The sequence below is a fragment of the Thioprofundum lithotrophicum genome, assembly GCF_055387065.1.
In genome coordinates, this window is the sequence record NZ_AP042379.1 from 1,650,149 (window position 1) to 2,092,170 (window position 442,022).

Genomic DNA, 442,022 nt, shown 5'->3' on the forward strand with positions numbered 1-442,022 from the left:
ACCGGCCGCCTGCCGCTGCTGGCCCTCATCGCCCTGCCCCCGGCCGTGCTCAGCCTGCGCGCCGCCCGCATCCTCCTCGCCCACCCCGAGGAACCGCAAAGGCTCGCCCCCGCCATCCCCATGACCATTCTCGCCATGCTCACCCACGGCGCCCTGTTGTCGCTGGCGCTGGTGATCGATGTGTTGATGTGAAGGGAAAAGAGAAAAGAGAAAAGTGAAAAGGGGAGGCGAATCTTACGAGAGGTGCGCAATTCGGAACGAAGTCGGCTCCCAGCCACCCGTCCCCCGCGACCCGCTACCCGTCTAGCGCAGCGTACTCAGACGGCGGCTGAAATAGAGGCGGTCCCGGGAGCCGCTTTCGAATTCGAGGGTGTCTTCCTCGCCCTTCAGGCCGGGAAAGGTCTCGTGCTCGGCGCGCACGAAGCGGAACATGCTCTGGCCGATGTGGATGATGTCGTCGTTCTGCAGCAGGCAGAGGGTGATCTTCTCGCGGTTGACGTAGGTGTGGTTGGTGCTGCCCAGATCGCGCAGGAAGAAATCCACCTCGCCGGGCCGGTCGGTGCTCGGCTTGACCTCGAGGACCGCATGTTCCTTGGAGGCGTAGCTGTCGGTCACGCAGATGTCGTTGCGCTGGGCGTTGCGCCCGATGCGGATCTGCGGTTTCTCGATCTTCAGCCGGATGGAGGGAATGCCGTTTGCGTATTGAACCAGTTCAGCCATTGACCTCACCTCGAGATGCTTCCGTTGGCCCGTTCAGAGCCCGATTTTGCCCCATTCGGCGCAAAACCGGTAGGGCTACGCAAAGTATCGACACGGCGGATGAAAGTTCAAGGAAAAAAGCGGCAAAATGCGATGCAAATCCGGTTTTGCCCCTACTCGTGATAAGGTTTGCAGTGGCAGGGGTTTTCCGCTAGCCTGCCTGACCTGATGAACCCCCACCATCCACCAGTTCCGGCCGCCGTGCCCGCCCTGCCCGTCGCCCCTCATGCTCGAAGTCGTTGATCTGGAATGTGTCCGAGGCGACCGCCGCCTGTTCTCGGGGCTCGGCTTCCGCCTGGAGGCCGGCGAGCTGCTGCATCTGCAGGGCCACAACGGCTCGGGCAAGACCACCCTGATGCGCATGATCTGCGGCCTGATCGCGCCGGCGGCCGGCGAGGTGCGCTGGCGCGGCGAGGACATCCGCCGCCAGCGGGAGGCCTATCACCGCGAGCTGGTCTATGCCGGCCACAAGAGCGCCATCAAGGGGGATCTGACCGGGGTCGAGAACCTGCGCATTGCCTGCCGCCTGGCCGGGGTGCCGGTCACCGAAAAGGCGGCGTGGGCGGCCCTGGAACGCATGGGCCTGCGCGGCCACGAGGATCTGCCGTCCCGGGTCCTCTCTCAGGGACAGAAGAAGCGGGTGGCCCTGGCCCGCCTGCTGCTCAACCGGGCGCCCCTGTGGGTGCTGGACGAGCCCTTCACGGCCCTGGACAGGGCGGCGGTGGCCTTCCTCGAACAGGTGATCCGCGAGCACCTGGCCGAGGGCGGGCTGGTGGTGCTCACCACCCACCAGGCCGTGCCCCTCACCGAAGGCCGGGTCAAGACCCTGAAACTGGGCTGGAAGCGGGAAGGCGATGTTTGACGCCATGCTGATCCTCATTCGCCGGGATCTGACCCTGGCCATGCGCCGGCGCTCCGACGTGCTCACCACCCTGTTCTTCTTCGTCATCGTGGTCAGCCTGTTTCCGCTGGGCATCGGCCCTGAACTCGAGACGCTGCGCCAGATTGCGCCCGGCGTGTTCTGGGTGGCCGCCCTGCTGGCTTCCATGCTGGCCCTGGAAAAGCTCTTCGCCAGCGATTTCGACGACGGCACCCTGGAGCAGATGCTGCTGGCCCCCGAGCCGGTCTTCGTGCTGGTGCTGGGCAAGGTGCTGGCCCACTGGCTGATCACCGGCCTGCCGCTGGTGCTGCTCGCGCCCCTGCTTGGGTTACAATATGACCTGCCCGGTGAAACTTTACAGGTGCTGGTGCTGTCTCTGTTGCTGGGCACGCCGGCACTGAGCCTGATCGGTGCCATCGGTGCGGCCCTCACGCTGGGTCTGCGGGGTGGGGGCGTGCTGATCTCCCTGCTGGTTCTGCCCCTGTACATTCCGGTGCTGATCTTCGGTGCCGGGGCGGTGGAAGCCAACGCCTCGGGACTGGGGGCGGCCGGCCACCTCTACATGATGGGGGCCATCCTGCTGCTGGCGCTGGTCGCCGCGCCCCTGGCCACGGCCGCGGCATTGCGGATTTCGGCCGAATGAATGGCCCAATGACAAAAGGTTTCGCGTGAGTTCCCGACTGGTCAACTGGTTCCACTTCGCTTCACCGGCAACCTTCTATCCCCTGGCGGGCCGACTGGTGCCCGTGTTCGCCGTGCTGGCGGTGATCCTGATCGGCGTCGGCCTCTACCTGAGCTTCTTCGTCGCGCCCACCGACTACAAGCAGGGCGAGGGCTACCGGATCATCTTCGTGCACGTGCCGGCGGCCTGGATGTCCATGTTCATCTATCTGGTGATGGCCTTCTGGGCGGCGCTGGGGCTGATCTTCAACACCCGCCTGTCGATGATGATGGCCCAGGCCCTGGCGCCCACCGGCGCCCTGTTCACCTTCCTGGCCCTGTGGACCGGCGCCTTCTGGGGCAAGCCCATGTGGGGCACCTGGTGGGTGTGGGACGCGCGCCTGACCTCGGAGCTGATCCTGCTGTTCCTGTATATCGGTTACATCGCCCTGCAGGGCGCCATCGACGATACCCGCCGCGCCGATCGCGCCGGGGCCATCCTGCTGCTGGTGGGGGTGGTCAACATCCCCATCATCTACTTCTCGGTGAAGTGGTGGAACACCCTGCACCAGGGCGCCTCGGTGAGCATGCAGGGCGACGTGCGCATGGCCACCACCATGCTCTGGACCATGCTGATCATGGCCCTCGGCTTCTGGGCCTATTCCATCGCCGTGGCCCTCAAGCGGGTGCGCTGCATCATCCTGGAGCGGGAGCGCGATGCCGCCTGGGTGACGAAACTGCCGGAGGTGCAGGCATGAGCTGGTCCGAGTTCTGGCACATGGGCGGCTACGCCCTCTACGTCTGGCCCTCCTTCGGCGTCACGGCCCTGCTGATGATCGCCGAACCCCTGTTGCTCGGCGGCCGCTGCCGCGAGGCACGCCGGCGCATCGCCCGGCTGCGGCGGCTCCAACAAGAGGAAACCCGATGAAAGCCCGTCACAAACGTCTTGCCTTCCTGCTCGTGGGGCTGGGGATCCTGGCCGCCGCGGCGGTGCTGGTCTTCCAGGCCCTGGGCAGCAACATGTCCTATTTCTTCTCGCCCACCGAAGTGCTCGAGGGCAAGGCGCCGAAGGATCACGTGTTCCGCCTCGGTGGCCTGGTCAAGCCCGGCAGCCTGCAGCGCGGCCAGGAACTGACCGCCACCTTCGTGATCACCGACAACCACAAGGACGTGACGGTGCGCTACACCGGCATCCTGCCGGATCTGTTCGCCGAGGGGCAGGGGGCCATCGCCCAGGGCCGGCTCGATGCCAACGGCGTGTTCATCGCCGACGAGGTGCTGGCCAAGCACGATGAGAACTACATGCCGCCCGAAGTGGCCGAGGCCCTGGAAAAGGGGCACCAGCGCGGCAAGGCGCAGATGCAGGAGGCGCAAACCCCATGATCCCCGAACTCGGTCATTTCGCCCTGATCCTGGCCCTGTGCCTGTCGCTGGTGCAGGCCACGGTGCCGCTGCTCGGCAGCCTCTTCCGCCAGCCGGCCTGGATGGCCACGGCCCGCCCCGTGGCCTTCGGCCAGCTGCTGTTCATGCTGCTGGCCTTCGCCGCCCTCACCTGGAGCTTCGTGGTCAATGACTTCTCGGTGCTGTACGTGGCCAGCAACTCCAACTCCGCGCTGCCCCTGATCTACCGGATCTCCGCCGTGTGGGGCGCTCACGAGGGCTCGCTGCTGCTGTGGGCCACCATCCTCTCGCTGTGGACCGGGGCAGTGCTGATCTTCTCCCGCAGCCTCACCGCCGAAATGCTCGCCAGGGTGGTTTCGGTGCTGGGCATGATCAGCATCGGCTTTTTGCTGTTCATGCTGCTCACCTCCAACCCCTTCGAGCGCCTGCTGCCGGCGGCCGCCGACGGGCGGGATCTGAACCCGCTGCTGCAGGACCCGGGCCTGGCCATCCATCCGCCCATGCTCTACATGGGCTACGTGGGCTTCGCCGTGCCCTTCGCCTTCGCCGTGGCGGCCATGATCGGCGGCCAGCTGGATGCGGCCTGGGCCCGCTGGTCGCGGCCCTGGACCGACATCGCCTGGATGTTCCTGACCCTGGGCATCGCCCTCGGCAGCTGGTGGGCCTACTACGAGCTGGGCTGGGGCGGCTGGTGGTTCTGGGACCCGGTGGAGAACGCTTCCTTCATGCCCTGGCTGGTGGGCACTGCCCTGCTGCATTCGCTGGCGGTGACCGAGAAGCGCAACGTGTTCAAGGCCTGGACCGTGCTGCTGGCCATCTTCACCTTCTCGCTGAGCCTGCTGGGCACCTTCCTGGTGCGTTCCGGGGTGTTGACCTCGGTGCACGCCTTCGCCACCGATCCGGCCCGGGGCGTGTTCATCCTGATCTTCCTGGCCATCGTGGTGGGCGGCTCCCTGGCGCTGTATGCCTGGCGCGCGCCGCGGATCCGCAGCTCGGGCCGCTTTGCCCTGGTCTCCCGGGAGTCCGCCCTGCTGCTGAACAACGTGCTGCTGGTGGTGGCGGCCGCCAGCATCCTGCTCGGCACCCTCTATCCGCTGATCATCGACGCCCTGGGGATCGGCAAGATTTCCGTCGGCCCGCCCTACTTCAACAGCGTGTTCGTGCCCCTCACCGCGCCGCTGGCGGCCCTGCTGGGCTTCGGCGTACTGGCCCGCTGGAAGCAGGATCGTTTCGGCCGCCTGTTCCGGCTGCTGCGCTGGCCCCTGGTGGCGGCCTTCGTGCTCGGCCTCGGCTGGGCCTGGCTGATGGCCCCGTTCAGGGTTGGTGCCGCGGTCGGCCTGGTGCTGGCCCTGTGGGTGACCGCCGCCAGCCTGTTCGCCCTGTGGCAGCGGGTGGCCGGCAAGCCCGCGCCGCTTTCGGCCCTGGCCACGGTGCCGCGCGGCTTCTGGGGCATGACCCTCGGCCATGTGGGCGTGGGCGTGTTCATCGTCGGCATCACCCTCACCAGCCTCTACAGCACCGAGGAAGACGTGCGCCTGGCGCCGGGACAGAGCTACAGCATGAACGGCTATACCTTCACCTTCGAAGGCGTCCAGCACACGGAAGGCCCCAATTTCGTCGCCGATCAGGGCACGGTGGTGATCACCCGCGACGGCCGGACCGTGGCCACCCTGCATCCGCAGAAGCGCATCTACCGCGTGCAGCGCATGCCCATGACCGAGGCCGGCATCGACGCCGGCCTGAAGCGGGATCTGTTCGTGGCCCTGGGCGAGCCGCTGGGCCAGGACGGCAGCTGGAGCCTGCGCCTGTACGTCAAGCCCTATATCCGCTGGATCTGGCTGGGGGCCCTGATCATGGCCCTCGGCGGCCTGCTGGCGGCCACCGACCGGCGTTACCGCCTGGCCCGCCGGGCCGAGGCGAAACTGCCGGCCGGCGCGGCGGCGGGGGTGGCGTAGGATGTGGCGCTATCTGCTTCCCCTGGGCCTGTTCGTCGGGCTGGTGGCCCTGCTGGCGGTGGGGCTGAACCTCAATCCCCGCGAGGTGCCTTCGCCCTTCATCGGCAAGCCGGCGCCCCAGTTCACCCTGCCGCGCCTGCACCGGCCCGAGGCCACGGTCAGCCCGGCCGATTTCCGCGGCCAGGTATGGCTGCTCAACGTGTGGGCCTCCTGGTGCGTGTCGTGCCGGGCCGAACACCCGGTGCTCAATGCCCTGGCGCGGCGCCAGGAAGTGATCCTGGTGGGCCTCAACTACAAGGATCAGCGCAACGATGCCCTGCAGTGGCTGGCCGAGCGGGGCGATCCCTATACCGTCACCGCGGTGGACGCCGACGGCCGGGCGGGCATCGACTGGGGCGTGTACGGCGTGCCCGAAACCTTCGTCATCGACAAGCGCGGCATCATCCGCCTCAAGCACACGGGGCCGGTGACCCGCGAGGTGCTGCGCGACGAGATTCTCCCCCTGATCCGCAAACTGAAGAAGGAACCGGCATGAAACGACTGACGACCGCCCTGCTGGCGCTGTGGCTGGGACTGACCCCGGTGTTTGCGGCCATCGAGGTGCACCAGTTCAAGACGCCGGAGGAGGAGCAGCGTTACAAGTCCCTGATCGCGGAGCTGCGCTGCCTGGTCTGTCAGAACCAGAACCTGGCCGACTCCAACGCCGATCTGGCCAGGGATCTGCGCGAGCAGGTCTACGAGATGATCCGCAGCGGCGCCACCGATCAGGAAATCGTCGACTACATGGTCAACCGCTACGGCGACTTCGTGCTCTACCGCCCGCCCTTCAAGTCCACCACCGCGGCGCTGTGGATCGGGCCCTTCGTGATCCTGGCCGTGGGCGTGCTGGTGGTGGCCGTATACGTGCGCCGCCGCCGTCGCGAGCCGCCGGCCGTCACCGATGAAGCCGAACTGGATCGCGCCCGCCAACTCCTCAACGACGACGAGACGAAACCCTCATGACCCTTTTCTGGATCCTGGCCGCGGCGATGCTGATCGTCGCCATCGGCCTGCTCATTCCTCCCCTGTTCGGCCGCCGGGCCCTCCACGATCAGGACCGCCGGGCTCAGAACGTGGCCATCGCCCGCGAGCGCCTGAAGGAACTGGAGGCCGAGCACGCCAGCGGCAATCTCGACGATCAGGCGCTGGCCCAGGCCCGCCGGGAACTGGAAGAGGCCCTGGCCGACGACGTGGCCGGCGGGCAGGAGGCGGCGGCGCCGGCCGGTCCCCGCCGCAGTCCGCTCATGCTGGGCATCGTGGCCGTCCTGGTGCCCCTGCTGGCCGTCGGCCTGTACCTGAAACTGGGCAACCCCGAGGCCCTCAATCCCGAGGCCGCCGTGGCCGGTCCCGTTGCCCAGGGCCACGGCGGCAAGCAGATGAGCCTGCCCGAGATGGCCAGGGGGCTGGAAGCCAAACTCGCCGAGCAGCCCGACAACGCCCAGGGCTGGTATCTGCTCGGCCGCACCTATCTGCAGATGCGCCGTTTCGCCGATGCCGCGCGGGCCTTCGAGAAGCTGCATGCCCTGGTGGGCGACGAGCCCGGCGTGCTCTTGCCCTGGGCCGATGCCATCGCCATGCAGCAGGGCGGCAAGGTGACCGGCAAGGCCTTCGAGCTGGTCCAGCGGGTGCTGGAAATCAATCCGCACGAGCCCACGGCCCTGTGGCTGGCCGGCATGGCCCATGAGCAGCAGGGCGATCACGAACAGGCGGTGCGGCACTGGAAACGGCTGCTGCCGCAACTGGAAAACGATCCCGAGTCCCGCAAGGAGGTGGAAGCCCTGATCGCCCGGGCCGAAACGGCGCTGGGCCATCCCGTGGAAGTCGATGCCGCGGCCGTGGCCAGGGCGCCGGCCGCGGGCGGCGGCGCGCGCCTGACCGTGACCGTGGAACTGGATCCGGCCCTAAAGGATCGGGTGCGAGCTGACGATACGGTATTCGTGTTTGCCCGCGCCCTCAGCGGCCCGCCCATGCCGCTGGCGGTGGTGCGCAAGCAGGCGAAGGATCTGCCGCTGACCGTGGTGCTCGACGACACCATGGCCATGATGCCGCAGATGAAACTCTCCAGTTTCCCGGAGGTTCGGATTGAGGCACGCGTATCCCGTTCGGGCAATGCCCTGCCGCAAAGCGGCGATCTGGAAGGGGAAGTGGCCCCGGTCAGGAGCGATCGCCGCAAGCCGCTCACCGTGCGCATCGACAAGGTCGTGCCCTGAGCGGCGGTTGCCGTGTTTCACCGGGTGCGCCCCTGGCGCGGCGCACCGTCTCCCGCCTCCCCGGCGCGGCCTTGCGCCATTCCCCTGCCCCTGCGCCGAACCCCGCCTGATCCGCCGCCGACGCTGGCAGAAAAAACAGAAGCAAAACAGTCGGTTATTTTACCCCATCCGAATATTCGAATTGACTCAAGTCAATGCGGACGGCAGGGTTATTTCGCATGCTGGCGGCAAACGAGGGCCACGATGAACGCACACGTCAGCCGATCCCAGTTCCTGCGCGGTGATCCCACCGGACGGCATCCGGTCATCCGCCCGCCGTGGGCGATCGGGGAGTCGGCCTTCGTCGACTACTGCACCCGTTGCGAAGACTGCCTGCGGGCCTGCCCCGAAGGGATCCTGATCCGCGGGCGCGGCGGCTTTCCCGAAGTGGACTTCCGCCGCGGGGAATGCACCTTCTGTCATGCCTGTGCCGAGGCCTGCCGTCCCGGCGTGATCGCCGATCAGGCCCAGCGCCAGGCCTGGTCGCTGGCCCCGCAGATCGATCCCGCGGCCTGCCTGGCCTGGCAGGGCGTGGTCTGTCTCACCTGTCAGGAACAGTGCGAGGCGGCGGCCATCGTGTTGCGGCCCCGCCCCGGCGGCGTCATGCGCCCGGCGGTCGAGCCGGCGGCCTGCACCGGCTGCGGCGCCTGCGTGCGGCCCTGTCCCGGCCAGGCCATCGGCCTGCGCCGCCGTATCCCCGATTCATCCCCCAGCGAGGAGGTTCATGCATGAACATCAGTGGCGTACTGGTCCACGCCCGCCCCGAAAAGGCCGAGGAAGTCGCCCGCCGGCTGGAAGCCCTGCCCGGCGTCGAAGTGCACGCGATCTCCGCGGAGGGACGGCTGGTGGTGACCGTGGAAGAAGCCGAAACCCGCATGCTGGCCGACAAGGTGGTGCAGGTGCAGGACGTGCCTGGCGTCATCTCGGCGGCGATGATCTATCACCATTACGAAGCAGACGAGAACACCGAATCGGCGTGGGACCCGGTGCCGGCGGTGTTGCGCACGGAATCCGGAAATGAGGAGGCCTCAAAATGAAAATGAACCGTCGTGACTTTATCAAGACCAATGCCATCGCCGCCACGGCGGCCGCGGCCGGGGTGAGCGTGCCGGGCATCAGCCAGGCGATGTCCAAGGAGGAGATCAAGATCCGCTGGGACAAGGCGCCGTGCCGGTTCTGCGGCACCGGCTGTTCGGTGCTGGTGGGCACCAAGAACGGCCGGGTGGTGGCCACCCAGGGGGATCCGGACGCGCCGGTCAATCGCGGGCTCAACTGCATCAAGGGCTACTTCCTTTCCAAGATCATGTACGGCAAGGACCGGCTCACCCAGCCCCTGCTGCGCATGAAGAACGGCAAGTTCGACAAGAACGGCGAGTTCACGCCCATCACCTGGGACCAGGCCTTCGACATCATGGCCGAGAAGTGGAAGGAGACCCTGAAGAAGAAGGGGCCCACGGCGGTCGGCATGTTCGGCTCCGGGCAGTGGACCGTGTGGGAAGGTTATGCGGCTTCCAAGCTCTACAAGGCCGGCTTCCGTTCCAACAACATCGATCCCAATGCCCGTCACTGCATGGCCTCGGCGGTGGGCGCCTTCATCCGCGGTTTCGGTTCCGACGAGCCCATGGGCTGCTACGACGATCTGGAGCACGCCGACGTGTTCGTGCTCTGGGGCTCCAACATGGCCGAGATGCACCCCATTCTCTGGTCGCGCCTGTCCGACACGCGCCTGACCAAGCCGGGCTCCGAGGTGCACGTGCTGTCCACCTTCCGCAACCGCTGCTTCGATCTGGCCGACAACGGCATGGTCTTCAAGCCGCAGACGGATCTGGCGATCCTCAATTTCATTGCCAACTACATCATCCAGAACAAGGCCTACAACAAGGACTTCATCGGCAAGCACGTCAACTTCACCAAGACGGTCACCGACATCGGCTACGGCCTGCGGCCTGAACATCCGCTGGAGAAGAAGGCCAAGAACCCCGGCAAGGGCAAGCTCTCGAAGATCAGCTTCGAGGAATACGCCAAATCGGTGGAGCCCTACACCCTGGAATACGTCTCCGAGCTGTCGGGCGTGCCCAAGGCGCAGCTGCTCAAGCTGGCCAAGGTCTATGCGGATCCGAAGAAGAAGGTTGCTTCCTACTGGACCATGGGCTTCAACCAGCACACCCGTGGCGTGTGGGTCAACGGCCTGCTGTACAACGTGCACCTGCTGATGGGCAAGATCTCCGAGCCGGGCAACAGCCCCTTCTCGCTCACCGGCCAGCCCTCGGCCTGCGGCACGGCCCGCGAGGTGGGCACCTTCGCCCATCGCCTGCCGGCGGATCTGGTGGTCAAGAAGAAGGCCCACCGCGACTTCGCCGAGAAGATCTGGAAGCTGCCGGAAGGCACCATCCCGGCCAAGCCCGGTTACCATGCCGTGCTGCAGAACCGCATGCTCAAGGACGGCAAGCTCAACGCCTACTGGGTGATGTGCAACAACAACATGCAGGCAGCGGCCAACCTGAACGAGGAGACCTACCCGGGCTATCGCAATCCCGAGAACTTCATCGTGGTCTCCGATCCCTATCCCACCGTCACCGCCCAGGCGGCGGATCTGATCCTGCCCACGGCCATGTGGACGGAGAAGGAAGGCGCCTACGGCAACGCCGAGCGGCGCACCCAGTTCTGGCGCCAGCAGGTCAAGGCGCCGGGCGAGGCCAAGTCGGATCTGTGGCAGATCATGGAGTTCTCCAAGCGCTTCAAGGTCGAGGAGGTCTGGCCCGAGGAGCTGATCGCCAAGAAGCCCGAATACCGGGGCAAGACGCTGTATGAAATCCTCTTCCGCAACGGCCAGGTGGACAAGTATCCGAAGCAACCGGTCACCGACGATCGCGGCAACGTCTACGACAACGACGAGATGGAGCACTTCGGCTTCTACGTGCAGAAGGGGTTGTTCGAGGAATACCGCCTGTTCGGCACCCAAGGGCCGAAGAAGGGCCACAACCTCGGCGAGTTCGACCAGTACCACAAGGTGCGCGGCATGCGCTGGCCGGTGGTCAACGGCAAGGAGACGCTGTGGCGCTATCGCGAAGGGTACGATCCCTTCGTCAAGCCCGGCGAGGGGGTGAAGTTCTACGGCAAGCCCGACGGGCGCGCCAACATCATCTTCGCGCCCTACGAGCCGCCTGCCGAGAGCCCGGATGCCGAATACGATCTGTGGCTGTCCACGGGGCGGGTGCTGGAGCACTGGCATTCGGGCTCCATGACCCGGCGCGTGCCCGAGCTGTACCGGGCCTTCCCCGACGCGGTGGTGTTCATGCATCCCGACGATGCCCGTGCCCGGGGCCTGCGCAGGGGCATGATGGCCAAGGTCGTCAGCCGCCGCGGCGAGATCGAGGTGCAGGTGGAGACCCGGGGCCGCAACCGGCCGCCCAGGGGGCTGGTGTTCATTCCCTGGTTCGACGCCGGCCGCCTGGTTAACAAGCTGACCCTCGACGCCACCGATCCCCTGTCCAAGGAGACGGACTACAAGAAGTGCGCCGTGAAGGTCGTCAAGGTCTGAGGAGCGTCTGAGCCGTGGCCCGCGCCTCCGCCCGCAAGCTGTCCCGCCGCCGCTTCTTGGTCGATACGGCCAGGACGGTGAGCGGCGTGGCCCTGTTCGGGCTGGGCGTGGGCTTGTACGCGAAGCGCAGCGAGTCGCTGCCGGCCACGGCCATCCGCCCGCCGGGCGCCGGCGCCGAGGGGGACTTCCTCGGCGCCTGCATCCGCTGCGGCCTGTGCGTGCGGGACTGCCCCTACGACACCCTCAAGCTGGCCTTGCCCGAGGAGCCGGTGGCCACCGGCACGCCGTTCTTCGAGGCGCGCAAGATCCCCTGCGAGATGTGCGAGGACATCCCCTGCGTCAGGGCCTGTCCCACCGGCGCGCTGGACAAGAACCTCACCGACATCGACCAGGCGCGCATGGGCCTGGCGGTGCTCATCGATCAGGAGAACTGCCTGAACTTCCTGGGCCTGCGCTGTGACGTGTGCTACCGGGTTTGCCCGCTGATCGACAAGGCCATCACCCTCGAGCCGCGGCACAACGTGCGCAGTGGCATGCACGCCCTGTTCATCCCGGTGGTGCATTCGGAGGCCTGCACCGGGTGCGGCAAGTGCGAGCATGCCTGTGTGCTGGATCAGGCCGCCATCAAGGTGCTGCCGGACCGGCTGGCCAAGGGCGAACTGGGGCGCCACTACCGGGTGGGCTGGAAGGAGAAGCAGCGCGCCGGTGGTTCGCTGGTCACGCCCGACACGGAACACCGCTACAACCTGCCCGAAGGCATGGAGTACGACTACGAAGGGCAGGGCCTGAAGCGCAAGGGCGCCGACACGCCGTTCCCCGACAATCCCCTCGACAGTCTCAACCGCAAGTCGGGAGGCCGGCCATGAGCCCCCTGCATCCGGGCCGTGAGGCGGTGCTGGCCAAGGGCTGGTGGCGGGCCCACAAGTGGCTGCTGCTGCGCCGCACGAGCCAGTTCGGCATTCTGGCCCTGTTTCTGGCCGGGCCCTGGTTCGGCTGGTGGATCGTCAAGGGCAACCTGGCGTCCAGCCTCACCCTGGACGTGCTGCCCCTGACCGATCCTTACGTGCTGCTGCAGTCCTTCCTGGCCGGGCATGCCGTGGCCGCCACGGCGCTGCTCGGCGCGGCCATCGTCACGGTCTTCTATCTGCTGGTGGGCGGACGGGTGTACTGTTCCTGGGTCTGTCCCCTGAATCTGGTGACCGACGCGGCGGCCTGGCTGCGGCGGCGCCTGAACATCAAGGGCAGCGCGCGCATGAGCCGCCAGACCCGCTACTGGGTGCTCGGGCTGACCTTCCTGCTGGCCCTGCTGACCGGAACCCTCGCCTGGGAGGTGGTCAATCCCGTCTCCATGTTCCACCGCGGACTGATCTTCGGCCTGGGCTTCGCCTGGGCCATCGTCCTCGGCGTGTTCCTGTTCGACCTGTTCGTGCTGCGCCAGGGCTGGTGCGGCCACGTCTGTCCGGTCGGGGCCTTCTACGGCCTGCTGACGGTGCCGAGCCTCGTGCGGGTGTCGGCCGCGCAGCGGGAGAAGTGCGACGACTGCATGGACTGCTTCGCGGTGTGTCCCGAACCGCAGGTCATCCGCCCGGCGCTGAGAGGCGCCGAACAGGGGATCGGGCCGGTGATTCGTTCGCCCCAGTGTACCAATTGCGGGCGCTGCATCGATGTCTGCGCCCTCGACGTGTTCCGCTTTGCCACGCGGTTCCATTCCGCCACCAAACCACACATTCGGCTTGCCCAAAATAAGGAGGTCTCATCATGAAGACGTTACGCCTGGTTGGTATCGGCCTGCTGGCCTTCGGTCTGCTGCACGGCGCGCCGGCGCTGGCCGAACACGATGCTGGGGCGAAGGTCCAGTCCCTGCGCGGTCACGTGCCCCTGGAGGAGGAGTCGGTCAGGACCATGCCCAAGAAGTGGATCAAGGACGACGTGCCCTTCGAGCGCGACTACGTGCAGCAGCCGCCGCTGATTCCCCATTCCATCAAGGGCTACAAGATCAACAAGAAGTTCAACAAGTGCCTCACCTGTCACAGCTGGGCCAACTACCGCGAGTCGGGAGCCACCAAGATCAGCCAGACCCACTTCAAGGATCGCGAGAACAATGTGCTGGCCAATGTGGCGCCACGGCGCTATTTCTGCACCCAGTGCCACGTGCCCCAGGCCAATGCCAAGCCGCTGGTGGAAAACACCTTCAAGCCGGTCAAGGCCCTGAAGGCCGAGGACTAGACACTTCGCCCATTCGCAACGCAAACCAAGAGCGAGACTGAGTCATGAGCCATCAGTACAACGAACCGCGGGGAATGTTCGCGCGCCTGTGGGCTACGCTGAAGAAACCTTCGGTGAAATACTCCATGGGGGCCCTGCTGGGAGGCGGATTCGTCGCCGGGATCCTTTTCTGGGGCGGTTTCAACACCGCCCTGGAACTGACCAACACGGAAACCTTCTGCATCAGCTGTCACGAGATGCGCGACAACGTGTACCAGGAATACAAGGACACCATCCACTACAGCAACCGGACCGGCGTGCGGGCCACCTGTCCCGATTGCCATGTGCCCAAGGACTGGACCCACAAGATGATCCGCAAGATCCAGGCTTCCAACGAGTTGCTGCACAAGGTGCTCGGCACCATCGACACGCCAGAGAAGTTCGAGGCCAAGCGCCTGGAGCTGGCCCGTCACGTGTGGAAGACCATGAAGGAGACCGACTCGCGGGAGTGCCGCAACTGCCACGACTTCGAGTCCATGGACTACACGGAACAGACCCCGCGCGCCATGCGCAACCACGAGAAGGGCCTGACCTCGGGCAAGACCTGCATCGACTGCCACAAGGGCATCGCCCACTCGCTGCCGGCCATCTACGAGGAAGACCCGAGCGCCGCCTTCAAGGTGGATTGAGCGACCTCCACGCCGCCGCCGGTCCGCCCGGCGGCTTCTCCTCCGCATGGGCCCTTCGGGGCCCTTTTTTTAGGGGCGAGGGACGAGACAGCGTAGGCCGGCTCAAGCGAAGCGGAGCCGGCAAAAACGGGGCTACCGAAATGTCGGCTCCGCTTCGCTTGAGCCGACCTACGTCTGAGTCGACCTACGTCCGAGCAATCATCGGCGCTTGGCTCTCCCATTTTGCGCCAATGGCGCGCTGCGGTTTGCCGAGGAAATACCCCTGGGCATGGGTGGCGCCCATGCGGTAGACCAGCTCGAGGGTGGCCTGGTCCTCGATGCCCTCGGCCACCAGATCGTAGCCGGCTTCGCGGATCAGGCGGGCGACGTGTTCGACGATGAGGCGGCTGCGCTGCGATTCGTGCAGGGACTGGATCATGGTGATGTCGAACTTGACGATGTCCACCGGCATGTTGGCCAGGTAGCGCAGGGAGGAGTAGCCGCTGCCGAAGTCGTCGAGGGCGATGCGGAAGCCCCGGTCCTGCAGTTTCTCCAGATTCAGGGTGGCCAGTTGCAGTTGCGAGATCAGCGAGGTTTCGGTGATCTCGAGCACGATCTTGTAGCGCGCCAGGTGAGGGAGAAGCCCCTCCAGCCAGTGCGCGAGGCGCAGGTTCACCAGGCTCGCGGCCGAGAGGTTGATGGCCACGCCACTGCCGGCCGGCAGGTGGCCGGCGGCGAGGTCCGCCGCCACGGCGGCGATCACGGCCTGGTCGAAGTCGGCATCCAGGCCGTGCCGCTCGATGATGGGAAAGATGTCGCCGGGAAAGATCCGTTCGCCGTCCGGGCCGCGCAGGCGGATCAGGGCCTCGAAATAGTCGGGCGTTGCCGCACCCCGGGCGAACACGGGCTGGTAGTGCAGTTCCAGGTTCTCGCGCTTCTCCACCGCGGCCAGTACGGCGGCCACCTTGTGGCTGGAGAGGATGGCGGCATCGCCGCGCATGGATTCGCGATACATGCAGATGGGCGTGCGCTGTTTCTTGGCGTGGTACATGGCCAGATCCGCCTGGCGCGGCAGTTCCCGCAGCGCGGCCGCGCCGGCTTCCGGGGTGATGGCGATGCCGATGCTGATGCCCACCGGTTCGCGGATGCCGAACTCCTCGAAGGGATGGGCCGCCACCGCCGCGCGGCAGCGTTCGGCCACCTGGGTGACGGCCGCCTCGTCGGTGTTGAGGACGATGGTGGCGAACTCGTCGCCCCCCAGGCGGTAGAGCTTGTCGCCCCGGCGCAGGGTCTGCTGCAGGCGCAGGGCGATGGCGGCGATCACCCGGTCGCCCACCTCGTGACCGTAGGTGTCGTTGATGGTCTTGAAGTGGTCGCAGTCGAACAGCAGGAAGGCCACGGTCATGCGCTGATCCTCGAGCAGGCCGATCAGGTGCTGCCAGTCCTCGTCGAAGGCCAGCCGGTTCCAGGCGCCGGTGAGGTGATCGCGGTGGGCGAGGCGGTGCAGCTCGGTGTTCTGGGCGTCGAGCCGGCGCTGGGCCTGGTCGAGCGCCTGCTGGTAGTGCTGCAGGGAGTCCCGCAGGGTCGTGAACTCCCGCAGCGGCAGGTCGTCGAGGGGAATGGCGCCGCCGGTGGGCAGGCGCCCGTCGCTGAGGCCGTCGACGTAGTGCACCAGCTGGCGCAGTGGGCGCGAGACGAAACGCTGAAGCAGCAGATAGAGCAGCCCCAGCAGGCCGGCCAGCAGCAGGGTGAATTGCACCAGATTCCACTTGAGCAGGGTTTCGAGGGGACTGGCGCGCACCGGGATCAGCGGCTGGAAGTCGATCCTGGCGAAGGCGGCCGCCGGACGGAGCAGGGGCTGGGCGAAGGCCTGCACGTGCAGCGATCCCGCCTGCACATGGGTGAACTGGTGGCTGTCACGCATCGCCTCGAGCATGTCCACGGCCAGCCCCACGTAGCCGAGCGGCCTGTCCGGGGCCTCGCTGGCGGTCACCGGCGCGAAATGCAGGTGCAGCAGCCGTCCGTCACGGTATTCGAACAGGCTCGTCGGTTCCGGCAGGTGGTGGGGCAGCAGGGCGTCGGCACGGCGCAGCAGGGTGCGGCCTTGCGTGTCGTAGAGGTCGAAGTCGTGAACGTAGCCCGGCAGTTCCCGGCTGCTGGGCAGGCGGTTGTTGCGCCAGTAGTGGTAGTAGGCCGGCAGGCGCAGCTGCTGGGCCACTTCCTCCCAGCGGGCCAGGCGGGTGGCGAGGCGGTGGACGGCCTGGTGGGTCTGGGCGAAGGCGGTGCGCAGATCGGCGTGGGCCTCGGCGCGGCGCTCGGCTTCGGCGGTGGCGCGGATCTCGTCGATCCGGAAGATCAGATTGATCCCCAGGGCGAGGAACACCAGCACCGCCGCGCCCAGGTAGAGCCAGAGCAGCCCCTGCAGGGTCAGCGGACCGCGGACGCCCGGTTTCATTCCGTCACCCGCTCCAGGTGCCGCAGGATGGCGTCGCCGAGTTCGAATTCGTGCTCGGCGTCGAAGAAGTGGCTGGCACCGGGAATGATGTCCAGACGGGCGCCATTGAGGCGCAGGACCCGCTTCCAGTGGGCGTCGAAACGCCGGTCGGCGCCGCCCATGATGATCTGCACCGGAACCGGGGCCTCGCGCAGGGCGGCCAGCACCCGCACCGCATCCCAGCGCAGATAGGAGAGCCAGGTCGAGGGCGGCGCCACGTAGTTGCCCTGGCAATAGCCGAGATGGAAGCGCCGGGGCCGGGTGTGGCCGCGGCGCAGCGCCTCGCGGGCCTCGCGCCGCTGGCGCCGCAGTTGCGCGGGCGGGTTGAAACTGCCGGCGTAGGAGAGGCTGGTGGCGATCAGCAGTCGCACCCGGGGATGGCCGTGGTCCGCCAGCCAGGCCAGCAGTTCCAGGCTGCCCCAGGAGTGGCCGATCAGCACGATGGGGCCGCGGTGGCGTGCGGCCAGCCAGCGGATCCAGTGGCCGATTTCGGCCAGATCCTGCGCCAGGGTCTGGGTGTGGATGGCATCACAGGCGAGACTGGTCTGGCGGCCGTCGATCCCCAGGGTGAGCGTGGGTGCCAGGATCGGGTTGCCGTTGTCCGCCAGGGTTTCGACGATGTTCTGCACCGTGGCGAAACGGTGGGTGGAGAGAAAGCCGTGCAAGACCAGCACGGCCGGTTTGCCGGGCTCGCCCGGGCGATAGTCGGCCACCGCCATCAGCCCCGAGGGCATGCGCTGGCGCACCGGTTCGCTCCACCCGGCCAGGGGCAGGCAGAGCAGCAGAAACAGACAGAGCAGGCGCGCCGCGCCGGGCATGGGTGTTCTCCGGAAGATGTCAGGCATGCCCTGGCAATATCGGCCAGCAGAACGCCTGACTTGAGCGGCATGGCCCGACCCTGATCCAGGTCAACATCCCGGATTTTCCCCGGCATTACAGTATGCGCTTCTTGTCCGGCCACAGGGGGATCCCGGTTTGCCAGAGACCCAGATGCAGCGCCAGACCGAGCGTGTGGCAGATCCCGAGGTCATCGCCTACCGCCTGCACGGCAACGGCTATCTGAACCTCACCAGCCGCTGCACCCTGCGCTGCCGGTTCTGCCCCAAGTTCAACCGGCAATGGACGGTGCAGGGCTACCTGCTGCGCCTGCACCAGGAGCCGGACGTGAATGCGCTCCTGGCGGCGCTGGGCGATCCGCGCGACTATCACGAGGTGGTGTTCTGCGGCCTCGGCGAGCCGACCCTGCGGCTCGACACCCTGCTGGAGACGGCGGCGGCGCTGCGCGCCCGGGGCGCCCGGCGCATCCGGGTCAACACCGACGGCCTGGCCAACCTGCGCGAAGGGCGCGACGTGACACCGGAACTGGCCCGCCATGTGGACGCCCTGTCCATCTCCCTCAATGCCCAGAACGAAGCCCTCTACGACGAACACTGCCGGCCGCCGGCGCCCGGCGCCTGGCCGGAGCTGCTGGAGTTCATCCTCTGCGCCCGCGAGCAGATCGCCGATATCACCCTCACCGCCATCGACGGCCTGCCGGGGGTGGACATCACTGCCTGCGCCGATCTGGCCAACCGTTTCAACGTCAAATTCCGCCGCCGGGTGCTGGACGAGGTGGGCTGATGCGCCTGTCGGACGTGGTCTACACCTTCGGCCAGTATCTGCTCGCCCGCCACGGCGAGCGGGTGCACAAGCTGGCCATCGACGCGGCCTTCACCTGCCCCAACCGCGACGGCAGCAAGGGCCGCGGCGGCTGCACCTTCTGCAACAACGTCTCCTTCAGCCCCCACGGCCGCCAGCCGGCGCCGGTGGCCGAACAGCTCGAGGCCGGCCGCGCGGTGCTGGCGAAGCGCACCGGTGCGCGCAAGTTCCTGGCCTACTTCCAGGCCTACACCAATACCTATGCCGACGTGGAAACCCTGCGTGCGCTCTACGACCAGGCCCTGGCCACGCCCGGCGTCATCGGCCTGTCGGTGGGCACCCGCCCCGACTGCGTGCCGCCGGCGGTGCTGGACCTGCTGGCCGGTTATCGGGATCAGGGCTACGAGGTGTGGCTGGAGCTGGGCCTGCAGTCGTCCTTCGACGCCACCCTGGCGCGGGTCAACCGCGGCCACGGCTTCGCCGAATACCGCCAGGCGGTGCGCGCCGCGAGGCGTCTGGGCCTGCCCGTGTGCACCCATCTGATCCTGGGCCTGCCCGGCGAGACGGGCTGGCATCACCGGCTCACCCTGGAGCGGGTGCTGGCCGAGGGGGTGGACGGCCTCAAGCTCCATCCCCTGCACGTGGTCAAGGGCACCCGCCTGGCCAATGAATGGCGGCGGGGGCAATACCGCCCCCTCGAACGGGCGGCCTACATCCGCGAGGTGGCCGATCTGGTGGAGCGCACCCCGCCCGGCATCGTCTTTCATCGTCTGACCGGCACCGCCGGCGAGTCCATCCTGCTCGCTCCCGGCTGGTGCCGCGAGAAGTGGCGCGTCCTCAACGGCATCACCGCCGAACTCTGCCGGCGCGGCAGCCGTCAGGGGCACTACTACAGGAGTCTGGTTCATGCCTGAAACACAGCGAATGCAACTGGTCTGTCCCGCCGGCAGCCTGCCGGCCCTCAAGGCCGCGGTGGACAACGGCGCCGATGCGGTCTATCTCGGTTTCCGCGACGCCACCAACGCGCGCAACTTTCCCGGCCTGAACTTCGACGAGGCGGAGATCGTGCGGGCCCGGGAATACGCCCATGCCCGCGGCGCCCGCGTGCTGCTGGCGCTGAACACCTATCCCCAGCCCGAGGGCTGGTCGCGCTGGACGGCGGCCGTGGATCGGGCCGCCGAGCTGGGGCTGGACGCGGTGATCATGGCCGATCCGGGGCTGCTGAAATACGCCGCCAGGCACCACCCGGATCTGCGCCTGCACCTGTCGGTGCAGGGCTCGGCCACCAACCGCCACGCCATCGCCTTCTATCACGAGGTGTTCGGCATCCGCCAGGTGGTGCTGCCGCGGGTGCTGTCCCTGAACCAGGTGCGGGCGGTGGTGGAGTCGAGCCCGGTGGACGTGGAGGTGTTCGGCTTCGGCAGCCTGTGCATCATGGTCGAGGGACGCTGCGCCCTGTCGTCCTACATCACCGGCGAGTCGCCCAACACCTGCGGCGTCTGCTCGCCGGCGAAAGCCGTGCGCTGGGAGGAGACGCCCGCCGGCCGTCAGTCGCGCCTCGGCGGCGTGCTCATTGACCGCTACCGCGAGGGCGAGGCGGCCGGTTATCCGACCCTGTGCAAGGGCCGTTTCGAGGTGGCCGGCAACGTCTTCTACGCCATGGAGGAGCCCACCTCCCTGAACATTCTCGACATCCTGCCGGCGCTGATGAAGATCGGCGTGGCCGCCGTGAAGGTGGAAGGGCGGCAGCGCTCGCCGGCCTACGTGGGCCAGGTGACGAAGGTGATGCGCGCGGCCATCGACGCCTGCGCCGCCGATCCCGACGGCTACCGGCCCAGCCCCGAATGGCTGGCGAATCTGAATCGCCACGCGGAAGGCCACAGCCACACCCTCGGCGCCCTGCACCGGTCCTGGCAATGACGGAGGCGGCCATGAAACTGTCCCTGGGACCGATCCAGTACTTCTGGCCCGGCCAGACGGTGCGCGAATTCTATGCCGAGGTGGCCAACTGGCCGGTGGAGATCGTCTATCTGGGCGAGATGGTCTGCGCCAAGCGCCGCCAGCTCCGCCTGCAGGACTGGCTGGTGATCGCCGACGAACTGGAAGACGCCGGCAAGGAAGTGATCCTCACCAGCCTGGCCCTGATGGAGGCCGACTCGGAACTGTCCCACCTGCGCCGGATCTGCGACAACGGCGACTTCAAGGTGGAAGCCAACGACATGGCCGCGGTGCGCCTGATCAACGGCCGGCCCTTCGTCGCCGGGCCGCACCTCAACACCTACAACGCGGCCACCCTGGCCCTGTGGCGCGAGTTCGGCGCGGTGCGCTGGGTGATGCCCCTGGAGCTGTCGGCCGCCACCCTCGCGCAACTGCAGGCCGAACGCCCCGAAGGCCTGCAGACCGAAGTGTTCGTCTACGGTCACATGCCCCTGTCCTTCTCCGCCCGCTGCTTCACCGCCCGGGCCCACGATCTGCCCAAGGACCGATGCGAATTCCGCTGCCTGGACTACCCCGAGGGCATGCCGCTCAAGACCCAGGACAGCGAAGACCTGTTCGTGATCAACGGCATCCAGATGCAGTCCGGCCACCCCGTGAACCTGCTGGCCGAAGTGCCGCAGATGCGCGAGCTGGGCGTGGACGTGCTGCGCATCTCCCCCCGCGCCGAAGGCACCGAAGCCATCGTCCGCGCCTTCGACGCCGCCCGCCACGGCCAGGCCGTCGACCTTGCTCCCCTCCAGCACGAACCCTGGTGCAACGGCTACTGGCATGGCGAAGCCGGCATGAAGGTCGCGGCGCGGTAGCGCCGCGACAGGGCCGAGGGACGAGTGGCGAGGGACGAGGATTCGGAAACAAACGTAGTGGCAGTAGCCCGGATGAAGCGAAGCGGAATCCGGGGAAACGCCCCCCGGATTCCGGCCCTGCGGGCCTGCATCCGGGCTACCCGTTGCCGCGTTTGCGAAACGACAAAACCATCCCTTTGCGTTCTTTTCGCCTTCGCGTCTTTGCGTTGAAAACAGCGGGACGCCCGCGGAATCAGGAGAACCGGGCCTGCACCCGCTGCGCGATCGGCAGCAGCGGGCGGGCGAGGCGCGGGCCGAGGACGGCCTGCAGGTGGGCGGGGAGATCGAATTCCAGGGCGTCGAGGAAGTTTTTCACCAGCAGGCCGTCTTCGGTGTTGCCTTCCAGGGAGAGCCGGCGGGCGAAGAACAGGGTGTCGGGGTCCTCCTCGCGGCGGGCCAGGCGCAGCAGGTTGTGCAGATCGCCGCGGATGTGGATCTCCGGCGGCCCGTTGTCGGCATCGGGCCGCAGACGGCCGCCTTCGATGCGCCAGGCCAGGCGGGTGTCGGTGTCGGTGACGGTGATCCAGAGGCGCTTGCCGTCCAGTTCCCGCAACCGCCCGGCGCTGGGCAGTCCCCTGAGCAGGTGGTTGCACACCCGCGCCGTGACGTGGCTGTGCACCTTCGCCGGCAGCGCATTGAGCAACAGTTGCAGGGGCAGGATGGGCGGTTTCATGACCCGGGGAATGTAACCCGCTTCCTGTCGCGGGATGTTGATCAGGATCAATCAGGGTGTCAACGCGAAGGAAGGCAGATGGCGCGACCTTGCGGTAGCAGGTAGCCGGGAATAGCGTTGGGTTTCTCCAGCCACCAGCCACCCATCATCGCGGCGAGGGCGCCGCTCCTGCAGGAAAACCCGAACACGTGCCTTCGCGTTGGATCGTCAGACGGTTTTACACCGTCTGATAATACAGATTCTGCGGATGGTTCGCCTGGGCGAAGAAGAACCAGCGTTCGGCGATGAGGCCGAGGTATTGCACGCCGAAGGCGGCCAGGAGGAGGCCGCTGTGGTTCTGCTCCATGCCCACCCACAGCAGGATCAGGGGCGCGGGGAAGGCCAGCAGCAGGAACAGCAGCTTGACGGTCCTGAGGAACTGCGGGCTCTTGTGGTGGAAGAAGTCGCGGGTGTTGACCGAGCCGCCCATGAAGCCCATGGACTTCTGCTGGATCTGGCTGTGGCGGATGCCGATGGCGGTCTGGATGCTGGACTTGTACTTGATGCGGCTGTTGCGGATCAGAGAAGCGAAGCGGGTGGTGAAGGCCGCGAGGGTGATGATGGTGGTCCACACGCCGAAGAAGTGCACCAGATCGGGCGCGGTGAGGCTGGCGAAGGCGGTGGCCAGGGTAAAGCCCGACATGGTGCCGAGCAGCAGGTAGTTGATCACCGTCAGCGGCGAGGCCCATTCCTGGAGGAACTTCACCGCCGCGTAGATCATGCCGGTGCACAGGAACAGGGCGAAGGTGGCGATGGCGCCCAGGGTGCCGACCACCAGGGTCACCTGCAGGCGCGCGCCGGTGGGGCTGGTGAACAGCACCGTGTCCCAGCCGAAGAAGTGCATGACGCCGTACAGGAACACCAGGAACATCAGCACCGGCAGGGCGATCACCTCCCGCGACAGCCAGGAGGTGCGCCACTGGCTGGCCGCCCGCCAGGCCCGCTCGGGGCGGCCCAGGTGGAACACCGAGGCAATCAGCCCGGCCACCAGGAAGCCCAGGGCGATCATCGCCCCGGTGCCGTAGAAGGCCACGCTGTCCTCGGAAGGCAGCAGCTCCACCGCCGAATAGCTCTGCCCGGTGAAGATGGCCAGGAACAGCCCCTGACCCACGCCGATCAGGGTGGTGAGAAAGATGACGGAAAATGCCGGATGCATGTCGTTCTCCTGAATTCAGGTTCGTCTTCGGGCCTTGACCCGATGTCAAAACAGGGTGAACGAGCAACCGGGAGAGTGCGTCCTCGCCACTCGTCCCTCGTCCCTCGTCCCTGCTGGTAATTCGCGCTGCGAATTACCAGCTTGTGGAATCGTCCAGGGTCGGCGCGTCCACCGGGGCGGCGTGTTCGCGCTGCTCCTTCTTGAGCGGGTTGTCGGCCCGCACCAGTTCGTCCTCGTGGATGTGCAGGCGGGTCTTGCGCCGCGGCAGGTAGTGGTTGGACGGCTTGGTGCCCCATTCGGGCATCAGGGCGTAGCCGCCTTCCTCGCGGATGGCGATGGAGACCTCCGACTGGGGATCGTGCACGTCACCGAACAGGCGGGCGCTGGTGGGGCAGGCCAGCACGCAGGCCGGCTTGCGCTCCGACTCGGGCAGCGATTCGTCGTAGATCCGATCTACGCACAGGGTGCATTTCTTCATCACCTTCTGGTGCTCGTCGATCTCGCGCACGCCGTAGGGGCAGGCCCAGGAGCAGTAGCGGCAGCCGATGCACTTGTCGTAGTCCACCAGCACGATGCCGTCCTTGTCGCGCTTGTAGCTGGCGCCGGTGGGGCACACCGGCACGCAGGGCGGATCTTCGCAGTGCAGGCAGCTCTTGGGGAAGTGCACGGTTTCCGTGTTGGGGAACTCGCCCACCTCGTAGGTCTGCACGCGGTTGAAGAAGGTGCCGGTGGGGCCCGCGCCGTAGGGGTTGTCGTCGCACAGGGGGCCGGCCGAGCCGGAAGTGTTCCACTCCTTGCAGGAGGTCACGCAGGCGTGGCAGCCCACGCAGACGTTGAGATCGATTACCAGTGCCAGTTGCGTCATGTCCGTTCGCTCGTTCGTTCGGGAGGCGGGCGGCGCGCGGCGCCGCCGGGTTGCTGGGTTCAGGCCGATTTCTTCGTGAACTTGCCGGCGAAGAAGGCCAGCCACTTCGGCGTGTTGCCGGTGCCGGGCAGGGCCGGCATGGGCTCGAACTGGGGTGCGGTGACCTTCGGTTCGTCGGGCCTGGCCTTGTATACGCGCACCCGCACGTCGTACCAGCCAGCCTGGCCGGTCACCGGGTCCGAGTTGGAGACGTGCTCGCCCGCGTCGTGGGCCGGCAGTTCTTCGGAAATCAGGTGGTTGAGCAGGAAGCCCTTGTTGGCCTCGTCGGCGTCGGGCGACAGCCGCCAGGCGCCGCGCGACTTGCCGATGGCGTTCCAGGTCCACACGGTGCCGGGTTCCACCGCCTCGGAGAAGCGGCACATGCAGCGCACCTTGCCGTGCATGGACTCCACCCAGATCCAGTCGCCGTCCTCGAAGCCGTGTTTGGCGCCGAGGCTGGGATGCACGTACAGATAGTTGTAGGTGTGGATTTGCCGCAGCCAGGCGTTCTGCGAATCCCAGGAGTGGTACATGGCCATGGGTCGCTGGGTGATGGCGTTGAGCGGATACTTGTGCTTGTCGCTCAGCGACGACTCCAGCGGCTCGAAGTAGAAGGGCAGCGGATCGAAGTGGGTCTCGATGCGCTCGCGCAGGTGGGCCGGCGGCTGCTTGCCGGGATACTTGCCCTGGGCGGCGAGGCGGAACTTCTGCAGCACTTCCGAGTAGATGTGGCAGTTGATGGGCTCGTCGTAGCGGGTCAGGCGGTGTTCCTGGGCCCAGCGCAGGTAGCCCTGGTTCCAGTTGCGCATGTACTGGTACGACTTGGGCAGCTCATAGTGATAGACGCAGTTGTTCTTCTCGTACATCTCCCACTGGCTGGGGTTGGGCTCGCCCTTCATGAACTTCTCGCCCCCCTTGCCGCGCCAGCCGGCCAGGAAGCCGATCCCCGAGCCCGGCTCGGTTTCGTAGTTGACGATGAAGTCGGGATAGTCGCGGTACTTGCGCGAGCCGTCTTCCTTGACGAAGGCGGGCAGCTTGAGGCGCGTGCCCAGCTCGATGAGCACTTCCTGGAAGGGCTTGCACTCGCCGGTGGGCGGCAGCACGGGGATCCGCACCGAGTCCACGGGACCGTCGTATTCGGAGATGGGGCGGTCGAGCATGGACATCACGTCGTGCCGCTCGAGATAGGTGGTGTCGGGCAGGATCAGATCGGCGAAGGCGGTCATCTCCGACTCGAAGGCGTCGGCGACGATGATGAACGGAATCTTGTACTCGCCGTTCTCGTCCTTGTCGTTGAGCATCCTGCGCACTTCGTCGGTGTTCATCGTGGAGTTCCAGGCCATGTTGGCCATGAAGATGAACAGGGTGTCGATCTTGTAGGGATCCTGGCGCCAGGCGTTGGTGATCACGTTGTGCATCAGGCCGTGGGCGGAGAGGGGATACTCCCAGGAGAAGGCCTTGTCGATGCGCACCGGCTCGCCCTTGTCGTCCACGAACAGATCGTTGGGATCGGCGGGCCAGCCCAGTGGCATGCCGGCCAGCGGCGTATTGGGCTTGACGCCCTCGGGGCCCCGCGGGGTCTTGGCGCAGGGCGGAATGGGCCGCGGGAAGGGCGCCTTGTGGCGGAAGCCGCCGGGCCGGTCGATGGTGCCGAGGAGGGTCATCAGGATCGACAGGGCGCGGATGGTCTGGAAGCCGTTGGAGTGGGCGGCCAGGCCGCGCATGGCGTGGAAGGCCACCGGATTGCCGGTGACCGTTTCGTGATCCTTGCCCCACACGTCGGTCCAGGCGATGGGCAGCTCGATCTTCTCGTCGCGGGCCACGATGCCCATCTCGTGGGCCAGGCGGCGGATGGTCTCGGCCGGGATGCCGGTGATGGTGGCCGCCCATTCGGGGGTGTACTGCTCGACCCGCTCCTTGAGGAGCTGGAAGGCGGGCTTGACCGGCGTGCCGTCTTCCAGGGTGTATTCGCCCAGCAGGAAGGGGTCGGCGTCCTCGGTGAGGGTGCTCACCGGCTGATCGGTGAGGCGGTCCCACCACAGCTTGTTCTGGGGATCGAAGCAGCCTTCCTCCACGTCCATGTCCTTGCGGCGCACGAACAGGCCGAAGGCGTCGCTGGTCTCGTCCAGGTTCACCAGCTCGGCGGCGTTGGTGTACTTGACCAGGAAGTCGCGGTCGTAGAGGCCCTGCTTGATCAGCTCGTGGATGATGGCCAGCAGCAGGGCGCCGTCGGTGCCCGGCTTGATGGGCACCCATTCGTCGGCGATGGCCGAGTAGCCGGTGCGCACCGGGTTCACGGAGATGAAGCGGCCGCCGTTGCGCTTGAACTTGGAGATGGCGATCTTCAGCGGGTTGGAGTGGTGATCCTCGGCGGTGCCGATCATCACGAACAGCTTGGCCCGATCCAGGTCCGGGCCGCCGAACTCCCAGAAGGAGCCGCCGATGGTGTAGATCATGCCGGTGGCCATGTTCACCGAGCAGAAGCCGCCGTGGGCGGCGTAGTTGGGGGTGCCGAACTGCTTGGCGAACAGGCCGGTCAGCGCCTGCATCTGGTCGCGGCCGGTGAACAGGGCGAATTTTTTCGGATCGGTGGCGCGCAGCTTCTTGAGGCGCGTTTCCATGATCTCGAAGGCCTCGTCCCAGGAGATGGGCTCGAACTCGGCGGCGCCGCGCTCGGCCCCTTCCTTGCGCCTGAGCGGCCGGGTGAGGCGGGCCGGGGAGTACTGCTTCATGATCCCCGAGGCCCCCTTGGCGCAGATCACGCCCTTGTTCAGGGGATGGTCGGGGTTGCCCTGGATGTAGCGCACTTCGCCGTCGCGCAGGGTCACGCGGATCCCGCAGCGGCAGGCGCACATGTAGCAGGTGGTGTTCTTGACTTCGTAGCTGCCCTCGGGGGCGGCCTCGGCGACGTGGATGTTCGACATGCTCATGACCTTTGCAAAAGGGGGCGCGATTATACGGGGTCTAAATCCGAGCTGCCCAATCAGGATTATTAGGCATTTAATAAATTCATTATATGCTTATGCAGGATGCCTCCGGCCATATCCCTTCCGGGGAGGTCTCTCCCTGCTTGCAGACGAGAAGCAATCTCAGCGTATTTGATTGATTGTAGGCACTATTTCCGGGTTTTCCACGCCCTTTGCGGGCAAGGGGGGATGTCATGACGCATAAAATGCCTTTATGCGCAGGCGGGAATTGCGCCGGCACAACAAAAAACCGGGGCCAGACGGCCCCGGTTTTTCGTGCGGTGCCGGCGGCTTGCCGGCGCCGGTCTTACTTGGCCGAATGGCCGCTGAGCTTGACTTCCACCTTCTCGTCGTCCTTGAGGCCGGCGTAGTACTCGCGCAGGATCTCCAGCACTTCCGGGCGGGAGAACTTGTCCGAGACTTCCTGGCCTTCCGAGAGGGCCTTGCGCAGCTTGGTGCCGGAGAGCAGCAGGCGATCCTCGGCGTCGTGCGGGCAGGTCTTCATGGAGGCCATGCCATCGCACTTGTAGCACCAGAAGGTCCAGTCGATCTTCAGCGGCTGGGTCTCCAGGGCGTCCTTGGGGATTTCGTCGAAGATGTGGTGGGCATCGAAGGGCCCGTAGTAGTCGCCCACGCCGGCGTGGTCGCGGCCCACGATCTGGTGCGAGCAGCCGTAGTTCTGGCGGAACAGGGCATGCAGCAGGGCCTCGCGGGGACCGGCGTAGCGCATGTCGAGCGGGTAGCCGGCCTGGATCACGGTGTTGGGGGCGAAGTACTTGTCGATCAGGGTGCCAATCGCCTTGCTGCGCACGTCGGCGGGGATGTCGCCCGGCTTGAGCTTGCCCAGCAGCGAGTGGATCAGCACGCCGTCGAGGGTCTCGATGGCGATCTTGGCCAGGTACTCGTGGGAGCGGTGCATGGGGTTGCGGGTCTGGAAGGCGGCGATGGTGCTCCAGCCACGCTTTTCGAACTCGGCGCGGGTCTGGGCCGGGGTCATGAACTGATCGCCGTACTCTTCCGGGAAGCCGCCCTGGGAAAGGACCTTGATGGGACCGGCCAGGTTGACGTCGCCCTGGGCCATGACCATCTTCACGCCCGGGTGCTCCTCGTCGGTGGTCTTGTAGACCTGCATGCACTCGTGGGCCTTGTCGATGGTGTACTTCTCGGTGAGCTTCATGGTGGCGAGGATCTCGTCACGCTCCGGGTCGTAGAGCGCGATCTCGTCGCCTTCCTTGAGGCCGTTGGCCGTGTCGGTGTCGGTGGACAGGGTGATGGGAATGGGCCAGAACAGGCCGTTGGCCATCTTCATGCCGTCGCACACGCCTTCCCAGTCGGCGCGGGTCATGAAGCCTTCCAGCGGGGTGAACCCGCCGATGCCCATCATGATGATGTCGCCGGCTTCACGGGAACTGATGGTGACTTTCGGCAGCGTGGCGGCCTTGGCCTTTTCCGCCTCCAGCGCCTCCCCTTCGAGCAGCAACGGCTTCAGATCGCCGCCGCCATGTGGATTTACTAGCTTGGACATGTGCCCGTCCCTTCTGGTCTGAGATTGAGTGACAGAGAATGGTGAACGCGCCCTCCGTCGGAGAGCGGGACGTTAACTTAGCCACTTTTCCCGGCAAAAGGAAGGGGCGAAGGGGCAGGGAAACCCTAGTTTTACCTTGACGGGTATAAAGGGGATTTATTCTGGACGAAGGCCGGATCGTGTACCCGGGTGTCTGTCGCTCTGAATCACGGGTTCATCGAGCCTGTTCTTTTGTTCGGGATCGCCCAGCGGGTGGGGGGAGCGGTTTCGTGACCGTCGGCCGCAGGGACGACGTTCAGGACGGACAAGTGTCGCGAGAGGGCAGGACGCCCGAAGCGACTGCGGCCGTCGAGCCTACAGGGACGTATTCACGGCGTGTCACGAAACGTCTCCTTCACCCGGAGGGCGAATTCGGAAAAAAGAACACGCCTGAAATCAAGGTTTGACATTCCGCCTGAGCGATTACCGCCGGATCCGCACATGACTCGTGAAAATATGGCAATTCGCGGCGGCGCCTGAAGCGCCGCCGCAGAATCGACACCGGCTCAGGCGGCCGCGTGCTGTTCCTTGGCCTTGCGGGCGGCCTCGGCCTCCTCGGGACTGTAGGCGGCGCCCTGCCAGAGCATCTCGTAGGCAATCTCCTCGTTGCCGTTCTCGCACAGCTCCAGCACCTTCCGGAACAGCGGCTGGAAGGTTTCGCTCTTATGGGATTCCTCGTGATCCTCGAAGGAGCGCCAGAAGGTGATGATCAGCGCCTCACGGCCCTTGAGCGGGCTTTCCACCGCCTGGCCGACCGTGGATCCCTCGTTGGAGATCATGCCGCTGTTGAGGGCCACGAAGCCGCCGATGAAGCCGGTGTCGGAATGGTAGGTCTTGACGTTCTCGCACAGGTAGGCGACCCGTTCCTGGAGATCGTCGAGGGTGTATTCGGGCTTCAGGATCACCCGGTTGATGGTGACGACGCCGTCACTGGGGAAGTTCTTGATCAAGCTGGACATGGGATACCTCCTGTCTCGTTTATCAGTATATGGTACTTGACTAATATAGTAGGTTAATAGAATAAATCAACACCACTATAAGTAATATTTTGGTCGGCAGGGCGGGTTGGGAGCCAGGTTGTTGAAAAGGCAGGCGTTTCCGCTGTGGCTCAAAGACGGTTCCAGATCTCCCGGAGCTGGCCCGGCAGACGCATGGGGTCGAAGGGTTTGGTGATGATGTCGATGGCGCCCTGGGCGCGCAGGCGGGCGAGATCCCTGGGATGGGTCTTGGCGGTCATGTAGATGGCGGGCACCTCGGCCAGGGCCGGGCGTCGGCGCAGGGCCTGCAGGGTGGCCGGCCCGTCGAGTTCGGGCATCATCACGTCGAGGAGCAGCAGATCGGGGGCGAAGGTCTCGGCCGTCTCCAGGGCTTCGCGCCCGCTGCCGCACAGCGCCACGGTGAAGCCGCCCACCGCCTCCAGGGCCAGGCGGGCCACGGCCTGGATGTCCGGGTCGTCTTCCACGTAGAGAATGCGCTGGAGCGAGGCGGGATCGGCCATGTGTCCAGCATAGATCCCTTCCCGGGCGGGGAAAAGGCCGGCGCCTGCATGGCGCCGGCACGACTCAGCGCAGGAACAGGAACAGGGCGCCGTTGCCGCGCTGGATGTTGAGCAGCAGGCTGCGGCTGTTTTCGACCACCTGGCGGAACTGTTCCAGGTTGGCGACCGGCTTGCGGTTGGCCGAGACGATGATGTCGCCCTTGCGCAGGCCGCTGCGCCAGGCCGGGCTGCCCGGGGCCACTTCGGTGACCATCACGCCCTCGATCTTGCCGTGCAGCGGGCTGTTCTCCGGGATCTCGGCCAGCACCGCGCCGGCCAGGTAGGGGTGCAGGTCCTTGCCGTCGAGCTGGCTGAGCGCGGGCCGGGCCACGGTGGCGGTGAGCTGCAGGGTCTTGCCGTCGCGCAGCACGGTGAGACGGACCTGCTCGCCCACCCGCAGCAGGCCGATGGCGTTGCGCAGATCGGTGGCGTTGCGGATCGGCTTGCCGTTGACCCGGGTGACGATGTCGCCGGGCCGCAGGCCGGCCTTCTGGGCGGCGGAGCCCGGTTCCACGGTGGTGATGATGGCGCCCTGGCGATAGGCGATGTTGAAGGCCTGGGCCAGCTCCGGGGTCAGATCCTGGGCGCTGGCGCCCAGGCGCCCGCGCTGCACCTTGCCGAACCGGACCAGTTGCTGCATCACGCCCCAGGCCATGTTGATGGGAATGGCGAAGCCGATGCCGATGTTGCCGCCGCTCTGGGAGAGGATGGCGGTGTTGATGCCGATGAGCTGGCCCTTGAGGTTCACCAGCGCGCCCCCCGAGTTGCCGGGGTTGATGGAGGCGTCGGTCTGGATGAAGTCCTCGTAGCCCTCGATGCCCAGGCCCGACCGGCCCATGGCCGAGACGATGCCCGAGGTGACGGTCTGGCCGAGGCCGAAGGGGTTGCCGATGGCCACCACGAAGTCGCCCACCCGCACCTTGTCGGAGTCGGCACGGGGAATGGCTACCAGGTTCCTGGCCTGGATCTGGATCACCGCCACGTCGGTTTCCGGATCGGTGCCGATCAGCTTCGCCTTGTGGGTCTCGCCGTTGCGCAGGGTGACGGTGATCTCATCGGCGTTGGCGATGACGTGGTTGTTGGTCAGGATGTAGCCGTGTTCGGCGTCCACCACCACGCCGGAGCCGAGGCTCTGGGTCTGCCGTTCCCGCGGCACGTCGGGCAGATCGAAGAAGCGCCGGAAGAAGGGATCGTTGAACAGCGGATTCTGCTGCAGGCGCACGGTGCCGCTGGTGGCGATGTTGACCACGCCCGGGGTGACCTTCTCGAGCATGGGTGCGATGGTGGGCACCGCCTCGCCCTGGCTGTCGAAGAGGGGGAAGGCGGCGGGGCTGGCCGTGCTGAAGCCGAGCAGCAGCAGGGCGGTGAGGGCGGTGGTCAGAACTCGGGGCATGCAAGGATCTCCGTCTGGTGCGTTGTCCGGGATGTCGCTGGCGGCCAGGTGCGCACCTGGCCGCCAGGGTTTTTGACTGGCGAGGGCGCGGAAGTTCAGCCGGCCACTTCGATCCGGCGGCGGCGGGCGCTGGCGGTCTTGGGCAGGGTCACGGTCAGCACGCCGCGGCGGTAGCGGGCCCGGGTCCGGGCGTCGTCCACCGGGGCCGGGAGGGGAATCACCCGCTCGAAGGCGCCGTAGGCGCATTCCATTATATAGAACCGGCCTTGCTGCTGTTCGCGCTGGGCGCGTTTTTCGCCGCGAATGACCAGATGGTCGCCCACCACGCTGATGTCGAAGTCGTCCGGCTCCATCCCGGGCACCTCCAGCCGAACCACCACTTCGTCGCCGCGCTCTTCGATCTCCGCCGCCAGCAGACTCCAGCGGGCCCCCTGCAGGGCGGCCTGATCGGCAGGCGTCTCCACCCCGCCGCGGCGCACGGGCGTGAAACGGGTCAGGGCCCGGGAGGCCCGTTCCCGAAGGTGTTGCCAGCCCTCGCTGACGCTGTCGAGCATCTGCTGCAGGCTCTCGCGAAACTGTTCCAGGGTGTTCATGCTGCGCCTCCTTGTTCGGAACATGAAAAAACCCCGCTCCCGGGTCGGGAACGGGGTCGGACTGCGGGAATCAGGCCTCGACGGTGATCTTGCGGGGCTGCACCTTTTCCTGCTTGGGAATGGTGATTTCCAGCACCCCGTTCTTGCTCTTGGCGCTGATCTTCTCGGCATCGGCCGTGTCGGGCAGGGTGAAGCGGCGATAGAAGGTGCCGCGCACCCGCTCGATGCGCTTGTAGCCTTCCCTTTCCTCTTCCTTCTCCTCCTTGCGCTCGCCACGGATGGTGAGCACGCCGTTTTCCATGTTCACCTCGATGTCCTTGGGATCCACCCCGGGGACGTCGGCGGTGATGATGAAGGCCTTGTCGGTCTCCTTGATGTCCACGGCCGGGACCCAGTCGGCCGCCGTCACCATGCCCCCGCTGGGGGTTTCGGTTTCGAACAGCCGGTCCATCTCCCGCCGCAACTGGTTGAGAATGTTCATCGGTTCGTAGGTTACCAGTGCCATGGTCGTCACCTCCTTGCTTGAAATGGAAAATTCGTCGCAGCGCCGGTGCGGTTGCACCCCGCTGCGGTGTTGACTGCGATATGGGTACCGAATCCGGATCTTCAAGGCCGCTGTGGGCGGGAAAACGGCGGTTTTCCCTTTGACGTGAGTGGCTCCTAACAGCCGAAAAGGCGTGAAATCGGGAATATTAGAGGCACAATATATTGTGCCTGTCCGTCCGCAAAAAAACACTACGAAAGGCGTATGACAGAGATGAAAAATATCGTAACAGTTTGTTTGGTAATGTGTTTTTGTAATCCGTGGATGGATTTTCAGCCGGTTGACAGACCGGCCGGCAGGCCCTAAGCTTCATGGCCAGCACAACATGTTGTGCTGACGAAAAACGACCGGTCCGGACCCGCATCAGCGCCCCCCAAGCGTCCAGGACCGGCAGGGAGGAGGCCTCGCCATCCCGTCTCCGCAAGCCTTACGAACCAGAGCCCTGTCACGGAGGAACGCCCCGATCATGAGCGCCCGACTGCACGCCGTTCACACCGACCCCACCGACATTCCCTTCCAGGAAGCCTCGCTCGACATCTGGGACAAGAAATACCGTCTCAAGAGCAAGACCGGCGAGATCATCGACCAGACCATCGACCACACCTACCAGCGCGTGGCCCGCGCCCTCGCCGAGGTGGAGGCCGAGGAGGTCCGCGAACACTGGTACGAACGCTTCCTGTGGGCCCTGCGCCGCGGCGCCATCCCCGCCGGGCGCATCACCTCCAATGCCGGTGCCCTGGCCCACAAGCCGGCCACCTCCACCATCAACTGCACCGTCTCCGGCACCATCCACGACTCCATGAACGGGATCCTGGAGAAGGTCCACGAGGCCGGCCTGACCCTCAAGGCCGGCTGCGGCATCGGCTACGAGTTCTCCACCCTGCGGCCGCGGGGCGCCTACGTCTCCGGCGCCGGGGCCTACACCTCCGGCCCCCTGTCGTTCATGGACATCTACGACAAGATGTGCTTCACCGTCTCCTCGGCCGGCGGCCGCCGGGGCGCGCAGATGGCCACCTTCGACGTGGGCCATCCCGACGTGATGGATTTCATCCGCGCCAAGCGCGAGGACGGCCGCCTGCGCCAGTTCAACCTCTCCCTGCTCATCACCGACGAGTTCATGCAGGCGGTCAAGCAGGACGCGGAATGGAAGCTGGCCTTCCCCCTCAACGAACAGGAAGTGGAGGAGGCCGGCATCGATCTCGACGATCCGGCGCAGGTGATCTGGCGTGAATGGCCGAGCAGCGAAGGCTACGTGCGCAACGCCCAGGGGCTGGTGGCCTGCCGGGTCTACAAGACCATCAAGGCCCGCCGCCTGTGGGACCTGATCATGTCCTCCACCTACGATTTCGCCGAACCGGGCTTCATCCTCATCGACAAGGTCAATGAGATGAACAACAACTGGTTCTGCGAAAACATCCGTGCGACCAACCCGTGTGTGACCGGGGACACCTGGGTGCACACGGCGGCCGGCCCACGCCAGGTTCAGGATTTGTTGGGTACGCCGACCGTGCTGCGAATCGATGGCAGGCATCATGCAACGGGGGCTGAGGGCTTTTTCCGTACCGCACGCAAGCCGGTGGTCCGGCTGCGTACCACCGAAGGCCATTCCCTGCGGCTGACGGCTGACCACCGTGTTCGCCGGGTGACCCGTTTTACCCGTTACCAGACCGAAACGGAATGGTGTGCAGCCGGCGATCTCCAACCCGGCGATCGGGTATTGCTGAATGATCATCGTGCCGCTGTTTCCTGGGAAGGGGCACATACCCGCGAGGAAGGCTATCTGATGGGGCTGTTGCTCGGCGATGGCACGCTCAAGGCCGACAAGGCGGTCCTCTCGGTGTGGAAGATGCCGGCGGTGGCCAACGGTGTCGATGCGCGGTTGCCTGCCGGAACAGAGGCCGTGATGGCCGAGGCGCTGCGAGCCGCACGCCGCCTCCCGCACCGCGCGGATTTCCAGGGCTGGCATGCGGTAGCAGGCCGCAACGAATACCGTCTTGCACTGGCCGCGATCGGTGATCTGGCTCGCGCGTTGGGATTGGCGCCTGGACGGAAGACGATCACGAAGGCGATGGAACAGGCATCCAGCCATTTCTGCCAGGGGCTGCTTCGCGGCCTGTTTGATGCCGATGGCTCGGTACAAGGGAGTCAGCACAAGGGCGTGAGTGTTCGCCTGGCGCAGTCGGATTCCGAGATGCTGTCCGCCGTTCAGCGAATACTGCTGCGGCTGGGTATCAATTCCAGAATCTATACGGATCGCCGCCGGGGACAGGAGGAGTCGCTGTTGCCCGACGGACGGGGTGGGCAAAAGGCCTATGCCATCCGGCCCCAGCATGAACTGGTCATCAGCGGGGAGAATCTGCTGTCGTTCCGGGAAACGATCGGGTTCGCCGATACGGACAAGGCCGGCAAACTCGACCGCCTGCTCGCCGCCTATCAGCGCAAGCTGAATCGCGAGCGGTTTGTCGCCCGCGTCGCAGAGATTGCCGACGATGGGGTGGAGGATGTGTACGATGTTCAGGTGCCGGGCATCAATACATTCGATGCCAACGGCTTCCATGCCCACAATTGTGGCGAACAGCCGCTTCCGCCCTACGGCTCCTGCCTGCTGGGTTCGGTGAATCTCACCAAGTTCGTGCGCGATCCCTTCACCGACAAGGCGCGCTTCGACTGGGAGGAGTTCCGCGAGGTGGTCAACGTCTTCACCCGCATGCTCGACAACGTGGTGGAGATCAACGGCCTGCCGCTGGAAGGGCAGCGTCACGAGATCCTGCACAAGCGGCGTCATGGCATGGGCTTCCTGGGGCTCGGCTCCACCCTGACCATGTTGCGCAAGCGCTACGGCGATGCCGATTCGGTGGCCTTCACCGAGCAGGTCAGCCGCGAACTGGCGCTGGAGGGCTGGCGCGCGGCGCTGGCACTGGCAAAGGAGAAGGGCCCGGCGCCCATCATGACCGAGGCGTTCACCGTCACCGCCGACATGCTGCGCAAGCGGCCCGAGTTGCGCCGCGACGGTTACAAGGAGGGTGACACCATTCCCGGCCGGGTATTGCATGCCCGTTACAGCCGTTACATGCAGCAGGTGGCCGAGGTGGAGCCGGAACTGGTGGCCGAACTGGCCGAGGTGGGGGCGCGCTTCACCCATCACAGCTCCATCGCCCCCACCGGCACCATCTCCCTGTCGCTGGCCAACAACGCCAGCAACGGCATCGAGCCGAGCTTCGCCCATCACTATTCGCGCAACGTGATCCGCGAGGGGCGCAAGACCAAGGAGAAGGTGGACGTGTACTCCTTCGAGCTGCTGGCCTACCGCGAGCTGGTCAACCCCAAGGCCATGCCCTTCGCCGAGGAGGAAGAGGCGAAGCTGCCCGACTACTTCATCGCCGCCGACGACGTGACGCCGAAGCAGCACGTGGACATCCAGGCCGCGGCCCAGAAGTGGGTAGACTCGTCCATCTCCAAGACCGCCAACGTGCCCACCGACTACCCCTTCGAGGACTTCAAGGACATCTACCTGTACGCCTACGAGAAGGGCCTCAAGGGCTGCACCACCTTCCGCTTCAACCCGGAGGTGTTCCAGGGCGTGCTGGTCAAGGAAGAGGATCTGGAGAACACCACCTACCGCTTCACCCTCGAGAACGGCGAGGTGATCGAAGTGAAGGGCAACGAGGAGATCGAATACGACGGCGAGATCCACACCGCCGCCAACCTCTTCGACGCCATCAAGGAAGGCTACTACGGGAAGTTCTAATAGGGTAGGTCGGCCTGAAGCCCGACCTACAGGATATCCTGTCAAGATGATTGTTAGACGATTGACAACCGGCCCGGGACGGGCCGAGCCGAATTCTCGCCACTCGGCCCTCGTCCCTCGCCCCTGAACCGGAGGTTCACCCATGCCCATCAAGATCGAAAGCAAGATCGTCGGTTACGAAGTCGTGAAGGAAGACGAAGACGACCAGGCCGCCGAAGCGGCCCTGGCGGCCGTCAAGGGAGAGGCGGAAGCCGAAAGCAACGTGGTGCAGATGCACGAGAAGATCGAGCGCCCCGAGATGCTGCTCGGCTCCACCTACAAGGTAAAGACGCCCCTCTCGGAGCACGCCCTGTACATCACCATCAACGACGTGATCCTCAACGAGGGCACCGAGAACGAGCTGCGCCGGCCCTTCGAGATCTTCATCAACTCCAAGAACATGGATCACTTCCAGTGGATCGTGGCCCTGACCCGGATCATCTCCGCCGTGTTCCGCAAGGGCGGCGACGTCACCTTCCTGGTGGACGAGCTGCGTTCGGTGTTCGATCCTCGTGGCGGCTACTTCAAGAAGGGCGGCAAGTACATGCCCTCGCTGGTGGCCGAGATCGGCGATGCCATCGAATGTCACCTGCGCATGATCGGCCTGCTCAAGGACGACGGTCTCGACGAGCACCAGAAGAAACTCATCGCCGAGAAGAAGGCCCAGTTCGAGAAGGCGGCCAAGGCTGCCACCGAAGCCGACGGCGGCAGCGACTTTCCCGCCGGTGCCCAGCTCTGCGCCAAGTGCAGCACCAAGGCCGTGGTGAAGATGGACGGCTGCATGACCTGCCTCAACTGCGGGGATTCCAAGTGCGGCTGAGTCCTGGCGCTGGCCGGGGGCGCGCCGCATGATCCCGCGGCCCCCCTCGCGGCGGCGGCCCCTGCGGCGGCTGCTGTTCGGGATGGCGGTGCTGGCCTATCTGCTGGCGGGCGTCATGGCCGTCCTGGCCTGGTGGGTGCGGGCGGAACAGCCCCAGGAGGTGGTCGGCGGCCTCATGGCCAGCATCGTGTTCTTCACCGGCGTGGGCCTGGTGCTGCACGTGCTGGCCAATGCCAGCCTGCCGGATCTGCGGGTCAAGCGCTGACGGCATGAACGCGCAGGTCCGGCGGTTCATCAAGACGGCCTTCGGTTTCCTGATCCTGGGCGTGTTGCTGGGGCTGGCCATGCTGGTGCAGCGGGAGCTGTACGACAGCTGGCCGCCGCCCTACGTGATCTCGGCCCACAAGCACGTGATCTTCGTCGGCTTCGTGATGTTCATGATCCTGGGCGTGGCGCTGTGGATCTTCCCCCGCGCGCGGGAGGACGATCCGCGTTTCCGCCCGGCCCGCATCGACGGTGTCTACGGCTTGCTGCTCGCGGGCACCCTGGCCCGCTTCGGGGGGGAACTGGTGCGCGGCTATGCCGGACTGGATGCCCTGCGCTGGCTGATCCTGGCCGGCGGACTGGCCCAGGCGGCGGCCTTTCTGCTCTACATCTGGACCATCTGGTATCGCATCCGCCCCGCCGGCCGCGCCCGGCGCTGACCGGGCCCGCTGTCAACCGCCCCCGCGCAGCGTCACCACCACCTCCAGCCCCCCCAGGGTTTGCGACTCGCCCAGTTCCAGACGGCCGCCCAGATCGTTCACCAGGGCCTGGATCACCGACAACCCGAGGCCGTGGCCGGGGCGGTTCTCGTCCTGGCGACGGCCGCGACGGAGCAGGGCCTGGCGCTGTTCGGGCGGGATGCCGGGGCCGTCGTCCTCGAGCCGGATTTGCACTTCATCGGGCGTGGCGTGGATGCGCAGGCGGATGCGGCGGCGGGCCCACTTCCAGGCGTTGTCCAGCAGGTTGCCCAGCAGTTCCATGCCGTCCTGCTGTTCCAGGGGCAGCAGGCCGTCGGGCGGCGTGATCTCCTGCTCCAGGGTGATATGCCGTTCACGGTGCAGGCGTTGCAGCGTGTCGAGGAGATCCGGCAGATCCGTGTCCAGCCGGAAACGGCGACTGCCGAGGCTCTCGCCGGCAAGCCGGGCGCGGCGCAGGGCGGTGTCCAGTTGTTCGCGGATCCGTCGGCCGTATTCGTCGAGCTGGCGGCGCGCCTCGGCATCCGGGAGCCGTTCGTGCCCCAGTTGCAGGAGCAGGGTCAGGGGCGTCTTGAGGGCATGGGCGAGATTGCCGAGCGCTTCGCGGGAGCGGCGCAGACGCTGTTCCTGCCGGGCGAGCAGGGTGTTGATGGCCGAAACGAGCGGGCGGATTTCGTCGGGAACGTCTTCGCGCAGTTGCGTGATGTCGCCTTCTTCCAGCCGTTTCACGTCCGCGGCGGCCAGCGCTACGCTGCGCAGCGACCGCCACACGAGGTATTGCTGCAGGAGCAGCAGCAGGCCGATCACGCTCAGCGCCCAGCCCAGCAGGCGGAAGTGGAAGGCCTGCACCCCCGCCTCCAGGTTGACCAGCTCTTCGGCCACCCCGATTTGCACCGCCTGGCCCTGCTTGTGAAAGGCCCCCACCCACAGCAGCAGCGGCTGGCGCTTCGGGCCGGTCACGTGCAGCAGACGGGTTTCGCCGATGGCAAGCAAAGGCAAAGGCAGAGGCAGATCCGCATCCCACAGCGAGCGGGAGCGCAGCCGCGCCCCGGCGCTGGCCACGACGAAGTAATGGCCGGAAAGCGGTTGCTGATAGATGCCCTGGATGCGCTTGCGATCCAGGACGGGCTGACCGTGCGGGTCGAAGCGCAGGCCGCCGAGGAGGTTTTCGCCGTCGTGGGCCAGCCGATCGGCGAGTTGCGCCTCCAGAAGGCGGTGCACGGACACGTCGACGATGATCCACAGGCCGGCGAACAGGGCGATCAGGCTCAACAGCAGGCCCGCGCCCAGCCGGGCGCGCAGTGAGGTCAGTCGCACCCCGGATCCCCGAACACGTAGCCCTGGCCGCGGCGGGTGGTGATGATGTCGCTGCCGAGCTTGCGGCGCAGGCGGTTGACGTAGACCTCGATCACGTTGCTGTCCTTGTCGGCGTCCATTTCGTAGACGTGATCGGTCAGGCGGCTCTTGGAGAGGATGCGGCCGGGGTGGCGCATGAAATAGCGCAGCAGGCGGAATTCGGTGGCGGTGAGATCCCAGCGCCGGTCGCCGCGGCGCACCGACTGGGTTTCCTCGTCCAGCTCCAGGCCGTGCACCCGCAGCACGGGATCGGCCCGGTCGCTGCTGCGGCGGATCAGGGCCTGCAGGCGGGCTACCAGCTCGGCTTCGTGAAAGGGCTTGGTGAGATAGTCGTCGGCGCCCCGTTGCAGGCCCTCCACCTTCTGCTGCCAGGTGTCGCGGGCGGTGAGGATCAGGATCGGCGTGTGCAGGCCGCCGGCGCGCCAGTGGCCCAGCACTTCCAGCCCCGGCCGGTCGGGCAGGCCCAGGTCGAGCACGATGGCGTCGTAGGGAAACTCCCGGCCCTGGAACTCGCCATCCACGCCGTTGTGGCAGACGTCCACGGCGAAACCGTGCTGGCGCAGCACCCCCTGCAGGCGCGTGGCCAGATCCGTGTCGTCTTCCACGATCAGCAGCCGCATGTCAGTCGTCCTCTTCTTCCTTCAGGAAGGCGCCGGTGGCGGCGTCGAAGTACAGCTCCCGCACGAAGCCCCGACGGTCGAGCAGTTCGATCTCGTAGACCAGCCGGCCGTCCTCGTGTTCCAGTTCCGTTTCCAGCACCCGGCCGGGTCGCCGCTGGCGGGCCCGTTCGAGAATTTGCTCCAGCGGCAGGATGCGGCCGCGCTCGACCAGGCCGCGGATGGCCTCATGGTCGTCTGCCGTCGCGGGTCCGGTCAGCAGCAGGCCGCCCAGCATGGCCAGCGCCGCCTTGCCCCGGAAGCCGCGCCTCCGCGCGCGCTTTTCACCGGGCCGTTTCACCGTCGGCCCGCTTGCGGCCGGTGAACATGGCCCGCACCAGGTTTTCGTGATGCAGGCGGCTTTCGACCAGCACTCCCGTCACGTGAAGGATGACCATCAGCAGCATGAAATTGGCCAGGAACTCGTGAATTTCCTCCAGCCCATCTTCCAGCCATTCGGGGCTGCCGGCAAGCCCGGCCATCGGGCCGGCGGCCTCTTCGATGCCGTAGACGGCCAGGCCGGTGAGGCTGATCAGGAGCAGCAGGATCAGCATGAGCACGATCATCGCCCCACCGGCGGGGTTGTGGCCGAGATAGCGGGGCGCCCGCCGGGCCAGGGTCTGTTTCAGGAAGCGGCGCACTTCCGGCCAGGGCCGCACGAAATCGCTGAAGCGGGCATGACGGGGGCCGACGAAGCCCCATGCGATGCGCGCCAGCACCAGCCCCAGCACGGTGTACCCGGCCCACACGTGCAGGGTCAGCAGATCGTCCTCGGTCAACCAGGCAATGAAGAATGCCAGGACCAGCGTCCAGTGGAAGAAGCGCACGAAGGGATCCCAGACTTTGACCGTGTGTTCCATGACGAGATTCTCCCAGCCAATGGGTGAGGAAGGATTGGGGGAAAGTATAGGCAGCCGGCCTGAAACGAGCCTGAAAGGCTTTTTTGAACTTTTCCAAATGGGAGCGGCTGCGTCAGGCATCGCTCACGGTTGGTCAATCCTGTGCCCAGGTGGCGAATTGCGACGATGGTCATTCCCCGGTTTTCAAGGGGAAGTCGGGTGAAGCATACCAGCGTACGACACGCCCATCGCGAAAATGGACTTCGGAAGCCCCGTAAAACCAGATGTCCCCAACGGTTCGGGTGGGCACCCCCTGGATTTCGATGACCTTGCCGAGAGGATCGCCATAGGTAAAGAAATCGTTGCCCGGTGGATGAACCTGTCTGGTCGAGCCCAGCGGCGCCGGGGAGGTTATGGCTTTGGGTTTTCCCGGGTGTGTGAGGGCAGGGGCGGTCGTGAGGTGGGGCTGGGGCGGGGTTGCAGGATCGGGCATGGGAGGGGAAGGGTGTGTTGACGTATCCTCCGGTAGCAGCCAGGGATAGAACACCACGAACAGCAGCCCGACGATGGCGAGGGCAAAGCGGGGAAAGCGTTGGGTTCGGCATGTCGGGGCCTCGCCGGAAGATGTCGGTTGCGTCGCCGCTGGCGGTTCTGCGGGTTTCACCTCGGTCGGTGTAGCGGTCGATGCCTGCAGCGGAAGGCAGCCGTGTTTCTGGTAATAGGCTTCGAGTGTGGCGTGCGCGGCGTTGAGTCGCTGCATCCGGGCTTCGGCGCGGTGACGGCGTTCGGGTTCGGCGGTGAAGCGATCCGGATGCCATTTCTGGACCGCGCGCCGCCAGGCCTGGTGGGCATCCGCCCAGTCGCTGGTGGGTGACAATCCCAACAGGCGATAGCATTCCTGATGATTCATGACCGGATCGGTGATTCCAGCTGCATGCCAATTCGCAATCAGGGTGGGTGACGCGTTCTGGCTGAGTGTGGCACGCGGAGCAAGGCCGCTCAATATGGCCAATTGCGGGGGGTTTAGGCCTTTTTTCTGAGGCCGCTTGTGGTGTCCTGAGGTCTTTGCTATATCGGTTCTGGGTATTCGCAGGCATCCTCTAGGATGCAGGAGATAAGGACATGCAGGGTTATGCAAGAAATATCGTGTTGGGTGGGTTGCTGATGATTTCCTCTGGCGCGCAGGCGGCAGACGTGTTGACCCAGCGCAATATCGGCATGGAGCTGGCGCGGGACCTCGCCTCGGAGACGGTGCTGGCCTGCCGCAAGAAGGGGTATCAGGTCAGCGTGGTGGTGGTGGATCGCAGCGCCACGGTGCGGGCGGCCCTGCGTGACGATCTGGCGGCCCGCTTCACGTTGCAGATCGCCGAGGAGAAGGCCAACGCCGTGATCCTGTCCGGCACCGATACGGGCACCTTTGCCCGCAACCGCGCGGTCATCGTGCCCCAGCTCAACGAAGTGGACGGCATCATGATTCTGCGCGGCGGGGTGCCCATCGAGGCCGGGGGGTATCGCATCGGCGCGGTGGGCGTCAGCGGCGCGCCCGGCGGGGATCTCGACGAGGCCTGTGCCCGGGCCGCGCTCGACAAGCTCGAGGAACGGCTGGCGTTTGCCGAATAGGGCAGGGGGAGGGGCCGTGCCGTTGCATGAAGAAAAGATCTGCCCTCGCTGCCGCCAGGGCTTCGAGTGCAAGAGCGGTTCCATCCTGCTTTGCCAGTGCCAGCGCGTGGCGCTCGATGAAACGCAGCTGGCCTGGATCGCCGAGCGCTACGACGATTGCCTGTGCCACCGGTGCCTGCGCGAATTGCGCAGTCTCTGCAACCGGTGGCAACACCGCGAGCGGATCCGCCGCCTGTTGCCGTCGTGAGCGTCTTGCCGGGCCAATGCGGCCCCGTGGCCGGGGTGCCGCTGCGGGGAGCCCGCCTCGCGGTCACCGAGCAGCATGTGCACGTGGCCCTGGAACGGGACTGGCACGTGCTGGGTTCGGCGGTGCTCAACGGCGGCCTGATCCGCGCGCGGCATCTGCTCAACCTGCGGGTTTCCGGGCACGCGGCCGACGAGGCACCGGAGGCCACCCTGCAGCGCCATGCCCGCGCCCAGGGCTGGCGAGGCACCGTGGTGGGCATGATGACCGCCGCCTCGCTCGATTCCCTGCGCCTGGCCTGCACCCACGTCCAGGGGGTGGAACTGGCCGTGCTGGTCACCTGCGGCCTGTCCAACCTGCGCCGCTGCGGGGATCGGGCCGACTACCGCCTGTTGTCCCGTTCGGGGCCGCCGGGCACCATCAACATCCAGCTGCTCACCACCGCCTGTCTGACGCCGGCCGCCATGGCCGAGGCCCTGATGATGATCACCGAGGCCAAGACCGCCCTGCTGCATCAGCGGGATCTGCGCAGTCCCGTTTCGGATCTGCCGGCCACCGGCACCGGCACTGATGCCCTGGCCGTGGCCTGCGATCCCCGCGGGCCCGAGGTCCGCTATTGCGGCAAGCACGTGCTGTTCGGCGAGGCGCTCGGCACGCTGGTGATGGATGCCCTTGGCCGGTCGCTGGATCGGCAATGAGAGCGACAGCCTGGGCGGCGAACCCGGCGGCCGCGCTGCGGTTCTGGACATTTTCCGAGCTGCGGGTCATGCTCTGACCCTGGGCAGGCTGCCACCCGCAATGGCCGGATGTACCGCGATTTCTTCCAGCTGGACGACCATCCCTTTCGCCTCACCGTCGATGCGCGTTACTTCTTCATGGGCGATGGTCACGCCCGCGCCTCGGCCTATCTCCACTATCTGTTGCAGACCGGCGATGGCATCGGCGTCCTCACCGGCGCGCCCGGCGTGGGCAAGACCATGGTGCTCGAGCACGTGCTGGCCGAACGGGCCGAGGAGAGGAAGGTGGCACGGCTGCAGCAGACCCAGCTCGACGATGCCGAGTTTCTGCTCGCCGTCTGCCTGCAGTTCGGCATCGAGGCGGCGTCTGCCAACAAGGCCCGGTTGCACGCGGCCCTGCGGCAGTTTTTCGAAGCGGAGCATTACGCCGGACGGCGCGCGGTGCTGGTGGTGGACGAGGCGCAGGCCCTGCGCCCCGCGGTGCTGGAGGAGATCCGGCAGCTCGCGGGGCTGGAATGTCACGGGCGCAAGATCCTGCACATCGTGCTGTGCGGCCAGCCGGAACTGGTGACGGCCCTGGCGCGGCCCGAAGCGGCAGCCCTGGCCCAGCGCCTCCGCCTGCACGCGCACATTCCGCCGCTCGCCGAGGCGGAACTGCCGCGCTATATCGATCACCGTCTGCGGATCGCCGGCTGCCGGGACTGCGTGGCCTTCGCCGATTCCCTCCTGCCGGCGGTGCAGGCCTGCACCGGGGGCGTGCCGCGCCGCATCAACACCCTGTGCGACATGCTGCTGACGGCGGCCTGTGTCCGCAACACCCGGCAGGTGGACGCGGCCTGCCTCGACGCGGCCCTGACCAAACTCGGCTGGACGCCGGACACGGCGCTGCCGGCCACGCCCGACACCGCGCTGCTGCCCGCGCCGCAATTCGGGCCCGTGGCCTTCCGGCCCCGGCTGATCGTCTACCGCCACGGCCGGCCGGTGAAGGGCTATCTGCTGGACCGGCCGCGTCTGCTCATCGGCCGGCATCCGGAACTGGACATCGTGCTGCGCTCGCCCCAGGCCAGCCGTACCCATGCCCAGATCGTGCATCTGGACGGGGCCTGGTATCTGCAGGATCTCGACAGCAAGAATGGCACCCTGGTCAACCGCAAGCGGATCGCCTGGCACCGCCTCACGCACGGAGATCACGTGCGGATCGCCAACCACGTGCTGGTCTATCACGACCGCGAACCCGAATTCACCCGCCGGCGCCTCGCCGAACGGCCAGTGCCCCGCCTGGCCGTCTGATCCGCCCTCATCTGGAACGGTTCCACATACAAATATTTTATCGGCCTTGCATATCAACGGCTTGGCGCAGGCCACCGTGGATGCAGACCGCGGTTGCGGGTGCTAGATTTAGATATACCGTTCCGATTGCGGAGGTGTTCCATGCCTGAGCGACGTATGCACCCACGCCAGCGACTGGATGCGCGGGTTCGGCTCTATCATCCCGTTCATGGCACCCTGGATGGCCGGATACGTGATCTCTCCAGTGGCGGAATGTTCGTCACGCTCGAACGGGTGCCGGACATCCATCCCGGCAACGGCGACGGCCGGTTTCTCTGCAAGCCCATGAACATGGACGCCATCTTCGACATGGCCTGCATCCGCCTCACCGCCGAAGGTCTGGCCCTGGCCTTTCTCGAACAGGCCGAGTCGGCCGAAACGCTGCACTGATCCCGCCCCTTACCCGGCCGGTCCGACAGGCGCTTGAAAAGGCCCAGGGAGCGGGGGTTCAGCCGCCTGTCGCGTCGGGGAACCGCTATCTCCCCGGTTCGCTTTCCTGATAGACTTTTTCCAATCCGATCCCACGGCCCGCAGGCCAAGGACACCCCGACATGAGCGGACAACCCCGACCCACGGTGGCGCTGGTGCTGGGCAGCGGTGGCGCGCGAGGGCTGGCGCACATCGGTGTCCTGCGCTGGCTCGACGAGCACGGCTTCGACATCCGGGTCATCTCCGGCTCCTCCATCGGCGCGCTCATCGGCGGCTTCTACGCGGCCGGCACGCTCGACATCTACACCCGCTGGGTGCGGGCTCTGCGCCAGGCCGACGTGTTGCGGCTCATCGACTTCGCCTTCAGCCGCGGCGGCCTGATCGGCGGCGATCGGGTCATGCAGACCCTGGAGCGCCTGCTGGGCGATGCCAACATCGAGGATCTGCCCATCCGTTATACGGCCGTGGCCACCGATCTCGAGAACCAGAAGGAAGTCTGGCTGCAGCGGGGCTCCCTGTTCCAGGCCATCCGTGCCTCCATCTCGGTACCGGCCTTCTTCGCGCCCGTCACCTGGCGGGGACGGGTGCTGGTGGACGGCGGCCTGCTCAATCCGATCCCCATCGCGCCGACCCTCTCGGCGCACACGGATCTCACCATTGCCGTCAATCTCAGCGGCGAGCCCCGCGACGTCTCGCAGGAAACCGAAGCGGCGCCGCCGGTGCCCAACCGGAACCGCGGCAACAGCTACCAGGATCGCATCAATGCCTTCCTCGACGAGCTGCTCGAACGCTTCACCGAGCGGGACGAGGAATCGATCAACATGTACAACGTGATCATCCGGTCCTTCGATGCCATGCAGGTGACCATTGCCCGCTTCAAGCAGGCGGCCTATACCCCCGATCACGTCATCGACATCCCCGCCAACGCCGCCCGCCTGCTGGAGTTCCACCGGGCCGACGAAATGATCTCGCTGGGGTACGCCGAGACCGAGCGGGTGCTCGGGCCGCTGACAAGGAGCCGTCCGGCATGATCCCCCGGGAAGACGTGATGCGCTTCCTGGGCCTGGCCGGGGTGGACCCGGCCGAGAATCCCCGGGCCCGGCGCCTGGGCCGGCGTCTGGAATGGCCGATGCTGGGCGTGGCACTGTGGATCCTGGTGGAATGGTATCTGGGCGCCAAGGGGCTCTCCTCGCCGGCGCTCGAGATCTTCACCAACTGGCTGGTCTGGCTGGCCTTCGCCGGGGAATTTCTGATCCTGGTGGCGGTGGTGGACGATCGCTGGCGCTTCGTGCGCGGCAACTGGCTGAACCTTCTGATCGTGCTCGGCGGCGTGGTGGTGCTGTGGCTCGGCACCACGCCCTACCAGGCGCTGTTGCGCAGCCTGCGGCTGCTCATCGCCCTGGAGCTGCTGCTCAATCTCTCGCGCACCATGCAGGAGCTGCTGCGGCGCAACAATCTCGGCATCACCCTGCTGGTGAGCCTGCTGGTCACGGCCGTGGCCGGGCTGCTGGCGGCCGGGATCGACCCGGGCATCGCCAACCCCTTCGAGGGACTGTGGTGGGCCTGGGTCACGGTCACCACCGTGGGCTATGGCGACGTGGTGCCCACCACCCCGGCCGGGCGGATCCTGGGCTCGCTGCTGATCCTGCTGGGCGTGGGCCTGTTCTCGATCCTCACCGCCAACTTCTCGGTGTATCTCATCTCCCGCAGCCGGCGCGAGATCACCGCCGACGTGGAGAAGGAACTCAGCCGCGTGGAACGCCAGGTCGGCGACGTGCGCCACGAGGTGCAACGGGAAATCGGGCAGGTGGAAGCGGAAGTGGACACGCTGGATCGCCAGATCGCCCGGCGCATTGAGCCGGGTCAATTACAGCTGCAGCGGCGCCTTGAAAGCATCGATCAGCGACTCGATAAACTGGAAGGAATGATCGAGGCGCTCGCGCGCCAATCCCGACAACCCTGAACCGAAGGAGATCGTCCATGGCCGATTACACGGCATTGCGCAGAGAACTGGAACGCAAACGCGAGGAGATCCTGCAGCGCCTCAACGAAATCCAGGAAACCTGGCACCGGCCGGTGGACGTGGATCTGGAGGAACAGGCCCAGGAACTCGAAAACGAGGAAGTGCTGGCGGCCCTGGACAAGGAGGGCATGGAGGAACTGAACCGGATCGACCGGGCCCTGGAGCGCATGGACCAGGGCATCTACGACGTCTGCCGCCTGTGCGGCGCGAAAATCTCGCCCCAGCGGCTGGCGGCGCTGCCCTACACGGACGTCTGCGAGGTCTGCGCATCCGATGCCGAAAAGCTCGGGGAGTGAGCTTGCCGGCGGGGATCCGCCGATGGATAATCCATGCAGGCAAAGGCGGTTTTCAACAGCCAGTGATTAAACGTCTCAAAATTGTGCCGACACAAACGGCGCCGGTGTGGGATGGGTGTGGGCCGGCTCCGCTACGCTTGAGCTACCCTACGGACGGGAGGTAGAACGATTTTGAGACATTGAACAGGTGTCCACGACGGAGGGTTTGCGCCCATGAAAACCTGGCAGAAAATGCTCAGCGCCGTGCTGGCGCTCAACCTGTTTCTTTCCTCCACGGCGCCGGTGCAGGCCGCCATGGTCGGCAACGGGGCCATCGTTCAGCAGGCCCGGGCCGAACTGGATCGGGCCGCCCTGCGGGAAGTGCTTTCCCGCGACGTCGCCCGGGCGCAGCTTCAGGCCCTCGGCGTCTCCCCCAAGGATGTGGATGCGCGGGTCGCGGCCATGACCGATGCCGAAGTGGCCCAGGTCAACCAGCACCTCGCGCAGATGCCGGCCGGGGGCGACATCCTCGGCCTGCTGCTGATCCTGTTCATCGTCTTCATCATCACCGACATGCTCGGGGCCACCGACATCTTCCCCTTCGTGCACCCCATCAACAAATAGGTGACGGGTGGCGGGGGACGGGTAGCGGGGATGACGGTCCGTTTTCACCGCGCAGGGTGGCGGTGGCCAGGCTGGCGGCTGTTGTGGCTGGTGGCGGCGCTCGCCGGCTGCGCCGCGCCGCCGCAGACCACCGCCCTGCGGGAAGCGCCGCCCGCGGATCTGCCCCCGCGGGCGGAGATCCGCGCCACCCCCTTCTTCCCCCAGGAACGCCACCAGTGCGGGCCGGCGGCCCTGGCCACGATCCTCGAATACCATGGCCTTGCCACCGACCCGGCGGATCTGGTTCCCCGGGTCTACCTCCCGGCCCGGGAAGGCAGCGTGCCGGTGGAAATGGTCGCCGCCGCCAGGCAGAGCGGCATGCTGGTCTATCCGCTGGCGCCCTCCCTGGCCGATGCCCTGCGCGAGGTGGCGGCCGGCCATCCGCTGCTGGTGCTGCAGAACTTGGGGCTCGACTGGGCGCCCCGCTGGCACTACGCGGTGCTGATCGGCTACGACCTCGAGGCGGGCGAAGCCGTCCTGCGCTCCGGCACCGTGCGCCGCTGGGTCACGCCCCTGGCCACCTTCGAGCGCACCTGGGCGCGGGGCGGCCGGCGCGCCTGGGTGATCCTGCCCGCCGGCCGCCTCCCGGCCACGGCCCGCCGGGTGGCCTATCTCGAGGCGGCCGCCGATCTGGAACGCACGGGCCGGCGCCAGGCGGCCTTCGCCGCCTGGCAGGCCGCCGTGCAGCGCTGGCCCGACGCCTTCCGGGCCTGGCTCACCTTCGGCAACGCCCTCTACGATCAGGGCGACGTGCATGGCGCCATGCGCGCCTTCCTGCGCGCCACGCGGCTGCAGCCGGGCTCGACGAGCGCCTGGAACAACCTCGCCTACGCCCTGCTCGGCGACGGCTGCCCGGTGCAGGCGCGGCGCGCCATCGACTGCGCCGTGCGGCGTGCGCCGGCCGATCCCAACCTGCAGGACTCGCAACGGGAGATTGCCGCCCGCGCCACGGGACGGGACCGCCGTCACTGCCCGGTCTTGCGCTGTCCTTCCCTGGAGACCCCGCATGGCCCCTGACGACATCGACTGGGAAGCGGAACTGGCCGACGATCCCGACTGGCAGGCCCTGTCGCCCGAGGAACGCCACCGCCTGCTGGCGGTGATGGAAAAGATGCTGGCCATGGGCATGGCCGGCATCTACGGTGACGAGGCGCCCGGCGAGCCCGATGCCGACGTGCCCTGCCAGCGCGTGCTCGGCGAATGCAAGGCGCGCTGCTGTACCTTCATCTTCGCCCTCACCCGGGAGGAGGTGGCCGAGGGCCGCATCGCCTGGAACCGGGAGAAGCCCTTCTTCATCGCCCGCGATGCCCACGACGGCTACTGTCCCCACCTGGATCGCGCCACCTTCCGCTGCACGGTCTGGGAACACCGCCCGCTGCGCTGCCGCCGTTATGATTGCCGCGGCGACCGCGAAGTCTGGCCCGCAGGTTTTCCAGGGAAAGTCTGACAGGCCTGCCATACTGGTGGTCAAGCGTTTTTGCGTATGACCTTCAGGCTACTGCCGAAGGCCGGCGAAATCCGCATAATTCAAGCTTTCCGGCTGGCTGCCGAGACATTGCTCTGCAATGGAGATCCGGATTTTGGCCTGTTGTTCAAATGTAAGCACTGAGCCCTTGGGGGCAGGGAGGGGGTTCGTGACCGTCGGCCGCAGGGATGCGGCCGTCGAGCCTACAGGGATGTATTTACGGCGTGTCACGAACTCCCTCCCTGCGCGCAAGGGCGGATTCTGAAAAACGGCAAGCGCGCTGTGCGCAAAGTGTGTTCCAGTTACGGGAATGGCCGTCAGGAGTGTCGCTAGAATCATGCATACGGGAAATCATTCCATGTTCGTCGACCTGGGGTTGCAACGTCAGATGCGCGAGAAGCGTGCGAGTGTTCGCAAGGACGTCCGGGCCCGGGTGCGGATCACCCATTCCACCTTCGGCGTGATCCGCGCCTGGACCCGCAACATCTCCGATCGCGGGGTATACGTGGAATTGCGCGAAAAGCCCCATCTGCCCGTGGGCGCCCACATCAAGCTGCAGATGCTCGATTCGGCCATGCCCGAAATCGCCTTCAACATGAAGGTGGAGCGCACCGACGCGGAAGGGATTTCCCTGAGCTTCGTGGACTACGAGATCCGCGGCGAGCGCCATTCCATGGAATCGCTGCGCCAGGTCTGGAACCGGCAGGCCAGCCTCTCGTCCTGAACGGCCGGCGAGACGGGCCCTGGCGTTTGGCGCCGGGCCGCGGTGTGGTCTATGCTTGTGGGACAGGAGTTGCACGCATCATGCACGAACGCCGCAAACACCGCCGGATCCCCTTCGCCCGTGCCGTCACCGTCACCGACAGCGGCGGGGAAACCTGCCTGCTCGAGGCCGAGGATCTCTCCCTGGCCGGCATCCGTCTGTACAGCGATCGTCCCGTGCCGGTGGGCGAAATCCTCAACCTGCGCTTCTTCGTCGTCCCCCGGGGCGAGGCCCATGCTCTGAACATGCAGGGCCAGGTGCGCCACGTGGAGGCCGCCCACGAGGGCTACAGCCTGGGCGTGGGCTTCCTCGATCAGGCCTGAGACCGGACGGCCCGCCATGCCCGCTTCCCGCCGTTTCTGGCAGGACAAGCCCCTGCGCGAACTCGAACCCGAGGAATGGGAAGCCCTGTGCGACGGTTGCGGCCGCTGCTGCCTGCTCAAGCTCGAGGACGCCGACACCGGCGAGATCCACTACACCAACGTGGCCTGCCGGCTGCTCGATCTGGATCGTTGCCGCTGCCGGGACTACGCCCAGCGGGCCAAACGCATCGCCGAGTGCCTGGTGATCCGGCCGGACGATCCCGGGGTGTTCGAACAGCTGCCGGACACCTGCGCCTATCGCCTGCGGGCCGAGGGCCGGCCGCTGCCCGACTGGCACCCCCTGGTCAGCGGCGATCCCGCTTCGGTCCGGGCCGCCGGGATGAGCGTGGCGGGGCGGGCCGTGTCCGAGGAATGGGTGCATCCCGAGCAACTGCCGGAACAGATCGTCACCTGGGTGCGTCCCGCGCCCAGGCGCAGGCGCGGTGCATGAGCGGCGTGGCCCTGGTGCTGGTGGCCCACGGCAGCCGGCGAGAGGCCTCCAATGCCGAAGTGCGCGCCCTGGCGGCGGATCTGGCGGCCCGCGCCGGCGAGCGGTTCTGCTGCGTGCGCGCCGGCTTCCTGGAACTGGCCGAGCCGGCGATCCCCGAGGCCATCGCCGCGGCCATCGCTGCCGGCGCCACCGAGGTGCGGGTGCTCCCCTGGTTCCTCTCCGCCGGCCGCCACGTCGTCGAGGACATCCCCGAACAGGTGGCCGAGGCCCGCGCCCGCCATCCCCAGGTTCCCATCCATCTGCTTGGCCACGCCGGCGCCCTGCCGGGCATGCCCGAACTCCTCCTCGCGGCGGCGGAAGGCGGGTAGCGAGTCGCTGGTGGCGATGGCGTAGGAGCGGCGCAAGCCGCGAATCATGCAGGGACGAGTGGCGAGGGCCGAGGAAAAACGCTTATGCCAGGCTTCGAAAACCTCGTCCCTCGTCCCGCGCCCCTGAAAATATGGTAAAAAACCGGCACCCAGGCAGCCCCGCACGAGGAGTTTCCCATGCCCAGTTTCGATGTGGTCTCGGAAGTCGAGATGCACGAAGTCACCAATGCCGTGGACCAGGCGAATCGTGAAGTGAGCACTCGCTTCGACTTCAAGGGCAGCGGCGCGCGCTACGCGCGCAACGATGCCGAAATCGTGATGATCGCGCCCTCCGAGTTCCAGTTGCAGCAGATGCTCGACATCCTCCAGACCCGGCTCAGCCGGCGCGGGGTGGACATCGCCTGTCTGGAAATCGGCGAGCCCCAGGCTTCCGGCAAGGAAGTGCGCCAGACCGTCACCGTGCGCCAGGGGCTCGACACCCCTCTGGCGAAGAAGATCGTCAAGCTGATCAAGGACAGCAAGCTCAAGGTCCAGGCCGCCATCCAGGGCGAAAAGGTCCGGGTCAGCGGCAAGAAACGCGACGATCTGCAGAAGGTGATCGCCCTGCTCAAGGAGGCCGATCTGGAAATGCCGCTGCAATTCAACAACTTCCGGGATTGACGGGGCGTGAACCACATCGCCCATCGAATTCCTGATCACTCGTTTGCCAGGGTTTAGAGCCCTTGCGGCCGGTGAGACGTTTCGTGACCGTCGGCCGCAGGGATGCGGCCGTCGAGCCTACAGGGAGGTATTCACGGCGAGTCACGAAACGTCTCACCGGCCGCAAGGGCGTGTGCAATGTTGTGCCAATAGCCATAGCTGTTCGGAAATCTGGAACAGCGAGTGGATTGCCTGCGGCCGGCCGGTATCGCGGCCCGGCTTGCAAAGGCCGCGTGGCCTGCTATGTTTGGATAACCCCTGAGCCGGATTCTGCCGGCAATCCCGTTTCCGGGCGGCCTGCCCGGCACACCCTCTCTCCTCCGGTTGAGCACTGCGTCGGGAGGGGGTTCTTTTTGGTATGATTTCCCGATGCCCCGTCAGGAAAATCCGCCCCCGCCATGAGCGATCAGCCGGATCTGGAATGGGTGCTGCGCTCCCGGACCCCCATCGTCGCCCTCGAGACCCGCGAGGAGCGCCGTGCCCTGGATCTGCTGCGCCAGCTCGCCAACCGCCTGCCCTGGCCGGTGTACAAGTGGACCCTCACCGAAGGCCTGACCTCGCTGGCCTTCGATTTCGCCCTCGAGGGCCGGCACACGGAACCGGTCGCCATCCTGCGCCACATCCGCGACGCGGCCCAGCCCGGCGTCTACGTGCTGGTGGACTTCCATCCCTTTCTCGATGATCCGGTCAACGTGCGCCTGCTCAAGGACATCGCCCTGCGCTACGACACCAATCCCCGCACCGTGGTGCTGCTCAGTCACGAACTCTCCCTGCCGCCCGAGCTGGACAACCACGCCATGCCCTTCCATCTGCAGTTGCCGGATCGGCAGACCCGCCGGCAAATCGTCCTCGACGAGGCGCGTCGCTGGAAGGCCGAAAAGGGCCGCAAGGTGGGTGCCGATCGCGAGGCCCTGGAGCGGCTGATCGACAACCTCTCCGGCCTCACCGCCGCCGAAGTGCGGCGCCTGGCCCACAAGGCCATCTTCGACGACGGCGTGATCGACGCGCACGATCTGCCTCGCCTGATGCAGGCCAAGTACGAGCTGATCAATCAGGACGGGGTGCTGCACTACGAATACGAAACGGAGCGCTTCGCCGACATCGGCGGCTTCGCCCGCCTGCGGGAATGGCTGGAGCAGCGGCGCAGCGCCTTTCGCGATCCCCGCCCGGAACTCGACGCCCCGCGGGGGATCCTGCTGCTCGGCGTGCAGGGCTGCGGCAAGAGCCTGGCGGCGCGCGCGGTGGCGGGGATCTGGGGAATTCCCCTCCTGCGCCTCGACTTCGCCACCCTGTACAACAAGTATCACGGCGAGACCGAACGCAACCTGCGCAAGGCCCTCAAGGCCGCCGAGGCGATGGCCCCCTGCGTGCTGTGGATCGACGAGATCGAAAAGGGCCTGTCCACTTCCGACACCGATGCCGGCACCTCCCGGCGGGTGCTCGGCACCCTGCTCACCTGGATGGCGGAGCAGGCCCGCGGCGTGTTCCTGGTGGCCACGGCCAACGACATTCAGGCCCTGCCGCCGGAGCTGATCCGCAAGGGGCGCCTCGACGAGATCTTCTTCGTGGATCTGCCGGACCGGGCCGCGCGCAAGCACATCTTCGACATCCATCTGCGCAAGCGGGGCCTCGATCCCCTGCACTTCAACACCGGCGAACTGGCCCGCGAGACCGAGGGCTTCTCCGGCGCCGAAATCGAACAACTGGTGGTGTCCGCTCTGTATGCCGCCCATGCCCGCCAGGCCCCCTTGGGTGATGCCGATCTGCGCGCGGAGATCGCCCGCACCCGGCCGCTCTCGGTGGTGATGGCCGAAAGGATCGCGGCCCTGCGCGAATGGGCCCGCGAGCGCACGGTGGCGGTGGACTGATCCTCCAGGCGGCGGGAAACCGCACCCGCTGTGCTAATATCGGCCCAATTCAAGACCAGGAAGGTACCCGCGCAGTCCATGGCCCGCATCTTCTGCAAGTACCATCCCGACGTGCCCGCCCGCTGGATTTGCCGGGCCTGCCAGATCCCCTTCTGCAGCCAGTGCATTCCCGGCGAGGGCGAGGCGGCGCCGGCCTGTCCGGTGTGCCGCCAGGCCGTGGAATCCCTTGGCGCGGGAAACGTCATCGAACCGTTCTGGCAACGGCTGCCGGCCATCTTCGCCTGGCCCCTGCAACGCACCCCGCTGCTGTTCATGCTGGCCCTCAGCGGCCTGGGATTGCTGGTGGCCTTCCTGCTGGGCGGGAGCCTGTTCGGCTGGCTGCTCGGCAACGTGGTGCTGTATGCCGTGTTTCTCAAATATGCCTACGTGGTGCTCGAGAACACCGCCCAGGGCCACCTGACCCCGGAACCGATCACCTGGCACGTGCTCGCCGATGAGCTGGAACTGCCCTTCAAGCAGTTCTTCATCCTGTTCCTGATCGCCGCCATCAACGACAGCCTGTACCGGACCGGTGGCGGCGGACTGATGCTGGCGGGTCTGTTTCTCACCGCCCTGCTGCTGCCGGCCAGCATCATGGTGCTGGCCATCGAGCGTCGCCTGCTGGCGGCCATCAATCCGATCATCCTGATCGACGTCATGCGCCGGATCGGCATGCCCTATCTCCTGCTCTGGCTGTTCCTGTTTCTGCTGATCAGCGGGCTCAACGAGACGGGCGCCTATCTCTACCACTACCTGCCCGTGGCCTTCGCCATGCCCCTGGACGGGCTGCTGGGCAACTACGTGACCCTGGTGGTGTTCCACCTGCTGGGCTACACCCTCTACCAGTATCACGAGGCCCTGGGGGTGCCCATCCACGACGCGGTGGCCGCCCCGCCGGCCCCGGCCGGGAACGCGGCGGTGCCGGGGCCCCTGCGCGAAGTGGAAATCCTGTTCCACGAGGGCCGCCACGATGCCGCGCGCGAGCGCCTGCTGGCGCTCATCGGCCAGGAACCGGGCAACATGCTCTACCGGGAACGGCTCCACCGCCTGCTGATCAACCTCGGCGACCGGGACGGTCTGCGCCGGCACAGCGGCGAATACGTCTCCCGCCTGCTGTTGCACGGCAAGCCGTCCGAGGCCCTGCGCGTGTTCACCGAGTGTTACCGGGTGGATCGGGAATTCAAGTTCGGCGATGCCCGGCAGCGTCACCGCATGGCCGAGCTGCTGGCCAACAACGGCCAGGACCGGGCGGCCCTGGCCCTGCTCAACAACCTGCACCGGGATTTCCCCCAGTACCCCGGCGTGCCCGACGCCTACCGCCTGGTGGCCCGCCTGCTGTCCGAGAAGTTCAACCAGGACGATCGCGCCCGCCAGGTGCTCGACTTCATCGAACAGCGCTACCCCGACTATCCCCACCTCGACGAAGTGCGCGCCTATCGCCAGGTGATCGAGCAGGTGGCGGGCAACGGTTAGCAGGCGGTTGAAAAACGTCGTTTTTCAACCGCCGGCGAGAAAGCCGCCAGATTTCCGAGGTAGGCCGGCTCAAGCGTAGCGGAGCCGGCGGAATGGTTGCTTCCCCGGCCTCAAGGGCGATCTCGATGCGGGATCGTTGGCCAGGGATGAGGGGGCCGGAACCCAGCCTTGTCATCCCGCTTTCGACCCGCCTTCCATGGCCGCCCCGCCAAGCCGCGCCTCGGGACTGTCCGGATATTTCTCGCGCAGCAGCCGCAGATAGTGTTCGGCCTTCTGCCGCTGGTTGGCGCGGCGGAAGTGGGTGACCAGGGCCATCAGGCCTTCCGGGTTGCGGCGGAAGTCGCCGAGGCGGCGCGTGAGATGCACGATGATCTTCTCGGCCTCATCGAGAAAGCCGCGGGCGGCAAAACGCAGGGCCAGGTTCATCATCTCTTCGGGGCTCAGGCGCACCTGGGGCTGGACCCGCCGCACGTAGTCCACGAAGGTTTCGTGCTGCAGCTTCACCGTGGCCGGATCGGCTGCGGGCAGGGTGAGCAGGCGGCGCGCGGCCGTGTGGATCTCGTCGTCGGCCGGCTGGAGTTTCGCCACGTTGTAGCGCTGGATCATCAGGCTCACGTTGTCCGGCTGTTCCGCCGCCAGTTCGCGGAAGATGAGGCGGGCGCGACCCACGTCCATGCGCGAGAGGGCGGCCAGCCCTTCCGCGTAGCGTTCATCGAAGCGGCGCTGCCGGTCTTCCTCGTCCAGGTAGTCGAGATCGATTACCGGCGCGCCCCAGCGGCGCAGGGCCAGGGCGAACAGGGTGCCGCCGAGCAGCCCGCCGATGTGGGCCAGGTTGTTCACGTTGCTGGGGGCGAACAGGTATTCGTAGAGCTGATAGATCAGCCACACCGGCAGGAGGATGATGGCCGGCGCCCGGAAGTAGCCGAAGTAGAACAGCAGGGTGTAGAAGAAGCGGATCTTGCGCAGGCCGAACAGCACCACGTACATCCCCGACAGACCGAAGATGGCGCCCGAGGCCCCCAGCGCCAGCAGCCCCGAGTCGGGCTCCGTCAGCAGATACAGGCCGTTGGCGAACAGGCCCGAGAGCAGGTACCCCCCCAGATAGAGCCAGCGCCCGAGCACGGCTTCCACCACGTAACCGAACAGGAACAGGAAGATCATGTTGCCCAGCAGGTGATCGAAACCGCCGTGCAGGAACATGGAGGTGAAGGCGGTCAGCAGGGAGGGGTGGATGTTCACCTGGGCGAAGCGGTAGGTGGTCGAGGCGTTCAGGCGGCGCTCGAAGTCGGCGCGCAGGCGGTGCCAGCGGGCATAGTCCGGCATCTCGGGCGTGATGATCTCGCCGGCGGTCAGGCGCTGCATGAACGGGCCGTCGTGGATCATGGTCTCGGCCAGGACGCGCTCGAAGTCGCTGCCCTGTTCGTCCAGGTAGAGGCGCAGGCCCGGAAATTGGGTGGGATTGTCGGGATCGTCGAGATAGCGGCGGTAGGCCGGCAGTTCGATCTCCGGCAACGCGGTGCTGAAGTAGTAGTCGAAGGCCTCGTGCTCCACCTGGGCGTCGTCGAGCTGGGCGCCGAAATAGACCAGCACGTTGATCAGAATCAACGCCAGGGTGACGACGGGGGGACGACGCCAGTCGGGTCGGCGGGCGAGCGGGACGATCATGGTCTGGCCGGAGTCGTGGAACGGGTCAATGGTAGCGGCCGCAACCCACCCGGGACAAGGGCAAAACGGGCCGCCGGGGCATTCGGCAAACTGTGAAGGATTTCCTGTGCGCGGGGCGACGGGGGGCGGAAGATGGCGATCGTCCACAGCCCATCTCCCCGCAAAGGAGGGTGCCATGCCAGGGAACCGCGACATGCTCGATGCCGCCCGCGAGGCCATCGACGCCCATCACACCTTCGGACAGCTCCTCAGCGCCGAGGAGAAACAGTATCTGCTCGACCATGGCCGGGTGCGCAGCGCCGCCACCGGCGAGGAAATCTGTGCCCGTCATCAGGTGGACAACCGGGTCTACATCCTGGTGATGGGCGAGGTGGAGGTGCGGGAAGGCCACGGCCGGGATCGGCGGCTGGCGCGCCTCGGCCCCGGCGAGATCTTCGGCGAAATCGCCGCCCTGTACCGCCTGCCGCGCATCTCGCGGATCGTGGTCAGCCGCCAGGCGGTGCTGCTGGAACTGCCGGGCGAGGTCTTCGAGCGGGTGGTCGATGCCCGGGCGCCCCTGCGCCACGCCCTGATCGCCCGCTATCGCCAGCGCCTCGGCGAGACCGCCCTGCGCAGCGTGCCGCCCTTTCAGGCCCTGCCCGAGCCGGCCCTGCGCGCCCTGGTGGAGGCGGTTTCGCTGGTCAGCTTCCCGGCGGGAACGGTGATCGTCCACGAGCGGGAGCCGGGAGACGCCCTCTACGTGCTGATCTACGGCAGTGCCCGGGTCAGCCACCATCTCGCCGGCGAACGCCTGAACGTGGCCCTGCTCCAGGGCGGGGACTATTTCGGCGAATGGTCGGTGATGACCGGGGCGCCGCGGGCCGCCACCGTCGAGGCGGTGACCCGGGTGGAAGCCCTGCGCATCGAGTGCCAGGACTTTCTGGCCTTCATTCAGGCCCATCCCGAGATCCGCGAGCGTCTCGATCTGATTGCCCACAACCGGCTGGCGCAAACCGCCGGCTGACCGCAGGCGGAAGCGGTTTTCTCGCTGGCACGATTCTGGCAATATTCCCCCACTGACGTTCGGGGGGCGTCGGTTTTCCGGCGCCCCCATTCACGATCCCCGCACCCCGGGGGGATCCGCTAGCACGGGAGAGACGGAATCATGGCACGCAAACTGGCATTGGCGTTCACGGCACTGGGGCTGCTCGCAGGACCCGTCCGGGCCGACATCCTCAATATCCAGCTCGGCGACGACTATGCGCGGATCCGCTACGTCAACGAAAGCCTGGCCCAGAGCGTGGGCCGCATGGAGGTGGACATGGGCTATCTCTATTCCACCCGCAACACCACCTCCGACTATCTGCTGCACGCGGGGCTTCAGGTGCGGGGCGAAAGCCTCGACGCACCGGTGATCGTCTCGGTGGGGGCGCGCCTGTACTATGGGCAGGCGGCCGACTACACGGTTGGCGGTTTTGGCCTGGGGGCGGGCGCGGAGATGATGCCCGAATCCTGGAACGGTTTCGGTTTCGGCGTCTACGGCTATTTCGTGCCCCAAGTGGTCTCCTTCGCCGATGCGAACGGCCTCAGCGAACTGGGGGCGACCTTCAATTTCCAGATCACCGAGCAGGCGATGATCCAGGTCGGCATTCAGCGGGTGGTGGTGGACGTCGCGCCCAACAACATCGGCAACCACACGGTGGACGACGGGATCTACATCGGCCTGAACATGCTGTTCTGACCGGCGCCCGAACAGTCCCGCCTCAGGGGCGTACCGGTTGCGGAATCCACCGCCGAAGCGCTCGGCAAATCGGAACGGCTCTTCTTTTTTCAGCCCGGGAACGGAAAACGCGGTTTTCCGTTCCCGGCATGGTCATGAGGCGATCAGCACTTCCTTCAGCTCGGTGAAGGTTTCCGCCCGGCCGTTGCTGTCTTCCAGGGGGATGCCCAGCTGCTTGCTGATCTGGGTGCAGGAGAAGATGCCGCGAATGGTCATGCCCGTCTCGGTGCGCTCGACCACCAGGGCGTGACGCCGGCCCTGGCCCTTGAGGGTCTCGGCCACGTCGCCGACCCGGGCCCGCTCCACGTCGCGCAGATCCAGCACATCCAGATCCGGCTGGGCGATCATGATGTCGGCCACGGCGAGATCCTGCACCGGCATGTTGAGCTTGCGGGCGTGCAGCATGGGCTTCTCGCCCAGCAGGTCGGTGGAGGTGATGAGGCCCACCACCTGTCGGGCGTCGTCCACCACCAGCAGCAGGCGCACGCGGGCGGCGATCATGGTCTGGTTGGCTTCGGCCAGGCTGGCCGAGGGGCTGATGGTCACCGCCGGGATCTTGGTCAGGTCGGTCATGACCGACAGGGCCGGGGAATCGAGCTGGACCAGCTCGGGCAGATCCGCATCGGGGCGCTGATAGCTGCTGCCGGGTTCGAGTGCCAGGCTGGGCAGAGGGGTGTAGTTCTCGGTCATGGCATGATCTCCTGTACGGCGGTTTCGATTCAGTATTAAACCAATTCCAGCACCCCGACAAATAAAAACCCTCAATGCCCCCATCCATTCACGGTATCTGTTTCGATCTCTTCAACACCCTGGTCAACGTCGGCCGGGTGCCGGCCACGGTGGGCGGTTACACGGCCGACATCCTGGGGGTGGACCACGAACGCTGGCGGGCCGCCTGTTTCGGCGATCAGCACGAGATCCGCCAGCCCTCCGATGCCTTCGAGAACCTGCGCCGCATGGCCCATGCCCTGGACCCGGCCATCCCGGAAAGCCGGATCCGGCAGGCGGTGGAACACCGGCAGCGGCGCTTCGATCATGCCCTGCGCCATGTGCCGGAGACGGTGCTGACGGTGCTCGCCGGCCTGCGCCGCGAAGGCTGGCGCCTGGCGCTGGTGTCCAACGCGTCGACCGCGGAGGTGCGGGCCTGGGCGGATTCGCCCCTGGCGCCGCTGTTCGATGCGGTGGTCTTCAGTTGCGAATGCGGCGCGGCCAAGCCCGAGCCCGGCATCTACCGGCAGGCGCTCGCGGCGCTGGCGCTGGAGGCCCCGGCCTGTCTGTTCGTGGGCGATGGCGGCAGCCAGGAACACCGGGGCGCCCATGCCCTGGGCCTGCATCCCCTGTGGCTCACGGAACACGTGGCGCCGGCGCGGCAGGCGCGGCTGGCCACGGAGCTGGCCCCCTGGATCCAGGGCCGCATCGAACGGCTCGGGGACTTGCCGGACTGGCTCTCGGCGTATGCCGGCTGAATCGCCGCACCGAATTCACGAGCGCTCCCGTTTTTCGCGCTTGCCACAGGCCGGTTCCAGCGCAGCGACGCCGGCTTGTCATGCTGAGGGGTTTATCGAGTTCGGGATGAGCACTGAGCCCTTGAGGTTGAGGGAACCTTTCGTGACCGTCGGCCGCAGGGAGGCGGCCGTCGAGCCTACAGGGAAGTATTCACGGCGTGTCACGAAAGGTTCCCTCAACCTCAAGGGCGGATCCGATTCTGGTTCAGTGAGTTTTTGCCGGTGTCGCTGCGCTGGAACCGGCCTGCGATGCGGCATGACCCCGCCAACGGGAGGCGTCCTCCCTTGCGGCGGCAAACCGCGCGGGCATGAAAAAAGGCCGGCAATGCCGGCCTTTTTTCATGACAAGATGGCGACGCGGTCAGTTCGCCATGTCCTTGAGGGCCTTGAGCGGTTGCACCTTGACCACGGTGCGGGCCGGCTTGGCCTTGAAGATGGTCTCTTCCCCGGTGAAGGGGTTGATGCCCTTGCGGGCCCGGGTGGCGGGCTTGCGCACGGTCTTGATCTTCATGAGGCCGGGAATGGTGAACACGCCGGCGGCGTTCTTGCGCACGTGACCATGGATGATTTCGGCCAGGGCGTCGAACACGGCCGCCACGTCCTTCTTCTTGAGCTCCGTCTTCTCGGCGATGGCGTTGTAGAGCATGGTCTTGGTGTAGGGCTCCTTGATGGCCCGGACGGTGGTCTTCTTTACGGCCGCCTTCTTGCGCGCGGCGGTCTTCTTCTTGGCAACCTTCTTTTTGGCTTTTTTGCGAACGGCCATGATGTCTCCTGCGTTGATTGTCGGACAAGAATTTCCGATACAATAGCACAATCCAAACGGATTTGAAGCTGCTATACAGGCATTTCCCGTCCATTTTGCCTTCGAGGCCCGTCCCGTTTCCGGAGATCGCTCGCGTGTCGAATCCCCCCTGCTGGCACGATGCCGGCCCCGCCGACGACCTGTCCGACCCCGGCACCCGGACCTTTTCGCTGACCTGCGGGGACGCGGAACTGGCCGGTTTCCTGGTCCGCCGGCACGGTGAACTGCGGGCCTTTCGCAATCGCTGTCCCCATACCGGCGTGGCGCTGAACTGGGGCGGCGACGCCTTCCTCGACCTCTCGCACCGTTTCGTACTGTGCAGCATGCACGGCGCGCTGTTCCGGCCGGAAGACGGTCTGTGCGTGCACGGTCCCTGCCTGGGGCAGCGCCTCGAGCCCCTGCCGGTGCGGGTCCGGGCTGGCCGGATCGAAGTGGCCTGCCCGGCGGGGCGGTGAGGTTCTAAAGTCCGGGCGCCACGGGCCGATACGGTTCCCAGAACCCGAGCATGTCGAGGTGGCCCATGTTCCGCAAACCGTTTCTCGCCGGCCTGTGCCTGCTGGCGTCGCTGGCCGGCGCCGAGGCCGTGATGGCCGAACAGGTCTATGTCTCCGATACGTTGCGCGTGGGCGTGCGTCCCGAACCCGACAACCGCACCGCGCCGGTGGACGTGGTGCTCAGTGGCATGCGTCTGGAGGTGCTCGAGCGCCGCGAGGGCTACCTGCGGGTTCGCACCGAAAAGGGCACCACGGGCTGGGTGCGCGAGGCCTACGTGGTCGCCTCGCCGCCGGCCACCGTGCGCCTGCAGACCCTGCAGACCGAACAGGCCGCCCTGGCCCGGCGCCTGGCCGAGGCCGAGGCCGCCGCGCAGGCGCTGGAGAAGGCCAACCGGCAGCTCGTGCGCCGCGTCGATGATCTCACCGCCGAACGCTCGCGGCTGATCCGCGAGCAGGCCCGCCTGCAGGCCGCCGTTCCCGAACCGCGCCCCTTCAGCGCCACCTGGATGTGGTGGCTGCTCGGCATCGCGGCCGTGGCCACGGCCGGCTTCTTCAGCGGGATCAGCTGGTACCGCCAGTCGGTGATGCGCCGCCTGGGAGGCTTGCGGGTGTAAAGGCAGGGCCGAGGAACGAGTGGCGAGGGACGAGGAAAATCGGTTTCACGGCCCCCAGACCCGAAGGGGCTGTTCGCGAAGCACCGCACCGATTGGCCGAAAAATCAACGCAAAGGCGCAGGGATCGCAAAGAACTTGTAGGAACGGCGCTTCGCCGCGATGAGCAGGGGCGTGATCTTCCGGCATGTTTCTCTCGGCCCTCGCTACTCGTCCCTTGTTTGTTATCCGAACCCCTTGACCATCGCTTCCAGCACATCCCCGGCTTCCAGTACGTCGTCCATGGCCAGGTAGAGTTCCTCCTCGGGCAGTTCCAGTTTGTCGAGCAGTTGCGGATCCGGTTCGTCGCTGGCCGCGTCCGACATGTTGTGCGAGCGCAGGAGCTGATCGGTGACCTGCACCAGCCAGACCGCCGCCGGGTGATCGCCCTGGTAGTCGGGGTTGTGGTGTTCGCCCGTTACCGCGTGCAGGATGGCGGGCATCTCCCAGGCCTGCATGAGGCGGGCGCCGAGTTCGGCGTGGGTGAGGCCCAGCAGGCGACGTTCCAGTTCCACGGGCGGCACCTCGGGCTTGGCCAGCATGGCCTTGTTGAGCCAGAAGTATTCGCTTTCGAACAGGCTGGCCAGCACCAGGTGGCCGATGTTGTGCACGAGGCCGCACAGCCAGGCGTTGCCTGGCTGCAGATCCCAGGCGCGGCCATGCCGGGTGGCCAGCTTCTGCATCAGCGCGGCGCTGAAGAGGGCGTTGTGCCAGAACCCGGCCAGGCTCAGGGGACCGACGCCGGGCAGGCGGAAGGCCTGGCTCAGGGCCTTGCCCAGGGCCAGGTTGAGCACGTTCTCGAAGCCCAGCACGCGGAAGATGGCGTCGTCCAGGCTGTCCACGTCGTGCTGGCCGTAGAGCGGCGAGTTGGCGTAGCGGATGATCAGCGCCGCCAGCCCCGGATCGAGACGCACCACGTCCACCAGTTGCTCGACGGTGGCATCGGGATCGTCGCGCAGCGCCAGCAGGCGGCGGGCCAGTTGCGGAATGACCGGGAGGGTGTCGAGTTCGGCAACCCGTTCGCGAATGTCCAGTCGCGGGCGGCCGTCGTCCAGAGGTTCCGTTTGCGGCATGACTGCTCCCTGACGAGTGAGTGATTTCCTGGTGGGGGTGTCAAAGTGTGAACCGGTTAACGGTTCCGCTTCGGCGACTCCCGACACCATTCAAATCGTCCCTTCTGCCTTCAACTTTAGCTATAGTGGAGAGAAAAACCACCTCTACTGAACCGCCAGGCCGATTCACCCATGCGCACACGCCGCAAGATCACCATCGACCTCGAGCGCCTGCGAACGCTCGAGCCGGTTTCCACCCTCTCGGAGGAACGGCTGCAGGAGCTGTTGCCGCTGACCGACGTGGAACGGGTGCCCCTGGGGGGAAGCCTGTTCCGGGAAGGGGATCTCGACAACCAGACGCTTTACCTGCTGGAGGGCGACGTGCAGCTCACTTCGTCCAACGGCCGCATCGATCGGATCGTGACCGCCCGTGATCCGGAAGCCCGCTTTCCCCTCGACGACAGTCAGCCCCGCCAGGCCACGGCCGTGGCCCTGACCCGGGTCGAGGTGATGCGCATCGACAACAACGTGCTCGACTACATGATGACCTGGGATCAGCTCGCCAGCGCCGCGCCGCCGGTCCCGCCCGCGACGGAGGAAGCGGCCCGCCCCCCCGAAGAAGGCGGCGCGGACGAGGTCGCTGCGCCGGCCCCGGCCGCTGACGGGAGCGAGGCCGCGGCAACCCCGCCCGCGGCGCAAGCGGCAGAGGCGCCGGCCAAGCCGGCCGGGGGAGACGGAAGCTGGATCCGCAAGATGCGCCACATCATGGCCTTCAAGGCCATGCCGCCGGCGAACATCCGTCCGCTGCTGGAACGCATGGAGAGCGTGGAAGTGAAGGCCGGCGAGCGGATCATCGAACAGGGCGGGCCGGGCGACTACTACTACGTGCTCACCGAGGGCGAGGCGAAGGTCACGCGCACCGTGGAACTGGCCACCCTGCAGCCCGGCATCGGTTTCGGCGAGGAAGCCCTGATTTCGGGCGGCCAGCGCAATGCCACGGTGACCATGCTCACCGACGGCGTGGTGATGCGCCTGTCCCGGAAAGACTTCGACGAACTGCTGCGCGAACCCATGCTGCAGCGCCTTTCGCCCGAGGAGGCCCGGGTGGCCGTGGCCGGCGGCGCCCGCTGGCTGGACGTGCGCCACGCCCGGGAATACCATCACGCCCACCTGCCGAAGGCCGTCAACATCCCCCTGCACGAGCTGCGCCTGCGCCTCGACGAACTGGACCGCGACACCGCCTGGATCTGCTACTGCGGCACCGGCCGCCGCAGCTCCGCCGCCGCCTTCCTCCTCGCCCAGAAGGGCTACCGCGCCAGCGTGCTCAACGGCGGCGTGCGGGTCATTGCCCAGGAGCTGGTGAAGGCCGGCGAGTAGGGTGCGCTCGCGCAGCAGCGCACCTTCCTCGGTCCTCGTCCCTCGCCACTATCCTGGCGGCCAGTGCATCTGCCGCCCCGCCAGCAGGTGCAGATGGATGTGGAACACCGTCTGCCCGCCGTCGCGGTTGCAGTTCATCACCACCCGGTAGCCGTCCTCGGCCACGCCCAGCTCCTTCGCCAGGTGCCGGGCCGTCAGCAGCAGCCGGCCCAGCAGCTCGGCATCGTCGTCCTCCGCTTCGTTGAGGGTGGCGATGTGCCGGCGCGGGATCACCAGCAGGTGATGCTTCGCCTGGGGATGAAGATCCCGGAAGGCCACCACGTGGGTGTCCTCGTAGACGATCTCCGCATCGATTTCCTTGTTCGCGATCTTGCAGAACAGGCAGGGCATGAGGTTTTCCTCCACTGACGTTTGCGCCCAAGCTTAGCCTCGACGGTGACGTTGTGCCAGGGGAGACAGGCGGGGAGCCTTGGCGTCGAAAAAACGTCCGGTTACGGACTGGGATTCGGATGTGCCTGATGGATCCGTTCGATGCCGTCGAGCACGCTTTCGGGCAGTTCGAGGTCGATGCTGGCGATGTTGGCCCGCAACTGCTCCAGGCAGGTGGCGCCGATCAGGGTGCTGGTGAGGAAGGGGCGACCGTGGACGAAGGCCAGGGCCATCTGCGCCGGGTCGAGGCCGTGGTCGCGGGCCAGTTGCACGTAGGCCTCGGTGGCGGCCTCGGCCTGGGGGCTGGAATAGCGGGTGTAGTCGGGCCAGCGGGTGATGCGGGCGCCTTTGGGCCGGGCGCCGTGCAGGTACTTGCCGGAGAGCACGCCGAAGCCCAGCGGCGAGTAGGCCAGCAGGCCGCAGCGTTCGCGGATCGACACCTCGGCCAGGCCGATCTCGTAAGTGCGGTTGAGCAGGCTGTAGGGGTTCTGCACGCTCACCACCCGCGGCAGGTCGAGCTGCTCGGCCGCGGCGAGAAAGCGCATCACGCCCCACGGGGTCTCGTTGGACAGGCCGATGAAGCGGATCTTTCCGGCCTGTACCTGCTCGGCCAGGGCCGCCAGGGTCTCGGCGAAGGGCGTGAAGTCCTCATCGGCCTCGGGCGTGTAGCCGAGCCGGCCGAAGAAGTTGGTCTTGCGCTCCGGCCAGTGCAGCTGGTAGAGATCGATGCGGTCGGTCTGGAGCCGCCGCAGACTGCCTTCCACGGCCGCGCGGAGGTGCGCCCGCCCGTAGCGGGTGCGCCCGCCGCGGATGTGATCCACCCAGCCTTCGCCCGGCCCGGCGATCTTGCTCGCCAGCACGATTTTCTCCCGCGCGCCCCGCGCCTTCAGCCAGCGGCCGATGATGGTCTCGGTGGCGCCGCAGGTCTCCGGCCGCGGCGGAATGGCGTACAGCTCCGCCGTGTCGAAGAAGTTCACCCCCTGGGCCAGCGCATAATCCATCTGCGCGAAGGCCTCGGCCTCGGTGTTCTGCTCGCCGAAGGTCATGGTGCCCAGGCCGATGACGGAGACGTCGATGCCGGTGTTGCCGAGTTCACGGTATTTCATGGTGCGGTGCTCATTGATGGTGCAGGGGAAGGAACCCAAGGCCCGTAGGGCGATGAGATGGTCTCCTCCCCCCCTTAAAAACGGCGTCACGATGCGCCAAGATGGAAGCACTTCACCATCCATCGAAGAAGGAGGAGGAGACCATGAGCAAGATTACGACGGTTGGACTGGATTTGGCAAAGCACGTGTTTCACGTGGTGTGCTGCGACGAGCGGGGCAAGGTGGTGCGCAAGCGGATGCTGAGGCGAGGGCAGGTGCTGGCGTATTTTGCGAACCTGGAGCCGGTCCTGGTGGGGATGGAAGCCTGCGCGAGCGCCCACTACTGGGCGCGGGAGCTGCAGGCACTGGGCCACGAGGTGAAGCTGATTCCGCCGCAGTACGTGAAGCCGTTTGTGCGGGGGAACAAGCACGATTACAACGACGCGCTGGCGATAGCCGAAGCGGTGGTGCGGCCGGAAATGCGGTTTGTGTCGGTGAAGACACCGGAGCAGCAGGACATCCAGGCGCTGCACCGTCTGCGCGAGCGCTGTCTTGCGGACCGCACGGCGCTGGTCAACCAGATACGGGGTCTGCTGGGGGAATACGGGATTGTTCTGCCCAAGGGGGTGAATACGCTGCGGCGTCGCCTGCCGGAGGTGCTGTCGGAGGCGGAGAATGGCCTGAGCGAGTGGTTTCGGCAGCTGTTGTGGGAGAGTTACCGGCGGTTTCAGGAGCTGGACGCGCACATTGCGTTTTACACCCGGGAACTGGAAGGCTACAGCCGCCGGAACGAGGCGGTGAAGCGGCTGCGGGCGATCCCGGGTTACGGGCCGGTGGTGGCGCCGGTTTTCTACAGCCAGATCGGCGACGGCCGGGCCTGGCGGCGGGGACGGGATGTGTCCGCATCCCTGGGTCTGGTGCCCCGCCAACACAGTAGCGGAGGGAAGGAACGGCTGCAGGGGATCAGCAAGCGGGGAGACGGCTATCTGCGCAGTCTGCTGGTGCATGGAGCGCGGTCGGTGGTGAAGGCGGCGGCGGGGAAGGATGACCGGCTCAGCCGCTGGATCAACCGGATCCGGGCGGAGCGCGGCTACAACAAGGCGGTGGTGGCGCTGGCCAACAAGATGGCCCGGATGGGGTGGGCGGTATTGAGGAACAAGACGGAATACCGGGCGGATTACCGCCCGGTCTGAAGGCGGGCAGGGCCCGCGAGGAACGATTTGGAGAGTTAGCCTGCCGACGATTGCGAAGACGCTGTGGCGAGCGATGACAAACAGGTCAGACCGGCGTATCGAAAACCTGCTTGAGCCGTAGGCTGGGACAAGCCGCTAGGGCGATTAGGACGATACGCGCAGATCTCATCGAGGCCAGAGGCGCAAAAAGCCTCACAAACAGGCCGGATATACGAGCGCAATCCTGTCCCTGTCGAAGTTTGGTACAACGTCTTGCAAAACGGGAGGAGACCATATACGGCTCAAGCGTAGCGGAGCCGCCATCTCGGGATGACACGATTTTTGCCTGCGGAAGGAACACGGAGGGCACGGAGGACACGGAGTTTCATTTTGGTTGTCCCGTAGCCATGACACCGCTTGTGTCGCCGGTAAAACGGTGCTTCGACTGCTCGCTCCCCCTTGCTTTTCTCCGTGAGCTCCGTGCCTCCGTGCCCTCCGTGTTCATTACACTACCCCGAAATCACAGGAACACCGTCAGTACGCCCGTGTAGCCGTACAGCCGCTGGCCGGCGATTTCGCCGGCGGCGTAGAAGCCGGTGAGGGGCACGTCGCCCAGGGCGTCGCGGAGGATGGCCATTTCGCGGCCCGGTTCGCCGAACAGGTGGCGGCCGCGGCCGAGGCAGGAGAAGTAGAGGCCGCCCCGGGGCGTGCGGCCCTGCAGGCGGCGTTGCACGTCGGCGAGCATGCGGTCCAGGTCTTCCCGGGCGCTGCGGCCGTCACGGCGGCAGAACATGATGGGGCTGCCGGGTTTGAGGTGTTCGCCGATGGCCAGCAGGCCGTTTTCCGGATCGATGCCGATGATGTTGCGCACCAGGTAGTCGGCGGTGTCGGAGCCGGCCACCGGGAAGCCGGCGAAGATGTAGCCGGCGGCGCGGTCGATGTCGCGGGCCAGCACTTCGCCGATGTCTTCCTTGAACACCTCCAGGGCCGGGCGGCCGTCGATGGTGATGGCCATGTGCTGATCGGCTTCGGTGAGGGTGCGCACCGGCCCCAGCGGCGAGACGCCCTGGGTGACGCCGGTGACCACCTCCGGTTCTTCCAGGATCACGCCCGAGAGGCCGCCTTCCACCACGCCGTTGGCGATCTGGTAATAGTGCCTGGCGGAGGAGGTGATGCCGCCGACCAGGTAGCCGTGGCCGAGTTCCTCGGGCAGGCGGGCGATAAGTTCCGGCAACCGGCCGTTGCGCGGATCGCCGTGCACCACGGCCAGGCGCAGGCCGCTGTCGGCCGGGGCCGCGGGCAGGGGATGTTCGGGCCAGTCGAACAGGTGGAAGCGAGCGGCGGGAAAGTCGGTGAGCAGCAGGCTGATGGCCGGGGTGTCCTCGTATTCGGCGCCGGTGGCGAGGATCGCCTGGCCCAGGCTGCCCACCCAGTGGGCGACGCCCGAGCGCTCGCGCAGGCTGCGCACCAGCTCGCCCAGCACGTCGGCGAAGTGATCGCTGACGTACACGAAGCCCAGGGTGGCGTCGTGAAGGTCGCCGCACTGGGCCAGGCAGTCGTCGAGGGCGGCGGACCAGTCGGCATTGGCGCTGTGGCCGAGCTTGAAACTGTGCATGGGGCGGACTCCGGTTGGGCGCACCATCCTACCCGTCCCGCGGGCAAAGAAAAACCGGGGAAATCCCCGGTTTTTCGTGGTGAGACCGAAGCGGGACTCAGCCCTTCTTCTTGTTCTCGATCAGTTCGTGGATCTTCGGCGCCAGGATCAGCTCCATGGCGAAGCCCATCTTGCCGCCGGGCACCACGATGGTGTTGCGCCGCGACATGAACGAGTTGGGGATCATGTTGAGCAGGTAGGGGAAGTCCACGCCCTTGGGATCGCGGAAGCGGATCACCACGAAGCTCTCGTCGGGCGTCGGGATGTCGCGGGCGATGAAGGGGTTGGAGGTGTCCACCGTGGGCACGCGCTGGAAGTTGATGTCGGTGCGCGAGAACTGCGGCGTGATGTAGTGCACGTAGTCGTCCATGCGGCGCAGGATGGTGTCCACGATGGCCTCGGCGCTGTAGCCGCGCTGGGCGTTGTCGCGGTGGATCTTCTGGATCCACTCGAGGTTGACGATGGGGGTCACGCCCACCAGCAGATCGGTGTAGGCGGCCACGTCCACGTCACCGTCCACCACGCCGCCGTGCAGGCCTTCGTAGAACAGCAGGTCGGTCTCCTCGGTGATTTCCTCCCAGGGAGTGAACTCGCCGGGCTTGAGGTTGGTGCCGAGGCGGGCGTTGTGCTCGGCGGCCTCTTCCTCGCTGTGCAGGTAGTAGCGGCGCTTGCAGTGGCCGGTTTCGCCGTAGGTCTTGAAGGTCTCGGCCAGCAGATCGAAGTGGTTGGCTTCCGGACCGAAGTGGCTGAGCTGCTTGCCCTGCTTGGCGAACTCGGCGATGGCGTCCTTCATGGCCGCCCGGTCGTAGCGGTGGAAGCTGTCCCCTTCGATGATCAGGGGGTTGATGTGCTCACGGAAGAAGATGTGCTCGAAGGCGTTCTTGACGGTCGTGGTGCCGGCGCCGGACGAACCGGTAACCGCGACGACGGGATGCTTGGCGGACATGGATGCTCCTCAACGATTTCTTGAACAATGGAATTCGCTTGCCTGGTGGACGCCGGTCACCGCGCAGGCGGGACGGGCATCGTGCAAAGATCGCTATTCTAGCGGAATCCCGGAAATTTTTCCCGCAAAACCCGTTGACGGGAATTGTTGACAAATCGGCGCCAATCGGCTCCGTTTTCAGGCTTTTTCCCGCTCGATGGCCCGGTAGCCGATGTCGGTGCGGTAGACCATGCCGTCCCAGTGGATCTGCTTCACCAGTTCGTAGGCCCGGTCCCGGGCGGCCCTGACGGTCTCGCCCAGGCCCACGGCGCACAGCACCCGGCCGCCGGCGGTGACGATCCGGCCGTCCTGCTCGGCGGTGCCGGCGTGGAAGACCTTGGCGTCCTCGGTCTCCTCGGGGATGCCGGTGATCACGTCGCCCTTGCGGTAGGCGCCGGGATAGCCCTCGGCCGCCAGCACCACCCCGAGGGCCGCGCGGGGATCCCAGTCGGCGGTGACCGTGTCCAGCCGGCCGTCGAGGGCGGCCTCGCACAGGGCCACCAGATCCGAACGCAGGCGCATCATGATGGGCTGGGTTTCCGGGTCGCCGAAGCGCACGTTGTACTCGAGCACCTTTGGCGTGCCGTCGGGGGCGATCATCAGCCCGGCATAGAGAAAGCCGGTGTAGGGATGGCCTTCGGCGGCCATGCCGCGGACGGTGGGTTCGATCACCTCGCGCAGGATCCGGTCATGGATTTCCGGCGTGACCACCGGCGCGGGAGAGTAGGCGCCCATGCCGCCGGTATTGGGGCCCGTGTCGCCCTCGTAGCGGGCCTTGTGATCCTGGGAGGTGGCCATGGGCAGGATGTGTTCGCCGTCCACCATGACGATGAAGCTGGCCTCCTCGCCGGTCAGGAATTCCTCGATCACCACCCGGTGGCCGGCCTCGCCGAAGGCATTGCCGGCCAGCATGTCGCGCACCGCGTCGATGGCTTCCGCTTCGCTTTGCGCCAGGATCACGCCCTTGCCGGCGGCCAGGCCGTCGGCCTTGACCACGATGGGGGCGCCCTGCCGGCGGATGTGGGCGATGGCTTCGTCCACGTCGGTGAAGTTGCCGTAGGCGGCGGTGGGGATGCCGTGGCGGGCCAGAAAGTCCTTGGTGAAGGCCTTGGAGCCTTCCAGTTGCGCCGCGCCCCGGTCCGGCCCGAAGCAGCGCAGCCCGGCGTCGCGGAAGGCATCCACCACCCCGGCCACCAGCGGCGCCTCGGGGCCGACGATGGTCAGATCCACCGCCTCCCGGCGGGCGAAGTCCACCAGCGCCGGCATGTCCTCGGCACCGATGGCCACGTTTTCGAGCTTCGGCTCGCGGGCCGTGCCGGCATTGCCGGGGGCCACGAAGACCGTCTCCACGCGGGGGGATTGGGCCGCCTTCCAGGCCAGCGCGTGTTCGCGGCCGCCGCCGCCGATGACCAGTACCTTCATGTCGGATTGCCGTTGCGGATCGGGGATATTTCGGGACCGGCACTATGCCGATTGGAGGGAAACCCGTCAAGGGCCGGGCGCGCGACAGTGCACCAGCCATGAAGGCTTCGTGCTTGTAGCGAAGATTGAGCGATGTTTCGGAACAGCCAGCTAAATCAGGCGCTTGGCAGGTTATTGAAAAACACCGTTTCTCGGCAGCCGGTGTGTGATGCACGGAGGCATTGCCATTTTCAATGATGCTGGGTCATTGAAAATGTGAGGGCACGAGAAACCGCGTTTTCCATTCCCGAGTGGGAAAAGCCCGGGGATAGGCTTTTCCCGCGGACTGTCAGGGGGGCGGTGCGAACCGCATATGGGAGAGCAGGTTTTTCCAGGTTGTATCGGTGATGTGTCCCGCGATCTTGTACAACCTGGCGTGATTGTCGGCAGCGATGTAAAGCACATTCGATGCTGGATCGGGGTGTATCACACGCCAGACGGTGAGCTTGCCATGCTTGGCGACGGTGACGCTGGCCGAGGCATCGAAACCCAGTGCCGCAAAAAAAGATTGCAGTTCGGCTTCCTGGGTGTCGTGGCCGAGTCGGTGCAGAAGATCAGGGAGTGTCAGGATACGGTATTTGCGGTCGAGGTCCTTTCGTTTCAGTGCCTCCATTATCGGGGATGAAGGTTCGTGAAGCAGATAAATTCCATTTTTCGCCGATTCGGGATCAGGCAGCAATACCAGACCGGGCAGTCCGGTATCGGGTACCAGGATGCGTCCTGCCAGGGTGACAGGAATCTGCATTGCGAGGTGGTCAAACTGGATTCGCAGACAGTTCTCGCAAGGTGTCGGCGTTGGCCACGGTATGGATTGTGGTACCGGAGTGGCCGTGGCAAGTTTGGCAAGCAAGACGAAAATCGCGCAGATTAGCGTACGCATGGCACAATGGCTCCGGTGGCAAAGTCGTTGGAAGAGGCGAGCCGCAATGCCGTGTTCCAGCGCGAGATGACGGTTCTTGCGCAGGTTGTTGACAGTTCGAGATCGCGGAGACGATTGACGGCAACACGGCCCAGGGCGCGCGCAAACCAGGATATGGTCGGAGGGCCGGCAGGCGGGGGTGGTACCCAGGCCAGCGCATCGGAGCAGCGCATGGAAGTACACAGCATGGTTCCAAAGACCTGGGCGACGCTTTCATTGACTTCTCCCCGCCAGCCGGGGAGTCCGCCGGCTTTGTAGAAGGCATCAATGAGGTCGCGAAGGATCTGCTTTTCTTCCGCTGAGGCAGGCATGTAACAACCTCCTTGTCGTATTCACGAGTTTCCTGTGGGGTCACGTTGACCGCTCAGGATCTTCGGCAGAAATGATTCCCTTGTTGGCAGGCTGTTGAAAAAGCTCACGGATGGGCTTTTTCAACAGCCTGTCGGATGCGACGTTAATTCGGAAGAGAGGCAGCGTCAATCCCTTCGTTCAAGGGAGACGATCGGATTTTGCAGGTTGTGAACATGGTCACATTTGCGTTTCGAGCCTGCTGCGGCTTGATGTGGGCTGAGGATGAAATGCGAAACGGGTCTGCTGGAACTCGCTGTCCCCATCGCAGCGTGGCCAGCCGTAGCCCCAGCGCCAGGGCAGGCCGGTGCAGGGGCCGCCGCCGATGCGCACGGCGAGGTACATGGCCTGGGCGACGCTGTGGATCAGGGTGTCCAGTTCGGCGGGGGCGAGTCCCAGGCGGGCGGCCCAGTCGAGGCGCTGGCGGGCCACCGTGTCCACCACGCACTGGCGCAGGGCGCGATCGGCGGCCAGGCGGCGGGCGTAGCCGTTGACGCCGGGGCCGCGCCAGTAGGCCCGGTCGTGGGCCACGCAGCAGGCTTCCCAGGGCGGGCGGGTGCCGATGCGGTGGGCCAGATCCGGCACCCGCCGGGCCAGCAGGGACCAGCCGGCGGACAGGCCGCCGCTGCAGCCGTCGCTGGCGAAGCGGTGAATGGGCACCGGCAGGCGCCGCTGCAGCCAGGCCAGGCGCGCCATGCGCGGCGCTTCAAGTGGCGCAATCACGTTCTCGAGCATGGCGTCGCCGGGACTGTCGGCCCGGGTCGGGGCCGCCGGCAGCAGGAGGAGAAGCAGGAAGCAGAGAATGACGGCCATGCTTGCGCTGTCAGAAATGTCTGTCTAGAATCGGCGGGCCCGGTCAGGATGTCCCGGGTTCAATCAGGGAAAAACGCTCGCACAGGGAACAGGGACGAACTGGTGCCATTGCCTCCACGGCCCCCGTGGCCGGACATTGCCTGCCCGTTCCTTCCCCCCGTCCCTGGCGTGCCCAACTCACGACAAGGAGCATATCATGCTGGGAAAACTCAAGGAAAAGGCCGGTGACAAGATGATCGGCAAGGTGGTGGAACAGGTGGCCCCCTCCCTGCAGCCACACCTGGAAAAGCTTCAGCAACTGGACCCGCAGCAGGTGAAGGACGACGGCCTGTACCGCGAGAAGGTCATCGATCCGGCCCTGACCGCCGTCAAGGTGGCCAGCTCGGGCGTGGCCGGTCTGATCCCGGGCTTCGACGGCCGTTTCGCCAACGCCCTCATCAAGGTGCGCGACGAGCTGCTGGTGGTGGATCAGGACAAGGTGGCGCTGGTGGAGGATTTCGCCGGCCGGCTGCCGAACGTGCTGATGGAAGGGTTCCGTCAACCCGCCTGAGGTCCGGGCGCAAGCCGCAAAGACAGAGGCCGGATTTTTCCGGCCCCTGTCGCGTGCGCTTTTGCCCCACGGCGATGCGCCACGCGGCGCGCAGGGTTACTTCTTCTCCGTCACGTCCACGCCCTGGGCCTCGCACCAGGCCTTGAGGGCTTCGTTGGTGCGCCGTTCCTGGTAGTCGAACCATTCCCGGATCAGGCCGATGTCTTCCAGATGATCCTTGAAGCGGTGCCAGCCGCCGCGCCGGCGCAGCGTGTCCAGGGCCCATTGCACCTCGTCCGGCCGGTGTTCGGCCATGAAATCGAGGGCCAGTTCCCGGCCGAGGTCGAGTTCCTGGCGGGTGGGAATGGGCACGTAGCGGGGATTGTCGTCGATGTCGTCGGGCGGCGGGGTTTCGTCGTCGATGACGCCGTCACCTGAATAGACGATGAGAACGCCCTTTTCGAGGTCGAGCCAGGCGCCGGCGCCGGGTTCGCCCCAGCCGTCGTGCAGCTGGCTCTGCATTTCATAGGCAAGCCAGAGATCGTCGAGATCGACAGCCATGCTCATTTCTCCGTCGTCAATGGTGCCCGGGCGCGCTTGCGTCCGTTGTGATAGCGCATCCAGCGGGCGGTTTCGAAGATCCCGCGGGTGAGGGACTCCATCCGGCGCGCCACCTCGGGATAGCGCTCGATGACGTTGGCGGTGGCGTCGGTCGAGTCGAGGTGGGCCAGCAGCTTGTTCTGGCCGTTTTCCAGCATGCGGAAGTAGAAATCCTTCGACAGCAGGCCGATCTCGGGGATCGGGCTGTGGGTGATGGTGAAGGCATAGCGGTCGCTGTCGAAGCGGGGATCGAACAGGCTGCGGCCCAGGGTGGTGTTGACGTAGGCCGGCGCGGCGAGGCTGGCCAGCGAGGGCAGCAGATCCACTTCCGAGGCGATGCGGTCGTCGCTGCGCGGGGGCAGCAGCGCGGGGGCATGGAACAGCAGCGGCGTGTGATGGCCGGTGAGGATGAACTTGCTCTCGAAGGCCGGGGTGTGTTCGCCGCCGTAGCCGGTGATGCCGTGATCGCCGTAGAACACGAAGATGGTGTTGGCATACCAGGGTTGCTGGCGGACCAGCTTCATGAACGCGCCCACGCTGTAGTCCATGAAACGGAAGGAGTTGTATTCCTTCTCCGAGATGAATCCGGCGCGCTTGTAGGCGGCGGGATCGTGATGTTCCAGCCGGAAGTCGCCGTGATCGTCGGGAATGGTGTAGGGCCGGTGATTGCCCGAGGTCTGGATGATGGCGAAGAAGGGTTTGGCCGACCGGCTCAGGGCGGCGGTGGCCTCGCGGAACAGATCGAGATCCGAGATCCCCCACACGTCGATGCGCGGGGATTCGTAGCTGCCTTCCTCGTACACGTGCAGCCCCGGGATGTTGTGCTGGAGCAGGCCGCGGATGTTGCCCCAGTTGGCGCTGCCGCCGAGGAAGTAGAACTTTTCATATCCCGTGAAGGCATTGACCAGGGTGTGCTGATCCACCACCAGCGGGTTGCGGCTGGAGGTCTTGTGGGTCTCCACGTCGGGCAGGCCGGTGATGGCCGCCCACACGGAGCGGGCGGTGCCGGTGTGGGGCGCGTAATAGCGGGTGAAGGAGACCGATTCCCGCGCCAGGGCGTCGAAGTTCGGTGTCGGGTTCAGCGGATTGCCGAACAGGCCGGTCTTGTAGCTGGCGAAGGATTCGAGGAACACCATCACGATGTTGGGCCGCTGCGCCGCCAGCGGGCCGGGGGTGGTGACGATGCGCCGGAAATCGAGGCGCTGGGGATCGGGGTGGGTGACGCCCAGCCAGCGGGCCAGTTCGGGATAGTGTTCGCGCACCGCCTGCTCGTCGAAGCGCACCTCGCGGTTCTTGAGGGTGTTGGCGAAATACAGGATCGGATTCATGGCCACCGCCGGGGCGAAGGCATGGGGCGTGGCGAAGGCCTCGGACCAGCGCAGCGGATACCAGGAGAACTTGCCGTAGAGGCCGAACACCACCAGTACGAAGGTCACGAACACGGTGAGCGCCTTGCGCCAGCCGCGCAGGTGCGGGTTGGCGTAGGTGGCGGCGCGCCACAGCAGATGGTGCAGCAGGGCCACGTAGGCGGCGATCACCAGCGCCAGCCCCAGCAGGATCCAGACCACCGGATAGGTTTCCCAGACCATCTGCAGCGAGGTTTCCAGGTTGTAGGCGAAGCGCAGCACCGTGGCGTCCATCGGCGTGTGCAGATAGGCGAAGTAACCGAAGTTCATGAAATAGAACAGCAGGACCGTGGCCATCACCAGGGCCAGGTAGGCGAACCAGAGATTGCGCCGCCAGGGCGAGGTGAAGGGGCTGAAGGCGCGAAAGCCGCCGAGCAGGAACAGCGGCAGCAGCAGGAGCAGGGTCAGACGCAGATCGTACTTGAAGCCCAGCCACAGGCCATGCAGCAGTTCCCCGCCGGGGATCGGATCGGCCGGATTGCGAAACCACAGCCAGAACGCCAGGCGCAGGAGCATGAACACGGCCAGGTTGAGGGCCGTGAGGTTGACCAGAAAGTGCAGCAGGCGGGGCAGTCTTTGCATGGTTTTGACCGGCGGGTTGGGTAACGGATTCTACCAGATCGCGGCCGGCGCCAGCGGACGCGGCGGGCGGCTTGTGTCACAATGAACTGACAGACCCGCGAACCGTCGAATCGTTCATGCCCCGACTCGCCCGATTGCTGCCGCCGCCCGGTCCCGCCCGCTGGTTCCTGTTGCCCGTCTATGCCCTGGTGCTGCTGCTGGCCCTGTATGCCGTGGGCCGGCCCATCCATGTCTGGCTCGGCAACTTCTACAGCGGTCCCCGGGCGCCCTACCTGCAGATGCCGGCGACCACGGCCATGACCCTGCGCTGGCAGACGGCGCAGGCGGAAACCGGCGTGGTGCGCTATGGTCTGCGGCCGGATCGGCTCGACCGGCAGGTGCGCGAGGCCGGGCCCCGCGAGTCGCACCGGGTGCGGCTCACCGGCCTGCAGCCCGATACGCGCTATTACTACGCGGTCGGCCATCCCGGCGGCGATCGCTATGCCGGCGCCGGCTACACCTTCCGCACCCTGGCCGCCTCCCCCGCGGTGCCCGTGCGCTTCGCCGTGCTGGGGGATCCGGGCGATCCCACGCCGCTGCAGAAGAAGGCCCGCAACGCCCTGACCGCCTGGCTCGAACGCCAGGCCCGTCCCGGCCGCCCGCGCCTCGATCTGCTCCTCACCACCGGCGACAACGCCTACCGATCCGGTACCAACCGCCAGTTCCAGCAGGGGTTCTTCGAGCCCTATGCCGGCCTGCTGCGCCAGGTGCCGGTGATCCCCGCCTACGGCAATCACGATGCCCGGCGTCACGTCTTCTTCAAGCTGTTCGACTTTCCCGCCCACGGGGAGTCGGGCGGGCTGCCCTCGGGCAGCGAACGCTGGTTTTCGCTGAACGACGGCCCGCTGCACCTGGTGGTGCTCGATTCCACCAGCGAGCCGCTGCGCCCCGATCATCCCATGCTCGACTGGCTGCGCCGGGATCTGGCCGCCAACGATCGGCCCTGGACGGTGGCTGTGATGCACCATCCCCCCTATACCCACGGCTCGCACGATTCGGACAGCCGGCGCGACAGCCACGGCCGCATGTTCGAGATCCGCGAGCATCTGCTGCCCGTCCTCGAGGCCGGCGGCGTCGATCTGGTGCTGGCCGGGCACAGCCACATGTACGAGCGGTCGCACCTGCTCGACTGCCACTATGCCACTTCGTCCCGGCTCGATCGGCAGGCTTCGCTGCGCCTGCCGGAAACCGACGCGTCGCCGATGCGTTATCGCAAACGCCCCGGCCCCCATGGCGGGACGATCTATGCGGTGGTGGGCGCGTCGGCCAGGGCCAACCAGGGGCCGCTGGATCATCCGGTGATGGCGGTGAGCGAGGCTCGCGTCGGCGTGCTGGTGGTGGACATCAGCGGGGACACGCTCACCGGCCGCTATCTGCGCGCCGACGGGAGCCGGGGCGATCACTTCCAGCTGACGCGGGATCCGGCCGCAGCGCCGTTCGCCAACGGCTGCCAGTGAGCGCAAGGCGTGTCGGCGATCCCGTTTTGCGATCCCGGCGCTTGAATTCCCGCCGGCCAAGTCGATAGATCTCGGGCAACCCGTCATCTGCGACGGCCTTCGGAGCCGAGGAACGGTCCTGTTCATGAAGCGCGTCATCGACACACTGTGGCAGTTCGCCAGCCGGGGGAACCGGCCGGGGCTTTCGCCCGAGCAGTGCCTGCGGCAGTCCCTGCTGACCCTGATCGTGCTGTTCGTCACGATCCTGGCCCTGGGCTGGGGGACGCTCTACCTGTTCGCCGGCTATCGCCTCTCCGGACTCATCCCGCTGGGCTATGCCGTCGTCTCCGCGCTGAGCCTTGGCGACTATTTCCTGCGCCGGCGCTTCGCCTTCTTCCGCGACAGCCAGTTCCTGCTCATCTTTCTGCTGCCCTTTGCGCTCATGTGGAGCCTGGGCGGGTTCGCCAACAGTTCGGCGGTGGTCATCTGGGCGCTGTTCTCGCCGCTGGCGGCGGTATTCTTCGCCGACATGCGCTCGGCGCGGCGCTGGCTCGCCGCCTTCGTGGCGCTGGTGGGGATCAGCGGCTTGCTGGATGCGCGGCTGAGCGCGCAGGCATCGCCCATGCCGCCGGCGCTCAACACCGCCTTTTTCGTGCTCAACCTTGGCTTCGGCAGCGTGGGGATCTTCCTGGTACTGTTCTACTTCGTGCGCGAGAGCGAGCGCATGCGGCAGGATCTGGAAGGGACCAACGACGAACTGGCCGATGCCTACCGTGAACTCAAGCGCAACGAGGCGCGCATCCACGAGCTGATGCTGCGCGATCCGCTGACCGGCGTCTACAACCGGCGGGCGCTCGGCGAACGCCTGGCCGAGGAACTGGCCCGCAGCCAGCGTTTCGGCCACCCGCTGGGGCTGCTGATGATGGACATCGATCACTTCAAGCGCATCAACGACCGCTTCGGCCACCTGGCCGGGGATCAGGTGCTGATCGGCATCGCCCGCTGTCTGCGCCGGCACGTGCGCAAGAGCGACTTCGTGGCCCGTTACGGCGGCGAGGAATTCGTCATCCTGCTGCCGGAAACCGATGCTGAGGGCGCGCGCCGTTTCGCCGAACGCCTGCGCGCGGCCATCGGGGTACTGGAATTCGGCGAGATCCCGGCGCCCTCGGTCAGCATCGGTGTCGCGGCCAGCCGCGAGGACGACACACCCGACCGCCTCCTGCAGCGGGCCGACGCCGCGCTGTATGCCGCCAAGCGTGGCGGACGCAACCGGGTCGAAATGGCGTCCTGATCCCGCAGGAACCAATCGCCTGTCGGGGCGAGGTTATTAAACCTGACAGTTGCATAAATTGAAGTACGGAATCGCTTCTTTTCCGGCAATCGTCTTGTGGATGGGACATTCCGGGCTGTCTTCTGGAACGCTCCAAAAGTGAAATCCAGTCGTGCCCTTGTAGGTCGGCCTCAGCGTGCCCCTTGGGTATCAGGCCGACATGTCGGGCTAAAGCCCGACCTACAGCGCCGATTTTTTGCAACGATCAGGTCGTGTTACCCCGAGATGGCGGCTCCGCTGCGCTTGAGCCGCCCTGCGGGCTGCTTGGGCCGACAGCCTGCCAGGGCGGGGGTTACAGCCGGAACTGGCCCACCAGGCGCTCGAGGCGGATGGCCAGATCGTTGAGCGATTCGCTGGCTCGCGCAATCTGCCCCGCGCCTTCGGCCGTCTGCTGCATCAGTTCGTTGATGTTGATGACGTTGCGGTTGATTTCCTCGGCCACGGAGGTCTGCTCTTCGGCGGCGCTGGCGATCTGAAGATTCATGTCGGTAATGGTGCCCACGCGGCCATCGATGGTCTCCAGGGCGGCGCCGGCCCGGTTGGCGTGTTCCACGTTGTCGTTGACCTGTTCCCGGCTTTCGTCCATCACGCGCACGGCTTTCTGCGCCTCGGCCTGCAGCCGTTCGATCATGTCCTGGATTTCCTGGGTGGATTGCTGGGTGCGCGACGCCAGGGTGCGCACCTCGTCGGCCACCACGGCGAAGCCCCGCCCCTGTTCGCCGGCGCGCGCGGCCTCGATGGCCGCATTGAGGGCCAGCAGGTTGGTCTGTTCGGCGATGTTGCGGATCACGTCCAGCACCGAGCCGATGTTGATCGACTCCTGTTCCAGTTTCGTCATCACCTCGCTGGCGGTGCCGATGTCACCGGCCAGGCGCTGGATGCCCTGGCTCACCTTTTCCACCACGGCCCGGCCCTGCCGGCTTTCGTCACTGGCCACGCGGGTGGCGTCGGCCGCTTCGCCGGCATGCCGCGCCACTTCCTGCACCGTGGCCGTCATCTGGTTCATGGCCGTGGCGACCTGTTCGGTCTCCATGCGCTGCCGTTCCACGCCGTCGTGGGTGGCTTCGGTGATCGCCTGCAGGGTGCCCGCGGCGCCCTTGAGTTCGTCGGTGGCCTGGGCGAGTTGACCGACCGTGCCATGGATCTTCCCGGCGAAGCGGTTGAAGGCCTCGCAGAGGCGGCTGATTTCGTCCCGCCCCTGGCTGGGCAGGCGCCGGGTCAGGTCCCCTTCGCCGGCGGCGATGTCGTCCATGGCGCGCACGGTGTCCCGGAGCGGGCAGGTGATGCTGCGGCTGATGAACCCTGCTACAGCCAGTCCGATCAGCAGGGCGATGGCGGCAATGAGTAGGGTGCTGTTGCGCAGGCGCGCGATGGCGTCCACGTACTGTCGACGATCCAGGGCGATTTGCAGCACCCCCACGGGTTTTCCGCTGAAGTCCCGGATCAGGCGGTTGTAGTAGGTGTAGGGGGTGTCGCCCAGGCGCTTGCGATCGAAGACCGTTTCGCCGGTGAAGGCGGCGGCGAGTTTTTCGGGGTTGGCATCGAGCAGCGATTCGTCGCTGGCAGCGAAAGGCGCGAAGTGGCCATCGCGCTCCACGAACAGGCCCACTTCCACGCCGTAGTTTTTGCGAAATCCGTCGAAGAAGGGCTTGCCGAAGGACATGCCCATTTCCACCGAGCCGATGTGCCGTCCGGCATGGAAGACCGGCACGATGCCCCGGATCCCCAGGCCGGCGACGCCTTTCTCCAGTCCCTGCACCGGTTTTCTGTCGCGGTTGGTGGTCAGCACCGTGTGCCGGAAGCCGGACAGATCGTCACCGAACTTCTCGGGTTTGTGCGCGCGCAGGAACGAGGTGGCCGGCGGCAGGTGGAACTGGAACTGGCGCACGGCATAGGCGTCCTTCAGGTGCGCGAACAGGGGCACCGTGCGCCGCGCCAGGGCCTCGCGGTCGCCGGCGGCGAACTCGGCCTGGATTTCCGGCATGCGGGCCACCAGATCGCTCATGGCCACGGCCTTGGCGCCGAGGGAGGCGATTTCGTCCCGCGCAGCCTTGTAGAGATTCTGGAGTTCACGCTCCTCGGCCTGCTCCACCAACCGGGTGATCTGGCCGAGCACCACCGGAATGATGATCCCCAGAACCAGGATCAGCAGGCCGCCGATGCCGACGCCCAGGCGCCGGCCGATGGAGAAATTGCGCAGGAAACCGTTCATGAGCGAGCCACCGTGTCTGTCGAAGTGCGAAGTGTTGCACTCCATAGCGGCGGAAGCGGGAAGAGCTTGACACCCTATGACCGCAATGATTTTCAGGATGAGTGATGCCGGCGGGAATCAGCGGTAGCACAGGGGCCGGCCGAGGTGGGTAGCTGGTGGCCGGGAAGGGCGTGGGTGAAACGTCGCGAAATGGTGCTGACACAAACGGCAGCGGTGTGGGGCCGGCAAAAATCTGATCCGGCTGCGCCGAATCAGTGCCGAAAATGCCGCATCCCCGTGAACACCATGGCGATGCCGTGTTCGTCGGCGGCGGCGATCACTTCCTCGTCGCGCATGGAGCCGCCGGGCTGGATGACGGCGGTGATGCCGGCCTCGGCGGCCTGGTCGAGGCCGTCGCGGAAGGGGAAGAAGGCATCGGAGGCCATCACCGCGCCCTTGACTTCGAGCCCGGCGTGTTCGGCCTTGATGGCGGCGATGCGCGCCGAGTTGACGCGGCTCATCTGCCCGGCGCCGACGCCGATGGTCATGCGCTCCCGGCCATAGACGATGGCGTTGGACTTGACGAACTTGGCCACCTTCCAGGTGAACAGCAGATCGGTCATCTCCTGTTCCGTGGGCTCGCGCCGGGTGACCACCTTGAGTTCGTCGTAGAGGGCGAGATCGGCGTCCTGCACCAGCAGGCCGCCGTTGACGCGCTTGAAGTCGAGGCGCGGGGCGGCCTCGGCCGGCCACTGGCCGCAGGCCAGCAGGCGCACGTTCTTCTTTTCGGCCACGGCGGCGGCCGCCGCGTCGCTGACCGCCGGGGCGATGATCACTTCCACGAACTGGCGCTCGACGATGGCCCGCGCCGTGTCGGCATCCAGCGGCTGGTTGAAGGCGATGATGCCGCCGAAGGCCGATTCGGGATCGGTGCGATAGGCGCGGTCGTAGGCGTCCAGCAGGTTGTCGCCGAGGGCCACGCCACAGGGGTTGGCGTGCTTGACGATCACGCAGGCGGGGGCCTCGTCGAACTGCTTGACGCATTCCAGCGCCGCGTCGGTGTCGGCGATGTTGTTGTAGGAGAGGGCCTTGCCCTGGATCTGGTGGGCGGTGGCCACACTGGCCTCGGCCGGCTCGGCCTCCACGTAGAAGGCGGCCTTCTGGTGCGGGTTCTCGCCGTAGCGCATGCCCTGGGCATGGTGGAACTGGCTGTTGAAGGTGCGCGGGAAGTCGCGACGGTTGCCGTCGGGGTCGATGGTGCCCAGGTAATTGGCAATGGCGCCGTCGTAGCGGGCCGTGTGCTCGAAGACCTTGACCGCCAGGTCGAAGCGCAGGGTATCGCCCACGCCGCCGTCGTGCCGGCGCATCTCGTCCAGCACCCGGGCATAGTCGTCCGTCTCGACCACCACGGTCACGGCGGCGTGGTTCTTGGCCGCGGCACGCAGCATGGTGGGGCCGCCGATGTCGATGTTCTCGATGGCGGTGGCCAGATCGCAGTCCGGGTCGGCCACCGTCTTCTCGAAGGGATAGAGGTTGACCACCACCAGATCGATGGGCGGGATGCCGTGCTCGGCCATCACCGCATCGTCGATGCCGCGCCGCCCCAGCAGACCGCCGTGGATCTTCGGATGCAGGGTCTTGACCCGGCCGTCCATCATTTCGGGAAAGCCGGTGTAGTCGGACACTTCGGTCACCGGAATGCCGGCCTCCAGCAGCAGCCGGGCCGTGCCGCCGGTGGAGAGGATCTCCACCCCGTGTTCTGCATGGAGCGTGCGGGCGAAATCGACGATGCCGGTCTTGTCGGAAACGCTGATCAGGGCGCGGGTGATCTTGGACATGGTGTTTTTCCTGGGTAGCGGAAAAGTCGGGAATGTTTGATCCGGCCAGAACCCTCCGTGTAGGAGCGGCGCAAGCCGCGACAGGGAAGGTCGGTTGCCGTCAGAAAATAGGCCACTCTGTCGCGGCTTGCGCCGCTCCTACAGGGGCATGACCGCCCTGGCGGGCGCTGTCAGTCGTGCAATCCGTACATCTTGAGCTTCTTGCGCAGGGTGCCGCGGTTGATGCCGAGCAGGGCCGAGGCCTTGCTCTGGTTGCCGCCGGTGTAGTCCATCACGGCGCGAAACAGGGGTTCTTCCACTTCCGCCAGCACCAGCCGGTAGAGTTCGCCGGTGGGGTGGCCGTCGAGTTCGGCGAAATAGCGGGCCATGGCCTCGGCCACGCATTCACGCAGGGGGCGGGACGGGGTTTCGCTGATCAGGGTCTCGGGGCTGACGGGGGCGGGTTCGATATGCAGGGCTTCGCTCATGCGGCCATTTCCTCCCGGTAAATCAGTTTGTCGAAGAAGTCCCGGGTCATGGCCAGCTGTTCCTGCGCCGATTCGACCCGGTTGACGAGCTGGCGGAAGGCGCCGCCGTGCGCCTGTCCCTTGCTGTACCAGCTGATGTGCTTGCGTGCCACGCGCACGCCGGTGTATTCCCCGTAGAAGGCGTACAGGGTTTCGAGGTGGCCGAGGAGGATGTCGCGCACCTCGGCCAGGGAGGGCGGGGGCAGGGTCTCTCCCGTGCGCAGGTAGTGGTCGATCTCGCGGAAGATCCAGGGCCGGCCCTGCGCGGCACGGCCGATCATCACCGCATCGGCGCCGGTGTATTCGAGCACCTGGCGGGCCTTCTGCGGCGTGGTGATGTCGCCATTGGCCACCACCGGAATGCCGATGGCCTGCTTGACCTCGGCGATGGTGTCGTATTCGGCCTCGCCCTTGTAGTGATCGGCGCGGGTGCGGCCGTGGATGGCCAGCAACTGCACGCCGGCGTTCTCGGCGATGCGGCCGATGGTCACGGCGTTGCGGTGCGCGCGATCCCAGCCGGTGCGGATCTTCAGGGTCACCGGCACGTCCACCGCGGCCACCACCGCCTCGAGGATGGCGGCGACCTTCTTCTCGTCCCGCAGCAGGGCCGAGCCGGCGGCGACGTTGCAGACCTTCTTGGCCGGGCAGCCCATGTTGATGTCGATGATCTGGGCGCCCTGATCGGCGTTGACCCGGGCGGCCTCGGCCATCATGGCCGGTTCGGTGCCCATGATCTGGACCGAGCGGGGCGCGCTTTCGCCATCGTGGGCGGCCCGGCGGCGGGTCTTGGCGCTGCCCCACAGCAGCGAGTTGGAGGAGACCATCTCGGAGACGGCCATGCCGGCCCCGAGCCGCCGGCAGAGCTGCCGGAAGGGCAGATCGGTGACCCCGGCCATGGGCGCGAGGATCAGGCGGTTGGGCAGCTGGTAGGGGCCGATGCGCATCTCGTGTTCTGTTGTTATGGGCAGGCCGCGCCGGCGCGACCGGCGGGGTGGCACATCATACTCTTTCCCCGCAGGCCGTAAAAGCGGTCGGCGCCACAAATCGCCCCGACACCTGGCTCGGGATTTGCTAGGCTGCAATCCGGGTTACCCCCTGTCGTAGGTCGGCCTTCAGGCCGACAAGGGTCTTGCACCGATCGCATGTCGGGCTTGATGTCGGCCTGAAGGCCGACCTGCATGATGTGCCCTGACATGGGGCAATGTCCGGTCTGGCAGACCGTTCGTCAGGGCCGCACGGCCCGGGCCTGGGCCGAGGGCAGGAAGCGGAATTCGAAGTTCACCGCGTCCTGGCCGGGATTGAGGACCTCCAGGGTGACGCGGACCGGTTGGTCGGGACGCATCAGCAGGAAGGGGTGCCAGTAACTGCCCAGGTATTCCCGCGGCCGGAAGCGGCGGCGGGCCACCACCGTGCCGGCCAGATCGGAGAGGGTGATTTCCATGTCGGGGAAGGGCTGGGCGAAGGGCGCCCGGTTGACCAGGGTGGCCTGGATCAGCAGCGCCCCCGGCGTGCGGGGATGGTCGCGGATGTCGCGGCTGGCGAGCTGGATCCGATCCACCGCTACCGGCCCCTGGTACTGGCAGGGCAGGCGGCTGCAGACCAGTTCCAGCAGGGGCTGCAGGGAGGGCACGGCATTGGCGATCTCGGTGCTGCGGAACACGGCGAGCTGCACGCCCAGGACCGCCAGCAGGAGCAGCACAGCGAGGATCTGCAGCCCGAAGCGCAGGGGGTGGTGGACGGGCCCTTCGCTCACCAGCTGTTCGCGCAGGGGCAGGGGCACCTCGTCCTCGGGCATCATGCCTTCGTTGAGCTGGCTGGCCGGATCGATGAGATCCAGCACTTCCGCCGGCTTCACCGACTCCGCCCGCTTCGGCGGGGGGGGGTCGGCGGGGGGGGCGGTCTCGGGCAGGGGCTGGCTGAGGGCGTCGTCCAGCTCGGCCAGGAACCGGGACGCGAAATCGTCACCGGCTTCCTGCTTCGGCGGCGTGGCCGGGGGCTCGTCCGGCCTGGGCGGCTCGGTGTCCTCGGCAAGCTGGGCATTCATCTCGGCGATGATCTCGTCGATGTGCTTCTCCTCGGCCTGCAGATCCTCCGGATCCACGTAGGCATAGCGCCCGGGCTCGGGCACCGTGACGGGGGGCGGTTCATCCTCCGCCGACGCCGCCGGGGGCTCCGCCTCGGCCGGGGGTTCGGCCGCCGGCGTTTCCGGGGCCTGGAACAGGGCTTGCGGGGCGAACGGCGCAGCCTCCTCGCCGCTTGCGTCCCGCCCTTCGGGCGCCGGGGAAAGGGCGGGCTCGGCCGGCGCCGCGCCGGGCGCTTCGTCCGCCGCCAGTGCGGCCAGGCGCTCGCGCTCGCCGCGCATGTCGATCACCGCGGTGTCGGCGTCCTCTTCCTCGTCGTCGAACAGGAACTCGTCTTCTTCATCCGCGTCGCTGGCCGCCTCCGTGTAGGCTGGCGTTTTCCCGCTCAGGGGCACGCCGGCATGGGGGGCGAAGGGATCGGGTGCGTGGGTCAGATCGATGACGGCCGTGTCTTCCTCCGGCGTGTCCTCCTCGAACAGATCGATGTCGGCGTCATCCGCCTCGGGGGGCGCGACGGGCTCGTGCACGGGGGCATGGAACTCCGCCGGGGGCGCGTCGTCCGCGGCGGCCTCGCCCGGCGCGTCCAGGTTCAGCGCCTCCCAGTCGTCGTCCATGTGGATGACGGCGGTGTCCTCCGTTTCCGCGTTGGCCTCGGTGAGGGGGGCTTCTTCCTCCGCGGCGGGCGGTGGGGGCGCGAACAGATCCAGATCGGGGCCGCTGGATACAGACGGGCGCCGGCGGGGTTCGGCGGTGGGGGAGGGTGGGGGGGGTGTAGGACGGGCGGCGGGTGTCTCGGGCGTGGCGGCGGGTTTCGCCGGCGGGCGCTCGCCGCTTGCGGGCGCGGGCCGCGAGTCCGCCGCCGGGGGGCTGCTGCCGGGCAGGGTCTCGTGCAGATGGGCCCGCGCGTTGAAGATCTGCGAACAGGTGCCGCAGCGCACCTTGCCCTGGGCTACGGCCAGCTGGGCCTTGGTGATCCGGAAGCAGGTCTTGCAGTGGGGGCAGCAGGTGAACATCCGTCGCGTGTCGTAAATCCCTGAAAATCAGGGGTCAGTATAAGAACCTGCTGAACTTTTCACAAACGGCGGCCGGCCAGGCAGACCCATTCCTCCTCCTGCGCCACCCTGGCGATGTCGAAGGCCCCGGCATAGGCCTCGCGCACCGCGTCGGCCTGTTCGGCGAGGATGCCGGAGAGGACGATGTCGCCGCCGGGATGTACCAGTTCCGCGAGGCGGGGCGCCAGCGAGACGAGCGGCCCGGCCAGGATGTTGGCCAGCAGCAGATCGGCCGGCTCGCCCGGGAAATCGCCGGGCAACCAGGCGGCGATCCGATCGGCCACCGCGTTGCGCCGGGCATTGTCGGCGGTGGCCAGCAGGGCCTGGGGATCGGTGTCCACGGCGTGCACGTGCCGGGCCCCGAGACGGGCCGCGGCAATCGCCAGGATGCCCGAACCGCAGCCGTAGTCGATCACCGTGCGCGCCCGGGGCGGCTGGGCGTCCAGCCAGCGCAGGCACATGGCGGTGGTGGGATGGGTGCCGGTGCCGAAGGCCAGGCCGGGATCGAGACGAATGTTGACGGCACCCGGATCCGGCGGCGCCGTCTCGCCGGGAACGATCCACAGGCGCTCGCCGAAGCGCATCGGCCGGAAGTCGTCCATCCAGGCGCGCACCCAGTCCCGATCTTCCAGGGGGTTCAGGTGCCAGTCGGGCAGGGGGGCCGGGGCCAGGGCCGAGGCCAGCGCCCTCAGCACGGCCTCGATGTCGGCGTCGGCCTCGAACAGGCCCACCACCCGGGTCGCTCCCCACAGGGGCGTGGCGCCGGGGGGCGGTTCGAACAGCGGTTGATCGGCCGCATCCTGCAGGGTCACGGCACAGGCGCCGCTGGCGCTCAGCAGATTCGACAGGCGCTCCGCGGTCTCGGGAGTGGATTCCAGTTCCAGTTGCAGCCAGGGCATGGGCACACGTTACGTTCTGCAAACAGGGAATGCAACGTCACGGGGGTTGACGGCAATATCCATACCGTCTACGGTAGATAGTACCGAACGGTACTAGCCCGGATATTGCACCATGTCGAGGGCGGGCGGTTATACAAACTATTGAAAAGCAATGGCATATTGAGGATTATCGGTTTGTTTTGGCAAACACATTTTGTTCCTGCCCGCCCTCTGCGCCGGCCCTTGCGGCTTTGGTGGCAGACCGTCCCTGGTCTGCCCCCTGCGGGCGCGCTTTGCGCGACCCGTTTCGTTCCAGACGAAACGGTCGCTCGCGCTCGCTTGCGCTTCACGAAAGCCGTAGCTATGGCTACGCCTTTCGCTCCAGCGCGGCGCGAGCGCGGCTGCAAAGTCCGCAATCATCCGGCGCCCATGGTGCAATATCCGGGCTAGCCATGCAAAACAACCGGGAAAAAGTCATCCAAACGGCCCAGCGCCTCCTGCGCGAGCAGGGCTATCACGCCACCGGCATCCAGGCGATCCTGGCCGAGAGCCGGGTCTCCCGATCCAACCTGTACTACCACTTCCGCTCCAAGCGGGAACTGGCCGAAGCGGTGATCGCCCGCTGGCGGGAAGGGCTCGAGAAACAGTTCGCCAGCACCGTCGCCGGAGAGTCGAGCTACCGGCGCCAGGTGGAGCGCTTCGTGCAGCTGTTCATCGACATCCAGGAAAGCGATACCTTCGCCGTCTGTCCCTTTGGCCGGCTGGCCATGGAGCTGGGCGACAGCGAGCCGGAATTGCGCAGATTGATCAACCAGGTGTTCGACAGCTTCCGCGATGCCCTGGCCGATCTCGTCGCCCGGGGCGTGGACGCCGGTGAGTTCCGGCCGCAAACCGACCCGCGCGCGCTGGCCAACGCCCTCCTGGTGGCCATCGAGGGCGGCATCGTCCTCAGCCGGGCCCAGGGCCATGCCGAAGCTATGAAGAGCGCCTGCCGGCTGATTCTGGAATGTGCCTGACACGTTTTGCAGCGACCGTCCAGCCCGGCGATTGCACCCGCGGTGCCGGATGATTGCGGGTTGACCACGTTCGCATCGGGCTGGATAAAGCCGGGGAAGGGGTTATCCATGGGCGTTTAGGCATGACCGGTCGCACCGAGTTTGGCGGCATTCCGCGCCGGCCGTGGAAGGTCAGTCTCCTTGCCCGACGAGACTGGATGGTGCGGCCGGGTACCCAGGGCATCGCCACCCACGAGGAGTCGAAAGATGGAAAACATGACCCTGCCTTACTCTCCTTCCGAGCTTGCCTCGCCCCGCGTGGAGGCCAATCTGGCGTTCTTGCGGGATCTGGAAGGCCGCGCCCGGCAACACGGCGTATTCGAACATCCCCTGCTGGTGAACATGGCCGAGGGCCGCTACAGCCCGGCCTTCGTGATCTTCTTTCTGAGCCAGTTTGCCAAGCACATCCGGGTATTCACCGCGGCCCTGGCTGCGCTGCTCGGCAACAGCCCCGACATCAAGAGTCGCTTCGTGCTGTTCGACAACCTCTTCGAGGAGATGGGCCGGGGTGATTTCCGCCAGTGCCACTATCTGCTCTACCTGCGCATGCTCGAGAGTCTTGGCGTGCGCGAGGGCGACATCGCCCGCCTGCCTCCACTGTATGCGGTCGAACTGCTCAACGACGAGCTGTTCCAGGCGGTCACCCGCAAGCCGTTCGTAGTGGGGCTCACCTGGCTGGGCCTCGGTGGCGAGCTGACCATCCCCGACAACTTTCCCCGCATGGCCGAGGCCATCCGCCAGGCCTTTCCCAACACCCAAGTGGACTGGCAGTTCTTCGAGCGCCATGGCGGGCGCGATCAAATGCACAGCGACGATGCCAACATGGTGCTGGCCATGTATCTCGAGGAAAGCGATTGGCCGAATATCGAAATGGAAACCATGAAGTCCCTCACCGCGCGCAAGGCTGTGTGGGACGAACTCGAGAGCATGGCCCGGCGCGGTGTGGACATGCATACCGCGAGCCTCGTCGCCTGACAGGCTTGACCTCGCTCGAGGGAGCGGCGAGGCGACAGGATGTCATTTGCCAGGGATGGCCTCTTTGTTTCCAGGCAGGTTCACGTGATGAAATGGCCAGACTGGTTCCGCCGCCGGCCCGCCCCGTCCCTGGGCACGATCACGGCCCGGGTTCAGCAGGGTGCCGACGGGGACGTGATTATCGACGTGCGCGGCCAGACCTGCCCGGGCTACCTGCTGGCCATCAACCGCGCCGTCGAGAAGCTGCCACCCGCCACCCGCGCCCGCCTGTGGATCACCTACCCTCCCTGCGGCGAAGACGTCCAGGCCTGGTGCGACGCCCGCGGCCTCGTCCTCGAAGGCATGGAAACGGGCGAGGCGATGACGGTCATGACCGTCTACAAGCCGTGAGGGCGGTGTGTGATGGACACGGAGGGCGCGGGGTTTTCGGCAGTTTCTCTGCATTTCCTCGTCAGTCCGCGGGAAACGGCATTTTTGCAACAATCCCTCTGTGTTCTCCGTGTCTCCGTGCCCTCCGTGTTCTTTCCACTGAACCGGCCCGAAGCCTCTACCGCTCCTCGAGCTTCTTCTCCAGGTAATGGATGTTGGTCCCGCCGGCCTTGAAGGCGGCGTCGGTGAACAGTTCCTGGTGCAGCGGGATGTTGGTCTTGATCCCTTCCACCACCACTTCGTTGAGGGCGTTGCGCATGCGGGCCATGGCGGTGTCGCGATCCTCGCCGTAGGCGATCAGCTTGCCGATCATCGAATCGTAGTAGGGGGGCACCCGGTAGCCGTTGTAGATGTGGGTGTCCACGCGGATCCCCGGGCCGCCGGGGGCATGATAGGCGGTGATGGTGCCGGGGCTGGGCATGAAGGTTTCCGGATCCTCGGCGTTGATCCGGCATTCCATGGCATGGCCGATGATCCGGATGTCCTCCTGCGAGTAGCGCAGCGGTTCGCCGGCGGCGATCCGGATCTGCTCCTTGACGATGTCCACGTTGGTGATCATCTCGGTCACCGGATGCTCCACCTGTACCCGGGTGTTCATCTCGATGAAGTAGAACTCGCCGTTCTCGTACAGGAACTCGAAGGTGCCGGCGCCGCGGTAACCGATTTCGCGGCAGGCGGCGGCGCAGCGCTCGCCGATGAAGCGGCGGGTCTCCTCGTCGATCCCGGGGGCCGGGGCCTCCTCGATCACCTTCTGGTGACGGCGCTGCATGGAGCAGTCGCGCTCGCCCAGGTGGATGGCGTTGCCGTGCTCGTCGGCCAGGACCTGGATTTCGATGTGGCGCGGGTTTTCGAGGAATTTCTCCATGTAGACCATGTCGTTGTTGAAGGCCGCGGCGGCCTCCGCCTTGGTCAGGGAGATGGCGTTGAGCAGGGCGGCTTCCGTGTGCACCACGCGCATGCCGCGGCCGCCGCCCCCGCCGGCGGCCTTGATGATGATGGGATAGCCGATTTCCCGCGCCAGGCGAATGTTTTCTTCCGGGTCGTCGCCCAGCGGGCCGTCGGAGCCGGGCACGCAGGGTACGCCGGAGGCCTTCATCGCCTTGATGGCCGCTACCTTGTCGCCCATCATGCGGATGGTCTCGGGGCGCGGGCCGATGAAGATGAAACCGCTCTCCATTACCCGTTCGGCGAAGTCGGCGTTCTCCGAGAGGAAGCCGTAGCCCGGATGGATGGCCACCGTGTCGGTCACTTCGGCGGCGCTGATCACGGCCGGCACGTTGAGATAGCTCTCGGTGGACGGCGCGGGGCCGATGCACACCGATTCGTCGGCCAGGCGCACGTGCTTCAGATCCCGGTCGGCGTCCGAGTGGACGGCCACGGTCTTGATGCCGAGTTCGCGGCAGGCGCGCAGGATGCGCAGGGCGATCTCGCCCCGGTTGGCAATCAGGATTTTGTCGATCATGGTGTTCTGCTTGTGAATGGCGGGAGGCCTAGTCGATGATGAACAGCGGCTGGTCGTATTCCACCGGCTGGCCGTTCTCCACCAGGATGGCCTTGATGGTGCCCGCCTTGTCGGCCTCGATCTGGTTGAGCAGCTTCATGGCCTCGATGATGCACAGGGTGTCGCCCACGTTGACCTGCTGGCCCACTTCCACGAACGGGCTGGCGCCGGGGGAGGGGGCGCGGTAGAAGGTGCCCACCATGGGGGACTTGACCACGTGGCCCTCGGGCACTTCCGGTTCGGCGGCCGGCGCTTCGGCCGCGGCGGGGGCCGGTGTCGCGGCCGGAGCCGGCGCCGGGGCGGGGGCGGCCACGGGCGCCGGGGGCGGCGGCGGGGCCGACTGGCTGTAACGGCTGATCCGTACCGATTCCTCGCCTTCCTGGATTTCGATTTCCGCCACGCCCGATTCCTCGAGCAGTTCGATGAGTTTCTTGACCTTGCGAATGTCCATGGAATTCAACCTGTGTTCTGGGGGTTCAATCTAGCCGCTGGCGCTCGAGGATGGCCTGCAGCGCCAGGAGGTAACCGTGAGGACCCAGGCCGCTGATCACGCCTTCGGCCAGGTCGGAGAAATAGGACTGTCTGCGGAACGCTTCCCGGGCATGCACGTTGGACAGGTGCACCTCGATGAAGGGAATGGCCACGGCGGCCAGCGCGTCACGCAGGGCCACGCTGGTGTGGGTGAAGGCGGCGGGGTTGATGATGATCCAGTCGATGCCGTCGGTGCCGGCCTGTTGCACCGCGTCCACCAGTTCGTGTTCGGCATTGCTCTGCAGGCTGGTGAGGGTGTGGCCGGCCTCCCGCGCCGCGCTCTCGAGCCGGCTGTCGATGTCGGCCAGGGTCGCGTTGCCGTAGTGCTGCGGTTCCCGGCTGCCCAGCAGGTTCAGGTTCGGACCGTGGATGACCAGGATTTTTGCCATGGAGCGCTGCCGTGCCGGGGGCGTTTTTACTGCCGTTCGCCGAAATTGTCTGCCAAAAACCGCCTGTTTTCCGGATGATCCACGAAGGTCATATGTCCGTAACCGGCGTTTCGGCAGGCCGTTTGCGGCAATTTTGCCCCAGCCGCCAGGGTTTGTCCAGAAGCGGGAACAATCGCGGCAAAATCGCCGCAAATCCATTCAAATTGCCGTCACGATACCCGCAAGGAACTGCGTCACGGACTTGAGTTGCTGGTAGCGGGTGGCGGGTCGCTGGGAAAAACCGGAAAGCCGTTCCCAGCCACCAGCTACCCGCCACTCGCTACCTATACGACCTCAGCCGAAGAACCGTCCCCCGCTGGCGATCACGATGACGATCACCCCCAGAATGGTGTTGAAACCCACCAGCTTGCGAATGGTGGCCAGGGCGGCCCCACCGGCCTTCCAGTCCTCCGCGGCCACATGCCGTTTCAGCCGCCGGTAGGGGGCGAAGAACACGTGCAGGAAGATCAGGATCATCACGGTGCCGATCCCGTTCATCAGGTGCACATAGAGCGGCGCCTGTCCGCCGAACAGCCCGAAGATCATCAGCCAGCCGGTGGCCGGCAGCAGAATGATGGCCACCCACACGAAGGGAAAAAAGCGGCCGAACACGCCCACCCAGAGCCGCAGGCGCACGGGCGGTTCGAGCTGGCTGGCGGCCACCGGCCGCAGGCACTGGTGGGCGAAGAACATCCCTCCCACCCAGACGACGACCGAAAGCACGTGCAGCGCGATGTAGAGACTGTTCAGGGACATGGCATTTCTCCTTGGGGAATGTGTGGTTTGTTGTTTCGAAGGCGCGAAAGTTCGAAGGGATTGTATCGCGGCTCGCGCCGCTCCTACGCGGGTGCGGCGCAATCGATTGTAGGCGCGGCGCAAGCCGCGACAAGGGCACTCGTCAGGGCAACTCCATCCCGTCCGCCCGCCGCTTCAGCCAGCCGCGGATCCGCCGCACCAGGGCCTCTTCGTGCGCGGCGAAGAAGTGATCCGCCCCCGGGATCTCCACCTGCACGTAATGACGGTTGTTGGCGGCGCGGGCCGCCCGCGCGCGGGCAGGGGCGGCCTGGCGTACGCTGTCCAGATCCTGGCTGCCGAAGATGTCCAGCACCGGCAGGCGGATCTTCATCAGTGCCGCCACGTTGCTCAGGCGCGGATCGGCCCGGGATTCGATCATGCTCACGCCCACGTAGGCGCGGATGACCGGGTCCGGCTTGCCGGCCAGATAGTCGCTGGCCATGGCCGTGCCGAGGCTGTGGGCGATGAGTGCCTGATTGCGGATCCCGCGCTGTTTCAGCCAGTTCACTGCGGCGGCGATGCGCGGCGCCACCTCGTCGAACAGGGGCGGATAGTCGCTTGCCTTGGCCGCATTGGACAGCACCGGCATCTGCAGGGAGAGCGTGGCCCAGCCGTATGCCGGCAGGGCCGTGCGCAGGGGATGGATCACCTCCGGCCAGTCGGGATGGGCGCCGATCCCGTGCAGCAGGATGGCCGCGCCGCGGGTTTCGGGCGCCTCGGCTGGGGTGAAGATCGCCAGGAAGCGCCGACCGCCGGCCTCGAGCCAGACGGCCTCGCCGTCGATCAGCGTATCGACGATCTGCGCCGCCCAGCGCTTTTCCTTGGCCGTGTCGGAGCCGGCCAGGGTCAGGGCGGGAAGGAGAAACAGCAGGAAAATCAGGGGCCTGATGACGAATCGGGGCATACATCCTCACCAGGGTTGGGGAAGTTGGGCAAGCATAGCCCGTCCGTCACGGGCCGTCAAAAGGCTGAAAAACCGCCTCCGATCGGGTAGACTGCGCGGTTCATTTTTTCCATGCCCGGTGCCGGAACGTCGCCCGGGTGGACGACAACCCGTTTTCACGAGGCGAAAACCATGGCGGACTACCAGATTGCTCCCTCCATCCTCTCGGCCGACTTTGCGCGGCTGGGCGAGGAAGTCGACAACGTGCTCAAGTCGGGCGCCGACATCGTGCACTTCGACGTGATGGACAACCACTACGTGCCCAACCTGACCATCGGCCCGCTGGTCTGCGAGGCCCTGCGCAAGCACGGCGTTACCGCGCCCATCGACGTGCACCTGATGGTCAAGCCGGTGGATCGCATCATCCCCGACTTCGCCAAGGCCGGCGCCACCTACATCACTTTCCACCCGGAAGCCTCCGAGCACATCGATCGCAGCCTGCAGCTGATCCGTAACGAAGGCTGCAAGTCGGGCCTGGTGTTCAACCCGGCCACCCCGCTCGACTACCTCGACTATGTGATGGACAAGGTGGACATGATCCTCATCATGTCGGTCAACCCCGGCTTCGGCGGCCAGAGCTTCATTCCCAGCGCCCTGGACAAGCTGCGCGAAGCGCGCAAGCGCATCGACGCATCGGGCCTCGACATCCGCCTGGAGATCGACGGCGGCGTGAAGGTGGACAACATCCGCGAGATCGCCGAGGCCGGTGCCGACACCTTCGTGGCCGGCTCCGCCGTGTTCGGCGCCCGCAACGCTGCCGATCCCAACGACTACGACACCGTGATCAAGGCTTTCCGCGAGGAACTGGCCAAGGTCTGAGGGCGTCTCATCCCTGTAGGAGCGGCGCGCGCCGCGACCACGATTCATCGCGGCTCGCGCCGCTCCTACGGCCCGTGCAGGAACATCCCATGCTCAACAACCCCGAAATGATCCTCATCGACGTGGACGGCACCCTGGTCGATTCCGTCCCCGATCTGGCCTTCTGCGTCGACGAGATGATGCAGCGCCTCGGCCTGCCGCCCCATGGCGAGGAGAAGGTTCGCCAGTGGGTGGGCAACGGCGTCGAACGCCTGGTGCGCCGGGCGCTCGTCGGCCAGCTCGAGGGCGAGCCGGATCCGGCCCTGTTCGAGAAGGCCTATCCGATCTTTCTCGATCTGTATGCCGAGAACACCAGCAAGCGCAGCCGCCTCTATCCGGGCGTGCGCGAAGGGCTCGAATACCTGCAGGGCGCCGGTTACAAGCTCGGCTGCGTGACCAACAAGGCCGCCCAGTTCACCGAGCCCCTGCTGCGCGACCTGGGCATCGCCGATTTCTTCGCCATCGTCATCAGCGGTGACACCCTGCCGAAGAAGAAGCCCGATCCCCTGCCGCTGCTGCACGCCGCCGATTTCTTCGGCGTCGCGCCCAGCGAGTCCCTGATGATCGGTGACTCCATCTCCGACGTGAAGGCCGCCCGTGCCGCCGGCTTCCGCATCGTCTGCATGAGCTACGGCTACAACCACGGCCAGGACATCCGCGAAGCCCATCCCGACGCGGTCATCGACTCCATGGCCGAGCTGCCGCAACTGCTGCCGGGGCGCAGCGCCCGGGAAGGCGCCGCCTGAGCATGGCGGGGATGCCGAAACGGCGCGAATGGGGGACAATGGCCCGGCGATGGCGTGGCAGCGGCCTCAGGGACGAAGCCGATGCATGATCGCACCCGGGAAGCGGTCGGAAATCCGGAACCACATTCAGTCACCGATTCGGCATCATGAACGAACAGGCATTCGCCGCCCTCGCCCGCGAGGGCTACAACCGCATCCCCCTGATGGACGAGGTCCTCGCCGATCTCGACACCCCCCTGTCCACCTGGCTCAAACTGGCCAACGGCCCCTATTCGTACCTCTTCGAATCGGTTCACGGCGGCGAGAAATGGGGCCGCTATTCCATCATCGGGCTGCCCTGCCGCACCCTGCTGCGCGTGCACGGCCGCCACGTCACCGTGCACACCGACGGTGAACTGGTCGAGGAGACCGTCACCGACGATCCCCTGGTTTTCATCGAACGCTTCCAGGCCCGCTTCCGGGCCTACCAGCCCGAGGGCCTGCCGCGCTTCACCGGCGGGCTGGTGGGGTACTTCGGCTACGACACGGTGCGTTACATCGAACCGCGCCTGGGCGACTGTCCCAACCCCGATCCCCTCCGGCTGCCGGACATCCTGCTGATGGTCTCCGACGAGGTGCTGGTGTTCGACAACCTCTCCGGCAAGCTCTACGTCATCCACTACGTGGATCCGGACGAACCCGACGCCTGGGCGCAGGGCCGCCGGCGTCTGCGCGAGGCCGTGGACCGCCTGCGCAGCGCCACGCCCTACCACGTCCAGGCCCGCGCCGAACGGGTGGCCGAGGCCGATTTCGTCTCCGGCTTCACCCGCGAGGGCTTCCTCGCGGCGGTGGAGAAGGCCAAACGCTATATCGTGGATGGCGACATCATGCAGGTGGTGCTCTCCCAGCGCCTCTCCATCCCCTTCCATGCCCGGCCGCTGGATCTCTACCGCGCCCTGCGCAGTCTCAATCCCTCGCCCTACATGTACTACCTGGATCTGGGCGGTTTTCACGTGGTGGGCTCCTCGCCGGAGATCCTGGTCCACGTGGAAGACGGCAATGTCACCGTGCGCCCCATCGCCGGCACCCGCCCCCGCGGCCGGGACGAAGCCGAAGACCGGGCCCTGGAAGCCGAGCTGCTGGCCGATCCCAAGGAACGGGCCGAACACCTCATGCTCATCGACCTGGGCCGCAACGACGTGGGCCGCATCGCCGAGACCGGCAGCGTACGGGTCACCGAGGAGATGGTCGTGGAGCGTTACTCCCACGTCATGCACATCGTCTCCAACGTGGTCGGCCGCCTGCGCCCCGGCCTGTCCAACCTCGACGTGCTGCGCGCCACCTTCCCCGCCGGCACCGTCTCCGGCGCGCCCAAGATCCGCGCCATGGAGATCATCGACGAACTGGAGCCGGTCAAGCGCGGCGTCTACTCCGGCGCCGTCGGCTACCTCGGCTGGTCCGGCAACATGGACACCGCCATCGCCATCCGCACCGCCGTCATCCAGGGCGACACCCTGCACATCCAGGCCGGCGCCGGCATCGTCCACGACTCCGTCCCGGCACGGGAATGGGATGAAACCATGAACAAGGGCCGCGCCATCTTCCGCGCCGTCACCCTCGCCGCCGCCGGCCTCGACACGGTGCACAAGTAGCCGGCTCGGTGGAAGGAACACGGAGGGCACGGAGGCACGGAGAACACGGAGTGGTATTGCGATAAGATCGCTCGGTCAGGAGGAGCGACATGGACAGGGATTTGTTGCTGAACCGCATTGTGAAGGCGGCCATTACAGTACATCGGGAACTCGGGCCGGGGTTGCTCGAATCGACGTATCAGCGTTGTTTGTTGATTGAGCTTGAACACGAGGGATTGGGTTTTGAAACGGAAGTTCCGGTTTCAGTTGAATACCGCGGGCAAGTCATTACCCATGCCTATCGCATCGATGTTCTTGTCGAAAACGAAGTGGTGCTTGAATTGAAGGCGGTGGAGACGGTCACAGACAAACACAAGGCGCAATTGCTGACCTATCTCAGATTATTGAACAAGCGTATCGGATTGTTGATCAATTTCAATGAAATCCTCCTCAAGAACGGAATCCGCCGGATCATCAATGGCTATGACTGACATCAAGAACCTCCGTGCCCTCCGTGCCTCCGTGCCCTCCGTGTTCCTTTCCAGAGGACCACAAAAATGCTCCTGATGATCGACAACTACGACTCCTTCACCTACAACCTCGTCCAGTATTTCGGCGAGCTGGGCGTGGCGGTGGAAGTCCATCGCAATGACCGCATCACGGTGGAGGAGATCGAGGCGAAGGACCCCGAGTGGATCGTCATCTCCCCCGGCCCCTGCACGCCGAGGGAGGCCGGCGTCTCGGTGGATGCGATCCGCTATTTCGCCGGGCGCAAGCCGATCCTCGGCGTGTGTCTCGGCCACCAGAGCATCGGCCAGGCCTTCGGCGGCGAGATCGTCCATGCCGGCGCCATCATGCACGGCAAGACCTCCATGATTCACCACAACGACAAGGGCCTGTTCCGCGGCATCGCCAACCCCTTCGAGGCCACCCGCTACCACTCGCTGGTGATCGACAAGGCCAGCCTGCCCGAAGCCCTCGAAATCACCGCCTGGACCGAAACCCCGGCAGGCGATCTCGACGAAATCATGGGCGTGCGCCACCGGGACTACCCCATCGAAGGTATGCAGTTCCACCCCGAATCCATCCTCACCGAACACGGGCACGATCTGCTGAAGAACTTCCTTGAACAATACTGAGGTGGAAGGAACGCAGAGAGCGCAGAGACGCAGAGATCGCAGAGGGATTGAAGTATGATGAGGAAACGGATGCAGCCTTGTCGCAACAGAATCCTGCTGTCAATGTCAGAATCGGAAATGCATCTACAACAAACTCCGCGCCCTCTGCGTCTCTGCGCTCTCTGCGTTATTTCCACCGACCCCGAACGGAGCCACCACCGATGAACATGCAAGAAGCCATCCGCACCGTCACCGAACGTCAGGATCTGACCCCCGGGCAGATGACCACCGTGATGCGCCTGATCATGACCGGCGAGGCCACGCCGGCGCAGATTGGCGGGTTTCTGATCGGCCTGCGCATGAAGGGCGAGACGGTGGACGAGATCGCCGCGGCGGCGCAGGTGATGCGGGAGCTGGCCACCGGGGTGAAGGTGACGGGCGAGCACGTGGTGGACATCGTCGGCACCGGCGGGGATGCCACCAATACCTTCAACGTCTCCACCGCCTGCACCTTCGTGGTGGCCGCGGCCGGCGGGCGGGTGGCCAAGCACGGCAACCGCTCGGTGTCGAGCAAGTCGGGCAGCGCCGATCTGCTGGAAGCGGCCGGCGTGAATCTGGATCTCACCCCGGAACAGGTGGCCGAGTGCATCGAAAAGGTGGGCGTTGGCTTCATGTTCGCCCCCCGGCACCACAGCGCCATGAAGCACGCCATCGGACCGCGCCGGGAGATGGGCGTGCGCACCGTCTTCAACGTGCTGGGGCCGCTCACCAACCCGGCCGGGGCGCCCAACCAGCTGCTGGGCGTGTTCAGCGCCGAGCTGGTCGAGCCCCTGGCCGAGGTGCTGCGCAAGCTCGGCAGCCATCACGTGCTGGTGGTCCACGCCGAAGACGGCATGGACGAGATCAGCATCGGCGCGCCCACCCGCGTCGCCGAGCTGCGTGACGGGCGCATCGAGACCTACACCATCGCGCCGGAACAGTTCGACCTGCCCCGTGGCAGCCTCGCCGAGCTGCAGGTGCACAGCGCCGAGGAATCCCTGGCCATCATCCGCCGCGTCCTCGACGACGAACCGGGCCCGGCCCGCGACATCGTCCTCCTCAACGCCGGCGCCGCCCTCTACGCCGCCGGCCTGGCCGACACCCTCGACGCCGGCATCCGCCTCGCCGACACCCAGATCGCCACCGGCGCTGCCCGCGAAAAACTCGAACAGCTCGTGGCGGTGTCCAACGGTTTCGTTTGAGGTGCAGTGGAAGCAACGCAGAGGGCGCAGAGACGCAGAGGACGCTGAGGGGATGATGAGAAAGGTCGGTTACCCTCTGCCTTTTTGGCGATTCCATTCTCCAATGGTGCTATTGATGTTGCCAGTGAGCTGTGCGAAGTTGCAATGAGTTACCCAATTTGAAAACCTCGGCGCGCTCTGCGTCTCTGCGCCCTCTGCGTTCTTTCCACCCACGTCAGACCACTTGAACGAGATGACCGATACCCCCGACATTCTGAACAGGATCACCGCCCGCAAGGCCGAGGAAGTGGCCGAGCGCATGGCGCGGCATCCGCTGGAGGAGATGATGGAACGGGCCGCGCAGGCGATGCCGGTGCGCGGGTTCGTGGCGGCCATCGGCGAGCGGCTGGCGGCGGGGCAGCCGGCGGTGATTGCCGAGATCAAGAAGGCCTCGCCGAGCAAGGGGGTGCTGCGGGCGGATTTCCGTCCGGCCGAGATCGCCCGCGCCTATGAACAGGGCGGGGCGGCCTGCCTGTCGGTGCTGACGGACGTGGACTTCTTCCAGGGTTCGGATCACTACCTGGTCGAGGCCCGTGAAGCCTGCCGCCTGCCGGTACTGCGCAAGGACTTCATCATCGACCCCTACCAGATCTACGAAGCCCGGGCCATCGGCGCCGACTGCATCCTGCTGATCGCCGCCTGCCTGAGCGACGCGCAGATGCGCGAACTGGCCCACCTGGCCGTGAGCCTGGGCATGGACGTGCTGGTGGAAGTGCACGACGCAGCCGAACTGGCCCGCGTCCTGCCCCTGAACCTCCCCCTGGTGGGCATCAACAACCGCAACCTGCGCACCTTCGAAACCCGCCTCGAAACTACCCTGGACCTGCTGCCCCAGATCCCGAAGGACCGCATCGTCGTCACCGAAAGCGGCATCCACACCCGCGACGACGTCGCCCGCATGCGCGCCCACGGCGTCCACACCTTCCTCGTCGGCGAAGCCTTCATGAAGGCCGCCGATCCGGGGGAAAAACTGCGGGAACTGTTCGGCTGATTCGGCCGGACTGCAAATAACACGGAGGGCACGGAGGCACGGAGAACACGGAGAAGAATGAAGTGATGGGTCGGAAAGCTTCCGGATGCGAACAAGCGATTCGCGATCGCCGATCAGGAATTCGGCAGGTGGAATGAATTTATGCAGTAGCGAGGCCAACCGACGTCAACAACAACCCACAAAACCTCCGTGCCCTCCGTGTTTCTTCCACCGCCCCGAAAAGCATGCCCGATCAGCGCGCGCCGAAGACGACAATCGTCTTCCCCTTCACCGAGATCAACCCCGATTCCTCCATGTTCTTGAGCACGCGCCCCACCATTTCCCGCGAGCAGCCGACGATGCGGCCGATTTCCTGGCGGGTGATGCGGATCTGCATGCCTTCGGGGTGGGTCATGGCATCGGGCTGCTGGGTCAGGTCGAGGAGGGTGCGGGCCACGCGGCCGGTCACGTCCATGAAGGCCAGGTCGGAAACCTTGCGGCTGGTGTGGCGCAGGCGGGCGGCCATCTGCTTGGCCAGGGCGAAGAGCACGTCCGGGTGTTCCTGGTAGAGCTGGCGGAACTTGGCGTAGGAGATCTCGGCCACCTCGCAGGCGGTGCGGGCGCGCACCCAGGCGCTGCGGGCCTCCTCCTCGTCGAACAGGCCCATCTCGCCGAAGAAATCGCCCTTGTTCAGGTAGGCGAGCACGATTTCGCGGCCTTCCTCGTCCTCGATCAGCACCGAGACGGAGCCTTCGACGATATAATAGAGCACGTCCGGCTTGTCCTCGGCGTAGATGATCACGCTCTTGGCCGGATAGCTGCGCCGGTGGCTGTGCTCGAGGAACTCGTCCAGCGAGTCGATGCCGGTGGTCTCTTGCGTTTGGTTCACCTGACCCATGATCTTCCCTTCCTGGTGGCTGACGGTGAGAGGCGCCTATGGTATACCACCAAACCTTGAAGTAAACCGGCCGAGGCGACTTCCTTGCGGAAGTGAGAAGGCGGTCACTCCTGGCGGCGGATCGGTGCGCCCGGGATGGGCCGAAAATCCAAGGATACACGCAGAGTATAGTCCCTGCGGCCTCCGTCTGCAGAAACCGGCCGGCATCGGCCGAAAGGGGTAGCATGAAAGCGCGAATCAAGTGGGTCGAAGACGTCACCTTCGCCGGCGAGTCCGGCAGCGGACACACGGTGGTCATGGACGGCCCCCCGGAACACGGCGGCCACAACCGGGGCGTGCGGCCCATGGAGATGATCCTTCTCGGCCTCGGCGGCTGCACCGCCTTCGACGTCATCCACATCCTCGGCAAGTCCCGCCAGCCGGTGACCGACTGCGAGGTGGAGCTGAGTGCCGAGCGGGCCGAGACCGAGCCCAAGGTGTTCACGAAGATCCACGTGCACTTCATCGTCACCGGCGAAGGGCTGGACGAGAAGCGGGTGGCCCGGGCCGTCTCCCTCTCGGCCGAGAAATACTGCTCGGCCTCCATCATGCTGGCCCGGGCCGGGGTCGAGATCACCCACGACTACGAAATCCGCGAGGCGCCGGCCGGCTGACAGGTCTGACGGGACCCGGAAACTCTCGCGGAACGCCGGAATTTTGCTAGAATACCCGGCCTTTTCCGCCCGGATCGAGAACCCGCATGACCCGACCCGCCCCCACCGCCGGCCTGCGCCACGTGGCGCTGTACGTGACCCGCTTCGAGGAGACCGAACGCTTCTACACGGCGCTGCTGGGCATGCGCGTGGAATGGCGCCCGGATCCCGACAACGTCTATCTCACCTCGGGCCATGACAACCTGGCCCTGCACCGGGCCGCCGAGCCGCCCGCCGGCCCCCAGCGCCTCGATCACATCGGCTTCATCCTGCGCCGCCCCGAAGACGTGGATGCCTGGCACGAATATCTGCTTGCCGCCGGCGTGACCATGCGCTCGGCGCCCCGCACCCACCGCGACGGCGCGCGCAGCTTCTACTGCGAGGATCCGGACGGCAACGTGGTGCAGATGATCCATCATCCGCCGCTGGCGGAAACCCCCTGAGGTGCTTCCCATGCCCCGGCGCAGCTACCAGAAGAAACTCAAGCTGAGCGGCTTCAACAACCTCACCAAGACCCTCAGCTTCAATCTCTACGACATCAACTACGCCGAAACTGCGGCCCAGCAGCAGGCGTACATCGAGTACATCGACGAGGAATACAACGCCCGCCGCCTCACCGCCATCCTCACCGAGGTCAGCCACCTGATCGGCGCCAGCATCCTCAACATCGCCCACCAGGATTACGATCCCCAGGGCGCCAGCGTCACCATGCTGATCGCCGAGGAACCGGTGGTCTCCGAGGAACTGCAGAACGCCGAACGTCCCGGCCCCCTGCCCGAAGCGGTGGTCGGCCATCTCGACAAGAGCCACATCACCGTGCACACCTATCCGGAAAGCCATCCCGACAACGGGATCAGCACCTTCCGCGCCGACATCGACGTCTCCACCTGCGGCCGCATCTCGCCCCTGCGCGCCCTCAACTACCTGATCCACAGCTTCGATTCCGACATCGTGATCATGGACTACCGCGTGCGCGGCTTCACCCGCGACGTCCGCGGCCGCAAGCACTACATCGACCACAAGATCAACTCCATCCAGAACTTCATCGCCCGCGACACCAAGGAGCGGTACCAGATGATCGACGTCAACGTCTACCAGGAAAACATCTTCCACACCAAGATGATCCGCAAGGAGTTCGACCTCGACAACTACCTCTTCAACATCGACGCCGCCGATCTGCCGGAGAAGAAACAGAAACGCATCCGCAAGCAACTGCAAAAGGAAATGCAGGAAATCTTCTACGGGCGGAACATTCCGCGCTAGGCTCGGTGTTCGCGGCTTGCGCCGCTTCTACAGGAGGGACGTACACAACCTGTAGGAGCGGCGCAAGCCGCGATTTTCCCCGCGAAGACGACCGCGCCTAACGGAGCGGCGCAAGCCGCGATGCATCCTTCCGCTACAACCACACTGCATCCCACAGGGGATAGTCGCCGATCTGCTCCACCAGTCCCGCCCGCAGGGGATTGGCGATGACATATCGGGCCAGCGCCCGGATGTCTTCCTCACGCCGCAGCGCATGGTCGTGAAAACCTTTCTGCCAAAGGGGCTCCCTGCTCCCGCGCATTCGATTGATTCGCATGGCACTGGCAGCCTTGACTGTGCGAACGACTGAAGACAGGGTCTTTTGTCCCCTCAACTGCATCAGCCAGTGAACATGATCGGGCATGACGACATAGCAGAGCGTATCGGCATCTCTGCTTTCCTGTTGGAAGACATGGACAATCTGCCGGCCGAATTGCCAGTGGCGAAAAATTGGTGTGCGTTGGCGGGTGACGAAGGTCAGCAGATAGATCCGTCCGGATTCGGAATGGCGACCGATGCGCAGGCGATAGCCTTGTGGTGGTTTTCTCGGCATGGCACGTCCGTGTGCAATGGTTGGGTGGAAGAATGGGCGTATCGCGGCTCGCGCCGCTCCTACAGAGGGAACAAGGCAACCATCCCCTGTAGGAGCGGCGCGAGCCGCGATTTCCCCCCGAAGACGCCTGCGCACGATGAAACGGCGCAAGCCGCGATAGCCTTCCTCAAACCCAATACACCGTCCCCGTCATCACCTTCGCCGTCAGCTTCATCATCAGCTTCACCGGCCCCGGCAGTTCGGCGCCGCCGGCGTGCAGGGCGGTGGTGGCGTGGTGGGCCTCGTCGATCTTCATCTGCTCGAGGATGGCGCGGGTCTTGCGGTCCTTCGCGCTGATCTTCGCCAGGTGTTCGTCCAGGTGCCGTACCACCTGTTTCTCGGTTTCGTTCACGAAGCCCAGGCTCCACCGGTCGCCGGCCAGGCCGGCGAGCGCGCCGATGGCCAGGGAGCCGGTGTACCACAGGGGATTCAGGTAACTCTTGTGGCTGCCCAGCTCCGTGATGCGCTGCTCGCACCAGTCCAGGTGATCGTTCTCCTCCAGGGCGGCGCGCTCCATCTTCTCGCGCACCTCGGGCAGTTTGGCGGTCAGGGCCTGGCCTTCGTACAGCCCCTGGGCGGCCACCTCGCCCGAGTGGTTGATGCGCATCAGGCGTCCGGCCAGCTCCCGCTCGGCATCGCTGAGATCGGCCTCGGGAATGTCGGCCGCCGGGTTGGGCCGCTCGGTCACCCGGGGTTTGCCGAACAGGGTGCGCAGGCCCGTATCCAGATGCATGACCAGGCGATCGGGCAGGGTGTAATTGCGTGTGGACATGAGGGGAAAGATACAGGATACAAGGGAAAGGATACAAGAAACCCGGAATCGGCCGTCTGTCCGGCAACCTCGTAGGCCGGGTCAAGCGCAGCGGACCCGGCAGGATTTACGCCTCCACCAGCCGCGCCGCCATCACCACCACCGGATGCACCACGGGCAAATTCGGATCGTGCCCCAGCCCGGCGTTGAGGAACAGCGCGCAGCCGGGATTGGTGCTGGCCACCATGTCGGGCGCCAGGCGGGCGATGGCTTCCAGTTTGGCGCCGCGCAGCCGGTCGGCCACCTCGGGGACGCGCAGCATGGCCTCGCCGCCGGCACCGCAGCAGCGGTCGTTCTCCGCCAGGGGCACCACCCGCAGCCCGGGCAGGCGGGCCAGCAGTTCGCCGGCGGTGTCCTGCTGGCGCAGGCCGTTGAGCTGGCTGCAGGGCAGGTGCACCGCCACGGTCAGGGGCGGATCAGCGGCGCGAAACCGCTCTGCGGGAAAAGGCTGGCGGGCGAGGAAGGCGGTGATCTCCTCCAGTCGCGCCACGAACGCCTCGGCCTGCGGGCGATCGCCTTCATCGAGGGGCAGTTCGGCATAGCGCTGCAGGTGGGGGCCGCAGCCGGTGGCGAGATACAGGATTGTCTCCGTTGCGCCGCCGGCCGCGGCCAGCAGGCCCCGGGCCTGATCGGTGGCCAGCGCCGTCTCGCCCCGGTGCCAGGCCAGCGCCCCGCAGCAGCCGGTCTCGAGGCGCCGCACCGAGAAGCCGTAGGCTTCCAGCACCCGGATGGCGGCCCGCACCGTCGCCTGCTCCAGCGTGCCGCCCAGGCAACCGGTGAACAGGGCCACCTGTCTGCGTCCGGCGTCATCCGCCGGGCGGGGCAGGGGCGCGGGTGCCGACAGCGGCGGCAGCAGCCGCGCCGCCCGGGAAAGCCCGGCAAGGCGCAGCAGGCCGGCCATGCGGGCCAGCCCCAGCAGCCCGCTGCGCTGCAGGAAGCGCAGGCCCCCATGCAGGCGGCGCAGGCGGGCCGGCCTTCCCAAGAGGCGCAGGGCGAAGCGTTGCCGTCGGCCGGCGGCCCCGAGGCCTGGCTGTTGCCGGCCCAGATCCATCAGCCGCTCGAACTCCACCCCGGCCGGGCAGACCCGCTCGCAACGCCGGCAGCCCACGCACTCGTCGAGGTGTTTGCGCACGCGGGCATCGGGCGCCAGCCGGCCCTCGGCCAGCCCCTGCAACAGCGCAATCCGCCCGCGCGGCGACGCGTTCTCGTCCGGGCGCAGCCCATAGGTGGGGCAGTGGGGCAGGCACAGCCCGCACTTCACGCAGCGATCGGCCAGGGCGAGGATTTGAGAGGAAAGGGACAAGGAATTCGGGGCTCGTGTCGATGCGTTCAGAAGGATGAATCTGCCTTCCTGTTAATCTGGCCCATCGCGGCTCGCGCCGCTCCTACAGGAATGGAAACAGGTTTTCCGCGGTAGGAGCGGCGCGAGCCGCGACAAACCTTGCCTATGCAAAAAGCCGATTGGGTAGCGGTACCACACACCGTATAATCTTACCCCATCCACCCTCATCCCCCGCCAAACCCATGTCCTTCTACCGTCACCACGTCTTTTTCTGCACCAATCAGCGCGCCGAGGGCGAGCCCTGCTGCGCCCGTTTCGGCAGCCAGGCCCTGCGCGACTACATGAAGCAGCGGCTCAAGGACGAGGGCCTGCACGGTCCCGGCCGGGTGCGGGTGAACACGGCCGGCTGCCTCGGCCGCTGCGAACTGGGGCCGGTGCTGGTCGTCTATCCCGAGGAGGTCTGGTACACCTTCATCGATCGCCGGGATCTCGACGAGATCATCGAAAGCCACCTCAAGCAGGGGCAGGTGGTCGAACGCCTGCGTCTTCCGGAGTAGCCCATGTCCGCCGCCTTCACCCTTTCCGGCCCCGAGGGCCAGCTCGAAGCCGTGCTCGATCGACCGGAGGACCACCCCCGGACGCCCCCGGCCATCGCCGTGATCTGCCACCCCCATTCCCTGCACGGCGGCAGCCTGCACAACAAGGTGGTGTACATGCTGGCGAAAACCTGCGTGCAGCTCGGCGTGCCGGCCCTGCGCTTCAACTTCCGGGGCGTGGGGCGCTCGGAAGGCGAATACGATCACGGCCGCGGCGAGCAGGCCGATCTCGCCGCCGCGGCCGGCTGGCTGCGGGAGCGCTATCCCGGCGCCCCCCTGTGGCTGGCCGGCTTCTCCTTCGGCAGCTTCGTCGCCTGGCAGGCCCACGAAACGCTGCACGCCGCCCGCCTGCTGCTGGTGGCCCCGCCCGTGGATCTGTTCGACTTCGGCCCGTCCCGCAAGGTGGCCATCCCCTGGTGCGTGATCCAGGGCAGCGACGACGAAGTCGTCTCCCCCGATGCCGTCCGCCACTGGATCGCCACCCAGCCCAACCCGCCCCAATACCGCGAACTGGCCGGCGCCGGCCACTTCTTCCATGGCCGCCTCAACGATCTGCGCCACGCTGCCGAAGCCTGCTGCCGATAGCCGGCCTTCTCGAAACGTCGGCTCCGCTGCGCTTGAGCCGACCTACGGCGGCTAGAACCGTAGGCCGGGTCAAGCGCAGCGGACCCGGCATCGGCGTGGCAACAGCCCCCCTCACAGGAGCGGCACCCCCGCCGCGACCCGCCTTCCCGAAACGTCGGCTCCGCTACGCTTGAGCCGACCTACGGCGGCCCCGGAACCGGAGGCCGGGTCAAGCGCAGCGGACCCGGCATCGGCATGGCAACAGGGGCCCCCCCACAGGAGCGGCGTAAGCCGCGATGGCACGTTTGAAAATCCCCCCGAAAATCAACCTCTTGAACCCACCCAAAAAACTTCCCCCCAAGGGCTTGACAAAATATAAGAACGCGCTAATATAAGCGCCATCTGATTTAGTGTTTTGACTCCTCCATCCTCCTTATGGTGGTATTTCGGCGCGGTTGCCCCCTTTACCGCGCCTTTTTTTTGCCTGCGCGCCGCCGGCCGCGGCCCGCCGGGGCGAATCCGCCGCATCTTGTATCTTCCCGTTGATTCAAGTACCATTCCGCCTCTTTTTTCGAGCCGAATCAAAAAGTCTGGGACACACGCATGAAAACCTTCAGCGCAAAGCCGGAAACCGTCAAGCGGGACTGGTACGTCATCGACGCCGAGAACAAGGTGCTGGGGCGTCTGGCCTCCGAAATCGCCCGTCGCCTGCGGGGCAAGCACAAGCCCGAATACACCCCGCACGTGGACACCGGTGACTACATCGTCGTGATCAACGCCGAAAAGGTCGCCGTCACCGGCAACAAGGAGTCGGACAAGCTCTACTATCACCACACCGGCTACCCCGGGGGGCTCAAGACCATCAGCCTGGACAAGCAGCGCCAGAAGCACCCCGAGCGGATCATCGAAGCCGCCGTCAAGGGCATGCTGCCCAAGAACCGCCTCGGCCGGGCCATGTTCCGCAAGCTCAAGGTCTACGCCGGCCCCGAACACAAGCACACCGCCCAGCAGCCCAAGCCGCTGGACATCTGAACGTCAGGAAAGCGAAACCATGGCAGATACCTATTACAGTACCGGTCGCCGCAAGAACTCCACCGCGCGCGTCTACCTGACCGCCGGCAAGGGCAACATCCTCGTCAACAACCGTCCGCTGGACGAGTACTTCGGCCGTGAAACCGCCCGCATGGTCGTGCGCCAGCCCCTGCAGGCCACCGACACCGAGGGCAACTTCGATATCAAGGTCTTCGTCAAGGGCGGCGGCAACACCGGCCAGGCCGGCGCCATCCGCCACGGCATCACCCGCGCCCTCATGAAGTACGACGAAACCCTGCGCCCCATCCTCCGCCGCGCCGGCTACGTCACCCGCGACGCCCGCGAAGTGGAACGCAAGAAAGTCGGCCTGCACAAGGCGCGGAAGCGGCCACAGTACTCGAAGCGTTAAACGCTTCGAGTACAGGAACGAGGGACGAGTGGCGAGGGACGAGGAGGCCACCATCAGGGAGGAAGGCGAATGGAGTCGCTGGAGAATCTCGATGTTTGGAAACGCGCCTGCCGGCTGTCGGTCGATTTGTACAAGTCGATGCAGGGTTGCCGGGACAGCGGTTTTCGGGATCAGCTGACCCGCGCGGCATTGTCCATTCCCTCGAACATCGCCGAGGGCTATGAGCGGGAAACGGATCGCACACGGATCCAGTTTCTGAAGATTGCCAAGGGTTCCTGCGGCGAAGTCTGGACGCAACTGATGATCGGCCGCGCAGCCGGATTCATCGAATCCGAGCAGGGAAAGCGATTCGAAACCGAAGTCCGCGAGATTTCAAGGATGATTTGGGGCCTCATCTGCTATTACGAGGAACGGAACTGACCCGCCTCGCCACTCGTCCCTCGGCCCTCGCCACTATCCACTGGGGAATCGTCTAACGGCAGGACAGCGGACTCTGACTCCGTCAATCCAGGTTCGAATCCTGGTTCCCCAGCCAATAAAATCCAGGGCCCGGCATTCGCCGGGCCTTGTCCGTCCGGCCTTCGGCCCGGCATGCGTCTCACCCCGCCAGCCCGATCCCGGCTATACTTCCGGAAACGGCCCGGACAAGCGGATGACCATGCCCCAACCCATCGACCCCGATGCACCGGCCTTGCGCAAGGCCGTGGATGACCTGGCCAGGCGTTTTCGTCCCGCCGCCATCCTGCTGTACGGTTCCCGTGCAACCGGCCAGGCCCGTGAAGGCAGCGATGTGGATCTGGCCCTGCTTTTCGCAGGCGAGCCGGTGCCGTCGGCCTTCGAGCTGGCCGCGGCCAGAACCGACTTGGAGGCCCTGCTGGGCCGGAACGTGGATCTGGTGGTGCTCGACCAGGCGTCGCCCATCCTGGCCATGCAGATCCTGAAGAAGGGGATCGTCTTGCAGCAGCGGAACCCGCAAGCCCTGCCCGAATTCACCATGAACGCCCTGGCCGCGTATTTCGATCTGAAGCAGACGAGAAAGCCGATCGAGGAGGCCCTGCTCGCCTCATGACCGATGACATCCTCCTGGCAAAACTGGGCAGCATCGAGCGGTCACTGCAACGGATCCGCCAGGTCACCCAGGGTGATCCACAACGCATCGACGATATCGACGTTCAGGACATCGTCGTCCTGAACCTGCAACGGGCCATCCAGGCCGCCATCGATCTGGCTGCCTGGGTCATTTCCGAACGTCACCTCGGCTTGCCCGATACCCTCAAGGCCCATTTCACCCTGTTGCGTGAGCAGGGCGTGATCTCGCCTGAACTGTGCCGGAAACTCGAAGCGATGGTCGGATTTCGGAATATTGCCGTTCACCAGTACCAGCAGCTCGACCCCGACGTGATCAAGGATATCCTCCGTCATCATCTGACCGATCTGGAAGCCTTTGCTGACAGCATCCGCAAGGCGGCACGGCCGGACACGTCCGGAGATTCCCTCCCGTAGGGTGCGCTGATATGCGGTTGCGGGTAGCTGGTGGCGGGTAGCTGGGAACGACCGGCCTACGTTTTTCCCAGCTACCCGTCCCCCGCCACCCGCTACCTTCATGCAGGACCCGGCATGGCCACTCGCCCGCCAGCATGCGCCGTTACTCCACCCGCCCGAACGAAGGGTCCCCTCTCCCCACCGGGGAGACGTCCGCAGGGATGCGTGAGGTAGGGCGAAGCAGGAGCCCGAGCCGAGGGACAGGGTGAGGGGTGACGGGAAGAAGCCGCCCGATATGTCGGCTCCGCTGCGCTTGAGCCGACCTACGAAACGGCCCGGAACCGTAGGCCGGGTCAAGCGCAGCGGACCCGGCATGCATCTCGCCCGCCGGCACACGCCGTTACCCCGTCATCCAAACGAAGGGTTCCCCCTCCCCGCCGGGGAGAACGCCCTGCCGGGATTGTGTGGCAAAAATGCCACACAATCCCGGCCTGTGGTTTTTGTGGCAAAAAACTGTTGCACTCCTGCCCAAACGCGGGTATAAAAGCCAACGAGTTTTACCTGACCCGACTCGACAACTCATCTAAGGAGTTCGAAACATGAAGAAAAACATCATTGCCATGGCCGTTGCCGCCAGCCTGGTGGCCCCGATGGCCGCCCAGGCCAAGCCCGAAGTGAAGTGGTTTGGTTTTGCGCAGATTACTGCTCAGTCGCTTTCTGAAAATAGTGCCAATACTCCCTCGGATGATGGATTTATCTTTGGCGGAGACCGTATCCGTATTGGTTTCAAGCTTAAAGATGGCCCTGTATTTGGCAAACTGCAAGTGGACTTCAAGAAAGAAGATACGGCCACGAATAGTAAGGAAGGCACACTGCCGAACATCATCAAGGATGCCGTTGCTGGCTACAAATTCAGCAATGCTTTCAAGGTATCTGCAGGCCAGTTCAAGACCCCGTTGGGTATGGATTTCAATACCTCTGGCAAGAAGCTGGATATCACCAAGCGTGGTATGGAAAAGCCGCTCGTTCTTGAGCGCGCTGCAGGTGTGATGCTGAGTGGTCGCAAGATCGCTGGTGGATTTGGTTACGATATTTTCTATGGCAACCCTGCGGGGCGTTCTGGCGCCTTCAATGGTGGCACCACCGGTGTAGACAACACCACGGTGTTCCGTGTCATGTACGATATGGGCAAGATGCTGCATGTTGAAGCTGCGACAGGTACTACCAAAAACAGTGCAACTGGACCTGGCACTGAAGATTACAAGGTTACCGATTTCGCTGCGCGTTACAAAGGTGGCCCTCTGACTGTCAAGGCAGAATACATCAAAGGTACTGATGTAGGTGGGGTTAATAATGTTGATCAAACCGTTTGGTATGTTCACGGTGGTTATCAGATCAACAAGACTGTTGAATTGGTGGTACGCCACTATGATGGGAAAATTGAATATACCGGTGGTTCAGACAAGCTGACCAACACATGGCTTGGTGTAAACCTGTTCCTGGGTAGCACCAAGACAAACGGTCGCCTGCAGCTCAACTACGTCATGACCGGTGGTGATGACGGTTATTCAACAGGCACTACTCCCAATAGTAATGTTCTGGGTGCAGGTGACGGAAAAGGTGTCTACATCGACAACGCCATCCTGGCCCAGTACCAGATCTCGTTCTAATCGAACGATTCTCAACAACAACAAATGCGGTAACATTGGCGGGGCCTTCGGGCCCCGTTTTTTATTCAACGGCATAGGAAGGAGGAAAGAGGAAAGAGACAAGGGGGCGTTGGCCGTGAGGCCCGGCCCTGGCAGGGTCTGATTCCTTCCTCTGTGCGTGCCGGATTTTTGCAATGCATGTCGGTGGTTTGTGCCGGCCAAGGAGTGAACCCATGAACAGCAAATCCCTCGTCGTGGCGGTGGCCGTGGCCGCCGCGCTGCCGGCCGCCGCGCGCGCGGAGCTGGCTGTGTACGGCCAGTTGCAGGTGGAACTGGCCCAGGTGAGCAATGACGGTTTCGGTGAGAACTATACCGGCGGCAGCCGCAACCCCGTGGCCGCCGGCGAGACGGCCATCAAGCTGGCCGACAACCGGCGCAGCCGCCTGGGCGTGAAGCTGCGTGAGGATCTGGGCCTGGGCCTGGCGGCCGTGGCCCGCTTCGAATGGCAGGTGAACGTGGCCACCGGCGATCCGAACGACGGCGCGCGCGAGGCCTGGGTGGGCCTCGATGCCGACTGGGGCGTGCTGCGCGCCGGCCGCCTGCGCACGCCCTACAAGTACACCGGCGGCGTGAACTACGACCCCTTCGCCTGGACCTACCTCGAAGCGCGCCTCTCCGGCGGCATGAAGGGCGGCGCCTACGGCCAGAACGGCTTCTGGGACACCAGCCTCTCCTACCGCAACCACTGGGGCGGCTTCGGCCTCTGGCTCGCCTACGGCGCCGACCGGGGTGACGGTACCACCAACAGCGGCAATGCCGGCGACGTCTCCGCCGCCCTGAGCTACCGGGGCAAACAGTGGGAAGTCTTCGCCGCCTACAACGGGTTCGACGCCGACAACGACGGCGGCAAGGACAGCGTCGCCAAGCTCGGCGGCCGGGTGCAGTTCGGCGGCCGCCACACCCTCGCCGCCCAGTACGAACTGGACAACCCCGACGGCAACGACAACGACGCAAGGATCTATTTCCTGGGCTACCAGTTCCGCATCAACCGCAACATCATCGCCGCCCAGTTCGGCCGCACCGACGGCGATGCCAACTATGCCGTGATCCCCACCCAGCCGGGCGAACTCGTGGCACGGCGCATCGACACCACCTACTACGCCATCGGCGTCATCCACCGTTTCAGCCCGAAGACCCGCATCTTCGTCGGCTACCGCAACTCCGACGGCGAAGGCAACGACGACCTCGCCGTTTACAGCGCCGGCCTGCGGATCGACTTCTGAGCGCGCCGCGCCCGGCGGGAGCGGCGCATGGCGGCTCCGCTGCGCTTGAGCCGTATATGGTCTCCTCCCGTTTTGCAAGACGTTGTACCAAACTTCGACAGGGACAGGATTGCGCTCGTATATCCGGCCTGTTTGTGAGGCTTTTTGCGCCTCTGGCCTCGATGAGATCTGCGCGTATCGTCCTAATCGCCCTAGCGGCTTGTCCCAGCCTACGGCTCAAGCAGGTTTTCGATACGCCGGTCTGACCTGTTTGTCATCGCTCGCCACAGCGTCTTCGCAATCGTCGGCAGGCTAACTCTCCAAATCGTTCCTCGCGGGCCCTGCCCGCCTTCAGACCGGGCGGTAATCCGCCCGGTATTCCGTCTTGTTCCTCAATACCGCCCACCCCATCCGGGCCATCTTGTTGGCCAGCGCCACCACCGCCTTGTTGTAGCCGCGCTCCGCCCGGATCCGGTTGATCCAGCGGCTGAGCCGGTCATCCTTCCCCGCCGCCGCCTTCACCACCGACCGCGCTCCATGCACCAGCAGACTGCGCAGATAGCCGTCTCCCCGCTTGCTGATCCCCTGCAGCCGTTCCTTCCCTCCGCTACTGTGTTGGCGGGGCACCAGACCCAGGGATGCGGACACATCCCGTCCCCGCCGCCAGGCCCGGCCGTCGCCGATCTGGCTGTAGAAAACCGGCGCCACCACCGGCCCGTAACCCGGGATCGCCCGCAGCCGCTTCACCGCCTCGTTCCGGCGGCTGTAGCCTTCCAGTTCCCGGGTGTAAAACGCAATGTGCGCGTCCAGCTCCTGAAACCGCCGGTAACTCTCCCACAACAGCTGCCGAAACCACTCGCTCAGGCCATTCTCCGCCTCCGACAGCACCTCCGGCAGGCGACGCCGCAGCGTATTCACCCCCTTGGGCAGAACAATCCCGTATTCCCCCAGCAGACCCCGTATCTGGTTGACCAGCGCCGTGCGGTCCGCAAGACAGCGCTCGCGCAGACGGTGCAGCGCCTGGATGTCCTGCTGCTCCGGTGTCTTCACCGACACAAACCGCATTTCCGGCCGCACCACCGCTTCGGCTATCGCCAGCGCGTCGTTGTAATCGTGCTTGTTCCCCCGCACAAACGGCTTCACGTACTGCGGCGGAATCAGCTTCACCTCGTGGCCCAGTGCCTGCAGCTCCCGCGCCCAGTAGTGGGCGCTCGCGCAGGCTTCCATCCCCACCAGGACCGGCTCCAGGTTCGCAAAATACGCCAGCACCTGCCCTCGCCTCAGCATCCGCTTGCGCACCACCTTGCCCCGCTCGTCGCAGCACACCACGTGAAACACGTGCTTTGCCAAATCCAGTCCAACCGTCGTAATCTTGCTCATGGTCTCCTCCTCCTTCTTCGATGGATGGTGAAGTGCTTCCATCTTGGCGCATCGTGACGCCGTTTTTAAGGGGGGGAGGAGACCATCTCATCGCCCTACGGTGTTGGTGCCCGATGTAGGCCGGGTCAAGCGCAGCGGACCCGGCGCGACCACACGCAAGCAGGTAACGGGTAGCGGTTGGCTGGCAACAACACGCATTGTCCAGCCACCAGCCACCAGCCACCAGCCACTTGCTAGCCGCTACCGCCTTGTCGCGGCTCGCGCCGCTCCTACGGGCCCGACACCTCCCTGCAGGAGCGGCGCAACGACGGCTCCGCTGCGCTTGACCCGCCCTGCGCAATCAAGGCTGCCCAGCTACCCGCTACCGCCTTGTCGTGGCTCGCGCCGCTCCTACCGGCTTCGATATCCCCTGTAGGAGCGGCGCCCCCGCCGCGACCATGCACCAACACGAGACCGCTGAACCCCACCATGTCCCCCTCCGCCGATCTGCTGGCCCTGTTTCTCGCCGCCTTCGTTTCCGCCACCCTGTTTCCCGGTGGCTCCGAACTGGGGCTGGGCTGGCTGGCCCGTGGCGGGGAACATGCACCGTCACTGCTGCTGGCGGTGGCCACCGCCGGCAATACCCTCGGGGGGATGACCTCCTGGGGCCTTGGCCGCCTGCTGGCCTGGAAGGCGCCGGCGGAACAGCTTGCACGCCCCGCCCACCGCCGTGCCCTGGCCCGCCTGCAACGCCACGGCAGCCCGCTGCTGCTTCTTTCCTGGCTGCCGGTCATCGGCGATCCGCTCTGTCTCGCCGCCGGCTGGCTGAAGATCCCCTTCTGGCCCAGCCTGGCCTTCATCGCCCTCGGCAAGGCCGCCCGCTACGGCGTGGTGCTCTGGCTGGCCACGCTCCCGTCGTAGGCCGGCTCAAGCGCAGCGGAGCCGGTTCAGTGGGGGCACCGAGTCCTTGAGGCCGGGCAAGCCTTTCGTGACCGTCGGCCGCATGGACGCGGCCGTCGAGTCTACAGGGACGTATCCATGGCGTGTCACGAAAGGCTTGCTCGGCCTCAAGGGCGGATCCGATGCAGGTTCGAATTGCCGGCTCCGCTGCGCTTGGGTCGGCCTGCGGGGGTGCGCGTCGCGCCGCTCCTGAGCATGCTTGCGCGGCCACCCGCCACCCCCTTGCGGCCATGGTACAATGCGCCCCCGTCGGCGCTGATCAATACCCATTTCAAAACAATACCTTATGACCTCCCGCATCCGCGAGATCCCCTACAACTACACCTCCTTCTCGGATCGGGAGATCGTGATCCGCTTCCTCGGGCACGAAATGTGGGAGGTGCTCAACGCGCTGCGCGCGGAGCGGGTTACGGGGCGTTCGGCGCGGATGCTGTTCGAGATCCTGGGCGACATGTGGGTGGTGACCCGCAACCCCTTCATTCAGGACGATCTGCTCGACAACCGCAAGCGCCGCGAGGCGCTGATCGGCGCGCTCCATCATCGGCTCGAACAGGTGGAGGCGCGGGCCGACGGCAACGAGAAGGCGCTGCTGCTGATCGGCGCGGTGCGCGGCGCCATCGGCGAGTTCGCGGCCTGGTTTCCGCGCCAGCGGGCGCTGCGGCGCAGGGTGCTGCAGCGCCTGCGGCGGGTGACGCGGCGCGACAACATCCGCTTCGACGGCCTGTCGCGGGTCTCCCACGTGACCGACGCCTCCGACTGGCGGGTGGAGTATCCGCTGGTGGTGGTCACCCCCGACTCGGAAGCCGAGATGCAGAAGGTGGTGGCGGCGCTCATCGAGCTGGGGGTGGGCATCATTCCCCGCGGCGGCGGCACCGGTTACACCGGCGGCGCGGTGCCGCTGGCGCCCGACTGCGCGGTGATCAACACCGAAAAGCTCGAGCGCCTGGGCGAGGTGGAGCAGTGGGAGCTGCCCGATGCCGAAGGCCGGAGCCGCACGGTGCCGGTGATCCGGGTGGAGGCGGGGGTGGTGACCCGGCGGGTGGCCGAGAAGGCCGAGGCCCACGGCTTCGTGTTCGCCGTGGACCCCACCTCCCAGGACGCCTCCTGCATCGGCGGCAACATTGCCATGAACGCCGGCGGCAAGAAGGCGGTGCTGTGGGGCACCACCCTCGACAACCTGCTCTCCTGGCGCATGGTCACGCCCGATGGGCAGTGGCTGGAGGTGGAGCGCCTGCATCACAACCTGGGCAAGATCCACGAGCAGCGGGAAGTCACCTTCAAAATCACCCGTTACGAGGCCGACGGCGTGACCCGCGCCGGCGAGCCCGAGACCCTGGTGATGCCCGGCGCGGCGCTGCGCAAGCAGGGCCTGGGCAAGGACGTGACCAACAAGTTCCTCGGCGGCCTGCCCGGCGTGCAGAAGGAAGGCTGCGACGGGCTCATCACCTCGGCCGTGTTCGTGCTGCACCGCATGCCGAAGCACATCCGCACCGTGTGCCTGGAGTTCTACGGCAAGGATCTGCGCCGCGCCGTGCCGGCCATCGTCGAAACCAAGGATTATCTCGATGCCCGGCCCGACGTGCAGCTCGCCGGCATGGAGCACCTGGACGAGCGCTACGTGAAGGCGGTGGACTACACGCCCAAGTCGCCGCGCCGGGATCTGCCCAAGATGGTGCTGCTGGTGGACATCGCCGGCGACGACGAGAACGCGGTGGCCGAGGCCGCCTCGGAAGTGGTGCGCAAGGCAGCGCTGCGCGAGGCGGAGGGCTTCGTGGCGGTGAGCGCCGAGGCCCGTCAGCGCTTCTGGGCCGACCGGGCCCGCACCGCCGCCATCGCCGCCCACACCAACGCCTTCAAGATCAACGAAGACGTGGTGATTCCCCTCGAGAAGCTGGCCGAATACAACGACGGCATCGAACGCATCAACATCGAGCTGTCCACCCGCAACAAGCTGCGCATGATCGAGGCGGTGTGCGCCTACCTGGATTCGGACATGCCCGAGCTGCGCCGCTTGCGCGCCGGCGAGGCGCCGGAAGAGGCCGATCCCGAGAGCGAGGCGATCCTGCGCGCCAAGATCGAGGCCGCCCGCGAGCTGCTGCGTGGCGTGAAGCAGCGCTGGGAAGGGATCCTGCGGCACATGGACGCGCCGGTGGTGGAACACGCCGATCTGTGGGCCGGCAAGGTGGACATCTCGCCGGCCGAGGACGAGACCTTTTTCGATCTGCTGCAGCGGCGCGAGCTGCGGATCTCCTACCGCCAGGCGGTGGAACGCCCCCTCAAGGACATCTTCTCCGGCGCCGAGCTGGCCGCGGTGCGCGACCGGCTCGATGCCATCCATGCCGAAATCCGCGCCTCGCGCCTGTTCGTGGCCACCCACATGCACGCCGGCGACGGCAACGTGCACACCAACATCCCGGTCAACTCCAACGACTACGCCATGCTCCAGGAGGCCGAGGACGTGGTGGCGCGGATCATGCAACTGGCCGAGACCCTCGGCGGCGTGATCTCCGGCGAGCACGGCATCGGGATCACCAAGATGCAGTTCCTCGATGCGCGGATCGTCGCGGCCTTCGAGGAATACAAGCACAAGGTGGACCCGCAGCAGCGCTTCAATCCGCGCAAGCTGCTGCCCGGATCGGGGCTGGAGGCGGCATATACCCCGTCATTGCGGCTGGTGGAGCAGGAGGCGCTGATCCTCGAAGCCTCGGAGCTGGGCCACCTCAACCACATGGTCAAGGACTGCCTGCGCTGCGGCAAGTGCAAGCCGGTGTGCAATACCCACGTGCCGCGGGCCAATCTGCTGTATTCCCCGCGCAACAAGATCCTCGCCACCGGCCTCATCATCGAGGCCTTCCTCTACGAGGAGCAGACCCGCCGCGGGATCTCCCTGCGCCACTTCGCCGAGATGAACGACGTGGCCGATCACTGTACCGTGTGCCACAAGTGCCTGAGCCCCTGCCCGGTGAACATCGACTTCGGCGACGTGACCGTGACCATGCGCAGCATCCTGCGCGCCCGGGGCCGCAAGCGCTTCAATCCCATGGGCGCCCTGGCCATGCTCTTTCTCAACCTGCGCGATGCGCGCAGCATCGGCGTCTATCGCAAGCTGATGATCGACTGGAGCTACCGCGCCCAGCGCCTGGCCAGCCGCGGCCTGCGCCGGCTCGGCCTGTGGCGCCGGCGCACGCCCCATGCCACCACCGGCCGGCCGCAAATCACCGAGCAGGTGGTGCAGTTCATGCGCTATCCGCTGCCCGCCTCGGTGCCGAAGCGGCCCATGCGTTCGGAGCTGGGGCTGGACGATCCGCGCATCGTGCCCATCCTGCGCGATCCGGCGGTGCCGGCCGAGCAGGCCGAGGCCGTGTTCTACTTCCCCGGCTGCGGCTCCGAACGCCTGTTCAGCCAGGTGGGCCTGGCCACCCTCGCCATGCTCTGGGAAACCGGCGCCCAGACCGTGCTGCCGCCCGGCTACCTGTGTTGCGGCTATCCCCAGAGCGCCGGTGGCGACGAAACGAAGGGCCAGCAGATCGCCGTGGACAACCAGGTGCTGTTCCACCGCGTGGCCAACACGCTCAACTACCTGGACATCCGCACCGTGATCGTCTCCTGCGGCACCTGCATGGATCAGCTCCAGCAATACCAGTTCGAACGCATCTTCCCCGGCTGCCGCCTGCTCGACATCCACGAATACCTGCTGGAGAAGGGCGTGAAGCTCGAAGGCGTACCGGGCCGCAAATACCTGTATCACGACCCCTGCCACACGCCCATGAAGACCTACAACCCCCTGCGCGTGGCCCAGACCCTGATGGACGCCGACGTGCGCCTCTCCGACCGCTGCTGCGGCGAAGCCGGCACCCTCGCCACCAGCCGCCCCGACATCGCCGCCCAGGTGCGCTTCCGCAAGGAACAGGAACTGCGCAACGGCCTGCGCGAACTCACCGGCCGGGAAAAGGCGCAACCCGGCGAGACGAAGATCCTCACCAGTTGTCCCGCCTGCCAGCAGGGCCTCTCCCGCTATGCCGACCTCACCGGCCTCGACGCCGACTACATCGTCGTCGAACTCGCCCGCCTGCGCCATGGCGAAAACTGGCAACGCACCTTCCTCGACAAGGCCAATCACGGCGGCATCGAACGGGTGTTGTTGTAGGCCCAACCGGCTCTCCGTGATGGCGTGGCCGAAGGCGGCTCCGCTGCGCTTGAGCCGTATATGGTCTCCTCCCGTTTTGCAAGACGTTGTACCAAACTTCGACAGGGACAGGATTGCGCTCGTATATCCGGCCTGTTTGTGAGGCTTTTTGCGCCTCTGGCCTCGATGAGATCTGCGCGTATCGTCCTAATCGCCCTAGCGGCTTGTCCCAGCCTACGGCTCAAGCAGGTTTTCGATACGCCGGTCTGACCTGTTTGTCATCGCTCGCCACAGCGTCTTCGCAATCGTCGGCAGGCTAACTCTCCAAATCGTTCCTCGCGGGCCCTGCCCGCCTTCAGACCGGGCGGTAATCCGCCCGGTATTCCGTCTTGTTCCTCAATACCGCCCACCCCATCCGGGCCATCTTGTTGGCCAGCGCCACCACCGCCTTGTTGTAGCCGCGCTCCGCCCGGATCCGGTTGATCCAGCGGCTGAGCCGGTCATCCTTCCCCGCCGCCGCCTTCACCACCGACCGCGCTCCATGCACCAGCAGACTGCGCAGATAGCCGTCTCCCCGCTTGCTGATCCCCTGCAGCCGTTCCTTCCCTCCGCTACTGTGTTGGCGGGGCACCAGACCCAGGGATGCGGACACATCCCGTCCCCGCCGCCAGGCCCGGCCGTCGCCGATCTGGCTGTAGAAAACCGGCGCCACCACCGGCCCGTAACCCGGGATCGCCCGCAGCCGCTTCACCGCCTCGTTCCGGCGGCTGTAGCCTTCCAGTTCCCGGGTGTAAAACGCAATGTGCGCGTCCAGCTCCTGAAACCGCCGGTAACTCTCCCACAACAGCTGCCGAAACCACTCGCTCAGGCCATTCTCCGCCTCCGACAGCACCTCCGGCAGGCGACGCCGCAGCGTATTCACCCCCTTGGGCAGAACAATCCCGTATTCCCCCAGCAGACCCCGTATCTGGTTGACCAGCGCCGTGCGGTCCGCAAGACAGCGCTCGCGCAGACGGTGCAGCGCCTGGATGTCCTGCTGCTCCGGTGTCTTCACCGACACAAACCGCATTTCCGGCCGCACCACCGCTTCGGCTATCGCCAGCGCGTCGTTGTAATCGTGCTTGTTCCCCCGCACAAACGGCTTCACGTACTGCGGCGGAATCAGCTTCACCTCGTGGCCCAGTGCCTGCAGCTCCCGCGCCCAGTAGTGGGCGCTCGCGCAGGCTTCCATCCCCACCAGGACCGGCTCCAGGTTCGCAAAATACGCCAGCACCTGCCCTCGCCTCAGCATCCGCTTGCGCACCACCTTGCCCCGCTCGTCGCAGCACACCACGTGAAACACGTGCTTTGCCAAATCCAGTCCAACCGTCGTAATCTTGCTCATGGTCTCCTCCTCCTTCTTCGATGGATGGTGAAGTGCTTCCATCTTGGCGCATCGTGACGCCGTTTTTAAGGGGGGGAGGAGACCATCTCATCGCCCTACGGTGCGGGTGTCCCGGATGTAGGCCGGGTCAAGCGAAGCGGACCCGGCAAAACCCTTGTCAGCCTGCGCTGGATTCGCAACAATTTCATGGACTGCATGGAAGCCAAGGAGGCCACGGATGAGCCGTTACCGTCGTGCCCGGTTCCCGGGTGGTACCTACTTCTTCACCCTCGTCACCCATGAGCGTCATCCCTGGTTCGCTTCCCCGTCCCGCGTCGTGCGGTTACGGGCAGCTTTTCGACACGTGCGGGAAAAATATCCGTTTTCGCTCGATGCCGCAGTCGTGCTTCCCGATCACATGCATTTCCTGATGCGCCTGCCGGAGGGGGATGATGATTATCCCCTGCGGATTCGCCTGATCAAACATTTTGTGACTCGAGGTCTTGGCCGGCAGGCAGGAGTCCGTGAACAGAGGCGAATCTGGCAGAATCGCTATTGGGAGCATCTGATTCGGGACGAGACGGATTGGTGCAGCCATGTGGATTACGTGCATTACAATCCCGTCAGGCATGGTCTGGTGACGCAGGCCCGTGATTGGCCGTACAGTTCGTTTTCCAGAGCCGTTGAGGCGGGATGGTACAGCCCGGATTGGGGAAAGGCGGAGGACGACATCCTGCCAGACATGGAATGTGAATGAATGAGGATGGCGGCTCCGCTGCGCTTGAGCCGCCCTACGATGCAGGTGTCCTGTGATGTAGGCCGGGTCAAGCGCAGCGGACCCGGCAGACAGCCACGCTTTATGCTTGTCTCTTTCCTCTGCCTTTCAGATATTGATATACGCCCACCCCTCCTTCTGCCGCCGAATCACTTCGTGCATGGCAGAGGTGACCGTGCCGGCTTCGGGGATGAGTTGCAGATCTCTGCCTTCGCGCAGACGGTAGCGGCGCAGGGCGCGTTCGCAGGCGCGCAGTTCGAGGTTGTCGTATTCGCGGGCCAGGGCCTGCAGGCGACGGGTGAAGGGATCGTCGCGATCGCTGAGCAGGAGCAGGCCGGGGCCGTTGGTGACGATTTCGATTTCCACGGGGCGGCCGTCGCGCGCGGCCGAGCGCAGCAGTTCCTCGGTTTCGCTGAGCATGATCTGGTAGCGATAGGTATCGTCGCTGTTGACGTGCAGCATCAGGCGCCAGGGCTTGTCGATGGCGTCGCCGGCGTCGAGGCGGGCGGTCTTGGCGATTTCCAGCAGGCGGGGGGGGTGCTGCCAGTGCAGGTTCGCCACCCAACCCCCGGCCAGGCCAACGAGAAACAGCAACGAAGCGGCGATGGCCGGGCCGGCCCAGCGGCGGTGGGGTCGGGCCGGGCGGGACGTGCGGGGCTGGTCGGGCACGTCGGGGTAGGCCAGTTGCACCATTTCCTTGACCTTCTGCAACTGGCAGACCCGGCTGGCCAGTTCCGGGTCGCTGCGCAACACGTCCATGAGATGCGCGCGTTCCCCGGCATCCAGCTCCCCGTCGAGGTAGGCATTGAGGTGTTCGTCGGAAAACCGTTCTTTCATTTCACTCTCCGCAGTCGCGGTTTGGGCTGGTGCTGTTCCGGTTTGAACTCGAGAAGCCTGTCGGCCAGGGCCCTGCGCGCGCGGCACAGACGGCTCATGACGGTGCCGATGGGAATGTCCAGAACTTCGGCCACGTCCTGATAACTCAGCCCTTCCAGATCCACCAAGGTCAGTACCTGGCACTGGCCGGCCGGCAGGGTGGCCACGGCGGAACGCACCTTGTCGACGATGTTCTGCTGTTCGGCAAGATGCGAAGGGGTCACCTCGTCGATCAGCACCACGTTGTCGATGTCTTCGCTCTCCCGTTGCCGGCGGAAGTGATCGCGCCAGCAGTTGTTGAGAATGGCGAACAGCCAGCTGTCGAACGTCGTCTCGTCACGCAACTGATCACTGTGCCTGAGTGCCTTGAGCAGGGTTTCCTGAACCAGGTCGTCCGCCAGATCGGGGTTGTGGCACCAGGAGCAGGCCAGGCGGAAGAGGCGGGGACGGAAGGCCTCTATACGCTGACGAAAGGCGCGACGTTTTTGCAGCAGCTTCAGGGGAATCATCTGGGCGTTCCTTCTTCGGTCTGGATGTCCCCGACTATACCGAAAGACGCCGCAGGCACAAAAAATATTCCGCGAGGATTGCATATTGTTATTTCATGAATTACTGATGAATCTCGGCCGACCGCTGACGGCAAAAATGTTCAACCGAGGGAATAAACGGCGCGGCTTCCGCGTCTTTCAGCAAGACGGTTGCGCAGGGAGGTGTGCCGTCGCCATCAATACAACAATATCGGTTCCTGACAACGAGTGGAGGACAACACACATGAAGATGCCAACCCGTTGGCTCGCTGCGCTGCTGATGCTGGGCTTGTCCCTTGGCGCCGCCACGGCCAATGCCGCCGGCGATTTTGCCGAGCAGAAGATCGTGCTGCAGATCAGCGATCCCAATCCCTTCAAGCAGACCCTGGTGCTCAATGTGGCCAACAATCTGCTGAAATACTATGGCCCCGATCGGGTCGCCCTGGAGATCGTCGCCTTCGGTCCCGGCTTGCGGCTGCTGTTCGAGGAAAACAACAACAAGGGCCGAATCAAGAGCCTGGTGGACAACGGCGTGCGTTTCTCCGCCTGCAAGAACACCATTCGCAACATGGGCAAGAAGCTCGGCCATCCGCCGGCCCTCAACCCGGTTGCCAAGAAGGTCGATGCCGGCGTGGTTCGCATTGTCGAACTCATGGACAAGGGTTACAAGCTGATCAAGCCCTGATCGAGGCGGCTTGAGATGTCAACCATTTCAGAGAATCGGGGAGTCACCGAACAATGAAAAAGAAATTCACGAAAACGCTGATTGCCGCCTCCGCTGCCATGCTGCTGGGCGGCACCGGAGAGCAGGCCCAGGCGGTCAACTGGCTGAAGATGCAGGGCACCGAGCCGCCGGGCAGCGCGGCGCGCGCCCGCGTGTGGGGTTTCATTCAGCCCGAGTACCAGTCTACTTCCGACACCAAGCTCAAGGCGGGTCCATGGGCGGGACAAAAGGCCGTATTCAACCAGTCACGGCCCGATCTGAAGACCAACTCCAGCTTCAACTTGATCCGTGCCCGTGTGGGCGTACGCGGAACCGGTTTCCCGCTGGACAGCAAGGTCAACTACTTCTTCCTTGCCGAGTACGGCAACAACGGCATCACCCGCCAGGGCGGCGGCAGCGTGAAGCTCACCGACGCCAGCGTCACCCTCAACCACATCAAGGGCATGCGGGTGCGCATCGGCATGTTCAAGACGCCGGGTTCCGAGGAAGGCCTGCAGGCCATCCACGTGTTCGACTACATCAACTTCACCAACGGCGCCAACCAGTTGTTGCTGGAGCGGTTTTTTGATGGGGATGGATCTTATACAGGTCCTACGACTGCCAAGCCATATCCTCCCGGAGCTGGCGATCCACCATTAAATGTGCCTAACGGACCAGTGAGCGCGTTTCGTGATGTAGGAATCCAGCTCTTCGACTGGTTCTATACTGGCAACTGGGAACACACTTACGCCCTGATGGTGGGTAACGGCAATGGTATCTCCCGTGGTGACAACGATGACAATCGCGAGTTCTACGCCTACTGGGCCTCAGAACTGGTCTTCCCCGGCGCCAGTCCCTTCCCCTCGGCCAGCCACCTTGCGCCTCCAGTATGGTCTGCCGATCAGCATGGCCCACGTGGTGCTCGCTATCAGACATGGAAGCTGTACGGCTGGTATCAAGACGGAAAACGTACATTAAAGTATGAAAACCCGGGCGAATATGATCGTACTAGGTACGGTGTGGGAACAACCTTCCGCAAGGGGAAATTGCGAGCTGCTGCAGAGTATATCGTCGCCAAGGGTATGATTTTCAGTGGAACAGATGGTGGGGCAGTGCCTGGTGCAGTTAGTAATGGTGGAAATCTTCGAGCAGATTTCAATATCAACAAGGATGGAGAAGCCAACGCATGGTACGTGGATTTTGGCTACCTGGTTACCCCCAAACTGGAACTGGACATCCGCTATGACACCCTGAATCGAAACACCCAGAGTGCCACAGCCGAGAGAAAGTTCACCACGCTCACATTCGGCGCCCAGTATTTCTTCAACAAGAAGAGCCGTTTCCTTCTCAACTATGAGATGCGGGATGCAGAAGCGCCGGGTCAGGCGTCGACGTCCACTGCAAATCTCATCCTTGATGGTATTGACAACCGGCTCTCCGGCCAGTTGCTGATCATCTTCTGAGGCATCTCCCGGTATCGCCCCGGCCTCGGCCGGGGCCTTTTCCGGGTCGGGTCACAGGCTGGCCGACGGAAGGCCGGATAGGGAGACGACAAATCCATGGAGGAGTTGAGGGAGAAGGCATGGAGACATGCCATTGTACGGGCCGCGCAAGCGGCCTTTTTTCTGCGTGTCGGAAAAGGGATTTTTCGCGGCGGGGGCGCCGCTCCTACGGGACATCCGGTAGGAGCGGCGCCCTCGCTGCGATGTTTTCGCTCAGCGCCGGAATAGCCACAGAATCAGACTCAGCACCGCGCTGATCAGCAGCATGCTGGTGATGGGGAAGTAGAAACGGAAGTTGTCCCGTTCGATAACGATGTCCCCGGGCAGCCGGAACAGGCCGAAACGGCTGAGCCACGGCCACAGCAGGCCGAGGGCGATGAGGATGACGCCGATGACGATGAGCGTGCGGGACATGGGCCGATTTTAGCAGCAAGGCCGTGGCCATTGCATTGATGCGTGAATGCGGCAAAGGGTTCCCTCTCCCCGCCGGGGAGAGGGACAGGGTGAGGGGCGAGCATCGTAGGCCGGGTCAAGCGCAGCGGACCCGGCGAAGGGCCGGCCGGGGAGGTGGCGGCTCCGCTGCGCTTGAGCCGACCTGCGGGGATGGTTGGGCGCGTGGTGTGCTCAGGCCGTCAGCGTCTTCACCCCTTCCTGGGTGCCCAGCAGCAGCACATCGGCGGGGCGCATGGCGAACAGGCCGTTGGTGACCACGCCGACGATGTTGTTGAGCTGCTGCTCGAGCTTCACCGGCTCCATGATCTCCCAGTTGTGCACGTCGAGGATCACGTTGCCGTTGTCGGTGGTGAAGCCTTCGCGCAGGACCGGTTCGCCGCCGAGCTTGACGATCTCCCGGGCCACGTAGCTGCGGGCCATGGGGATCACCTCAATGGGCAGGGGGAAGCGGCCGAGCCAGTCCACCAGCTTGGTTTCGTCGGCGATGCAGACGAACTTGTCGGCCACGGCGGCAACGATCTTCTCGCGGGTGAGGGCGCCGCCGCCGCCCTTGATCAGGTGCAGGCTGCGGTTGGACTCGTCGGCGCCGTCGATGTACACGGAGAGGTTGTTCACCGAGTTGAGGTCCAGCACGGGGATGCCGTGGCCCTTCAGGCGCTCGGCGGTGGCCACGGAGCTGGCCACGGTGCCTTCGATCCTGCCCTTGATCCTGGCCAGCTCGTCGATGAAATAGTTGGCGGTGGAGCCGGTGCCCACGCCGATGATGGTGCCCGGCACCACGTATTCGATGGCGGCCCGGGCGACGGCCTGCTTCATTTCGTCCTGGTTCATGAGTGATTCTCCTGCACGCTGGCGGGCCGGTTCCCTGGCCCGCGTTGGTTGACTGGTGAAGTATCCATTATATTAGGTATCCTTCGCCCTCATCCACCGCCGCAGGAATCCCCGGGATCATGAAGCCCCTGTCCGTCGAGCAGTATCTGCAGCGCATCCGCCAGGCGCCCGTGTACGAGGTGGCGCGGCGCACGCCGCTGGAGCCGGCGCCGGGCCTCTCCCGCCGGCTGCACAACCGCGTGCTGCTCAAGCGCGAGGATCTGCAGCAGGTCTTTTCCTTCAAGCTGCGGGGGGCCTACGCGAAGATCGCCAGCCTGAGCCGGGAGGAGCGGGCGCGGGGCGTGATCGCCGCCTCGGCGGGCAACCATGCCCAGGGGGTGGCGCTGGCGGCCCGCCGCCTGGATCTGCGGGCGGTGATCGTGATGCCCAAGACCACGCCGGACATCAAGGTGGAATCGGTGCGGCTGCTGGGCGCGAAGACCGTGCTCCACGGCAATACCTACGACGACGCCTGCGAGGAGGCCGACCGGCTGGCGCGCGAAACGGGCATGACCTTCATCCACCCCTATGACGATCCCTGGGTGATCGCCGGGCAGGGCACCATCGCCGTGGAAATCCTCGAGCAGGGGGAGGTGCCTCATGCGGTGTTCGTGCCGGTGGGCGGCGGCGGCCTGATTTCCGGCCTGGCCTTGTGGCTGAAGGCCCACCACCCGGAGATCCGGGTCATCGGCGTGGAGCCGGACGATGCGCCCTGCATGCACGAGGCCCTGCGCACCGGCGAGCGGGTGGTGCTGGATCAGGTGGGGATCTTCGCCGACGGCGTGGCCGTGCGCCAGGTGGGGGAGGAAACCTTCCGCATCGCCCGCGAGTTCGTCGACGAGGTGTTGCTGGTCAACACCGACGAGATCTGCGCCGCCATCAAGGACATCTATGACGAGACCCGCGCCATCACCGAGCCGGCCGGCGCCCTGGCCGTGGCCGGCATCAAGCAGTACGTGGCCCGGGAAGGCATCGAGGACGAGCGGCTGGTGGCCATCGACAGCGGGGCCAACATGAACTTCGACCGCCTGCGCCACGTGGCGGAGCGGGCCGAGCTGGGCGAGCGGCGCGAAGTGCTGTTCGCCGCCACCATCCCCGAACGGCCGGGCAGCTTCCGCGCCTTCTGCGAGACCATCGGCCAGCGCGGCATCACCGAGTTCAACTACCGCTATGCCGATCCTGAGCGCGCCCATGTGTTCGTGGGGGTGAAGATGCACGGCCTGGACGTGGAGAAGCAGGCCCTGTTCGCCGAGCTGCGGGCCCAGGGCTATCCCATCGAGGACATGTCCGACAACGAAATGGCCAAGATGCACGTGCGCTACATGGTGGGCGGCCGGGTCGGCGGACTGGCCAACGAATGCCTGTTCCGCTTCGAGTTCCCGGAACGGCCCGGCGCCCTGCTGCGCTTCCTGAACCGCATGGGCGAGCACTGGAACATCAGCCTGTTCCATTACCGCAACCACGGCGCCGCCTACGGCCGGGTGCTGGTGGGCATGCAGGTGCCGCCGGAGGAAAAGGCGCGGCTGAAGACGTTTCTGGAGGAGCTCAACTATCCCTGGTGGGACGAGAGCGACAACCCGGCGTATCGGTTGTTCTTGCGCTGATGCGGGTCGCGGCGGGTTTGGTGCAGTCGTGTAGGAGCGGCGCAAGCCGCGATTTGCAGGGCAGCGTGTTCGTGCTTGTGGTTTCGCGGCTTGCGCCGCTCCTACGGGGTGGGGCAGGGAATGGCGGCGGTTGTTTTGCGGTCATGTGGTCGCGGCGGGGGCGCCGCTCCTACAGGGGTTGGGTGCCGTCGTGCAGGAGCGGCGTCTCGCCGCGATTTGCAGGGCAACGTGCTTGTGGTTTCGCGGCTTGCGCCGCTCCTACGGGGTGGGGCAGGGAATGGCGGCGGTTGTTTTGCGGTCATGTGGTCGCGGCGGGGGCGCCGCTCCTACAGGGGTTGGGTGCAGTCGTGTAGGAGCGGCGCAAGCCGCGATTTGCAGGGCAGCGTGTTCGTGCTTGCGCTTTCGCGGCTTGCGCCGCTCCTACGGGGTGGGGCAGGGAATGGCGGCGGTTGTTTTGCGGTCATGTGGTCGCGGTGGGAGCGCCGCTCCTACGAGGGTTGGGTGCAGTCGTGTAGGAGCGGCGCAAGCCGCGATTTGCAGGGCAACGTGCTTGTGGTTTCGCGGCTTGCGCCGCTCCTACAGCGGGTGTAGGCCGGCTCAAGCGCAGCGGAGCCGGCATTCGGGCGGGAGGTAGTTCGCGATTTGATCGCAGGTTTATAACTTTGGTCATAGATCGGTTGCCATGAAAAAAGGGCCTGCAATGCAGGCCCTTCGTTCACGGGGAGGCAGGATCAGCGCTTCTTGCGCCGGGCGGCCTTCTTCTTGGCCTTTTTCTTGGCGGCCTTTTTCTTCGCTACCTTTTTCCTGGCCGTTTTCTTCTTGGCCTTTTTCTTCGCCGTCTTCTTCTTGGCGGCTTTCTTCTTCGCGGCTTTCTTCTTGGCCTTTTTCTTGGCGACCTTCTTCTTTGCTACCTTCTTCTTGGCCGCCTTTTTCTTGGCCTTGCGAACGACCTTCTTCTTGGCCACTTTCTTCTTCGCGGCCTTCTTGCGTACGGCTACCTTCTTCTTGGCCGCCTTCTTTTTGGCTTTCTTCTTCGTTGCCATGGATTACAACCCTCCGAGTTGAGCACTGAGTTTGTCAGAGTATAGACAAGTGAAAAAAAATTGCTAGTAAGTTGAATGAATTTTTGCGGCTTACTGTTTGTTTCACATCAGGTTTGTTGCGGGTCGTGCGTTGCGTGTCGGCTTTCATGCCGTTTTGAACACATGAAAGCGGTCGTGCATGCAGCAAGCGGCTGGTTGTTTATCGGTTCAGGTGGGGAAAACTTGAAGAGGGTATCGCGGCTTGCGCCGCTCCTACAGCCTTTATCAACTGTAGGAGCGGCGCAAGCCGCGACAGGGTTGAGAGAGCTTATTCCGTGGGGGATTGTTTTTCCAGTTGCAGGATGAAATCCCATTCCGCCTTGCTCACGGGCATGACCGAGAGGCGGTTGCCCTTGCGCAGCAGGGGCATGTCGGCCAGTTCCGGGTGGTTTTTCATCTCGCGCAGGGTGACGGGGCGCTTGAGTTTGCGCTTGAAGCGCAGATCCACCATGTACCAGCGGGGATTGTCGGGGGTGGACTTGGGATCGAAGTATTTGGATTCGGGGTCCCAGGCGGTGAAGTCGGGATAGCCTTCGCGGGCGATTTCGGCGATGCCGACGATGGCGGGTTCCTTGCAGTTGGAATGGTAGAAGAAGACCTTGTCGCCCTTTTTCATCTGGTCGCGCATCATGTTGCGGGCCTGGTAGTTGCGCACGCCGTCCCAATGGTCGGTCTGGTCGGGCTGGGCGGCCAGGTCGTCGATGCCGTAGACGTCGGGTTCGGATTTCATCAGCCAGTATTGCACGCGGGTTCCTCCGGCAGCGGAAAACGCGGGCGAGTATAGCGGATCAGCACCGGAAATGGCGCACGCCGTCTTCGGTGGCGATGGCGTCCAGGGGCACGTCCCAGGCTTCGGCGGGCAGCCGAGCCACTTCCTGGCAGGCGAAGGCGGTGCCGATCCGGGCCGGGCGCAGCCAGTGGCGGCGGTAACGCAGGAAGGCGAGGGTGGTGTCGTAGTAGCCGCCGCCCATGCCCAGGCGATGACCGCGGGCATCGAAGGCCACCAGCGGCATCAGAACCAGATCCAGGCTGTGGGGCTTGAAGCGCCGTTCGCCGCGGTGATGCAGGGGTTCGGGGATGCCGAAGCGGTTGGGAACGAGCGGCGTGTCCGGCGTCCAGGGCAGGAACCACAGGCGGCGGCTGTGGCGGGCGCCCACCACGGGCAGGAAACAGGCCTTGTCCTGTTCCCAGGCCAGGGCCATGAGGGGGCGCAGATCCGGTTCGCCGTCGTTGGGCAGGTAGAAGGCGATGCGCCGGGCGAGCCGAAACCGGGGGGTCTCGGCCAGGTGGGCGCACAGGGCCAGGGAGCGGTGATGACGCTCGTGGGCGTCGAGCCGTTGCCGGCGTTGCCGGATTTCCCGGCGGAGCTGGTCACGGGTCATGAATAGGGTGGGCCTCCCCGCAGGTACCGTCGCGATCTTCGTCTTGAACCAGAGGTTCAAGTGGGAGCGTCAACCGGCACGTCAGGCTTTCCGGACCAGCGGACGTGCACACGGTGCCGGGAATCGGCTCCCGGGGATTCAGATTACGGCTCAAGAATATCCCGATCGACTAACGCATACCGCAGGGTTGCCCATAAACAGTGGCGAGGCGCGATGTTGGCGTTTCCTCGTGCTCATCGCTGGCCGGGTTCATATTTCCAGTTGCCGGGAGCGGTACAGGGCTTCCTCGATGCGGTTTTGCAGGTTGCGGATCCGCTGGCCGATGGCCGGGTCGAGTTTGCCGTTGCCCTCGTCTTTCTGGTCTGACAGCAGTTCGTGGGCGATGTTCAGTGCGGCCATGACCGCAATCCGTTCGGTGCCGATGATCTTGCCGCCGTCGCGGATCTCGCGCATCTTGCGATCCAGATAGTCGGCGGAGCGCATGAGATCGTGTTTTTCGTCCTCGGGGCAGGCGATCAGGTATTCCTTGTCGAGGATGGTGATGGTGACGGCCTGGCTGTCCCGGGAATCACTCATTTTCCAATGCCTTCAGTCGCTGGATCATGGCTTCGACCCGCGTGCGGGCCTGTTCGGTCTTCTCGATGAGCTGGTTGCGCTCGGCCAGCAGGCTGTTGTGATTGTCGCGCAGGGACTTGTTCTCCTGCTGCAGGCGCTCGACCGCGTCGATCAGTTCATCGACCCGGGTTTCGAGTTTCTTGAGATCCAGTTCATCCATCCGGGCGTTCGCGTCCTCGTCGCTGCCTTTCAAGTCTATGATTATAATTGAAAATCTTTCCGAACCGGCGGCGTTGGCAAAGCCCGCCGCCAGCGCGGGTGGCCGGTTCTTCAATATAGAGTGCGCAGCACAGGGGGTCAACGGTTGGCGTGGCCGGGGCGCCTTGCCGTATCCTGTGGCGCCCCTGTATACCGGAAACCGATCATGACAGCCTCCCTGCCCGACTACGATGCCCTCGGCGATCTGCTGCGGGGCGTGAATCCCGATCTGGACGCCGCCGAGCTGCACGGCCAGTTGTGCGGCATGCTTTGCGTACAGCCCCGGTTGCCCGAGGCGGACGCCTGGCGGCGGATTCTGGGCCGCGACCCGGAGGGCCCGGCCCGGGAGCGTCTGCACGAGGTCTGGATGGCGACCCGGACCATGTTCGAGGGCGGGCAGTTCGACTTCCAGCCGCTGCTGCCGAGCGACGAGGCCCGCCTGGAGAGCCGGGTGGAAGCGCTGGCCCACTGGGCGCAGGGTTTCCTGCTGGGCCTGGACCGGCTGGGCCTGACCGAGCGCAGCAAGCTGCCCGGCGAACTGCCGGGCATCGCCGAGGACCTGGGCAGGATCGCCGCCGCCGAGAGTTACGCCCTCGACGACGAGGAAGCGGACGAAAACGCCTTCATGGAACTGGTGGAATACCTGCGGGTGGCGGTGCAACTGTTTCGCGAGGAACTGCAGGCGAATCGGGAGACGAAGGGCGGGGACAACGCGACCCCGACGGTGCATTGACGGTGGCGGGGAATAATGATTTGTTGCCGTTTGGTCTGGCATACATCGCAAAATTGTTTCGATATCACTGGCACGGTCAGGCAGGGATGTAGGCCGGCTCAAGCGCAGCGGAGCCGGCGAAATCCGCATCATCCCGGGATGCCGGCTCCGCTGCGCTTGAGCCTGCCTACGGGCTTTCCCCGTCACCCGCTACCGTTTCTGGCATAATGAACTGATGACCCAGAAGGAATTCCAGCGCCGGCGCCGTCATCTGATGGATCTGATGGGCGAGCAGTCGGTGGCCATCCTGCCCGCGGCGCCGGTGCGCTATCGCAACCGCGACGTGGAGTATCCCTACCGCCAGGATTCCGATTTCTACTATCTCACCGGCTTTCCCGAGCCCGAGGCGGTGATGGTGCTGGTGCCGGGGCGGGCCCATGGCGAGTACATCCTGTTCTGCCGCGAGAAGGACGAGAAGATGGAGATCTGGCACGGCAAGCGGGCCGGCCAGGAAGGGGCGGTGGCGGAGTACGGCGCCGACGATTCCTTTCCCATCGACGACATCGACGACATCCTGCCCGGCCTGCTGGAGGACAAGACCCGGGTGTTTCACACCATGGGCGCCCATCCCGATTTCGACAGCCGTGTGATCGGCTGGGTGAACCGCCTGCGCAAGCTGGCCCGCGCGGGCGTGCACACCCCCGGCGAATTCATCTCGCTGGATCATCACCTGCACGAGATGCGCCTGTTCAAGAGCGCCGCCGAACTCAAGGCCATGCGCAAGGCGGCGGACATCTCCATCGCCGCCCACATCCGCGCCATGCAGGTTTGCCGCCCGGGGATGAAGGAATACCAGATCGCCGCCGAGCTGAACTACGTGTTCCAGCGCGAAGGGGCGGCAGGGCCGGCCTACGAGTCCATCGTCGGCGGCGGCGCCAATGCCTGCGTGCTGCACTATGTGACCAACCGCGACACCCTGCGCAAGGGCGATCTGCTGCTCATCGACGCCGGCGCCGAATACGACTATTACGCCGCCGACATCTCCCGCACCTTTCCGGTCAGCGGCAAGTTCAGCCGCGCCCAGCGCAGCCTCTACGATCTGGTGCTCGAGGCCCAGCAGGCGGCCATCGAGGCGGTCAGGCCCGGCAATCACTGGAACGATCCCCACGATGCGGCGGTGCGGGTGCTCACCGAGGGCATGGTGAAGCTGGGCCTGCTCAAGGGCGCGGTGAAGACGCTCATCGAGAAGGAGAAGTACCGCCGCTTCTACATGCACCGCACCGGCCACTGGCTGGGCATGGACGTGCACGACGTGGGTGACTACAAGGTGGATGACGAATGGCGGGTGCTGGAGCCGGGCATGGTCCTGACCATCGAGCCGGGCCTGTACGTGACCGGCGGCGATGCCGGGGTGCCGAAGAAGTTCTGGAACACCGGGATCCGCATCGAGGACGACGTGCTGGTGACGAAGGACGGCTGCGAGGTGCTCACCGCAGGCGCGCCCAAGGCCCCGGCCGACATCGAAGCGGTGATGGCGGGATGAGCGCGCCGGCCGACTACGATCTGATCATCGCCGGCGGCGGCATGGTGGGCGCCAGCCTGGCCTGCGCCCTGCGCGATGCGCCCCTGAAACTGGCGGTGGTGGAGGCCACGCCCTTCTCGGCTCCGGAACACGCCGGTTTCGATGCCCGCACCCTGGCCCTGGGCCACGGTTCGCGGCGGATCCTCGACACCCTGGGCCTGTGGGGCGCCATCGAGGCGGCGGGGGTGACGCCCATCCACCGCATCCACGTCTCCGATCGCGGCCACCTCGGCTCCAGCCATCTGGATCGGCGGGACGAGGGCCTCGACGCCCTCGGCTACGTGACCGAGATCCGCACCCCCGGCGGCGTGCTCCACGCCGCGCTGCAGGCCCAGGCCAACGTGGACTTTCTCTGCCCCGCCCGGGTGGCCGACGTGCGTCTCGAACCGCTGCGCGCCCACCTGCGCCTCGACACCGACGGCGGCGAGCGCGAGATCACCGGCCGCCTGCTGGTGGCCGCCGACGGCGGCAACTCGCCCATCCGCCAGCGCCTCGGCATCGGCAGCTTCCGCCTGGGCTACGGCCAGCACGCGATCATCGCCAACGTGGCCGTGGATCGCCCCCATGCCAACGTGGCCTACGAACGCTTCACCGCCGAAGGCCCCATGGCCCTGTTGCCGGCCCGCGACCCGGACGGCGGTGATCGGATGTTCGCCCTGGTGTGGACCGTGCCCGACGCCCGGCGCGAGGAAATCCTGGCCCTCGACGAGGCCGCCTTCCTCGCCCGCCTGCAGGCGCGCTTCGGCGAACGGGCCGGGCGTTTTCTGCACACGGGCCGGCGCCACGCCTATCCGCTGGGCTGGATGCAGAGCCGCGAGCACGTGCGCCCGCGCTTGGCGGTGATCGGCAACGCCGCCCACACCCTGCATCCGGTGGCCGGCCAGGGCTTCAACCTGGGCCTGCGCGACGTGGCCACCCTGGCCCAGGTGGTGGTGGACGGGGTGCGCGCCGGACGCGACCCCGGCGAGATCGGCCTGTTGCGCGACTACGCCCGCTGGCGGCGGCGCGACCAGCTCACCACGGCCCTGTTCACCGATGCCCTGGTGCGGGTCTTCTCCAACGATCTGCCGCCGCTGGCCCTGGCCCGCAACATCGGCCTCACCGTGCTCGACACGGTGCCGCCCCTCAAGCGCCTGCTGGCGCGCCAGGCCATGGGCTTCGGCGGCAAGCTGCCGCGCCTGGCCCGGGGGCTGCCGCTGTGAAGGGCTTCGACATCATCGTGGTGGGCGCCGGCATGGTCGGCGCGGCCCAGGCCCTGGCCCTGGCCCGGCAGGGCTGGCAGGTGGCGCTGGTGGACGCCCGCGCCCCGCAGCTCGCATGGCCCGCGGAAGGCTACGACATCCGCGTCTCGGCCCTCACCCGCGCCTCGCAGAACCTGTTCGAGGAACTGGGCGCCTGGCAGGCCATGTGCGCCGAGCGCGTCAGCCCCTACCGGGAGATGGTGGTCTGGGACGCGGGCGGCACGGGCCGGGTGCATTTCGACAGTGCCGACGTGGGCGAGCCCGACATGGGGCACATCGTCGAGAACCGGGTGATCGTCAAGGGCCTGCACTCGCAGGTGGCCCGGCAGCCCAACATCACGCCCTTCTGGCCCGCGCGGCCGCGGCAACTGCGCCGCGAGGACGACGGCGCGGCGCTGATCCTCGACGACGGCACCGAACTCACCGGCCGCCTGATCATCGGCACCGACGGCGGCCGCTCCTGGGTGCGCCAGGCCGCCGGCATCCCGGTCACCGGCTGGGACTACGATCAGACCGCCGTGGTCACCGTGGTCCGGCCCCGCGAGCATCACCGCGAGACCGCCTGGCAGCGCTTCCTGCCCACCGGTCCCCTGGCCTTCCTGCCGCTCACCGAAGGCCATTGCTCCATCGTCTGGTCCACCTCGCCCGAGCAGGCCGAACGGCTGCTGGCGATGGAGGAGGAACGTTTCGCCCGCGAGCTGGAGGCGGCCTTCGAAGCCACCCTCGGGCCCATCGAGGCCGTCGGCCCCCGCGCCGCCTTCCCGCTGCGCTTCTTCGAGACCCGCCGCTACGCCGACACCCGCCTGGCCCTGGCCGGCGACGCCGCCCACACCATCCATCCCCTGGCCGGCCAGGGCGTGAACCTGGGCCTGGCCGACGTGCGCAGCCTCGCCCGCCTGCTCGGCGAGGCCCGCCGCCGGCGCCGCGACCCCGGCGGCGAAACCCTGCTGCGCCGCTACCAGCGCGAACGGCGCAGCGAGAACCGTCCCATGCTCCTGGCCATGGACGGTTTCAAGGAACTGTTCAGCAACGATCAGCCCCTGCTCGCCTGGTTGCGCAACACCGGCCTCACCGTCACCGACCGCCTCGGCCCGGTGAAGAACCTGATCGTGCGCCGGGCATTGGGAGGATAGGGACGGCAACGAACGCGGACGAAGGGAGCTGTAGGCGCGGCGCAAGCCGCGACCTGCAGTGGCTGGGGCGGGTCGCTGGTAGCGGGTAACAGCATGTGATTTTCCCAGCCACCCGCTACCGCCGTATCGCGGCTTGCGCCGCTCCTACGGGACTTTGCCACCTTGCTCTGACCGTCAGCCATGGACATCTTCGACACCGCCGCCGTCCTCATCACCCTGGCTGCCCTGTTCAGCTACGTGAATTACCGTTTCCTGCGCATTCCCACCACCATCGGGATCATGATCATCTCGCTGGTGCTGTCGCTGGGGCTGCTGCTGTTGCATGCCCTGGGCTGGACGGAACTGGAGCAGCAGGCGGAGCGGCTGATCGGCGGCATCGACTTCCACGAGACGCTGATGGAAGGCATGCTCAGCTTCCTGCTCTTCGCCGGGGCCCTGCACGTCAATCTCGACGATCTGCGCCAGCAGAAGTGGGTGGTGCTGAGCCTGGCCACCGGGGGCGTGGTGCTCTCCACGTTTCTGGTGGGCGGTCTGGCCTGGCTGATCTTCAACGGCCTCGGGATCGAGATGCCCTGGCTCTACTGTCTGCTGTTCGGCGCGCTCATCTCGCCCACCGATCCCATCGCGGTGATGGGGATCCTCAAGACCGCCGGCGCGGCGAAGAGCCTGGAGATCAAGATCGCCGGCGAATCGCTGTTCAACGATGGCATCGGCGTGGTGGTGTTCCTGGTGATCCTCGGCCTCATCCAGGGCAGCAGCGAGCCGACCGTGCAGGGGATCGGCCTGTTGCTGCTGCAGGAGGCCGGCGGCGGCATCGCCTTCGGCCTGCTCATCGGCCTGGCGGCCTTCTTCCTGCTGCGCAGCATCGACAACTACCAGGTGGAAGTGCTGCTGACCCTGGCGCTGGTGATGGGCGGCTATGCCGCGGCCAGCGCCATGCACGTCTCCGGCCCCATCGCCATGGTGGTGGCGGGGCTGGTGATCGGCAACCACGGCCGGGTGCTGGCCATGTCTGACACCACCCGCGAGCACCTGGACGACTTCTGGGAGCTGATGGACGAGATCCTCAATGCCGTGCTGTTCGTGCTCATCGGCCTCGAAATCCTGCTGCTGAGCTTCCGCGGCGAATACCTGCTGGCCGTGTTCGCCGTCATTCCGGCGGTGCTCCTGGCCCGTTACGTCAGCGTCGGCCTGCCGGTGCTGCTCATGCGCCGCTTCCGCCGCTTCAGCCCCCGGGTGGTGGAGATCCTCACCTGGGGCGGCCTGCGCGGCGGCATCTCCGTGGCCCTGGCCCTCTCGGTGCCCCCGTCCCCCGAGCGCGACGCCATCCTCACCGTGACCTACGCGGTGGTGGTGTTCTCCATCATCGTCCAGGGCCTGACCATCGGCAATCTGGTGCGGGCGTCGCGGGAGATGCGCTGAGTCGCCGTTCCGAATTCGCGACGATTCGTTTGTCGTGTGTATGGCGTGCCGGACGCAGGCCGTAGGGCGGCTCAAGCGAAGCGGAGCCGCCATGTCGGGATGACATGATTTTTGCCGGCTCCGCTGCGCTTGAGCCGGCCTACTGCACTCCTCACACAGTGTCACGAAACGTCTCCCCGACCTCAGGGCGTGCCGGACGCAGACCGCAGGGATGCGCTCGCGCCGCAACGCACCGGCATGGCCGTGTCAACCCCCGCCGAGGCTTGTTTTTCCCGCCGGTGCCGGTATCCTTGGCGGCTCGACCACAGGCCCCGTGGGAGAGCGCCGTCCGCCGGACGGCCGCCGAAGGCGCAACCGCCCGGAATCGCTCAGGCAAAAGGACCGCGGGGAGCATGTCGACTCTGGAGAGAGACCGGCCGCCGGCCGGTCCGCCGAAGGGGCCAAGCTCTCAGGTGACCGGACAGAGGGGCGACGCCAGCGCACGCAGGTCCGCTGGCGTCGCCCCTTTTTCGTTGCCGAACCGCGCGAGGCGCCCATGAACAAGGTGATTCCGGTCTTCGACCATTCCCGCGAGCCCAACGTGAGCCGCATGCCGGCCTGGATCCGCCAGCCGCTGGCCGACAGCCCGGTGTATGCAGATACGGCCCGCACCGTGCACGGCCAGCGCCTGCACACGGTCTGCGAGGAGGCCCGCTGCCCCAACCGGGGCGAGTGCTGGAGTGCCGGCACCGCCACCTTCATGCTGCTGGGCGACACCTGCACCCGGGCCTGCGGCTTCTGCGCGGTGAAGACCGGGCGGCCCGGCGCGGTGGACACGGACGAGCCGCAGCGGGTGGCCGAGGCGGTCGCGCGCATGGGGCTCGACTACGTGGTCCTCACCTCGGTGAACCGCGACGATCTGCCCGACGGCGGCGCCGGAATCTTCGCCGAGACCGTGGCCGCCCTGCGCCGGCGGCGGCCCGGCATCGGCATCGAACTGCTCACCCCCGACTTCCACCGCCGCCAGCTCGAGGCGGTGGCCATCATCCACGAGCGGCTGCAGCAGGTGCCCGCGCCGGGGCGCGAGGTGCAAATGGTCTGGGGCCACAACGTGGAGACCGTGCCCGAGCTGTACCGCACCGTGCGCAAGGGGTCCGACTACGCCCGGTCCCTCGATCTGCTGGCCCAGGTCGCCGCGCTGCCGGGCGTGGAGGCCAAGTCGGCGCTGATGCTGGGGCTGGGCGAGCGCCGCGAGGCGGTGCTGGCGGTGCTGGCCGATCTGCGCGCCGCCGGCGTGCAGCGGCTGGCCCTGGGCCAGTACCTGCGCCCGAGCCGCCATCACCTGCCGGTGCGCCGCTACCTGGCCCCGGCCGAGTTCGAGGGCCTGGCCGCGGCCGCCCGCGAAATGGGCTTCACCTGGGTGAAGGCCGGCCCGATGGTGCGCTCCTCCTATCATGCCGAAGAATCCCAACCGCGAGGCGATGCGCGATGAAACACACTCCCCTGCACGACGAACACGTGGCCCTGGGCGCCAAGATGGTGGATTTCGGCGGCTGGGACATGCCGCTGGCCTACGGCTCCCAGATCGAGGAGCATCACCAGGTGCGCCGCGACGCCGGCATGTTCGACGTCTCCCACATGACGGTGGTGGACATCCGCGGCCCCGGGGCGCGGGACTGGCTGCGCCGCCTGCTGGCCAACGACGTGGCCAAGCTGGCCCGGCCCGGCAAGGCCCTCTATTCCTGCATGCTCGATGAGGAAGGCGGCGTGATCGACGATCTCATCGTCTACTGGCTGGGGGACGATCGCTACCGCATGGTGATCAACGCCGCCACCACCGACAAGGATCTGGCCTGGATGCGCCGCCAGGCGGAGGGCGTCGACGTGGATTTGCAGGTGCGCGACGATCTGGCCCTGATTGCCGTGCAGGGCCCCCGGGCCCGGGAGAAGGTCCACCAGGTGCTCGGCGACGCCGCCGAGGCGGCCGCCGCCCTCGAGCCCTTCTACCTGGCCGAGCTGGACGGCATGGCCGTGGCCCGCACCGGCTACACCGGCGAGGACGGCTACGAAATCATGCTGCCGGCGGCCGAGGCCGTGGAGTTCTGGCGCAGGCTGCTGGCGGCGGGCGTGGCGCCCTGCGGCCTCGGCGCCCGCGACACCCTGCGCCTCGAGGCCGGCATGAACCTCTATGGCGCCGACATGGACGAGTCGGTCACGCCCCTGGAATCGGGGCTGGCCTGGACCGTGGCCTTCGCGCCCGCCGAGCGGGATTTCATCGGCCGCGCGGCGCTCGAGCGGCAGAAGGCGGAAGGCGTGAAACGCAAACTGGTGGGCCTGGTGCTGGAAGATCGCGGCGTTCTGCGCAATCATCAGATCGTGCGGGTCGCCGGCGAGCCGGCCGGGGAGATCACCTCCGGCTCCTTCTCGCCCACCCTCGGGCGGGCCATCGCCCTGGCCCGGGTGCCCGCCGAGACCGGCGAGACGGTCGAGGTGGAAGTGCGCGGCAAGCCCCTCAAGGCGAAGGTGGTGAAGCCGCCCTTCGTGCGCCACGGCAAGGCATTGATCTGAAAACCGAGAACAACGAACACGAATCACGAGGACCAGGACATGAGCAACATTCCCCAGGAACTGCGCTACACCGAATCCCACGAGTGGATCCGGTTGGAAGAGGACGGCACCCTGACCGTGGGCATCACCGATCACGCCCAGCACCTTCTGGGCGACATCGTCTTCGTGGAGCTGCCGGAAGAGGGCGAGGAATGTGCCGCCGGTGACGACGTGGCGGTGGTGGAGTCGGTCAAGGCCGCCTCCGACGTCTATGCCCCGGTCACCGGCGAGATCGCCGCCATCAACACCAAGCTGAGCGACACCCCGGAGCTGATCAACCAGGACCCTTACGGCGAAGGCTGGATCTTCCGCGTCAAGCCCATGGATCCGGAAGACTACGACGCCCTGATGGACGCCGACGCCTATCAGGAACTGATCAGCGAGGAAGGCGATTAAGCTTCGTATCGCGGCTTGCGCCGCTCCTACAGGCTTGATCGTGGGAGCGGCGCAAGCCGCGATACGGTGGTTGCGCCACATGTGAAAAACCGAGGTCTTTCATGCCCTTCATCCCCCATACCGAAGACGAAGTCCGCCAGATGCTCGAGGCCATCGGGGTCGGCTCCATCGAGGATCTGTTCGACGAAATCCCGGCCGGCCTGCGCGCCGGCGGGCTCGAGGGCGTGCCGGCGGGGCTGAACGAGATGGACGTCGGCCGCCTGATGCGCGCGCGCGCGGCGGCCGACGAGCGCAGCCTGTGTTTCGCCGGCGGCGGCGCCTACGAGCACCACATTCCCGCCGCCGTGTGGGAGATCGCCACCCGCGGCGAGTATTACTCGGCCTACACGCCCTACCAGGCCGAGGCCAGCCAGGGCACCCTGCAACTGCTCTACGAATACCAGACCATGATGGCCCGCCTCACCGGCATGGAAGTTTCCAACGCCTCCCTCTACGACGGCGCCACGGCGCTGGCCGAGTCGGTGCTGATGGCGGTGCGCGCCAACCGCAAGTCGAAGGGCAAGCGCATCCTGGTGCCGCGCAGCGTGCATCCGGCCTATCGCCGGGTGGTGCACAGCCTCGTGCACCAGCAGGGCATCGTGCTCGAGGAGCTGCCTTACGCCCCCGAACACGGCATTGTGGATGCCGCCGCCCTGCCGGCCGAGCCCGGCGACGTGACCGCGGTGGTGATCCCCCTGCCCAACTACTTCGGCGCCCTGGAAGAGGTGGACGCCCTCACCGACTGGGCCCACGCCCACGGCGCGCTGGTGATCGCCGTGGTCAATCCCACTGCCCTGGCCATCCTGCGGCCGCCGGGCGAGTGGGGCGAGACGGGCGCCGACATCGTCTGCGGCGACGGTCAGCCGCTGGGCGTGCCGCTCTCCTCGGGTGGGCCGTATTTCGGTTTCCTCTGCTGCCGCGAGAAGTTCGTGCGCCAGATGCCGGGGCGGCTGATCGGCCGCACCACCGATCTCGACGGCAAGACCGGCTACACCCTGACCCTGCAGGCCCGGGAACAGCACATCCGCCGCTCCAAGGCCACCTCCAACATCTGCACCAACCAGGGCCTGCTGGTCACCGCGGCCACCCTCTACCTGGCCCTGATGGGCCCCGAGGGCCTGCGCCGGGTGGCGGCCTCAAGCCACGCCAACACCCGCCGCCTGATCGCCGCCCTGGACGGGATCGACGGCGTGCACAAGCAGTTCGACGCGCCCTTCTTCCACGAAGCCGTGTTCCGCCTCGACCGTCCCGTGGCCGAGATCCGCGACGCCCTGGCCGCCGAAGGCATCGTCGCCGGCGTGCCCCTGGAGGCCGACTACCCGGAGCTGGGCAACAGCCTGCTGCTGTGCGCCACCGAAACCAAGACCGCGGCCGACATCGCCCTGTTCGCCGACCACCTGCGCCGCCTCGCTACACCGAACAGAATGACGGCCTGAAAGCGGATTGACCATCGAGTGGAGAAAGGGGTTCTTCGCCACTCGTCCCTCGCCACTGAACAAAAGGAGATAACGCCATGGCCACCATCACCCTGCAAGGCAACGAAATCCACACCAACGGCGAACTGCCGGCCGTGGGCAGCACCGCCCCCGAGTTCAGGCTCACCAACACCGATCTGGCCGACGTGAGCCTGGCCGATTTCGCCGGCAAGAAGAAACTGCTCAACATCGTGCCGAGCCTCGACACCCCCACCTGCGCCGTCTCCACCCGCAAGTTCAACGAAGCCGCGGCCCAGCGCAGCGACACGGTGTTCCTGATCGTCTCGGCCGATCTGCCCTTCGCCCAGAACCGCTTCGTCATTGCCGAAAGCCTCGACCACGTGGTGCCCCTGTCCATGATGCGCGACAGGAACTTCGCCAAGGACTACGGCGTGCTCATCCAGGACGGCCCCCTGGCCGGCATCACCGCCCGCGCCGTGGTGGTGCTGGACGAGAACGACAAGGTGATTTACACCCAGCTCGTCCCCGAAATCGCCGACGAACCCGACTACGAAGCCGCCCTCAAGGCGCTCGGCTGAGTAGCGGGTGCGGTGGAAGGAACACGGAGGGCACGGAGACACGGAGGTCACGGAGATGTGTGAGTGCTTGTGATTTTCCAACGGCTGCCGAAACTCGGGGAGTTCATAGCAGCATACGCCGTGTTCTCCGTGTCCTCCGTGTTATTTGCAGTAACTCCCAGGTAAAAAGATCATGCTGATTTTTGAACACGCCCGTCCCGAGCGCGTCAACGCGGCGCAGCTTCCCGCGCAGGACGACGATTTGCACGACATTCCCGAATCCCTGCGCCGCAAGGCGAAGCCCGGCCTGCCCGAGGTGTCGGAGCTGCAGGCGGTGCGGCATTACACGCGCCTGTCGCAGCAGAACTTTTCCATCGACACCCATTTCTACCCGCTGGGTTCCTGCACCATGAAGTACAACCCGCGGGGCTGCAACGATCTGGCCATGCTGCCGGGATTCCTCAATCGGCATCCGGCCAGTCCGCCGCGCCTGAGCCAGGGCTTTCTGGCCTGCATGTACGAGTTGCAGGAGATCCTGCGCGAGGTGACGGGCATGGCGGCGGTGTCGCTGGCGCCGATGGCCGGGGCCCAGGGCGAGTTCGCCGGCGTGGCCATGATCCGCGCCTATCATGCAGCCCGGGGCGACGATGCGCGCACCGAAATCCTGGTGCCGGACGCGGCCCACGGCACCAATCCGGCCACCGCCGTGATGTGCAACTACAAGGTGAAGGAGATTCCCACCGACGATCAGGGCGACGTGGATCTGGCGGCCCTGCGCGCCGCCGTGGGGCCGCAGACCGCCGGGATCATGCTCACCAATCCCTCCACTCTCGGCGTGTTCGAGCGCAACATCGAACAAATCGCCCGCATCGTGCATGACGCCGGCGGCCTGCTCTACTACGACGGCGCCAACCTCAACGCCATCCTCGGCAAGGTGCGCCCCGGCGACATGGGCTTCGACGTCATTCACATGAACCTGCACAAGACCTTCTCCACGCCCCACGGCGGCGGCGGGCCGGGGGCCGGGCCGGTGGGCGTGAGCGAGCGGCTCGCGCCCTTCCTGCCGGTGCCCCAGGTGGCCGAGGAAGACGGCGAATACCGCCTGCTCACGGAACAGGACCGGCCGCAGAGCATCGGCCCCCTGTCCACCTTCATGGGCAATGCCGGGATCCTGCTGCGGGCCTACGTCTATGCCCGCCTGCTGGGCCGCGAGGGCATGCAGCGGGTGGCCGATTTCGCCACCCTCAACGCCAACTACCTGGAGAAGAAACTGGTGGAGGCCGGCTTCGAGGCGGCCTATCCCGCGCGGCGCGCCACCCACGAGTTCATCATCACCCTGCGCCGCGAGGCGAAAGCGTGGGGCACCACCGCCATGGACTTCGCCAAGCGCATGCTCGACTACGGCGTGCATGCCCCCACCACCTACTTCCCGCTCCTGGTGCCCGAATGCCTGCTCATCGAGCCCACCGAGACCGAGGACAAGGCCACCCTGGATCGCTTCGTGGAGATCATGGCCACCCTGCGCGAGGAAGCGCAGCGCGAGCCCGACAAGCTCAAGGGCGCGCCCTGGACCCTGCCGGTGCGCCGCCTCGACGACGTGAAGGCGGCCCGGGAGCTGGATCTGGTGTGGTCGGACGACGGCGAATCGGGGTAAGCTAACGCATCCAACCCGGACAGCCTGTTCCCGCTCGCCGTCGTGTCTCGCCGATTGTCGGCGCTGTCGTAGGTCGGCCTTCAGGCCGACAGGTTACAACGAAGCTGGCGGTGTTGTGTCGGGCTGAAGCCCGACCTACACGTGTCGCCGGAAAATGAGAGGGATCGGCCAGGCGTTTCCCGTTCCGGCGAAAAAGCCCAGGGACGCTTTTTCAACAGCCTGTTGGTTACCAAGGACAAAAGAACATGGGCAAACCCGGCGCTACCGGCCTGACCCGCATCCTCAACGCCACCGGCTACTCGCTCAAGGGACTGCAGGCTGCCCTGCGCCACGAATCGGCCTTCCGCCAGGAACTGGCCCTGTGCCTGGTGCTGCTGCCGGCCGCCGCCTGGCTCGGCCGCACCCCGGTGGAATGGGCGCTGCTCACTGGCAGCCTGCTGCTGGTGCTGATCGTCGAGCTGCTCAACTCGGCCGTGGAAGCCGTGGTGGATCGCTTCGGCGACGAACTGCACGAACTGTCCGGCCGCGCCAAGGACATGGGCTCGGCGGCGGTGTTCGTGAGTTTGCTCAATGTGCTGGTGATCTGGGGCCTGATTGCGTGGCAGCGGTTTGCGTAGGTCGGCCTTCAGGCCGACGTGTCGGGCCAAAGCCGGACTGCGGGATGGGCCCCGGCCCTGGTCCGGTTGACGAACGCCGTAGGAGCGGCGCGAGCCGCGATGGGGCGGTAGCGGGTTGCGGGTAGCGGGTGGCTGAGAAAACCAAACGCTTTTCCCAGATGCCTGTCCCCAGCCACCCGCTACGTGCTTATCGCGGCTCGCGCCGCTCCTACAGGAATATCCGGCGTAGGTCGGCCTCAGTGTGCCCCTTGGGTATCAGGCCGACGTGTCGGGCTAAAGCCCGACCTGCGGAATGATTCATGTCGCAGCGGCATAAAAACGAAAACCAAGAGGTCACGCCATGTCTGCCCTGATTTGCGGTTCCTTCGCCTATGACACCATCATGGTGTTCCACGACAAGTTCAAGAACCACATCCTGCCCGATCAGGTGCACATCCTGAACGTCTCCTTCCTGGTGCCCGACATGCGCCGCGAGTTCGGCGGCTGTGCCGGCAACATCGCCTACAACCTCAAGCTGCTGGGCGAGGCGCCCCTGCCGATGGGCACCGTGGGCAAGGACTTCGGGCCCTATGCCGAGTGGATGGACCAGTGCGGCATCGACCGGCGCTACGTGAAGGAAGTGGAGACCTACACCGCCCAGGCCTTCATCACCACCGACGAGGACGACAACCAGATCACCGCCTTCCACCCCGGCGCCATGAACCTCTCCCACGAGAACCGGGTGACCGACGCCGAGGGCGTGAAGCTCGGCATCGTGGCGCCCGACGGGCGCGACGGCATGCTGCAGCATGCCGAGCAGTTCGCCGAGGCGGGGATCCCCTTCATCTTCGATCCGGGCCAGGGCCTGCCCATGTTCGACGGCACCGAACTGCTGGACTTCATCGACAAGGCCACCTGGGTGGCGGTCAACGACTACGAGGCGCAGATGCTCGAGGATCGCACCGGCCTCTCGCCCCACGAGATCGCCGAGCGGGTGGAGGCCCTGATCGTCACCCGCGGCGCCAAGGGCTCGCACATCTACACCCAGCAGCACCGCATCGACATCCCCGTGGCCGAAGCGCAGGCCATCAGCGACCCCACCGGCTGCGGCGACGCCTATCGCGCCGGCCTGCTCTACGGCCTGCTCCGGGAGCTGGACTGGGAAACCACCGGCCGCATCGCCGCCCTGATGGGCGCCATCAAGATCGAACACCACGGCACCCAGAACCACCGCTTCAGCATGGACGAATTCTTCGAGCGGTTTGCGGAGAACTTCGGTTATCGGCCCTGATTGCACAGACGGGTCGCTGGTAGCGGGGAAAAGCAAACGCCGTTCGGATGGCAATCCCCGTGGCTCGTCCCCGGCGGCTCCGCTGCGCTTGAGCCGTATATGGTCTCCTCCCGTTTTGCAAGACGTTGTACCAAACTTCGACAGGGACAGGATTGCGCTCGTATATCCGGCCTGTTTGTGAGGCTTTTTGCGCCTCTGGCCTCGATGAGATCTGCGCGTATCGTCCTAATCGCCCTAGCGGCTTGTCCCAGCCTACGGCTCAAGCAGGTTTTCGATACGCCGGTCTGACCTGTTTGTCATCGCTCGCCACAGCGTCTTCGCAATCGTCGGCAGGCTAACTCTCCAAATCGTTCCTCGCGGGCCCTGCCCGCCTTCAGACCGGGCGGTAATCCGCCCGGTATTCCGTCTTGTTCCTCAATACCGCCCACCCCATCCGGGCCATCTTGTTGGCCAGCGCCACCACCGCCTTGTTGTAGCCGCGCTCCGCCCGGATCCGGTTGATCCAGCGGCTGAGCCGGTCATCCTTCCCCGCCGCCGCCTTCACCACCGACCGCGCTCCATGCACCAGCAGACTGCGCAGATAGCCGTCTCCCCGCTTGCTGATCCCCTGCAGCCGTTCCTTCCCTCCGCTACTGTGTTGGCGGGGCACCAGACCCAGGGATGCGGACACATCCCGTCCCCGCCGCCAGGCCCGGCCGTCGCCGATCTGGCTGTAGAAAACCGGCGCCACCACCGGCCCGTAACCCGGGATCGCCCGCAGCCGCTTCACCGCCTCGTTCCGGCGGCTGTAGCCTTCCAGTTCCCGGGTGTAAAACGCAATGTGCGCGTCCAGCTCCTGAAACCGCCGGTAACTCTCCCACAACAGCTGCCGAAACCACTCGCTCAGGCCATTCTCCGCCTCCGACAGCACCTCCGGCAGGCGACGCCGCAGCGTATTCACCCCCTTGGGCAGAACAATCCCGTATTCCCCCAGCAGACCCCGTATCTGGTTGACCAGCGCCGTGCGGTCCGCAAGACAGCGCTCGCGCAGACGGTGCAGCGCCTGGATGTCCTGCTGCTCCGGTGTCTTCACCGACACAAACCGCATTTCCGGCCGCACCACCGCTTCGGCTATCGCCAGCGCGTCGTTGTAATCGTGCTTGTTCCCCCGCACAAACGGCTTCACGTACTGCGGCGGAATCAGCTTCACCTCGTGGCCCAGTGCCTGCAGCTCCCGCGCCCAGTAGTGGGCGCTCGCGCAGGCTTCCATCCCCACCAGGACCGGCTCCAGGTTCGCAAAATACGCCAGCACCTGCCCTCGCCTCAGCATCCGCTTGCGCACCACCTTGCCCCGCTCGTCGCAGCACACCACGTGAAACACGTGCTTTGCCAAATCCAGTCCAACCGTCGTAATCTTGCTCATGGTCTCCTCCTCCTTCTTCGATGGATGGTGAAGTGCTTCCATCTTGGCGCATCGTGACGCCGTTTTTAAGGGGGGGAGGAGACCATCTCATCGCCCTACGGAGAAGGAGCCCGAAAGAGGGTAGGAGCGGCGCCCTCGCCGCGATGCAACGCTATGGACGTAGGCCGGGTCAAGCGCAGCGGACCCGGCAAACGCCGTTCGGGTAGCCGGGAAAGAGGCCTTTGATTTTCCCGGCCACCCGTCCCCCGCATTCTCCGCCATTTCTGCCGTTTTCTTGATCCAGCTCAATAAGACTCGGTCCAGATTGCCTATCCTACGGGCCGCTTTTTTGCCCCCCACTTCATGGAGATGTCATGTCCGAACTGATTTTCGAATCCGGCAATCACAAGGTCTTTCTGTTCAGCGATCTGGTCACCGGGGACGGGATCCAGTCCAACCAGCTTTTCATCTACGACGATCACCATTCGGCCCTGTTCGATCCGGGCGGTCAGCTCACCTTTCAGCCCCTGCAGATGGCCATCGCCAAGATCTGCCCCATCAAGGAGCTGGACTATGTGATTGCCACCCATCAGGATCCGGACATCATCACCTCGCTGGATCGCTGGCTGATGTATTCGGAGGCGAAGATTCTGATCTCCCGCCTCTGGGAGCGGTTTCTGCCCCACCTGGTGCCCGGGTACATGAAGGGCGGCGGCATGGGCGAGCGGATCGTCGGCATTCCCGACCAGGGCGCCAACATCAAGTTCGGCCACAGCGTGATCAAGGCCCTGCCGGCCCATTTCCTCCATTCGGTGGGCAACCTGCACTTCTACGATCCGATCAGCAAGATCCTCTTCTCGGGCGACGTGGGCGCCTCGCTGGTGGATGCCGATCACGGCAAGCCGGTGGAGGACTTCGACGAACACGTCAAGTCCATGCAGGGCTTCCACGAACGCTACATGGGCTCCAACCGCGTCTGCCGCCTGTGGGTGAACATGGTGCGCCATCTGGACATCGAGATGATCGTGCCCCAGCACGGGCGGATCTTCGTCGGCAGGAAGATGGTGGATCGCTTCCTCGAGTGGTTCAGCCAGCTCGAGTGCGGGATTGATCTGATGAATCAGAATTATTATCGGGTGCCCTGACCATAAGGGCCGAGGGGCGAATGCCGAGGGACGAGGAAAAGCGGGTTTGGGGTTTCGATTGACCTTGTTTCTCGTTTCCCGGGCATCGCGCTTGAGCCGGCCCTCGGAGAGGGAGCACGCGATTCAACCCGGCAAATCCTCCAACCGGTGCACCGGTGGCTGGCAGGCATTGCCGCGGCAGATCCAGGCGGTGACGCCGCTCGCAGGCGCGGTGTGTCTGGCGAGGGAGGCCGGCAGATCGTCGCAGCCGGCGGGGATGGGCAGGATCAGGCGGCGGGGCCGGTAGTCCGCCTGCAGGTGCGCGAGCCAGGCGGGGAAGGCGTGTGCCTCGCCGCGCAGGACGACGATCTCCGGCGGCTGCAGGAATTCTTCCAGGGCGTCGAGCAGGGCGCCGTGCGCCGAGGCGTACTGGCGCAGGGTCTCCCAGGCACAGTGCAGGGTGGCCTCGGCGGCCTCGAGATAGCGCGGCTCGCCCAGCAGGTGGCCGAGGCGCAGCAGGGCCTTGGCGGCGATGCCGTTGCCGGCGGGGATGGCGTCGTCGGCCACGGGCTTGGGCCGCAGGATCAGGGCCTCGTGGTCGGACGGGGTGAGGAAGAAGCCGCCGGCCAGATCGTCGTGGAAGTCGGCCAGCAGGATGTCGGCCAGTTCCCTGGCCAGGCGCAGATCGGCGGGCCGGAAGCGGGCCTGCAGCAGCTCCAGCAGGGCGTCGATCAGGAAGGCGTGATCGTCGAGGAAACGCTGGCGGTTGAGGCGCCCGTCCTTGATGCCGGCATGGAGGCGCCCGTCGCGGTACAGGTGCGCGCGGATGAAGTCCACGGCCTGCTCGGCCGCCTCGAGGAAGTCGTCGCGGCCGAGCAGGCGCCCGGCGCAGGCCAGGCCGCGGATCGCCAGGGCGTTCCAGGCGGTGAGGATCTTCTCGTCCCGTCCCGGCGGGGTGCGCCGCTGGCGGGCGGCGAAGAGGCCTTGCCGGGCGGCGTCGCGCCGCGCGCGGGCCCGGGTCTCGGCAATCCCGAGGGTGTCGGCCACGTCGGCCAGGGTGCGCGCCACCCGCAGGTGCCAGCGGCCCTCGAAGTTGGCCGGCCCGTCCAGCCCGAAGTGGCTTGCGGCCACGGCGTATTCCTCCTCCGCCAGAACGGCCCGGGCCGCGTCCGGCGTCCACAGGTAGAAGGCGCCTTCACCCCCCTCGCTGTCGGCGTCCAGGGTGGACCAGAAGCCGCCCTCGGGCGCGCGCATCTCCCGCAGCAGCCACTCGCCGGTGTGCTCGGCCACCTCGCGGAAGGCGGCCTCGCCGCTGGCCTGCCAGGCGCTGGCATAGAGATGCAGCAGCGGGCCGTTGTCGTAGAGCATCTTCTCGAAGTGGGGGATGGTCCAGTGCGCGTCCACCGAATAGCGGAAGAAGCCGCCGCCGAGCTGATCCTGCAGGCCGCCTTCGGCCATGGCGCGCAGGGTGCGGGTGGCCATCTCCAGCGCCGCGGTGTCGGGCTGGCCGGCCTCGCGGGTCAGGGCGTGGTGGCGCAGCAGCCGTTCCAGGTTGGTGGGGTGGGGGAACTTGGGGGCCTGGCCGAAGCCGCCGTGCTCGGCGTCGAACTGGGCGGCCAGTTCCTGGCGGGCCTGATCCAGCGGCGCGGGGTCGAGGCGGGCGGCCTGCGCAGGGCGGGGGTTGAAGGCGGCCAGGGCGTCGAGCAGGCGGTCGTTCTGTGCGGCGATGGCGTCGCGGTTCTGCGCATGGAAGTCGGCCACCTGTTCCAGGAGGTCGCGGAAGGCGGGCAGGCCGTGGCGCGGCGTCGGCGGGAAGTAGGTGCCGGCGAAGAAGGGCACGTGGTCGTCGGGGGTGAGGAACACGGTCAGCGGCCAGCCGCCGGGGCGCTGGTTGAGGAGCTGGAAGGCGTTCTGGTAGATGCGATCCAGATCCGGGCGTTCCTCGCGGTCCACCTTGATGTTCACGAACAGCCGGTTCATCACCTCGGCGGTGGCCGGATCGGCGAAGGATTCGTGGGCCATCACATGGCACCAGTGACAGGCGGAATAGCCGATGGAGAGCAGGATCGGCCGCCCCGTTTCGCGGGCCAGGCCCAGGGCCTCGGGCCCCCAGGGATACCATTGCACCGGATTGTCGGCATGCTGCAGGAGATAGGGGCTGGTTTCGCTGGCGAGGGCGTTCATGGGGCGGCTCATTGTTGAGTAAAATGCTTGGGTATTGTAGCGCGCATGGACGGCGGAGGCCATCTCCGGCAGACTATGCGCTTTCTCGCTGACCGATGATACCGCCTGCCGTGAACCCTGCTTCCGAGTTTCCCGTCCTGCGCCTGAAGAAGCGGGAAGACCGCCGGGTGCGCGCCGGCCATCGCTGGATCTACAGCAACGAGGTGGACACCCGCGCCACGCCCCTGACCGCCTTCACCCCCGGCGAAGTGGCGGTGCTGGAGGACGCCCGGGGCAAGCCGCTGGGCATGGTCACGGTCAACCCGGCCACGCTGATCTGTGCGCGGATCTACAGCCGCAAGGTGCCCCAGCCGCTGGACGCGCCCTTCGTGATCCGGCGCCTGCAGCATGCCCTGGCCCTGCGCGAGATGATCTTCGATTCGCCCTTCTACCGCCTCTGCTACGGAGAGAGCGACGGCCTGCCCGGCCTGGTGGTGGATCGCTTCGACCGGGTCCTGGTGGTGCAGATGGCCACCGCCGGCATGGAACTGGCCCGGCCGGTGATCCTCGAGGCCCTGGAGACGGTGTGCAACCCGGCCGTGGTGCTGCTGCGCAACGACACGCCCGCCCGCGAGCAGGAGGGGCTGGAACGCTACGTGGAGACCGTGGTCGGCACCCTGCCGGGCCGGGTGCCGCTGGTGGAGAACGACACCCGCTTCGAGGTGCCCCTGGCGGGGGGACAGAAGACCGGCTGGTATTACGATCACCGTCTCAACCGCGAGCGCCTGCGCCGCTACGTGGCCGGCAAGCGGGTGCTGGACGTGTTCAGCTACGTGGGCGCCTGGGGCGTGCAGGCGCTGACCGCGGGGGCCGCCGAGGTGCTGTGCGTGGACGGCTCGGCCACCTTCCTGGAAATCGCCCTGGAGAACGCCCGCCTCAACGGGTTCGACGAGCGCCGCCTGCAGCTTCGCCACGGCGACGCCTTCGACACCCTCAAGGCCCTGCGCGCCCAGAGCGAGCGGTTCGACGTGGTGGTGGTGGATCCCCCGGCCTTCATCAAGCGCCGCAAGGACGTGAAGGAAGGCACTATCGCCTACCAGCGGCTCAACCGCCTGGCCATGCAGGTGCTGCGCCCCGGCGGCCTGCTGGTCTCGGCCTCCTGTTCCTGGCATCTGGATCGGGACAGCCTGCGCGACATCCTGCGCAAGGCCGCGGCCATCAACGGCGTGCCCCTGCAGATCCTCGAGCAGGGCCACCAGGGGCCGGATCATCCGGTGCATCCGAGCATGGCCGAGACCGACTATCTCAAGGCCTTCTTCGCGCGGGTGGGCTGAGACCATGGTCGTCGACTTCGATCCTGTCGCCTTTCACGTCTTCGGCTGGCCCGTGCACTGGTACGGGCTCATGTACCTGTGCGGTTTTCTCGCCGCCTGGGGGATCGGTCGCCTGCAGCTCAGGCGCCCCGCCGGGCGCGGCTGGAACGCGCAGATGGTGGACGACATGCTGTTCTACGGCGGCCTGGGGGTGATCCTCGGCGGGCGGATCGGCTACATGCTGTTCTACAACCTGCCGGTGCTGCTGCACGATCCCCTGTCCCTGTTCCGGATCTGGCAGGGCGGGATGAGTTTCCACGGCGGCCTGCTCGGGGTGCTGGCCGGGCTGTGGTACTGTCAGCGCAAGTTCGGCAAGCGCTATTTCGAGATCGTGGACTTCGCCGTGCCCATGATTCCCCTGGGGCTCGGCTTCGGGCGGATCGGCAATTTCATCAACGGCGAGCTGTGGGGCAAGCCCACCGATCTGCCCTGGGGGATGATCTTCCCGGCCGCCGGCCCCGAGCCGCGCCATCCCACGCCCCTGTACGAAGCCTTCCTGGAAGGGCTGGTCCTGTTCCTGATCGTCTGGTTCTACTCGGCGAAGCCCCGGCCCGCCATGGCCGTCTCGGGGGTGTTCGCCATCGGTTACGGCAGCTTCCGCATCCTCATCGAATTCGTGCGCCTGCCCGATCCCCAGCTCGGCTATCTGGCCTTCGGCTGGGTGACCATGGGCATGCTGCTGTCGCTGCCGCTGGTGCTGACCGGCATCGTGCTGCTGTGGCTTGCCCACCGCCGGCCGCAGGCAAAGGAAGCAAAGACATGAAGCAATACCTCGAACTCATGCGCCACGTGCGCGACCATGGCGTGCAGAAGGGCGATCGCACCGGCACCGGCACGCGCAGCGTGTTCGGCTACCAGATGCGTTTCGATCTCCAGCAAGGCTTTCCGCTGGTGACCACCAAGAAGGTGCACCTGCGTTCCATCATCCACGAGCTGCTGTGGTTCCTGAAGGGCGAGACCAACATCGCCTACCTGCACGAGCACGGCGTGACCATCTGGGACGAGTGGGCCGACGGGAACGGCGATCTGGGTCCCGTGTACGGCCGGCAGTGGCGCGCCTGGCCCACGCCCTCCGGCGAGCACGTGGATCAGATCGCCCAGGTGGTGGACCAGCTTCGCCACAATCCCGACAGCCGCCGGATCATCGTCTCGGCCTGGAACGTGGCCGACCTGCCCGACGAGTCGATCTCCCCCCAGGCCAACGTGGCGCAGGGGAAGATGGCGCTCGCCCCCTGCCACGCCTTCTTCCAGTTCTACGTGGCCGACGGCCGGCTCTCTTGCCAGCTCTATCAGCGCAGCGCCGACATCTTTCTGGGCGTGCCCTTCAACATCGCCTCCTACGCCCTGCTGACCCTGATGCTGGCCCAGGTGACCGATCTCGAACCCGGCGAATTCATCCACACCCTGGGCGACGCCCACCTGTATTCCAACCACATGCAACAGGTGGAAACCCAGCTCGCCCGCGAGCCCTACCCGCTGCCGACCATGCGCCTCAACCCCGACGTGAAGGATCTGTTCGCCTTCCGCTTCGAGGACTTCACCCTCGAGAACTACCAGTGCCACCCGCCGATCAAGGCGCCGGTGGCGGTGTGAACATGAAATCACGACTGGTGGAAGCAACACGGAGGGCACGGAGACACGGAGGGCACGGAGATGAAGGTGCCGTTTATTCTTCTTTACATGTGGGCAACGACACTGATCCATTTGCGCCTGGATCAAACAAAATACTCCGTGATCTCCGTGTCTCCGTGCCCTCCGTGTTCATTACACTCTCCCTTGAACCATGACGCTACGTATCGCTCTTATCGCCGCCATGACGGACGATCGCGTGATCGGCATCGAGAACCGGCTGCCCTGGAAGCTGCCGGCGGACATGCGCTGGTTCCGGCGGCATACGCTGGGCAAGCCCATCGTGATGGGGCGCAAGACCTTCGAGTCCTTCGGGGCGAAGCCGCTGCCGGAGCGGCTGAACATCGTGATCACCCGCGATCCGGCCTACCGCGCCGAGGGCGCCGTGGTGGTGCACGACATCGACGCGGCGCTGCAGGCGGCGGGCGAGGCGGAGGAGGTGATGATCATCGGCGGCGCCTCCTTCTATGAACAGATGCTGCCCCGCGCCGACCGGCTGTATCTGACTTTCGTGCACGCGGACATCCAGGGCGACGCCTGGTTTCCGCCCTTCGATCCGGCCGAGTGGCAGGAGGTGTACCGGGAGGATCGTCCTGCGGATGCGGAGAACCCTCACGACATCAGCTTCGTGATCCTGGAGCGAAAACGGGCGTAGCCTTGTGCCCGGAAAATCCAACGCAAAGGTCCTGTTCGTAAAAACCGGGTAGCCCGTAGGCCGGCTCAAGCGCAGCGGAGCCGGCAAAAAACTTGAGCCAGGCCTGCATCACCTGGTCCTTGGCTTTTTCTGGTGCCGATCATCGCGGCTTGCGCCGCTCCTGCACGAATGATCCGTTTGCGTGGGGTTCTCTCCCGCCTTGCGTCTACCACGGCTTGCGATAGGCCGGGCATTGCACCTGGTGGATTTCGGTGCCGTCGGAATCCAGGCGGGCGGCGGTGAGGCGGCCGCCCCAGACGCAGCCGGTGTCGAGGGCGAGGAGGTCGGGGCGTTGCACGAGGCCCAGGGTGGACCAGTGGCCGAAGACGATGCGCCGGCCGGCCATGGCGCGGCGGGGGAAGTCGAACCAGGGCAGATCGCCTTCGGGCTGGGTGCCGGGGGCGCCGTTGTCGGCCAGGTTGAGGCGGCCGTCGGGGTGCAGGTAGCGCATGCGGGTGAAGCTGTTGCAGATGAAGCGCAGGCGGTCCCAGCCGCGCAGGCCGGGGTCCCAGCGATCCGGCAGGTTGCCGTACATGCGGTGCAGGAAGGCGGTCCAGCGCGGGCCGGCGAGGATTTCCTGCAGTTCGGCCGCCCGTGCCTGCGCCTCCTCCAGCGTCCAGGCCGGATGCACGCCGGCATGGACCAGGGTCGCGTCGAGGCGCGGATCGTGGTGCAGCAGCGGCCGCCGGCGCAGCCAGTCGATCAGGGCGTCGCCGTCCGGCGCCTTGAGGATGGCCTTCAGGCCCCGGTCGCGGGTCTCGCGCACACCGGCATGAATGGCCAGCAGATGCAGATCGTGATTGCCCAGCACGCACACGGCCGCCTTGCCCAGGTTGCGCACGAAGCGCAGCGTCTCCAGCGATTCGGGACCCCGGCTGACCAGATCGCCCACCAGCCACAGCCGGTCCCGATCCGGATCGAAACCGATGTGCTCGAGCAGTTCGCGCAGGGAAGGCTGGCAACCCTGGAGGTCGCCGATGGCGTAAGTGGGCATTCGGGCAAGATACAAGAGGCAAGCGGAAGGAGACAAGCGCCTGCGCTTGTCTCTTTCCCCTTTCCTCTGCCTTTTACAGGCGCTTGTGCAGTTCGATGTGCCGGAACCAGCCGCCGGGGACGGCGGGTTCGTCGGCCATGACCCGCAGGGAGGGGGCCAGCGGCAGCAGGTGTTCGAAGACCACGTCGGTGCGGGTGGCGAGGTGGCGGATGAGGGGGTTGAGCAGGCGCCGCAGGGGGGCGAGCTGGCCGGGGCGCAGGAACTTGTCGAGGATCAGGACGCGGCCGCCGGGCCGGAGCACGCGGGCCGCCTCGCGCAGGGCGTCGGCGGGCTCGGGCACCACCGCCAGGATCAGGTGCATGATCACGATGTCGAAGCGCTCGGCGGCGAAGGGCAGGGCCATGGCATCGCCTTCCACCAGTTCCACGTGGCGGTTGAGGGGGATCCGGCGGCGGGCCCGGCGCAGCATGGCCGGCGTGAGGTCGAGGCCGGTGTAGTGCCCGCCCTCGGGCAGATGGGGCAGATCCAGCCCGGAGCCGACGCCGGTCAGGAGGATCTGCTTGCCCTGCACGTCACCCAGCCGCGCCAGCGAGCGGCGGCGCATGGGCTCGGAGGCGCGGGCCACCAGCCGATCGTAGAGGGGCGCGAGCAGCGTGTAGCTGTGTTTCAGCATGGAGGAAAGATACAAGAGGAAAAAGGGAAGGAACAGTGGGAAGGTTCCGTTTGTCCTCTTTGCGCTGCCGTCAATGCAGGGTGTTGGGGACGGCCAGGTTGAAGGGGGGGATTTCGGCGTCGAATTCGGTGCCGTCGTCGGCGATCATCTGGTAGCTGCCCTGCATGCTGCCGATGGGGGTTTCGAGGATGGTGCCGCTGGTGTAGCGGAAGCCGTCGCCGGGCTTGAGGTAGGGCTGTTCGCCCACTACGCCTTCGCCGCGCACTTCCTGCACCTTGCCTTCGGCGTCGGTGATGATCCAGTGGCGGGTGAGCAGTTTGGCCGCCACCGAGCCCTGGTTGACGATGGTGATGGTATAGGCGAAGACGTAGCGGTTCTGCGCCGGATCGGACTGATCGGGCAGGTAGCGGGTCTCCACTTCCACCTGGGTGTTGTAACGGGTCTTGTCGAGGCTCATGGGATCGGTTTCCGGCTGGGGAGGGAAGAGCATATCAGACCGAGATGGTCTGCGGCCGTTCGTCGTCGCGATGCTGGTTGACGTAGTCGATGGCCGTGCGCACGGCGCGGGCCACGTCTTCGTCCATGCGTTCGCGTTCTTCCGGGGTCATGTAGAAGATCAGATCCACGTTGTGCCGGACGTAGCGGGCCGGAAGCTGGTTGAGGGCCACGCAGGCGATGTCGCTGAGGTAGTCGTCGTCGCTGCTCTGCAGGCCCTCGGGGCCGGCCAGCAGGGCTTCGAGAACCCGCTGCTCGTAGTAGTTGTGAATGCTTTCGAAGGACATGGGCATTTCTCCAGGCAGGTGCGGGATCTCTATCGGCAGCGGGGTGGACGACTTGAACCGGGGCTCAGTCCTGGCGCAGGTGGCCGGTGGGGGTGTCCCGTGCGTCGATGAGGCCGTGATCGCGCAGCCATTGGCGGGCGTCCTCGGCGTCGTTCTCGAACCAGGCGCGGGCCGAGCCGAGACGGAAACTGTATCCCCAGCGGTCCATGTCGGTGAGCATTCGCTCCCGCCCCATGCCCGGCAGCGCGTCGGCGAGGAGGATTTGCAGATAGCAGACGCCGTTTTCCTCGTCGTAGCCGCCGCCGGCGTCGGTGTGCAGGCGGGCGCGGCGTTCGGCATCCATGCAGAGGTAATGGCAGGCCTCGTGCAGGGCCGATTGCACCGGCGTGACGGGGCGCACGTAGAGGCGATCGCCGATCAGGCCGGCTTCCGGATCGCCCCAGAAGCTGCCGGGCAGGGGTTCGTGGTCGGGGACGGTGACCACCTTCAGTCGCCAGGGCGCGAGCAGCGCTGCCAGGGCGCCCGCAGGCAGATCGCGGCACAGCAGAACGTCTTCGCTCATGGCCGGCAGTATTGCCCGGCCGGGGCCGCGCGGACAAGTCCTCGTAGGTCGGCCTTCAGGCCGACCCGCGTGAAGGGCAATGTCCGGGTCAGTCCCGCACCACGAGGATCCGCACCCGGTCGCCGGGGTAGATGAGGTCGGGGTTGCGGATCCGGCTCAGGCGCGCCAGTTCGGGATAGCGGAAGGGGTCGTGGACGTAGCGGGCGGCGATGTCCCAGAGGGTGTCGCCCCTGACCACGATGTGCACGATCTCGCGCTGCACGTGGACGGCTTCGGGGGGCCGGCGCGGCGGTGGAGGCGTCGTGGCGGCCTCCGGCGGGGGCGGTGCTTCGACCGGCGGCGAGGATGGCGGGGTGGTCCCGGCCGCCGGTGCCGGGGGCCGGGGCGCCGCAGCCGGCGGGCCGGCTTGCGGTGCGCGCGGCTGGTGGAGAACCAGGGTGATGCCCTGGCTGTCCTTGTGGATTTCGGCCCGGTAGGCGGGGCGTGCCGGGGGCGGGGCTTGCGGTGCTTCCGAATCGGGCGTGTCGGATGCCCTCTCGGCGGGGCGTGCCGGTTCGAGATCCCGGTCCGCCGGGTCAGGGATTTCCTGGCGGGTTTCCGGCACCGGGGACGGTGGCTCCGGCACGGGCGCGAGCGCCGCGGATGTGGGCAGGGAAAGGGCCACCGTTGGCGGCTCGTTCTCCACCCAGGCGCCGCGGCCCAGCCAGCCGGCAAGACCGAGGACCAGCAGCAACGCGCCGCCGAGCAGCCAGCCCGCTCCCCCGCCGGAAAGCGCCTCGGGCTGTCTGCTCGGCGGCGAAGGCGATGATGGTGAGTGCTCGCTTTCGGTATTGAGTCGGGGTGCAGGCGTATTCGTTCCGACCGGCCGAGGCCGGCTGGCGACAGGGGGGGACGGGGCCAGTTGCGCGGGGGGCGGCCGGTGGGTCGCGGCCGGCGCCGGGGTTCGCGGCCGTTCGGGCGGGCGCTGCGGTGCCGGGCGGGCGGCGCGCTCCCCTTCGGCGGGGGCGCGCGATCGTTTGCGGGTCGGCGCCGGTACGGCGGAGGGGCGGGCCGGTGCCGCAGGGCGCTCGGCAGGGACGGACCGCGGTACGGCCGATGGGGCCGGGCGGGCAGCCGCCGGGCGTCTGTCCGCTGCCGTGGCGGAGGGATCGGGAGGCGCGCCTGCCGGCGCGGGCGAGGGGGGCGTGTCAGGGGCGGCCGCCGCCGATGCAGAGGCAGCGGGGCGGTCGAGGCCTTGCAGGTAGCCGTGCAGGATCCCCGGCGCGTCGATGCCGTTCAGGCGGGCGAATTCCGTGTAGAGGTACAGCCGGCCTCCGTGTTCGAGGGTGCCGCGGAACAGGCGGCGCGGCACCAGGGGCGGCAGGTTTCCCCAGCCTTCCTTCGGCCAGGCCAGCACGTCGAGGATTTCGTCCACCGCAAAGCCGGTGGGCGCGCCGGCCACGTCGGCGACGATGATCCGCGAGGCGGCATTGTCCTCCGCGGGGGTGCCGAAGCCGATGCGCAGATCCAGTACGCGCACCAGGCCGCTGACATGGCGGAAGACGCCCGGATGGAGGGCGTCGGTGCCCGGCGGCCGGTGCAGGGGCGGCGGCGTGACCACGGCCGCCACCGGCCGGCTCGGCGCGCAGCAGCACACCGGGCCGACCCGGAACAGCAGCAGGGCGTTGTGGTCGTCGGCATCCATGACGGCGGGATCCGGTGTCGGTCGATACCGGTAATAGCGGCCCGGGGGCGGGGGAGTTGAATCCGGGTGGGTGAGGTCGGTCGGGAATCGCGGCGAGGGGGCCGCTTCTCCTACCCTTGTCCCTCGTCTCCCGACCCTCGCTCCTGCCCGTCAAGGGCCCTGGCCAGGGCGGCGAACTGTTCCAGGGTGAGGCGTTCGGGGCGCAGGCCGGGGTCGATGCCGAGGGCGGCGATGGCCTCGGGTTCGAGGAGGCCGCGCAGGTTGTTGCGCAGGGTCTTGCGCCGGTGGGCGAAGGCCTGGGCCACCACCCGTTTCAGGCGCGCCGCGTCCACGTCCACCGGCGGGGTGTCGTGGGGCACCAGCCGCACCACCGCCGATTCCACCTTCGGCGCCGGGCGGAAGGCGCCGGGGCCCACGGTGAACAGCATCTCGGTGGCGCAGTGGTACTGGACCATGATCGCCAGCCGTCCCCAGGCGTGGCTGCCGGGCCGGGCCACCAGGCGTTCCACCACTTCCTTCTGCAGCATGAAGTGCATGTCGCGGATGATCTCGATCTGATCGATGAGGTGGAACAGCAGGGGGGTGGAGATGTTGTAGGGCAGGTTGCCCACCACCCGCAGGGCATGGGGGCCTGGCGCCAGGGGGCGGAAGTCGAACTTCAGGGCGTCGGCCTGGTGGATGCGCAGCTCGCCGAGGCTGCCGCAGCGCTCGGACAGGGGGCGGACGAGATCCCGATCCAGCTCCACCACGTCCAGCCTGCCGAGGCGGGGCAGCAGCTCGCAGGTGAGGGCGCCCTGGCCGGGCCCGATCTCGACCATGGCCTCGCCGGGGCGGGGGGCGATGGCCTCAGTGATGCGCCGGATCACGCCGGGATCGTGCAGGAAGTTCTGGCCGAAGCGCTTGCGGGGGCGGTGGGACATGGCGGGAACGGGGACGAAGACAGGGCTACAAGATACCGGAGCCGGGGGCAAAAGAGTAGCCGTTGGTAGAGGTCGACCTCCCCGCCGGCGCGGAGGACGGGCAATGACAGCCTGATAAATATCTGATCCGAAATATGCGTTATTTTGTTGCTGGATACCCGGGCTGAGGCCGCCCTCATGGCTGGAGGGGGTGGCGTGACACGCCGTGAATACTTCCCTGTAGGCTCTACGGCCGCATCCCTGCGGCCGAAGGTCACGCCACCCCCTCCAGCCATGAGGGCTTCGTGCCTGTAGCCAAGCTTGATCTATATCCTGAAACAGTTATGTATCCGTGTATCCCCCTCGCAGCTCGGCCTGAAGGCCGACCGACATTTGGGAGAAGGATTCAGGCTCGCCGCAGACCGCCGGTTTCTGTCAGAATGGCGCTGCCCATGACCGTCAAGACCCGCTATCAGACCATCGACATCCTGCGCGGCGTCGCCATCGCGCTGATGGTGTATTTCCACTTCAGTTGGGATCTGTGGCATTTCGGCTATGCGGATTTCGATTTCTACCGGGATCCTTTCTGGCTCAATCTGCGCACGCTGATCGTCAGCCTGTTCCTTTCGCTGGTCGGGGTGTCGCTGGTGCTGGCCTCGCGGGGCGGGATGCGCTGGCCCCGCTATTTCCGGCGCCTGGGCCTGCTGGTGTTCTTCGCCCTGGCCATCACCGCGGCCAGCTACGTGAGCAATCCGCAGCGGGTCATCGTGTTCGGCATCCTGCACTTCATCGCCTTCGCCAGCGTTGCGGCCCTGCCTTTCGTGGATCGGCCGCGCCTGGCCCTGGGGCTGGGGATCGGGCTCATCGTGCTGGACCAGGTGTTCAGCCATCCGCTGTTCAATCAGCCCTGGCTGCACTGGATTGGCCTGATGACCCACAAGCCCTTTACCGAGGATTACGTGCCGGTGATCCCGTGGCTGGGCGTGGTGCTGGTCGGGATCTTTCTCGGCCATGGCCTGCGGCGCTGGCCGGCGCTGGCCGGGGTGCGCGAGTGGCGGCGCGACGATCCCTTGAGCCGCGGCCTGGCCCTGGCGGGCAGGCATGGCCTGGCCATCTACGTGGTGCACCAGCCGCTGCTGTTCGGCCTGTTCTGGCTGGTGGGGATGTTCAGGTGAGCGGAGCGGGGCGGCGCATCCTGGTGGTGCGCAACGACAAGCTGGGGGACTTCATGCTCACCTGTCCCGCCTTCGCCCTGCTGCGCGCGGCCCTGCCCGGGGCACGCATCGACGCCCTGGTGCAGGACTACACGGCGCCCATGGCGGCCCGCTTCGGCACCATCGACGGCATTGTGCGGGATCCGGGGCCCGGCTGGCGCAACACCCTGGCGCTGGCGAGGCAGTTGCGCGCCGCGCGCTACGAGGCGGCGGTGGTGCTGTTTTCCAGCACCCGCATCGCCATCGCCCTGTGGCTGGCCGGCATTCCCCTGCGCCTGGCGCCGGCCACCAAGCTGGCTCAGATCTTCTTCAACCGCCGGATCCGCCAGCGCCGCTCGCGGTCGGAAAAGCCCGAGCACGTCTACAACCGGGAGCTGGCCGAGGCCTGCCTGGCGGCCATCGGCGTGCCGCTGCCGCCCCTGCCGACGCCGCCCTGCCTGCGTTTTTCCGCAGCGGAACGGGCGGCCACGCGCCGCGATTTCCTGGCCCGCCATGAACTCGCGGAAGATGCCCGGCTGCTGTTCGTGCATCCCGGCCACGGCGGCTCGGCGGCCAACCTGAACGTGACCCGGTACGCCGAACTGTTGCGCAAGCTGGCGCCCCCCTCCCCCTGGCAGGTGGTGATCACCGCCGGGCCCGGCGAGGAGGCCCGGGCCCGGGACCTGGCCGCGCGGATCCCGGAACTTGCGCCGGTGGTGCACGTCTCCCGCGAGGGGCTGGAGGCCTTCGCCCGGGTGCTGGACCTCGCCGATCTGTTCATCAGCGGCTCCACCGGCCCCCTGCACATCGCCGGCGCCCTCGACCGGCCCACCGCCGCCTTCTACACCCGCCGCCGCTCCGCCACCGCCCTGCGCTGGCAGACCCTCAACCGCCCCGCAAACCGCCTGGCCTTCTGCCCGCCGGCGACGGCCGGGGAGGAGGAGATGACGGCCATCGATCTGGACGCGGCGGCGGCGGCGATCCGGGCGGCGTTCATGGGGGCTTCGAAGGATGAGGTGTAAGAAACGCAGAGGGCTCTGAGTGGACGAGTGATGATATTAAACCTCTCGAATTTGTGCTGACACAAACGGTACCGGTGTGGGGCGGATGTAGGCCGGCTCAAGCGTAGCGGAGCCGGCGAAAAAAATCGTGTCATCCCGAGATGGCGGCTCCGCTACGCTTGAGCCACCCTACGCACTGCTGTTATGCAGAATCGGCATCGCTCGCTCTCTGTGTTCTCCGTGTCTCCGTGACCTCCGTGTCATTTGCAGAGGACGCGTTCGGCGCCTCCAGCCCGGTCATGGCAATGGCGGTTTCGATGGCGGCGGTGAGGCTGCCGGGGTCGGCGCGGCCGGTGGCGGCCAGTTCGCAGGCGGTGCCGTGGTCGACGGAGGTGCGCACGAAGGGCAGGCCGAAGGTGATGTTGACGGCCCGGCCGAAGCCGAGGTGCTTGAGCACGGGCAGGCCCTGGTCGTGGTACATGGCCAGGACGGCGTCGCAGTCGGCGAGGCGGTCGGGGTTGAAGGCGGTGCAGGCGGGGACGGGGCCTTCCAGATCCATGCCGGCGTTGCGCAGGCGGTCGAGCACCGGGGTGATGATTTCGATCTCTTCGCGGCCCAGGTGGCCATCCTCGCCGGCATGGGGGTTGAGGCCGAGCACGCGGATCCGGGGGCGTTCGATGCCGAAGTGGCGGCGCAGGCCGTCGTGCAGCAGTTGCAGGGTAGTGGTCAGGCGATCGGGATCGAGGCTGGCGGCCACTTCGGTCAGGGGCAGATGGGTGGTGGCCAGGGCCACGCGCAGGCCGGGGGCGGCCAGCACCATCAGCACCTGTGCGGTGCCGGTGAGTTCGGCGAGGAATTCGGTGTGGCCGGTGAAGGGCTGGCCGGCCTCGTTGATCACGCCCTTGTGCACGGGGCCGGTGACCAGGGCGCCGAACACGTGGTTGCGGCAGCCGAGGGTGGCGCGGCGCAGGGTTTCCAGCACGTAGTCGGCGTTGGCCGGATCGGGTTTGCCCGCTTCGGCGGGGACGGCCAGGGGCACGGGGATCACCGGCAGTTCGCCGGCGCGGTGTTCGCGGCAGTCGCCGTGGAAGTCGGTGAGCCGGATGGCGAGATTCAGTTGCCGGGCGCGGGCGTCGAGCAGTTCGGGATCGGCGATGGCCACCAGCGGCGCGGGCCAGTCCCGGGCCGCGATCTGCAGGAGCAGATCGGGGCCCACGCCGGCCGGTTCGCCGGGGGTGACGGCGATGGGCGGCGCAGGGGCGGTCACTGGTTGAGCCGGTATTCCACGTAGGCGGTGCTGCGCAGTTCGCGCAGCCAGTTGTGCATGGCGATGTCGATCTTGCGCTTGGCGATCAGGCGCCGGGCCTGTTGCCGCTCCCAGGCTTCGGTGTCGTCGTGCTGGCGCCGGGCCATCACCTGCACGATGTGCCAGCCGAAGCGGGTCTGGAAGGGCTGGCTGATCTGGCCGGGCTGGAGCCGGTTCATCTCTTCCTCGAAGCGCGGCACCATGGTGCCGGGACTGACCCAGCCGAGGCTGCCGCCCTCGGCGGCGGAGGCGGTGTCGTCGGAGACGGCGCGGGCGATCTCGCCGAAGTCGGCGCCGGCTTCCAGGCGCTCGCGGATGCGCAGCAGTTCGGCATGGGCGGCTTCGCTGGAGGTCATCTCGTCGGGCTTGATGAGGATGTGCCGGGCCAGGGTCTGCTGGACCACGTGGCGGTCCTCGCGGCTGCGCTTGTCGATCAGCTTGACGATATGGAAGCCGGAGGGGCTGCGGATCACGTCGCTGATCTGGCCCGGCTGCAGCTTGCGCACCACGTCGGCGAACAGCGACGGCAACTGGCCGGCCTTGCGCCAGCCGAGGTCGCCGCCCTGGAGGGCGTCGGGGGCGTTGGATTCGGCGATGGCGGTCTGGGTGAAGTCGGCCCCGGCCTCGAGTCGCTGGTGGATGGCCTCGGCCTTCCTGCGGGCCGCGGCGATCTGCTCGGGCGAGGCGGCCTCGGGCAGGGCCACGAGGATGTGGGCCAGGCGGTAGTCGTCGTCGTGGCCCTTGCGGTTGGCCTGGTTGGTCAGGTAGTTGGCCACTTCCCGTTCGCTGACGTTGATCCGGCTTTCCACCCGCTGCTTGCGCAGCTGGTTGATGGTGAGGCTGTTGCGGATCTGTTCCCGGTAGCTGGCGAAGTCGAAGCCGTCGCGGGTCAGCACCTGGCGGAACTGTTCGAGGGTCAGGTTGTTGTCACGGGCGATGCCGGCGATCACCCGGTTGACGGTTTCGTCGTCGATGCGGATGCCGATGCGCGCGGCTTCCTGCAACTGCAGCTGTTCCATGATCATCTGGTCGAGCACCTGTTTGCGCAGCACGGGATCCGGCGGCAGACGGGTCTGCTGGCGTTGCAGGCGGGTCTTGATCATCCGCAGTTGGCGCTCGAGCTCGGTGGCGGTGATCACGTCGTCGTTGACCACGGCCACGATGTGGTCGATCTCCTCGACGATCTTCGCCGCCGCCGGCAGGGCCAGCAGGGCGAGCAGCAGGACGGAAAACAGGCGTGACATCATGAACGGGCAGGTGAAAACGAAAGGGTGGTCATCATAGCACAGGGCGCTGCGGGGCCACGAAATGCGGCGCCTAACCCGAGTGGTGTGGCCTCCGGTCTGGTATCTGACATTTCCATTCGTGGAAAGGCGTCTTACCGACATGTTGAAAATTGGTACACAAATCAGATGTTGGCACGGAGCCCTTGAGGCGGGGGAGGCGTTTCGTGACCGTCGGCCGCAGGGATGCGGCCGTCGAGCCTACAGGGAGGTATTCACGGCGTGTCACGAAACGCCTCCCCCGCCTCAAGGGCGGTCCCGAAATCATTGGCCGAAACAATCATAAGAACAATCGACAAAACCGGTTTTCGCCGGTTCCGCTGCGCTTGCCGGCCGACAGTGTCGGGGGATGGCGAGCGAAGTTGCGGGATGGCGGCGGAAACGCTTGCGGGCCACCCGCCGTTGCCTCTCAGGGGCCGGTGCTGACCCCCGCCAGGCCCTTGAGTTCCACTTCGAAATAGACGCTGCGTTCGGGTTCGACCGAGGTGTTGATGAATCGTTCCCGGCCGCGCAGGCCCAGGGCCCAGCAGCAGCTGTCGTAGCGCACGCCGAGGGTCTTTTCCAGGGCCAGATCGGCACGCAGGTCGTGGAGGTAGCGGCCGTCGAAGCGCCAGCGGGGGGTGAGCCGCCAGGTGAAGCCGGTTTCGGCGGTTTCCAGTCGGTCGCGGGTGTTGCGGTAGTCCAGGTGCAGGCGGTGTTCGCCGTCCCGCGTCCAGGCCAGGCGCAGGTTGTAGGTGTCGAAGTCGCCGATCTCGGGGTTCCAGGCCAGGTCGCCGGCGGCGTGCCAGTGGGCGTTGGGGCGGTAGACGGCGCGGGCGATGAAGTTGGAGCGGCTGGTGGTGACCACCGGCTGGCCCGGGAGGGTCACGCGCCGGTCGGCGAAGTAGCGGATCTGGCCGAGGCTCACCAGCAGCCGTTCGTCGCCGGTCGCCGCGTCCAGCCAGCGGCTGGTGAGCAGGGCGGTGAGGCGGTTGGCGTCTTCCACCCGATCCACGCCGTCGAAGAAGTCTTCGCGCACCGGTTCGTTGATGCCGAAGGGGCGGTAGCGGGTGTCGAACACCGGCAGATCCGATTGATCCCGATAGGGAGTGTAGACGTAGAACAGCCGGGGTTCGAGCGTCTGGATGGCGTTCGCGGTGGTGCGTTCGAAGAACAGGCCGCTGTCGAGGCTGAAGGTGGGCAGCGTGCGTGCGATGGCCGTCGGCTGGCCCGGGCTGGCGTTCTCGAGGGCGTAGCGGGTGTAGCGCCAGCTCAGGCGCGGTATCACGAAGCCGGCGTCCTCGCGAACGGGCAGGCTGAGGCTGGGGCGCAGATCGAGACGGTCGCCGCGCACGGCGGACGGCAGCGGATGGGCGAAGCGCACCCATTCGCCGGCCAGGCCGAAGTGCAGGCGCCGGTTGCGTTCCGGGTAGTGGCTCTGGAAGTGCAGTTGCGGCAGGCGTTCGTAGCTGGGGCTGCCGTTGAGGGTCTGGAAGGCCTGGGCCAGCAGGCCGGCTTCCCAGTTGCGCCCGGCCCAGTTGATGGCGCCGCGCTGCTGCAGGTGGGTGACGCTGGTCACGGCGAGGCTGGCGCCGAAGTCGTTGAAGTAGTCCGGGTCGGAGACTTCGCTGTAGTCGACCTCGGTGGTCCAGCCGCGGGCCGGGGCGCCCCGGTGCTGCCAGCGCAGGCCCCAGCGTTCGTTGCCGGTCACCCGATCGGCGCCCAGCCAGTCGGCGTCGAGCCGGCCACGGTTGCGCCGGTGCAGGTAGCGGAACTGGCCGCGCAGCAGGGTGCCGCGCTTTTCCATGTACCAGGGGGTGATGGTGGCGTCGTAGTTGGGCGCGATGTTCCAGTAGAAGGGGGTCTGTACCTGCAGGCCGAGCTTGTCCGAGTTGCCGAAGGTGGGGAACAGGAAACCGGTGAGGCGTTCGTCGCCGATGGGAAAGCGGATCCAGGGCAGCCAGAACACGGGCAGATCGCCGGCCCGCAGCACCACGTTGCGGGCGGTGCCCTGGCGCGAGTCCAGGTTCAGATGGATGTGGCTGGCGCCCAGTTCCCAGGCGGGCGAGTCGGGATCGCAGGTGGTGAAGGTGGCGCTCACCAGGTCGAGCTGGCGCGGGCCGCGGGCCTGCAGCCGTTCGGCCCGGCCGTTGGCCCGCTCGGTGGTGAAGTAGCGGGCCCGCAGCACGTCGGCTTCCTCTTCGCGCAGGCGGGCCTGGATCCGCTCGCCGGTCACCAGCAGCCCCGGCGCCAGCAGGCGGATGCGGCCGCGGGCGTCGAGATGGCCGGTGAGGTAGTCGTAGTCGGCCCGGTCCGCTTCCAGTTGCAGGCGCTCGCGGCGGATCATCACCCGGCCTTCCAGGTGCGAGACGCCGTCGCGGACCAGGGTGGCGCTGTCGGCGGCGATGTGGATCCGATCGTCCGGGGGCGGCACGATGGCCGGAATTGCCGGATAGCGGTCGCTGGCACACAACGGCAGGGTGGCCCCGAAGGCCGGCATGCCGAACAGCAGCAACAGCAGGGAGAGGAGACGGAAGGATCCGGACATGGACGGGCTTGTGCGCAGGGTCGTGCGGCGATTATACATACCGACCTCAAGGGCGTGTTTGATACTGGTGCAATCTCGAAAGGGGTCGGGAATTCGGAACGACGCTTCAGGCGCGGATCGCCCTGCTGGACAATCTGTATAATGGCCGCGATGAACTCGATTGCGCATCAGGACGATCCGCGCCGGCACCGGCTCGAGGCATGGTTGCAGGGCGCGCTCGGCCTGCGCGGTTTCCGTCTCACGCCGGCCTCCGCCGATGCCAGCTTCCGCCGTTATTTCCGTCTGCATCTGCCCGGCGAGACGCGCATCGTCATGGATGCGCCGCCCGAGCGCGAGGATACCGGTCCTTTTCGCCGACTCTCCGCCCGGCTCCTGGCCATGGGGCTGCACGTGCCCGAGGTGCTCGCGGCGGACGCGGAGGCGGGGTTCCTGCTGCTCACCGATCTGGGGGATCGCCCCTATCTGCCGGCGCTCACCGACAGCACCGCGGACGCGCTCTACGGCGATGCGCTGGCGGCCCTGCGCCGCCTGCAGGCGGGCGACACCGCCGATCTGCCGCCCTACGATCGGGCCCTGCTGATGCAGGAGATGCACCTGTTCCGGGACTGGTATCTGGGGACCCACCTCGGCCTGCGCCTGTCGGACGACGAGCGGGCGCTGCTCGATGCCGCCTTCGAGGCCCTGGCCGCCAGCGCCCTGGAACAGCCGGTGGTCTTCGTGCACCGGGACTACCATTCCCGCAACCTGATGATCGGCGAACCCAATCCCGGCATTCTCGACTTCCAGGATGCGGTGGCCGGCCCCGTCACCTACGATGCGGTCTCCCTGCTGCGCGACTGCTACATCGCCTGGCCCCGCGCGCGGGTGGAAGCCTGGCTGCGCGAACACCACGCCCGCGCGCGGGCCGACGGCCTGCTCGACGGCGTCGACTTCGCCACCTTCCTGCACTGGTTCGAGCGCATGGGCGTCCAGCGCCATCTCAAGGCCATCGGCATCTTCGCCCGCCTCAACCACCGCGACGGCAAGCCCGGTTACCTGAACGACATCCCCCGCACCCTCGGCTACGTCCGCGAAGCCGCCCGCCGCTGCCCGGAACTCGGGGAATTCGGCGCCTTCATCGAAACCCGGGTCATTCCGCAATTGCAGGAATCGCACCGGTGATCTCCTCGTCCCTCGTCCCTCGTCGCTCGCCACTCCCATGCGCGCCCTGATCCTCGCCGCCGGCCGGGGCGAGCGCATGCGCCCGCTCACCGACACCACGCCCAAGCCGTTGCTGGCGGTGGGCGGACGGCCGCTCATCGAGTGGCATCTCCAGGCGCTGGCGGCCGCCGGCATCACCGAGGTGGTGATCAACCATGCCTGGCTGGGCGAGCGGATCGAGGCGGCCCTGGGCGATGGCGGGCGCTTCGGCCTGCAGATCCGCTATTCCCCCGAGCCGCCCGGCGCCCTGGAGACGGCCGGCGGCATCGTCAATGCCCTGCCGCTTCTGGGCGAGGCGCCGTTTCTGGTGGTCAACGGCGACATCTGGACCGACTACGCCTTCGCGCGCCTGCCCACAGCGCTGGGCGGCGATCTGGCCCACCTGGTGCTGGTGGACAATCCGCCCCAGCATCCGCAGGGCGATTTTCGTCTGGCAGGGGGGCGGGTGCATGCCGAGGGTGCGCCGCGGCTGACCTTCAGCGGCATCGGCGTCTATTCGCCGGCCCTGTTCGCCGGGCTTCCTCCGGGGCGGCGGCCCCTGGCGCCGGTGCTGCGCGAGGCCATGGCCGGGGGGCGGGTCAGCGGCGAGCATCATCGGGGCCGCTGGTTCGACATCGGCACCCCCGAGCGGCTGGCCGGCCTCGATGCGCTGCTGGCCGGGGAGCGGGACCATGGGTGAGGAGATCCGCCACAGCCGTTTCGACGCGGCGGATCACGCCCGCTACCGCGAGCGGCTGGCGGCCGAGACGGCCCTGCTGGCCCGCTGGTTCGCCGAGGATCGCTTCGCCCATGCCGCGCCGGTGGCCGGGTTCGAGCTGGAGGCCTGGCTGCTGGATGCGGAGCTGCGCCCGGCGCCCCGCAACGCCGAGTTTCTCGCCCGCCTCGACGATCCCATGGCCAGCCCCGAGCTGGCCAGCTTCAACTTCGAGGTCAACGGCACGCCGCAGCCCCTGCGCGGCCACGCCTTCTCGGCCATGCACGGCGAGCTGACGCGCACCTGGCAGCGTTGCCGCGCGGCGGCGGCCGGGATCGACTGCCGGATCGCCATGATCGGCATCCTGCCCACCGCCGAGAACGAGGATTTCAGCCTCGCCAACATGTCGCAGATGGCCCGCTACCGGGCCCTGAACCGGGAGGTGGTGCGTCTGCGCCGGGGCCGGCCGCTGGTGCTGGACATCAACGGCGTCGAGCATCTGCGCGTGACCCACCGCGACGTGATGCTGGAAGCGGCGGCCACCTCCTTCCAGATCCATCTGCAGGTGGATCCGGCGCGGGCGGTGCGCCTCTACAACGCCAGCCTCATCGCCTCCGCGCCGCTGGTGGCCATCAGCGCCAACTCGCCCTGGCTGTTCGGCAAGAACCTGTGGGACGAGACGCGGATCCCCCTGTTCGAGCAGGCGGTGGCGGTGGGCGGCTATGCCGGGGCCCGTTTCGGGCCCATCCGCCGGGTCACCTTCGGCAGCGGTTATGTGCGCCATTCGCTGCTGGAGCTGTTCGAGGAGAACCGGGAACACTATCCGGTGCTGTTGCCGGAGGACCTGGGCGAGGTCGATCCGCAACTGCACCATCTGCGCCTGCACAACGGCACCATCTGGCGCTGGAACCGGCCGCTGGTCGGTTTCGACGCGGCGGGACGCCCCCATCTGCGCATCGAGCACCGGGTGGTGCCGACCGGCCCCAGCATTCCCGATGCCATGGCCAACGCGGCCTTCTATTACGGCCTGGTCACCAGCCTGGCCGAAATGGCCGTGGCGCCCGAGTCGGTTCTGCCCTTCAATCAGGTGCGGGACAACTTCTACAGCGCCGCCCGGCATGGCCTGCGGGCCGCGATCCACTGGCAGGACGGCCGCACCCATCCCTTGCCGGACCTGATCCGGGATGCCCTGCTGCCGCTGGCCCGGGCCGGCCTCGAACGGCTGGAGGTGGCGGCCGACGATCGGGAACAGTTGCTGGGCATCATCGCCGCGCGCAACGCCACCGGCCAGAACGGCGCCACCTGGCAGCGGGCCTGGGTGGAACGTCACGGCCGGGACATGCGGGGCCTCACCGCCGCCTACCTCGAGCGCCAGGACAGCGGCCAGCCGGTGCACGAATGGACGCTCTGATGACCGACATTTCCCTCACCATCCTCGATGCCCCTCCGCCGGGCCTGTTCGAGCGCGACGCCACCCGTCTGCACGAAATCCTGCCCGGCCCCGCCCTGTTGCACTTCCCCGGCCAGCGCACGCCGGCGCTGTTCGTCTCGGTGCTGCTGCACGGCAACGAGACCACCGGCTGGGAGGCGGTGCGCCGGCTGCTGGCCCGGCATGCCGGCCGGCCCCTGCCCCGGGCCCTGACCCTGTTCATCGGCAACGTGCAGGCGGCCCGTGAAGGCCGGCGGGTGCTGCCGGGCCAGCAGGACTACAACCGGATCTGGCGCGGGGAGGGGCACGCGCCCGAGCACCGCCTGGCCCGGCAGGTGCTGGCGGAGCTGGATCGGCGCGAGTGGTTCGCCGCGGTGGACGTGCACAACAACACCGGCAAGAATCCCCATTACGCCTGCGTCAACCGGCTCGAGAACCGCTTTCTGCACCTGGCCCGGCTGTTCAGCCGCACGGTGGTGTACTTCATCCGGCCCGACACGGTGCTGTCGCTGGCCATGGCCAGCCGCTGCCCGGCGGTCACGGTCGAATGCGGCCAGCCGGGGCAGGCGCGCGGCGAGGCCCACGTGAGCGAATTCCTCGAGGCCTGCCTGCATCTGGATCACTTCCCCGAGCATCCCCTCACGCACCGCGACGTGGATTTGTTTCACACCGTGGCCACGGTGAAGATCCCGCCCGAGGTGCGTTTCGGCTTCGGCGATCGGGAAGGGGCGGATCTGTGCCTGCTGCCGGACATCGACCGTTTCAACTTCACCGAGCTGCCGGCCGGCACCGCCTTCGGCCGGGTGCTGCGCGAGGGCCTGCAACCCTTCATGGTGACCGACGAGGCCGGCCGGGAAGTGTTCCCCCGCTTCTTCGACATCAATGCCGGCTGGATCCAGACCCGCACGCCGGTGATGCCCTCCATGCTCACCCTGGATCGGGAAGTGATCCGGCAGGACTGCCTGTGCTACCTCATGGAGCGCCTGCCGCTGCCGGAGTGAAGCCGCACCGGCGCCGGCCGATAACCGGACAGGGCGACGCAGCCCGGTTATCATAGACTGAACAACTGCTCCAAACCTTCGGGCATGACAAGGGCTGTTGCTGGTGTCAGGGTCGCCCCCTTTGGCGGACAGCCGTTTCGTGACCCGCCGTGAATACATCCCTGTAGGCTCGACAGCCGCATCCCTGCGGCTGACGGTCACGAAACGGCTGTCCGCCAAAGGGGGCTTCGTGCCGGCACCCGAATCGTGACCGGCGATTTTGGAGCAGGCTGGACACCGTGGCACGGAACAGAACAACGAACATGATACGGACTCGCACAACAACCCTGATCCTGCTCCTCGCGCTGGCACACGCCGCCGGCGCCGAGCCCCTGGCCGAACTCAACAACCGGGCCGTGGCGGCGGCGCGTGCCGGCCAGCTCGAAGAGGCCTACCGCCTGCTGCAGGAGGCCATCGCCAGCGATCCCCGCTACGCGGTGGTGCAGGGCAATCTGGCCCGGGTGGTCGAGGAGATCTCCCGCCGCGATTACGGCAAGGCCCTGGAAGTGGACGCCGCCCCGCGGGAACTGGCCCTGAAGACCCTCAAGCCCAGGGCCGAGGTGCCTGCCGCGCCGCCGCCCGCTGGCCCCGATCCGGCCATCCTGACCCTGCTGGCCGACTGGTCCGGCGCCTGGTCGGCGCAGGACGTGGCGGCCTACCTGGGCTTCTATGCTGCCGACTTCCAGCCCCCCGGCGGGCTGGAACGTTCCGCCTGGGAGGCCCTGCGGCGCGAGCGCCTGCGCCGCCCCCGCTGGGTGCAGGTGCGGATCGAGAACGTGCAGGTGGTGTCCGCGCAGGGGGATACGGTGCGGGTGCGCTTCGATCAGGACTACCGTTCCGATCGCTACCGGGATCGCACCCGCAAGGAGCTGACCCTGGTACACACCCCCGAGGGCTGGCGGATCCGGGCCGAACGGAGCCTGTGACATGCATCGCGTGATCCTGCTCTTGTGCGTGTTGCTGGCGGCCGGGCCCGCCCTGGCCGAGGAGGCGCCGCTGCGCCTGGCGCGGCTCGAGGCTTCGGCCCCGATTCCCGCCGGCGCCGAGCGCGCGCGCGTCGAGGCGGTGCTGGCCCGGCTGGCGGAACGGCTGAGCCGCCAGCCGAGCGATCCGGAGGCGCGGCTGGTGCACAGCGTGCTGCGTTTTCGCAACGGCGACCGGCAGGGCGCCCTGGCCGAACTCGACCGGCTGGTGCGGGACGAGCCCGACTTCAATCTTGCCTGGCTGGTGCGCGGGGATCTGCGCCTGGCCGCGCTGGAGCCGGTGGCCGACGTGGGGCACAGCCCTCTCAGCCGCCTGTTCCTGGCCCCCGAGCAGCGTGACCGCCTGGAACGCCTGCGGGAGGAGGCCCGCCTGCGCCTGGCCGGGATCGGCTTCGACGGCTGGCGCGGGCGGCTGCCCGACGCCATCCTCGCTCTCGGCGAATCGGTGGACAACGCCCTGCTGGTGGACAAGCGCCTGCACCGCCTGTTCGTCTATGGCCGCGACGCCGACGGCCGCCTGCGCATGCGGGCCGACTACTACGTGAGCACCGGCAAGCTCGACGGCGACAAGCGCAAGGTCGGCGATCTGCGCACGCCGGAGGGCGTCTATTTCATCACCTCCCACATCCCCTCCGAGAAACTGCCGGACAAGTACGGGATCGGCGCCTTCCCGGTGAACTACCCCAACGAACTGGATCGGCGGCTGGGCAAGACCGGCTACGGGATCTGGCTGCACGGCACCGAGAGCCGCTACTACAGCCGCCCGCCGCGCGACAGCGAAGGCTGCATGGTGCTCACCAATCGCGACCTGCAACGCCTGCAGGGGGAACTGGCGCCGGGCCGCACGCCGGTGGTGATCAGCCCCGGCGTGGCGTGGCTGTCGCCGGGCGAATGGCGTGCCCGGCGGCAGGAACTGCTCGCCGCCATCGAGGCCTGGCGGCGGGACTGGGAAAGCCTGGATCTCGAGCGCTACCTCGCCCACTATGCCGAGGATTTCTGGGCCCGCGGCTTCGATTTCGCCGGCTGGCAGCGGCGCAAGCGCCAGGTGTTTGCCGGCAAGACCTTCCAGAAAATCGCCATCGAGGATCTCACCCTGCTGGCCTATCCCCGTCGCCAGGCTGATGAGCCGGCGATCGTCGTCGCCCGCTTCACCCAGGACTACCGCTCCAACAACTACGACAGCCGCATGCGCAAGCGCCTCTACCTCAAGCGCATCGATGGCCGCTGGAAGATCTGGTACGAGGGGCGTTGAGGCGAACGGGAAAAATCCAACGCCAAGGCGTGAAGGCGCAGAGGACGCAAAGTTTTTCCGGTAGACCTCACGGATTGCCTCGCACCATTTGTGTTGCAAGGCAATCCGTGAGGTCTACGATGGCTGAAAACATTTCAACGCAAAAAACGCGAAATGCCGTAGGGCGATGAGATGGTCTCCTCCCCCCCTTAAAAACGGCGTCACGATGCGCCAAGATGGAAGCACTTCACCATCCATCGAAGAAGGAGGAGGAGACCATGAGCAAGATTACGACAGTTGGACTGGATTTGGCAAAGCACGTGTTTCACGTGGTGTGCTGCGACGAGCGGGGCAAGGTGGTGCGCAAGCGGATGCTGAGGCGAGGGCAGGTGCTGGCGTATTTTGCGAACCTGGAGCCGGTCCTGGTGGGGATGGAAGCCTGCGCGAGCGCCCACTACTGGGCGCGGGAGCTGCAGGCACTGGGCCACGAGGTGAAGCTGATTCCGCCGCAGTACGTGAAGCCGTTTGTGCGGGGGAACAAGCACGATTACAACGACGCGCTGGCGATAGCCGAAGCGGTGGTGCGGCCGGAAATGCGGTTTGTGTCGGTGAAGACACCGGAGCAGCAGGACATCCAGGCGCTGCACCGTCTGCGCGAGCGCTGTCTTGCGGACCGCACGGCGCTGGTCAACCAGATACGGGGTCTGCTGGGGGAATACGGGATTGTTCTGCCCAAGGGGGTGAATACGCTGCGGCGTCGCCTGCCGGAGGTGCTGTCGGAGGCGGAGAATGGCCTGAGCGAGTGGTTTCGGCAGCTGTTGTGGGAGAGTTACCGGCGGTTTCAGGAGCTGGACGCGCACATTGCGTTTTACACCCGGGAACTGGAAGGCTACAGCCGCCGGAACGAGGCGGTGAAGCGGCTGCGGGCGATCCCGGGTTACGGGCCGGTGGTGGCGCCGGTTTTCTACAGCCAGATCGGCGACGGCCGGGCCTGGCGGCGGGGACGGGATGTGTCCGCATCCCTGGGTCTGGTGCCCCGCCAACACAGTAGCGGAGGGAAGGAACGGCTGCAGGGGATCAGCAAGCGGGGAGACGGCTATCTGCGCAGTCTGCTGGTGCATGGAGCGCGGTCGGTGGTGAAGGCGGCGGCGGGGAAGGATGACCGGCTCAGCCGCTGGATCAACCGGATCCGGGCGGAGCGCGGCTACAACAAGGCGGTGGTGGCGCTGGCCAACAAGATGGCCCGGATGGGGTGGGCGGTATTGAGGAACAAGACGGAATACCGGGCGGATTACCGCCCGGTCTGAAGGCGGGCAGGGCCCGCGAGGAACGATTTGGAGAGTTAGCCTGCCGACGATTGCGAAGACGCTGTGGCGAGCGATGACAAACAGGTCAGACCGGCGTATCGAAAACCTGCTTGAGCCGTAGGCTGGGACAAGCCGCTAGGGCGATTAGGACGATACGCGCAGATCTCATCGAGGCCAGAGGCGCAAAAAGCCTCACAAACAGGCCGGATATACGAGCGCAATCCTGTCCCTGTCGAAGTTTGGTACAACGTCTTGCAAAACGGGAGGAGACCATATACGGCTCAAGCGCAGCGGAGCCGCCATGGCAGGATGACAGATTCTAGCCGGCTCCGCTGCGCTTGAGCCGGCCTACCCGGAACGCCCCCTTCGACAGCAAGGACCAGCCACGAACAAACCATTCCCTTCTTTGCGTCCTCTGCGCCTTCGCGCCTTTGCGTCGAACCGTTTTCAGTACCGGATCGCGTACCACACCAGCCCCAGTACCTCGTGGAAGAAGAGGGCGCTGGTCAGGAAGGCGTGGCGGCTGGGCAGCAGGCGCAGGAGGAGGGGTTCCTCGTCGTCGAGGGCGTGGCGGTAGCCGGTGGGGGCGGGGATGACGGTGAAGCCGGCCTGCTCGAAGGCGCGCCGGCTGCGGGGCAGGTGCCAGGCATGGGTGACGAGGTAGATCCGCGTGAGGCCCGCGGCGGAAAGGAGGCGGTAACTGTTGACGGCGTTCTCCTGGCTGTTGCGGGACTCGCCCTCCACCCAGCGCACGGGCACGTGGAAATCGTTCTCCAGCGTCTCGCGCAGCAGTTCGGCCTCGGCGGGGCGCGCGCCGCCGAAGACCTTCCCGCCCGTGACCAGGATCGGCAGCCGGGTCTGGCGATGTAGGAAGGCGGCATAGCGGGCCCGCTCCAGGGTCCAGCGGCTGACCACGTCGCGTCCGCCGTATTCGGGCGCGGCCGGGGTGCGCCCGCCGCCCATCACCACGATGGCTTCGGCCCGGGGCGGGCGCAGATCGGCCGCGGTCAGCGCCGGGGTGGTCTCCAGCAGCCCGATGGCGAAGTCGGCCACCAGCGGGGTGCTGGCCAGCCACAGCAGGGCGAACCCGGCGAAGGCCAGGAACCGACCGGCGAGATCGTGGCGCCGCGCCAGCCGCCAGCCGCCCAGCAGAAGCAGGAGAATCAGTCCCGGCGGCAGGAGCAGGGTGGCGATCAGCTTGGTGAGAGTGATGTCCATGGCGGGTCAGGGACGAGGGACGAGTGGCGAGGGACGAGAATCGCAGGGCGGATGAAGGCCCGTCAGGGCCACAAGTCGGGGCCGGCCCGCCCGGGTTTCCCCAGCACTATTCCCCCCATCCCTCCGTGTCCTCCGTGCCTCCGTGATCTCCGTGTTCCCTTCCACCGCGTCCACCACGGTTTCAGCTCACCCGCTCCCCCGCGGCCTGCAGATCGGCATGGTAGGAGGAGCGGACCATGGGGCCGCTGGCCACGTTGTCGAAGCCCAGTTCGTAGCCGATCCGTTCCAGCTCGGCGAAGGTCTCGGGGGTGACGTAGCGGCGCACCGGCAGGTGATGGCGGCTCGGCTGCAGGTACTGGCCGAGGGTGAGCATGTTGCAGCCGTGGGCGCGCAGATCGCGCATCACTTCGATCACTTCCTCGTCGGTCTCGCCAAGGCCGAGCATCAGGCCCGACTTGGTGGGCACGTCCGGATGCCGTTCGCCGAAGCGGCGCAGCAGCGCCAGCGAGCCGGCGTAGTCGGCGCCGGGGCGCGCGGCCCGGTAGAGTCGGGGCACCGTTTCCAGGTTGTGGTTGAACACGTCCGGCGGCGTTTCGGCGAGGATGTCCAGCGCCCGGTCCACGCGGCCCCGGAAGTCGGGCACCAGGATCTCGATCCCGGTGTCGGGGCTGGTTTCGCGCACGGCGCGGATGCAGGCGGCGTAATGGGCGGCGCCGCCGTCGCGCAGATCGTCCCGATCCACCGAGGTGATCACCACGTAGCGCAGGCCCATGGCGGCGATGGTCGCGGCGAGGTTGGCCGGTTCGTTCGCGTCGGGCGGGGCGGGGCGGCCGTGGGCCACGTCGCAGAAGGGGCAGCGGCGGGTGCAGACGTCGCCCAGGATCATGAAGGTGGCAGTGCCGTGACGGAAACATTCGCCGATGTTGGGGCAGGCCGCCTCCTCGCAGACGGTGTGCAGGTTGCGCTCGCGCAGGATCCCCTTCAGCCGCCCCACTTCCGGATGGTTGGGGGCCCTGGCCCGGATCCAGCGCGGCTTGGGCAGCGGCGTCTCCGGCTGGACGATCTTCACCGGGATGCGCGCGGTCTTGGAGGCGCCCTTGAGGGGATTGGGCGCGCGGGGGCGGTCGTCAGGCGGATTGGGTTTCGACATGGGGCAGGCGATCTTCGGCGGGCAGGGGCGCATTGTAGCCCAGAACGTCGAGCAGATGCGCCGCCAGCGCCTCGCCCAGGGCGGCCGCGTCGGCCTCGATGCCGAGATCCCGGGTGCGGGTGACGGCCATGCCCGGATAACCGCAGGGGTTGATGCGCGAGAAGGGCGCCAGGTCGAGGTCCACGTTCAGCGCCAGACCGTGATAGCTGCGTCCCCGCCGCACCCGCAGGCCGAGGGCGGCGATCTTGGCCCCCTCCACGTACACGCCCGGGGCGTCCTCACGGCCCTCGGCGGCGAGGCCGTGCGTCGCCAGCAAATCGATGACGGCCTGCTCCATGCGCCGCACCAGTTCACGCACCCCGATCCCCAGCCGGTTCAGATCGAGCAGCGGATAGAGCACGATCTGCCCCGGCCCGTGGTAGGTCACCTGACCGCCCCGATCCACGTTTACCACCGGAATGTCGCCGGGGGCGAGCAGGTGTTCCGGTTTGGCGTTGAGGCCCAGGGTGAACACCGGCGGATGCTCCACCAGCCACAGCTCGTCGGAGGTGGCCTCGTCTCGCGCCGCCGTGAAGGCCTGCATCGCCCGCCACACCGGCTCGTAGCGTTGCTCCCCCAGCCGCCGGAGCCGGATGACCCGTTCCGTTTCGTCCCTCGCCACGCGTCCCTCGGCCCTCAATAGGGGTTGCCGTCCTTGTGCAGGAAGCGCCAGTTGCCCTCGGCGTCCATCTCCGCCAGCAGATCCTCGTCGGGATAGACCACCCGGTCGCCGCGGCTGCGATCGCCGATCTCCAGGTACACCACCTCCCGGTCGGAGCGGTTGACCAGTTGCGCGGCCACCCCCGAGCCGGCCGGCAGGCCGTGGCAGTCGCCCGGCCCCAGCTCGTGGGGCACGCCGTCGAGCAGCAGGGTGGCGGTGCCCGCGAGGATGTAGACGATCTCGTCCTGCTTCGCGTGATGATGGGCCAGGGCCGAGATGGCGCCGGGGGCGAGGGTGGTGTGGTTGATGCCGAAGTTCGTCAGGCCGAAGTGATCGCCCAGCTTGCGCTTGGTGCGCCCTTTGGTGCGCGCGGCGAATTCCGGCGGATAGAGGCTGCCGGAGGAGGGGGTGACCGCCGCGGCGGCGATGGGGGGCTTGATGGACATGGCGGTCTCCTTGTCAGAGCGTCATCACCACGCTTTCGTGGGCGTTCAGCGCCAGGTAGATGGCGTCGAGCTGTTCGCGGCTGGTGGCGTTGACTTCCAGGGTGATGGCCAGGTAGTTGCCCTTGCCGCTGGCGCGGGTGCGCACGTCCTCCGCGGCGAGATCGGGCGCATGCTCGCGCACCAGGGCCACGATCTCGGCTTCGAGATCGGCGCGGGCGCGGCCCATCACCTTGATCGGGAAGCGGCAGGGAAATTCGAGCAGGGACGGGTCGGTCATGTCTTGCGGTTTGTCCATCCTGCATTGATGGTGGCCGGGAACCGCGGATTCAAGCGCCGCGCCGCAGATCGTCCACGAAGCGCCGGTAGTGGCCGATCATCGTGTGCCAGACCGGCCCGGGCCGCCCCTCGCCCACGGCAAGATCGTCCAGGCGGGTGACCGGCAGGATTTCCCTGGTCGAGCTGGTGAGCCAGATCTCCTGCGCGCGGCGCAGTTCGGCTTCGGGGATCGGCCGTTCCTCGCATTCCAGGGCGTGCTCCATGGCCAGTTCCACCACCAGATCGCGGGTGATGCCGGGCAGCAGGCAGTCGCCCTTGGGCGGGGTGACGATGACCCCGTCGCTGACGATGAAGACGTTGCTGGCCGCGCCTTCGGTCACCTCGCCATGGCGCAGCAGAATGGCCTCGGCGGCGCCCTGTTCGACGGCCTGCTGGCGCAGCAGGATGTTGGGCAGCAGGGCGATGCTCTTGATGTGACAGTATTCCCAGCGGATGTCGTTCAGGGTCACGGCGGTCACGCCCTCGCGCAGCTCGGCCTCGGGCACCGGCCGGAAGGGATTGCTCATCAGGAACACGGTGGGCCGGCTGCCCTCGGGGAAACGGTGATCCCGGGGCGCGATGCCGCGGGTCACCTGCAGATAGACGGACTGATCGCCGCCGCCGTTGCGCGAGATCAGCTCGGCGATCAGGCCCTGCCATTCGTCTTCGGTGTGGGGATCGTCGATGCGCACCGCCGCCAGGCTGTTGGCCAGGCGCTGCAGATGGTGGGCGAGGCGGAAGGGCTTGCCGGCGTAGACCGGGATCACCTCGTACACGCCGTCGCCGAAGATGAAGCCCCGGTCCAGCACCGGCACGCAGGCGTCGGCCAGCGGCAGGAAACGGCCGTTGAGCCAGGCGATGGACAGGGGCTCGGCCATGTTACTTGAACATCAGCAGCACGCTGTCCACCAGCGTGCGCCACAGCCCGCCTTCCGGCACGTCTTCCAGGGCCACCAGCGGTTTTTTGGCGATGACCTTGTCGCCCAGCCGGATGACCACCTCGCCATGGGGCTCGCCCTTGCGCGCCGGGGCCATCAGTTGGGTGTCCACGCTCATGCTGGCCTTGACCTGCTTGCGCTGGCCCCGGGGAATGGTGATCCACAGATCCTCGGCCAGGCCCAGGGGCAGCATCTCCTTCTCGCCCTTCCAGATCCGCATCTCGGTCAGGGGTTCGTCGGCCCGGTGCAGGAGGAAGGTTTCATAGAAACGGAAACCGTAGTTGAGCAGCTTGCGGCTGGCGGTGGCCCGGGCCTTGTCGGAGGCGGTGCCGAGCACCACCGAGATCAGGCGCATGTCGTCCTGCCTTGCCGAGGCCACCAGGCAATAGCCGGCGGTTTCGGTGTGCCCGGTCTTGATGCCGTCCACTCGCTCGTCGATCCACAGCAGACGGTTGCGGTTGAACTGGCGGATGTTGTTCCAGGTGTATTCCTTTTCCCGGTACAGATCGTAGTGTTCGGGAAAGTCGCGGATCAGGGCCGCGGCCAGAATGGCCAGATCCCGGGCGGTGGTGTAGTGATCGGGATGCGGCCAGCCGGTGGCGTTGGCGAAATGGGTATGGGTCAGGCCCAGGCGCCGGGCATACAGGTTCATGAGATCCACGAAGGCGTCTTCGCTGCCGGCCACGTGTTCGGCCAGGGCCACGCTGGCATCGTTGCCCGACTGGATCACCATGCCCTTGAGCAGTTCGTGCAGGGGCACGCGCTTGCCCACCTCGATGAACATCTTCGAGCCCTGCATGCGCCAGGCCTTCTCGCTCACCGGCACTTCGTCGTCCTCGCCGATGGTGCCTTTCTCGATTTCGCTGAGCACCACGTAGGCGGTCATCATCTTGGTCAGGCTGGCCGGTTCCACGCGCTCGTCGGCATTGTGTTCCACCAGCACCTGGCCGGAATGGTAGTCGGTGAGCAGCCAGGCCTTGGCCGCAAGGGCCGGTGGCTTGGGCACGAGCCCCGGCACCGCGGTGGCCAGGGCGGGCAGCAAGCACAGGAAGAGAAGCGGCGGGAACAGTCGGGCGATTTTCATGAGGCTATTGTAACCGCTGGGTCGCGAAAAAGTCTGCCGGAGGCCGCAAAAATGCGGCATGGCCGCGGCGCTCCCGCCGCGACCGGACGCGATTCAGTCGATCACCACGTGCGGCGTGTCGAAGCCCCGGTGGATCAGGCGTTCGGCCAGGCGGTCGGCTTCCTCGACGCTGGCCAGGGGGCCGATGCGCACGCGGTAGAGGGGGCTGCGCTTGCGCCCGGCGCGCTGGATGTGCACCGGGCCGAAGCCGGCCAGGCGCCGGCGCAGGTTTTCCGCATTGGTGCGGCTGCTGAAGGCGCCGACCTGCAGATAGAGGCCGTAGCGCACGGCGACGGCATGATCTGCCGCAGCGGGACGGGAGGAGGCGCGGCGCCAGGTGCGGGGATCGATGGCGCGCACTTCCACCAGGCCGGTGCCGGTCTCCACGATGCCGAGTTTCTTCGCCGCGGCCCAGGAGAGATCGATCAGGCGGTTGGGATGAAAGGGCCCGCGATCGTTGACGCGCACCACCACCTTGCGGCCGTTGCGCAGGTTGGTCACCTCCACGTAGGTGGGCAGGGGCAGGCGGGTATGGGCGGCGGTCATGGCGTACATGTCGTAGGTTTCGCCGCTGGAGGTGCGGTGGCCGTGGAACTTGCGGCCGTACCAGGAGGCGATGCCCCGTTCCACGTAGCCGGTGGCGTCGTCCATCACCCGGTAGGTGCGGCCGTTGACCGTGTAGCGTCTGGGGTTGCCGTAGCGGCTGCGCGGTTCGATGCGGGGCACCGCGTCGGGAATGGCGCTCACGTCGCGGGACACCGGCGGGGCGCTATCATGCCGGTGGTCGTAGCGCGAGCCCGCGCAGGCGGCGAGGCTCGCGGCGCAAAACAGCAGGGCGAGACGGTGAACGGCCGTTGACATGAAAACGGTGGACACGACGAATCGGATACTCCGTAATGATTGCGGCTGAAACGGCGGCGCCGCCACACTTGATTCGCTCTACGGCTGTAGGAGCGGCGCGAGCCGCGATGCGGCGGTAGCGGGCGGCGGGTAGCTGGGAAAACCGAATGTCGTTTCCAGCTACCCGCCACCACATAATCGCGGCTTGCGCCGCTCCTACAAAAAAATCGTGTCAAAACGATTTTGACACATTCAATAACTCGTCCCTCGTCCCTGTCATGGCCGGTAACGGCGACGGATTTCCCGGCTCAACTGGAACACGGCCATGGCATACAGGGCGCTGCGATTGTAACGGCTGATGACGTAGAAGTTGTGCCACACCACCCAGTGTTCGGGGCCGTCGGCGCCGTCCAGTTCGATGAGGGCGCCCTTGAGGTGGGGCGGCAGGCCCTGGGGCAGCACCACGCCCAGGGCCAGCAGATCGTCCTGGCTGTGATGGGGCTTGAGATTGCCGTCGATCAGTTCCCGCCAGCGCTTGCCGTGTACCCGTACCCGGTGGGCGACCGGTTCGCCCGGATGCCAGTGATGGCGGTAGAAATAGTTGGCCACCGAACCGATCACGTCGGCCGGGTTGCGCCACAGATCGCGTTTGCCGTCGCCGTCGAAGTCCACCGCGTAGTGGCGGAAGGAGCTGGGCATGAACTGGGGCATGCCCATGGCGCCGGCATAGGAGCCGAGCTGCCGCTGCGGCGGCAGTTTTTCCTCGCGGGTCATGAGCAGGTATTCCTTCAGCTCCTTGCGGAAGAAGCCGGCGCGGGGCGGATAGGCGAAGGCCAGGGTGGAGAGGGCGTCGAGGACGCGAAAGCGGCCGGCGTGGCGGCCATAGCGGGTTTCCACGCCGATGATGGCGACGATGATCTCTTCGGGCACGCCGTAGGTTTCCCGGGCGCGGGCCAGCAGATCGGCGTGTTCGCGCCAGAAGCGCACGCCGCCGTCGCGGCGATCGGCGGTGAGAAAGATGGGCCGGTATTCCTTCCAGGGCTTGCTCTCGGCGGGCCGTGAAATGGCGTCGAGAATCGACTGGTGCAGTTTCACGCCGGCAAACAGGGTTTGCAGTTGCCGGCGATCGAAATCGTGCTGGCGGGCCATCTCGTCGATGAAGGCGCCAAGGGCCACCGGATCGGGCGCGGGGCGGGCCAGGGCTGCAAGGGGCAGGCACAGGCAGGTGAGCAGGAGGGGGAAAAACTTCATGACGCGTCCGGGGATCAGGTGGCGATGAGCTTGCGGTGGGTGTGGATGGACATAAGCATACCGAAGGCGGCCATCAAGGTCACGATGGAGGTGCCGCCATAGCTGATCAGCGGCAGCGGCACGCCGACCACCGGCAGCAGGCCGCTGACCATGCCGATGTTCACGAACAGATAGACGAAGAAGGTCAGGGTGAGGCTGCCGGCCAGGAGGCGGCTGTAGGTATCCTGGGCCTGGGCGGCGATGTACAGGCCGCGGCCGATGACGAGCAGATACAGGGTCAGCAGCAGCATGGCGCCCAGGAAGCCGAATTCCTCGGAGAACACGGCGAAGATGAAGTCGGTGGAGCGTTCGGGCAGGAAGTCCAGGTGGGACTGGGTGCCGTTGAGCCAGCCCTTGCCGTAGGCGCCGCCGGAGCCGATGGCGATGGTGGACTGGATGATGTGATACCCGGCGCCCAGGGGATCGTTCTCGGGGTTGAGGAAGGTCAGCACCCGGCGGCGCTGGTAGTCGTGCAGCAGGTAGTGCCAGACCACCGGCGCGGCGGCGGCCAGGGCCAGGAACACCCCCACCACCACCCGCCAGCGCAGGCCGGCGAGCAACAGCACGAACAGCCCGGAGCTGGCGATCAGCAGGGCGGTGCCGAGATCCGGCTGCTTGGCCACCAGCAGGGTGGGAATCAGCAGGATCACGGTGGCCAGCATCAGGCGCCGGCGGGCCGGCGGCAGCCCCGCTTCGGAGAGGGTCCAGGCCACCATCATGGGCACCGCCAGTTTCATGATTTCCGAGGGCTGGAAGCGGAACAGCCCGAGGTCCAGCCAGCGCTGGGCGCCCTTGCCCACCTCGCCGATGATCAGGACCGCGATCAGCATCGCCAGGCCCGCGCCATACAGCCAGGGCGACCAGAAGCGCAGGGTATAGGGATCGAACTGGGCGATGGCCAGCATCACGCCGAAGGCCAGCAGCAGGCGCAGGCCCTGGGCGATGACCTTGTCGGGGTTCTGATCGGCGGCGCTGTAGAGCACGAACAGGCCCAGCCCCGCGAGGATCAGCAGGCTCAGCAGCAGGGGCAGGTCGATGTGCATCTGCCGCAGCAGGCGCCGGCCCATGCCCAGGCGGTTGTCGTCACGGTAGGCGGGCGGATCGAGCAGGCTCATTCGCCTTTCCCCTGGGTCTGCATCCACACGTCGATCACCTTGCGCACGATGGGGGCGGCGGCCGAGCCGCCGTGGCCGCCGTTCTCCACGATCACCGCCACCGCGATGGTGGGTTTCTCCACCGGCGCGAAGGCGATGAACAGGGCGTGGTCGCGCAGCTTGTGGTGCACCTCTTCCTCCTTGTATTCCTCGTCCTGCTTGATGCCGAAGACCTGGGCCGTGCCGGTCTTGCCGGCCAGGGTGTAGGTGAGGCCCCGGGCGATGCCGCGGGCGGTGCCGTGGGGGCCGGTGACCACCTTGCGCATGGCCTCGATCACCGTGTCCCAGTCGCTGCGGCGCACGATGGGCACCGGCGCCTGGGGCAGGGGCGCCACCGTCTCCCGGGCGGTGCTGTCCGGATCCTGGATGGCCATCACCATGCGCGGGGTCATGCGCTGGCCGTAGGTGGCCAGGGTGGCGGTGATGGCGGCCAGTTGCAGGGGCGTGGTGAGCATGAAGCCCTGGCCGATGCCGGCGATCAGGGTTTCGCCCGGATACCACACGGTGCGGTAGGTGCGCCGTTTCCAGCCTGAGGAGGGCAGCAGGCCCGACAGTTCGCCGCGGATGTCGATGCCGGTGCGCTGGCCGAGGCCGAAGCGGGCCAGGTAGTCGTGCATGCGGTCGATACCCAGGCGCATGGCCAGATCGTAGAAGTACACGTCGCAGGATTCGACGATGGCCTTGGTCAGATCGGTCTCGCCGTGGCCGGTCTTCTTCCAGTCCCGGTAGCGGCGCGGATCGTTCTTGAGCATGAACCAGCCGGGACAGCTGAGCGGTTCGCCGGCGCGGATTTCATCCAGCTCCAGGCCGGCCAGGCCGATGAAGGGCTTGATGGTGGAGCCGGGCGGATACTGCCCGCGCAGGGCGCGGTTGAACAGCGGGCGTTCCGGCGAGTCCCGCAGCTGCTTGAAGGTGAGGGTGTCGAGACCGTTGACGAACAGGTTGGGATCGTAGGTGGGCATGCTCACCAGCGCCAGCACCCCGCCGTTGCGGGGATCGATGGCCACCAGCGCGCCGTTGCGATCGCCGAAGGCCTGCTCGGCGACCCGCTGCAGGCGCACGTCCAGGTTCAGGTAGAGGTTGCGGCCCGGTTCGGGCAGGGTGCGTTCCAGCACCTTCAGGGTGCGGCCCTGGGCGTTGGTCTCCACCTGCTGGAAGCCCACGTGGCCGTGCAGCAGTTCCTCGTAGGCCCGTTCGATGCCCACCTTGCCGATGTAGCTGGTGCCCAGATAGTCGGAGGCATCGAGGCGCTGCAGTTCCCGCTCGTTGATCCGGCCCACGTAGCCGATGGCATGGGCGGCCAGCTTGCCCAGCGGATAGTGGCGGGTCAGCTCGGCGCGCACCTGCACGCCCGGCAGGCGGTACTGGTTGACCGCCAGGCGCGCCACTTCGGCGTCGCTGAGGCGGAAGCGCAGGGGCACGCCCTCGAAGCGGCGCTTCTTCTTGCGGTTGCGGTGGAAGCGCAGCACGTCCTCGTCGGTGAGGGCGACCAGCTTCGCCAGGTCGTCGAGGGTCTTCGCCAGGTCGTCGATGTGCTCCGGCACCAGTTCCAGGGTGAAGCTCGGCAGGTTCTGGGCCAGCAGCACGCCGTTGCGATCGTAGATGAGGCCGCGGGTGGGGGGGATGGGCAGCACGTTGACCCGGTTGTTCTCCGACAGGGTGGCATAGTGATCCCGGTGCAGGATCTGCAGCCAGAACAGGCGCGCCACCAGCCCCAGGATCAGCACGCCGATCATCACCATCGCCACCACCAGACGCTGCTGGAAGATGTGGGTTTCGCGGAGATGATCCTTGAGCGCGAGTCCGGCGAGCTGGCCCATGACGTCAGGCGACCTGGTGGCGGCGGCGGAGATGGCGCAGGTAGAGATACACGGCGGGCCAGACCAGACCGCTGGTGATGGCCGGCGCGATCACCGCCCACAGCCCCGGCGACTGGCCGATCAGGCCCTTGATCCAGATCACCACCAGCCCCTGCAGCATCACCAGCACGAACACGCTCAGCCCCTGTTGCCAGAGGGGGAAGACCCGCAGGCGCTGGTGCAGGTGCAGGGTGAGGAAGGCCACCAGGGCCAGGGCCAGGGCGTACTGGCCGAGCAGGGTGTCGCGCAGCACGTCCAGCAGCAGGCCGGTGATCCAGCCGATGGCCACCCCCACCCGCGCCGGCAGGGCCATGGCCCAGTAGATCAGGGCCAGGCTCACCCACTCGGGCCGGTAGATTTCCAGCGCCGCCGGCAGCGGCAGGATGGCCAGGGCGAAGGCGCCGAGGAAGGTCAGCGCGATCACCCCGCCGCCCTGGTGGCGGGCCAGGCTCATGACTTGCCCTCCGGCTCGCCGAAGGCGCAGGGATCGCCCGGGCGCTCGCTCTGCCCCGGCCACACCAGCAGCACTTCGCGGCTGCGGGTCAGGCGGGCGGAGGGGGCCACCACGATGCGCGCGAAGGGCAGGCGCGGATTGATCTCCACGCGCACCACCTTGCCCACCGGATAGCCGGCGGGAAACACGCAGCCGAGGCCCGAGGTGACCAGCAGATCGCCTTCGCGCACGTCGGCGTTGTTGGGCAGGTGCTGCAGCTCCAGCTGATCCTCGGTGCCGCGGCCCACGGCGATGGCGCGCAGGCCGTTGCGGGCTACCTGCACCGGCAGGGCGTGGTTGGGATCGGTGATCAGCATGGCGGTGCTGGACCAGGGGTTGACGTGGACCAGCTTGCCCATCACCCCGTAGGCATCGACCAGGGGCTGGCCGGGATACAGGGTGTCGTCGCGGCTGCCCTTGTTGATGACCACCGCCTTGCGGTAGGGGTCGAGATCCACCGCCAGCAGCTCGGCGATCAGCACCCGGTCGCCCACCCGCTTGGCCGACTGCAGCAGTTCCCGCAACTGGCGGTTCTCGGTTTCGATGAAGGTCAGCTTCTGCAGCTGGCTGCGCAGGGCGGCGTTCTCGCGGCGCAGGGCCTCGTTCTCGGCCTGCAGGCGTTCGCGGCTGGTGAAGCTGTCGCCGGCCCAGTCGAGCATCTGGGCGGGAATGTTAACGGCATACTGCAAGGGATAGACCAGAACCGCCAGACCGCCCCGCACCTGGCGGATGGCGTCGGTGCGCTGGTCGAGGGTCATGAGGGTGATCGACAGGGCGGCCAGCAGCAGCAGGCGGGTGCCGATCGAGGGGCCCTGGACGAACAGCAGTTTAACGGCGAACCTCCGACAATACAGGGACGAGGGGCGAGGGACGAGGGACGAGGAGTGGGAGCGCCCTGTCCCGGTTCATGGGACCGACGGGGGCGGGGTTCGTTCCGGCGAGGCGGTTATTCCACGCTGAACAGGTCGCCGCCGTGTTCATCGATCATCTCCAGGGCGCGGCCGCCGCCGCGGGCTACGCAGGTCAGGGGATCCTCGGCGATCAGCACCGGCAGGCCGGTCTCCTCCATCAGCAGGCGGTCCAGATCGTTGAGCAGGGCGCCGCCGCCGGTGAGCACCATGCCGCGCTCGGCGATGTCGGCGGCCAGTTCCGGCGGGGTCTGCTCCAGGGCGGTCTTTACCGCGCTGACGATGCCCGACAGGGGTTCCTGCAGGGCTTCGAGGATCTCGTTGCTGTTGAGGGTGAAGCTGCGGGGCACGCCCTCGGCCAGGTTGCGGCCGCGCACTTCCAGCTCGCGCACCTCGTTGCCGGGGTAGGCAGTGCCGATCTCGTGCTTGATGCGTTCGGCGGTGGATTCGCCGATCAGGCTGCCGTAATTGCGGCGCACGTAGTTGATGATGGCCTCGTCGAAGCGGTCGCCGCCGATTCGCACCGAGGCGGAATAGACGATGCCCGACAGGGAGATCACCGCCACCTCGGTGGTGCCGCCGCCGATGTCGAGCACCATGGAGCCGGAGGCCTCGGCGATGGGCATGCCGGCGCCGATGGCCGCGGCCATCGGCTCCTCGATGAGATACACGTCGCGGGCGCCGGCGCCGGCGGCCGATTCGCGGATCGCCCGGCGCTCCACCTGGGTGGAGCCGCAGGGCACGCAGATCAGCACCCGCGGGCTGGGGCGGAAGAAGCGCGCCTCGTGCACCTTGCGGATGAAGTGCTGGAGCATCTTCTCGGTCACGGTGAAGTCGGCGATCACGCCGTCCTTCATGGGCCGGATGGCGACGATGTTGCCCGGGGTGCGGCCGAGCATGCGCTTGGCCTCCATGCCCACCGCGGCGATGCTCTTGGGCCCGCCGGGGCCCCGCTCCTGGCGGATGGCCACCACCGAGGGCTCGTTGAGGACGATGCCCTTGCCGCGGACGTAAATCAGGGTGTTGGCGGTGCCGAGATCGATGGAAATGTCGTTGGAGAACAGTCCCCGCAAACTTGAAAGCATAGGTTTGTCGTCTTGTGGTGAATGGGCCGATGGTCGGGGGGGGCGGCGTGTCGCCGGTGCCGCCGTGCGTGCGTGGCGCCCGCGGGCGCGCCGTGCCGGACCTGAAGCGCCGGTCAAACTCCCACTGTAATAAAAGAGTGGGGCTTTGGGCAAGCTGTCAACTGTGATAACGTACCCAATTTTCCAACCCGGAGCGCAGAAATCCGATGTCGCTGGACAAGCACGAGGTCGAACGCATCGCCCACCTCGCCCGCCTGGAGATCGATCCGGCCGCGGTGCCCGAGTATGCCAGAAATCTGTCCAACATTCTGGACCTGGTCGATCGGCTCGACGCGGCCGACACCGAGGGGGTCGAACCCATGGCCCACCCGCTCGAGGCCCGGCAGCGGCTGCGCGAGGACGTGGTCACCGAAACCGACCAGCGCGAGCGTTTCCAGGCCATCGCCCCCCAGGTGGAGGACGGTCTCTATCTGGTGCCCCGGGTCATCGAATAGGCCCGCAGCCGGAACTCCCGAATCATGCATGACAAGACCCTGACCGAACTGGCGGCCGGCCTGCGCGCCGGCGACTTCTCCAGCGAGGAGCTGACCCGCGCCTGCCTGGAGCGCATCGCCGCCCATGACGGCGAGCTCAACAGCTTCATCACCGTGGACGAGGAGCGGGCACTGGAACAGGCCCGGGCCGCCGACCGCAGGCTGGCTGCCGGCGAGGCCGGCCCGCTTACCGGCATTCCGGTGGCGCAGAAGGACATCTTCTGCACCGACGGCGTGCTCACCACCTGCGCCTCGCGCATGCTGGAGAACTTCGTGGCGCCCTACAGCGCCACGGTGGTGGAGAAGTTCGATGCCGCCGGCGCGGTGATGATCGGCAAGACCAACATGGACGAGTTCGCCATGGGCTCGTCCAACGAAACCAGTTACTACGGTCCGGTGCGCAATCCCTGGAACCCCGACACGGTGCCGGGCGGCTCTTCCGGCGGTTCGGCCGCGGCAGTGGCCGCGCGCCTGGTGCCGGCGGCCACCGGCACCGACACCGGCGGGTCGATCCGCCAGCCGGCGGCCCTGTGCGGCGTCACCGGCCTCAAGCCCACCTACGGGCGGGTCTCCCGCTGGGGCATGATCGCCTTCGCCTCGAGTCTCGATCAGGGCGGCCCCATCGCCCGCAGCGCCGAGGATGCCGCCCTGCTGCTGGGCGTGATGGCCGGCTTCGACGAACGGGACTCCACCTCCATCGACCAGCCGGTGCCCGACTACACCGCCCGCCTCGGCGACGATCTGCGCGGCCTGAAGATCGGCCTGCCGAAGGAATACTTCGGCGAAGGGCTGGAGGCGGGCGTGGCCCGGGCGGTGGAGGCGGCGCTCGACGAATACCGCCGGCTCGGCGCCGAGGTGGTCGAGATCAGCCTGCCCAACACCCACCTGGCGGTGCCGGCCTACTACGTGGTGGCGCCCGCCGAATGTTCCTCCAACCTGTCGCGCTTCGACGGCGTGCGGTTCGGCCATCGCTGCGAGAACCCCGAGGATCTCGAGGATCTCTACAAGCGCTCCCGGGGCGAGGGCTTCGGCGACGAGGTCAAGCGGCGCATCATGATCGGCACCTATGCCCTGTCGGCCGGCTATTACGACGCCTACTATCTCAAGGCCCAGAAGGTACGGCGCCTGATCCGCGACGACTTTGTCCGGGCCTTCGAACAGGTGGACGTGATCATGGGGCCCACCACCCCTTCGCCGGCCTTCCGCCTCGGCGAGAAGACCGACGACCCCATCACCATGTACCTGTCCGACATCTACACCATCGCCGTCAACCTGGCCGGCCTGCCGGGCATGTCCATCCCCGCCGGCTTCGTCGACGGCCTGCCGGTGGGACTGCAGATCATCGGCAACGACTTCGAGGAAGCCCGCCTGCTCAACGTGGCGCACCAATACCAGCAGGTGACCGATTTCCACTGGCAGGGGCCGGCGCCCTATGTGTAGCGAGGGACGAGGGACGAGTGGCGAGGAGGCTTGCGTGGAGGTGATGCGCACAGGGAACATGTTGATCAGCAAAACGAGTCGTAAACCGTGGATGGAGGGAGCGCCTCGTCCCTCGTCCCTCGCAACTGGAAACTGATTATGGAGTGGGAAACCGTTATCGGGCTGGAGATCCATACCCAGCTCGCCACCAAGTCCAAGATCTTCTCCGGCGCCGCCACCGCCTATGGGGCGGCGCCCAATACCCAGGCCTGCGCGGTGGATCTGGGCCTGCCCGGCGTGCTGCCGGTGCTCAACAAGGCGGTGGTGGAGATGGCCATCCGTTTCGGGCTGGCCATCGAGGCGCAGATCGCCCCCCTGTCGGTGTTCGCGCGCAAGAACTACTTCTACCCGGATCTGCCCAAGGGCTACCAGATCAGCCAGTACGAGCTGCCCATCGTCGGGCTTGGCCGGATCACCATCGAGCTGGAGGACGGTAGCAGCAAGGTCATCGGCATCACCCGCGCGCACCTCGAGGAGGATGCCGGCAAGTCGCTGCACGAGGACTACCACGGCATGACCGGCATCGATCTCAACCGCGCCGGCACGCCGCTGCTGGAGATCGTCTCCGAGCCGGATCTGCGCTCGCCGGCCGAGGCGGTGGCCTACATGAAGAAGATCCACGCCCTGGTGCGCTATCTCGAGATCTCCGACGGCAACATGCAGGAAGGCTCCTTCCGCTGCGATGCCAACGTCTCGGTGCGGCCGAAGGGTTCCCACGAGTTCGGCACCCGCACCGAGCTGAAGAACATCAATTCCTTCCGCTTCGTGGAGAAGGCCATCGAATACGAGGTGGAACGCCAGATCGAGATCCTCGAGTCGGGCGGCGCCGTGGTCCAGGAGACCCGCCTGTTCGACCCGGACAAGGGCGAGACCCGGCCCATGCGTTCCAAGGAAGAAGCGATGGACTACCGCTACTTCCCCGATCCGGATCTGCTGCCGGTGGAGATCACCCCGGCGATGATCGACAGGGTCCGGGCGGAAATGCCGGAGTTGCCCGACGCCAAGCGCCGGCGCTTCATGGCCGACCATGGCCTGTCCGAATACGATGCCGGCATCCTCACCGCCTCGCGTGAGCTGGCCGACTACTTCGAGGCCGTGGCCCAGGTGGCCGGCGATGCCAAGCTGGCGGCCAACTGGGTGATGGGTGAACTCACCGGCTATCTCAACCGCGAGAATCTCGAGATCGACCAGGCGAAGGTGAGTGCCGAACGGCTCGGCGGCCTGCTCAAGCGGATCCTCGACAACACCATCTCGGGCAAGATCGCCAAGGAAGTGTTCGAGGCCATGTGGGCGGGGGAAGGCGATGCCGACGAGATCATCGAGCGCCGCGGCCTCAAGCAGATCACCGACACCTCGGCCCTCGAGGCCATGGTGGACGAGGTGATCGCCGCCAACCCCAAACAGGTGGAACAGTTCCGCGCCGGCAAGGAAAAGGTGCTGGGCTTCTTCGTCGGCCAGATCATGAAAGCCACCCAGGGCAAGGCCAACCCCGCCCAGGTCAACGAACTGTTGCGCAGGAAGTTGAAAGGCGAATAGGTTTCAACGCAAAGGCGCGAAGGCGCAAAGCGCGCGAAGACTTTTGCGGTGGGAGCGGCGTCTTCGCCGTGATGAAAGAAACCACGAAATACCCATCCAACCCATCGAAGCCGGACACCAAACGCCGTTCCTCGCCACTCGCCCCTCGTCCCTCGCCACTGATTGAATGATGAACGATCTCCTCCAACGCTTCCTCTTCGAGCACGCCGACATCCGCGGCGATCTCGTGCACCTGGACGCCACCTGGCAGGCGGTGCTGGCGAAGCACGACTACGCCCCGCCGGTGCGCGCGCTGCTGGGGCAGGCCATGGCCGCGGCCCTGCTGCTGTCGGCCACGCTGAAGAAGCAGGGCCGGCTGACCATCCAGATCCAGGGCGAGGGGCCGGTCTCCTTCCTGGTGGTGGAATGCACGGCCGAACGGACCCTGCGCGGCCTGGCCCATGCCGATGACGATGTCACCACTACCGATTTGCGCGAGCTGGTGGGCCGGGGCCGCCTGGCCATCACCCTGGAGCCGGAGGCCGACGGCGAACGCTACCAGAGCATCGTGGAACTGACCGGCGCCAGCCTGGCCGAGGCCATCGAGAACTATCTGGATCGGTCCGAGCAGCTCGACACCCGCCTGTGGCTGGCCGTGGACGGTGCCCGTGCCGCCGGGCTGCTGATCCAGAAGCTGCCCGAATCGGGGCGCGCCGGCGACACGGATGCCTGGAACCGGATCGGCCAGCTCTCCGGCACGATTTCCGCGCAGGAACTGCTGGCGCTGCCGGCCCGCGAGATCATCCATCGCCTCTATCACGAGGAAGACGTGCGGGTATTCGAGCCGGAGCCGGTCTGTTTCCGCTGCAACTGCAGCCGCGAACGGGTGGCCGACATGCTGCGCACCCTCGGTCACGAGGAAGTGCGTGCCATTGTCGCCGACGAGGGCAGCGTGCAGGTGACCTGCGAGTTCTGTCATCACAAGTACGAGTTCGATGCGGTGGACAGCGAACAACTGTTCGCCGCCGATTTCCAGCCCGCGGCGCCGCGAACCCGTCAGTAAAGGCGCTCCTGATTTGTAGGAGCGGCGCAAGCCGCGACATGCGGGTAGCGAGTAGCGGTTGGCTGGAATGCCGGTGCACGCCTTCCCCGGCTACCTGTCACGACGCCCGACGGCGAGTCCGAAGGACCGGAATCCGGGCGTCTCCCGCCCTGCACCGGCGGGTCGGCTTCCGGCCGGGATTGATCCGGATCAACATCTGTTTCGGGCCGCTTGTTCAAACTGCCACAAACAGGAGGCGCGGCATGCACGACGAACGCAAGGCACACTGGGAGAAGGTCTACCGGGAGAAGGCCGAGGACGAGGTGAGCTGGTTCATCGCCGATCCCGAAACCTCTCTCAGCCTGGTGGAGAGCACCGGCCTTTCCCGGGCCGATCCGATCATCGACGTGGGCGGCGGTGCCTCCCATCTGGTGGACCACCTGCTGGCCCGCGGCTACTCGGATCTGACCGTGCTCGACATTTCTCCCACGGCCCTGGAAACCGCCCGGCGGCGGCTCGGCGCCGATGCGGACAAGGTTCGGTGGCTGGAAGCCGACGTCTGCGCGCTGGAAGGCGATGGCCGCTGGCGGCTGTGGCACGACCGGGCCGTGTTCCATTTTCTGGTGAAGGCCGAAGACCGCCGCGCCTATCTCGACAGCCTCGCCCGTCACCTCGACCCGGATGGCCACGTGATCGTGGCCACCTTCTCCTTCGAAGGTCCCAGCGAATGCTCCGGCCTGCCCGTGGAACAGTACGACGCCGACAAGCTCCTCGCCACCTTCGGCCCCGCCTTCGAACTGCTCAACCTGCTCGAGGAGATCCACGTCTCCCCGGCCGGGAAGGAACAGGCGTTCAACTATTTCCACCTGCGGCGGCAGTAAAAGATTTCAACGCAAAGGCGTGAAGCTGTTGGTGGTGTAGGAGCGGCGCAAGCCGCGATAAATCAGGGCCGAGGGACGAGTGGCGAGGCACGAGGTCATCGAAGCCAAGCCGCCATGTTTTTCCTCGGCCCTCGTGCCTCGCCCCTCGGTCCTGCACGGTTCGCGGCTTGCGCCGCTCCTACACCGAAAACAACAATCTTCGCGTCTTTGCGTTGGATTTTTTTCGATTATTCGAGCGCCTCGTACGCCTCCGGCACGAACCGCGGGCTGCAGATGGCGTAGAACACCAGATCCGTCTCCCCGGTGTTGGTGATCCGCTGGCGCGTGCCGGCCGGGATGCGGACCACGTCGCCTGGATTCACCTCGATGGGCGGCAGGTCGCCGATCTCCGCACGTCCGGTTCCGGCGACGATCAGGTAGCGTTCGTCGATGCCCTCCAGCCGGTGCCAGGCAGTGGTCACGCCCGGTGCCACCCGTGCACGGGCGATGGAAACATCCGGATCCGACGGATCATTCGCCACTTCGAGGATGTGGCAGCGTTCGGGCGTGGCGTATTCCAGGGCAGCGGTGGCTTTGCGGATTTCCGGGATCATCGGCTTCGTTTCAGGTTCGGTGGAAGGAACACGGAGAGCACGGAGGACACGGAGGGTTTGATGTGATTTGGACCGACCTGGAAATCCGTTTTTCGTGAATCCTCTCGGAAAAGACAATCTCCGTGTTCTCCGTGCCTCCGTGACCTCCGTGTTATTTGCAGTCAACATTGTGCGACTGGCACGCACACGCCGGGTCCGGTTTCAGCTTCACCGTCCGCCATTCCATGTGCAGCGCGTCGAGCAGGAGCAGGCGGCCGTGCAGGGTGTCGCCGATGCCGGTGAGCAGCTTGATGGCCTCGGTGGCCTGAATGCTGCCGATGATGCCGACCACCGGGGCCAGTACGCCGTTGGTGCTGCAGGCGGTATCCAGTTCCCCTTCGTCGGTGTAGAGGCAGCGGTAGCAGGGGCCGGTGCCGTCGTTGCGGAACACGCTCACCTGGCCCTCCATGCGAATCGCCGCGCCGGAGACCAGCGGCACGCCCTCGGCCACGCAGGCATCGTTGACGGCGAAGCGGGTGGCGAAGTTGTCGGAGCCGTCGAGTACCACGTCGGCGCGGCGCACCTGTTCGCGCAGCGCCTCGCCTTCAAGACGGCGATCGATCAGGGTCAGCTTCACGTCGGGATTGAGCCGGCGCAGGCTGTCTGCGGCGGAGGCGGTCTTGGGCCGGCCGATGTCGGGCGTGCCGTGCAGGATCTGCCGTTGCAGGTTGGACAGATCCACCGTGTCGTCGTCCACCAGGATCAGATGCCCCACTCCCGCCGCCGCCAGATACATGGCCGCCGGCGAACCCAGCCCGCCGAGTCCAATCAGCAACGCCGTGGCGGCCAGCAGGCGTTCCTGCCCGGTCACGTCGATCTGCGGCAGCATGATCTGCCGCGAATAGCGCAGGAGTTGGTCGTCATGCATTCGAGGGCCGAGGGACGAGTGGCGAGGGACGAGGTTGGCGCAAGCGCGGATGACCCAAGTATATCAGACGGCTAGCTTGGGCTTGAACAAGCGGTGTCGGATGACGAACGCCGAATGCCGTTCCTCGTCCCTCGCCCCTCGTCCCTTGGCCCTTACAAGTAGTGGCGCCAGTGCTTCGGCCGCGGGTCACGGCAGCCGTGGGGGCGTTGGCGCCAGGCGTGGATGAAGACGTCGCGGGTGGTCTTGCACTGGCCGTCGGGGCAGCCGAGGTTGGCCAGTTCGGTGTCTTCGCTGTAGATCCACAGGGCGCGGCGGAGTTTGCACATCAGGCTGTTGTCGAGGTGGTAGCCCTTGTCGTGCAGCAGGGATTCGAGGTGGCGGTAGGTGAGCAGCGGCAGATGGTAGCCCACCAGCAGGCGAGTGGGGCCGAGCACGTCGAGGCGGTGGATGCCGGGCAGATCGCCCAGATCCAGCAGGGCCTGCTGGGCGGGGGCGCTCGCGTCCTGCAGGGGGTGGAAAACGAATTCCCGAATCTTGGGAAGGGTGCGTGTGGGCGTTTCCATGCCGTCGATCCTAGCCCGGATATTGCACCATGTCGAGGGCGGGCGGTTACTCGGGCTATTGAAGAGCAATGGCATATTGAGGATTATCGACTTGTTTTGGCAAACACGTTTTGTTCCTGCCCGCCCTCTGCGCCGGCCCTTGCGGCTTTTCGCTCGCGCTCGCTTGCGCTTCACGAAAGCCGTAGCGTTGGCTACGCCTTTCGCTCCAGCGCGGCGCGAGCGCGGCTGCAAAGACCGCAATCATCCGGCGCCCATGGTGCAATATCCGGGCTAGACAGCGACACGGGCAGGTCAAGCAGTATCAGCAAATCCGAATATGCCGGAAATGCGGTTTTTGGCTGGCAATCATCGTTACAGGCACGCAGCCCTTCCGGCCATGAAGGCAACCCCGGGTTGGGTATCCAGCCACAAAATGACGCATATTCCGGAACAGATATCTGGTCACGGGCCGGGGCGGCGGCCGATGGCCAGGCGGGGATGGCCGGCCAGATCCCGTTCATCCCGGATCTCGGTGTAGCCGTGGCCGGCCAGCAGGCGGGTCACCGCCTCGCCCTGATCCCAGCCGTGTTCCAGCAGCAGCCAGCCACCGGGGGCGAGGCGGGATGGCGCGGCCGCGATCAGGTGGCGAAGGTCATCGAGGCCGTCCGCCCCGGCGGCCAGGGCTTCGCGGGGCTCGAAACGCACGCCCCGCGCCTCGAGGTGGGGGGCCGCGTCGGGCACGTAGGGCGGGTTGGAGACGAGCATGGCCCAGGCGATGCCTTCGGGCAGGGCCTCGAACCAGCTCCCCTGATGGAAACGGACGTTGCCAATTCCCAGGGCGTCGGCATTGCGCCGGGCCACCGCCAGGGCAGCGGCCGAGCAATCGGTGGCGTGCACGGTGCAGGCGGGCCGCTCGCTGGCGATGGCCAGGGCGATGGCGCCGCTGCCGGTGCCCAGATCGGCGATGGGCCAGGCGGCATCCGCGGGGATCCGGGCCAGGGCCTGTTCCACCAGCAGTTCGGTTTCCGGGCGCGGGATCAGGGTGTCGGGTGTCACTTCCAGTTCGAAGGTCCAGAACCCGCGGCGGCCGAGCAGGTAGGCCACCGGCTCGCCGGCCAGCCGGCGTTCCAGCAGTCGGTCGAAGGCTGCCCGCTGTTGCGCCGTCAGTTCCTGCTCCGGCCAGGTGCGCAGGCGGGTTCGGTCTGTCTCGAGGACCTGCGTGAGCAGTAGCTCGGCATCCAGTCGCGGACTGTCGCTGTGCTCCCGAAGGCGTTCGCTGGCCGTTTGCAGGGCGGTTTCGATGGTGGTCATGGGCTAGAATGTCGTTTGGCTTTAACAGGCTGTTCCGAAATATCGGTCAATTCAGCGGTTATTAATCGTCTCATAATTGTTTTGACCAAAATTTACAGGTCCTATCCCGTAGGAGCGGCGCAAGCCGCGAAGGGATACGTTTTCGCGGCTTGCGCCGCTCCTACATTGAACCATTCGTGTCAAAACTGTTTTGAGACGATTAGTATGTGCACTCTCCCGCTCCGGACTCCGAGGCACTGTTTACAGTGTGGTCTGGATTTCGGCACAGCTATAAGAGAGGAAACGCCCGTATGGCTCAGGACAACGCCGGTCTGAAAAAATTCGTGGCCATCAGCTTCAGCGCCCTGTTGCTGGTGCAGCTGCTGCAGGTGGCCGGCATCCAGCACTACACGCCGGTGATGCGCCAGTTCTGGGACTGGTACGACGTGAACCTGCCATCCCTGCTGCTGTTTCATTATCACCAGTACCACCTCTACTGGCTGCTGCCGCTGGTGACAGTGCTCGTCGGCTTCGACGTGCTGCGCCGGGAGACCGTGTCCATCCGCTACGCCAGCATCGCCTTCGGCGTCCTCGCCGCGCTCACCCTGGTGGTCCAGTTCGTCATGATCCGGCCGCTGTTCGAGCCGATCGAGATGATGATCATCAACCGCTGAGCGCGCTGCGCTCAGCGGAGGGCCTAGGGACGAGGGCCGAGTGGCGAGGATCCCTTCGTTCGCGAGCGAAGCCGTATCCTCGTCCCTCGTCCCTGCTCAGGCGGCGCCCAGTTCCGCGAGCTGGTCGGCCTGGTATTCGGCGATCAGGGGATCGATGATCTCGTCCAGGTTGCCCTCGAGGATTTCGTCGAGCTTGTAGAGGGTGAGGTTGATGCGGTGATCGGTGACCCGTCCCTGGGGGAAGTTGTAGGTGCGGATCCGTTCGGAGCGATCGCCGGAGCCCACCAGCAGCTTGCGGGTGGCGGCCTGTTCGGCCTGTTGCTTCTCCTGTTCCTGCTGCAGCAGGCGGGCCTGGAGCAGGGCCATGGCGCGGGCCCGGTTCTTGTGCTGGGAGCGTTCGTCCTGGCATTCCACCACGATGCCGGTGGGCAGGTGGGTGATCCGGATCGCCGAATCGGTCTTGTTCACGTGCTGGCCGCCGGCGCCGGAGGCGCGGAAGGTGTCCACCTTCAGATCGGCGGGATTGATGTCGATGGCCTCCACCTCGTCCACTTCGGGCATCACCGCCACGGTGCAGGCGGAGGTGTGGATGCGCCCCTGGGATTCGGTCTCCGGCACCCGCTGCACCCGGTGGCCGCCGGACTCGAACTTGAGTCGGGAATAGGCGCCCTGGCCCTCGATGCGCACGATGATCTCCTTGTAGCCGCCGTGCTCGCCGGGATGTTCGCTCACCACCTCCAGCTTCCAGCGCCGGCGTTCGGCGTAGCGGGCATACATGCGGAACAGATCGCCGGCGAACAGGGCGGCCTCGTCGCCGCCGGTGCCGGCGCGGATCTCCAGGTAGATGTTGCGCTCGTCGTTGGGATCCTTCGGCAGCATGAGGATCTGCAGTTCCTGCTCCAGCCGCGCCCGCTTCGCGCCCGCCTCCTCCAGCTCCTGGCGGGCCAGCTCGCGCAGCTCGGCGTCGTCTTCTTCCAGCATCTGCCGCGCGCTCTCGAGATCCGCCTCCACCTGCCGGTATTCGCGGAAGGTCTCCACCACCGGCCCGAGCTGGGCGTGTTCCCGTGACAGGGCGCGGAAGCGCTGCTGATCGGCGATCACCTCCGGATCGGCCAGCAGGGCGTTGATTTCCTCCAGGCGCTCGGCAAGCGACGCCAGCTTGGTGCGGATCGAGTCTTTCATGCAATGGAAAAGGCGTTCAGCCTTCGGAATCCCTGGGGCACAACAGCACACGGGCGTGGTCGAGCAGATCCTTGCGGCCCTCGAAGGCGGCACGGTTCATCTGCACCGTGGGCTGATGGATGAGCTTGTTGGTCAGGCTGCGGGCCAGTTCGTCGAGCACCGCCTGCGGATCCTTGCCGGCAGCGAGCTGACGGCGGGCCACGGCGAGCGTTTCGTCGCGCAGCCGGGCGGCCTGTTCGCGGAAGTGGCGGATGGTGTCCACCGCCTGCAGGGAGCGCAGCCAGCCCATGTACTGCTCGACCTGGGTGTCGATGATCTCCTCGGCCTGTTCGGCGGCCTGGGCGCGGGAACGCTGACCTTCCTCGATCACGGCCTGCAGATCGTCGACGGTGTAGAGATACACGTCGGACAGCTCACCCACTTCCGGCTCGATGTCGCGGGGCACGGCGATATCGACCATGAAGATGGGGCGGTGCTTGCGCCGTTTCAAGGCCCGCTCCACGGCGCCCTTGCCCAGAATCGGCAACTGGCTGGCGGTGGAGGCCACCACGATGTCGGCATCCACCAGCCGCTCGGGCATGTCGGCCAGGGCGATGGCCTCGGCGCCAGCGAACTGGTCGGCCAGCACGCGGGCCCGTTCCACGGTGCGGTTGGCGATGATCAGCTTGCGGGTGCCCTGTTCGTGCAGATGGCGGGCCACCAGCTCGATGGTCTCGCCGGCGCCGATCAGCAGGGCGTCGTGGCGGCCCAGATCGGAGAAGATCTGCTTGGCCAGGCTGACGGCCGCGAAGGCCACCGACACGGGACTGGCGCCGATGGCGGTGTCGGTGCGCACCTGCTTGGCCACCGCGAAGGTGTGCTGGAACAGGCGGTTGAGCTGCTGGCCGAGGGTGCCGGCCTGGCTGGCGGCGTGGTAGGCGTCCTTGATCTGGCCGAGGATCTGCGGCTCGCCCAGCACCAGGGAGTCGAGGCCGGAGGCCACGCGCAGGATGTGCTGCACGGCGGCATTGTCCAGATGGGCATAGACGTAGGGCTCGAGTTCCTCGGCCGACAGGTCGTGATACTGGCGGAACCACTCCAGCACGCTGCCGTAGTCGGCCTCGGCCAGGCCGCAGTACAGTTCGGTGCGGTTGCAGGTGGAGACGATGGCCGCCTCGTTGACCGCGGTGCGCGAGAGCAGATCCTGGAGAGCCGCTTCGAGCTTGTCGGGGGCGAAGGCGACCTTCTCCCGGATGGCCACGGGCGCGGTCTTGTGGTTGATGCCAAACGCAAGTAGGGTCACGGACAGCCTGACGTTCTCGAGGTTCGGGGGACGTTTCGCCAACGCGGCCACCCAGCCAGTGGCATCTCCCATTACAAAAAGGTATATGCGCGTATTATATAGCCAAAGCTGCCATGGCTGGGGCGGAATTTCCCCGGCCATCTCCGGGCTGGAGTAGGGTATCATTTCCGCACGTGGCCCGCGTCCTGCGGGCTTCGTCGTAACAGGACGTCATTGCATGAAACTGCGCTTCATACCGATGCTGCTGGTCGCCCTGGTGGCCCAGGCCTGCACCACGGCACCCCGCCAGCCGGCGCCACAGGCCCCGCCGGCCGCGCCCGCCCCGGCCGCGAAACCGGCGCCCCGGCCCGCCCCGAAGCCCCCCGCCTCCCGGCCCCCGGCGAGCGCCGATCTCAGCGAGGAGCTGCTCTATTACCTCCTGGCCGGGGAGATCGCCGGCCAGCGGCGCCAGTACGCGGTGGCCGCGCAGATGTACCTGCAGGCGGCGGAGCGCTCCGACGATCCCCAGATCGCCGCGCGCGCCACCCGGGTGGCGGTCTATGCGGGCGACGATGCCCGGGCCCTGCGCGCGGCCCGGCGCTGGCTCGAACTGGACCCGCAGAGCGTGGACGCGGCCCAGGTGATGGCCGTGATGCTGCTGCGTCAGGACAAGATGGAGGCGGCCCTGCCCTACCTGGACAAGGTGCTGGCCCATGCGGCCGCCGGCCCGGGCAAACCCGACGGCTACATGCTGGTGACCTCCCTGCTGAGCAAGGAAAAGCAGCCCGAGCGGGCGCTGAAGGTCATGCGCAAGCTGGTGGATCGGCATCCGGGCGACGCCAAGCTGATCTATGCCTATGCCCATCTGGCCATGCTGCTGGGCAAGCTGGAACTGGCCGAGCGGATCGTCAACCAGGTGCTCGCGGGCGCGCCCGAGATGATCGACGCCTGGCTGCTGCGGTCCAACATCCTCACCCGCCTGGGGCGCGACGAGGACGCCCTGCAGTTCATCGCCGACGCGGTGGCGCGCTGGCCCGACGAGCCGCGCCTGCGCCTGTTCTATGCCCGCAAGCTGGTGGACATGAAACGCTATGCCGAAGCCCGCGAGCAGTTCGGCATCCTGCTGGAACAGCAGCCGCAGATGGTCGATGCCCTCTATGCCCTGGGGCTGCTCAACCTTCAGTTGCGCGAGCCGGACAAGGCGCGCGGCTATTTCGAACGGCTGATCGCGGCCGGCCAGCGCCTCGACGAGGCCCATTACTATCTCGGCCAGGCCTGGGAGATGGACAAGCGCTACGACCGGGCCATCGAACAGTACCGGGAGGTGCGGGAAGGGAAGCTGTACGTGGACGCGCGGATCCGCATCGCCCGGCTGCAGGCCGAGCAGGGTGACATCACCGCCGCCCGCCAGACCCTGCAGAACGTCAACGCCCCCACCCTCGATGAAGAGCTGCGGGTGTATCTGGCCGAGGGCGAGATCCTGACCCGCGCGGGCCGCTACCAGGAGGCCTGGGAGGTCTATACCCTGGCCCTGCAGCAGATGCCGGACAATCCGCAACTGCTGTATGCCCGGGCCCTGGTGGCCGAAAAGCTGGACCGTCTCGCCGAGGCCCTGGCCGATCTGGAGAAGATGGTGAAGGCCAACCCCGAGGATCCGGAAGCCCTCAACGCCCTGGGCTATACCCTGGTGGATCGCACCCACCGGATCGAGGAGGGGATGGCCCTGATCCGCAAGGCCTATGCGAAACGCCCGGACGATCCGGCCATCATGGACAGCATGGGCTGGGGCTGGTACCGCCTGGGGCAGCCCGAGAAGGCGCTCGACTTCCTGCAGAAGGCCTGGAAACGCTTCCCGGACGCGGAGATCGGCGCCCATCTGGGCGAAGTCCTGTGGGTGCTCGGGCGCCAGGACGAGGCGCGCCGGATCTGGCAGGCGGCCCGCGAGCGGGAACCGAAGAATCCGGTGCTCCTGGAAACGCTCGAGCGTTTCGGCCAATGATGGCAAGATGGTGGCCCATCGCCTGCCTGCTGCTGGCAGGTTGCGCGGGGCCGGCGGTGGTGCCGGTGCCCTCCCCGGAGCGCACCTGGAGCGAGCGGCAGGTGGCCCTGGCCGGCTTGTCGGACTGGTCGCTGGCCGGGCGCCTGGGGATCAGCGACGGCGACGAGGCCTGGCAACTCAAGCTCTTCTGGCGCCAGCGGCCGGGCGGTTTCGACATCGATCTGGCCGGCCCCTTCGGCGCCGGCGCGGTGAAGCTGCAGGGCGATGCACGGGGCGTGGTGCTGCGTGACGGCGAGGGCCATCGATGGCAGGCCCGGGATGCCCAGCAACTGCTCTGGCAGCACACCGGCATCCTCATGCCGGTGGACGGCCTGGCTTGGTGGATCCGTGGCCTGCCCACGCCCCGGCAGGACCGGCGCCGGCTGGTGCTCGACGCGGCCGGCCGGCTCGCCGAGCTGCAGGAGGACGGCTGGCGGATCCGCTTCCTGGAATACATGGCCGTGGACGGCCTCGAGCTGCCCCGTCATCTGCTGATCCGCCGGGACGAGGTGGAGGTGCGCGTGGTGGTGGATCGCTGGCGGCTGGACGGGCGGCGCGGCGGCAAGGGCGCCTCATGAGTCCGGCGCCGGGGCGCTGGTGGCTGGCGCCGGCCAAGCTCAACCTGTTTCTGCACATCACCGGCCGGCGGGCGGACGGCTATCACCGGCTGCAGACCGTCTTCCAGTTTCTCGATTTTGGCGATCGCCTGCGCTTTGCCGTGCGCGAGGACGGCCGGATCCGCCTGCGCACTCCCCTGCCCGGCGTCCCGCCGGAACGGGATCTGAGCGTGCGCGCCGCCCGTCTGCTGCAGGCCGCAAGCGGCACGCCCCTGGGCGTGGACATCACCCTGGACAAGCGCCTCCCCCTGGGCGGCGGGCTCGGCGGCGGCAGTTCCGATGCCGCCACCACCCTGGTGGCCCTGAACCGGCTGTGGGGCACCGGCCTCGACGCAGCGGCCCTGGCCGAGCTGGGCCTGCGCCTGGGGGCGGACGTGCCGGTGTTCGTGCGTGGCCGCGCTGCCTGGGCCGAGGGCGTGGGCGAGCGGCTCACGCCGGTGGATCTGCCCGAGCCCTGGTATCTGGTGCTGTGCCCGCCGGTGCACGTTTCCACCGCCGAGGTTTTTTCCGCTCCCCAATTGCAGCGGGATTGCCCACCCATTACAATACGCGACTTTCTCGCGGGCCGGCCCACACGAAACGTGTGTGAACCGGTGGTGCGCGCCCGGCATCCCGAAGTGGCTGCCGCGCTCGAGGCCCTGTCCGCCTTCGGCGAGGCGCGCATGACCGGCACCGGCGCCTGCGGGTTCGTCGCTTTCGAACGACAGACCCAAGCGCGAGACGCCCTCGCCGCCCTCGAGGCCCGCTGGCCGGGTTTCGTGGCGCGAGGCATGAACAGCATCGAAAGGGACGAGGGACGAGAGACGAGGGACGAGGCTTCCAGCGAAGCCCCATGACCGCAGCGTTGTCGCCGGCACCACCACAGCCGCGCACCAACACCGCGCCACCCGGCCCTCGTTCTTCGCCACTGCATTCTTGGGCCGTCGCCAAGCGGTAAGGCACCGGGTTTTGATCCCGGCATTCGCAGGTTCGAATCCTGCCGGCCCAGCCATACAACGCCGGCGCGTTCACGCGCCGGCAGGGACGAGGTGCCAGGGACGAGGGCCGAGGACACCGCCCCGGGCCGGTGGACCGAAACGATCACCCAACCGCGTGGAGCGGCTCGTGGCCAACAGCAACATGATGGTATTTGCGGGGAACGCCAACCCGCAACTCGCCCAGGACATCGTCGCGCGCCTCAACATGCCGCTGGGCAAGGCGCTGGTCGGCAAGTTCAGCGACGGCGAGGTGATGGTGGAGGTGATGGAGAACGTCCGCGGCAAGGACGTGTTCATCGTTCAGCCCACCTGCGTGCCCACCAACGACAACCTGATGGAGCTGCTGGTGCTGGTGGACGCCATGCGCCGCTCCTCCGCCGCCCGCATCACCGCGGTGATGCCCTATTTCGGTTATGCCCGCCAGGATCGCCGCCCCCGTTCGGCCCGGGTGCCCATCACCGCCAAGGTGGTGGCCGACATGATCGTGGTGGCCGGCACCGACCGGGTGCTGACCGTGGATCTGCACGCCGATCAGATCCAGGGCTTCTTCGACATTCCGGTGGACAACGTGTACGCCTCGCCGATCCTGCTGGGCGACATCTGGCGTCAGAAGTATCCGGATCTGGTGGTGGTCTCGCCCGACGTGGGCGGCGTGGTGCGGGCCCGGGCCCTGGCCAAGCGCCTCGACGACGCGGATCTGGCCATCATCGACAAGCGCCGGCCGCGGCCCAACGAGGCCAGGGTGATGAACATCATCGGCGAGGTTGACGGGCGCACCTGCATCATCGTCGACGATCTGGTGGATACCGCCGGCACCCTGTGCCAGGCCGCCGCCGCGCTCAAGGAACACGGGGCGAGGAAGGTGGTGGCCTACTGCACCCATCCGGTGCTCTCGGGCCCGGCGGTGGACAACATCAACAACTCGATGCTCGACGAGCTGGTGGTCACCAATACCATCCCGCTCTCGGAGGCGGCCCGCCAGTGCGGGCGCATCCGGCAACTGAGCATCGCCGAGCTGCTGGCGGAGACCATGCGCCGCATCAGCAACGAAGAATCGGTCAGTTCGCTGTTCGTGGACTGACGGGTACCGGCCGCCTGGCCGGTCCGAGACGGCGTCTGGTCGCGGGCGCCGCGACGCCGGGGAGATCCCCGGCGTTTTCATCACTGCAATCAGGAGAAACATCATGAGCGAGAGCTTTGTCCTCGAAGCCGAGCCGAGAACCGACCTGGGGAAAGGTGCGAGCCGCCGCCTGCGTCGGGCCGGCAAAATCCCCGCCGTGCTCTACGGCGGTGACCGGGAACCGGTCTCCCTGCAACTGGATCACGACAAGCTGCTGCACCAGCTGGAGAACGAGGCCTTCTATTCCTCGATTCTCACCCTGCGCATCGGCGGCCAGGAAGAGCAGGCCATCCTCAAGGATCTGCAGCGCATGCCCGGCAAGCCGCGCCTGCTGCACGCCGATTTCCAGCGCGTGAAGGCCGACGAGAAGATCCGCGTGCACGTGCCCCTGCACTTCGTCAACGAAGACACCGCCCCCGGGGTGAAGGCCGGTGGCATCGTCACCCACCTGCTGGTGGAAGTGGAAGTCTCCTGCCTGCCTGGCAACCTGCCCGAGTTCATCGAGGTGGATCTGGCCGGTCTGGAACTGGATCAGACCCTGCACCTGTCCGAGCTGGCGCTGCCCGAAGGGGTGGAACTGGTGGAACTGGGTCACGGCGAAGGTCACGACCAGGCCGTGGTCACCATCCACCTGCCACGTGGCGCCAAGGAAGCCGGCGAGGAAGGCGAGGAAGTGGCCGGGGAGGGTGGCGAGGAAGGCTGACGCCTTCCCGCCCGCACGGCAACCGCCTTGGCGGCGCTGCAGCTCATCGTCGGCCTGGGCAACCCCGGGCCGGAGTACGCGGCCACGCGCCACAATGCCGGTTTCTGGTTCGTGGACGCCGTGGCCCGGCGCTGGCACGGCGTCTTCCGGGCCGAGAAGAAGTTCCACGGCGAGGTGGCCCGGGTCGTGATCGACGGTCGCGACCTGTGGCTGCTCAAGCCCGGAACCTTCATGAACCGCAGCGGTCAGGCGGTACAGGCCCTGGCCCGTTTCTATCGCATCGAGCCGGCCGCCATGCTGGTGGCCCACGACGAACTGGACCTGCCGCCGGGCACCGCCCGGCTCAAGCAGGGCGGCGGCCATGGCGGCCACAACGGCCTGCGTGACATCATCGACAAGCTCGGCACCCGCGACTTCCTGCGCCTGCGCCTCGGCATCGGCCATCCTGGCGACAAGCGCCAGGTGACCGGCTACGTGCTGAAGAAGCCGGGCCGCGACGAAGCCATCGAGATCGAACGGGCCATCGACCGGGCCCTCGACGTGTTGCCCGACGTGGTGACCGGCAACCTGCAGACCGCCATGAATCGCCTGCATGCCGGGGGCTAGGGCCGAGGGACGAGTTGCGAGGGACGAGGGTGTGGTCGCCGGGATGCGGCATCCGGGCCAGTGAACTTTTTACACCAACACAGGCACGCGGTACGAGACCTGGCAACAGAAACGCGGCAACCCGCCTTTCCTCGCCACTCGTCCCTCGTCCCTCGGACCTTTAACCTATGGGATTCAAATGCGGCATCGTCGGCCTGCCCAACGTGGGCAAGTCGACCCTCTTCAACGCCCTGACCAAGGCGGGCATCCAGGCGGAGAACTATCCGTTCTGCACCATCGAACCCAACGTGGGCGTGGTGGCGGTGCCCGATCCGCGGCTGGACAAGCTGGCGGAGATCGTCCACCCCGAAAAGGTGATTCCCACTACCATGGAGTTCGTGGACATCGCCGGCCTGGTGGCCGGGGCCTCGAAGGGCGAGGGGCTGGGCAACCAGTTCCTGGCCAACATTCGTGAGACCGACGCCATCGCCCAGGTGGTGCGCTGCTTCGAGAGCGACGACGTGGTGCACGTGGCCGGCAAGGTCAGCCCGCTGGACGACATCGAGGTGATCAACACCGAACTGGCCCTGGCCGATCTGGAGTCGGTGGACAAGGCCCTCGCCAAGACCGCCAAGGTGGCCAAGTCCGGCGACAAGGAGGCCCGCGCCCGCCTGGCGGTGCTGGAGCAGGTCCGCGCCCATCTCGACGCCGGCGAGCCGGTGCGCACCCTCGGCCTCGACGAGGACGCGATGGCGATGATCCGCGATCTGTTCCTGCTCACGGTCAAGCCCACCCTCTACATCGCCAACGTGGCCGAGGACGGCTTCGAGAACAACCCCCTGCTGGAGGCGGTGCGCGAGCACGCGCAGAAGGAAGGCGCCCCGGTGGTGGCCGTGTGCGCGGCCATCGAGGCCGAGATGGTGGAGCTGGACGACGAGGAGAAGACCGAGTTCCTGGCCGAGATGGGCCTGGAAGAGCCGGGCCTCAACCGGGTGATCCGCGCCGGCTACCAGCTGCTGGGGCTGCAGACCTATTTCACCGCCGGGGTCAAGGAGGTCCGCGCCTGGACCGTGCCCATCGGCGCCACCGCGCCCCAGGCCGCCGGCGTCATCCACACCGACTTCGAAAAGGGCTTCATCCGAGCCGAAGTCATCGCCTACGACGACTTTATCGCCTGCGGCGGCGAACAGGGCGCCAAAGAGGCCGGCAAACTGCGCCTCGAAGGCAAGGACTACGTGGTGCAGGACGGGGATGTGATGCACTTCCGTTTCAACGTGTGAGCTGTGCTCACACGTTGAAACGAGTGGCGAGGGACGAGTGGCGAGGAGAAAGCCCTCGTCCCTCGTCCCTCGCCACTAGGCCCTGTTCGCCTTGACAAGCGGCGACCAGGGCCGGAAAATGCGCGGCTCCCGCCAACCGGCAAGCCAGGGCCGGCGTGGCGAACCATTGGCGAGGTAGCTCAGCTGGTTAGAGCGCAGCACTCATAATGCTGAGGTCGGGAGTTCAAGTCTCCCCCTCGCTACCATTTCAAAGGGACGAATGACGAGGGCCGGGTGGCGAGGAATCGCTGCCCGGCCTTTTTTGATCCGGATCAGGAAAAGGCGGATTGATTTTTCCGGCGGTTTGGCCGGGAGACGCTGGCTGAAGTCAAAATCCCATGTTTATCAGCCGGTTGCGAGATTTTGTCCATTCCCCCTGTTTTCGATAGGTTTTGCTAATGTAGTGGATTGGCAAAATCAAATGGATATAGAATTGGACACTGTCTAAATTGTTGCCACCAATCGAATCCAACAGGGAGAAGAAGATGAAAATCCAGATCCGACATTCCATGCTCGCCTTCGTGCTGGCCACGGGCGTGGCCCAGGCCGCCAACTGGCAGCCGCTGCCGGAGAAGGCCCCGGCGCCGGCAGACAACCCGACCACCGCCGCCAAGGTGGAACTGGGCAAGATCCTCTATTTCGATCCGCGTTTCTCCTCCACCGGCACCGTTTCGTGCAACTCCTGCCACAACCTGATGGAAGGCGGCGACGACAGCCGTCCCGTCTCCATGGGCGTGCACGGCAAGACCGGGGGCCGCAACGCCCCGACCGTGTGGAACGCGGCCTTCCATTCCGTGCAGTTCTGGGACGGCCGGGCCGATACCCTCGAGGATCAGGCCAAGGGCCCGGTGGTCAACCCGGTGGAGATGGGCATGCCCAACCTCGACGCGGCCATGAATCGGGTGCGGGCCATTCCCGGCTACAAGCCGCTGTTCGAGAAGGCCTTCGGCAAGGGTGACGTGGTCACCGCCGACAATGCCGCCAAGGCCGTGGCGGCCTTCGAGCGGACCCTGATCACCCCCAACAGCCCCTACGACCGCTACGTGAAGGGCGACAAGCAGGCCATGACCGCCCAGCAGATCCGCGGCATGAAGACCTTCGCCAGCGTTGGCTGCACGGCCTGCCATTCGGGTCCGGCCTTCAATGGTCCGGCCATGCCCATGGGGCAGGGCTTCTATGCCAAGTTCCCCACCTTCACCGACAACGCCTACGTGAAGAAGTATGATCTGGCCGCCGATCTGGGCCGTTACGAGGTCACCAAGAAGGCCGCCGACAAGCACATGTTCCGCGTGCCCACCCTGCGCAACATCACCGACACGGCGCCCTACTTCCACAATGGCAAGGTGAAGGATCTGGACGAAGCCGTGCGCATCATGGCCAAGGTGCAGCTCAATCAGGATCTGAGCGACCAGCAGGTGGCCGACATCGTGGCCTTCCTGGGCGCCCTCACCGGCGAATACCCGGAGATCGTCATGCCCCGCCTGCCGGCCACGCCGGGCACGACCCTGCTCATGGATTGAACCGGCGCATTCGCGCGCAAAAAAGCCCCGCCATCGTGAGGGGATTTTTTTTGCCAAATGCCTCTGCGTGAGCGGCGTCTCGCCGCGCTACCGTGTGAGTGCCGCCGGCATTCGTGGATGGGTGTGCTGGTCAGGCCGGCGCGGGATCAGCCCCCTTCCATCTCCGGGCGGTACTCGCCGCGGCGGGCCAGGCCGTTGAGGCGGGCCCGTTCCAGCAGGGCCTGCTGGGCGGCGGCCACGTTCTCCGGCTTGCCCTGCCAGGCGTGCAGGGCCGGTTGCTGCAGGGCGCGGCCGTAGGAGAAGGACAGCGCCCAGGGCTGGCCGGGAAAGTCGCGGTTCATGGCGTTGAGGTTGGCGGTGGCTTCCTCCGGGGTCTGGCCGCCGGAGAGGAAGTTGATGCTGGGCACGGCTGCGGGCACGGTGCGGCGCAACTGGCGCACGGTCCACTCGGCGACTTCCTCGGGCGGCGCCTTGCGGGTTTCCTTGCCCGGCGTGACCATGTTGGGCTTGAGCAGAGTGTATTCGAGCACCACGCCATGGCGGTGCAGGGCGTGATAGATCTCCGTCTGCACGGCGATGGTGACCTCGAAGCAGCGCCGGATGTCGTGATCCCCGTCGATCAGCACCTCCGGCTCGACGATGGGCACCAGGCCTTCGCTCTGGCAGATGGCGGCATAGCGGGCCAGCACCTCGGCATTGGCGGTGATGCCCAGGGGGCGAGGGTTCTCCGGGGTGATGGGATAGACCTCCCGCCACTTGGCGAAGCGGGCGCCCTGCTCGCGGTAGGCGCGCAGGCGCTCGGCCAGAAAGTCGAGGCCCTGGGTGATCAGATCCCCGGGGGAGCCCACCAGCGGAATCTTGCCCTTGTCCACCTTGATCCCGGGCACGATGCCCTGGGCGGCGGCCACCTGCGGGAGGGGCGTGCCTGCGTCGTCGGTCTGGGTCAGGGTCTCCTCGAACAGGATCACGCCGCTGATGTATTCGCCCAGGCCGGGGGTGGTCAGGAGCAGGCTGCGCCAGGCGCGGCGGGTCTCCGCCGTGGACTCCACGCCGAGGGGCGCAAACCGCTTGGCGATGGTGGGCAGGGATTCGTCGGCGGCGAGAATGCCCTTGCCCGGCTGTACGAGATCCCGGATGGTGGCGGCCAGCGCCTTTTCGGTTTCCGCTTCCATGATTTGCCTCCCCAGTGCCGATGCCTGTCATGGGATGTGGTGCCGGGGCGGGGGCAAATCAAGCCGCCGGGGCGCCGGTTCCGGCAAACGCTTGATTCCGGGTCCCGCCTGCCCCACTCTCGGAGACATCCCCTTGTGCAACCGGAATCCCGCCATGACCCGAGCAACGGACGACTACGCCGGCCAGAGCGTCGAGCAGACCCTGAACGCGCTGCAGACCGACGCGGAAAAGGGCCTCAGCCGGACCGAGGCCGAAGCGCGCCATCAGCGTTACGGTTACAACGAACTGCGTGAGGAGGAAGAGCCGCTCTGGCACCGCCTCTTCCGCCGCTTCTGGGGGCCGATCCCCTGGATGATCGAGGTGGCCGCCGTGCTCTCGGCGGTGGTGGGCAAGTGGGAAGACTTCACCATCATCCTCATCATGCTGCTGGTCAACGCCGGCCTGGACTTCCTGCAGGAGCACCGGGCGCTCAACGCCCTCAAGGCCCTCAAGCAGCGCCTGGCCAGCGAGGTGATCGTGCTGCGTGACGGCCGGTTCACGGTGCTGCCGTCGCGGGAGCTGGTGCCGGGTGACATCGTGCGTCTGCGGATCGGCAACATCGTGCCGGCCGACGTGCAGCTCATTCAGGGCGACTATCTGCTCATCGACCAGTCGGCCCTGACCGGGGAATCCCTGCCCGTGAGCAAGAAGCAGGGCGAGGTGGCCTACGCCAACACGGTGGTCAGGCAGGGCGAGATGCTGGCCGTGGTGCTGAACATCGGCGCCCGAACCCGCTTCCAGAGCGTGGTGTCGCTGGTGGCCCGGGCGGAGATGGAGCAGGTGAGCCATTTCCAGAAGATGGTGATCCGGATCGGCAATTTCCTGATCCTGATCACCGTGGTGCTGGTGCTGGTGATCCTGATGGTGGCCATCGCCAGGGACGAAAACTTCCTCGACATCGCCCGCTTCGCCCTGGTGCTGACCGTGGCGGCGATCCCCGTGGCCCTCCCGGCCGTGCTGTCGGTGACCATGGCGGTGGGCGCCATGAACCTGGCCCGGCGCCAGGCCATCGTCTCCCGGCTGGTGGCCATCGAGGAGCTGGCGGGCGTGGACGTGTTCTGTTCCGACAAGACCGGCACCCTCACCCAGAACCGGATGCACGTGGCCGAGCCGGTGGTGTTCGACGGCCACACGGAGGACGAGCTGTTTCTGGTGGCGGCCCTGGCCTCGAAGTTCGAGAACCACGATCCCATCGAACTGCCCATCTATCACTACATCGACGAGCGGCACCTGGACGCCGACTGGCAGGCCTGGACCCAGGAGGAATTCGTGCCCTTCGATCCGGTGCGCAAGCGCACCGAGGCGAAGGTATGCCGCGACGGGCAGTGTTTCACCGCCATCAAGGGGGCGGCCCAGGTGCTGCTGGAGCTGGCCAGGCCGGATGCCGACACCCGGCAGCAGATCGTCAAGATCGTCGACCTGCTGGCCAGCAAGGGCTACCGGACCCTGGCGGTGGCGCGCGCGCAAGAGGGCAAGGTGGAACTGCTGGGGCTGATCCCCCTGTACGATCCGCCGCGGGAAGACTCGGAGGCCGTCATCGAGGACATGCGCCGGCATGGCGTGCAGGTGAAGATGGTCACCGGCGACAACCTGGCCATCGCCCGCGAGATCGGCCGCATACTGGGCCTGGAAGGGCGGGCGATCCGCGCCGTGGAACTCACCAGCGGCGGCAGCCGCGAACTGCTGGCCCTGTCCGAAGTGCTGGCCTCGGCCATCTATCGCAAGCTGCACCAGGACGAGGTGCCCCGGGAGGAAGTGGAACGCTTTGCCGAAGCGGTGGTGAAGGAGGTCAACAAGGCCTTCGAAACCGGCAAGCTGGCCAAGGGGCTGATCGAGGCCCACGAGTCGGAAATCATCGAGATGGTCGAGGAGGTGGACATCTTCGCCGAGGTGGTGCCCGAGGACAAGTACCGCATCGTGGACGTGCTGCAGAAGGCCGATCACATCGTCGGCATGACCGGCGACGGGGTCAACGACGCGCCGGCGCTGAAGAAGGCCGATGTGGGGATCGCCGTCTCCGACGCCACCGATGCCGCCCGGGCCGCGGCCGACATCATCCTCACCGCGCCGGGTCTGTCGGTGATCAACGAGGCCATCAAGCAGGCGCGCATCACCTTCGCGCGCATGAAGAGCTATGCCATCTTCCGCATCGCCGAGACCATCCGCATCATCCTGTTCATGGCCCTGGCCATCGTGGTCTTCGATTTCTATCCCATCACCGCCCTGATGATCATCCTGCTGGCATTGCTCAACGACATCCCGATCCTGGCCATCGCCTACGATCACACGAAAATCCATGCCGAGCCGGTGCGCTGGAACATGCCGGAACTCATCACCGTGGCCAGCGTGCTCGGGGTCACCGGCGTGGTTTCCTCGTTCCTGCTGTTCTTCCTGCTCGAGGAACGGGGCTTCAGCCACGAACTGATCCAGAGCCTGCTGTTTCTGAAGCTGATCGTGGCCGGCCACAGCACGCTCTACATCACCCGCTCGGAGGGCTGGTTCTGGCAGCGGCCCTGGCCGTCGCCGATCCTCTTCTGGGCCACCTTCGGCACCGAGATCCTCGGCACCCTGATCGCGGTCTACGGTTTTCTGATCACCCCCATCGGCTGGGAGTACGCCCTGTGGATCTGGGCCTACGTGCTGGCGTGGTTCCTGATCAACGACGCGGTGAAGATGTTCACTTACCGCGTTCTGCGGCGGCGGGGGTGGAACGATTGAACGCGGGTTTCGCGGCTTGCGCCGCTCCTGCAGACATCCTTACTGATCGTAGGAGCGGCGCAAGCCGCGATGTGTTTCGACAGCCCGCTAAATAGCAGTTTCAACTACTGGCTCACTTGCGTAAGGGTGTCCGGTTCCAGCACCGCCCTCTGGGACAGAGAGCCGTTTCGTGACACGCCGTGAATACCTCCCTGTAGGCTCGACGGCCGCATCCCTGCGGCCGACGGTCACGAAACGGCTCTCTGCCCCAGAGGGCTCAGTGTACACAATGAACCATGGTCTGATATTTGGAACTTTCATTTAGCGTGACGTGAAGGTCAGGCGTTCGCCGTCGTGCTGGCAGACGATGCGATCCCTGCGCAGCAGTTGGCAGGACAGCCGCCGGGCCGGTTCCTGCCAGCCCTTTTCGGCGCGCAGGCCGAAGGGATTCGGGCCCGGTCTGGGCTGACTGGCCGGTTTCATGTCGCTCACGTTGAACAGGTAGCTCACGGTGAAGCGGCCGTCGGGCTGGAAGTCGGCGAGGGTCGATTTGGTGATGAAGACATACTCGGTATTGCCGACGGTGAGCCGTTGCTTCGGCGAGAAACAGATGATCTTGGTCTTGCCCGAATGCAGGCAGCGGGAACCCGTGGGCAGAATCAGGTTGGGGACCTGGTGGCCCTGCCACTTGCCGGCCTGGATGATCCCGGGAATGGCGGCCGGATCGTAACGGGGCGCCGCTGGCCGCCGCGCCGGGGCCGGTTTGGCGGGGCGGGGGGCGGCGGGCGCCCTGGCGAGGCGGGCCGGCGAGGCCGGCTGGCGGGGTCGGCTGGCCGGTTTGGGTTTCGGTTTGGGGTGAGGCCGGGCCTTTGCGGGTTGTGGCCGGGGCTTGGCGGTCGCGCGCGGCGCGGCCGCCTTGGGCGCAGCCTTGGCCGCCACGGCCGGGTTTTCCAGGCGCTGCAGGCGGGCGCGGGCCTCGCGGACGTTGCCCAGGGTGGCCAGCCGGTACCAGATTTTGGCGTTGCGCAGATCCTGCTTCACCCCGCCCTTGCCGTGTTCATAGAACTCGCCCACCTTGAACTGGGCCCGATGGTGGCCGTTGCTGGCGGCCTTCTTGTACCAGTAGAAGGCCTGCTTCATGTCCCGCTTGACGCCGCGGCCGTATTCGTAGGCGGCGCCCACCGAGAACTGGGCGTCGAAGTCGCCCCGTTTGGCCATGATGAGATCCAGTTTGAACTGATCCACGTCGGTGCTTTCGGCCTGGGCGGCGAACGGGATCAGGTGCAGGGCAAACAGTATCAGGGCGCTGGCAATGAAACGTCTCATGAGGATGACCTTGTTCGATGATTCCGATGCAGGGTTATTTCTTCTTGCAGGAAGAGAGGAAACGGGCCGCCCGGGTCTTGCAGGGGTCGGCCGAGAAACTCTTCGCTTCGCTGGCCGGCGCATCTTCCCGGGGCGTGGCCTTCTCCTCGCTGGCAGAGGCGGCCTGAGGCGGGGTGGGCGCCTCGCGGCGGGCCTTCTCCTGGGCGGCCTGGCGTGCGGCGGCCTCGCGGCGGGCTTTCTCCTGGGCGGCCTGGCGTGCGGCGGCCTCGCGGCGGGCCTTCTCCTGGGCGGCCCGGCGCGCGGCGGCTTCGCGGCGGGCCTTCTCCTGGGCGGCCCGGCGCGCGGCGGCTTCGCGGCGGGCCTTCTCCTGGGCGGCCTTGCGGGCAGCGGCCTCGCGGCGGGCCTTCTCCTGGGCGGCCTTGCGTGCGGCGGCCTCGCGGCGGGCCTTTTCCTGGGCGGCCCGGCGGGCGGCGGCCTCCTGGCGCGCCTTCTCCTGTTGCGCGGCCCCGGCGGACGCGGCTGGGCGGGCCTGGGTCCTGGCCGCTTTGGCCTTGCGCCTGGCTTCGAGCCGGCGGATGGCGGCCGCCGCGCCGGGCTCGCCCCGGGCCTGGGCCCGGCGGTACATCTCCAGCGCCTTGGCGTAGTTGCGGGGCGTGCCTTCGCCGTTTTCGTACATCTGGCCAACCTTCATCATGGCCTTGGTGTTGCCGCCTTCGGCCATGCGCAACTGGAAGTTGAACAGGCTGACGAGGGGATCGGTCTCGGCCCGGGCCGGAAACGTGGGCAAGGCCAGGCACAGCAGCAGGAGCAGCAAGCCATAACGCATGATCGTGACCTCGTGGCGTGACATGGGCGCGTCGTCGGTTCAGGGGATGATTTGCAGCAGTTCCACCGAATCGTCCAGGGAATCGCCACTGATGTAGCCGATGGCGTCGGGATGGGTGGCTACCCAGCGTTTGACCTCGGCATCGCTGGAGAGGACCATCGGCGGCTTGCGCTTGCCGGTGAAACGGTATTTGGCCCAGTAGCGGCTGACTTCCCTTTCGCTCATGTGCAGCACCTTTTCATAGAAGTGCTTGCGGATGGGGCTGCCCTTGGGCTGATCCACGGGCGTGATGCGCGCGCCGTTGGGCAGATGGCGGATTTCCCCGCGATAGACCCGGGCGATGGTGTCGAGATCCACGCCGTGGAGCTTGTTGTCGGGGTTGGCGATGAAGGCGATTTCCGCCTGTGCCAGGGCCGGCAGCAGCAGCACCAGCAGGAGGCTCAGGCCGGGGCGGAAGAGGAAGGAACGAATCATGTGCAGGGACTCCCGTTCAGCTTGGGGGAAGATCCTGCCGCGCACCCCGCGGGCGCGCGGCCGGCCGGTCTTAGCAGGCTGTTGAAAAATGGTGTTTTTCAACAGCCTGTTAGAAGATCAGGTCGAAGCTGGCCGCCAGGATCAGGCCGGTATCGGACTGCAGGGGGCTGTCGAAGAGGCCGTATTTCGGCTGCCCCGCCAGACTTTCGGGCTTGGCCTGGGTGGCCTCGAACTTCAGCGCGGCGCCGTCGGCCACCTCGTAGCGCAGGCCGAGTGTCATGGAGGTCTGCTTGAGGGCCATGGTGCTCTCGGTCTTGCCTCGGTCCAGCTTGGCATAGGTGAAGTAGGGCAGGAAGTCGCCGAAGCGGTAGCCCAGGGTGGCATAGCCGGCCCGCTGATCGGGGAAGGCCATCTGCATGTCGGCCCGGTCTTCGGTATCCCGATCCACGAACTCCGCATAGGCCAGGAAGTTGTCAATGTCCACGATCACACCCACGCCGCCGAAGCTGCCGGAGACGTTGTACATGCCGAAGGCCGGCGCATCCACCTTGGTGCTCATGTAGCCGAGGCGGAACTTGACCGCATCGGTGCCGAAGGTGGCGTTGAAGCCGATCATGTTCTTGGTGTCGAAGTCGACTATCGTCCCCTTGGGGATATTATTGTTTGGATTGCTATCGTTGTTGAAGTAATCGGCTACGTTGGGCTGGACGACAGATTCGTTGCTGCCGTTGCCGCCGTAGATCTCGAACAGGAAGTCCATTCCTCCGCTGGTGGTGGTCTGGAACACGTAATCCAGTCCGTTGACCGCCTCGATGGGGTTGGTGCCATAGACTTCCAGTGGGGGAGAGACCCAGGGGTAGGCGTAACCCACTTCCTGGTATTCGGAAATCATGTAGAAGGGGCCCTTGTAGCGGCCGAAGCGCAGGCGGTTGCGGTCGTCGAAATGGTAGTCGATGTAGGCCCACTCCACCTTGGCATTGAAGTTGTCGTTGCCCCCGTAGGCTTCGATGATCACCGTGGTATTGATCTTCTCCGTCAGCTCGGCGTCGAACTGCATGCCAATGGTGGAGCCGTAGGTATTGAAGTCCACGTTGTCGGTGGCATAGCCGCCGGCATAGTCGGACTGTTGACCGGTGGTGTCGTCGTTGGCGGCATAGGTGGCCTTGACGGTCAGGTAGCCTGACAGTTCGACGCCCTCGATGGCCTGGGCGGTGCCGGCCAGGCCGGTCAGCAGCAGGCCGCCGGCGAGCAGGGCCGAGGGGATGCGGTGTGGGATTTTCATGGGTGTGGTCTCTCCAGGGTAGAACGGAAATCCGGAAACGGGTTTCGCCGTCGCCAGCCGGCAGGCGGTTCCGGGCGCCACGCCTGGGCCTGGCCTGCGGGCAGGTGAAGGGGCGCGGGGAACCGGCGGCAGGTGGCGAGGATCAGGACGCTGGGTGGGTCGACATGGCGAATTCTCCCGTTGCTGTGGTCAAGTCTGCAGGACGCCGCATTGTGTTTTTGGATTGTCGTGGCGGCGCCTGTGACTCCGGCGGCCGCAGGTTCCGGCCGGGAGTCGGCAACCGGCCTGGCCGGTGCCTGCGGATTCTGTCGTCTGGGGAACGTGACAGAATCGGCATCAACTATACGTCATTTTCAGTATGGATAAAAACCGCGAAACTTGTGTGTGACAAATGTCACCCAGTGTTCAGGCCGCGTGGACGGCCCGTCTGCGCCACCGCCACCATTTGTAGGCTTCGGTCAGCACGAACACCGGCGCGGCCACCAGGAGGAGCAGGCCCCAGTCCGTCCAGCCCAGTGGCACCGTGTGCAGGGCGAACTGCAGGAACGGCACGTAGACGGCGCACACCTGCAGGCCCACGGTGATGCCCCAGGCGGCCAGTACCCAGGGGTTGGAAAGATAGCCGACCACCGAGAGGGGTTCGCGCAGGGCGCGGAAATTGAACACGTTGAGTTTCTCCAGCAGGATGATGCCGGTGAAGGCCATGGTCTGGGCGCGCAGGACATCAGTCTCGCTGCCGCCGGCCAGGACATGGTGGAACAGCCAGAGGGTGGCCAGGCCGATGTAGCCGCCGAGGAGGGCGATCATCGCGATGCCGGTCCGATCGAGGATCGGCTGGCGCACCGGGCGGGGCGGGCGGCGCATGATGCCCTTTTCCGGCGGTTCCATGCCCAGGGCCACGGCGGTCATGCCGTCGGTGACCAGGTTCATCCAAAGGATCTGCACGGGCAGGAGGATCAGCGGGCCGCCGAGCAGGATGTTGGCCAGAATGGCCAGGACTTCGCCGGTGTTGGACGAGAGCAGGTAGCGCACGAACTTCTGGATGTTGTCGTACTGGCGACGCCCTTCTTCCACCGCCCCGATGATGGAGGCGAAGTTGTCGTCGGTCAGGATCATGTCGGCGGCGCCCTTGGCCACGTCGGTGCCGCGCTGGCCCATGGCGATGCCGATGTCGGCCTGCTTCAGGGCCGGGGCATCGTTGACCCCGTCGCCGGTCATGCCCACCACGTGACCGAGTTTCTGCAACAGGGTCACGATGCGCAGTTTGTTCTCGGGGGTGGTGCGGGCGAACAGCACGTGCCGGTCCCGCAGGATGGCCAGCAGGGCGTCGTCGTCCATTTGCCTGAGATCCCTACCGGTCAGGGCCCGATCGGCGTCGAGGCCGATGCGCCTGGCGATGGCCAGCGCCGTGGCGGCGGCATCGCCGGTGATCATGATGGTGCGGATGCCGGCCCGGGCGGCGGTGCGAATGGCCTCGGGCACTTCCGGCCGCGGCGGATCGAGGATCCCGACCACGCCCAGCAAGGTCAGTTCCTGCTCCACGGCATCGACCTCAAGCGGCAGGCCGGGCGGCAGTGTGCGGCGGGCCAGCGCCAGGGTGCGCAGGCCGCTTTCCGCCATCCGGGAATAGGCCTCGATGAAGGCCTGGCGATCGGCCTCGGTGAGGGGGCGCTCGTGCTCGCCATCGAGAAGACGGGTGCTGCGTTCCAGGATCACTTCCGGCGCCCCCTTGACGTGGGCGTGCAGGCCCGCGTCGGTGCGTTCGACGACGGTCATCCGCTTGCGTTCGGAATTGAACGAGAACTCGCTGACGATGCGCGATTCGGCGGGCGGGCTCAGCCAGGCCTTGCAGGCGGCGACCACCAGCGCGGCTTCGGTCGGCTCGCCGATCTGGTGCCAGCCCTGGTCGTCCCTGACCAGCCGGGCATGGTTGCAGAGCAGGCCGGTCTGCAGCAGGGCCAGCAGATCCGGGCGCTGGTGATAGTCGAGTTTGCGACCCTCGGCCTCGAAATGGCCGGCGGGGTCGTAGCCGATGCCGGTGACTTCGACCTCGCCCGCCGGCAGCCAGATCCGGCGGGCGGTCATCTCGTTCCGGGTCAGGGTGCCGGTCTTGTCGGTGCAGATCACGGTGGCGGCACCGAGCGTCTCGGCCGCCTGCAGGCGCCGCAGCAGGGCGCGGCGCCGCACCATGGCGCGCACCCCGAGGGCAAGCGTGATGGTGACCACGGCGGGCAGGCCTTCCGGCACCACCGCCACCGCCAGGGAGACGCCGGTCAGGAACATCTCCACCAGCGGTTTGCCCAGCAGCCAGCCGGCCAGCGCCACCCCGATGGAGATGGCGACCGAATAGATCCCCAGTTGCTTGCCCAGGATCGCCAGCTTGTGTTGCAGCGGGGTGGTTTCCGTGCCCACGGTCTGGGTCAGGTGGGCGATGCGACCGAACTCGGTGGCCATGCCGGTGGCCACCACCACGCCCCTGGCCACCCCGTTGGTCACGGCGGTGCCCATCCACGCCATGGACTGGCGTTCGGCCAGGGGCGCGTCTTCGCTCACCGGCTCGACCGCCTTGACTACCGACAGCGATTCCCCGGTCAGGGCCGATTCATCGATCTTCAGGTTCACGGCCTCGATCAGCCGCAGATCCGCCGGCACCCGATCCCCGATGGCCAGCAGGACGATGTCGCCCGGCACCAGGCGGCGGGCGTCGATCTCCTGTTCGCGGCCGTCGCGCAGCACCCGGCAGCGGGGCGCCAGCATCTGCTGCAGGGCCGCCAGCGCCCTTTCCGCCTTCCATTCCTGGACGAAACCCAGGATGCCGTTCAGCACCACGATGGCCAGGATGGTGAGGGTGTCGCCAAGCTCGCCAATGGCGAAGGCGATGGCCGCGGCCAGCAGCAGGATGAAGATGAGCACGTCGAGGAACTGGCGCAGCAGGACCGTATACCACGGGGGCTTGCGCACGGCCTGCAGGACGTTTTCCCCATATTGCGGCAACCGCTGCCGGACTTGCGAAGCGGAGAGGCCGCGCTGCGGATCGGTGTTGAGACGCTGCAGGACGGCTGTCACCGCCAGGGCATGCCAGGGACTTGTGTCGCCTTCCGGCCGGATCGTCTCGGGGCTGTCATGCATGCCGGCGGCGCCCTTCAGGATGGATCGGTGGCCAGGGGGATGACGAGCACCGGCCGCCGGGCCAGGGAGATGACGGCGCTGGTGGTGCTGCCGACATAGATCCGTTCCACCGTTTCGCGCTGGCGGCGGCCGAGCAGGATGGGCCCACTGTTCAGACGCTGGGCCACGGCCACGATGACGTCTTCGGGAAGGCCTTGTTCGATGTGCAGGTGCGCGTCGGGCAGGCCGGGAAGGCATTCCCGACACAGGGCTCGCAGGCGTTCCCGATGATGACGGCGATCCGCCTCGCCCAGCGGATGTTGCAGAACGTGCAGGACGTGCAGGGGCCAGTGACAGCGCGCGGCATGGCGGGCGGCGGCGCGGGCCAGCTCGCGGCTGCCGGCTTCCAGATCGAGACACAGGAGCAGGGGTGGCGAATCGGCGTCAGGCATGGAAGTCGTCCTTTGCGTGGTGAGAGGGCGCGGTGGTGGCGGCCGGCGGCTGCAGGGCCGTGCGCCAGCGACGCACCAGGAAAGAGAACAGGATCGGCACCAGGATGGTGGACAGGGAAGAGGCGGCCACCAGGGCGGTGAACAGATCCACGTCGATGAGGCCCGCATCCAGCAACAGCTTGGCGACGATGATTTCGGTGGTCAGCCGGGCATTGATGCCCACCCCGATGGTGCCGGCCTCCAGCCAGGTGATCTTGCCCATGGGCACCATGATGGCCACGCCGATCAGCTTGCCGACGAAGGCGGCCAGGAACAGCAGCACGGCCAGGGTCGGCGACGTGACGAGGCCCTCGAGATTGACGCTCAGGCCCACCCAGAAGAAGAACAGCAGGCCGAAGAAACCGTAGGTGATGGCGCGGATGGTCTGGGTGGTCTGTTCGCCCACCACGCCCAGGCTGTTGTAGACCGGACGCATGATGATGCCGCCGGTGATCGCGCCCACCACCATGCCCAGTTCGCCGTACTCGGCAAAACCGCCGAAACCGAAGACCACCAGCATGGACAGCAGGGTGAGATTGCGGGGCCGGCGCGGCAGCAGGCGCGAGAGCCAGGCGGCCAGCCAGCGGTAGCTCAGCCAGGCGGCCAGCACGAAGACCATGATGACGAGGATCAGGCGCAGCACTTCGTCCTCGATCAGGTTGCCCGCCAGGGTGGTGGCGACGGTCTTCTCGCCAATCCACACCGAGATGACGGCGATGAGAAACACCTCGATCACGTCGTCGAGCACCCCGGTACCCACGATGAAACGCCCCACCCGGGTGCGAATCAGGTTGAATTCGTCGAGGATCGGCACGATCACCGCTTCCGCCGTGGGCATCCGGGTCAGACCGATGACGAAGGCCAGCATCCAGCCATAGCCCATGGCCAGCATCACCAGCATGCCGAGCAGGAAGGGAAAGCTGGTATTGAGCACCGTCAGCCAGACGATGTCGCGGGAGAGCTTGCGCATCTCGCCCATGTCGATCTGCAGGCCGATGAAGAACAGCAGGAACAGCACGCCCAGGTTGGCCAGGAAGCCGAACACGGGATAGAGATCGGGCCCCAGCAGGAGGCTGTCGAGCGGGGTGTAGTGGGCAACCATGGCCACCGCCAGGGCACCGAGGATGCCGGGGATCCGGTAGCGGCTGAGCAGCGCGGCGAGCAGGTACGCGGCCCCCAGCAGCAGGGTGAGGGCCAGCAGGAGTTTTCCGACGAGGACTTCCGACACCGGTGGCTCCCGGGCGTGGAAAGGTTCAGCTTATTCCCTTTTCCGGTGGCCGGACAAGGGTGGGGTTGTCTGTGCGCCGCGTCGGGATTCGGTTACACTGCCAGGGTGTTTCCGGGGGCGGACACGACAGTCCGGCGGCGGTCCTCCCGCTGCCGCCTTTCGCACCCAGGTGATCCGACAGGAGTCTGGCCATGGCGATCCAGTCCAATTTCTCTCGCGGCGGCAAGAAGCCGGATCTGGAGATCAACAAGCCCGAGACCGCCCGCAAGTTCTGGCAGAACCCCTGGTTCATCTTCGCCCTCTATCTGGTCATGCTCTACGTGTTTCTGTTCGCCTGGCCGGAGCAGGGACAGAAAACCGAGGAGATCCCCTACAACCGGTTCCTTGCCGATCTGGAGCAGGGCAAGATCCGATCGGTAGTGATCTACGACCGGAAATACATCCGCGGCGAGTACAAGGAGGAAGGCCCCGCCGGCAAGCCGAAGACCTTCGTCACCGTGCCGCTGGACGATCTGCAACTGGCGGAAAAGTTCAAGCAGCACGGCGTGGACGTGAAGGTGCGCAAGGGGGACAACTGGCTGGCCCTGTTCTTCATGAACTGGGTGCTGCCCATCGCGCTGATCACCCTGTTCTGGATCTGGATCTCGCGGCGCATGGGCGGCGCGGGCAAGGGCTTCCTCAACCTGGGGCCGGGCAAGGTGCACATCCATCCCGACACCGGCCCCAAGGTCACCTTCGACGACGTGGCCGGGGTGGACGAGGCCAAGCAGGAGTTGCAGGAGGTCATCGAATTCCTCCGGGACCCGGAGAAGATCCAGAGCCTCGGCGGGCGCATGCCCAAGGGGGTGCTGCTGGTGGGGCCGCCCGGCACCGGCAAGACCCTGCTGGGCAAGGCGGTCTCGGGCGAGGCGGGCGTGCCCTTCTTCTACATCAGCGGCTCCGAGTTCATCGAAATGTTCGTGGGCGTGGGCGCCGCCCGGGTGCGGGATCTGTTCGACCAGGCGCGCAAGAACGCGCCCTGCATCATCTTCATCGACGAGCTGGACGCGGTGGGCCGCAGCCGCGGCATCGCCCCCGGGGGCGGCGGCAACGAGGAGCGGGAGCAGACCCTCAATCAGCTGCTGGTGGAGATGGACGGCTTCGATCCCTCCATCGGCGTGGTGGTGATGGCCGCCACCAACCGGCCGGAACTGCTCGACAAGGCGCTGCTGCGGGCCGGGCGCTTCGATCGGCAGATCGTGGTGGACAAGCCGGATCTGGAAGAGCGCGTGGCGATCCTGAAAATCCACGTACGCCGCCTGAAGCTGGGAGACGACGTGGATCTGCAGGTGATCGCCCAGCGCACGCCCGGCATGGTGGGCGCGGATCTGGCCAACATCTGCAACGAGGCGGCGATCATCGCCGTGCGCAACCGCCACACGGCGGTGCAGATGAGCGACTTCGAGGCGGCCATCGACCGGGTGCTGACCGGGCCCGAGAAGAAGCACCGGGCGATGCGCCCCGAGGAGAAGCGGCGGGTGGCCTTTCATGAATCGGGGCATACCCTGGTGGCGGAGACGGTGCCCACGGCCGAACCGGTACACAAGGTCTCGATCATTCCCCGCGGGGTGGCCGCGCTGGGCTATACCCTGCAGTTGCCGGTGAAGGAGAAGTTCCTCTCCACCGAGGATGAGCTGAAGGATCAGCTCGCCATCCTGCTCGGCGGCCGGGTGGCCGAGGAGCTGGTGTTCGGCGTGGTCTCCAGCGGTGCCGCCAACGATCTGGAACGGGCCACCGAGATCGCCCGCAGCATGGTCACCCAGCTTGGCATGAGTCCCCGGCTGGGGCCGCTGACCTGGGGCCGGGTTCACCGGGCCCTGTACCTCGAGACCGAGGCCACCGAAGAGCGCAATTACAGCGAGAAGATTGCCGAGCAGATCGATGCCGAGGTCAAGGGCCTGGTGGAAGAGGCCCAGCGCCGGGCGCGGGAGATCCTCGAGCGGCGGCGCAAGACCCTCGACGCCCTGGCGCAGCGCCTGGAGGAGAAGGAAGTGATCAGCGGTGACGAGGTGAAGGCGGTGATCCGGGAAGTGGAAGGGGCGTCCACATGATGGGGATCGGCTGGCTGTTCCTGTGGCTGGGCACCGTGGTCGGGCTGCTGGTCACCGTGCGCATCGTGCCCGGGATCCGGGTGCAAAATGGTGGCGCGCTGTTGCTGGCGGCGGTGATCCTGCTGCTGGCCAACTCCTTCGTCCGCCCCCTGCTGCTGTTGCTCACCCTGCCGCTCACGGTGCTTACCTTCGGTCTGTTCATCCTGGTGATCAACGCCCTGATGCTGATGCTCACCGCCGCCCTGGTGCCCGGCTTCGAGGTGCGGGGCTTCGGCGCGGCCCTGCTCGGGGCCCTGGTCATGGGGTTGCTGACCCTCCTGGGGCTGGTGCTGCTGGGCTGGCTGTTTCCGGAGCACGGCATGCTGGTGATTCGGATCATGCCGCCGCAGGGGCACGAGGTGCCGTTTTGAGGGGGTGTCTGACGCGGGCTGATTTTCGCGGCTTGTGCCGCTCCTACAGGTTGGGTTCATCGCGGCGAGGGCGCCGCGCCTACAACGAGAATGGTCGTGCCTTTTTCGTAGAAGCGGCGCCCTCGCCGTGATGGGGCAGCCCGCCTTGCCCCGCGCCTGACTGCGGTTTCCGGATCGTTCAGATCATCACGTTGGCCCGGTGCTTGCGATACCAGCGCAGCACGGCCATCTTCACCACGTCGTTGAAGGCGAACCAGGCCAGGGCATAGGCCCACATGGCCAGCGCCCATTTCCAGCCGATGGGGGTCATGAGGCCGAAGCCGTAGACGGCGATGATGGTGCCGGCCACCCGACTGGTGAAGGTGGAGACGAACAGGATCCAGGAGGGCCAGGGGCGCTTGAAGAACCAGTCGTCGATCCGGGTGTTGTAGATGGTGCCGTGGCCGGCCACCACCAGCTTGGCGAAGAACAGAGACTGGACGAAATCGATGGGCAGTTTCAGATAGATCATCACCAGCCAGAACAGGGTGAAGGAGGAGATGACGCCGGCAAAGCCCAGCCAGCCGGCCATCACCAGCACTTCGTGCATGTCCCAGCGGATGGGCTTGTTGCGGATCCGGGTGTTGTCGTAGGCGATGGCCAGGATGGGAATGTCGTTGAGCAGGGCCAGCACGATGATCATCAGGGCGGTGACCGGGTAGAACTGGAACACGCCGATGGCCAGGCCCATGAAGAAGATGATGCGGATGGTCTCGGCGATGCGGAAGATGGTGTAGCTCTGCATCCGTTCGAAGGTGATGCGGGCCTGCTGGATGGCCTCGAGGATCACGCCCAGGCCGGGGGCGGTGAGCACGATGTCGGCCGCGGCGCGGGCCGCATCGGTGGCGCCGCTGACGGCGATGCCGGCATCGGCCTTCTTCAGGGCCGGGGCGTCGTTGACGCCGTCGCCGGTCATGCCCACGATGTGCCCGGCCTTCTGCAGTTCGTCGACGATGAAGTACTTGTCTTCGGGGTAGACCTGGGCGAAGCCGTTGGCCTGCTCGATCTGGGCGATGATCTCCGATTCGTGGCGCTTGACCGTGCCGGCCGGCAGGGGGGCGTTGTCCAGTTCCTTGCGCACCTGCTTGACCACGGCGGCGGCCTGTTTTTCGATCTCTTCCTCCGGCGCGTCGTTTTTGAGCACCCCGAGCAGGGCCTTGGCCACCAGACGGGTGAGGAACAGGTATTCTTCGGTGCTCTGGCCCTTGAGCTCGCGCACGTCCTCGATGTGCTCGCCGATGTCGAGCAGGCGGGCGATGTAGCGGGCCACGGCCAGGTTGTCGCCGGTGACCATCTTCACCTCGACGCCCTGGGCCTTGAGGCGGGCGATGACCTCGCGGGAGTCGTCCCGCGGGGGATCGAACAGGGGGATGAGGCCCACGAAGGTGAAGGCGGCTTCCTCGCCACGCTGGATGGCCACGCCCAGGGTGCGGAACCCCTTTTCGGCGAAGTCTTCCACCTGCCGGTAGGCGGCGGCCTTGTCGAAATCCCTGTTGTGGCACAGCTCGATGATGACCTGCGGCGCCCCCTTGACGGCGACCAGATGCCCGCCCTGGTTGTCGCGCAGGATCCCCCGGGCCGACTTGCTCACGGGGTTGAAGGGGATGAACTTCTCCAGCCGATAGGTCTGCAGGCGCGGGCGCAGGCCGCGCTTGTCGAGCTCGGCGAAGATCGGCTCCTCGATGGGATCGTGGTTCTCCTCGCGGCTGGCGAGAGCGGCATACAGGTACAGATCGTCTTCGCCGAAGCCGGGCTGGAGATAGGGTTCGGCGAGACTCATGCGGTTCTGGGTGAGGGTGCCGGTCTTGTCGGAGCACAGCACGTCCACCCCGGCCAGTTCCTCGATGGCGTCCAGACGGCTGACGATGGCCTGTTTCCTGGCCAGCACCGTGGCGCCGATGGCCATGGTCACGGTGAGCACCGCCGGCATGGCGACCGGAATGGCCGATATGGTCAGTACCAGGGCGAAGATCAGCAGGTCGATCTCCGATTCGTGGCGGGACAGGCCCAGCAGCACGATGACGACGATGACCACGAGGGTCAGCAGGATCAGGAAATCGCCCACCTTGATGACCATCTTCTTGAAGTGGCTGCGGCCGGTCATCTCGGCCCGGGCCACCAGCCCCACGGTCTTGCCGAAACGGGTCTGGCTGCCGGTGGCGGTGACCACGGCGATCATCTCGCCCTGTTTGACGATGGTGTTGGCGAAGGCCGTGTCGCCGGCGGCCTTGTTGACCGGCAGCGACTCGCCGGTGAGCGCCGACTGATCGATTTGCAGAAACTCGCCGCCGGCAATCAGGCGCACGTCGGCGGGAATGATGTTGCCGATCTTGAGCTTGACGATGTCGCCCGGCACCAGTTCCGCGGCATCCACTTCCTGCCAGTGGCCCTCCCGCAGCACCAGGCTCTTGAGGGCCAGCTTGTTCTTGAGCACCGCGATGGCGTTGAGGGCCTTGGATTCCTGGTAGAAGTCCACGAAGGCGTTGACCAGGAGCATGACCAGGATGATGACGAAATCTTCCCAGCGCTGGGCCGCGGCCGACAGGACGCCGGCGGTTTCGATCATCCAGGGAATCGGCCCCCAGAAGCGGGCCAGCAGGCGTTGCCACCAGGTTTTCTCCTTCGCTTCGATCCGGTTCAGGCCGTACTGCTGCTGGCGGCGGCGGACCTCTTCCGCCGACAGGCCCTGTTCCGGATCCGTGTGCAGCTTTTCAAGGGTTTCCTTGACAGTGGCGGGAATGTTCATGGCGTGACTCTCTGGGCGGATGGGGTGGAATCGTTCGGCCCGCGCCGTTGCAGGCGCCGGCGGGTGAGGCGGAAATAGACGGCTTCGGTGAGCAGGCTGCCGGCCAGCACCAGCGCGGTGCCGGCAAAGGCGGTGCGATCGGTCTGCCACTGGTAGCGCAGCAGCAGGCCGAATACCCCCAGCACCACCAGGAAGCCGAGGGCGATGACCAGGCGGCTGCCGCCGTATTGGGGTTGCAGGCGCCAGTGGGCGGCGAGCACGAACAGGTAGATGACGATGAACACGGAGCTGGTGATGGAGGCGATGCCGTTGAGGTTGAACAGCAGGGCGAAGACGATGCCGAGGCCGGCGGTGATGTACAGGCCCTCCACGGAGCCGAACCAGAGCTTGCGATCGAAGGCCGCCGGCAACACGCCGTCACGGGCCAGGGCGTAGGCCACGTTGGCCCCGCCGTAGAGGGTGGCGTTGAGGGCCGAGGCGATGGAGAACAGGGCGCCCCAGCTCACCAGCAGGTAACCGCCGTTGCCGAGGAAGGGCTTCGCTGCCTCGGCCAGGGCGTAGTCCTGGGCCCGGATCAGCTCGGCCAGGGGCAGGTTGCCGATGGCGACCACCGCCACCAGGATGTAGACCACGCTCACGATCAGGATGCTGAGGTAGATGGCGCGGGACACGTTGCGCCGCGGATTGCGCATGTGCTCCGAGGCGTTGGTCACCAGGCCGAAGCCCATGTAGGAGAGGAAGAAGACGGCCGTGGCGTCGAGGATGCCGCGCACGCCCGGCCCGTCGAAATGGGGCAGGATCCGCTGCGGCTGGATGGTCCAGATCCCCAGGGCCACGAACAGCAGCAGCACGCCGAGCTTGATGGCCACGATCCAGAACTCGGCCCGGCCCACGCTGGCCGAGCCCATCACGCCCAGGGCGGTGAAGGCGAGCACCACCGCCACCTCGACGATGCTGGCCAAGCCGGGCGTGGCCGGCCCCGGCAGCAGGGGCAGGAAATACCCGGCGAAACCCTTGGCGAACAGGGCGATGGAGATGACGTAGGTGAACCAGAACAGGAAACTCAGCGCCCCCGTCAGCAGGTTGGCACCGAAGGCGCGGATGATGAACTCCATGGGCCCCGCGTCCGAAACGATGCGGCTGCCGAGCCAGGCATAGGAATAGGCCACCAGCAGGGCCACCAGCCCCGAGATCACGAACACCAGCGGCAGGTTCGGCCCGGCCACCTTCGCCCCCAGGCCGAAGATGGAAAAGATGCTGGCACCGATCATGGTGCCCACGGCCAGGGCAACGGTCTGGATCAGGTTCAGTTTGCCGCGTTCTTCGTTCATGTCCGCTTTCCGTTCAGGCCCTTGGCAGTCTGCCGGCAGTGCACTGCGCTGTCCTTGATGCCGGGCAATTCGTTACAACGCTTTTCTCATTCCTCGTCTCAGCATGTAGGCCGGCTCAAGCGCAGCGGAGCCGGCATTTCGCAGGCCCCGGCTTGTCAGTTCCGCTGCGCTTGAGCCGACCTACGATCTGCAGGTTGTGCCATGCCCCGTCCTTGACGCCGGGCACTCCGGGATGGCGCCCTGCCTCGTCCCTCGTCCCTCGTCCCTCGTCCCTCGTCCCTCCTCAGTGCTGCCAGAGTATGGCTTCGCATTCGAGCGGCACCACCGCTTCCGGGTGCCAGGGAATGATCCGCACCGTATAGTCGCCTGCCGGGCGCTGGGCGGGGAGGGTGATTTCGTAGCGCCAGCCGTTGATGGCGCCGGCCAGGCTTTCCATGCGGGTCAGGGGATGGCGTTCGGGCGCGGTGTGGCCGGGCAGGGGTTCGGCGTACAGCTCCACCCGCACGCTGTCCGGGTCGAGATCGTCGAGATAGACCTGGGCTTCGAAATGCAGGGCCCGTTCGTCGGCGCGGATCGTCACGTTGCCGAAGTGGATGGCCGGCCAGTGGGTGGTGATGCGGTGCCGCCAGGCACACAGTTCCCGGGCCAGGCGGGCGCCGTTCGCCTGGCGCCGGGCCGTGGCTTCGGCCATGGGCAGATAGAAGTCTTCCACGTATTCGCGCAGCATGCGGTTGGTGGAGAACACGGGGGTCAGTTCGGCCATGGAATGGCGCACCTTGCGCACCCAGTCCTCGGGGATCCCCTGGGGGTTGCGCCGGTAGAAGGCGGGGATGATCTCCTGTTCCAGGCGGGTATAGAGTTCTTCGGCCTCGTGCGCGTCCCAGGCCGGATCGGCGTCGTGTTCCCGGCCGTCGCCCAGGGCCCAGCCCACGTGCGGGCACCAGGCCTCGGCCCACCAGCCGTCCAGCTCCGAGACGTTGAGCCCGCCGTTGACCAGCACCTTCATGCCCGAGGTGCCGCAGGCTTCCCAGGGCCGGCGGGGGGTGTTGATCCACACGTCCACGCCTTCCACCAGGTGATCGGCGGTGAGCAGATCGTAGTCCACCAGGAACACCACGCGGCGCTGCAGATCGTGGCGGCGGATGAAGTCGATCCACTGGCGGATCATGGCCTGGCCTTCGGCGTCGCGGGGATGGGCCTTGCCGGCCAGCACCAGTTGCACGGGCTGGTCGATGCGGGTCAGCAGGCTCACCAGCCGTTGCGGGTCGTGCAGCAGCAGGTTGGGCCGCTTGTAGGCGGCGAAGCGGCGGGCGAAGCCCAGGGTGAGCACGTTGGGATCGAGCAGATCGTCCGTTTCGGTCTGGATGATCTGGCGGCCCGGCTGGCGTTGGCGGATCCAGCGGATCAGGCGCAGGCGGTTGCGGCTGCGCATCTCCCACAGGCGTTCGTCGGGCAGGGCGAGGATGGCCTCGCGCAGTTCGGCCAGCTCCTCCCGCCAGCGTTCCTTGCCGCAGGCTTCGGTCCACAGGCGATCCGATTCGGGCGAGTCCCAGCTCGAGACGTGGATGCCGTTGGTCACATGCCCCACCGGCACTTCGCGGGTCGGCCAGCGGGGAAACAGGGACTGGAACAGGCGCCGGCTGACCTCGCCATGCAGGCGGCTGACGCCGTTGACCGCGCCGCTGCCGTGAATGGCCAGCCAGGCCATGTTGAAAGGCTCGTGGCGGGCTTCGGGCCGGCTGCGGCCGAGCGGCAGGAGGCGGTGCACCTCGAGCCCGGCGCGTTCGGCCCAGGGCGCCAGGTAGTGGGCCACCAGATCCGGATCGAAGCGGTCGAAGCCGGCGTCCACCGGGGTGTGGGTGGTGAAGAGGTTGCCGCGCCGGGTGGCAGTGAGGGCGGTTTCGAAGTCCACGCCCCGTTCGGCCATGCAGGCCCGGGCCCGTTCCAGCACGGCGAAGGCGGCATGGCCTTCGTTGAGGTGGCACACCGGCGGGGCCAGGTTCAGCCGCGCGAGCAGGCGCAATCCGCCGATGCCGAGCACCAGTTCCTGCTGCAGGCGCAGTTCCGGGCCGCCGCCGTACAGTTCGCTGGTGATGCCCCGATCGGCCGGATCGTTGAGGGGATCGTTGCTGTCGAGCAGATAGAGGGGGATGCGTCCCACCTGGGCCTGCCAGGCGCGCAGGCGCAGTTCCCGCCCCGGCAGTTCGAGGACGATGCTCAGCCATTCCCCGTCGGCGCCGCGCACCGGGTGGATGGGCAGCAGCGAGGGATCGTTGAAGGGATAGAAGGCCAGTTGCTCGCCGCGATCGTTGAGGGCCTGGCGAAAGTAGCCCTGCTGGTAGAGCAGGCCCAGGGCCACCAGCGGCACGCCCAGCTCGGAGGCGGTCTTGAGGTGATCGCCGGCCAGCACGCCCAGGCCGCCCGAGTACAGCGGCAGGGCTTCGCTGAGGCCGTATTCCATGCAGAAGTAGGCCACCAGGGGCGTCTCGCGCCCACCGTGCTTGCGCCCGTACCAGCCTTCGCCGGCCAGGGCCGTGCGCTGTTCCTCGCGCAGGTCCTGGAGCAGCCGGCGAAAGTCCGCATCCTGCGCCAGTTCCTCGAGGCGCCGGCGGCTGACCGTCTGCAGGATCAGCCAGGGGTTGCGGGTGTGCCGCCACAGGGTTTCGTCGATGCGGCGCCACAGGCGATCCGCGGTGTGGCTCCAGGACCAGCGCAGATCCAGCGCCAGCAGGCGCAGATCGGCCAGTTCCTTCGGCAGATCCGGGCGCAGTTCATAGGGCGAGGGGTTCATGCGCGTTTCCTCCGTATGCCTGGTCGGTCATCGATTTCGTCCAAATGGCCGGATCGCCCTCGCGAGCGCGTGCCTCTCTTCTCGTGCAGCCGAACGGGAATTCGGCGCCGGCATTCATCCCTTCCATTTCCATTCGCGGATCTCCGGCATGTCTTCGCCGTGGGTGGTGATGTATTCGCGGTGTTCCACCAGCCTGTCGTGCATGTGCTGGTGGATGTGGCCGGCGCGGTCGCGCAGGGCCGGTACCCGGTCGGCCACGTCCATCACCAGGTGGAAGCGATCCAGATCGTTGCGCACCACCATGTCGAAGGGGGTGGTGGTGGTGCCTTCCTCCTTGTAGCCGCGCACGTGCAGGTGGGCGTGGAAGGCGCGGCGGTAGGTGAGCCGGTGGATCAGCCAGGGATAGCCGTGGAAGGCGAAGATCACCGGTATGTCGGTGCCGAACAGGGCGTCGAACTCGGCGTCGGGCAGGCCGTGGGGATGTTCTTCTTGCGGTTGCAGGGTCATCAGGTCCACCACGTTGATCACGCGGATCTTCAGCTCGGGCGCCAGGCGGCGCAGCAGATCCACGGCCGCCAGGGTTTCGATGGTGGGCACGTCGCCGCAGCAGGCCATCACCACGTCGGGCTTGCCGTGCTGATCGTTGCTGGCCCATTCCCAGATCCCGATCCCGGCGCTGCAGTGCTTGATGGCGGCGTCCCGATCCAGCCATTGGGGCTCGGGCTGCTTGCCGGCCACGATCACGTTCACCAGGTTGCGCGAGTTGAGGCATTCGTGGGCCACGTAGAGCAGGGAATTGGCGTCGGGCGGCAGATACACGCGCACGATGTCGGCCTTCTTGTTGACCACGTGATCGAGGAAGCCCGGATCCTGGTGCGAGAAGCCGTTGTGATCCTGACGCCAGACGTGGGAGGTGAGGAGAATGTTGAGCGAGGCGATGTCGGCCCGCCAGGGGATTTCGCGGCACACCTTCAGCCACTTGGCGTGCTGGTTGAACATGGAATCCACGATGTGGATGAAGGCCTCGTAGCAGGAGAAGAAGCCGTGCCGGCCGGTGAGCAGATAACCCTCCAGCCAGCCCTGGCAGGTGTGTTCGGACAGGATTTCCATTACCCGGCCGTCGGCTGCCAGGTGATCGTCGTAAGCCAGCCGCTTCGCCATCCAGGCCCGGTCGGTCACCTCGAACAGGGCCGAGAGGCGGTTGGAGGCCGTCTCGTCGGGACCCATGACACGGAAGTTGGCCGGCTCGGCGTTGAGCTTCATCACATCGCGCAGGTATTGCCCGAGCACGCGGGTGGCCTCGCCGGGCTGGGCGCCGGGCTGTTCCACCGCCAGCATGTAGTCACGGTAGTCGGGCAGGTGCAGGGGCTTGAGCAGCAGGCCGCCGTTGGCGTGGGGGTTGGCGCCCATGCGCCGCTCGCCCTCGGGGGCGAGGGCGGTCACCTCCGGGCGCGGCGCGCCCCGTTCGTCGAACAGTTCCTCCGGCCGGTAACTCTTCATCCAGCGCTCGAGGAGGCGCAGATGCGCGGGCGTGGTGACGTCGGGGATCGGCACCTGGTGGGCGCGCCAGTAGTCTTCCACCTTCAGGCCATCCACTTCCTTCGGGCCGGTCCAGCCCTTGGGCGTGCGCAGGATGATCATTGGCCAGCGGGGCAACGGCGTCGGGCCGTCGCGCCGTGCCCGCGCCTGGATGTCGCGGATCGCGTCGAACGCCGTCTCGAGGGTGGCGGCCAGTTGTCGGTGCACCGCTGCCGGTTCGTCGCCGGCCACCACGAAAGGATGGTAGCCGTAGCCTTCGAACAGGCGGATCAGTTCGGCTTCGTCGATGCGGGCCAGCACGGTGGGGTTGGCGATCTTGTAGCCGTTGAGGTGCAGCACCGGCAGTACGGCGCCGTCGCGGGCCGGGTTGAGGAACTTGTTGGAATGCCAGGCGGTGGCCAGGGGGCCGGTTTCGGCCTCACCGTCGCCCACCACGCACAGGGCCACCAGATCCGGGTTGTCGAACACCGCGCCGAAGGCGTGGGCCAGGGAATAGCCCAGCTCGCCGCCTTCGTTGATGGAGCCGGGCGTCTCCGGCGCGCAGTGGCTGGGCACGCCGCCGGGGAAGGAAAACTGGCGGAACAGGCGGCGCAGGCCTTCCCGATCCTGCGAGACGGCGGGATAGCGTTCGCTGTAGGTGCCCTCCAGCCAGGTGCTGGCCACCAGCGCGGGCCCGCCGTGGCCGGGCCCGGTGATGAAGATGGCGTTCAGATCCCGTTGCCGGATCAGCCGGTTCATGTGCGCGTAGAGCAGGTTCAGCCCGGGGGTGGTGCCCCAGTGGCCGAGACGCCGCGGCTTGATGTGTTCGGGCTTCAGGGGTTCTTCCAGCAGCGGATTGTCGAGCAGGAAGATCTGTCCGGCCGAGAGGTAGTTGGCGGCCCGCCACCAGGCGTCGAGCCGGGCGAGTTCCGCGTCGGAAAGAGAGGGGGGCGCCGTTTCGTTCATGGGGATTCTCCGGGGGCGGTCGCGGTGAGCAGGCTGCGGGTGTGGTGGGCGATCTGGTGTTCTTCGTCGGTGGGGATGACCCACACCGAGACGGGGCTGTCGGGCAGGCTGATCCGGGCACGGTTTTCGGCATTGGCCTCGGCGTCGAGCTGCAGGCCGAGCCAGTGGGCCTCGCGCACGATGCGCTCGCGCACGAGGGGGGCGTTCTCGCCGATCCCGGCGGTGAACACCAGGGCGTCGAGGCCGCCGAGCACCGCAGCCAGGGAGGCGATGGCGCGGTGCACGTGATGCACGAAATAGTCGATGGCTTCGGCCGCCTCGGGGCGGGGGTCGTGCAGCAGTTCGCGCATGTCGCCGCTGATCCCCGACAGGCCCAGTAGGCCGCTGCGGTGATTGAGCAGGTCTTCCACCGCGGCGGGATCGAGCCCCGCCTGGCGCTGCAGCCACAGCGGGATCCCCGGATCGAGCTGGCCGGGGCGGGTGGCCATGGGCACGCCGTCCAGGGGGGTGAAGCCCATGGTGGTGGCCTGGCTGCGACGTCGGTGCAGGGCGCAGAGACTGGCGCCGTGGCCCAGGTGGGCGACGATCACCCGCCCGTCGGCCGCCGCCCCCAGCAGGGCAGGCAGGCGGCCGGCGATGTATTCGTAGGACAGGCCGTGAAAGCCGTAACGGCGCACGCCCCGGGCATGCCATTCCCGGGGCAGGGCATAGCATTGTTCGCGCAGGGGCAGGCCGTGATGGAAGGCGGTGTCGAAACAGGCCACCTGGGGCAGATCCGGGCGCAGCCGTTGCAGCTGTTCGATGCCGGCCAGATTGTGGGGCATGTGCAGTGGCGCCAGAGAGACCAGTTCGCGCAGGTCCTGCAGCACCGCCGCATCGATTCGCCGGGGGCCGGAGAAGCGCGGCCCGCCATGCACCACCCGGTGGCCGGCGGCCGCAAGGCGCAGGCCCGGATAGCGTTCCGCCAGCCATTCGAGCAGGGCCGCAAGGGCCTCTTCCGGCGTGCGCGCCGGGCTGGGCCGTTCCCGGGGCGCCGGTTCGTCTCCCCGCTGCACGACGAAACGGGCCGCGCCGTCCAGATCCCGGAACTGGCCCCGGGCCAGCCGGGCCGGCGCGGTGGCGCCGGCCCGGTAGAGCCCGAACTTGAGGCTCGATGAACCGGCGTTGAGCACCAGCAGCAGATCGTCCGGCTTCATGTTGGCGTCCTCATGCCGTGAGCATCTGCCAGAAAAGGGCCAGGGTCAGGCCCGAGGTGGCCAGCAGGGTCAGCGCGATCAGGGCATTGGACAGGCGGCCATTGACGTAACGGCCCATCAGTTGCCGATCGTTGGCCAGACGCAGGACGATGATGAGCAGCAGGGGCAGCAGCATGCCGTCGAGCACCTGGGAATAGTAGAGGGCATCCACCGTGGACAGGGGGGACATCTCGATGAGATCGCCCACCAGCATCGAGCCGAGGAAGACCAGATAGAAGCCCTTGGCGTCGCTGATCCGGTTGTCCATCCCCGCCCGCCAGCCGAAGGCATCGGCCACCGCGTAGGCCGTGGAGCCGGCCAGTACGGGAATCGCCAGCAGGCCCGAGACGATGATGCCCAGGGCGAACAGCAAAAAGGCATGATGGGCGGCCACCGGTTGCAGGGCCGAGGCGATTTCCGGCAGCGTGCGGGGCAGGACCGGCTGGCCGTGCAGCATGACCGCGCCGCTGAGGATGATGCAGTAGGCCAGCAGATTCGAGTAGCTCATGCCGAGCAGTGTATCGGTGGAGACGCTGCGCGCCTGGACCACGGTGTTGTGTTCCTCCCGTTCCTCGGCGGCCTGCCAGAACAGCAGATAGGGGGAGATGGTGGTGCCCAGCAGGCCCAGGGCGGCCAGCAACCAGACGGTGTTGCCCTCGAGGCGCGGCACGAAGGTGTTTTCCAGCACGACCAGCAGATCCGGTCTGGCCAGGAACACGTTGACCACGTAGATCCCCAGTACCAGGGTGAGGAACAGCAGAACCCGCTTGATGGTGCGATAGGAATGGTACATCACCAGGTAGGCGACGAGCGCCGTCAGCGGGATCAGCAGATGGATGGGCGGCAGGTCGGTGAGGATGCCCAGCACCGTGGCCAGGGCCTGCAGATCGGCCCCGATGGTCAGGGTGTTGGCGGTGGCCAGGATGCCGACCATGACGAGGGTGGTGCGCCGGGAATACAGTCGTGTGGTCAGTTCCGGCAGGCTCTTGCCCGTGACGATGGCGATCCGGGCGATGGCGCCCTGCACCGCGATCATCATGGGGGTGGTCAGCAGCAACAGCCAGAGCTGGCTGAAGCCGGTGCTGGCGCCCACCAGGGTATAGGTGACGATGCCCGCCGGATCGTCGCCCGCGCCCCCCGTGATCAGGCCCGGCCCCAGGGCGCCGAGCCGCCGCCGGGATGGGCGGGCGGTGGGAGAGGCGTCGGCTTGCCGGTCCATGGTCGTTCACTTTCCCTCCAGCGCGTTGAGCAGTTGTTCCCAGGCGGACTGGAACTTGGCCAGGCCCTCCTGCTCAAGGCGGGCGGCCATGGCCGCGAAGTCGATGCCCACCGCACCGAGGGCCTCGAGGATCTGTTCCGGATCCTCGTCGGGATTTTCCAGGCGCAGGGCGGGCTGGCCGTGATCCCGGTAGGCGTCGATGGTCGGCAGGGGCAGGGTGGTGACGGTGAGCGGACCGATCAGGGCGTCGACGTATTTCACGTCGGAATAGGCGGGATTCTTGGTCGAGGTGCTGGCCCACAGAGGCCGCTGGACGATGGCCCCGTCGATGATCAGCTGTTCCCAGGCCGAGGTGGCCAGGCGCTTGCGGAATTCCCGGTAGGTGGCCCGGGCCGCGGCCACCGCGATCCGGCCCTGCAGGCGGCGCGCGTCCGGATGGGCGTCGGCCCTTTCCTCGAGCAGCCGGTCGGCCAGGGTTTCGATGCGGCTGACGAAGAAACTGGCCACCGAGGCCACGTTGTCCACCGGCAGGCCGGCCGCGGCCCGTTCGGCAATGCCGGCCTGCCAGGCGAGCGCCACCTGGGCATAGCGGCGGGGACTGAAGATCAGGGTGGCATTGACGTTGACCCCTTCGGCGAGCAGGCGGCGGATGGCCACCAGGCCGGCGTCGGTGGCCGGGATCTTGATCATGACGTTGGGGCGTTCGAGGCGCTGCCACCAGCGCAGGGCTTCGCGCACCGAGCCGTCGGCATCGTGGGCCAGGGCCGGATCGATCTCCAGGCTCACGTAGCCGTCGAGCCGTCCCGATTCCTCGTACACGGGGCGCAGGTGATCGGCGGCCAGCCGGAAGTCTTCCTGCATCAGGGCCTCGTAACGCGCCAGGCCGCTGTCGCAGGCAGGGGGCAGGCGCTCGATGCGCTGGCGATAACCGGGGTGTTCGAGAACGGCCCTGGCCAGGATGGCGGGGTTGGAAGTGAGGCCGCAGATCCCGTCTTCGCGCATCAGGCGTGGCAGATCCTGCTCCAGCAGATCACGGTGCAGGTCGTCCAGCCAGGGGCTCTGCCCGAGGGCCTTGAGCTGGCGCAGGCGATTCACAGCGGCAGCTCCGTGTCGAGGCCGGGCATGAGCACCTCGGTATCGTGCAGGTGTTGCGCGAAGTGCTGCATGACGTCTTCCTCCCCGTGCACCAGCACGGTGTGTTCGCGACCGTCGATCCGTCGGTACCAGCTTAGCAGTTCGTCGCGATCGGCGTGGGCCGAAAAGCCGCCGATGGTATGGATGCGGGCCCGCACCGGGATCTCCTCATGGAAGATGCGCACCGTTTCGGCGCCATCGATGATGCGCCGGGCCAGGGTGCCGCGGGCGGCATAGCCGACGAAGATGACGCTGGAGTCATGGCGCCAGAGGTTGTGCTTCAGATGATGGCGTACCCGCCCGCCGGTGCACATCCCGGAGCCGGCCATGATGACAGCGCCCCCGCCGATGTTGTTGAGGGCCATGGACTGGGCCGTTTCGCGGGTGAAGTGCAGGCCTGGCAGGTGGAAGGGATCCTGGCCGTTGCGGAACAGCGTGGCCGTCTTCTCGTCGTAACATTCGGGGTGGCGTTCGAAGATCTCGGTGGCGGAGATGGCCATGGGCGAGTCGAGGAAGACCTGCATGCTGGCCGGCAGGCGGCCGCTTTCCACGCCCTCACGCAGGTAGTAGAGGATCTCCTGGGCCCGTTCCAGGGCGAAGGTGGGGATCACCACGTTCCCGCCACGGCGGAAGGTGTCCTCGATGGCCGTGTACAGTTCATCCACGGAGGGTTGCAGTTTCTTGTGCAGGCGATCCCCGTAGGTGGTTTCCATCACCACCACGTCGGCCTGGGGCGGGGGTTCGGGATCCCGCAGCAGGGTGTGGCCGGAATAGCCCAGATCGCCGGAGAAGAGCACCGTTCGCCGCCGGCCGCCTTCTTCCAGCTCGAGCAGGATGCTGGCCGAGCCGAGGATGTGTCCGGCATCGAAAAAGGTGGCGCGGATGCCGGGCGCGATGTCCAGCGGTTTGCGGTATTCGGCGCGGCGGCCGAAGAAGTCCATGCTGTTGAGGGCATCGAGTACCGTGTACAGGGGGGGCACCGCGGTGGCGTGGCGTCCGTGGTGGCGGGCGGCCTTGCGGGAACGGTATTCGGCTTCCTCTTCCTGCAGATGGGCCGCGTCGAGCATCACCAGGCGGGCCAGTTCGCGGCTGGCGGCGGTGGTGATGATTTCGCCCCGGAAGCCCCGTTTGGCGAGCAGGGGGATGCGTCCGCAATGATCCAGATGGGCGTGGGTCAGGAGCAGGAAGTCGATGCTCTCGGCGGCAAAGCCAAAGGGTTCGGCATTCTCCTCGTCGAGTTCCCGGCCGCCCTGGAACATCCCGCAGTCGACGAGCAGGCGTGTGCCGTTGCATTCGACCAGGTGACAGGAACCGGTCACCTCGCGATCCGCGCCGTGGAAGGATAGCTTCATCGTGTTGTGCTCCCGTGTGATGTCAGCCGAACAATGGTGTGCCGTTGGCCTGGTGCCATTGCAGAATCCCTTCCCAGGCATCGAGCGCCGTTTCCGCGAACCAGAACAGTTCGCGATCCTCGGGATCGATGGTGCCTTCCGCGACCAGGAAATCGAAGTCGATGACCCGCCGCCAGTAGGCTTCGCCAATCAGGATCACCGGCAGGGGCGCGATCTTGCGGGTCTGGATCAGGGTCAGGGTCTCGAACAGCTCGTCGAGGGTGCCGTAGCCGCCGGGGAAGGCCACCAGGGCCCTGGCCCGCAACAGGAAGTGCAGCTTGCGCAGGGCGAAATAGTGAAAGCGCAAACACAGCCCGGGGGTCAGATAGGGGTTGGGAAACTGTTCATGGGGCAGGGTGATGTTGAGGCCGATGGTCTTGGCGCCGGTCTCCCAGGCCCCGCGGTTGGCGGCCTCCATCATGCCGGGGCCGCCACCGGTCATCAGGACCACCCGGCAATCGCCGGGGCCGTTGCCCGCATCCCCCACGAGGCGGCCGAAGTCGCGGGCCACGCGGTAGTAGTGGCTCTTGGCGAGGATCCGCCGGGCGATGTCGAGCTTGCGTTGCAGCGCCATGTCGTTCGGGGTTTCGGCCAGGGCCTGTTCCAGGCGTTCCACCTCGCGGTGCGCGGCCGCCGGCTCGGGAATGCGGGTGCTGCCGAAGACCACGATGGTGTGTTCGATGCCGTGTTCGCGCAGCAGGGCTTCGGGCTTGCTGTAGTCGAGTTGCAGGCGGATGCCGCGGGTGTCGTCCTGTTGCAGGAAGTCCACGTCTTCGTCGGCCTGCCGGTAGGCCGGGTCTTGCATCAGGCGACGGACCCGTTCCGGCGCATCCATGTCGTCCAGGGCCGGCTTGGGCCGTTGCCAGGGCAGTTTTTCCCGGCGGTGGACGGGATGGGGCGGTGCCGGGATTCGGGGATCGTCGCTGTCGGGAATGTCGTCGCTCATGGGGTGGTCTCTTGCGCATGGTGAATGAGCACGGCCACCGTGAGAGGCGAAGGGGACCGGGCCCGTTCGACCAGGGCGGGCAGGCGTTGCGGCGGCGAGTTATCCGGCATCGTCGATCTCCCAGATCTGGCGTTCCCGGAGCCGGCCATGGGTGTCGAAGTCGTAGACATGGGGGGTGCCGGTGGGCAGTTCGAAATGGATGATTTCCTCCGGACCCAGTTGTTCGATATGCATGATCAGGGCGCGCAGGGAATTGCCGTGGGCCGAGACCAGTACCGTCTCGTCACGCCGCAGATGGGGCGCGATGTGGTCGTGGTAGTAGGGCAGGGCGCGTTCGGCGGTCATCTTCAGGCTTTCGCCGCCGGGGGGCGGGATGTCGTAGCTGCGCCGCCACAGATGCACCTGATCGGCGCCGAAGCGCTGGCGTGCCTCGTCCTTGTTGATGCCCTGCAGATCGCCGTAATAGCGTTCGTTGAGCCGCCAGGAGGTGTAGATTTTCAGTTCGGCGGCATCGCCTGGCGCGGGGGTGAAGTGTTCGTACCATTCCCGGCCGGTCTCGTGGATGCGCACGTACTGCTCGCAGTAACGATTGTGCTTGAGGATTTCGTAGAGGGTGTCCTGGGCGCGGATCAGGGTCGAGGTGAAGGCCACGTCGAAGCGTTCGCCAGAGAGCCGTTTCCCCACCCGTTCGGCCTCGGCCATGCCGTTGCGGCTGAGCGAGACGTCCACCCAGCCGGTGAACCGGTTCTGCAGGTTCCAGATGGACTGACCGTGGCGAACGAGGATCAGGCGGGCCATGGCCGTTCAGACCTCCACGGGTTCCGGGGCGAATTCGTCCAGGGCTTCGAGCAGCGGTGTCATGTACATGTAGGCGGGGCCGCCATGCATGATCACGGCCATGAAGCCGGCTTCCACGATGGCGTCGCGGCTGGCGCCCGCCGAAACCGCCTGCTCCACGTGGAAGGCGATGCACCATTCGCACTGGGCGGCAACGGCCAGGGCCACGTTGATCAGTTCCTTCTGTTGCAGGTCGAGGGCCTTGCCCGATTCGGCCCGCTTGAGGAAGCTCAGGAAGCCTTCGGTCTCGATGGGGAAGTCCTTTTTCAGGCGTTGGGTGAGATGCTGGATTTCGTCGAGTTTGTTGCGCATGGTGTTCATGGGGAGGCTCTCCGTGTGTCGGGTCAGGCGGTTGAGGGCGGGGCGACGATCCGCCGGGGGCTGAACAGCAGCTCGGCCATGATCACGGCCAGGTAGCCGGCGCCGATCCAGTACAGGTTCTCCCGGGCCGTCTGCCAGAGCCAGACGCTCAGGGTCAGCCAGGCGGCCAGGGTGCCGGTCATGCCGAGCAGGGGCCAGGCCGGATGCAGGCCGATGGTGGCGCGCAGGCGCCAGGCCGAGAGATTGATGGCGAAGAAGATGAGCAGGAAGGTGGAGCTGGAAAAGGCGGCGATGATGGTGAGGTTGCCGAGATTGACGAAGGCCAGGGTCACCAGGGTGATCATGATCAGGCTGAACCAGGGAATGCCCCTGGCGCGGCGGACGAAGGCGAAGGCCGCCGGCAGTTCCCTTTCCTCGGCCATCACCTTGCCGAGCCGGGCGGTACCGAACAGGGTGGCGTTGATGGCCGAGGAGGTGGAGAACAGGGCGGCCAGGCCAATCAGCAGGTAGCCCGCTTCGCCGAGGAAGGGACGGGCGGCCACGGCCAGGGCGTATTCCTTGTCATGCCGGACCTGTTCCGGGGTCAGGTTGCCCACGGCGACGAAGGCCACCAGTACATACACCGCGATGGTGATGCCGATGGACCAGAAGATCCCCCGGGCCAGGTTGCGTTCGGGGTGCTGCATCTCGTTGACGGCGTTGGGGATCAGTTCGAAGCCTTCGTAGGCGACGAAGATCAGGGCCGCGCCCATCAGCACCCCGAGCTGGCCCTGATCGAATACCGGCAGGAAGCGCGACGGTTGCACGAAGAACAGGCCGATGATGGCGAACAGCAGCAGGATCAGCACCTTGACGGTGACGATCAGCAGCTCGGTGGTGCCGCTGGCCTTCACCCCATAGAGGTTGATGCCGAGAAAGGTGAGCAGGATCAGCGATTCGAGCAGATGATGCATGGCCGGGTTGGGCGGCCCCTGCTGGCCGAGCATGGCCGCGCCGTAGGCGCCGAAGGTGTAGGCATACAGCCCCAGGGTGCCGATGTAGCCGGCCAGCAGCAGCCAGCCGCCGATCCCTGCGATGTTGGGATGACGGAAGGCCTTTTCCAGGTAGGTGAAGCTGCCGCCGTCCGACTGGTATTTCAGGCCCAGCCGGGCGTAGGCCATGCCGGTGATCAGCGCAATCAGGCCGCCGATGGCGAACGCCAGGGGTGCCGCGTGTCCCGCCTGGGTCATGGCCAGTCCCAGCACCGAGAAGATCCCGCCGCCGATCATGCCGCCGACGCCCATGGCGACGACTTCCCGGAGAGTGAGGCGTTCGCGGTCGATGGTGTTCATGCGTGTTGGCGATTGGGTTTCTGCGGTGGCGGGTTGCGCCATCGCAATCTCGCGGCGCGCGCCGCGCCTACGGTGCGTTGCTTCTTTTCCCGATTCGGCTTTCCACTTCCAGCACGTGCCGGGTGGTGGCCAGCACCGTGTCGGGATTGAGGCTCATGGAATCGATGCCGATCTCCACCAGGTATTCGGCCATCTCCGGGTAGTCGGAGGGGGCCTGGCCACACAGGCCCGAATGGCGGCCGTTGCGGCGGGCGCCTTCCACGGCCAGGCGGATCATCTGCTTGACGCCGGGGTCCCGTTCGTCGAAGTCGAAGGAGACGATCTCCGAGTCCCGATCCACGCCCAGGGTGAGCTGGGTGAGATCGTTGGAGCCGATGGAGAAGCCGTCGAAGTGTTTGGCGAATTCGTCGATCAGGATCACGTTGTTGGGGATCTCGCACATGACGTAGATCTCCAGCCCGTTCTCGCCCCGTTTCAGGCCGTTCTCCGCCATGGCGGCCAGCACCTTCTCGGCTTCGGGAAGGCGCCGGCAGAAGGGGATCATCAGCTTCACGTTGGTCAGGCCCAGGGTCTCGCGAACCCGCTTCATGGCCGCGCATTCCAGGGCGAAGCCGTCGGCGTAGGCGGGATGGGTGTAACGGGCGGCACCGCGAAAGCCGATCATGGGGTTGTCTTCCTCGGGCTCGAAGTCGCGGCCGCCGAGCAGGGTGGCGTATTCGTTGGTCTTGAAGTCGGACAGGCGCACCACCACCGGCTTGGGCCAGAAGGCGGCGGCGATGGTGCCCACGCCTTCGGAGAGCTTGCGCACGAAATAGTCGCTGCCGTCGGCATAGCCGACGATCAGGCTCTCGATGGCGCGGCGCACCTCCGGGTCGCGGATCCGCTCCGGATGGCGCAGGGCCATGGGATGGGCCTTGATGTATTCGTTGATGATGAATTCCAGGCGCGCCAGCCCCACGCCGTCGTTGGGCAGGAAGGACGTGGCGAAGGCCAGGTCGGGATTGCCCAGGTTGATCATGATCTTCGTGCGGGGACGAGGCAGGTCGGAGAGATCGGTTTCGATCACCTCCCATTCCAGCTTGCCGCGGTACACTCGCCCCTCGTCGCCGCCGGCACAGGAGACGGTGACCATCTCGCCGTCGGGGATGGTCTCGGTGGCGTTGTCGGTGCCCACCACCGCGGGGATCCCCAGTTCCCGGGCGACGATGGCGGCATGGCAGGTGCGGCCCCCGCGGTTGGTGACGATGGCCGCGGCCGTCTTCATCACCGGCTCCCAGTCGGGGGTGGTGGTGTCGGCCACCAGCACCTCGCCGGGACGGAATTCGTGCAGGTGGGCCACGTCGCGGATGTGGCGGGCGCGCCCGGCGGCGATCCTGGTGCCGATGGCGTAACCGCGCGCCAGGATTTCTCCTTCTTCCCTGAGGTGGTACTGCTTCAGGATGTTGCCCTGTTTCTGCGATTCCACCGTTTCGGGGCGGGCCTGGACCATGTACAGCTCGCCGTCGAGACCGTCCTTGGCCCATTCCATGTCCATGGGCATGGCATGCCCGGCCTTGGCGCTGTAGTGTTTCTCCACCTTGATCGCATAGTCGGCCAGGGTCAGCACGTCCTCGTCATCAAGGCAGAAGCGGCGCCGGTCGGCTTCCGGCACCGGGACGTTGCGGGTCATCTCCTTGCTGCCGCCCTCGGCGTAGATCATCTTGATCTTCTTGCTGCCCAGGTGCCGGCGCAGCACCGCCCGGTAGCCCTGCTCGAAGGTGGGCTTGTGCACGTAGAACTCGTCGGGTTCCACGGCGCCCTGGACCACGTTCTCGCCCAGCCCCCAGGCGCCGGTGATGAAGACCACGTCGCGAAAGCCGGTTTCCGTGTCCAGCGAGAACATCACCCCCGAGGCGGCCAGATCGGCGCGCACCATCTTCATGACGCCCACCGAGAGGTAGACCTTGAAGTGGTCGAAGCCGTTGTCGATCCGGTAGTGGATGGCCCGATCGGTGAACAGGGAGGCGAAGCAGCGTTTCACCGCGTCGAGCAGGTGTTCGTCGCCGCGGATGTTGAGATAGGTTTCCTGCTGGCCGGCGAAACTGGCAGTGGGCAGATCCTCGGCCGTGGCCGAGGAGCGCACGGCCACGCTCAGATCCTCGCCGTATTCGTCCTGCAGGCGGTGCCAGGCGGTGAGGATTTCGTCCTGCAGGACCGCCGGCAGGGGGGCGCCGTAGACGATGGCCCGGGCCTGCGCGCCGCGGCGGGCGAGGTCGTCCACGTCGTCGGGGTCGAGCCCGTCGAGCGCCTCGTGCAGTTTGTCCCAGGCGCCGGCGGCGGTGAGCGTGTCCCGGTAGGCTTCGGCGGTGATGGCGAAACCGTTGGGGACCCGGATCCCCTGGGGGGTGAGCTCCCGGTACATCTCGCCGAGCGAGGCGTTCTTGCCGCCCACCAGCGGGACGTCATCGACGCCCAGTTCCGCGAACCAGCGAATGTAGCGAGCCATGGCCTTCTCCTTGTTGTTCTTGCGGGGCGGGCAGGACGACTCCCCCTGTCATGGTGTCGGCAGGCGGCTTTTGCAAGATGGCAGGCCGGCATTGTCGCCCCGCCGGCAAAGCCTGTCTGTAACCTGGGTGATAGCGCAGTGCCTATCGTGGGTTTCAGCGGGCCCCGTGCCGCGCGGCCAGTTCCCGCTGTAGCGTTTCCCGCAGCCGTTTCCGGGCCTGGTCGTCCAGCCCGGCGAGGCGGGGAAACTCCCGGCTCAGTTCCTCCAGCAGGGCATCCACTTCGCCGGCCTCTGCCCGATGATGTGGATCGCGTATCCGCAACCGGTCCAGGATCCGTTCCAGAACCAGTTCATAGGTTTCGCCCAGGGCTTCGACGGGATCGGTGGGAGGGGAAAGCTTGGTCATGGATTCATCCTCGTGGGCAGGAAGACAAGGTGCTCGGGTTGGCAGGCGGTTGAAAAAACAGGGTTTTGCAACCGCCTGTCAGGGATATGGTTGTCGTGACCGGTTTTTCAACCAGCCGGCCGGCCAACCATCCCTTGACGCGCTCTCGCCAGGGCGTCAGATTGCCTCCGATGCGAGTGCCAGCTTCTTTCTTCCCGGGGCGGGCGTTGCCGACCCTGGCCATCGGCCTGGTGGCCGGCTTCGGCGGCGGACTGTTCAGCCTGGGTGGCGGTACCCTGACCATTCCCCTGATGATGGCCTGGCTGCGGCTGAATCCCTTCGAGGCGCGGGGCACGGCACTGGTGGCCGCCTTCTTTCCGGCCGTGCTCGGCGCCTGGCTCTATCACCGTGCCGGCCAGGTGGACTGGTGGGCGGTGCTGGTGATCGCCGTGCCGGCCGTGATCGTCACGCCCCTGGTGGGGCTGTGGACCGAGCGCCTGCCCGGTGGACGCCTGCGCCAGGCCTTCGGTGTGGTGGTGGTGATCGGCGCGCTGATGCTGATTCTGCGCGACGAGCTGCTCGGGGCGTGGGCTTTCACGGGCGAAGCGCGCTGGTTCTATCTGGCCGGGGTGGGGATCGTGGAAGGCCTGGTGGCCGGCAGCGTGGGGATCAGCGGCGGACCGGTGCTGGCGCCGCTGCTGGTGATGGGCCTGGGCATGCCCCAGCAACTGGCCCAGGGCTGTTCCCTGGCTTCACGGGTGCCGGCCGTGATCGCCGGCAGTCTCGAGAACCTGCGTTGCGGGCATGTGCGCTTCGCGCTGTTGCCGGGGCTGGTGGCCGGGGGCCTGATCGGCGCCTGGCTGGGCAGCCGGCTGGCCCTGTCGCTGGCCGAATTGCATCTGCGCAGTCTTTTCGCCCTGGTCTTGATCGGGATCGGTTTGCGCTATCTGCGTGGTCAAAAAGTGACCTGAATTCCCCAGGCAAACGGGGTATGCTTGGCAGCATCTCCATCGATGCCGAGAGGTTGCCCATGAACGACAACACCCCCCTCATCATCGCCGCCGTGGACGAGTCGCCGTTCTTCGAGCCGGTCGTCCAGCGCGCCAGTCACATGGCCGAGTGCATGCAGTCCCGCCTGGTGGTGCTGCATGTCTATCCGGCCCGCTCCGCCAACTATGCCAATGAAGCGTCCATGGGGGATCTCACCCTGCGCAGCAACGAGGAACAGGATCTGGCCGAGGAGGTGAAGATCCGCGAGCGGCTCGAGCCGCGCCTGGAGGCCCTCGGCGTCAAGCCCTCGGTACTGGAGATCGTCGGCGGCAGCCCGGCCCGGACCGTGGAAGAGATGATCGAAAAACGCGGCGCGGAACTGCTGGTGGTCGGTCAGCCCAAGGCCCGTCTCGGTTCGCTGGCCACCAAGATGGTCAAGAGCGCCCCCTGCGACGTGTACATCGTGCGGGTCAGCGTGTAACAGGCTGTTGAAAAACACTGTTTTTCAACAGCCTGTGCAAGTGGTGGGTGCCCTGCGGGCAAACCGAGGGTGACTGCGGCTGTCATGTCTGCCGCAGCCGACATCGCGGAACCCTTTACCTTGCTTTGCTGTCTGCTATAACTGAACTGATGCGGGGTATGTCTGGCGTGTGACCCGCGGGCAGACAGTCGTTTCCCTCGCGCCGCATCATCCAGCCACCGAGGTGCCACGCAGGAGCGAAGGACATGAGCAAGCCCCCACTGGCCGCTGCGGCCAGGAAGTCCACTGCGAAGAAGACCGCCAGCAAGAAGAAGGCCAGCCGCAAGAAGTCCGCCGGCAAGAAAACGGCCCGAAAGAAGGCCCCGGCCCGATCCGTCGACGCCGCCGCCTCCACTCCCTCCCTGCAGAAGATCGATCCGGAACACCGCCGGCGCATGATCGCCGAAACCGCCTATTTCATCGCCGAGCAGCGCGGTTTCGTCGGTGGCTCGCCGCTGGACGACTGGCTGCAGGCAGAGGTGCTGGTGGATCGCCTGCTCGAGCAGGAGGAAAACTGACATGGAACATCGGTATTTCCCCCGCCGCCAGGAACATTTCGACGTCATCCTCAGCAACCCCCGTTACGGCACCGCCGATGCCCAGGTGCACGACGTGAGCCGCGAGGGCATGGCCCTGCGCCTGAACGGTTCGCCCTTTCCCCAGGGCGCGCTGGTGGACGTGGTGCTGCCCGAGGCCCGTGAAGACCTGTGGCACAACCGCCATCTGAAGGGGTACGTGGTCTACGTGGAGCGCGACCGCATCGGCCTGTGGCTGCTGGAGCCGGCTGCCGAGCTGGACAACCGTCAGGTGGGCAGGACCGAAAGCGTGTAGGCCAAATCCCGGGGCAGGAATGGCGCAGATGCAGGCCGGCTCAAGCCGCGAGAACGTCCTCCTTCGCGGCTTGCGCCGCTCCTACCAGGATAGCACTTGGCAATTTCGGTCAAAACAATCATGAGAAGATTAACCTGACAGTTGCATAAATTGAAGCACGGAATCGCTTCTTTTTCGGCAATTGTCTTGTGGATGGGACATTCCGGGCTGTCTTCTGGAACGCGCCAAAAGTGAAATCCAGTCGTGCCCTTGTAGGTCGGCCTCGGTGTGCCCCTTGGGTATCAGGCCGACATGTCGGGCTAAAGCCCGACCTACAGCGCCGATTTTTTGCAACGATCAGGTTAATAAGGCTGTTCCGAATTTCCGACGACCCGCTTGTTTCAAGTACAGGGCGTCCCTGATGCGGGGCCAACGGCCGAAATGTTCGGGAATTCGAAATAGCTATCGAGTACCGGGCGAGACAGGAAGATCGCCCAGGTCGAAGTGCATGCCGGGCCGGGCGATCCAGACGTGGGCGGCGTCTTCCTGGCGCAGCACGTCGGCCAGCGCCATCAGGGCCGGCGGCTCCCCGTGCACCAGCACCACCGGCGGGCGCGAATGGAATTCCCGGTACCAGTTGCGCAGGCCGGCCTGGTCGGCATGGGAGGACAGGCCGCCGATGGTATGGATCTTCGCCTTCACCACCACCTTCTCCCCCCACAGGCGAATGTGATCGGCGCCGTCCACCAGCGCCCGGCCGAGGGTGCCCTCGGCCTGGAAACCGACGATGATCACGTGGGTCTCGGGCCGCCAGACATTGTGCTTGAGGTGATGCATGATGCGCCCGCCCGTGCACATGCCGCTGCCGGCGATGATCAGCGCCCCGCTGCGGATCCGGTTGATGGCCATGGATTCTTCCGAGGTCATGGTGAAGCGGATGTGGGGCAGCAGCGGGCGGGTGGCGGCGTCCACCAGTTCGCGGGCGGCCTTCTCGTAGAGCAGATCCAGGTATTTCAGGTACACGCTGGTGACCCGGATGGCCATGGGGCTGTCGACGAAGATGTGCCAGTGATCGAGGCCCCAGTCGTCCACGTGGCGCGACATGGCGAACAGCAGTTCCTGGGTGCGATCCACGGCGAAGGCCGGCATCAGGATGTTGCCCCGCGAGTGGCGGGCCTCGTTGAGTACCTCGCCGAACTCGGCCCAGGTGGCGGCCCAGTCGCGATGGCAGCGATCGCCATAGGTGCTTTCCATGATCACCAGATCGGCGGCGTGCAGGCGGGCCGGAAAGCGCAGCAGCGGGGTGCCGGCGTGGCCCAGATCCCCGGTGAAGACCAGGGTCCGTTCCAGTTCGCCTTCCCGGAGCCGGAGTTCCACGATGGCCGAGCCGAGGATGTGTCCGGCCTCGTGCAGGCGCACCCGCAGGCCGGGCACCACGTCGAAGAACTTGCCGTAGCGGTGGCCGACGAACAGGCCCAGCGTGGCCTCGGCGTCCTGCCGGGTATACAGGGGCGCCACGGGCGGCTGGCCGCGCCGTTCCCGCTTGCGGTTGGCCCACTCGGCATCCTTTTCGTTGAGGTAGGCCGCATCCTTGAGCATGATTTCGCACAGATCGATGCTGGCCTGCTGGGTGTGGATGGTGCCGCGGAAGCCGCGCCGCACCAGCAGGGGCAGGCGGCCGCTGTGGTCGATGTGGGCATGGCTGAGTACCACCGCGTCGATGGACTTCGGATCGAAGGGGAAGGGATCGCGGTTGCGTTCCTCGTCGGCGGGGGTGCCCTGAAACAGGCCGCAGTCGAGCAGCACCCGGCGGCCGCCTACCTCGAGCAGATGGCAGGAACCGGTGACTTCACCACAGGCGCCGTGATGGAAGAGTTTCATGCCTCCGAACCGCTCTCGGGCTGGGGTTTTTTCTTGCGCGGCGTTATCCTTGCCGACAGTCACCGCACGCAGGAGTCGTCTCATGCAAGCCTATCACAAGATCCTCGTTGCCACCGATTTCTCACCGGGCAGTGAACACGCCGCCCGCCGGGGCCAGTTGCTCGCCGAGCAGAACGGCGCGGAACTGGTGCTGCTGCACGTGGTGGAAGGCTTTCCGGAAGATCTGCCGGTGGAGTGGGTGGGGCCGGAAGACGTGGACCCCAAGGCCTACATCACCGAGCGGGCCATGCAGTCCCTGCAGGCCTTCGCCGAGCGGCTCGGCATCACCGAAGCGAAATGGGACGTGGTGTTCAGCGATCGCGGCCCGCGCCAGGAGATCGTCAAGTATGCCGAGGCGCAGCACATGGATCTCATTCTGCTCGGCGCCACCGGCGCCCACGGGATCGTGGGCGTGCTGGGCACCACCGTCTGCGGGGTGATCCAGACCGCGGGTTGCGACGTGCTCGCGGTGCGGGTGGTGTGAGGTTCCGGGGCAGTCGCGGCGAGGGCGCCGCGCCTGCAGATTCCGCCGTGGGTTCCGGGCGCGGTTTGTCGCGGCTTGCGCCGCTCCTACGGGCACTGCCTTCGGTTTCGGGCAGGGCGGTCGCGGCGAGGGCGCCGCGCCTACAGTGGGCTATTCGTAGGGGGCCTCGCCGCGACAATCGATCATCCGCGATCACAGTTCATCCACGATCTTCTGCCCCACGCGGAAGGCGTTGGCGTAGATGGTCCAGGTGTAGGGCACGCTGCCGCCGGTGGGCATGAAGCTGCCGTCGCTGACGTAGAGGTTGGGCGCGTCGAACACGCGGCAGTCGGGATCGAGCACGGCGCTGGCGGGATCGGTGCCGAAGCGGCAGCCGCCGGCGACCAGGTTGGGGGGCGGTGAGCCGCTCACGCCGCCGCGGATGTCCTCGGCGCCCATTTCCCGCAACACGGCCTGGGCCTGTTGCGAGAGCACCTCGCCCACGTCCAGATCGTGGGGGTGATACCCCACCCGTACCCGCGCCACCGGCATGCCCCACTTGTCCTTCACCTTGCCGTCGAGCTGCACGAAGCAGTCGTCGGTGGGCAGCCAGTCGCAGAACACTTCATAGCGCAAATGGCGCCCGTCGGTGAAGCCTGCGTGCAGGCGGCGCTTGAGGGCCGCGCCCCAGATCAGTGTGCCGTGTTCGTCGCGCTTGAGATCGTTGGCGCGCGTGATGGCATTGGGATGGCGAAACAGGAAGTCGGTGGTGCCGCCCTTGATGCGGCCCAGGCGGGGGTGATCGATCACGTAGCCGTGCTGCAGGCCGCGGTTGACGAAGGGGCCGCGCTGGCGCAGGGCCTGGGCCTCGCTTTCCGGCAGCCGGGCATAGCGGAAGGTGCCTTCGCCGCTGCCGCCGGCGGAGAACAGCAGGTTGCGGCCCACCTGGCCGCGGTTGTTGCCAAGCCCGTGAGGATGTTTCGGCCCCGGCGAGGCCAGCAGCAGGCGGGCGGTTTCGATGGCCTGGCAGGCGACCACGAAGATCTTCGCGCGCACCCGCTGGCGCCGACCTGCGCGGTCGGCGTATTCGGCGGCGATCACCCGGCCACGGGCATCGGAGATCAGGCGGTTGACCTTGGCATGGGGGCGGATGTGGCAGCGGCCGGTGGCCACTGCCTGATCCAGCAGCGCGGCGCGGGCCGAGCCCTTGGCGCCGGTGCTGCAGCCGTAGCTGCCGCAGAAGATGGAATAGGAACAGCTTTTCCGCTCATGGGCCGGTTGCGAGAGAATCGCCCGCGGGGTGGGCAGGGCCTGCCAGCCGAGGCGTTCGCAGGCCGCGTCGATCCACTGGCTGATGACGTTCTCCGCCAGCGGCGGATGGGGAAAGTCGGGCGTGGAGCGCGGCTCGAGAAAGCGGTGTTTCACCACCCGCCCCGAGATCCCGACCACCTGTTCCACCAGGGTGTACCAGGGTTCGAGTTCTTCGTAGGTGATGGGCCAGTCGACGACGTTGGCGCCTTCGATGGGGCCGAACTCGCTGCGCAGGCGGAAGTCCAGCGGCTTGAGGCGGTAGAAGTAGCCGCTCATGAAGTTGGACGAGCCGCCCACCACGTTGCCGTTCCAGAAGTCCCAGCCCGATTCGCCGGTGGGGGTGGCCTGCCAGCGGTCATCGACCGGTTCCTCGATCACGTGCTGTTCGTCGGCCAGATCCGGCGTGTAGGCGCCGCGCCGGCAGCAGGCCAGCTCGTCCTTGCAGAAGTCCCGTTCGGTCAGCCAGGGGCCCTTCTCCAGCACCAGCACGTGATGCCCGGCGCGGGCCAGTTGCCAGGCCACCGGCGCGGCGCCGGCGCCGCTGCCCACGATGCACACGTCGTAGTCGGTGGTCATTTCTTCAGGATCCGGTCATAGGTGTTGGCCGCGGTGGGCAGGGGAAAGCCGGGATCGTGTTCCAGCCAGGCCCAGCCGATGCCGCCGGGATTGCCGCCATAGACGGGGGCGGTGAGCAGGGCCTCGAAGATGTAGAGCAGCAGCAGCGACAGCCACTGATCACCGGCCTCGCTGCGGGCGATGCGGTGCAGCAGGGTTTCGCGGCTCGCGGCATCCAGTTTCACGTAAGCGGCGCCGTGATCCTGGCGGGCGAGATCGTCGAGCCATTCCGGCCCCTGAAGGATGAAATCGCGTTCCTCGGCGGGAAAGCGGGGCAGGGCCATGGCCTGTTGCAGATAGGCGGCGGCGCGGATCGTTTTGGCGTCCGGGCCGTTGCCGTCGTCCGGAAACAGGTGCTGCTGCACGAGTGCAATGACTTGCCATTTGCGATCGGGTTTCCCCGGCGCTTCGGCGATGGCGCCCTCGGGCAGCCAGGGCAACATCAGCCCGCCGAACAGGGCGCCGGCGCCCTTGAGAAAACGGCGGCGGGAGACCGGGTGCGCCTGCCAGGCGGCGTGGGCCCGTTGCAGCGCCAGCGGGGGCGTATCAGGGCGAGCCTTGCGCATCGGATCTCCAGCGGTCGAGGAAGGCGCGGAAGCGCTGGCGGGAGTAGCGGCCGTCTTCCTGCCATTCGGTGATGTCCTGCGAATGGATGATGCGGCCCTCGCCGTCGGCCACGAAGGCGTGGGGATAGCCGGCAAAGCGGGGCAGGCCGGCGAGAAAGGCGGCGTTGTCGTTCTCCTCGCTCACGTTCACCTTCAGCAGCACGAACTGGCGGTGCAGCCGCGTACGCAGATCCGGGTTCGCCTCCAGGAAGCGATCCAGCTTGCGGCACCACATGCACCAGTCCCCGCCCAGCTCGATGAGCACGTGACGGCCCGTGGCCTTCGCCAGGGCAATCGCCTCACGCCCGTCCGCGGCCGGATCCCGGGCCGGATCGTAACCCTGGCTCCAGGGCGGCAACGGCTCTGCCCGAACGGGCACGAGGACGAACAGCAAAAGAAGGAGTCTTGGCATCATCTGTATGTACGCAACAGGCGGGCTTGTGGATTCGCCATCCGCGTCACCGCGTCATTCGTCACTCGGCTTCGGCTTCCTGCGTCGCTCTACCTCCTGCATCCCTGCAGTCGTCGGCCCTCGCCCCTGCGCCGGCTCCGCTGGCGCCCCGGGCATGTCCCGAATGTGCACGTCCCGCTGCGGGAAGGGGATCTCGATGCCCGCCTCGCGGAAGGCCGCGTCGATGGCGAAGTTGAGATCGCTGAGGATCCGCAGGCGGTTGTCCACGTTGCGGACGAAGGCGCGCAGCTCGAAGTCGAGTGCGCTGTCGCCGAAGCCGCGGAACAGCACGTAGGGTTTCGGCAGACTGCCGTCGTTGACCACCTGGGGATGTTCGCTGGCGATCCGCTCGAGGATTTCCTTCACCCTGGCCGTGTCGCTGCCGTAGGCCACGCCCACCGGCAGGCGCAGGCGGCCCCGTTCGTCCTTGAGCATCCAGTTGGTCACCTGGCTGGAGATGAGTTCCGAGTTGGGCACGATCACGTCGGCCCGGTCGAAGGTCTGGATCTGGGTGGAGCGGATGCGGATCCGTTTCACGTAGCCCTCGGTGTTGCCCACCACCACCCAGTCGCCGGTCTTGATGGGGCGCTCGAAGAGCAGGATCAGGCCGGAGATGAAGTTGTTGACGATGTTCTGCAGGCCGAAGCCGATGCCCACCGAGAGGGCGCCGGCGATGATCGCCAGGTTCTGGAACTCGAAGCCGGCCACGCTCAGGCCGGCGAAGAAGGCCAGGGCCACGAACACGTAGCCGGTGATGGTCACCAGCGCCTCCCGGGCGCCCCGTTCCATGTCGGTCTTCTTCAGCCAGCGGTTCTCCAGGCGGTTGCGCACCCAGCCGCCGAACAGAATGATCAAGGCGATGGTCAGCAGGGCCGTGCCCAGCTTCACCGGCACGATGGTCAGGTTGCCGAGGGTGAAACCCTGGGTGAGCAGGGTGTGGATCTGCAGGAGGATGGTGTCGGAGACGTCCCACACCAGCAGCAGCACGTAAGCCAGGCCGGCCCAGATGGCCAGGCCGGTGAGAAAGCGCAGCCAGATGAGGCCGGGGATCTTGCGGGTCTCCTTGATGCCCATGACCCGGTGGATGCGATAGCTCCAGGGGCTGCTGCCCGATTCGAGGATGTCGTAGAAGTCGCGCAGCAGGCGCAGCAGCAGGAGGGTGACGCCGAAGGCCAGCAGTGAGCCGACCACGTCGCGGGCCAGGGTGGCGGCCAGGTTGCGGTAGCCCATCCATTCGATCACCAGCGCCGCGATCAGCGACAGGTGCACCAGGGCGCTGAGCCACAGGCGATGGGCGAACAGGGGCAGGCGCAGCACCAGCGAGATGGCCCAGATCAGGTTGAGAATGAGGATGGCGGCGAAGATCCCGCGGAAGATCAGGATCGCCGGCTCCGGCAGGCTCTGGGCCAGCAGGGTGGCGAACAGCAGATAGCCCACGAAGGCGAGGATGGCCAGGATCTTGAGGCGCTGGCCGAGCCGCCGGGCCAGGCTTTCGGGCAGGGCCAGGAACAGGCCGGCGGGCGCGGGCGGATCCAGCACGAAACGCACCAGGGTCAGGAACAGGAAGAAGGGCGGCAGCCCCACGGCGATCACCGTGATGAAGGGGATCGGCTGCATCTGCGCGGTGACCACGTAGACCAGAATGGCCGCGGCCGTGCTGCCGAGCAGATGGGGCGTGTAATGGGCCAGCGTCACCAGCAGGGCGTGCAGGAAGCGGCTGGCGAATTCGTCGCGCTGCCAGGTCTTGCGTTCGATCCAGTGCAGCAGGCCCTGGCGGATCAGCCAGCCGATGGCCAGGGCAAAGGTCACCGACAGGAACAGGGTCAGCCAGTGCAGGGGCGTGAGCAGGTTCAGGCCGCTGTACTTGTGCAGGAAGCGCAAGGTGTCCCGAATCCACTGGGGGGGCTGGGTCCAGTTTTCCTTCAGCAGGGTGAGCATGTCCGGCCCGCGGGCCAGCAACTGGTGGGCCAGCACGTCGCGGGTGCGCTCGTTGATGCGCTTGAGGAGATCGTCGGCGCGCAGCATCAGCGCCTTGCAGGTGCCTAGCTCCCGCTCCAGGGCGACCAGTTGTTTGCGGATGTCCAGGCGCTGGCGGCGCACGTCCGGCGAGTCCTTGGCCGAGGGTTCGCCCAGGCTTTCCAGGTCGGTCTGGAGCTTGGCCACTTGCGGCTCGCGGGCATCCACGCAGGCCTTGGCCTGGCCGCGCAGCGTGGCGACCTTTCCGGCCAGGGCCTTGAGCTGTTCCAGATCGATGCGGCGTTTCTTCAGTTCCCGCTCATGTTGGGTCAGGCTCTGGGCCAGGGCGCGGGTGTCGAGCGCATCCTCGGCCTGCGCCGGCAGGGCGGCGAGCAGGACCAGCCACAGGATCAGCAGGCGGATCGGCAGGGGAACGGGACGGACAGGGCGCATGGCGGCAGCGTCGTAGAGGAATGCTGCCGATTTTGCGCCACTTGCCCCCGGCGTGCAAACCGCCTCAGCCGGCGCAGCAGGACAGTTGCGAGACGTCCTTGCTGAAGGTCTGGGCGCAGAGCTTGAGCCCTTCGACCATGGTCAGGTAGGGATAGAGCATGTCGGCCAGGTCGGTGATGGTCATGCGGTGACGCAGGGCCAGGGCGGCGGTCTGGATCATCTCGCCGGCGGCGGGGGCGAGGATCTGGCAGCCGAGCAGGCGGCCGCTGTCGGCCTCGGCCACCAGCTTGATGAAGCCGCGGGTTTCGAGGTTGGCCAGGGCGCGGGGCACGTTTTCCAGTTCCAGGATGCGGCTGTCGGTTTCGATGCCCTGATTGCGGGCCTCGGTTTCGGTCAGTCCCACGCTGGCCACCTGGGGATCGGTGAACACCACGGCCGGGAGCACCGACAGATCCAGCGCCGCCTCGCCACCGGTCATGTTGACGGCCGCGCGGGTGCCGGCGGCGGCCGCCACGTAGACGAACTGGGGCAGGGCGGTGCAGTCGCCCACGGCATACACGTTTTCGGCCGTGGTGCGTAGGTGGTCGTCGACCACGATGGCGCCGCGCCGGTCGGTTTCGATGCCGGCAGCATCGAGTTGCAGACGCGCGGTGTTGGGCGTGCGGCCGGTGGCAAGCAGCAGGCGGTCGCCGCGCACCTCGCCGCCTTCGGTTCGGACCCGGAAGTGGCCGTCTTCGTGGTGCACTGCCGTCGGCGCGCTGTGCAGGCGCACGTCCATGCCTTCCTCGGCCAGCAGCCGGGCCAGCCGTTTGCCCACTTCCGGTTCGGACTTCGCCAGCAGTGCGCCGCGGCTGAGCAGGGTCACCCGGCTGCCCAGGTGCAGGAAGGCCTGGGCCAGTTCCAGGGCGATGACGCCGCCGCCGACCACGATCAGGTGTTCGGGCAGTGCCTCGGCCTGCAGGGCTTCGGTGGCGCTCCAGTAGGGCGTGTCCTCGAGGCCGGGAATGGGGGGGATGGCGGCACGGGCGCCGGTGGCGACGAGAATGCGGTCGGCCTGAACGGTCGTTTCACTGCCGTCGGCCCGGGTCACGATCAGCCTGTCGGCCGCCGCGAAGCGGGCCCAGCCCTGCAGCAGATCGATGGCCGGGTGGGCGGCAAGGATGTCTTCGTATTTCGCCTTGCGCAGTCGGTCGACCAGCGCCTGCTGCTGGCGCACCATGGCCGGGCGATCGATGGCCGGCACGTGGCGGGGAATGCCGTCGAAAGCGTGATGGCCCTGCTGCCAGGCGATGTGCGCGCCGCGGATCAGGATCTTCGAGGGCACGCAGCCGATGTTGACGCAGGTGCCGCCGATCACGCTGGCGCCTTCGATCATCGTCACGCGTGCACCGCGTTCCGCCGCGGCGATGGCGGCGGCGAAGGCCCCCGAGCCGCTGCCGATGATGGCAATGTGCGTCGTCCCGCACTGTCCCGCGCATTCACTCATGCCCTTCCCCCTTCCTCGTCCTTCGCTCCTCGGCTTTGGCTTCCTGCGTCGCTCTACCTCCTGCATCCCTGCAGTCGTCGTCCTTTGCCCCTGCCCGGGGGATGGCCTCGTAGCCGGCGTTCTTCACCGCGCTGACGAGGTCGGCCACCGTGGTTTTTTCCGGGTCGAAGGTCACCGTGGCGGTCTTGCTGGCGAAGTCGGATTGCGCCTCGAGGACGCCCGGCGTCTTCTCCAGCGCCTTGCGCACGGTGATGGGGCAGAAGCGGCAGGTCATGCCCGGCACGTCGAGGACCACGGTTTTCGCCTCGCCGGCCTGCACCGTGGCCAGGGGCAGAAACACCATTAGCGAAAACAGACAGAAGGAACGGATTCGATGCCACATCTTGATAACCTCTTGTGATGGTTTCGGCATTAGGGTCGGTTGCGTTGTCGCGCGTTTTTCCAGCGTAGGCCGGCTCAAGCGCAGCGGAGCCGGCGTTTTGCGACAAGACTTTTTTGCCGGCTCCGCTGTGCTTGAGCCGGCCTACGGAAATACGCATGGCTCCCTGCCCCCGTCCCCAGTTTCATTCCAGGAAATACACGCCGTAATACGGAAACGTCAGCAGGGCGAGCAGCGCCACGCTCACCACCCAGAAAACGACCCGCTGGTTGCGCAGGGTGGTCGGCTCGGCGCAGGGCGTGCCCGGTTCGCAGGCGCGCGGCACCAGGTAGAGCTTGCGGAAGGCCAGGAACAGGAACACCAGGGTGATGGCGACGAAGATCGGCCGATACGGTTCCAGTGCGGTCAGGCTGCCGATCCACGCGCCGCCGATGCCCAGGCTCACCAGCACCAGTGGCCCGACACAGCACAGGGAGGCGCCGATGGCGGCCACAACCCCGCCGAACAGGGAGCCTTTGGTCGAAGAGAACAGGGACATGCGGGCGGGACCTCCGTGAATGGGGACAGGTCGAGTGTAGAGTCCGTACCCCGGTACGGAGTCAAGCCTTGCCGGCATGTTGATATACGTTTGCGCATATATATGGATTGGCGTATATTTATGGCCCATGACGATCTCGCCCGCCGAACTGCTGAAACAGCTCGCCGATCCCACCCGCCTGCGTTGCCTGCTGCTGTTGCGCGCCGAAGGCGAGCTGTGCGTCTGCGAACTGACCCAGGCGCTGGACACGATCCAGCCCAAGATCTCCCGGCATCTGGCCAGCCTGCGAACCGCCGGCCTGGTGCGGGATCGGCGCGCGGGCCACTGGGTCCACTACCGCCTGCACGAGGATCTGCCGCCCTGGGTGGACACGGTGCTGGCCGGTCTGGCCGAAGGCGCCCGCGGGCAGTCGCCCTTTGCCATGGATCGGCAGCGCCTGGAAGGGCAGAGCAAAGTGGCAGGAGAAAGGCGGCTGGCGTGCTGAGGCAATCCGGCAGCGGGTCGCGGACCTGTTGCCGCAACTGAACGAGGAGCGCGCGGAATGAGCGTGCAGTGCGAGACGACCGCGAAGAAGGCGGCGGGGGCCGAAATGGGATTCTTCGAACGCTGGCTCAGCCTGTGGGTGGGGTTGTGCATTCTCGCCGGCATCGGGCTGGGGCAGATCTTTCCCGGCTTCTTTCAGGCGGTGGGGCGGCTGGAGGTGGCCCGGGTCAACCTGCCCGTGGCGCTGCTGATCTGGCTGATGATCATTCCCATGCTGCTGAAGATCGATCTGCATGCCCTTGCGGACGTGCGCCGGCACTGGCGGGGCATGGGCGTGACCCTGTTCGTCAACTGGGCGGTCAAGCCCTTCTCCATGGCCCTGCTGGCCTGGCTGTTCATCGAGGGGCTGTTCCGCCCCTGGTTGCCGGCGGCGCAGATCGACAGTTACGTGGCCGGGCTCATTCTGCTGGCGGCGGCGCCCTGCACCGCCATGGTATTCGTCTGGAGCCACCTGTCGCGCGGCGAGCCCCACTTCACGCTTTCCCAGGTGGCGCTCAACGACGTGATCATGATCTTCGCCTTCGTGCCCATCGTGGGGTTGCTGCTGGGGTTGAGCGACATCCACGTGCCCTGGGATACGCTGCTTTTGTCGGTGCTGCTGTACATCGTGGCGCCGCTGGCCGTGGCCGCCCTGTGGCGGCGGCGGGTGCTGCGTCGGCCGCAGGGCGGGGCACGGCTCGAGCGGCTGCTGAAGCGCTTGCATCCCCTGTCGCTGGGGGCGCTGCTGACCACCCTGATCCTGCTGTTTGCCTTCCAGGGGCGGGCGATCCTGGCCCAGCCCCTGGTGATCGCCCTGCTGGCGGTGCCGATCCTGATCCAGGTGCTGTTCAATTCGGGCCTCGCCTATCTGCTCAACCGGCGCCTGCGCTCCCCCCACTGCGTGGCCGGCCCCTCGGCGCTCATCGGCGCCAGCAACTTCTTCGAACTGGCGGTGGCCACGGCCATCGCCCTGTTCGGCTTCGAGTCGGGCGCGGCCCTGGCCACCGTGGTGGGCGTGCTCATCGAGGTGCCGGTGATGCTGTGGGTGGTGCGCCGGGTGAACGCCAGCCGCGCCTGGTACGAACGCCGCGACGGCGTGCCCGGTTACGCCGAATGTTGCCCGGCACTGGTGGAGTGAGAGGCGGCGTTGTAAGGTAGGCGGCATGTCGATCCGCCTTGCGCCTCCATGTCGATTCCGCCCGATGCCGCGGCGGCGCTGAGCCCCCGGCGGCGGGCGGTCTGGCTGCGGCGGGCCACCCGCGCTTCGGTGGCCACCGCCGTGCTGCTGATTCTCGTCAAGCTGGCCGCCTGGCTGCTGACCGGCTCGGTGAGCCTGCTGGCGTCCCTGATCGATTCGCTGATGGACGCCCTGGCCTCGCTGGTGAACCTGCTGGCGGTGCGCTGGTCGCTGCAGCCGGCCGATGCCGAGCACCGTTTCGGCCACGGCAAGGCGGAACCGCTGGCGGGCCTGATGCAGGCCGCCTTCATCGCCGGATCGGCGGTGTTCCTCGTGCTGCACGCGGTGGAACGGCTGCGCCAGCCACAACCCCTCGAAGCCACGGCGGTGGGCATCGGCGTGATGCTGTTCGCCATGTTCGCCACCCTGCTCCTGCTGTGGCTGCAGCGGCGGGTCATCCGCCTGACCGGTTCCAGCGCCATCCGCGCCGATGCCCTGCACTATGCCAGCGATCTGCTCGCCAACCTGGGCGTGATCGCCGCGCTTCTGCTCGCCGCCCGGGGTGTGCACTTCGCCGATCCCCTGTTCGCCCTGCTGGTGGCCGCCTACATCTTCGTCAGCGCCGGGCGCATCGCCCGCGCCGCCCTGCACCAGCTCATGGATCGGGAACTGCCGGCCGCCGTGCAGGCCCGCATCCTGGCGGCCGCCCGGCGGCCTGCCGCGGTGCGCGGCGTGCACGATCTGCGCACCCGCCAGGCCGGGCAGGTGCCCTTCGTGCAACTGCATCTGGAACTGGACGGCGATCTGCCCCTGCGCGAGGCCCACGCCGTCGCCGACGAGGTGGATGCGGCCATCCGCGAACTGTTGCCCGGCGCCGAAGTGATCATCCACCAGGATCCGGTGTGAGGATGGCCAGCCTCTGGTCACGCTGGCAACGCTGGCGACGGGCGCGCCGCCTGCGGCGCTTTCGCATTCCGGCCCGCCTCTGGCGGCAGGTGGAGAGCCAGGTGCTGGCCCGCTACCGCCTGACGGCCCGGGAACGGACGCGCCTGCACGAGCTGGCCAGCCTGTTTCTGCAGGAGAAGACGATCGTCGGCGCCGATGGGCTGGCGGTGGACGAGGCCATGCGCGTGGTGATTGCGGCCCAGGCCTGTCTGCTGATCCTGAACCTGGATCTGTCTGACTATGCCGGGTTTCACGAGATCATCGTCTATCCCGACAGTTTCGTGGTGGCCCACGAGGTGGTGGACGAGATCGGCGTGGTGCACGTTGAGCACCGCACGCTGGCCGGCGAGGCCTGGGGCGAGGGGCCGGTGATCCTCGGCTGGGCCGATGCCCGGCCCGAGGCCCATGTGCCGGGGGAGGGTTACAACGTGATCCTCCACGAGTTCGCCCACAAGCTGGACATGAACAACGGCGCCGCCAACGGCATGCCGCCCCTGCACGGGGACATGGATCGCCGTGCCTGGACGGCGGCCTTCAGCGCCGCCTTCGACCATCTGCAGGCCCGGTTGCGGCACCACCGCCAGACCGCCATCGACGCCTATGCGGCGGAAAGCCCGGCCGAGTTCTTTTCCGTGGTCACGGAAGCCTTTTTCGAAACCCCGCAGGCCCTGTGGCGGGCCTATCCCGAGGTGTACGATCAGCTGCAGCGCTATTACCGGCAGGATCCGCTGGCGCGGCTGGAATTGCACGGCCCGTAGGCGCGGCGCAGGGCGCGATCCGGCGAGTCGCTGGCAGGGATGCCAACGATGTTGCCCGCTACCCGCCCCTTCGCGGCTTGCGCCGCGCCTACAGTGGGGGGGCAAAGGCGTTGCGGCGGGTCAGTTTTCCTCCTCGGCCAGCACGGCCGCCTTCGGTATCCCCGCCAGCTTGCAGATTTCGGCGATCGGGTTTTTCGGGAACAGGGAGTAGAGGAATTTCTCGTAGGCCTTCTCGTCCTCGTAGCTGTCGCCGTGCACCTTGCCGAGGGTGCGCAGCAGGATGGCCATGCTCGGGTGCTTGCCCACGTGTTCCTCGTAATAGTCGCGGAAGTAGCGGATGAGCCCCCAGTGGACGTCGGTCAGTTCGATGCCTTCCTTCTCGGCGATGGCTTTTGCCACTTCTTCGTCCCAGTCTTCGGGATTGAGCAGAAAGCCTTCTTCGTCGGTTTCGATGACCTTGCCGTTGACTTCGATGGACATGTTGTTGTTCTCCTCGGGTTGAAATGTTGGCCGTACTCCTGAAGTAATGCCGACCACCCGGGTTTCAAGAGTCACGGTCAGTCTTTTCGCTGCAGGCTTTCCACGATCGGGCAGGCGCGGGACTCGCCCCGTTCCTCGCAGGTGCGGATCAGCGCATCCAGGGTTTCCCGCAGGGCCTGCAGATCGGCGATCTGGCGGTCGATCTGTTCCCGTTTGCGTCGAGCCCGCTGCTGCACGTCGCGGCAACTGGCTTCGCCCAGTTCGAGCAGTTCGCGGATCTCCTGCAGGCGAAAGCCGAGTTTCTGGGCCCGCTTGATGAAGCGGATGCGCTCGACGGTGTCGGGCGGATAGGTGCGATAGCCGCCGGCAGGGCGGGGCGGTTCCTCGAGCAGCCCGACCCGCTGGTAATAGCGCACGGTTTCCACGTTGACGCCGGCGGCGCGCGCCAGGCGGCCGATGGTCAGGGGCGTGTTCATGGTGGTCTTCCTCCTGCTTTCCTCGTCACCATACAACAAGTCGCGTCGTCCTGAGTTGGCAGGGCAAGATGGGAAGATCAGGAGTGTACGCTGGCCACGCCGCTGGCACGCTTCGACCGGCGGTTGAAAAAGCGCTTCCCTGGGTTTTTCAACCGCCTGTTCGCATCCCGGGCCGACGCAGGCGCAGCGGGGAACCGGCCCGGGAGGTTCGAAGCGGTCTTTCAGAACCGCCTGCCCAGCGTGACGTTGAAGCCCACGTCCGGCGCGGTGTCGCTCAGGCCCATGAGGGCCGAGAGGCTGCCGTTCCAGCCGCCTTTCCCCTGCCAGCCGTAGAAGGCGCTGATCTGGCGCAGATCGTCGGTGCCGTCCACCGTGGCCTGGCGGAAATCGTAACCGATGCCGAGACTGGCTTTTTCGCCGGGGCGGAACATCAGGCCCAGGCTGCCGTAGGGCACGTCGTTGTAGGTGTAGGTGGGCGTGTCGCCGGTGACGTAGTAGCCGGCGGTGAGATAGGGCGAAACCTTGCCCTGGCCGATGACGGCGTCGAACTGCAGGGCGTAGTCGTTCTCGCCGGTGCCGAGGCCCTTGTCGGGATCGGCGGTGCCGAACTTGGCGCGGGCCGAGAATTCGTAGAACGAGCCGTCTTGCGGGAACAGGGCATAGCCCAGATCGGCCGTCACGTCGCCCAGGCCCGAGCTGGTATAGGTGGTGGTGCTGCGGCTGCCCATGCCGAAGAACCGGCCACCCGAGGTGAAGCTCAAGGGGCCGCCCGGGCCGGGGATCACGCTGCCGTCGCCGGTGACCTGAATCCAGGGCACGGTGACGGTGGCGCGCCACGGCCCGTTCAGGTAGTTGAAGGTGACCGGCACGGTGGTGATGGTGGTGGTGGTGTCGCTGCCGTAGGTGCCGCTGGTGTAGTCGAAGCCGGCCGAGACGCTGAGCTGGCCTTCGGCCTGCGCGGCGAGGCTCAGGCCCGCGAGCGCGGCGGCAAGAAGAGAACGGTACTGCATGTCTGGGTGCTCCTTCGTCAGGGGTTGAATACCGGGAATGGGGGCGCGATGCGCCCCCATTCGGGTGCCTGTGTCCTCAGCGGCGGATGGCCGGGCGGCCGGCGCCGAAACCGGCGGGGCGCTGCATCCCGCCACGGTTCATGCCACCGCGATTCACGCCGGCGGGACGCGACTGCATGGTCTGACCCATGCCGCGCCCGGCGGCCTGCATCTGCTGGCCGTTGTCGCGGGCCCGGGTCTGCATCTGCTCGCCGAATTCCCGCGCCGTGGCCTGGCGCTGCTCGGCGGTCATCTCCCGGTTCTGCATGGTCTGGCCCATTTCGCGGCCGGCGGCTTCCATTTCCTGCCCGTGTTCGCGGGCCCGGGTCTGCATTTCTTCCCCGAACTGGCGGGCGGTCTGCTGGCGCTCCTGGGCCTGGGCGCGCAGGGCGTCGTGATCCAGCGTCATGCGCCCTTCGTCGGCGAAGGCGGTGGCGCTGCCCAGCAGGGCCAGGGAAACGGTGAACATCAGGGGCTTGGTCAGGTTTTTCATGAGGATATCTCCTGTTCTGGGTGTAGGACTTGTCTTTGGTCAATGTGGGAAAAGTTCCCACGTTGAGGAGATGATATGTGGTAAAATTTCCCACGTCAAGCTAGAATGACGAAAAGACCGAAATTTCTTCCATGGGCGAACGAACGATGAAGATCAACGAAACCGGCGATACCTCCGGCGCACTGCTGCAGGCCGTGGCCTGGCTGTGCCGGCCGCTGGTGCGCCTGCTGATCCGCAAGGGGATCACCTATCCCCAGCTGCGGGAACTGCTCAAGGGGGTGTACGTGGACGTGGCCGAGACCGATTTCGCCGTGGCGGGCAAGCGCCCGAGCGACAGCCGGATCTATATATTGACCGGCGTGCACCGCAAGGACATCAAGCGCCTGCGCCGCACCGACGACGCGGCCGAGGCCGAAAAGGTGGCGACCCTCGGCGGGGCCATCGTCGGCCGCTGGCTGGGCCAGTCCGAATACCTGGATGCGGACGGGCAACCCCGCTGCCTGCCGCGCGACGACGACGAGCGGGGCCCCGGCTTCGATACCCTGGTGGCCAGCGTGAGCAAGGATGTGCGGCCCCGGGCCATCCTCGACGAATGGCAGCGCCTGGGCATGGTTTCGCTCAACGCGGCCGGTGAGGTGTGCCTGAATCATCAGGCATTCGTGCCGGCGCAGGATTTCGCCGAGCAGGCCTTCTTCATGGGCCGCAATGTGCACGATCATCTGGCCGCCTGCGCCCACAACCTGCTGGCCGAAGGTGAGCCCATGCTCGAGCGCAGCGTCTATTACGGCGGGCTCACCCCCCATTCGGTGGCGCATCTGCGGGAACTGGCCCGCCGCGAGGGCGTGGCCCTGTTGCAGAAACTCAATGCCGAGGCGCTGCACCGCCAGCAGCACGATGCCGGCGCGCCCGACGCCGACAGGCGCATGCGCCTCGGGGTGTACTGGTACGATGCGGCGCGAACCGCGGAGGAAGAACGATGAAAGGGCAACGCAACCTCTGGCTGGCCGGCCTGCTGGGCCTGCTGCTCGGTGCCTGTGGCGTCCAGGCGCCGCGCCACACGGCGCAGATCGATACCGGCGACGAGAGCGGGATCGGCGGCACCGGGATCCTGGCCAGCGAATCGGGGCTCGGCGGCACGGGCATCGTCGGCGAGATCACCGGTTTCGGCAGCATCTTCGTCAACGGCGCCGAGGTGGAGCTGAGCGCGCAGACGTCCCTGACGGTGGATGGCGAGCCGGTGGCACGGCATGCCTTCGCCGTGGGCGAAGTGGTGGCCCTGCGGGCCGAGTTCCGCGCCGGCCGCCTGGAAGCCGCCGAGGCCCATGTGCGCCACGAGGTCATCGGCCCGGTGACGCGGGCGGCCCGCGGGCGGTTCGAGGTGCTGGGCCAGCCCGTGCGGCTCGCGCAGCAGACGCGGCCCCCGCTCGGGGCGTGGGTGGCGGTGAGCGGTTTCCGCGCCCCCGACGGCGTGATTCACGCCACCCGCATTGCCCCGGCGCGGGCGGGGACGGCCCTGGTCGTCGGCACTCCGCAGGCCGGGAAGGGCGGCTGGCGGATCGGGAATCTGCGGCTGCGCCTGCCCGACGCCCCGGCCGGCGGCGAGCTGCGCCTGCGCGGGCATCTGCGCGACGGCCTGCTGGTGGTTTCGCAGCAACAGGCCGTCTCCCCGACCCCGTTCCGGGTGCCGGTGAAACGGCTGCTGATCCAGGGCTTCGTGCGGCCGCAGGGCGCGCAGCGCTTCGCCATCGACGGCCTGGATTTCGTGCCGGCCGGCAACCTGGGCCCGGGCCTGGCGCGCCCCCTGCGCCTGGAACTGCAGCACACGGCCGCGGGCTGGCGCATGCAGCGGCTCCTGCGCCCGGATCGCCTGCCCCTGGGCCGGCCGACGCCGGCGCCCCTGCGCGGTGGCGCGGCCTGGCCCGGCGCGCGGCCGGCCATTCCCGGCCGCGCCGGGATGGGGCCGGGAATGCCGCGGCGCTGAGCGCCTCGCTTTCGCAGGTCGGCTCAAGCGCAGCGGAGCCGACGGCAAGCACCGCGGCTCTTCCACCGCCGGGTCCGCTGCGCTTGACCCGGCCTACGACCTTTTCCCATTCGTGGGCGGGCTTTCCCTTGCGTGGGCCGGTTTCCCTTTCGTAGGTCGGCTCAAGCGAAGCGGAGCCGACGGCAAGCAGCGCGGCTCTTCCACGCCGGGTCCGCTGCGCTTGACCCGGCCTACGGCCTCTTCCCATTCGTGGGCGGGTTTCCCCCTTGCGTGGGCGGGCTTTCCCCTTTCGCAGGTCGGCTCAAGCGCAGCGGAGCCGACGGCAAGCACCGCGGCCTTTCCCGCCGGGTCCGCTGCGCTTGACCCGGCCTACGGCCTCTTCCCATTCGTGGGCGGGTTTCCCCCTTGCGTGGGCGGACTTTCCCCTTTCGCAGGTCGGCTCAAGCGAAGCGGAGCCGACGGCAAGCACTCCGGCCTTCCATGCCGGGTCCGCTGCGCCTGATCCGGCCTGCGGACGGCTCGGACGCCGGGGGCCGGAAAAAAATCTCGCCGGGCTTGACCTGGAGCCGGCTCCAGGCTCTATGCTGTGTCTCATCCTCAGCCTGGATGACCGGCGAAGCCGGCAGGAGTTTGCGCAGCATGCCCGTCAACGTGGAAGTTTTCGCCTCTCCCGGCTGCAGCAAGTGCGGCCATGCCAAGGCGGTGTTGCGCCGTCTGGCCGAGGAACTTGGCGGCGGACGGATCGTCTGGCGCGAGGTCGACATCCTCGAAGAGATGGATCACGCCGTGACCCTGGGGGTCATGTCCACCCCGGCCATCGCCATCGACGGGGAGCTGGTGTTCACCGGCCTGCCGAGCCGGCGCAAGCTGGAGGCGGCGCTGCGCGCGCGCCTTGAGGCCGGCGCATGATTTCCCTGCTGCTGGCGCTGTCGGTGCTGCTGGGCCTGCTGGCCTTCTTCGAGCCCTGCACCATCGCCACCAATACCCTGTATGCGGTGCGCGCCCACCGCGCACCCGCGCGCGCCTGCTGCCAGGGCCTGCTGATGGTGTGGCTGATCCGCAGCCTGCTGCTCGCGGGGCTGCTGGTGCTGGCCACCGCGCTCACCGCCCCGCCGGCCTGGGGGCCGTGGCTGCCCAGCCTGATCCTCGCGGCCATGGCGGTGATCTACGTGATTTCGCGCTTCGTCTATCTGCCCATTCCCCACCTTGCCTTCCATCGCCTCATCCCCGAGGGTGAGCGCCTGCCCGACGGCGTGCGCCTGGGCCTGACCCTGCCGGCCTGCACCCTGCCGCTGGTGCTGGTGGTGGGCGGGCTGGCCGTGACGGTCGATTCGCTGGCCTTCGCGGCCCTGTCGGGCGTGCTGTTCGCCACCCTGTTCACCCTGCCCATGGTGGTCGCCTCCTGGCGTGGGTTGCATGCCGACGGCCAAGAACTGCTGGCCCGCGCGGCGCGCGGGGCCCCCTGGCTGACCGCGGCGCTGCTGCTGGGCACGGCCCTGTTCCTGCTCGTGCCGGCCATCGATATCGCGCCTCCCCGCCTCGCGGCGGCCCTGCAGCAGGCGAGCTGGGCCGGCATCGGGCTGGCCTTTCTGGCCGGTTTCGTGTTCAGCTTCAATCCGGTCTCCTTCGCCTCGATTCCGGTGATGCTGGCCTACGTGACCAAGGCCGGCGAGGAGAAGCGGGCCCTGGCCATGGGGACGGCCTTCGTGCTTGGCCTGATCGTCACGCATGTCGTGCTCGGGGTGGCCGCGGCCCTGGGCGGCGAATGGGTGCAGTCGGTGATGGGCCGGCAGTGGGCGCTGCTGCTCGGCCCGCTGCTGATCCTGCTGGGCCTGATCTGGCCGGGCTGGCTGCGCCTGCGCCTGCCCTGGTTCGGCGTGCGCGGGCGTCGGGTGAGCGGCCTGTGGGGCGCTTTCCTCCTGGGCATTCCCTTCTCCGTGGCCGTGTGCCCCTTCTGCACCCCGGCGCTGCTGGTGACCCTCACCGCCAGCGCGGCCATCGGCTCGGCGGGGTTCGGCTTCGGCCTGCTGCTGGCCTTTGCCCTGGGGCGCAGCATTCCCGTCATGCTGGGGGCCTGGAGCATGGGCTGGCTGGAATCCCTGCGCATGCTCTCGCGCCACCAGAAGGCCCTGGAGGTGGTGGCGGGGATCACCCTGATCCTCACCGGGCTGTACCTGCTCAACGAATACTTCTTCATCATCGAATACTGAGGTGTCCATGAAACGCGCGTGCCTGCTGCTGTTGCTCCTGCCCCTGATCCTGCCGGCCTTCGCCGAGCCGGTGCCCTTCGTGGTCCAGCTCACGCGCCCGGCCGACGACTTCGGCCATCGCCGGGTGATGCTGCAGATCGACAAGGTGCTTGACGATATCGGCGAGGACAGGGTCCGCTTCGTGGTGGTGGCCTACGAGGAAGGCATCCACGCCCTGCTGGCCGACAATCCGCAGACGAACCAGTTGCTGACCAAACTGGCCAACCGTGGGGTGGAGTTCCGCGCCTGCCGGATCAGCATGCGCGGCTGGAACCTGGAAGAGTCGCAGTTCCCCATCGAGGTGGAGTTCGTTCCGGCCGGCGCGCCCGAGGTGATCCGGCTGCAGCTCGACGGTTACCGCTACTGGCGGCCGTGATGGCGGAAAAACGCTACCGTATCGGCGAGGTGACCCGGCTGACCGGCCTGTCGGCCGACACCCTGCGCTATTACGAGAAGATCGGCCTGCTGCCGCCCGTGGCCCGCAACGCCAGCGGCGTGCGGATCTACGACGAAGCGGATCTCTCCCGCCTGCGTTTCATCCAGCGCGCCCAGAAGATGAACTTCCGCCTCGAGGAGATCGGCATGCTGCTGAAGATGCGCGCCGATCCCCAGCATGCCCGGGACGAGGTGCGCGAGCTCACGGCCCGCAAGCTGGCCGAAGTGGAACACCGCCTGGAGGCGCTGACCCTGCTGCGCAACGAACTGACCCTGCTGCTCAATCTCTGCCGGGGCAGCGAAGCCGGCTGCCCCATCATCGAAGGGATCGAGGACGACGCCTAACAGGCTGTTGAAAAACACCATTTTTCAACAGCCTGCTAAAGGTAAAGTTCCAAATGGCAGATCATGCTTCATTGTGTGCACTGAGCCCTCTGTCCCAGAGGGCGGTGTTGGAGTCGTGCGCTTTTGCCCAAATGGGCCGGTGTTTGGAACTTCCATTTGGGCCCGGGGCCGTGCCGACGGGGAACGCCGGGAATAAAACCGGCGTCGAAAACATCCTCCAGACAGAGGGAACTTTGTGCGATAATTCCCATCTATTCCGAAAACCCCGAGAAACGACGCCGCACATGCCCCGTATCGGCCTTCACAAGTTGCTGTACCTGCTTCTGCTGCTGGTGAGCCTTTCGCCGCTGCGGGGTTTTGCCATGGTGCAGGTGGCCGAGGTGGCGATGAGCGAGTGTCCGCAGATGCACGTTGCCACCCAGCGGGCCTCCCGGGCCACGGCCGTCTCGCCCGGTTGCGAGACCTGCCAGAACAGCGGCTGCGAGGATCACCAGTGCAACATGGCCCTGTGTGGCGCGGCGCACGGCACCGGCATGCTGCCCGGGCTGGTGGGCCACCTGCCGGCGCCGCCGCCTGCCGCAAGCCCGGTGGCACACCGGATGCAGGGTTTTACCCATCGAACCGAACCGCCCCTGATCCGCCCCCCCATCGCATTCCATAGCTGACTCACCGGTTCCTGTCCGGTACGCTGGCAGGCGTATCCGTCACAGGTCTTTCGTCTGGCTATGGAGTGTCCCTATGAAACCGAATTTCTGCCTGCCGATGCGGGCGCTGTTCGCCGCCGTGCTGTGGAGCGTGGCGGCGGCCGCCCAGGCGGCGTTGAGCCTTGCCGAAGCCGAGCGTCTGGCGCTCGAGGCTGATCCCGTCATCGAGGCCACCGAGGCCCGTGCCGAGGCCCTGCGTGAAGACGCCGTGGCCGACGGCCAGCTCCCCGATCCCAAGATGCGCATCGGCCTGTACAACCTGCCGCTGGATTCCTTCGACGTGAACCAGGAGCCGACGACCCAGTTGCGCTTCGGCTATCTGCAGGCCATTCCCCGCGGCGATACCCTCGAATACCGCCAGCGCCGGACCGAATGGCTGGCCACGGCGCAGACCGCCCGGGCCAGGGCCGAACGGCGCCGGGTACAGCGGGAAGTACGGGAAAAGTATCTCGAGGTCTTCTTCCAGGTGAAGGCGGCGGAGATCATCCGGGCCAGCCGTGGCCTGTTCGAACAACTGGTGGACGTGACCCGCTACCAGTTCGCCGCCGGCCGCGTGACCCAGCAGGACGTGCTGCGCGCCCAGGTGGAACTCTCGCGGCTCGATGACCGGGAAACCCGGATCCGCAACCGCGAGGAAGTGGAGCGGGCCAACCTGGCCACCTGGATCGGCCAGGCGGCCTGGCAGCCCCTGCTCACGGAACCGCCCCGCCTGCCCGCGCTGCCTGGCCGGGACGCCATTGCCGCCACGCTGGACCGCCATCCCCTGCTGGCCTTCAAGGCCGCCCAGGTGGAGAGCTGGCAACAGGGCGTGCAGATCGCCCGCGAACAGTACAAGCCCGGCTGGAATCTCGGCATCGAATACCGCAAGCGCTTCGGCGAAAACCCCAACGGCACCGACCGCACCGACATGATGGCCGCCATGGTCACCTTCGACCTGCCCCTGTTCACCGGCAAGCGCCAGGACAAGCGCCTCAACGCCAGCGTGCGCAAGGCCGCCGCCGCCCGGTTCGACAAGGACGACATGCGGCGCAACCTGCTGGCCATGCTGGACCGGGAATACGCCAACTGGGAACGCCTGGGAGAGCGCCAGCGCCTCTACCAGGATCGCCTGGTGGGTGAGGCGCAGGCCAATGCCGAAGCCGCCCTGAAGGCCTACCAGAGTGGCCTGACCGAATTCACCACCCTGATGCGCGCACGCCTGACCGAACTGGACGTGCGCCTCGACGAATTGCGCATCTGGACCGACCGCGCCCGCGCCCAGGCCCGGTTGCTGTACCTGCTGACGGAGGAAGAACAATGAAAGGCATGCACATCATGATTCTCGCCGGCCTGCTGGTCACGGGGCTGTGGCCCGGCACCGTGCCGGCCGCCGAGGACGGGGAACGGAAGATCCTCTACTGGGTGGCGCCCATGGATCCCAATTACCGCCGTGACAAGCCCGGCAAGTCGCCCATGGGCATGGATCTCATCCCCGTCTATGCCGACGAGGAGGAGGCCGGCAACGCCATCAGCATCAAGCCGGAGATCGTCCAGAGCCTGGGCGTGCGCACCGCCGAGGCGCAACGCACCCGGCTGTGGCGCCTGATCGACACGGTGGGTTACGTGGACTTCGACGAGGACAAGCTGACCCACATCCACCTGCGCACCGACGGCTGGATCGAGAAGCTGTATGTGAAATACGAAGGCGATCGGGTGAAGAAAGGGGAACGGCTGCTGGATCTGTATTCCCCCGAACTGGTCAACGCCCAGGAGGAATACGTCCAGGCCCTGCGGGTGGGCAACAAGCAACTGATCCGCGCCTCCCGTGAACGCCTGCAGGCGCTGGGCATCCCCGACGACCAGATCCGCGAGTTGCGCCGCAGCCGCCGGATCCGCCAGACGGTGACCATCTATGCGCCGCAGGACGGCATCGTGGCCCACTTGCCGGTGCGCGAAGGCATGTACGTCAAGCCGGCCAACCAGGTCATGACGCTGGCCGATCTGTCCACCATCTGGGTGCATGCCGAAGTCTTCGAGCGGCAGGTGGAATGGGTGCACCTGGACAATCCGGCGGACATTCGCCTGTCCTATCTGCCGGGCCGGACCTGGGAAGGCAAGGTGCGCTACATCTACCCCAGCCTCGATCCCAAGACCCGCACCCTCAAGGTGCGTCTGGTGTTCGACAACCCCGGGGAAGAACTCAAGCCCAACATGTACGCCAACGTGAAGATCTACGGCGGGCCCAAGGACGACGTGGTGGCCATTCCGCTGGAAGCCCTGATCCGTACCGGCCGCGAGGAGCGGGTGATCATCGCCCTGGGCGAGGGCCGTTTCGAGGCGCGCAAGGTGCGCAGCGGCATGGAGAGCGGCGACTGGGTGGAGATCCTCGAAGGGCTGGAACCCGGCGAGAAGGTGGTGACCTCGGCCCAGTTCCTGATCGATTCGGAGGCCAGCCTCAAGGCCACCCTCATGCGCATGACGCCGCTGGCCAGCGGTCCCGTGGAAGCCCATGGCCGGATCGTCTCGCTGATGCCCGAACACCGCATGATCAAGATCGCGCATGAGGCGATTCCGCAGCTCGACTGGAAGGCCATGAGCCACGATCTCATCGCCGCCGAGAACGTCTCCCTGGCGGGCTTCCTGCCCGGCGACGAGGTGGACTTCACGCTGGAGAAACAGGGCGATGGCTATGTGGTCACGTCCCTGAAGAAACCCGCGCCGGTGGCGGGCCGCGGCGAGGTGAAGGCGGTGATGGCGGAACACGGCATGCTCACCCTGGCCCACGAGCCCATCGAGGCGCTGGGCTGGCCGGCCATGACCATGGACTTCACCGTGGCCGAGGGCGTGGATCTCACCGGCCTGAAGCCCGGCGATCACGTGACGTTCCAGTTGCGCAAGGAAGGCGAACGCTACGTGATCACCGCCATCCAGGTGGCCGCGCCGGTGCAGGGCACCGGCGTGGTCAAGGCGGTGATGCCCAGCCACGGCATGCTGACCCTGGCCCACGATCCCATTCCGGCGCTGGAATGGCCGGCCATGACCATGGACTTCAAGGTGGCCGAAGGGGTGGACATCGCCTCGCTCAAGCCGGAACAGCGCATCATGTTTACGCTGGAGAAAGAAGGTGATCGCTACGTCATCACCGCGATCCACGCACAGCGCTAACGGAGGCGACGAACATGATTGCAGGTATCATCGACTGGTCCGTCCGCAACCGTTTCATGGTGCTGTTGCTGACGCTGATCCTCGTGGGCTGGGGGGCGTATGCCATCAAGCATACGCCGCTCGATGCCATCCCCGATCTGTCCGACGTGCAGGTCATCATCAAGACCAGCTTCCCCGGCCAGGCGCCGCAGGTGGTGGAGGATCAGGTGACCTATCCGCTCACCACCGCCATGCTCTCGGTGCCCAAGGCCACCACCGTGCGGGGCTATTCCTTCTTCGGCGATTCCTATGTCTACGTCATCTTCGCCGACGGCACCGATCCGTACTGGGCCCGCTCGCGGGTGCTGGAATACCTGAGCCAGGTGGCCAGCAAGCTGCCGCCCGACGCCCGACCTGAACTGGGGCCGGATGCCACCGGCGTGGGCTGGGTGTACGAGTACGCCCTGGTGGATCGCACCGGGCAGCACGATCTGTCCCAGTTGCGTTCCCTGCAGGACTGGTTCCTCAAGTACGAGCTGCAGACCGTGCCCGGCGTGTCGGAAGTGGCCACCATCGGCGGCATGGTCAAGCAGTATCAGGTGGTGCTGGACCCGGACAGCATGCGCGCCTATGGCCTGACCCTGGCCCAGGTGAAGAAGGCCATCCAGCGGGGCAACCAGGAAACCGGCGGCTCGGTACTGGAGCTGGCCGAGGCGGAATACATGATCCGGGCCACGGGTTACGTGGATTCGCTGGAGGATTTGCGCCGCATCCCGGTGGGGGTGAACGAACGGGGCACGCCGATTCTGCTCAATGACGTGGCCCAGGTGCGTCTCGGGCCGCAGATCCGGCGTGGCATTGCCGAGCTGGACGGGGAAGGCGAGGTGGTCGGCGGCGTGATCGTGATGCGCTTCGGCGAGAACGCCATGACCACCATCCAGGGCGTCAAGGCCAAGCTGGACGAATTGCGCAAGGGCCTCCCCGACGGCGTGGAAATCGTGGAGACCTATGACCGCTCGGGCCTGATCGGCCGGGCCGTGGAGACCCTCAAGGGCAAGCTCATCGAGGAGTTTCTCGTGGTCATCGTGGTCTGCGCGGTGTTCCTCTTCCACTTGCGCTCGGCGCTGGTGATCATCTTCTCCCTGCCGGTGGGCATCCTGGTGGCCTTTATCATCATGGAGCGCATGGGCATCAATGCCAACATCATGTCCCTGGGCGGGATCGCCATCGCCATCGGCGCCATGGTGGATGCGGCCATCGTGATGATCGAGAACGTGCACAAGCACATGGAGAAGACCGAGATCACCGACGAGAACCGCTGGATCGTGATGCGCGAGGCGGCCACCGAGGTGGGCCCGCCCCTGTTCTTCTCGCTGCTGATCATCACCCTGAGCTTCCTGCCGGTGTTCACCCTGGAGGCCCAGGAGGGCAAGCTGTTCGCGCCGCTGGCGTTTACCAAGACCTTCGCCATGGCGGCCGCCGCCGGCCTGTCCATCACCCTGGTGCCGGTGCTCATGGGGTATTTCATCCGGGGCCACATCACGCCCGAGGACAAGAACCCCATCAACCGCATCCTGATCGCCGGCTACCGGCCGGTGATTGACGCCGTGCTGCACAAGCCGGGGCTGATGCTGATCGCCTCGGTGCTGATTTCGGCCTCCATGATCTTTCCGATCATGGGCATCGGGCCGTTCCACAAGATCGGCTCCGAGTTCATGCCGGATCTCTACGAAGGGGATCTGCTGTACATGCCCAGCGCCTTCCCCGCCGTCTCCGCCGGCAAGGCGGCGGAGATTCTGCAGCAGACCGATCGGCTGATCCGCACCGTGCCGGAAGTGCGCCGGGTGTTCGGCAAGATCGGCCGCGCCGACACGGCCACCGATCCCGCGCCCCTGACCATGGTCGAGACCACCATCCAGCTCAAGCCCCAGAGCGAATGGCGCGAGGGCATGACCGTCGACAAGCTCAAGCGCGAGCTGGATGCCCTGGTGCGTTTCCCGGGGCTGACCAACGCCTGGGTGATGCCCATCAAGAACCGCATCGACATGCTGGCCACCGGCATCAAGACGCCGGTGGGCGTGAAGGTGGCCGGGCCGAGCCTCGACGAGATCCAGAAGATCGGCAAGCGCATCGAGGAGGTGCTGAAGAACGTGCCGGGCACCGCATCGGTCTATTCGGAGCGGGTGGCCGGCGGCCGTTACGTGATCATCGACGTGGATCGCCTTGCCGCTTCCCGCCTGGGCCTCAACATCGCCGACGTGCACGAGGTGGTGCGCACGGCCGTGGGCGGCATGAACGTGACCCAGACCGTCGAGGGGCTGGAACGCTATCCCGTCAACATCCGTTACCCGCGTGACGTGCGCGACTCGGTGGAGAAACTGCGCAACCTGCCCATCGTCACCCCTTCGGGCGCCAACATTCCCCTCGTGGAGGTGGCGGACATCCGCATCGAGGACGGGCCGGGCCTGATCAAGACCGAGAACGCCCGCCTCAACGGCTGGAGCTACGTGGACATCGAACCGGGGATCGATCTCGGTTCCTACGTGGAGCGCGCCCAGCAGGCCGTGAGGGAGAACGTGGAACTGCCGCCCGGCTATTCCATCGCCTGGTCCGGCCAGTACGAGTACATGGTGCGGGCCAAGGAGAAACTGACCACCGTGGTCCCGGTGACCCTGGCCATCATCATTCTCCTGCTGTACCTCAACTTCCGGCGCATGAGCGAGGTGCTGATCATCATGGGCACCCTGCCGCTGGCCATCACCGGCGGCATCTGGCTGTTGTATTTTCTGGACTACAACCTGTCGGTGGCGGTGGACGTGGGCTTCATCGCCCTGGCCGGGGTCTCGGTGGAGATCGGCGTGGTGATGCTGGTGTACCTGAACCAGGCGCTGGCCAACAAGGCCTTCGAGGCGGAGAAGGCCGGCCGGGTGCTGCACGCCGACGACGTGCGCGAGGCCGTGATCAACGGCGCCCTGCTGCGGGTGCGCCCGATCATGATGACGGTGGCGGCCATCATCGCGGGTTTGCTGCCCATCATGCTCGGCAGCGGCACCGGTTCGGAGGTCATGCGCCGGATCGCCGCGCCCATGGTGGGCGGCATGGTCAGCGCCACGGTGCTGACGCTGATCGTGATCCCCGCCGTGTTCCTGCTGTGGAAACAGTGGGGCCTGAAACGGGGCTGATGATTCACTGCATCTGCCCGTTACGCGATCCCGCAGGCCGGCACGGGCAGGGCGGAGCCGGCCCGCGATGATCCTGCCATCCCCGCCGGTTTGCCGGCCGGGGCATCACGCACACGCACAGGAGGTCAGTCATGGAATTCGTCAATATCGTTGCCATCATCCGCTCCGGGGTATTGAAGCGGGTGGAAGAGAAGCTGCGCGAGGTGGGCGCGCCCGGCGTGACCGTCAGCCATATCCGCGGTTATGGCGAATACGCGGATCTGTACAAGGACGACTGGATGGTGGAACAGATCCGGCTCGACATCTTCGCCGCCGAGGCCGATGCCGAGCGGATCGTGACTGCGCTCATGGAGGCGGCCCATACCGGCATGGAAGGCGATGGTGTGGTGGCCGTCATGCCGGTGCAAAGCCTCTATCACGTGCGCACCCGCCAGAAGTGCAGTCATCGCCCCTGCTGATGTCCCTGCAAACCACAGGGAAACCGGGTCTTGAAATCGCGGGCGCGGCACCCCATTGGTCAGAAGCCGCGCCACGCCTGGCGGCCGGCCGGTCGGGATCACCCCGGTGTTTGATTAAGATCAATGACAGGCCGGGCGTCTCTCCGCTACAGTGGCGCGCAACGAACCACCGGTTCCAGGCGCATGACCCGACTCCGCACAAAACGCATGCTCGTGCACATCCTGCTGGTGCTCCTGCAGCTCACCGTGCTGCAGTGGCAGATGCAGGTGGCGCAGGCCATGCCGTCCGCGGGGAGCGAACCCATGGCCGACTGTCTCATGCAAGGCCATGGCGGAACGCAGGCAGGCGCCAGCGGTTCCGCCGCGCAGATGGACGACTGCTGCAGCGGTTACATGTCACTCGCCTGCCAGTATCACTGTTCGGTTGGCGGCTTTGCTTTCCTTTCCGCGTTGCCAATCGGAACCCAACCGGTTCTGATGGCACCCGATTTCCCTCACGCACAGACTTCACCGGAAACGCTGGTGGTGGGCTCCCTCTTCCGCCCGCCTCGAGACACCCTCGCCTGATCCCGTACTCGCCTGCGGGAAAAGTCCATCGTTATCGCAAGGCTAGTCGTCGTCGCCCGCTTTTCGGGGCGGCGGACGACCGGATCACCGTATCCACAATTCATATACCGAGGATGTCATCATGAAATGCAAATTTTCCGTGCTGGCCTGCGCTGTCGGGCTGGCGATTTCCCAGACCGCCAGCGCCGATGCCGAGCTGGACAAGCTCAAGGCCGAAGTCGAATCGCTCAAGCAGGAGGTGGCCTCGGCCGCCGAGTGGAAGACCCCCCGTACCCTGATCCACATGGCCGGCTATGCCGACGTGACCTACGCCGACAGCGAGAACAGCCCCGGCGGCTTCCAGAACGCCCGCTTTGCGCCCATCTTCCACTACCAGATCGACGATCTGGTGATGCTGGAGGCGGAAATGGAATTCGCCACCAACGCCGACGGGGATACCGAAGTGGCGCTGGAATACCTCACCATCGACTGGTTCATGAACGACCACGCCACCCTGGTGGCGGGCAAGTTCCTGAGCCCGCTGGGCCAGTTCCGCCAGAACTTCCACCCCTCCTGGATCAACAAGATGGCCTCCGCGCCGGTGGGCTTCGGCCACGATCAGGCCGCGCCCAACGCCGACATCGGTCTCCAGGTGCGCGGCGGTTTCGCCTTCGACAGCATGAACCTGAACTATGCCGTGTTCCTGGGCAATGGTCCTGTCGCCGAGGGTAATGGAACAAATGGTGAGTGGGAAATGATCGAAAGTCCCGGATTCGCCGGCAACGGGGATGATACCCGGGTCGGTGGCGGTCGGATTGGCCTGCTGTTTCCGAGCCAGAAGCTCGAGGTGGGTTTTTCGGGCGCGACCGGGAAGATCGATACATTTGGTAATGGAATCGGAACCGGTGTTCCGTCTGACACTGAACGCGTCAAGCGTGACTATTCGGTCGTCGGCGCCGATCTGACCTGGCACCCCGGCAACTTCGACGTGCGCGCCGAGTATATCCGCCAGAGCGTGGGCGAGGCGGCGGCCAGCGCCGTGCCCGACAAGGGCGACTGGACGGCCTGGTACGCCCAGGTGGCCTATCGCTTCTATCCCAGCAAGTGGGAGGTCGTGGCCCGTTACAGCGACTACGACACGCCCGGAGAAGAGCAAGACCGGGTGCAGATGGCCGGGGGCGTGAACTATGTCTTTGAGAGCAACTTCATCGCCAAGTGCAACTACGAGAGCAACGACAATCCGAACGACGGCTTCGAGGCCGACAACCGGATTCTGATGCAACTGGCCTACGGCTTCTGAGGAGGAATCGAACATGAAAAAGTCCATCGAGAAAACCGGCCGGTTGCTGCTGGCCATGACCCTGACCCTGGGCGTCGCCTTCGGCGCGCAGGCGGCCGAGGCCGACAAGAGCAAGGAAGGCGATTTCGTGCGTGGCGCCCGGGCCTGGGCGGAGAACTGCACCCGCTGTCACAACGTGCGCGATCCCAAGGAACTGCGGGACGACCAGTGGAAGACCACGGTCTTCCACATGCGGGTCCGTGGTGGCCTCACCGGCCAGCAGACCCGTGACATCATCAAGTTCATGCAGGAAAGCAACTGACCGCCTGCCGGGGAAACGGCCGGGATGCGCCGCATCCCGGCCAATTCCCTGCATTCGGCAGGGACAAGGATTCCCTTGCCAGGGAGTGGCCTGAACACTATGCTTGTCTCGAACCGCCGAGGCAGGCCATCCACTCGCACCCCATGGTGCCCGAGCAGGAGGTGAAATGAGACGATTGCGACGCACGGCTGGCCGGATGGCGCCCTTGTGGGTGCTGGCGTGGCTTGCCGCCTCGCTGAATCTCTTTTCCCTGTGCTGTCTCGACAACGCCATCGCCCATCCGGCCGGGGGCGCGCCCCACCGGCTGGTCCACGGGGACGCGGGCGGCCATGCCCATCTCCATGCCCATCCCGGTACCGCGCCCTGTTCCGTGGTCCTGGCCGATCGGGATTTCCCTCTCGCCTTCGCCATTGCGCCGGAGCCGGCGCTCGAACCGGTGGCCGTGGCCAGCGAGGCCCGCCCCCTCGAGCCGGCGATCCGGCCGTCATTTCTTGCGCTGCGTCCCGCCGTGCACGGCCCGCCCGTGAACCGGCGGACGCTCTATCTGCAAACGCTTCGCCTGCGAATTTGATCCACAGCCCCGCTTCCCCGGTCTGGCAGGGGGGTGGAATGGGGGCCGGTTGTCCGGCCGCGCGGACCGATCCGTGAAAGCGTCGCCGGCAATCTGCCCCTGACAGGATGTTGATAAGCCCCTCCCTGCCGGGCCCGCAGGGCCGCGATCGCGCAGTGACCACTGGCGCGTCGTGGTGAAGACCGGGTACCGGGCAGACCGCTTCGGCACCCAGGCAGAATGAAGCTTGACCTGTGTTCTGCTCACAGGTTTCACAATGTTCCTGGAACGGGAACGAGGAGGTGCGAACATGTTGACCGTCACTGCTTTGGCACGCGCGTGTGGAACCACGCCGCACACGATTCGCTATTACAGCCGGATGGGCCTGCTGCGCGAGAAACGCCATCCCGACAACGAATACCGCCTGTTCGATGCGGCCGAACAGGCCCGCTTGCGGTTCATCCTTCATGCCAAGGAGCTGGGCTATACGCTGAAGGAGATCCGCATGATTCTCGACGATGCCGATCGCGGCGAGTCGCCCTGTCCACGGGTGCGGCAGATCCTGCAGCAGCACATCGAACAGAACCGCCGGCGCATCACGTCCCTGGTGCGTCTGCAGGAACGCATGGAACGGGCCCTGGATGCGTGGGACGCGATGCCCGATGGCGTGCCCACCGGCGACTCGGTCTGCCATCTCATCGAGGCCTTCGCCGAAGGCAATGTCCCGCCTGCCGATGACGCGGAGGACGAGGCGCCGCTGGCCGCCGGAGGGAGAGTCGCATGGATGTCATGATCGTCGCCACCCGCGACTGTGTCCATTGTCCGGACCTGGCCCGGGAGCTGGAAGCGCTGGGCATCGACTATCGGGTCGTCTTCGTGGAAGACGACCCGGAACTGGCCCGCAGGCTGGCGATTCGCCATTCCCCGAATCTGGTGGTGGATGGCAAGGTCGTGTTCCGGGACATGCCGAGCCCGGAGGCCTTGCGCAAGGCGCTGCTGGGCGAGGCGTGAGCGCACCAATGGCGGCTTCAAGGGCCTTGTGCCTGGATAAACGTCTGTCAGGGAATTCGGAACGGCGGTTTGCGTTCCGATTCAGTGCGGTATAACCACAGCGAGACCAAGGAGGAAAGACCATGAAAAGATCATTCGTTAGCGGAATCCTGACGGCCGGACTGGTCATGGCGGCCGTCAACGTGCAGGCCGTGCCGCCGGGAGGGCGTATGGGCGCCGGTGGGGCGATGCATGCCGATGCGGCGCGCATGCAGGAAATGCAGCACATGGCGCAGAAAGGCATGCAAACGGCCAACCCCCATGAACGCATGCAGATGATGCAGAAACACATGCAGATGATGCAGGAGATGATGAAGCACATGCATGCCATGCCCATGGGGCAGATGGACGGCAAGGGCAAGATGAGCCCGGATCAGATGCAGCAGCGTCAGGCCATGATGGAAAAACGCATGCAGATGATGCAGGACATGATGCAGCAGATGCTCAACCAGCAGCAGATGATGATGAAACAGCAACAGGAGTCGATGAAGAAGTAACCGCCGGCGGTCTCCGGCATGACGGATGCCGTCGTGCCGGGGCCGCTTCATTCCGGTCCCGATCGGCCTGTCCCTCGCTTGCGAGGACAGCCCCGTCCGGATCGGACGCCAATCCGATGAAGGAGAACGCCCATGGTCACCGATCCCGTATGTGGCATGAAAATCGCGCCGGACAAGGCCGCCGCCACGGCCGACTATGCCGGGCAGACCTGGTATTTCTGTTCAGACAGTTGTCACGACAAGTTCGTGGCCCATCCCGAGCAGTATGCGGGCGAGGCGGAACTGCACGATCCCGTGTGTGGCATGACCGTCACCGCCGACTCGCCATGGCAGGCCGAACATGCCGGCAAGACGTGGTACTTCTGCAGCGAGAGTTGCTGGCAGCGGTTCACGCAAAATCCCGACGAATACCTGGGCAGCGCCGCAGGCCATGCCCATGCCGCCCACGGCGTGACCCATGCCGAGGCGCATGGCGAGACGTCCGCACCGGCAGAAGATCCGGCCTGCGAGGATGGCACCTGCGACATCGGTGCCACCATCTATACCTGCCCCATGCACCCGGAAATCCGTCAGGCAGGACCGGGCACCTGCCCCAAGTGTGGCATGGCGCTGGAACCGGTATTCGAGCCCATGGCCCAGGCGAAGGTGGAATACACCTGCCCCATGCACCCGGAGATCGTCCAGGATCATCCCGGCACCTGTCCCAAGTGCGGCATGGCCCTGGAGCCGCGCACGGTGGCCGTGGAAGAGCGCAACGAGGAACTCATCGACATGACCCGGCGCTTCTGGGTCAGCACGATCCTCGCCACCCCGGTGTTCATCCTGGCCATGATTGCCGATCTGGCGCCCCAGTGGTTGCCGGAAGGGCTGAACATGAAGGCGGTACAGTGGATCGAGTTCGTGCTGGCCACGCCGGTCGTCCTGTGGGGCGGCTGGCCCTTCTACGTGCGGTTCTGGCAGTCGGTGCGCACCTGGAACCTGAACATGTTCACGCTCATCGGGCTGGGCGTGTCGGTGGCCTGGGCCTACAGCGTGGCGGCCCTGCTGTTCCCCGGCCTCTTTCCGCCCACCATGCGCCACGAGGATGGCACGGTGCCGGTCTATTTCGAGGCCGCCGCGGTGATCACGGCCCTGGTGCTGCTGGGGCAGGTACTGGAGCTGCGGGCCCGCAGCAGCACCAATGCCGCCATCCGCGCCCTGTTGGGGCTGGCGCCCAACACCGCGCGCATCGTGCGCGAGGACGGCCGCGAGGAAGACATTCCGCTGGAACAGGTGCAGCCGGGCGACGTGCTGCGGGTGCGCCCCGGCGAGAAGATTCCGGTGGACGGCACCGTGATCGAGGGCGAGAGCAACGTGGACGAGTCCATGATCACCGGCGAGCCGATCCCGGTGACCAAGACGGCCGGTGACCGGGTGATCGGCGCCACCGTCAACGGCAACGGCACGCTCCTGATGCGGGCCGAGAAGGTGGGGGCCGACACGCTGCTGGCCCAGATCGTGCGCATGGTCAGCGAGGCCCAGCGTTCGCGCGCGCCGATCCAGAAACTGGCCGACAAGGTCTCGGCCTGGTTCGTGCCGGCGGTGGTGGTGGTGGCCATCATCGCCTTCGTGGTCTGGGGCCTGTGGGGGCCGGAGCCGCGCCTGGCCCATGCGGTGGTCAACGCGGTGGCCGTGCTGATCATCGCCTGCCCCTGCGCCCTGGGGCTGGCCACGCCCATGTCGATCATGGTCGGGACCGGCAAGGGGGCGACCATGGGCGTGCTGATCAAGAACGCCGAGGCGCTGGAGATCCTGGAGAAGGTCGATACCCTGGTGGTGGACAAGACCGGGACCCTCACCGAGGGCAAGCCCACCCTGGTCACCGTCGAGCCCGCCGCGCCGTTCGACGCGCAGATCCTCCTGCAGCGCGCCGCCAGCCTGGAACGGGTCAGTGAACATCCGCTGGCAGAGGCCATCGTGCGCGGTGCCGAGGAACGGGGTGTCAGCCTGGTGAAGGTGAACGACTTCCAGGCCCATACGGGCAAGGGCGTCACCGGCGAGGTGGAGGGGCAGGTCGTGGCCCTGGGCAACCAGCGCCTGATGGAAAGCCTCGGCATCGACGTGGGCAGCCTGCCCGAGAAGGCCGATGCGCTGCGCACCGATGGCCAGACGGTGATGTTCGTGGCCATCGACGGCAAGGCGGCCGGTCTCGTCGGCGTGGCCGATCCCATCAAGGCGACCACCCCCGAAGCGATCCGGGATCTGCATGCCGAGGGCATCATGGTGGTCATGCTCACCGGCGACAACCGGATCACCGCCGAGGCGGTGGCCCGCAAGCTGGGGATCGATCGGGTGGAGGCGGAGGTGCTGCCGGATCAGAAGGCGGAAGTGGTCAAGCGCCTGCAGGCCGAGGGTCGCATCGTGGCCATGGCCGGAGACGGAATCAACGATGCCCCGGCGCTGGCCCAGGCGCACGTGGGCATCGCCATGGGCACCGGCACCGACGTGGCCATGGAAAGCGCCGGCGTGACCCTGGTCAAGGGCGATTTGCGCGGCATCGTGCGCGCCGTGCGCCTCAGTCGCGCCACCATGCGCAACATCCGTCAGAACCTGTTCTTCGCCTTCATCTACAACTCGCTGGGCGTGCCCGTGGCAGCCGGGGTGCTGTATCCCTTCTTCGGCCTGCTGCTGTCGCCCATCATCGCGGCGGCGGCCATGAGTTTCAGCTCCGTCTCGGTCATTTCCAATGCCCTGCGTCTGCGCCGGGTGAAACTGTGAGGAAGACGCCATGATGGGTGGTCATGAGGGGTGGTGGGGATTTGGTGGAGGCATCATGTGGCTGTTCTGGATCCTGTTCGTGGTGCTGGTGGTCTGGGTCATCAAGGCGGCGGCCGGCAGTGGTGGCCACGATGACCCACGGCCGCCGCCGGAGACGCCGCTGGAGATTCTGAAGAAACGCTATGCCCGCGGCGAAATCGACGAGGAAGAGTTCCAGCGGCGCAAGCGGGAACTGGAAGGCTGAGCGCGGCGGAAACGCAAGCGGTGCATCGACCATGAGTGATCAGCGGCGGATCGGCATCGTGCTCAGCTCTGGCGGGGTCCGGGGCGTGTATGCCCATACCGGCCTGCTGATGGCGCTCGACGGCCTGGGCATCGCACCGGATGCCCTGGCCGGCTGCAGCGCCGGCGCGGTGGTGGGCGGGGTGGTGGCCAGCGGCCAGACCGCCGCGGGTTGGGCCGAGGCCCTCGCCACGGTGCGTCCGCGGGACTTCTGGCGTCCCCAGTGGCCACGGCTGCTGTGGTCGCTGCTTGCCCGGCAGGGCCGGGGCTGCACGGGGCTTTCTTCCACCGCGGCCGCAGGCGAATTCACCCGTCGCCAGTTGCGGGCCACCACCTTCGAGGCGTGCCGGATTCCCTTTCGCGCCCTGGCCGTGCACGTGGCCACCGGCCGCAAGCGGTTCTTTTCCGAAGGGAAACTGCTGCCGCCGATGCTGGCCAGCGCCGCCATACCGCTGCTCTACGAGCCGGTGGAAATCGACGGCGAATGGTATTGCGACGGCGCCCTGCTGGATCTGGCGCCGACGGACGCCATCTGCTGCCAGTACGACCTGGACGTGCTGATCATTCATCACGTGGCCCAGCGACAGGATGGCCCCGCGGCCCTGGCGCGGGCCATGCGCCGGCCGTGGACGATGCTCGAACTGCTGAACCTGCTGCTGTACCAGCGCCGGCCCTGGTACCTCTCCGACCAGTCCCTGACCCTGCGGCACTGTCCCTGCGGCTGTGGCGCGGTGGTCGTGATCCTGGAACCGGATCTGCCACCCCTGGACTGGCCGGTGACCGACAGCGGTCCCGCGGTGCTGGCGTCGGCCCGCCAGCAGGCGCTCACGCTCTTGCAGCCCTGGATTCCCGCCCTGCGTGGCGAGGCCGAATTCGAGCCGGCGGCCTTCGTGCCGGCCACGGCGGGGCGATCCGACCTGGAGTAAAGCGATGGAGGTACAGGAGATGGTCTACGATCCCGTCTGTGGCATGCCCCTGGAGCCGCGTGATGCGGCCGTGATGCACGATTGGCAGGGGCATCCGTATTTCTTCTGCTCGGTGGCCTGTCGCGATCGGTTCCTGCAGCATCCCGAGCGGTATGCCGATGGCCAGTCGGCGATGTACCTGACGGTCGGCGTGATGGGATCGGCCAGCGATGACGAGCCTGCGAGCGTGCGTCTGCTGGCCAGGGCGCTGGGCGAGGCGATTGCCGCGCGAGGCTATGCGCTGATCACGGGGGCCTGTCCTGGCCTGCCTCACGAGTGCGCCCAGGGCGCCAAGCGCCATGGTGGCTTGTCCATCGGTATCTCGCCCGCCCTGAGTCTGGACGAGCACGTGCACAAGTACCAGTCCCCGGCCGATGTTTTCGATGTGTTGGTCTATACCGGTAGTGGCCTGATGGGGCGCGAAGTGACCAACATTCGCTCCAGCGACATGGTGGTGATCGTGGGCGGCCGTTCCGGCACCCTCGGCGAGTTTGCCATCGCCTACGATGAAGGCAAACTGATTGGGGTGCTGGAAGGCAGCGGGGGCATCACCGAAGTGCTGCCGGATCTTCTCGATTCCCTGCAGAAAGGCACCGGTGCCAAGGTGCTGTTCGATGGAGACCCGGAGCGGCTGATGACACGCCTGGTCGAGGCCTATCGGGAGGGGCATTACCGCCGGCCCTCGTGTTTCTGTGATGAAATGCTGGCGGCAGGCGGCTGATTTCGGCACGGAGGAACATTCGATGGACCATGACATGACCTGCCCGGTTTGCCACATGAACGTGACGCCGGAACAGTTTGCCCGGGAATACCTGGGCATGCACTTCGCCTTCTGCTCCGAACAGTGCCGGGAGCGTTTCGACGCCAATCCCCACCTCTACGTGGGCCGGCCGGGCCATCCGGCCCCGGCACAGCAGGGCCAGACCCTCCTCAAGGAGCGCGTGTTGCACCTGGCCCGACCGCTGAGTCCGGAACAGGCACAGCGGGTGGCGGCGGAGCTGGGCGCCATGATGGGGGTGGAGGCGGTCCGGGTGGAAGGGGACCGCTTGCGGATCCGTTACGATTTGCTGCAGGCCACCGCCGCCCAGATCGAGCAGCGCCTGGCCGGTATCGGCAACGCACTCGAACGGGGGCTCGGCGAGCGTCTGCGCCGCGCCTTCGTGCACTACCTGGAAGAGACGGAGCTGGCCAACCTGGCCGAGGAGGGCGCGCATGACCACCATCACTGAAACTGCCCGATGCAGGACCAATGGACGCTATTAAACGTCTCGAAATTGTACTGATACAACCGGCGCCGGTGTGGGGCGATGTGGGCCGGCTCAAGCGCAGCAGAGCCGGCAAAAATCGTGTCATCCCGAGATGGCGGCTCCGCGACGCTTGAGCCGTATATGGTCTCCTCCCGTTTTGCAAGACGTTGTACCAAACTTCGACAGGGACAGGATTGCGCTCGTATATCCGGCCTGTTTGTGAGGCTTTTTGCGCCTCTGGCCTCGATGAGATCTGCGCGTATCGTCCTAATCGCCCTAGCGGCTTGTCCCAGCCTACGGCTCAAGCAGGTTTTCGATACGCCGGTCTGACCTGTTTGTCATCGCTCGCCACAGCGTCTTCGCAATCGTCGGCAGGCTAACTCTCCAAATCGTTCCTCGCGGGCCCTGCCCGCCTTCAGACCGGGCGGTAATCCGCCCGGTATTCCGTCTTGTTCCTCAATACCGCCCACCCCATCCGGGCCATCTTGTTGGCCAGCGCCACCACCGCCTTGTTGTAGCCGCGCTCCGCCCGGATCCGGTTGATCCAGCGGCTGAGCCGGTCATCCTTCCCCGCCGCCGCCTTCACCACCGACCGCGCTCCATGCACCAGCAGACTGCGCAGATAGCCGTCTCCCCGCTTGCTGATCCCCTGCAGCCGTTCCTTCCCTCCGCTACTGTGTTGGCGGGGCACCAGACCCAGGGATGCGGACACATCCCGTCCCCGCCGCCAGGCCCGGCCGTCGCCGATCTGGCTGTAGAAAACCGGCGCCACCACCGGCCCGTAACCCGGGATCGCCCGCAGCCGCTTCACCGCCTCGTTCCGGCGGCTGTAGCCTTCCAGTTCCCGGGTGTAAAACGCAATGTGCGCGTCCAGCTCCTGAAACCGCCGGTAACTCTCCCACAACAGCTGCCGAAACCACTCGCTCAGGCCATTCTCCGCCTCCGACAGCACCTCCGGCAGGCGACGCCGCAGCGTATTCACCCCCTTGGGCAGAACAATCCCGTATTCCCCCAGCAGACCCCGTATCTGGTTGACCAGCGCCGTGCGGTCCGCAAGACAGCGCTCGCGCAGACGGTGCAGCGCCTGGATGTCCTGCTGCTCCGGTGTCTTCACCGACACAAACCGCATTTCCGGCCGCACCACCGCTTCGGCTATCGCCAGCGCGTCGTTGTAATCGTGCTTGTTCCCCCGCACAAACGGCTTCACGTACTGCGGCGGAATCAGCTTCACCTCGTGGCCCAGTGCCTGCAGCTCCCGCGCCCAGTAGTGGGCGCTCGCGCAGGCTTCCATCCCCACCAGGACCGGCTCCAGGTTCGCAAAATACGCCAGCACCTGCCCTCGCCTCAGCATCCGCTTGCGCACCACCTTGCCCCGCTCGTCGCAGCACACCACGTGAAACACGTGCTTTGCCAAATCCAGTCCAACCGTCGTAATCTTGCTCATGGTCTCCTCCTCCTTCTTCGATGGATGGTGAAGTGCTTCCATCTTGGCGCATCGTGACGCCGTTTTTAAGGGGGGGAGGAGACCATCTCATCGCCCTACGGACGGGAGCCAAAAGCATTTCGAAACGATGAATAACCGGTTGTTCGGGATTCGGAACGGCTGGCTGGAGTAGCCTTTCCAGCAACCTGACAGAGAGTTGAGGCGTGATTCCAGATGACTACGTATGGCTGTTCTGGTCCGTGGCATTTCTGGTGCCGTGGGGGATCATCTATTGGCGTTTTCCCGCTCACCGGCACGCCATGCGCTGGGCCAGTCTCTACACCACCCCCTTCGGCCTCAGCGAACCCCTGTTCGTTCCCGAGTACTGGTCGCCCCCCAGTCTCTTCGACCTGGCGCGGACCACCGGTTTCGACATCGAAAGCCTGATCTTCTGTTTCGGGATCGGCGGCACGGGTGCCGTGCTCTACAATCTCCTCGCGGGCCGCATCCCGCGCCCGGTTCCCGAACACGAAAGGCATTCGCCCCTGCATCGCCATCACGACAAGGCCCTGGCGGCGCCCTTCGTGGCATTTCCGCCCCTGCTGCTCATCGACTGGAATCCCATCTATCCGGGCATCGTGGCCCTGTTCGTCGGGGCGCTGGCGAATGTCTGGTGCCGGCCCGATCTCAAGGCCAAGACCTGGATTGGCGGCCTGCTGTTCGTGGCCTATTACAGCCTGTTCCTGGTATTGCTGGAGTGGACGGCGCCGGGATACATCGAGCGGGTGTGGAACCTCGCGGCACTGAGCGGGATCCGGCTCGGCTTCATGCCGCTCGAAGAGCTGTTGTTCGCCGCCGGCTTCGGCATGTACTGGGCCGGTGTGTACGAGCATTTCACCTGGAAACGGTGAACTTTCATTTGGTAGGCCGGCTCAAGCGCAGCGGAGCCGGCGGAAAGCGTTGCATCTTGCCACATGCCGGCTCCGCTGCGCTTGAGCCGGCCTACACCCCTCCCACACCGGCGCCGTTTATGTCAGCACAATTTTGGGACGTTTAATAAGTTTGCATGGACGTGATTCCGGGGAGCTTTCTCAAGGGGGCGCACACAGTTGCGTTGATCGTCATTGTCGGCGCGGACGTGGCCACGGCGCCCGGCTCAGGCGGAGTCGAAATGCTGCTGAAATTCCTCCAGTGACTGAGGCGGGCTGAAGAGGAATCCCTGATAGGCATCACAGCCACGGGCGGCGAGGATATCCAGTTGGGCCTGCGTTTCCACGCCTTCGGCGATGGTGTAGAGATCCAGGTGACGGGCCATGGCGATGATGGTTTCGACGATGATGGCGTCGTTGCGGTTGGTCGCGATGCGCTGCACGAAGGCCTGATCGATCTTGATGGTGTCGATGGGCAGGCGTTGCAGGTAGCGCAGCGAGGAGTAACCGGTACCGAAGTCGTCGATGGAGAGGCTCACGCCCAGTTCCCGCAAGGCGTTGAGCTTGCGTTCGATGTCGTTGATGTCGCGGATCAGCAGGTTCTCGGTGATTTCCAGTTCCAGGCATTCCGGCCGGGTTCCATGGGTTTCCAGATAACGGGCAAGGCGTTCCACGAAGTCGGGCTGGCTGAACTGGCGGGGGCTGACGTTGAAGGACAGGCTGGGATTGCTCCGACAGGTTCCTCGCTGGCACCACAAGCGGTTGGTCAGGGCACAGGCCTGGGCCATGACCCAGTTGCCCAGGGGAACGATGAGCCCGGTTTCCTCGGCCAGGGGAATGAAGCGTCCCGGAGGGATGTCTCCCAGCTCGGGATGGGGCCAGCGCAGCAGGACCTCGGCGCCGATCAGCCGATTGCCGGCGATGGCGACCTTGGGTTGCAAAAGCAGTTCGAAGCGTTCCTCTTCGAGGGCCTTGCGCAGTTCGCTCTCCAGGCGCAGCCGTTCGACCGCGGCGGTGTTCATGGCCGGGGAGAAGAAGCGGTAGCCGTCGCGGCCCGCGCCCTTGGCCTGGTAGAGGGCCGTGTCGGCATGCTTGATGAGTTGCTCGGCCGTGGCGCCGTCTTCGGGGTGGATGGCGATGCCGAGGCTGGGGGTCACCAGCAGGCTGTGGCCTTCCAGCAGGTATCCCGGCGCGAGGCAGCGGCGGATCTTCTCCACGGCCCGGGTGGCGTTGCGCATGGCCTCGACCGGCGGACCGATGTCGGTGAGCAGGATGATGAACTCGTCACCGCCCAGCCGGGCCACGGTGTCTTCCTGGCGAACGGCCTCGGTCAGTCGGCGGGCGACTTCCTGCAGGAGCTGATCGCCCACCGGGTGGCCCAGGGTGTCGTTGATGTCCTTGAAGTGATCCAGATCCAGCAGGATCACGGCCATGGCCGTGCCTGTGCGTCGGGCATGGGCCAGGGCCTGGTCGAGGCGATCGGTGAGCAGTTGCCGGTTGGGCAGGCCGGTGAGGCTGTCGTAATAGGCCATGCGCCGGATCTTCGCCTCGTTGCGCAGGCGTTCGATCTCGGCCGCGGCGCGGCCGGCGAACAGTTGCATCACCGAGGCGGCGAATTCGGGGTTGGCCGGGGTATTCCGGTACAGGGCGAGGAGCACCCCCAGCTTCATCTCACCGTTGCCGAGCAGGGGAATGCCGTGATAGACGGCGATGTCCATCTCGGCCAGTTCCCGCGCATCGGGAAACCGTTGCTGCACCTGGTCGAACTGGCAGTGGCGGCCACGGCGCAACACTTCCGCGCTGGGGGTGCCGGCCAGGGCGTAGTGCTGGTTTGGCAAGGATTCGCCGTCCAGCCAGAAGGCCAGGGTCTCGAGATGATCGGGCTCCGTCGGACTCAACTCGGCGATGGCCACGCCATCGGCGTCGAGAATTTCGCCCATGGCCCGGGCCAGAGCCGGAAAGAACTCGCTGCCGATGGCATTGGCGATGGCCTCGTTGACCTGGCGGATGGCGGTTTCGGCCCGGCGGCGCAGGCGCTGGTCTTCGAAGAAGGCGTGGGCCAGGGCGGCCTCCTGGGCGAAGGCGTCCAGAATCCGCAGTTCGCGGTCACTGTAGTCGTGCGGACCCTGCACGTGCACCGCATGCAGCACACCGATTGCCTGTTGCCCCACCAGCAGGGGGACGCCGGCGCTGGCGCGCACGCCGTAACGATCCACCATCCGCGGGTTGGCGTGGGGATCGCTCCGGGCGTCCCGCGTCCAGTAGGGGCGGCCGGTGCGGAAGATCCGCGCGGTCAGGGAACGGGCCTCGACGGGAATCCGGTAGTGGCCCTCCGGCCGGTACTCGGCGCCGGTGTGGATGACGCCGACCAGTTCCCGCTGATGGCGATCGTACAGGGTCAGGAAACACATGTCGCAGCCGAGCGCCTGGCGGGTGCGTTCGATGATGGTTTCCAGCAGTTCACCCAGGCCCTCGAGGGTGCGCGATTCGCGCAGCAACTGGTTGCCGAAGGCCAGCCGTTCCCGGTGCAGGGCCTGTTCCTCCAGCAGGCGGTCGAGGCGCCGCACGAACAGCCCGATCTCCTCGGTGGAGGCCGGCAGGCGCGGCACGTCCGGATTGGCGATCAGGGCCTGCATGGGGGCGAGGGAGTGGGTGAGGCTGTTCACGAACAGCAGGGCGCCGCCCACGGCGAGGCCTTCCAGCAGCAGCCAGACGATGAAGGTTTCGTGGGTGAAGAAGCCGGTGCGGGTCCAGTAATACTGCACCAGCATGGTGTCGATGAGCAGCGGGGTGAGGGCCCCGATCAGGAAGACCCGGGTACGCAGGGACAGGACCGGCCGTTGCAGATCGATGTGCCCGAAGGCCCGCCCGAAGAGATCGAAGATGGCGAAGAAGATGGGCAGCCCCACGAGGATCGAGACGATCAGCGCCACCAGATGAATGCGGAACCAGTCCACGGGACGGGCCACGAAATCGGTATGCCACTCGGCACTGAGCATGGTGATGGCTGGCGCCAGCAGCAGATAGCCGAGGAACAGGGTCCAGAAATGCCGCGAGAAGCGTTGCATCCAGCGCGCCAGGCGCGTGCTGTTGCAGGCCGCCGGCTGATCCAGGCAGATACCGATGGGCCGGGCGAGGCGCGCGAAATGCCAAAGACACAGCGGGATGGCGCCGAGCACGAACAGCAGGTTCAGGGGCGAGGCGAGGATGGCCAGGATCTGTTCGGGCGTGAACAGCTCCAGATACCCCAGAAAGGCGAAGCCCACGACCGGGGGCAGCGACCAGCTCAGGGCGATGAGCGACAGCAGGCGCCGCCGGAATGTCTGCGTGGGGATCGGCATCGGTGCGGAAGGTTGACGCGCCTGATGGGCCGGAGCCTGGCCGGCCAGTGCAGGCAGAAACCTCGTGTCATCTGGGGTTGAATACACCTGTGCCGAACGCGGGATTTCCGTATGCCGGCGGCACGTTCATACCATTTTTACTTATCGGTCAGTGAATGAAGAGCTTTAGCCGCTCATCGTTCGGTTTCCAGGGCCTGGCGCACGAGGGCCGCCTGCCGCGGATCGGCGAAGTGCAGCCGGGCCAGCCGTTGCCGGGCGTTGGCCGACAGGCGCCGCACGCCCCAGCGGCAGCGGCGCAGGGTTTCCGCTTCGCCTTCGCGGGCCAGATACAGGGGCAGGTTGACCTCGAAGTAGGAGAGGCTGTCGGCGTCCTTGAGCAGATCCGAACGGGGATCGCCGCCGATCTCGTGACGTTCCACCAGGCGGCAGGTCTCTTCGATGAGGGGCGCGGACACCCCGCATTCGGCCAGCAGCCGGGCGAGGATCCGGGCGCCGTGTTCGGCGTGGGCGGCCTTGAAGGCGTCGTAGTCGCTGAAGTCCTCGCGCCGCACCTTGTCGGGCACGGCGCGGTCGATGTCGTGGCCGAGGGCCGCGAGCCGCAGGGCCGGATCGGCGTCGGGCGCCAGGCGCAGCAGCCATTGCAGGGTGTTCTCGGCGTGAAGCGGATCCTCCGGCACGGGCGAGCCGGCGATGATGGCACGGATCCGCGTCTCGGCGCAGGCGAGGGGAGCGGTTGTCGGGGTGTTGTGGTGATTCATGGGGGTGTTTCAACGCAAAGACGCCAAGGTTGTTGATATTGTAGGAGCGGCGCGAGCCGCGATTATGCGGTAGCGGGTAGCTGGGGACGGGTAGCTGGTAAAGACGTTTGGTTTTCCCGGCGACCAGCTACTCGCAACCAGCTACCGCCGCATCGCGGCTCGCGCCGCTCCTACAGGGAAGTGATCAACCATCGCGGCAGACATATAGCCGGCGCAGGGTTTCGGCGTTCATGAGCACGGCGATCAGGATCAGCACGGCCAGGGCCTGGTTCAGCAGCGCGCCGAGGAAGATCAGGAGCACGCGCACGTCGCGGCCGATGCGGAAGCGGGCGCCGCCGCGCTCGCGCATGCGGCCGTCGTACTTGTCGGCGGTGTAGCTGATCAGGAACGAGCCGGTGATGGCGAAAAAGCCGCTGGCCAGGGCGAGGGGACCGTCGCCGGCCTGCCAGGCGTGCCAGGCGAGGCCGCCCAGCAGGAAGGCGTCGGCGTAGCGATCCAGTACCGCGTCGAGCCAGCCGCCGTAGTCGCTCTCCCGATATTTCAGCCGCGCCACTTCGCCGTCGCAACCGTCCACGATGGAGGCGAGCTGGGCGAGCAGGCCGCCGGCGATCAGCGCCGGCCAGCCCGGCAGCAGGAACAGCGCCGCGGCCAGCACCGATAGGGCGAACGCCAGCAGCGAGATGGCGTTGGGGGTGATGTCGGTGCGCACCAGGTGGCGGGTGATCCGGATCGACAGCGGCCGGTTCAGCCAGCGCGCCACCGGTCCGTCGCGGGTCTTGCCACGCAGGCGGGCGAGCAGGGCCGTTTCGGCCCGTTGCAGGGCCGCCGGATCGTCCACGTCGCACCAGAAGCGGCCGCTCACGTCCACCGCCTGTGCAAGGCCGTCGCGGGCCAGTTGTCGCACCGCGCCACTGAGCGAGGTGTCGCCGTGGCGGGCGGCCTTGCGCAGGGCGTCGAACAGGGCCGGGGTGCAGTGGAAGATCCCGGTGTCGTAGCCGTCGAACGGTTCCAGGCCCTTGCCGATGGCGGTGATCCGCGCGCCGTCGCGCCGCACCCGGGTCACGTCGTCCGGATCCACCAGCGGGTTGTGCCGGTTGCCGTCCACCGCCAGGCACAGGCCGGCGGGGGGCAGGGGCGCGCGCAGGAGATCGCGCAGCAGATCCGCCTCGAAGAGGTGATCGGCCATCAGCAGCAGGAAGGGCTCCCGAAGGAGCCCTTCCGCGGCGAGGATCGAGCGGCCATTCTCCGTGTCCGCCCACTCGGGGTTGCGCACCGTGGCGATGGGCACGTCGAGGCGGCGGGCCAGATCGGCCAGGAAGGCCTCGACCGTCTCTGCCGCGTGGCCGGTGACCACCACGAAGTCGTCGGCGCCGGCGCGCCGGGCTTCGCGGATCACCCGCTCGATGAGCGGCACCCCGAGCAGGGGCAGGAGCGGCTTGCTCTCAGCCCGTGGCCGCAGCCGGCTGCCTTTCCCCGCGGCCAGTATCAGGCACTTCATGCAGCGCAGTCTCCGAACCGTGAATGAAGGCTTCCATGCGGCGCCAGGCCTCGTCGTCGGTAAGCTGACGGGGCGGGTGCTTGCAGAAGTAGCTCGACGGGGCGTGAATCACGCCGGCCAGTCCCCGCTCCAGGGCCAGTTTGGCGCAGCGGATGGAGTCGATGGCCACGCCCGCGGAGTTGGGCGAGTCTTCCACCGACAGGCGCAGTTCCAGGTTCATGGGCACGTCGCCGAACAGCTTGCCTTCCATGCGGATGAAGCAGAGCTTGTTGTCGTTCTGCCAGGGCACGTAGTCGCTGGGGCCCACATGGATGTTCTCGTCGTCCAGCCGTTCGGCCGTGACCGACTGCACCGCTTCGGTCTTGGACTCCTTCTTCGAGGCCAGACGGGCGCGGTTGAGCATGTTGAGGAAGTCGGTGTTGCCGCCGGTGTTGAGCTGGTAGGTGCGCTCCAGCTTCACGCCACGCTTGGCGAACAGATCGGTCAGCGCCCGGTGGGTGATGGTGGCGCCGAGCTGGGCCTTGATGTCGTCGCCGATGATGGGGATGCCGGCCGCCTCGAAGCGTGCCGCCCACTCGGGATCGGAGGCGATGAACACCGGAATGTTGTTGACGAAGGCCACGCCGGCTTCCAGGGCACACTCGGCGTAGAAGCGCGTGGCCTCCTCGGAGCCGACCGGGAGATAGTTCATCAGTACCTCGGCACCGCTTTCCTTCAGCACGCGGACCACCTCTTCCTTGCTCGGCTCGGGTTCGTCGGCGAGCAGGAAGGTGCGCTCGGCGGGATAGTCGCGCATGTGTTCGGAGAAGCCGTCGAGCACCCGGCCCATGCGCACGGTCACGCCGGTGTCCGGGATCTCGGGGCAGAACACGGTGGTGCAGTTGGGCTTCTCGAAGATGGCTTTCGCCACGTCCTTGCCCACCTTGCGCCGGTCGATGTCCCAGGCGGCGACGATCTCGATGTCGGCCGGGCCGTAGCCGCCGATCACCGGGTGCATGAGGCCGATCGCCTCGGCGGGATCCTTGTCGCGGTAGTAGTGGATGCCTTGAATCAGGGAACTGGCACAGTTGCCCATGCCTACGATAGCCGTCTTGATCTTGCTCATCTTCAATCGAAAACCTCTCTTGCGTTGCCGGGGGACATTCCCCGCATTGAAGTCGAACAGTCAGGATGACTAAGGTATTGATATTGTTGGTTATTCTTGTTTTGTGTCCGAGGCGACCGGGAATCCGGCAGTCACAGACAGGCGGAAATATGGGACTGGTGGTGGCGGTTTCAAGGGGAAGCCGGGGAGGAAAGTCCCCGGCTCAGATGTGGGTTTGTCAGTCGTCCCAGCGGCCGTGACCGGGGATGACCACGTTGTCCTCGTCGAACCGGCCGCGGGTGGCATCACGATGGCAGGCATCGCACTGGCTGAAGCGGCGGACCTTGTCGTTGCCCTTCACCCAGCGGGCCGGGATCTCGTCGTGCTCGTGCCGGAACCAGCGGGTCTCGGTGATGCGCAACGGCGCGCTGTCGCCCACCGACCGCATCACTGCGCGGGCCCGGCGCAGATGGCTGCGTTCGGCACTGTGCGCGATGAGATAGGCGGTCAGCTTGCGCTGCACGGCCGGGTCGAGTTCGGCGTTGTCACCGAAGTGGTCCTCGAGGCCGGACATGATCCGTTCCCACGAGGCTCCGGGCAGCAGGCCCGGCGGGTAGGCCATGTGGCAGTCACCGCACTCTTCCACATAGAGCGGGTTGGCGGGTGGGGCGAAGCCGATCGACTCGCGCCGCAGCCAGTCCCTCGCGTCATCGTCGTCATCGTCGCCGAGTGCGGTGCGCAGGCCGGAAGTGAGGGCGGTCAGAATCAGCAGAACGAACAGCGTGGTGGTCATGGATTGCATGGCGGTCTCTCCGGGTGGGATTCATTGGCTTTCGAGATAGCGAAGGAGGTCGCCCTTCTCCTGGGGGGTGCAGGGGCGGCCGAGGGTCCACTTGCAGTTGCGCCGGAACCATTTCTCGATCTTCTTCGCCTTTTGCAAACGCTTCGGATTCATCGAGGGCGCCATCGGTGCGATGGCCTTGCCCGTGCGCACGTGCTTGCCACGGGCGCGCAGATTGGTGGTGTGGCAGGTGGTGCAGCGGCGTTCCCGCCCATCGACCGTGCGAACCGACTCTTGCCAGAAGCGTTGTCCGCGTTCGGCAGAAAAGGGACCGGCACCGGCATTCCGGTATTGCTGCAGCAGCTTGTCGACCGCCGGCGTCGAACCGGCAGACGCCGTGCCGGCGGTCAGTGACAACAGCAGCAAGGCGATAGAAAAGGACGTCTTCATGCGTCGTCTCCAGCGTTCGTGACGGGAAGGGTCTTGCGACCGGTGATCATGGCCCGGGTCAGATCCGTGTCCTGCAACAGGCTTTCGACGATCACCCCGGCCACGTGGATGGCGATTAGCCAGGGCAGGAAATCGCCCAGAAATTCGTGCACCGCCTCGAGGCCATCGATCATGGCGAAGCCGGCCTGCCCCGCCAGGAAGGCCAGTGGCCCGCCGGCATCCTGCACCCCGTACAGGGCCATGCCGGTGAATGTGGTCAGCAGCAGCGTGGCGAGCAGGAGCACCACCATCGCGCCACCCGCCGGATTGTGCCCGGCATGGTGCGGCGGGCGCCCGCGCAGCGTCGCCCGCAGGAAGGCCCGGATCTCGCCCGGGCGTTTTACGAAGTTCCGGAAACGCGCCGGGGCCGGCCCGACGAACCCCCAGCCGACTCGCCAGCTCACCAGGACGAATACGGTGTAGCCGGCCACCACGTGTACCACCAGCCCCGCCTCGCCCGCCATCCAGGCCACCAGCACGGCGACGATGAGGCTCCAGTGAAAGAGCCGGACCCACGGATCCCAGATCCGGATTTCGCGCCGGGAAGCGTGCTCGGGTTTTGCGGGATGACCATGCATGGTTCAAGCATGGCGCAAGGGCCTGAAATCACGCTGAAGGAAAGCTGAAACGGGGCTGAATCCCGTTGCGTTGGGGCAGTGGTTCAACGCAAAGGCGCAAAGCCGCGAAGGGCGCAAATAACAGGGGGTTGTGGTGCGGGGTGGTTCAGGCGTGGCGTAGCCGTCGAATCGAACGAGGCCGCGGGTTGCCGGCTCCGCTGCGCTTGAGCCGGCCTACGGGGATGTTTGCAGAGAAAAAGCGTTCAATCATCCCTTTGCGTTGGATTTTTCAGGCGTACTCAGCCTTGCCGCACCCTCCCGGCGCGCAGGCCGTTGGCCACGGCGAGCAGTTCGCTGGCTTCGTGGGCGATGACGGCGGTGGTGATGGTGATGAGTCCGCTGACGCCGGCGGGGATCAGGATCACCAGCACGGCGATGGCGAAGACGATGTTCTGCAGGCTGACGCGGCGGGCCTTGCGGCCCAGGCGCAGGGCTTCGATCAGCTTGCCGAGGTCGTCGGCCATCAGGGCGATGTCGGCGGCTTCGATGGCCGCGTCGGTGCCGGCGGCGCCCATGGCCATGCCGCAGGTGGCGGCGGCCAGGGCCGGGGCGTCGTTGACGCCGTCACCCACCATGAGCACGGGACCGCTTTCCTGGAGGGTGCGCACGGCGGCCACCTTGTCCTCGGGGCGCAGGCCGGCGTGCACTTCGTCGATGCCCAGTTGCCGGGCGATGCGCCGGGCCGTGGCTGCGTTGTCGCCGGTGAGCATCACGCTGCGGATGCCGAGGGCATGCAGGGCGGCGATGACCTGCGGCGCGTTTTCCCGCAGGGTGTCCTGCAGGGCCAGGAGGCCGTGCAGGCCTTCGGCCGTGCCTACCAGCACCACGGTCTTGCCTTCGTTCTGCCAGCGATCGATGGTGGCTTGCCAGGGGCCGAGATCCACGCCCTGGCGCGCGAACAGATCGGGCTTGCCCAGGAACCAGACGCTGCCCTCCAGCGTGCCGCGGATCCCGGCGCCGGTGAGGGCGCGGGCCTCGCGGACCGGGGCGGGAAGGATCCGCCGTTCGTCAGCGGCCTGCAGGATGGCCTTGGCCAGCGGATGTTCCGAGTGGGCCTCAAGGCCGGCGGCGATGGCCAGCAGTTCTTCCTCGCTGCCTTCGACGGTTAGCAGATCGGTGAGACGGGGACGGCCGTGGGTGAGGGTGCCGGTCTTGTCGAAGGCGATGGTGCGGATCGTGCCCAGGTGCTCGAGGTGGGCGCCGCCCTTGATCAGGATCCCGCGCCGGCCGGCGCCGGAGATCCCCGCCGACATGGCGATGGGCAGGGAGATCACCAGGGCGCAGGGGGCGGCGGCCACCAGCAGCACCACGGCCCGTTCGCTCCAGAAGGCGAGGTCCAGGCCCAGCAGTGCGGGGACGAGCAGCATGCCGATGGCGGCGGCCAGCACCAGCGGGCTGTAACGGCGGCCGAAGCGCTCCATGAACTGCTGGGCGCGGCCCTTCTGGTCCTGGGCCGATTCCACCAGCTCGATGATCCGCGACAGGGTGTTGTCGGCGAAGGCGGCGGTGGCTTCCACCAGCAGGGCGCCGGGTCCGTTGATGCTGGCGGCGAAGACCTTGTCGCCCGGGCCCTTGTCCACCGGCATCGATTCGCCGGTGACCGGCGATTCGTCGAGGCTCGATTCGCCCTCGACGATGAGGCCGTCGGTGGGCAGGGCCTCGCCGGGCAGGACCCGGAACCGGTCACCGGGGCGCAGACGTTCGGCCGGCACCGTTTCCTCGCGCCCGTCCCGCACGAGCCGGGCGGTCTTGGGCGCCAGGTCCAGCAGGGCGCGGATGGCGCGGCGGGTGCGGGCGAAGGTCAGCTCCTCGATGCCCTCGGCGATGGCGTAGAGCACCACCAGGGCGGCGGCTTCTTCCCACAGGCCGAGGATGCCGGCACCGACGGTGGCCGCCAGCATGAGGATTTCGATGCCGATGACCCGCTCTTCGACCAGGGTTTCGAGGCCCTCGCGGGCCCAGTACCAGGCGCCCACGGGAATGGCCAGCAGATACAGGCCGGTGAGCATCGGGGCGCTCAGGAAGCCGGCCTGTTCCAGCAGCCAGGCCGCGCCGGCGATGACGCCGGCGATGAGCGCGTTGCGCAGGGGCGGGAAGCGCCACCAGGGGCCGTCGAAACCTTCGTCGGGGCAGGTGCAGGACATGGGGGCTTCCTTCGTCTATTCGATGGGCCAGGCGGCGGCGATTTCGCTGACGTAGATCCAGCCGCTTTCGGGCTGGCCGGTGCGGCCGTGTTCGCGGATCAGGCGCACCGCTTCGGTCACGCGGGCCTCGTTGGGGCAGACCAGCTCGAGTTTCACTTCGGTGATCACCTGCTGGCCGATCTCGGTGGAGTAGTCCTGTTCCTGGCTGTCGAGCGCGCGCAGCAAGCCCTTCACGTCGATGACGGAAAGGTTGCGGAAGCCGGCGGCCGACAGGGCGTGGACCACGTCGGCGATGCGGTTGCGGTGAATGTAGGCCTTGATTTCCTTCATGGGCGTTTCTCCCGTCGGGTTTCCATCCACTCGTAGACCACCGGCAGCAGGATCAGGGTCAGGAGGGTGGAGGTGATGAGGCCGCCGACCACCACCGTGGCCAGCGGCCGCTGGGTCTCGGCGCCCACGCCGGTGGACAGCAGCATGGGGATCAGGCCGAGGATGGCCACCGAGGCGGTCATCATGACCGGGCGCAGGCGCAGCTCGGCGCCCCGTCGCACCGCCTCGGCCACGGACAGGCCCTGTTCACGCAGCTCGTTGATGAAGCTCACCAGCACGATGCCGTTGAGCATGGCCACGCCGAACACGGCGATGAAGCCGATGGCCGAGGGCACCGAGAGATACTGGCCGGTGAGCCACAGGGAGACCAGGCCGCCGATGGTGGCAAAGGGGACGTTGGCGATGATCAGGGTGGCGTAGCGCATCGAGTTGAAGGCGGTGTAGAGCAGCACGAAGATGAAGAAGATGGTCAGGGGCACGATGACGGCCAGGCGCGCCAGCGCCCGCTGCTGGTTCTCGAAGGCGCCGCCCCATTCGATCCAGTAGCCGGGCGGCAGTTGCACCTGGCGTGCGATGGCGGCGCGGGCCTCGCTGACGAAACCGTCCACGTCCCGGCCCTGCACGTCCATCTGGATCACCGCGTAGCGTTGCAGTTGTTCGCGGCGAATGAAGGAATAGCCTTCGCTGACCTCGATGTCGGCCACCCGGGCCAGGGGCACGATGGCGCCGTCCGGCGCGCGCAGCGGGATCCGGCGCAGGGCGGCCACCGAGGCCCGCGCCGGGGCGTGCAGGGGAACGGTGATGGCGAAGCGGCGCACGCCGTCGATGAGGGTGGAGACGGGCTGCTCGCCGATGCCGGCGCGAATCACCGTGAGCACGTCGTCGGCATCGAGGCCGTAGCGGGCGAGGGCCTCGCGATCCACGCGGATCCGGATCTGGGGTTTGCCCAGGTTGGCTTCCAGGGACAGATCGGCCACGCCCGGCACGCCGGCGATGGCGTCCTTGATCGCGGCGCTGAGGCGATCCAGTTCGGCCAGATCCTCGCCGTAGATCTTGGCCGCCAGGGTGGCGCGCACCCCGGAGATCAGTTCCTCCACGCGCATCTGGATGGGCTGGGTGAAGGCGATCACGGCGGTGGGCACGGTCTGCTCGAGTTTTTCGCGCATGGCCTCGGCCAGCTCGCCGATGGAGCGCGTCCAGGTATCGCGGGGCGTGAGGGCGGTGTAGATCTCCATGTAGTTGACGTCGGCGGTTTCGCCCTTCTCGGCCCGGCCGATCATGGCCAGGGTGGTGCGCACTTCGGGAAAGCCGGAGAGGGCGTCGGCGATCCGTTCCGAGACCGCGATGGATTCTTCCAGCGAGGTGGAGGGAATGGAGGTGACCCGCCACATGATGGCGCCCTCCTGCAGGGTGGGCATGAATTCCTTGCCGAGCAGGGGAAACAGGGCCAGACTGGCCAGCAGCAGCCCCACGGCACCGCCGAGCACCCGGCGGCGGTGTTGCAGGGCCCAGGCCAATGCCGGCAGGTAGAGTCGCTTGAGGAACTGCACCAGGCGCGTGTCCCGCTCTTCCCGCGGCCGCAGGATCAGCGCCGCGAGGACGGGGATGAGGGTCAGGGTGAGCAGCAGGGAGCCGGCCATGGCGAAGCTGATGTTGAAGGCCATGGGCTTGAACAGCTTGCCCTCCAGCCCCTGCAGACTGAACAGGGGCAGGAACACCACCACGATGATGGCGATGGCGAAGGTCACGGGTGTGGCCACCTCGCGGGCCGCGGTGAGCACGGCGGCCGTGCGATCCACCTTTTCGCCGCGCTCGCGCCACTGGGCCATGATCCGGAAGGCGTTCTCGGTCATCACCACCGCGCCGTCCACCATCATGCCGATGCCGATGGCCAGGCCGGCCAGCGACATGAGGTTGGCCGACAGGCTGGCCTGGCCCATGAAGATGAAGGCGATGAGCATGGCCAGCGGCAGGGCGGCGATGACCACGATGGCCGAACGCAGCTCGCCGAGGAACAGGAACAGCACGATGGCCACCAGGATGGCGCCTTCCACCAGGGCCCGCTCGGCGGTGGCCACGGCCTTTTCCACCAGCTCGGTGCGCTCGTACACCGCTTCCATCTTCACGCCCTCGGGCAGGGCGTCGCGGGCGATGGCGAACTTGGTCTTGACGTTCTCCACCACTTCCGCGGCGTTGGTGCCGATTCGCGCCAGGGCCATGCCCAGCACCACTTCGCGGCCGTCGCGGGTGACCGCGCCGAAGCGCAGGGCCGGACCCTCGCGGAGCGTGGCCACGTCCCGCAGGTAGACCGGCGTGCCGTCGACCTCCTTGATGCGGATGCGGCCCAGATCGGCCGAATCCTGGACCAGGCCGAGGCCCCGCACCAGGTACTGTTCGCGGCCCAGGTTGAGGTACTGGCCGCCCACCTGCCGGTTGTTGGCGGTGATGGCGGCCAGCACGTCGGCGTAGGAGAGTTCGTAGGCCTGCAGCCGGCGGGGATCGATGCGCACCTGGTACTGGCGTTCCTTCCCGCCCCAGGACATCACGTCGTCCACCCCCGGCGCGGTGCGCAGGATCAGGCGCACCGTCCAGTCCTGCAGGGTGCGCAGATCCATGTCGTCGAGGGCCTGGCCCGCGGGCGAGTCGTCGCGCTCCAGGGTGTACCAGAACACCTGGCCGAGCCCCGAGGTGTTGGGGCCCATCTCGGGCCGGCCGTAGCCTTCGGGGATGCGATCGGCGACTTCCTGCAGGCGCTCCATGACCAGGCGGCGGGCGAAGTAGATGTCCATGTCGTCTTCGAAATAGACCGAGACGTAGGACAGGCCGAACAGGCTCACCGAACGGATCTCGGTGACGCCGGGCAGCCCCGCCATGCCCGATTCCACCGGGAAGGTGAGCAGCTGTTCCACGTCTTCGGCGGCCAGGCCCGGCGATTCGGTGTAGATGTTCACCTGCACCGGCGTCACGTCGGGAAAGGCATCGATGGGGATCTCCCGCACCGCCTGGATGCCGAGCCCGGCGACCACGGCGAAGGCGATCAGCACCAGGAACTTGTAATGCAGCGAGATCTCGACCAGACGGTTGAGCATGACGGATTCCTCAGTGGCTGTCTTCGCCCATGCGCGAGCGCAGCAGCAGGGACTTGAGCAGGAAGGCGCCCTGCACCACGACGGTTTCGCCTTCGGCGAGGCCGGCGACGACGGGCACCCAGCCGCCCCGGGCCGGTGCCGTTTCCACCGGGCGCGGCGTGAGCCGGTCACCCTGGACCGTGAACACGGTGGGCGCGCCGAGCAGCATCACCACCGCGCCGGTGGGCACGGCCAGGCGCGGGTGGGGTTCGCCCGCCGCCAGCTCGACTTCCACGAACTGGCCGGGATGCAGGCGATCGGCGGCGTTGTCGATGGCGATGCGCAGCGCCAGGGTGCGGGTGCGGGGGTCCACGCGCTTGTGGCGCTGCACCACCCGCCCTTCGATCCAGCCTGCGCCGGTGTCGATCCGCGCCACCGCGTCGGCGGCGATGCGCGGGGCCAGGGCCGGGTCCACCCGCGCCTCCACCCACAGACGGCGCTCGTCGCTGATCTCGAACAGCATTCGTCCCGGTTCGATGAACTCGCCGAGCACGAAGTCGTCGGCGATGACGCTGCCTTCCAGGGGACTGAGCAGATCGAAGTTGCCGTTGGCGCGGGCCGGATCGGTGCCCTTGAGGAGCGCCCGGATCTGGCGGTCGGTCATGCCGTAGGCGCTGACCGTGGCATGGGCCTGCTGGCGGGCGACCTGGGCCGCCACGTAGCGCTTGTCCGAGACCACCTCGCGCCCCAGCCGGCGCACCCGCTGCCATTCCCGCTCGGCCTCGATCAGCCGGCCCTGGGCATCGGCCATGACCACGCTGGAGAGCGTCACCAGGGGCTGGCCGGGACGAACCCGTTGTCCGAGCCGGGCATGGCGGGCCACCACCTGGGCGCTGATCCGCGGCGTGACCCGGGCCGTCCGGTAGGCATCGAGGCGCACTTCGCCGGGGGCCCGCACGGCTTCGGCCAGCAGGCGGGCCTGAACCGTGGCGGTGCGGATGCCGCGGCGTTCACGTTCCGCCGGCGCCATGCGCAGCGTCTCGTCGCTTGCGTGTTCCCCGGGCTCGTCACCCGTGGCCATGCCGGGAGGCGGGGCGCCAAGCAGCGTGGCCAGCAGCAGGGCGCCGAGGGGGAAGCGCGTACGGGATCGAATCATGGGGCAGTCCTCTTCGCAGTGAGCCTCTTCAGCGGCGCATCTCGGCCAGCCGGCCGCGGGAGAAGAAGGTGTACAGGGCCGGCAGCACGAACAGGGTGAGCAGGGTGGAGGTGACGATGCCGCCGACCACCACGGTGGCCAGCGGGCGTTGCACCTCCGAGCCCACGCCGGTGGCCAGCAGCATGGGAATGAGCCCCAGCGCGGTGGTCACGGCGGTCATCAGCACCGGGCGCAGGCGCGAGCGGGCGCCCTCGAAGATGGCCTCGCCCAGGGGCGTGCCGCCCTCGTGACGCAGGTTGATGGAATTGACCATCACCACGCCGTTGAGGACCGCGATGCCGAACAGGGCGATGAAGCCGATGGAGCCGGGCACCGAGAGATACTGGCCGGAGAAATACAGCGAAGCGATGCCGCCGATCAGGGCCAGGGGCACGTTGATCATGATCAGCATGGCCTGCCCGGCCGAGCCGAAGGCGAAGAACAGCAGCAGGAAGATCAGGGCCAGGGACAGGGGCACCACGATCATCAGCCGGGCCTGGGCCCGCTGCTGGTTCTCGAACTGGCCGCCGAAGACCACCGAGTAGCCCGGGGGCAGATCCACTTCCGCGGCGATGCGCTGGCGCAGTTCGGCCACCAGGCCGCCCATGTCGCGATCGGCCACGTTGGTCTGAATCACCACCCGGCGCTGCACGTCGTCGCGCCGGATCTGCGGCGGTCCCGATTCGATGGCCACGCGGGCCACGTCGCCCAGGCGCACCCAGGCGCCGTTGGGGGCCAGCAGCAGGAGATCGCGGATGGCCTGCACGTCGCGCCGCCAGGTCTCGGCCAGGCGCACGTAGATGTCGTAACGCTCGTTGCCCTTGATCACCTGGCCGGCGGTACGCCCGCCGATGGCGTCGGCGACCAGATCCATGATCTGGGCCACGGGGATGCCGTAGCGGGCCAGCAGGTCGCGATCCGGGCGCACCACCAGTTGCGCCTCGCCGGCGATCTGCTCCATGGCCACGTCGCGGGTGCCGCGCACCCGCTTCACCAGGCTCTCGATGGCGCGGCCCTTCTCGGCCAGCACGTCGAGATCCGGGCCGAAGAGCTTGATGGCCAGTTGCGCCTTCACCCCCGAGAGCAGTTCGTCCACCCGCGTGGCGATGGGCTGGGAGAAGGAGAACAGCAGGCCCGGGTGGATCTGCATGCGTTCCTCCATGCGCCGCTGCAGATCCTTGCGGTTGTCGGTGGTGGTCCATTCGGCCACCGGCTTGAGGCCGACGAAGATCTCCACGTTGGAGACCGGCTCCGGATCGCCGCCGATCTCGGCGCGGCCCACGCGGCTCGAGACGTAGGTGACCTCGGGGAAGGTCATCAGCCTCTCCTCCAGCTTGCGGGCCACGTTCAGCGAGGTTTCGAGGCTGGAGGAGGGCGCCAGGGTGACGCGGATGTTGAGGGTGCCTTCCTCCAGCTCGGGGACGAACTCGGTGCCGAGGAAGGGCACCAGGGCGAGAGCGCCGGCGAACAGCGCCACCGCCGCGCCCACGATCACCCGGGGGCGATCCATGGCCTTGCGCAGCAGCCGCCGGTAGAGGCGATCCAGGGGCGGCAGAATGGGGCTTTCCTTCTCCCGCACGCCGTGGTGGAAGAAATAGGTGGCCAGCGCCGGCACCACCACCAGGGCCACCAGCAGCGAGGCCAGCATGGCCAGCACGATGGAGATGGCCATGGGCTGGAAGAGCTTGCCTTCCACGCCCTCCAGGCTGAACAGGGGCGCGAAGACGATGATGATGATCATCACCGCGAAGAACACCGGGCGGCCCACTTCGCGCGCCGCTTCCTGGATGCGCAGGGGTATGCCGTGGCTGTCGGCGGCGCTCCAGCGGGGATCGGGATCGCCGGGGGCCAGGCGCCGGGCCTCGTCCTCGTGTTCGGCGTCGGGGTGGGCAAGGTGGCTGAAGATCCGCTCCATGATCACCACCGAGCCGTCCACCATCATGCCGATGGCGATGGCCAACCCGCCCAGCGACATGAGGTTGGCCGACATGCCCCACAGGGCCATGACCATCAGCGCCAGGCCGATGGAGATGGGAATGGAGATGAGCACCAGGAAGGTGGCGCGCAGGTTCATCATGAACAGCATCAGCACCACCACGATGAGCACGAAGGCCTGCAGCAGGGCGTTGGTGACGGTGCGCACCGCCTGGCTGACCAGATCGGCCTGATCGTAGAAGGGCTCGAGGCGCACGCCGTCGGGCAGCGCGGCCTGGATGATCGGCAGGCGTTCCTTGATGCCGTCGATGGTGGCCTTGGTGTTGGCGCCCATGCGCTTGAGAACGATGCCGGCCACCACTTCGCCCAGCGGCAGGGGGCGGCCCTGCGCGTCGCGGGTGGTGAGGGTCACGGCGCCCTGGCGGATTTCCGGCCCGAAGCGGACCTCGGCCACGTCACGCACCCGCACCACGGTGCCGTCCTGTTCCTTGAGGGGGATGTTGCCGATGTCGCGCAGGCCGGCCTCACCGCTGCGCACCCAGCCCACGCCGCGGATCACCAGTTGTTCCTGGCCGCGGTCCAGGTACCAGCCGCCGGCGTTGCGGTTGTTGGCCTCGATGGCCTCGGCCACGTCGTCGCCGGTGAGGTGATAGCCCAGCAGGCGCCGCGGATCCAGCAGTACCTGGTACTGGCGCACCTCGCCGCCGAAGGAGAGCACGTCGGTCACGCCGTCCACCGGCATCAGCAGCAGTTTCACCACCCAGTCGTTGAGGCTGCGCAGGGTGATGGCATCGAAGCGTTCGGGATCGTCGGTGCGCAGGATGTACTGGAACACCTGGCCGAGGCCCGAGGTGTTGGGCCCCATCTCGGGCGTGCCGATGCCCTCGGGGATCCGCTCACGGGCGGCCTGCAGGCGCTCGAAGACCAGTTGCCGGGCGAAGTAGATGTCGGTGCCTTCCCGGAACACCACGGTGATCACCGACAGGCCGGTCTTGGAAATGGAGCGCACCTCCTCCACGTCGGGCAGGGCGTACATCACTGACTCCACCGGATAGGTGATGAGCTGTTCCACCTCTTCGGCGGCCAGGCCCCGGGCCTCGGTGTTGATCTGCACCTGCACGTTGGTCACGTCGGGAAAGGCGTCCAGGTTCAGGCGCGGCAGGATCATCCCCGCGCCCACCAGCATCGCCAGCAGGCCCAGCACCACCACCAGCCGGTTGCAGACGGCGAAATCGATCAGCTTGTTCAACATGAGCGTCTCCTCGCCGTCGCCGTCAGTGGTTGTGGATCTCGAAGCCGGCCTTGGCCAGCTCCGACTGCACGAAGAAGGCGCCGTGGATCACCACCGGCGTCTCCGGCGCCAGGCCGGCGATCACCGCGCGGCCGTCGTTGACCCGGAGCAGTTTGACTTCCACGGGGCGGAAGACGCCGGGCGCTTCCTGCACGAACACCTGCCAGTCGCCGTCGGGGCTGCGCAGCACGGCCGCCTCGGGCAGGGTCAGGGCCGGCGCGCGGTCGCGGGTGGCGATGCGCGCCTCGAGGAACATGCCCGGATGCAGGCGATCCTCGCGGTTTTCCACCTCCAGGCGCACGGCCAGGGTGCGGGTGGTCTCGTCCAGGGCATGGTGGATCTGGCTGACCTTCGCCGGCAGCCGTTCCTCGCCCAGCAGCACCACCGCCGGTGCGCCGATGGCGATGCGTGCCGCGTCGTCGGGCTTGATGCGCACCTCCACCCACATCACCGATTCGTCGGCGATCACCATCAGCACCGTGCCCGGCTCCACCCGCTGGCCGACGATGAACTCGTCGTGCAGCACCCGCCCGGCCTGGGGCGAGAACAGGCGGAAGGTGCCGTCGGGGCCGCTGCCCCGCCCGGCGAGCAGGGCCTCGATCTCCGCCTGGGTCATGCCATAGGCGCGCACCCGGGCCAGGGCCTGTTCCCAGGCCACCCGGGCCTCGGTGTAGCGGCGCTCCGAGACCACCTTGCGTCCCAGGGCCTTGACCCGCTGCCATTCCCGGGCCGCCACCAGCAGCTGGCCCTGGGCTTCGGCCATCTCCACGCTCGACAGGCTGATCAGCGCCTGTCCGGCCTGCACTTCGTCGCCGAGGCGGGCGTGGCGGGCGACGATCTGGGCCGGAATGCGCGGCGCGATGTTGACCGTGCGGTAGGCGTTGAGCTGCACTTCGCCGGGGGCCGTGAGCCAGGCGGCCACGGGCTCGGCGCGCAGCGGCGCGACCTCGATGCCGGCGGTGCGCATCTGCTCCGCGCTCAGCCGGACCCGGCCCTCCTCCTCGTGGCCGTGTTCCTCGCCGGCGTGTTCGTCATGCCCGTGGCCGTCCTCGTCGTGGGCATCCCGGTCGTGGCCGGGCCGGGCATGTTTGTCCTCGTCGCCGTGATCGGCGTGGCCGTCTTCGTCACGGGCGTCGTGTCCGTGGCCGTCCTCGTCGTGATCATCCGCCGCATGTCCGGCGCGGGCGTGTTTGTCCTCGTCGCCGTGATCGGCGTGGGCGGCCGGCGTGGCCGCGTCGCGGGAGGCGGTTTCCTGGCCACAGGCGGTGACCAGCAGGGCACTCAGGAAAAGGGCAAGGATGCGGGTGTTCATGTTTCGGTTTCCTTCGGGGTTCGTTTCGCGGGCGGTGGCGTTCATTGCGCCGCCGGGGTTTCCGGCGGCAGATCCAGCCAGGCGGTGAGGCTCGCGGTTTCGTAGAGCCAGTCGAAGCCGGCGGCCCACAGGCGGCCGCGCAGTTCCAGGCCGGCGGCGCGGGTGTCCAGGGCCTGCTTGAGCTGGACCAGGTATTCGGCGGTGCTCATGTCGCCGGCTTGCCACAGGCGCTTGATGAGTTCGAGCTGGCGGCGCACGCTGGTGCGCCCGCTGGCCTGCCAGTTGGCCCAGGCGGTTTGCAGCAGCCGGTAGCGTTCGGTGGCGCTGCGCAGCCGGGCGGTCTGATCGCGGAAGGTCTGGCTGGCGAGCCGTTCGGCGCGGATCAGTTCCTGCTGGGCGGCGCGCACTTCCTCGCGCAGGGGATTGCGCACCTTCAGGGGCACGGTGAGGGTGGCCCCGATCAGGGTTTCCTGATCCTCCCTGCCGCCGCGCAGGGCGATGACCGGATCCCAGCTCCGCTCGGCGCGGCGCAGCGCCACGGCCGCGCGGCGGGCGGCCACGCCGGCCTCGAGGGCGCGCATCGCGGGCAGCTTGCGCACGAAGGCATCGAGCGATTCGGGCAGGCGGGCCGGCGGCAGGCGTTCGGGCAGGGCCGGTAGCCGGGCCGGCAGGCCCAGGAACAGGGCGCGCAGGCGCTCGCGGGCGGCGGCCGCGTCCGCCAGGGCGGTGGCGTGGCTCATCAGGGCCTCGCTGTAGGCCAGGCGGGCCAGGTCGAGTTCCACCAGTCCCAGATCACCGGCCCGGTGCCGTTTCTCGGCGATTTCGGCGAACTCCTGCATCAGTTCCAGACCCCGTTCGGCCAGCCGGGCGAGGGCCTGGCGGGTGGTGTGCTCGGCCAGGGCGGTGAGCAGGTCCCGGCTCAGGGCCTGGCGCTCGCGATCCAGTTGCGCGGCGGCCTGCAGCAGATCGGCCTGGGCCACGCGGGTACGGGCGCCGCGCTGATCGCCCAGGTCGAGGGCCTGGCTGAGCTGGAGGGTGCTGGTGTCGGAGGCGGCCCGTTCGGTGTCGAGTTCCAGCTCCGGGTTGTAGACGGCCTTGCCGGCGGCGCGCAGGCGGGCGCGGGCCCGTTCCAGATCGGCCCGGGCGGCCTGCAGGCGCGGATGTTCCGCGACGATGGCGAGGATCCGCTGGCGCAGCTCGGGCGGCGCGGGGGGGAGGGGGGACGCGGGCGCGGCGCTGGCCAGTGATGGCCACAGCAGGCAGCCGGCCAGCAACAGGCGAAACAGGGTGCAGGATTGGCGAAACATGGGTTGGGTTTTCCTCGACGGCAGTTTTCGGGGCACCGGCGGCCGCCCCGGCTGTGCCGGGCCGCCGCCGCGGTGGGCGGATCGCGGCAGACGCGGGGCGCAGGCACCCGCGCGCGTCCCGTCGTCACGGACGGGGCGATCCGCAGAAACTGGCGGTCAGGAAATGGGAGGGGGATTGGGCGGCGTGGCCCGGTTCTGCCGTATCGGCAGTCGGGCGTGGCTGTGCAGGGTCTGGCCGGCGCGCGGCAGCAGGGCGGCCGCCGGCGTGGCCAGGGCGGTCAGGTGGGCGCCGCCGTGGCACCAGTGGTTGCAGCTTTCGTCGGTATGGCCGGGGCCCTGGCCGCCATCGTCGTCGAGGGCCTGCAGGGCCGGCGCGTCGGCCGGGGGCAGACTGGAGACGACGCTGTCCAGCGCCCAGGCGAGATTGCCCGAGAGGAGGAAGAACAGCAGCAGACTGACGATGACCTTGCGCATGAGTGAAGGCATTGTGAACCAGTGGGCGGCTCACGACAAGCGCCATGCGCCGCGAGGGGCTTTTTTTCAACAGATCCGCGGCAGGGGATCGTCTTCCAGTTCCTCGAGGAACCGCTGTCCGCCCAGGGGGGTGTTCAGCACCACCCCGCCGCGCGTGTTCAGTTCGCCGATCAGCGCGGCTTCCCGCCCCGCCGGCAGCGCCTGCCAGGCGGCCAGGACGGTTTCGGCCTGCTCTGGCGCCACCACCGCCACCACCCGGCCTTCGCAGGCGAGGTGCCAGGGATCGTAACCGAGGATCTCGCACACGGCCTCGACCGCTTCGCGCACCGGCACGGCCGCCTGCTCGATGGTCATGCCCAGTCCGGTGGCCCGGGCCACCTCGTGCAGCACCGCAGCCAGCCCGCCACGGGTGGGATCGCGCAGGAAACGCACGCCCGGCAGGCCGCGCAGGGCCCGGGTCAGGGGCAGGACGCTGGCGGCGTCCGAGCGCAGATCGCCGCGCAGGCCGAACGCCTCGCGGGCCAGCATCACCGCGGTGCCGTGATCGCCCACCGGGCCGCTCACCAGGATCCGGTCGCCGGCGCGGATGCGGCCCATGGCCGGCGCGAGCTGCGGATCCCGCGTGCCGATGCCGGTGGTGGCCAGATAGAGCCCGGCGCCCTGGCCGCGGGGCACCACCTTGGTATCGCCGGTGACGACGGCCACGCCGGCCTCGCGCGCGGCCTTCGCCAGGCTGGCGATGAGCCGATCGAGCAGGGCGATCTCCAGGCCTTCCTCGATGAAGGCGTTGAGGCTCAGCCAGCGCGGTTCGGCCCCGGCCACCGCCAGATCGTTGAGGGTGCCGTGCACCGCCAGCGAACCGATGTTGCCACCGGGAAACTCCAGGGGCTGGACGGTGAAGCCGTCGGTGGTCATCACCGGCGGGCCCTCCAGCGGCGGCAGCAGGGCGGCATCGCGGTCGGTATCGAGGCAGGGATTGCCCAGGTGGCGGACGAACAGCTCGTCGATCAGCTCGCGCATGAAGCGCCCCCCGTTGCCGTGGGCGAGGGTGATGTGATCGTGTTCCATGCGGCCATGGTACTGGCAGGGAAGCGGGCAATGCCAGAATGCTTGAGTCAGAGGTCTGCCGCTTCCCGGATCTGGCCGGCGCTCAGTCCGCCATCGTTGACGGGCAGCGTTGCCGGCAGGTGGGCATCGAAGCCGGCGGCCGCAAGCTGCGCGAGCACGGCTTCGGCGAGGCGGCGGTTCTGGAACACGCCACCGGCGAGGCCCACGGTGAATTCGCCATGGCGCTGGCGCAGGGTGCTGGCCTGGGCAAGGAGCGTCGCGGCCAGGGTGGCGTGGAACAGCGCGGCGCGCTCGGCCAGGCTGCGGGCCGGAGCGCCCAGGAGGGGCAGCAGCGGTTCCCAGTCGGCTTCGAGGCGGTCGTCGTGTTCGCGCAACGGCAGGGGGGGCGCTTCCGGCAGCGGGGCCTCGCCGCAGGCCGCTTCCAGCCACATGGGGCCCTGGCCCTCGAAACTCGCCTTCTCCGTCAGCCCCAGCAGGGCGGCGGCGGCATCGAACAGGCGGCCGGCCGCGGAGGTGGCGGGGGCGTTGCGGCGCCGCGCCCAGGCGGCGCGGGCCAGTTGCGGATCGACGGGCGGCGTGAAGTCGCGTCCGGCCGCCCAGCACAGGGCGGCGGCGGCGCGCCAGGGTTCGCGGCCGGCGCGATCGCCGCCGGGCGGATGGAAGGGGCGGAAGCTCGCCACCCGTTGCCAGGCGCCGGGGCGGCCGAGCAGGGCCTCGCCGCCCCACAGCCGGCCGTCTTCGCCCAGGCCCACGCCATCCCAGGTGAACACCAGCCAGCGCGCCACCTCCGGCCGTTCGAGGGCGGGCAGGGCCGCATGGGCGTGATGGTGGAAGACCGTGCGCAGCGGCAGGCCGCAGTCCTTCGCCCAGCGGGTGCTGGCGTAGCCGGGATGGGCGTCGGCCACCACCTGCTCCGCCCGCACCCGGTAGAGTGCCTGCAGATCGGCGAGGGTGCGGGCAAAGACGGATTGCGCGCGGGGCGAATCGAGATCGCCGATGTGGGGCGAGATCACCAGGCGATCGTCCCAGGCCAGGGCCACGGTGTTCTTCATGTGCCCGCCCACCGCCAGGGTGGGGCGGGCGAGGGACACCGGCAGGGACAGTTCCAGGGGAGCGAGTCCGCGGCCGATGCGCAGCGGTCGCAGGCGACCTGCGACGGCCTGCAGCACGCTGTCGTCCACCGGCCGCAGGATGGGCCGGTCATGATGCAGGAAGGCATCGGCCACCGTGCCGAGCCGGATCTCGGCCTCCTCGGGATCGGTGATCACCGGCTCGCCGCTGACGTTGCCGGAGGTGGCGACCAGCGGCCGATCCAGGGCGGCGAGCAGCAGATGATGCAGCGGACTGCAGGGAAGGAAGACGCCGAGCCGATCCATGCCCGGCGCCACCGCCGCGGCCAGCGGAGTCCCGGCGCGGCGCGCCAGGAGGACGATGGGCCGGGCCGGCGAGCGCAGGGCCTCGGCCTCGGCGGGCGAGAGGCGGGCGCAGGCGCGGACGGCGGCCAAGCCATCCGCGCCCCGCGGCGGGAACATCACGGCCAGCGGCTTGTGGGGCCGGGCCTTGCGCGCGCGCAGGCGGCGCACCGCGGCCTCGCTGGTGGCATCACAGATCAGGTGATAGCCGCCGATGCCCTTTACCGCCACGATCCGGCCCGCGGCGATCCGCTCCGCGGCCGCCTGCAGGGCCGCCTCCCCGCTGGCGCGGGTGTTGCCGTCGGTGAACGTCAGCCGTGGCCCGCAGTCGGGACAGGCGACGGGTTCGGCATGAAAGCGCCGGTTGGCGGGATCGGTGTATTCGGCCCGGCAGGCCGGGCACAGGGCGAAGCCGGCCATGGCCGTGTTGGGCCGGTCCCAGGGCAGGTGTTCGACGAGGGTGTAGCGGGGGCCGCACTGGGTGCAGTTGATGAAGGGATAGCGATGGCGGCGGTTTCGCGGATCGTGCAGCTCGCGCAGGCAGTCGGGGCAGACGTCGAGATCGGGCGGCACGTGAACCCGTGCCGCCTCCCGGGCCTCGCTGTCGCGGATCGTGAATCCGCTGGCGCCTTCCGCTGCCACCGCTTCGACCTGGGCCAGCTCCGGCCGCGCCAGCGGTGGGGCCTTGGCCAGCAGATCCCGCTGGAAGGTCTCGAGAACCGCCGCCGGGCCCTGGGCCTGGATCACCACCTCCCCCAGCCGGTTCTGCACCCAGCCGCGCACGCCCAGTGCCTTGGCTAGCCGGTATACGAAGGGCCGGAAGCCCACCCCCTGTACCCGCCCGGTCAGGTGCAGGCGGCGGGCGAGGGGCTTGTCGTCGTCAGGCATCGGCGACAGAAAGCTCATCAAACCTCTCTGTCCTCTGCGTCTCCGCGCTCTTTGCGTTCTTTCCACTGCGGTCATGCGAAGATGTCGGCCATCGCCGGGTCCGCTTCGCTTGACCCGGCCTACAGGGTTGAGGGGGGTTTTTCGGCATTCGCCACCTCGGTTTGCCGAACTCCGCTGCGCCACCAGATCCGGCAGGCGCCTTCGTCGGAGACCATGCACGGGCCGACCGGATGGCGGGGCTGGCAGGCGCGGCCGTAGAGGCGGCATTGTTCGGGATAGATCCGGCCGAGGACCACGCGGGCGCAGTCGCAGCCGGGGGGCATCTCGCCGGCGCGGCGGCGATCCGGCGCGGCCTGTTCGGGAAAGCGGCGGCGGGCATCGTGCGCGGCGAAGGCGGGGCGCAGGGCGTAGCCCGATTCAGAAATCTTGCCGATGCCGCGCCAGTTGCCGTTAACGATCTCGAAGGCGGTTTCGAGGCAGCGCCGCGCGCCGGGATTGCCGCCGGGCCGGACCACTTCGGGATAGGCATTTTCGAGCCGCGCCACCCCTGCGCTTCGCTGGCGGAGCACGGCATGGAACGCGGCCAGCAGGCTGTCGCTCTCGAAACCGGCCACCGCCACCGGCAGGCCGTGCCGGGTGGCGACGAAGTCCCACTCCTCCGGGCCCATCACCGCCGAGACGTGGCCGGGCGCCACCAGGGCGTCGAAGGCGCTTTCCCCGCCTTCCAGAAGCATGGCCACCGCCGGCCAGGTGCGCCGGCCGCTGAGCAGGAGCGAGAGATTGTCGGGCAGGCCTTCGAGGATCATGGCGGCCACCGGGGCCATGGTGGTCTCGAAGCCGGCGGCGAAGAACACCACCTCGCGCTGCGGTTCCTCGCGGGCGATGCGCAGGGCGTCGCGGGGCGAGGCGATGGGGCGCACGTCGGCGCCGGCGGCACGGGCCGCTTCCAGCGAGCGGGGTTCGGACCGGGGCACGTTGACCGGCACCCGCAGCATGTCGCCGAAGGCGACCAGGATCACCCCTTCCTGCAGGGCGAGCCGGATCGCCTGGTGGATGTCCTCCTCGGGGCAGACGCAGACCGGGCAGCCGGGGCCGGGGATCAGTTCGATGCCCGCCGGCATCAGGCTGCGCAGCCCGGCATGGCTGATGGCGCGCTCGTGGCCGCCGCACACGTTCATGATCCGGAAGCGGGGCGGCGGCGGGAGCGCGTGCAGGGCGTCCAGCCAGGCCTGCGCCGGGCGGTGAGTCATTCAGCCCTCCCGGGCGGCGCCGTCGGGCGGGAGGGCGGGGTGGCCGGTCTCGCCGGCTGCGCGGCGGGCGTGCTGCTCGGCGAGGCGGGCCTGCAGCCAGGCGAGCCAGGCATCGAGGCCCTGCCCCGTGCGGGCGGAAAGCGGCAGGACGGGGGCCTCGGAGGCGAGGTGGCGCAGGTGCCGTTCGGCGGCCTGCGGGTCGAAGTCGTCGAGCACCGCGAGCAGATCGGTCTTGGTCAGGAGCATGAGGTCGGCGGCGCGGAACATCACCGGATACTTGGCCGGCTTGTCGTCGCCCTCGGTCACCGAGAGCAGGGTGACGTTGTGATGCTGGCCCAGATCGAAGCTGGCGGGACAGACCAGGTTGCCCACGTTCTCGATGAACAGCAGATCGAGTTCCGCCAGCGGCAGTTGGTGCACGGCGTCGTGCACCATGTGGGCATCCAGATGGCAGGCCGAGCCGGTGGTGATCTGCACGGCGGGAACGCCGTGGGCGCGGATCCGCTCGGCATCGTTCTCGGTCTCCAGATCGCCCTCGATCACGCCGATGCGCAGATCCGCCGAGAGGGCCGCGAGGGTGGCCTCGAGCAGCGCGGTCTTGCCGGCGCCCGGCGAGGACATGAGATTGACGGCCAGCACGCCGTGGCGATCGAAATGGGCGCGGTTGTGGCGGGCGGTGACGTCGTTCTCCGACAACAGGCTGCGCAGGACGGTGACCGTCTCCCGGCCTTCGGCGGTGCGGGAAAGCCGGCCGCCGGACTCGACCAGATGCCGGTTGCCGGGGGTGAGGTTGCAGCCGCAGGTGTCACACATGTTCGCTCTCCCGATCCAGTTCCACGCTGACCAGCAACAGCTCGTCGCCGCCGACCAGGCGGGTGTGCCCGTCGCCGCAGGCGCCGCACAGCAGCCGGTTGGCCGCCGCGTCGCGCTCGGCACCGCAGGTGTCGCAGTGCACCCGTACCCGCGTCTGCTCGATGATCAGTTCCGCCCCGGCCGCCACGCTGTCTGCGGCTGCCAGCGGGAAGGCCTCCCGCAGCAGATCCGGTTCCACCCCCGACAGAGGGCCGATCCGCAGCACGATCCGCGTCACCCGCCCGGCATGGTGCTCGCGGGCCAGGGCGCTCACCTGCCGCAGCAGGCCCTGGCATACCGCCAGTTCATGCACGGGGTTCTCCGGCCTCGCCGTCCGGAGGCTCGCGCATCTCGTCATACAGCGCCCAGGCTGCGGCCGCATGCTCCTCGCTGATCTTCTGAATGGCGTAGCCCACGTGCACCATCACGTGATCCCCGGGAGCCAGATCCGTTTCCTGCATCAGGAACAGGCTCACCTCCCGCGTCACGCCCCTGGCCTCGCAACGGGCCAGGAACCCGTCGATGGCGACGATGCGCATGGGAATGGCGAGGCACATGATGAAGTCAGTAAACACCCGTGTTTGCGGTCCGTCAACCTTGCATTCATGGGGGCCTGGTTTATCTTGAATGCTATGATGAGGGATGCCTTGCAAGCCTGTTGAGGTTTGGCAACTTCAACCCTTTGACGAGAACAAGCGTATGTCAGACCGTGCCTTTCTGCGTTTCGTGCTGATGCTGCTGATCCTGCCGGTTTCCTCCGTGGCCCTGGCGCATGGCGCGCCGACGGCGGCGGACGGGTTCGTTGCCGGCTTCTGGCATCCGCTGAGCGGAGGCGATCACCTGTTGTCCCTGATCCTGGCCGGGATCGTCATCGGCCGGCTGGCCCGCCGGCGGTTGCCGCTGGCGGCCGGGTTTGCCGGCGCCTTTCTGTTCGGTCTGCTGGCGGGAGCCGCGCTGGGGCCGCAGGCCGCCGTCGATGGCCTGCTGCTGCTCGGCCTGCCGGTGCTGGGTTTCTTGCTCTGGCGCCGCGCGGCACCCGGTTTCGGGCTGGGGTTCGCGCTCACCGGGATTGCCTTCCTGCACGGCTTCGCTCACGGCATGGAAGGCGCGCCCCGGCCCGGCTGGATGATGGGCGCCGCGGCCGGCATGGGGCTGTTGCTCCTGGCGGGGATGGGGCTCGGCCGGCACGGGTTTGCGCCGGGGCAGGACCGCATTGCCGGGACGCCGGGCCGGCCGGAATAGCCGTTTTCGGATCCCGGCCCGCAAGCCCGGGCCTCGGGGCCCGGATGCCTGCCGGACAGGAGAGGGGTGCGTTACAATGGCCGCAGGTTTCAACCCCGGGGTGAGCGCTTATCGCGGCACAGCATTCCGATACCCATGACGAACGCCGGTTGCTGCTGGCCCTGAGCCTGACCGGCGGCTTCATGGTGGTGGAAGTGATCGGGGGACTGTGGTCCGGTTCCCTGGCCCTGCTGGCCGATGCCGGCCACATGCTCACCGATACCGTGTCGCTGGGCCTGGCCTGGCTGGCGGCGCGGCTCTCGCGCCGGCCTGCCGATGCCCTGCGCACCTACGGTTACCACCGCCTGCAGATCCTCGCCGCCTTCGTCAACGGCATCTTCTTCCTGTTCATCGTGGCCTGGATCGGTTTCGAGGCGGTGCAGCGGCTGCTGGCGCCCCGGCCGGTGCTCGGCGGCGTGATGCTGTGGGTGGCGCTGGCCGGTCTCGGCATCAACCTCGTGGCCTTCCGCCTGCTGCATGGCGGTCATCGGCACAATCTCAACGTGCGGGCGGCGCTGCTGCACGTGATGGGCGATCTGCTCGGTTCCCTGGCCGCCATTGCCGCCGCCGGCGTGATTCTGGCCACCGGCTGGTATCCGATCGATCCCCTGCTGTCGATCCTGGTGGCGCTGCTCATTCTCTACAGTGCCTGGAAGGTGGTGCGCCAGTCGGGACACATTCTCCTCGAAGGCACGCCACCGCACGTGGACCCCGAGCGGATCCGCGCCGAACTGCACCGCCGCATTCCCGAGATCGAGGATGTGCACCATCTGCACGTCTGGTCGCTGACGCCGGAGCGGACTATGCTCACCCTGCATGTGACCGTGGCCGAGGGGACCGATTGCGGACAGGTGCTGGCGAGCGTGAAGCGCATTTTGTACGAGGTGTTCGGCATCGATCATTCCACCGTGCAGGTCGAGCCGGCCACCTGCATCGACGAGGCGCTGGCCGGTGCAGATCACTGAGTTCGGCCTGCGGTTGGCCTGTTTGCTGCTGGGATGGCCCCTGCTCGTCATGGGGGCCGGCGACGCGCAGCCGGAAAGGCCGCCCGCGGTGCTCGGCATGCTGGATCTGACCCATGACTACGTTTCCCAGAGCGTGGAAGAGCTGGCGACCAGCATCGATCGTTTCTTCGCCAACCAGAAGCACTACCAGTACACCAACCGGACCTATGTGCAGATCCGCCTGGATGGTTACTGGCGCGACGAGCGCACCCCCGACTACACGCCACGCTTGCGCGCCAAGCTGCATCTGCCCGGGACCGAACGCCGCTTCCGGCTGATGCTGGAAACCGATCCCCAGGAGCGCCAGACCCCGCAGGATCTGTCGCAGAACAATGCCGGCACCACGGGGGGCGCAGGCGCGGGCGACTACTTCCTGTCCATGCTGCGGGAGCGGGTGAGCGAAAGCGGCTGGAACGTCCAGCCCAACATCGGCGCGGAGCTGAAACTGCCGCTGGAGGCCTTTCTTCGGCTGCGGCTGTACAAGAGTTATCCCCTCAGCGAGAAATGGACCATGCGCCCGGATCAGAACTTCTACTGGTACACGGAGCGGGGCGCCGGCTCCGACAGTTATCTGGAGTTCAATTACCGGCTGTCCGACGACTGGCTGTTGCGTTCCGGCACGTTCCTGCGCTGGACCGATCGCAACGACTTCTGGGAGCCCAGCCAGAACCTGATGCTCTATCACTATATCCGTCCCGGCGTGCAGATGTACTACCAGGCGGGCATGTTCGGGCGCACGGCGCCCACGTTGCACGTGACCGAATACCTGTTCACCATCAACTATCGCCAGCTTCTCTACCGGGACTGGCTGTTTCTCGAGATGCGCCCGCAACTGAGCTACGCCGAGGGCGAGGACTGGCGGCCGGTGCGTTCCTTCCTGTTGCGTTTCGACATCGTGTTCGGGCGGCAGTAGAGAGACGGCTTGATGCGTCGTCCCCTGCGCCAACGCATGTCGCGGCTTGCGCCGCTCCGACGGGTTTTTCGCCAGCCTGTAGGAGTGGCGCAAGCCGCGATGGAGTGGCGGAAATGGGCGTCACCGGATGGGGTGGGCTGAATCGAAACGCAGCGGGGCCTGGAACAGGCGCTCGGGTTCAGCCCGGACTGGGCGAGAGGTCTCCCGCCTCGGGCAGGTCGCGGCCTTCGCAGGCGGCGATGTGCCGGGCCAGGGCGGCTTCGGCCTCGGCCTTGCTGTCGAAGGGGCCGCGGTTTCCGCCTTCGCGGCAGGCGAAATACCATTTCCGATGGATGTAGAAGAAGCGGCCGGTGCGGCACCAGGGCGTGCCGCCCACTTCGCCGCGTCTGTGCCGACTCATGGCCGGTGACCTCGTGGCTGTCATTACGTTTGTTTCTGGTATAGGTCAAAAAATGACCAAATGCAATGAAAAGCCCGGAAAAGGCCGTTTTCGGGCCCGAAAAGGCGGTTTGTCGAGCGGATTTCGGGTTTTTCGAGATCTTTTCGGGACAGGGGGAACCTTTTCGCGCCGGGGCCGTCAGAATCCATGACATTGCATCCCCGGCCACGGACGAGCCACGAGTCGATGTGGTGGATACTCTCCCTGCTGTCAGGTAAGCCGGCGCCCTTCGGGGCGCCTTTTTTTGTCCCGTGCCGTCAGCAGGCTGTTGAAAAAGCCCATGGATGGGCTTTTTCAACAGCCTGTTACAATCGTTCGCCCCCCGGCGGGAAAGCGCACCGATGAACGCAGATTCTCCACGTCCCCGGATTCTGGTCAGCCGCTGCCTGCTGGGCGAGCCGGTGCGCTACGACGGCACCGACCGCTGTGCCCCCGAACTGGCGGCCCTGGCCGACCGCGTCGATTTCCTCCCCGTCTGCCCCGAAGCCGAAGCCGGCCTCGGCGTGCCCCGCCCGCCGGTGCAGTGGGTCGAAACCGATGGCCGCCGTCGCCTGCGCGGCGCGACCGATCCTGCCCTCGATGTCACCGATCGCCTCGCCACTTTCTGCCGCCGCCACGTCGCGGCCCTGCCCGAAGTCCACGGGGCCATCCTCAAGGCCCGTTCCCCGAGCTGCGCCATTGCCAGCGCTCCCCTGTTCGATGCCGCCGGCAACGAATGCGAACGCATCGACGGGCTCTACGTTCAGGCGTTGCGTGAACGCTGGCCGGATCTGCCCTGCATCGATGAAGAGGCCCTGGCCGACGCGGACCGGCGCCGGGCCTTTCTCGTCCGGGTTTTCCAGGCAAGGGAAGGATGAAAGGCAACGGAATCCGAGCAGGCAACCTGGCAAGGCCACTACGGCAGGGCGGCTCAGGCGGAGCGGGGCCGCCATGTTGCGCTGATGCGCCTTTCGCCGGCTCCGCGGCGCTTGCGCCGGCCCAGGATCACGCTGCCAGGATCACCCGCACCGCGTCCAGTTGCACGTGGGCCCGGTCCAGGGCCTGGCGCAGGGCGTCGCGGCGCCGGACCAGTTCCCGGATCTCCTCGTCGCGCACGTTGGGATTGACCTTCTGCAACTGCCGCAGGCGGTCGATCTCCTCGCCCAGTTCTCCTTCCATGCGCTCGCGCGCGGCGTCCACGCTCGCCGGAAGGCGTTCCGTGGCGAAGCGTTCGGCACGTTCGAACAGGTCCCGCAAGCGGGCCTGATAGCCGGCGATGATCTGCCGCACGGTGTCACGGCCGAGGTTGGCGGGCAGGCCCTGGAGCTGCGCTTCGGACCACTGGCCCAGGCAGTCGCGGCCCTCGCTGTCGAGCAGCACGGGGATGACATGCGGCGGCAGGAAGCGGAACACCTGCAGGGCGGGCGGCGCCAGGCATTCCACCCGGTAGAGGCATTCGAGCAGCAGGCTGCCGGTGGCCAGGCCGGGCAGCCGGCACAGGCTCAGGGCGGTGTTGCCCCGTTCGCTTTCCAGCAGCAGGTCGAGGGCGCCGGTGACCATGGGATGCTCCCAGGTGATGAACAGCCGATCCTCGTGCACGAGCGCGGCATGGCGGTCGAAACAGAGGGTGGCGCCGTCCTCGCCCAGCTCCGGGAAACGGTGCACCTGCATGTGGTCGCCGGGGCGCAGGATCAGATTGTCGCGGGAATGTTCCTCCACCTCCACGCCGAAGGCGTCGGCCAGGCGCACCAGATAGTCCGCAAGCCGGGGATCGGCGTCCTGGGCGCGGATCGTCTCGACCAGCGGCCTGGCCACTTCCGGCCGGTAGGCGTTCAGCTCCAGCAGGCGGTCGCGGCCTTCCTTCAGTTCGCGATCGAGGCGCTCGAACACCGGGCGGGTGGCGTCCAGCAGCCGCGCGATGGCCTCGGCGCGGGGATGAGGCTGGCTGCGCAGGGTTTCGAGTTCCGCGTGCAGCGCGGCATGCACGCCAGGGCCGGCGGGGCAGGTGTGCAGGAAGGCGTCCAGCCCTTCGTGATACCAGCGGAACTGCACCGCCTGGGCCGAGTCCTGCAGCCAGGGCACGTGGATGCGGATGGTCTCCTTCTGGCCGATCCGGTCGAGCCGGCCGATGCGCTGCTCCAGCAGATCGGGATGATCGGGCAGGTCGAACAGCACCAGGTGATGGGCGAACTGGAAGTTGCGCCCCTCGCTGCCGATCTCGGAGCAGATCAGCGCCTGGGCGCCTTCTTCCAGGTCGGCGAACCAGGCGGCGGCGCGATCCCGTTCCAGCAGCGTCATGCCTTCGTGGAAGGCGGCCACCCGCAGCCCTTCGCGCTGGCGCAACACCTGTTCGAGATCGACGGCGGTCTGCGCGTCGGCGCAGATCACCAGCACTTTTTCGCCGCGCAGGGCACGCAGGGTCTGCAGCAGCCAGCCGACACGGGGATCGATGCGCCACCACGGCCGGCTGCCGGCGAGCGCCGGCGTCTCGAGTGTCTGCAGGGTGCGGTAGATCGCCTCCGGCGTGAGCAGCAGCCGGTGCCAGGGGCGCTGCCGCTGCGCGGCGAATCGTTCGCGGGCTTCGCCGGTGGCGAGCACGGCGAAAATGGCGTCGTACTCGGCCGGCCAGGGCAGGGGCGTGGGACGGAGTTCCCGCAGGGGGAAGCCCTTCACGTGATCGCGGGTGTTGCGGAACAGCACGCGGCCGGTGCCATGGCGATCCAGCAGACGCTGCAGGAGGCGGTCGCGGGCGTCGTCGCGGGTGTCCACGTCCACGTTGGCGTCGGCCACCGTGTCGAGCCAGGCCAGGGCTTCCGGATCGTCGCGGAAGGTGGCCTGCAGGGTGTCGCGGGCCGCGGCGGGCAGCACCGGCTCGTCGAGCAGGGCCGCGGCGGCGCGGGCCACGGGGCGGTAGCGGCGTTCCTCGGCCAGGAAGGCGTCGAGATCGTGGAAGCGGTGGGGATCGAGCAGGCGCAGCCGGGCGAAATGGCCCGCGGCGCCGAGCTGTTCGGGCGTGGCGGTCAGCAGCAGCACGCCGGGCGTGCGCTTGGCCAGCCCTTCCACGAAACGATAGGCCTCGCTGGGGGCCTCGGGTGTCCATTCCAGATGATGGGCCTCGTCCACCACGATCATGTCCCATTCGCTGGCCAGGGCCGGTTCGCGCCAGTCCTGCGGGCCGAGGAACAGGCCGAGGCTGGCGAGCACCAGCTGTTCGCTCTGAAAGGGGTTGCCGCCGTCCGAGGCCAGGGCTTCACAGCGTGCCGCGTCGAACAGGGCGAAGCGCAGATGGAAACGATGGCGCATCTCCACCAGCCACTGGTGGATGAGCGCGTCCGGCACCAGGATCAGGGCCCGCTGCACGCGGCCGCCGAGAATCAGGCGGTGCAGGATCAGGCCCGCCTCGATGGTCTTGCCCAGGCCCACCTCGTCGGCCAGCAGCACCCGCGGCAGGGGACGGTCGGCCACTTCGTGGGCGATGTAGAGCTGGTGGGGAAGGAGATCGACGCGGGCTCCGGCCAGCCCCCATGCCGGCGAAGGCAGCAGGCGAGCCCGGGCTTCGCGGCCTTCGCGCCGCAGGCGGTACCAGTGCTCGCTGTCGATCTGCCCGGCCAGCAGACGATCCCGCGGGCGATCGAGGCGCAGGTGGTCGTCCAGCGCCGTTTCCGCGGCGCGCCGGGGCGTTCCTTCGTCCGTGCGGCCGGCGTAGATCAGCAGGCCGTTTTCCTCGTCCACCGTCTCCACGACGAGCGTGGTGCCGTCGCGCAGGGTGATGCGATCGCCCGGGGCGAAACGCAGGCGGTGCAGGGGCGGGGCGGGCAGGGCGTAGGTGCGGCGGGTGTCGCTGGCGGGAAAGGCCACCGTTACCCGCCGGGGCGAGATGTCCTCGATCACGCCCAGACCCAGTTCCGGTTCGGCGTCGGAGAGTACCCGCTGGCCGGGCTGGTAGGCGGTGGAATCGGTCATGGCGGCATGTGTGGCAGGTGGAACAGGGCGCGTAGTGTACCAGTCGTGCCCTCTGGCATACTGGCGGCATGGCGGATCTGTTCGTCTATGGCACCCTGATGACCCCGGCGGTGATGCGCGCCGTGATCGGCCGCGTGCCGCCGCACGCGCCGGCGGTGCTGCCCGGTTATCGCCGTTACGGCCTGCGCGGCCGGGTCTATCCGGTGGTGGTGCCCGAGCGGGGCGCAAGCGTGGCGGGGGTGTTGTACACGGGGCTCTCTCCCCGGGAACTGGCCCGCCTCGATCGCTACGAGGACGCTTTCTACCGCCGCGTCGAAGTGACGGTGCGGGACGCGGCGGGACGCGAACGGCGAGCCTGGTGCTACGTGCTGCGGCCCCGCTCCAGGGTGCGCCTGGCCAACCGGCCCTGGCAGCATGAACGCTTCGTGCGCTCTGCGTTGCAGAACTATCTGGCCCGCCTGCGGCGACGGTGACGCTCGCCCTTGAAGTCGCGGTTGCCATGCCCTACTCTGGCTCACTAAGCCAAACGGTAACAAAGCCTCATTCAGCGGGTCTCTGGATGGTCAGGCGCAAGGCGCCGTGGCGCCGGCAGGGTCATTCCCTGTCAAGCCGCGGCAACGCCGCGAATGGCCATCCAGAGGCCCGCCCGAAGGGAGCGAACCTGATGCGCCGGCTCGGCGTTGCGACCCTTGGAAAGGGTTGGACCATTCCCGGCGGGTCGCGCCTTGATCCGGCGCATCAGGTTCGCTCTGAATGAGGCTTTGTTACCGTTTGGCTTAGTAGTCCTGTCGAGAATACCAACAACAGGGGAACCCCATGGCACAGGCGATCCCGGCCCCGCGCACGGAATATCCGGTGGCGTTGCTGACCAGCCTCGGCATCCTCGCCCTGGCCCTGTTCCTGCAGGCCACCGTGGCCACCCGGCATGCCCTGCTGTTCCTGATCGCCGTGGGGCTCGGCGTCACCCTGCTGCATGCCGCCTTCGGCTTCTCCAGCGTCTGGCGCAACTTCATTCGCCGGCGCGAGAGCGTGGGCCTGCGCGCGCAACTGCTGCTGTTCATGGTGACCACCGCCATCTTCTTCCCCGTCATCGATCACGCCTTCCCCGGCCTGCAGGCCGGTAGCGCCATGGGGCCGGTGGGCGTGTCGGTCCTGGTGGGGGCCTTCCTGTTCGGCATCGGCATGGAGCTGGGCGCCGGTTGCGGCTCGGGCACCCTGTTCACGGTGGGGCAGGGCCATGTGAACATGCTCATCACCCTGGCCTTCTTCATCGTCGGCTCGCTGATCGGCACCGCCCATCTGCCCTGGTGGACCACCCTGCCCAACATCGGCCGGGTGTCGGTGATTCAGGAACTGGGCGGCTGGCTGCCGGCCGCGGCGATCCAGATCGCGGTGCTGGCCGGCCTGTTCTGGATCGTGCGCAGTCTCGAGTGGCGCCGTCACGGCCGCCTCAAGCCGCTCACCCTGTCCGATGAGCGGCCCTTCAGCGAGCGGCTCATCTTCGGGCCCTGGTCCTGGGCCTGGGGCGTGGCGGGGCTGGCGATCCTCAGCTTTCTGGTGCTGATCGTGGCCGGTTATCCCTGGTCCATCACCTTCGCCTTCGGCCTGTGGGGTGCCAAGATCTTCACGGCGCTGGGGGGCGACGTGAGCACCTGGACCTACTGGAGCGCCGGTTACCCCGCCCGGGCGCTGCAGCGGCCGGTGCTGGCCGACGTCACCTCGGTGATGGACTTCGGCATCATCCTCGGCGCCATGCTCGCCGCGGCCCTGGCCGGCAAGTTCGCCCCCGCCAAGCGGATCGACTGGCGCCTGGTGGCTGCTTCCGTCGTCGGCGGCCTGCTGCTCGGCTATGGCGCCCGGCTGGCCTTCGGCTGCAACATCGGCGGCATGTTCGCCGGTATCGCCTCGGGCAGCCTGCACGGCTGGCTGTGGATGCTGGCCGGTTTCGCCGGGACCTGGGTGGGCGTGCGCATCCGGATCTGGACCGGGCTGGACAAACCCTACTGAACGCCATGGCCAAACTCGAACACAAGCAGAGCGCCCTCGTGATGGGCACCGCCATCAGCCTCGCGGCCCTGGCCGTGGCCATCGACTACACCCGCCATCCCCTGCCCGCGCCGACCGCACCCGCCGCCCAGCATGCCCCGGCCGGCGAGACGGCGGCCCCCTGCGGCCAGGGCAATCCCTGCAGCCTGGGCGAGACGCCTTGCGGACTGGAAGGGGGTTCGCCCTGTGATCTTTCGCCCTGTGGCATGGGCGGCGAACCCCCCTGCGGCCTTGGGACCGAAGCGCCCTGTGGCCTGGGGACGGAAGCCCCCTGCGGCCTGGGCGGCGAAGCGCCCTGCGGGCTGGGCACGGAACCGGCCAGCGAAGCGCCCTGCGGATTGGGCTGATGGATCCGGCCCGCGCCCTGCTGGCCGATCTGCAGGCGCTGGGCGAGCAGCGCACCAATCCGGTGCTGCCCCTGCTGGGCGAGCCGCCGCGCATCGTGCGGGGCGTGCGCTATCCCCGTCGGGCGCTGCGTTTCGGCGAGTGCGGTTTGCGGGCCTACTATCACAGCCACGCCGATCCCTGGCGGCGTGACGACGAACACGGCCATTTCCACCTGTTCCTGCCGGCCGGGAGCGAGTGGTCGCATCTGGCGGCGCTGTCCATCGACGGGGAGGGCCAGCCGCGGGCCTGGTTCACCGTCAACCGCTGGGTCACGGCCGGGCCGTGGCGGGCGCCGTCCGAACTGCTGACCGCGCTCGACCGGTTTCTGGCCTGCGCCGGGGAGGCACAAGGCCTCTCGCTCACCGAGCGCTGGCTGACCCACATGCTGGGCCTGTGGCGGCCGCAACTGCCGGCCCTGCTCGAAGCGCGGGATGCTTGTCTGGCCGAACGGGGCGCAGGCCGGCCGCAGGAGACGGTCTGGCAGGATCGGAACATCTACACGCTGTCGCGCCAGCCGGTGGATCTGCTGGCCACGCTGGCCGAACGGCTCGGGCTCGACGGCGGCGAAACCCCATCGGGAGCGGACGCGCCGTCGCGCTCCCCCTCAATCGCTAAGGAGGTGTGACATGAAATACCGCACAGGATGGTTGCTGACCCTGTTGCTGCTGCCGTGGCTGGCCGTGGCGAAAACCGTACCCGGCCCGCTGGTGGATGCGGCCTGGCTTGCGGCCAACCGCGACAAGGTGGTGGTGCTCGACGTGCGCGTCAATCCGCGCAGTTTCACCCAGCCGCCCCGTTACATGAAGGATCGCAAGAGCGGCAAGCGGGTGCTGGTGCAGGCCAACGGCCGCATCCCCGGTGCCCTGTGGATCGATTACAAGAAGATCCGCGGCACCCGGATCGTGGACGGCCGCAAGGTGGAGAAGATGATCCTCGACAAGGCCGCCTTCGAGAAGATCATGCGGTCCTTCGGCGTGCCGAAGGGCAAGCCGCTGGTCATTACCTCCCGCGGCCAGCACAACGGCGACATGACCATGGCCACCCGTCTCTACTGGCAGCTCAAGTACTACGGCACCGACGACATGGCCATCCTCGACGGCGGGCTGGCGGCCTGGATCGCCGCCGGCAACGAGGTCGAGACCAGCATGCCCCGGGCGACGAAGGGCGACTGGGTGGCCACCGCCGAGCGCAAGGAAATCTTCGCCTCCTCGGCCGACGTGGCCAGGGCGGTAAAAGGCGGCAGCGCCCAGCTCGTGGACAACCGGCCCCTGCCCCAGTATCTGGGCGTCTATCGCAAATCCTACGTGTATGCCGAGGGCCACATCCCCGGCGCCCGGATCTACAGCAACGACATCATGACCCAGCCCCGCCTGCCGGCGAAGTTCCTGCCGGTGGCCGATCTGAAACAACTGGCCAGGGGGCTGGGCCTCGATCCCGGCAAGCCCACCATCACCTACTGCAACAGCGGCCACCTGGCTTCCGGGGGCTGGTTCATCTGGCACGAGCTGTTCGGCAACAAGCACACGAAGCTCTACGACGGCTCCATGCACGAATGGACCCTGGAAAAACGCCCCACCCGCAAATACGAACTCGAAAAATGACGGGGGCGACAAGGATGGCGGGCTCAAGCCCGCCATCGTCCTCGCCCCTCGTCCCTCGTCACTCGCAACTCAAACAAGGGGGAGTCTGATGTCCCGAACCAAGATCCTGCTCGACGAGCGCGACATTCCCACCCACTGGTACAACGTGGTGGCCGACATGCCCAATCCGCCGGCGCCGCCCCTGGGCCCCGACGGGCAGCCCATCGGCCCGGACGCCTTGGCGGCCATCTTTCCCGAGGCCCTCATCGAGCAGGAAGTCTCGGCGGAACGCTGGATTCCCATTCCCGAGGAAGTGCGGGAAATCTACCGGTTGTGGCGGCCCTCGCCGCTGTACCGGGCTCATCGCCTGGAGCAGGCGCTCGGCACCCCGGCGCGGATCTATTACAAGTACGAAGGCGTGAGCCCGGCCGGTTCCCACAAGCCCAATACCGCCGTGGCCCAGGCCTACTACAACCGCGAGGCCGGCATCCGCCGCCTCACTACCGAGACCGGCGCCGGCCAGTGGGGCTCCTCGCTGGCCCTGGTGGGCGAGATGTTCGGCATCGAGGTGCGGGTGTACATGGTGAAGGTGAGCTACGAGCAGAAGCCCTTCCGCCGCTCCATGATGCAGACCTGGGGCGCCGAGGTGCTGGCCAGCCCCACCGATCAGACCGAGGCCGGCCGCAAGATCCTCGCCGAAGATCCCGACTCGCCCGGCTCGCTCGGCATCGCCATCTCCGAGGCGGTGGAGGAGGCTGCCTCCCGGGACGACACCAACTACTCCCTCGGCTCGGTGCTCAACCACGTGCTCCTGCACCAGACCGTCATCGGCCAGGAAGCCAAGAAGCAGTTCGAGATGGTGGACGACTATCCCGACGTGATCTTCGCCCCCTGCGGTGGCGGCTCCAACTTCGGCGGCGTGGCCTTTCCCTTCTTCGCCGACAAGGCCGCCGGCAAGGACGTGCGCCTGGTGGCGGTGGAGCCCACTTCCTGCCCGACCCTCACCCGCGGCCACTACGCCTACGACTTCGGCGACACCATCGGCCTGACTCCGCTGCTGAAGATGTACACCCTCGGCCACGATTTCGTCCCGCCCGGCATCCACGCCGGCGGTCTGCGCTATCACGGCGACTCGGCCCTGGTCTCCCAGCTCTATCACGAAGGCCTCATCGAGGCGGTGGCCGTGCACCAGTTGCCCACCTTCGAGGCCGGCGTGCAGTTCGCCCGCGCCGAGGGCATCATCCCCGCGCCCGAATCCAACCACGCCATCCGCGCCTGCATCGACGAGGCGCTCAGATGCAAGGAGACGGGCGAGGCCAAGACCCTGTTCTTCAACCTCTCCGGCCACGGTCACTTCGACATGGCCTCCTACGACAAGTACTTCAGCGGCGAACTGGAAGACTTCGAATACCCCGCCGAAGCCATCGAAGCGGCCCTGCACCATTTGCCCAAGGTGGCCGGGTGATTCGTCGAGAGGGATGAAGATCCAACGCCAAGGCGCGAAGGCGCAGAGAACGCAAAGGTAATGGTTTGTGATGCGTCAGATGGCCTGTTGCGAGCCTCGTGCATGAAGTCATCGATACCCCTTTGCGCCCTTGGCGTCTTTGCGCCTTTGCGTTGAAACACCTCAACCCAGGAAATCGGCACCATGCGTGGAATCGAGATCGACCCCGACGCCCCCGTGATCGACGAGCAGTATGCCGTGGTGCACGTGCCGCGGCGCAGCCGGGACCGGGTGCCGGAAGGATCGGTGACCCTCATGGACTCGGCGGAGGCGGCCCTGGCGGCGGCGGATCCGGCCAGCAAGCGGTACGCCGCTCGGGTGGTGGGGCCTTCCCGTTCATCAGAAGGGCTGCGGCTTTACTACATCGTCGAATGGCTGGACTGAACGACCTGCCATGAGCGGCGATCGCAACTTCGACGATCTGGCCGACCGCTTCGCGCGCAACATCTACGGCACCGCCAAGGGCCGTCTGCGCCTGGCCATCGTGCAGGAGGCACTGGAGCGGATGCTGGCGGTATTGCCGGCCGGCCGCTCCCTGCGCATTCTCGACGCCGGCTGCGGGCCGGGCCACGTGGCCGGTTGGCTGGCGGGGAAGGGGCACCAACTGCTCCTGTGCGATCACTCGGCGCGGATGATCGAACAGGCACGGGAGAACCTGGCCGAGCACATGGATCGGATCCATTTCGTCCACGGCCCGTTGCAGTCGCTGAGCGCAGACGAACACGGCCGCTTCGATCTGGTACTGCTGCACGCCGTGCTCGAATGGGTGGCCGATCCCGGCACGGTGCTCGACCGGGTGCGCGATCTGCTGGCGCCGCAGGGCCGCCTCTCCCTGCTCTTCTACAACCGCGACGCCCTGGTCTGGCGCAACCTGTTGCGGGGCAACTTCCGCAAGGTGCAGCGCGAAGACTACGGCGGCCATCGCAAGAGCCTCACCCCCACCCACCCGCGCGATCCCCGCGAAGTGGAAGCCTGGCTGCACGAACGCGGCCTGCGCGTCCATGACCGCTGCGGCGTGCGCGTGATCCACGACTACCTCGATCCCGCCATCCGCGAGGCCCGAAGCTTCGACGACCTGCTGGAAATGGAGCGGATGTTCTGCCGCCGCGAACCGTTCCTGTGGCTGGGGCGGTACCTGCATCTGGATGTGACCCGGGGGTGAAAATCCAACGCAAAGGCGCGAAGAAAGTGATCGTGTAGGAGCGGCGCAAGCCGCGACCGACCCATGCAGGGCCGAGTGGCGAGGGACGAGGCCCGAGGGATAACGAGGTTGGTTGGCTTCGGTAACCTCGTCCCTCGCCACTCGTTCCTCGGCCCTGGCTTGTCGCGGCTTGCGCCGCTCCTACGTACGATTTCAAAACCCTTTGCGTTGAAACCCTGTCAATTTTCGAACGCTGCCTGCCACGCCGGATGCCGTGCGATCCGCCGCAGGGCCTTTTGCAGCAGGGTCTTGCCCGGTTCGGTGCGGTGCCAGGTGGAGGCGCCGGAGGGGTGGGGGAGGGGGATGCAGTCCATGGTGTGGCCGGCGTGTTGCACGCTGAATTCGTCGCCGATGACCTCCGTGAGTTTCTGCACGGGCAGGAAGCGGGCGATGGCCAGCTTGCCCACCGGCAGCAACAGGCGCGGCTGCAGCAGTGTGATCTCCTTCGCCAGCCACGGGGCGCAGTGGGCGATCTCCTCGGGGCTCGGCACCCGGTCGCCGCCCCGGGGGTTCTTGCCGGGGAAGCAGCGGCAGACGGCGGCCATGTACACGTGGCTGCGGAAGGCCGCCTCGTCCACCCCCAGGGTGGCGAACCAGCCGAACAGGGTCTTGCCGGCGGTCCAGGCGAAGGGGCGGTGCTCGACGATCTCCTTCGGGCCGGGGGCCTGGCCCACCAGCAGCACCGGCGAGACCACCGGCTGGCCGGTGACCGGCGGACCCTGCATGTCGGGGCAGCGGCGGCACTGGCGCAGGCGGGCCTGATGACGGGTGAGGATCTGCGGGGTGGTGGGCATGTTTCGGCTTGGGATTGGGAAAAACGTTACTATATCTCGAAATGGTTGTTCCGAATTCCCGACCAGGGGATCGTTGCGAGTACAGAGCCCTCAAGGGCGTGTCAGATGCTGCCCAATAGCCAAAGATGTTCGGGAATTCGGAACAGCCATGCAAGATTCCGATTTTCAACCTTCAGCAACAGGAGTAGTCATGCCTACCTACGATTATCGCTGCGACGCCAACGACCGCGTGGTGGAAGTCCGCCACGGCATGAACGAGGTCATCGCCACCTGGGGGGAGCTGTGCGCGCGTGCCGGCATCGAGCCGGGCGACACGCCATCCGATGCGCCGGTGCGCAAGCTGGCCACCGGCGGCCAGGTGGTCAATGCCTCCAGCCTGGGCAGCGGCAGCGCCTGTGACACGGGCGGCTGCTGTGGCGGCGGCGCCTGCGGCCTGATGTAAGGCCGACCGGCGGTGTCATCGCCCGCGCTGCCCGACTGCAGCGGCACCTACGTGCTGCTGCTCGAGTCCTGCACCTTCGACCGCCTGGAAGTGGGGCGGCTCGGCACGCTGACGCTCGAACCCGGCTGCTATCTGTACGTGGGGTCGGCCTTCGGCCCCGGCGGCATCGCCGCGCGGGTGGGGCGCCATGCCCGGCAGGACAAGCCGCGACGCTGGCACATCGATGCCCTGCGCGAACATGCGCGGCTGGTGAGCGTCTGGTATCAGTGCGGGGAGATCCACCGCGAAGCGCAGTGGGCGGAGGTGCTGGCCAACATGCGTGGCCTGTCGGTGCCGTTGCCGGGTTTCGGCGCCAGTGACGGGAAGCCGGGCGCTTCCCATCTGTTCTTCGCCCGCCGCTGTCCGACGCGGCAGGCCTTCCGGCAGGCCCTGCGCAGGGCAGGGCTGCCGGACGACGAACTGCGGGCCGTTCAGATGGAGACCTGAACGGCCCGGCCGCCCTCAGGCGTGGGCGTGGCCCTCGGGGCCGTGCACGTGACCGTGGGCGATCTCTTCCTCGGTGGCCGGGCGCACGTCCACCACCTTCACGTCGAAGTTGAGGTTCACGCCGGCCAGGGGGTGGTTGCCGTCCACGGTGATGGTGTCGTCCTCGACGCCGACCACGGTGACCACGATGGTCTCGCCCTGGGGCGATTCGGCGTGGAACTGCATGCCCACCTCGGGGGTGGTGCCTTCCTCGAACATCTCGCGGGGCACGGCCTGCACCATGGCATCGTTGCGCTCGCCGTAGCCCTCGGCGGGGCTGACGCTCACGTTGAGCTCGTCACCGGCGCTCTTGCCGGCCAGGGCCTTCTCGAGGCCGGGAATGATGTTGAAGGCGCCGTGCAGATAGGCGAATTTGCCGTCGGTGGAGCTGTCGATGACGTTGCCTTCGTCGTCCTTCAGGGTGTAGTCGATGGTGACCACGGCGTTGTCTGCGATTTGCATAAAGATAAATCCTTGATTGAACTTGGGAAATGAGTGGGGTTGGATGATGGATGAAGCGGGCCGTTCGACCCTCGGCAGGGCAGAAGGATGTCCTGATTCCCCGCAAGCATAGCAGCTTTTTGCGATCGGCGTGCGGATTCTGCTGCCCCGTGCCCACCTTGCCGCCCGCCCTCCCGAGGGGCTGGCCGCGGTCCATGGTGATTCCCTTCACACCGTCGGCGCGTCGTGGAAGGGCCTTTCGTCTTCCTCGTAGAGATCGGCGGGGCGGCCCACGATCAGCGGATCGGGCGCGGTCACCACGCTGTCGTCCTTGTTGGCATAGGGCAGGTTGTTCAGCACGTGCAGCATGGCATTGAGGCGGGCCCGTTTCTTGTCGTCCGACTTGATCACCGTCCACGGCGCGTCGGCGGTGTCGGTGTAGAAGAACATGGACTCCTTGGCCCGGGTGTAGTCGTCCCACTTGTCCAGCGAGGCCATGTCGATGGGGCTGAGCTTCCACTGCTTGAGGGGATCCTTGCGCCGTTTCTGGAAGCGGCGGAACTGCTCCTCGCGGCTCACCGAGAACCACAGCTTGAACAGGTGGATGCCGCTGCGCACCAGCATCCGCTCCAGTTCCGGGGCCTGGCGCATGAACTCCAGGTATTCGGCCGGCGTGCAGAACCCCATGACCTTCTCTACCCCGGCCCGGTTGTACCATGACCGGTCGAACAGGACGATCTCGCCGGCGGTGGGCAGGTTGTTGATGTAACGCTGGAAGTACCACTGGCCCCGTTCCACCTCGGTGGGTTTCTCCAGGGCCACCACCCGCGCGCCGCGGGGATTGAGATGCTCCATGAAACGCTTGATGGTGCCGCCCTTGCCGGCCGCGTCACGGCCCTCGAACAGGATGACGATCCGCTGGCCGGTGTCCTTCACCCAGTTTTGCAGCTTGAGCAGCTCGATCTGCAGCGCCTTCTTGCGCGCTTCGTATTCCTTCACCGACATCTTCTTCTTGTACGGATAGGCCCCGTGGCGAAAGATGTCCTTGCGCGAGAGGCGCTTGTGCTTGCGCCCGGCGGCCGGCGGCGCGGCCAGGGCGAGTTCGGGGGAGTCGGGCTGGGAGTCGGCCATGGCAGGAACCCTGGATTGATGACGACAAGATTCAAGTATGCGGCATCCCCGCGGCCATGGTCATTGATGGTCATCAATGACCATCCCGGCGGATCCGTTCCGCGCGCGATGGTTACCTGTCGTATCGGCAGGGTCGGCCGAAAACTGAAGGATTCTCCCCGGCGGCGACCACCGGGGCAGGGCTACTGCCAGTGCCGTTCCACCTGGCGAACGTTCTCGATGTACATGGCCAGGGCCGATTCGGCCTCCCGACGAGTGGGGAAGGGGCCCTGGTCGAGGGCCTCGCGGGTGGCGAAATACCAGGCGGAGCCCACGTTGAAGAAGCGGCCGGAGCGGAAGGGCACGGGACCGCTTTCCCCTTGGCGATTGACTTCCATGAGCGGATCCTCCCATCTCGGGTTACACCCATGGATATAGTGTGTTCCCGGAGGGTTGTCAAAGCCGGGCAGCCATCCGGGCGACGGATGGCAGGAAAACGGGGGCTCAGCGGCAGAAACCGGAAATCATGCTATATTTTCGCGGACATTCGCCGGCCATCGGGAGAGGGGCATGAATCTGGAAAAGGTCATCTTCGCGTTCTTCATCGTCCTGGCGCTGACCCTCAACTTCGGTTTCTTCCTCGGTGACATCGCCAACCCCGTCCACCACAACGTCTACGAGCTGTACGCGGCCATCGTGGTGAGCCTGATCGCCACCGTGCTCAAGTTCGGCGATCGCACCCACATCGGGGCGGTGCTGCTGGCCACCTCCCTGGTGGCGGATCTGCAGCTCATCGCCGCGGCCGTGGTCTGGGGCATCGTGGAGAACATGACCGAGGCCGGCATGACCCCCCACGCCATGGCCGCCATCGTCTCCCTCTCCGGCGGGGCGGTGCTGGCCAACGTGACCTCGGTGGTGCTGCTGGTCACCGAGACGGTGATGGTCCGGCGATAAAAAGACATTCCCGATTTCGCTTGTTCGTGATTCGTTAGCACAGAGCCCTCGAGGGCGTGCCCATTGGTGGACTTGCGATCGAAATATTCGAGAATTCGGCACGGCGTCCAGGAGCGCATTCATGCCCAACATCGTCTTCGTCCTGCTGCGGCGCCTGCATTCGCCGCTGATCGTCCTGATTCTGGTGTATGCCGTCTCCATTCTCGGCTTCACCCTGATACCGGGGATGGACGATCAGGGCCGCCCCTGGCGCATGGATTTCTTCCATGCCTTCTACTTCGTCAGTTTCATGGGCACCACCATCGGCTTTGGCGAGATCCCCTACCCCTTCACCGATGCCCAGCGCCTGTGGGCCACCGTCTCCATCTATGCCACCGTGGTGGCCTGGCTCTACGGCATCGGTTCGCTGCTCTCGGCCCTGCAGGACCCGGGCTTCCGGCGCCTGCTCACCGAGCAGGCCTTCCTGCGCGCCGTGCGCCGGATCCGCGATCCCTTCTACCTGGTCTGCGGCTATGGCGACACGGGCAGCATGCTGGTGCGGGCCCTGACCGATGCCGGCTTCAATGCGGTGGTGGTGGAAAAGCGCCAGGAACGGATCGATGCCCTGGAACTGGCCGATCTGCGCAGCTACGTGCCGGCCCTGTGCGCCGACGCCGCCGAGCCCGACAACCTGTGCAAGGCGGGCCTGAAGAATCCCCGCTGCATCGGCGTGGTGGCCCTGACCAACGTGGATGCGGTGAACCTCCAGGTGGCCATCACCAGCAACCTGCTCAATCCCCACCTGACCACCATCGCCCGCGCCGAGACCCGGGAGATGGAGGCCAACATCGCCTCCTTCGGCGCCAACCACATCATCAACCCCTTCGACACCTTTGCCGGCCGCCTGGCCCTGGCCCTGCACTCGCCCGGCACCTACCTGCTCTATGAATGGATGACCGCGGTGCCGGGCGAGGCGCTGCTGGAGCCACTCTATCCGCCCCATGGCAAGTGGATCCTCTGCGGCTACGGCCGCTTCGGCAAGGCGGTATACGAACGCCTGCGCCAGGAGAACATCGAGGTCACCGTCATCGAGGCCCGGCCGGAAGCGGCCGGGGCGCCGCCGGGCACGGTCAAGGGGCTGGGCACCGAGGCCCAGACCCTGCGCCTGGCGGGCGTGGACGAGGCGGTGGGCATCGTCGCCGGCACTGACGACGATGCCAACAACCTGTCGATCCTCATGACCGCGCGGGATCTCAACCCGAAGCTGTTCCGGGTCGCCCGCCAGAACTCGCGCAGCAACGATGCGATCTTCCGTGCCGCGAAGCTGGATCTCATCATGCGCCGGGGCAGCATCATCGCCCACAAGATCTTCGCCCTGATTCAGACCCCGCTGCTGGAAACCTTCCTGCGCCTGGCCCGGCAGCAGGACAACGACTGGGCCAACCGGCTCAACAGCCGGATCTATGGCGTGGTGGAAGATCGGGCCCCGGCCACCTGGGAGGTGGACATCACGCCCGGCGACGCGCCGGCGCTCTATGCCCGCGCCCGGCGCGAAGGCGATCTGCGCCTGGGCCACGTCTGCCGTGACCCCCGGGACCGGAACCGCAGCCTGCCCTGCATTCCGCTGCTGTGTGAACGGGGTGGCGAGGACATCCTTCTGCCCGATGCCGACTTCCCCCTGCGCTCGGGGGATCGCCTGCTGTTCTGCGGCCATCCCCATGCCCGCTGGATGATGGAATGGGTGCGCGGCAACGACAACGTGCTCAACTACGTGATCACCGGCGAGGAACATCCCGCCGGCCATCTCTGGCGCTGGTTCACCCGCGAACCGGCGTGATATTGAGCGCTCGGCTTCAGCGTGCCCGTTGAGCCTCAGTCGAGAACGCACCAAATCGCCGTCCCGACTTCAAAGAAAGGTTCGTGTTGGCGAACCCTGCATTTGGTACGCCCTTGGGAGTCGGAGGGACGTTTCGTGACACGCCGTGAATACATCCCTGTAGGCTCGACGGCCGCATCCCTGCGGCCGACGGTCACGAAACGTCCCTCCGACTCCCAAGGGCTTAGTGCTTGAAACGAGCAGATATTCCAGAATTCGGAACGGCGATTTGGTCCGGTTCGGGGCCCTGTTCCTGCGCCGGATTCGTGGCAACGCCTTTACTTTGACCGGAAATGGCGTATGCTGAACATGACGGTGTACCTGGCCGTCGATCATTTCAGGACGTTTCCCCTTGATTCAGGCCATTCCCGGCTTCGCCGAGCCCTTCAGTTCCCTTTCCCATCTGCTGCCCATCGCCGCCTTCGCCGGTTTCGGCATTGCCCTGCTGCTGCGGGCGCGTGGCCATGCGGCGCGTCTCGCCTCGCTGGCCGTGTACGTGTTCGCCTGCGTGTTCCTGCTGGCCATGAGCGGCGTGTTCCACCTGCTCGATCCGGGCGGCACGCCGCGGCTGGTGCTGCAGCGGCTGGATCATGCCGCCATCTTCATTCAGATCGCCGGCACCTTCACGCCCCTGCACATCCTGCTGTTCCGCGGCTTCTGGCGCTGGGGGATCCTGGCGCTGGTCTGGGGGCTGGCCATCGCCGGCCTCACCCTCAAGAGCATCTACTTCGACGAACTCCCCGAAGGCCTCGGCCTGCTGATGTACCTGGGCCTGGGCTGGATGGGCATTCTCTCCGCCGTGGCCCTATACCGCTGGCACGGCACCCGTTTCCTCAAGCCGTTGATCTATGGAGCCATCGCCTTCACCGCCGGCGCGATCATCGACTTCCTCCATCCCCCCGAACTGGTGCCGGGCGTGATCGGCGGCCACGAGCTGTTCCACGTGGCCGTGCTCTTCGGCATGGGATTCCACTGGCTGCTGATCGAGAAGGTCGTGCACTACCACCGCCTGTCCACTGCTGGCGTGCCGGCCGTCCCGTAGGGCGCGCTCGCGTCGCAGCGCACCGTTTCCATTCGGCAACCCTTCAACATGACGAGCGTCGGGTCACAACGCCGACGCCATGTCCAGGCTCAGTTCCTCGGCCGACAGCAGTTCGATTTCACCCCGTGAGAGACGGATGCACCGGCGCTGTTCGAGCGACTTGAGGATCCGGCTGATCATCTCTCGGGTGGTGCCGAGTTCGTGGGCCAGTCTGGCATGGGTGATCTGCAGTGGCCTCCCTTCCGATTGGCGGAACAGCTTGCCGAGCAGACAGCTCAGCCGCAGTTCCAGGCGCTGGAAGGTCACGTCCGAGACCAGTTGCACCACGTCGGCCAGACGTCGGGACAGGGTGTTCAGCAGATAGCGACGAAATTCCGCGGAATCATCGATGGCCTGGAGGAAGTCGGCGCGGCCGAGGATCAGGCCCCGCAGCCGGGTTTCGGCCACCGCCACGGCCGGAAAACCGCTGCCGGACAGCAGGCATTGCAGGCTCAGCACGCACAGCTCGCCGGGATGGACCCGGTAGAGGGTGATCTCGCGACCGGCCGGGGAGTGTTTGAAGACCCGAACCGCACCTTCCAGCAGCCACATGAAATGGGCGCAGGTCTCGCCTTCCCGAAAGAGATAGGTACCGGCCGGGATCCGCCTTTGCTGATGGATGTCGAAGATGCCGGCCCAGGGTTGGGCGAGCAGATCCTCGAGTGTCGAGGAAGCGGCAGAACCGGCCTTGGGCGATTCGATGGTCATGTCCATGGTGTGTACCCTCCAGAAAGCCTCGTCAGTGACAAAACCTGTGACGCCTTCCACAAATTCCGCAAAAACCCTCCTGCAACGGCCCTGAGGATGCCAGGGGAACTTCTGCAGGAACGACGGGTACTTCCGCAACCTTACCCCAGCCGGGGTCCCGGCTTCTGTGTCAAAAGTTCCAGACGAGAGATACAGATTCCGGCGTCGGGCTTCGGCTAGGGTTCTCCGGCGCGGACATTCCGCAAACACAACAAGAAATCCATGCCAGCCCCCCGGGCATGGCACCAACCGTGGAGGAAGCCTCAACATGACCACAACCCGTCGCAGATTTCTCAAGACCGTCGGTGCCGCCGCGCCGGCCCTGCTGCTGGCCCGAACCGGCCTGGCCCGCATGGGCGGCGGTGGTGGCAGTCCCACCGTGCCGGTCTTCGAGCTGCCGCTAAACATTCCGCCCGTGGCCCAGCCGGTTGGTACGGATGCCGCCGGTCGCCCCATCTATGAAATCCATCAGCGCAATGCCAGCGTGGAGATCATTCCCGGCCTGCAGACCGACATTCTCGGCTATGAGGGCCTGACGCCGGGGCCGACCATCATGGTGGACAGCAATCAGGAAGTGATCGTGCGGCAGATCAACGAAACCAACGTGCGCACCACCACCCACCTGCATGGTGGTCACATGCCGGCGGGCAACGACGGTCATCCCGTCGATTACGTGGATCCCGGTACCGCCAAGGACTACTACTACACCAACAAGCAGGTGCCGGCCACGCTCTGGTATCACGATCACACCAATGATCTCACTGGTGATCAGGTCTATGCCGGTCTGGCCGGTTTCTACCTCATGTCCGACGACTATGAGCGTTCGCTGGGCCTGCCCTCCGGCGATCACGAGGTGGCCATCGTGATTCAGGATCGGACCTTCGCCGCCGACGGCTCGCTGATCTACCGGGACAACATCATGGGCGAGCTGGGCGACACCATCCTCGTCAACGGCACGCCCTATCCCTACTTCGAGGTGGGGACGGCCCGCTACCGTTTCCGGATCCTCAACGGTTCCAATGCCCGGCGCTACAATCTGCGCTTGAGCAACGGGGCGCGCTTCGTGCAGATCGGCTCCGACGGCGGCTTGCTGGAAGCGCCGGTGACCCGCGCCAGCCTCGACATTGCGCCGGCTGAGCGGCTCGACGTGATCATCGATTTCGGCTCGGCCAGTGTGGGGGATCAGATCATTCTCGAGAACACCGCCGGGAGCGGCGGCACCGCCCAGATCATGCGGTTCGACGTGGTGCGGGTGGAGGACGACCCCAGCGTGATCCCGTCATTCCTGCGGCCGATCGAGCGTCTGGATCCTGCCGCAGCGGTTCAGACGCGGCGCTGGGTATTTGGCATGCAAGGTGGTCCCAAGCCCTGGGTCATCAACGGACAGCCCTATGAGGAAACCCGGGTGGACGCCTTTCCCCGGGTGGGTACGACCGAGATCTGGGAGCTGGTCAACCGCACGGGCATGATGCATCCGGTACACATCCACGACATCATGTGGCAGATCCTGGACGTGAACGGCCAGCCGCCGGCGCCGGAGGATGCCGGCTGGAAGGATACGTTCAAGGTGCCGCCCATGGGCACCGTGCGCGTGATTGGCCGCTTCGACGACTATGTGGGCGATCCCAACGAGATCACCACCGCCTACATGATGCACTGCCACATCCTCGAGCACGAGGATCACGCCATGATGACCCAGTTCATCGTGGTGGAGTGAGGGGCCTCCCTCGATCGGCATGGCGGGCACGGCCGGTGCCGTGCCCGTCGCCTTGCAAGTGGTCCGACCCTGCTGTCGTCGGTTGCGCTCCCGCTTTCCGCTTTCGGAGGACACGACGATGAGAACCGAATTCCGTTCACGTTTTCACTTTCTGTTCCTTGCCGGGCTGTGGCTTTGGCTGCTGCCGGGCATGGCCGGTGCGGTGGTCGGTCTCCAGCCCGACGCCGAATCCTTTACCCCCGATACCCTGTTGGTGCGTTTCGAGGCCGGTGTCGATGCCGCCCGGCAACGGCAGCTGCTCACGGCGGCCGGTTGCGAGGCCCAGCGCCGCTTCCGGCTGGTCCAGGGGCTCACCCTGGTCAAGGTGCGCAGCGGCATGTCCATGGACGCTGCCCGTGCCCGCCTGCAGGCCAGCGCCGGAGTGAGGTACGCCGAGCCCGATTACCGGGTGCAGGCCACGGTACTGCCCGATGATCCGCGCTTTCCCGAGCTGTACGGTTTGCACAACACCGGGCAGACCGGCGGCACGCCCGATGCCGACATCGACGCGCCGGAGGCCTGGGATCGCCAGACCGGCACTGACGTGGTGGTGGCGGTGATCGACACCGGGCTGGACTACAACCACGAGGATATCGTCGGCAACGTCTGGACCAACCCCGGCGAAATACCCGGCAACGGGATCGACGACGACAACAACGGTTACGTGGACGACGTGCGGGGCTGGGATTTCGTCAACAACGACAACGATCCCTTCGACGACAACGATCACGGCACCCACGTCTCCGGCACCATCGCCGCGGTGGGCAACAACGGCATCGGCGTGACGGGGGTGAACTGGTCGGCGCGGATCATGCCCCTGAAGTTTCTCAGCGCCCGGGGCTCGGGCAGCACGGCCGATGCCATCAGCGCCCTGGACTATGCCGTGATGATGGGCGCGCGGATCTCCAACAACTCCTGGGGCGGCGGTGCGTTCAGTCAGGCCCTGTACGACGCCATCGCCGCTGCCCAAGTCGCGGGTCACCTGTTCGTGGCGGCGGCGGGCAACGACGGTGTGGACACCGACGTCACCCCCAGCTATCCGGCCAGTTACGACCTCGACAACATCGTCTCGGTCGCGGCTACCGATGCCAACGATGCCCTGGCCGGTTTCTCCAACTTCGGCGCCGTGACGGTGGATCTGGGCGCGCCCGGCGTGAGCATTCTCAGCACCACTCCGACCAACACCTATTCGAGTTTCAGCGGCACCTCCATGGCCACGCCCCATGTGGCCGGCACGGCGGCGTTGCTGCTGGCGGCGGATCCCACGCTCGATCTGGTGGCCCTCAAGGCCGCGCTGCTCGACAGCGTGGATGCCGTGGCCGCTCTGGCCGGCCTCACCGTCAGCGGCGGGCGTCTGAACGCCGCCAATGCCCAGGCCAGCCTGGTGCGGGTGGACGTGACGCCGGCCGAAGTCACCCTCGCGGCCGGCACCCGCGTGCAGTTCAGCGCGAGCGGCGGGGCGGCGCCCTATGCCTGGAGCGTGTCCGATCCGGCCGTGGCCGCCATCGATGCCAGCGGCCTGCTCACCGGCCTGGCACCCGGGACGGTCACGGTGACCGCGACCGATGCCAACGGCGTGCAGGGCACGGCCTCGGCGACCGTCACCACCGTCCTGGTGAGCCCCGATACCGCCTCCCTGCAGGTGGGAAGCAGCCTGCAGTTTTCGGCCAGCGGCGGCACGCCGCCCTATGTGTGGACCGTATCGGATCCGGCCATCGCCAGCATCGACGTGAGCACCGGTCTGCTGACGGGGATCGCGCCGGGCACGGTCCGGGTGACCGCAACCGATGCCAATGGCTTCAGCGACAGCACGGGCGACATTGTGATCTCGGATCTGGCCATCGATCCGGTCACCGCCATCCTGGGCGTGGGCGACACGCTCCAGTTCGGTGTGACCGGTGGCACGCCGCCCTATACCTGGCAGTCGGGAAATCTGGCCGTGGCCACCATCGATGCCAACGGCCTGCTGACCGCCGTGGGCGCCGGCGTCACCCAGGTGACCGTCACCGATGCGGCCGGCCTGTCCCTCGCTAGCGGCGACATTACGGTGCGTGACGTGCAGGTGAGCCCGGCCACGGCGAATCTCGTGGTGGGCGCCACGCTGGCCTTTACCGCCACAGGCGGGGCTGCGCCATACGCCTGGAGCGTATCGGATCCGGCCGTGGCCAGCATCGATGCCAATGGCGTGCTCACGGCTCTGGCGCCGGGCACGGTGATCGTCACCGCCACCGATGCCGACGGCATTGCCGGCAGCACGGGCAACATCACTGTCAGCGCCGATCATGTCATCGAGATCTCGCCCTTCACCGCCTCGGTGCCGCGCTTCGGGACCTTGCAGTTCACGGCCAGCGGCGGCCGGGCACCTTATACCTGGTCGCTGAGCAATCCGCTGGCCGGCACCATCGACCCGGCCACCGGCCTGTTCCGGGCCGGGCGGTTCCCCACCACCACGACGGTCATCGCCACCGATGCTGACGGTCATGTGGGAGAATCGGGCACCATTACGGTGACCCGCATGCGCTGAACCTGTCCGCCTGAACGTTTCAGGCCACGAGGGACGATTCGTGGTGGCACAGGGACGTGCCGCCGCGGATCGCTTTTTGCCATCCTGTCTCGCCAGGCTTACGCCCTGCTTGCAATCCGTGCCATTGTGCGTTGCTTTGCGAATGCCTCCTACTGATCGGCGTCTTCCGTCACCAGCGGCACGAACGCCACCGGCAGGATCGCCTGTTCGTCGAGGGTGCCGTCTTCCTTGCGGGTCAGGCGCCGCAGTTGTTGACTGCCCCACGGCGGGCCGACGGGGATCACCAGGCGGCCTCCCGGTTTCAGTTGGTCGATCAGCTCCGCGGGGATTTCGCGGGCGGCGGCGGTGACGATGATGCCGTCGTAGGGGGCGTGTTCCGGCCAGCCCAGGTGGCCGTCGGCGGTGCGATAGTGGATGTTTGCGTAGCCCAGCGCATCGAGAACGCGTTTCGCCTGTGCGCCCAGCGGCGGCACCACTTCCACCGTGTACACCTCGCCGGCCAGTTCGGCGAGGATCGCGGTCTGATAGCCCGAGCCGGTGCCAATCTCGAGGATCCGGTGGTGCGGTTCGATGTCCAGCAGATCGGTCATCAGGGCCACGATGAAGGGCTGGGAGATGGTCTGGCCATGGCCGATGGGCAGGGGGCCGTTGTCCCAGGCGTGATCCCGCAGTTCCTCGGGCACGAACCGATCCCGGGGCACGCGGGCCATGGCCTCCAGCACTCGCGGGTCGAGCGTGTCGCGGCCGAGCCAGCGGCGGGCCAGGGCCGTTTCACTGCGAATGTCGGCCAGCATGCGTTTCACGCCGGCGCGGCTCATCAGGTGCCTTCCTGCCAGGAGGCCAGGTAGCGCCGCTGTTCGGCGGTGAGCTGGTCGATGCCGATCCCGAGCGCCGCCAGCTTGCGCCGGGCCACTTCGGCATCCAGTTCCGCCGGCACCGGATGCACCGCGGGCGGCAGCGCCCGGCCGTGGGCGGCCAGATGGCACACGGCCAGCACCTGGTTGGCGAAACTCATGTCCATCACCGCCGAAGGATGCCCTTCGGCCGCCGCCAGGTTCACCAGCCGGCCTTCGGCCAGCAGGCGCAGGCGGCGGCCGTCCTCGAGCCGGTATTCCTCCACCGAGGGGCGGGGGCGGGTCTTGCCGGTGCTCATCGCCTCCAGCGCGGGAAGGTTGATCTCCACGTTGAAGTGGCCGGCATTGGCCAGCACGCAGCCGTCCTTCGCCACGGCCAGGTGTTCGGCGTCCACCACGTGCTTGTCGCCGGTGGCGGTGACGATGAAGTCGGCGATCCGTGCCGCCTCGATCAACGGCATCACCCGGTAGCCGTCCATGGTGGCTTCCAGGGCGCGCAGGGGATCCACCTCGGTGACGATCACGTGGGCGCCATGGCCGCGGGCGCGCAGGGCGATGCCGCGTCCGCACCAGCCGTAGCCCACCACCACGAAGTGGCGGCCGGCCAGCAGGATGTTGGTGGCGCGGATCACCCCGTCGAGGGCGCTCTGGCCGGTGCCGTAGCGGTTGTCGAACAGGTGCTTGGTCATGGCGTCGTTGACCGCGATCACCGGATAGCGCAGGGCGCCGTCCGCGGCCATGGCGCGCAGGCGGATCACGCCGGTGGTGGTCTCCTCGGTGCCGCCGAGGATCTCCCCCAGCCGGTCCGGGTGACGGCGGTGCAGGGTGGAGATCAGATCGGCCCCGTCGTCCAGGGTGATCTGCGGTTCGTGGGCGATGGCCGCCTCGATGTGCCGGTAATAGGTTTCCGTGTCCTCGCCGTGGCGGGCGAATACCGGAATGGCGAGCCGTTCCACCAGGGCCGCGGCCACGTCGTCCTGGGTGGAGAGCGGGTTGCTGGCGCACAGCACCACCTCGGCCCCGGCGGCCTGAAGCACCCGGGCCAGGTTGGCCGTCTCGGTGGTGATGTGCAGACAGCCGCTGATTCGGAGCCCGGCCAGCGGCCGGCTGCGGCGCAGTTCCTCGTCGAGGGCGCGCAGCACCGGCATCTCCTGCCAGGCCCACTCGATGCGCCGCCAGCCGGCTGCGGCCTGCTCGGGATGGGCGATGTCGTGATCGGTCATGGGGATTCCCCCTCTCGGGTGAGCGCAAGAATGTCGGCGAGATATCGGGGCGAGAGGCGGATGCCGAAGTGCTCGGCCAGCCAGGCCCGGGCCGCCTCGGGGTCCCGGGGCCCGCCGTGGCGGGCCAGGAAGCCGCGCACGTCCTCGGCCACCGCCCAGGGATAGATCAGCCAGCGCCAGCCGCGGATCCGCTGGCCCCGGTAGTCCACGCGAAAACGCGAGCCGGGCTTGTCGTGCAGCACGGCCACCCGCACCTCGCCGGCTCCCTGGGCCTGCAGATGATCCACCGCGGCGCAGAGGGTGTCGCCGGTGTCGTTCACGTCGTCCACCAGCAGCACCCGCTGGCCGGGGATGGGCTGGCACAGGGGAAAGCGGATCACCGCCTCGGGTTGCTTGTCGGAGCCGGCCCGGTAGTGTTCGAGCTTGATGGACGTGAGTTCGGTGAGGTCCAGCCAGTCGCAGAGCAGGCGGGCGGGCACGTAACCGCCACGGCCGATGGCCACCACGAGATCGGGGCGAAAGCCGTCGGCGTGGAGGGTCTGGGCCAGCTTCCGGGACAGGCGTTGCACCGTGCCCCAGGTGACGAGTTCGCAATCCAGCCTGATCATGCCCCATGATTCCCTTGTCGGCCCTTCCGGTCCAGAATACGCCTTTCCCGCCAGCCACCACAAGCAGGGGCGCCCGCCATCATGAACCCGCTGAAAACCCGCCTGCCCACCCCCGAAGAGGCCCTGCCGGGGCGCCGTCAGACGATGCCGGTGCCGGAGAAACACGCCGTGCTTGGCCAGCCGCTCACGCCGCCTTTTCCCGCCGGCTGCCAACAGGCCCTGTTCGGCATGGGCTGTTTCTGGGGCGCCGAAAAGCGTTTCTGGACCCTGCCCGGCGTGTTCACCACGGCCGTCGGCTATGCCGGCGGCCTCACGCCCAACCCCGCCTACGAGGAGGTGTGCAGCGGCCGCACCGGCCACAACGAAGTGGTGCTGGTGGTGTTCGAACCGGACCGCCTGTCTTACGGTGAGCTGCTGCGAACCTTCTGGGAGAGTCACGATCCCACCCAGGGCATGCGCCAGGGCAACGACATCGGCACCCAGTACCGTTCCGGGATCTACGTGTTCAGCGAGGCCCAGCAGCAGGCCGCCGAAGCCAGCCGGGCGGCCTATGCCGAGGCCCTGGCCCGCGCCGGTTTCGGGCCCGTGACCACCGAGATTCGGCCGGTGCCGGCTTTCTATTATGCCGAGCCGTATCACCAGCAATATCTGGCGAAGAACCCCGGTGGCTATTGCGGCCTCGGGGGAACCGGCGTGCCGTTTCCGGCAGAGTCGCCCACGGGGTTCTATACTTCGGAATGACCGTCCACGAGACGACGGCATTGAAGGGACCACGGGGGGGAAACGTCATGTACCAGTCCATGCTGCGGGCATTCTGTCTGCTGGCGCTGTTGTCGTTCGGTGTCGGGGCGGCAGCGGACGAATTCGACCGGATCTACATCTTCGGCGACAGCCTTTCCGACACCGGCAACCTCGCCTCCCTGATCGGGCCGTTGCCGCCACCCTACTACCGGAACCGCATTTCCAACGGGCCGGTGGCGGTGGATACCCTGACCGCCGGCTTCGGCCTCACGGCCGATGCCGCCCTGCATCTGATTGGGCCGGCGGTGGGCCCCAACTATGCGGTGGCCGGGGCCCGGGCCCGCGGCGACGAGGCCATCGATCTGGCCACGCAGGTGACCCTGTTCCTGGCCAATCACGGCCTGCAGGCACCGGGGGATGCCCTCTACGTGATCATGATCGGCGGCAACGACGTGCGCGATGCCCGTGATGCCCGGACGGACCTGGAGGCAAGGCGCATCATCCACCGGGCCGTGCGGCGTATCGGCGTGGCCCTGGCCACCCTGGCCGGGGCCGGCGCGCGCCGCTTCCTGGTGGTGAACGTGCCCGACATCGGCGTGATTCCCGAAACCCGCCTGCTGGCGGCCGCCACCGGCGATGCCACGCTGGCGGCGCGGGCCACGCACCTGAGCCGCCGCTTCAACCGCCATCTGCACCGGACGGTTTCCCTGCTGGCCCACAATCCGGCGCTGCGGATCACCGAGTTCGATCTGTTCGCCTTTCTCGGCGCCCTGCTCGCCAATGCCGGGCAGTACGGTTTCACCAACACCACCGATCCCTGTTTCAGCAGCGAGACCTTCACCTTCTATCCCGGCTGCAAGAACGGCGCGAAGTTCGGTGAATATGTCTTCTTCGACGAGATTCACCCCACCACCCGCGTCCACGGCTTCATCGGCATGGCCATGGGTGAAGCCCTGGAAGAAGAACCGGAGGGCCGCGAGCTGGCACACCGGCTGGGAGCGCTGTTGAGCAAGGCCCTGCGACGGGCGCGCCGTCACTCGCCGTAGACGGTCACGGTGAGCTGGCGGCGATGGCCGCTGCTGCGGTGCTCCCAGAGATAGATCCCCTGCCAGGTGCCGAGCGCCAGGCGGCCGGCGGTGACCGGCAGGGTCAGGCTGCTCTGGGTGAGCACGCTGCGGATGTGCGCCGGCATGTCGTCGGGGCCTTCCAGGTGATGGCGGTAGGCGGGATCGCCGTCGGGGGCCAGACGCTGCATGATCATTTCCAGATCGTCCCGCACGCTGGGATCGGCGTTCTCGGTGACCACCAGCGAGGCGCTGGTGTGGTGGATGAAGACGTGACACAGGCCGGTGGAGAGGCCCGCGTCGCTCACCACCTCGCGGATGCGGTCGGTGATCTCGAGCGTGCCCCGTCCCCGTGTGGCCACGATCAGGTTTTGCTGATGAACCATACTGCCTGGCGCGAACCGTATCTCGAAGGGGCAAAGGGATGGCGGTTGCCGGGCCGGCCCCGGCGGACCCCGGCAGCACGAGTATACCAATGACCGTACTCGTATGCAGTGATTCGGCTCTCGGCGAGTACCATTTCGGTGCCAGCCATCCCTTCGGGCCCTACCGCCTGCAAGCCTTTCTCGATGCCTGCCGCCGTCAGGGGCTGGATCGCCGGGTTCGCGGCTGGTCCGCCCGCCAGGCCAGCCGCGAGGAACTCCTGCGCTTTCACACCCGGGACTACGTTGAACGGGTGCGCACGGCCGAGGCCGAGGGCCTGGCCTGGCTGGATCAGGGGGATACCCCGGTGTTTCCCGGGATCTTCGAGGCCGCCTCGCGGGTGGTGGGCACCACCCTCGAGGGGGTTGCGCGCCTCCTGGCCGGCGAGGCCCGGCGGGCCTTCACGCCCATCGCCGGCCTGCACCATGCCCGCCGCGACGGCGCCGCCGGTTTCTGCGTGTTCAACGACGGCGGCGTGGCTATCGAGACCCTGCGCCAGGTGCACGGCCTGCGGCGCATCGCCTACGTGGACATCGATGCCCATCACGGTGACGGCGTCTTCTACGCCTTCGAGGACGATCCGGACGTCTTCATCGTGGATCTGCACGAGGACGGCCACTTTCTCTATCCCGGCACCGGCGCGGCGGACGAGATCGGCCGTGGCGAGGCCGAAGGCAGCAAGCGCAACGTGCCGCTGCCCATGGGCGCGGACGACATCGCCTTCGCCCGGATCTGGCCCGAGTGCCTCGCCTTCCTGCGCGCTGCCCGCCCCGAATTCGTCCTTCTGCAATGCGGCGCCGACAGCCTGGCCGGCGATCCCATCACCCACCTGGCCTTCAGCCACCGGGTACACGCCCAGGTGACCCGCGATCTCTGCCGCCTTGCCGACGACTTCTGCGACGGCCGCCTGCTGGCCATGGGCGGCGGCGGATACAACCCCGACAACATCGGCGCCGCCTGGAGCGCCGTGGTCGCCGCCCTGCTCGAAAGCGGCGGCTAGCGGTCCCTCGAAAACCGAAACCGCTGTCTATTGCAGGAGCGGCGCCCCCCCCGCCACGGCCCTGGATTCTACGGCCGGCAAATCAAACGCAAAGACGCGAAGGCGCAAAGACCGCAAAGGTTTCTCCCTGTAGGAGCGGCGCAAGCCGCGATTCTGCGGTTGCAGGCCAGCCGGAAAAATCGTTCAGGCCGTTACCCGCTGCCACCCCTTTTACACAACGCCCGCGGACTGAACGCTCCACCGGCAGCGGCCGCCGGTTTTGGCCTGAACCGGCGCTAAAGTTTTTCCCTGCCCGGACGATGCTGTAACCAGAACACGTCATTCCGGCAGGGCCCTTGCATCTCGCCCTGCCCGCTGTCTCCTTGCGTGCCCTGTCCCCGCACGAAAACCCACGGCGGTATTCCGAACGCATCTACCTGAAGGAGAAGCGTCATGAAAGGTTTTCTGACTCCGGCCCGGGCGCTGATGGGACGTCTGCGCTATCTGCACAAGTTCATGTTCATCTTCCTTGTCTTTCTGGTGCCTCTGCTGCTGCTGGCCACCATCGAGCTGCGCGGCTTGCAGAAGGACATCGACTTTCTCGAACAGGAGCGCCTCGGCGTGCGCTACATCGCGGCCTTGCGGCCCCTGCTCGAACACCTGCCCCAGCACCGGGGCATGACCAATGCCTACCTGTGGGGCGACAAGACGTTCCGCGACAAGCTGCTGGCCAGGCGCAAGGCCATCGCCGCGGACTTCGCGGCCCTGGAGGCCGTGGATGGCGAGCTGGCGGCCGCGCTCGAGACCGAAGGGCGGGCACAGGCCCTGCGCGATGACTGGCGGGCCCTGGAGCAGCGGGCCTTCGACATGCCGGCCGACGAGGCCTTCCGTGCCCACTCGGCGCTCATCGGCAAGCTCATCGCCCTCATCGCCCACGTGGCCGACACTTCCAACCTGATCCTGGATCCGGAACTGGACAGCTACTACCTGATGGATCTGGTGGTCAACCGCCTGCCGGCCCTCACCGACGCCATGGGCCAGGCCCGCGGCCTGGGTTCGGGCGTGGCCGCCCAGGGCATCATGGAGGGCCGGACCGGCATGCGCCTGGCGGTGCTCGCCGCCAAGGTCGAGGAGGGCGAGCAGGCCATGAACTACGATCTCGGCGTGGCGATCCGCAGCAACGGCGCCATCGCCGGCCAGTTGCAGGGCAAGGACAAGGCCGCGGTGGACAAGGCCGGTGCTTTCCTGAAACTGGTGCAGAAGGATCTCATCGAGACGGACGACATCCAGGTTTCCGCCGAGCAGGTCTTTTCCGCCGGAACCGAGGCCATCGGCGCCGCCTTCGGCCTCTTCGATGCGGTGTTGCCGAGCCTCGACGGCATCCTGGCGGGGCGTCTCGAGGCGCTCACCCGGCAGCGCACGGTGTCCATCGTGACCGTGGTGGGGGTGCTGGCCCTCATCGTCTACCTCTTCGGCGGGTTCTATTCCTCGGTCATCGAAAGCATCCGGGCGATCGACGATGCCACCGGGCGGATGGCCGAAGGCGATCTCACCGTGCGGGCCAACGTGATAGTGCGTGACGAGCTGAAGCAGGTCGCCGACAGCTTCAACCGCATGGCCGAGAAGTTTGGCGGCCTCGCCCGCCAGATCGCCGACTCCTCGCAACAGGTGGCGGCGGCTGCCGAGGAGATGTCGGTGGTTACCGATCAGACCAGTCACAACATCCAGGAACAGCAGGCCCAGATCGAGCAGGTGGCCACGGCCATGAACGAGATGACCACCACGGTGCAGGAAGTGAGCCGCAACATCGCCGAGACCGCCCACGCCGCGGACGAGGCCAACGGCCAGACCGCGGAGGGCCGCGAGGTGGTGGATTCAACGGTCAGCGCCATCCAGCAACTGGCCGGCCAGATCGAGGACGCCGCCGGCGTGATTCACCGCCTGGAGAAGGACAGCGAGAGCATCAGCGCGGTGCTCGACGTGATCAAGGGCGTGGCCGAGCAGACCAACCTGCTGGCGCTCAATGCGGCCATCGAGGCGGCGCGGGCCGGGGAGCAGGGCCGCGGCTTCGCCGTGGTGGCCGACGAGGTGCGCACCCTGGCCGGCCGCACCCAGGAATCCACGGAAGAGATCAACCAGGTGATCGAGACCCTGCAGAACGGGTCCCGGCAGGCGGTGGAGGTGATGAACCGCAGCCGCGAACAGGCCCAGCAGGTGGTGGAACAGGCCAACCGGGCCGGCGCCTCGCTGGAGTCCATCGCCCAGGCGGTGGCGCGCATCAACCAGATGAGCACCCAGATCGCCAGTGCCGCCGAGGAACAGAACGCGGTGGCCGAGGAGATCAACCGCAACGTGGTCAGCATCACCGAAATGGCCAACCAGACCGCCGCCGGCGGCCAGCAGATCGCCCAGGCCAGCACCGAACTGGCCCAGCTCTCCACCGAGCTGCAGGGCCAGGTCGGCCAGTTCCGCATCGAGTAAGCGGGCGGGCCCGACGTGTCGCCTTTCAGCCTCTGCGCCAGAAACTCGCCAGCAGCGCGCCCGAGAGATTGTGGGCGATGCTGAACAGGGCGCCGGGCAGGGCAGCCAGGGGGCCGAAGTACTTCAGGGCCAGGGCCACGGCCAGCCCCGAATTCTGCATGCCGGTCTCGATGGCCAGGGTGCGGGCGGTGACCGGGTCATGCCCGGCCAGGCGGGGCAGGAGGTAGCCCAGCAGCAGGCCGATGGCGTTGTGCAGCAGCACGGCGCCGACGAGCACCAGGCCCACCTGGGCCAGCCGCGCCTGGTTGAGGGCCACGATGATGGCGATGATCACCACGATGGCCAGCACCGAGAGCAGGGGAAAGAACGGCAACAGTCGTCGCAGCCGCCGGCCGAACAGGGAATTGATGGCGGCCCCCAGCAGCACCGGGGCCAGCACGATGCGCAGGATGTCCAGCAGCATGGCCTCGAAGGGCACGGGTACCGCCTTGCCGGCCAGCAGCCAGGTGAACGCCGGGGTGAGGAGAAAGGCCAGCAGCGTGGAGAGAAAGGTCAGGCTCACCGACAGCGCCACGTTGCCCCGCGCCAGGAAGCACACCACGTTCGAGGCCGTGCCGCCGGGACTGCTGCCCACCAGCACCAGCCCCGCCAGCAGGGTGGCGGGCAGGTGCAGCCACGTGGCCACGGCCCAGGCCGCCAGCGGCATGATCCCGTATTGCAGGGCCACGCCGAAGACCAGCACGCCCGGCCGCGTCCACACCCGCACGAAATCGCGCAGCGTGATCGTCATGCCCATGCCGAACATGATCACCATCAGCAGCGGCACGATGGCGTCGCGCCACGGCGTGAACCAGTGCGGCAGGAACCAGGCCACCGCCGACAGCAGCAGGGCCCAGAGGGGAAACAGCAGCAGGGTACGTTGCATGACGCCAGGGTAAAGAGGAATGCGGCAAGAGGAAAGGGGGGTGCCGGTTCAGCAGGGTTGATCGTTGGCCGCGTTCAGGCACAACAGCACCAGCCGGCAGGTCTGGTGATACAGCTCGTCGGCGTTGATGACGGCGGTTTCGTAGAGGCACTGGGGGGCGGCGTCCGGGGCGTGGGGCCGGGCGAGAATTTCCATTACCACCGGCTGCTGCGGGGCCACCGTGATCACGATCCAGGCGGTGTCTTCCGCGCCCCGGCCGGCCAGGATCAGCTCATGCCAGAGGCCGTGGTGCTCGGCCCGGTGGCGCAGGGAATCGGGCATGCCGACGGTCTCGAGGGCGCGGCGGACCACCGACACGACCGTGTCGATGTTCATGGGAAACTGCAGCAGCGGCGTGGCGCTCATGATCCGGAACCTCTGACCCGTTTCCCCGGTTATCGGCCGTTGGCGCGCAGGGTTGAGAAAACGGCGCGAAGGTATCGCTGGCCTCAAGGGCTCTGTGCTAATACCAAAATCGGTTATCCAGCCCCGGCAATCCGGAATGATCACTCAGAGGCCCAGCGGGGCCGGTTCGAGCAGTTGCCGAATGTCCGCCTGCTGGCGCATGGCGTCCCGGTAGCCCAGTTTGATGAGTTCCCGGCAGTAGCCCTTCTCGAACAGCAGGTAGCTGAGCAGGCTGGCGCCGCTCGGGCGCATGGCGCCGATGCCGCGGAACAGCAGGCGCAGGGTGCGGGGCAGTTCGTGCCGGTGGCGTGCCGCCAGTTCGCCCAGATCCTGGCTGGGCGAGATCACCAGCACGTCCACATGGCGCAGCAGGATGCCGTTCTCCTCGAGCCGGTGGCGGGGGATGAGGCTGATAGTGCGGTTGATCCGCTGCAGGCGTTCGATGTCCGCCTCCAGGGAGTCGAGAAAGATGCTGTTGAGCACATGGCCGGCGATCTCGCCGAAGGAGGGATACTCGGTGACGGGCCGTCGCGGCGGGGCTTGCTCGTCGCGGTGGCGGTTGCCGATCACCAGCACCCGGCTGGCCCCCAGATGCAGGGCCGGGCTGATGGGGGCGATCTGGCGCATGGAACCGTCGCCGAAATATTCACGATTGACCTTCTGGGCGGCGAAGACGAAGGGAATGGCCGAGGAGGCCAGCAGGTGTTCCACCCCCAGCCTCGCCCGGCAACCCACCCGCCGGGCCCGCCGCCAGGGCTGCAGATCCGGCGCCCCCTGGAAGAAGCTCACCGATTCGTGCGAGGTGTATCCCGAGGCGGTGATGCTCAGGGCATGCAGCAGCCCGGCGTCGATGTTGGCCTGCAGGCGGCGGACGTCGAAGTGCCGCGTCATGAGCCGTTGCAGGGGGGTGCGGTCGAGCAGGTAGAGCGACTCGCTGCGGCCGAGCAGCCCGGCGCTCATCATGGCCAGCAGCCAGTGGGCGCCGGTGCGGGCGATGCCGAGGGCGTCGCTGCGGAACACCTGGCCGGAACGGAAGTTGGCCCAGATCCGCACCAGCCGCGAGACGGCATGGCGGAAGTCGTCGGCCTCCAGCGCCAGGCTGGCCGCGTTGAGCGCCCCGGCCGAGGTCCCGCAGATCACCGGGAAGGGGCTGGCACTGCCACGCGGCACCAGCCGGGCGATGGCGCGCAGCACCCCCACCTGGTAGGCGGCGCGGGCGCCGCCGCCGGTGAGGATCAGGCCGGTCCGGCTCTTTGGCGTTGCCGTGTCCATGGTTGCTCACGAGTATAGGCGGTTCTGCCAGGCGTGAATGCGAAAGGCGTGCCGGAATGGGTAAACTGCGCGTTTTCGCCTGGAACCGCCTGCATGTTCTATCGCCAGAATTTCCTGCTCGGCGCCGGCCTGATCCTGCTTTCGGAACTGTGCTTCGCCTCCATGGGTGCCCTGGTCAAGCACCTGACCGGGACGCTGCCGGTGGTGGAGGTGGCCTTCATGCGCGGCCTGTTCGGGCTGCTTCTGCTGCTGCCCCTGTTGGGTCGGCAGGCCGGCCGCCAGACGCTGGCCACCCGGGTGCCCTGGCTGCATCTGCTGCGCACCGCCCTCGGCGTGTCGGCCCTGTACTGTTTCTTCTACGCCCTCTCGCGCCTGCCCCTGGCCGATGGCATGCTGCTGAAGATGACTTCGCCCCTGTTCATGCCCCTGATCGCCGCCCTGTGGCTGGCCGAACGGCTGCGGGCGGCGGTGTGGCTGGCGGTCGGGAGCGGTTTTCTGGGCGTGGCGCTGGTGGTGGAGCCGAGCGGCCACCTGGCCCCGGCCGCGCTGGCCGGCCTGGCCGGTGGCCTGTTCGCCGCCGGGGCCAAGGTCACGGTGCGGCGTCTGGCCCGCAGCGAGCCGACGGTGCGCATCGTGTTCTGGTTTTCCCTGGGGATGGCGGCGGCCACCGCCGTGCCCCTGTTCTGGCACTGGCAGACGCCAGCGCCCGAACAGTGGGCCTGGCTCGGCCTGATGGGCCTGTTCGGCACCGTCGGGCAACTGTTGCTCACCCGTGGCTACGGCCTCGCGCCCGCCTCGCGCATCGCGCCCTTTACCTATGCCTCGGTGGTGTTCGGGGCCGTGTACGGCTTCCTGTTCTGGGACGAGGCGCTGGATGGCGGGTTCGTGGCCGGGGCCCTGCTCATCGGCCTGGCCGGGGTGCTGGCGCTGCGCCTGCGCCGGGAGGCGCCGGCATGAAAGGCGTGTGTGAACTGTGCGGGCGCGAGGGGCTGGAGCTGACCCGGCACCATCTCATCCCCCGCACCCGGCACCGCAACCGGCGGGTGCGCCGCCGCTTCGGCCGCGAGGAACTGACCCGCCGGATTCTCATGGTCTGTCGGCCCTGTCACAGTCAGATCCATGCATTGATCTCGGAAAAGGAACTGGCTGAACGCTATCACAGCCGTGACGCCCTGCTTGCCCATGCCGGAATTCGCCGTTTCGTGGACTGGATCAAATCCCGCCCTGCCGATCTGAAACCGCGGGGCCGGCGGCGGCGTTGAGCCGGATCCTGTGCTATATCTTTGGGTATCCCCCTTCCGGAGATGCTCGTGACACTCGCCCGCCGCCCCGGCCGGGAACCGGCCAAATCCCGCCTGCAACCGGCCGAGCCGCTCTGGAAGCGGGTGCCGGTACGCGATGCGGACGGCACCCGGCTCACCGATTTCATGATGATCATTCCCGGTCTGGGGCAGCGTCCGGCGGCTGAGATCGCCAGGGTGACCGCGCGCATCGAGCGCGCCCTGCAGGCTTATCAGAAGGCCGTGGTGTTCGCCGATCTCAACCTGGCGCTCAACGTGCTGTGGGTCTCGGTGCGCCCCTTGCCGGGCATCACCCTGGAACTGCCGGCCGTGATCAAGCTGTACGTGCCCGAGGCCCTGCTGGTCTCGCAGCGCCTGCGGGAGGCATAACCCCTGTTTTTCGTCCCTTGTTCCCGGCGACGCTTCGTGCCACATTGTGGGGCAGGCGAACAAGAAACCGGAGGCAAGCAGCATGTCAGGTCAACCCCTGTCCGACGCCGCGCTGGATCAGCTGTTCCGCGAGGCCCGATCCCACAACAAGTGGCTGGACAAGCCGGTCAGCGAAGACCAGATCCGGCAGATCTACGATCTGCTCAAGTGGGGGCCCACCAGCGCCAATTCCTGCCCGGCCCGCTTCGTGTTCGTGCGCAGCCCCGAGGCCAAGGAACGCCTGAAACCCTGCCTTGACGCGGGCAACGTGGACAAGGCCATGAGCGCCCCCGTGGTGGCCATCATCGGCATGGACATGGAATTCTACGAACAGCTGCCCAAGCTGTTCCCCCACACCGATGCGCGCAGCTGGTTCGTGGGCAAGCCCGAGAAGATCCGGGAAACCGCGTTCCGCAACAGCTCCCTGCAGGGCGCCTATCTCATCATGGCCGCCCGCAGCCTGGGGCTCGACTGCGGGCCCATGTCCGGCTTCGACAACGAAAAGCTCGACGCCACCTTCTTCCCCGATGGCAAGGTGAAATCCAACTTCATCTGCGCCATCGGCTACGGCGACCCGAGCGGCCTCTATCCCCGCGGCCCGCGCCTCGACTTCGACGAAGCCTGCCGGATCGAATGACCGCCAGGACGTGCTCCCTGCGATACCGATCGCCGGGAGCGGGTCGCCGATAAAGGCGTGGTGTTCCCTGCCGCCCGTTTTCGGTAGGCGCGGCGCGAGCCGCGACCCGCGGCAGCGTGTGGCTGGTTGCTGGTTGCTGGGAAAACCCTATATGACCGTTCCGAAACATGGATCAATCTTGGCTACAGGCGCGAAGCCCTCATGGCCGGAAGGGCGTTGCGTGACCTTCGGCCGCAGGGACGATGTGCAGGACGCACAAGTGTCGCGAGAGGGCAGGATGCCCGAAGCGACTGCGGCCGCAGAGCCTACATGGATGTATTTACGGCGTGTCACGCAACGCCCTTCCGGCCATGAGGGCGGCCCTGGGTCAGCTACCCGGCAACAAGATGACACATATTTCGGAACAGATAGCCAGTGGCTGATGACCGGGCAATACCCGCGCTTGCCAGCCACCCGCTACCCACAAATCGCGGCTCGCGCCGCGCCTACGGGAAACCCAACGGTTCCCGTCAGGACGCCACGCGCACGATCCCGCAGCGCCGCAGGTACAGCTTCAGGGCGGCCTCCGCATCGGTGAGGTGGGGGTAGGGGCCGTGGTGCCGGCCGTCGCGGGTCACGAAGTACCACTGCCGGTCCTTCAGGTAATAGCGGCGCTTGCGGGGCGGAATCGGGCCGGATTCGCCGCGGCGGGGAGTGTTTCGTTCGGTCTTCAGATCGGTCATGGTCTTGCCCGTACTGCCGGTTCGGTGGAACACAACGGGGAAGCCTTCCCTTTCTTCCGTGTCACGATGGGGACGAGGTGCCGCCGGTTCAAGCGGCTTTTCCCTAGCAGGCTGATGAAAAAGCCCATCCATGGGCTTTTTCAACTCGGGAATGGAAAACGCGGTTTCCCGTTCCGTCACATTTTCAATGACTTGACGTCATTGAAAATGGCGATGCATCCATGCATCGCACACAGGCTGTCGAAAAACGGTGTTTTTCAACAGCCTGCTAGCTTCGTCCTCAGCATAACCCAGGGTGAGGAGGCTGGCTGTCGGCGGGGGCAGACCGCGTCTGTAGGACAGGTCCTACAAGGACCTACTTGCCGCGCAGATAACGCAGATCGTCGAAGGTGCAGACCCAGTTCGGCACCATGACCACCATGATGGCGACCAGCATGCCGGTGATGAAGCTTTCGGGAAAGGCCATCAGCGGGATGAAGGGCAGAAAGTCGCTGGCGAGCTGCTCGAAGCGGTAGGCCCCGCCGGCCACCAGCACGGCCGTGGCGGCCAGCACCATGCTCACCATGGCCAGGCCGGCGCCGAAGAAGGCGTTGAGAAAGAGGTAGACGAAGAAGTTGTTGGGCAGGTACCGATCCACCAGGCGGTAGATCGTCTGGCTGAAGAGAATGGGCACGGCCCCCATCAGCAGCACGTTCAGGGGCAGGGCCTGCCAGTCGCTCTCGCCGTTGAGCATCATGCCCAGATAGACCAGGCTGAAGGCCAGCAGGGCCAGCCGCCAGCCGAACATCAAGGTCAGCAGGGTGGCGCCGATATAGTGGTAGTCCAGGCCGGGAAAATGGGTGGTGGTGATGTGCCACAGCGCCAGCAGCCCCACCACCGAGCCGAGGAATACGTGCTGGATCTCGCTCTGGCGAAAGCGTCGCCAGGGCGCGCGCCACAGCGCGGCGAACAGCAACAGGGCGTAGAGCCCGGCCGCGCCGAGGTACCAGGAGTCGGAAAGCAGTCGGTAGGGAATGTTCATGGCCGCGAGATTGACAGGCCGGCCGCCGACCGCTTGAATCCGCCGTCTCCGTACCCACCTTCCGTGCACCGCGCAACCCGCGGAGGCGGAGGCAGACGACATGGCCGAACCGGCTGGTTTGCCCGAGCGCCTATGGTAGCATAGCGCGCCGCCGAGCCGGCGCCCCCCACAACCCTGAGGAGCGAACCTTGAGCGACAACCGCAAGTCTTCCCCCGCACAGAACGTGATCCTCATCCGGGCCAACGGGCCGCTGATCTGCCGGGGCAACTTCACCCTGCTGGCAGCCAACGGCGAGGAGCTGGCCCGCGGCGAGGAGGAACTCTGGCTGTGCCGCTGCGGCGCTTCAAAAAAGACGCCGTTCTGCGATGGCAGCCACAAGAAGATCGAATTCGACGACGGCCTGGTGCCCGACGAACGGGCCGAGGATCTGCCCGAGACGAGTGGCCCGGTCACCATCACCTGCCGGGCCAATGCCATGTACGTGGTCAAGGGGCCGGTGACCATTCGCAGCGAGGACGGCGGCTACGAGACCCGCCGCAGCAAGGCGGCCCTGTGCCGTTGCGGAGCCTCGGGCAAGAAACCCTTCTGCGACGCCAGCCACAAGACCACGGGCTTCGAGGTGGATTGACCGCCTCCTGACGGAGGCCGATGACGAGGCCGGGGCGCCACGATTGCCTGCCCCGGCATGCGCGGTTCCCGCCGGCGCTGGTTTATACTCGGCGCTGGCACCGCATCCCAGAGGTTTCGGGTCCACCATGGAAATGCCCTCTCCGTTCGCGCCGTTCGCCATCGGCCGCCTGCCCCGGGTGCACTTCGGGGTGGGGGTCTTCACCCGCCTGCCTTCGTTGCTGGCCGGCTACGGCCGGCGGGTACTGGTGGTCACCGGCAGCCAGTCCTTTCAGGCCACGGCGAACTGGCCCTGGCTGGAAACCGAGTTGCAGGATCACGGTTTCACCCGCTTCCACGTCACCGTGCCCGGCGAGCCTTCCCCGGAGCTGGTCGACATGGCCGTCCGGCAGCATGCCGGCGAGGCCATCGACGTGGTGGTGGGCATCGGCGGGGGGAGCGCCCTCGATGCGGCCAAGGCCATCGCCGGCCTGCTGCGGGTGGGCGATCCGGTCACCGACTACCTGGAAGGCGTGGGACCGGAGAAACCCTATGCGGGGCCGGCCGTGCCCTTCATCGCCGTGCCCACTACCGCCGGCACCGGCAGCGAGGCGACGAAGAACGCCGTGCTCAGCCGCCAGGGCGCCGAGGGTTACAAGAAATCCTTCCGCGACGATCGCCTAGTGGCCGAACATGCCCTGGTGGATCCGGATCTGCTCATCGGCTGCCCGCCCGAACTCATCGCCGCCAACGGCATGGATGCCCTCACCCAGCTCATCGAGTCGTGGACCTCGCTGCGGGCCAGCCCCTTTACCGACGCGCTGGCCCTGAGCGGCCTGGAAGCGGCCCGCGATGGCCTGTTGCCCTGGTATTCCCGGGCTGGCGAGGCGGCGGAGATCACCGAGGCGGCCCGCAGCCGCATGGCCTGGGCCTCCCTGGTCTCCGGGATCACCCTGGCCCAGGCGGGGCTCGGCGCGGTGCATGGCCTGGCCTCGCCGCTGGGCGCCTTCTTCCCCATTCCCCACGGCGTGGTCTGCGGCACCCTGCTGGCCGAGGCCACCGCCATCAACATCCGCGCCATGCGCGAACGGGACCGGCACAACCCGGCCCTGGCCCGCTACGCCCGGCTGGCCGAACTGCTGCTCGAGACCCCGCTGCGGGATCCGGAACAGGCCTGGGAACTGCTGGTGGAGCGGCTGCGGGCCTGGAGCGAGCACCTGAAGCTGCCGCGCCTGTCGGCCTACGGCATCGGGGAAGCCGATCTGGGCCGCATCGTCGCCCATGCCCGCGGCAGTTCCATGCGCACCAACCCCATCGAGCTGAGCGACGAGGAACTGCGCGAAATCCTGCGCCGGCGGCTCTAGCCAATGCCTTCCAAACCTTCCGTCGAGCGCATCTGCTATCACCCCATCGGGGTCCTGCGCTCTCCCTTCCGCGAGAAGTTCGGCATCCCCCGTCAGCCGGGCCTGGTGCCGGCCGCGCGGGCCACCCTGGCACTGCTGCCTCCCTTCGATCGGCCCGAGGCGGTCGAGGGGCTGGACGGCTTTTCCCATGTCTGGTTGCTGTTCCACTTCCATGCCACGGCCCGTCAGGCCTGGAAACCCACGGTGCGACCGCCGCGCCTTGGCGGCAACCGGCGTGTCGGCGTGTTCGCCTCCCGCTCCATGTTCCGGCCCAATCCCCTCGGGTTGTCGGTGGTGGAACTCGAGCGCATCGACCGCGAGGATGGCAAGCCGGTCCTGCATCTGCGCGGCGCCGATCTGCTCGACGGCACACCGGTGCTGGACATCAAGCCCTACCTGCCCTGGGTGGATGCCGTGCCGGATGCCCGCGCCAGTTACGCCAGCGAGCGCCCCGGCGCCTCCCTTCCGGTTCGCTTCGCGCCCGGCGCGGCTCGCCGGTGTGCCGAAATCGCCCGCCACTGGCCGGAGTTTCCGCAACTCCTCGAGCAGATCCTGGCCCTCGATCCCCGGCCGGCCTACCGCAACGAGGCACAAGCCCCTTCCCACCTCCATGGCATGCGCCTCGGCGACCACGACATCCGCTGGCGCGTGCGGGACGGCAGCATCGAGGTGGTCGCCATCCAGCGCATGGACGAGGGCTGAACCGGAATTGAACCCCGGCGCAAGACGCACAACTGAATCCCGTCAGGCGGTTTCGGTTCAAACGGCCATTCGTCCGGTGGGGCGAATGGCCGTTTCCGCTTTCCGTCCCTTGAAAAACCGGCGCCGGACGCCATGTTTCGTTGGCGACGGGCCGCGTGCCCGGCATCCTGGCAAGCCGATACCAACAACGAAACGGGAGATAGCGTCATGTCAGCCGAAACCATCACTCTCAAACCCCATACCTACGACAATCTCGGCATCATCCACTGTGGCGTGCTGGAGGACTACACCGCCGTGTGTGCCGGCGATCTCCACAAGCTGGAAGATGGCGAGGAATACACGTTCGCCCGCGCCGGGGTGACCGTGAAGCGCAACGGCGACGAGTTCGTGTTCACCAAGGGATGACCGGCCGGTAGCGAAGCGGGGTTCGAAGGCGGATAATACGGCGCCACTGCGCCACGGAATCCTGCCATGTTCGCCGTTTCGTCTCCCCTGCTGTCGGCCCAAGCCCTGGAAGCGGCCTTCGTGAGCGGCCTGCAGCGGCTGCTCGAAGGCCAGTCACTGTCCGGCTACATTCTCTGTGCGGCGAATGCCGCGGCCGATCCGGCCATCCGGGAAGCACTGGAGCCGGCCCTGTCGCGGCAGGGCCGGCTCCAGGCCCGGCTGCTGGCCGAGGGAAAGACCGCCGCCGGCGAGGAGGATCGGGCGGTCTTCGTGCAGATGCAGGCCCTGGGCGAAGCGGCCCTGGAGCCGACCCGGTTCCGGCAGGCCGGCCCCTGGGAGGTGCAGTTCAACCGCCTGCGGGCACTCAGGCCGCCGCGGGTCAGCCGCCTGGCGCCGGAAACCCTGTACCGGCCCTTCGATCCCGACGCCTTCCACTTCAACCGGCCCTTCATGCTCGCCGAACGCTACTGGGAGGGCGACATTCTCGGCCGCGCCACGGCCTTCTATTTCAACAAGTATCCCTTTGCCCGCCATCACACCCTGCTGGTGCCGGAGCGCGAGGCCGGTCATCCCCAGTATCTGGACGCGGCCACCCTGGAATGGGCCTGGGCCCTGCTCGAGTCCGCCGCGCAGGCGCTGCCCGATCTGTTGCTGGCCTACAATGCTTTTGGCGCCTATGCCTCCGTCAACCATCTGCACTTCCATCTGCTGCGGCGGGAGTCGCCCCTGCCGGCGATGGCGGCGGAGGAATGGCCGGTGGCGCGGCGGGTGTTCGATTCCGCCGCGGCCGCCTGGCCCGCCATCGCCCGCCTCCACGAGGCCCGGATCGGCTACAATCTGCTCCTTGCGCCCGGCCGCCTGTGGCTGTTCGCGCGCCGCCGGCAGGGGCAGGTGGCGCCGCCCGCCTGGAGCAGCGGTTTTGCCTGGTATGAGATGGCCGGTGGCTTCGTGACGCCCCGCGAGGCCGATTTCGAGGCGCTCACGGCCGAGACCATCGAGGCGGCTCTGCAGCGTCATCGGGTCGCCTGGCCCTGACAACGACAGCGAACCAAGCCATTCCGGCAGTGTCGGATGGATCATCCCCGGCCTGCGTGCCGCAACCGGACACTTCAGCATGCAACGAACCCGCCTCCTGCATACCGGCCTGATGGCCACCCTCCTGTGGCTGATCAGCCTCGCCTCCCCGGCCATGACCACCTTCGACGGCAAGCCGGCCCGGGTTTCCGATCATCTCGACAGCGGCAAGTGGCTGGTGGTGATGATCTGGGCCTCCGACTGCCGGATCTGCAACCAGGAAGTCAGTCACTACGTGGATTTCCATTTCGTACATCAGGACGAGGATGCCCGGGTGCTGGGCATCAGCATCGATGGGCAGCAAGGGAAGGCCGCGGCCGAGCAGTTCATTTCCCGGCACAATGTGAACTTTCCCAACCTGCTCGGCGAGCCCGACGAAGTGGCGGCCTGGTACCGGCGGCTCACCGGCAGCGCCTTCGTGGGCACCCCCACCTTTCTGTTCTTCGATCCCCGTGGCGAGCTGGTGGCCAAGCAGGTCGGCGCCGTGCCCACCGAGCTGATCGAGAAATTCATGCAGGCGCAGGCCCGGCAGGAGGCGCAGCCATGAGCAACAAGATGGTGGTGCTCGTCAACGGGATCGCCGAGCTGGAGTATCACCGGGACGTCCCGCTTCCCGCGCGTCAGCGAGACTATCTGCAGCGCATGGACGAAGAGATGGATCGCGGCATTCCCCTCGATGGGGAAACGCTGGCCAACCCGGATCTCCTGCAGCGGGCCCGCTACGTGGCGATGAGCCTGGTGGAATCCCTGCAGCAGGACCAGGAAGCCCGCGCCGCGGCCACCCTGGCCTGGCTGGCCGAGCGGATCCCGGATCTGCAGCAGCTCCGGGTCGACACCGGAGAAGACGGGCAGGTGCGCATCGAGCTGATCTTCGATCGCCCCCTCGAGAACCAGGTCAAGGTCCAGTTTCCCATGCCGGGCGCTGGCGAGACCCGGCATTGAGCATGCGGTAGCGGGTGGCTGGGGACGGAGGGCCGGGAAAACCGTCATCACCGGCGCGAGCCGCGATGATGCCTTTCCCAGCCACCCGCTACCGCCGCATCGCGTTCAGAGCAGGGTCAGCGCAAGCTGGTAGTGTTTCCGCCAGGCCGGGTCGTCGAGCAGCGCCGGCCAGTCCGTCAGGCCGAGGCGTTCGGCCGTGTCGGGGGGCAGGGGCTGGCGGTTGCGCGCGGCGCTGGCGGCGGCGAGGAGATCGGTGAGCGTGGCCTTGTCCGTCGGCGGCGGCTTGCGGTAGTGGCCCACCGCGGTGACCAGTGCCGGCGGAAAGCGCCAGTGGGCCAGGAGCATGGCGCCCACCGGGGCATGGTATTCCTCCAGCAGGTCGTGCATCGCCTCGGCCGGGGGCGGCGTGCCGTGATGGGCGGCGCATTGCAGGATGGGCAGCATGCCGATCCGGTGCACCAGCCCGGCCAGCAGGGCTTCCTCGGCCGGCGGCAGGGGCGCTTCCCGGGCCAGCACCCAGGCCCAGGCCGCCACCTGGCGGCTCAGTTCGCGAATGATTTCCAGCAGGCCCGAATAGGCCGGACAGGGCGCGCCGAAAGTCTGCAGCAGGGCATGACTGGTCACGAGCGTGGCCACCAGGCGGTTGCCCAGCCGGGCGATGGCCTGGCTCAGGGAATCCAGTGGCCGATCTCCGCCATAGGCGGCGCTGTTGGTGATCTTGAGGAGGCGCGCGGCCAGCGCCGGATCCTGGCCGATGGCGGCGGCGATGCGCTCGACCCCGGCGTCGGGATCCTCGAGCAGGCGGCGGATTTCCTGCAGATGATCCGGCGGCGAGGGCAGGATCAGGCGGTCGCTGCGGATGGCGGCTTCCACCTCCCTGAGCAGTGCGGTCTCTTCCTGGCCCAATGGCTGGCTTCCTTCCGCCGGCGACCGCCGGCATAATTCCCCTCAAACTACCCCATGCCGGCTGTCCAGGCAACCGGTACCACAGTGACGCAGGAGCCTCCCCCCATGGCCATGCTGATCCAGTTTTCGCCCGACGGGGCCGGCATCAAGCTGGTGATCGCCAAGCCGCGCATCACCATCGGGCGCGACACGGACAACGACATCAGCATCGACGACGATCTGGTGAGCAAGCGCCATGCGGTGCTGGAAGTGGTGGCCAGCCCCGATGGCGAGGGCCGGGTGGACTATTACCTGCAGGACCAGGACAGCACCAACCACACCTACGTCAACGACGAACGGATCACCCTGTGCAAGCTCAAAAACGGCGACATGATCCGGATCGGCATGAACAACTTCCGCTTCGTGGACGAGGACGAGGGCAACCTCAAGGAAACCGCCAAACTGCGCAAGACCTGGATCCCCGGCGTGTTCGTCAAGAAATAAGGGGGCCATTCCCCCGTAGGAGCGGCGCCTCGCCGCGATACTGACGCAGAACAGCCCGTAGGGCGGCTCAAGCGTAGCGGAGCCGCCATGTCGGGATGACACGATTTTTGCCGGCTCCGCTACGCTTGAGCCGGCCTACAACAACCGCCCCATACCGGTGCCGATTGTGTCAGCACAATTTTGAGACGCTTAATAAGGAGGTCATTCCCCAGTAGGAGCGGCGCCCCGCCTCAAGGGCGCACCCGATGCTGGAACAACAGCCGAAAATGTTCGGGAATTCGTCACGGCTGTTCAGGCTGGGACCGCTCAGCTCGCGGCGAGGCGCCGCTCCTGCGGGTACGGGCGCAGATCGTTGTCACCGTATGGCGAGAAGGCAGTGTCTTGACGCCTTCACACTCCGTGCTCGTCAAGGAAGCCGTCGATGAAACCGGCGGACTGGGCGCCGCTGAAGCGCGCCACCTCCTCGCCGTCACGGAACAGGATCACCGTGGGGAAGCCGCGCACGGCGTAGCGGCCGGCCAGTTTCATGTTCTCGCCTGCGTCCACCTCCAGCTTGGCCAGGCGCACCGCGCCGTCCCGTTCGCCCACCACCTGTTCCAGAATCGGGGCGATCACCAGGCACGGCGGGCACCAGTCGGCCCAGAAGTCCACCAGCACGGGCACCTCACGAGAGGCGTCCAGCACGTCCTGGTCGAAGTGTTCCAGATCGGTATCGAAGATGGCGGCGTCGGGCATGGGCAGGGTTTCCTGATGATGCGAGGCGCGGCATTATACCCTCCTTGCCGCCGGCGGAACTTCCCTCGCTGACGCCGGTCCCTGCTCCTGAAACGGACAACCCGACGAGAGAGGCGTCATGAAGCGGATTTTCCTGTTCCTGGCCACCAACCTGGCCATCCTTGTGGTGCTCAGCGCCAGCCTGCGCATCCTGGGCATCGAGCAGTATTTCACCCAGCAGGGGGTGGACCTGAATCTGCAGGCTCTCCTGCTGTTTGCCGCGGCCTTCGGTTTCGGCGGCGCCTTCATTTCCCTGGCCCTTTCCAAGTGGACGGCCAGGCGCATGACCGGCGCGAGGGTGATCGGCCAGCCGGCCAACGCCGCCGAGCAGTGGCTGGTGCAGACGGTGGGCGTGCTGGCCCGGGAAGCGGGGATCGGCATGCCCGATGTGGCCATCTACGACTCGCCGGACATCAACGCCTTCGCCACCGGCATGAAGCGTGACGATGCCCTGGTGGCGGTGAGCACCGGCCTGCTCGAGAACATGACCCGCGACGAAGCCGAGGCGGTGCTGGCCCACGAGGTCTCCCACATCGCCAATGGCGACATGGTGACCCTGGCGCTCATCCAGGGGGTGGTGAACACCTTCGTGATCTTCTTCTCGCGGGTCATCGGCCACGCGGTGGACCGCATCGTGTTCCGCAACGAGCGGGGCTACGGCCCGGCCTTCTGGATCAGCACCATCGTCGCGGAGCTGGTGCTCGGGATCCTGGCGACCATGATCGTCATGTGGTTCAGCCGGCAGCGGGAGTTCCGGGCCGACGCCGGCAGCGCCCGGCTGGTGGGCGCCCCGCGCATGATCGCCGCCCTGCAGCGGCTGCAGATGACAGTGCAGCAGCCGCACCTGCCCGATCAGCTCGCCGCCTTCGGCATTTCGGGGCGGATCGGCCACGGCCTGGCCCGGCTGTTCATGTCCCATCCGCCCCTGGAGGAGCGGATCGCCGCCTTGCGGCAGCGGCGCTGACAGCCTGCCGGATCAGCCGGCCGAGGCCTCCGGCGTGCCGCGGCTGCCGGTGAGCAGGGGGGTGAGGATGCGGGCGAACTCCTGGGGATCGAACTTGGCCACGTAGGCGTCGGCACCGACTTCGGTGCCGAGCTTCATGTTGGCCTCGGCCGAGAGGGAGGAGTGCATGATCACCGGGATGCCGTTGAAGCGGCTGTCGCTCTTGACCTTCTTGGTCAGCACGTAGCCGTCCATGCCCGGCATCTCCACGTCGGTGACGATGGCCTGCAGCATCTCGTACACGGGCGTGTGGCTGGCCTCGGCGCGGCTTGCCAGATCCTCCAGTTTCTCCCAGGCTTCCACGCCGTTCTTGGCCGAGAGATAGTTCACGCCCATGTGATCGAGGGTGGTTTCGAGCTGGCGGCGGGCCACGGCCGAGTCGTCGGCGAACAGCACCGTGGCCGGAGTGTCGATCTGCTCCAGGCCGTTGAACATGGCGGGGTCGTCCATGAAGCCGGCGGTTTCGGCCAGGACCTTCTCCACGTCCAGCACCATCACGATGCGCCCGTCCTTGAGTTCGGTGACCGCCGTCACCAGGCCGCCGAGGCGGTTGGCCATCATGGGCGGCGGCACCTTGATGTCGTTCCATTCCATGCGCAGGATCTGCTCCACCGAGGCCACCAGCAGGCCCTGGGTGGACCTGTTGAACTCGGTGACGATCAGTTTGGTGGGCGGTTCGGCCACGTCCATCTGGCAGAAGTGGGCCAGGTTGATCACCGGGATCATGCTGCCACGCAGGCTCACCATGCCTTCCACGCCGGCCGGCATGTCGGGGGCATGGGTGATCTCCGGCACCTGGATGACCTCGCGGATCTTGAACACGTTGAGGCCGAAGACTTCTTCCCGCTCGGTCCGCCGGTCGTAACCGAGACTGAACAGCAGCACTTCCAGCCGGTTGGCGCCGGCCAGTTTGGTGCGTTCGTCCACGGATTTGATGAAATTGTCCATGTGCTTGCCTCGTGATGGCCAGGGGAGCCGGCGGACCCGGCCCGGTTCACGGATCCTATCGGCCCGCAGCGGCGATTCTTGAGCGCCGCTGGCGCGTGTTTCGGAATGGCAGATTGTCGAAGGGAGCAGAGAGGGTGTTTCAGCCCATGATAGACTTCCTGGCCTGTTTCCGAACCGGGAGAAAATCATGAGCGACACCCTGCAGACCATCGACATCCGCGAAGGCGAAGGCAAGGCGGCCGTGGCCGGCAAGCCGGTGGTGGTGCATTACACCGGCTGGCTGCACGACCCGCAGGCCGAGGAGGGCAAGGGCGCGAAATTCGACAGTTCCCGTGACCGCAACCAGCCCTTCCTGTTCAATCTCGGCGCCGGGCAGGTGATCCGTGGCTGGGACGAGGGCGTGGCGGGCATGAAGGTGGGCGGGGTGCGCACCCTGATCATTCCGCCGGAGATGGGGTACGGCGCCCAGGGCGCGGGCGGCGTGATTCCGCCCAATGCCACCCTGGTCTTCGAGGTGGAACTGCTCGACGTGCAGGGCTGATTCGCGCGGGCGGCCTGTCTGCCGCCGTGCGTGATCGGGCCCGTTTTCAGGCCGCGCGGGACTGCTCCGGGCGCGGCTTGCGTTCATGGGCCACGTTCACCTTCAGCGGCCGGCCGAAGAACTCCTTGCCGTTCAGGGCCTTGATGGCGGCGCGGGCGTCGCGGCGGTTCATGGTCACGAAGCCGAAGCCGCGGGGCTTGCGGGTGACCCGATCGGTCATCAGGCGCACGCTGTGCACTTCCCCGTACTGCTCGAACAGTTCCCGCAGGGCCTCGGCAGGCATGCGGAAGGCCAGATTGCCGACGAAGATGGATTCGGTGGCGGTCTCCTCGCGGGGGCGGCTGAAGCGGAGCAGGCCCAGGCCGCCGGCGAGCAGGCCGCCGAGCAGCAGGCCCAGGGCAAAGAGCCATTCGGGAGCCAGGCCCGTCAGGGGCGTGTAGGGGAGCAGGAAACGGCCGAGCACGGCCACGAGTACGGCGGCGATCAGCAGGCGCAGGACGGCAGCGGGGGCGGGAAATGCGATTTTCATGATTCGGCAACGACTCTTTGGGGAATGAAGGGAGAACGGGCACACGGCAGCGGCCCTCCCGGCAAAGTCCCGCATTCTAATCCCAAACCGCGATCGAGGGAAAATCTGGCACAATCCCTGCAAGTTGCGGGGACATTTGGAGGATCTGCATGCCCTGTCTGCGCTTGCGCCTGGACATTCCGCACCGCCTGTTCCGCCAGTACTACGCCGGGCGGGTGCAGGCCGTGCAGGCCCGCAGCGAGGAGGGGCTGCGCGTGCAGTTTCCGGCGGCGGCCTTGCGCCCCCATCTGCGCCACGACGGGATCCGGGGACGTTTCGAGCTGGAGTTCGACGAACGGCGGCGCTTCGTGGCCCTGCGCCGGCTGGATTGACGCCAACAGGCGGTTGCAAAACACCGTCTTGCGGAATTCAGGACAGACCGGTGAGCACCTGGATGGCGTGGCGCACGGCGCCGATCACCGGGCTGATGAAACGCCAGCCGCCGGTCAGCAGCAGGGCGACGATGATGATCAGGCCCAGGGGCTCGATGCGGCTGAGGGGGCGGGCCAGTGCCGGCGGCAGCAGCCCCACGGCGATGCGTCCGCCATCGAGCGGCGGCAACGGCACGAGGTTGAAGACCATCAGCACCACGTTGATCAGAATCCCGAACAGGCCCATGTAGATGAGCGGCATGCTGATCATCGCCAGCCCCTCGGGCAACAGGCTGGCCAGTTTGGCCACCAGGCCCCAGCCGATGGCCATCAGCAGGTTGGCGCCGGGGCCGGCGGCGGCCACCAGGACCATGTCGCGGCGCGGGTGGTGCAGCTTGCGCCAGTCGATGGGGACCGGCTTGGCCCACCCGAAGGCGAAGCCCATGGTGAGAATGGTGATCACGGGCACCAGGATGGTGCCGATGGGATCGATGTGCTTGATGGGGTTGAGGGTCAGCCGCCCCAGCATCCAGGCAGTGTTGTCCCCCAGCCGCTTGGCCACCCAGCCGTGGGCCACCTCGTGGACCACGATGGCGAACAGCGTGGGGAGGATGGCGATGCTGAGGATTTGCAGGGTGCTCTGGGTGTCGGGGCTCATGCGCCGGGATTCTAGCAGGTTCGGCAAGGGGCGGGGCGCAGGCGATGAGCGTGAGCCAGACTGATCCGGGCTGGCAACTGGTGGCCCACCGGGGCCACGCGGCCCGCTTTCCCGAGAACACCCTGCCGGCCTTCGCCGATGCCTTGGCCGTGGGCGGGCACGTGCTGGAGACCGACGTGCAACTGACCGCCGACGGGGTGCCGGTGCTGTTCCACGATCGGGATCTGCGGCGCCTGTGCGGCGTGCCGGGCGCGATCCATGAGAAGACCCTCGAGCAGGTGCAGGCCTTCCGCGTGCGCAGCCCGACGGGCGGCGAGGGCGCGCCGATCCCGACCCTGCATGATTTCGTGGACTGGCTGATCGCCCGGTCGGACGTGGAGACCTATGTGGAACTCAAGCGGATCACCCTGGCGCGGTTCGGCGTGGACGCCGTGCTCGAGGCCGTGTTGCCGCCACTGGAACCCCTGGCCGGGCGTTGCGTGATCATCTCCTACGACACGGATGCGCTGGCTGCGGTTCGCCGGCGCACCTCCTGGCCCATCGGCGCCGTGTTCGACGACTGGGCCGATCACCGATTGCCGGCGGTACAGGCCCTGGAGGCCGAGTGGTGGCTGTGCCGGCTCGACACCCTGCCCCCCGGCGCCATCGCCCACCCCGGCCACCGCCTCGCGGTCTACGAATGCGACGATCCGCAACAGGCCCGCGCGCTGCTCGCGCGGGGCGTGGACCGGGTGGAGACCTTCGCCATTGGTCGGATGCTTGGCGCGTTGCGCCGGCAAAGGGACGAGGGACGAGGGACGAGGGACGAGGAAGAATGAGTGTGACTGGCCAAATGGCCATTTCCGGACACTTTACGCATTGTTTGTGTCGCCCCTGTCCTCGCCACTCGTCCCTCGTCCCTCGTCCCTCTTCCTGCGCATGGTCCCGAGCATGGCGGCCAGCCAGCGGTGATAGGTGGCTTGGAGGGCCGGGTTGGGGCGTGGCTGGAACCAGTCGCCCGGGGATTCCTCGGGCCAGTGGCGGGGGCGGCCGGCGAGCAGGAAGGCCAGCCCCCGGGCGGTGGCTTCGCATTCCCGGGGACGGTACACCGGTAGGCCGGAGAGATCGGCCAGGCGTTGGCACAGGCCGTCGAGGTGGGCGAGTCCGCCGGTGATCTGGATCTGCTCGGGCGGCGAGGCCAGCTTGCGCATCTCGGCCAAGTTGGCGCCCAGCAGAAAGACGATGCTCTCCACCACCGCCACCGCGCGCAGGGGCAGATCGGCCGGGCCCTCGAAGCGGGTGGGAAAATCGGCGATCCAGAAGGGCGAGCCTAGCCCCGACACGCCGTTGAGGAACAGGCTGGGCGAACCCACCGTCTCCTCCAGCCAGGCGGGCAGGCGTGTGATCAGATCGGGCACCTCGAAGCGGCGGGCGAACCATTCCAGGGCCGCGCCGGCGCCGTTGACGGTGCCTTCCAGGACGTATTCGGTCTGCTCGTCGGTGTGGTGGATCACGCTGGTCAGCAGGCGCCGGCCATACAGGCGGGCCGGGCCGGAGGGCCGGGAGACGAAGGCGCCGGTGCCGGTGTTGATGTAGGCCGTGTCCGGTTGCAGCTCGCCGTAGGCGAACAGGGCCGCCGACTGATCGCCGGTCACCAGGTGCAGGGGCACGTCGTGGGCCCGGCTCAGGCGGCCGAACTCCCGCAGGTTGGGCACGCAGCGGGGCAGGGGATCGGCCGGCACGTCGAACAGCTCCAGCAGCGCGTCGTCCCAGTCGAGCCGCTCCAGCGAGAGCAGCTGGGTGCGGCTGGCGTTGACCACGTCGGCCACCACCGGTTCCTTGTGGGTGAGCTGCCAGGTGAGCCAGGCGGCCATGGGGCCGTAGCCCAGGCGATCCTCCTGCAGGGCCCGGAGCACCTCGGGCAGGTGTTCGAGGCACCAGTGGATCTTGCTGGCGCCGTAGTGGGGGGAGAGAAACAGGCCGGTGCGGGCATGGACGAACTTGCTGTGGCGGCCCAGCGCGGCCACCTGTTCCCGGCCGCGGCGATCCTGCCAGCTGATCACAGGGCCGATGGCGCGGCCGGTGAGGCGGTCCCAGCACATGACGTTGGCGCGCTGGGTGGCCAGGCCGGCGCGCACCACGTGCCGGCGATCCTCGCCCAGCTTCTCCAGCACCTCGGCCACCACGTCGTGCAGGGAGGCGAGCAGGGGGCCGGGTGCGTATTCGACCCGCGCGTCGTCGCTCACCCGGGGATGCAGATCGTGCCAGGCGGCGGCACGCAGGTTGCCTTCGATGTCGAAGACCAGCGCCCGGCTGGCATGTCCCCCCTGATCGATGGCCAGAAACAGATCTTTGGCGCCGATGAAGTCCATGTAATCCCCCAAGTACTTGTGACTATAACGGCGAACTGCGTCACAAACTTGAGAGAAGAGGGCAAGGCGGCCGGCGCGGGAACGGAAACCTTGCAGTTTGCAGCGAAGCTATGACGATCGCGATAGACGACCGGCTTCAGTCGCCGCGCTCTTCGCGGGCCAGCAGGCCGAAGGCGTATTCCCCCGGCGGCAGGGGAATGCGCACCTCGTGGCCGCCGCCGGGCACGCGGTCGCGCCGCTGGCCGTCGAGGCCCTCGATGTGGTCGAGGATCAGTTCCCGGTTGCCGGCGGGCGTGATCACTTCCAGCCGGTCGCCGATGGCGAAGCGGTTCTTGGCCAGCACGTGGGCCAGGCCCGTGTGGGCGTCGTAGTCGAGGATTTCGCCCACGAAGCGCTGGCGGAACCGGCCCGAGTGGCCCTCCAGGTAGTTCTGGTAGTCCTGGGGGGGATGGCGTTCGTAGAAGCCGTCGGTGTAGCCGCGGTTGGCCAGCCCTTCGAGGCGCGCGTAGAGGGTTGGATCGAAGGGCCGGCCGGCCAGGGCGTCGTCGATGGCCTGGCGGTAGAGCTGGGCGGTGCGGGCCACGTAATAATGGGACTTGGTGCGGCCTTCGATCTTGAAGGAGTCGATGCCCAGTTTCACCAGCCGTTCGATGTGCTGGATGGCGCGCAGATCCCGCGAATTCATGATGTAGGTGCCGTGCTCGTCTTCCATCACCGGCATCAGTTCGCCGGGCCGGGTCGTCTCTTCGATGAGATACACCCGATCGGCCAGCGGGTGGCGGGGCTGGGGTTCGGGAAAGGGCTCGGGGGCGGCCATGGCGGCCTGCACGTCGAAGTCCAGGCGCTGCACGTCGCCGCTGATGTCCTCGCTGCCGGCGTGCAGCCGGTATTCCCAGCGGCAGGCGTTGGTGCAGGTGCCCTGGTTGGGATCCCGGTGGTTGAAGTAGCCCGACAGCAGGCAGCGGCCCGAGTAGGCGATGCACAGGGCGCCATGCACGAACACTTCCAGCTCCATGTCGGGGCAGCGTTCCCGGATCTCGGCGATCTCGTCCAGCGACAGCTCCCGCGACAGGATCACCCGCGACAGGCCCAGCGACTGCCAGAACTTCACCGCCGCCCAGTTGACCGTGTTGGCCTGCACCGAAAGATGCACGGGCATTTCGGGCCAGCGTTCCCGCACCAGCATGATGAGCCCCGGATCGGCCATGATCAGCGCATCCGGCTGCAGCGCGATCACCGGCGCCATGTCGTCCAGGTAGGTGCGCAGCTTGGCGTTGTGGGGCATCAGGTTGGAAGCCACGAAGAAACGCTTGCCCTGGCGCCGGGCCTCGGCGATGCCGGTTTCCAGATTGGCCAGATCGAAATCGTTGTTGCGCACCCGCAGACTGTAGCGGGGCTGTCCGGCATACACCGCATCGGCGCCATAGGCGAAGGCGTAACGCAGGTTGCGCAGGGTGCCGGCAGGCAGGAGCAGTTCGGGATTCATGACGGACGGGTGGCGGTTGCGGAGGACCGCACAGTATACCGAAAGCAGACGCGTCTGCTATCGTTCGGTTCATGACCCGCCTCCCGCCGGAACGACTCGAATATCGCCTGCGCGTGGATCGCCGGGCGCGGCACGTGCGCCTGCGCATCACGCCCCGGGGCGAGCTGGTGGTGACCGTGCCGCCGGGGTTTTCCGAGGCGGATCTCGGCCCGATCCTGGCCAGGCGCGCCGACTGGGTGCAGCAGGTGCGGGCCCGGCAGCGCCGCCATCGGGCGGCGGCGCCGGAGACGGGTGGGGCGCGGCCGCGCAGGGTCCTGCTTGCGGCCATCGAGGAAGCGTGGGAGGTGAACTATGTGCCGGTGCAGGCGCGCACGCTGCAGGCGCTGCCCGGTCGGCGGCTTCTGCGGGTGGCCGACCGGGCCGGCGACGAGGCACTGGGCGCGGCCCTGCGCCGCTGGCTGCAGGCCCGCGCGAAGGCGGTGCTGCCTCCCTGGCTGGCCCGGGTGAGCGAGGAGACCGGGCTGGTCTTCCACAGCGTCGGCGTCCGCGGCCAGCGCAGCCGCTGGGGAAGCTGCTCGGCGCGGGGACACATCAGCCTCAACCGCAATCTGCTGTTCCTGCCGCCCGACACGGTGCGTTACCTGCTGGTGCATGAACTCTGCCATACCCGGCACCTCGACCACTCGGCTGCCTTCTGGCGGGAAGTGGCCCGCCATCAGGCCGACTGGCGGCAGCAGGAGAGCGTGCTGCGGGAGGCGGGCCGGCGCCTGCCCCTGTGGTGCCATGCGCCATGACGGCTTGCGCCGATGCGCCGGGCAGGGCATAGTTGGGCGGCACGAACCGGACAACGGAAATCCAGGAGGTCGCACCGTGGGTGCCCAGGAAGCGGCGGAACGTCGAACCGAATCCCTCAGCAAGCTGCACACCCTGATCGAGACCCGGGATCGCACCCTGGTCCTGTTCTCGCAGCTCATCGGCCTGCGGCCCTTCGAGCCGGGCGAGGCCATCCAGGCCCTGCTCCAGGAATTCTGCGAAACGCTGGTGGACTACACGGCCAGCGCCCACTTTCAGCTCTACCGCTACATCGAGGAAGGCACCGAACGCCGCCAGGCGGTGAAGACCGTGGCGGCGGAAGTCTATCCCCGCATCGCCGACGTGACCCGGCTGATCGTCGATTTCAACGACAAGTACGACGGCGAGACCATCGTCGAGGACACCGCCGCCCTGGAACGGGATCTCGCCCACCTGGGCGAAATGCTGGCCGACCGCATCGCCGCCGAAGATCGCATCCTCGAAGCCCTGACCCGCCGCTGACCGCCGGCCAGGCGAACCGGCTACCTCCCTCTACTGTAGGAGCGGCGCCCTCGCCAAGATTACGCAGGGACGAGTGACGAGGGCCGAGGAAAAGCATTGGTTTCTGATTTCGGTTCACCTCGTCACTCGGCTTTGGCTTCCTGCGTCGCTCTACCTCCTGCATCCATGCAGTCGTCGGTCCTCGTCCCTTGGCCCTGTTCTGATCGCGGCGAGGGCGCCGCTCCTGCCCTTGGTTACTCCGTTTTTTCCGCGCCGAAAACGCAAACACCCCGGTTCTCGGACCGGGGTGTTTGCGTGATGAGGTGACGCAGAGGCGGATTCCGGGGAATCCGCATGCGTCGAGGGGTGATCGTGTGTCAGCTTGCCATTTGCAGCAGCAGGCGTTCGGAGCTGTGGCGGAAATCGGCCTGCTGCTTTTCCTGTTCCGTGGCGATCAGCAGGATCGCATCTTCCAGAGAGAGTTCTTCGACTTCGTAGAGGGGCAGTTCTTCTTCGTTCATGGCGAGTCCTCCTCGTAACAACAGTTACATGTATATCAAACCTAAAGTGATTTGTAAAGAAAGTGATGTAACTTATTGTTTTATTGTGGGAGAGGGTCACCAGGTCGCCTGTCAGATGACAGATATATATTTCATTTCAAGAGTTTTATCAAGAAATCGACGTAACTTGTTGATATTTGGTTTTCGGGACAAAAGGGCGGTCCAAGGCCGGTCGGCCCGGAGAGAGGGGGGAAGCGATGCGCAGCGGTGGTTCGCGGGCGTCCCTGCCCGGTGGGTGGCGATCAGCGGTGACGGCGCGTTTCCTTGAGGTATTCCCGGATGAACTGGGTCCGGCCCATGGTGTTGCCGAAATGGTAGCCGGCCAGGAAGAGGGTGGCGCCAAGAAGGAGCAGAATCAGCAGGTCCATGAGATTCTCCAGCGGATGTTGCGGACGGTCAGCGTTTCTATCGGCGCCTTTGGCCGGTGCTTGAGGGCCATTCGGAGCCGATTCGGCAAAATGCCGAAGCGGTCACGGAATCGCCCCTCGGCGCAGCGGGCAGCGAGTCAGCCGGGTCGCTTCGGGGCCCCGGTGCCCTGGTGGGCGGTGGTGGTGCCGGTGCCGGGGATCGGCTGCATGCGTTGCAGCAGGGGGACCGGTTCACGGCCGAGGCGCTGCTCGTAGATGACGGTGTAGGTGAGTACCCGCTGCAGGTAGTCGCGGGTTTCGCGGAACGGGACGGTTTCGATCCAGACGTCGGCGGGGACGTTTCCGGCCACCGGCAGCCAGCGGCGCACGTTGCGGGCGCCGGCGTTGTAGGCGGCGGTGGCCAGCACGGGGTGGCCGTCGTAACGGTCGCGCACCTGCTTCAGGTAGCGGATCCCCAGGCGGATGTTGGTGTTCGAGTCGAGCAGATCCCGGTAACGGGGACGGCGCAGGCGCATGGAGCGGGCCATGCTGCGGGCGGTGCGGGGCAGGAGCTGCATCAGGCCCAGGGCGCCGGCATCGGAGCGGGCGTCGGGCGTGAAGGCGCTCTCCTGGCGAATGATGGCGAAGGCCCAGGCCGGGTTGACCCGTTGCCGCCGTGCCTCGCGCAGCACCTGTTGCTGGTGGGCGAGGGGAAAGCGCAGTTCCAGATCGTCCCAGTAGCGGGCCCGGGCCGCGGTGGCGATGGCCCTGTCGTGCCAGCCCCAGGCGTCGGCCAGCTTGGCGGCCCGCAGCAGGGCCGGGGTGTCGAGCCGCTCGATGGCATGGTTCCATTCGCGCCGGGCATCCACCGGCCGGCGGATGGCCAGCAGTTCCCGGGCCCGCAGGATGGCCGGCAGCTTCTCGATGTCGGCCAGTTCCGCGGGCGCGTAGCGCAGGGGCGCATGGGCGAACTGGTAGCGGTAGCCGGCCCGGTCGGCGGCCAGGAAGCTGTAGTAGCCCCGGCTTTCGCCGTTCATCACGTAGATGGCGCGGGCTTCTTCGAGGCGCCCCATGCCCTCGAACACCCGTCCCCGCCAGTAGCGCCACTTGTCGCTGTGCTGGCTGGCCAGGGGGAGCCGGTCGAGCCAGGCCCGGGCCGTGTCCCAGTCCTGATCCTGCACGGCCGAGAAGAAATGCAGGGTGATGACACGCTCGTCGGTGTCGGCGAGATCCAGATTCTCGAGCAGGCGGCGTGCCTCGGGGTCGCGGGATTGCAGCAGGGCCAGCGCCAGGCGCCGTTCGATGCGTTCCCGTTCCGCCGGCGCCAGGGCGTGCCGTTCCCGCAGACGCTGCCACTGGCGGGCCGCCAGCAGGGGATGGCGCCGGGCCTGGCGCTGCAGGCCATAGACGGTGATCCAGTCGAGCACGGCAGGCCGGTCCCGGCCAACGAAGTGGTCATTCACTTCCATGAGGAAGGACGGCTCCCGCCGCACCTTGAGCCAGATCTTCACCCAGTAGCGTTGATCGGCGGGCAGATCGCCCGTCAGATGTCGGACCAGCCGCACGTTGCCCCGCGCCATGGCCAGGCGGATGCGCTTCCAGACCAGGGTGGTGTCGAGCTGGCCGGCCCGCCGCCAGGCCGCCAGGGGCCAGTCGCACTGGCGTGGCAGCGAGCGGCCGGTCTGCCACAGGCCTTCCAGCACCGCCCAGGCCCGTTGTGGCTGGCCGGTTTCCACCAGGCCCCGGGCATAGTGGCACAACAGGCGGCGGCTGTCGGTGGGGGTGAAGTGATCCACCAGCCGTTGCCAGCGGCCCTGGCGGGCCAGGCTGTAGAGCCAGCGCCGCTGCAGGCGCGCGGCCAGGGGCGTGTCGGCGTGACGGCGCAGGAAGGCGAGCACCTCCTGCGGGCGGCTGCGGTCCAGGCGACGGTTCAGCTCCGCGTACTCCAGATAGACGTGCAGCGGATAGTCACGCAGGCGCCGCTCCAGGCGCCGGTAGGTCTGCAGGTGCCCCCGGCGCAGGGCCTTCTCCGCTTCCTGGAACTGATTGCGCTGGTTGACGAGCGCCGGGCTGGAGGGAATGTCGGCCGCGGCCATGTCCGGCAGCCATCCGAGTACGAACATGGCGAGCAGCAGCCTGCGATGTATCGGCGCACGTTGCGGCACGCGGGGCCTCCCGGCTGGAGAATGTTTGAGGGCTTTTTATAGCATAGCCTTCAGCGGCCATCCTTGCCCATGGGGCAGTTCCGTTGTCGGCACGTGCAAGCCGCGAGTTGACCGTTTTGCGGGCGTTTTGTGACGCAGTAGACCGTTTTCCGCGGTCTGCCGCCCATTTGCTATACTGCCCGGCCCCGTACCGTTTCTGTTGCCGGAGTTTCCCCCATGTCCGAAAAGAAGAAGCTCAATCCCTGGAGTTCCCGCATCACCGAGCCGCGCTCCCAGGGGGCCTCCCAGGCCATGCTCTACGGCACCGGCCTCACCCCCGAGGAGATCCGCAAGCCGGAAGTGGGGATCTCCAGCGTCTGGTGGGAGGGCAACACCTGCAACATGCACCTCAACGATCTGGCGGCCCATGTGAAGGAAGGGGTCACGGCGGCGGGCCTGGTGGGCATGCGCTTCAACACCATTGGCGTTTCCGACGGCATTTCCATGGGCACCGACGGCATGAGCTTTTCGCTGCAGTCGCGGGACATCATCGCCGACTCCATCGAAACGGTGATGAGTGCCCAGTGGTACGACGCCAACATCTCCATTCCCGGCTGCGACAAGAACATGCCTGGCGTGATGATCGCCATGGGCCGCCTCAACCGCCCGGCGCTGATGGTCTATGGCGGCACCATCAAGCCCGGCCACTGGCAGAACCGGACCCTGGACATCGTTTCGGCCTTCCAGAGCTACGGCGAATACCTGGCCGGCAAGATCGACGACCAGGAGCGGGAGGAAATCGTCGAACACGCCTGCCCCGGCCCCGGGGCCTGTGGCGGCATGTACACCGCCAACACCATGGCCTCGGCCATCGAGGCGCTGGGCATGAGCCTGCCCTACAGTTCCTCCACGCCGGCGGTGGATGCCGACAAGATCAAGGAATGTCATGCGGCCGGCAAGGCCATCCGCCACCTGCTGGAAGCCGACATCCGCCCGCGCGACATCATGACCCGCGAAGCCTTCGAGAACGCCATGGTCATGGTCATGGCCCTGGGTGGCTCCACCAACGCCGTGCTGCACCTGATCGCCATGGCCCGGGCGGTGGACGTGCCGCTGACCATCGACGACTTCCAGGCCGTCTCCGACCGGGTGCCCTTCATCGCCGATCTCAAGCCCTCCGGCAAGTACGTGATGGAGGATCTGCACAACGTGGGCGGCACGCCCGCGGTCATGAAGTACCTGCTGGAGAAAGGCTTCCTGCACGGTGACTGCCTCACCGTCACCGGCAAGACGGTGGCCGAGAATCTGGCCGATCTGCCCGGCCTGGCCGAGGGGCAGAAGGTGATCCTGCCGGTGGAGAAGCCGATCAAGGAAACCGCCCACATCCAGATCCTCAAGGGCAACCTGGCCCCTGGCGGCTCGGTGGCCAAGATCACCGGCAAGGAGGGACTGCGCTTCTCCGGCCCGGCGCGGGTCTACGATTGCGAGGAAGACATGCTGGCCGGCCTCGAGCAGGGCGAGATCCAGAAGGGCGAGGTGGTGATCATTCGCTACGAAGGGCCCAAGGGCGGCCCCGGCATGCCCGAGATGCTCACCCCCACCTCGGCCATCATGGGCGCCGGCCTGGGCAACGACGTGGCGCTCATCACCGATGGCCGCTTCTCCGGCGGCTCCCACGGCTTCATCATCGGCCACGTGGTGCCCGAGGCCCAGGAAGGCGGCCCCATCGCCCTGGTGCAAAACGGCGACGTGATCACCATCGACGCCGAGAAGCGGGAGCTGAGCGTGGATCTGAGCGATGCCGAGCTGGCCGAGCGCCGCAAGCAGTGGCAGGCGCCGCCCCTGAAGGCCACCCGCGGCACCCTGCACAAGTACATCAAGCTGGTGAAGTCGGCCTCCGAGGGCTGCGTGACCGACGAGTGAGGCGCGCCGGGCGCTTTCCGCCGGCGGCGATTCTGGTACACTCGAAGGCACGGTTGCGCAGGGGGAGACAACCATGTTCAGTACCCAGGAACCCGTGCCCGGCTCGTGGTACGTCAACCGCACCGGCAAGCTGATGAAGGTGCGGCTGATGCTCTACCAGGGCCGTCGGCGCCGCGCGCTGCTCATCGAGTATCTGGAGGGCCAGCGCCAGATCATCGGCATCGACGACTGGTATCGGCTGCAACTCCACCGCCGCGACGCCGTCCTGGAAAACCGCCAGCAGGGGCTCTGAACCGCGCGGGCATGCCGGTGCTCGTCCACCGCGCGGGGACGCGCCGCGGTGCCCCACCCACCTGCGCCGTTCACCGGCGCCAGAGCATGAACGTGACATGAGCCCACCGCAAAACGTCATCGACGAACTGCAGGCCCGCCTCAAGGCCTTCGCCGAGGAGCGCGACTGGGAGCAGTTCCACGCGCCCAAGAACCTGGTCATGGCCCTGTCGGTGGAAGCCGCCGAGCTGGTGGAACACTTCCAGTGGCTCACCGCCGAACAGAGCGAATCCCTGTCGCCCGACACCCGCCGCGCCGTCAGTCACGAGATGGCCGACGTCTTCATCTACCTGCTGCGCCTGGCCGAACGCCTGGATGTAGATCTGCTCGCCGCCGTCGAGGAGAAGATCCGCCTCAACGCCGAAAAATACCCCGCCGACCGGGTGCGCGGCAGCGCGAAGAAATACACGGAGTATGAGTGACGAGCGTAATCGAAACCGGCAATCCCGTGTTTTCCTCGCCGCTGTGCATCGCGGCTTGCGCCGCTCCTACCGAAGAGAGCACCGTTCTGTAGGAGCGGCGCAAGCCGCGATTGTTGTGGACCGAGCAGGAATGCCGATTACGTCTCCGCTTCGCCTCGCCTCTCGTCTTTCGTTCCTCGTCCCTGCTTCTCCAGCAAGGCGGTCATTTCCTTTTCGGGGACCGGCGGGCTGTAGTAGAAGCCCTGGATGAGGTGACAGCCGTTTTCCTTGAGGAAGGCCAACTGGCGTTCGGTTTCCACGCCTTCGGCGATCACGTTCAGGGACAGGTTCTGGGCCATGACCACGATGGCCTTGGTGATGGCCGCATCGTCCGGGTCCTCGGTGATGTCGCGGATGAAGGAGCGGTCGATCTTGATGGTGTCGATGGGGAAGCGGCGCAGGTAGCTGAGGGACGAATAGCCGGTGCCGAAGTCGTCGATGGCGAAGCGCACACCCAGCCGGTTGAGTGACTTGAGGGCGGTGACCACCGAGCTGGCCTGGCGCATGAGCATGCTCTCGGTCAGTTCCAGTTCCAGGAATTCGGGATTGACGCCGGTGCGCTGGATGATGCCGTGCAGCACGTCGATGAATTCGCTGTTGTTGAACTGGCGGCTGGAGATGTTCACCGACAGGTGCAGGTAGCCATGGCCGGCGTCGTGCCAGGCGCGGGCCTGGCGGCAGGCCGTGTCCAGCACCCATTCCCCCACTTCCTCGATGAGTCCGGTTTCCTCCAGCAGGGAGATGAAGTTGCTGGGCGAGACCAGGCCCAGTTCCGGATGCTGCCAGCGCAGCAGGGCCTCGACGCCCACGATGCGGTCGTTGCGGGCGTCCACCTGGGGCTGGTAGTGGAGCACGAACTGTTCCCGGGCCAGGGCGTGGCGCAGGTGGTTCTCCAGGGTCAGGCGCTCGAAGTTGCGGGCGCTCATGTCGTCGGAATAGAACTGATAGTTGTTCTTGCCCAGTTCCTTGGCCCGGTACATGGCCACGTCGGCGTTGCGCAGCAGGGTGTCGGGATCCTCGCCGTCATGGGGGAAGATGGCGATGCCGATGCTGGCGGTCACGAACAGCTCGTGATTGTTGATGTGGAAGGGCTCGGTCAGGGTCTGCAGCAGTTTCTGCGCCACGGCGGCGATGCTGTTTTCGTTGTCCACGTCATCGAGCAGGATGGCGAATTCGTCACCGCCGAAGCGGGCGATGGTGTCGCCGTCGCGCACGCTGTGCTTGAGCCGCTCCGACAGTTGCAGCAGCAACTGGTCGCCGGTGTTGTGCCCCAGGGTATCGTTGATGTTCTTGAAGCGATCCAGATCCATGAACATCACCGCCACCAGGCGCTTGTGATGTCGGGCGCGGATCAGGGCCTGCTGCAGGCGATCCAGAAACAGGTTGCGGTTGGGCAGATCGGTCAGGGCGTCGTGATGGGCCATGTGCTGAAGCCGCTCCTGGACTTGCATGCGTTCCGAGATGTCCTTGGCCGTGGATACGAAGTGGGTGATGCGGCCGCTCTGGTCGCGGATCGGCGTGATGGTCTTCTCCTCGTAGTACAGCGAGCCGTCCTTGCGCCGGTTGATCATGATGTTGGTGTAGCTCTCCCCGGCCAGGATGGTCTGCCACAGGTGTTCGTAGAACTCGGGCTTGTGCTTGCCCGAGGAAAGAATCGACGGCTTGCGTCCCACCACTTCCTCGAAGCGGTAGCCGGTGACCCGCTCGAAGGAGGGGTTGACGTATTCGATGATGCCGTCGATGTCGGTCACGATGACGATGTCGGCGGTCTGCTCCAGCACGCTGGACAGCTTGCTGACCTGGGATTCGTGCAGCTTGCGCTCGGTGATGTCGCGGGCCGTGCCTTCCACGCCGGCCACGTTGCCGTCCGCGTCGTAGATGAAATGGGCGTTGCTCGAGGTCCAGACCACCGAGCCGTCACGGTGGCGCAGGGCGGTTTCGTTGTTGGTGATCTGGCCGCCGTTGGCGGCCATGCGTTCGAGCAGGGCCTCCCGTTCCTCGGGATGCACGTAGAACTCCACCATGGGCCGGCCGATGACTTCCTCCGGCGCATAGCCGAGCAGTTGCTGCACCGAATCGGAGACCCGCGTCAGGATGCCGTTGGCATCGATCCGGTAATAGGTGTCCTGCATGTTGTGCAGGATCATGTCCAGTTCCTGGGCGGCCTCGCGCAGCCGCTGTTCGGTCTGCAGGCGTTCGGTGACGTCCATGCGCACGTAGACCAGGCCAATCACGCTGCCTTCGGCGTCACGCACCGCCTGCAGGCTCCAGTCCCAGAAGCGGCCGTCGGGATCGCCGTCCGGGCGATCGGCGCGCGCCCGCTGGGTGTGGGGCTGGCCGGTGCGCACCACGTCGACGAACCGCGCGCGGATGTCCGGGTCGCGGCAGTCGTCGAAGAAGTTGCGGCCGATGAAGGCGTCGGGCGTGCGCCCGAAGGCGTGGGCGAAGGCGGGATTGACGCGGATGTAACGGAATTCCCGATCCAGATAGGCCATCTGGGTGAAGTCGTTGGCGAACACCTGTTCCAGCAGGCGGTTGGATTCCTCCAGGGCCCGTTGCGCCAGGCGGCGCCGGGTGATGTCGTGGACGATGGCCTGGATCAGGGGGCCGTCGGGCAGATCGATGCGGCTGACGCTGATTTCGCAGTCGAACAGAGTGCCGTCGAAGCGCCGGTGCTGCCATTCGAAACGCTGCGGCTCGCCCTGCATGGCCCGTTGCAGGATGGCGAGCGCCTCACTGTCGGAAGGGCGGCCGCCGGGCTGGTGGGGGGGCGAGATGTCGATGGGGGAGATGCCCAGCAGATCGTCCTTCTGGCAGCAGAACATCTCCAGGGCCTTGCCGTTGCAGTCGATGATCAGGCCATCGCGCACCAGAAACACGGCATCGTTGGCGCGCTCGAACAGGGCCCGGTAGCGGGTCTCGTTGTCCCGCACGCGGCGCAGGGCCGCCTGCTGTTCGGAGATGTCGCGCACGATGCTCAGATACTCATCGGTGCTGCCGATGCGCACGATGCGGGCTTCGAAATCGCGGCGTTCGCCATCGAACTCGAGCTGGTAATGGAAGATGGCCGGGCGGCCGCTGCGGCGGGTTTCCTCGATGCCGCGCAGGGTGCCTTCGGCGATGTCCGGCGGCGTCACCTCCCGGAGGTTGCGATGCAGGAACTGTTCGGGATCCAGCAGCAGGGGAATGTGGGGCGACTGCTTGACGTCCAGGAAGTTGCCTTGCCGATCGAGACGGAAGATGAGGTCGGGCAGGGCGTGGAGCAGGGCCTCGGTTTCGGAGACCAGGTCGCGGGTTTCCGGCGTGAGAGTCCGGGTCGGCATGCGGGTTTCAGCCCTTCTTGCCAATCAGTTCGATGGGGTAGCCGTCGGGATCCTCGACGAAGGCGATGATGGTGGTGCCGGCGTTCATCGGGCCGGCGTCACGGAGGATCTTGCCGCCGCGCTGGCGGATGGTCTCGACGGCCTCGTACACGTCGTCCACCTCGATGGCGATGTGACCGAAGCCGGTGCCGAGTTCGTAGTGATCCACGCCCCAGTTGTAGGTCAGTTCGATGACCGCCTGTTCCGTTTCGGGGCCGTAACCGACGAAGGCCAGGGTGAACTTGCCGTCGGGATAGTCCTTCTGGCGCAGCAGCGTCATGCCCAGCACCTGGGTGTAGAAATCGATGGAACGTTGCAGATCGCCAACGCGCAGCATGGTATGCAGGATGCGCATCCCTTCCTCCTCGGACTGGGGTTTGTGTCAGAATAGCGCAGAAAAACCCGGCTCGAGTATAGCCCAATCCGACTAAATGGCGGTGACGGGTTTCGGGGCCGATCCCGGTTTCCGGCCGGCGGCGGAGCAAGAGGAGACAGGCCAATGGCCGTGTTCGAAACCGTACTGCAGATGATGGCCATGGTGGCCCTGGGCGCCTTCTGGCGCTGGCGTCAGCCCGGACGGGTGCCGGTGACGCAGTTGCGCAGCGCCATCACCGAACTGGTCTACCATCTGCTGCTGCCGGCCCTGGTGCTGCGGGTGCTGTGGCAGGCGGAGCTGGGCCTGCAGTCGCTGGCCATCTCGGCGGTGGCGGCCAGCGGCATCCTGGTGGCCATGGGGGTGGCCATGTTCGTCTGCCGGCGGTGTGGTATCGCGGCGCCCCTGGCCGGGGCCGCCATCCTCGCGGCCGCCTTCGGCAACTTCACCTACATGGGGCTGCCGGTCCTGATCGCCGTGTTCGGCGACTGGGCGGCGGGCATCGCCATCCAGTACGACCTGTTCGCTTCCACGCCGCTGCTGTTCACCGTGGGGATTCTGCTGGCGAGCCGCTATGGCCAGGTGCAGGAGTCCATCCATCCCCTGCGCCGGCTGGCGGCGATCCCCCCGCTGTGGGCGGCCCTGCTGGCCGTGGCCCTCAATCTGGCCGGCGTGCCGCTGCCCGGGGGGCTGGCCCAGGTGCTCACCTACCTCGGCAGCGGGGTGGTGCCGCTGATGCTGCTGGCGGTGGGCATGAATCTCGAGTGGCGGGGGCTGGATCGCGACCGTGTCGGGCCCCTGGTGATGGTGCTGCTGGTGCAGTTGCTGCTGATGCCGCTGGTGGTATGGGGGCTTTCCGGGCCGCTGGGCTTCAGCGGCGAGCTGCGCCTGGCCCTGGTGCTGGAGGCGGCCATGCCGAGCATGGTCCTGGGGATCGTGCTGTGCGAGCATTTTCGGCTCGATACCGCCTTCTATGCCGCGGCCGTGACCGTGTCCACCATCCTGGGGCTGGTGACCCTGCCGGCCTGGTATCTCCTCCTCGGCGGGGCCTGATTGCATTACCGGATTGGACACCGGGCGCCATTCACGCTGTGGTCGGCCGGCTCAGGCGCAGCGGAGCCGGCATGTCGAGACGATACGCCAGGCAATTCCCAGCCGTTCAATCCCGGCGCCGCCATCCCAGGCCCAGCGAGGCCAGCAGGCCCACGCACACCGCATACCAGAGGGTGGTGAGGCGGTTGATGATGGGGGCCGCCACGGCGGTGGCCGGATCGGCGCCGGCCTGGTGCAGGAGCAGCCCCATCACGGCCTCGGTGGTGCCGATCCCGCCGGGCACGAAGGACAGGGCGCCGGCCAGCAGGCTCACGGCGTAGATCGCCAGCGCCGTGGTCGGGGCGATGGGCAGATCGAGCACCGACAGGAGGTAGAGGAAGGCCAGCCCCTGCGCCAGCCAGGCCAGGGCGCCCAGTCCCAGGCCGGCATACAGGGGGCGCCAGGCCAGCAGATCCCGGGCCGTGTCGAGCAGGCTGGCCAGGTGCAGCACGCCCCGGCGCAGGCGGGCCGGACGCAGGCGCAGGGCCAGGCCCTCCACCGTCGCCACCACCCAGGGGCTGCGCAGCAGCGGCAGGGCCAGCCCCAGCGCCACGGCGGCAGCGAGCACGAAAGGGCCGAACCGGTCGAACTGCAGCACGGACAGGGTGGCCAGCAGGGTCACCACCACCACGTCGAGCAGCCGTTCGGTGAAGAACATGGCCAGGCTCCGTGGCCACGGCACGCCGTGCGCCCGGAGGTAGGCCGAGCGGATGGTCTCGCCGGCCTTGCCGGGCGTGGCCGTGAGGGCGAAGCCCGAGAGGTAGTAGGCCAGGCTGGCGGCGGGCGGCACGCGGTGGCCGAGACGCTTCAGGTAGAGGCTCCAGCGGCCGAAACGCAGCAGGTAGTTGAGGCTGGAGGCCAGCAGCAGGATCAGCCAGCCGCCCACCCCGAGACGGGTGGCGGCCTCCACCAGCCGCTCGGGGCCGCTCAGCAGGGCGGCCAGCAGGTACAGCAGGGCCGCGCCGCCCAGGGTCCAGCCCAGGGCGCGTTTGCGGGGAAAGGTGGCGGGAAAGGCGGTCATGGCGATGCCGGCGCGGAAAACCGGCCCGGATTATGCATCATTTTCACCACCGAATCGTCACCGAGGGAGCGCTTCGCCATGCGCCAGTTCATCCGTCACCCCGCCGACATCGAGGTGGTCATCGAAACCGGGCCGTCCGAACCGGCCTCACGCCTGCGGGACCTCGGCCTGGGTGGCCTGTGCCTGCACAGCGAATCCCCGCGGGCGCCGGGCAGCCTGGTCCAGGTGCGCCTGCCGGGCATCGCGCCCGATCTGCGCCTCCCCGGCCGGGTGGCCTGGTGCCGGCGGCAGGCGGACGGTTTCGAGATCGGCGTGGCCTTCGTCGGCCGCCAGACGGCCTACCGGGCGCGGATGGTGGAGCAGATCGCCCACATCGAGCAATACCGCCTGGACGTGCTGGTGCAGGAAGGGCGGCAGCTCTCCCGGCGCGAGGCCGCCGAGGAGTGGATCGCCCGCCATGCCGCCGCCTTCCCCAAGGTCGGCTGAGACGGCTTGTCGACAGGCCGGCAGGTGTGGCATAAGCTTCCGAAATCATTTTCTTTGGCAAAAACCGAAAGAGGCAGGAACATGGGCGCAAGCGATGTCGAGGATCTGACCATCGAATACACCGAGGATGGTCAGTTGATCACCCGCCAGCTCGACAAGATCGTGCTCACCAAGGGCGCCTGGTCGACCATCATCTTCCGCTACCAGGACTGGGATCGGCGCAAGCAGGAATACGGGCCGGAAAAGTATTCCATCCGCCGCTACCAGAAGCGCAACGGCGAGTACATGCCCAAGTCCAAGTTCAACATCTCCAGCCGGGATCAGGCGCAGAAGATCGTCGAGGCGCTGCAGACCTGGCTGAACGAACCGGAAGCGCCGCGCGAGGCGGACTGACGGCAGACGGCAGGGCCGTCAGCCCACCGCCTCCGGCGGTGGAAACGGGTGAGGTTCGCCGTACTCGTGCCGGCCGGGGGCCAGGCGCTTGTAGTTGTTGATCATGATCAGGGTCTTGAACACGGTGGGGGCGTCGATGGCCGGCACCGCCAGGGCCACTTCCAGCTCGGCGAGGCCCGGATCGGCGGTTTCGCGAATGTGGATGTACTGGCGCAGGGCGACGCTGCCGGGAGTGGCGTCCCCGGCCTGCCGCTCCCGCCAGACGTCCTCCAGGGTGCGCAGCCGGGCCTGCCAGATCACCTCGCGGCCCAGCAGCCGCCCGGAGAAGCGGATCCGCGCACTCGAACCGCCAAGCGGTTCGAGTGCCTCGTACACCAGACGGTTCTGGGAGATGTCGGAAGATGAGCGGCGCATGGACTGACCGGACATGAACGTGTTCCCTGTGACGACGATGGACGTTGCGGAGTTCCCTCCCGGAAGAACATTATTGCACCGAACCGCGGCATGAAACGTCGAACCCTGCTCAAATTTGCCGCTGGCGGCGCCCTGGGGGCCGGGCTGTTGCCGCTGTGGCGGCAGCAGGCGGGGGGGCCGGCAAGCCGGCCGGCGCCTGCCCCCACCGTCGCCACGCCCGCACCGGCACCGCCGCCGGCAAAGGCCACGCTGCCGGATCGCGCCGAACGGATCCGCCGCTTCGACGAGGATCTGCCCGGTGACGTCTATCTGCCTGCCGAGCGCTGGCCGGTATTCCTGGCCACCCTCGCCCGCCTCGAACGGGTGCGGGATCTGGTGGGCCACGGCCATTTCGCCCTGCTCGGCTTCGATGCCATGTTGCGCCATGCGCGCGGCCATGCTTCCGTGGGCGCCTTCCCGCCCGCCGAACTGGCCTTCATGGAGGAGATCTTCGCCCTCGACGCCCGCCGCCTGGGCTTCGAGGGGCCGAGGGTGCTGCCCCGGCTCACGGCCACCATTCCGGTCGCCGAGACGGTCAAGGTGCCGGGCACCGGCAATTACCTCTATCGCGACGTTTCCCTGTCCCTCTATCGGCGCCTGCGCCGCGACGTGGGCGAGAGCCTGATCCTCACCTCGGGGATCCGCGGCATCGTCAAGCAGATGCACCTGTTCCTGGCCAAGGCCCGGCGCACCGGCGGCAATCTGTCCCGCGCCGCCCGTTCCCTGGCGCCGCCCGGCCATTCCTATCACGGCATCGGGGATTTCGACGTGGGCAAGGCCGGTTTCGGCCGCGCCAACTTCACCGCCCGCTTCGCCCAGACCGAGGAGTTCCGGCGCCTGCGGCAACTGGACTACGTGCGGATCCGCTATCCCGAGGACAACACCACCGGGGTGCGCTACGAGCCGTGGCACGTGCGGGTGGTGTCGGCATGAGGCGCTGGCTGGCCGGATGGCTGCTGGGCCTGCCGGCGCTGCTGGCGGCGGCCTCGGGGCCGGACTTCACCCTCCACCGGCTCGACGGGCGGGAACCGGGGCCCACGCTGCTGGTGATCGGCGGCATCCAGGGTGACGAGCCGGGCGGCTTCCACGCTGCCTCGCTGCTGGTCACCGACTACCGCATCGAACGGGGCCACCTCTGGGTGGTGCCCAACCTCAACTTCCCCAGCATCCTGGCCCGTTCCCGTGGCGTGCATGGCGACATGAACCGCAAGTTCGCCGACATTCGCCCCGACGATCCCGAATACGCCGCGGTGCAGAAGATCAAGCGGATCATCCTCGACCCGCAGGTGGACATGGTGCTCAACCTGCACGACGGCAGCGGCTTCTACCGCCCCCGGCATGTCGACCGGCTGCACAATCCCCGCCGCTGGGGCCAGAGCGTGATCATCGATCAGGCCGAGCTGCCGGGCGTGGCCCACGGCAACCTGGCCGGGCTGGCGGCCCGGGTGCGGGCCTTCGTGAATGCCCACGAACCCCGCCCCGAGTACCGCTTTCACGTGCGCAACACCCGCACCCGGGAGGGCGATGCCGAGATGGAGAAGACCCTCACCTACTTCGCCATCCGTCACGGCAAGCCGGCCTTCGGCATCGAGGCCAGCAAGACCTTCCTCACCCATCGCCGGGCCCGCTACCACCTGCTGGCGGTGGAGGGCTTCATGCACGCGCTGGGCATCGGTCATCGTCGCGATTTTCCGCTCACCGCCGAGGCCGTGCGCCGGCGCATCGACGCCAACCTGCGCCTGGCGCTCTACGATGCCCGCATCCTGCTGGACGTGAGCGGCGGTGCCCGCGCCCGGCTGGGCTACATCCCCATGCCGCCGGACCGGCCCCTGGCCTTCACCGCCAGCAACCCCCTGCTGGCCATCGTCGGCGAGCGGGACCGCTACCGGGTGCGTTACGGCAATCGCCACGTGACTCTGCTCGAACCCCAGTACTTCGAGTTCGACGACAGCCTGAAACGGATCGTGCTGGAAGTGGACGGCGAGCGGCGCGAGGTGTCGCCGGGCAGCCTGGTGCCGGTGCGAGGCGGCTTTCGCGTTGCGCCGCTGGCCGGCTACCGGGTCAACGTGATCGGTTTTCGCCGCCCCGGCCGGCGGGACGAGAGCGGTGTCCTCATCCGCCGCCAGGACATCGCCAGCCGCTTTTCGGTGGATCGGCAGGGCCGGCGCTACCGGGTGGAGTTCTACCGGGGGAGCCGCTTCAGCGGCATGGTGCTGGTGGAGTTCGCGGCCTCGTCCGGGGCCTGATGGCCGCGGCTCAGATGTCCAGCCAGACGCCGTCCTCCCGCTGCACCACGGCATAGGTCTTCACCGGCGTGTCGGCGGGCGGTTCCTGGGGCTGGCCGGTGCGCAGATCGAAGCGGCTGCCGTGCAGGGGGCATTCCACGCAGTGGCCCTTGAGGGCGCCGTTGTAGAGGGAGGCGTCCTCGTGGGGGCAGCGGTTGTCGATGGCGTGCAGGGTGCCTGCCACGTTGGCCAGCAGGAGATCGCGGCCCTCGAGGGTGAGGCGGCGCATCTGGCCGGGGCGGGGGAGGGCGTCGTCGGGAATTTTCGTCAACATGATTACTGTGGTCTTCTCGGTGGCAAAAGAGGGGTCGCCGGATGGCGGCGGGTATTGTATAATACTTGACTAATACGGACGGATATTTTTCCGGTGCCCGCAATGCCACCGCTGGAGGTGAACACCATGTCTGAATCCACTGCCCAGACAGCCGAGGCCACAAAGCCCACCCAGAACGACATGAACGAAGAACAGCGCGCCGCCCTGGCTCGCGCCATCATGGCCATCCTCGACCGCTGGGGCCTGTCGGCCGAGGAGCAGGTGCAACTGCTCAACCTGCCCGAGAACACCCCCAGCCGCATGCTGCGGCGCTTCCGCGACAACACCCCGTTCCCGGACACCAAGGAAGTCAACGAGCGCCTCGAGCACATCATCGGCATCGCCGACGCCCTGCGCACCACCTATCCCCACTATCCCTCCATGGGCCTGATCTGGATGAAGCGCAAGAACAAGCGCTTCCAGCGCCGCGCCCCGATCCAGGTGATGGTGGAAGACGGCCTGGAAGGCATCGTCGCCGTGCGCTCGCACCTCGACTGCTCCTTCGACTGGTTCAATTCCTGATCCGGTTTTTCGGCGCGGACAGGGTGGCTGTCGCGTAGGAGCGGCGCACGCCGCGATAACCGGCAGCCGATTTTGCCGCGGAGGGGCGGCGCCCCCGCTGCGACCACGCTCGAACCGGGTTCCCGTTTCGTCCCCTCACGCCAGCCGGCCGACCCGCTCCGGCATGAACCGCCTCACCCCTTGCGACGTTTGCGGGCGTTGAACCCCACCACGCTCTTGACGATTTCCTGCCACGGCCAGGTTTCCTCGTCGCCCCAGTTCGCAGCGGCCTTGCGCAGCAGGCCGGCGATGTCTTCCACCCGTTTGTCGTCCCACTCGGGGTACAGGCATTTCTGTACCCCGAGCATGCCGCCGATCTGGACCTTCATTTCCTTGGCATGGGGCAGGGGGCCGTCGGCCTCGGTCAGGCCCAGGGCGAAGATGGCCTTGCGGCGCAGGACGGGGAGCAGGGCGGCACAGCAGGCCTGGCCCTCGGGATCAGTGCAGGAGACGCCCTCCCGATCGGCCAGGTTGAAGCGCTGGCCCAGGCGGCAGGTGGCGCGGCGGGCGTTGATGGCCTTCTCGAACCAGCAACGCTGGGGATTGATGCGCCGGTAGGTGTCGCGGTATTCGGTTTCGTCCACCGCGGATCATTTTTCCCATTCGCGAACCACGTCGGGCTCGCGGTATTCGAGCAGTTTCTCCTCGGCCTGCAGCGGGTTCTCGGCGAAGATCATCTTGTAGACGACCCCGCTGCTGCCGTTCTCGCCCACCCGCTTCTCGCGCACGAACTGCTTGGCTTCCTTGAAGTTCTCGAAGCTCTCCACGAGCTCCAGATCCTTCACCAGATCGGTGACGCCGGGTTTGATTCTGTAGACGTAATAGGGCATGTTCGTGACTTCTCCGCTTTCGATTGCTTTGTGCGAATGGCCCCGAAGAACACGGGGAAAATCAACGGCTCTGACGTTTCAGCATAGCGGCTCGCCGGCAGCGACTCAAGCGCGGCTTCTGGTATGCTTGCGTGGCGATTGACTCGGAGGAATTCGTCATTAGCACCCCCGTTCTGCTATCCCTCATCGAACTCGGCGGTTATCCCGATTTCTCGCCGCTGTACCGGCGTTGCGGTTTCGCGGTGGAAACGGTCACCTCGGTGCGCAAGGCCACCCGCGTGCTCAAGCAGATCACGCCCCGGGTGATCGTGGCCGAGTTCAACTACCAGTCCGACTTTCGTGATCGCACCTCCAGCCTCGAGACCCTCATGGCCGTGGTGCAGCGCCTGCCCGAGACGCGGGTGATCGTCTTCTACGAACGGGAATACCACCACCAGCTCAAACGCCTCACCAGCCGTTTCCCCGTGCACGCCGAACTGCCGTTTCCCATCGACGAACAGGCCCTGGAGGCGGCGCTGCGGGGAGTATGATGAACGAAGCGCAGGGTCGCGGCGCGCAGCTTGTGCAGCGCCTGCACCTGTAGGAGCGACGCAAGTCGCGACCCTGCGGTAGCGGGTGGCTGGGAACACTGGATATCTGAGCCGAAAGATGCGTCATTTTGTTGCTGGATACCTCACCCGAGGCCGCCCTCATGGCTGGAGGGGTGTTGCGTGACACGCCGTGAATACATCCCTGTAGGCTCTACGGCCGCATCCCTGCGGCCGAAGGTCACGCAACACCCCTCCAGCCATGAGGGCTTCGTGCCTGTAGCCAAGATTGATCCATGTTTCGGAACAGTCATATAGGGTTTTCCCAGCAACCAGCCCCCCGCCACCCGCTACCGCAGGGTCGCGATGAACAATGGCGAGGGCCGAGGGTCTTCGAAACCATTGCGCCCGTGTTTTCTTGGCCCTCGTCCCTCGCTACTCGTCCCTGCATTGGTCGCGGCTCGCGCCGCTCCTACAGTTCTGAGGAGCCGCTGGTCGAGATCAACGCCAGCTTGCGCGTTCTCGGTAGGCGCTTGATGGCCGCTTCCCGTTTCAGGGCGGCGGAGCGGTCGGCCACGGTTTCGGTGTAGACCAGGCGCACGGGGCGGCGGGCGCGGGTGTAGCGGGCGGCGCCGCGGGGGCTGTTGTGTTCGGCCAGGCGGCGTTGCGGGTCGGTGGTGATGCCGGTGTAGAGGCTGCCGTCGGCGCAGGCGAGGATGTAGACGGTCCAGTCAGGCATGTTCCGCCAGGGCGGCGTCGAGTTCTTCCAGCGCTTCGCGGGCGAATTCGCGCACTTCCGCGCTTTCGTCCTGCAAGCGGGCCTCGATGGCCTTGCGGGCGTCGGGGGAGCGGGTCAGGGCCAGGTAGTGCACCGCATCCGAGCGCAGGTTCTGCCGCTCGCTTTCGGCCAGGCGCGCCAGTTCCGGCACCAGAGGGCCGAGATCCACCTGACCGGCCAGAGCCTCGAGCAGGGCGTCCACGCCGATCCGGATCTTGATGTCGGTGTCCTCGTCTTCCAGCAGCGGCACCAGGGCGGGCAGCCATTCGGGATGGGCGGCCAGCAGGCGCTCCATGTCGTCGAGCTTGCCTTCCTTGAGCTGTTCGGCGAGATAACGGCGCATGCCCTCGAGGCTGCCGGCCTGCTCCGCCCATTCGCGCAGCTCGGCGGGGGAATGCAGGCCCTGCAGGGTGAACGGGCCGAGCTGCAGCCAGGGCACCGAGCGCACGCCCTTCTCGCGGGCCACTTCCGGGTGTTCGACGATGTTGATCACCTGCAGGCGGCCGATTTTTCCTTCCTTGATCAGATCCGCGAGCCCCCGGAGCACCACGGGGCAGTGGGCGCAGCCGGTGGCGATCAGCAGTTCGGCGTCGGGGGGCGTGGCAGCGGCGTTCGGCATGATTCGGTTCCCGGTGAATTGGCTGCCGGGATTATGCCTCAAACTGGACGCCGATGCCCTCGTCGTCCACCCGCACCACCTGGCCGGCCACGCGGGGGGCTGCCTCATCGCCGCCGAGCGAGTCCAGGATCCGTAGCCACACCCGGCTGCCAAGGGGCGGCAGGGGCGCCTCGCCGGCTTCGAGAAAGACGCCGTTCTCGCACATGTCGCGGGTGCGCAGGATCTGCACCCCGCCGTCGGGCAGTTCCACTTCCACGCGCACGGCGACCCGGAAGCGGGGATGCTTGCGCTTGTCCTCGATGGGTGAACTCATGGGCATGACTCGCTCGACCGGCCTCTCGGTCCTGCATCGGCCGAAAACCGCGCGGCTTGAGCGGGCGGGTGGCCGGTCAGGCTTCGATGTCCGGGATCAGGCGGCTGCGCAGCAGGGTGATCTGATCCTTGAGCTGGAGCTTGCGCTTCTTCAGGCGGCGAAGCTGAAGCTGATCGATGAAGGGATCGGCGTTCAGGCGGGTGATCACGTCGTCCAGATCCCGGTGTTCCAGAACGAGCTCCTGAAGGCGCTGGCGCAGGCGTTCGATCTCGGGATCGGGCATGAAGGACTCCGCTCGCAAAGGGGCGCCTATTCTAGCGCAAGCCACAGGGGTATTGAAGAAACGGTATACTGTCCCCATACCTCGTTTCCCTGTACCCCGTCACCCGGCAGTTCTCTCATGGCTTCTCCCCTGCTGACCCTGCGCGGCGTCTCCCTCGCCTATGGCCACGTGCCCCTGCTCGACGGGGTGGATCTGACCATCGAGGCCGGTGAACGGCTGGGCCTGCTGGGGCGCAACGGCACCGGCAAGTCCACCCTGCTGAAGGTGGTGGCCGGCATCGCCGAGCCCGACGAGGGCGAGATCCGGCGCTCCGACGGCCTGCGGATCGCCATGCTGGAGCAGGATCTGCCTTCCGGGGGCGAGGGCAGCGTGTTCGACGTGGTGGCCGGCGGCCTGGTCGAGGTGGGGGAGCGGGTGCGGGCCTATCACCATGCCCTGCGGGCCCTGGAGGCAGACCACACGCCGGCCAACCTGCAGGCCCTGGAGCGGGCCCAGCAGGCGCTGGAAGCGGTGGACGGCTGGCGTCTGGAGCAGCGGGTGGCGACGGTGATCTCGCGCCTGGGGCTGCCGGCGGATCGGGACATGGCGGCCCTCTCGGGCGGCCTGCAGCGCCGGGTGTTGCTGGCCCGGGCGCTGGTGAGCGAGCCGGAGCTGCTGTTGCTCGACGAGCCCACCAACCATCTCGACATCGACGGCATCGCCTGGCTGGAGGAGTTCCTGCTCGGCTACGACGGCGCCCTGCTGTTCATCACCCACGACCGGGCCTTCCTGCAGCGTCTGGCCACCCGCATCCTGGAGCTGGATCGGGGGCAACTGACTTCCTGGCCCGGGGACTACGCCAACTATCTGCGCCGCCGCGAGGAGCGCCTGCACGCCGAGGCGAAGGCCAACGAACGCTTCGACAAGCGCCTGCAGCAGGAGGAAGTCTGGATCCGCCAGGGCATCAAGGCCCGGCGCACCCGCAACGAGGGGCGGGTGCGGGCGCTGGAGCAGATGCGCCGGGAACGGGCGGCGCGGCGTGAGCAGGCCGGCCAGGCCCGCATCGCGCTGGAGGCGGCCGAACGCTCCGGCAAACTGGTGGCCGAGGTGGAGAACGCCACCGTCCGCTTCGGCGAGCATACCGTGATCCGCGACTTCTCCACCCGCATCCTGCGCGGAGATCGGATCGGCATCATCGGCCCCAACGGCGCCGGCAAGACCACCCTGATCCGCCTCCTGCTCGGCGAGCTGCCCCCCGAGCGGGGCAGTGTGCGCCTGGGCAGCAAGCTGCAGGTGGCCTACTTCGATCAGTCCCGGGCGCAGCTCGATCCGGAGAAGACGGTGCTCGACAATCTCAACCAGGGCAGCGACGTGGTCACGGTCAACGGCCGGCAGAAGCACGTGATCAGTTATCTGCAGGATTTTCTCTTCGCCCCCGAGCGGGTGCGCTCCCCCGTGCGCAGCCTCTCCGGCGGCGAGCGCAACCGCCTGCTGCTGGCCCGGCTGTTCACCCGCCCGGCCAACCTGCTGGTGATGGACGAGCCGACCAACGATCTCGACGTGGAGACCTTGGAGCTGCTGGAGGAACTGCTGGTCGAATACCAGGGTACCTTGCTGCTGGTCAGTCACGACCGGGCCTTTCTCGACAACGTGGTCACCAGCACGCTGGTCTTCGAGGGCGACGGCCGGATCGGCGAGTACGTGGGCGGCTACCGCGACTGGCAGGCCTGGAAGGCCCGGCAGAAACCGGCCGCGCCCGCGACCACGGCCGACAAGCCCGAGCCGAAGCCGGCCACAAGGCCGGGGCGGGCCAACTCCGACCGCAAGCGGAGCTACAAGGAACAGCGGGAACTCGAGGCCCTGCCGGGCCGCATCGAGGAACTGGAGGCCCGCCAGGGCGAATTGCAGGAACAGGTCGCCGATCCGGCCTTCTACAAGCAGGCTGGCGAGGCCATCGCCGCCACCCTGGCCGAACTGGATCGGATCAATCAGGACCTGGAAGCCGCCTACGATCGCTGGGCCGAGCTGGAAGGGTGATCAAATGCCGGCTCCGCCGCTGTGCGGCTTGAGCCGGCCTACGGGATGGACCTTGGTACATGGAAGAAACAATCTCGCCCGCTACCGTTCCAGCCACGCCATCGCCTCGTTGATCTCCTGCAGGCGTGCCGTGTCGCCGCCCCGGTCGGGGTGATGGCGCATCACCAGCTCGCGGTAACGGGCCTTGATGGTCGCCGCATCCACGGGCTCGGCCAGTCCCAGCACCGCCAGCGCCGCGGCGCGCTCGTCGGCGCCGGTGAAACGCTGCCAGAAATCGGCCAGCAGCCGTTCCACCTCGGCCTCGCCGGTCGCATCCAGGTGGGTCAGATCCAGGTAGTAGTCCCGCAGGGGATCGGCTTCGGCCAGGGCGGCCTGGCCCGGCTGCCACGGGGCGCAGACGATGTGCAGGGGCGAGATGCGCAGATCGTGGCGCCGGGCCTGCCACCAGGCGTCGCGCAGGCGGTAGAGCACATGAAAGAGCAGGAAATGGCTGCGGAACAGGGCCAGGTTGTCGCCGGGCGCCATGGGTGGCAGGTGCCCATCCTCGCGCAGGCGGGTGAGCAGGGCGTATTCGCTCAGCCCCGCCGCTTCGGCCTCCAGGATCCGCGCCGTGGCCGCCTGCAGGGCTTCCAGTTGCGGCGCGGCCATGGGGCGTCAGTCGTCCGGATCGGTGTCGGCGGGCTTGCGGTTCAGGGCGTCGAACTGCACCACCACTTCCGAAGGCGGCTCGTCCACATAGCGGGGACGGGCCTGGGAGGGCCGGCCGGCGGCCTCGGCCAGCTCCCGTTCCCGGGCCGTGATCAGCCTCAGGCACTCGCGGATGTTGGCGATGGTCTGCTGCGACAGGGGATGACGCAGGCCCGGCTGGGTGTAGGTGTCCTTGGCCACGTCGGTGAGCGTCTTGCGCATCGCCTGGAGGATCAGTTCTTCCTTCGAGAAATCGGTATCGGACATGGGGGCACCTAGCATGGGGTCGGTTCGGTATGGCGGATACTTGCCATTCTAGCAGAATCCCGTCCCTGGGCGGCCGGGCAAATCCCCCGGGAAGCGCGCGGGATTGTGCACTACACTCAATGACATGACGGCGAAACTCCAGACCATCACCTGCCAGCAGGCCTGGGCGATCCTGCAGGAAAATCCCCGCGCCGTGCTGGTGGACGTGCGCTCGAGCATGGAATACCTGTTCGTGGGCCATCCCACCGGCGCCATCAACATCCCCTGGATCGACGAGCCGGACTGGGTGGTCAATCCCGACTTCGTGCGCGAAGTGCGCAAGCTCCTGCTCGGCGGCAAGATCGAGAAGGGCGAAATCCACTCGGCGCCGGTGCTGCTCATCTGTCGCAGCGGCAAGCGCTCGCTGGAAGCGGGCGAGCTGCTGGTGCAGGAAGGCTTCACCGCCGTGTACAACATCGACGAAGGCTTCGAAGGCGAACTGGACGAACACCACCACCGCAGCAGCCTCGGCGGCTGGCGCTTCCACGGCCTGCCGTGGGAGCAGTGCTGAGAGGGGCGTTGCAACGCCAAGGCGCAAACAGCGCGCAAGGATTTTTGAGAAGGCGGCGCATCCGCTACCGGCCACCGTGATGCTGTTATACTGCGCGGCCCTTTGGTGATTGTCGTCCGTCATGCCCTACCGCCTCGCCCTGCATCCCGTCGATTCCCGCTGGCGACCGGCCGAAACGGTTGCGCTGACGGCGGTGCTGCGTGACATCGGTCTGATCGGGGCGCCCTGGGGCGCGGCCGCTGCCGGTCGCTATCTGATCGGCGAGCATTTCCTGCAACTGGTCACCTTCATGGGCTGCGCGCCGGCCATCGAGCTGGCGCCGCCGGACGACGGCGGCGCCTTCTGCCATGTCCGCGTGCGGGTGTTCGAGGCGCCCCGGCTGTTCGTCGATGCCACCCGGTTCAATCCGCGTTGCCCCGCCTGCGGCCGGCGTTCGCCGCAGTGGAAGGCAGCGTTGCCGGCCTGGGAGAAGGCGCCGGAAACCCCGGAGTCCTGTCCGCTTTGCGGCGCGGTCGCGGCGGCCGGCGAGCTGGATTTCCGTCACACCGCGGCGCTTGCCTGCACCTTCGTCGAAATCCACGACATCCATCCCCGCGAGGCCCTGCCCACCGACGCCCTGTTCACCGCCCTGGAGCGGGCCGGTGGCGGGCGCTGGAACCACGCCTATCTGGCCTGAGGGCGAGGTTTTTCGCATCCGGAAATTCCGTCCCCCCATGGCTTGACAGCCATGGCCCCTCACGCGACACTCGGCCCATGAACCGCGTTCTTCCTCCTGTCGCCGTGCCCGCCATCGACCGCCCGCTGTGGTGGATTCGCCCGTGGCCGGAGGAACGAACGCGCAACTGATCCATTCCGCAAGACAGCCGTTTCTCCGCAGGCCACGTTTCTCCCGAATCGTGGCCTTTCTCGTTTCAGGACCAACGAAAACAGGAATTCGATCATGTCCGTGCCCGCCGCCTATCTCGGCATCATCCTGATCTGGGCCACCACGCCGCTGGCCATCAAGTGGAGCGGCGAGGGGCCCGGTTTTCTCTTCGGCCTCTCGGCGCGGATGGTGCTGGGCGTGATCCTCTCCTCCTTGCTGATGACGATTCTGGCGCGGCGGCTGTCGTGGCGGCGTGAGGCGGTGCTCTCCTACCTGGCGTCGGGGATGAGCATCTATGGCGGGATGCTGCCGGTGTACTGGGCCGCCCAGTACATCCCCTCCGGCCTCATCTCGGTGATCTTCGCCATCAGTCCCATCGTCACCGGCATCTTCGCCACCGTCTGGCTGCGCGAGTCGGCGCTCACGCCCTTGCGCCTGCTGGGGATCGGTCTGGGCCTGGCCGGCCTTGCGGCCATCTTCGGCACCGGCGGCCGCCTGGGGCCACAGGCCCCACTGGGGATCCTTGGCGTGCTGCTGGCGGTGGTGTTCCACTCGCTGGGATCGGTCTGGGTCAAGGCGGTGGGGGCGCGTCTGCCCGCCCTGTCCACGGTCACCGGCGGCCTGTTGGTGGCGGCGCCGCTGTTCCTGATCACCTGGGGGCTGTTCGATGGCCACTGGCCGGTGCAGGTGCCGGCGCGGGCCTGGCAGTCCATCGTCTATCTGGGCGTGGTGGGATCGGTGGTGGGCTTCGTGCTGTTCTATTACGTGCTCCAGCACCTCGAGACCAGCCGGGTGATGCTGGTGACCCTGCTCACGCCGGTCCTGGCCCTGCTGATTGGTCAGGCCTTCAATGGCGAGCACATCGCCCCTGTCGTCTGGCTGGGCACCTGTTGTATCCTGCTGGGCATGGCCGTACACCAGTGGGGAGATCGCCTGTGGCGAACCTGACGTCCGGCGCGGTGGCGTGGCCATGGCGGCTGGCGGCGATCCTGCTGCTGGCCGTCATGGTCACGGCCTGCAGCAAGCCGCCCTCGCGTCTCGACCGGATCCGCGCGAAGGGCGAGCTGGTGGTGGTTACCCGCAACGCCCCCACGACCTATTACGAAGGCCGCGAGGGCATGGCCGGCTTCGAATACGAAATGGTCAACGCCTTTGCCGCCAGCCTTGGCGTCACGCCCCGCTTCGTGCTCAAGGACACCCTCTCCGAAATGCTGCCCCTGCTCGAAAACGGCGAGGTGGATCTGGCCGCCGCCGGCCTGACCCGCACCGACGAGCGGGAGAAGCGTTTCCTGTTCAGCAAGCCCTACATGGAGGTGCGCCAGCAGGTGGTGTGTCGGCGCGGCGGGGCCACGCCACGGGACATCGACGATCTGGCCGAGGTGGACCTGGTGGTCGCGGCCCGCAGCAGTTACGAGGAACGCCTGCGCCACTTGCAGAAGACCCATCCGGATCTGAAATGGCGGGCCGATCCGGAGCGCAATTCCGAGGAACTGCTGGAGCAGGTCTGGCTGCGCAAGGTGGAATGCACCATCGCCGACGACAACATCGTGCGCATCAATCGCCGCTACTATCCGGAGCTGGTGGTGCGTTTCGACATTGCCGAGGCCGAACCCCTGGCCTGGGTGATGCCGCCTGACGCGGGCCAGCTGGCCGATACGGTCAACGGCTGGCTGAGCGAATTTCTCGCCAGCGACGCCTTCAAGGCGCTGGAAGAAAAATACTATGCCTACATCCCGGTTTTCGACTACGTGGACATCCGGGCCTTCAAGCGCCGCATCCGTTCGCGCCTGCCGAAGTACCGCAAGCTGTTCGAGGAGGCCGGTCGGATCTACGGTTTCGACTGGACCCTGCTGGCCGCCCAGTCCTACCAGGAATCCCACTGGAATCCCCGCGCCCGCAGCCCCACCGGGGTGCGGGGGATCATGATGCTCACCCTGACCACCGCCAGGGAGATGGGCATCAAGAGCCGCCTGGATCCGAAACAGAGCATTCTGGCCGGCACCCGCTATCTGTACGGCCTGCGCAAGCGCATCCCCGACACGGTGCCGGAGCCGGATCGCGACTGGATGACCCTCGCCGCCTACAACGTGGGCATGGGGCATCTGCGCGATGCCCGGGTCCTGGCCAAACGCCTGGGCAAGAACCCCGATGCCTGGCCCGACCTGCGCGAGGTCCTGCCCCTGCTGTCACGCAAGAAGTATTACAAGACCCTCAAGCACGGCTATGCCCGGGGCCGCGAACCCGTCATCTACGTGCGCCGGATCCGCGACTATCAGGACATCCTGATCAAGAGCCTGGAGCTGGCCCGCCGTGATGTGCAGTAGCAGGTAGCCGGGGACGGCTGGCTGGGAAAAGCGTCGGCGGATGCCTCCAACCGCCTTCTCTGCCCCTGTAGGAGCGGCGCAAGCCGCGATAAAGCGGTAGCGGGTAGCCGGGGACGGCTGGCTGGGAAAAGCGTCGGCGGTGCCACCAACCGCCTTCCCGGCCCCCTGTAGGAGCGGCGCAAGCCGCGATAACTCGGCAGCCGGGAAACCAGTCAATGCGTTGCCGGAACCCGCGCCTTGCCGCCGCACGCCCCCGCTTCAGGAACCGCCATCCCCTCCCGCCCCGAACCGCCGTTGCACATAGGCCGTCACCAGCGCCTGGAACTCCTCGGCGATGCGCTCGCCCTTGAGGGTCACGGTCTTCTCGCCGTCCTCGTAGACCGGGGCCACCGGCACTTCGCCCGTGCCGGGCAGACTGATCCCGATGTCGGCATGCTTGCTTTCCCCGGGGCCGTTGACCACGCAGCCCATCACCGCCACGGAGAGGCTTTCCACCCCCGGATACTGCCGGCGCCACACCGGCATCTGTTCACGCAGAAAGGCCTGGATGTCACGGGCCAGTTCCTGGAAGTAGGTGCTGGAAGTCCGGCCGCAGCCGGGACAGGAAACCACGTTGGGGGTGAAGGCGCGCAGGCCCATCGACTGCAGGATCTCCTGGGCCACGCGCACCTCGCGGGTGCGGTCGCCGCCGGGTTCCGGGGTCAGGGAAATCCGGATGGTGTCGCCGATCCCTTCCTGCAGCAGCACGGCCAGCGCGGCGGTGGAGGCCACCACGCCCTTGTCGCCCATGCCGGCCTCGGTCAGGCCCAGGTGCAGCGGCCAGTCGCAGCGTGACGCCAGATCCCGGTACACGGCGATGAGATCCTGCACGCCGCTCATCTTGCAGGAGAGGATGATCCGGTCGTGGGGCAGACCCAGTGCCTCGGCCCGCGCAGCGCTCTCCAGGGCCGAGGTCACCACCGCCTCGTGCATCAGGGCGGTGGGCGTCCTGGGCTCGGGGCGCCGGGCGTTCTCGTCCATCATGCGCGCCAGCAGGGCCTGATCCAGGCTGCCCCAGTTGACGCCGATGCGCACTGGCCTGGCGTATTCGCAGGCCGTTTCGATCATGCGCGCGAACTGCTCGTCCTTCTTCTTTCCCTTGCCCACGTTGCCGGGGTTGATCCGGTACTTGGCCAGGGCTTCGGCGCAGGCCGGCTCCGCGGCCAGCAGCCGGTGGCCGTTGAAATGGAAATCACCCACCAGCGGCACGTCGCAGCCGACGGCATCCAGCGCCTCGCGGATCCGGGGCACGGCGGCGGCCGCCTCGGCGGTGTTGACCGTGATCCGCACCAGCTCCGACCCGGCCTCGGCCAGTTCGCGCACCTGGGCCACCGTGGCGGCCACCTCGGCGGTGTCGGTATTGGTCATGGACTGGACCACCACCGGCGCGCCGCCGCCCACGACGACGTGGCCGACGCGCACCGCCACGGTGGCATGACGCTGGGGTTGGGAGTCGGGCATGGCTTGCAGCATACGGCAGGAACGGAAAAGGCAAGGATACCACACCGTGGCCGCGTCCCCCGGCGTATAATCTTCGGGTTTCCATCCGTTCACCGCATTCCGAGGTCCGCATGAGCCGTCGCAACACCGCATCCCGAGCCACCCGTGCCGAGCAGGCCGATCGCCACGTCCTCTACCAGAAGGCCGTCCAGGCCCCCGATTTCGAGGTGGAATTCCTGGACAGGATCTTCCGCGAGCTGCGGGGCCGCAAGCCCCTGAGCCTGAAGGAAGATTTCTGCGGCACCGCCTACCTGTCCAGCGAATGGGTCAAGAGCGACCCGGAACGCAGCGCCGTGGGCGTGGACATCGACGCCGATACCCTGGCCTGGGGTCGGCAACACAACCTCGAGGCCGCCGGCGCCGACGTGGCCGAGCGGGTGACCCTGCTGGAGAAGGACGTGCGCGAGGTCACCGAGCCAAAGGTGGACATCGTCTGCGCCTTCAATTTCAGCTACTGCCTGCTGGAGACCCGCGAGGCGCTGCGCCATTACTTCGCCCAGGCCCGCGAGAGCCTGGTGGACGACGGCCTGCTGTTCCTCGATCTCTTCGGTGGCACCGAATGTGAAACCGAAGCCGAGGAGGAGACCGAACTGGAAGGCGAGGGCGCCACCTACATCTGGGAACAGGTGTCCTTCAACCCCATCGACCACCACATGGAATGCGCCATCCACTTCGAATTCGACGACGGCTCCCGCCTCGACAACGCCTTCACCTACGCCTGGCGCCTGTGGTCCATTCCCGAAATCCGCGAACTGCTGGAAGAGGCCGGCTTCTCGAAGGTGCGCATCTACTGGGAACGCTTCGAGGAAGCCGACGACGACAGCGACGAAATGGAAGGCACCGGCGAATACTACGAAACCGACGAAGCCGAGAACCAGGAATCCTGGCTGGTGTACATCGTGGCGGAGAAGTGAGGGAAGCCGGTCGGCTGACCGGCTCCCTCGGGTTTCACAGTTGCGGAACGATCGATTCCCGCCATTCGCTGGTTTCCAGATGCAGCCTCGAAAACCCGACAGGGTCGAGTTGCCGGGCCATTTCGGCCGGGGTGACGTCGAACATGATTACGCTCGCCGTGGCATCTGCCGCCAGTGCGCCATCCAGTCTGTATTCGCTGGGCAGGGCTGAAGTGGCATCGTTCACCAGGTCGGGCAGTGTGTAGGTGGTCGAGCCGTTCAGCCAGCCGGTGGTCATGGTGACATCCCAGGTGACAGTTGTTCCCGGGTCGGGATTTTGGCCCAGTACCATGCCATAGGCGCGCAGCGGTGGGCTTCCGGTTGCCGGTGTGTAGTCACCCCAGGAGAAACCGTTGAGACTCAGCGTCGTAATATCCAGAAGCGATTTTGCCGTCAGGTCCACATTGATGTCGCCTGGATCCGCAGTCACAGAACCGGCAGCGGCAATGCGAGTCCAGATATAATAGCGGTCCTCCCCCGCAATGCCGGTTTGCAAATGTTGTGCTGCGAAGACGTAGCGGTCCTTGTCAGTCAGTCCCTGAGTCAAATATGACCAAGTGGATGCAACCGGATCCACGGCCGGAACCGCTGTCCAGTTTTCCGTCAGCAGAAAGGCAGTTCCACCTTCCGAGGCATTGATCACGAAAGCGTGGGGTACGAGCGCCGAACTCGGGATGGTGGCTTGGCTGAAGTCCACGTCGTAGGTGTTGCCGTCAGCGATATCGACGGCCCGTTGCAGGTAGATGTTGCCGACAATGTCTCCCTGGTTGTCGATTTCAACGCCCACAATGTCCCATCTGCCGGTCTCAATATCAACCTGTTGCGATGTTTGTGATGGGTTAAAAGACAAGGGTGGGTGTTGGTCGATGGCGACTTGTTGAACGATACCCTGGTTGGCGTTGCTTACCGACACAGTAATGCTTGCGGTCGGATTGCTGATCAGATCCTCGTAAACGAGGTTCAGTTCAACCGCCTCGCTCAGACGTCCCTGCAGGATGTCCACATTTCGCTGTTGGCCACCACCATCCGTCGGTCGGGTAATGGCGACAGCAATGCCATAGTAGCCATCAGGATCAGCGATGGTGCACTGGAACACCGTGGTGGCGGTATTGGTTGACGACAAGACTTCCCATGCGCCGTTCGTGCCGTCCTGGCAAGCGATCCATTCGGCATTGGTCGTAACGGAGACCACGTTGCCGCTGGGCGGAGGCGTTCCACCGCCTCCCGGCGGTGGGTTGCTGCCGCCTCCGCCGCCACAGGCAACGAAAACAAGCATGGAAAACGTGATGAGCAGGTTTTTGCAGGTCGCGGTGTTCATGATTCCTTCCTCCCCCTGGTTCCATCGGTAGAATCCGCTATTGCGGTCCCGGCAGAAACAACTTCTGCCTCTGCTATGGACATAGCAAACGGGGGCAGAGGCTCAATGCGTTTGACTGATCCCGGTCATTGAGGTGACGAAAACGGCAGCAAGGGCACAGGCAAAGTGTTTGTGTTGCAAACGAAAGAATTAAGTCAAAGAGCTGTTACTACATCGTTTGCATGAGAGTTGAAATCACCCGGCCCTTGGGGGAAGCTTGACCAGCCTGTCTTGCCTGGATGGTAAGGATAAGGTGCAGGAGCGGCGTAAGCCGCGATGAACGAAACCGGATATCGCGGCCAACCTGTCTCGTTCGTGAGTCAGGAAAAAAGCTCGGTGTTCTCCGGGAATGATCAACCGCAATCTTCGGGATCTCCCCGATGCACGGCTGAATAGGGATCGTTGCGGATCCGGTCATGCACGTGCATGCGGTATTCCACGAAATGTTCCCGATCCGGGCAGTGCAGGAAGGGGTTGCCTTCCTTCTGTTCCGCGAGGGTGGCGGTGGGACGATCCGAATAGTCGTGGCCGGGCAGGGTGAGGGTGGTGTCGGGCAGTTGCATGAGTCTGCGCAGGCTGTCGTACATCTGTTCCGGATCACCGCCGTCGAGATCGCAGCGGCCGCAGCCCCAGACGAAGAGAGTGTCGCCAGCGATCAGGAACTCGTCGATCAGATAGCAGGCCGAGCCGGGGGTGTGGCCGGGGGTGTGCAGGATGCGGATGGGCGTTTCGCCCAGGCGGATTTCGTCCTCGCCATGATGGAGGGTGGGGCGGGCCGGATGGTCGCCCCAGAAGGCCGCTTCCGCCTTGAGCAGGTGCAGTTCGGCATCGTGGGCGGCCAGCACCGGTTCCACGGCATTGATGTGATCGTAATGGCTGTGGGTGAGCAGGATGTCGCTGATCCGGGTTTCCCGCGCCTTCGCCAGTTGCAGGATGGCCTCCGGTTCCCAGGCCGGGTCCACCACGGCCGTGCGGCCGCTCTTGCGGTCGGTGATCACGTAGATGAAATTGGCCATCGGCCCCAGTTCCAGGGCGTCGATGGTGTAGCGGTCGTTGGCGGTGACGTGCAGCATGGATTTCTCCGGCGGCGGCAAACTGGACTATCCCGGAAGGGCGATCGCCGTGGCCGGCGATCTGGGGCAGAATGGTAACCCAAGCCGCCGGCAGAGGACATTTTCATGGATCCCGATTTCTGGCACGCCCGCTGGGAACAGAACCGCATCGGCTTTCACCTGGATCAGGTGAATCCGTGGCTGGTGGAATACTGGCCTTCGCTTGGCCTGCATGCCGGCAGCCGGGTTTTCGTGCCCCTGTGCGGCAAGAGCCTCGACATGCTCTGGCTGGCGGAGCAGGGGCATGACGTGGTGGGAGTGGAAATCAACCCCATTGCAGTGCGGGCCTTTTTCGAGGAGAACGATCTCCAGCCCCGCGTGGAAGCCGCCGGGCCGTTCGAGATCTGGTCCGTGGAACAGATCACCCTGCTGCTGGGCGACTATTTCGAGCTGCAGCCGGCGCAGCTCGGCGAGGTCTCTGCGGTCTATGATCGCGCCTCGCTGGTGGCCCTGCCCGAGGACATGCGCCGGGACTACGTGGCCCATCTGGACGCCCTGGCCCCCGGCGTCCCGCGCCTGCTGATCACGCTCGATTACGCGCAGGACCGGGCCGAGGGGCCGCCCTTCGCCGTCAGTGACGAGGAGGTGCGCGATCTCTACGCCAACCACGGCAGCCTGACCCGGCTCGCCGCCGTGGACATTCTCGACGCCAATCCCCGCTACCGCGAAAAGGGCCTGGACCGGCTGGTGGAGTCGGTCTGGCGGATTGGCTGAAAAGGGAATCAGCAGTAGGAGCGGCGCAAGCCGCGATTCACCTTGGCCAATTTCCCAGCTTGCGCCGCACCTGCAGGACCGATTATCAGGCACTTGCAGGAGTGGGCGGGGGATGCCCTGGCACGCCACCGAGGTTGACCGCCAGGCCGGCGCCCCCGAAAATGCGACTCAAGTCACAGTTTGCGGTGCCGATAGGACAGGAAAGCACCGCGATCCGCTTGGGGGTTCTACCGACATGCACCATTGGCGTCACGCTGTCCGGGCGATGCTGCTGCTCTGGCTCGTCTCCGGAGCGGCCTCGGCCGGCTACTACGTCTACCAGCTCCCGGACGGCAGCCGGCTGGTGACCGACCGGCCGCGCCAGGAGGCCTCCTTCAAGCTGATTTCGGCCAGCCGTGACGTCAGGCGGCTTGGCCGGGTGGCCGCGGCGGGTTACACCATCAGTCCCGCCGTCAACCACCTGCGCTTCGATGATCTGATCCGGGAGACCGCAGAGCGACACCAGGTGGACGTGGCCCTGGTCAAGGCCATCATTCGCACCGAGTCCTACTTCAATCCCAATGCCACCTCCCGGGTCGGTGCCTCGGGTCTCATGCAGCTCATGCCCCAGACGGCGCGACGCTACGGCGTGACCGATCTCTACAGTCCCCGCCAGAATCTCGAGGCCGGCGTGCGCCACCTTCGCTACCTGCTCGACCGCTACCCCCGCCAGCTCCACCTGGCCCTGGCCGCCTACAACGCCGGTGAGGAAGCCGTGGAAAAGTACCGGGGCATCCCGCCCTATCCCGAAACCCGCGACTACGTGAAGAAGGTGCTCAGGTTCCTCGAACTCTACAGCAGCTGGCCCTGAAAGGATCGTTCCGGCGCGGTGGAAGGAACACGGAGGGCACGGAGGCACAGAGAACACGGAGGACGCAGATCGTCCGCGATTTTCCGGTTCTGGCAGGTTGTATATCGCTACCTGGGGGCACTCTTCCACTGACAATCCCCCGTCTCCGTGTTCTCCGTGTTCTCCGTGTCTCCGTGCCCTCCGTGTTGTTTGCAGAATAGTTGTTTGCAGAATATTCGATGCAAGGAATTGTGCGTAAAATGGGCTCATGCCCCAGCCCCGCGCCATTCTCCACGTCGACATGGATGCCTTCTATGCCTCGGTGGAGATCCGGGATCAGCCCGCCCTGGCCGGGCGGCCGGTGATCGTGGGCGGGGCGCCGCAACGGCGCGGGGTGGTGTCGGCGGCGAGCTACGAAGCCCGGAAGTTCGGGGTGCACAGCGCCATGCCCACGGCCACGGCCCTGCGGCGCTGTCCCGAGGCGGTGCTTCTGCCGGTGCGCATGGAGCGCTATGCGGCCGTCTCACGGCAAATCCGGGCCATCTTCGCCCGCTACACGCCGCTGGTGGAGCCCCTGTCGCTGGATGAGGCGTTCCTGGACGTGACCGAATCGCAGAAGCTGTTCGGCCCGGGCGCCGAAATCGGCCGCGCCATCAAGCAGGCCATCCGCCAGGAGCTGGATCTGGTGGCCTCGGTGGGCGTGGCGCCCAACAAGTTCCTGGCCAAGATCGCCTCGGATCTGGACAAGCCCGACGGCTTCGTGGAGGTGAAGCCCGACGCGGTGCAGGATTTCCTCGACCCCCTGCCGGCCAGCCGCGTGTGGGGCGTGGGCAAGGCCACCTGCGCCGAGCTGGAACGCTACGGGATCCGCACTGTTGCCGATCTGCGCCGCCAGCCCCGCGACTGGCTGGTCGAGCGATTTGGCCGCTTCGGCGAGCGCCTCTTCGAGCTGGCCCGCGGCAGCGACGCCCGGCCGGTGGTGCCCGACAGCGAGGCCAAGTCCCTCTCCCACGAGACCACCTTCCCGGTGGACGTGGGCGACCGCGACACCCTGCGCGCCCGGCTGCTGGATCTCACCGAGCAGGTGGCCCGCCGCCTGCGCCGTCACGACCGGCTGGCCCGCACCGTGCAGCTCAAGCTGCGCTTCGCCGACTTCCGTTCCATCACCCGATCCCGTACCCTGCTCGAACCGACCGACGTGACCGCCGAGATCTGGCACGCGACGGAGGGGCTCTTCCGCGCCGCCCTGCAGGGCGAGACCCGCCCCGTGCGCCTCATCGGCATGGGCGTCCACGAACTTGTGGATCCGGCCACAGAGCCCCATATCCAGCCGGATCTGTTCGCCGAACCGCAACGCCGCCGCCAGCGCGAAATCGACCGCCTGGCCGACGAAATCCAGTCCCGCTTCGGGCCGGACGGCATCCGGCGGGGCGGGGCGATCAAGCGGTAGCGGGTGGCTGGGGACGGGTTGCTGGCAACGACGTTGGGTTTTCCCCGGGTAGGAGCGGCGCGAGCCGCGACCATGCAGGGACGAGTGGCGAGGGCCGAGGGCCGAGAAATGACATTGGTTGTTTGGCGTGGATGACCTCGTCCCTCGTCCCTCGTCCCTCGGCCCTGTTCATCGCGGCGAGGCGCTGCTCCTACAGGTACAATCCGTCTATTGCTGGACAAGTTTTCCAAAGGAAAAAATCGCATGGCCGACATCGCCAAGACCACCCCCGAATCCACCCCGCCCACCATCTACCTGAAGGATTACACGCCGCCGGCGTATCTGGTGGATACGGTGGAACTCGAATTCGACCTGGACGAGCAGGCTACGGTGGTCCGGGCGAAGCTGGCCATGCGCCGCAATCCCGACCATCCCCACGCCAACCCGCCGCTGGTGCTGGACGGCCAGCAGCTCGAACTGCTGGCCTTGCGGCTCGACGGACGCGAACTGGGGGAAGGCGACTACACGCTGGACGACGAGCACCTGACCATCGAAAAGGTGCCGGCGGCCTTTGCCCTGGAGAGCGAGGTGCGTATCCACCCGGCGGCCAATACCGCGCTCGAGGGGCTCTACCATTCGGGGAAGATGCTCTGCACCCAGTGCGAGGCCGAGGGTTTCCGGCGCATCACCTTCTACCCCGATCGGCCCGACGTGATGGCCCGTTTCACCGTCACCCTGCATGGTGACCGGGCGCGCCATCCGGTGCTGCTGTCCAACGGCAACCCGGTGGCCCGGGGCGAGGCGGGGGATCGCCACTGGGTGCGCTGGGAAGATCCCTTCCCCAAGCCCAGCTACCTGTTCGCGGTGGTGGCCGGGCAGCTCGAATGTGTCGAGGATCGCTTCACCACCCTGTCCGGTCGCGAGGTGGCGCTGCGTCTCTATGTGGATAAGGAGAACCTGGGCAAGACCGATCACGCCCTGGCCTCGCTCAAGCAGGCCATGCGCTGGGACGAGGAGACCTACGGGCGGGAATACGATCTCGACATCTACATGATCGTGGCGGTCAACGACTTCAACATGGGCGCCATGGAGAACAAGGGGCTCAACATCTTCAACGCTTCCTGCGTGCTGGCCAGCCCCGAGACCGCCACCGACGGCGACTACTACAACATCCAGAGCATCATCGGCCACGAGTATTTCCACAACTGGTCCGGCAACCGCGTCACCTGCCGCGACTGGTTCCAGCTCTCCCTCAAGGAGGGCTTTACCGTGTTCCGGGATCAGGAATTCTCGGCCGATCTCAATTCCCGCGGCGTCAAGCGCATCGACGACGTGAACGTGCTGCGCACCCACCAGTTCGCCGAGGACGCCAGCCCCATGGCTCACCCGGTGCGGCCCGATCACTACATCGAGATCAACAACTTCTACACGGTGACCGTCTACAACAAGGGCGCCGAGGTGGTGCGCATGATCCAGGAACTGACGGGCCGGGAAGGCTTCCGCAAGGGCACCGATCTCTACTTCGAACGCCACGACGGTCAGGCGGTGACCACCGACGACTTCGTGCGCGCCATGGAGGACGCCAACGGCATTGACCTGACCCGGTTCCGCCGCTGGTACGACCAGGCCGGCACGCCCGAGATCACCGTGCGGGAAGACTGGGACGAAGCGCAGGGCGTCTACAGCCTCACCCTTTCCCAGTCCTGCCCGCCCACGCCCGGCCAGCCGGAGAAGAAGCCCTTCCACATCCCGGTGGCCGTCGGCCTGATGGATGCGCAAGGTAACGATTTGCCGCTGCAGCTTGAGGGCGAGCGCGCCCCGCTCGGCACCGAACGGGTGCTCTCCCTCACCGAGCCCGAGCAGACCTTCCGTTTCGTTGGCCTGACCGCACGGCCGCGTCCCTCCATCCTGCGCCGCTTCTCCGCGCCGGTGAAGCTGCACACCGGCTACACCGATGCCGACTGGCGCTTCCGCCTGGCCCATGAGAGCGACGACTTCAACCGCTGGGAAGCCGGCCAGGAGTTGGCCATGGGGGCGCTGCTGCGCCTGGTGACCGACGTGCAGCAGGGGCGTGACCTGGCCGTGGACAGCGAACTGCTCGACGCCTTTGGCAAGGTGCTCACCGATCCCGGCATCGACAAGGCCCTGGCCGCGCGCATCCTCACCCTGCCGTCCGAAAGCTACATTGCCGATCAGATGGACGTGGTGGACGTGGAAGCGATCCACACCGCCCGCTGCTTCCTGCGTCGGCGGATGGCCGAACACCTGCGGGCCGACTTCCTGCGCATCTACGAGGACAACGTGGAGCCCGGCCCCTACCGCTTCAGCGCCGACGACATGGCCCGCCGCAGCTACCGGAACATGGCCCTGGGCTACCTGGTGGCGCTGGAGGAGCCGGCCTTCTACGAGCTGTGCGTGGATCAGTACGAGGCCCGCCACAACATGACCGACATGATGGCCGCCCTCTCCCTGCTGGCCGATCTGGACATCCCCGCCCGGCAGGCGGCTCTGGACGACTTCTATGCCCGTTTCCGCCACGATCCCCAGGTGGTGGAAAAGTGGCTGGCCCTGCAGGCCGGCGCCACGTTGCCGGACACCCTGGAACGGGTGCAGGCGCTGATGCAGCATCCCGCCTTCGATCCGAAGAACCCCAACAAGGTGCGTGCCCTCATCGGCCGCTTCTGCGCCGGCAACCCCCTGCGCTTCCACGCCGCCGACGGCAGCGGCTACCGCTTCCTCGCCGACCGCGTGCTGGAACTCGACCCCCTCAACCCCAGCCTCGCCGCCCGCCTGGTCAAGAGCCTCAGCCGCTGGCGCCGCTACGACCCGGCCCGCCAGGCCCTGATGAAGGCCCAGCTCGAACGGATCGTGGCGCGGGAAGGGCTGTCGAAGGACGTCTACGAGATCGCCTCGCGCAGCCTTGAAGGGTGAGGCCTCGAAGCAGGGGGGAGTGTAATGAACGCGGAGGGCGCAGAGACGCAGAGGGCGCGGAGAGGGTTGGTGATTTGTCGGTCGGGCTTTGGCTCAACAATCGTGACGGATTTTTGCACCCGGTCCCGGTAGGTCGGCTCAAGCGTAGCGGAGCCGACTTTTCTCTGTTGCTCTGGCGGCGGCTCCGCTGCGCTTGAGCCACCCTACGACTACCATCTTCATCAAATCTCCGCGCCCTCTGCGTCTCTGCGCCCTCCGCGTTATTTCCACCGATCCTGATTCACGCCGGCGAAGCCACATTCGCCTCCCCCGTTGCCTGCAGCCTGAGGCTTTCGGCGAAGTCGAGCATGCGTTTGATGGATTTGCGTGCTTCGCGGCCGATGGCCGGGTCCACGTGGATTTCGTGTTCGGGGCCGTCGTGTTCGAGGGCGGCGGCCAGGTTGGCCAGGCCGTTCATGTTCATCCAGGGGCAATGGGCGCAGGAGCCGCAGGAGGCGGCCAGGCCGCCGGTGGGGGCTTCGATGAAGGTCTTGCCGGGAGCGGCCTCCTTCATCTTGTAGAAGATCCCGCGATCGGTGGCGACGATGAAAGTGTCGTTGGGCAGCGTCTTCGCCGCCTGGATGATCTGGGTGGTGGAGCCCACCACGTCGGCCAGGGCGATGACGTCGGGCGGCGATTCGGGGTGCACCAGCACCGCCGCCTCGGGGTGTTCGGCCTTGAGCTGCTTCAGGGCGTCGGCGCGGAACTCGTCGTGCACGATGCACGAGCCCTGCCACATGAGCATGTCGGCACCCGTGACCTCCTGCACGTAGGCGCCCAGGTAGCGATCCGGCGCCCAGAGGATCTTCTTGCCCTGGCGGTGCAGGTGCTCGGCCACCTTCACCGCGATGGAGGAGGTCACCGTCCAGTCGGCCCGGGCCTTCACCGCGGCGCTGGTGTTGGCGTAGACCACCACGGTGCGGTCGGGATGCTGATCGCAGAAGGCGCTGAAGGCGTCGGCGGGGCAGCTCAGATCCAGCGAGCACTCGGCCTCGAGGGTGGGCATCAGCACCCGCTTCTCCGGATTGAGGATCTTGGCCGTCTCGCCCATGAAGCGCACCCCGGCCACCACGATGGTTTCGGCCGGATGGGCGTGGCCGAAGCGGGCCATCTCCAGCGAGTCGGAGACGCAGCCGCCGGTCTCGTCGGCCAGGGACTGCAACTCCTCGTCCACGTAGTAGTGGGCCACCAGCACCGCGTTCCGTTCCTTCAGCAGGGCCTTGATGCGCTCGCGCAGGGCCTGGCGCTGCGCCTCGTCCAGGGGCGCGGGGCAGGGCGCGGCCCAGGCCTGGCGGCGGATTTCGTCGAGATCGATGGCAGTGGGCGCTGTGACCTTTTCGGGAATCATGGGGCGGGTTTCCGGGGTGGATAAATGGCTGGCGTTCCTGTCGCAATGGGGTCGCAAAAGTGTAAAACAAGCACTTGCCGAGCCGCACCTGCTCCGAATGGATGCGAATTTAATGTATTTTACGAAAAAGTTGATGTAAATTCATGTTTGTATTATAAAATCGAAAGAAAACAACCTGAAACGACCAGGGAGATGCGGGTGGATCAGCGAAAAATCATCGAAAAGATCGCCAAATGCCTGCGGCTTTCCGATTCGGCCAATCCCAACGAGGCGGCCGCCGCCCTGCGTCAGGCCCGCCGCCTGATGGAAAAATACCGGATCTCTGAAGCCGATCTGGAATTGGCCGATATACAGGAAGCAGGGTTCGATACCGGCAGTGCCTATTCCCCGCCGTTTTGGGTGTTGGCCCTGGCCAACCTGGTGGCGAACGCTTTCGACTGCCGGGTGATCCTGGCCCGCCGTTTCGGTTGCCGGCCGGAATACCGCTTCATTGGCATGGGGCACAGCGCCGAAGTGGCCACTTACACCTTCAAGGTTCTGCTGCGCCGTCTCGAAGACGCCCGGGCGCGCTTCGTGGCCGGGCTCGACGACGAGGAGGCGGAAAGGGCGCGGCGCGGTGACGTGTTCGCCCAGGCCTGGCTGTTTCGCGTAGCCCGCACGGTGGAGCGTTTCGCCGGCGATCCGCGGGTCGAGGAGTCGGTGGAGGCGCACATCCGCCGCCACTACGGCGAGGTGGACGAACTGACGGCCGAGCCCCGGGAAGCCGAGCGGGCCGATTTCGACGACATCCTGCAGGGGATCCGGGCGGCCGACGGCGTGGCCCTGTTCCAGCCGGTGCGCCGGCAGCGAACCCGCCTGCTGGCCGGGACGGGGATGGCCTGAGCGGACACACGCGCGTCTCCCGGTTCATGTATCATCGCGGTTTGGGTGTGGCGGTTTGCCGCGGCAGGATGATGGGGTGCCATGTCGGCCTTTATCCGGTACAAATTTCAGGGTGAAGTCAAGGATGTCCCGTGCAAATCGGTACTGACCATCGGCCGTGACCGCAGCTCCGACATCGTCCTGCCCGATCTGCACGCCTCCCGCAACCATGCCATGATCCGGCGCTTCAGCTCCGGCGACTACTACCTCATCGACAGCGGCAGCTCCAACGGCACCTTCATCAACGGCCAGCGGATCACCACCCCGCGCCAGCTCAAGCCGGGCGACCGCATCCGGATGGGCCACATCGAGATGGAGTTCCATCAGACGGCGGAAGAGGCCATCTCTCTCGACACCCTCTCCCTCCAGGACACGGTCATCTCCGATACCCCCGAAATCCGCCAGATCACCATTCTCGTCGCCGACATCCGCGGCTTCACCACCCTCTCCGAACAGGTCCACATCCGCACCCTCACCAAGCTGATGAACAGCTGGTTCCACCAGGTGTCCGACGCCATCCTCGCCCACGGCGGCATCGTCGACAAGTTCATCGGCGACTGCGTGTTCGCGCGCTGGGAATCGGACCGGCAGCCGCAGCGCACCGTGCTCCAGGCCCTCTCCGCCGCCGCCCGCATTCACAAGGTCACGCGGGATCTCAACAAGACCTTCACCGAGGTGCCCGAACCCATCCGCATCGGCGTGGGCATCAACACCGGCGCCGCCTCGGTGGGCGGACAGGACAACTCGGCGCTGGGCGATGCGGTGAACATCGCCTTCCGCCTGGAGAGCGCCACCAAGCTGCTGGGGACCGACGTGATCCTCAGCGAATGCGCCTATCGCTACCTGCCCGGCGATTTCGTGGCCTCGCGGCGCAAGCACCTGCGCATCAAGGGCAAGCGGGACCCGGTGCGGATCTGCATGCTCGACTTCGATGAAGTGGAGCAGGTGCTGGACACCCTGCGGGTCGAGGTGGCGGAATGACCATCGCGGTGAGTCAACGCAGGTAGATCTGCACGTCCTGCAACAGGTTCTCCATCTCCAGCTTGATGCGGTTGATGATCCGCGCCGCCTCGTCGGCGAGGGGCAGCTCGGAAGGGTCCGGCGGCTGGGCGCCCAGGGCCGCCTGGCCGCGGCGGACCGTGTCGGCCTCGGCATCGTCCACGAACTGGGCCAGGTAGACGTAGCTCTGGGCCAGGCTCTGGCAGACCGCCGAGTCGGCATCGGCCAGAAACCCCAGCAGGCGGTGAATGGCGGCCATGATCTGCTCCGGCGCGGCGGGCAGCAGCGAGCGGGGATGGGCCCAGCCGCTGCCGTCCAGCGAGGCGAGCACCTGCCCGTAGGCATTGACCAGTCGCTGGGCCTCCTCCAGATCCGGGGGCAGGCTCATGGGCGGAAGGCGGATGCAGGTTGCAGCGGGGGAATCACGGCGTTCTCCTCGGGGGCGCGGTTTGGGTAAGATACCCAATTTCGCGCCGGTCGGCATCGTTGGCCCCTGCGCAACCCCAACCTGGAGAGCATGCCCGCATGACCGACTGGCTGGACTGGCAAGGCCCCCTGGCCACCTGGGGCGTCCCGCTGTTTCTGCTGGCCGTGGCCCTGTGGCTGGCCGCGCCGGCGCTTGGGCGCTACCGGGCCGAACGGCGTCTGCGCCGCCGCCTGCGACGGGCGGGGGCCGGCATGCTCGAGTCCGTGGTCCTGCCCGACGGGCTCGAGGGCGAAGTGTTCATCGACTACCTGCTGCTCACGCCCCGGTCCATCGACGTCCTGATGGTGCAGCGCTATCGGGGGGCGATCTTTGCCGCCGAGGGCATGGACAACTGGAGCCAGGTGGTCGGCGCCCGCACCTGGCGCTTCGCCAACCCCCTGCCCGAACTGGAACGCAACGTGATGGCCGTGCTCCAGGTCGCGGGAAAGGTGCCGGTGGAAGGCCACCTGGTGGTCTCGGGCGAGGCCCGCTTCCCCAAGGGCCAGCCGGCCGCCGTCCGCGGCATCGAGACGTTCGCGCCGGCCGGCGGCGAGGCGGTGCCCACGCCGCTGCGCCAGGCCTGGCAGGCCCTGCGCCAGGCCGCGCGGCCGCTGGATCGGCAGGAACGCCGCCTGTGGCAGGAATCCAGCCGTCCCGCCGACGGCGTGCGCGATGGCCTGCTGGCCCTGATCCTCGCCGCCCTGGCCGCCGCCTGGCTGATCTGGCGGCTGGAATTGCTCTCCTGAAGGACGATTGCATGCTCGAACGCCTGCGCGAATACCTGCAACGGATCCCCGCCTTCGAGGCCTCGAGCCGCGACGCCAACGAGCAGGAGCTGGTGCGCCTGGCCGCCGCAGCCCTGCTGGTGGATGCCATGCAGGCCGATCACGTGGTTCAGCCGGCCGAGCGCGACGCCGTGGTGCGGGCGCTCAAGCGCCAGTTCGGTCTCGACCGCGCCGACGCCGAACGCCTCTTCCATGCCGCCGAAGCGCGGGTGCGCGATGCCGTCTCCCTGCACGAATTCACCGCCTTGCTGCACCGCCACCTGAGCCCGGCCGAGAAGTGCGATCTGCTGGAGAACCTCTGGCGCGTGGTCCTGGCCGATGCCGAGCTGGACCGCTACGAGGAACACCTGGTGCGGCGGATCGCGGATCTGCTCTACGTCTCGCACGCTGACTTCATTCGCACGAAACTCCGGGCGAAGGGCGAATAATTCAGAGAAAAGAGGCAAGAGGAAAGGATGCGTAGGGCGGCTCAAGCGCAGCGGAGCCGCCGTTGCCATCCGGTCTCAATCCCCCGCATTGAGCAGCAGCCCCTTGCGGCGGGCGATGTGGAACACCCGCAGGAAGGTGGCGATGCCCAGGGCCAGGTAGACGGCGTTCAGGGCCACGGCGTGGCGAAACAGGGCCCAGTCGAAATGGCCGTCGATGAGCACCCGGCGCATGCCTTCGAAGACGTGGCTGGAGGGCAGGCTCCAGGCCACCGGCTGCAGCCAGTCGGGCAGGGTGCTCACCGGGTAGTAGATGCCGCTGACCGGCGCCACCGCGAAGATCACCGCCCAGGCCAGGCCCTCGGCGCCGAGGCCGTAGCGCAGCACGATGGCGATCACCATCAGGCCGATGGCCCAGCTCATCACCAGCAGGTTGCTGAAGAAGGCCAAAAGCGGCAGGCCCATGTCGAAGATGGAGTATTCGTAGAAGACGATGGCCAGCAGCGCCGCCGCGCCCACCCCGATCACGGTGCGGATCAGGCTGATGGTCAGCAGCGAGACGATCAGCTCCCAGGGCCGCAGGGGCGAGACGAACAGGTGCCCCAGGTTGCGCGAATACATCTCCTCGAAGAACACGATGGACACGCCGAGCTGGCCGCGAAACAGCACGTCCCACAGCAGCACCGCCGAGATGAACAGCCCGGCGGCCTGGGCCAGCCAGGCGCTCTGCTGCACCAGGAACTGGTTGATGAAGCCCCACAGGATCATCTGCATGGTGGGCCAGTAGGCCAGCTCGATCACCCGCGGCCAGCTGTTGCGCAGCAGGAAGGTGTAGCGGATCAGCATCGCCAGGATGCGGTTCAGGGAGGCGGCGATCGGATCAGGCACGGGTCGCCTCCGCGCCGTTGCGGGCCACGGTCAGGAACACCGCTTCCAGATCGGCCTGCCCGTAGCGATCGATCAGTTCCCGGGGGCTGCCCTGATCGACGATCCGGCCTGCGCGCATCAGGATCACCTGATCGCACATGCGCTCCACCTCGGCCATGTTGTGGGAGGCCATGAACAGGGTGGTGTCGTGCCGGCGGCGGTAGTCGAGCAGATAGCGGCGCATGCGGTCGGCGGTATCCGGATCCAGCGAGGCGGTGGGCTCGTCGAGGAACAGCACCGCGGGCCGGTTGAGCAGGGCCTTGGCGATGGCCACGCGGGTTTTCTGCCCGGCCGAGAGGGTGCGATAGGCGCGCCGCAGCAGATGGGTGAAATCGAGCTCCTCGGCCAGTTCGGCAATGCGTTGATGTCGCCCGGGCACGCCGTAGAGCCGGCCGTAGACGTTGAGGTTCTCCGCCACCGACAGCCGCCCCGGCAGGTCCACGTAGGGCGAGGTGAAGTTCAGGCGGTCGAGCACCCGGTAACGGTGGCGCAGCATGTCCTCGCCGAGCACCCGAATGCGGCCGCGGGAGGGCAGCAGCAGGCCGAGCAGCATGGCGATGGTGGTGGTCTTGCCGGCGCCGTTGCCGCCGAGCAGGGCGGTGATGCTGCCGCGGGTCACCGCAAAGCCAATCCCGTCCACGGCCGTGACGGGGCCGAAGCGCTTGCACAGATCCTGCACTTCAATGACCGGGCGGGCGACGGCGCTGTTCACGATGGGGCGTCTCGGATCGGGAAGCCGGCGGCTGCAGGGCAGCGTCGGGTGTGTTAGGTTTGCCACAGGCTGGGCTGACAGGGTAATCGACGACTCATGCAAGGTAAACCGTTCCCGCGCCGCCGTTTCCTGCGCCAACTGGCCGGCCTGTCGTTCGTGGCGGGGCTGCCCGGCGCGGGCCTGGCGGCGGCCGGCAAGCCCCGCGTCGCGCGCGGGGTGTTCACCACCGCGGTGAAGGAGCGCGAGCCGGTGGATCAGGTGCTGCGCCTGACCAACGATCACCGCGAGATCTACTTTTTTACCGAGTTGCGCCATTTCACCGGCCAGACTGTGACCCATCGCTGGGAATACGAAGGCAACATGGTGACCGAGCGCAAGTTCGAGGTGGGCGGCCCGCGCTGGCGGGTGGCCTCGCGCAAGGGCCTCAATCCGGGCATGACCGGACGCTGGAGCGTGGTGGTGCTGGACGGGGAAGGCTGGCCGGTCTACACGGCCATCTTCGAGTACGTGAAGAAGTCGGACTATCCCAAGAGCGCTATTCTGCCGCCGCCACCGCCGCCATAGGCGGGGCGGCGGCGCGCTCCTCGCCACTGGCCGCCGCGGTCGCAGGCTCCTCATTGGACGGCTCGGTGCCGGCGGCCTCGGCGGCAGCCGCCTCCGTGTCGGCAGCGGTGTTGTCGGTTGCGGCGGGCAGCGGGTGCTGGGCGTCCGGGGCGAGGGCGTCGTTCTGTTCGATCACTTCACTGACCGGCGGCAGGGGCCCCTCGGGGGCCGCCGGCAGGGGCGGCAGTGCCACCTCGGGCGGGGTGAGCGCCGCCACCGCTTCGGCCGCCGTTGCCGTCTCCGCTTGCGGTGTGGCGGTGGCCAGCGCCGCTTCGGCCTCGCTGGCAGGCGCGTCACGGCGGCTCTGGTCGGCGGCGGGGGACTGGGCCCGTTCCCGTTTCCAGGTTTCGAGCAGGCGTTCGAAGCGGGCCTCGGCCTCCTCGCGCAGGCGGCGTTCCTGACGGATGCGCTCGGCCAGCGAGAAGCGCGGTTGCCGCGCCTGCGCGCGGCTCACGCTGGCGGTGGTCTTGCCGGTATCGGCCTGGCGGGCGGCAAGGGCCGGTACCTGCGGTTCGGGCCGGAAGACGAACAGGCTCACGCCGAGGGCCACGGCGGCGATCACCGAGGCGGCGATGGCGTAGAAACGGCGCAGGTGCTGGCGGCGCGTCTCGGCGGCTTCGGCCTCGTGGCGGGAGAGGGTTTCGTCCAGCTCGTCCCGGGCGATGGGCACGTAGTCCTGGTCCGGCGAGTCGAAATGGAACGACGGCAGACCGTCATCGGGCGCGTCGCCCGCGTCTGCCGCCTCGGTCTGTGCTAAAAAATTCTCGGCAGGGCCTTCCTCCTTTTCGAGATCCTCCGGTTTGATGGAGGGTTCCTTGAAGATGAAGATGTCCTGCGTCCCTTCGAGGATGATCCGGTTGCCCACCCGCTTGAGCACGGCCTCGGAGAGGGACATGCCCTCGGCCCGCTGGCGGGCCTCTTCCTCGCGCCGGGCCTGTTCGGCCTCTTCCAGCTTGCGGCGGATTTCCTCGGCCTTGCGGCGCATGGCTTCGGCCTTGCGCGCCTTCTTCCGGGCTTCGGCCTCCCGTTTCGCGGCAGCCTGGTTGGCGGCCGCTTCGCGGCGGGCCTTCTCCTGGGCCAGGCGGCGGGCCTTGGCTTCCTGATAGGCCTTTTCCTCGGCCAGGCGGCGGGCCGCTTCCTCGCGCCGGGCCTCTTCCGCGGCCAGCCGTTCCAGTTCCTCGCGATGCCGGCGTTCGGCTTCCTCGGCGGCACGGCGCTGCTCGGCCAGGGCCGCTTCGCGGCGCTGGCGCTCGGCTTCGATCAGTTGCTGGCGCTTGCGCTCGGCCGCCTCGGCCAGCCGGCTGATCTGTTCCTGTTCCTTGCGCTCGGCCTGGCGCTTGGCCTCGGCCACCTGGGCGGCGAGCATTTCGCGGGTGGCCTGGATCTCGCTGCGCAGCCGCTCGGCCTCTTCCATGGCCTCGCGCCGGATCCGTTCGGCTTCCGACTCGGCCTCGGCGGTGCGCGCCCGGGCCAGTTCCTCGGCCTGTTGCCGGGCCTGTTCCAGGAGTTGCTGCTGGTGTTCCTTCTCGCGATCCACGAGCAGCGAGGCCTGTTCGGCCAGTTCCCGGCGCGCGGCCTCCATTTCCCGACGCAGCTTCTCGGCCTCTTCCTCCGCGGCGCGGCGGATGCGCTCGGCTTCCGATTCGGCCTCGGCGGTGCGCGCCCGGGCCAGTTCTTCCGCCTCGCGCCGCGCCTGTTCGCGCAGTTTGGCCTGCTGTTCCTGTTCCTGTTCGGCCAGGCGGGCGGCCTGTTCGGCCAGTTCCCGGCGCGCGGCTTCCATTTCCCGGCGCAGCTTCTCGGCTTCTTCCTCGGCGGCGCGGCGGATCCGTTCGGCTTCAGCCTCGGCCTTGCGGCGGGCTTCTTCCTCGGCCTGGCGCCGGGCCGCTTCCAGGGCGGCCTGGTGCTCCTGTTCGGCCTTGCGGCGGGCTTCCTCGAGCGCCGCCTGGTGTTCCTGCTCGGCCTGGCGCCGGGCGGCTTCCAGCACCTGCTGGTGTTCGCGGCTCTGCTGTTCCTTGAGCTGGCGGGTCTCTTCCTCGAAGCGGCGCCGGGTTTCCTCCATCTCCTGACGCAGGCGTTCGGCCTCTTCCCGGGCCTTGCGGCGGATCTCGGCGGCTTCCTTCTCGGCCTGACGGCGGGCGGCCTCGGCCTCGCGCGCGGCCTCGGCGGCCACCTTGCGGGCGTGTTCCAGGGCGCTGTCGAGGGCGGCCTGGCGTTTGGCGTTCTCTTCGGCCTCGGCCTTGAGGCGCTGCAGTTCCTCTTCGGCCTTGCGCTTGGCGGCCTTGGCTTCGAGCTTGAGTCTGGCCGCCTGTTCCTCGGCGGCCTTGGCCCGTTCCGATTCCTTCCTGAGGCGCTGGCGGGCGGCGGTGAGGGCCGCCTCGCGTTTTTCCGCCTCTTCGGCCTGCAGGCGCTTGATGCGTTCCTCGGCCTCGCGGCGGGCGGCTTCGGCGGCCTCGGCCTTCTCGGCCAGCTTGCGGGCCTCCTCGCGGGCCTGGTCGGCTTCGGCGCTGATCTTGCGGGCTTTGGCCTCGGCGGCCTTCTGGGTCTTCTGGGCGGCCAGGGTCTTGCGCCCTTCCGGCGTGTCGAGCACCGGCACGGAAAGGTTGGGCTCGGGCATGGCCAGATCGTTCTGGTTCAGCCCGCCCTCGAGCACGTAACAGTCGAGACCGTGCTGGGCCAGCAGGAAGGCGGCCGCCGCGCTCTCACTGCCGTCGTTGCACAGCAGCACGTATTCCCGTTCGGGATTGAGCCCGTCCAGCTTCAGGCGCAGCATGGACAGGGGGATGTTCACCGAGCCCTCCACCCGGCGGGCCATGAATTCGTCGTTGCGCCGCACGTCGATGAGCAGGCAGCCGGCGGCGATCTTGGCCTCGGCGGTCTGCTTGTCGATGGTGTTGATGAGCGGTTCGGCCAGCAGTTCCAGGAACTTGTCCTTGTCGAGGCGCATCAGCACGCCGTCCTCGAGCATGGTCACCGAGGCGTTGCGGCGGCCCCCGGTGATCAGCGCCTCCTCGCCGAAACCGTCGCCCACGGTGAGGATGGCGAGCTGGATGGCATCCAGCTTCGGCGCGGGCCGGCGCGACACGGCGCAGCGTCCCGAATGGATGATGTAGTAGTAGTCGTTGGTCTCGCCCTGGCGGATGACCTCGTCGCCCTTGGCGAAGGGCACTTCCTCGAGGTTCATCAGCAGGGTCTGGATGTTCTCGGTGGGCAGCTTGAGGAAGGCGCGCGACTGGAGGAAGCGCACCATCCAGGCGCTTTCGTCGTCGCCGGAGAGTTCTTCCACCTCGATGAGGCCCGAGTTCTCGTCCTCGGTGAGGATTTCCAGCAGATCGCTGTCCACGAACAGCAGCTTGCAGGCGGTCTTGGTCTTGGCGGTGCAGGGACGCGGGATTTCCGGCTCGATGGCGTCGGCCAGGGGGGTGCTGCGGGCGCGCAGGGTGCGGGCCTTGGGATTGCCGGCGCTGTGCAGGGTCAGGGTGCCCGAGAGCAGGTAGATCACCCGCTTGTCGCGCTCGCCCTGACGGAACAGGGTGCGGCCGGCGGGGAATTCCTGGATGGTGGACTTGCTGGCCAGCTCCTCGAGCTTGTCCTGGCTGAGATCGCCCAGCGGCTTGAGCCCCTTGAGCAGGCTGATGGCGATTTTTTCAGGACGGGCAGCGGCCATGGGCAACGGGCTCAATTCGGTTCTCGGGAACAGGCGGCACGGGGAGGCATCCGTCGCTCTGGCCTGCTCTAGTACTATCGGCATACGCGGCGCCGACAAAAGGGCAAGTTAAATTTAGTCCATTATCGTTGCCGGTATTGTGACGGGGCTCACAGAAGCGCGTCCGCAGGGCGGAAACCGGTCTCAAAACGTGTTGCCGAAGGACACATAGCCGCCCGAACGGCTCCCGGCATGGTAGCGCAAGCCGAGGAAACCGCCACTACCGAGGTTCAGCCGCGCCCCGGCGAAACCGTAGGCGGGCTCGTCGAGTTCGAAGGTCCGCCGCAGATCCAGGCCGTTGCCGGTGATCCGTTCCTCGCCGCCGAGCCGTTCGTAGGCGCCGCCGCCGATCAGGGTCACGGTCCGGCCGAGCGGCACACCGAGCTGCAGGCCGAGCTGGCCCTGCCACCAGTCGCGCTCGGTGGTGTCGCTGCCGTTGTCCCCCCGGGTGGTCTGGTAGCCGATGCTGCCGAACAGCGTCAGCCCCAGCGAGCGGCTCTGGATGAGGCGATAGTGCAGGCCCACGCCCAGGCCCTGGCCGGTGGAAACGGTGGCGGCGTCGGGGCCGGGGCTGGACTGGCTCAGGTCGAGATAGGTCAGTTCCAGGGTGCCGCCCAGGCGCGGCCCCAGATCCTCGTCCCACACGGCGCGGGCGCGGGTGAGCCGGGTGTCGTTGCGGTTGCCGGTGTCGGGATAGCGCCAGGTCTGCCGGCTCTGGTCGATGATCAGGCGAAAGCGGGTGAGCTGCCCGGTGCCGGCCTGCGCCGGCAGCGCCAGGCTCCAGGCCAGCAACGATACGGCCAGGCGGCGGACACGCGGCATGAATCCGTCCTTGATCTCGGGCGAGGGGAGCCCGAGATAGTATCGGTGCCCTGCGCGCAGGGTCAACCTTGCCGGTGCGGAACAACTGGTGCACCATGGGGTGGCCAGTTGCCGTTCGTCCTGGTCACCGGCGCCGTATCGACGCGCGTCGGAACAACAACAGGGGGAGCTTGAGATGACGTCACGGGAAGAGAAGTCACGGAGCAACACCAGCCTGTCCGTGGAGGAACGCCGCCGCCGCGCCTGGGGCCTTGGCGGTGAGGCCGAACGCAACAAGATCGGCATTCGCCTGGGCGGGCGAAGACCCGGAACCGGCCATCCCTTCGCCCATGTCACGGCCATGGATCGCTGGCTGGTGCGCAAGATGCTCGAAGTGGTGGGCAACCCGCCCATCGCCATTCGCCTGTGGGACGGGCAGGCGGTGTCCGAGCCGGAAGGCGATGCCGTGGCCGCCATCACGCTCTACGACCGGGCGGCCATGTTCAAGCTGATTGCCGATCCCGAGCTGCATTTCGGCGATCTCTACAGCAGCGGCCGGGTGGAGCTGGAAGGCGATCCGGTGCGCTTTCTCGAAGTGATCTACCGCCGCATCCGCCACAACACCCGCATGAGCTGGTTGCGGCGCTTCATCGTCTGGCTCGGTCACCGGCGCATCGCCAACTCCCTGGCCCGGGCCCGCGACAACATCTATCACCATTACGACATCGGCAACGACTTCTACGCGCTATGGCTGGACCGGGAGGCCATGCAATATACCTGCGCCTATTTCCCCGATCCCGACATGAGTCTCGAAGCGGCGCAGATCGCCAAGCTGCATCACATCTGCCGCAAGCTGCAGCTCAAGCCGGGTGACACGGTGGTGGAGGCCGGCTGCGGCTGGGGCGGGCTGGCCCGCTTCATGGCGAAGCATTACGGCGTCACGGTGCGGGCCTACAACATCTCCCGGGAGCAGATCCGCTTTGCCCGGCAGAAGGCCGAGGAAGAAGGGCTGGGCGATCGCATCGAGTATGTGGAAGACGACTACCGCAACATCACCGGCGAGTACGACGTGTTCGTTTCCGTGGGCATGCTCGAGCACGTGGGCACCCGCGATTACCGGACGCTGGGGGCAGTGGTCAAGCGCTGCCTCAAGCCCGAGGGCCGGGCCCTGATCCACACCATCGGCCGCAATACCCCCGGGCCCATGAACGCCTGGATCGAGCGGCGCATCTTCCCCGGCGCCTATCCGCCCACCCTGGGCGAGATGAGCGAGATCTTCGAGCCCCAGCGCTTCTCCATCCAGGACGTGGAGAACCTGCGCCTGCACTATGCCAAGACCCTGGAACACTGGCTGAACCGTTTCGAACGGCATGCCGGGGAAATCGAAGCCATGTTCGATCCGGCTTTCGTGCGCGCCTGGCGGCTGTACCTGGCCGGCTCCATCGCCGCCTTCACCTCGGGCGAGCTGCAACTGTTCCAGGTGGTTTTCACCCATGCCGAGAACAATCAGTTGCCCTGGTCCCGCGCCCATCTCTACGCGGCGCCGGCCACGGAGACGGGAGGCGTGCATGAAGCGGTATGACGTGCTGATCGTCGGCGGCGGGCCCGCCGGCTCGACCCTGGCCTGGGCGCTGCGCGACGCGGCGCTTTCGGTGGCCGTGCTGGACAAGCGCGACTTCCCCCGCGACAAGGTCTGCGCCGGCTGGGTGACGCCGGCGGTGATGCAGGAGCTGGCCGTGGATCTGGACGATTACCGGCGCGAGGGACGGGTGCTGCAGGCCATCCACGGTTTCCGCGTGGGCCTGCTGGGCGCGCCGGAGGTGGAAACCCGCTATGGCGACGAGCCGGTGAGCTACGGCATCCGCCGCTACGAGTTCGACGAATATCTCCTGCGCCGGGCCGGCGAGTGCGGCGCCGAACTGCTCACCGGCACGGCCTTCAAGGCCATGCGGCGGGAAGGCGATCACTGGATCGTCAATGACGAACTGGAAGCGCGGGTGGTGGTGGGGGCCGGCGGCCATTTCTGCCCGGTGGCGCGGGCCATGGGCGCGAAACCGGGCCGCAGCGAGCGGATCGTCGCGGCCCAGGAGATCGAGTTTCCCATGACGCCGGAACAGGCTGCCGCCTGTCCCGTGGATCCGGCCATCCCCGAGCTGTTCTTCACCCCGGATCTGGCCGGCTACGGCTGGATCTTCCGCAAGGGTGACTATCTCAACATCGGTCTCGGCCGGGAAGACAATCACCAGTTGTCACGGCACGTGGCCGAGTTCGTGCGCCATCTCAAGGAACGGGGCCGCATTCCCGCCGCCACGCCGGAGAAGTTCCACGGCCATGCCTATCTGCTCTACCCCCATGCTCCGCGCCCCCTGGTGGACGACGGCCGCCTGCTGATCGGCGATGCCGCCGGCCTGGCCTATCCGCAAAGCGGCGAGGGGATCCGCCCGGCGGTGGAGTCGGCCCTGCTGGCCGCCCGCACCCTGCGCGAATGCGCCGGCGACTTCTCCCGCGCCCGGCTCGAGGCCTACCGCCAGCGGATGGAGGAACGCTTCGGCCGCCGTCAGCCCGCCCCGGGCCTGCTCGAGCGTCTGCCCGCCGGCCTCAAGCAGGCCGTCGCCGCCCGCCTGCTGCGCAGCCCCTGGTTCGCCCGCAACGTGGTGATGGATCGCTGGTTCCTGCACACCCACCAGCCGCCCCTGGCGGCCGACACCCGCCCGGCGGCGTGAGGGTTTTCAACGCAAGGGCGTGAAGCGCACACCCAGCAGTAGGCCGGCTCCGCTGCGCTTGAGCCGGCCTACCCGATGTTGCGGGGTCACCAAACACCCTGTGTCCCTTGCGCTCTCTGTGCCTTTGCGTCGAATCCTTCCCTCACCCTTTCTTGCGCTGTCGCCTGATCCAGCGCCGATCGAATTCGTGAAGGATGGCCACGAGGCTTTCCGGGGCGAGGGCCTCGGTGGCGGCGAACCTGTCCGGTGAGCGGGGTGGCAGGGGTTTGCGGAAGCCGAGATGTTCGAGGCGGGTGGCAAGGCCGGGCATGTCGGGCGCGTCCGGCTCGGCGAGGGCCTGGTCGAGGGCCTGCTGGAGAAAGGCGCGATCCATGCCGGCGGCGGCCACCTTGCTCAGGCTGGCGTAGGGCAGGTGCCGGGGCGGATCCTCGCGCCCGGCCAGTTGGCGGATCTTGGGCCAGAAGCGCTGTTGCAGGAAACGGCGCGTGACCGCCTCCTGGGCCAGTACCTCGGCCAGCTCCCGATCGTTGACGAACTGGATGGCACCGGTGTCGGCCGCCAGGGTGTCGAGCCGGCAGACCGGTTGCGCCGCGCGGTCATACAGGCGGGCGAGGGCGCCGAAGAGCCGCCAGCCGGTGCCGTGACGCAGGCGGCGGAAGTGCCTGGCGTACTGGTCCCAGAGATCCGTCAGGTTGGCGAGCCGGCCGGTCAGCAGCGCATGCTGGTGGGCGGCGCGGCCGATCTCCCGGCTGAGCAGGGCGCGGAACTGTTCCGCGGACAGGGTCAGCAGCAGCGGCAGGCCGATTTCCAGGCTGCGCGTGGCGGGCCAGGGCAGGCCGCGGCGGGGCGTGGCCACCACGCGCAACCGCCAGCCGCTGCGCAGCACGATCCGATCCACCACCGGCTTGCCCCACTGGTTCTCCGCCTCGCTGATCCAGCCGAACAGCCCCGGCGCCATGGCGTGCTCGAGCGACAGCCCACGCGGCTTCTGCTGGGGCCGCAGCAGGCCGGGCAGCAGCCAGAGGCCGATGCCGCTCAGCGCAAGGCCGGTGCCGGGCAGGGGCCATTGCCGGGGATCGAGCGGATCCGCCGGCCAGGCGAGGGCCAGCAGCGCGAGGCCCGCCGGGAGGGCCAGCAGGAGCAGGAATCCGGGCAGGGCGGCCAGCAGGGCCTGGAGCAGGGCCAGGGCGGGATGGGCGGCGAGGAAGCTCTGCCAGCGCTGCCGCGGCGGGCTGGCGGCGGCCGGCTGGCGGGCCAGGAACTGGCGAAGATGGGCGAGGCTGACGGTCATGGCGGTTCCGTATCGTTGTTCTTGTCATGGAACCGCAATATTGGATCAATTCCAGAAGCGGGACCGGAACCGGGTTCACATTTGCGGCGGTTTGGCCGGCTGGTGGTCAGGTTGCCGGTTGTTGGCGGTGATCACGTGCTCGTGGAGGGGAAAGGTGCCGCGGCGGCGGTCCTCGAAGTAGCGTTCGAGGGTGTAGCGGATGGTGCGGAAGGCGAGGCGATCCCAGGGGATCTCGGCCTCGCGGAACAGGGCGGTCTCGAGGCTCTCCTCGCCGGGGGCGAAGTCGGTGTCCTGCAGTCGGGCGCGGTAGAGCACGTAGACCTGGTTGATGGTGGGCAGGCTGATCACGGTGTACAGGCCGTCGAGATCCAGGCGGGCGCCGGCTTCCTCGCGGGATTCGCGCAGGGCGGCCTCTTCCATGCTCTCGCCGTTTTCCATGAAGCCGGCCGGCAGGGTCCACAGGCCGTAGCGGGGTTCGATGGCGCGCCGGCACAGCAGCACCCGGTCTTCCCACACGGGCAGGGCGCCGGCGACGATCTTCGGATTCTGGTAGTGGATGGTGCCGCAGGCGTCGCAGACGTGACGGGGCCGGTTGTCGCCGGCGGGGATCTTCAGCCGCACCGGCTGGCCGCATTCACTGCAGTACTTCACGGGCCTGCGCTCAGTCGGCGGCAAGCCAGCGGGCCCATTCGCCATGGGTGCTCACGTCCACGCCGTCTTCGCCGGCGCGGCGCTGCAGGAACTGCTGCAGATCCTGCAACAGCTGCGAATCCATCAGGGCGGGCTGCTCGGGCAGGCAGGCGTGCAGGCAGCGGTAGACGATCTTCAGTTCGGCCAGATCGTAGGCGTCGAGGCGCTGCATCTACTTCTTGGCGCTCTGGGGCACGAAGCCCTGGGGAAGCTGGCCGTATTCGCCTTCGTTGAACAGGAAGCCGAGCATGTGCTGCTCGATCACGTCGAGGCTGGCGGGATCGGCGGTGCTGATCCCGTTCTCGTTGATGATGATGGTCAGGCGCTCGAGCCACTGTTTCCACCCTTCGGCGGAGACGTTCTCGTAGATCCGCTGGCCCAGCTCGCCGGGGTAGGGCGGCGCGTCGAGCCCTTCGGCCTCGCGCTGGAGAACCTGACAGAAGACCATGCGTGACATGTGCGATACTCCCGGAATGGAACGCCACCCCTGGCGGGCGGGCGTTCGGGTGTGGGGCTGGGGTCCGTCCCCGGCCTGTGGTAAAATCCCTAGCGTATTTCTCGGTTATTATCCGGCTTGCGGCCACGGCGCGCAAGCCGCCGATGCACAAGGAGCAGGATCATGACACAAGCGACCCACACGAGCTACAGCCCGACCATCAGCGACGACGAGATCCGGGTCTCCCCCACCGCTGCCGAGCAACTGGCGGGCCTGATGAACAATCCCGACGTGGAGGCCGCCGGCATCCGCGTGTTCGTCAGCGGTGGCGGTTGCGGCGGCATGACCTACGGCATGACCTACGCCGAGTCCATCACCGAGCGCGACAAGGTGCTGGAAGGCGACGGCTTCAAGCTGGTGGTGGATGCGGTGGCCATGAGCTTCCTCAAGGGCTGCGACATCGATTTCGCTTCCGACGGCCTCAACGCGTCCTTCGTCTTCAACAACGTGTTCAAGAGCATCGGCGGCAGCGGTGCCTGCAGCGCCTGTGGCGCCGCCGGCGGTGGCTGCGCCTGAGGACCGCCCCATGCCCGGCACCGACCGGGTGCTGGTGATCGCGCCCCACGGCAGTTACCGCACCGGCGCCTTCCTGGCCGCCGCACGCCGGCTGGGCGTGCAGGCGCTGATCGCCTCCGAGGGCCGCCATTCCATCGTCAGCGACTACGCCCGGGGCCTGCACGTGCCGCTGGCCGAGCCGGAGGCGGCGCTGGCGGCGATTCTCGAGGAGGCCGAACGGGGCGGCGGCGGGTTTCGCGGCATCGTCGGCACCGACGACGTGACCGTGGCGCTCGCCGCCCGCGCCGCCGAGCGCCTCGGCCTGCCGCACAATCCGCCCGCGGCGGTGCAGTTTTCCCAGCGCAAGGATCGGGCCCGTGAACGGCTGCGCGCGGCCGGCGTGGCGGTGCCCCGCTTCGTGCGCCACACCTTCGGTGCCCCCCTGCCCGAACTGCCGGCGTTTCCCCTGGTGATCAAGCCGGTGGGCCTGTCGGGCAGCCGCGGGGTGATCCGGGTGGACGACCGGCCAGCCCTGGAAGCGGCCCTGGCGCGGGTGGAGGCCATCGTGCGCCGGGCCGGGCATCCCGATCCGGCGGTGGCCCGCCACTGCCTGCTGGAGTCCTTCGTGCCCGGCGCGGAGGTGGCGGTGGAGGGGATGCTTCACCGCGGCCGCCTGCAGGTGCTGACGGTGTTCGACAAGCCCGATCCGCTGGACGGGCCGTACTTCGAGGAAACCTACTACACCACCCCTTCGCGCCATTCGCCCGCGGTGCTGGATGCGGTGGCGGAGACGGTGCAGCAGGCCTGCCGGGCCTACGGCCTGGTGGAAGGGCCGGTGCATGCCGAATGCCGGATCAACGCCGACGGCGTGTGGCTCATCGAGATGGCTGCGCGCACCATCGGCGGCCTGTGCGGACGCCTGCTGCGCTTCGGCACCGGCCTGTCGCTGGAAGAGCTGGTGCTGGCCCAGGCCATGGGCCGGCCGCTGGCCCCGCGGCGCGAGGCCGGCGGCGCCGGCGTGCTGATGCTGCCCATCCCCCGGGCCGGGGTGTTCCGGCGGGTGGAAGGGCTGCTTGCCGCCCGCCGGGTGCCCGGCATCGAGTCCATCGACATCCAGATCCGCGAGGGACACGAACTGGTGCCCCTGCCCGAGGGCAACAGCTATCTGGGCTTCGTCTTCGCCCGCGCCGAGGACGCCGCCGGGGCCGAGGCGGCCCTGCGCGCGGCCCATGCCTGCCTGAACATCGTGGTGGCGCCGCTGTGGAAGGCGGCCGTTGCCTGACCCCGAGGAACGCCCATGACCGCACTCACCCGTCCCGCCGACTACCGGCTCGTGGAGACCCGCCTGCAGGAGAAGCTGGCCGACGGCACCACCCGTTGCCACCTGTGCCTGTGGCGCTGCCGTCTCAAGCACGGCCAGCGCGGTTTCTGCCAGGCCCACGTCAACCGCCACGGCACGCTCTACAACCTCTCCTACGGCATTCTCTCGGCTATCGACGTGGGGCCGGTGGAGGACAAGCCGGTGCGCCACTTCCGGCCCGGCACCAGGGTCATGTCCATCGGCAGCTACGGCTGCAACTTCCGCTGCGGCGGCTGCCACAACCTGGAGATCTCCTGGGGCGTGACGGCCCTGGACGATCTGGCCCGGGGCGAGTCCACGGCGGCCTGGGTGCCGCCAGAGGAGATCGTCGCCGCCGCCCGCCGCCACGGCGCCGAGGGGATCGCCTTCACCTATTCGGAACCGGCGGTGTGGCTGGAATACGTGCTCGACGTCTCTTGGCTGGCCCGCGAGGCCGGGCTGTATACCGTGTACGTGACCAACAGCTTCGTGACCGCCGAGGCCCTGGAGGCCATGGCCCCGGTGATGGACGTGCTGTGCTCCGACATCAAGAGCCTGGACGACGCCTTCTACCGGGAGATCTGCCCCACCGCCAGCGTGCCGCCGGTGCTCGATTCCATCGCCCGGGCGAAGGCCCTGGGGATCCACGTGGAGACGCGCACCAACGTGATCCCCGGGCGCAACGACGATCCGGCCATGCTGCGCGGCATCGCCGAATGGATCCGCGATCACCTGGGCGCCGACAGCCCCTGGCACATCACCCGCTTCTTTCCCGCCTACCGGCTTTCCCATCTGCCGGCCACGCCGGTGGAAACGCTCCACGCGGCCCGCGACGCGGCGCGCGAGGCGGGCCTTGCGAACGTCTATGTATACGGTGACAAGGGCTGCGACTGCGCCGGGGAGAACCTGCCGGTGCATGCCTGGCTGGACGCCGATCCGGATGCCCTGCACCGGGTGAAGAAATGCAGCGCCAGCTGCTGCGGAGAGTCGGGCGTGGTGCTGAAGAAGTACGAGGACGGCGGGGCTGCCTGATGGCCGTCAACCTGCTGCGGCTGGTCCGGCGGCTGTCCTTTCTCTCCGATGCCCGCCGCCTGGAATGGTATCCGCCCTTCTGGCTGATGCGGGTGAAGGTGCTGGAACTGTCGCCCGACTGGTCGCAGGTGCGGTTGCGCCTGCCGCTCAACATGATCTCCCGCAACATGGGCGATACCATGTTCGGCGGCTGGCAGGCCGCCCTGGCCGATCCCATCGCGGCCCTGGCCTGTGCCAAACGGTTTCCCGGCCATGACGTGTGGACCCGCCGCCAGACCCTGGATTTTCGCAAGGTGGGCAATTCGGATCTGGAACTGCGCTTTGCCTTTGCGCCGCAGCAGGCCGAGGCCATCGCCGCCGAGCTGCGCGAACGGGGTCGCAGCACGCCCACCTTCACCTACGGCTTCTACCGCGCCGACGGCGAACTGTGCACCTGGGTGGAGAACACCGTGGCCATCCGCCCCGAGGGTTACCTGGCCGGGCGCAGCGGCGCCTGGCGGGATGGGAAGGCGCGCGGACCGTAGGGCGATGAGATGGTCTCCTCCCCCCCTTAAAAACGGCGTCACGATGCGCCAAGATGGAAGCACTTCACCATCCATCGAAGAAGGAGGAGGAGACCATGAGCAAGATTACGACGGTTGGACTGGATTTGGCAAAGCACGTGTTTCACGTGGTGTGCTGCGACGAGCGGGGCAAGGTGGTGCGCAAGCGGATGCTGAGGCGAGGGCAGGTGCTGGCGTATTTTGCGAACCTGGAGCCGGTCCTGGTGGGGATGGAAGCCTGCGCGAGCGCCCACTACTGGGCGCGGGAGCTGCAGGCACTGGGCCACGAGGTGAAGCTGATTCCGCCGCAGTACGTGAAGCCGTTTGTGCGGGGGAACAAGCACGATTACAACGACGCGCTGGCGATAGCCGAAGCGGTGGTGCGGCCGGAAATGCGGTTTGTGTCGGTGAAGACACCGGAGCAGCAGGACATCCAGGCGCTGCACCGTCTGCGCGAGCGCTGTCTTGCGGACCGCACGGCGCTGGTCAACCAGATACGGGGTCTGCTGGGGGAATACGGGATTGTTCTGCCCAAGGGGGTGAATACGCTGCGGCGTCGCCTGCCGGAGGTGCTGTCGGAGGCGGAGAATGGCCTGAGCGAGTGGTTTCGGCAGCTGTTGTGGGAGAGTTACCGGCGGTTTCAGGAGCTGGACGCGCACATTGCGTTTTACACCCGGGAACTGGAAGGCTACAGCCGCCGGAACGAGGCGGTGAAGCGGCTGCGGGCGATCCCGGGTTACGGGCCGGTGGTGGCGCCGGTTTTCTACAGCCAGATCGGCGACGGCCGGGCCTGGCGGCGGGGACGGGATGTGTCCGCATCCCTGGGTCTGGTGCCCCGCCAACACAGTAGCGGAGGGAAGGAACGGCTGCAGGGGATCAGCAAGCGGGGAGACGGCTATCTGCGCAGTCTGCTGGTGCATGGAGCGCGGTCGGTGGTGAAGGCGGCGGCGGGGAAGGATGACCGGCTCAGCCGCTGGATCAACCGGATCCGGGCGGAGCGCGGCTACAACAAGGCGGTGGTGGCGCTGGCCAACAAGATGGCCCGGATGGGGTGGGCGGTATTGAGGAACAAGACGGAATACCGGGCGGATTACCGCCCGGTCTGAAGGCGGGCAGGGCCCGCGAGGAACGATTTGGAGAGTTAGCCTGCCGACGATTGCGAAGACGCTGTGGCGAGCGATGACAAACAGGTCAGACCGGCGTATCGAAAACCTGCTTGAGCCGTAGGCTGGGACAAGCCGCTAGGGCGATTAGGACGATACGCGCAGATCTCATCGAGGCCAGAGGCGCAAAAAGCCTCACAAACAGGCCGGATATACGAGCGCAATCCTGTCCCTGTCGAAGTTTGGTACAACGTCTTGCAAAACGGGAGGAGACCATATACGGCTCAAGCGCAGCGGAGCCGCCATGGGAGGATGATGTATTTTTTGCCGGCTCCGCTGCGCTTGAGCCGACCTACGCCCGCTACACTCCTCGTCCCTCGTCCCTCGTCCCTCGTCCCTCGTCCCTCGTCCCTCGTCCCTCGTCCCTCGTCCCTCGTCCCTCGTCCCTCGTCCCTCGTCCCTCGTCCCTCACCCGGCCCAGGCCCGGGTGCTCCGGGGGTCTGGTACCATTGGCCCTCGCTTTCTGACAGGGATTCCGCGACTTGAGCAATCACATCCATCCTTCCGCCTGCGTTGATCCGGCGGCCGAGCTGGGCGACGGCAACCGCATTGGACCCCATGTGATCATCGAAGCCGGTGTGCGGCTCGGCAACGACAACGTGCTGCACACCGGGGCCGTGCTGCATGCGGGTACCCGGCTCGGCGATGGCAACGCGGTGCACGAATATGCGGTGATCGGCGGCTTGCCCCAGGACATCCACTTCGATCCGGCCACCCCGAGCGGCGTGGAAATCGGCGATCGCAACGTGCTGCGCGAGTACGTGACCATCAACCGTGCCAGCCAGGCGCAGGGCGCCACCCGGCTGGGCGACGACAACTACCTGATGACCCAGGTCCATCTGGGCCACGACTGCGTGCTGGGGGATCGGGTCATCATCGCGCCGGGGACCGGCCTCGGCGGTTTCGTGGCGGTGGCCGATCGGGCCTTTCTCTCCGGGGGGGTGATGGTGCATCAGTTCGTGCACGTCGGCCGCCTGGCCATGGTCGGCGGCAACGCCAAGATCACCCGCGACGTGCTGCCGTTCATGATTACCGACGGCGTGCCTGCCGCCGTGCACGGCCTGAACCGGGTGGGGCTGCGGCGGGCCGGCTTCACCCCGGCGCAGATGAAGCTGCTCAAGGACGCCTACCGGCTGATCCACCGTTCCGGCGAATCCCTGCAGATCATCCTCGACGGCCTGGAGGCGATGGCCGATCCCCTGGCCGCCGAACTGGCCGCCTTCATTCGCGGTGCCGAGCGGGGTTTTCACCGGGAAGCGCGCAGCGCCTGAGCCCCGGCCTTTGTTTTCACCTGCCCGAATCGGTACAATGCCCGTCCCGGCGTCCGTGCGGCGCCGTTTGCATCCCGAAATTCAATCCAGATACAGGCCTGCCATGGAATCCGCTCAAGCGCCCGCGTTCGAGAAGAAGAACAGCTATACCTATGAAGAACTGATCGAATGCGGTCACGGCCGGCTGTTCGGCCCGGGCAATGCCCAGTTGCCCCTGCCTCCGATGCTGATGTTCGACCGCATCACCCACATCAGCGACCAGGGCGGCGCCTATGACAAAGGCCATATCGTGGCCGAACTCGACATCAAGCCGGATCTGTGGTTCTTCTCCTGCCACTTCGAGGGCGATCCGGTGATGCCCGGCTGCCTGGGGCTCGACGCCATGTGGCAACTGGTGGGCTTCTACCTGGGCTGGTCCGGCGGGCCGGGCCATGGTCGGGCCCTGGGCGCCGGCGACGTGAAGTTCACCGGCCAGGTGACGCCGGAGAACCGGATGATCACCTACTATATCGACCTCAAGCGGGTCATCATGCGCAAGCTGTTCATGGGTATCGCCGATGCCCGCATGGAAGTGGACGGACGGGAGATCTACACGGCGAAGGATCTGCGCGTCGGCCTGTTCACGTCCACCGAGGGTTTCTGATCGCTTATGAGTGCGCGTCGTGTCGTCGTCACCGGTCTGGGGATCGTCTCCAGCATCGGGAACAATGCTGCCGAAGTCGTCCAGTCCCTGCGCGAAGGGCGCTCGGGGATCGAATTCTGCGAGGAATATGCCGAGCTGGGCTTCCGCTCCCACATCCACGGTCCCATTCGCCTCGATCTGGCCGCCGAGATCGACCGCAAGCTGAAGCGCTTCATGGGCGATGGTGCGGCCTTCAACTACATCGCCATGCGCGATGCCATCGCCGACGCGGGCCTGGAGGAGAAGGAAGTCTCCAACGAGCGGGCCGGCCTGGTGATGGGCTCCGGCGGGCCCTCCACCTCCAACATCGTGCTGGCCGCCGACATCCTGCGCGAGAAGGGCATCAAGCGGGTGGGGCCGTACATGGTCACCCGCACCATGTCCAGCACCAACTCCGCCTGCCTGGCCACGCCGTTCAAGATCAAGGGCGTCAACTACTCCATCAGCTCGGCCTGCTCCACCTCGGCCCACTGCATCGGCCACGGCGCCGAGCTCATCCAGATGGGCAAGCAGGACGTGGTCTTTGCCGGTGGCGGCGAGGAGGTCCACTGGACCATGACCGTGCTGTTCGACGCCATGGGCGCCCTCTCCTCCAAGTACAACGACGCCCCGGAAACCGCCTCCCGGCCCTACGACGCCACCCGCGACGGTTTCGTGATCTCCGGCGGCGGCGGCGTCCTGGTGCTGGAGGAGCTGGAGCATGCCAAGGCCCGCGGCGCGAAGATCTACGCCGAGCTGGTGGGCTACGGCGCCACCTCCGACGGCTACGACATGGTGCAGCCCTCGGGCGAGGGCGCGGTGCGCTGCATGCGCCAGGCCATGGCCACGGTGGCGGCCCCCATCGACTACATCAACGCCCACGGCACCAGCACCCCGGTGGGCGACATTCGCGAACTGGAAGCCCTGCGCGAGGTTTTCGGCGAGAACGTGCCGCCGGTGGCCTCCACCAAGTCCCTTACCGGCCACGCCCTGGGCGCGGCCGGCGTCAACGAGGCCATCTACTCGCTGCTGATGATGCAGGAGGGATTCATCGCCGCCTCGGCCAACATCACCGAGCTGGACCCGGGGGCAGAGGGTTTCCCCATCGTGCGCGAGCGCATCGACAATGCCGAGCTGAACTGCGTGATGTCCAACAGCTTCGGCTTCGGCGGCACCAACGCCACCCTGATCTTCCAGCGCTACATAGGCTGTTAATCATCTCAAAATGGCTTTACCTCCCGTCCGTAGGGCGGCTCAAGCGTAGCAGAGCCGCCATCTCGGGATGACACGATTTTTGCCGGCTCCGCTGCGCTTGAGCCGGCCTACACCCGCCCCACACCGTTGCCGTTTGTGTCAGCACAATTTTGCGACGTTTGACAAATCAAGGTTCCAAAAACCAGTTCATGGTTCATCCTCTGCGCTGGACTCTCTCCCAGAGGGCGATGTGGAAATCGGATGTACCTTGGCCTGAATGGTATGATATTTGATATTGAATGCCTCAAAATTGTTTTGACATGAATGGTTTAGTGTAGGAGCGGCGCGAGCCGCGAAAGGGTACGTTTTCGCGGCTTGCGCCGCTCCTACAGGATAGAACCTGCAAATTTCTGTCAAGACAATTATGAGACGATTAGTATTTCGATTTGGTTTCACGCCGACTTGCGGAACTTCTCCAGCCCCCGCGGCTTGCGGCGCTTGAGGTAGGGCGTCACGTCCACGTCGATCGCGCCCACCGTGTCCAGCGTGTCCCGCTCCAGCACCAGCACCGAGCGGCCGTAGCGGGAGTGGAGGGGTACGAACAGATAGCGGTCCGGCAGTTCGGCCCGGATCCGGTAGAAGGCCTCCAGGGCCTGGCGGGCCTCCGGGTCCGTCTGCAGGTAGGCGTAGAGATCCTCGCTTTCCCGGATCAGGGCCTTTTTCACTTCCGCGTCGATCCGCCGGTAGCGGTCCGTGAACAGGTAGAGCGGAATGCCGCTGCCTATCGATTGCTGCAGGAGGCGCTGGCGGGCATCGAAATCGTCCGGCACGTCGAGGGCCACGTACACGGGGCGGTGGGTGTCGAAGTCAGCCAGGCTGCGGAAGTCGCGGCCGTGATCCAGCATCTCGCCCGCCGTTACCGGGGTGAAATGATCGATGGTGTAGACCACCGCCACCGGCCGTTCGTACCAGGTGATCCAGATCCCCCAGGCCAGGGCCGAGGCCTGGATCAGGGCGATGACGGCCAGATCCAGTTTCAGGTGTTTCTTGCCCGGCTTGTAGACGATCAGGGTCAGCAGGGGGCCGAGCACCAGATCCACCCCGGCGACGATGCGGATCCCCTGCCAGCCGCCGTCGTACTGGAAGAAGGGAAAGGGGTACCAGATCTTGACGATGATCCACGCCAGCACCAGGAAGATGACCAGGCTGATCCCCAGGTGGATCAGGAATGCCTGCCAGCGGTTGATGGGCTTGTGCATGGTGCGTTCGGACCTCCGTGAGACGTGTGGTTTCCGGGTGGCGGCATGGTAGCCGGATCGGGGCGCATGTGGCGAGGCCGTCTTGCCCGCTGGGGGCTGGAGGCGGTGCTGCTGGCGGCGCTCTTCTTCGGCCTGCGCGCCTGGCTGCAGCAGGACATGGCCGAGGGCGCGGCGCCCGGCCTTGCCGGCACCACGCTCGACGGCCGCGCCTTCGACCTGCAGGCGTTTCCCGAGCGGCCCGTGCTGGTCCATTTCTGGGCCACCTGGTGCCGGATCTGCCGCCTGGAGCAGGGCGGCATCGATGCCCTCGCCCGGGACTGGCCGGTGATCACCGTGGCCATGCAGTCGGGTGATGCGGCGGCCGTACGCGCCTTTCTCGCCCGGGAGGGCCTGGGCTTCCCCGTCATCAACGATCCCGACGGCGCGCTGGCCCGGCGCTGGGGGGTGACCGGCGTGCCGGCCAGTTTCATCATCGACCGGCAGAACCGCATCGTCTTCCGCGAACGGGGCTACACCACCGAGACCGGCCTGCGCGCCCGCCTGCGACTGGCCTCCCCCTGACAGTGGCGTACCGCCACGGTTCAGCCACGCTCAGGCCGGGAGGCAGCGAGAAGAAGCCGGCCGGCTAAAGGGACATCCATTTGGTTCCTCTGCTTCATTCTGGCGAAGTCGGCCGTTTTGGATTCCGGATGAATCTGTTTGGCGTGGGCACAGAGCCCATGAGGCCGGGGAGGCGTTTCGTGACCGTCGGCCGCATGGACGATGTGCAGGAGGCACAAGTGTCGCGAGAGGGCAGGATGCCCGAAGCGACAGCGGGCCGTCGAGCCTACAGGGAGGTATTCACGGCGTGTCACGAAACGCCTCCCCGGCCTCATGGGCGTGCCGGATGCGGAGTCATAACCAACGATGTCCAGGTATCCGAAACGGCCAGCTTCGCCCGGCATATCAGCCGTTGTCCGCCAGCCGCTTGCGGATGGTCTCCAGTTTTTCGGCCGCCGGATCTTCCAGGTTGCGGGCCAGGAAGTCGAGCAGGGGCAGGATCTGGCTCACCAGGCTCTGGGCGTGGGGCCGCACGGCGTCCTCGTGGCCATGGGCCAGGAGCTGGAGGGCCGCCGGGATGGAGATGGTGCGTTCGCTGGCGATCTTGCGCAGTGACTTGACCGCCACCTGGTTGCCGCCGGCTTCCACGGCCCGGGCCAGATAGACCTCGGTCTCGCGGATCAGATCCTCGATGTCGGCGTCGGCATCGAGAGCCGGCTCGAACAGCCCGATGCTGGCCGTGACCCGCAGCGTCTGCCCCTGGATGTCGAAGGTCATGGCGTTGATGCCCTCGAGGATGCGCCGGGCCGTGTCGGTGGCCTCCTCCATGCCGGCGTCGCGAAACAGCATGGCGAACTTGGCCAGGCCAACCCGCGCCACCATGTCCTCCTTGCGCACGATGCCCTGCAGGGTCTGGCCGGTGCGACGCAGGATTTCCTCGGCTCGCTCCTTGCCCAGGTTGATGAACAGGCGGTCGAAGTCGTCGAGATCCATGCGCAGCAGGATGAAGGGGGCGCCGTGGCGGCGGGCATAGGCGAGCTGTTCCCCGGCCGCCTTGCAGAAATAGCGCCGCCCGCCCAGGCTCGTGAGAGCATCCACCGCCGCCTGTTTCTCCAGCCGGTCGGAAGTCTCGTCGAGCTTGCGGGCGGTTTGCTCGAAGCGCACGTGGGCCCGCGCCCGGGCCTGCAGCTGGACCGAATCGAAGGGCTTGGTGATGAAATCGGAGGCGCCCTTGTCCAGGGCCGCCTGCTTGGTCTCGTCGTCGTCGTCCTTGCCGGTGATGATGATGACCGGCAGTTCCTGCAGGCGCGGGTCGTCGGCCTGGCGGATCCGCTCCAGCAGGCCGAAGCCGTCCAGGTAGGGCATGGAAAGATCGGTGAACACCACCTGGATGCTGGGATCGGCCAGCAGCAGGGTCCAGGCGTCCTCGCCGTGTTCGGCCTCGACCACGTTGTATTCCTTGCCGAGCACCTTGCTCATGGCGCGGCGCATCACGCGCGAGTCGTCCACCGCGAGAATGCGGGGCTTGTCGTTCTGGTTCATGGGGGACCTCGGCCGTGCAGTCCTGGGGATTCTATCGGCAATTTTCGGGAATAGCTTAGGTATTTTTGGCGTCTCCTACCCGAACAGCGGTCACATTCGGCGCCGCTTTTGTCGGGCCGGCCGGATCCGCTATAGTGTGCCCACGCTCATCGAACGGAGAACATCATGCTGCGTTTTCTCGTCCTGCCCCTGCTGCTGATGGTCAGCGCCTGCGCCACCGCCACCGAACGTGACAGTTACATGCGCCTCTACACGGTACAGGGCAGTTTCGAGGACGTGCGTGACGACGTGGAGATGGCGATCACCGATCGGGGCATGAAAATCAACAACGTATCCCACATCGGCAACATGCTGGCACGCACCGGCAAGGACATCGGCGCCACCCGGCAGATCTTCGGGCAGGCCGAGGCCCTGGAGTTCTGCAGCGCCACGGTTTCCCGGCGCATGATGGAAGCCGACCCGCACAACATCGTCTTCTGCCCCTACATCATCTACGTCTACACCCTGCCGGGAGAGAAGGATCGCGTCTACGTGGCCTTCCGCCGCCCGCTGCCGGTGGGCTCGCCCGAATCCCACGCCGCGCTGGCGGCGGTGGAGAAGCTGCTCACGGACATCATCGCCGACGCCATCCAATAAAAGGGGCGAGGGACGAGGGGGGAACGGGCTTTTCGCACGGGTGGCTAAAGTCGGGCGGGTGGCGGCCGCTAGTCTCGTCAGGTCATTTCGAGACACGTCCCGCCGGCCCATGGATAACGACGCTTCCACTGCTTCCCTTCCCGCGAGCCCTGCCGAACTGGTCGGCGGAGTGGTGCGTCTGGTTTCCCTGCCGGAGGTGTGCATCCGGGTCAACGAGATGCTCGACGATCCCCATGCCTCGGCGGCGGATTTCGGCAAGGTGATCGGGCAGGACACGGGGCTGACCGCGCGACTGCTGAAGATCGTCAACAGCTCCTTCTACGGGTTTCCCTCGCGCATCGAAACCGTCTCCCGCGCCGTGACGGTGATCGGTCTTCGGGAACTGCGGGGGCTGGTGCTGGCCGCCTCGGCGGTGGAGACCTTCTCGCGCATTCCCACCGACGTGCTGAACATGGTGCGTTTCTGGCGCCACAGCGTCTATACGGGGGTTGTGGCCCAGGCTCTGGCGGAGCAGGCCAATGTGCTGCACAGCGAACGGCTGTTCGTGGCCGGCCTGCTGCACGACATCGGCAAGCTGATCCTGGGGCACCGCCTGCCGCAGATCGCCCGCACCATTCAGCAACGCCTGCAGGCGGCCGAGCAGCCGGATTTCCTCATCGAACGGGAACTGCTGGGCTTCGATCATGCCGCGGTGGGCGGGGAGCTGATCCGCGCCTGGCAGATGCCGGCCTCCCTCGAGGCCGCCGTCCGCCATCATCATGCGCCCGCCGCGGCAACGGAGTTTCCGCTGGAGGCGGCCCTGGTCCACATCGCCAACAGCATGACGGGCCTGGCCGAGCAGGGGCTCGACGTGGACGTGGAGATGGTGATCCAGCCCATCGAGCCGGCTGCCTGGGAGACGGTGCAGCTCGACGAGTCGGTGATGGAGGCGGTGTTCGCCACCGCCAGCGAGCGGTTCACCGAAGCCCTGGCGATCATCCTGCCCCGTTCCACCCCGCTCTGAAACCGGTTGTCTCGCCGGGCGCCTGCGCCGGCACATCGCATTGTCGGCTCTGCTGCGCCTGGCCAATCCTGCCATCAAACCGCGGTTCCGAATGCCGGATTACTCTGGGGCCTGATACTCAGGTCTGGTTCGCCCCTGAGGGCTCCGTGTTCGTTTTGGGCTGAGCTCTGGCATTCGGAACCGCGGTTTGGTGACATTTCCCGGAGCACCCGTCCCGGCCTTCGTGACATCGAACGGTGTAGGATCGGATGGCTTTGAGCAAACCGGAGAGCCGCCATGGCGCACATCGACGAACTGCTGGCCATCATGGATCGCCTGCGGGATCCCGAGGGGGGGTGCCCGTGGGATCGGCAGCAGACCCACGTTTCCCTGGTGCCCTATCTGCTCGAAGAGGCCGGCGAGGTGGCCGAAACCATCGAGGAAGGGGATTTCACGGCGCTGCCTGACGAGCTCGGGGATCTGCTGTTCCAGATCGTGTTCCACGCCCGCCTGGGCAAGGAGGCGGGGCGCTTCGATTTCGACACGGTGGTGGCGCGGATCTGCGACAAGCTGGTGCGCCGCCATCCCCACGTGTTCGGCGACGCGCGCTTTGCCTCCGTGGCCGAGCAGAGCGCCGACTGGGAAGCGCGCAAGCGGGCCGAGCGCGAGGCCCGCCAGGGCGGACGCAGCGGTGTGCTCGACGGCGTGAGCCGGGGCCTGCCGGCCCTGATGCGGGCCGAGAAGCTGCAGCGCCGGGCGGCCCGGGTGGGCTTCGACTGGCCGGAAGCCCACGGCGTGCTGGACAAGATCCGCGAGGAGACCGATGAAGTGGCGGCGGAAATGGCAGCCGGCGCGCCGCCCGAACGGCTGCGCGAGGAGGTGGGGGATCTGCTGTTTACCGTGGTCAACCTCGCCCGTCACCTGGGAGTGGATGCCGAGGGGGCGTTGCGCG

437 protein-coding genes, 3 tRNA genes, 1 other RNA gene, 1 pseudogene and 1 riboswitch (2 of these 443 running past the window's edge) are annotated in these 442,022 nt (G+C 66.9%); of the genes and pseudogenes, 241 read left to right on the top strand and 201 right to left on the bottom strand.

From position 1 onward, the window contains the following. Positions 1-192 carry the end of a UbiA family prenyltransferase gene (locus ACZ5BH_RS07695; protein WP_464888676.1) on the top strand. It extends 753 nt beyond the left edge of the window, so the window shows 192 of its 945 coding nt (coding positions 754-945); the start codon falls outside the window, past its left edge; its stop codon occupies positions 190-192. A gap of 111 nt (positions 193-303) precedes the next feature. Here ACZ5BH_RS07695 and ACZ5BH_RS07700 read toward each other — a convergent pair whose 3' ends face one another. Continuing rightward, a complete protein-coding gene (locus ACZ5BH_RS07700) occupies positions 304-720 on the bottom strand; it encodes an FHA domain-containing protein (RefSeq protein WP_464888677.1) in 417 nt (138 codons plus the stop codon). 265 nt (positions 721-985) lie between these two features. Between ACZ5BH_RS07700 and ccmA the strand changes: the two genes are divergently transcribed. The 16 genes from ccmA (at position 986) to ACZ5BH_RS07780 (ending at position 14,378) form a co-directional block, all read left to right on the top strand. Further along, complete coding sequence (gene ccmA / locus ACZ5BH_RS07705) at positions 986-1,621, top strand: cytochrome c biogenesis heme-transporting ATPase CcmA (RefSeq protein ID WP_464888678.1); 636 nt, start codon at positions 986-988, stop codon at positions 1,619-1,621. Then, the gene (gene ccmB / locus ACZ5BH_RS07710; RefSeq protein ID WP_464888679.1) at positions 1,614-2,282 is read left to right on the top strand and encodes a heme exporter protein CcmB; all 669 of its coding nucleotides are present in this window, start codon (positions 1,614-1,616) and stop codon (positions 2,280-2,282) included. Before ccmA ends, ccmB begins: the two co-directional genes overlap by 8 nt. A 25-nt stretch (positions 2,283-2,307) precedes the next feature. Further along, the gene (locus ACZ5BH_RS07715) at positions 2,308-3,057 is read left to right on the top strand and encodes a heme ABC transporter permease (RefSeq protein WP_464888680.1); all 750 of its coding nucleotides are present in this window, start codon (positions 2,308-2,310) and stop codon (positions 3,055-3,057) included. Next, positions 3,054-3,227 (top strand): heme exporter protein CcmD, encoded by a 174-nt coding sequence (gene ccmD / locus ACZ5BH_RS07720; RefSeq protein WP_464888681.1) that lies wholly within the window; start codon positions 3,054-3,056, stop codon positions 3,225-3,227. The genes ACZ5BH_RS07715 and ccmD overlap by 4 nt, the downstream gene beginning before the upstream one ends. Next, positions 3,224-3,682 carry a cytochrome c maturation protein CcmE gene (gene ccmE / locus ACZ5BH_RS07725; RefSeq protein ID WP_464888682.1) on the top strand — a complete coding sequence of 153 codons (459 nt, stop codon included), beginning with the start codon at positions 3,224-3,226 and terminating at the stop codon, positions 3,680-3,682. Before ccmD ends, ccmE begins: the two co-directional genes overlap by 4 nt. Continuing rightward, entirely contained in the window at positions 3,679-5,655 is a 1,977-nt protein-coding gene (locus tag ACZ5BH_RS07730) for a heme lyase CcmF/NrfE family subunit (protein WP_464888683.1), read from the top strand. Before ccmE ends, ACZ5BH_RS07730 begins: the two co-directional genes overlap by 4 nt. 1 nt (position 5,656) lies before the next feature. Next, positions 5,657-6,190, top strand: a complete 534-nt coding sequence (locus ACZ5BH_RS07735) for a DsbE family thiol:disulfide interchange protein (protein WP_464888684.1) — start codon at positions 5,657-5,659, stop codon at positions 6,188-6,190. After that, positions 6,187-6,657 carry a cytochrome c-type biogenesis protein gene (locus ACZ5BH_RS07740; RefSeq protein WP_464888685.1) on the top strand — a complete coding sequence of 157 codons (471 nt, stop codon included), beginning with the start codon at positions 6,187-6,189 and terminating at the stop codon, positions 6,655-6,657. Before ACZ5BH_RS07735 ends, ACZ5BH_RS07740 begins: the two co-directional genes overlap by 4 nt. After that, the gene (gene ccmI / locus ACZ5BH_RS07745) at positions 6,654-7,904 is read left to right on the top strand and encodes a c-type cytochrome biogenesis protein CcmI (protein ID WP_464888686.1); all 1,251 of its coding nucleotides are present in this window, start codon (positions 6,654-6,656) and stop codon (positions 7,902-7,904) included. The genes ACZ5BH_RS07740 and ccmI overlap by 4 nt, the downstream gene beginning before the upstream one ends. Before the next feature lie 243 nt (positions 7,905-8,147). Continuing rightward, on the top strand, positions 8,148-8,675 hold the full coding sequence (gene napF / locus ACZ5BH_RS07750; protein WP_464888687.1) for a ferredoxin-type protein NapF: 528 nt from the start codon (positions 8,148-8,150) through the stop codon (positions 8,673-8,675). Beyond that, complete coding sequence (locus ACZ5BH_RS07755) at positions 8,672-8,980, top strand: chaperone NapD (protein WP_464888688.1); 309 nt, start codon at positions 8,672-8,674, stop codon at positions 8,978-8,980. The genes napF and ACZ5BH_RS07755 overlap by 4 nt, the downstream gene beginning before the upstream one ends. Continuing rightward, entirely contained in the window at positions 8,977-11,484 is a 2,508-nt protein-coding gene (gene napA, locus ACZ5BH_RS07760; RefSeq protein ID WP_464888689.1) for a nitrate reductase catalytic subunit NapA, read from the top strand. The genes ACZ5BH_RS07755 and napA overlap by 4 nt, the downstream gene beginning before the upstream one ends. A gap of 14 nt (positions 11,485-11,498) precedes the next feature. Further along, positions 11,499-12,350, top strand: coding sequence for a ferredoxin-type protein NapG (napG, locus tag ACZ5BH_RS07765; RefSeq protein ID WP_464888690.1), 852 nt, complete (start codon positions 11,499-11,501; stop codon positions 12,348-12,350). Further along, complete coding sequence (napH, locus tag ACZ5BH_RS07770; RefSeq protein ID WP_464888691.1) at positions 12,347-13,246, top strand: quinol dehydrogenase ferredoxin subunit NapH; 900 nt, start codon at positions 12,347-12,349, stop codon at positions 13,244-13,246. Before napG ends, napH begins: the two co-directional genes overlap by 4 nt. Next, entirely contained in the window at positions 13,243-13,710 is a 468-nt protein-coding gene (locus tag ACZ5BH_RS07775; RefSeq protein WP_464888692.1) for a nitrate reductase cytochrome c-type subunit, read from the top strand. Before napH ends, ACZ5BH_RS07775 begins: the two co-directional genes overlap by 4 nt. A gap of 44 nt (positions 13,711-13,754) precedes the next feature. After that, entirely contained in the window at positions 13,755-14,378 is a 624-nt protein-coding gene (locus ACZ5BH_RS07780) for a NapC/NirT family cytochrome c (RefSeq protein ID WP_464888693.1), read from the top strand. Between the two features lie 184 nt (positions 14,379-14,562). Here the strand turns inward: ACZ5BH_RS07780 and ACZ5BH_RS07785 are convergent, their stop codons facing one another. Continuing rightward, complete coding sequence (locus tag ACZ5BH_RS07785; protein WP_464888694.1) at positions 14,563-16,812, bottom strand: putative bifunctional diguanylate cyclase/phosphodiesterase; 2,250 nt, start codon at positions 16,810-16,812, stop codon at positions 14,563-14,565. After that, the gene (locus ACZ5BH_RS07790; RefSeq protein ID WP_464888695.1) at positions 16,809-17,696 is read right to left on the bottom strand and encodes an alpha/beta hydrolase; all 888 of its coding nucleotides are present in this window, start codon (positions 17,694-17,696) and stop codon (positions 16,809-16,811) included. The genes ACZ5BH_RS07785 and ACZ5BH_RS07790 overlap by 4 nt, the downstream gene beginning before the upstream one ends. Before the next feature lie 130 nt (positions 17,697-17,826). On the opposite strand from ACZ5BH_RS07790, the gene ACZ5BH_RS07795 reads away from it, so the two are divergent. From ACZ5BH_RS07795 to ACZ5BH_RS07810, 4 genes are read left to right on the top strand one after another with little or no spacing between them, the layout of a single operon-like run. Further along, on the top strand, positions 17,827-18,471 hold the full coding sequence (locus ACZ5BH_RS07795) for a TatD family nuclease-associated radical SAM protein (protein ID WP_464888696.1): 645 nt from the start codon (positions 17,827-17,829) through the stop codon (positions 18,469-18,471). Next, positions 18,471-19,403 carry a tRNA modification radical SAM protein MnmL/YtqA gene (gene mnmL, locus ACZ5BH_RS07800; RefSeq protein ID WP_464888697.1) on the top strand — a complete coding sequence of 311 codons (933 nt, stop codon included), beginning with the start codon at positions 18,471-18,473 and terminating at the stop codon, positions 19,401-19,403. The genes ACZ5BH_RS07795 and mnmL overlap by 1 nt, the downstream gene beginning before the upstream one ends. 10 nt (positions 19,404-19,413) lie before the next feature. Beyond that, on the top strand, positions 19,414-20,409 hold the full coding sequence (ubiU, locus tag ACZ5BH_RS07805; protein ID WP_464891207.1) for a ubiquinone anaerobic biosynthesis protein UbiU: 996 nt from the start codon (positions 19,414-19,416) through the stop codon (positions 20,407-20,409). Positions 20,410-20,420: 11 nt separating this feature from the next. Continuing rightward, on the top strand, positions 20,421-21,290 hold the full coding sequence (locus tag ACZ5BH_RS07810; RefSeq protein WP_464888698.1) for a U32 family peptidase: 870 nt from the start codon (positions 20,421-20,423) through the stop codon (positions 21,288-21,290). A 232-nt stretch (positions 21,291-21,522) separates the two neighbouring features. Here the strand turns inward: ACZ5BH_RS07810 and ubiT are convergent, their stop codons facing one another. From ubiT to ACZ5BH_RS07860, 10 genes are all read right to left on the bottom strand, one after another. Next, a complete protein-coding gene (ubiT, locus tag ACZ5BH_RS07815; RefSeq protein WP_464888699.1) occupies positions 21,523-22,002 on the bottom strand; it encodes a ubiquinone anaerobic biosynthesis accessory factor UbiT in 480 nt (159 codons plus the stop codon). A gap of 217 nt (positions 22,003-22,219) precedes the next feature. Then, the gene (locus ACZ5BH_RS07820) at positions 22,220-23,197 is read right to left on the bottom strand and encodes a dimethyl sulfoxide reductase anchor subunit family protein (protein WP_464888700.1); all 978 of its coding nucleotides are present in this window, start codon (positions 23,195-23,197) and stop codon (positions 22,220-22,222) included. Positions 23,198-23,330: 133 nt separating this feature from the next. Continuing rightward, positions 23,331-24,062 carry a sulfite dehydrogenase subunit SoeB gene (soeB, locus tag ACZ5BH_RS07825; RefSeq protein ID WP_464888701.1) on the bottom strand — a complete coding sequence of 244 codons (732 nt, stop codon included), beginning with the start codon at positions 24,060-24,062 and terminating at the stop codon, positions 23,331-23,333. Between the two features lie 59 nt (positions 24,063-24,121). Further along, positions 24,122-27,025, bottom strand: a complete 2,904-nt coding sequence (gene soeA / locus ACZ5BH_RS07830) for a sulfite dehydrogenase subunit SoeA (protein WP_464888702.1) — start codon at positions 27,023-27,025, stop codon at positions 24,122-24,124. Positions 27,026-27,374: 349 nt separating this feature from the next. Beyond that, on the bottom strand, positions 27,375-28,592 hold the full coding sequence (gene sat / locus ACZ5BH_RS07835) for a sulfate adenylyltransferase (RefSeq protein ID WP_464888703.1): 1,218 nt from the start codon (positions 28,590-28,592) through the stop codon (positions 27,375-27,377). Between the two features lie 545 nt (positions 28,593-29,137). Beyond that, entirely contained in the window at positions 29,138-29,590 is a 453-nt protein-coding gene (locus ACZ5BH_RS07840) for a ligand-binding protein SH3 (RefSeq protein ID WP_464888704.1), read from the bottom strand. A 149-nt stretch (positions 29,591-29,739) separates the two neighbouring features. Continuing rightward, on the bottom strand, positions 29,740-30,129 hold the full coding sequence (locus ACZ5BH_RS07845; RefSeq protein ID WP_464888705.1) for a response regulator: 390 nt from the start codon (positions 30,127-30,129) through the stop codon (positions 29,740-29,742). Positions 30,130-30,193: 64 nt separating this feature from the next. After that, positions 30,194-31,561: a DegQ family serine endoprotease gene (locus ACZ5BH_RS07850; RefSeq protein WP_464888706.1), complete on the bottom strand. Its 1,368-nt coding sequence runs from the start codon at positions 31,559-31,561 to the stop codon at positions 30,194-30,196. 95 nt (positions 31,562-31,656) lie between these two features. Then, positions 31,657-32,154: an Hsp20/alpha crystallin family protein gene (locus tag ACZ5BH_RS07855; protein ID WP_464888707.1), complete on the bottom strand. Its 498-nt coding sequence runs from the start codon at positions 32,152-32,154 to the stop codon at positions 31,657-31,659. Between the two features lie 70 nt (positions 32,155-32,224). Beyond that, the gene (locus tag ACZ5BH_RS07860; RefSeq protein ID WP_464888708.1) at positions 32,225-32,659 is read right to left on the bottom strand and encodes an Hsp20/alpha crystallin family protein; all 435 of its coding nucleotides are present in this window, start codon (positions 32,657-32,659) and stop codon (positions 32,225-32,227) included. 505 nt (positions 32,660-33,164) lie between these two features. Here ACZ5BH_RS07860 and ACZ5BH_RS07865 point away from each other — a divergent pair. The 4 genes from ACZ5BH_RS07865 (at position 33,165) to ACZ5BH_RS07880 (ending at position 38,009) form a co-directional block, all read left to right on the top strand. After that, positions 33,165-36,446 carry an LAGLIDADG family homing endonuclease gene (locus ACZ5BH_RS07865; RefSeq protein ID WP_464888709.1) on the top strand — a complete coding sequence of 1,094 codons (3,282 nt, stop codon included), beginning with the start codon at positions 33,165-33,167 and terminating at the stop codon, positions 36,444-36,446. A 142-nt stretch (positions 36,447-36,588) separates the two neighbouring features. Beyond that, complete coding sequence (locus ACZ5BH_RS07870; protein WP_464888710.1) at positions 36,589-37,305, top strand: TSCPD domain-containing protein; 717 nt, start codon at positions 36,589-36,591, stop codon at positions 37,303-37,305. A 28-nt stretch (positions 37,306-37,333) separates the two neighbouring features. After that, a complete protein-coding gene (locus ACZ5BH_RS07875; protein WP_464888711.1) occupies positions 37,334-37,570 on the top strand; it encodes a hypothetical protein in 237 nt (78 codons plus the stop codon). A 4-nt stretch (positions 37,571-37,574) separates the two neighbouring features. Beyond that, the gene (locus tag ACZ5BH_RS07880) at positions 37,575-38,009 is read left to right on the top strand and encodes a hypothetical protein (protein ID WP_464888712.1); all 435 of its coding nucleotides are present in this window, start codon (positions 37,575-37,577) and stop codon (positions 38,007-38,009) included. Positions 38,010-38,021: 12 nt separating this feature from the next. Here ACZ5BH_RS07880 and ACZ5BH_RS07885 read toward each other — a convergent pair whose 3' ends face one another. From ACZ5BH_RS07885 to ACZ5BH_RS07905, 5 genes are all read right to left on the bottom strand, one after another. Then, positions 38,022-39,362 (bottom strand): ATP-binding protein, encoded by a 1,341-nt coding sequence (locus ACZ5BH_RS07885; RefSeq protein ID WP_464888713.1) that lies wholly within the window; start codon positions 39,360-39,362, stop codon positions 38,022-38,024. Further along, positions 39,353-40,021: a response regulator transcription factor gene (locus ACZ5BH_RS07890; protein WP_464888714.1), complete on the bottom strand. Its 669-nt coding sequence runs from the start codon at positions 40,019-40,021 to the stop codon at positions 39,353-39,355. Before ACZ5BH_RS07890 ends, ACZ5BH_RS07885 begins: the two co-directional genes overlap by 10 nt. A 1-nt stretch (position 40,022) precedes the next feature. Further along, positions 40,023-40,358, bottom strand: a complete 336-nt coding sequence (locus ACZ5BH_RS07895; protein WP_464888715.1) for a PepSY domain-containing protein — start codon at positions 40,356-40,358, stop codon at positions 40,023-40,025. Continuing rightward, entirely contained in the window at positions 40,342-40,917 is a 576-nt protein-coding gene (locus ACZ5BH_RS07900; protein WP_464888716.1) for a cytochrome b/b6 domain-containing protein, read from the bottom strand. Before ACZ5BH_RS07900 ends, ACZ5BH_RS07895 begins: the two co-directional genes overlap by 17 nt. Positions 40,918-41,086: 169 nt before the next feature. After that, a complete protein-coding gene (locus ACZ5BH_RS07905; protein WP_464888717.1) occupies positions 41,087-41,806 on the bottom strand; it encodes a J domain-containing protein in 720 nt (239 codons plus the stop codon). A 212-nt stretch (positions 41,807-42,018) separates the two neighbouring features. Here ACZ5BH_RS07905 and ACZ5BH_RS07910 point away from each other — a divergent pair, with 212 nt between their 5' ends. The 18 genes from ACZ5BH_RS07910 to ACZ5BH_RS07995 all read left to right on the top strand — a co-directional run bounded on the left by ACZ5BH_RS07910 (position 42,019) and on the right by ACZ5BH_RS07995 (position 55,704). Beyond that, positions 42,019-42,516, top strand: coding sequence for a GlcG/HbpS family heme-binding protein (locus tag ACZ5BH_RS07910; RefSeq protein ID WP_464888718.1), 498 nt, complete (start codon positions 42,019-42,021; stop codon positions 42,514-42,516). Between the two features lie 16 nt (positions 42,517-42,532). Beyond that, on the top strand, positions 42,533-42,763 hold the full coding sequence (locus ACZ5BH_RS07915; protein WP_464888719.1) for a cysteine-rich CWC family protein: 231 nt from the start codon (positions 42,533-42,535) through the stop codon (positions 42,761-42,763). After that, the gene (locus ACZ5BH_RS07920; RefSeq protein WP_464888720.1) at positions 42,760-43,458 is read left to right on the top strand and encodes an adenosylcobinamide amidohydrolase; all 699 of its coding nucleotides are present in this window, start codon (positions 42,760-42,762) and stop codon (positions 43,456-43,458) included. The genes ACZ5BH_RS07915 and ACZ5BH_RS07920 overlap by 4 nt, the downstream gene beginning before the upstream one ends. A 108-nt stretch (positions 43,459-43,566) precedes the next feature. Next, the gene (locus ACZ5BH_RS07925; RefSeq protein ID WP_464888721.1) at positions 43,567-44,787 is read left to right on the top strand and encodes an AAA family ATPase; all 1,221 of its coding nucleotides are present in this window, start codon (positions 43,567-43,569) and stop codon (positions 44,785-44,787) included. 141 nt (positions 44,788-44,928) lie between these two features. Continuing rightward, positions 44,929-45,216, top strand: coding sequence for a PilZ domain-containing protein (locus ACZ5BH_RS07930; protein ID WP_464888722.1), 288 nt, complete (start codon positions 44,929-44,931; stop codon positions 45,214-45,216). Between the two features lie 161 nt (positions 45,217-45,377). Beyond that, positions 45,378-46,286 (top strand): patatin-like phospholipase family protein, encoded by a 909-nt coding sequence (locus ACZ5BH_RS07935; RefSeq protein ID WP_464888723.1) that lies wholly within the window; start codon positions 45,378-45,380, stop codon positions 46,284-46,286. Next, entirely contained in the window at positions 46,283-47,218 is a 936-nt protein-coding gene (locus ACZ5BH_RS07940; protein WP_464888724.1) for a potassium channel family protein, read from the top strand. Before ACZ5BH_RS07935 ends, ACZ5BH_RS07940 begins: the two co-directional genes overlap by 4 nt. 17 nt (positions 47,219-47,235) lie before the next feature. Next, on the top strand, positions 47,236-47,574 hold the full coding sequence (locus ACZ5BH_RS07945; protein WP_464888725.1) for a TraR/DksA family transcriptional regulator: 339 nt from the start codon (positions 47,236-47,238) through the stop codon (positions 47,572-47,574). 213 nt (positions 47,575-47,787) lie between these two features. Then, positions 47,788-48,177 carry a DUF6627 family protein gene (locus ACZ5BH_RS07950; protein ID WP_464888726.1) on the top strand — a complete coding sequence of 130 codons (390 nt, stop codon included), beginning with the start codon at positions 47,788-47,790 and terminating at the stop codon, positions 48,175-48,177. Between the two features lie 30 nt (positions 48,178-48,207). Then, positions 48,208-49,233, top strand: a complete 1,026-nt coding sequence (locus ACZ5BH_RS07955; RefSeq protein ID WP_464888727.1) for a PA2778 family cysteine peptidase — start codon at positions 48,208-48,210, stop codon at positions 49,231-49,233. Further along, positions 49,223-49,663: a YkgJ family cysteine cluster protein gene (locus ACZ5BH_RS07960; protein ID WP_464888728.1), complete on the top strand. Its 441-nt coding sequence runs from the start codon at positions 49,223-49,225 to the stop codon at positions 49,661-49,663. Before ACZ5BH_RS07955 ends, ACZ5BH_RS07960 begins: the two co-directional genes overlap by 11 nt. Before the next feature lie 376 nt (positions 49,664-50,039). Further along, entirely contained in the window at positions 50,040-50,405 is a 366-nt protein-coding gene (locus tag ACZ5BH_RS07965) for a PilZ domain-containing protein (protein WP_464888729.1), read from the top strand. Positions 50,406-50,485: 80 nt separating this feature from the next. Then, positions 50,486-50,767 (top strand): PilZ domain-containing protein, encoded by a 282-nt coding sequence (locus tag ACZ5BH_RS07970; RefSeq protein WP_464888730.1) that lies wholly within the window; start codon positions 50,486-50,488, stop codon positions 50,765-50,767. 16 nt (positions 50,768-50,783) lie between these two features. Then, the gene (locus ACZ5BH_RS07975) at positions 50,784-51,257 is read left to right on the top strand and encodes a YcgN family cysteine cluster protein (RefSeq protein WP_464888731.1); all 474 of its coding nucleotides are present in this window, start codon (positions 50,784-50,786) and stop codon (positions 51,255-51,257) included. Beyond that, positions 51,254-51,625, top strand: coding sequence for a sirohydrochlorin chelatase (locus ACZ5BH_RS07980; protein ID WP_464888732.1), 372 nt, complete (start codon positions 51,254-51,256; stop codon positions 51,623-51,625). The genes ACZ5BH_RS07975 and ACZ5BH_RS07980 overlap by 4 nt, the downstream gene beginning before the upstream one ends. Positions 51,626-51,802: 177 nt before the next feature. Then, complete coding sequence (locus tag ACZ5BH_RS07985; protein WP_464888733.1) at positions 51,803-52,285, top strand: YajQ family cyclic di-GMP-binding protein; 483 nt, start codon at positions 51,803-51,805, stop codon at positions 52,283-52,285. A gap of 437 nt (positions 52,286-52,722) precedes the next feature. Further along, entirely contained in the window at positions 52,723-54,192 is a 1,470-nt protein-coding gene (locus ACZ5BH_RS07990; RefSeq protein WP_464888734.1) for an AAA family ATPase, read from the top strand. A gap of 78 nt (positions 54,193-54,270) precedes the next feature. Then, positions 54,271-55,704 carry a hypothetical protein gene (locus ACZ5BH_RS07995; RefSeq protein ID WP_464888735.1) on the top strand — a complete coding sequence of 478 codons (1,434 nt, stop codon included), beginning with the start codon at positions 54,271-54,273 and terminating at the stop codon, positions 55,702-55,704. Between the two features lie 171 nt (positions 55,705-55,875). Here ACZ5BH_RS07995 and ACZ5BH_RS08000 read toward each other — a convergent pair whose 3' ends face one another. Further along, positions 55,876-57,369 carry a rhomboid family intramembrane serine protease gene (locus ACZ5BH_RS08000; protein WP_464888736.1) on the bottom strand — a complete coding sequence of 498 codons (1,494 nt, stop codon included), beginning with the start codon at positions 57,367-57,369 and terminating at the stop codon, positions 55,876-55,878. Positions 57,370-57,544: 175 nt separating this feature from the next. On the opposite strand from ACZ5BH_RS08000, the gene ACZ5BH_RS08005 reads away from it, so the two are divergent. Together ACZ5BH_RS08005 and ACZ5BH_RS08010 are read left to right on the top strand one after the other, a co-directional pair. Then, positions 57,545-58,372 carry a cyclic nucleotide-binding domain-containing protein gene (locus ACZ5BH_RS08005; RefSeq protein WP_464888737.1) on the top strand — a complete coding sequence of 276 codons (828 nt, stop codon included), beginning with the start codon at positions 57,545-57,547 and terminating at the stop codon, positions 58,370-58,372. A gap of 141 nt (positions 58,373-58,513) precedes the next feature. Next, positions 58,514-59,089: a YfaZ family outer membrane protein gene (locus ACZ5BH_RS08010; RefSeq protein ID WP_464888738.1), complete on the top strand. Its 576-nt coding sequence runs from the start codon at positions 58,514-58,516 to the stop codon at positions 59,087-59,089. A 132-nt stretch (positions 59,090-59,221) separates the two neighbouring features. On the opposite strand, the gene ACZ5BH_RS08015 is transcribed toward ACZ5BH_RS08010, so the two are convergent. Further along, complete coding sequence (locus tag ACZ5BH_RS08015) at positions 59,222-59,818, bottom strand: CBS domain-containing protein (RefSeq protein ID WP_464888739.1); 597 nt, start codon at positions 59,816-59,818, stop codon at positions 59,222-59,224. A gap of 74 nt (positions 59,819-59,892) precedes the next feature. Between ACZ5BH_RS08015 and ACZ5BH_RS08020 the strand changes: the two genes are divergently transcribed. Continuing rightward, positions 59,893-60,594, top strand: a complete 702-nt coding sequence (locus ACZ5BH_RS08020; protein WP_464888740.1) for an HAD family hydrolase — start codon at positions 59,893-59,895, stop codon at positions 60,592-60,594. A gap of 400 nt (positions 60,595-60,994) precedes the next feature. Here the strand turns inward: ACZ5BH_RS08020 and ACZ5BH_RS08025 are convergent, their stop codons facing one another. Then, the gene (locus ACZ5BH_RS08025) at positions 60,995-61,396 is read right to left on the bottom strand and encodes an HU family DNA-binding protein (protein WP_464888741.1); all 402 of its coding nucleotides are present in this window, start codon (positions 61,394-61,396) and stop codon (positions 60,995-60,997) included. Positions 61,397-61,530: 134 nt separating this feature from the next. On the opposite strand from ACZ5BH_RS08025, the gene ACZ5BH_RS08030 reads away from it, so the two are divergent. Both ACZ5BH_RS08030 and ACZ5BH_RS08035 read left to right on the top strand, forming a co-directional pair. After that, entirely contained in the window at positions 61,531-61,890 is a 360-nt protein-coding gene (locus ACZ5BH_RS08030; protein ID WP_464888742.1) for a Rieske (2Fe-2S) protein, read from the top strand. A 65-nt stretch (positions 61,891-61,955) separates the two neighbouring features. Next, positions 61,956-62,543 (top strand): TIGR04211 family SH3 domain-containing protein, encoded by a 588-nt coding sequence (locus ACZ5BH_RS08035; protein ID WP_464888743.1) that lies wholly within the window; start codon positions 61,956-61,958, stop codon positions 62,541-62,543. Between the two features lie 221 nt (positions 62,544-62,764). On the opposite strand, the gene ACZ5BH_RS08040 is transcribed toward ACZ5BH_RS08035, so the two are convergent. After that, positions 62,765-63,652 carry an HDOD domain-containing protein gene (locus ACZ5BH_RS08040; RefSeq protein WP_464888744.1) on the bottom strand — a complete coding sequence of 296 codons (888 nt, stop codon included), beginning with the start codon at positions 63,650-63,652 and terminating at the stop codon, positions 62,765-62,767. A gap of 171 nt (positions 63,653-63,823) precedes the next feature. Between ACZ5BH_RS08040 and ACZ5BH_RS08045 the strand changes: the two genes are divergently transcribed. Then, positions 63,824-65,008 (top strand): cyclic nucleotide-binding domain-containing protein, encoded by a 1,185-nt coding sequence (locus tag ACZ5BH_RS08045; protein ID WP_464888745.1) that lies wholly within the window; start codon positions 63,824-63,826, stop codon positions 65,006-65,008. A 48-nt stretch (positions 65,009-65,056) separates the two neighbouring features. Here the strand turns inward: ACZ5BH_RS08045 and ACZ5BH_RS08050 are convergent, their stop codons facing one another. Continuing rightward, positions 65,057-65,398, bottom strand: a complete 342-nt coding sequence (locus ACZ5BH_RS08050) for a histidine triad nucleotide-binding protein (protein WP_464888746.1) — start codon at positions 65,396-65,398, stop codon at positions 65,057-65,059. Positions 65,399-65,499: 101 nt separating this feature from the next. Beyond that, positions 65,500-66,543: an NADP(H)-dependent aldo-keto reductase gene (locus ACZ5BH_RS08055; protein ID WP_464888747.1), complete on the bottom strand. Its 1,044-nt coding sequence runs from the start codon at positions 66,541-66,543 to the stop codon at positions 65,500-65,502. 143 nt (positions 66,544-66,686) lie between these two features. Between ACZ5BH_RS08055 and ACZ5BH_RS08060 the strand changes: the two genes are divergently transcribed. Continuing rightward, the gene (locus ACZ5BH_RS08060) at positions 66,687-67,715 is read left to right on the top strand and encodes an IS110 family RNA-guided transposase (RefSeq protein WP_464891200.1); all 1,029 of its coding nucleotides are present in this window, start codon (positions 66,687-66,689) and stop codon (positions 67,713-67,715) included. Positions 67,716-68,214: 499 nt separating this feature from the next. Here ACZ5BH_RS08060 and ACZ5BH_RS08065 read toward each other — a convergent pair whose 3' ends face one another. The 6 genes from ACZ5BH_RS08065 to ACZ5BH_RS08090 all read right to left on the bottom strand — a co-directional run bounded on the left by ACZ5BH_RS08065 (position 68,215) and on the right by ACZ5BH_RS08090 (position 73,874). Further along, complete coding sequence (locus tag ACZ5BH_RS08065) at positions 68,215-69,309, bottom strand: FIST signal transduction protein (protein ID WP_464888748.1); 1,095 nt, start codon at positions 69,307-69,309, stop codon at positions 68,215-68,217. A gap of 97 nt (positions 69,310-69,406) precedes the next feature. After that, positions 69,407-70,294 carry a phosphoribulokinase gene (locus tag ACZ5BH_RS08070; protein WP_464888749.1) on the bottom strand — a complete coding sequence of 296 codons (888 nt, stop codon included), beginning with the start codon at positions 70,292-70,294 and terminating at the stop codon, positions 69,407-69,409. A gap of 177 nt (positions 70,295-70,471) precedes the next feature. Next, on the bottom strand, positions 70,472-71,755 hold the full coding sequence (gene purD / locus ACZ5BH_RS08075) for a phosphoribosylamine--glycine ligase (protein ID WP_464888750.1): 1,284 nt from the start codon (positions 71,753-71,755) through the stop codon (positions 70,472-70,474). Between the two features lie 328 nt (positions 71,756-72,083). Then, on the bottom strand, positions 72,084-72,674 hold the full coding sequence (locus ACZ5BH_RS08080; protein ID WP_464888751.1) for a hypothetical protein: 591 nt from the start codon (positions 72,672-72,674) through the stop codon (positions 72,084-72,086). Continuing rightward, positions 72,662-73,024 (bottom strand): hypothetical protein, encoded by a 363-nt coding sequence (locus ACZ5BH_RS08085; RefSeq protein ID WP_464888752.1) that lies wholly within the window; start codon positions 73,022-73,024, stop codon positions 72,662-72,664. The genes ACZ5BH_RS08080 and ACZ5BH_RS08085 overlap by 13 nt, the downstream gene beginning before the upstream one ends. 217 nt (positions 73,025-73,241) lie before the next feature. Next, positions 73,242-73,874 carry a hypothetical protein gene (locus tag ACZ5BH_RS08090; RefSeq protein WP_464888753.1) on the bottom strand — a complete coding sequence of 211 codons (633 nt, stop codon included), beginning with the start codon at positions 73,872-73,874 and terminating at the stop codon, positions 73,242-73,244. A 196-nt stretch (positions 73,875-74,070) separates the two neighbouring features. Between ACZ5BH_RS08090 and ACZ5BH_RS08095 the strand changes: the two genes are divergently transcribed. After that, positions 74,071-74,424 carry a hypothetical protein gene (locus tag ACZ5BH_RS08095; RefSeq protein WP_464888754.1) on the top strand — a complete coding sequence of 118 codons (354 nt, stop codon included), beginning with the start codon at positions 74,071-74,073 and terminating at the stop codon, positions 74,422-74,424. A gap of 96 nt (positions 74,425-74,520) precedes the next feature. Here the strand turns inward: ACZ5BH_RS08095 and ACZ5BH_RS08100 are convergent, their stop codons facing one another. Both ACZ5BH_RS08100 and ACZ5BH_RS08105 read right to left on the bottom strand, forming a co-directional pair. Then, positions 74,521-74,964, bottom strand: a complete 444-nt coding sequence (locus tag ACZ5BH_RS08100) for a hypothetical protein (RefSeq protein WP_464888755.1) — start codon at positions 74,962-74,964, stop codon at positions 74,521-74,523. A 2-nt stretch (positions 74,965-74,966) separates the two neighbouring features. Continuing rightward, positions 74,967-76,991, bottom strand: a complete 2,025-nt coding sequence (locus ACZ5BH_RS08105) for an LTA synthase family protein (RefSeq protein WP_464888756.1) — start codon at positions 76,989-76,991, stop codon at positions 74,967-74,969. A gap of 116 nt (positions 76,992-77,107) precedes the next feature. Here ACZ5BH_RS08105 and ACZ5BH_RS08110 point away from each other — a divergent pair, with 116 nt between their 5' ends. Next, complete coding sequence (locus ACZ5BH_RS08110) at positions 77,108-78,487, top strand: purple acid phosphatase family protein (protein WP_464888757.1); 1,380 nt, start codon at positions 77,108-77,110, stop codon at positions 78,485-78,487. A 124-nt stretch (positions 78,488-78,611) separates the two neighbouring features. Further along, positions 78,612-79,757 carry a GGDEF domain-containing protein gene (locus ACZ5BH_RS08115; protein ID WP_464888758.1) on the top strand — a complete coding sequence of 382 codons (1,146 nt, stop codon included), beginning with the start codon at positions 78,612-78,614 and terminating at the stop codon, positions 79,755-79,757. Positions 79,758-80,088: 331 nt separating this feature from the next. Here ACZ5BH_RS08115 and ACZ5BH_RS08120 read toward each other — a convergent pair whose 3' ends face one another. The 6 genes from ACZ5BH_RS08120 to prmA all read right to left on the bottom strand — a co-directional run bounded on the left by ACZ5BH_RS08120 (position 80,089) and on the right by prmA (position 88,363). Beyond that, positions 80,089-82,008 (bottom strand): methyl-accepting chemotaxis protein, encoded by a 1,920-nt coding sequence (locus tag ACZ5BH_RS08120; RefSeq protein ID WP_464888759.1) that lies wholly within the window; start codon positions 82,006-82,008, stop codon positions 80,089-80,091. A 251-nt stretch (positions 82,009-82,259) separates the two neighbouring features. Next, positions 82,260-83,825 carry a bifunctional phosphoribosylaminoimidazolecarboxamide formyltransferase/IMP cyclohydrolase gene (purH, locus tag ACZ5BH_RS08125; protein WP_464888760.1) on the bottom strand — a complete coding sequence of 522 codons (1,566 nt, stop codon included), beginning with the start codon at positions 83,823-83,825 and terminating at the stop codon, positions 82,260-82,262. Between the two features lie 170 nt (positions 83,826-83,995). Continuing rightward, entirely contained in the window at positions 83,996-84,292 is a 297-nt protein-coding gene (gene fis / locus ACZ5BH_RS08130) for a DNA-binding transcriptional regulator Fis (RefSeq protein ID WP_464888761.1), read from the bottom strand. Then, on the bottom strand, positions 84,289-85,275 hold the full coding sequence (gene dusB, locus ACZ5BH_RS08135; protein WP_464891208.1) for a tRNA dihydrouridine synthase DusB: 987 nt from the start codon (positions 85,273-85,275) through the stop codon (positions 84,289-84,291). The genes fis and dusB overlap by 4 nt, the downstream gene beginning before the upstream one ends. A 281-nt stretch (positions 85,276-85,556) precedes the next feature. Next, positions 85,557-87,425 (bottom strand): DUF3426 domain-containing protein, encoded by a 1,869-nt coding sequence (locus ACZ5BH_RS08140; protein ID WP_464888762.1) that lies wholly within the window; start codon positions 87,423-87,425, stop codon positions 85,557-85,559. A 59-nt stretch (positions 87,426-87,484) separates the two neighbouring features. Next, positions 87,485-88,363, bottom strand: coding sequence for a 50S ribosomal protein L11 methyltransferase (gene prmA, locus ACZ5BH_RS08145; protein ID WP_464888763.1), 879 nt, complete (start codon positions 88,361-88,363; stop codon positions 87,485-87,487). A 431-nt stretch (positions 88,364-88,794) separates the two neighbouring features. Here prmA and ACZ5BH_RS08150 point away from each other — a divergent pair, with 431 nt between their 5' ends. The 3 genes from ACZ5BH_RS08150 to ACZ5BH_RS08160 all read left to right on the top strand — a co-directional run bounded on the left by ACZ5BH_RS08150 (position 88,795) and on the right by ACZ5BH_RS08160 (position 90,762). Further along, positions 88,795-89,358, top strand: coding sequence for a TetR/AcrR family transcriptional regulator (locus tag ACZ5BH_RS08150; RefSeq protein WP_464888764.1), 564 nt, complete (start codon positions 88,795-88,797; stop codon positions 89,356-89,358). A gap of 246 nt (positions 89,359-89,604) precedes the next feature. Next, the gene (locus ACZ5BH_RS08155) at positions 89,605-90,372 is read left to right on the top strand and encodes a TenA family transcriptional regulator (protein WP_464888765.1); all 768 of its coding nucleotides are present in this window, start codon (positions 89,605-89,607) and stop codon (positions 90,370-90,372) included. Between the two features lie 87 nt (positions 90,373-90,459). Next, positions 90,460-90,762, top strand: a complete 303-nt coding sequence (locus ACZ5BH_RS08160) for a sulfurtransferase TusA family protein (RefSeq protein ID WP_464888766.1) — start codon at positions 90,460-90,462, stop codon at positions 90,760-90,762. Between the two features lie 157 nt (positions 90,763-90,919). Here ACZ5BH_RS08160 and accC read toward each other — a convergent pair whose 3' ends face one another. The 5 genes from accC to ACZ5BH_RS08185 form a co-directional block, all read right to left on the bottom strand. Continuing rightward, positions 90,920-92,263, bottom strand: a complete 1,344-nt coding sequence (gene accC / locus ACZ5BH_RS08165) for an acetyl-CoA carboxylase biotin carboxylase subunit (protein WP_464888767.1) — start codon at positions 92,261-92,263, stop codon at positions 90,920-90,922. A 28-nt stretch (positions 92,264-92,291) separates the two neighbouring features. Continuing rightward, positions 92,292-92,753: an acetyl-CoA carboxylase biotin carboxyl carrier protein gene (accB, locus tag ACZ5BH_RS08170; RefSeq protein WP_464888768.1), complete on the bottom strand. Its 462-nt coding sequence runs from the start codon at positions 92,751-92,753 to the stop codon at positions 92,292-92,294. Positions 92,754-92,778: 25 nt separating this feature from the next. Beyond that, positions 92,779-93,222: a type II 3-dehydroquinate dehydratase gene (gene aroQ, locus ACZ5BH_RS08175; protein WP_464888769.1), complete on the bottom strand. Its 444-nt coding sequence runs from the start codon at positions 93,220-93,222 to the stop codon at positions 92,779-92,781. Between the two features lie 333 nt (positions 93,223-93,555). Further along, positions 93,556-94,017, bottom strand: coding sequence for a CopD family protein (locus ACZ5BH_RS08180; RefSeq protein ID WP_464888770.1), 462 nt, complete (start codon positions 94,015-94,017; stop codon positions 93,556-93,558). Between the two features lie 142 nt (positions 94,018-94,159). After that, positions 94,160-94,960 (bottom strand): DUF3530 family protein, encoded by an 801-nt coding sequence (locus ACZ5BH_RS08185; protein ID WP_464888771.1) that lies wholly within the window; start codon positions 94,958-94,960, stop codon positions 94,160-94,162. A 171-nt stretch (positions 94,961-95,131) separates the two neighbouring features. Between ACZ5BH_RS08185 and rpe the strand changes: the two genes are divergently transcribed. The 7 genes from rpe (at position 95,132) to trpC (ending at position 101,602) form a co-directional block, all read left to right on the top strand. Next, positions 95,132-95,818 (top strand): ribulose-phosphate 3-epimerase, encoded by a 687-nt coding sequence (gene rpe, locus ACZ5BH_RS08190; protein ID WP_464888772.1) that lies wholly within the window; start codon positions 95,132-95,134, stop codon positions 95,816-95,818. Positions 95,819-95,907: 89 nt separating this feature from the next. After that, positions 95,908-96,603, top strand: a complete 696-nt coding sequence (locus ACZ5BH_RS08195) for a phosphoglycolate phosphatase (protein ID WP_464888773.1) — start codon at positions 95,908-95,910, stop codon at positions 96,601-96,603. A 146-nt stretch (positions 96,604-96,749) separates the two neighbouring features. After that, positions 96,750-98,234 (top strand): anthranilate synthase component I, encoded by a 1,485-nt coding sequence (gene trpE / locus ACZ5BH_RS08200; RefSeq protein WP_464888774.1) that lies wholly within the window; start codon positions 96,750-96,752, stop codon positions 98,232-98,234. Between the two features lie 89 nt (positions 98,235-98,323). Further along, entirely contained in the window at positions 98,324-98,704 is a 381-nt protein-coding gene (locus tag ACZ5BH_RS08205; RefSeq protein WP_464888775.1) for a GxxExxY protein, read from the top strand. Between the two features lie 66 nt (positions 98,705-98,770). Further along, complete coding sequence (locus ACZ5BH_RS08210; protein ID WP_464888776.1) at positions 98,771-99,352, top strand: anthranilate synthase component II; 582 nt, start codon at positions 98,771-98,773, stop codon at positions 99,350-99,352. Between the two features lie 200 nt (positions 99,353-99,552). Beyond that, positions 99,553-100,572: an anthranilate phosphoribosyltransferase gene (gene trpD / locus ACZ5BH_RS08215; RefSeq protein ID WP_464888777.1), complete on the top strand. Its 1,020-nt coding sequence runs from the start codon at positions 99,553-99,555 to the stop codon at positions 100,570-100,572. Between the two features lie 232 nt (positions 100,573-100,804). Continuing rightward, entirely contained in the window at positions 100,805-101,602 is a 798-nt protein-coding gene (gene trpC / locus ACZ5BH_RS08220; protein WP_464891209.1) for an indole-3-glycerol phosphate synthase TrpC, read from the top strand. A 232-nt stretch (positions 101,603-101,834) separates the two neighbouring features. On the opposite strand, the gene crp is transcribed toward trpC, so the two are convergent. Continuing rightward, positions 101,835-102,479 carry a cAMP-activated global transcriptional regulator CRP gene (gene crp, locus ACZ5BH_RS08225; protein ID WP_464888778.1) on the bottom strand — a complete coding sequence of 215 codons (645 nt, stop codon included), beginning with the start codon at positions 102,477-102,479 and terminating at the stop codon, positions 101,835-101,837. 224 nt (positions 102,480-102,703) lie between these two features. Here crp and ACZ5BH_RS08230 point away from each other — a divergent pair, with 224 nt between their 5' ends. The 3 genes from ACZ5BH_RS08230 to speD all read left to right on the top strand — a co-directional run bounded on the left by ACZ5BH_RS08230 (position 102,704) and on the right by speD (position 104,434). Next, a complete protein-coding gene (locus tag ACZ5BH_RS08230; RefSeq protein WP_464888779.1) occupies positions 102,704-103,132 on the top strand; it encodes an OsmC family protein in 429 nt (142 codons plus the stop codon). A gap of 86 nt (positions 103,133-103,218) precedes the next feature. Continuing rightward, on the top strand, positions 103,219-103,614 hold the full coding sequence (locus ACZ5BH_RS08235; protein ID WP_464888780.1) for a VOC family protein: 396 nt from the start codon (positions 103,219-103,221) through the stop codon (positions 103,612-103,614). A 10-nt stretch (positions 103,615-103,624) separates the two neighbouring features. Continuing rightward, on the top strand, positions 103,625-104,434 hold the full coding sequence (speD, locus tag ACZ5BH_RS08240) for an adenosylmethionine decarboxylase (RefSeq protein ID WP_464888781.1): 810 nt from the start codon (positions 103,625-103,627) through the stop codon (positions 104,432-104,434). Between the two features lie 133 nt (positions 104,435-104,567). On the opposite strand, the gene ACZ5BH_RS08245 is transcribed toward speD, so the two are convergent. From ACZ5BH_RS08245 to ACZ5BH_RS08255, 3 genes are all read right to left on the bottom strand, one after another. Next, entirely contained in the window at positions 104,568-105,026 is a 459-nt protein-coding gene (locus ACZ5BH_RS08245; protein WP_464888782.1) for an REP-associated tyrosine transposase, read from the bottom strand. Between the two features lie 166 nt (positions 105,027-105,192). Next, complete coding sequence (gene coq7 / locus ACZ5BH_RS08250; protein WP_464888783.1) at positions 105,193-105,837, bottom strand: 2-polyprenyl-3-methyl-6-methoxy-1,4-benzoquinone monooxygenase; 645 nt, start codon at positions 105,835-105,837, stop codon at positions 105,193-105,195. A gap of 106 nt (positions 105,838-105,943) precedes the next feature. Then, on the bottom strand, positions 105,944-107,179 hold the full coding sequence (locus ACZ5BH_RS08255; protein ID WP_464888784.1) for a (Fe-S)-binding protein: 1,236 nt from the start codon (positions 107,177-107,179) through the stop codon (positions 105,944-105,946). Between the two features lie 221 nt (positions 107,180-107,400). Between ACZ5BH_RS08255 and ACZ5BH_RS08260 the strand changes: the two genes are divergently transcribed. The 10 genes from ACZ5BH_RS08260 (at position 107,401) to ACZ5BH_RS08305 (ending at position 114,173) form a co-directional block, all read left to right on the top strand. Beyond that, positions 107,401-107,715, top strand: a complete 315-nt coding sequence (locus ACZ5BH_RS08260; protein WP_464888785.1) for a (2Fe-2S) ferredoxin domain-containing protein — start codon at positions 107,401-107,403, stop codon at positions 107,713-107,715. Between the two features lie 3 nt (positions 107,716-107,718). After that, positions 107,719-108,339, top strand: coding sequence for an alpha/beta hydrolase (locus ACZ5BH_RS08265; protein ID WP_464888786.1), 621 nt, complete (start codon positions 107,719-107,721; stop codon positions 108,337-108,339). A 582-nt stretch (positions 108,340-108,921) separates the two neighbouring features. Further along, positions 108,922-109,350: a 50S ribosomal protein L13 gene (gene rplM, locus ACZ5BH_RS08270; protein ID WP_464888787.1), complete on the top strand. Its 429-nt coding sequence runs from the start codon at positions 108,922-108,924 to the stop codon at positions 109,348-109,350. A gap of 19 nt (positions 109,351-109,369) precedes the next feature. After that, positions 109,370-109,759, top strand: coding sequence for a 30S ribosomal protein S9 (rpsI, locus tag ACZ5BH_RS08275; protein ID WP_464888788.1), 390 nt, complete (start codon positions 109,370-109,372; stop codon positions 109,757-109,759). Between the two features lie 69 nt (positions 109,760-109,828). Beyond that, positions 109,829-110,179 (top strand): four helix bundle protein, encoded by a 351-nt coding sequence (locus ACZ5BH_RS08280; protein ID WP_464888789.1) that lies wholly within the window; start codon positions 109,829-109,831, stop codon positions 110,177-110,179. Positions 110,180-110,220: 41 nt separating this feature from the next. Next, positions 110,221-110,294, top strand: a tRNA-Gln gene (locus ACZ5BH_RS08285). A 117-nt stretch (positions 110,295-110,411) separates the two neighbouring features. Next, complete coding sequence (gene mntA, locus ACZ5BH_RS08290; protein ID WP_464888790.1) at positions 110,412-110,828, top strand: type VII toxin-antitoxin system MntA family adenylyltransferase antitoxin; 417 nt, start codon at positions 110,412-110,414, stop codon at positions 110,826-110,828. Further along, a complete protein-coding gene (hepT, locus tag ACZ5BH_RS08295) occupies positions 110,825-111,262 on the top strand; it encodes a type VII toxin-antitoxin system HepT family RNase toxin (protein WP_464888791.1) in 438 nt (145 codons plus the stop codon). The genes mntA and hepT overlap by 4 nt, the downstream gene beginning before the upstream one ends. A gap of 578 nt (positions 111,263-111,840) precedes the next feature. Continuing rightward, positions 111,841-112,911, top strand: a complete 1,071-nt coding sequence (locus ACZ5BH_RS08300; protein ID WP_464888792.1) for a porin — start codon at positions 111,841-111,843, stop codon at positions 112,909-112,911. 212 nt (positions 112,912-113,123) lie between these two features. Further along, complete coding sequence (locus ACZ5BH_RS08305; RefSeq protein WP_464888793.1) at positions 113,124-114,173, top strand: porin; 1,050 nt, start codon at positions 113,124-113,126, stop codon at positions 114,171-114,173. 330 nt (positions 114,174-114,503) lie between these two features. On the opposite strand, the gene ACZ5BH_RS08310 is transcribed toward ACZ5BH_RS08305, so the two are convergent. Beyond that, complete coding sequence (locus ACZ5BH_RS08310; RefSeq protein WP_464891200.1) at positions 114,504-115,532, bottom strand: IS110 family RNA-guided transposase; 1,029 nt, start codon at positions 115,530-115,532, stop codon at positions 114,504-114,506. A 468-nt stretch (positions 115,533-116,000) separates the two neighbouring features. Between ACZ5BH_RS08310 and ACZ5BH_RS08315 the strand changes: the two genes are divergently transcribed. Next, positions 116,001-116,432, top strand: a complete 432-nt coding sequence (locus tag ACZ5BH_RS08315; protein ID WP_464888794.1) for a YqaA family protein — start codon at positions 116,001-116,003, stop codon at positions 116,430-116,432. A gap of 325 nt (positions 116,433-116,757) precedes the next feature. After that, the gene (locus ACZ5BH_RS08320) at positions 116,758-120,618 is read left to right on the top strand and encodes a DUF3683 domain-containing protein (protein WP_464888795.1); all 3,861 of its coding nucleotides are present in this window, start codon (positions 116,758-116,760) and stop codon (positions 120,616-120,618) included. Between the two features lie 334 nt (positions 120,619-120,952). Here ACZ5BH_RS08320 and ACZ5BH_RS08325 read toward each other — a convergent pair whose 3' ends face one another. Beyond that, positions 120,953-121,981 (bottom strand): IS110 family RNA-guided transposase, encoded by a 1,029-nt coding sequence (locus tag ACZ5BH_RS08325; protein WP_464891200.1) that lies wholly within the window; start codon positions 121,979-121,981, stop codon positions 120,953-120,955. A 217-nt stretch (positions 121,982-122,198) separates the two neighbouring features. Here ACZ5BH_RS08325 and ACZ5BH_RS08330 point away from each other — a divergent pair, with 217 nt between their 5' ends. After that, on the top strand, positions 122,199-122,717 hold the full coding sequence (locus ACZ5BH_RS08330; protein ID WP_464888796.1) for an REP-associated tyrosine transposase: 519 nt from the start codon (positions 122,199-122,201) through the stop codon (positions 122,715-122,717). A 126-nt stretch (positions 122,718-122,843) separates the two neighbouring features. Here ACZ5BH_RS08330 and ACZ5BH_RS08335 read toward each other — a convergent pair whose 3' ends face one another. Next, the gene (locus ACZ5BH_RS08335; protein ID WP_464888797.1) at positions 122,844-123,572 is read right to left on the bottom strand and encodes a DsrE family protein; all 729 of its coding nucleotides are present in this window, start codon (positions 123,570-123,572) and stop codon (positions 122,844-122,846) included. Then, positions 123,569-124,120, bottom strand: a complete 552-nt coding sequence (locus tag ACZ5BH_RS08340) for an RNA polymerase sigma factor (RefSeq protein WP_464888798.1) — start codon at positions 124,118-124,120, stop codon at positions 123,569-123,571. Before ACZ5BH_RS08340 ends, ACZ5BH_RS08335 begins: the two co-directional genes overlap by 4 nt. A gap of 262 nt (positions 124,121-124,382) precedes the next feature. On the opposite strand from ACZ5BH_RS08340, the gene ACZ5BH_RS08345 reads away from it, so the two are divergent. Together ACZ5BH_RS08345 and ACZ5BH_RS08350 are read left to right on the top strand one after the other, a co-directional pair. Then, positions 124,383-124,823, top strand: coding sequence for a DsrE family protein (locus tag ACZ5BH_RS08345; RefSeq protein WP_464888799.1), 441 nt, complete (start codon positions 124,383-124,385; stop codon positions 124,821-124,823). Between the two features lie 53 nt (positions 124,824-124,876). Beyond that, complete coding sequence (locus ACZ5BH_RS08350; protein WP_464888800.1) at positions 124,877-126,304, top strand: porin; 1,428 nt, start codon at positions 124,877-124,879, stop codon at positions 126,302-126,304. A gap of 252 nt (positions 126,305-126,556) precedes the next feature. Here ACZ5BH_RS08350 and ACZ5BH_RS08355 read toward each other — a convergent pair whose 3' ends face one another. Further along, entirely contained in the window at positions 126,557-126,757 is a 201-nt protein-coding gene (locus ACZ5BH_RS08355) for a DUF2905 domain-containing protein (protein WP_464888801.1), read from the bottom strand. Between the two features lie 210 nt (positions 126,758-126,967). Beyond that, positions 126,968-127,627: a ribose-5-phosphate isomerase RpiA gene (rpiA, locus tag ACZ5BH_RS08360; RefSeq protein ID WP_464888802.1), complete on the bottom strand. Its 660-nt coding sequence runs from the start codon at positions 127,625-127,627 to the stop codon at positions 126,968-126,970. Between the two features lie 119 nt (positions 127,628-127,746). Here rpiA and ilvA point away from each other — a divergent pair, with 119 nt between their 5' ends. After that, entirely contained in the window at positions 127,747-129,270 is a 1,524-nt protein-coding gene (gene ilvA / locus ACZ5BH_RS08365; RefSeq protein ID WP_464888803.1) for a threonine ammonia-lyase, biosynthetic, read from the top strand. A 731-nt stretch (positions 129,271-130,001) separates the two neighbouring features. Here the strand turns inward: ilvA and ACZ5BH_RS08370 are convergent. The 6 genes from ACZ5BH_RS08370 to ACZ5BH_RS08395 form a co-directional block, all read right to left on the bottom strand. Further along, on the bottom strand, positions 130,002-130,313 hold the full coding sequence (locus tag ACZ5BH_RS08370) for a hypothetical protein (RefSeq protein ID WP_464891242.1): 312 nt from the start codon (positions 130,311-130,313) through the stop codon (positions 130,002-130,004). A 307-nt stretch (positions 130,314-130,620) separates the two neighbouring features. Continuing rightward, on the bottom strand, positions 130,621-131,097 hold the full coding sequence (locus ACZ5BH_RS08375) for an EVE domain-containing protein (protein WP_464888804.1): 477 nt from the start codon (positions 131,095-131,097) through the stop codon (positions 130,621-130,623). A gap of 43 nt (positions 131,098-131,140) precedes the next feature. Continuing rightward, a complete protein-coding gene (locus tag ACZ5BH_RS08380) occupies positions 131,141-131,734 on the bottom strand; it encodes a 5-formyltetrahydrofolate cyclo-ligase (RefSeq protein WP_464888805.1) in 594 nt (197 codons plus the stop codon). A gap of 10 nt (positions 131,735-131,744) precedes the next feature. Beyond that, positions 131,745-131,925, bottom strand: a non-coding RNA gene (gene ssrS, locus ACZ5BH_RS08385) — 6S RNA. A gap of 58 nt (positions 131,926-131,983) precedes the next feature. Beyond that, positions 131,984-132,310 (bottom strand): cell division protein ZapA, encoded by a 327-nt coding sequence (locus tag ACZ5BH_RS08390; protein WP_464888806.1) that lies wholly within the window; start codon positions 132,308-132,310, stop codon positions 131,984-131,986. Then, positions 132,303-132,509 carry a TIGR02449 family protein gene (locus ACZ5BH_RS08395; protein WP_464888807.1) on the bottom strand — a complete coding sequence of 69 codons (207 nt, stop codon included), beginning with the start codon at positions 132,507-132,509 and terminating at the stop codon, positions 132,303-132,305. The genes ACZ5BH_RS08390 and ACZ5BH_RS08395 overlap by 8 nt, the downstream gene beginning before the upstream one ends. Positions 132,510-132,713: 204 nt before the next feature. On the opposite strand from ACZ5BH_RS08395, the gene ACZ5BH_RS08400 reads away from it, so the two are divergent. From ACZ5BH_RS08400 to ACZ5BH_RS08460, 13 genes are all read left to right on the top strand, one after another. After that, entirely contained in the window at positions 132,714-133,280 is a 567-nt protein-coding gene (locus tag ACZ5BH_RS08400) for a UPF0149 family protein (RefSeq protein ID WP_464888808.1), read from the top strand. A gap of 214 nt (positions 133,281-133,494) precedes the next feature. Beyond that, entirely contained in the window at positions 133,495-134,802 is a 1,308-nt protein-coding gene (pepP, locus tag ACZ5BH_RS08405; RefSeq protein ID WP_464888809.1) for a Xaa-Pro aminopeptidase, read from the top strand. Beyond that, a complete protein-coding gene (ubiH, locus tag ACZ5BH_RS08410; RefSeq protein WP_464888810.1) occupies positions 134,799-136,043 on the top strand; it encodes a 2-octaprenyl-6-methoxyphenyl hydroxylase in 1,245 nt (414 codons plus the stop codon). Before pepP ends, ubiH begins: the two co-directional genes overlap by 4 nt. Next, entirely contained in the window at positions 136,040-137,215 is a 1,176-nt protein-coding gene (locus ACZ5BH_RS08415) for a UbiH/UbiF/VisC/COQ6 family ubiquinone biosynthesis hydroxylase (protein WP_464888811.1), read from the top strand. The genes ubiH and ACZ5BH_RS08415 overlap by 4 nt, the downstream gene beginning before the upstream one ends. A 180-nt stretch (positions 137,216-137,395) precedes the next feature. Next, on the top strand, positions 137,396-138,637 hold the full coding sequence (locus tag ACZ5BH_RS08420) for a cation:proton antiporter (RefSeq protein ID WP_464888812.1): 1,242 nt from the start codon (positions 137,396-137,398) through the stop codon (positions 138,635-138,637). A 304-nt stretch (positions 138,638-138,941) separates the two neighbouring features. Further along, positions 138,942-139,031: riboswitch (glycine riboswitch) on the top strand. Between the two features lie 141 nt (positions 139,032-139,172). After that, the gene (gene lipA, locus ACZ5BH_RS08425) at positions 139,173-140,108 is read left to right on the top strand and encodes a lipoyl synthase (protein ID WP_464888813.1); all 936 of its coding nucleotides are present in this window, start codon (positions 139,173-139,175) and stop codon (positions 140,106-140,108) included. Then, the gene (gene gcvT / locus ACZ5BH_RS08430) at positions 140,105-141,184 is read left to right on the top strand and encodes a glycine cleavage system aminomethyltransferase GcvT (protein WP_464888814.1); all 1,080 of its coding nucleotides are present in this window, start codon (positions 140,105-140,107) and stop codon (positions 141,182-141,184) included. Before lipA (ACZ5BH_RS08425) ends, gcvT begins: the two co-directional genes overlap by 4 nt. 39 nt (positions 141,185-141,223) lie before the next feature. Then, on the top strand, positions 141,224-141,619 hold the full coding sequence (gene gcvH / locus ACZ5BH_RS08435; protein WP_464888815.1) for a glycine cleavage system protein GcvH: 396 nt from the start codon (positions 141,224-141,226) through the stop codon (positions 141,617-141,619). Positions 141,620-141,720: 101 nt separating this feature from the next. Next, complete coding sequence (gene gcvPA / locus ACZ5BH_RS08440) at positions 141,721-143,094, top strand: aminomethyl-transferring glycine dehydrogenase subunit GcvPA (RefSeq protein WP_464888816.1); 1,374 nt, start codon at positions 141,721-141,723, stop codon at positions 143,092-143,094. Positions 143,095-143,171: 77 nt separating this feature from the next. Next, the gene (tpx, locus tag ACZ5BH_RS08445) at positions 143,172-143,672 is read left to right on the top strand and encodes a thiol peroxidase (RefSeq protein ID WP_464888817.1); all 501 of its coding nucleotides are present in this window, start codon (positions 143,172-143,174) and stop codon (positions 143,670-143,672) included. Between the two features lie 172 nt (positions 143,673-143,844). Then, on the top strand, positions 143,845-145,305 hold the full coding sequence (gcvPB, locus tag ACZ5BH_RS08450) for an aminomethyl-transferring glycine dehydrogenase subunit GcvPB (protein ID WP_464888818.1): 1,461 nt from the start codon (positions 143,845-143,847) through the stop codon (positions 145,303-145,305). A gap of 245 nt (positions 145,306-145,550) precedes the next feature. Beyond that, positions 145,551-145,922, top strand: a complete 372-nt coding sequence (locus ACZ5BH_RS08455) for a diacylglycerol kinase (protein ID WP_464888819.1) — start codon at positions 145,551-145,553, stop codon at positions 145,920-145,922. 340 nt (positions 145,923-146,262) lie between these two features. Continuing rightward, positions 146,263-147,192, top strand: coding sequence for a carbohydrate kinase family protein (locus ACZ5BH_RS08460; RefSeq protein WP_464888820.1), 930 nt, complete (start codon positions 146,263-146,265; stop codon positions 147,190-147,192). 373 nt (positions 147,193-147,565) lie between these two features. Here ACZ5BH_RS08460 and ACZ5BH_RS08465 read toward each other — a convergent pair whose 3' ends face one another. Next, complete coding sequence (locus ACZ5BH_RS08465; RefSeq protein WP_464891200.1) at positions 147,566-148,594, bottom strand: IS110 family RNA-guided transposase; 1,029 nt, start codon at positions 148,592-148,594, stop codon at positions 147,566-147,568. A gap of 353 nt (positions 148,595-148,947) precedes the next feature. Here ACZ5BH_RS08465 and ACZ5BH_RS08470 point away from each other — a divergent pair, with 353 nt between their 5' ends. Next, positions 148,948-149,718, top strand: coding sequence for an oxygen-binding di-iron domain-containing protein (locus ACZ5BH_RS08470; RefSeq protein ID WP_464888821.1), 771 nt, complete (start codon positions 148,948-148,950; stop codon positions 149,716-149,718). A gap of 123 nt (positions 149,719-149,841) precedes the next feature. Here ACZ5BH_RS08470 and ACZ5BH_RS08475 read toward each other — a convergent pair whose 3' ends face one another. Beyond that, positions 149,842-151,881: a thioredoxin domain-containing protein gene (locus tag ACZ5BH_RS08475; protein ID WP_464888822.1), complete on the bottom strand. Its 2,040-nt coding sequence runs from the start codon at positions 151,879-151,881 to the stop codon at positions 149,842-149,844. Between the two features lie 110 nt (positions 151,882-151,991). Between ACZ5BH_RS08475 and ACZ5BH_RS08480 the strand changes: the two genes are divergently transcribed. From ACZ5BH_RS08480 to folA, 4 genes are all read left to right on the top strand, one after another. Further along, a complete protein-coding gene (locus ACZ5BH_RS08480) occupies positions 151,992-153,194 on the top strand; it encodes a class I SAM-dependent rRNA methyltransferase (protein ID WP_464888823.1) in 1,203 nt (400 codons plus the stop codon). 4 nt (positions 153,195-153,198) lie between these two features. Then, positions 153,199-153,996, top strand: coding sequence for a prolipoprotein diacylglyceryl transferase (lgt, locus tag ACZ5BH_RS08485; RefSeq protein WP_464888824.1), 798 nt, complete (start codon positions 153,199-153,201; stop codon positions 153,994-153,996). Beyond that, complete coding sequence (locus ACZ5BH_RS08490) at positions 153,993-154,826, top strand: thymidylate synthase (RefSeq protein WP_464888825.1); 834 nt, start codon at positions 153,993-153,995, stop codon at positions 154,824-154,826. Before lgt ends, ACZ5BH_RS08490 begins: the two co-directional genes overlap by 4 nt. Before the next feature lie 220 nt (positions 154,827-155,046). After that, positions 155,047-155,517, top strand: coding sequence for a type 3 dihydrofolate reductase (gene folA / locus ACZ5BH_RS08495; RefSeq protein ID WP_464888826.1), 471 nt, complete (start codon positions 155,047-155,049; stop codon positions 155,515-155,517). A gap of 205 nt (positions 155,518-155,722) precedes the next feature. On the opposite strand, the gene ACZ5BH_RS08500 is transcribed toward folA, so the two are convergent. The 7 genes from ACZ5BH_RS08500 to rsmA all read right to left on the bottom strand — a co-directional run bounded on the left by ACZ5BH_RS08500 (position 155,723) and on the right by rsmA (position 161,171). Next, on the bottom strand, positions 155,723-156,550 hold the full coding sequence (locus tag ACZ5BH_RS08500; RefSeq protein ID WP_464888827.1) for a symmetrical bis(5'-nucleosyl)-tetraphosphatase: 828 nt from the start codon (positions 156,548-156,550) through the stop codon (positions 155,723-155,725). Positions 156,551-156,623: 73 nt separating this feature from the next. Further along, positions 156,624-157,223 carry a class I SAM-dependent methyltransferase gene (locus ACZ5BH_RS08505; protein WP_464888828.1) on the bottom strand — a complete coding sequence of 200 codons (600 nt, stop codon included), beginning with the start codon at positions 157,221-157,223 and terminating at the stop codon, positions 156,624-156,626. A gap of 70 nt (positions 157,224-157,293) precedes the next feature. Further along, the gene (gene apaG / locus ACZ5BH_RS08510; RefSeq protein ID WP_464888829.1) at positions 157,294-157,680 is read right to left on the bottom strand and encodes a Co2+/Mg2+ efflux protein ApaG; all 387 of its coding nucleotides are present in this window, start codon (positions 157,678-157,680) and stop codon (positions 157,294-157,296) included. Between the two features lie 34 nt (positions 157,681-157,714). Next, on the bottom strand, positions 157,715-158,005 hold the full coding sequence (locus ACZ5BH_RS08515; protein ID WP_464888830.1) for a late competence development ComFB family protein: 291 nt from the start codon (positions 158,003-158,005) through the stop codon (positions 157,715-157,717). Positions 158,006-158,069: 64 nt separating this feature from the next. After that, complete coding sequence (locus tag ACZ5BH_RS08520; RefSeq protein ID WP_464888831.1) at positions 158,070-158,567, bottom strand: hypothetical protein; 498 nt, start codon at positions 158,565-158,567, stop codon at positions 158,070-158,072. A gap of 88 nt (positions 158,568-158,655) precedes the next feature. After that, on the bottom strand, positions 158,656-160,251 hold the full coding sequence (locus ACZ5BH_RS08525) for a chemotaxis protein CheW (RefSeq protein ID WP_464888832.1): 1,596 nt from the start codon (positions 160,249-160,251) through the stop codon (positions 158,656-158,658). Between the two features lie 110 nt (positions 160,252-160,361). Continuing rightward, positions 160,362-161,171 carry a 16S rRNA (adenine(1518)-N(6)/adenine(1519)-N(6))-dimethyltransferase RsmA gene (gene rsmA / locus ACZ5BH_RS08530; RefSeq protein WP_464888833.1) on the bottom strand — a complete coding sequence of 270 codons (810 nt, stop codon included), beginning with the start codon at positions 161,169-161,171 and terminating at the stop codon, positions 160,362-160,364. Positions 161,172-161,602: 431 nt separating this feature from the next. Between rsmA and ACZ5BH_RS08535 the strand changes: the two genes are divergently transcribed. Next, positions 161,603-162,325 (top strand): acetyltransferase domain-containing protein, encoded by a 723-nt coding sequence (locus ACZ5BH_RS08535; protein ID WP_464888834.1) that lies wholly within the window; start codon positions 161,603-161,605, stop codon positions 162,323-162,325. Next, positions 162,322-163,365: a glycosyltransferase family 9 protein gene (locus tag ACZ5BH_RS08540; RefSeq protein WP_464888835.1), complete on the top strand. Its 1,044-nt coding sequence runs from the start codon at positions 162,322-162,324 to the stop codon at positions 163,363-163,365. The genes ACZ5BH_RS08535 and ACZ5BH_RS08540 overlap by 4 nt, the downstream gene beginning before the upstream one ends. Before the next feature lie 181 nt (positions 163,366-163,546). On the opposite strand, the gene pdxA is transcribed toward ACZ5BH_RS08540, so the two are convergent. The 3 genes from pdxA to ACZ5BH_RS08555 form a co-directional block, all read right to left on the bottom strand. Continuing rightward, complete coding sequence (pdxA, locus tag ACZ5BH_RS08545; RefSeq protein WP_464888836.1) at positions 163,547-164,611, bottom strand: 4-hydroxythreonine-4-phosphate dehydrogenase PdxA; 1,065 nt, start codon at positions 164,609-164,611, stop codon at positions 163,547-163,549. Continuing rightward, positions 164,608-165,894 carry a peptidylprolyl isomerase gene (locus ACZ5BH_RS08550; RefSeq protein ID WP_464891210.1) on the bottom strand — a complete coding sequence of 429 codons (1,287 nt, stop codon included), beginning with the start codon at positions 165,892-165,894 and terminating at the stop codon, positions 164,608-164,610. Before ACZ5BH_RS08550 ends, pdxA begins: the two co-directional genes overlap by 4 nt. A gap of 448 nt (positions 165,895-166,342) precedes the next feature. Beyond that, positions 166,343-168,460 (bottom strand): LPS-assembly protein LptD, encoded by a 2,118-nt coding sequence (locus ACZ5BH_RS08555; RefSeq protein WP_464888837.1) that lies wholly within the window; start codon positions 168,458-168,460, stop codon positions 166,343-166,345. A 141-nt stretch (positions 168,461-168,601) separates the two neighbouring features. Between ACZ5BH_RS08555 and ACZ5BH_RS08560 the strand changes: the two genes are divergently transcribed. From ACZ5BH_RS08560 to ACZ5BH_RS08590, 7 genes are all read left to right on the top strand, one after another. After that, on the top strand, positions 168,602-169,621 hold the full coding sequence (locus tag ACZ5BH_RS08560; RefSeq protein WP_464888838.1) for an aminoglycoside phosphotransferase family protein: 1,020 nt from the start codon (positions 168,602-168,604) through the stop codon (positions 169,619-169,621). A 37-nt stretch (positions 169,622-169,658) separates the two neighbouring features. Beyond that, entirely contained in the window at positions 169,659-170,339 is a 681-nt protein-coding gene (murU, locus tag ACZ5BH_RS08565) for an N-acetylmuramate alpha-1-phosphate uridylyltransferase MurU (RefSeq protein WP_464888839.1), read from the top strand. Continuing rightward, a complete protein-coding gene (locus tag ACZ5BH_RS08570) occupies positions 170,332-171,765 on the top strand; it encodes a glutamate-cysteine ligase family protein (RefSeq protein ID WP_464888840.1) in 1,434 nt (477 codons plus the stop codon). The genes murU and ACZ5BH_RS08570 overlap by 8 nt, the downstream gene beginning before the upstream one ends. Then, positions 171,765-172,784, top strand: a complete 1,020-nt coding sequence (locus ACZ5BH_RS08575) for a M14 family metallopeptidase (RefSeq protein WP_464888841.1) — start codon at positions 171,765-171,767, stop codon at positions 172,782-172,784. Before ACZ5BH_RS08570 ends, ACZ5BH_RS08575 begins: the two co-directional genes overlap by 1 nt. A gap of 302 nt (positions 172,785-173,086) precedes the next feature. Then, positions 173,087-173,749 carry a L,D-transpeptidase Cds6 family protein gene (locus ACZ5BH_RS08580; protein WP_464888842.1) on the top strand — a complete coding sequence of 221 codons (663 nt, stop codon included), beginning with the start codon at positions 173,087-173,089 and terminating at the stop codon, positions 173,747-173,749. 1 nt (position 173,750) lies between these two features. Next, positions 173,751-175,058, top strand: coding sequence for a L,D-transpeptidase family protein (locus ACZ5BH_RS08585; RefSeq protein WP_464888843.1), 1,308 nt, complete (start codon positions 173,751-173,753; stop codon positions 175,056-175,058). 257 nt (positions 175,059-175,315) lie between these two features. Further along, positions 175,316-176,344, top strand: coding sequence for an IS110 family RNA-guided transposase (locus ACZ5BH_RS08590; RefSeq protein WP_464891200.1), 1,029 nt, complete (start codon positions 175,316-175,318; stop codon positions 176,342-176,344). 447 nt (positions 176,345-176,791) lie between these two features. Here ACZ5BH_RS08590 and ACZ5BH_RS08595 read toward each other — a convergent pair whose 3' ends face one another. The 14 genes from ACZ5BH_RS08595 to ACZ5BH_RS08660 form a co-directional block, all read right to left on the bottom strand. Next, complete coding sequence (locus tag ACZ5BH_RS08595) at positions 176,792-177,562, bottom strand: YdcF family protein (RefSeq protein ID WP_464888844.1); 771 nt, start codon at positions 177,560-177,562, stop codon at positions 176,792-176,794. A gap of 181 nt (positions 177,563-177,743) precedes the next feature. Next, positions 177,744-178,712 (bottom strand): lipoyl synthase, encoded by a 969-nt coding sequence (lipA, locus tag ACZ5BH_RS08600; RefSeq protein ID WP_464888845.1) that lies wholly within the window; start codon positions 178,710-178,712, stop codon positions 177,744-177,746. Further along, positions 178,690-179,295, bottom strand: coding sequence for a lipoyl(octanoyl) transferase LipB (gene lipB, locus ACZ5BH_RS08605; protein WP_464891211.1), 606 nt, complete (start codon positions 179,293-179,295; stop codon positions 178,690-178,692). Before lipB ends, lipA (ACZ5BH_RS08600) begins: the two co-directional genes overlap by 23 nt. A gap of 92 nt (positions 179,296-179,387) precedes the next feature. Next, positions 179,388-179,858, bottom strand: a complete 471-nt coding sequence (locus ACZ5BH_RS08610) for a cupin domain-containing protein (RefSeq protein WP_464888846.1) — start codon at positions 179,856-179,858, stop codon at positions 179,388-179,390. Between the two features lie 13 nt (positions 179,859-179,871). Then, positions 179,872-180,153 carry a YbeD family protein gene (locus ACZ5BH_RS08615; RefSeq protein ID WP_464888847.1) on the bottom strand — a complete coding sequence of 94 codons (282 nt, stop codon included), beginning with the start codon at positions 180,151-180,153 and terminating at the stop codon, positions 179,872-179,874. A 31-nt stretch (positions 180,154-180,184) separates the two neighbouring features. Next, positions 180,185-181,051, bottom strand: coding sequence for a D-amino acid aminotransferase (locus tag ACZ5BH_RS08620; RefSeq protein WP_464888848.1), 867 nt, complete (start codon positions 181,049-181,051; stop codon positions 180,185-180,187). A gap of 1 nt (position 181,052) precedes the next feature. Beyond that, positions 181,053-182,195 (bottom strand): D-alanyl-D-alanine carboxypeptidase family protein, encoded by a 1,143-nt coding sequence (locus ACZ5BH_RS08625; protein WP_464888849.1) that lies wholly within the window; start codon positions 182,193-182,195, stop codon positions 181,053-181,055. Positions 182,196-182,288: 93 nt separating this feature from the next. Beyond that, a complete protein-coding gene (locus ACZ5BH_RS08630; protein WP_464888850.1) occupies positions 182,289-183,095 on the bottom strand; it encodes a septal ring lytic transglycosylase RlpA family protein in 807 nt (268 codons plus the stop codon). Positions 183,096-183,350: 255 nt separating this feature from the next. Then, positions 183,351-184,325, bottom strand: a complete 975-nt coding sequence (gene mltB, locus ACZ5BH_RS08635; RefSeq protein ID WP_464888851.1) for a lytic murein transglycosylase B — start codon at positions 184,323-184,325, stop codon at positions 183,351-183,353. Between the two features lie 14 nt (positions 184,326-184,339). After that, positions 184,340-185,479 carry a rod shape-determining protein RodA gene (gene rodA / locus ACZ5BH_RS08640; RefSeq protein WP_464888852.1) on the bottom strand — a complete coding sequence of 380 codons (1,140 nt, stop codon included), beginning with the start codon at positions 185,477-185,479 and terminating at the stop codon, positions 184,340-184,342. After that, positions 185,476-187,338, bottom strand: coding sequence for a penicillin-binding protein 2 (gene mrdA, locus ACZ5BH_RS08645; RefSeq protein WP_464888853.1), 1,863 nt, complete (start codon positions 187,336-187,338; stop codon positions 185,476-185,478). Before mrdA ends, rodA begins: the two co-directional genes overlap by 4 nt. Before the next feature lie 4 nt (positions 187,339-187,342). Then, a complete protein-coding gene (mreD, locus tag ACZ5BH_RS08650) occupies positions 187,343-187,831 on the bottom strand; it encodes a rod shape-determining protein MreD (protein WP_464888854.1) in 489 nt (162 codons plus the stop codon). Continuing rightward, complete coding sequence (mreC, locus tag ACZ5BH_RS08655; RefSeq protein ID WP_464891212.1) at positions 187,828-188,724, bottom strand: rod shape-determining protein MreC; 897 nt, start codon at positions 188,722-188,724, stop codon at positions 187,828-187,830. Before mreC ends, mreD begins: the two co-directional genes overlap by 4 nt. 92 nt (positions 188,725-188,816) lie before the next feature. Further along, on the bottom strand, positions 188,817-189,863 hold the full coding sequence (locus ACZ5BH_RS08660) for a rod shape-determining protein (RefSeq protein ID WP_464888855.1): 1,047 nt from the start codon (positions 189,861-189,863) through the stop codon (positions 188,817-188,819). 206 nt (positions 189,864-190,069) lie between these two features. On the opposite strand from ACZ5BH_RS08660, the gene gatC reads away from it, so the two are divergent. From gatC to ACZ5BH_RS08685, 5 genes are all read left to right on the top strand, one after another. Continuing rightward, positions 190,070-190,357, top strand: a complete 288-nt coding sequence (gene gatC / locus ACZ5BH_RS08665) for an Asp-tRNA(Asn)/Glu-tRNA(Gln) amidotransferase subunit GatC (protein WP_464888856.1) — start codon at positions 190,070-190,072, stop codon at positions 190,355-190,357. Positions 190,358-190,381: 24 nt separating this feature from the next. Further along, positions 190,382-191,836 carry an Asp-tRNA(Asn)/Glu-tRNA(Gln) amidotransferase subunit GatA gene (gene gatA / locus ACZ5BH_RS08670; protein ID WP_464888857.1) on the top strand — a complete coding sequence of 485 codons (1,455 nt, stop codon included), beginning with the start codon at positions 190,382-190,384 and terminating at the stop codon, positions 191,834-191,836. Positions 191,837-191,974: 138 nt separating this feature from the next. After that, positions 191,975-193,411, top strand: a complete 1,437-nt coding sequence (gene gatB, locus ACZ5BH_RS08675; protein ID WP_464888858.1) for an Asp-tRNA(Asn)/Glu-tRNA(Gln) amidotransferase subunit GatB — start codon at positions 191,975-191,977, stop codon at positions 193,409-193,411. A gap of 169 nt (positions 193,412-193,580) precedes the next feature. Further along, the gene (hslO, locus tag ACZ5BH_RS08680) at positions 193,581-194,453 is read left to right on the top strand and encodes an Hsp33 family molecular chaperone HslO (RefSeq protein WP_464888859.1); all 873 of its coding nucleotides are present in this window, start codon (positions 193,581-193,583) and stop codon (positions 194,451-194,453) included. 242 nt (positions 194,454-194,695) lie between these two features. Further along, complete coding sequence (locus tag ACZ5BH_RS08685; RefSeq protein WP_464888860.1) at positions 194,696-195,313, top strand: class I SAM-dependent methyltransferase; 618 nt, start codon at positions 194,696-194,698, stop codon at positions 195,311-195,313. Between the two features lie 227 nt (positions 195,314-195,540). On the opposite strand, the gene ACZ5BH_RS08690 is transcribed toward ACZ5BH_RS08685, so the two are convergent. The 4 genes from ACZ5BH_RS08690 to prmC form a co-directional block, all read right to left on the bottom strand. Beyond that, positions 195,541-195,906 (bottom strand): cupin domain-containing protein, encoded by a 366-nt coding sequence (locus tag ACZ5BH_RS08690; protein ID WP_464888861.1) that lies wholly within the window; start codon positions 195,904-195,906, stop codon positions 195,541-195,543. A 151-nt stretch (positions 195,907-196,057) separates the two neighbouring features. After that, on the bottom strand, positions 196,058-196,813 hold the full coding sequence (locus ACZ5BH_RS08695; RefSeq protein ID WP_464888862.1) for a HesA/MoeB/ThiF family protein: 756 nt from the start codon (positions 196,811-196,813) through the stop codon (positions 196,058-196,060). A gap of 152 nt (positions 196,814-196,965) precedes the next feature. Then, positions 196,966-197,376 (bottom strand): hypothetical protein, encoded by a 411-nt coding sequence (locus ACZ5BH_RS08700; protein ID WP_464888863.1) that lies wholly within the window; start codon positions 197,374-197,376, stop codon positions 196,966-196,968. Positions 197,377-197,817: 441 nt separating this feature from the next. Then, the gene (gene prmC / locus ACZ5BH_RS08705) at positions 197,818-198,666 is read right to left on the bottom strand and encodes a peptide chain release factor N(5)-glutamine methyltransferase (RefSeq protein WP_464888864.1); all 849 of its coding nucleotides are present in this window, start codon (positions 198,664-198,666) and stop codon (positions 197,818-197,820) included. A gap of 290 nt (positions 198,667-198,956) precedes the next feature. Here prmC and ACZ5BH_RS08710 point away from each other — a divergent pair, with 290 nt between their 5' ends. Next, positions 198,957-199,319, top strand: a complete 363-nt coding sequence (locus tag ACZ5BH_RS08710; protein WP_464888865.1) for a hypothetical protein — start codon at positions 198,957-198,959, stop codon at positions 199,317-199,319. Positions 199,320-199,415: 96 nt separating this feature from the next. Here ACZ5BH_RS08710 and prfA read toward each other — a convergent pair whose 3' ends face one another. After that, positions 199,416-200,501, bottom strand: coding sequence for a peptide chain release factor 1 (gene prfA, locus ACZ5BH_RS08715; protein ID WP_464888866.1), 1,086 nt, complete (start codon positions 200,499-200,501; stop codon positions 199,416-199,418). A gap of 16 nt (positions 200,502-200,517) precedes the next feature. Then, on the bottom strand, positions 200,518-201,783 hold the full coding sequence (gene hemA, locus ACZ5BH_RS08720) for a glutamyl-tRNA reductase (RefSeq protein WP_464888867.1): 1,266 nt from the start codon (positions 201,781-201,783) through the stop codon (positions 200,518-200,520). Positions 201,784-202,000: 217 nt separating this feature from the next. Between hemA and ACZ5BH_RS08725 the strand changes: the two genes are divergently transcribed. From ACZ5BH_RS08725 to ACZ5BH_RS08770, 10 genes are all read left to right on the top strand, one after another. Further along, the gene (locus tag ACZ5BH_RS08725; protein WP_464888868.1) at positions 202,001-203,761 is read left to right on the top strand and encodes a tetratricopeptide repeat protein; all 1,761 of its coding nucleotides are present in this window, start codon (positions 202,001-202,003) and stop codon (positions 203,759-203,761) included. Then, positions 203,758-204,378, top strand: coding sequence for a lipoprotein insertase outer membrane protein LolB (gene lolB / locus ACZ5BH_RS08730; protein ID WP_464888869.1), 621 nt, complete (start codon positions 203,758-203,760; stop codon positions 204,376-204,378). The genes ACZ5BH_RS08725 and lolB overlap by 4 nt, the downstream gene beginning before the upstream one ends. Beyond that, positions 204,375-205,253 (top strand): 4-(cytidine 5'-diphospho)-2-C-methyl-D-erythritol kinase, encoded by an 879-nt coding sequence (gene ispE / locus ACZ5BH_RS08735; protein ID WP_464888870.1) that lies wholly within the window; start codon positions 204,375-204,377, stop codon positions 205,251-205,253. Before lolB ends, ispE begins: the two co-directional genes overlap by 4 nt. Before the next feature lie 80 nt (positions 205,254-205,333). Further along, positions 205,334-205,408 (top strand) — tRNA-Gln (locus ACZ5BH_RS08740). 128 nt (positions 205,409-205,536) lie between these two features. After that, entirely contained in the window at positions 205,537-206,475 is a 939-nt protein-coding gene (locus ACZ5BH_RS08745; RefSeq protein ID WP_464891213.1) for a ribose-phosphate diphosphokinase, read from the top strand. Between the two features lie 103 nt (positions 206,476-206,578). Next, positions 206,579-207,217 (top strand): 50S ribosomal protein L25/general stress protein Ctc, encoded by a 639-nt coding sequence (locus tag ACZ5BH_RS08750; RefSeq protein ID WP_464888871.1) that lies wholly within the window; start codon positions 206,579-206,581, stop codon positions 207,215-207,217. Positions 207,218-207,244: 27 nt separating this feature from the next. Then, a complete protein-coding gene (gene pth / locus ACZ5BH_RS08755) occupies positions 207,245-207,823 on the top strand; it encodes an aminoacyl-tRNA hydrolase (protein ID WP_464888872.1) in 579 nt (192 codons plus the stop codon). A gap of 167 nt (positions 207,824-207,990) precedes the next feature. After that, positions 207,991-209,082, top strand: a complete 1,092-nt coding sequence (gene ychF, locus ACZ5BH_RS08760) for a redox-regulated ATPase YchF (protein WP_464888873.1) — start codon at positions 207,991-207,993, stop codon at positions 209,080-209,082. A 168-nt stretch (positions 209,083-209,250) separates the two neighbouring features. Beyond that, positions 209,251-209,327: transfer RNA gene (locus ACZ5BH_RS08765), tRNA-Met, on the top strand. Positions 209,328-209,606: 279 nt separating this feature from the next. Then, on the top strand, positions 209,607-210,641 hold the full coding sequence (locus ACZ5BH_RS08770; RefSeq protein ID WP_464888874.1) for a cytochrome-c peroxidase: 1,035 nt from the start codon (positions 209,607-209,609) through the stop codon (positions 210,639-210,641). A 146-nt stretch (positions 210,642-210,787) separates the two neighbouring features. On the opposite strand, the gene ACZ5BH_RS08775 is transcribed toward ACZ5BH_RS08770, so the two are convergent. Next, the gene (locus ACZ5BH_RS08775) at positions 210,788-211,813 is read right to left on the bottom strand and encodes a class I fructose-bisphosphate aldolase (RefSeq protein WP_464888875.1); all 1,026 of its coding nucleotides are present in this window, start codon (positions 211,811-211,813) and stop codon (positions 210,788-210,790) included. A 154-nt stretch (positions 211,814-211,967) separates the two neighbouring features. Between ACZ5BH_RS08775 and ACZ5BH_RS08780 the strand changes: the two genes are divergently transcribed. Further along, complete coding sequence (locus ACZ5BH_RS08780; protein ID WP_464888876.1) at positions 211,968-214,571, top strand: plasma-membrane proton-efflux P-type ATPase; 2,604 nt, start codon at positions 211,968-211,970, stop codon at positions 214,569-214,571. A gap of 300 nt (positions 214,572-214,871) precedes the next feature. On the opposite strand, the gene ACZ5BH_RS08785 is transcribed toward ACZ5BH_RS08780, so the two are convergent. The 7 genes from ACZ5BH_RS08785 to ACZ5BH_RS08815 form a co-directional block, all read right to left on the bottom strand. Beyond that, positions 214,872-215,876, bottom strand: a complete 1,005-nt coding sequence (locus ACZ5BH_RS08785) for a tetratricopeptide repeat protein (RefSeq protein WP_464888877.1) — start codon at positions 215,874-215,876, stop codon at positions 214,872-214,874. Positions 215,877-215,910: 34 nt separating this feature from the next. Continuing rightward, on the bottom strand, positions 215,911-216,702 hold the full coding sequence (locus tag ACZ5BH_RS08790) for a hypothetical protein (RefSeq protein ID WP_464888878.1): 792 nt from the start codon (positions 216,700-216,702) through the stop codon (positions 215,911-215,913). A 39-nt stretch (positions 216,703-216,741) separates the two neighbouring features. Beyond that, on the bottom strand, positions 216,742-217,176 hold the full coding sequence (locus ACZ5BH_RS08795; RefSeq protein WP_464888879.1) for a hypothetical protein: 435 nt from the start codon (positions 217,174-217,176) through the stop codon (positions 216,742-216,744). 109 nt (positions 217,177-217,285) lie between these two features. Further along, positions 217,286-218,458, bottom strand: a complete 1,173-nt coding sequence (locus ACZ5BH_RS08800; protein WP_464888880.1) for a porin — start codon at positions 218,456-218,458, stop codon at positions 217,286-217,288. Positions 218,459-218,863: 405 nt separating this feature from the next. Continuing rightward, positions 218,864-221,587, bottom strand: coding sequence for a cation-translocating P-type ATPase (locus tag ACZ5BH_RS08805; RefSeq protein WP_464888881.1), 2,724 nt, complete (start codon positions 221,585-221,587; stop codon positions 218,864-218,866). A gap of 14 nt (positions 221,588-221,601) precedes the next feature. Then, positions 221,602-222,018, bottom strand: coding sequence for a universal stress protein (locus tag ACZ5BH_RS08810; RefSeq protein ID WP_464888882.1), 417 nt, complete (start codon positions 222,016-222,018; stop codon positions 221,602-221,604). Then, the gene (locus ACZ5BH_RS08815) at positions 222,011-223,285 is read right to left on the bottom strand and encodes a cation:proton antiporter (RefSeq protein ID WP_464888883.1); all 1,275 of its coding nucleotides are present in this window, start codon (positions 223,283-223,285) and stop codon (positions 222,011-222,013) included. Before ACZ5BH_RS08815 ends, ACZ5BH_RS08810 begins: the two co-directional genes overlap by 8 nt. 191 nt (positions 223,286-223,476) lie before the next feature. Between ACZ5BH_RS08815 and ftsH the strand changes: the two genes are divergently transcribed. Together ftsH and ACZ5BH_RS08825 are read left to right on the top strand one after the other, a co-directional pair. After that, positions 223,477-225,375 carry an ATP-dependent zinc metalloprotease FtsH gene (gene ftsH / locus ACZ5BH_RS08820; protein WP_464888884.1) on the top strand — a complete coding sequence of 633 codons (1,899 nt, stop codon included), beginning with the start codon at positions 223,477-223,479 and terminating at the stop codon, positions 225,373-225,375. Beyond that, entirely contained in the window at positions 225,372-225,785 is a 414-nt protein-coding gene (locus tag ACZ5BH_RS08825; protein ID WP_464888885.1) for a phage holin family protein, read from the top strand. The genes ftsH and ACZ5BH_RS08825 overlap by 4 nt, the downstream gene beginning before the upstream one ends. Before the next feature lie 178 nt (positions 225,786-225,963). On the opposite strand, the gene ACZ5BH_RS08830 is transcribed toward ACZ5BH_RS08825, so the two are convergent. From ACZ5BH_RS08830 to ACZ5BH_RS08895, 14 genes are all read right to left on the bottom strand, one after another. Beyond that, entirely contained in the window at positions 225,964-228,570 is a 2,607-nt protein-coding gene (locus ACZ5BH_RS08830; RefSeq protein ID WP_464888886.1) for a plasma-membrane proton-efflux P-type ATPase, read from the bottom strand. Next, on the bottom strand, positions 228,567-229,901 hold the full coding sequence (locus tag ACZ5BH_RS08835; RefSeq protein WP_464888887.1) for an APC family permease: 1,335 nt from the start codon (positions 229,899-229,901) through the stop codon (positions 228,567-228,569). The genes ACZ5BH_RS08830 and ACZ5BH_RS08835 overlap by 4 nt, the downstream gene beginning before the upstream one ends. Before the next feature lie 283 nt (positions 229,902-230,184). Beyond that, positions 230,185-232,692 carry an alpha-glucan family phosphorylase gene (gene glgP, locus ACZ5BH_RS08840; protein ID WP_464888888.1) on the bottom strand — a complete coding sequence of 836 codons (2,508 nt, stop codon included), beginning with the start codon at positions 232,690-232,692 and terminating at the stop codon, positions 230,185-230,187. Positions 232,693-232,806: 114 nt separating this feature from the next. After that, the gene (locus ACZ5BH_RS08845) at positions 232,807-235,176 is read right to left on the bottom strand and encodes a phosphoketolase family protein (RefSeq protein ID WP_464888889.1); all 2,370 of its coding nucleotides are present in this window, start codon (positions 235,174-235,176) and stop codon (positions 232,807-232,809) included. Then, on the bottom strand, positions 235,173-236,372 hold the full coding sequence (locus ACZ5BH_RS08850; RefSeq protein WP_464888890.1) for an acetate/propionate family kinase: 1,200 nt from the start codon (positions 236,370-236,372) through the stop codon (positions 235,173-235,175). Before ACZ5BH_RS08850 ends, ACZ5BH_RS08845 begins: the two co-directional genes overlap by 4 nt. A 10-nt stretch (positions 236,373-236,382) precedes the next feature. After that, positions 236,383-237,630 (bottom strand): Nramp family divalent metal transporter, encoded by a 1,248-nt coding sequence (locus ACZ5BH_RS08855; RefSeq protein WP_464888891.1) that lies wholly within the window; start codon positions 237,628-237,630, stop codon positions 236,383-236,385. A 6-nt stretch (positions 237,631-237,636) separates the two neighbouring features. Beyond that, positions 237,637-238,725: a transaldolase gene (gene tal / locus ACZ5BH_RS08860; RefSeq protein ID WP_464888892.1), complete on the bottom strand. Its 1,089-nt coding sequence runs from the start codon at positions 238,723-238,725 to the stop codon at positions 237,637-237,639. Next, positions 238,722-240,116 (bottom strand): MBL fold metallo-hydrolase RNA specificity domain-containing protein, encoded by a 1,395-nt coding sequence (locus ACZ5BH_RS08865; RefSeq protein ID WP_464888893.1) that lies wholly within the window; start codon positions 240,114-240,116, stop codon positions 238,722-238,724. Before ACZ5BH_RS08865 ends, tal begins: the two co-directional genes overlap by 4 nt. Positions 240,117-240,138: 22 nt before the next feature. Continuing rightward, entirely contained in the window at positions 240,139-241,101 is a 963-nt protein-coding gene (locus ACZ5BH_RS08870; RefSeq protein WP_464888894.1) for an LOG family protein, read from the bottom strand. A gap of 99 nt (positions 241,102-241,200) precedes the next feature. After that, a complete protein-coding gene (locus ACZ5BH_RS08875; RefSeq protein WP_464888895.1) occupies positions 241,201-241,899 on the bottom strand; it encodes a 2,3-bisphosphoglycerate-dependent phosphoglycerate mutase in 699 nt (232 codons plus the stop codon). Between the two features lie 6 nt (positions 241,900-241,905). After that, the gene (locus ACZ5BH_RS08880; RefSeq protein WP_464888896.1) at positions 241,906-242,259 is read right to left on the bottom strand and encodes a carboxymuconolactone decarboxylase family protein; all 354 of its coding nucleotides are present in this window, start codon (positions 242,257-242,259) and stop codon (positions 241,906-241,908) included. 23 nt (positions 242,260-242,282) lie between these two features. After that, positions 242,283-243,590, bottom strand: a complete 1,308-nt coding sequence (locus tag ACZ5BH_RS08885) for an APC family permease (RefSeq protein WP_464888897.1) — start codon at positions 243,588-243,590, stop codon at positions 242,283-242,285. 67 nt (positions 243,591-243,657) lie between these two features. Next, positions 243,658-246,075, bottom strand: coding sequence for a phosphoenolpyruvate synthase (gene ppsA / locus ACZ5BH_RS08890; RefSeq protein WP_464888898.1), 2,418 nt, complete (start codon positions 246,073-246,075; stop codon positions 243,658-243,660). A gap of 154 nt (positions 246,076-246,229) precedes the next feature. Further along, positions 246,230-246,481, bottom strand: a complete 252-nt coding sequence (locus ACZ5BH_RS08895) for a hypothetical protein (RefSeq protein WP_464888899.1) — start codon at positions 246,479-246,481, stop codon at positions 246,230-246,232. Positions 246,482-246,687: 206 nt separating this feature from the next. On the opposite strand from ACZ5BH_RS08895, the gene ACZ5BH_RS08900 reads away from it, so the two are divergent. From ACZ5BH_RS08900 to ACZ5BH_RS08915, 4 genes are all read left to right on the top strand, one after another. Beyond that, a complete protein-coding gene (locus tag ACZ5BH_RS08900) occupies positions 246,688-247,431 on the top strand; it encodes a sulfite exporter TauE/SafE family protein (RefSeq protein ID WP_464888900.1) in 744 nt (247 codons plus the stop codon). A gap of 59 nt (positions 247,432-247,490) precedes the next feature. Continuing rightward, positions 247,491-247,931, top strand: coding sequence for a universal stress protein (locus ACZ5BH_RS08905; protein ID WP_464888901.1), 441 nt, complete (start codon positions 247,491-247,493; stop codon positions 247,929-247,931). A 245-nt stretch (positions 247,932-248,176) separates the two neighbouring features. Beyond that, on the top strand, positions 248,177-248,488 hold the full coding sequence (locus ACZ5BH_RS08910; protein ID WP_464888902.1) for a DUF2934 domain-containing protein: 312 nt from the start codon (positions 248,177-248,179) through the stop codon (positions 248,486-248,488). Between the two features lies 1 nt (position 248,489). Continuing rightward, positions 248,490-248,801: a PilZ domain-containing protein gene (locus ACZ5BH_RS08915; RefSeq protein ID WP_464888903.1), complete on the top strand. Its 312-nt coding sequence runs from the start codon at positions 248,490-248,492 to the stop codon at positions 248,799-248,801. 441 nt (positions 248,802-249,242) lie between these two features. On the opposite strand, the gene ACZ5BH_RS08920 is transcribed toward ACZ5BH_RS08915, so the two are convergent. Continuing rightward, a complete protein-coding gene (locus ACZ5BH_RS08920) occupies positions 249,243-250,661 on the bottom strand; it encodes an MBL fold metallo-hydrolase RNA specificity domain-containing protein (RefSeq protein WP_464888904.1) in 1,419 nt (472 codons plus the stop codon). 82 nt (positions 250,662-250,743) lie between these two features. Here ACZ5BH_RS08920 and ACZ5BH_RS08925 point away from each other — a divergent pair, with 82 nt between their 5' ends. Continuing rightward, a complete protein-coding gene (locus ACZ5BH_RS08925; RefSeq protein ID WP_464888905.1) occupies positions 250,744-251,184 on the top strand; it encodes a universal stress protein in 441 nt (146 codons plus the stop codon). A 192-nt stretch (positions 251,185-251,376) separates the two neighbouring features. On the opposite strand, the gene ACZ5BH_RS08930 is transcribed toward ACZ5BH_RS08925, so the two are convergent. The 7 genes from ACZ5BH_RS08930 to ACZ5BH_RS08960 all read right to left on the bottom strand — a co-directional run bounded on the left by ACZ5BH_RS08930 (position 251,377) and on the right by ACZ5BH_RS08960 (position 258,957). Next, positions 251,377-253,050: a GMC family oxidoreductase gene (locus ACZ5BH_RS08930; RefSeq protein ID WP_464888906.1), complete on the bottom strand. Its 1,674-nt coding sequence runs from the start codon at positions 253,048-253,050 to the stop codon at positions 251,377-251,379. Then, positions 253,047-253,655: a gluconate 2-dehydrogenase subunit 3 family protein gene (locus ACZ5BH_RS08935; protein WP_464888907.1), complete on the bottom strand. Its 609-nt coding sequence runs from the start codon at positions 253,653-253,655 to the stop codon at positions 253,047-253,049. The genes ACZ5BH_RS08930 and ACZ5BH_RS08935 overlap by 4 nt, the downstream gene beginning before the upstream one ends. Then, positions 253,636-254,073, bottom strand: a complete 438-nt coding sequence (locus ACZ5BH_RS08940) for a thioredoxin family protein (RefSeq protein ID WP_464888908.1) — start codon at positions 254,071-254,073, stop codon at positions 253,636-253,638. The genes ACZ5BH_RS08935 and ACZ5BH_RS08940 overlap by 20 nt, the downstream gene beginning before the upstream one ends. Before the next feature lie 87 nt (positions 254,074-254,160). Continuing rightward, positions 254,161-256,554, bottom strand: coding sequence for a mechanosensitive ion channel family protein (locus ACZ5BH_RS08945; RefSeq protein ID WP_464888909.1), 2,394 nt, complete (start codon positions 256,552-256,554; stop codon positions 254,161-254,163). 64 nt (positions 256,555-256,618) lie between these two features. After that, the gene (gene merA / locus ACZ5BH_RS08950) at positions 256,619-258,040 is read right to left on the bottom strand and encodes a mercury(II) reductase (RefSeq protein ID WP_464888910.1); all 1,422 of its coding nucleotides are present in this window, start codon (positions 258,038-258,040) and stop codon (positions 256,619-256,621) included. Beyond that, complete coding sequence (locus tag ACZ5BH_RS08955) at positions 258,033-258,422, bottom strand: heavy-metal-associated domain-containing protein (RefSeq protein WP_464888911.1); 390 nt, start codon at positions 258,420-258,422, stop codon at positions 258,033-258,035. Before ACZ5BH_RS08955 ends, merA begins: the two co-directional genes overlap by 8 nt. A gap of 181 nt (positions 258,423-258,603) precedes the next feature. Continuing rightward, a complete protein-coding gene (locus ACZ5BH_RS08960; protein WP_464888912.1) occupies positions 258,604-258,957 on the bottom strand; it encodes a mercuric transporter MerT family protein in 354 nt (117 codons plus the stop codon). A 127-nt stretch (positions 258,958-259,084) separates the two neighbouring features. On the opposite strand from ACZ5BH_RS08960, the gene ACZ5BH_RS08965 reads away from it, so the two are divergent. The 4 genes from ACZ5BH_RS08965 to ACZ5BH_RS08980 are packed head-to-tail and all read left to right on the top strand — an operon-like array spanning position 259,085 to position 262,359. Then, on the top strand, positions 259,085-259,441 hold the full coding sequence (locus tag ACZ5BH_RS08965; RefSeq protein WP_464888913.1) for a metalloregulator ArsR/SmtB family transcription factor: 357 nt from the start codon (positions 259,085-259,087) through the stop codon (positions 259,439-259,441). 57 nt (positions 259,442-259,498) lie between these two features. Further along, positions 259,499-260,617, top strand: a complete 1,119-nt coding sequence (gene arsB / locus ACZ5BH_RS08970) for an ACR3 family arsenite efflux transporter (RefSeq protein WP_464888914.1) — start codon at positions 259,499-259,501, stop codon at positions 260,615-260,617. Between the two features lie 48 nt (positions 260,618-260,665). Then, a complete protein-coding gene (locus ACZ5BH_RS08975) occupies positions 260,666-261,562 on the top strand; it encodes a cation diffusion facilitator family transporter (RefSeq protein WP_464888915.1) in 897 nt (298 codons plus the stop codon). Between the two features lie 2 nt (positions 261,563-261,564). Next, complete coding sequence (locus ACZ5BH_RS08980) at positions 261,565-262,359, top strand: M90 family metallopeptidase (RefSeq protein ID WP_464888916.1); 795 nt, start codon at positions 261,565-261,567, stop codon at positions 262,357-262,359. A gap of 120 nt (positions 262,360-262,479) precedes the next feature. On the opposite strand, the gene ACZ5BH_RS08985 is transcribed toward ACZ5BH_RS08980, so the two are convergent. The 4 genes from ACZ5BH_RS08985 to ACZ5BH_RS09000 form a co-directional block, all read right to left on the bottom strand. After that, a complete protein-coding gene (locus tag ACZ5BH_RS08985) occupies positions 262,480-262,839 on the bottom strand; it encodes a TusE/DsrC/DsvC family sulfur relay protein (protein ID WP_464888917.1) in 360 nt (119 codons plus the stop codon). Between the two features lie 77 nt (positions 262,840-262,916). Then, complete coding sequence (gene merR / locus ACZ5BH_RS08990) at positions 262,917-263,315, bottom strand: Hg(II)-responsive transcriptional regulator (protein ID WP_464888918.1); 399 nt, start codon at positions 263,313-263,315, stop codon at positions 262,917-262,919. Positions 263,316-263,536: 221 nt separating this feature from the next. After that, positions 263,537-264,325 (bottom strand): hypothetical protein, encoded by a 789-nt coding sequence (locus ACZ5BH_RS08995; protein ID WP_464888919.1) that lies wholly within the window; start codon positions 264,323-264,325, stop codon positions 263,537-263,539. 76 nt (positions 264,326-264,401) lie between these two features. Further along, entirely contained in the window at positions 264,402-264,857 is a 456-nt protein-coding gene (locus ACZ5BH_RS09000; RefSeq protein WP_464888920.1) for an OmpH/Skp family outer membrane protein, read from the bottom strand. A gap of 131 nt (positions 264,858-264,988) precedes the next feature. Between ACZ5BH_RS09000 and ACZ5BH_RS09005 the strand changes: the two genes are divergently transcribed. The 23 genes from ACZ5BH_RS09005 to ACZ5BH_RS09115 all read left to right on the top strand — a co-directional run bounded on the left by ACZ5BH_RS09005 (position 264,989) and on the right by ACZ5BH_RS09115 (position 286,811). Next, entirely contained in the window at positions 264,989-265,837 is an 849-nt protein-coding gene (locus ACZ5BH_RS09005; RefSeq protein WP_464888921.1) for a DUF6502 family protein, read from the top strand. Next, positions 265,834-266,838 carry a DUF5666 domain-containing protein gene (locus tag ACZ5BH_RS09010; RefSeq protein ID WP_464888922.1) on the top strand — a complete coding sequence of 335 codons (1,005 nt, stop codon included), beginning with the start codon at positions 265,834-265,836 and terminating at the stop codon, positions 266,836-266,838. Before ACZ5BH_RS09005 ends, ACZ5BH_RS09010 begins: the two co-directional genes overlap by 4 nt. 639 nt (positions 266,839-267,477) lie before the next feature. Then, positions 267,478-267,747, top strand: coding sequence for a thioredoxin family protein (locus ACZ5BH_RS09015; RefSeq protein WP_464888923.1), 270 nt, complete (start codon positions 267,478-267,480; stop codon positions 267,745-267,747). Continuing rightward, positions 267,744-269,048, top strand: coding sequence for a cytochrome c biogenesis CcdA family protein (locus ACZ5BH_RS09020; protein ID WP_464888924.1), 1,305 nt, complete (start codon positions 267,744-267,746; stop codon positions 269,046-269,048). The genes ACZ5BH_RS09015 and ACZ5BH_RS09020 overlap by 4 nt, the downstream gene beginning before the upstream one ends. A 7-nt stretch (positions 269,049-269,055) precedes the next feature. Beyond that, positions 269,056-269,463 carry a DsrE family protein gene (locus tag ACZ5BH_RS09025; protein ID WP_464888925.1) on the top strand — a complete coding sequence of 136 codons (408 nt, stop codon included), beginning with the start codon at positions 269,056-269,058 and terminating at the stop codon, positions 269,461-269,463. After that, the gene (locus tag ACZ5BH_RS09030; protein ID WP_464888926.1) at positions 269,463-269,867 is read left to right on the top strand and encodes a heavy metal-responsive transcriptional regulator; all 405 of its coding nucleotides are present in this window, start codon (positions 269,463-269,465) and stop codon (positions 269,865-269,867) included. Before ACZ5BH_RS09025 ends, ACZ5BH_RS09030 begins: the two co-directional genes overlap by 1 nt. Positions 269,868-270,151: 284 nt before the next feature. Next, the gene (locus ACZ5BH_RS09035) at positions 270,152-270,532 is read left to right on the top strand and encodes a hypothetical protein (protein WP_464888927.1); all 381 of its coding nucleotides are present in this window, start codon (positions 270,152-270,154) and stop codon (positions 270,530-270,532) included. A gap of 73 nt (positions 270,533-270,605) precedes the next feature. Next, the gene (locus ACZ5BH_RS09040) at positions 270,606-271,871 is read left to right on the top strand and encodes a TolC family protein (RefSeq protein ID WP_464888928.1); all 1,266 of its coding nucleotides are present in this window, start codon (positions 270,606-270,608) and stop codon (positions 271,869-271,871) included. Further along, a complete protein-coding gene (locus ACZ5BH_RS09045) occupies positions 271,868-273,715 on the top strand; it encodes an efflux RND transporter periplasmic adaptor subunit (protein WP_464888929.1) in 1,848 nt (615 codons plus the stop codon). The genes ACZ5BH_RS09040 and ACZ5BH_RS09045 overlap by 4 nt, the downstream gene beginning before the upstream one ends. A 14-nt stretch (positions 273,716-273,729) precedes the next feature. Next, positions 273,730-276,876 carry an efflux RND transporter permease subunit gene (locus ACZ5BH_RS09050; RefSeq protein WP_464888930.1) on the top strand — a complete coding sequence of 1,049 codons (3,147 nt, stop codon included), beginning with the start codon at positions 273,730-273,732 and terminating at the stop codon, positions 276,874-276,876. Between the two features lie 131 nt (positions 276,877-277,007). Further along, a complete protein-coding gene (locus ACZ5BH_RS09055) occupies positions 277,008-277,334 on the top strand; it encodes a P-II family nitrogen regulator (protein WP_464888931.1) in 327 nt (108 codons plus the stop codon). A 183-nt stretch (positions 277,335-277,517) separates the two neighbouring features. Further along, the gene (locus ACZ5BH_RS09060; protein ID WP_464888932.1) at positions 277,518-277,901 is read left to right on the top strand and encodes a hypothetical protein; all 384 of its coding nucleotides are present in this window, start codon (positions 277,518-277,520) and stop codon (positions 277,899-277,901) included. A gap of 121 nt (positions 277,902-278,022) precedes the next feature. Then, positions 278,023-279,180: a porin gene (locus ACZ5BH_RS09065; RefSeq protein WP_464888933.1), complete on the top strand. Its 1,158-nt coding sequence runs from the start codon at positions 278,023-278,025 to the stop codon at positions 279,178-279,180. A 13-nt stretch (positions 279,181-279,193) separates the two neighbouring features. After that, on the top strand, positions 279,194-279,481 hold the full coding sequence (locus tag ACZ5BH_RS09070; RefSeq protein WP_464888934.1) for a c-type cytochrome: 288 nt from the start codon (positions 279,194-279,196) through the stop codon (positions 279,479-279,481). 166 nt (positions 279,482-279,647) lie between these two features. Continuing rightward, complete coding sequence (locus ACZ5BH_RS09075; protein WP_464888935.1) at positions 279,648-280,052, top strand: hypothetical protein; 405 nt, start codon at positions 279,648-279,650, stop codon at positions 280,050-280,052. A 289-nt stretch (positions 280,053-280,341) separates the two neighbouring features. Further along, positions 280,342-280,824, top strand: coding sequence for a MerR family transcriptional regulator (locus ACZ5BH_RS09080; RefSeq protein WP_464888936.1), 483 nt, complete (start codon positions 280,342-280,344; stop codon positions 280,822-280,824). Beyond that, positions 280,812-281,042, top strand: a complete 231-nt coding sequence (locus ACZ5BH_RS09085; RefSeq protein WP_464888937.1) for a glutaredoxin family protein — start codon at positions 280,812-280,814, stop codon at positions 281,040-281,042. The genes ACZ5BH_RS09080 and ACZ5BH_RS09085 overlap by 13 nt, the downstream gene beginning before the upstream one ends. Positions 281,043-281,164: 122 nt before the next feature. Next, positions 281,165-281,578 carry a hypothetical protein gene (locus ACZ5BH_RS09090; protein ID WP_464888938.1) on the top strand — a complete coding sequence of 138 codons (414 nt, stop codon included), beginning with the start codon at positions 281,165-281,167 and terminating at the stop codon, positions 281,576-281,578. 132 nt (positions 281,579-281,710) lie between these two features. Further along, complete coding sequence (locus ACZ5BH_RS09095) at positions 281,711-284,335, top strand: heavy metal translocating P-type ATPase (protein WP_464888939.1); 2,625 nt, start codon at positions 281,711-281,713, stop codon at positions 284,333-284,335. A gap of 10 nt (positions 284,336-284,345) precedes the next feature. After that, positions 284,346-284,579, top strand: a complete 234-nt coding sequence (locus tag ACZ5BH_RS09100) for an SHOCT domain-containing protein (protein WP_464888940.1) — start codon at positions 284,346-284,348, stop codon at positions 284,577-284,579. 31 nt (positions 284,580-284,610) lie between these two features. Beyond that, the gene (locus ACZ5BH_RS09105; RefSeq protein ID WP_464888941.1) at positions 284,611-285,543 is read left to right on the top strand and encodes a patatin-like phospholipase family protein; all 933 of its coding nucleotides are present in this window, start codon (positions 284,611-284,613) and stop codon (positions 285,541-285,543) included. A gap of 19 nt (positions 285,544-285,562) precedes the next feature. Continuing rightward, a complete protein-coding gene (locus ACZ5BH_RS09110) occupies positions 285,563-286,303 on the top strand; it encodes an SLOG cluster 4 domain-containing protein (protein WP_464888942.1) in 741 nt (246 codons plus the stop codon). A gap of 22 nt (positions 286,304-286,325) precedes the next feature. Next, positions 286,326-286,811, top strand: a complete 486-nt coding sequence (locus ACZ5BH_RS09115; RefSeq protein WP_464888943.1) for a YHS domain-containing protein — start codon at positions 286,326-286,328, stop codon at positions 286,809-286,811. A 433-nt stretch (positions 286,812-287,244) separates the two neighbouring features. Here ACZ5BH_RS09115 and ACZ5BH_RS09120 read toward each other — a convergent pair whose 3' ends face one another. After that, the gene (locus ACZ5BH_RS09120; protein WP_464891200.1) at positions 287,245-288,273 is read right to left on the bottom strand and encodes an IS110 family RNA-guided transposase; all 1,029 of its coding nucleotides are present in this window, start codon (positions 288,271-288,273) and stop codon (positions 287,245-287,247) included. A 203-nt stretch (positions 288,274-288,476) separates the two neighbouring features. Between ACZ5BH_RS09120 and ACZ5BH_RS09125 the strand changes: the two genes are divergently transcribed. Continuing rightward, positions 288,477-289,163, top strand: a complete 687-nt coding sequence (locus tag ACZ5BH_RS09125) for a lycopene cyclase domain-containing protein (RefSeq protein ID WP_464888944.1) — start codon at positions 288,477-288,479, stop codon at positions 289,161-289,163. Positions 289,164-289,408: 245 nt separating this feature from the next. Here the strand turns inward: ACZ5BH_RS09125 and ACZ5BH_RS09130 are convergent, their stop codons facing one another. From ACZ5BH_RS09130 to ACZ5BH_RS09230, 21 genes are all read right to left on the bottom strand, one after another. Beyond that, entirely contained in the window at positions 289,409-292,522 is a 3,114-nt protein-coding gene (locus tag ACZ5BH_RS09130) for an EAL domain-containing protein (protein ID WP_464888945.1), read from the bottom strand. A 173-nt stretch (positions 292,523-292,695) separates the two neighbouring features. Next, positions 292,696-293,280: a DUF4202 family protein gene (locus ACZ5BH_RS09135; protein WP_464888946.1), complete on the bottom strand. Its 585-nt coding sequence runs from the start codon at positions 293,278-293,280 to the stop codon at positions 292,696-292,698. A 184-nt stretch (positions 293,281-293,464) separates the two neighbouring features. Beyond that, positions 293,465-294,778, bottom strand: coding sequence for an NTP transferase domain-containing protein (locus ACZ5BH_RS09140; RefSeq protein ID WP_464888947.1), 1,314 nt, complete (start codon positions 294,776-294,778; stop codon positions 293,465-293,467). Next, positions 294,723-295,883 carry an inositol-3-phosphate synthase gene (locus ACZ5BH_RS09145; protein ID WP_464888948.1) on the bottom strand — a complete coding sequence of 387 codons (1,161 nt, stop codon included), beginning with the start codon at positions 295,881-295,883 and terminating at the stop codon, positions 294,723-294,725. Before ACZ5BH_RS09145 ends, ACZ5BH_RS09140 begins: the two co-directional genes overlap by 56 nt. Before the next feature lie 217 nt (positions 295,884-296,100). Then, the gene (locus ACZ5BH_RS09150) at positions 296,101-296,664 is read right to left on the bottom strand and encodes a diheme cytochrome c (protein ID WP_464888949.1); all 564 of its coding nucleotides are present in this window, start codon (positions 296,662-296,664) and stop codon (positions 296,101-296,103) included. A gap of 21 nt (positions 296,665-296,685) precedes the next feature. Beyond that, complete coding sequence (locus tag ACZ5BH_RS09155) at positions 296,686-297,093, bottom strand: DUF1924 domain-containing protein (RefSeq protein WP_464888950.1); 408 nt, start codon at positions 297,091-297,093, stop codon at positions 296,686-296,688. After that, positions 297,090-297,710 (bottom strand): cytochrome b/b6 domain-containing protein, encoded by a 621-nt coding sequence (locus ACZ5BH_RS09160; RefSeq protein ID WP_464888951.1) that lies wholly within the window; start codon positions 297,708-297,710, stop codon positions 297,090-297,092. The genes ACZ5BH_RS09155 and ACZ5BH_RS09160 overlap by 4 nt, the downstream gene beginning before the upstream one ends. Positions 297,711-297,988: 278 nt before the next feature. Further along, positions 297,989-299,893: a heavy metal translocating P-type ATPase gene (locus ACZ5BH_RS09165; RefSeq protein ID WP_464888952.1), complete on the bottom strand. Its 1,905-nt coding sequence runs from the start codon at positions 299,891-299,893 to the stop codon at positions 297,989-297,991. Between the two features lie 15 nt (positions 299,894-299,908). Beyond that, positions 299,909-300,223, bottom strand: coding sequence for a P-II family nitrogen regulator (locus tag ACZ5BH_RS09170; RefSeq protein ID WP_464888953.1), 315 nt, complete (start codon positions 300,221-300,223; stop codon positions 299,909-299,911). Beyond that, positions 300,220-303,312, bottom strand: coding sequence for an efflux RND transporter permease subunit (locus tag ACZ5BH_RS09175; protein ID WP_464888954.1), 3,093 nt, complete (start codon positions 303,310-303,312; stop codon positions 300,220-300,222). Before ACZ5BH_RS09175 ends, ACZ5BH_RS09170 begins: the two co-directional genes overlap by 4 nt. 10 nt (positions 303,313-303,322) lie before the next feature. Then, positions 303,323-304,447, bottom strand: a complete 1,125-nt coding sequence (locus ACZ5BH_RS09180; RefSeq protein WP_464888955.1) for an efflux RND transporter periplasmic adaptor subunit — start codon at positions 304,445-304,447, stop codon at positions 303,323-303,325. A gap of 28 nt (positions 304,448-304,475) precedes the next feature. Continuing rightward, positions 304,476-307,673, bottom strand: a complete 3,198-nt coding sequence (locus tag ACZ5BH_RS09185) for an efflux RND transporter permease subunit (protein ID WP_464888956.1) — start codon at positions 307,671-307,673, stop codon at positions 304,476-304,478. A 22-nt stretch (positions 307,674-307,695) separates the two neighbouring features. Further along, positions 307,696-309,024 (bottom strand): efflux RND transporter periplasmic adaptor subunit, encoded by a 1,329-nt coding sequence (locus ACZ5BH_RS09190; RefSeq protein ID WP_464888957.1) that lies wholly within the window; start codon positions 309,022-309,024, stop codon positions 307,696-307,698. A 41-nt stretch (positions 309,025-309,065) separates the two neighbouring features. Beyond that, positions 309,066-310,331, bottom strand: coding sequence for a TolC family protein (locus tag ACZ5BH_RS09195; protein ID WP_464888958.1), 1,266 nt, complete (start codon positions 310,329-310,331; stop codon positions 309,066-309,068). Between the two features lie 156 nt (positions 310,332-310,487). Beyond that, a complete protein-coding gene (locus ACZ5BH_RS09200; protein ID WP_464888959.1) occupies positions 310,488-310,817 on the bottom strand; it encodes a hypothetical protein in 330 nt (109 codons plus the stop codon). 54 nt (positions 310,818-310,871) lie between these two features. Next, positions 310,872-311,873 carry a hydrogenase expression/formation protein HypE gene (hypE, locus tag ACZ5BH_RS09205; protein WP_464888960.1) on the bottom strand — a complete coding sequence of 334 codons (1,002 nt, stop codon included), beginning with the start codon at positions 311,871-311,873 and terminating at the stop codon, positions 310,872-310,874. 47 nt (positions 311,874-311,920) lie between these two features. Next, the gene (hypF, locus tag ACZ5BH_RS09210) at positions 311,921-314,173 is read right to left on the bottom strand and encodes a carbamoyltransferase HypF (RefSeq protein ID WP_464888961.1); all 2,253 of its coding nucleotides are present in this window, start codon (positions 314,171-314,173) and stop codon (positions 311,921-311,923) included. 119 nt (positions 314,174-314,292) lie between these two features. After that, entirely contained in the window at positions 314,293-315,423 is a 1,131-nt protein-coding gene (hypD, locus tag ACZ5BH_RS09215) for a hydrogenase formation protein HypD (protein WP_464888962.1), read from the bottom strand. Next, entirely contained in the window at positions 315,424-316,236 is an 813-nt protein-coding gene (hypB, locus tag ACZ5BH_RS09220; RefSeq protein ID WP_464888963.1) for a hydrogenase nickel incorporation protein HypB, read from the bottom strand. Then, positions 316,229-316,588 (bottom strand): hydrogenase maturation nickel metallochaperone HypA/HybF, encoded by a 360-nt coding sequence (locus tag ACZ5BH_RS09225; protein ID WP_464888964.1) that lies wholly within the window; start codon positions 316,586-316,588, stop codon positions 316,229-316,231. Before ACZ5BH_RS09225 ends, hypB begins: the two co-directional genes overlap by 8 nt. Continuing rightward, positions 316,581-316,850: a HypC/HybG/HupF family hydrogenase formation chaperone gene (locus ACZ5BH_RS09230; RefSeq protein WP_464888965.1), complete on the bottom strand. Its 270-nt coding sequence runs from the start codon at positions 316,848-316,850 to the stop codon at positions 316,581-316,583. Before ACZ5BH_RS09230 ends, ACZ5BH_RS09225 begins: the two co-directional genes overlap by 8 nt. A 124-nt stretch (positions 316,851-316,974) precedes the next feature. On the opposite strand from ACZ5BH_RS09230, the gene ACZ5BH_RS09235 reads away from it, so the two are divergent. From ACZ5BH_RS09235 to ACZ5BH_RS09245, 3 genes are all read left to right on the top strand, one after another. Beyond that, positions 316,975-317,517, top strand: coding sequence for a HupE/UreJ family protein (locus ACZ5BH_RS09235; protein WP_464888966.1), 543 nt, complete (start codon positions 316,975-316,977; stop codon positions 317,515-317,517). 149 nt (positions 317,518-317,666) lie between these two features. After that, positions 317,667-318,521, top strand: a complete 855-nt coding sequence (locus ACZ5BH_RS09240) for a cation diffusion facilitator family transporter (RefSeq protein WP_464888967.1) — start codon at positions 317,667-317,669, stop codon at positions 318,519-318,521. Further along, positions 318,508-319,473, top strand: coding sequence for a hypothetical protein (locus tag ACZ5BH_RS09245; protein WP_464888968.1), 966 nt, complete (start codon positions 318,508-318,510; stop codon positions 319,471-319,473). Before ACZ5BH_RS09240 ends, ACZ5BH_RS09245 begins: the two co-directional genes overlap by 14 nt. A 178-nt stretch (positions 319,474-319,651) precedes the next feature. On the opposite strand, the gene ACZ5BH_RS09250 is transcribed toward ACZ5BH_RS09245, so the two are convergent. Next, the gene (locus tag ACZ5BH_RS09250) at positions 319,652-319,873 is read right to left on the bottom strand and encodes a DUF6316 family protein (RefSeq protein WP_464888969.1); all 222 of its coding nucleotides are present in this window, start codon (positions 319,871-319,873) and stop codon (positions 319,652-319,654) included. A gap of 380 nt (positions 319,874-320,253) precedes the next feature. Here ACZ5BH_RS09250 and ACZ5BH_RS09255 point away from each other — a divergent pair, with 380 nt between their 5' ends. Then, positions 320,254-320,769 carry a 2-thiouracil desulfurase family protein gene (locus ACZ5BH_RS09255; protein WP_464888970.1) on the top strand — a complete coding sequence of 172 codons (516 nt, stop codon included), beginning with the start codon at positions 320,254-320,256 and terminating at the stop codon, positions 320,767-320,769. Between the two features lie 127 nt (positions 320,770-320,896). Here ACZ5BH_RS09255 and rapA read toward each other — a convergent pair whose 3' ends face one another. Beyond that, on the bottom strand, positions 320,897-323,854 hold the full coding sequence (gene rapA, locus ACZ5BH_RS09260) for an RNA polymerase-associated protein RapA (RefSeq protein ID WP_464888971.1): 2,958 nt from the start codon (positions 323,852-323,854) through the stop codon (positions 320,897-320,899). Between the two features lie 68 nt (positions 323,855-323,922). Between rapA and ACZ5BH_RS09265 the strand changes: the two genes are divergently transcribed. From ACZ5BH_RS09265 to ACZ5BH_RS09300, 8 genes are all read left to right on the top strand, one after another. Beyond that, positions 323,923-324,327, top strand: a complete 405-nt coding sequence (locus ACZ5BH_RS09265; protein WP_464888972.1) for a gamma-glutamylcyclotransferase family protein — start codon at positions 323,923-323,925, stop codon at positions 324,325-324,327. Positions 324,328-324,670: 343 nt separating this feature from the next. Next, positions 324,671-325,861, top strand: a complete 1,191-nt coding sequence (locus ACZ5BH_RS09270) for a YeeE/YedE family protein (RefSeq protein ID WP_464888973.1) — start codon at positions 324,671-324,673, stop codon at positions 325,859-325,861. A gap of 5 nt (positions 325,862-325,866) precedes the next feature. Further along, positions 325,867-326,247 (top strand): hypothetical protein, encoded by a 381-nt coding sequence (locus ACZ5BH_RS09275; RefSeq protein WP_464888974.1) that lies wholly within the window; start codon positions 325,867-325,869, stop codon positions 326,245-326,247. Further along, on the top strand, positions 326,247-326,912 hold the full coding sequence (locus ACZ5BH_RS09280; protein WP_464888975.1) for a DUF6969 family protein: 666 nt from the start codon (positions 326,247-326,249) through the stop codon (positions 326,910-326,912). The genes ACZ5BH_RS09275 and ACZ5BH_RS09280 overlap by 1 nt, the downstream gene beginning before the upstream one ends. Position 326,913: 1 nt before the next feature. After that, positions 326,914-327,888 (top strand): sulfurtransferase, encoded by a 975-nt coding sequence (locus ACZ5BH_RS09285; RefSeq protein WP_464888976.1) that lies wholly within the window; start codon positions 326,914-326,916, stop codon positions 327,886-327,888. A gap of 88 nt (positions 327,889-327,976) precedes the next feature. Then, entirely contained in the window at positions 327,977-329,332 is a 1,356-nt protein-coding gene (locus tag ACZ5BH_RS09290; protein ID WP_464888977.1) for a TrpB-like pyridoxal phosphate-dependent enzyme, read from the top strand. Positions 329,333-329,515: 183 nt separating this feature from the next. Then, positions 329,516-329,755 (top strand): hypothetical protein, encoded by a 240-nt coding sequence (locus ACZ5BH_RS09295; protein WP_464888978.1) that lies wholly within the window; start codon positions 329,516-329,518, stop codon positions 329,753-329,755. A 10-nt stretch (positions 329,756-329,765) separates the two neighbouring features. Beyond that, on the top strand, positions 329,766-330,533 hold the full coding sequence (locus ACZ5BH_RS09300; protein ID WP_464888979.1) for a methyltransferase domain-containing protein: 768 nt from the start codon (positions 329,766-329,768) through the stop codon (positions 330,531-330,533). Between the two features lie 218 nt (positions 330,534-330,751). Here the strand turns inward: ACZ5BH_RS09300 and ACZ5BH_RS09305 are convergent, their stop codons facing one another. Next, on the bottom strand, positions 330,752-331,366 hold the full coding sequence (locus ACZ5BH_RS09305; protein WP_464888980.1) for a uracil-DNA glycosylase family protein: 615 nt from the start codon (positions 331,364-331,366) through the stop codon (positions 330,752-330,754). Positions 331,367-331,556: 190 nt separating this feature from the next. Here ACZ5BH_RS09305 and ACZ5BH_RS09310 point away from each other — a divergent pair, with 190 nt between their 5' ends. Both ACZ5BH_RS09310 and ACZ5BH_RS09315 read left to right on the top strand, forming a co-directional pair. After that, the gene (locus tag ACZ5BH_RS09310) at positions 331,557-331,808 is read left to right on the top strand and encodes an FmdB family zinc ribbon protein (RefSeq protein WP_464888981.1); all 252 of its coding nucleotides are present in this window, start codon (positions 331,557-331,559) and stop codon (positions 331,806-331,808) included. 12 nt (positions 331,809-331,820) lie between these two features. Further along, positions 331,821-332,294 carry a GIY-YIG nuclease family protein gene (locus ACZ5BH_RS09315; RefSeq protein ID WP_464888982.1) on the top strand — a complete coding sequence of 158 codons (474 nt, stop codon included), beginning with the start codon at positions 331,821-331,823 and terminating at the stop codon, positions 332,292-332,294. Positions 332,295-332,309: 15 nt separating this feature from the next. Here ACZ5BH_RS09315 and ACZ5BH_RS09320 read toward each other — a convergent pair whose 3' ends face one another. The 3 genes from ACZ5BH_RS09320 to ACZ5BH_RS09330 form a co-directional block, all read right to left on the bottom strand. Beyond that, a complete protein-coding gene (locus ACZ5BH_RS09320) occupies positions 332,310-332,795 on the bottom strand; it encodes an FKBP-type peptidyl-prolyl cis-trans isomerase (protein ID WP_464888983.1) in 486 nt (161 codons plus the stop codon). A 207-nt stretch (positions 332,796-333,002) separates the two neighbouring features. Next, a complete protein-coding gene (gene ppk2 / locus ACZ5BH_RS09325; protein ID WP_464888984.1) occupies positions 333,003-333,905 on the bottom strand; it encodes a polyphosphate kinase 2 in 903 nt (300 codons plus the stop codon). A gap of 182 nt (positions 333,906-334,087) precedes the next feature. Then, positions 334,088-334,282 carry a DUF6316 family protein gene (locus tag ACZ5BH_RS09330; protein ID WP_464888985.1) on the bottom strand — a complete coding sequence of 65 codons (195 nt, stop codon included), beginning with the start codon at positions 334,280-334,282 and terminating at the stop codon, positions 334,088-334,090. A 172-nt stretch (positions 334,283-334,454) separates the two neighbouring features. Between ACZ5BH_RS09330 and ACZ5BH_RS09335 the strand changes: the two genes are divergently transcribed. The 3 genes from ACZ5BH_RS09335 (at position 334,455) to trhA (ending at position 337,735) form a co-directional block, all read left to right on the top strand. Next, complete coding sequence (locus ACZ5BH_RS09335) at positions 334,455-334,838, top strand: DUF6394 family protein (protein ID WP_464888986.1); 384 nt, start codon at positions 334,455-334,457, stop codon at positions 334,836-334,838. Between the two features lie 121 nt (positions 334,839-334,959). Further along, positions 334,960-336,654: a potassium channel family protein gene (locus tag ACZ5BH_RS09340; RefSeq protein WP_464888987.1), complete on the top strand. Its 1,695-nt coding sequence runs from the start codon at positions 334,960-334,962 to the stop codon at positions 336,652-336,654. A 391-nt stretch (positions 336,655-337,045) separates the two neighbouring features. After that, a complete protein-coding gene (trhA, locus tag ACZ5BH_RS09345; protein WP_464888988.1) occupies positions 337,046-337,735 on the top strand; it encodes a PAQR family membrane homeostasis protein TrhA in 690 nt (229 codons plus the stop codon). A 63-nt stretch (positions 337,736-337,798) separates the two neighbouring features. Here the strand turns inward: trhA and ACZ5BH_RS09350 are convergent, their stop codons facing one another. Continuing rightward, the gene (locus ACZ5BH_RS09350) at positions 337,799-338,488 is read right to left on the bottom strand and encodes a Crp/Fnr family transcriptional regulator (RefSeq protein ID WP_464888989.1); all 690 of its coding nucleotides are present in this window, start codon (positions 338,486-338,488) and stop codon (positions 337,799-337,801) included. Between the two features lie 301 nt (positions 338,489-338,789). On the opposite strand from ACZ5BH_RS09350, the gene ACZ5BH_RS09355 reads away from it, so the two are divergent. After that, positions 338,790-340,238: a multicopper oxidase family protein gene (locus tag ACZ5BH_RS09355; protein WP_464888990.1), complete on the top strand. Its 1,449-nt coding sequence runs from the start codon at positions 338,790-338,792 to the stop codon at positions 340,236-340,238. A 118-nt stretch (positions 340,239-340,356) separates the two neighbouring features. Beyond that, a complete protein-coding gene (locus ACZ5BH_RS09360; protein WP_464888991.1) occupies positions 340,357-342,801 on the top strand; it encodes a S8 family serine peptidase in 2,445 nt (814 codons plus the stop codon). A gap of 149 nt (positions 342,802-342,950) precedes the next feature. On the opposite strand, the gene ACZ5BH_RS09365 is transcribed toward ACZ5BH_RS09360, so the two are convergent. From ACZ5BH_RS09365 to ACZ5BH_RS09375, 3 genes are read right to left on the bottom strand one after another with little or no spacing between them, the layout of a single operon-like run. After that, positions 342,951-343,619, bottom strand: coding sequence for a protein-L-isoaspartate(D-aspartate) O-methyltransferase (locus ACZ5BH_RS09365; RefSeq protein WP_464888992.1), 669 nt, complete (start codon positions 343,617-343,619; stop codon positions 342,951-342,953). Further along, positions 343,619-344,878 carry an adenosylhomocysteinase gene (locus ACZ5BH_RS09370; RefSeq protein ID WP_464888993.1) on the bottom strand — a complete coding sequence of 420 codons (1,260 nt, stop codon included), beginning with the start codon at positions 344,876-344,878 and terminating at the stop codon, positions 343,619-343,621. The genes ACZ5BH_RS09365 and ACZ5BH_RS09370 overlap by 1 nt, the downstream gene beginning before the upstream one ends. After that, the gene (locus ACZ5BH_RS09375; RefSeq protein WP_464888994.1) at positions 344,875-345,486 is read right to left on the bottom strand and encodes a phosphoribosyltransferase; all 612 of its coding nucleotides are present in this window, start codon (positions 345,484-345,486) and stop codon (positions 344,875-344,877) included. Before ACZ5BH_RS09375 ends, ACZ5BH_RS09370 begins: the two co-directional genes overlap by 4 nt. An 81-nt stretch (positions 345,487-345,567) precedes the next feature. Between ACZ5BH_RS09375 and msrA the strand changes: the two genes are divergently transcribed. Further along, the gene (msrA, locus tag ACZ5BH_RS09380; RefSeq protein WP_464888995.1) at positions 345,568-346,227 is read left to right on the top strand and encodes a peptide-methionine (S)-S-oxide reductase MsrA; all 660 of its coding nucleotides are present in this window, start codon (positions 345,568-345,570) and stop codon (positions 346,225-346,227) included. A 47-nt stretch (positions 346,228-346,274) separates the two neighbouring features. Continuing rightward, complete coding sequence (locus ACZ5BH_RS09385) at positions 346,275-347,273, top strand: SGNH/GDSL hydrolase family protein (RefSeq protein ID WP_464888996.1); 999 nt, start codon at positions 346,275-346,277, stop codon at positions 347,271-347,273. Here the strand turns inward: ACZ5BH_RS09385 and ACZ5BH_RS09390 are convergent. Then, positions 347,261-347,677 (bottom strand): secondary thiamine-phosphate synthase enzyme YjbQ, encoded by a 417-nt coding sequence (locus ACZ5BH_RS09390; RefSeq protein ID WP_464888997.1) that lies wholly within the window; start codon positions 347,675-347,677, stop codon positions 347,261-347,263. The two genes, ACZ5BH_RS09385 and ACZ5BH_RS09390, sit on opposite strands and share 13 nt — an antisense overlap. 89 nt (positions 347,678-347,766) lie before the next feature. Between ACZ5BH_RS09390 and ACZ5BH_RS09395 the strand changes: the two genes are divergently transcribed. Both ACZ5BH_RS09395 and ACZ5BH_RS09400 read left to right on the top strand, forming a co-directional pair. Beyond that, positions 347,767-348,714, top strand: coding sequence for an acetoin utilization protein AcuC (locus ACZ5BH_RS09395; protein ID WP_464888998.1), 948 nt, complete (start codon positions 347,767-347,769; stop codon positions 348,712-348,714). Between the two features lie 1,860 nt (positions 348,715-350,574). Next, positions 350,575-351,174 (top strand): annotated as a pseudogene (locus ACZ5BH_RS09400) (methyl-accepting chemotaxis protein); the annotation flags it as partial. A gap of 25 nt (positions 351,175-351,199) precedes the next feature. Here ACZ5BH_RS09400 and ACZ5BH_RS09405 read toward each other — a convergent pair. The 3 genes from ACZ5BH_RS09405 to ACZ5BH_RS09415 all read right to left on the bottom strand — a co-directional run bounded on the left by ACZ5BH_RS09405 (position 351,200) and on the right by ACZ5BH_RS09415 (position 353,815). Beyond that, a complete protein-coding gene (locus tag ACZ5BH_RS09405; RefSeq protein ID WP_464888999.1) occupies positions 351,200-352,099 on the bottom strand; it encodes a bile acid:sodium symporter family protein in 900 nt (299 codons plus the stop codon). 48 nt (positions 352,100-352,147) lie between these two features. Further along, positions 352,148-352,504 (bottom strand): hypothetical protein, encoded by a 357-nt coding sequence (locus tag ACZ5BH_RS09410; protein ID WP_464889000.1) that lies wholly within the window; start codon positions 352,502-352,504, stop codon positions 352,148-352,150. 144 nt (positions 352,505-352,648) lie between these two features. Next, the gene (locus ACZ5BH_RS09415) at positions 352,649-353,815 is read right to left on the bottom strand and encodes a patatin-like phospholipase family protein (protein WP_464889001.1); all 1,167 of its coding nucleotides are present in this window, start codon (positions 353,813-353,815) and stop codon (positions 352,649-352,651) included. A gap of 93 nt (positions 353,816-353,908) precedes the next feature. Between ACZ5BH_RS09415 and ACZ5BH_RS09420 the strand changes: the two genes are divergently transcribed. The 4 genes from ACZ5BH_RS09420 (at position 353,909) to ACZ5BH_RS09435 (ending at position 356,161) form a co-directional block, all read left to right on the top strand. After that, positions 353,909-354,772, top strand: a complete 864-nt coding sequence (locus ACZ5BH_RS09420; protein ID WP_464889002.1) for a DMT family transporter — start codon at positions 353,909-353,911, stop codon at positions 354,770-354,772. Continuing rightward, on the top strand, positions 354,769-355,077 hold the full coding sequence (locus tag ACZ5BH_RS09425) for a hypothetical protein (protein ID WP_464889003.1): 309 nt from the start codon (positions 354,769-354,771) through the stop codon (positions 355,075-355,077). The genes ACZ5BH_RS09420 and ACZ5BH_RS09425 overlap by 4 nt, the downstream gene beginning before the upstream one ends. A 48-nt stretch (positions 355,078-355,125) precedes the next feature. Next, positions 355,126-355,485: a hypothetical protein gene (locus tag ACZ5BH_RS09430; protein ID WP_464889004.1), complete on the top strand. Its 360-nt coding sequence runs from the start codon at positions 355,126-355,128 to the stop codon at positions 355,483-355,485. Positions 355,486-355,567: 82 nt separating this feature from the next. Then, positions 355,568-356,161, top strand: coding sequence for a malonic semialdehyde reductase (locus tag ACZ5BH_RS09435; RefSeq protein ID WP_464889005.1), 594 nt, complete (start codon positions 355,568-355,570; stop codon positions 356,159-356,161). Positions 356,162-356,670: 509 nt separating this feature from the next. Here ACZ5BH_RS09435 and ACZ5BH_RS09440 read toward each other — a convergent pair. Then, the gene (locus ACZ5BH_RS09440) at positions 356,671-356,883 is read right to left on the bottom strand and encodes a DUF6316 family protein (RefSeq protein WP_464889006.1); all 213 of its coding nucleotides are present in this window, start codon (positions 356,881-356,883) and stop codon (positions 356,671-356,673) included. Positions 356,884-357,238: 355 nt separating this feature from the next. Next, positions 357,239-357,904 carry an energy-coupling factor ABC transporter permease gene (locus ACZ5BH_RS09445; protein ID WP_464889007.1) on the bottom strand — a complete coding sequence of 222 codons (666 nt, stop codon included), beginning with the start codon at positions 357,902-357,904 and terminating at the stop codon, positions 357,239-357,241. Positions 357,905-358,092: 188 nt separating this feature from the next. Between ACZ5BH_RS09445 and ACZ5BH_RS09450 the strand changes: the two genes are divergently transcribed. The 7 genes from ACZ5BH_RS09450 (at position 358,093) to ACZ5BH_RS09480 (ending at position 363,076) form a co-directional block, all read left to right on the top strand. Further along, positions 358,093-358,533, top strand: coding sequence for a CDGSH iron-sulfur domain-containing protein (locus tag ACZ5BH_RS09450; protein WP_464889008.1), 441 nt, complete (start codon positions 358,093-358,095; stop codon positions 358,531-358,533). Positions 358,534-358,660: 127 nt separating this feature from the next. Then, positions 358,661-359,875 (top strand): iron-containing alcohol dehydrogenase, encoded by a 1,215-nt coding sequence (locus tag ACZ5BH_RS09455; RefSeq protein WP_464889009.1) that lies wholly within the window; start codon positions 358,661-358,663, stop codon positions 359,873-359,875. A gap of 3 nt (positions 359,876-359,878) precedes the next feature. Next, positions 359,879-360,616 carry a tRNA (N6-threonylcarbamoyladenosine(37)-N6)-methyltransferase TrmO gene (tsaA, locus tag ACZ5BH_RS09460; RefSeq protein WP_464889010.1) on the top strand — a complete coding sequence of 246 codons (738 nt, stop codon included), beginning with the start codon at positions 359,879-359,881 and terminating at the stop codon, positions 360,614-360,616. A gap of 207 nt (positions 360,617-360,823) precedes the next feature. Then, the gene (locus tag ACZ5BH_RS09465) at positions 360,824-361,021 is read left to right on the top strand and encodes a hypothetical protein (RefSeq protein ID WP_464889011.1); all 198 of its coding nucleotides are present in this window, start codon (positions 360,824-360,826) and stop codon (positions 361,019-361,021) included. A 66-nt stretch (positions 361,022-361,087) separates the two neighbouring features. Continuing rightward, on the top strand, positions 361,088-362,095 hold the full coding sequence (locus ACZ5BH_RS09470; protein WP_464889012.1) for an HIT domain-containing protein: 1,008 nt from the start codon (positions 361,088-361,090) through the stop codon (positions 362,093-362,095). 79 nt (positions 362,096-362,174) lie between these two features. Further along, a complete protein-coding gene (locus tag ACZ5BH_RS09475; protein WP_464889013.1) occupies positions 362,175-362,681 on the top strand; it encodes a peroxiredoxin family protein in 507 nt (168 codons plus the stop codon). Beyond that, positions 362,678-363,076: a hypothetical protein gene (locus ACZ5BH_RS09480; protein ID WP_464889014.1), complete on the top strand. Its 399-nt coding sequence runs from the start codon at positions 362,678-362,680 to the stop codon at positions 363,074-363,076. The genes ACZ5BH_RS09475 and ACZ5BH_RS09480 overlap by 4 nt, the downstream gene beginning before the upstream one ends. A gap of 105 nt (positions 363,077-363,181) precedes the next feature. Here ACZ5BH_RS09480 and ACZ5BH_RS09485 read toward each other — a convergent pair whose 3' ends face one another. Continuing rightward, positions 363,182-363,982: an HDOD domain-containing protein gene (locus tag ACZ5BH_RS09485; protein ID WP_464889015.1), complete on the bottom strand. Its 801-nt coding sequence runs from the start codon at positions 363,980-363,982 to the stop codon at positions 363,182-363,184. A gap of 105 nt (positions 363,983-364,087) precedes the next feature. On the opposite strand from ACZ5BH_RS09485, the gene ACZ5BH_RS09490 reads away from it, so the two are divergent. Continuing rightward, positions 364,088-364,465, top strand: coding sequence for an FHA domain-containing protein (locus ACZ5BH_RS09490; RefSeq protein WP_464889016.1), 378 nt, complete (start codon positions 364,088-364,090; stop codon positions 364,463-364,465). Between the two features lie 390 nt (positions 364,466-364,855). Here the strand turns inward: ACZ5BH_RS09490 and ACZ5BH_RS09495 are convergent, their stop codons facing one another. Beyond that, positions 364,856-365,200 (bottom strand): thioredoxin family protein, encoded by a 345-nt coding sequence (locus tag ACZ5BH_RS09495; RefSeq protein ID WP_464889017.1) that lies wholly within the window; start codon positions 365,198-365,200, stop codon positions 364,856-364,858. A 118-nt stretch (positions 365,201-365,318) separates the two neighbouring features. Between ACZ5BH_RS09495 and htpX the strand changes: the two genes are divergently transcribed. Continuing rightward, positions 365,319-366,203 (top strand): protease HtpX, encoded by an 885-nt coding sequence (htpX, locus tag ACZ5BH_RS09500; RefSeq protein ID WP_464889018.1) that lies wholly within the window; start codon positions 365,319-365,321, stop codon positions 366,201-366,203. Positions 366,204-366,215: 12 nt separating this feature from the next. Here the strand turns inward: htpX and ACZ5BH_RS09505 are convergent, their stop codons facing one another. Beyond that, positions 366,216-367,190, bottom strand: a complete 975-nt coding sequence (locus tag ACZ5BH_RS09505) for a chemotaxis protein (RefSeq protein ID WP_464889019.1) — start codon at positions 367,188-367,190, stop codon at positions 366,216-366,218. A 187-nt stretch (positions 367,191-367,377) separates the two neighbouring features. On the opposite strand from ACZ5BH_RS09505, the gene ACZ5BH_RS09510 reads away from it, so the two are divergent. Further along, positions 367,378-367,731, top strand: coding sequence for an FKBP-type peptidyl-prolyl cis-trans isomerase (locus ACZ5BH_RS09510; RefSeq protein ID WP_464889020.1), 354 nt, complete (start codon positions 367,378-367,380; stop codon positions 367,729-367,731). A 46-nt stretch (positions 367,732-367,777) separates the two neighbouring features. On the opposite strand, the gene ACZ5BH_RS09515 is transcribed toward ACZ5BH_RS09510, so the two are convergent. Continuing rightward, positions 367,778-368,260 carry an RNA recognition motif domain-containing protein gene (locus ACZ5BH_RS09515; RefSeq protein ID WP_464889021.1) on the bottom strand — a complete coding sequence of 161 codons (483 nt, stop codon included), beginning with the start codon at positions 368,258-368,260 and terminating at the stop codon, positions 367,778-367,780. A 149-nt stretch (positions 368,261-368,409) separates the two neighbouring features. Between ACZ5BH_RS09515 and ACZ5BH_RS09520 the strand changes: the two genes are divergently transcribed. Then, a complete protein-coding gene (locus tag ACZ5BH_RS09520) occupies positions 368,410-368,631 on the top strand; it encodes a DUF2835 family protein (protein WP_464889022.1) in 222 nt (73 codons plus the stop codon). A gap of 37 nt (positions 368,632-368,668) precedes the next feature. Here the strand turns inward: ACZ5BH_RS09520 and ACZ5BH_RS09525 are convergent, their stop codons facing one another. Beyond that, positions 368,669-369,328 carry a site-2 protease family protein gene (locus ACZ5BH_RS09525; protein WP_464889023.1) on the bottom strand — a complete coding sequence of 220 codons (660 nt, stop codon included), beginning with the start codon at positions 369,326-369,328 and terminating at the stop codon, positions 368,669-368,671. 50 nt (positions 369,329-369,378) lie between these two features. On the opposite strand from ACZ5BH_RS09525, the gene ACZ5BH_RS09530 reads away from it, so the two are divergent. Beyond that, the gene (locus tag ACZ5BH_RS09530; protein WP_464889024.1) at positions 369,379-370,146 is read left to right on the top strand and encodes a glycerophosphodiester phosphodiesterase family protein; all 768 of its coding nucleotides are present in this window, start codon (positions 369,379-369,381) and stop codon (positions 370,144-370,146) included. 33 nt (positions 370,147-370,179) lie between these two features. Here ACZ5BH_RS09530 and ACZ5BH_RS09535 read toward each other — a convergent pair whose 3' ends face one another. Together ACZ5BH_RS09535 and trhP are read right to left on the bottom strand one after the other, a co-directional pair. After that, positions 370,180-371,679: an FGGY family carbohydrate kinase gene (locus tag ACZ5BH_RS09535; RefSeq protein ID WP_464889025.1), complete on the bottom strand. Its 1,500-nt coding sequence runs from the start codon at positions 371,677-371,679 to the stop codon at positions 370,180-370,182. A gap of 136 nt (positions 371,680-371,815) precedes the next feature. Further along, a complete protein-coding gene (gene trhP / locus ACZ5BH_RS09540) occupies positions 371,816-373,165 on the bottom strand; it encodes a prephenate-dependent tRNA uridine(34) hydroxylase TrhP (RefSeq protein ID WP_464889026.1) in 1,350 nt (449 codons plus the stop codon). A 71-nt stretch (positions 373,166-373,236) separates the two neighbouring features. Between trhP and ACZ5BH_RS09545 the strand changes: the two genes are divergently transcribed. Both ACZ5BH_RS09545 and ACZ5BH_RS09550 read left to right on the top strand, forming a co-directional pair. Next, on the top strand, positions 373,237-373,959 hold the full coding sequence (locus tag ACZ5BH_RS09545; RefSeq protein WP_464889027.1) for a M48 family metallopeptidase: 723 nt from the start codon (positions 373,237-373,239) through the stop codon (positions 373,957-373,959). A 76-nt stretch (positions 373,960-374,035) separates the two neighbouring features. Beyond that, positions 374,036-374,479, top strand: coding sequence for an Rsd/AlgQ family anti-sigma factor (locus ACZ5BH_RS09550; RefSeq protein ID WP_464889028.1), 444 nt, complete (start codon positions 374,036-374,038; stop codon positions 374,477-374,479). A 356-nt stretch (positions 374,480-374,835) separates the two neighbouring features. Here ACZ5BH_RS09550 and ACZ5BH_RS09555 read toward each other — a convergent pair whose 3' ends face one another. The 3 genes from ACZ5BH_RS09555 to ACZ5BH_RS09565 form a co-directional block, all read right to left on the bottom strand. Beyond that, complete coding sequence (locus ACZ5BH_RS09555; protein WP_464889029.1) at positions 374,836-374,979, bottom strand: hypothetical protein; 144 nt, start codon at positions 374,977-374,979, stop codon at positions 374,836-374,838. 281 nt (positions 374,980-375,260) lie between these two features. Further along, complete coding sequence (locus ACZ5BH_RS09560; protein WP_464889030.1) at positions 375,261-375,386, bottom strand: hypothetical protein; 126 nt, start codon at positions 375,384-375,386, stop codon at positions 375,261-375,263. A gap of 137 nt (positions 375,387-375,523) precedes the next feature. Then, positions 375,524-377,488 (bottom strand): transglycosylase SLT domain-containing protein, encoded by a 1,965-nt coding sequence (locus ACZ5BH_RS09565; RefSeq protein ID WP_464889031.1) that lies wholly within the window; start codon positions 377,486-377,488, stop codon positions 375,524-375,526. 258 nt (positions 377,489-377,746) lie between these two features. On the opposite strand from ACZ5BH_RS09565, the gene ilvD reads away from it, so the two are divergent. The 3 genes from ilvD (at position 377,747) to ACZ5BH_RS09580 (ending at position 380,184) form a co-directional block, all read left to right on the top strand. Beyond that, complete coding sequence (gene ilvD, locus ACZ5BH_RS09570; RefSeq protein WP_464889032.1) at positions 377,747-379,432, top strand: dihydroxy-acid dehydratase; 1,686 nt, start codon at positions 377,747-377,749, stop codon at positions 379,430-379,432. A 73-nt stretch (positions 379,433-379,505) separates the two neighbouring features. After that, positions 379,506-379,724, top strand: a complete 219-nt coding sequence (locus tag ACZ5BH_RS09575) for a hypothetical protein (RefSeq protein WP_464889033.1) — start codon at positions 379,506-379,508, stop codon at positions 379,722-379,724. A gap of 97 nt (positions 379,725-379,821) precedes the next feature. Further along, on the top strand, positions 379,822-380,184 hold the full coding sequence (locus ACZ5BH_RS09580) for a nucleotide pyrophosphohydrolase (protein ID WP_464889034.1): 363 nt from the start codon (positions 379,822-379,824) through the stop codon (positions 380,182-380,184). A gap of 137 nt (positions 380,185-380,321) precedes the next feature. Here ACZ5BH_RS09580 and ACZ5BH_RS09585 read toward each other — a convergent pair whose 3' ends face one another. After that, entirely contained in the window at positions 380,322-383,546 is a 3,225-nt protein-coding gene (locus tag ACZ5BH_RS09585; RefSeq protein WP_464889035.1) for a sensor domain-containing protein, read from the bottom strand. Between the two features lie 7 nt (positions 383,547-383,553). Continuing rightward, a complete protein-coding gene (gene gloA, locus ACZ5BH_RS09590; RefSeq protein ID WP_464889036.1) occupies positions 383,554-383,940 on the bottom strand; it encodes a lactoylglutathione lyase in 387 nt (128 codons plus the stop codon). Positions 383,941-384,084: 144 nt separating this feature from the next. Here gloA and ACZ5BH_RS09595 point away from each other — a divergent pair, with 144 nt between their 5' ends. Next, entirely contained in the window at positions 384,085-385,011 is a 927-nt protein-coding gene (locus ACZ5BH_RS09595; protein WP_464889037.1) for an AEC family transporter, read from the top strand. A 106-nt stretch (positions 385,012-385,117) separates the two neighbouring features. Here ACZ5BH_RS09595 and ACZ5BH_RS09600 read toward each other — a convergent pair whose 3' ends face one another. Continuing rightward, positions 385,118-386,071 carry a lysylphosphatidylglycerol synthase transmembrane domain-containing protein gene (locus tag ACZ5BH_RS09600; RefSeq protein ID WP_464889038.1) on the bottom strand — a complete coding sequence of 318 codons (954 nt, stop codon included), beginning with the start codon at positions 386,069-386,071 and terminating at the stop codon, positions 385,118-385,120. Positions 386,072-386,149: 78 nt separating this feature from the next. Between ACZ5BH_RS09600 and ACZ5BH_RS09605 the strand changes: the two genes are divergently transcribed. Both ACZ5BH_RS09605 and ACZ5BH_RS09610 read left to right on the top strand, forming a co-directional pair. Continuing rightward, positions 386,150-386,557, top strand: coding sequence for a PilZ domain-containing protein (locus ACZ5BH_RS09605; RefSeq protein WP_464889039.1), 408 nt, complete (start codon positions 386,150-386,152; stop codon positions 386,555-386,557). A gap of 81 nt (positions 386,558-386,638) precedes the next feature. Then, positions 386,639-386,950 (top strand): hypothetical protein, encoded by a 312-nt coding sequence (locus tag ACZ5BH_RS09610; RefSeq protein WP_464889040.1) that lies wholly within the window; start codon positions 386,639-386,641, stop codon positions 386,948-386,950. A gap of 18 nt (positions 386,951-386,968) precedes the next feature. On the opposite strand, the gene ACZ5BH_RS09615 is transcribed toward ACZ5BH_RS09610, so the two are convergent. After that, positions 386,969-387,379, bottom strand: a complete 411-nt coding sequence (locus tag ACZ5BH_RS09615; RefSeq protein ID WP_464889041.1) for a hypothetical protein — start codon at positions 387,377-387,379, stop codon at positions 386,969-386,971. 75 nt (positions 387,380-387,454) lie between these two features. Between ACZ5BH_RS09615 and ACZ5BH_RS09620 the strand changes: the two genes are divergently transcribed. Continuing rightward, positions 387,455-388,336 (top strand): D-alanyl-D-alanine carboxypeptidase family protein, encoded by an 882-nt coding sequence (locus tag ACZ5BH_RS09620; RefSeq protein WP_464889042.1) that lies wholly within the window; start codon positions 387,455-387,457, stop codon positions 388,334-388,336. Beyond that, complete coding sequence (locus ACZ5BH_RS09625) at positions 388,333-389,649, top strand: M14 family metallopeptidase (protein ID WP_464889043.1); 1,317 nt, start codon at positions 388,333-388,335, stop codon at positions 389,647-389,649. Before ACZ5BH_RS09620 ends, ACZ5BH_RS09625 begins: the two co-directional genes overlap by 4 nt. A 10-nt stretch (positions 389,650-389,659) precedes the next feature. Here ACZ5BH_RS09625 and ACZ5BH_RS09630 read toward each other — a convergent pair whose 3' ends face one another. Continuing rightward, entirely contained in the window at positions 389,660-389,962 is a 303-nt protein-coding gene (locus tag ACZ5BH_RS09630) for a Rieske (2Fe-2S) protein (RefSeq protein ID WP_464889044.1), read from the bottom strand. Positions 389,963-390,088: 126 nt separating this feature from the next. Here ACZ5BH_RS09630 and ACZ5BH_RS09635 point away from each other — a divergent pair, with 126 nt between their 5' ends. After that, entirely contained in the window at positions 390,089-390,523 is a 435-nt protein-coding gene (locus ACZ5BH_RS09635) for an antitoxin Xre-like helix-turn-helix domain-containing protein (protein WP_464889045.1), read from the top strand. Positions 390,524-390,696: 173 nt separating this feature from the next. Here ACZ5BH_RS09635 and ACZ5BH_RS09640 read toward each other — a convergent pair whose 3' ends face one another. Further along, complete coding sequence (locus ACZ5BH_RS09640) at positions 390,697-391,146, bottom strand: hypothetical protein (protein WP_464889046.1); 450 nt, start codon at positions 391,144-391,146, stop codon at positions 390,697-390,699. A gap of 6 nt (positions 391,147-391,152) precedes the next feature. Then, positions 391,153-391,392 (bottom strand): hypothetical protein, encoded by a 240-nt coding sequence (locus ACZ5BH_RS09645; RefSeq protein WP_464889047.1) that lies wholly within the window; start codon positions 391,390-391,392, stop codon positions 391,153-391,155. Between the two features lie 131 nt (positions 391,393-391,523). On the opposite strand from ACZ5BH_RS09645, the gene ACZ5BH_RS09650 reads away from it, so the two are divergent. Further along, positions 391,524-391,922: a hypothetical protein gene (locus ACZ5BH_RS09650; RefSeq protein ID WP_464889048.1), complete on the top strand. Its 399-nt coding sequence runs from the start codon at positions 391,524-391,526 to the stop codon at positions 391,920-391,922. Positions 391,923-392,391: 469 nt separating this feature from the next. On the opposite strand, the gene ACZ5BH_RS09655 is transcribed toward ACZ5BH_RS09650, so the two are convergent. From ACZ5BH_RS09655 to ACZ5BH_RS09670, 4 genes are all read right to left on the bottom strand, one after another. Continuing rightward, positions 392,392-392,658 (bottom strand): GIY-YIG nuclease family protein, encoded by a 267-nt coding sequence (locus ACZ5BH_RS09655; protein ID WP_464889049.1) that lies wholly within the window; start codon positions 392,656-392,658, stop codon positions 392,392-392,394. Beyond that, positions 392,651-393,316: a thioredoxin family protein gene (locus ACZ5BH_RS09660; protein WP_464889050.1), complete on the bottom strand. Its 666-nt coding sequence runs from the start codon at positions 393,314-393,316 to the stop codon at positions 392,651-392,653. The genes ACZ5BH_RS09655 and ACZ5BH_RS09660 overlap by 8 nt, the downstream gene beginning before the upstream one ends. Positions 393,317-393,347: 31 nt before the next feature. Continuing rightward, a complete protein-coding gene (locus tag ACZ5BH_RS09665; RefSeq protein WP_464889051.1) occupies positions 393,348-393,629 on the bottom strand; it encodes a PilZ domain-containing protein in 282 nt (93 codons plus the stop codon). 76 nt (positions 393,630-393,705) lie between these two features. Continuing rightward, complete coding sequence (locus ACZ5BH_RS09670; RefSeq protein WP_464889052.1) at positions 393,706-393,912, bottom strand: YdcH family protein; 207 nt, start codon at positions 393,910-393,912, stop codon at positions 393,706-393,708. 117 nt (positions 393,913-394,029) lie between these two features. Here ACZ5BH_RS09670 and ACZ5BH_RS09675 point away from each other — a divergent pair, with 117 nt between their 5' ends. Then, on the top strand, positions 394,030-395,928 hold the full coding sequence (locus ACZ5BH_RS09675) for an ATP-binding cassette domain-containing protein (RefSeq protein WP_464889053.1): 1,899 nt from the start codon (positions 394,030-394,032) through the stop codon (positions 395,926-395,928). 81 nt (positions 395,929-396,009) lie between these two features. Here ACZ5BH_RS09675 and ACZ5BH_RS09680 read toward each other — a convergent pair whose 3' ends face one another. Next, positions 396,010-396,576, bottom strand: a complete 567-nt coding sequence (locus tag ACZ5BH_RS09680) for a DNA-J related domain-containing protein (RefSeq protein ID WP_464889054.1) — start codon at positions 396,574-396,576, stop codon at positions 396,010-396,012. A gap of 6 nt (positions 396,577-396,582) precedes the next feature. Beyond that, positions 396,583-396,882, bottom strand: a complete 300-nt coding sequence (locus ACZ5BH_RS09685) for a segregation and condensation protein A (protein ID WP_464889055.1) — start codon at positions 396,880-396,882, stop codon at positions 396,583-396,585. Positions 396,883-397,006: 124 nt separating this feature from the next. Between ACZ5BH_RS09685 and ACZ5BH_RS09690 the strand changes: the two genes are divergently transcribed. From ACZ5BH_RS09690 to mltF, 4 genes are all read left to right on the top strand, one after another. Next, on the top strand, positions 397,007-397,432 hold the full coding sequence (locus ACZ5BH_RS09690; protein WP_464889056.1) for a rhodanese-like domain-containing protein: 426 nt from the start codon (positions 397,007-397,009) through the stop codon (positions 397,430-397,432). Positions 397,433-397,553: 121 nt separating this feature from the next. Beyond that, the gene (locus tag ACZ5BH_RS09695; RefSeq protein WP_464889057.1) at positions 397,554-398,108 is read left to right on the top strand and encodes a hypothetical protein; all 555 of its coding nucleotides are present in this window, start codon (positions 397,554-397,556) and stop codon (positions 398,106-398,108) included. 264 nt (positions 398,109-398,372) lie between these two features. After that, entirely contained in the window at positions 398,373-399,245 is an 873-nt protein-coding gene (locus ACZ5BH_RS09700; RefSeq protein WP_464889058.1) for a DMT family transporter, read from the top strand. Continuing rightward, positions 399,233-400,621, top strand: coding sequence for a membrane-bound lytic murein transglycosylase MltF (mltF, locus tag ACZ5BH_RS09705; protein ID WP_464889059.1), 1,389 nt, complete (start codon positions 399,233-399,235; stop codon positions 400,619-400,621). The genes ACZ5BH_RS09700 and mltF overlap by 13 nt, the downstream gene beginning before the upstream one ends. 258 nt (positions 400,622-400,879) lie before the next feature. Here mltF and ispG read toward each other — a convergent pair whose 3' ends face one another. Continuing rightward, the gene (ispG, locus tag ACZ5BH_RS09710; RefSeq protein ID WP_464889060.1) at positions 400,880-402,121 is read right to left on the bottom strand and encodes a flavodoxin-dependent (E)-4-hydroxy-3-methylbut-2-enyl-diphosphate synthase; all 1,242 of its coding nucleotides are present in this window, start codon (positions 402,119-402,121) and stop codon (positions 400,880-400,882) included. Positions 402,122-402,231: 110 nt separating this feature from the next. Here ispG and ACZ5BH_RS09715 point away from each other — a divergent pair, with 110 nt between their 5' ends. Then, complete coding sequence (locus tag ACZ5BH_RS09715) at positions 402,232-403,074, top strand: class I SAM-dependent methyltransferase (protein ID WP_464889061.1); 843 nt, start codon at positions 402,232-402,234, stop codon at positions 403,072-403,074. A gap of 34 nt (positions 403,075-403,108) precedes the next feature. On the opposite strand, the gene ACZ5BH_RS09720 is transcribed toward ACZ5BH_RS09715, so the two are convergent. Beyond that, entirely contained in the window at positions 403,109-404,431 is a 1,323-nt protein-coding gene (locus ACZ5BH_RS09720) for a hypothetical protein (protein ID WP_464889062.1), read from the bottom strand. A 392-nt stretch (positions 404,432-404,823) separates the two neighbouring features. Next, complete coding sequence (locus ACZ5BH_RS09725; RefSeq protein ID WP_464889063.1) at positions 404,824-405,543, bottom strand: MBL fold metallo-hydrolase; 720 nt, start codon at positions 405,541-405,543, stop codon at positions 404,824-404,826. Positions 405,544-405,648: 105 nt separating this feature from the next. Here ACZ5BH_RS09725 and ACZ5BH_RS09730 point away from each other — a divergent pair, with 105 nt between their 5' ends. The 4 genes from ACZ5BH_RS09730 to pepN all read left to right on the top strand — a co-directional run bounded on the left by ACZ5BH_RS09730 (position 405,649) and on the right by pepN (position 411,485). Next, positions 405,649-406,296, top strand: coding sequence for a thiopurine S-methyltransferase (locus ACZ5BH_RS09730; protein WP_464889064.1), 648 nt, complete (start codon positions 405,649-405,651; stop codon positions 406,294-406,296). 235 nt (positions 406,297-406,531) lie between these two features. Further along, positions 406,532-407,146 (top strand): lytic transglycosylase domain-containing protein, encoded by a 615-nt coding sequence (locus tag ACZ5BH_RS09735; protein WP_464889065.1) that lies wholly within the window; start codon positions 406,532-406,534, stop codon positions 407,144-407,146. Positions 407,147-407,393: 247 nt separating this feature from the next. Further along, positions 407,394-408,575, top strand: a complete 1,182-nt coding sequence (gene dinB / locus ACZ5BH_RS09740; protein ID WP_464889066.1) for a DNA polymerase IV — start codon at positions 407,394-407,396, stop codon at positions 408,573-408,575. Between the two features lie 243 nt (positions 408,576-408,818). Further along, complete coding sequence (gene pepN / locus ACZ5BH_RS09745; protein ID WP_464889067.1) at positions 408,819-411,485, top strand: aminopeptidase N; 2,667 nt, start codon at positions 408,819-408,821, stop codon at positions 411,483-411,485. Between the two features lie 280 nt (positions 411,486-411,765). On the opposite strand, the gene nadA is transcribed toward pepN, so the two are convergent. Next, positions 411,766-412,872 (bottom strand): quinolinate synthase NadA, encoded by a 1,107-nt coding sequence (gene nadA / locus ACZ5BH_RS09750; protein WP_464889068.1) that lies wholly within the window; start codon positions 412,870-412,872, stop codon positions 411,766-411,768. Positions 412,873-413,070: 198 nt separating this feature from the next. On the opposite strand from nadA, the gene ACZ5BH_RS09755 reads away from it, so the two are divergent. Together ACZ5BH_RS09755 and ACZ5BH_RS09760 are read left to right on the top strand one after the other, a co-directional pair. Next, positions 413,071-413,754 carry a DUF2786 domain-containing protein gene (locus ACZ5BH_RS09755; protein ID WP_464889069.1) on the top strand — a complete coding sequence of 228 codons (684 nt, stop codon included), beginning with the start codon at positions 413,071-413,073 and terminating at the stop codon, positions 413,752-413,754. A gap of 81 nt (positions 413,755-413,835) precedes the next feature. Beyond that, positions 413,836-414,774 carry an FHA domain-containing protein gene (locus ACZ5BH_RS09760; RefSeq protein WP_464889070.1) on the top strand — a complete coding sequence of 313 codons (939 nt, stop codon included), beginning with the start codon at positions 413,836-413,838 and terminating at the stop codon, positions 414,772-414,774. Positions 414,775-414,787: 13 nt separating this feature from the next. Here the strand turns inward: ACZ5BH_RS09760 and ACZ5BH_RS09765 are convergent, their stop codons facing one another. Beyond that, the gene (locus ACZ5BH_RS09765) at positions 414,788-415,180 is read right to left on the bottom strand and encodes a hypothetical protein (protein ID WP_464889071.1); all 393 of its coding nucleotides are present in this window, start codon (positions 415,178-415,180) and stop codon (positions 414,788-414,790) included. A 137-nt stretch (positions 415,181-415,317) separates the two neighbouring features. Between ACZ5BH_RS09765 and ACZ5BH_RS09770 the strand changes: the two genes are divergently transcribed. Then, on the top strand, positions 415,318-416,004 hold the full coding sequence (locus tag ACZ5BH_RS09770; RefSeq protein ID WP_464889072.1) for a nuclease-related domain-containing protein: 687 nt from the start codon (positions 415,318-415,320) through the stop codon (positions 416,002-416,004). A gap of 11 nt (positions 416,005-416,015) precedes the next feature. Beyond that, the gene (locus ACZ5BH_RS09775) at positions 416,016-416,471 is read left to right on the top strand and encodes a tellurite resistance TerB family protein (protein WP_464889073.1); all 456 of its coding nucleotides are present in this window, start codon (positions 416,016-416,018) and stop codon (positions 416,469-416,471) included. A 75-nt stretch (positions 416,472-416,546) separates the two neighbouring features. Here the strand turns inward: ACZ5BH_RS09775 and ACZ5BH_RS09780 are convergent, their stop codons facing one another. Together ACZ5BH_RS09780 and ACZ5BH_RS09785 are read right to left on the bottom strand one after the other, a co-directional pair. Continuing rightward, entirely contained in the window at positions 416,547-417,356 is an 810-nt protein-coding gene (locus ACZ5BH_RS09780) for an ABC transporter permease (protein WP_464889074.1), read from the bottom strand. Further along, complete coding sequence (locus ACZ5BH_RS09785) at positions 417,349-418,107, bottom strand: ABC transporter ATP-binding protein (RefSeq protein ID WP_464889075.1); 759 nt, start codon at positions 418,105-418,107, stop codon at positions 417,349-417,351. Before ACZ5BH_RS09785 ends, ACZ5BH_RS09780 begins: the two co-directional genes overlap by 8 nt. A 96-nt stretch (positions 418,108-418,203) precedes the next feature. Between ACZ5BH_RS09785 and ACZ5BH_RS09790 the strand changes: the two genes are divergently transcribed. Then, entirely contained in the window at positions 418,204-418,671 is a 468-nt protein-coding gene (locus ACZ5BH_RS09790; RefSeq protein ID WP_464889076.1) for a DUF2914 domain-containing protein, read from the top strand. Here ACZ5BH_RS09790 and ACZ5BH_RS09795 read toward each other — a convergent pair. Together ACZ5BH_RS09795 and ACZ5BH_RS09800 are read right to left on the bottom strand one after the other, a co-directional pair. Beyond that, positions 418,643-422,374 (bottom strand): cyclic nucleotide-binding domain-containing protein, encoded by a 3,732-nt coding sequence (locus ACZ5BH_RS09795; RefSeq protein ID WP_464889077.1) that lies wholly within the window; start codon positions 422,372-422,374, stop codon positions 418,643-418,645. The two genes, ACZ5BH_RS09790 and ACZ5BH_RS09795, sit on opposite strands and share 29 nt — an antisense overlap. Positions 422,375-422,557: 183 nt before the next feature. Then, positions 422,558-423,235, bottom strand: a complete 678-nt coding sequence (locus ACZ5BH_RS09800) for a hypothetical protein (RefSeq protein WP_464889078.1) — start codon at positions 423,233-423,235, stop codon at positions 422,558-422,560. Between the two features lie 175 nt (positions 423,236-423,410). Between ACZ5BH_RS09800 and ACZ5BH_RS09805 the strand changes: the two genes are divergently transcribed. Beyond that, positions 423,411-424,796, top strand: a complete 1,386-nt coding sequence (locus ACZ5BH_RS09805; RefSeq protein ID WP_464889079.1) for a class I SAM-dependent methyltransferase — start codon at positions 423,411-423,413, stop codon at positions 424,794-424,796. Next, a complete protein-coding gene (locus tag ACZ5BH_RS09810) occupies positions 424,783-425,937 on the top strand; it encodes an NAD(P)/FAD-dependent oxidoreductase (RefSeq protein WP_464889080.1) in 1,155 nt (384 codons plus the stop codon). The genes ACZ5BH_RS09805 and ACZ5BH_RS09810 overlap by 14 nt, the downstream gene beginning before the upstream one ends. Positions 425,938-426,079: 142 nt before the next feature. On the opposite strand, the gene ACZ5BH_RS09815 is transcribed toward ACZ5BH_RS09810, so the two are convergent. The 4 genes from ACZ5BH_RS09815 to ACZ5BH_RS09830 all read right to left on the bottom strand — a co-directional run bounded on the left by ACZ5BH_RS09815 (position 426,080) and on the right by ACZ5BH_RS09830 (position 428,375). After that, complete coding sequence (locus ACZ5BH_RS09815) at positions 426,080-427,228, bottom strand: M48 family metalloprotease (RefSeq protein WP_464889081.1); 1,149 nt, start codon at positions 427,226-427,228, stop codon at positions 426,080-426,082. Between the two features lie 75 nt (positions 427,229-427,303). Next, a complete protein-coding gene (locus ACZ5BH_RS09820; protein WP_464889082.1) occupies positions 427,304-427,879 on the bottom strand; it encodes an NUDIX hydrolase in 576 nt (191 codons plus the stop codon). 10 nt (positions 427,880-427,889) lie between these two features. After that, entirely contained in the window at positions 427,890-428,090 is a 201-nt protein-coding gene (locus ACZ5BH_RS09825; protein ID WP_464889083.1) for a hypothetical protein, read from the bottom strand. Beyond that, the gene (locus ACZ5BH_RS09830) at positions 428,091-428,375 is read right to left on the bottom strand and encodes an oxidative damage protection protein (protein WP_464889084.1); all 285 of its coding nucleotides are present in this window, start codon (positions 428,373-428,375) and stop codon (positions 428,091-428,093) included. Between the two features lie 162 nt (positions 428,376-428,537). Here ACZ5BH_RS09830 and ACZ5BH_RS09835 point away from each other — a divergent pair, with 162 nt between their 5' ends. The 8 genes from ACZ5BH_RS09835 to fabB all read left to right on the top strand — a co-directional run bounded on the left by ACZ5BH_RS09835 (position 428,538) and on the right by fabB (position 436,132). Further along, on the top strand, positions 428,538-428,930 hold the full coding sequence (locus ACZ5BH_RS09835; protein WP_464889085.1) for a HesB/IscA family protein: 393 nt from the start codon (positions 428,538-428,540) through the stop codon (positions 428,928-428,930). Positions 428,931-428,940: 10 nt separating this feature from the next. Continuing rightward, positions 428,941-430,191 (top strand): ATP-grasp domain-containing protein, encoded by a 1,251-nt coding sequence (locus tag ACZ5BH_RS09840; RefSeq protein WP_464889086.1) that lies wholly within the window; start codon positions 428,941-428,943, stop codon positions 430,189-430,191. A gap of 15 nt (positions 430,192-430,206) precedes the next feature. Beyond that, positions 430,207-431,280 carry an AmmeMemoRadiSam system radical SAM enzyme gene (amrS, locus tag ACZ5BH_RS09845; protein ID WP_464889087.1) on the top strand — a complete coding sequence of 358 codons (1,074 nt, stop codon included), beginning with the start codon at positions 430,207-430,209 and terminating at the stop codon, positions 431,278-431,280. Then, positions 431,280-431,804, top strand: a complete 525-nt coding sequence (locus tag ACZ5BH_RS09850) for a PaaI family thioesterase (RefSeq protein ID WP_464889088.1) — start codon at positions 431,280-431,282, stop codon at positions 431,802-431,804. The genes amrS and ACZ5BH_RS09850 overlap by 1 nt, the downstream gene beginning before the upstream one ends. A gap of 95 nt (positions 431,805-431,899) precedes the next feature. Next, positions 431,900-432,928 (top strand): IS110 family RNA-guided transposase, encoded by a 1,029-nt coding sequence (locus ACZ5BH_RS09855; protein WP_464891200.1) that lies wholly within the window; start codon positions 431,900-431,902, stop codon positions 432,926-432,928. A gap of 539 nt (positions 432,929-433,467) precedes the next feature. Beyond that, entirely contained in the window at positions 433,468-434,256 is a 789-nt protein-coding gene (gene lpxA, locus ACZ5BH_RS09860) for an acyl-ACP--UDP-N-acetylglucosamine O-acyltransferase (protein WP_464889089.1), read from the top strand. Positions 434,257-434,359: 103 nt separating this feature from the next. Next, positions 434,360-434,899: a 3-hydroxyacyl-[acyl-carrier-protein] dehydratase FabA gene (gene fabA, locus ACZ5BH_RS09865; RefSeq protein WP_464889090.1), complete on the top strand. Its 540-nt coding sequence runs from the start codon at positions 434,360-434,362 to the stop codon at positions 434,897-434,899. Between the two features lie 6 nt (positions 434,900-434,905). Further along, positions 434,906-436,132 (top strand): beta-ketoacyl-ACP synthase I, encoded by a 1,227-nt coding sequence (gene fabB, locus ACZ5BH_RS09870; RefSeq protein ID WP_464889091.1) that lies wholly within the window; start codon positions 434,906-434,908, stop codon positions 436,130-436,132. A gap of 431 nt (positions 436,133-436,563) precedes the next feature. Here fabB and ACZ5BH_RS09875 read toward each other — a convergent pair whose 3' ends face one another. Continuing rightward, the gene (locus ACZ5BH_RS09875; RefSeq protein ID WP_464889092.1) at positions 436,564-437,370 is read right to left on the bottom strand and encodes a hypothetical protein; all 807 of its coding nucleotides are present in this window, start codon (positions 437,368-437,370) and stop codon (positions 436,564-436,566) included. A 66-nt stretch (positions 437,371-437,436) separates the two neighbouring features. Between ACZ5BH_RS09875 and ACZ5BH_RS09880 the strand changes: the two genes are divergently transcribed. Continuing rightward, on the top strand, positions 437,437-437,931 hold the full coding sequence (locus ACZ5BH_RS09880) for a protein disulfide oxidoreductase (RefSeq protein WP_464889093.1): 495 nt from the start codon (positions 437,437-437,439) through the stop codon (positions 437,929-437,931). A 384-nt stretch (positions 437,932-438,315) separates the two neighbouring features. Here the strand turns inward: ACZ5BH_RS09880 and ACZ5BH_RS09885 are convergent, their stop codons facing one another. Beyond that, a complete protein-coding gene (locus ACZ5BH_RS09885; protein ID WP_464889094.1) occupies positions 438,316-439,452 on the bottom strand; it encodes a GGDEF domain-containing response regulator in 1,137 nt (378 codons plus the stop codon). Positions 439,453-439,617: 165 nt separating this feature from the next. On the opposite strand from ACZ5BH_RS09885, the gene ACZ5BH_RS09890 reads away from it, so the two are divergent. From ACZ5BH_RS09890 to mazG, 3 genes are all read left to right on the top strand, one after another. Continuing rightward, entirely contained in the window at positions 439,618-440,088 is a 471-nt protein-coding gene (locus tag ACZ5BH_RS09890) for a DUF302 domain-containing protein (protein ID WP_464889095.1), read from the top strand. A 109-nt stretch (positions 440,089-440,197) separates the two neighbouring features. After that, positions 440,198-441,091: an HDOD domain-containing protein gene (locus ACZ5BH_RS09895; protein ID WP_464889096.1), complete on the top strand. Its 894-nt coding sequence runs from the start codon at positions 440,198-440,200 to the stop codon at positions 441,089-441,091. A 276-nt stretch (positions 441,092-441,367) separates the two neighbouring features. Further along, positions 441,368-442,022, top strand: partial view of a nucleoside triphosphate pyrophosphohydrolase gene (mazG, locus tag ACZ5BH_RS09900; RefSeq protein ID WP_464889097.1) — the 5' portion only. The gene runs 131 nt beyond the window's last position; the window shows 655 of its 786 coding nt (coding positions 1-655); its start codon is at positions 441,368-441,370; its stop codon lies beyond the right edge, outside the window.

Excerpts from the sequence above, each read along its gene's own strand:
- ACZ5BH_RS08340 (WP_464888798.1), bottom strand. The coding sequence starts at position 124,120 with ATGATTCCCCTGAAGCTGCTGCAAAAACGTCGCGCCTTTCGTCAGCGT.
- ccmA (WP_464888678.1), top strand. The coding sequence starts at position 986 with ATGCTCGAAGTCGTTGATCTGGAATGTGTCCGAGGCGACCGCCGCCTG.
- fabA (WP_464889090.1), top strand. The coding sequence starts at position 434,360 with ATGGAATCCGCTCAAGCGCCCGCGTTCGAGAAGAAGAACAGCTATACC.
- ACZ5BH_RS09855 (WP_464891200.1), top strand. The coding sequence starts at position 431,900 with ATGAGCAAGATTACGACGGTTGGACTGGATTTGGCAAAGCACGTGTTT.
- ACZ5BH_RS09155 (WP_464888950.1), bottom strand. The coding sequence starts at position 297,093 with ATGAAGACGTCCTTTTCTATCGCCTTGCTGCTGTTGTCACTGACCGCC.
- ACZ5BH_RS08185 (WP_464888771.1), bottom strand. The coding sequence starts at position 94,960 with ATGCCCCGATTCGTCATCAGGCCCCTGATTTTCCTGCTGTTTCTCCTT.
- ACZ5BH_RS07850 (WP_464888706.1), bottom strand. The coding sequence starts at position 31,561 with ATGCCCCGAGTTCTGACCACCGCCCTCACCGCCCTGCTGCTGCTCGGC.
- accB (WP_464888768.1), bottom strand. The coding sequence starts at position 92,753 with ATGGACATTCGCAAGGTCAAGAAACTCATCGAACTGCTCGAGGAATCG.
- ACZ5BH_RS07960 (WP_464888728.1), top strand. The coding sequence starts at position 49,223 with ATGGCCCCTGACGACATCGACTGGGAAGCGGAACTGGCCGACGATCCC.
- arsB (WP_464888914.1), top strand. The coding sequence starts at position 259,499 with ATGAGCGTGCAGTGCGAGACGACCGCGAAGAAGGCGGCGGGGGCCGAA.
- ACZ5BH_RS08695 (WP_464888862.1), bottom strand. The coding sequence starts at position 196,813 with ATGCATGACGACCAACTCCTGCGCTATTCGCGGCAGATCATGCTGCCG.
- folA (WP_464888826.1), top strand. The coding sequence starts at position 155,047 with ATGACGGACGATCGCGTGATCGGCATCGAGAACCGGCTGCCCTGGAAG.
- ACZ5BH_RS09395 (WP_464888998.1), top strand. The coding sequence starts at position 347,767 with ATGACCGTACTCGTATGCAGTGATTCGGCTCTCGGCGAGTACCATTTC.
- ACZ5BH_RS09535 (WP_464889025.1), bottom strand. The coding sequence starts at position 371,679 with ATGGACTTCATCGGCGCCAAAGATCTGTTTCTGGCCATCGATCAGGGG.
- ppsA (WP_464888898.1), bottom strand. The coding sequence starts at position 246,075 with ATGGCTCGCTACATTCGCTGGTTCGCGGAACTGGGCGTCGATGACGTC.
- ACZ5BH_RS09730 (WP_464889064.1), top strand. The coding sequence starts at position 405,649 with ATGGATCCCGATTTCTGGCACGCCCGCTGGGAACAGAACCGCATCGGC.
- ACZ5BH_RS08925 (WP_464888905.1), top strand. The coding sequence starts at position 250,744 with ATGCAAGCCTATCACAAGATCCTCGTTGCCACCGATTTCTCACCGGGC.
- ACZ5BH_RS09415 (WP_464889001.1), bottom strand. The coding sequence starts at position 353,815 with ATGGACACGGCAACGCCAAAGAGCCGGACCGGCCTGATCCTCACCGGC.
- ACZ5BH_RS07905 (WP_464888717.1), bottom strand. The coding sequence starts at position 41,806 with ATGAATCATCAGGAATGCTATCGCCTGTTGGGATTGTCACCCACCAGC.
- ACZ5BH_RS08150 (WP_464888764.1), top strand. The coding sequence starts at position 88,795 with ATGCAAAACAACCGGGAAAAAGTCATCCAAACGGCCCAGCGCCTCCTG.
- ACZ5BH_RS08335 (WP_464888797.1), bottom strand. The coding sequence starts at position 123,572 with ATGAAAGAACGGTTTTCCGACGAACACCTCAATGCCTACCTCGACGGG.
- ACZ5BH_RS08420 (WP_464888812.1), top strand. The coding sequence starts at position 137,396 with ATGGACATCTTCGACACCGCCGCCGTCCTCATCACCCTGGCTGCCCTG.
- ACZ5BH_RS09505 (WP_464889019.1), bottom strand. The coding sequence starts at position 367,190 with ATGGACAATTTCATCAAATCCGTGGACGAACGCACCAAACTGGCCGGC.
- ACZ5BH_RS08880 (WP_464888896.1), bottom strand. The coding sequence starts at position 242,259 with ATGAACACCATGCGCAACAAACTCGACGAAATCCAGCATCTCACCCAA.
- napH (WP_464888691.1), top strand. The coding sequence starts at position 12,347 with ATGAGCCCCCTGCATCCGGGCCGTGAGGCGGTGCTGGCCAAGGGCTGG.
- ACZ5BH_RS09765 (WP_464889071.1), bottom strand. The coding sequence starts at position 415,180 with ATGAGCCTGCCCCCGGATCTGGAGGAGGCCCAGCGACTGGTCAATGCC.
- trpD (WP_464888777.1), top strand. The coding sequence starts at position 99,553 with ATGAACATGCAAGAAGCCATCCGCACCGTCACCGAACGTCAGGATCTG.
- ACZ5BH_RS09320 (WP_464888983.1), bottom strand. The coding sequence starts at position 332,795 with ATGCAAATCGCAGACAACGCCGTGGTCACCATCGACTACACCCTGAAG.
- ACZ5BH_RS09880 (WP_464889093.1), top strand. The coding sequence starts at position 437,437 with ATGTGGCGAGGCCGTCTTGCCCGCTGGGGGCTGGAGGCGGTGCTGCTG.
- pepN (WP_464889067.1), top strand. The coding sequence starts at position 408,819 with ATGGCCGACATCGCCAAGACCACCCCCGAATCCACCCCGCCCACCATC.
- ACZ5BH_RS09250 (WP_464888969.1), bottom strand. The coding sequence starts at position 319,873 with ATGAGTCGGCACAGACGCGGCGAAGTGGGCGGCACGCCCTGGTGCCGC.
- mntA (WP_464888790.1), top strand. The coding sequence starts at position 110,412 with ATGACCATGCCCCAACCCATCGACCCCGATGCACCGGCCTTGCGCAAG.
- ACZ5BH_RS08710 (WP_464888865.1), top strand. The coding sequence starts at position 198,957 with ATGGCTCAGGACAACGCCGGTCTGAAAAAATTCGTGGCCATCAGCTTC.
- ACZ5BH_RS08205 (WP_464888775.1), top strand. The coding sequence starts at position 98,324 with ATGGACAGGGATTTGTTGCTGAACCGCATTGTGAAGGCGGCCATTACA.
- ACZ5BH_RS09130 (WP_464888945.1), bottom strand. The coding sequence starts at position 292,522 with ATGCCGATCCCCACGCAGACATTCCGGCGGCGCCTGCTGTCGCTCATC.
- ACZ5BH_RS08775 (WP_464888875.1), bottom strand. The coding sequence starts at position 211,813 with ATGGAAGCGGAAACCGAAAAGGCGCTGGCCGCCACCATCCGGGATCTC.
- ACZ5BH_RS09110 (WP_464888942.1), top strand. The coding sequence starts at position 285,563 with ATGGTCTACGATCCCGTCTGTGGCATGCCCCTGGAGCCGCGTGATGCG.
- ACZ5BH_RS08985 (WP_464888917.1), bottom strand. The coding sequence starts at position 262,839 with ATGTCCATCGAAGTCAACGGCAAGGTCATCGAAACCGACGAAGAAGGC.
- ACZ5BH_RS08960 (WP_464888912.1), bottom strand. The coding sequence starts at position 258,957 with ATGTCCCTGTTCTCTTCGACCAAAGGCTCCCTGTTCGGCGGGGTTGTG.
- rsmA (WP_464888833.1), bottom strand. The coding sequence starts at position 161,171 with ATGTCCCACCGCCCCCGCAAGCGCTTCGGCCAGAACTTCCTGCACGAT.
- ACZ5BH_RS09180 (WP_464888955.1), bottom strand. The coding sequence starts at position 304,447 with ATGATTCGATCCCGTACGCGCTTCCCCCTCGGCGCCCTGCTGCTGGCC.
- ispE (WP_464888870.1), top strand. The coding sequence starts at position 204,375 with ATGAGTCCGGCGCCGGGGCGCTGGTGGCTGGCGCCGGCCAAGCTCAAC.
- ACZ5BH_RS09115 (WP_464888943.1), top strand. The coding sequence starts at position 286,326 with ATGGACCATGACATGACCTGCCCGGTTTGCCACATGAACGTGACGCCG.
- ACZ5BH_RS09185 (WP_464888956.1), bottom strand. The coding sequence starts at position 307,673 with ATGTTGAACAAGCTGATCGATTTCGCCGTCTGCAACCGGCTGGTGGTG.
- ubiU (WP_464891207.1), top strand. The coding sequence starts at position 19,414 with ATGCAACTGGTCTGTCCCGCCGGCAGCCTGCCGGCCCTCAAGGCCGCG.
- ACZ5BH_RS09375 (WP_464888994.1), bottom strand. The coding sequence starts at position 345,486 with ATGATCAGGCTGGATTGCGAACTCGTCACCTGGGGCACGGTGCAACGC.
- ACZ5BH_RS09690 (WP_464889056.1), top strand. The coding sequence starts at position 397,007 with ATGACGGCGAAACTCCAGACCATCACCTGCCAGCAGGCCTGGGCGATC.
- ACZ5BH_RS09445 (WP_464889007.1), bottom strand. The coding sequence starts at position 357,904 with ATGAACATTCCCTACCGACTGCTTTCCGACTCCTGGTACCTCGGCGCG.
- gatC (WP_464888856.1), top strand. The coding sequence starts at position 190,070 with ATGTCGCTGGACAAGCACGAGGTCGAACGCATCGCCCACCTCGCCCGC.
- ACZ5BH_RS08315 (WP_464888794.1), top strand. The coding sequence starts at position 116,001 with ATGTCCCCCTCCGCCGATCTGCTGGCCCTGTTTCTCGCCGCCTTCGTT.
- ACZ5BH_RS08660 (WP_464888855.1), bottom strand. The coding sequence starts at position 189,863 with ATGCTTTCAAGTTTGCGGGGACTGTTCTCCAACGACATTTCCATCGAT.
- ACZ5BH_RS08580 (WP_464888842.1), top strand. The coding sequence starts at position 173,087 with ATGATACGGACTCGCACAACAACCCTGATCCTGCTCCTCGCGCTGGCA.
- gcvH (WP_464888815.1), top strand. The coding sequence starts at position 141,224 with ATGAGCAACATTCCCCAGGAACTGCGCTACACCGAATCCCACGAGTGG.
- ACZ5BH_RS09585 (WP_464889035.1), bottom strand. The coding sequence starts at position 383,546 with ATGCCGACCCGGACTCTCACGCCGGAAACCCGCGACCTGGTCTCCGAA.
- ACZ5BH_RS07730 (WP_464888683.1), top strand. The coding sequence starts at position 3,679 with ATGATCCCCGAACTCGGTCATTTCGCCCTGATCCTGGCCCTGTGCCTG.
- dusB (WP_464891208.1), bottom strand. The coding sequence starts at position 85,275 with ATGCGCATCGGCCCCTACCAGCTGCCCAACCGCCTGATCCTCGCGCCC.
- ACZ5BH_RS08245 (WP_464888782.1), bottom strand. The coding sequence starts at position 105,026 with ATGCCGAGAAAACCACCACAAGGCTATCGCCTGCGCATCGGTCGCCAT.
- lipB (WP_464891211.1), bottom strand. The coding sequence starts at position 179,295 with ATGCAGGCCTTCACGGCGGCGCGAGACGAGGCCACCTCCGACGAGCTG.
- ACZ5BH_RS09080 (WP_464888936.1), top strand. The coding sequence starts at position 280,342 with ATGTTGACCGTCACTGCTTTGGCACGCGCGTGTGGAACCACGCCGCAC.
- accC (WP_464888767.1), bottom strand. The coding sequence starts at position 92,263 with ATGATCGACAAAATCCTGATTGCCAACCGGGGCGAGATCGCCCTGCGC.
- ACZ5BH_RS09810 (WP_464889080.1), top strand. The coding sequence starts at position 424,783 with ATGAAGCGGTATGACGTGCTGATCGTCGGCGGCGGGCCCGCCGGCTCG.
- ACZ5BH_RS09835 (WP_464889085.1), top strand. The coding sequence starts at position 428,538 with ATGACACAAGCGACCCACACGAGCTACAGCCCGACCATCAGCGACGAC.
- ccmB (WP_464888679.1), top strand. The coding sequence starts at position 1,614 with ATGTTTGACGCCATGCTGATCCTCATTCGCCGGGATCTGACCCTGGCC.
- ACZ5BH_RS08155 (WP_464888765.1), top strand. The coding sequence starts at position 89,605 with ATGGAAAACATGACCCTGCCTTACTCTCCTTCCGAGCTTGCCTCGCCC.
- fis (WP_464888761.1), bottom strand. The coding sequence starts at position 84,292 with ATGAGCGAAGCCCTGCATATCGAACCCGCCCCCGTCAGCCCCGAGACC.
- ACZ5BH_RS09515 (WP_464889021.1), bottom strand. The coding sequence starts at position 368,260 with ATGAAAATCGCATTTCCCGCCCCCGCTGCCGTCCTGCGCCTGCTGATC.
- ACZ5BH_RS08920 (WP_464888904.1), bottom strand. The coding sequence starts at position 250,661 with ATGAAACTCTTCCATCACGGCGCCTGTGGTGAAGTCACCGGTTCCTGC.
- hypB (WP_464888963.1), bottom strand. The coding sequence starts at position 316,236 with ATGTGTGACACCTGCGGCTGCAACCTCACCCCCGGCAACCGGCATCTG.
- ACZ5BH_RS08500 (WP_464888827.1), bottom strand. The coding sequence starts at position 156,550 with ATGCCCACTTACGCCATCGGCGACCTCCAGGGTTGCCAGCCTTCCCTG.
- ACZ5BH_RS08930 (WP_464888906.1), bottom strand. The coding sequence starts at position 253,050 with ATGACCACCGACTACGACGTGTGCATCGTGGGCAGCGGCGCCGGCGCC.
- hepT (WP_464888791.1), top strand. The coding sequence starts at position 110,825 with ATGACCGATGACATCCTCCTGGCAAAACTGGGCAGCATCGAGCGGTCA.
- ftsH (WP_464888884.1), top strand. The coding sequence starts at position 223,477 with ATGGCGATCCAGTCCAATTTCTCTCGCGGCGGCAAGAAGCCGGATCTG.
- ACZ5BH_RS08095 (WP_464888754.1), top strand. The coding sequence starts at position 74,071 with ATGCTGGGAAAACTCAAGGAAAAGGCCGGTGACAAGATGATCGGCAAG.
- ACZ5BH_RS09725 (WP_464889063.1), bottom strand. The coding sequence starts at position 405,543 with ATGCTGCACGTCACCGCCAACGACCGCTACACCATCGACGCCCTGGAA.
- ACZ5BH_RS09295 (WP_464888978.1), top strand. The coding sequence starts at position 329,516 with ATGCGTGGAATCGAGATCGACCCCGACGCCCCCGTGATCGACGAGCAG.
- ACZ5BH_RS09075 (WP_464888935.1), top strand. The coding sequence starts at position 279,648 with ATGAGACGATTGCGACGCACGGCTGGCCGGATGGCGCCCTTGTGGGTG.
- tsaA (WP_464889010.1), top strand. The coding sequence starts at position 359,879 with ATGCCTTCCAAACCTTCCGTCGAGCGCATCTGCTATCACCCCATCGGG.
- ACZ5BH_RS07845 (WP_464888705.1), bottom strand. The coding sequence starts at position 30,129 with ATGGCCGATCCCGCCTCGCTCCAGCGCATTCTCTACGTGGAAGACGAC.
- ACZ5BH_RS08475 (WP_464888822.1), bottom strand. The coding sequence starts at position 151,881 with ATGAACGCCCTCGCCAGCGAAACCAGCCCCTATCTCCTGCAGCATGCC.
- ACZ5BH_RS09355 (WP_464888990.1), top strand. The coding sequence starts at position 338,790 with ATGACCACAACCCGTCGCAGATTTCTCAAGACCGTCGGTGCCGCCGCG.
- ACZ5BH_RS08065 (WP_464888748.1), bottom strand. The coding sequence starts at position 69,309 with ATGCACAGTTTCAAGCTCGGCCACAGCGCCAATGCCGACTGGTCCGCC.
- ACZ5BH_RS09050 (WP_464888930.1), top strand. The coding sequence starts at position 273,730 with ATGATTGCAGGTATCATCGACTGGTCCGTCCGCAACCGTTTCATGGTG.
- ACZ5BH_RS07925 (WP_464888721.1), top strand. The coding sequence starts at position 43,567 with ATGTACCGCGATTTCTTCCAGCTGGACGACCATCCCTTTCGCCTCACC.
- ACZ5BH_RS09065 (WP_464888933.1), top strand. The coding sequence starts at position 278,023 with ATGAAATGCAAATTTTCCGTGCTGGCCTGCGCTGTCGGGCTGGCGATT.
- htpX (WP_464889018.1), top strand. The coding sequence starts at position 365,319 with ATGAAGCGGATTTTCCTGTTCCTGGCCACCAACCTGGCCATCCTTGTG.
- ACZ5BH_RS08350 (WP_464888800.1), top strand. The coding sequence starts at position 124,877 with ATGAAAAAGAAATTCACGAAAACGCTGATTGCCGCCTCCGCTGCCATG.
- ubiT (WP_464888699.1), bottom strand. The coding sequence starts at position 22,002 with ATGAAACCGCCCATCCTGCCCCTGCAACTGTTGCTCAATGCGCTGCCG.
- ACZ5BH_RS07910 (WP_464888718.1), top strand. The coding sequence starts at position 42,019 with ATGCAGGGTTATGCAAGAAATATCGTGTTGGGTGGGTTGCTGATGATT.
- ACZ5BH_RS09305 (WP_464888980.1), bottom strand. The coding sequence starts at position 331,366 with ATGCCCACCACCCCGCAGATCCTCACCCGTCATCAGGCCCGCCTGCGC.
- ACZ5BH_RS09300 (WP_464888979.1), top strand. The coding sequence starts at position 329,766 with ATGAGCGGCGATCGCAACTTCGACGATCTGGCCGACCGCTTCGCGCGC.
- ACZ5BH_RS09070 (WP_464888934.1), top strand. The coding sequence starts at position 279,194 with ATGAAAAAGTCCATCGAGAAAACCGGCCGGTTGCTGCTGGCCATGACC.
- ACZ5BH_RS08110 (WP_464888757.1), top strand. The coding sequence starts at position 77,108 with ATGCCCCGACTCGCCCGATTGCTGCCGCCGCCCGGTCCCGCCCGCTGG.
- ACZ5BH_RS08785 (WP_464888877.1), bottom strand. The coding sequence starts at position 215,876 with ATGAGACGTTTCATTGCCAGCGCCCTGATACTGTTTGCCCTGCACCTG.
- ACZ5BH_RS09895 (WP_464889096.1), top strand. The coding sequence starts at position 440,198 with ATGGATAACGACGCTTCCACTGCTTCCCTTCCCGCGAGCCCTGCCGAA.
- ACZ5BH_RS07860 (WP_464888708.1), bottom strand. The coding sequence starts at position 32,659 with ATGGCACTGGTAACCTACGAACCGATGAACATTCTCAACCAGTTGCGG.
- soeB (WP_464888701.1), bottom strand. The coding sequence starts at position 24,062 with ATGACGCAACTGGCACTGGTAATCGATCTCAACGTCTGCGTGGGCTGC.
- tpx (WP_464888817.1), top strand. The coding sequence starts at position 143,172 with ATGGCCACCATCACCCTGCAAGGCAACGAAATCCACACCAACGGCGAA.
- ACZ5BH_RS09290 (WP_464888977.1), top strand. The coding sequence starts at position 327,977 with ATGTCCCGAACCAAGATCCTGCTCGACGAGCGCGACATTCCCACCCAC.
- ACZ5BH_RS08345 (WP_464888799.1), top strand. The coding sequence starts at position 124,383 with ATGAAGATGCCAACCCGTTGGCTCGCTGCGCTGCTGATGCTGGGCTTG.
- ACZ5BH_RS08515 (WP_464888830.1), bottom strand. The coding sequence starts at position 158,005 with ATGTCCTTCGAAAGCATTCACAACTACTACGAGCAGCGGGTTCTCGAA.
- ACZ5BH_RS09625 (WP_464889043.1), top strand. The coding sequence starts at position 388,333 with ATGAGGCGCTGGCTGGCCGGATGGCTGCTGGGCCTGCCGGCGCTGCTG.
- ACZ5BH_RS08805 (WP_464888881.1), bottom strand. The coding sequence starts at position 221,587 with ATGCATGACAGCCCCGAGACGATCCGGCCGGAAGGCGACACAAGTCCC.
- ACZ5BH_RS07870 (WP_464888710.1), top strand. The coding sequence starts at position 36,589 with ATGCCCATCAAGATCGAAAGCAAGATCGTCGGTTACGAAGTCGTGAAG.
- ACZ5BH_RS09120 (WP_464891200.1), bottom strand. The coding sequence starts at position 288,273 with ATGAGCAAGATTACGACGGTTGGACTGGATTTGGCAAAGCACGTGTTT.
- ACZ5BH_RS09875 (WP_464889092.1), bottom strand. The coding sequence starts at position 437,370 with ATGCACAAGCCCATCAACCGCTGGCAGGCATTCCTGATCCACCTGGGG.
- prmA (WP_464888763.1), bottom strand. The coding sequence starts at position 88,363 with ATGCCCTGGCTGCAACTGGAACTGGAATCCACTCCCGAGACCGCGGAG.
- ACZ5BH_RS08115 (WP_464888758.1), top strand. The coding sequence starts at position 78,612 with ATGAAGCGCGTCATCGACACACTGTGGCAGTTCGCCAGCCGGGGGAAC.
- ACZ5BH_RS08395 (WP_464888807.1), bottom strand. The coding sequence starts at position 132,509 with ATGGATGAACTGGATCTCAAGAAACTCGAAACCCGGGTCGATGAACTG.
- ACZ5BH_RS09475 (WP_464889013.1), top strand. The coding sequence starts at position 362,175 with ATGCAACGAACCCGCCTCCTGCATACCGGCCTGATGGCCACCCTCCTG.
- ACZ5BH_RS09575 (WP_464889033.1), top strand. The coding sequence starts at position 379,506 with ATGTTCAGTACCCAGGAACCCGTGCCCGGCTCGTGGTACGTCAACCGC.
- ACZ5BH_RS09440 (WP_464889006.1), bottom strand. The coding sequence starts at position 356,883 with ATGACCGATCTGAAGACCGAACGAAACACTCCCCGCCGCGGCGAATCC.
- ACZ5BH_RS09035 (WP_464888927.1), top strand. The coding sequence starts at position 270,152 with ATGCCCCGTATCGGCCTTCACAAGTTGCTGTACCTGCTTCTGCTGCTG.
- ACZ5BH_RS09735 (WP_464889065.1), top strand. The coding sequence starts at position 406,532 with ATGCACCATTGGCGTCACGCTGTCCGGGCGATGCTGCTGCTCTGGCTC.
- napF (WP_464888687.1), top strand. The coding sequence starts at position 8,148 with ATGAACGCACACGTCAGCCGATCCCAGTTCCTGCGCGGTGATCCCACC.
- ACZ5BH_RS07930 (WP_464888722.1), top strand. The coding sequence starts at position 44,929 with ATGCCTGAGCGACGTATGCACCCACGCCAGCGACTGGATGCGCGGGTT.
- ACZ5BH_RS09160 (WP_464888951.1), bottom strand. The coding sequence starts at position 297,710 with ATGCATGGTCATCCCGCAAAACCCGAGCACGCTTCCCGGCGCGAAATC.
- trpC (WP_464891209.1), top strand. The coding sequence starts at position 100,805 with ATGACCGATACCCCCGACATTCTGAACAGGATCACCGCCCGCAAGGCC.
- ACZ5BH_RS08855 (WP_464888891.1), bottom strand. The coding sequence starts at position 237,630 with ATGGACCGGCAAGCCGACGCCTCTCCCACCGCCCGCCCATCCCGGCGG.
- ACZ5BH_RS09200 (WP_464888959.1), bottom strand. The coding sequence starts at position 310,817 with ATGCCTTCACTCATGCGCAAGGTCATCGTCAGTCTGCTGCTGTTCTTC.
- ACZ5BH_RS09100 (WP_464888940.1), top strand. The coding sequence starts at position 284,346 with ATGATGGGTGGTCATGAGGGGTGGTGGGGATTTGGTGGAGGCATCATG.
- ACZ5BH_RS07935 (WP_464888723.1), top strand. The coding sequence starts at position 45,378 with ATGAGCGGACAACCCCGACCCACGGTGGCGCTGGTGCTGGGCAGCGGT.
- ACZ5BH_RS09795 (WP_464889077.1), bottom strand. The coding sequence starts at position 422,374 with ATGGCCGCTGCCCGTCCTGAAAAAATCGCCATCAGCCTGCTCAAGGGG.
- ACZ5BH_RS09055 (WP_464888931.1), top strand. The coding sequence starts at position 277,008 with ATGGAATTCGTCAATATCGTTGCCATCATCCGCTCCGGGGTATTGAAG.
- ACZ5BH_RS07940 (WP_464888724.1), top strand. The coding sequence starts at position 46,283 with ATGATCCCCCGGGAAGACGTGATGCGCTTCCTGGGCCTGGCCGGGGTG.
- ACZ5BH_RS09135 (WP_464888946.1), bottom strand. The coding sequence starts at position 293,280 with ATGAATCACCACAACACCCCGACAACCGCTCCCCTCGCCTGCGCCGAG.
- ACZ5BH_RS07700 (WP_464888677.1), bottom strand. The coding sequence starts at position 720 with ATGGCTGAACTGGTTCAATACGCAAACGGCATTCCCTCCATCCGGCTG.
- ACZ5BH_RS09190 (WP_464888957.1), bottom strand. The coding sequence starts at position 309,024 with ATGAACACCCGCATCCTTGCCCTTTTCCTGAGTGCCCTGCTGGTCACC.
- ACZ5BH_RS08105 (WP_464888756.1), bottom strand. The coding sequence starts at position 76,991 with ATGCAAAGACTGCCCCGCCTGCTGCACTTTCTGGTCAACCTCACGGCC.
- ACZ5BH_RS09805 (WP_464889079.1), top strand. The coding sequence starts at position 423,411 with ATGACGTCACGGGAAGAGAAGTCACGGAGCAACACCAGCCTGTCCGTG.
- ACZ5BH_RS09025 (WP_464888925.1), top strand. The coding sequence starts at position 269,056 with ATGAAACGCGCGTGCCTGCTGCTGTTGCTCCTGCCCCTGATCCTGCCG.
- ACZ5BH_RS07875 (WP_464888711.1), top strand. The coding sequence starts at position 37,334 with ATGATCCCGCGGCCCCCCTCGCGGCGGCGGCCCCTGCGGCGGCTGCTG.
- ACZ5BH_RS07945 (WP_464888725.1), top strand. The coding sequence starts at position 47,236 with ATGGCCGATTACACGGCATTGCGCAGAGAACTGGAACGCAAACGCGAG.
- ACZ5BH_RS08370 (WP_464891242.1), bottom strand. The coding sequence starts at position 130,313 with ATGGCAACGAAGAAGAAAGCCAAAAAGAAGGCGGCCAAGAAGAAGGTA.
- ACZ5BH_RS09330 (WP_464888985.1), bottom strand. The coding sequence starts at position 334,282 with ATGGAAGTCAATCGCCAAGGGGAAAGCGGTCCCGTGCCCTTCCGCTCC.
- ACZ5BH_RS09800 (WP_464889078.1), bottom strand. The coding sequence starts at position 423,235 with ATGCCGCGTGTCCGCCGCCTGGCCGTATCGTTGCTGGCCTGGAGCCTG.
- ACZ5BH_RS09600 (WP_464889038.1), bottom strand. The coding sequence starts at position 386,071 with ATGACCGCCTTTCCCGCCACCTTTCCCCGCAAACGCGCCCTGGGCTGG.
- ppk2 (WP_464888984.1), bottom strand. The coding sequence starts at position 333,905 with ATGGCCGACTCCCAGCCCGACTCCCCCGAACTCGCCCTGGCCGCGCCG.
- ACZ5BH_RS07975 (WP_464888731.1), top strand. The coding sequence starts at position 50,784 with ATGCCCGCTTCCCGCCGTTTCTGGCAGGACAAGCCCCTGCGCGAACTC.
- sat (WP_464888703.1), bottom strand. The coding sequence starts at position 28,592 with ATGTCCAAGCTAGTAAATCCACATGGCGGCGGCGATCTGAAGCCGTTG.
- ACZ5BH_RS09840 (WP_464889086.1), top strand. The coding sequence starts at position 428,941 with ATGCCCGGCACCGACCGGGTGCTGGTGATCGCGCCCCACGGCAGTTAC.
- ACZ5BH_RS09420 (WP_464889002.1), top strand. The coding sequence starts at position 353,909 with ATGTTCTATCGCCAGAATTTCCTGCTCGGCGCCGGCCTGATCCTGCTT.
- mnmL (WP_464888697.1), top strand. The coding sequence starts at position 18,471 with ATGCGCCTGTCGGACGTGGTCTACACCTTCGGCCAGTATCTGCTCGCC.
- ACZ5BH_RS08005 (WP_464888737.1), top strand. The coding sequence starts at position 57,545 with ATGCCAGGGAACCGCGACATGCTCGATGCCGCCCGCGAGGCCATCGAC.
- hypE (WP_464888960.1), bottom strand. The coding sequence starts at position 311,873 with ATGGAACACGATCACATCACCCTCGCCCACGGCAACGGGGGGCGCTTC.
- ccmE (WP_464888682.1), top strand. The coding sequence starts at position 3,224 with ATGAAAGCCCGTCACAAACGTCTTGCCTTCCTGCTCGTGGGGCTGGGG.
- ACZ5BH_RS08770 (WP_464888874.1), top strand. The coding sequence starts at position 209,607 with ATGAAAATCCAGATCCGACATTCCATGCTCGCCTTCGTGCTGGCCACG.
- ACZ5BH_RS08045 (WP_464888745.1), top strand. The coding sequence starts at position 63,824 with ATGCGCACACGCCGCAAGATCACCATCGACCTCGAGCGCCTGCGAACG.
- crp (WP_464888778.1), bottom strand. The coding sequence starts at position 102,479 with ATGGGTCAGGTGAACCAAACGCAAGAGACCACCGGCATCGACTCGCTG.
- ACZ5BH_RS08300 (WP_464888792.1), top strand. The coding sequence starts at position 111,841 with ATGAAGAAAAACATCATTGCCATGGCCGTTGCCGCCAGCCTGGTGGCC.
- mrdA (WP_464888853.1), bottom strand. The coding sequence starts at position 187,338 with ATGGGCCAGCTCGCCGGACTCGCGCTCAAGGATCATCTCCGCGAAACC.
- ACZ5BH_RS08560 (WP_464888838.1), top strand. The coding sequence starts at position 168,602 with ATGGCCGCGATGAACTCGATTGCGCATCAGGACGATCCGCGCCGGCAC.
- ACZ5BH_RS08850 (WP_464888890.1), bottom strand. The coding sequence starts at position 236,372 with ATGAAGCCGGACGATCTGCTGCTGGTGCTCAACGCCGGTTCATCGAGC.
- ACZ5BH_RS09645 (WP_464889047.1), bottom strand. The coding sequence starts at position 391,392 with ATGCCCTATTACGTCTACAGAATCAAACCCGGCGTCACCGATCTGGTG.
- ACZ5BH_RS08935 (WP_464888907.1), bottom strand. The coding sequence starts at position 253,655 with ATGCGCAAGGCTCGCCCTGATACGCCCCCGCTGGCGCTGCAACGGGCC.
- glgP (WP_464888888.1), bottom strand. The coding sequence starts at position 232,692 with ATGAACCCCTCGCCCTATGAACTGCGCCCGGATCTGCCGAAGGAACTG.
- ACZ5BH_RS07890 (WP_464888714.1), bottom strand. The coding sequence starts at position 40,021 with ATGCGGCTGCTGATCGTGGAAGACGACACGGATCTGGCCACGCGCCTG.
- ACZ5BH_RS08265 (WP_464888786.1), top strand. The coding sequence starts at position 107,719 with ATGTCCGCCGCCTTCACCCTTTCCGGCCCCGAGGGCCAGCTCGAAGCC.
- dinB (WP_464889066.1), top strand. The coding sequence starts at position 407,394 with ATGCCCCAGCCCCGCGCCATTCTCCACGTCGACATGGATGCCTTCTAT.
- ACZ5BH_RS08750 (WP_464888871.1), top strand. The coding sequence starts at position 206,579 with ATGAGCGAGAGCTTTGTCCTCGAAGCCGAGCCGAGAACCGACCTGGGG.
- ACZ5BH_RS09435 (WP_464889005.1), top strand. The coding sequence starts at position 355,568 with ATGTCAGGTCAACCCCTGTCCGACGCCGCGCTGGATCAGCTGTTCCGC.
- prmC (WP_464888864.1), bottom strand. The coding sequence starts at position 198,666 with ATGACCACCATCGAAACCGCCCTGCAAACGGCCAGCGAACGCCTTCGG.
- ACZ5BH_RS08980 (WP_464888916.1), top strand. The coding sequence starts at position 261,565 with ATGGCCAGCCTCTGGTCACGCTGGCAACGCTGGCGACGGGCGCGCCGC.
- ACZ5BH_RS09255 (WP_464888970.1), top strand. The coding sequence starts at position 320,254 with ATGAACGCAGATTCTCCACGTCCCCGGATTCTGGTCAGCCGCTGCCTG.
- ACZ5BH_RS08575 (WP_464888841.1), top strand. The coding sequence starts at position 171,765 with ATGACCGACATTTCCCTCACCATCCTCGATGCCCCTCCGCCGGGCCTG.
- ACZ5BH_RS09630 (WP_464889044.1), bottom strand. The coding sequence starts at position 389,962 with ATGTTGACGAAAATTCCCGACGACGCCCTCCCCCGCCCCGGCCAGATG.
- ACZ5BH_RS09150 (WP_464888949.1), bottom strand. The coding sequence starts at position 296,664 with ATGCAATCCATGACCACCACGCTGTTCGTTCTGCTGATTCTGACCGCC.
- ACZ5BH_RS08235 (WP_464888780.1), top strand. The coding sequence starts at position 103,219 with ATGACCCGACCCGCCCCCACCGCCGGCCTGCGCCACGTGGCGCTGTAC.
- ACZ5BH_RS08615 (WP_464888847.1), bottom strand. The coding sequence starts at position 180,153 with ATGGACAAACCGCAAGACATGACCGACCCGTCCCTGCTCGAATTTCCC.
- ACZ5BH_RS09390 (WP_464888997.1), bottom strand. The coding sequence starts at position 347,677 with ATGGTTCATCAGCAAAACCTGATCGTGGCCACACGGGGACGGGGCACG.
- gcvT (WP_464888814.1), top strand. The coding sequence starts at position 140,105 with ATGAAACACACTCCCCTGCACGACGAACACGTGGCCCTGGGCGCCAAG.
- ACZ5BH_RS08035 (WP_464888743.1), top strand. The coding sequence starts at position 61,956 with ATGTTCCGCAAACCGTTTCTCGCCGGCCTGTGCCTGCTGGCGTCGCTG.
- ACZ5BH_RS09815 (WP_464889081.1), bottom strand. The coding sequence starts at position 427,228 with ATGACCGTCAGCCTCGCCCATCTTCGCCAGTTCCTGGCCCGCCAGCCG.
- ACZ5BH_RS09195 (WP_464888958.1), bottom strand. The coding sequence starts at position 310,331 with ATGTTTCGCCAATCCTGCACCCTGTTTCGCCTGTTGCTGGCCGGCTGC.
- ACZ5BH_RS09470 (WP_464889012.1), top strand. The coding sequence starts at position 361,088 with ATGTTCGCCGTTTCGTCTCCCCTGCTGTCGGCCCAAGCCCTGGAAGCG.
- ACZ5BH_RS09335 (WP_464888986.1), top strand. The coding sequence starts at position 334,455 with ATGAATCTGGAAAAGGTCATCTTCGCGTTCTTCATCGTCCTGGCGCTG.
- ACZ5BH_RS09030 (WP_464888926.1), top strand. The coding sequence starts at position 269,463 with ATGGCGGAAAAACGCTACCGTATCGGCGAGGTGACCCGGCTGACCGGC.
- ACZ5BH_RS09655 (WP_464889049.1), bottom strand. The coding sequence starts at position 392,658 with ATGCCTGACTGGACCGTCTACATCCTCGCCTGCGCCGACGGCAGCCTC.
- trpE (WP_464888774.1), top strand. The coding sequence starts at position 96,750 with ATGAACGAACAGGCATTCGCCGCCCTCGCCCGCGAGGGCTACAACCGC.
- ACZ5BH_RS07775 (WP_464888692.1), top strand. The coding sequence starts at position 13,243 with ATGAAGACGTTACGCCTGGTTGGTATCGGCCTGCTGGCCTTCGGTCTG.
- ACZ5BH_RS09020 (WP_464888924.1), top strand. The coding sequence starts at position 267,744 with ATGATTTCCCTGCTGCTGGCGCTGTCGGTGCTGCTGGGCCTGCTGGCC.
- ACZ5BH_RS09090 (WP_464888938.1), top strand. The coding sequence starts at position 281,165 with ATGAAAAGATCATTCGTTAGCGGAATCCTGACGGCCGGACTGGTCATG.
- ACZ5BH_RS07990 (WP_464888734.1), top strand. The coding sequence starts at position 52,723 with ATGAGCGATCAGCCGGATCTGGAATGGGTGCTGCGCTCCCGGACCCCC.
- apaG (WP_464888829.1), bottom strand. The coding sequence starts at position 157,680 with ATGAGCCTCGACAAGACCCGTTACAACACCCAGGTGGAAGTGGAGACC.
- ACZ5BH_RS09275 (WP_464888974.1), top strand. The coding sequence starts at position 325,867 with ATGGCCAAACTCGAACACAAGCAGAGCGCCCTCGTGATGGGCACCGCC.
- ACZ5BH_RS08380 (WP_464888805.1), bottom strand. The coding sequence starts at position 131,734 with ATGACCCGTGACCAGCTCCGCCGGGAAATCCGGCAACGCCGGCAACGG.
- lipA (WP_464888845.1), bottom strand. The coding sequence starts at position 178,712 with ATGTCGAAACCCAATCCGCCTGACGACCGCCCCCGCGCGCCCAATCCC.
- ACZ5BH_RS08870 (WP_464888894.1), bottom strand. The coding sequence starts at position 241,101 with ATGAGCGACGACATTCCCGACAGCGACGATCCCCGAATCCCGGCACCG.
- ACZ5BH_RS08845 (WP_464888889.1), bottom strand. The coding sequence starts at position 235,176 with ATGAACGAAACGGCGCCCCCCTCTCTTTCCGACGCGGAACTCGCCCGG.
- ACZ5BH_RS09885 (WP_464889094.1), bottom strand. The coding sequence starts at position 439,452 with ATGAACCAGAACGACAAGCCCCGCATTCTCGCGGTGGACGACTCGCGC.
- ACZ5BH_RS09085 (WP_464888937.1), top strand. The coding sequence starts at position 280,812 with ATGGATGTCATGATCGTCGCCACCCGCGACTGTGTCCATTGTCCGGAC.
- ACZ5BH_RS09560 (WP_464889030.1), bottom strand. The coding sequence starts at position 375,386 with ATGGACCTGCTGATTCTGCTCCTTCTTGGCGCCACCCTCTTCCTGGCC.
- ACZ5BH_RS09360 (WP_464888991.1), top strand. The coding sequence starts at position 340,357 with ATGAGAACCGAATTCCGTTCACGTTTTCACTTTCTGTTCCTTGCCGGG.
- merA (WP_464888910.1), bottom strand. The coding sequence starts at position 258,040 with ATGAGTGAATGCGCGGGACAGTGCGGGACGACGCACATTGCCATCATC.
- ACZ5BH_RS08040 (WP_464888744.1), bottom strand. The coding sequence starts at position 63,652 with ATGCCGCAAACGGAACCTCTGGACGACGGCCGCCCGCGACTGGACATT.
- ACZ5BH_RS07810 (WP_464888698.1), top strand. The coding sequence starts at position 20,421 with ATGAAACTGTCCCTGGGACCGATCCAGTACTTCTGGCCCGGCCAGACG.
- ACZ5BH_RS09285 (WP_464888976.1), top strand. The coding sequence starts at position 326,914 with ATGAAATACCGCACAGGATGGTTGCTGACCCTGTTGCTGCTGCCGTGG.
- lgt (WP_464888824.1), top strand. The coding sequence starts at position 153,199 with ATGGTCGTCGACTTCGATCCTGTCGCCTTTCACGTCTTCGGCTGGCCC.
- soeA (WP_464888702.1), bottom strand. The coding sequence starts at position 27,025 with ATGTCGAACATCCACGTCGCCGAGGCCGCCCCCGAGGGCAGCTACGAA.
- ispG (WP_464889060.1), bottom strand. The coding sequence starts at position 402,121 with ATGCCCGACTCCCAACCCCAGCGTCATGCCACCGTGGCGGTGCGCGTC.
- ACZ5BH_RS09680 (WP_464889054.1), bottom strand. The coding sequence starts at position 396,576 with ATGGCCGCGCCGCAACTGGAAGCCCTGCAGGCGGCCACGGCGCGGATC.
- ACZ5BH_RS08555 (WP_464888837.1), bottom strand. The coding sequence starts at position 168,460 with ATGTCCGGATCCTTCCGTCTCCTCTCCCTGCTGTTGCTGCTGTTCGGC.
- ACZ5BH_RS08305 (WP_464888793.1), top strand. The coding sequence starts at position 113,124 with ATGAACAGCAAATCCCTCGTCGTGGCGGTGGCCGTGGCCGCCGCGCTG.
- ACZ5BH_RS08390 (WP_464888806.1), bottom strand. The coding sequence starts at position 132,310 with ATGAGTGATTCCCGGGACAGCCAGGCCGTCACCATCACCATCCTCGAC.
- rapA (WP_464888971.1), bottom strand. The coding sequence starts at position 323,854 with ATGACCGATTCCACCGCCTACCAGCCCGGCCAGCGGGTACTCTCCGAC.
- ACZ5BH_RS08795 (WP_464888879.1), bottom strand. The coding sequence starts at position 217,176 with ATGATTCGTTCCTTCCTCTTCCGCCCCGGCCTGAGCCTCCTGCTGGTG.
- murU (WP_464888839.1), top strand. The coding sequence starts at position 169,659 with ATGCGCGCCCTGATCCTCGCCGCCGGCCGGGGCGAGCGCATGCGCCCG.
- ACZ5BH_RS08180 (WP_464888770.1), bottom strand. The coding sequence starts at position 94,017 with ATGTCCCTGAACAGTCTCTACATCGCGCTGCACGTGCTTTCGGTCGTC.
- ACZ5BH_RS08010 (WP_464888738.1), top strand. The coding sequence starts at position 58,514 with ATGGCACGCAAACTGGCATTGGCGTTCACGGCACTGGGGCTGCTCGCA.
- ACZ5BH_RS09490 (WP_464889016.1), top strand. The coding sequence starts at position 364,088 with ATGGCCATGCTGATCCAGTTTTCGCCCGACGGGGCCGGCATCAAGCTG.
- ACZ5BH_RS08055 (WP_464888747.1), bottom strand. The coding sequence starts at position 66,543 with ATGAAATACCGTGAACTCGGCAACACCGGCATCGACGTCTCCGTCATC.
- ACZ5BH_RS09520 (WP_464889022.1), top strand. The coding sequence starts at position 368,410 with ATGCCCTGTCTGCGCTTGCGCCTGGACATTCCGCACCGCCTGTTCCGC.
- ACZ5BH_RS08505 (WP_464888828.1), bottom strand. The coding sequence starts at position 157,223 with ATGCTGAAACACAGCTACACGCTGCTCGCGCCCCTCTACGATCGGCTG.
- ACZ5BH_RS08630 (WP_464888850.1), bottom strand. The coding sequence starts at position 183,095 with ATGTCAACGGCCGTTCACCGTCTCGCCCTGCTGTTTTGCGCCGCGAGC.
- ACZ5BH_RS08955 (WP_464888911.1), bottom strand. The coding sequence starts at position 258,422 with ATGTGGCATCGAATCCGTTCCTTCTGTCTGTTTTCGCTAATGGTGTTT.
- ACZ5BH_RS07755 (WP_464888688.1), top strand. The coding sequence starts at position 8,672 with ATGAACATCAGTGGCGTACTGGTCCACGCCCGCCCCGAAAAGGCCGAG.
- ACZ5BH_RS08320 (WP_464888795.1), top strand. The coding sequence starts at position 116,758 with ATGACCTCCCGCATCCGCGAGATCCCCTACAACTACACCTCCTTCTCG.
- ACZ5BH_RS08885 (WP_464888897.1), bottom strand. The coding sequence starts at position 243,590 with ATGAACACCATCGACCGCGAACGCCTCACTCTCCGGGAAGTCGTCGCC.
- ACZ5BH_RS08020 (WP_464888740.1), top strand. The coding sequence starts at position 59,893 with ATGCCCCCATCCATTCACGGTATCTGTTTCGATCTCTTCAACACCCTG.
- ACZ5BH_RS08015 (WP_464888739.1), bottom strand. The coding sequence starts at position 59,818 with ATGACCGAGAACTACACCCCTCTGCCCAGCCTGGCACTCGAACCCGGC.
- ACZ5BH_RS08465 (WP_464891200.1), bottom strand. The coding sequence starts at position 148,594 with ATGAGCAAGATTACGACGGTTGGACTGGATTTGGCAAAGCACGTGTTT.
- ACZ5BH_RS08875 (WP_464888895.1), bottom strand. The coding sequence starts at position 241,899 with ATGGCCCGCCTGATCCTCGTTCGCCACGGTCAGTCCATCTGGAACCTG.
- ACZ5BH_RS08210 (WP_464888776.1), top strand. The coding sequence starts at position 98,771 with ATGCTCCTGATGATCGACAACTACGACTCCTTCACCTACAACCTCGTC.
- ACZ5BH_RS08330 (WP_464888796.1), top strand. The coding sequence starts at position 122,199 with ATGAGCCGTTACCGTCGTGCCCGGTTCCCGGGTGGTACCTACTTCTTC.
- ilvA (WP_464888803.1), top strand. The coding sequence starts at position 127,747 with ATGAAGCCCCTGTCCGTCGAGCAGTATCTGCAGCGCATCCGCCAGGCG.
- ACZ5BH_RS08100 (WP_464888755.1), bottom strand. The coding sequence starts at position 74,964 with ATGGCTGTCGATCTCGACGATCTCTGGCTTGCCTATGAAATGCAGAGC.
- purD (WP_464888750.1), bottom strand. The coding sequence starts at position 71,755 with ATGAAGGTACTGGTCATCGGCGGCGGCGGCCGCGAACACGCGCTGGCC.
- prfA (WP_464888866.1), bottom strand. The coding sequence starts at position 200,501 with ATGAAAGACTCGATCCGCACCAAGCTGGCGTCGCTTGCCGAGCGCCTG.
- ACZ5BH_RS09790 (WP_464889076.1), top strand. The coding sequence starts at position 418,204 with ATGCAAGGTAAACCGTTCCCGCGCCGCCGTTTCCTGCGCCAACTGGCC.
- ACZ5BH_RS09165 (WP_464888952.1), bottom strand. The coding sequence starts at position 299,893 with ATGTCCTGCACCTGCCCCGACGAAGGTTTCGACGGCCCCTGGTGGCGC.
- ccmD (WP_464888681.1), top strand. The coding sequence starts at position 3,054 with ATGAGCTGGTCCGAGTTCTGGCACATGGGCGGCTACGCCCTCTACGTC.
- ACZ5BH_RS09175 (WP_464888954.1), bottom strand. The coding sequence starts at position 303,312 with ATGCTCAACCGTCTGGTCGAGATCTCGCTGCATTACAAGTTCCTGGTG.
- ACZ5BH_RS08780 (WP_464888876.1), top strand. The coding sequence starts at position 211,968 with ATGACCCGAGCAACGGACGACTACGCCGGCCAGAGCGTCGAGCAGACC.
- lolB (WP_464888869.1), top strand. The coding sequence starts at position 203,758 with ATGATGGCAAGATGGTGGCCCATCGCCTGCCTGCTGCTGGCAGGTTGC.
- ACZ5BH_RS08945 (WP_464888909.1), bottom strand. The coding sequence starts at position 256,554 with ATGCGCCCTGTCCGTCCCGTTCCCCTGCCGATCCGCCTGCTGATCCTG.
- ACZ5BH_RS07995 (WP_464888735.1), top strand. The coding sequence starts at position 54,271 with ATGGCCCGCATCTTCTGCAAGTACCATCCCGACGTGCCCGCCCGCTGG.
- ACZ5BH_RS09580 (WP_464889034.1), top strand. The coding sequence starts at position 379,822 with ATGAGCCCACCGCAAAACGTCATCGACGAACTGCAGGCCCGCCTCAAG.
- ACZ5BH_RS07980 (WP_464888732.1), top strand. The coding sequence starts at position 51,254 with ATGAGCGGCGTGGCCCTGGTGCTGGTGGCCCACGGCAGCCGGCGAGAG.
- ubiH (WP_464888810.1), top strand. The coding sequence starts at position 134,799 with ATGAGCGCGCCGGCCGACTACGATCTGATCATCGCCGGCGGCGGCATG.
- ACZ5BH_RS08280 (WP_464888789.1), top strand. The coding sequence starts at position 109,829 with ATGGAGTCGCTGGAGAATCTCGATGTTTGGAAACGCGCCTGCCGGCTG.
- rpe (WP_464888772.1), top strand. The coding sequence starts at position 95,132 with ATGGCGGACTACCAGATTGCTCCCTCCATCCTCTCGGCCGACTTTGCG.
- ACZ5BH_RS07950 (WP_464888726.1), top strand. The coding sequence starts at position 47,788 with ATGAAAACCTGGCAGAAAATGCTCAGCGCCGTGCTGGCGCTCAACCTG.
- ACZ5BH_RS09015 (WP_464888923.1), top strand. The coding sequence starts at position 267,478 with ATGCCCGTCAACGTGGAAGTTTTCGCCTCTCCCGGCTGCAGCAAGTGC.
- ACZ5BH_RS09365 (WP_464888992.1), bottom strand. The coding sequence starts at position 343,619 with ATGAGCCGCGCCGGCGTGAAACGCATGCTGGCCGACATTCGCAGTGAA.
- rpsI (WP_464888788.1), top strand. The coding sequence starts at position 109,370 with ATGGCAGATACCTATTACAGTACCGGTCGCCGCAAGAACTCCACCGCG.
- ACZ5BH_RS09715 (WP_464889061.1), top strand. The coding sequence starts at position 402,232 with ATGAGCCGTCGCAACACCGCATCCCGAGCCACCCGTGCCGAGCAGGCC.
- ACZ5BH_RS08460 (WP_464888820.1), top strand. The coding sequence starts at position 146,263 with ATGTCTGCCCTGATTTGCGGTTCCTTCGCCTATGACACCATCATGGTG.
- ACZ5BH_RS09720 (WP_464889062.1), bottom strand. The coding sequence starts at position 404,431 with ATGAACACCGCGACCTGCAAAAACCTGCTCATCACGTTTTCCATGCTT.
- ACZ5BH_RS09340 (WP_464888987.1), top strand. The coding sequence starts at position 334,960 with ATGCCCAACATCGTCTTCGTCCTGCTGCGGCGCCTGCATTCGCCGCTG.
- ACZ5BH_RS08625 (WP_464888849.1), bottom strand. The coding sequence starts at position 182,195 with ATGAAAATCGCCCGACTGTTCCCGCCGCTTCTCTTCCTGTGCTTGCTG.
- ACZ5BH_RS07970 (WP_464888730.1), top strand. The coding sequence starts at position 50,486 with ATGCACGAACGCCGCAAACACCGCCGGATCCCCTTCGCCCGTGCCGTC.
- ACZ5BH_RS08865 (WP_464888893.1), bottom strand. The coding sequence starts at position 240,116 with ATGAAGCTATCCTTCCACGGCGCGGATCGCGAGGTGACCGGTTCCTGT.
- ACZ5BH_RS08070 (WP_464888749.1), bottom strand. The coding sequence starts at position 70,294 with ATGTCCGCCAAGCATCCCGTCGTCGCGGTTACCGGTTCGTCCGGCGCC.
- ACZ5BH_RS07735 (WP_464888684.1), top strand. The coding sequence starts at position 5,657 with ATGTGGCGCTATCTGCTTCCCCTGGGCCTGTTCGTCGGGCTGGTGGCC.
- ACZ5BH_RS08690 (WP_464888861.1), bottom strand. The coding sequence starts at position 195,906 with ATGATCCCGGAAATCCGCAAAGCCACCGCTGCCCTGGAATACGCCACG.
- ACZ5BH_RS08725 (WP_464888868.1), top strand. The coding sequence starts at position 202,001 with ATGAAACTGCGCTTCATACCGATGCTGCTGGTCGCCCTGGTGGCCCAG.
- ACZ5BH_RS08620 (WP_464888848.1), bottom strand. The coding sequence starts at position 181,051 with ATGGCCGAGCCCCTGTCCATCGCCTGGCTCAACGGCCGTTTCCTGCCG.
- ACZ5BH_RS08400 (WP_464888808.1), top strand. The coding sequence starts at position 132,714 with ATGACAGCCTCCCTGCCCGACTACGATGCCCTCGGCGATCTGCTGCGG.
- ACZ5BH_RS09235 (WP_464888966.1), top strand. The coding sequence starts at position 316,975 with ATGTCAGACCGTGCCTTTCTGCGTTTCGTGCTGATGCTGCTGATCCTG.
- ACZ5BH_RS09405 (WP_464888999.1), bottom strand. The coding sequence starts at position 352,099 with ATGCAACGTACCCTGCTGCTGTTTCCCCTCTGGGCCCTGCTGCTGTCG.
- ACZ5BH_RS08355 (WP_464888801.1), bottom strand. The coding sequence starts at position 126,757 with ATGTCCCGCACGCTCATCGTCATCGGCGTCATCCTCATCGCCCTCGGC.
- ACZ5BH_RS08810 (WP_464888882.1), bottom strand. The coding sequence starts at position 222,018 with ATGCCTGACGCCGATTCGCCACCCCTGCTCCTGTGTCTCGATCTGGAA.
- coq7 (WP_464888783.1), bottom strand. The coding sequence starts at position 105,837 with ATGTCCACACGCAATTACACCCTGCCCGATCGCCTGGTCATGCATCTG.
- ACZ5BH_RS08965 (WP_464888913.1), top strand. The coding sequence starts at position 259,085 with ATGACGATCTCGCCCGCCGAACTGCTGAAACAGCTCGCCGATCCCACC.
- ACZ5BH_RS08685 (WP_464888860.1), top strand. The coding sequence starts at position 194,696 with ATGCACGACGAACGCAAGGCACACTGGGAGAAGGTCTACCGGGAGAAG.
- gatA (WP_464888857.1), top strand. The coding sequence starts at position 190,382 with ATGCATGACAAGACCCTGACCGAACTGGCGGCCGGCCTGCGCGCCGGC.
- ACZ5BH_RS09605 (WP_464889039.1), top strand. The coding sequence starts at position 386,150 with ATGCGCCAGTTCATCCGTCACCCCGCCGACATCGAGGTGGTCATCGAA.
- ACZ5BH_RS08910 (WP_464888902.1), top strand. The coding sequence starts at position 248,177 with ATGAGCAAGCCCCCACTGGCCGCTGCGGCCAGGAAGTCCACTGCGAAG.
- pepP (WP_464888809.1), top strand. The coding sequence starts at position 133,495 with ATGACCCAGAAGGAATTCCAGCGCCGGCGCCGTCATCTGATGGATCTG.
- ACZ5BH_RS09510 (WP_464889020.1), top strand. The coding sequence starts at position 367,378 with ATGAGCGACACCCTGCAGACCATCGACATCCGCGAAGGCGAAGGCAAG.
- ACZ5BH_RS07900 (WP_464888716.1), bottom strand. The coding sequence starts at position 40,917 with ATGGAACACACGGTCAAAGTCTGGGATCCCTTCGTGCGCTTCTTCCAC.
- ACZ5BH_RS09140 (WP_464888947.1), bottom strand. The coding sequence starts at position 294,778 with ATGAAGTGCCTGATACTGGCCGCGGGGAAAGGCAGCCGGCTGCGGCCA.
- ACZ5BH_RS09370 (WP_464888993.1), bottom strand. The coding sequence starts at position 344,878 with ATGACCGATCACGACATCGCCCATCCCGAGCAGGCCGCAGCCGGCTGG.
- ACZ5BH_RS09685 (WP_464889055.1), bottom strand. The coding sequence starts at position 396,882 with ATGTCCGATACCGATTTCTCGAAGGAAGAACTGATCCTCCAGGCGATG.
- gcvPB (WP_464888818.1), top strand. The coding sequence starts at position 143,845 with ATGCTGATTTTTGAACACGCCCGTCCCGAGCGCGTCAACGCGGCGCAG.
- ACZ5BH_RS09850 (WP_464889088.1), top strand. The coding sequence starts at position 431,280 with ATGGCCGTCAACCTGCTGCGGCTGGTCCGGCGGCTGTCCTTTCTCTCC.
- ACZ5BH_RS09040 (WP_464888928.1), top strand. The coding sequence starts at position 270,606 with ATGAAACCGAATTTCTGCCTGCCGATGCGGGCGCTGTTCGCCGCCGTG.
- gcvPA (WP_464888816.1), top strand. The coding sequence starts at position 141,721 with ATGCCCTTCATCCCCCATACCGAAGACGAAGTCCGCCAGATGCTCGAG.
- mltB (WP_464888851.1), bottom strand. The coding sequence starts at position 184,325 with ATGAAGTTTTTCCCCCTCCTGCTCACCTGCCTGTGCCTGCCCCTTGCA.
- ACZ5BH_RS08595 (WP_464888844.1), bottom strand. The coding sequence starts at position 177,562 with ATGGACATCACTCTCACCAAGCTGATCGCCACCCTGCTCCTGCCGCCG.
- ACZ5BH_RS09350 (WP_464888989.1), bottom strand. The coding sequence starts at position 338,488 with ATGGACATGACCATCGAATCGCCCAAGGCCGGTTCTGCCGCTTCCTCG.
- hypD (WP_464888962.1), bottom strand. The coding sequence starts at position 315,423 with ATGACTCACCGCCCGGCGCAGGCCTGGCTGGACGCCCTGCACGCGCTC.
- ACZ5BH_RS09545 (WP_464889027.1), top strand. The coding sequence starts at position 373,237 with ATGACCCGCCTCCCGCCGGAACGACTCGAATATCGCCTGCGCGTGGAT.
- ACZ5BH_RS09425 (WP_464889003.1), top strand. The coding sequence starts at position 354,769 with ATGAAAGGCGTGTGTGAACTGTGCGGGCGCGAGGGGCTGGAGCTGACC.
- ACZ5BH_RS08455 (WP_464888819.1), top strand. The coding sequence starts at position 145,551 with ATGGGCAAACCCGGCGCTACCGGCCTGACCCGCATCCTCAACGCCACC.
- ACZ5BH_RS09310 (WP_464888981.1), top strand. The coding sequence starts at position 331,557 with ATGCCTACCTACGATTATCGCTGCGACGCCAACGACCGCGTGGTGGAA.
- ACZ5BH_RS08060 (WP_464891200.1), top strand. The coding sequence starts at position 66,687 with ATGAGCAAGATTACGACGGTTGGACTGGATTTGGCAAAGCACGTGTTT.
- nadA (WP_464889068.1), bottom strand. The coding sequence starts at position 412,872 with ATGATTCCCGAAAAGGTCACAGCGCCCACTGCCATCGATCTCGACGAA.
- ACZ5BH_RS07840 (WP_464888704.1), bottom strand. The coding sequence starts at position 29,590 with ATGTCCAGCTTGATCAAGAACTTCCCCAGTGACGGCGTCGTCACCATC.
- ACZ5BH_RS08025 (WP_464888741.1), bottom strand. The coding sequence starts at position 61,396 with ATGGCCGTTCGCAAAAAAGCCAAAAAGAAGGTTGCCAAGAAGAAGACC.
- gloA (WP_464889036.1), bottom strand. The coding sequence starts at position 383,940 with ATGCGCATCCTGCATACCATGCTGCGCGTTGGCGATCTGCAACGTTCC.
- trhP (WP_464889026.1), bottom strand. The coding sequence starts at position 373,165 with ATGAATCCCGAACTGCTCCTGCCTGCCGGCACCCTGCGCAACCTGCGT.
- ACZ5BH_RS08535 (WP_464888834.1), top strand. The coding sequence starts at position 161,603 with ATGACCGTCAAGACCCGCTATCAGACCATCGACATCCTGCGCGGCGTC.
- fabB (WP_464889091.1), top strand. The coding sequence starts at position 434,906 with ATGAGTGCGCGTCGTGTCGTCGTCACCGGTCTGGGGATCGTCTCCAGC.
- ACZ5BH_RS07955 (WP_464888727.1), top strand. The coding sequence starts at position 48,208 with ATGACGGTCCGTTTTCACCGCGCAGGGTGGCGGTGGCCAGGCTGGCGG.
- ACZ5BH_RS07820 (WP_464888700.1), bottom strand. The coding sequence starts at position 23,197 with ATGCATCCGGCATTTTCCGTCATCTTTCTCACCACCCTGATCGGCGTG.
- ccmI (WP_464888686.1), top strand. The coding sequence starts at position 6,654 with ATGACCCTTTTCTGGATCCTGGCCGCGGCGATGCTGATCGTCGCCATC.
- ychF (WP_464888873.1), top strand. The coding sequence starts at position 207,991 with ATGGGATTCAAATGCGGCATCGTCGGCCTGCCCAACGTGGGCAAGTCG.
- aroQ (WP_464888769.1), bottom strand. The coding sequence starts at position 93,222 with ATGGCAAAAATCCTGGTCATCCACGGTCCGAACCTGAACCTGCTGGGC.
- ACZ5BH_RS08470 (WP_464888821.1), top strand. The coding sequence starts at position 148,948 with ATGTCCGAACTGATTTTCGAATCCGGCAATCACAAGGTCTTTCTGTTC.
- ACZ5BH_RS08585 (WP_464888843.1), top strand. The coding sequence starts at position 173,751 with ATGCATCGCGTGATCCTGCTCTTGTGCGTGTTGCTGGCGGCCGGGCCC.
- ACZ5BH_RS09675 (WP_464889053.1), top strand. The coding sequence starts at position 394,030 with ATGGCTTCTCCCCTGCTGACCCTGCGCGGCGTCTCCCTCGCCTATGGC.
- ACZ5BH_RS07790 (WP_464888695.1), bottom strand. The coding sequence starts at position 17,696 with ATGCCTGACATCTTCCGGAGAACACCCATGCCCGGCGCGGCGCGCCTG.
- ACZ5BH_RS09060 (WP_464888932.1), top strand. The coding sequence starts at position 277,518 with ATGACCCGACTCCGCACAAAACGCATGCTCGTGCACATCCTGCTGGTG.
- ACZ5BH_RS09045 (WP_464888929.1), top strand. The coding sequence starts at position 271,868 with ATGAAAGGCATGCACATCATGATTCTCGCCGGCCTGCTGGTCACGGGG.
- ACZ5BH_RS08310 (WP_464891200.1), bottom strand. The coding sequence starts at position 115,532 with ATGAGCAAGATTACGACGGTTGGACTGGATTTGGCAAAGCACGTGTTT.
- purH (WP_464888760.1), bottom strand. The coding sequence starts at position 83,825 with ATGTCCAAGATCACCCGCGCCCTGATCAGCGTTTCCGACAAGACCGGC.
- ACZ5BH_RS09770 (WP_464889072.1), top strand. The coding sequence starts at position 415,318 with ATGACCGACTGGCTGGACTGGCAAGGCCCCCTGGCCACCTGGGGCGTC.
- ACZ5BH_RS08085 (WP_464888752.1), bottom strand. The coding sequence starts at position 73,024 with ATGCCTGCCTCAGCGGAAGAAAAGCAGATCCTTCGCGACCTCATTGAT.
- ACZ5BH_RS09105 (WP_464888941.1), top strand. The coding sequence starts at position 284,611 with ATGAGTGATCAGCGGCGGATCGGCATCGTGCTCAGCTCTGGCGGGGTC.
- ACZ5BH_RS09495 (WP_464889017.1), bottom strand. The coding sequence starts at position 365,200 with ATGCCCGACGCCGCCATCTTCGATACCGATCTGGAACACTTCGACCAG.
- ACZ5BH_RS08000 (WP_464888736.1), bottom strand. The coding sequence starts at position 57,369 with ATGATCGTCCCGCTCGCCCGCCGACCCGACTGGCGTCGTCCCCCCGTC.
- ACZ5BH_RS09170 (WP_464888953.1), bottom strand. The coding sequence starts at position 300,223 with ATGAAGGAAATCAAGGCCTACATTCACCGCAACCGCATCGCCGACGTG.
- ACZ5BH_RS08195 (WP_464888773.1), top strand. The coding sequence starts at position 95,908 with ATGCTCAACAACCCCGAAATGATCCTCATCGACGTGGACGGCACCCTG.
- ACZ5BH_RS07780 (WP_464888693.1), top strand. The coding sequence starts at position 13,755 with ATGAGCCATCAGTACAACGAACCGCGGGGAATGTTCGCGCGCCTGTGG.
- mreD (WP_464888854.1), bottom strand. The coding sequence starts at position 187,831 with ATGAGCCTGGCCCGCCACCAGGGCGGCGGGGTGATCGCGCTGACCTTC.
- ACZ5BH_RS08090 (WP_464888753.1), bottom strand. The coding sequence starts at position 73,874 with ATGGCCGTCATTCTCTGCTTCCTGCTTCTCCTCCTGCTGCCGGCGGCC.
- lipA (WP_464888813.1), top strand. The coding sequence starts at position 139,173 with ATGAACAAGGTGATTCCGGTCTTCGACCATTCCCGCGAGCCCAACGTG.
- ACZ5BH_RS08230 (WP_464888779.1), top strand. The coding sequence starts at position 102,704 with ATGAAAGCGCGAATCAAGTGGGTCGAAGACGTCACCTTCGCCGGCGAG.
- ACZ5BH_RS08835 (WP_464888887.1), bottom strand. The coding sequence starts at position 229,901 with ATGAACGAAGAACGCGGCAAACTGAACCTGATCCAGACCGTTGCCCTG.
- ACZ5BH_RS08590 (WP_464891200.1), top strand. The coding sequence starts at position 175,316 with ATGAGCAAGATTACGACAGTTGGACTGGATTTGGCAAAGCACGTGTTT.
- ACZ5BH_RS07865 (WP_464888709.1), top strand. The coding sequence starts at position 33,165 with ATGAGCGCCCGACTGCACGCCGTTCACACCGACCCCACCGACATTCCC.
- ACZ5BH_RS08825 (WP_464888885.1), top strand. The coding sequence starts at position 225,372 with ATGATGGGGATCGGCTGGCTGTTCCTGTGGCTGGGCACCGTGGTCGGG.
- ACZ5BH_RS08525 (WP_464888832.1), bottom strand. The coding sequence starts at position 160,251 with ATGGATGCCGACGACCACAACGCCCTGCTGCTGTTCCGGGTCGGCCCG.
- ACZ5BH_RS09410 (WP_464889000.1), bottom strand. The coding sequence starts at position 352,504 with ATGAGCGCCACGCCGCTGCTGCAGTTTCCCATGAACATCGACACGGTC.
- ACZ5BH_RS09265 (WP_464888972.1), top strand. The coding sequence starts at position 323,923 with ATGGCGGATCTGTTCGTCTATGGCACCCTGATGACCCCGGCGGTGATG.
- ACZ5BH_RS08830 (WP_464888886.1), bottom strand. The coding sequence starts at position 228,570 with ATGAACATTCCCGCCACTGTCAAGGAAACCCTTGAAAAGCTGCACACG.
- ACZ5BH_RS08550 (WP_464891210.1), bottom strand. The coding sequence starts at position 165,894 with ATGTCACGCCTGTTTTCCGTCCTGCTGCTCGCCCTGCTGGCCCTGCCG.
- ACZ5BH_RS09270 (WP_464888973.1), top strand. The coding sequence starts at position 324,671 with ATGGCACAGGCGATCCCGGCCCCGCGCACGGAATATCCGGTGGCGTTG.
- ACZ5BH_RS07880 (WP_464888712.1), top strand. The coding sequence starts at position 37,575 with ATGAACGCGCAGGTCCGGCGGTTCATCAAGACGGCCTTCGGTTTCCTG.
- amrS (WP_464889087.1), top strand. The coding sequence starts at position 430,207 with ATGACCGCACTCACCCGTCCCGCCGACTACCGGCTCGTGGAGACCCGC.
- hypF (WP_464888961.1), bottom strand. The coding sequence starts at position 314,173 with ATGCCTGACGACGACAAGCCCCTCGCCCGCCGCCTGCACCTGACCGGG.
- ACZ5BH_RS07855 (WP_464888707.1), bottom strand. The coding sequence starts at position 32,154 with ATGAACACCCTGGAACAGTTTCGCGAGAGCCTGCAGCAGATGCTCGAC.
- ACZ5BH_RS08790 (WP_464888878.1), bottom strand. The coding sequence starts at position 216,702 with ATGCGTTATGGCTTGCTGCTCCTGCTGCTGTGCCTGGCCTTGCCCACG.
- ACZ5BH_RS09635 (WP_464889045.1), top strand. The coding sequence starts at position 390,089 with ATGTCTGAATCCACTGCCCAGACAGCCGAGGCCACAAAGCCCACCCAG.
- ACZ5BH_RS09610 (WP_464889040.1), top strand. The coding sequence starts at position 386,639 with ATGGGCGCAAGCGATGTCGAGGATCTGACCATCGAATACACCGAGGAT.
- ACZ5BH_RS08975 (WP_464888915.1), top strand. The coding sequence starts at position 260,666 with ATGTCGATTCCGCCCGATGCCGCGGCGGCGCTGAGCCCCCGGCGGCGG.
- ACZ5BH_RS09145 (WP_464888948.1), bottom strand. The coding sequence starts at position 295,883 with ATGAGCAAGATCAAGACGGCTATCGTAGGCATGGGCAACTGTGCCAGT.
- ACZ5BH_RS09565 (WP_464889031.1), bottom strand. The coding sequence starts at position 377,488 with ATGTTCGTACTCGGATGGCTGCCGGACATGGCCGCGGCCGACATTCCC.
- ilvD (WP_464889032.1), top strand. The coding sequence starts at position 377,747 with ATGTCCGAAAAGAAGAAGCTCAATCCCTGGAGTTCCCGCATCACCGAG.
- ACZ5BH_RS08120 (WP_464888759.1), bottom strand. The coding sequence starts at position 82,008 with ATGAACGGTTTCCTGCGCAATTTCTCCATCGGCCGGCGCCTGGGCGTC.
- ACZ5BH_RS09700 (WP_464889058.1), top strand. The coding sequence starts at position 398,373 with ATGTCCGTGCCCGCCGCCTATCTCGGCATCATCCTGATCTGGGCCACC.
- ACZ5BH_RS09000 (WP_464888920.1), bottom strand. The coding sequence starts at position 264,857 with ATGAAAAACCTGACCAAGCCCCTGATGTTCACCGTTTCCCTGGCCCTG.
- napA (WP_464888689.1), top strand. The coding sequence starts at position 8,977 with ATGAAAATGAACCGTCGTGACTTTATCAAGACCAATGCCATCGCCGCC.
- ACZ5BH_RS09825 (WP_464889083.1), bottom strand. The coding sequence starts at position 428,090 with ATGCAGCGCCTCGACGCCTACGATCTGGCCGAACTGAAGATCGTCTAC.
- ACZ5BH_RS09830 (WP_464889084.1), bottom strand. The coding sequence starts at position 428,375 with ATGTCACGCATGGTCTTCTGTCAGGTTCTCCAGCGCGAGGCCGAAGGG.
- ACZ5BH_RS09660 (WP_464889050.1), bottom strand. The coding sequence starts at position 393,316 with ATGCCGAACGCCGCTGCCACGCCCCCCGACGCCGAACTGCTGATCGCC.
- ACZ5BH_RS09665 (WP_464889051.1), bottom strand. The coding sequence starts at position 393,629 with ATGAGTTCACCCATCGAGGACAAGCGCAAGCATCCCCGCTTCCGGGTC.
- ACZ5BH_RS08160 (WP_464888766.1), top strand. The coding sequence starts at position 90,460 with ATGAAATGGCCAGACTGGTTCCGCCGCCGGCCCGCCCCGTCCCTGGGC.
- rodA (WP_464888852.1), bottom strand. The coding sequence starts at position 185,479 with ATGAGCCTGCTCGATCCGCCCGCCTACCGTGACGACAACCGCCTGGGC.
- ACZ5BH_RS08995 (WP_464888919.1), bottom strand. The coding sequence starts at position 264,325 with ATGCAGTACCGTTCTCTTCTTGCCGCCGCGCTCGCGGGCCTGAGCCTC.
- ACZ5BH_RS09670 (WP_464889052.1), bottom strand. The coding sequence starts at position 393,912 with ATGCCCGATCCCGAGATCGAACGCCTGCGCCAGCGCCTTCAGGAGCTC.
- ACZ5BH_RS09010 (WP_464888922.1), top strand. The coding sequence starts at position 265,834 with ATGAAAGGGCAACGCAACCTCTGGCTGGCCGGCCTGCTGGGCCTGCTG.
- ACZ5BH_RS08800 (WP_464888880.1), bottom strand. The coding sequence starts at position 218,458 with ATGAAAATCCCACACCGCATCCCCTCGGCCCTGCTCGCCGGCGGCCTG.
- ACZ5BH_RS08700 (WP_464888863.1), bottom strand. The coding sequence starts at position 197,376 with ATGGAAACGCCCACACGCACCCTTCCCAAGATTCGGGAATTCGTTTTC.
- ACZ5BH_RS09005 (WP_464888921.1), top strand. The coding sequence starts at position 264,989 with ATGGGCGAACGAACGATGAAGATCAACGAAACCGGCGATACCTCCGGC.
- ACZ5BH_RS08080 (WP_464888751.1), bottom strand. The coding sequence starts at position 72,674 with ATGCGTACGCTAATCTGCGCGATTTTCGTCTTGCTTGCCAAACTTGCC.
- ACZ5BH_RS09890 (WP_464889095.1), top strand. The coding sequence starts at position 439,618 with ATGCTGCGTTTTCTCGTCCTGCCCCTGCTGCTGATGGTCAGCGCCTGC.
- ACZ5BH_RS09385 (WP_464888996.1), top strand. The coding sequence starts at position 346,275 with ATGTACCAGTCCATGCTGCGGGCATTCTGTCTGCTGGCGCTGTTGTCG.
- ACZ5BH_RS08610 (WP_464888846.1), bottom strand. The coding sequence starts at position 179,858 with ATGTCCATCAAGCCCCCCATCGCCGCCGCGGCGGTCACCCCCTCCTCC.
- gatB (WP_464888858.1), top strand. The coding sequence starts at position 191,975 with ATGGAGTGGGAAACCGTTATCGGGCTGGAGATCCATACCCAGCTCGCC.
- ACZ5BH_RS08140 (WP_464888762.1), bottom strand. The coding sequence starts at position 87,425 with ATGTTCACCTGCTGCCCCCACTGCAAGACCTGCTTCCGGATCACCAAG.
- ACZ5BH_RS09480 (WP_464889014.1), top strand. The coding sequence starts at position 362,678 with ATGAGCAACAAGATGGTGGTGCTCGTCAACGGGATCGCCGAGCTGGAG.
- ACZ5BH_RS08905 (WP_464888901.1), top strand. The coding sequence starts at position 247,491 with ATGAACGACAACACCCCCCTCATCATCGCCGCCGTGGACGAGTCGCCG.
- ACZ5BH_RS08895 (WP_464888899.1), bottom strand. The coding sequence starts at position 246,481 with ATGACCAAGCTTTCCCCTCCCACCGATCCCGTCGAAGCCCTGGGCGAA.
- rplM (WP_464888787.1), top strand. The coding sequence starts at position 108,922 with ATGAAAACCTTCAGCGCAAAGCCGGAAACCGTCAAGCGGGACTGGTAC.
- hslO (WP_464888859.1), top strand. The coding sequence starts at position 193,581 with ATGAACGATCTCCTCCAACGCTTCCTCTTCGAGCACGCCGACATCCGC.
- ACZ5BH_RS09695 (WP_464889057.1), top strand. The coding sequence starts at position 397,554 with ATGCCCTACCGCCTCGCCCTGCATCCCGTCGATTCCCGCTGGCGACCG.
- ACZ5BH_RS08050 (WP_464888746.1), bottom strand. The coding sequence starts at position 65,398 with ATGCCCTGCCTGTTCTGCAAGATCGCGAACAAGGAAATCGATGCGGAG.
- ACZ5BH_RS09615 (WP_464889041.1), bottom strand. The coding sequence starts at position 387,379 with ATGTCCGGTCAGTCCATGCGCCGCTCATCTTCCGACATCTCCCAGAAC.
- ACZ5BH_RS07965 (WP_464888729.1), top strand. The coding sequence starts at position 50,040 with ATGTTCGTCGACCTGGGGTTGCAACGTCAGATGCGCGAGAAGCGTGCG.
- merR (WP_464888918.1), bottom strand. The coding sequence starts at position 263,315 with ATGAACACGCCCCTGACCATCGGCCGCCTGGCGCGCGCCGCCGGCGTC.
- ACZ5BH_RS09555 (WP_464889029.1), bottom strand. The coding sequence starts at position 374,979 with ATGAACGAAGAAGAACTGCCCCTCTACGAAGTCGAAGAACTCTCTCTG.
- ACZ5BH_RS09620 (WP_464889042.1), top strand. The coding sequence starts at position 387,455 with ATGAAACGTCGAACCCTGCTCAAATTTGCCGCTGGCGGCGCCCTGGGG.
- ACZ5BH_RS07785 (WP_464888694.1), bottom strand. The coding sequence starts at position 16,812 with ATGAAACCGGGCGTCCGCGGTCCGCTGACCCTGCAGGGGCTGCTCTGG.
- ACZ5BH_RS09760 (WP_464889070.1), top strand. The coding sequence starts at position 413,836 with ATGTCGGCCTTTATCCGGTACAAATTTCAGGGTGAAGTCAAGGATGTC.
- ACZ5BH_RS08915 (WP_464888903.1), top strand. The coding sequence starts at position 248,490 with ATGGAACATCGGTATTTCCCCCGCCGCCAGGAACATTTCGACGTCATC.
- ACZ5BH_RS09095 (WP_464888939.1), top strand. The coding sequence starts at position 281,711 with ATGGTCACCGATCCCGTATGTGGCATGAAAATCGCGCCGGACAAGGCC.
- ACZ5BH_RS08570 (WP_464888840.1), top strand. The coding sequence starts at position 170,332 with ATGGGTGAGGAGATCCGCCACAGCCGTTTCGACGCGGCGGATCACGCC.
- ACZ5BH_RS08490 (WP_464888825.1), top strand. The coding sequence starts at position 153,993 with ATGAAGCAATACCTCGAACTCATGCGCCACGTGCGCGACCATGGCGTG.
- ACZ5BH_RS07985 (WP_464888733.1), top strand. The coding sequence starts at position 51,803 with ATGCCCAGTTTCGATGTGGTCTCGGAAGTCGAGATGCACGAAGTCACC.
- ACZ5BH_RS09280 (WP_464888975.1), top strand. The coding sequence starts at position 326,247 with ATGGATCCGGCCCGCGCCCTGCTGGCCGATCTGCAGGCGCTGGGCGAG.
- ACZ5BH_RS08260 (WP_464888785.1), top strand. The coding sequence starts at position 107,401 with ATGTCCTTCTACCGTCACCACGTCTTTTTCTGCACCAATCAGCGCGCC.
- ACZ5BH_RS09455 (WP_464889009.1), top strand. The coding sequence starts at position 358,661 with ATGGAAATGCCCTCTCCGTTCGCGCCGTTCGCCATCGGCCGCCTGCCC.
- ACZ5BH_RS09775 (WP_464889073.1), top strand. The coding sequence starts at position 416,016 with ATGCTCGAACGCCTGCGCGAATACCTGCAACGGATCCCCGCCTTCGAG.
- ACZ5BH_RS07740 (WP_464888685.1), top strand. The coding sequence starts at position 6,187 with ATGAAACGACTGACGACCGCCCTGCTGGCGCTGTGGCTGGGACTGACC.
- rpiA (WP_464888802.1), bottom strand. The coding sequence starts at position 127,627 with ATGAACCAGGACGAAATGAAGCAGGCCGTCGCCCGGGCCGCCATCGAA.
- ACZ5BH_RS09525 (WP_464889023.1), bottom strand. The coding sequence starts at position 369,328 with ATGAGCCCCGACACCCAGAGCACCCTGCAAATCCTCAGCATCGCCATC.
- ACZ5BH_RS09595 (WP_464889037.1), top strand. The coding sequence starts at position 384,085 with ATGGCCGTGTTCGAAACCGTACTGCAGATGATGGCCATGGTGGCCCTG.
- speD (WP_464888781.1), top strand. The coding sequence starts at position 103,625 with ATGCCCCGGCGCAGCTACCAGAAGAAACTCAAGCTGAGCGGCTTCAAC.
- msrA (WP_464888995.1), top strand. The coding sequence starts at position 345,568 with ATGAACCCGCTGAAAACCCGCCTGCCCACCCCCGAAGAGGCCCTGCCG.
- ACZ5BH_RS09465 (WP_464889011.1), top strand. The coding sequence starts at position 360,824 with ATGTCAGCCGAAACCATCACTCTCAAACCCCATACCTACGACAATCTC.
- ACZ5BH_RS08325 (WP_464891200.1), bottom strand. The coding sequence starts at position 121,981 with ATGAGCAAGATTACGACGGTTGGACTGGATTTGGCAAAGCACGTGTTT.
- ACZ5BH_RS08745 (WP_464891213.1), top strand. The coding sequence starts at position 205,537 with ATGATGGTATTTGCGGGGAACGCCAACCCGCAACTCGCCCAGGACATC.
- ACZ5BH_RS08520 (WP_464888831.1), bottom strand. The coding sequence starts at position 158,567 with ATGAGCGAAGACGTTCTGCTGTGCCGCGATCTGCCTGCGGGCGCCCTG.